At 35.8% G+C, this 329,928-nt stretch carries 289 protein-coding genes and 1 riboswitch; of the genes, 120 read left to right on the top strand and 169 right to left on the bottom strand.

The genetic code is table 11. The annotated features are described in order from the left end of the window. Nucleotides 1–193: 193 nt before the first annotated feature. Both VB248_RS02020 and VB248_RS02015 read right to left on the bottom strand, forming a co-directional pair. On the bottom strand, nucleotides 194–835 hold the full coding sequence (locus VB248_RS02020) for a VTT domain-containing protein (RefSeq protein WP_323295054.1): 642 nt from the start codon (nucleotides 833–835) through the stop codon (nucleotides 194–196). Nucleotides 836–958: 123 nt separating this feature from the next. Then, on the bottom strand, nucleotides 959–1,720 hold the full coding sequence (locus tag VB248_RS02015; protein WP_323295053.1) for a phosphosulfolactate synthase: 762 nt from the start codon (nucleotides 1,718–1,720) through the stop codon (nucleotides 959–961). A gap of 320 nt (nucleotides 1,721–2,040) precedes the next feature. Between VB248_RS02015 and VB248_RS02010 the strand changes: the two genes are divergently transcribed. The 8 genes from VB248_RS02010 (at nucleotide 2,041) to VB248_RS01975 (ending at nucleotide 10,321) form a co-directional block, all read left to right on the top strand. Beyond that, on the top strand, nucleotides 2,041–2,466 hold the full coding sequence (locus VB248_RS02010; RefSeq protein WP_323295052.1) for a DUF2147 domain-containing protein: 426 nt from the start codon (nucleotides 2,041–2,043) through the stop codon (nucleotides 2,464–2,466). Between the two features lie 53 nt (nucleotides 2,467–2,519). After that, on the top strand, nucleotides 2,520–3,128 hold the full coding sequence (locus tag VB248_RS02005; RefSeq protein ID WP_323295051.1) for a TetR/AcrR family transcriptional regulator: 609 nt from the start codon (nucleotides 2,520–2,522) through the stop codon (nucleotides 3,126–3,128). Beyond that, complete coding sequence (locus tag VB248_RS02000) at nucleotides 3,121–3,564, top strand: PaaI family thioesterase (protein ID WP_323295050.1); 444 nt, start codon at nucleotides 3,121–3,123, stop codon at nucleotides 3,562–3,564. The genes VB248_RS02005 and VB248_RS02000 overlap by 8 nt, the downstream gene beginning before the upstream one ends. A gap of 82 nt (nucleotides 3,565–3,646) precedes the next feature. Then, on the top strand, nucleotides 3,647–5,044 hold the full coding sequence (locus VB248_RS01995) for a TolC family protein (protein WP_323295049.1): 1,398 nt from the start codon (nucleotides 3,647–3,649) through the stop codon (nucleotides 5,042–5,044). A 19-nt stretch (nucleotides 5,045–5,063) separates the two neighbouring features. Next, nucleotides 5,064–5,627 (top strand): glutathione peroxidase, encoded by a 564-nt coding sequence (locus VB248_RS01990; RefSeq protein ID WP_323295048.1) that lies wholly within the window; start codon nucleotides 5,064–5,066, stop codon nucleotides 5,625–5,627. Between the two features lie 30 nt (nucleotides 5,628–5,657). Next, nucleotides 5,658–6,707: an efflux RND transporter periplasmic adaptor subunit gene (locus tag VB248_RS01985; protein WP_323295047.1), complete on the top strand. Its 1,050-nt coding sequence runs from the start codon at nucleotides 5,658–5,660 to the stop codon at nucleotides 6,705–6,707. 120 nt (nucleotides 6,708–6,827) lie between these two features. Then, nucleotides 6,828–9,890: an efflux RND transporter permease subunit gene (locus VB248_RS01980; protein WP_323295046.1), complete on the top strand. Its 3,063-nt coding sequence runs from the start codon at nucleotides 6,828–6,830 to the stop codon at nucleotides 9,888–9,890. Between the two features lie 182 nt (nucleotides 9,891–10,072). Next, entirely contained in the window at nucleotides 10,073–10,321 is a 249-nt protein-coding gene (locus tag VB248_RS01975) for an acyl carrier protein (RefSeq protein WP_323295045.1), read from the top strand. Between the two features lie 68 nt (nucleotides 10,322–10,389). On the opposite strand, the gene VB248_RS01970 is transcribed toward VB248_RS01975, so the two are convergent. Then, entirely contained in the window at nucleotides 10,390–11,646 is a 1,257-nt protein-coding gene (locus VB248_RS01970) for a T9SS type A sorting domain-containing protein (RefSeq protein WP_323295044.1), read from the bottom strand. Between the two features lie 414 nt (nucleotides 11,647–12,060). Here VB248_RS01970 and VB248_RS01965 point away from each other — a divergent pair, with 414 nt between their 5' ends. The 6 genes from VB248_RS01965 (at nucleotide 12,061) to VB248_RS01940 (ending at nucleotide 19,373) form a co-directional block, all read left to right on the top strand. Then, entirely contained in the window at nucleotides 12,061–13,017 is a 957-nt protein-coding gene (locus tag VB248_RS01965) for a N(4)-(beta-N-acetylglucosaminyl)-L-asparaginase (protein ID WP_323295043.1), read from the top strand. 314 nt (nucleotides 13,018–13,331) lie between these two features. Continuing rightward, nucleotides 13,332–13,877, top strand: a complete 546-nt coding sequence (locus tag VB248_RS01960) for a hypothetical protein (RefSeq protein ID WP_323295042.1) — start codon at nucleotides 13,332–13,334, stop codon at nucleotides 13,875–13,877. A gap of 293 nt (nucleotides 13,878–14,170) precedes the next feature. Beyond that, a complete protein-coding gene (gene fusA / locus VB248_RS01955; RefSeq protein ID WP_323295041.1) occupies nucleotides 14,171–16,264 on the top strand; it encodes an elongation factor G in 2,094 nt (697 codons plus the stop codon). A gap of 182 nt (nucleotides 16,265–16,446) precedes the next feature. Further along, entirely contained in the window at nucleotides 16,447–17,523 is a 1,077-nt protein-coding gene (locus VB248_RS01950) for a DNA cytosine methyltransferase (RefSeq protein ID WP_323295040.1), read from the top strand. Further along, nucleotides 17,520–18,635 carry a DUF262 domain-containing protein gene (locus VB248_RS01945; RefSeq protein WP_323295039.1) on the top strand — a complete coding sequence of 372 codons (1,116 nt, stop codon included), beginning with the start codon at nucleotides 17,520–17,522 and terminating at the stop codon, nucleotides 18,633–18,635. Before VB248_RS01950 ends, VB248_RS01945 begins: the two co-directional genes overlap by 4 nt. 3 nt (nucleotides 18,636–18,638) lie before the next feature. Further along, the gene (locus tag VB248_RS01940; protein WP_323295038.1) at nucleotides 18,639–19,373 is read left to right on the top strand and encodes an MAE_28990/MAE_18760 family HEPN-like nuclease; all 735 of its coding nucleotides are present in this window, start codon (nucleotides 18,639–18,641) and stop codon (nucleotides 19,371–19,373) included. 125 nt (nucleotides 19,374–19,498) lie between these two features. Here VB248_RS01940 and VB248_RS01935 read toward each other — a convergent pair whose 3' ends face one another. Both VB248_RS01935 and VB248_RS01930 read right to left on the bottom strand, forming a co-directional pair. Beyond that, nucleotides 19,499–19,891 carry a hypothetical protein gene (locus VB248_RS01935; RefSeq protein WP_323295037.1) on the bottom strand — a complete coding sequence of 131 codons (393 nt, stop codon included), beginning with the start codon at nucleotides 19,889–19,891 and terminating at the stop codon, nucleotides 19,499–19,501. 4 nt (nucleotides 19,892–19,895) lie between these two features. Next, complete coding sequence (locus VB248_RS01930) at nucleotides 19,896–22,328, bottom strand: alpha-L-rhamnosidase-related protein (RefSeq protein ID WP_323295036.1); 2,433 nt, start codon at nucleotides 22,326–22,328, stop codon at nucleotides 19,896–19,898. 214 nt (nucleotides 22,329–22,542) lie between these two features. Between VB248_RS01930 and VB248_RS01925 the strand changes: the two genes are divergently transcribed. Both VB248_RS01925 and VB248_RS01920 read left to right on the top strand, forming a co-directional pair. After that, nucleotides 22,543–24,432, top strand: a complete 1,890-nt coding sequence (locus VB248_RS01925) for a beta-N-acetylhexosaminidase (protein WP_323295035.1) — start codon at nucleotides 22,543–22,545, stop codon at nucleotides 24,430–24,432. 335 nt (nucleotides 24,433–24,767) lie between these two features. Then, on the top strand, nucleotides 24,768–28,937 hold the full coding sequence (locus tag VB248_RS01920) for a hybrid sensor histidine kinase/response regulator (protein WP_323295034.1): 4,170 nt from the start codon (nucleotides 24,768–24,770) through the stop codon (nucleotides 28,935–28,937). Nucleotides 28,938–29,022: 85 nt separating this feature from the next. Here VB248_RS01920 and VB248_RS01915 read toward each other — a convergent pair whose 3' ends face one another. The 3 genes from VB248_RS01915 to VB248_RS01905 all read right to left on the bottom strand — a co-directional run bounded on the left by VB248_RS01915 (nucleotide 29,023) and on the right by VB248_RS01905 (nucleotide 32,990). Further along, on the bottom strand, nucleotides 29,023–30,933 hold the full coding sequence (locus tag VB248_RS01915; protein ID WP_323295033.1) for a propionyl-CoA synthetase: 1,911 nt from the start codon (nucleotides 30,931–30,933) through the stop codon (nucleotides 29,023–29,025). A gap of 314 nt (nucleotides 30,934–31,247) precedes the next feature. Beyond that, a complete protein-coding gene (locus VB248_RS01910) occupies nucleotides 31,248–31,925 on the bottom strand; it encodes an NAD-dependent epimerase/dehydratase family protein (RefSeq protein ID WP_323295032.1) in 678 nt (225 codons plus the stop codon). A 12-nt stretch (nucleotides 31,926–31,937) separates the two neighbouring features. Continuing rightward, on the bottom strand, nucleotides 31,938–32,990 hold the full coding sequence (locus tag VB248_RS01905) for an arginyl-tRNA--protein arginylyltransferase (protein WP_323295031.1): 1,053 nt from the start codon (nucleotides 32,988–32,990) through the stop codon (nucleotides 31,938–31,940). A gap of 246 nt (nucleotides 32,991–33,236) precedes the next feature. On the opposite strand from VB248_RS01905, the gene VB248_RS01900 reads away from it, so the two are divergent. The 5 genes from VB248_RS01900 to VB248_RS01880 all read left to right on the top strand — a co-directional run bounded on the left by VB248_RS01900 (nucleotide 33,237) and on the right by VB248_RS01880 (nucleotide 37,759). Further along, complete coding sequence (locus VB248_RS01900; RefSeq protein ID WP_323295030.1) at nucleotides 33,237–34,316, top strand: efflux RND transporter periplasmic adaptor subunit; 1,080 nt, start codon at nucleotides 33,237–33,239, stop codon at nucleotides 34,314–34,316. Then, a complete protein-coding gene (locus VB248_RS01895) occupies nucleotides 34,313–35,572 on the top strand; it encodes an ABC transporter permease (RefSeq protein WP_323295029.1) in 1,260 nt (419 codons plus the stop codon). Before VB248_RS01900 ends, VB248_RS01895 begins: the two co-directional genes overlap by 4 nt. Nucleotide 35,573: 1 nt before the next feature. After that, nucleotides 35,574–36,257, top strand: a complete 684-nt coding sequence (locus VB248_RS01890; protein WP_323295028.1) for an ABC transporter ATP-binding protein — start codon at nucleotides 35,574–35,576, stop codon at nucleotides 36,255–36,257. Between the two features lie 65 nt (nucleotides 36,258–36,322). Further along, the gene (locus VB248_RS01885) at nucleotides 36,323–36,832 is read left to right on the top strand and encodes a hypothetical protein (protein WP_323295027.1); all 510 of its coding nucleotides are present in this window, start codon (nucleotides 36,323–36,325) and stop codon (nucleotides 36,830–36,832) included. 54 nt (nucleotides 36,833–36,886) lie between these two features. Beyond that, nucleotides 36,887–37,759, top strand: a complete 873-nt coding sequence (locus VB248_RS01880) for an Rpn family recombination-promoting nuclease/putative transposase (RefSeq protein WP_323295026.1) — start codon at nucleotides 36,887–36,889, stop codon at nucleotides 37,757–37,759. 44 nt (nucleotides 37,760–37,803) lie between these two features. On the opposite strand, the gene VB248_RS01875 is transcribed toward VB248_RS01880, so the two are convergent. The 3 genes from VB248_RS01875 to VB248_RS01865 all read right to left on the bottom strand — a co-directional run bounded on the left by VB248_RS01875 (nucleotide 37,804) and on the right by VB248_RS01865 (nucleotide 42,239). Beyond that, entirely contained in the window at nucleotides 37,804–38,961 is a 1,158-nt protein-coding gene (locus tag VB248_RS01875; protein WP_323295025.1) for an iron-containing alcohol dehydrogenase, read from the bottom strand. A gap of 119 nt (nucleotides 38,962–39,080) precedes the next feature. After that, the gene (locus tag VB248_RS01870) at nucleotides 39,081–41,183 is read right to left on the bottom strand and encodes an alpha-amylase family protein (protein ID WP_323295024.1); all 2,103 of its coding nucleotides are present in this window, start codon (nucleotides 41,181–41,183) and stop codon (nucleotides 39,081–39,083) included. 219 nt (nucleotides 41,184–41,402) lie between these two features. Continuing rightward, nucleotides 41,403–42,239 carry a universal stress protein gene (locus VB248_RS01865; protein WP_323295023.1) on the bottom strand — a complete coding sequence of 279 codons (837 nt, stop codon included), beginning with the start codon at nucleotides 42,237–42,239 and terminating at the stop codon, nucleotides 41,403–41,405. Nucleotides 42,240–42,477: 238 nt separating this feature from the next. Here VB248_RS01865 and VB248_RS01860 point away from each other — a divergent pair, with 238 nt between their 5' ends. Further along, complete coding sequence (locus VB248_RS01860) at nucleotides 42,478–42,981, top strand: DUF4442 domain-containing protein (protein ID WP_323295022.1); 504 nt, start codon at nucleotides 42,478–42,480, stop codon at nucleotides 42,979–42,981. A 98-nt stretch (nucleotides 42,982–43,079) separates the two neighbouring features. On the opposite strand, the gene hemN is transcribed toward VB248_RS01860, so the two are convergent. Beyond that, the gene (gene hemN, locus VB248_RS01855) at nucleotides 43,080–44,441 is read right to left on the bottom strand and encodes an oxygen-independent coproporphyrinogen III oxidase (protein WP_323295021.1); all 1,362 of its coding nucleotides are present in this window, start codon (nucleotides 44,439–44,441) and stop codon (nucleotides 43,080–43,082) included. Nucleotides 44,442–44,597: 156 nt separating this feature from the next. Between hemN and ccoS the strand changes: the two genes are divergently transcribed. The 4 genes from ccoS (at nucleotide 44,598) to ccoG (ending at nucleotide 49,886) form a co-directional block, all read left to right on the top strand. Continuing rightward, nucleotides 44,598–44,747, top strand: a complete 150-nt coding sequence (gene ccoS, locus VB248_RS01850; protein WP_323295020.1) for a cbb3-type cytochrome oxidase assembly protein CcoS — start codon at nucleotides 44,598–44,600, stop codon at nucleotides 44,745–44,747. A gap of 135 nt (nucleotides 44,748–44,882) precedes the next feature. After that, nucleotides 44,883–47,015, top strand: coding sequence for a cytochrome-c oxidase, cbb3-type subunit I (gene ccoN / locus VB248_RS01845; protein WP_323295019.1), 2,133 nt, complete (start codon nucleotides 44,883–44,885; stop codon nucleotides 47,013–47,015). Between the two features lie 449 nt (nucleotides 47,016–47,464). Further along, nucleotides 47,465–48,382 carry a cbb3-type cytochrome c oxidase N-terminal domain-containing protein gene (locus VB248_RS01840; protein ID WP_323295018.1) on the top strand — a complete coding sequence of 306 codons (918 nt, stop codon included), beginning with the start codon at nucleotides 47,465–47,467 and terminating at the stop codon, nucleotides 48,380–48,382. A 91-nt stretch (nucleotides 48,383–48,473) separates the two neighbouring features. After that, nucleotides 48,474–49,886, top strand: coding sequence for a cytochrome c oxidase accessory protein CcoG (ccoG, locus tag VB248_RS01835; RefSeq protein ID WP_323295017.1), 1,413 nt, complete (start codon nucleotides 48,474–48,476; stop codon nucleotides 49,884–49,886). Here the strand turns inward: ccoG and VB248_RS01830 are convergent, their stop codons facing one another. The 5 genes from VB248_RS01830 to VB248_RS01810 form a co-directional block, all read right to left on the bottom strand. Beyond that, complete coding sequence (locus VB248_RS01830; RefSeq protein WP_323295016.1) at nucleotides 49,887–50,447, bottom strand: hypothetical protein; 561 nt, start codon at nucleotides 50,445–50,447, stop codon at nucleotides 49,887–49,889. A 132-nt stretch (nucleotides 50,448–50,579) separates the two neighbouring features. Continuing rightward, nucleotides 50,580–52,403, bottom strand: coding sequence for a carboxypeptidase-like regulatory domain-containing protein (locus VB248_RS01825; protein ID WP_323295015.1), 1,824 nt, complete (start codon nucleotides 52,401–52,403; stop codon nucleotides 50,580–50,582). Nucleotides 52,404–52,600: 197 nt separating this feature from the next. Beyond that, nucleotides 52,601–53,176: an HD domain-containing protein gene (locus VB248_RS01820; protein ID WP_323295014.1), complete on the bottom strand. Its 576-nt coding sequence runs from the start codon at nucleotides 53,174–53,176 to the stop codon at nucleotides 52,601–52,603. Between the two features lie 14 nt (nucleotides 53,177–53,190). Then, nucleotides 53,191–54,660 (bottom strand): SusD/RagB family nutrient-binding outer membrane lipoprotein, encoded by a 1,470-nt coding sequence (locus VB248_RS01815; protein ID WP_323295013.1) that lies wholly within the window; start codon nucleotides 54,658–54,660, stop codon nucleotides 53,191–53,193. A gap of 61 nt (nucleotides 54,661–54,721) precedes the next feature. Beyond that, nucleotides 54,722–58,015, bottom strand: coding sequence for a SusC/RagA family TonB-linked outer membrane protein (locus tag VB248_RS01810; protein ID WP_323295012.1), 3,294 nt, complete (start codon nucleotides 58,013–58,015; stop codon nucleotides 54,722–54,724). Nucleotides 58,016–58,258: 243 nt separating this feature from the next. Here VB248_RS01810 and VB248_RS01805 point away from each other — a divergent pair, with 243 nt between their 5' ends. Together VB248_RS01805 and VB248_RS01800 are read left to right on the top strand one after the other, a co-directional pair. Continuing rightward, the gene (locus VB248_RS01805; protein WP_323295011.1) at nucleotides 58,259–59,521 is read left to right on the top strand and encodes an AAA family ATPase; all 1,263 of its coding nucleotides are present in this window, start codon (nucleotides 58,259–58,261) and stop codon (nucleotides 59,519–59,521) included. Further along, entirely contained in the window at nucleotides 59,514–60,386 is an 873-nt protein-coding gene (locus VB248_RS01800; protein WP_323295010.1) for an HNH endonuclease, read from the top strand. The genes VB248_RS01805 and VB248_RS01800 overlap by 8 nt, the downstream gene beginning before the upstream one ends. Before the next feature lie 58 nt (nucleotides 60,387–60,444). Here VB248_RS01800 and VB248_RS01795 read toward each other — a convergent pair whose 3' ends face one another. From VB248_RS01795 to VB248_RS01785, 3 genes are all read right to left on the bottom strand, one after another. Next, nucleotides 60,445–61,014: a carboxymuconolactone decarboxylase family protein gene (locus tag VB248_RS01795; protein WP_323295009.1), complete on the bottom strand. Its 570-nt coding sequence runs from the start codon at nucleotides 61,012–61,014 to the stop codon at nucleotides 60,445–60,447. A 104-nt stretch (nucleotides 61,015–61,118) separates the two neighbouring features. Then, nucleotides 61,119–61,616, bottom strand: a complete 498-nt coding sequence (locus VB248_RS01790) for a hypothetical protein (protein WP_323295008.1) — start codon at nucleotides 61,614–61,616, stop codon at nucleotides 61,119–61,121. Between the two features lie 139 nt (nucleotides 61,617–61,755). Next, nucleotides 61,756–63,066, bottom strand: coding sequence for a DUF5690 family protein (locus tag VB248_RS01785; protein WP_323295007.1), 1,311 nt, complete (start codon nucleotides 63,064–63,066; stop codon nucleotides 61,756–61,758). Nucleotides 63,067–63,255: 189 nt separating this feature from the next. Here VB248_RS01785 and VB248_RS01780 point away from each other — a divergent pair, with 189 nt between their 5' ends. The 5 genes from VB248_RS01780 to VB248_RS01760 all read left to right on the top strand — a co-directional run bounded on the left by VB248_RS01780 (nucleotide 63,256) and on the right by VB248_RS01760 (nucleotide 67,527). Next, nucleotides 63,256–64,038 carry an HAD hydrolase-like protein gene (locus tag VB248_RS01780; protein ID WP_323295006.1) on the top strand — a complete coding sequence of 261 codons (783 nt, stop codon included), beginning with the start codon at nucleotides 63,256–63,258 and terminating at the stop codon, nucleotides 64,036–64,038. A gap of 335 nt (nucleotides 64,039–64,373) precedes the next feature. Then, the gene (locus VB248_RS01775; protein ID WP_323295005.1) at nucleotides 64,374–65,522 is read left to right on the top strand and encodes a TIGR03364 family FAD-dependent oxidoreductase; all 1,149 of its coding nucleotides are present in this window, start codon (nucleotides 64,374–64,376) and stop codon (nucleotides 65,520–65,522) included. Nucleotides 65,523–65,719: 197 nt separating this feature from the next. Next, nucleotides 65,720–66,274, top strand: coding sequence for an NADH-quinone oxidoreductase subunit NuoB (gene nuoB, locus VB248_RS01770; protein WP_323295004.1), 555 nt, complete (start codon nucleotides 65,720–65,722; stop codon nucleotides 66,272–66,274). 5 nt (nucleotides 66,275–66,279) lie between these two features. Continuing rightward, nucleotides 66,280–66,768: an NADH-quinone oxidoreductase subunit C gene (locus VB248_RS01765; protein WP_323295003.1), complete on the top strand. Its 489-nt coding sequence runs from the start codon at nucleotides 66,280–66,282 to the stop codon at nucleotides 66,766–66,768. Nucleotides 66,769–66,783: 15 nt separating this feature from the next. Continuing rightward, on the top strand, nucleotides 66,784–67,527 hold the full coding sequence (locus VB248_RS01760; RefSeq protein WP_323295002.1) for a glycosyltransferase family 2 protein: 744 nt from the start codon (nucleotides 66,784–66,786) through the stop codon (nucleotides 67,525–67,527). Here the strand turns inward: VB248_RS01760 and VB248_RS01755 are convergent. From VB248_RS01755 to VB248_RS01745, 3 genes are read right to left on the bottom strand one after another with little or no spacing between them, the layout of a single operon-like run. Then, nucleotides 67,490–68,281: a polysaccharide deacetylase family protein gene (locus VB248_RS01755; protein ID WP_323295001.1), complete on the bottom strand. Its 792-nt coding sequence runs from the start codon at nucleotides 68,279–68,281 to the stop codon at nucleotides 67,490–67,492. The genes VB248_RS01760 and VB248_RS01755 overlap by 38 nt on opposite strands. Beyond that, entirely contained in the window at nucleotides 68,256–69,215 is a 960-nt protein-coding gene (locus tag VB248_RS01750; RefSeq protein WP_323295000.1) for a glycosyltransferase family 2 protein, read from the bottom strand. The genes VB248_RS01755 and VB248_RS01750 overlap by 26 nt, the downstream gene beginning before the upstream one ends. Beyond that, entirely contained in the window at nucleotides 69,197–70,381 is a 1,185-nt protein-coding gene (locus VB248_RS01745; RefSeq protein ID WP_323294999.1) for a glycosyltransferase family 87 protein, read from the bottom strand. The genes VB248_RS01750 and VB248_RS01745 overlap by 19 nt, the downstream gene beginning before the upstream one ends. 496 nt (nucleotides 70,382–70,877) lie before the next feature. Between VB248_RS01745 and VB248_RS01740 the strand changes: the two genes are divergently transcribed. The 3 genes from VB248_RS01740 to VB248_RS01730 all read left to right on the top strand — a co-directional run bounded on the left by VB248_RS01740 (nucleotide 70,878) and on the right by VB248_RS01730 (nucleotide 73,954). Then, complete coding sequence (locus tag VB248_RS01740) at nucleotides 70,878–72,713, top strand: ABC transporter ATP-binding protein (RefSeq protein WP_323294998.1); 1,836 nt, start codon at nucleotides 70,878–70,880, stop codon at nucleotides 72,711–72,713. A gap of 33 nt (nucleotides 72,714–72,746) precedes the next feature. After that, nucleotides 72,747–72,953, top strand: coding sequence for a cysteine-rich CWC family protein (locus VB248_RS01735; RefSeq protein ID WP_323294997.1), 207 nt, complete (start codon nucleotides 72,747–72,749; stop codon nucleotides 72,951–72,953). Between the two features lie 242 nt (nucleotides 72,954–73,195). Then, nucleotides 73,196–73,954: an endonuclease/exonuclease/phosphatase family protein gene (locus VB248_RS01730; RefSeq protein ID WP_323294996.1), complete on the top strand. Its 759-nt coding sequence runs from the start codon at nucleotides 73,196–73,198 to the stop codon at nucleotides 73,952–73,954. 130 nt (nucleotides 73,955–74,084) lie between these two features. On the opposite strand, the gene prmC is transcribed toward VB248_RS01730, so the two are convergent. Continuing rightward, nucleotides 74,085–74,945 (bottom strand): peptide chain release factor N(5)-glutamine methyltransferase, encoded by an 861-nt coding sequence (gene prmC / locus VB248_RS01725; RefSeq protein WP_323294995.1) that lies wholly within the window; start codon nucleotides 74,943–74,945, stop codon nucleotides 74,085–74,087. A gap of 198 nt (nucleotides 74,946–75,143) precedes the next feature. On the opposite strand from prmC, the gene ribD reads away from it, so the two are divergent. Both ribD and VB248_RS01715 read left to right on the top strand, forming a co-directional pair. Further along, nucleotides 75,144–76,190, top strand: coding sequence for a bifunctional diaminohydroxyphosphoribosylaminopyrimidine deaminase/5-amino-6-(5-phosphoribosylamino)uracil reductase RibD (ribD, locus tag VB248_RS01720; RefSeq protein WP_323294994.1), 1,047 nt, complete (start codon nucleotides 75,144–75,146; stop codon nucleotides 76,188–76,190). A gap of 255 nt (nucleotides 76,191–76,445) precedes the next feature. Beyond that, on the top strand, nucleotides 76,446–78,560 hold the full coding sequence (locus VB248_RS01715) for a prolyl oligopeptidase family serine peptidase (protein ID WP_407652835.1): 2,115 nt from the start codon (nucleotides 76,446–76,448) through the stop codon (nucleotides 78,558–78,560). 57 nt (nucleotides 78,561–78,617) lie between these two features. Here the strand turns inward: VB248_RS01715 and VB248_RS01710 are convergent, their stop codons facing one another. From VB248_RS01710 to VB248_RS01660, 11 genes are all read right to left on the bottom strand, one after another. Beyond that, nucleotides 78,618–78,986, bottom strand: coding sequence for a DMT family transporter (locus VB248_RS01710; RefSeq protein WP_323294993.1), 369 nt, complete (start codon nucleotides 78,984–78,986; stop codon nucleotides 78,618–78,620). Nucleotides 78,987–79,072: 86 nt separating this feature from the next. Further along, nucleotides 79,073–80,005: a sterol desaturase family protein gene (locus VB248_RS01705; protein WP_323294992.1), complete on the bottom strand. Its 933-nt coding sequence runs from the start codon at nucleotides 80,003–80,005 to the stop codon at nucleotides 79,073–79,075. Between the two features lie 159 nt (nucleotides 80,006–80,164). Further along, a complete protein-coding gene (locus VB248_RS01700; protein ID WP_323294991.1) occupies nucleotides 80,165–81,070 on the bottom strand; it encodes an N-acetylneuraminate synthase family protein in 906 nt (301 codons plus the stop codon). A 146-nt stretch (nucleotides 81,071–81,216) separates the two neighbouring features. Continuing rightward, nucleotides 81,217–81,708, bottom strand: a complete 492-nt coding sequence (locus tag VB248_RS01695; RefSeq protein WP_323294990.1) for a KdsC family phosphatase — start codon at nucleotides 81,706–81,708, stop codon at nucleotides 81,217–81,219. Nucleotides 81,709–81,895: 187 nt separating this feature from the next. Next, nucleotides 81,896–82,726 carry an SDR family oxidoreductase gene (locus VB248_RS01690; RefSeq protein ID WP_323294989.1) on the bottom strand — a complete coding sequence of 277 codons (831 nt, stop codon included), beginning with the start codon at nucleotides 82,724–82,726 and terminating at the stop codon, nucleotides 81,896–81,898. Between the two features lie 92 nt (nucleotides 82,727–82,818). Then, complete coding sequence (locus VB248_RS01685) at nucleotides 82,819–84,162, bottom strand: aminotransferase class III-fold pyridoxal phosphate-dependent enzyme (protein WP_323294988.1); 1,344 nt, start codon at nucleotides 84,160–84,162, stop codon at nucleotides 82,819–82,821. Nucleotides 84,163–84,289: 127 nt separating this feature from the next. Next, nucleotides 84,290–85,198 carry a transketolase family protein gene (locus tag VB248_RS01680; protein ID WP_323294987.1) on the bottom strand — a complete coding sequence of 303 codons (909 nt, stop codon included), beginning with the start codon at nucleotides 85,196–85,198 and terminating at the stop codon, nucleotides 84,290–84,292. Between the two features lie 137 nt (nucleotides 85,199–85,335). Next, nucleotides 85,336–86,193 carry a transketolase gene (locus tag VB248_RS01675; RefSeq protein WP_323294986.1) on the bottom strand — a complete coding sequence of 286 codons (858 nt, stop codon included), beginning with the start codon at nucleotides 86,191–86,193 and terminating at the stop codon, nucleotides 85,336–85,338. An 18-nt stretch (nucleotides 86,194–86,211) separates the two neighbouring features. Beyond that, nucleotides 86,212–87,015: a glycosyltransferase family protein gene (locus tag VB248_RS01670; RefSeq protein WP_323294985.1), complete on the bottom strand. Its 804-nt coding sequence runs from the start codon at nucleotides 87,013–87,015 to the stop codon at nucleotides 86,212–86,214. Between the two features lie 110 nt (nucleotides 87,016–87,125). Continuing rightward, on the bottom strand, nucleotides 87,126–88,160 hold the full coding sequence (locus VB248_RS01665; protein ID WP_323294984.1) for a hypothetical protein: 1,035 nt from the start codon (nucleotides 88,158–88,160) through the stop codon (nucleotides 87,126–87,128). Nucleotides 88,161–88,334: 174 nt separating this feature from the next. Continuing rightward, entirely contained in the window at nucleotides 88,335–90,899 is a 2,565-nt protein-coding gene (locus tag VB248_RS01660; protein WP_323294983.1) for a DUF5686 and carboxypeptidase-like regulatory domain-containing protein, read from the bottom strand. A gap of 655 nt (nucleotides 90,900–91,554) precedes the next feature. Between VB248_RS01660 and VB248_RS01655 the strand changes: the two genes are divergently transcribed. Together VB248_RS01655 and recG are read left to right on the top strand one after the other, a co-directional pair. Next, nucleotides 91,555–92,727 (top strand): alkaline phosphatase family protein, encoded by a 1,173-nt coding sequence (locus VB248_RS01655; protein ID WP_323294982.1) that lies wholly within the window; start codon nucleotides 91,555–91,557, stop codon nucleotides 92,725–92,727. Between the two features lie 199 nt (nucleotides 92,728–92,926). Continuing rightward, entirely contained in the window at nucleotides 92,927–95,023 is a 2,097-nt protein-coding gene (gene recG / locus VB248_RS01650; RefSeq protein WP_323294981.1) for an ATP-dependent DNA helicase RecG, read from the top strand. A 7-nt stretch (nucleotides 95,024–95,030) separates the two neighbouring features. On the opposite strand, the gene VB248_RS01645 is transcribed toward recG, so the two are convergent. The 4 genes from VB248_RS01645 to VB248_RS01630 all read right to left on the bottom strand — a co-directional run bounded on the left by VB248_RS01645 (nucleotide 95,031) and on the right by VB248_RS01630 (nucleotide 100,690). Further along, the gene (locus VB248_RS01645; protein ID WP_323294980.1) at nucleotides 95,031–95,168 is read right to left on the bottom strand and encodes a hypothetical protein; all 138 of its coding nucleotides are present in this window, start codon (nucleotides 95,166–95,168) and stop codon (nucleotides 95,031–95,033) included. A 402-nt stretch (nucleotides 95,169–95,570) separates the two neighbouring features. Continuing rightward, the gene (locus VB248_RS01640) at nucleotides 95,571–97,463 is read right to left on the bottom strand and encodes an amidophosphoribosyltransferase (protein ID WP_323294979.1); all 1,893 of its coding nucleotides are present in this window, start codon (nucleotides 97,461–97,463) and stop codon (nucleotides 95,571–95,573) included. 432 nt (nucleotides 97,464–97,895) lie between these two features. Further along, nucleotides 97,896–100,274 carry a S9 family peptidase gene (locus VB248_RS01635; RefSeq protein ID WP_323294978.1) on the bottom strand — a complete coding sequence of 793 codons (2,379 nt, stop codon included), beginning with the start codon at nucleotides 100,272–100,274 and terminating at the stop codon, nucleotides 97,896–97,898. A gap of 173 nt (nucleotides 100,275–100,447) precedes the next feature. Next, the gene (locus VB248_RS01630; RefSeq protein WP_323294977.1) at nucleotides 100,448–100,690 is read right to left on the bottom strand and encodes a MoaD/ThiS family protein; all 243 of its coding nucleotides are present in this window, start codon (nucleotides 100,688–100,690) and stop codon (nucleotides 100,448–100,450) included. A 140-nt stretch (nucleotides 100,691–100,830) separates the two neighbouring features. On the opposite strand from VB248_RS01630, the gene moaA reads away from it, so the two are divergent. From moaA to VB248_RS01615, 3 genes are all read left to right on the top strand, one after another. After that, the gene (gene moaA / locus VB248_RS01625) at nucleotides 100,831–101,814 is read left to right on the top strand and encodes a GTP 3',8-cyclase MoaA (RefSeq protein ID WP_323295059.1); all 984 of its coding nucleotides are present in this window, start codon (nucleotides 100,831–100,833) and stop codon (nucleotides 101,812–101,814) included. A 238-nt stretch (nucleotides 101,815–102,052) separates the two neighbouring features. Further along, the gene (locus VB248_RS01620; protein ID WP_323294976.1) at nucleotides 102,053–103,036 is read left to right on the top strand and encodes a bifunctional heptose 7-phosphate kinase/heptose 1-phosphate adenyltransferase; all 984 of its coding nucleotides are present in this window, start codon (nucleotides 102,053–102,055) and stop codon (nucleotides 103,034–103,036) included. A 95-nt stretch (nucleotides 103,037–103,131) separates the two neighbouring features. Beyond that, nucleotides 103,132–103,593, top strand: a complete 462-nt coding sequence (locus tag VB248_RS01615; RefSeq protein WP_323294975.1) for a GNAT family N-acetyltransferase — start codon at nucleotides 103,132–103,134, stop codon at nucleotides 103,591–103,593. 57 nt (nucleotides 103,594–103,650) lie between these two features. On the opposite strand, the gene VB248_RS01610 is transcribed toward VB248_RS01615, so the two are convergent. Both VB248_RS01610 and VB248_RS01605 read right to left on the bottom strand, forming a co-directional pair. Continuing rightward, a complete protein-coding gene (locus VB248_RS01610; protein ID WP_323294974.1) occupies nucleotides 103,651–103,962 on the bottom strand; it encodes a hypothetical protein in 312 nt (103 codons plus the stop codon). 143 nt (nucleotides 103,963–104,105) lie between these two features. Then, nucleotides 104,106–104,489, bottom strand: coding sequence for a RidA family protein (locus tag VB248_RS01605; RefSeq protein ID WP_184129744.1), 384 nt, complete (start codon nucleotides 104,487–104,489; stop codon nucleotides 104,106–104,108). Between the two features lie 275 nt (nucleotides 104,490–104,764). Here VB248_RS01605 and VB248_RS01600 point away from each other — a divergent pair, with 275 nt between their 5' ends. Then, nucleotides 104,765–105,409 (top strand): NAD(P)-dependent oxidoreductase, encoded by a 645-nt coding sequence (locus VB248_RS01600; RefSeq protein WP_323294973.1) that lies wholly within the window; start codon nucleotides 104,765–104,767, stop codon nucleotides 105,407–105,409. A gap of 66 nt (nucleotides 105,410–105,475) precedes the next feature. Then, complete coding sequence (locus tag VB248_RS01595) at nucleotides 105,476–106,111, top strand: LysE family translocator (RefSeq protein ID WP_323294972.1); 636 nt, start codon at nucleotides 105,476–105,478, stop codon at nucleotides 106,109–106,111. Between the two features lie 110 nt (nucleotides 106,112–106,221). On the opposite strand, the gene VB248_RS01590 is transcribed toward VB248_RS01595, so the two are convergent. The 3 genes from VB248_RS01590 to VB248_RS01580 are packed head-to-tail and all read right to left on the bottom strand — an operon-like array spanning nucleotide 106,222 to nucleotide 107,768. Next, a complete protein-coding gene (locus VB248_RS01590) occupies nucleotides 106,222–106,905 on the bottom strand; it encodes a Crp/Fnr family transcriptional regulator (protein WP_323294971.1) in 684 nt (227 codons plus the stop codon). Between the two features lie 7 nt (nucleotides 106,906–106,912). Then, nucleotides 106,913–107,308, bottom strand: a complete 396-nt coding sequence (locus tag VB248_RS01585; protein WP_323294970.1) for a DoxX family protein — start codon at nucleotides 107,306–107,308, stop codon at nucleotides 106,913–106,915. 4 nt (nucleotides 107,309–107,312) lie between these two features. After that, on the bottom strand, nucleotides 107,313–107,768 hold the full coding sequence (locus VB248_RS01580; RefSeq protein WP_323294969.1) for a YHS domain-containing (seleno)protein: 456 nt from the start codon (nucleotides 107,766–107,768) through the stop codon (nucleotides 107,313–107,315). A gap of 165 nt (nucleotides 107,769–107,933) precedes the next feature. Here VB248_RS01580 and VB248_RS01575 point away from each other — a divergent pair, with 165 nt between their 5' ends. Then, entirely contained in the window at nucleotides 107,934–108,380 is a 447-nt protein-coding gene (locus tag VB248_RS01575; RefSeq protein WP_184129730.1) for a DoxX family protein, read from the top strand. Nucleotides 108,381–108,621: 241 nt separating this feature from the next. Here VB248_RS01575 and VB248_RS01570 read toward each other — a convergent pair whose 3' ends face one another. Then, on the bottom strand, nucleotides 108,622–109,398 hold the full coding sequence (locus tag VB248_RS01570) for a Fic family protein (protein ID WP_323294968.1): 777 nt from the start codon (nucleotides 109,396–109,398) through the stop codon (nucleotides 108,622–108,624). Between the two features lie 253 nt (nucleotides 109,399–109,651). Then, nucleotides 109,652–110,437, bottom strand: a complete 786-nt coding sequence (locus tag VB248_RS01565) for a DUF3050 domain-containing protein (protein WP_323294967.1) — start codon at nucleotides 110,435–110,437, stop codon at nucleotides 109,652–109,654. A 239-nt stretch (nucleotides 110,438–110,676) separates the two neighbouring features. Here VB248_RS01565 and VB248_RS01560 point away from each other — a divergent pair, with 239 nt between their 5' ends. Continuing rightward, nucleotides 110,677–111,198 (top strand): hypothetical protein, encoded by a 522-nt coding sequence (locus tag VB248_RS01560; RefSeq protein WP_323294966.1) that lies wholly within the window; start codon nucleotides 110,677–110,679, stop codon nucleotides 111,196–111,198. Nucleotides 111,199–111,679: 481 nt separating this feature from the next. Here VB248_RS01560 and VB248_RS01555 read toward each other — a convergent pair whose 3' ends face one another. The 3 genes from VB248_RS01555 to VB248_RS01545 form a co-directional block, all read right to left on the bottom strand. After that, nucleotides 111,680–112,228: a hypothetical protein gene (locus VB248_RS01555; RefSeq protein ID WP_323294965.1), complete on the bottom strand. Its 549-nt coding sequence runs from the start codon at nucleotides 112,226–112,228 to the stop codon at nucleotides 111,680–111,682. A gap of 81 nt (nucleotides 112,229–112,309) precedes the next feature. After that, nucleotides 112,310–114,022, bottom strand: a complete 1,713-nt coding sequence (locus VB248_RS01550) for an Ig-like domain repeat protein (protein WP_323294964.1) — start codon at nucleotides 114,020–114,022, stop codon at nucleotides 112,310–112,312. A gap of 84 nt (nucleotides 114,023–114,106) precedes the next feature. Then, nucleotides 114,107–116,953, bottom strand: coding sequence for a TonB-dependent receptor (locus VB248_RS01545; protein WP_323294963.1), 2,847 nt, complete (start codon nucleotides 116,951–116,953; stop codon nucleotides 114,107–114,109). A 374-nt stretch (nucleotides 116,954–117,327) separates the two neighbouring features. Here VB248_RS01545 and VB248_RS01540 point away from each other — a divergent pair, with 374 nt between their 5' ends. From VB248_RS01540 to VB248_RS01510, 7 genes are all read left to right on the top strand, one after another. Continuing rightward, complete coding sequence (locus tag VB248_RS01540; protein WP_323294962.1) at nucleotides 117,328–120,330, top strand: PAS domain S-box protein; 3,003 nt, start codon at nucleotides 117,328–117,330, stop codon at nucleotides 120,328–120,330. Further along, nucleotides 120,317–120,706 (top strand): response regulator, encoded by a 390-nt coding sequence (locus VB248_RS01535; RefSeq protein ID WP_323294961.1) that lies wholly within the window; start codon nucleotides 120,317–120,319, stop codon nucleotides 120,704–120,706. Before VB248_RS01540 ends, VB248_RS01535 begins: the two co-directional genes overlap by 14 nt. A gap of 100 nt (nucleotides 120,707–120,806) precedes the next feature. Further along, nucleotides 120,807–121,118: riboswitch (cobalamin riboswitch) on the top strand. A 111-nt stretch (nucleotides 121,119–121,229) separates the two neighbouring features. Next, nucleotides 121,230–123,179, top strand: coding sequence for a TonB-dependent receptor plug domain-containing protein (locus tag VB248_RS01530; RefSeq protein ID WP_323294960.1), 1,950 nt, complete (start codon nucleotides 121,230–121,232; stop codon nucleotides 123,177–123,179). Nucleotides 123,180–123,374: 195 nt separating this feature from the next. Next, nucleotides 123,375–124,478, top strand: a complete 1,104-nt coding sequence (locus VB248_RS01525; RefSeq protein WP_323294959.1) for a YncE family protein — start codon at nucleotides 123,375–123,377, stop codon at nucleotides 124,476–124,478. Between the two features lie 59 nt (nucleotides 124,479–124,537). Next, a complete protein-coding gene (locus tag VB248_RS01520; RefSeq protein WP_323294958.1) occupies nucleotides 124,538–125,125 on the top strand; it encodes a DUF6580 family putative transport protein in 588 nt (195 codons plus the stop codon). 84 nt (nucleotides 125,126–125,209) lie between these two features. Continuing rightward, a complete protein-coding gene (locus VB248_RS01515) occupies nucleotides 125,210–126,145 on the top strand; it encodes an ABC transporter substrate-binding protein (RefSeq protein WP_323294957.1) in 936 nt (311 codons plus the stop codon). Between the two features lie 191 nt (nucleotides 126,146–126,336). Beyond that, complete coding sequence (locus tag VB248_RS01510) at nucleotides 126,337–127,239, top strand: hydroxypyruvate isomerase family protein (RefSeq protein ID WP_323294956.1); 903 nt, start codon at nucleotides 126,337–126,339, stop codon at nucleotides 127,237–127,239. A gap of 55 nt (nucleotides 127,240–127,294) precedes the next feature. On the opposite strand, the gene rny is transcribed toward VB248_RS01510, so the two are convergent. The 7 genes from rny to VB248_RS01475 form a co-directional block, all read right to left on the bottom strand. Then, on the bottom strand, nucleotides 127,295–128,872 hold the full coding sequence (rny, locus tag VB248_RS01505) for a ribonuclease Y (protein WP_323294955.1): 1,578 nt from the start codon (nucleotides 128,870–128,872) through the stop codon (nucleotides 127,295–127,297). Between the two features lie 221 nt (nucleotides 128,873–129,093). Further along, nucleotides 129,094–129,384, bottom strand: coding sequence for a cell division protein ZapA (locus VB248_RS01500; RefSeq protein ID WP_323294954.1), 291 nt, complete (start codon nucleotides 129,382–129,384; stop codon nucleotides 129,094–129,096). A gap of 76 nt (nucleotides 129,385–129,460) precedes the next feature. After that, nucleotides 129,461–129,781 carry a hypothetical protein gene (locus VB248_RS01495; protein WP_323294953.1) on the bottom strand — a complete coding sequence of 107 codons (321 nt, stop codon included), beginning with the start codon at nucleotides 129,779–129,781 and terminating at the stop codon, nucleotides 129,461–129,463. Between the two features lie 167 nt (nucleotides 129,782–129,948). Continuing rightward, complete coding sequence (locus VB248_RS01490) at nucleotides 129,949–131,466, bottom strand: lipopolysaccharide biosynthesis protein (protein WP_323294952.1); 1,518 nt, start codon at nucleotides 131,464–131,466, stop codon at nucleotides 129,949–129,951. 455 nt (nucleotides 131,467–131,921) lie between these two features. Continuing rightward, a complete protein-coding gene (locus VB248_RS01485; RefSeq protein WP_323294951.1) occupies nucleotides 131,922–133,304 on the bottom strand; it encodes an FGGY-family carbohydrate kinase in 1,383 nt (460 codons plus the stop codon). A 6-nt stretch (nucleotides 133,305–133,310) separates the two neighbouring features. Beyond that, nucleotides 133,311–134,585: a TIM barrel protein gene (locus VB248_RS01480; RefSeq protein ID WP_323294950.1), complete on the bottom strand. Its 1,275-nt coding sequence runs from the start codon at nucleotides 134,583–134,585 to the stop codon at nucleotides 133,311–133,313. 127 nt (nucleotides 134,586–134,712) lie between these two features. Next, entirely contained in the window at nucleotides 134,713–136,839 is a 2,127-nt protein-coding gene (locus VB248_RS01475) for a bifunctional aldolase/short-chain dehydrogenase (protein WP_323294949.1), read from the bottom strand. Nucleotides 136,840–137,337: 498 nt separating this feature from the next. On the opposite strand from VB248_RS01475, the gene VB248_RS01470 reads away from it, so the two are divergent. Further along, nucleotides 137,338–140,007 (top strand): MGH1-like glycoside hydrolase domain-containing protein, encoded by a 2,670-nt coding sequence (locus VB248_RS01470; RefSeq protein ID WP_323294948.1) that lies wholly within the window; start codon nucleotides 137,338–137,340, stop codon nucleotides 140,005–140,007. A gap of 54 nt (nucleotides 140,008–140,061) precedes the next feature. On the opposite strand, the gene VB248_RS01465 is transcribed toward VB248_RS01470, so the two are convergent. Next, nucleotides 140,062–140,976: an SDR family oxidoreductase gene (locus tag VB248_RS01465; protein WP_323294947.1), complete on the bottom strand. Its 915-nt coding sequence runs from the start codon at nucleotides 140,974–140,976 to the stop codon at nucleotides 140,062–140,064. A gap of 186 nt (nucleotides 140,977–141,162) precedes the next feature. On the opposite strand from VB248_RS01465, the gene purN reads away from it, so the two are divergent. Further along, entirely contained in the window at nucleotides 141,163–141,729 is a 567-nt protein-coding gene (gene purN, locus VB248_RS01460) for a phosphoribosylglycinamide formyltransferase (RefSeq protein WP_323294946.1), read from the top strand. A gap of 63 nt (nucleotides 141,730–141,792) precedes the next feature. Here the strand turns inward: purN and VB248_RS01455 are convergent, their stop codons facing one another. The 10 genes from VB248_RS01455 to VB248_RS01410 form a co-directional block, all read right to left on the bottom strand. Further along, nucleotides 141,793–143,388, bottom strand: a complete 1,596-nt coding sequence (locus tag VB248_RS01455; RefSeq protein ID WP_323294945.1) for a M28 family peptidase — start codon at nucleotides 143,386–143,388, stop codon at nucleotides 141,793–141,795. A 321-nt stretch (nucleotides 143,389–143,709) separates the two neighbouring features. After that, nucleotides 143,710–145,155: a TolC family protein gene (locus tag VB248_RS01450; RefSeq protein ID WP_323294944.1), complete on the bottom strand. Its 1,446-nt coding sequence runs from the start codon at nucleotides 145,153–145,155 to the stop codon at nucleotides 143,710–143,712. Nucleotides 145,156–145,200: 45 nt separating this feature from the next. Continuing rightward, complete coding sequence (locus tag VB248_RS01445; protein WP_323294943.1) at nucleotides 145,201–148,341, bottom strand: efflux RND transporter permease subunit; 3,141 nt, start codon at nucleotides 148,339–148,341, stop codon at nucleotides 145,201–145,203. 34 nt (nucleotides 148,342–148,375) lie between these two features. After that, nucleotides 148,376–149,497, bottom strand: a complete 1,122-nt coding sequence (locus VB248_RS01440; protein WP_323294942.1) for an efflux RND transporter periplasmic adaptor subunit — start codon at nucleotides 149,495–149,497, stop codon at nucleotides 148,376–148,378. A 274-nt stretch (nucleotides 149,498–149,771) separates the two neighbouring features. Then, entirely contained in the window at nucleotides 149,772–150,257 is a 486-nt protein-coding gene (locus tag VB248_RS01435; RefSeq protein ID WP_323294941.1) for a hypothetical protein, read from the bottom strand. A gap of 205 nt (nucleotides 150,258–150,462) precedes the next feature. Next, nucleotides 150,463–150,717, bottom strand: coding sequence for a DUF4834 family protein (locus VB248_RS01430; protein WP_323294940.1), 255 nt, complete (start codon nucleotides 150,715–150,717; stop codon nucleotides 150,463–150,465). 363 nt (nucleotides 150,718–151,080) lie between these two features. Further along, complete coding sequence (gene mraY / locus VB248_RS01425) at nucleotides 151,081–152,295, bottom strand: phospho-N-acetylmuramoyl-pentapeptide-transferase (protein WP_323294939.1); 1,215 nt, start codon at nucleotides 152,293–152,295, stop codon at nucleotides 151,081–151,083. A 146-nt stretch (nucleotides 152,296–152,441) separates the two neighbouring features. Next, nucleotides 152,442–153,905, bottom strand: a complete 1,464-nt coding sequence (locus tag VB248_RS01420) for a UDP-N-acetylmuramoyl-L-alanyl-D-glutamate--2,6-diaminopimelate ligase (RefSeq protein WP_323294938.1) — start codon at nucleotides 153,903–153,905, stop codon at nucleotides 152,442–152,444. A gap of 158 nt (nucleotides 153,906–154,063) precedes the next feature. After that, nucleotides 154,064–156,178 (bottom strand): penicillin-binding protein, encoded by a 2,115-nt coding sequence (locus VB248_RS01415; RefSeq protein WP_323294937.1) that lies wholly within the window; start codon nucleotides 156,176–156,178, stop codon nucleotides 154,064–154,066. A gap of 179 nt (nucleotides 156,179–156,357) precedes the next feature. After that, a complete protein-coding gene (locus VB248_RS01410; protein ID WP_323294936.1) occupies nucleotides 156,358–156,906 on the bottom strand; it encodes a DUF4269 domain-containing protein in 549 nt (182 codons plus the stop codon). Between the two features lie 272 nt (nucleotides 156,907–157,178). Between VB248_RS01410 and VB248_RS01405 the strand changes: the two genes are divergently transcribed. Beyond that, nucleotides 157,179–158,279 carry a hypothetical protein gene (locus tag VB248_RS01405; RefSeq protein ID WP_323294935.1) on the top strand — a complete coding sequence of 367 codons (1,101 nt, stop codon included), beginning with the start codon at nucleotides 157,179–157,181 and terminating at the stop codon, nucleotides 158,277–158,279. Between the two features lie 61 nt (nucleotides 158,280–158,340). Here the strand turns inward: VB248_RS01405 and VB248_RS01400 are convergent, their stop codons facing one another. Together VB248_RS01400 and VB248_RS01395 are read right to left on the bottom strand one after the other, a co-directional pair. After that, the gene (locus VB248_RS01400; protein WP_323294934.1) at nucleotides 158,341–159,315 is read right to left on the bottom strand and encodes a Kelch repeat-containing protein; all 975 of its coding nucleotides are present in this window, start codon (nucleotides 159,313–159,315) and stop codon (nucleotides 158,341–158,343) included. Between the two features lie 474 nt (nucleotides 159,316–159,789). Next, nucleotides 159,790–161,178 carry an alpha-L-fucosidase gene (locus VB248_RS01395; protein ID WP_323294933.1) on the bottom strand — a complete coding sequence of 463 codons (1,389 nt, stop codon included), beginning with the start codon at nucleotides 161,176–161,178 and terminating at the stop codon, nucleotides 159,790–159,792. Between the two features lie 239 nt (nucleotides 161,179–161,417). Between VB248_RS01395 and VB248_RS01390 the strand changes: the two genes are divergently transcribed. Continuing rightward, the gene (locus VB248_RS01390; protein WP_323294932.1) at nucleotides 161,418–162,059 is read left to right on the top strand and encodes a hypothetical protein; all 642 of its coding nucleotides are present in this window, start codon (nucleotides 161,418–161,420) and stop codon (nucleotides 162,057–162,059) included. A gap of 12 nt (nucleotides 162,060–162,071) precedes the next feature. Beyond that, entirely contained in the window at nucleotides 162,072–162,761 is a 690-nt protein-coding gene (locus VB248_RS01385; RefSeq protein ID WP_323294931.1) for a hypothetical protein, read from the top strand. A gap of 120 nt (nucleotides 162,762–162,881) precedes the next feature. On the opposite strand, the gene VB248_RS01380 is transcribed toward VB248_RS01385, so the two are convergent. From VB248_RS01380 to VB248_RS01365, 4 genes are all read right to left on the bottom strand, one after another. After that, nucleotides 162,882–163,082 (bottom strand): helix-turn-helix transcriptional regulator, encoded by a 201-nt coding sequence (locus tag VB248_RS01380; RefSeq protein WP_323294930.1) that lies wholly within the window; start codon nucleotides 163,080–163,082, stop codon nucleotides 162,882–162,884. Nucleotides 163,083–163,093: 11 nt separating this feature from the next. Further along, complete coding sequence (locus VB248_RS01375) at nucleotides 163,094–163,558, bottom strand: hypothetical protein (RefSeq protein ID WP_323294929.1); 465 nt, start codon at nucleotides 163,556–163,558, stop codon at nucleotides 163,094–163,096. Between the two features lie 127 nt (nucleotides 163,559–163,685). Then, the gene (locus tag VB248_RS01370; protein ID WP_323294928.1) at nucleotides 163,686–164,438 is read right to left on the bottom strand and encodes a hypothetical protein; all 753 of its coding nucleotides are present in this window, start codon (nucleotides 164,436–164,438) and stop codon (nucleotides 163,686–163,688) included. A 38-nt stretch (nucleotides 164,439–164,476) separates the two neighbouring features. Beyond that, nucleotides 164,477–165,247, bottom strand: a complete 771-nt coding sequence (locus tag VB248_RS01365) for a hypothetical protein (protein ID WP_323294927.1) — start codon at nucleotides 165,245–165,247, stop codon at nucleotides 164,477–164,479. A gap of 151 nt (nucleotides 165,248–165,398) precedes the next feature. Here VB248_RS01365 and VB248_RS01360 point away from each other — a divergent pair, with 151 nt between their 5' ends. Both VB248_RS01360 and VB248_RS01355 read left to right on the top strand, forming a co-directional pair. Then, nucleotides 165,399–165,983: a Crp/Fnr family transcriptional regulator gene (locus tag VB248_RS01360; RefSeq protein WP_323294926.1), complete on the top strand. Its 585-nt coding sequence runs from the start codon at nucleotides 165,399–165,401 to the stop codon at nucleotides 165,981–165,983. Between the two features lie 219 nt (nucleotides 165,984–166,202). Next, on the top strand, nucleotides 166,203–166,745 hold the full coding sequence (locus VB248_RS01355; RefSeq protein WP_323294925.1) for a C40 family peptidase: 543 nt from the start codon (nucleotides 166,203–166,205) through the stop codon (nucleotides 166,743–166,745). 109 nt (nucleotides 166,746–166,854) lie between these two features. Here the strand turns inward: VB248_RS01355 and VB248_RS01350 are convergent, their stop codons facing one another. From VB248_RS01350 to rplC, 33 genes are all read right to left on the bottom strand, one after another. Next, on the bottom strand, nucleotides 166,855–167,232 hold the full coding sequence (locus tag VB248_RS01350) for an FtsL-like putative cell division protein (protein ID WP_323294924.1): 378 nt from the start codon (nucleotides 167,230–167,232) through the stop codon (nucleotides 166,855–166,857). 12 nt (nucleotides 167,233–167,244) lie between these two features. Further along, a complete protein-coding gene (rsmH, locus tag VB248_RS01345) occupies nucleotides 167,245–168,177 on the bottom strand; it encodes a 16S rRNA (cytosine(1402)-N(4))-methyltransferase RsmH (RefSeq protein ID WP_323294923.1) in 933 nt (310 codons plus the stop codon). Nucleotides 168,178–168,233: 56 nt separating this feature from the next. Then, a complete protein-coding gene (locus tag VB248_RS01340) occupies nucleotides 168,234–169,199 on the bottom strand; it encodes a hypothetical protein (protein ID WP_323294922.1) in 966 nt (321 codons plus the stop codon). Beyond that, nucleotides 169,196–169,735, bottom strand: a complete 540-nt coding sequence (locus tag VB248_RS01335; RefSeq protein ID WP_323294921.1) for a hypothetical protein — start codon at nucleotides 169,733–169,735, stop codon at nucleotides 169,196–169,198. Before VB248_RS01335 ends, VB248_RS01340 begins: the two co-directional genes overlap by 4 nt. 113 nt (nucleotides 169,736–169,848) lie before the next feature. Beyond that, nucleotides 169,849–170,385: a 50S ribosomal protein L17 gene (gene rplQ / locus VB248_RS01330; RefSeq protein ID WP_323294920.1), complete on the bottom strand. Its 537-nt coding sequence runs from the start codon at nucleotides 170,383–170,385 to the stop codon at nucleotides 169,849–169,851. Nucleotides 170,386–170,553: 168 nt separating this feature from the next. Beyond that, nucleotides 170,554–171,543 carry a DNA-directed RNA polymerase subunit alpha gene (locus VB248_RS01325; protein WP_323294919.1) on the bottom strand — a complete coding sequence of 330 codons (990 nt, stop codon included), beginning with the start codon at nucleotides 171,541–171,543 and terminating at the stop codon, nucleotides 170,554–170,556. A 324-nt stretch (nucleotides 171,544–171,867) separates the two neighbouring features. Continuing rightward, nucleotides 171,868–172,473 carry a 30S ribosomal protein S4 gene (gene rpsD / locus VB248_RS01320; RefSeq protein ID WP_309914672.1) on the bottom strand — a complete coding sequence of 202 codons (606 nt, stop codon included), beginning with the start codon at nucleotides 172,471–172,473 and terminating at the stop codon, nucleotides 171,868–171,870. 111 nt (nucleotides 172,474–172,584) lie between these two features. Then, entirely contained in the window at nucleotides 172,585–172,980 is a 396-nt protein-coding gene (rpsK, locus tag VB248_RS01315) for a 30S ribosomal protein S11 (RefSeq protein WP_323294918.1), read from the bottom strand. 113 nt (nucleotides 172,981–173,093) lie between these two features. Continuing rightward, nucleotides 173,094–173,471 carry a 30S ribosomal protein S13 gene (rpsM, locus tag VB248_RS01310; protein ID WP_109741970.1) on the bottom strand — a complete coding sequence of 126 codons (378 nt, stop codon included), beginning with the start codon at nucleotides 173,469–173,471 and terminating at the stop codon, nucleotides 173,094–173,096. A 60-nt stretch (nucleotides 173,472–173,531) separates the two neighbouring features. Beyond that, complete coding sequence (gene rpmJ, locus VB248_RS01305; RefSeq protein ID WP_109324399.1) at nucleotides 173,532–173,648, bottom strand: 50S ribosomal protein L36; 117 nt, start codon at nucleotides 173,646–173,648, stop codon at nucleotides 173,532–173,534. 89 nt (nucleotides 173,649–173,737) lie between these two features. Further along, complete coding sequence (gene infA / locus VB248_RS01300; protein ID WP_095160735.1) at nucleotides 173,738–173,956, bottom strand: translation initiation factor IF-1; 219 nt, start codon at nucleotides 173,954–173,956, stop codon at nucleotides 173,738–173,740. A 19-nt stretch (nucleotides 173,957–173,975) separates the two neighbouring features. Next, the gene (gene map / locus VB248_RS01295; protein ID WP_323294917.1) at nucleotides 173,976–174,782 is read right to left on the bottom strand and encodes a type I methionyl aminopeptidase; all 807 of its coding nucleotides are present in this window, start codon (nucleotides 174,780–174,782) and stop codon (nucleotides 173,976–173,978) included. A gap of 36 nt (nucleotides 174,783–174,818) precedes the next feature. Continuing rightward, nucleotides 174,819–176,141 carry a preprotein translocase subunit SecY gene (gene secY / locus VB248_RS01290; protein ID WP_323294916.1) on the bottom strand — a complete coding sequence of 441 codons (1,323 nt, stop codon included), beginning with the start codon at nucleotides 176,139–176,141 and terminating at the stop codon, nucleotides 174,819–174,821. Between the two features lie 210 nt (nucleotides 176,142–176,351). Further along, nucleotides 176,352–176,798: a 50S ribosomal protein L15 gene (rplO, locus tag VB248_RS01285; protein WP_323294915.1), complete on the bottom strand. Its 447-nt coding sequence runs from the start codon at nucleotides 176,796–176,798 to the stop codon at nucleotides 176,352–176,354. 80 nt (nucleotides 176,799–176,878) lie between these two features. Continuing rightward, nucleotides 176,879–177,058 (bottom strand): 50S ribosomal protein L30, encoded by a 180-nt coding sequence (gene rpmD, locus VB248_RS01280; protein WP_323294914.1) that lies wholly within the window; start codon nucleotides 177,056–177,058, stop codon nucleotides 176,879–176,881. A 92-nt stretch (nucleotides 177,059–177,150) separates the two neighbouring features. Then, nucleotides 177,151–177,669: a 30S ribosomal protein S5 gene (gene rpsE, locus VB248_RS01275; RefSeq protein ID WP_309913337.1), complete on the bottom strand. Its 519-nt coding sequence runs from the start codon at nucleotides 177,667–177,669 to the stop codon at nucleotides 177,151–177,153. Between the two features lie 67 nt (nucleotides 177,670–177,736). Then, nucleotides 177,737–178,084 carry a 50S ribosomal protein L18 gene (rplR, locus tag VB248_RS01270; protein WP_323294913.1) on the bottom strand — a complete coding sequence of 116 codons (348 nt, stop codon included), beginning with the start codon at nucleotides 178,082–178,084 and terminating at the stop codon, nucleotides 177,737–177,739. 121 nt (nucleotides 178,085–178,205) lie between these two features. Continuing rightward, entirely contained in the window at nucleotides 178,206–178,760 is a 555-nt protein-coding gene (rplF, locus tag VB248_RS01265; protein WP_323294912.1) for a 50S ribosomal protein L6, read from the bottom strand. An 85-nt stretch (nucleotides 178,761–178,845) separates the two neighbouring features. Beyond that, complete coding sequence (rpsH, locus tag VB248_RS01260) at nucleotides 178,846–179,241, bottom strand: 30S ribosomal protein S8 (RefSeq protein ID WP_184128579.1); 396 nt, start codon at nucleotides 179,239–179,241, stop codon at nucleotides 178,846–178,848. 134 nt (nucleotides 179,242–179,375) lie between these two features. After that, nucleotides 179,376–179,645, bottom strand: coding sequence for a 30S ribosomal protein S14 (gene rpsN / locus VB248_RS01255; protein WP_109741979.1), 270 nt, complete (start codon nucleotides 179,643–179,645; stop codon nucleotides 179,376–179,378). 121 nt (nucleotides 179,646–179,766) lie between these two features. Next, nucleotides 179,767–180,321: a 50S ribosomal protein L5 gene (rplE, locus tag VB248_RS01250; RefSeq protein WP_323294911.1), complete on the bottom strand. Its 555-nt coding sequence runs from the start codon at nucleotides 180,319–180,321 to the stop codon at nucleotides 179,767–179,769. A gap of 83 nt (nucleotides 180,322–180,404) precedes the next feature. Beyond that, nucleotides 180,405–180,737 (bottom strand): 50S ribosomal protein L24, encoded by a 333-nt coding sequence (rplX, locus tag VB248_RS01245; protein ID WP_323294910.1) that lies wholly within the window; start codon nucleotides 180,735–180,737, stop codon nucleotides 180,405–180,407. A 14-nt stretch (nucleotides 180,738–180,751) separates the two neighbouring features. Next, a complete protein-coding gene (gene rplN, locus VB248_RS01240; RefSeq protein ID WP_309913324.1) occupies nucleotides 180,752–181,120 on the bottom strand; it encodes a 50S ribosomal protein L14 in 369 nt (122 codons plus the stop codon). 68 nt (nucleotides 181,121–181,188) lie between these two features. Continuing rightward, nucleotides 181,189–181,452 (bottom strand): 30S ribosomal protein S17, encoded by a 264-nt coding sequence (gene rpsQ, locus VB248_RS01235; protein WP_184128565.1) that lies wholly within the window; start codon nucleotides 181,450–181,452, stop codon nucleotides 181,189–181,191. 85 nt (nucleotides 181,453–181,537) lie between these two features. Continuing rightward, nucleotides 181,538–181,723, bottom strand: a complete 186-nt coding sequence (gene rpmC, locus VB248_RS01230) for a 50S ribosomal protein L29 (RefSeq protein WP_323294909.1) — start codon at nucleotides 181,721–181,723, stop codon at nucleotides 181,538–181,540. A 95-nt stretch (nucleotides 181,724–181,818) separates the two neighbouring features. Further along, the gene (gene rplP / locus VB248_RS01225) at nucleotides 181,819–182,244 is read right to left on the bottom strand and encodes a 50S ribosomal protein L16 (RefSeq protein ID WP_323294908.1); all 426 of its coding nucleotides are present in this window, start codon (nucleotides 182,242–182,244) and stop codon (nucleotides 181,819–181,821) included. Between the two features lie 94 nt (nucleotides 182,245–182,338). Continuing rightward, on the bottom strand, nucleotides 182,339–183,217 hold the full coding sequence (gene rpsC / locus VB248_RS01220; protein ID WP_323294907.1) for a 30S ribosomal protein S3: 879 nt from the start codon (nucleotides 183,215–183,217) through the stop codon (nucleotides 182,339–182,341). 27 nt (nucleotides 183,218–183,244) lie between these two features. Next, a complete protein-coding gene (rplV, locus tag VB248_RS01215) occupies nucleotides 183,245–183,610 on the bottom strand; it encodes a 50S ribosomal protein L22 (RefSeq protein WP_184128552.1) in 366 nt (121 codons plus the stop codon). A gap of 82 nt (nucleotides 183,611–183,692) precedes the next feature. After that, a complete protein-coding gene (rpsS, locus tag VB248_RS01210; protein WP_184128536.1) occupies nucleotides 183,693–183,971 on the bottom strand; it encodes a 30S ribosomal protein S19 in 279 nt (92 codons plus the stop codon). Between the two features lie 4 nt (nucleotides 183,972–183,975). Then, complete coding sequence (rplB, locus tag VB248_RS01205; RefSeq protein ID WP_323294906.1) at nucleotides 183,976–184,803, bottom strand: 50S ribosomal protein L2; 828 nt, start codon at nucleotides 184,801–184,803, stop codon at nucleotides 183,976–183,978. Nucleotides 184,804–184,921: 118 nt separating this feature from the next. Then, nucleotides 184,922–185,209, bottom strand: a complete 288-nt coding sequence (gene rplW, locus VB248_RS01200; protein WP_323294905.1) for a 50S ribosomal protein L23 — start codon at nucleotides 185,207–185,209, stop codon at nucleotides 184,922–184,924. A gap of 85 nt (nucleotides 185,210–185,294) precedes the next feature. Then, nucleotides 185,295–185,924 (bottom strand): 50S ribosomal protein L4, encoded by a 630-nt coding sequence (rplD, locus tag VB248_RS01195; protein WP_323294904.1) that lies wholly within the window; start codon nucleotides 185,922–185,924, stop codon nucleotides 185,295–185,297. 122 nt (nucleotides 185,925–186,046) lie between these two features. Beyond that, nucleotides 186,047–186,664 (bottom strand): 50S ribosomal protein L3, encoded by a 618-nt coding sequence (gene rplC / locus VB248_RS01190; protein WP_323294903.1) that lies wholly within the window; start codon nucleotides 186,662–186,664, stop codon nucleotides 186,047–186,049. A 682-nt stretch (nucleotides 186,665–187,346) separates the two neighbouring features. Between rplC and VB248_RS01185 the strand changes: the two genes are divergently transcribed. After that, complete coding sequence (locus VB248_RS01185; RefSeq protein WP_323294902.1) at nucleotides 187,347–188,099, top strand: glycosyltransferase family 2 protein; 753 nt, start codon at nucleotides 187,347–187,349, stop codon at nucleotides 188,097–188,099. A gap of 3 nt (nucleotides 188,100–188,102) precedes the next feature. On the opposite strand, the gene VB248_RS01180 is transcribed toward VB248_RS01185, so the two are convergent. Next, on the bottom strand, nucleotides 188,103–188,396 hold the full coding sequence (locus VB248_RS01180) for a YciI family protein (RefSeq protein ID WP_323294901.1): 294 nt from the start codon (nucleotides 188,394–188,396) through the stop codon (nucleotides 188,103–188,105). A 213-nt stretch (nucleotides 188,397–188,609) separates the two neighbouring features. Between VB248_RS01180 and VB248_RS01175 the strand changes: the two genes are divergently transcribed. Next, the gene (locus VB248_RS01175; protein ID WP_323294900.1) at nucleotides 188,610–189,179 is read left to right on the top strand and encodes a Crp/Fnr family transcriptional regulator; all 570 of its coding nucleotides are present in this window, start codon (nucleotides 188,610–188,612) and stop codon (nucleotides 189,177–189,179) included. 38 nt (nucleotides 189,180–189,217) lie between these two features. Here the strand turns inward: VB248_RS01175 and rocD are convergent, their stop codons facing one another. Continuing rightward, a complete protein-coding gene (gene rocD / locus VB248_RS01170) occupies nucleotides 189,218–190,465 on the bottom strand; it encodes an ornithine--oxo-acid transaminase (protein ID WP_323294899.1) in 1,248 nt (415 codons plus the stop codon). A gap of 85 nt (nucleotides 190,466–190,550) precedes the next feature. Then, nucleotides 190,551–190,721, bottom strand: a complete 171-nt coding sequence (locus VB248_RS01165) for a hypothetical protein (RefSeq protein WP_323294898.1) — start codon at nucleotides 190,719–190,721, stop codon at nucleotides 190,551–190,553. 87 nt (nucleotides 190,722–190,808) lie between these two features. Between VB248_RS01165 and VB248_RS01160 the strand changes: the two genes are divergently transcribed. The 3 genes from VB248_RS01160 to VB248_RS01150 all read left to right on the top strand — a co-directional run bounded on the left by VB248_RS01160 (nucleotide 190,809) and on the right by VB248_RS01150 (nucleotide 193,350). After that, a complete protein-coding gene (locus tag VB248_RS01160; RefSeq protein WP_323294897.1) occupies nucleotides 190,809–190,976 on the top strand; it encodes a DUF5522 domain-containing protein in 168 nt (55 codons plus the stop codon). Between the two features lie 320 nt (nucleotides 190,977–191,296). Then, entirely contained in the window at nucleotides 191,297–192,631 is a 1,335-nt protein-coding gene (locus VB248_RS01155) for a hypothetical protein (RefSeq protein ID WP_323294896.1), read from the top strand. Nucleotides 192,632–192,636: 5 nt separating this feature from the next. Continuing rightward, complete coding sequence (locus tag VB248_RS01150) at nucleotides 192,637–193,350, top strand: glycosyltransferase family 2 protein (RefSeq protein ID WP_323294895.1); 714 nt, start codon at nucleotides 192,637–192,639, stop codon at nucleotides 193,348–193,350. A 48-nt stretch (nucleotides 193,351–193,398) separates the two neighbouring features. On the opposite strand, the gene VB248_RS01145 is transcribed toward VB248_RS01150, so the two are convergent. Beyond that, complete coding sequence (locus VB248_RS01145; RefSeq protein ID WP_323294894.1) at nucleotides 193,399–194,634, bottom strand: 3-phosphoshikimate 1-carboxyvinyltransferase; 1,236 nt, start codon at nucleotides 194,632–194,634, stop codon at nucleotides 193,399–193,401. A gap of 270 nt (nucleotides 194,635–194,904) precedes the next feature. Between VB248_RS01145 and darT the strand changes: the two genes are divergently transcribed. Then, nucleotides 194,905–195,606 (top strand): type II toxin-antitoxin system toxin DNA ADP-ribosyl transferase DarT, encoded by a 702-nt coding sequence (gene darT, locus VB248_RS01140; RefSeq protein ID WP_323294893.1) that lies wholly within the window; start codon nucleotides 194,905–194,907, stop codon nucleotides 195,604–195,606. A gap of 9 nt (nucleotides 195,607–195,615) precedes the next feature. Continuing rightward, nucleotides 195,616–196,653, top strand: coding sequence for a type II toxin-antitoxin system antitoxin DNA ADP-ribosyl glycohydrolase DarG (darG, locus tag VB248_RS01135; RefSeq protein WP_323294892.1), 1,038 nt, complete (start codon nucleotides 195,616–195,618; stop codon nucleotides 196,651–196,653). Nucleotides 196,654–196,751: 98 nt separating this feature from the next. Here the strand turns inward: darG and VB248_RS01130 are convergent, their stop codons facing one another. Beyond that, complete coding sequence (locus tag VB248_RS01130) at nucleotides 196,752–197,681, bottom strand: sugar phosphate isomerase/epimerase family protein (protein ID WP_323294891.1); 930 nt, start codon at nucleotides 197,679–197,681, stop codon at nucleotides 196,752–196,754. A gap of 694 nt (nucleotides 197,682–198,375) precedes the next feature. Between VB248_RS01130 and VB248_RS01125 the strand changes: the two genes are divergently transcribed. Then, on the top strand, nucleotides 198,376–199,089 hold the full coding sequence (locus VB248_RS01125; protein ID WP_323294890.1) for an NUDIX hydrolase: 714 nt from the start codon (nucleotides 198,376–198,378) through the stop codon (nucleotides 199,087–199,089). A 53-nt stretch (nucleotides 199,090–199,142) separates the two neighbouring features. Here VB248_RS01125 and VB248_RS01120 read toward each other — a convergent pair whose 3' ends face one another. From VB248_RS01120 to VB248_RS01110, 3 genes are all read right to left on the bottom strand, one after another. Further along, nucleotides 199,143–199,961, bottom strand: a complete 819-nt coding sequence (locus VB248_RS01120) for a DUF4405 domain-containing protein (RefSeq protein ID WP_323294889.1) — start codon at nucleotides 199,959–199,961, stop codon at nucleotides 199,143–199,145. A 147-nt stretch (nucleotides 199,962–200,108) separates the two neighbouring features. Further along, a complete protein-coding gene (locus VB248_RS01115) occupies nucleotides 200,109–200,675 on the bottom strand; it encodes a YceI family protein (RefSeq protein ID WP_323294888.1) in 567 nt (188 codons plus the stop codon). A gap of 52 nt (nucleotides 200,676–200,727) precedes the next feature. Beyond that, nucleotides 200,728–203,256 carry an outer membrane beta-barrel family protein gene (locus VB248_RS01110; RefSeq protein ID WP_323294887.1) on the bottom strand — a complete coding sequence of 843 codons (2,529 nt, stop codon included), beginning with the start codon at nucleotides 203,254–203,256 and terminating at the stop codon, nucleotides 200,728–200,730. A gap of 310 nt (nucleotides 203,257–203,566) precedes the next feature. Between VB248_RS01110 and VB248_RS01105 the strand changes: the two genes are divergently transcribed. Together VB248_RS01105 and VB248_RS01100 are read left to right on the top strand one after the other, a co-directional pair. Beyond that, the gene (locus VB248_RS01105; RefSeq protein WP_323294886.1) at nucleotides 203,567–204,595 is read left to right on the top strand and encodes a sensor histidine kinase; all 1,029 of its coding nucleotides are present in this window, start codon (nucleotides 203,567–203,569) and stop codon (nucleotides 204,593–204,595) included. Between the two features lie 107 nt (nucleotides 204,596–204,702). Continuing rightward, nucleotides 204,703–205,455: a LytR/AlgR family response regulator transcription factor gene (locus tag VB248_RS01100; RefSeq protein WP_323294885.1), complete on the top strand. Its 753-nt coding sequence runs from the start codon at nucleotides 204,703–204,705 to the stop codon at nucleotides 205,453–205,455. Between the two features lie 63 nt (nucleotides 205,456–205,518). Here the strand turns inward: VB248_RS01100 and VB248_RS01095 are convergent, their stop codons facing one another. The 6 genes from VB248_RS01095 to VB248_RS01070 all read right to left on the bottom strand — a co-directional run bounded on the left by VB248_RS01095 (nucleotide 205,519) and on the right by VB248_RS01070 (nucleotide 211,397). Beyond that, nucleotides 205,519–206,907: a GH1 family beta-glucosidase gene (locus VB248_RS01095; RefSeq protein WP_323294884.1), complete on the bottom strand. Its 1,389-nt coding sequence runs from the start codon at nucleotides 206,905–206,907 to the stop codon at nucleotides 205,519–205,521. Between the two features lie 91 nt (nucleotides 206,908–206,998). Continuing rightward, entirely contained in the window at nucleotides 206,999–207,694 is a 696-nt protein-coding gene (locus tag VB248_RS01090) for an RloB family protein (protein WP_323294883.1), read from the bottom strand. Beyond that, a complete protein-coding gene (locus VB248_RS01085; protein WP_323294882.1) occupies nucleotides 207,669–209,045 on the bottom strand; it encodes an AAA family ATPase in 1,377 nt (458 codons plus the stop codon). Before VB248_RS01085 ends, VB248_RS01090 begins: the two co-directional genes overlap by 26 nt. 143 nt (nucleotides 209,046–209,188) lie before the next feature. Continuing rightward, on the bottom strand, nucleotides 209,189–209,713 hold the full coding sequence (locus tag VB248_RS01080; RefSeq protein WP_323294881.1) for a hypothetical protein: 525 nt from the start codon (nucleotides 209,711–209,713) through the stop codon (nucleotides 209,189–209,191). 376 nt (nucleotides 209,714–210,089) lie between these two features. Next, nucleotides 210,090–210,494 carry a Dabb family protein gene (locus VB248_RS01075; protein WP_323294880.1) on the bottom strand — a complete coding sequence of 135 codons (405 nt, stop codon included), beginning with the start codon at nucleotides 210,492–210,494 and terminating at the stop codon, nucleotides 210,090–210,092. 33 nt (nucleotides 210,495–210,527) lie between these two features. Beyond that, nucleotides 210,528–211,397, bottom strand: coding sequence for a 3-keto-disaccharide hydrolase (locus VB248_RS01070; protein WP_323294879.1), 870 nt, complete (start codon nucleotides 211,395–211,397; stop codon nucleotides 210,528–210,530). 118 nt (nucleotides 211,398–211,515) lie between these two features. Here VB248_RS01070 and VB248_RS01065 point away from each other — a divergent pair, with 118 nt between their 5' ends. The 4 genes from VB248_RS01065 to VB248_RS01050 all read left to right on the top strand — a co-directional run bounded on the left by VB248_RS01065 (nucleotide 211,516) and on the right by VB248_RS01050 (nucleotide 214,885). Next, nucleotides 211,516–212,358, top strand: a complete 843-nt coding sequence (locus VB248_RS01065; RefSeq protein WP_323294878.1) for an AraC family transcriptional regulator — start codon at nucleotides 211,516–211,518, stop codon at nucleotides 212,356–212,358. Between the two features lie 117 nt (nucleotides 212,359–212,475). Beyond that, nucleotides 212,476–213,315 carry a glycerophosphodiester phosphodiesterase family protein gene (locus tag VB248_RS01060; RefSeq protein ID WP_323294877.1) on the top strand — a complete coding sequence of 280 codons (840 nt, stop codon included), beginning with the start codon at nucleotides 212,476–212,478 and terminating at the stop codon, nucleotides 213,313–213,315. A 53-nt stretch (nucleotides 213,316–213,368) separates the two neighbouring features. Beyond that, nucleotides 213,369–214,175 (top strand): 4-(cytidine 5'-diphospho)-2-C-methyl-D-erythritol kinase, encoded by an 807-nt coding sequence (gene ispE / locus VB248_RS01055; protein ID WP_323294876.1) that lies wholly within the window; start codon nucleotides 213,369–213,371, stop codon nucleotides 214,173–214,175. A 137-nt stretch (nucleotides 214,176–214,312) separates the two neighbouring features. After that, a complete protein-coding gene (locus VB248_RS01050) occupies nucleotides 214,313–214,885 on the top strand; it encodes a cytochrome c oxidase subunit 3 (RefSeq protein ID WP_323294875.1) in 573 nt (190 codons plus the stop codon). Between the two features lie 247 nt (nucleotides 214,886–215,132). Here the strand turns inward: VB248_RS01050 and VB248_RS01045 are convergent, their stop codons facing one another. From VB248_RS01045 to VB248_RS01025, 5 genes are all read right to left on the bottom strand, one after another. Beyond that, nucleotides 215,133–217,685 (bottom strand): TonB-dependent receptor, encoded by a 2,553-nt coding sequence (locus VB248_RS01045; protein ID WP_323294874.1) that lies wholly within the window; start codon nucleotides 217,683–217,685, stop codon nucleotides 215,133–215,135. A 79-nt stretch (nucleotides 217,686–217,764) separates the two neighbouring features. Further along, entirely contained in the window at nucleotides 217,765–218,502 is a 738-nt protein-coding gene (locus VB248_RS01040; RefSeq protein ID WP_323294873.1) for a sulfite exporter TauE/SafE family protein, read from the bottom strand. 151 nt (nucleotides 218,503–218,653) lie between these two features. Next, nucleotides 218,654–219,007, bottom strand: coding sequence for a winged helix-turn-helix domain-containing protein (locus VB248_RS01035; RefSeq protein ID WP_323294872.1), 354 nt, complete (start codon nucleotides 219,005–219,007; stop codon nucleotides 218,654–218,656). Between the two features lie 225 nt (nucleotides 219,008–219,232). Continuing rightward, the gene (locus VB248_RS01030) at nucleotides 219,233–220,777 is read right to left on the bottom strand and encodes a GH3 auxin-responsive promoter family protein (protein WP_323294871.1); all 1,545 of its coding nucleotides are present in this window, start codon (nucleotides 220,775–220,777) and stop codon (nucleotides 219,233–219,235) included. A 151-nt stretch (nucleotides 220,778–220,928) separates the two neighbouring features. Next, nucleotides 220,929–222,752, bottom strand: coding sequence for a glycosyltransferase (locus VB248_RS01025; protein WP_323294870.1), 1,824 nt, complete (start codon nucleotides 222,750–222,752; stop codon nucleotides 220,929–220,931). A 595-nt stretch (nucleotides 222,753–223,347) separates the two neighbouring features. Between VB248_RS01025 and hemB the strand changes: the two genes are divergently transcribed. Continuing rightward, nucleotides 223,348–224,319, top strand: a complete 972-nt coding sequence (gene hemB, locus VB248_RS01020) for a porphobilinogen synthase (protein WP_323295058.1) — start codon at nucleotides 223,348–223,350, stop codon at nucleotides 224,317–224,319. Nucleotides 224,320–224,362: 43 nt separating this feature from the next. Beyond that, on the top strand, nucleotides 224,363–224,815 hold the full coding sequence (locus VB248_RS01015) for a DUF1569 domain-containing protein (protein WP_323294869.1): 453 nt from the start codon (nucleotides 224,363–224,365) through the stop codon (nucleotides 224,813–224,815). A gap of 69 nt (nucleotides 224,816–224,884) precedes the next feature. Here VB248_RS01015 and VB248_RS01010 read toward each other — a convergent pair whose 3' ends face one another. From VB248_RS01010 to rhaT, 3 genes are all read right to left on the bottom strand, one after another. Continuing rightward, nucleotides 224,885–226,414: a response regulator gene (locus tag VB248_RS01010; protein ID WP_323294868.1), complete on the bottom strand. Its 1,530-nt coding sequence runs from the start codon at nucleotides 226,412–226,414 to the stop codon at nucleotides 224,885–224,887. Between the two features lie 5 nt (nucleotides 226,415–226,419). Beyond that, a complete protein-coding gene (locus tag VB248_RS01005) occupies nucleotides 226,420–227,559 on the bottom strand; it encodes an FIST signal transduction protein (protein WP_323294867.1) in 1,140 nt (379 codons plus the stop codon). Nucleotides 227,560–228,014: 455 nt separating this feature from the next. Further along, nucleotides 228,015–229,091 carry an L-rhamnose/proton symporter RhaT gene (gene rhaT, locus VB248_RS01000; RefSeq protein WP_323294866.1) on the bottom strand — a complete coding sequence of 359 codons (1,077 nt, stop codon included), beginning with the start codon at nucleotides 229,089–229,091 and terminating at the stop codon, nucleotides 228,015–228,017. A gap of 353 nt (nucleotides 229,092–229,444) precedes the next feature. On the opposite strand from rhaT, the gene VB248_RS00995 reads away from it, so the two are divergent. Together VB248_RS00995 and VB248_RS00990 are read left to right on the top strand one after the other, a co-directional pair. After that, complete coding sequence (locus VB248_RS00995; protein WP_323294865.1) at nucleotides 229,445–230,455, top strand: GntR family transcriptional regulator; 1,011 nt, start codon at nucleotides 229,445–229,447, stop codon at nucleotides 230,453–230,455. A gap of 135 nt (nucleotides 230,456–230,590) precedes the next feature. Beyond that, a complete protein-coding gene (locus tag VB248_RS00990) occupies nucleotides 230,591–231,034 on the top strand; it encodes a transcription elongation factor (protein WP_323294864.1) in 444 nt (147 codons plus the stop codon). Here VB248_RS00990 and VB248_RS00985 read toward each other — a convergent pair. Next, complete coding sequence (locus VB248_RS00985; RefSeq protein ID WP_323294863.1) at nucleotides 231,012–231,905, bottom strand: AraC family transcriptional regulator; 894 nt, start codon at nucleotides 231,903–231,905, stop codon at nucleotides 231,012–231,014. The genes VB248_RS00990 and VB248_RS00985 overlap by 23 nt on opposite strands. A gap of 243 nt (nucleotides 231,906–232,148) precedes the next feature. On the opposite strand from VB248_RS00985, the gene VB248_RS00980 reads away from it, so the two are divergent. The 3 genes from VB248_RS00980 to VB248_RS00970 all read left to right on the top strand — a co-directional run bounded on the left by VB248_RS00980 (nucleotide 232,149) and on the right by VB248_RS00970 (nucleotide 238,237). Beyond that, nucleotides 232,149–232,985, top strand: coding sequence for a sugar phosphate isomerase/epimerase family protein (locus VB248_RS00980; RefSeq protein WP_323294862.1), 837 nt, complete (start codon nucleotides 232,149–232,151; stop codon nucleotides 232,983–232,985). 233 nt (nucleotides 232,986–233,218) lie between these two features. Beyond that, nucleotides 233,219–234,328: a Gfo/Idh/MocA family protein gene (locus VB248_RS00975; RefSeq protein WP_323294861.1), complete on the top strand. Its 1,110-nt coding sequence runs from the start codon at nucleotides 233,219–233,221 to the stop codon at nucleotides 234,326–234,328. 189 nt (nucleotides 234,329–234,517) lie between these two features. Further along, entirely contained in the window at nucleotides 234,518–238,237 is a 3,720-nt protein-coding gene (locus tag VB248_RS00970) for a PVC-type heme-binding CxxCH protein (RefSeq protein WP_323294860.1), read from the top strand. A 166-nt stretch (nucleotides 238,238–238,403) separates the two neighbouring features. On the opposite strand, the gene rpmB is transcribed toward VB248_RS00970, so the two are convergent. Then, on the bottom strand, nucleotides 238,404–238,643 hold the full coding sequence (gene rpmB, locus VB248_RS00965) for a 50S ribosomal protein L28 (RefSeq protein WP_323294859.1): 240 nt from the start codon (nucleotides 238,641–238,643) through the stop codon (nucleotides 238,404–238,406). A gap of 451 nt (nucleotides 238,644–239,094) precedes the next feature. Between rpmB and VB248_RS00960 the strand changes: the two genes are divergently transcribed. Beyond that, nucleotides 239,095–239,991, top strand: a complete 897-nt coding sequence (locus tag VB248_RS00960) for an endonuclease/exonuclease/phosphatase family protein (RefSeq protein ID WP_323294858.1) — start codon at nucleotides 239,095–239,097, stop codon at nucleotides 239,989–239,991. 6 nt (nucleotides 239,992–239,997) lie between these two features. Here the strand turns inward: VB248_RS00960 and VB248_RS00955 are convergent, their stop codons facing one another. Together VB248_RS00955 and tpiA are read right to left on the bottom strand one after the other, a co-directional pair. After that, the gene (locus VB248_RS00955) at nucleotides 239,998–240,867 is read right to left on the bottom strand and encodes a glycosyltransferase (RefSeq protein WP_323294857.1); all 870 of its coding nucleotides are present in this window, start codon (nucleotides 240,865–240,867) and stop codon (nucleotides 239,998–240,000) included. 66 nt (nucleotides 240,868–240,933) lie between these two features. Further along, the gene (gene tpiA / locus VB248_RS00950; RefSeq protein WP_323294856.1) at nucleotides 240,934–241,695 is read right to left on the bottom strand and encodes a triose-phosphate isomerase; all 762 of its coding nucleotides are present in this window, start codon (nucleotides 241,693–241,695) and stop codon (nucleotides 240,934–240,936) included. A gap of 221 nt (nucleotides 241,696–241,916) precedes the next feature. Here tpiA and VB248_RS00945 point away from each other — a divergent pair, with 221 nt between their 5' ends. Continuing rightward, nucleotides 241,917–243,257, top strand: coding sequence for an aspartyl protease family protein (locus VB248_RS00945; protein ID WP_323294855.1), 1,341 nt, complete (start codon nucleotides 241,917–241,919; stop codon nucleotides 243,255–243,257). A gap of 57 nt (nucleotides 243,258–243,314) precedes the next feature. Here the strand turns inward: VB248_RS00945 and VB248_RS00940 are convergent, their stop codons facing one another. Then, complete coding sequence (locus VB248_RS00940) at nucleotides 243,315–243,977, bottom strand: ABC transporter ATP-binding protein (protein ID WP_323294854.1); 663 nt, start codon at nucleotides 243,975–243,977, stop codon at nucleotides 243,315–243,317. Between the two features lie 536 nt (nucleotides 243,978–244,513). On the opposite strand from VB248_RS00940, the gene sucD reads away from it, so the two are divergent. The 8 genes from sucD to porN all read left to right on the top strand — a co-directional run bounded on the left by sucD (nucleotide 244,514) and on the right by porN (nucleotide 253,786). Continuing rightward, a complete protein-coding gene (sucD, locus tag VB248_RS00935; protein WP_323294853.1) occupies nucleotides 244,514–245,389 on the top strand; it encodes a succinate--CoA ligase subunit alpha in 876 nt (291 codons plus the stop codon). A gap of 59 nt (nucleotides 245,390–245,448) precedes the next feature. Then, entirely contained in the window at nucleotides 245,449–246,693 is a 1,245-nt protein-coding gene (locus VB248_RS00930) for a DUF4271 domain-containing protein (protein WP_323294852.1), read from the top strand. A gap of 97 nt (nucleotides 246,694–246,790) precedes the next feature. Further along, entirely contained in the window at nucleotides 246,791–247,576 is a 786-nt protein-coding gene (locus tag VB248_RS00925; RefSeq protein WP_323294851.1) for a uroporphyrinogen-III synthase, read from the top strand. 198 nt (nucleotides 247,577–247,774) lie between these two features. Next, entirely contained in the window at nucleotides 247,775–248,749 is a 975-nt protein-coding gene (locus VB248_RS00920; protein ID WP_323294850.1) for a PorP/SprF family type IX secretion system membrane protein, read from the top strand. Between the two features lie 295 nt (nucleotides 248,750–249,044). After that, nucleotides 249,045–250,187 (top strand): T9SS ring complex lipoprotein PorK/GldK, encoded by a 1,143-nt coding sequence (gene porK, locus VB248_RS00915; protein ID WP_323294849.1) that lies wholly within the window; start codon nucleotides 249,045–249,047, stop codon nucleotides 250,185–250,187. A gap of 140 nt (nucleotides 250,188–250,327) precedes the next feature. After that, entirely contained in the window at nucleotides 250,328–251,116 is a 789-nt protein-coding gene (porL, locus tag VB248_RS00910) for a type IX secretion system motor protein PorL/GldL (protein ID WP_323294848.1), read from the top strand. A gap of 77 nt (nucleotides 251,117–251,193) precedes the next feature. Then, a complete protein-coding gene (gene porM / locus VB248_RS00905; RefSeq protein ID WP_323294847.1) occupies nucleotides 251,194–252,771 on the top strand; it encodes a type IX secretion system motor protein PorM/GldM in 1,578 nt (525 codons plus the stop codon). Between the two features lie 121 nt (nucleotides 252,772–252,892). Next, entirely contained in the window at nucleotides 252,893–253,786 is an 894-nt protein-coding gene (gene porN / locus VB248_RS00900) for a type IX secretion system ring subunit PorN/GldN (protein ID WP_323294846.1), read from the top strand. A gap of 73 nt (nucleotides 253,787–253,859) precedes the next feature. Here porN and xylA read toward each other — a convergent pair whose 3' ends face one another. Continuing rightward, on the bottom strand, nucleotides 253,860–255,191 hold the full coding sequence (xylA, locus tag VB248_RS00895; RefSeq protein ID WP_323294845.1) for a xylose isomerase: 1,332 nt from the start codon (nucleotides 255,189–255,191) through the stop codon (nucleotides 253,860–253,862). A 556-nt stretch (nucleotides 255,192–255,747) separates the two neighbouring features. Between xylA and VB248_RS00890 the strand changes: the two genes are divergently transcribed. Both VB248_RS00890 and VB248_RS00885 read left to right on the top strand, forming a co-directional pair. Then, nucleotides 255,748–256,512: a polyprenol monophosphomannose synthase gene (locus tag VB248_RS00890; protein ID WP_323294844.1), complete on the top strand. Its 765-nt coding sequence runs from the start codon at nucleotides 255,748–255,750 to the stop codon at nucleotides 256,510–256,512. Between the two features lie 103 nt (nucleotides 256,513–256,615). Next, the gene (locus tag VB248_RS00885; RefSeq protein ID WP_323294843.1) at nucleotides 256,616–257,158 is read left to right on the top strand and encodes a CopD family protein; all 543 of its coding nucleotides are present in this window, start codon (nucleotides 256,616–256,618) and stop codon (nucleotides 257,156–257,158) included. Between the two features lie 18 nt (nucleotides 257,159–257,176). Here the strand turns inward: VB248_RS00885 and VB248_RS00880 are convergent, their stop codons facing one another. The 3 genes from VB248_RS00880 to VB248_RS00870 form a co-directional block, all read right to left on the bottom strand. Beyond that, nucleotides 257,177–258,517 (bottom strand): transposase, encoded by a 1,341-nt coding sequence (locus tag VB248_RS00880; protein ID WP_323294842.1) that lies wholly within the window; start codon nucleotides 258,515–258,517, stop codon nucleotides 257,177–257,179. A gap of 115 nt (nucleotides 258,518–258,632) precedes the next feature. Next, nucleotides 258,633–260,375 carry a RagB/SusD family nutrient uptake outer membrane protein gene (locus VB248_RS00875; protein ID WP_323294841.1) on the bottom strand — a complete coding sequence of 581 codons (1,743 nt, stop codon included), beginning with the start codon at nucleotides 260,373–260,375 and terminating at the stop codon, nucleotides 258,633–258,635. Between the two features lie 119 nt (nucleotides 260,376–260,494). Beyond that, nucleotides 260,495–263,686, bottom strand: coding sequence for a SusC/RagA family TonB-linked outer membrane protein (locus VB248_RS00870; RefSeq protein WP_323294840.1), 3,192 nt, complete (start codon nucleotides 263,684–263,686; stop codon nucleotides 260,495–260,497). Nucleotides 263,687–264,277: 591 nt separating this feature from the next. Between VB248_RS00870 and uvrC the strand changes: the two genes are divergently transcribed. Next, on the top strand, nucleotides 264,278–266,089 hold the full coding sequence (gene uvrC, locus VB248_RS00865; protein WP_323294839.1) for an excinuclease ABC subunit UvrC: 1,812 nt from the start codon (nucleotides 264,278–264,280) through the stop codon (nucleotides 266,087–266,089). Between the two features lie 39 nt (nucleotides 266,090–266,128). On the opposite strand, the gene VB248_RS00860 is transcribed toward uvrC, so the two are convergent. Together VB248_RS00860 and VB248_RS00855 are read right to left on the bottom strand one after the other, a co-directional pair. Further along, nucleotides 266,129–267,145: a GntR family transcriptional regulator gene (locus tag VB248_RS00860; protein ID WP_323294838.1), complete on the bottom strand. Its 1,017-nt coding sequence runs from the start codon at nucleotides 267,143–267,145 to the stop codon at nucleotides 266,129–266,131. Between the two features lie 63 nt (nucleotides 267,146–267,208). Beyond that, entirely contained in the window at nucleotides 267,209–269,536 is a 2,328-nt protein-coding gene (locus VB248_RS00855; protein ID WP_323294837.1) for a penicillin-binding protein 1A, read from the bottom strand. Nucleotides 269,537–269,873: 337 nt separating this feature from the next. On the opposite strand from VB248_RS00855, the gene VB248_RS00850 reads away from it, so the two are divergent. Then, complete coding sequence (locus tag VB248_RS00850) at nucleotides 269,874–270,788, top strand: PfkB family carbohydrate kinase (protein ID WP_323294836.1); 915 nt, start codon at nucleotides 269,874–269,876, stop codon at nucleotides 270,786–270,788. Between the two features lie 160 nt (nucleotides 270,789–270,948). On the opposite strand, the gene VB248_RS00845 is transcribed toward VB248_RS00850, so the two are convergent. The 12 genes from VB248_RS00845 to VB248_RS00790 form a co-directional block, all read right to left on the bottom strand. Further along, entirely contained in the window at nucleotides 270,949–271,386 is a 438-nt protein-coding gene (locus tag VB248_RS00845) for a CBS domain-containing protein (protein WP_323294835.1), read from the bottom strand. A gap of 72 nt (nucleotides 271,387–271,458) precedes the next feature. After that, a complete protein-coding gene (locus VB248_RS00840) occupies nucleotides 271,459–272,739 on the bottom strand; it encodes a M16 family metallopeptidase (protein ID WP_323294834.1) in 1,281 nt (426 codons plus the stop codon). A 94-nt stretch (nucleotides 272,740–272,833) separates the two neighbouring features. Continuing rightward, a complete protein-coding gene (gene porV, locus VB248_RS00835) occupies nucleotides 272,834–273,994 on the bottom strand; it encodes a type IX secretion system outer membrane channel protein PorV (protein WP_323294833.1) in 1,161 nt (386 codons plus the stop codon). Nucleotides 273,995–274,075: 81 nt separating this feature from the next. After that, nucleotides 274,076–277,513, bottom strand: coding sequence for a type IX secretion system sortase PorU (gene porU, locus VB248_RS00830; RefSeq protein WP_323294832.1), 3,438 nt, complete (start codon nucleotides 277,511–277,513; stop codon nucleotides 274,076–274,078). A gap of 28 nt (nucleotides 277,514–277,541) precedes the next feature. Continuing rightward, nucleotides 277,542–278,147: a SprT-like domain-containing protein gene (locus tag VB248_RS00825; protein WP_323294831.1), complete on the bottom strand. Its 606-nt coding sequence runs from the start codon at nucleotides 278,145–278,147 to the stop codon at nucleotides 277,542–277,544. 109 nt (nucleotides 278,148–278,256) lie between these two features. Next, the gene (locus VB248_RS00820; RefSeq protein WP_323294830.1) at nucleotides 278,257–278,430 is read right to left on the bottom strand and encodes a PG1828 family lipoprotein; all 174 of its coding nucleotides are present in this window, start codon (nucleotides 278,428–278,430) and stop codon (nucleotides 278,257–278,259) included. Nucleotides 278,431–278,671: 241 nt separating this feature from the next. After that, nucleotides 278,672–279,160 (bottom strand): GtrA family protein, encoded by a 489-nt coding sequence (locus tag VB248_RS00815; RefSeq protein ID WP_323294829.1) that lies wholly within the window; start codon nucleotides 279,158–279,160, stop codon nucleotides 278,672–278,674. A 2-nt stretch (nucleotides 279,161–279,162) separates the two neighbouring features. Further along, the gene (locus VB248_RS00810) at nucleotides 279,163–280,578 is read right to left on the bottom strand and encodes an NADH-quinone oxidoreductase subunit N (RefSeq protein WP_323294828.1); all 1,416 of its coding nucleotides are present in this window, start codon (nucleotides 280,576–280,578) and stop codon (nucleotides 279,163–279,165) included. Between the two features lie 95 nt (nucleotides 280,579–280,673). Further along, a complete protein-coding gene (locus VB248_RS00805; protein WP_323294827.1) occupies nucleotides 280,674–282,125 on the bottom strand; it encodes a complex I subunit 4 family protein in 1,452 nt (483 codons plus the stop codon). Between the two features lie 62 nt (nucleotides 282,126–282,187). Continuing rightward, on the bottom strand, nucleotides 282,188–284,089 hold the full coding sequence (gene nuoL, locus VB248_RS00800; protein WP_323294826.1) for an NADH-quinone oxidoreductase subunit L: 1,902 nt from the start codon (nucleotides 284,087–284,089) through the stop codon (nucleotides 282,188–282,190). A gap of 55 nt (nucleotides 284,090–284,144) precedes the next feature. Next, entirely contained in the window at nucleotides 284,145–284,474 is a 330-nt protein-coding gene (nuoK, locus tag VB248_RS00795; protein ID WP_323294825.1) for an NADH-quinone oxidoreductase subunit NuoK, read from the bottom strand. Nucleotides 284,475–284,659: 185 nt separating this feature from the next. Beyond that, nucleotides 284,660–285,475, bottom strand: a complete 816-nt coding sequence (locus VB248_RS00790; RefSeq protein ID WP_323294824.1) for an exonuclease domain-containing protein — start codon at nucleotides 285,473–285,475, stop codon at nucleotides 284,660–284,662. 154 nt (nucleotides 285,476–285,629) lie between these two features. Here VB248_RS00790 and VB248_RS00785 point away from each other — a divergent pair, with 154 nt between their 5' ends. The 5 genes from VB248_RS00785 (at nucleotide 285,630) to VB248_RS00765 (ending at nucleotide 290,799) form a co-directional block, all read left to right on the top strand. Beyond that, nucleotides 285,630–286,601 (top strand): polyprenyl synthetase family protein, encoded by a 972-nt coding sequence (locus VB248_RS00785; RefSeq protein ID WP_323294823.1) that lies wholly within the window; start codon nucleotides 285,630–285,632, stop codon nucleotides 286,599–286,601. Between the two features lie 205 nt (nucleotides 286,602–286,806). After that, entirely contained in the window at nucleotides 286,807–287,427 is a 621-nt protein-coding gene (locus VB248_RS00780) for a rhomboid family intramembrane serine protease (protein WP_323294822.1), read from the top strand. A 168-nt stretch (nucleotides 287,428–287,595) separates the two neighbouring features. Beyond that, nucleotides 287,596–288,747, top strand: a complete 1,152-nt coding sequence (locus VB248_RS00775; RefSeq protein WP_323294821.1) for a 1-deoxy-D-xylulose-5-phosphate reductoisomerase — start codon at nucleotides 287,596–287,598, stop codon at nucleotides 288,745–288,747. Between the two features lie 76 nt (nucleotides 288,748–288,823). After that, entirely contained in the window at nucleotides 288,824–290,245 is a 1,422-nt protein-coding gene (rseP, locus tag VB248_RS00770; RefSeq protein ID WP_323294820.1) for an RIP metalloprotease RseP, read from the top strand. Beyond that, nucleotides 290,245–290,799, top strand: a complete 555-nt coding sequence (locus VB248_RS00765) for a DUF6702 family protein (protein WP_323294819.1) — start codon at nucleotides 290,245–290,247, stop codon at nucleotides 290,797–290,799. The genes rseP and VB248_RS00765 overlap by 1 nt, the downstream gene beginning before the upstream one ends. A 56-nt stretch (nucleotides 290,800–290,855) precedes the next feature. Here VB248_RS00765 and VB248_RS00760 read toward each other — a convergent pair whose 3' ends face one another. The 5 genes from VB248_RS00760 to VB248_RS00740 all read right to left on the bottom strand — a co-directional run bounded on the left by VB248_RS00760 (nucleotide 290,856) and on the right by VB248_RS00740 (nucleotide 297,068). After that, a complete protein-coding gene (locus VB248_RS00760; RefSeq protein WP_323294818.1) occupies nucleotides 290,856–291,881 on the bottom strand; it encodes a 5-methylcytosine restriction system specificity protein McrC in 1,026 nt (341 codons plus the stop codon). A 172-nt stretch (nucleotides 291,882–292,053) separates the two neighbouring features. Next, nucleotides 292,054–293,382 (bottom strand): AAA family ATPase, encoded by a 1,329-nt coding sequence (locus VB248_RS00755; protein ID WP_323294817.1) that lies wholly within the window; start codon nucleotides 293,380–293,382, stop codon nucleotides 292,054–292,056. Between the two features lie 84 nt (nucleotides 293,383–293,466). Next, nucleotides 293,467–295,023 carry an Rne/Rng family ribonuclease gene (locus tag VB248_RS00750; protein ID WP_323294816.1) on the bottom strand — a complete coding sequence of 519 codons (1,557 nt, stop codon included), beginning with the start codon at nucleotides 295,021–295,023 and terminating at the stop codon, nucleotides 293,467–293,469. A gap of 817 nt (nucleotides 295,024–295,840) precedes the next feature. Beyond that, nucleotides 295,841–296,698: a tetratricopeptide repeat protein gene (locus VB248_RS00745; protein ID WP_323294815.1), complete on the bottom strand. Its 858-nt coding sequence runs from the start codon at nucleotides 296,696–296,698 to the stop codon at nucleotides 295,841–295,843. Between the two features lie 85 nt (nucleotides 296,699–296,783). Then, nucleotides 296,784–297,068 carry an HU family DNA-binding protein gene (locus VB248_RS00740; RefSeq protein ID WP_323294814.1) on the bottom strand — a complete coding sequence of 95 codons (285 nt, stop codon included), beginning with the start codon at nucleotides 297,066–297,068 and terminating at the stop codon, nucleotides 296,784–296,786. A 349-nt stretch (nucleotides 297,069–297,417) separates the two neighbouring features. On the opposite strand from VB248_RS00740, the gene mutY reads away from it, so the two are divergent. The 4 genes from mutY (at nucleotide 297,418) to VB248_RS00720 (ending at nucleotide 301,501) form a co-directional block, all read left to right on the top strand. Next, entirely contained in the window at nucleotides 297,418–298,485 is a 1,068-nt protein-coding gene (gene mutY / locus VB248_RS00735) for an A/G-specific adenine glycosylase (RefSeq protein WP_323294813.1), read from the top strand. A gap of 137 nt (nucleotides 298,486–298,622) precedes the next feature. Then, nucleotides 298,623–299,096: a single-stranded DNA-binding protein gene (locus VB248_RS00730; RefSeq protein ID WP_323294812.1), complete on the top strand. Its 474-nt coding sequence runs from the start codon at nucleotides 298,623–298,625 to the stop codon at nucleotides 299,094–299,096. A gap of 99 nt (nucleotides 299,097–299,195) precedes the next feature. Further along, entirely contained in the window at nucleotides 299,196–300,578 is a 1,383-nt protein-coding gene (gene gldE, locus VB248_RS00725) for a gliding motility-associated protein GldE (protein WP_323294811.1), read from the top strand. A gap of 23 nt (nucleotides 300,579–300,601) precedes the next feature. Next, nucleotides 300,602–301,501, top strand: a complete 900-nt coding sequence (locus VB248_RS00720) for a hypothetical protein (protein WP_323294810.1) — start codon at nucleotides 300,602–300,604, stop codon at nucleotides 301,499–301,501. A gap of 166 nt (nucleotides 301,502–301,667) precedes the next feature. Here VB248_RS00720 and VB248_RS00715 read toward each other — a convergent pair whose 3' ends face one another. From VB248_RS00715 to VB248_RS00705, 3 genes are all read right to left on the bottom strand, one after another. After that, entirely contained in the window at nucleotides 301,668–302,882 is a 1,215-nt protein-coding gene (locus VB248_RS00715) for an ATP-grasp domain-containing protein (protein WP_323294809.1), read from the bottom strand. Between the two features lie 72 nt (nucleotides 302,883–302,954). After that, a complete protein-coding gene (locus VB248_RS00710) occupies nucleotides 302,955–304,406 on the bottom strand; it encodes a leucyl aminopeptidase family protein (protein ID WP_323294808.1) in 1,452 nt (483 codons plus the stop codon). Between the two features lie 98 nt (nucleotides 304,407–304,504). Continuing rightward, on the bottom strand, nucleotides 304,505–304,726 hold the full coding sequence (locus VB248_RS00705; RefSeq protein ID WP_092018230.1) for a DUF2795 domain-containing protein: 222 nt from the start codon (nucleotides 304,724–304,726) through the stop codon (nucleotides 304,505–304,507). A 311-nt stretch (nucleotides 304,727–305,037) separates the two neighbouring features. On the opposite strand from VB248_RS00705, the gene VB248_RS00700 reads away from it, so the two are divergent. The 11 genes from VB248_RS00700 to serS all read left to right on the top strand — a co-directional run bounded on the left by VB248_RS00700 (nucleotide 305,038) and on the right by serS (nucleotide 315,352). Beyond that, the gene (locus VB248_RS00700) at nucleotides 305,038–305,811 is read left to right on the top strand and encodes a copper homeostasis protein CutC (protein ID WP_323294807.1); all 774 of its coding nucleotides are present in this window, start codon (nucleotides 305,038–305,040) and stop codon (nucleotides 305,809–305,811) included. 265 nt (nucleotides 305,812–306,076) lie between these two features. Next, complete coding sequence (locus VB248_RS00695) at nucleotides 306,077–307,816, top strand: tetratricopeptide repeat protein (protein ID WP_323294806.1); 1,740 nt, start codon at nucleotides 306,077–306,079, stop codon at nucleotides 307,814–307,816. A gap of 26 nt (nucleotides 307,817–307,842) precedes the next feature. Continuing rightward, on the top strand, nucleotides 307,843–308,694 hold the full coding sequence (locus VB248_RS00690) for a DUF4292 domain-containing protein (RefSeq protein WP_323294805.1): 852 nt from the start codon (nucleotides 307,843–307,845) through the stop codon (nucleotides 308,692–308,694). Between the two features lie 140 nt (nucleotides 308,695–308,834). Beyond that, the gene (locus VB248_RS00685; RefSeq protein ID WP_323294804.1) at nucleotides 308,835–309,995 is read left to right on the top strand and encodes a murein hydrolase activator EnvC family protein; all 1,161 of its coding nucleotides are present in this window, start codon (nucleotides 308,835–308,837) and stop codon (nucleotides 309,993–309,995) included. A gap of 307 nt (nucleotides 309,996–310,302) precedes the next feature. Then, the gene (locus VB248_RS00680) at nucleotides 310,303–310,992 is read left to right on the top strand and encodes a tetratricopeptide repeat protein (protein WP_323294803.1); all 690 of its coding nucleotides are present in this window, start codon (nucleotides 310,303–310,305) and stop codon (nucleotides 310,990–310,992) included. Nucleotides 310,993–311,130: 138 nt separating this feature from the next. Continuing rightward, nucleotides 311,131–311,607 (top strand): 6,7-dimethyl-8-ribityllumazine synthase, encoded by a 477-nt coding sequence (ribH, locus tag VB248_RS00675; protein WP_323294802.1) that lies wholly within the window; start codon nucleotides 311,131–311,133, stop codon nucleotides 311,605–311,607. Nucleotides 311,608–311,670: 63 nt separating this feature from the next. After that, complete coding sequence (locus tag VB248_RS00670; RefSeq protein WP_323294801.1) at nucleotides 311,671–311,919, top strand: DUF2281 domain-containing protein; 249 nt, start codon at nucleotides 311,671–311,673, stop codon at nucleotides 311,917–311,919. Between the two features lie 65 nt (nucleotides 311,920–311,984). Next, nucleotides 311,985–313,343, top strand: a complete 1,359-nt coding sequence (locus VB248_RS00665; RefSeq protein WP_323294800.1) for an aspartate kinase — start codon at nucleotides 311,985–311,987, stop codon at nucleotides 313,341–313,343. A 91-nt stretch (nucleotides 313,344–313,434) separates the two neighbouring features. Beyond that, nucleotides 313,435–313,662 (top strand): hypothetical protein, encoded by a 228-nt coding sequence (locus tag VB248_RS00660; protein WP_323294799.1) that lies wholly within the window; start codon nucleotides 313,435–313,437, stop codon nucleotides 313,660–313,662. Continuing rightward, a complete protein-coding gene (locus VB248_RS00655; RefSeq protein ID WP_323294798.1) occupies nucleotides 313,659–314,075 on the top strand; it encodes a putative toxin-antitoxin system toxin component, PIN family in 417 nt (138 codons plus the stop codon). The genes VB248_RS00660 and VB248_RS00655 overlap by 4 nt, the downstream gene beginning before the upstream one ends. Before the next feature lie 5 nt (nucleotides 314,076–314,080). Next, nucleotides 314,081–315,352, top strand: coding sequence for a serine--tRNA ligase (gene serS, locus VB248_RS00650; RefSeq protein ID WP_323294797.1), 1,272 nt, complete (start codon nucleotides 314,081–314,083; stop codon nucleotides 315,350–315,352). A 260-nt stretch (nucleotides 315,353–315,612) separates the two neighbouring features. Here serS and VB248_RS00645 read toward each other — a convergent pair whose 3' ends face one another. The 9 genes from VB248_RS00645 to VB248_RS00605 form a co-directional block, all read right to left on the bottom strand. After that, a complete protein-coding gene (locus tag VB248_RS00645; RefSeq protein WP_323294796.1) occupies nucleotides 315,613–315,783 on the bottom strand; it encodes a hypothetical protein in 171 nt (56 codons plus the stop codon). Between the two features lie 92 nt (nucleotides 315,784–315,875). Further along, nucleotides 315,876–316,139 (bottom strand): hypothetical protein, encoded by a 264-nt coding sequence (locus tag VB248_RS00640; protein WP_323294795.1) that lies wholly within the window; start codon nucleotides 316,137–316,139, stop codon nucleotides 315,876–315,878. A gap of 433 nt (nucleotides 316,140–316,572) precedes the next feature. Further along, nucleotides 316,573–317,394 carry an alpha/beta hydrolase gene (locus VB248_RS00635; RefSeq protein ID WP_323294794.1) on the bottom strand — a complete coding sequence of 274 codons (822 nt, stop codon included), beginning with the start codon at nucleotides 317,392–317,394 and terminating at the stop codon, nucleotides 316,573–316,575. 32 nt (nucleotides 317,395–317,426) lie between these two features. Next, entirely contained in the window at nucleotides 317,427–317,774 is a 348-nt protein-coding gene (locus tag VB248_RS00630) for an MmcQ/YjbR family DNA-binding protein (protein ID WP_323294793.1), read from the bottom strand. 15 nt (nucleotides 317,775–317,789) lie between these two features. After that, entirely contained in the window at nucleotides 317,790–318,659 is an 870-nt protein-coding gene (locus VB248_RS00625) for an ROK family protein (RefSeq protein ID WP_323294792.1), read from the bottom strand. A gap of 177 nt (nucleotides 318,660–318,836) precedes the next feature. Next, nucleotides 318,837–319,853, bottom strand: a complete 1,017-nt coding sequence (locus tag VB248_RS00620) for a LacI family DNA-binding transcriptional regulator (RefSeq protein WP_323294791.1) — start codon at nucleotides 319,851–319,853, stop codon at nucleotides 318,837–318,839. A 323-nt stretch (nucleotides 319,854–320,176) separates the two neighbouring features. Further along, on the bottom strand, nucleotides 320,177–320,623 hold the full coding sequence (locus VB248_RS00615) for a hypothetical protein (protein WP_323294790.1): 447 nt from the start codon (nucleotides 320,621–320,623) through the stop codon (nucleotides 320,177–320,179). A gap of 74 nt (nucleotides 320,624–320,697) precedes the next feature. Next, nucleotides 320,698–321,135: a hypothetical protein gene (locus VB248_RS00610; RefSeq protein ID WP_323294789.1), complete on the bottom strand. Its 438-nt coding sequence runs from the start codon at nucleotides 321,133–321,135 to the stop codon at nucleotides 320,698–320,700. A 24-nt stretch (nucleotides 321,136–321,159) separates the two neighbouring features. After that, complete coding sequence (locus tag VB248_RS00605; RefSeq protein WP_323294788.1) at nucleotides 321,160–321,594, bottom strand: hypothetical protein; 435 nt, start codon at nucleotides 321,592–321,594, stop codon at nucleotides 321,160–321,162. Between the two features lie 217 nt (nucleotides 321,595–321,811). Between VB248_RS00605 and ileS the strand changes: the two genes are divergently transcribed. Then, the gene (gene ileS, locus VB248_RS00600) at nucleotides 321,812–325,210 is read left to right on the top strand and encodes an isoleucine--tRNA ligase (RefSeq protein ID WP_323294787.1); all 3,399 of its coding nucleotides are present in this window, start codon (nucleotides 321,812–321,814) and stop codon (nucleotides 325,208–325,210) included. Nucleotides 325,211–325,519: 309 nt separating this feature from the next. On the opposite strand, the gene VB248_RS00595 is transcribed toward ileS, so the two are convergent. Then, nucleotides 325,520–326,713, bottom strand: a complete 1,194-nt coding sequence (locus tag VB248_RS00595) for a hypothetical protein (protein WP_323294786.1) — start codon at nucleotides 326,711–326,713, stop codon at nucleotides 325,520–325,522. 210 nt (nucleotides 326,714–326,923) lie between these two features. Between VB248_RS00595 and VB248_RS00590 the strand changes: the two genes are divergently transcribed. From VB248_RS00590 to VB248_RS00580, 3 genes are all read left to right on the top strand, one after another. Next, nucleotides 326,924–327,550 carry an ABC transporter ATP-binding protein gene (locus tag VB248_RS00590; RefSeq protein ID WP_323294785.1) on the top strand — a complete coding sequence of 209 codons (627 nt, stop codon included), beginning with the start codon at nucleotides 326,924–326,926 and terminating at the stop codon, nucleotides 327,548–327,550. A gap of 3 nt (nucleotides 327,551–327,553) precedes the next feature. Further along, nucleotides 327,554–328,807, top strand: coding sequence for an ABC transporter permease (locus tag VB248_RS00585; protein WP_323294784.1), 1,254 nt, complete (start codon nucleotides 327,554–327,556; stop codon nucleotides 328,805–328,807). Nucleotides 328,808–329,189: 382 nt separating this feature from the next. Next, the gene (locus VB248_RS00580; protein ID WP_407652825.1) at nucleotides 329,190–329,657 is read left to right on the top strand and encodes a DUF3299 domain-containing protein; all 468 of its coding nucleotides are present in this window, start codon (nucleotides 329,190–329,192) and stop codon (nucleotides 329,655–329,657) included. The last annotated feature ends 271 nt before the right edge of the window (nucleotides 329,658–329,928 follow it).

Below are 329,928 nucleotides of genomic sequence, written 5' to 3'. Positions count from 1 at the left end.
TTTTCTAGCAGAAACAAAATACAGAAAAACCCCGAAAATTGCCAGTATTGACACTTTTTCGGGGTTGTTTTATTTATAATATATTGATAATTAAATATTTACAACATTTAAGGGAAGCCCATATAAAAAGACAAAAAAAACGACGACCTATTTTACAAAGTCGTCGATTTTTTTATTTATCTAAAGTCCTTTATTACTTACTCAATTTAGATTTTACAAAAGCGATAATCATTGGCAACACAGATACACCTACGATTCCTAATACTACTTTTTCAAAATTATGCTTTACCCATTCGTTGTTTCCTAAGAAATAGCCCAATAAAGTAATCGCACTTACCCAAAGTACTGCTCCTAAAATACAAAAAGTGATATAAGTACTGTATTTCATACTTCCCGCACCGGCTACAAATGGAGCAACGGTACGAACAATCGGCACAAAACGAGCCATAATAACAGTTTGCCCGCCATGTTTTGCATAAAATTCTTCTGTTTGTGTGATGTGCTCTCTTTTCAAGAATAAGATTTTATCTTTCGATTTCACAAAATCACTGAAATACTTTCCGATAAAATAATTGACATTGTCTCCCAGAAGTGCTGCACCGATTAAAAGCGGAATAACAAAAGTGATTTCGATTTTTCCGGTTGCGGCAGCCAACACACCAACGGCAAAAAGTAATGAATCGCCCGGTAATAATGGCATTACGATTAATCCCGTTTCAACGAAGATAATCATAAAAAGTAATCCGTAAGTAACGGTACCGTGTTCGCTGATAAAATCAGAAAGTGCTGTTAATGGGTCTTTGAGGAGTTGTAAGAAAAAGTTGATAATTTCCATGCTTGTGTTCGTTGTAATTGTTTAAATAAGCTTATACATTAAAAATCAGTTATGAGAAAAGGTTTTCTGTGTTTACCCTTACTGATAACTGATTCTTCATGTTTGTTGATATTTTGTTGTCTATTACAAATTCAAGAAATGTGTAAAAGTATCTCCTCTTAGTCCCAAACGAATTGTTTCTAAAGAAATCACTTCATTTGGTGAAATATTTCCAACATTTACGTTTGCTCCTACCAATTTCACAAACCACACTTGCTGTGATTTTTGGGGTGCTTCCCAAATAATTTTTTCTTCTGGAATTTCAGTTAGAATTTCTTCTACCAAACCCTGACGAACTTCGCCCGAAGCACGGAACAAACCAACGTTTCCACCTTCACGAGCTTCACCGATTACTTTCCAAGCACCAGCTTCCAACTCAGCTTTCATCAATTTTATCCACTTGTATGGAGGAATGATTTTGGCTTCGTCTTTTGAACCTACTTCTGAAAGTACTGTTACTTGTTGAGCTAAAGTTCTGATGTACTCACACTTATCATCTTGTTCCATTTCCAAAGAACCATCCGATACTTCGGCGTACTCCATGCCAAATTGGTCTAAAATACGACGGTATTCATCAAATTGATTACGAATCACAAAAGCCTCAAACAAAGTGCCACCGAAATAAACAGGAATTCCAGCAGATTTATATACAGCTAATTTTTCTTTCAAATTTGGTGTTACGAACGAGGTTGCCCAACCCAACTTTACGATGTCGGTATAACTGGCACTCGTCTCCAAAAAATCCTCTATTTGTCTGATACTCAGACCTTTGTCCATCACCATTGTATATCCTTTTTGGCGTGGTTTTATAGTTCTTTCAGGAATTTGAGTAAGTGGATAATTCATATTTTTTATCGGTTATCTGTTGTCACTTATCATTGTGAGCTTAGTATTTTTTTGATGAATATAGCCTAAAATCTTTATTCAATTATTATCAACTAAAGACAGTGATTCGCAAAATTAATTATATCCTTTCTATCCAGCAAATTACTTAATTTGTATATTGTGTTAATTCAATACTTACTATCTTTAACTATCTGATTTACAACATTTTAATTTTTATCAAAAAATAATTTTTCATAGAATTTTAAAAATAAATAAAATAAATGTTTATTTACTAAACACTGTTCATTAAATTTGCTACGTAAATCTAAAACTTATTCATTATGAACAAATTATTTGTTGGTTTAATTATTGTTTTGGGCTTTATCAGCACAAATACTTTCGCTCAGTCTGTTAGTAAAGATGCTATTTTGGGCGAATGGCTTTCACAAGAAAAAGATGGAAAAATTCTTATCTTCAAGCAAGGTGAAAAGTATTTTGGAAAAATCTCTTGGGGAAAATCATCAGGCAGAAAAGACGACAAAAACCCCGACCCTGCTTTACAGAAACGTGACCTTATCGGTGCTATTATATTAAAGGATTTTGTTTTTACTGGAAAAAGCTGGGAAGAAGGCACTATCTACGACCCCAATAATGGTAAAACGTACTCTTGTACCTTAAAATTAAAAAATAACGATGCCTTAGAAATCAGGGGATTTATCGGAATTTCGCTGTTGGGAAGAACAACTTTGTGGAGTAGAGCAAAATGATTTTATAATAAAAGAGAAGCAGATTTTACAAAAAGTAAAATCTAAAGTGAAAAATGGGAATTACTGAGAGAAAAGAAAGAGAAAGACAAGAGATGCGGTCTTTGATTTTGGAAGCCGCACAGCAAGCATTTATTGAAGAAGGCTACGAAAAAGCTTCAATTCGTGCGATTGCCGACCGTGTAGAGTATAGCCCAGCCACTATTTATTTGTACTTCAAAGATAAAAGTGAGATTTTCTTTGAAGTACATGAATTGGGTTTTGAAAGATTGATTCAAGAAATGATGACCGCTGTGGAAGGAATCGAAAATCCGATTGAGATACTTCGCCAGCAAGGTTATGCTTATATGAAGTTTGCTCTCGAAAACCCCGAAATGTATGATTTGATGTTTATCCAGAATGCTCCGATGGAAGCTGAAAAAGGAGAATGGGCTTGCGGACACAGATGTTTTGATTTGCTATGTTCGAGTGTTCAGCATTGTATGGATAAACAATTGATTAAGATTAATACTTTAGAAGTAGCCACGATGTCTATCTGGTCGTTTATGCACGGTTTGGTTTCGCTAAAAATTAGAAATAGATTTAAAACTTTTCCACAAGAACATATTCAGAATTTGATGCTTGCTTCGGTGGAACAAATGATTGAACTTATCCAAAATGACTAATCCTACTTTAGAAATTTTTAAAAGTTATATCGGCAAACGTTTAGCCGAAAGAAGTCCCTCGCCTATTTCAAAATGGTTGGATGGCACTTTGGTTGCCGTAGAACATGGTTCGCTTACTGTCGAATTTGTTGTTCAAAAAGAAATGTGTAATCCTGCTCATATTCTTCACGGCGGAGTAGCCGCTACGATGCTGGATGATATTATCGGGATGACGATTTTTAGCATGGGACATACCGTTTTTTACAGTACGGTCAATCTTTCTGTTGATTACTTGTTTTCTGCTAAAATTGGTGAGAAACTAACGGTAAAATCTAAAATCATTAGAGTTGGTAAAAAAATTGCCCACGCTGAAGGTGAAATTCGCAACGAAGACGGACATTATATTGCAAAATGTAGTACCAATTTGGTAGCCACCAGCAATACGATTAAGTCTTAAAAACATAAAAAGCACAGATTTTGAAAAAGTGCTTTTTTATTTGACTTGTCACTAAACACTGTTTATAATTTAATTAACGTTTATGAAAACATTTTTTTTAAATATCGTACCCACGATACGAGCTAACAAAAAGCTTTTGGTACTCCTCCTGACTTTAGCGAAAGTATCAAGTACTTCGGCTCAATCAAACATACTGAACGAGTACGTTCAAGAAGGTTTAAGAAATAGCCAGACACTCAAACAACAGCAATTTTCTTTGCAAAAAGCTGTGTACGCACTCGAAGAAGCTAAAGCTTTGTTTAAGCCCAATGTTAGCTTTAATACAACTGTTTCGGCTGCTCAGGGCGGTAGAAAAATTGAAATTCCAGTCGGAGATTTGGTAAATCCCGTTTATACAACGCTAAACGCTTTGACGAACTCGACAAAATTTCCACAAATCTCCAATACTTCTGAACAGCTTGTTCCAAAAGATTTTTATGATTTACGCTTCAAAACTACAATGCCCATTTTGAATGCCGAAATCAAGTATAATCAAGCTATCAAAAAAGAGCAAATCAGCGTACAACAAACTGAAATTCAAGTTTATAAAAGAGAATTAGTGCGTGACATTAAGATTGCCTATTTCAATTATTTGAAAGCGACAGAAGCCGTAAAAGTATATGAAAATGCTTTGAAAATTCTGCAAGAAAGCGAAAGAGTGAATGAAAGTTTGATAAAAAATGGTTCAGCAAACCCAACGGTTTTGGTGCGTACTCGCAATGAAATTTCAAAAATTGATGCCGAAATCAGCAATGCAAAAGGCAATCAACAAAATGCGGCAGCTTACTTTAACTTCCTGCTGAACAGAGATTTCAATGCAAAAATTGAAATTGACAATTTGGATGCTTCGGTACTAAACCTCAATTTGGAAGAAGGACACCGAGAAGAATTAGACAAAATTCAGGCAGGAATTAATATCAACAAACAACTCGTTGGCTTGAGTCAGTCTTACAAAAAACTAAAAGTAGGAGCTTCTTTAGACCTCGGTTCGCAAGGACGATTTGCCCAAATTGCGAGCAGCGATAAAAATTTCTTTAACCCCAATGCCTTTGTGTTGGTCGGCGTATCTTTTGATTTACCCGTTTATTCTTTCGGTAGAAATCAATTAAAAGTAAAGCAAGCCGAAATGGATTTGGCAGCTTTAGACACGCAAGCACAACAAGTAAAAAATCAATTGGCACTACAAGCCGAAACGGCTCAGAACTCACTGAATTCAGCCAAAAAAGTGTATGAATCAAAAGCATCGCAGATTTCAACAGCCGACCGCTATTACCGTGATATGTTGCGTAGATACAAAGAAGGAAGCTTGAATTTTATCGAACTTTTGGATGCTCAAACTCAAGTTACTACCGCACAATTACAACAATCCATTTCATTATATGATGTCTGGCAGAAATGGGTAGAAGTAGAAAGAGCCAAAGCCAGTTACGAACTAAAATAACCCTAAAACACAAGAAATCATGTTTAAGACTATCAAAAGCCTTTATAGAAGTGTTACTGAAAAAGATAATATTGTTTCAAAACCAGCTTCGGCGAAAACTCCCAAAAAATCATTTTATGATTTGAAAATCAAAAACTTAACGGGTAAAAAAGAAATCAACTTTTCTGATTTTGCTGGTAAAAAAGTACTCTTAATCAACACGGCTTCAAAATGTGGATACACACCACAGTATGAAGATTGGCAACAATTCCACGAAAAATTTGGGGATAAAGTAGTGGTTATCGGCTTGCCTGCCAACAACTTTTTGGCACAGGAATCTGGAACGGCTTCACAAATTGAAGAATTTTGCCAAGTAAATTATGGCGTTTCGTTCACGATTACCGAAAAAGTAAGTGTTTTGGGGAGCGACAAACATCCTGTGTATAAATGGCTTTCAGAAGAACAAAAAAATGGCTGGAACAACCTTGAACCAAGCTGGAATTTCTGTAAATATTTAATCAACGAAAAAGGCGAATTGACACACTTTTTTGGCTCGAATATCAAGCCTGAAAACCCATCTTTCAAAAAAGCATTAGGCTTCTAAATCAATTTTTATTAAAAACACGCTAAAGAAATGAAAAAAATCATCTCGTATTCTATTGGCTTTTCGTTCATGCTTTCCCTGCTGGTGGCTTGTGGAAAAAAAGCGGAAGAAAAAAAATCGCTGGCAGATGAAGACGTAATAGCTGTAAAAATAGCCAACGTTGTACAAGCAAATGCTAATGAAGAAATCAAAGCTTCGGGCTTGGTGACTTCTTTGCAGGAAGCTCGTTTGTCATTCAAAACGGGTGGTATTATTGCCAAAATTTATGTAAAAGAAGGTCAAAATGTTACAAAAGGACAATTATTGGCTTCTTTGAACCTGACCGAAATCAACGCACAAGTACAGCAAGCTACCGAAGGCGTACAAAAAGCTGAACGTGATTTAAGACGTGTAACGAATCTCTACAAAGATTCTGTCGCTACTTTAGAACAAGTACAGAACCTCACGACGGCACTGAATGTGGCGAAACAAAACTTTGAAATTGCGAATTATAACCAAGGTTTTTCTAAAATTTACGCTACTTCAAATGGCGTAATCGTAAAAAAACTCATGAACGAAGGCGAATTGGCTGGGCCGGGAACTCCTGTGTTTTTTATGAATGCCACGGGTTCAAACGACTGGGTTTTGAAAGTAGGTGTTGCGGATAAAGACTGGACTCGCCTGCACTTGGGTGACAAAGCTACTGTACAATTAGATGCTTTTCCTGATACGCCTTTTACGGCTACGGTTTCTAATCTTTCACAAGGTGCTGACCAAAGTTCGGGTTTGTATCAAGCTGAATTAAAATTAAATACGCAAGGCAAAAAACTCGCCACTGGACTTTTCGGAAATGCTTTGATTAAGCTAAACATTAGCCAACAAAATACTTCTGTACCGATTGATGCCGTGATTGAAGGCAATGGAAACGATGCTTTTGTTTATGTAGTCGAAAATGGCAAAGCTCATAAAGTAGCCATCAAAGTCATTTCTATTGATAACGACAAAGTATTTATTCAAAACACTTCAAGCCTTATTACACAAGTAATTACAGACGGTTCGGCGTATTTGGTGGAAGGAAGCAAGGTAAAAATCACAAACTAAAATGTTTTGAATTATAAGATTTGAATTATGAAATATGAATTGTTATTACTTGAAACATTCGTATTCTCTCGGTAATGACATAGAAAAACTCATAGCTCAAGGCTCAAAGCTCAAAAAAATATGAAAATCTCTGAATTCTCAGTAAAAAATTACCAATTCACGCTGGTCGTGTTTTTAGGTATTCTTTCAATAGGGATTTATTCTTTATTGAATATGCCTCGTGGAGAAGACCCTGAGTTTTCTTCTCCTCAGTTTGGCGTTACGGTGATTTACCCCGGTGCATCGCCCAAAGATGTAGAACAATTAGTGGCGGATGTGGTAGAAAAACGCATCAACGAATTAGATAATATTGAACGTATCAGAACCAGTATTTTTGATGGTGCTGCCATTTTTCAGGTAGAGTACGCTTTTGAGTCTGACCCAGAAGAAAAGTACCAAGAAATTGTGCGTGAAATGAACGCCGTCAGAAAAGAATTACCTGCCGATGTTTTGGATGTGCGTATCGAAAGGTATCAGCCCGATGGCGTAAATATTTATCAATTTGCTTTAGTTTCTGAAAATCTCCCCTACGCTAAATTAGAAAAGTACGCCGATGATTTAGAGAAACTTTTAGAGAAAAATCGCTCGCTTAAAAACATTAAAAGTTGGGGTTTTCCTAAACGTAAAATTTCGGTAGAACTCAATCAAGCAAAATTGGCTCAGGATAAAATTCCTGTGAACAGAGTTTTGGGGGCAATTCAATCTGAAAATGTGAATATTCCGGGTGGTTCGTTGAATCTTTCAAACAAAAAATTCAATGTAAAAACCTCTGGAAACTTTAAAGACATTGAGGAAATCAAAAACGTAATCGTTTTTACTAACGGAACAAAAATCGTTTACTTAAAAGATGTTGCCGATGTAAAATATGCCTACGAAGACGAAACGCACAAAACTCGATTGAACGGACACCGAAGCGTTTTTGTAACGGCTTGTCAGAAAGTTGGGCAAAACATTATTAAAGTAAGAGCCCAAACCGACCCGAAAATTGAAGAATTCAAAAAGACTTTACCCAAATCGGTTGACTTAGTAAAAGTATTCGACCAAGCGGAATCGGTAGATAAACGTTTGATGCGTTTTGCCAAAGATTTCGGCATTGCCATTCTTTTGGTTTTGATTACACTTTTACCTTTGGGTTCAAGAGCGAGTTTGGTCGTAATGATTTCAATTCCACTTTCGTTGGCAATTGGCTTGGCATTACTTTACGCTTTGGGCTTTACGATTAACCAACTTTCTATCGTCGGGATGATTGTCGCTTTGGGGATTTTGGTGGACGACTCAATCGTTGTCGTAGAAAATATTGAACGCTTCATGCGGATGGGCATTCCGAAAAAACAAGCTGCCATTGATGCTACCAAACAAATTAGTTTGGCGGTTGTAGGTTGTACAGTTTTGTTGATTTTTGCCTTTTTGCCTGTTGCCAATTTGCCAGAAGCCGCTGGAAAATTCATCAGAAGTTTACCGATGGCGGTAAGTGTAACCGTATTAGCTTCAATGTTTGTGGCTTTGACGATTGTGCCGTTTTTATCAAGTGTTATCTTGAAAAATCACGAAAACGCTGACGGAAATTTTATTTTAAGAGGCATGAAACGTTTGATTTCGGCTACTTATGGAAAATTGATGGATTGGTGTTTACAACATCCCAAAACTACACTTGCTGGAGGAATGGGGATTTTTGTCGGAGTAATGTTGATTGCTAAATTCTTTTTGGGCTTCTCACTCTTCCCGACTTCTGAAAAACCAATGTTTTTAGTGAACGTTTCAACGCCCGTTGGAACAAACCTAAAAGCCACTGACGAAGTAGTACGTTTTGTAGAAAATGAACTCAAAAAAGAGCCAGAAATCAAAAATATTGCCGCCAATATTGGTAGAGGCAATCCAAGAATTTACTATAACGTAATCGGCGGAGCAGAATCTGAAAACTTTGGACAACTTTTCGTGCTTTTGCATGATGTTGAAACCAAAGAGAAAAAAGCCATTATCGACCGTCTCAGAGGAAAATTAGCCAATTATCCCAATGCCAAAATTGAAGTAAAAGACTTTGAACAAGGTCCACCGCTGGAAGCTCCAATCGCTTACAGAATTTTTGGGAATAATTTAGATAGTTTAAGAATCATCGCTGGACAAGTTGAAAAGATTTTGGCAGCTCAAGAAGGTTCAATTTATACCGAAAATCCGCTAAAAGTACAGCCAACAGATTTAAGAGTACACATCAACAAAGAAAAAGCAGGTTTGATGGGCGTAAATATTTCTGAAATCGACCGCACGGTTCGTTTGGGAATTGCGGGCTTGAATGTGGGTACTTATCGTGAAGAAGGACAAATTGATGATTATAATATCAATGTTTCGATTCCGAGAACAGGAGCAAAACAGAGTTTTGAAGTTTTTGATAATTTGTACGTAAACAATGCCGTAGGTACAGCCATTCCTTTAAAACAGTTGATAGAAGTACGCTTTGAAACTTCGCCCAACCAGATAAAGCACTATAACAAAGACCGTTACGTAACGATTTCTACTTTCTTGAAGTCTGGTTATAACACGGCGAAAGTAAACCAAGAGTTGATTCAGAAGTTGAATAAATTCAAATTCCCGAAAGGATTTTATTATACTGTATCGGGCGAAGCAGAAAATGCAGAAAAATCTTTTGGAGGCATAGGGGTAATTATCTTGATAACTGTCTTCGGAATGATAGCTATTCTTATTCTTGAATTTAGGAATTTTAAATCAACGCTTATCGTTCTATCTGTAATTCCTTTGGGAATCGTTGGAGCAATCGTAGGGCTATTAATTGCAGGTGAAAATTTATCATTTACAGCCGTGATTGGTTTTATCGCCTTAATTGGTATCGAAATCAAGAACTCGCTTTTACTCGTAGATTTTACTAATCAGTTGAGAGAAGACGGAATGGAATTAGACGAAGCCATTCACCAAGCAGGTGAAATTCGTTTTGTACCCATTTTATTAACGTCTTTCACAGCCATCGGAGGTTTAATTCCGCTAATTATCGAATACTCAGATTTGTATTCACCTTTAGCAATTGTACTCATTGGCGGTATTACAAGTTCTACTTTATTGGCTCGTTTGGTTACGCCAGTAATGTACAAATTATTACCACCAACAATTCATAGTAAAAGTAATCTTGCTTAGGCAAGTATTCATAAAAATTTAATATTCGTAGAATGAATGAGTGATTAACTAATTTTCAAAAAATAACCATAAAATCACTCATTCATTTTATTACTTGGGTAATTACACTACAATAAAAGTGATTTTAAACGTTCTATCAATATTAGTCTTTACTTTATTTATTCCATTAAATCTCAAAGTCCATGAAATTCAATTATAGTAAACTGATTCAATTTTTGACAAGGCATTTCTATATTAATCCAAGATTAATAGCTCCGCAAAAGCGTTTTTATGCAGATTTAGGGATGAACTCATTAGAGTTCCTTGAGTTGATAGTCTATTTAGAAAACACTTATGGAATAGTTTTGCCCGATAATGAAATTGAAAAAATTCAAACAATCAAGCAATTATCTGAACTGATGGAAGCCAACCTTATCAGTGTAGAAGCTTAATTAAGATATAAGTCAAGGATTCAAATTTGTTAATTTGAATCCTTGACATTACACTTCACAACAAATAATTATTTCATTATCAAAAATTTATGTTTCCTGAAACTGCCGAGTGTTTTTACTTCTAAAAAATAAACGCCGCTCGTGATAGTCTCAGGAGAAAATACTTTCAAAACGGTCTCTGTCTGTTTAACCTTATTAATAGGAATTTCTTTTCCTTCTAAACTCAACATTTTTACTTCTACTTCATCAACATTCTCAGTTTTCAGATTAAAATCATTCCCAAATACAGGATTTGGGAAAACCCCAAAAGGTATTTTTTCATCACTTATTACAATTGACTGTGGACGAAAAACCTGTACTTCTCCATCTTTATCAATTTGTTGCAAACGATAGTAAGTAGTTCCAAACCACGGATTTTCATCAACTATTTGATACGTTTTTTTACTAAACGATTTACCTGCTGCCGATACTTTTGTCAATGTTTGATAATGAACGGCATCTCTACTCTTCTCCACTAAAAAATAATCGCTGTTAATTTCAGAAGCTGTCTCCCAAGTCAAAGCAACATTTTGGCTTTCTGAAATTTGTGCCTTAAAATAAGTAAGTTCAACGGGCAAGGTAACAAAATCATTTTTGATAAGAATATTATCCAAATCAAGTGTAGGCGTACCCAAAGTATCTCGGGTCATAAACTTAAATTTGGTCAAGTTACCAGTAGTATTATTCAAGGTTTCGTCATTTTTCACCAAACTATTTCCCAAGTACAAATCATACTTTTTAGCAGGTACATCTCCGCTTCTTGTGCCATCATTGTAAGTCATCGAACGAACGTCATTATTAATAAAAATCGTAACAGTAGAAAACGCCGTTGCCGAAATACTTCCACCTTGTACCACCAGATTTGTTGGTAAACTTACCCCAAAACGTAAAGTCAAAGAGGGCGAAGTTGGAACAGCCGTTGAATTATTAAAATTGGGGCCATCACCAAAATAAAATTCAAAGGCATTACTGTTATTGGCTCCAATACTACTTGCCCGAACCGAAAACTGAACATACAAAGTAGTAGGTTTGGGCGAAAATTCAGTACTTCGCACAGCCCGACAAGTAGAACCATTACCGATAAATTTCAGGTATTTTTCACCCGTTGCGGTAATGAGTGCATTCGTGATGTCATTGAATTGTCCAATATTAGGAGCAGTAGCGTTCTCAAAAGGTACTTGCGAGCTACTGGTTGCGGTATTAAAATTTTGATTGAAGTAAATAGTCTGTGCTTTGAGTGCCAAAGAGCAAAAGAACATTAAGAGCGGAAGTAGGTACTTTTTCATAAGGCGTATTGGTTTATAAGTAGATTTCATCCATAGTACAATTAACAAAAACAGTATATTTCATACGTATTTTTCATATAAAAATATACGATAAACCTTTAATTAACAAGCAGATACAAACAAAAATAAAAGATTCACTTTCCAAGAAAAGAGTACTATTTCAAAGAGCTTTCCTTTAAAAAGAACAATTGAAAAGCATCGCCCTTGAGACACAAAAAGTGAAGGCTAAAAAAGCGAAGTATCAAAAAGCTTGTTTTACGCATATTTTGTATAAATTGGCTATGTTTTTTTTGAATAAACTGATGCAGAGAAGCCCGACGAAGCATCTCATCAGTACTTATTCTTCTAAAATAAATCTAAAATCTAATTTAATTTCACGGCATTTTGCCATTCAATCCCCCCTTTTACTTCATCATGAAACGTAGAAAGTTTATCCAGCAAACAACAGCGTTGTCTGCATTAGCAGCCGTAGGAACACAAACTCAGGCAAAAACTCAGCGTGTAGCCAAATTTCCAATTGTAATTTCAACTTGGAAAAATGAAAAAGCCAACTATGCTGCTTGGGATTCATTACAAAAAACAGGCAGAGCTTTGGATGCCGTAGAAGCTGGAGCAAGAGTGCCAGAAGCAGACCCAAATGATACTTCTGTTGGTTATGGTGGATTTCCAGATAGAGACGGAAACGTAACTTTAGATGCCTGTATCATGGACGAAAAAGGAAATGCGGGTTCGGTTACTTTCTTACAGCACATTATGCACCCGATTTCTGTTGCCAGAGCGGTGATGGAAAAAACACCACACGTAATGTTATCGGGCGAAGGAGCATTGCAATTTGCCCTTTCACAAGGCTTCAAAAAAGAAAATCTCTTGACAGAAACAGCCAGAAAAGCTTGGGAAGAATGGAAAAAGACCTCTAAGTACGAACCTAAAATTAATATCGAACGCCACGATACTATCGGACTTTTGGCTTTGGGAACAAAAGGGGAAATATCAGGAGCTTGCACAACCAGCGGATTAGCTTTTAAAATGCACGGAAGAGTTGGCGATTCGCCAGTAATTGGTGCGGCAGTATTCTGCGACGACGAAGTAGGCGGAGCTTGTGCAACAGGCTTAGGTGAATTTGTCCTAAAAACACTTGGCTCGTTTTTGATTGTAGAACTAATGAGAAACGGCAAAACGCCACAGCAAGCTTGCGAAGAAGCCATTATGCGAATCGTAAAAAGATACAATTATAAAGAATTTCAAATTGGCTACCTTGCACTGAATAAAAAAGGCGAGTATGGGGCATATTCTATACAATCTGGCTTTAATTATACCGTTACAATTGATGGCGTTACGAAAGTGATAGAGTCGAACTATTATATGAAATAGTATTTTTCAAAAAAAAACATGGAGCAATACAACCTTTTCTTATCATTTTCCGTCATTAGTAATAGTTGGCATCATAAATGTTGCTTAAAATCACGCATGACAAATAAGCAATAAACAATTTATTCCTGCATTAATCATATAATGTACCGTAAAATAAATTTCTTTATAAGTTAATAAGTTTGCTCTTGTATCTTTGCTCTATAATGTATTAATTTTGTGGAGCAAATATAAAAAAAGTACAAATTTTTTGATTTTACTTAGTACCTCTAAAACTAATATCAATTTCAATTAATTGAACTTTCCCAAAATTAGCCATGAAACAAAATTTCAAAAAAAATCCAATTGTTCTCCTATCTATTATATTACTGTCGGTTGCTACTATAATTACGTATAGCAACAACATAAGTGCTTTAGAAAAATCAGGCAAAGGCTTTTTCTCAGGAAAAATAAAATTTGAAGATAGTCTAATGCACAATATTTATGCAGACAAAATAGAAATAAAGCGAGGCTTTGAAAGAGGATTGAAAACTTTATCAATCGCAGTGATTGATGAACGAAGTTCGGAATCGGTTTTTATCAAGCTTTTTGGTGTAGAAGAAAAAGGAACATTTTTTATTCCGGGTGAAGGTAAAGTACAAAATATTGGTAATTTGATTAAAGATGTAAATCAATACACAGAGCTTACTAATTTCTACCAAACTACATTAACCAATATAGAAGGTTTAAAGAATGGAGTTGGTAGAGTAAATATTACAAAATTGACTGATACAGAGATTGAGGGAGAGCTAATTATCATCGGGAATAACTCGGCAGGTAAGCAAGCTCAGTTGGAATCAGCCAGATTTAGAGCAAATCTCTAATAGAGTGTATCGTAAAAGAACATTCTTAAAGATTATATTTAGTGGTTAGGTGATACAAAAACGTCCGTGGCAACTGCATCGGGCGTTTTTTTGCTTTATTAAGCCCTGAAACAGAAGTATTAACCAAAACAAAACCGACAAAGTTTTTGTATTTAACTAAGATTACGTAATTTTGCACCCTAATTTATTAGGCAAGGTGTATATATTATTCAAAAAGCAAATTAAAAAGCTTTTTTAGTATTTCAAAAATACCTAAGCAAAACGATAAAAAACAAATAATCAACATATTAACAATGGCACGTGATTTAAAGTACACAAGAAACATTGGTATTGCTGCTCACATTGATGCGGGTAAAACAACAACCACTGAACGTATTCTTTACTATGCTGGTGTAAGCCACAAAATTGGTGAAGTACATGATGGGGCGGCAACAATGGACTGGATGGAGCAGGAACAAGAAAGAGGTATTACCATTACTTCAGCTGCAACAACCGTAAACTGGAAATACAGAGAACAAAATTACCACATTAACATTATCGATACTCCTGGTCACGTGGACTTTACCGTTGAGGTAAACCGTTCTTTACGTGTATTAGATGGTCTTGTGTTTTTATTTAGTGCCGTTGATGGTGTTGAACCTCAATCTGAAACTAACTGGCGTTTAGCAAACAACTATAACGTAGCTCGTTTAGGTTTCGTAAATAAAATGGACCGTTCGGGTGCTGACTTCTTGAACGTTTGCCGTCAGGTAAAAGAAATGTTAGGTTCTTATGCAGTGCCTTTACAATTACCTATTGGTGCTGAAGATAAATTTGAAGGTGTAGTTGACTTAGTAAACTTCCGTGGTATCAAATGGAATGAGCATGATAAAGGAATGACTTTTGAAGTTGTACCTATTCCTGAAGATATGATTGACGAAGCTACTGAATACCGTGAGAAATTATTAGAAGCAGTAGCTGAATTTGATGAGTCTTTAATGGAAAAATACTTTGAAGATCCTGAATCAATTACTGAAGATGAAATTTTAGCGGCTCTTCGTGCAGCTACAATTGCGATGAAAATCGTTCCAATGCTTTGTGGTTCTTCATTCAAAAACAAAGGTGTTCAAACAATGCTTGACTATGTGATGGCATTATTACCTTCTCCTTTGGATAAAGACAATATCGTTGGTACTGACCCACGTACAGATGCTGAGGTGATTCGTAAACCTTCGACTCAAGAGCCATTCGCTGCTTTAGCATTTAAAATTGCAACTGACCCTTACGTAGGTCGTTTGTGTTTTGTTCGTGCTTATTCAGGTGTATTAGAGGCTGGTTCTTATATCTTGAACAACCGTTCTGGAAACAAAGAGCGTATCTCTCGTATTTTCCAAATGCACGCTAACAAGCAAAACTCTATCGAAAGATTAGAAGCTGGTGATATTGCTGCGGTTGTAGGATTTAAAGACATCAAAACTGGTGATACTTTATCTGACGAGAAAAACCCAATCATCCTTGAATCAATGGTATTCCCTGACCCAGTTATCGGTTATGCTATTGAGCCTAAGAAATCTGCTGACCAAGATAACTTCTCTAAAGCTATCGGTAAGTTAATCGAAGAAGACCCAACTTTACAAGTAGAGTCTAACGAAGAAACTGGACAAACGATTATCAAAGGTATGGGTGAGCTTCACCTTGAAATCATCATCGACCGTATGCGTCGTGAATTCAAAGTTGAAGTAAACCAAGGTGCTCCACAAGTAGCATATAAAGAAGCTTTAACGAAATCTTGCGAACACCGTGAAGTTTATAAAAAACAATCAGGTGGTAAAGGTAAATTTGCCGATATCGTATTTGAAATCGGACCAAGAGAAGATGGTAAAGAAGGTTTGGAATTTATCAACGCTATCGTTGGTGGTGTGATTCCCAAAGAATTTATCCCTTCAATCCAAAAAGGTTTTGATTCTGCAATGAAAAACGGTGCATTAGCTGGATACCCAATGGATTCAATGAAAGTTCGTTTATTCCACGGTTCTTTCCACGATGTCGATTCAGATGCTTTATCATTTGAAATGGCTGCTCGTTTAGGTTATAAAGAAGCTGCAAAACAAGCAGGTGCTAAATTGATGGAACCAATCATGGCAGTAGAAGTAGTTACTCCTGAGGAATACACTGGACCTATCACTGGTGACATGAACCGTCGTCGTGGTATGATGAAAGGTATGGATTCTAAACAAGGTGCAGTTGTATTGAAAGCGGATATTCCATTGTCTGAATTGTTCGGTTATGTAACTGACTTACGTACTATGTCTTCTGGACGTGCTACTGCAAACTTAACTTTCTCTCACTATGAATTCGTGCCACAAAACATGGCTGATGAAATCGTGAAAAAAGCTAAAGGTTTGTAAGAACGTAGTATCAATAGTTTTTATAAGAACTCCCTCAGAAGTCACTTCTAAGGGAGTTTTTTTTATAAGATATAAATTAAAAATGAAGGTAAATATATTGTTCTGGGGACTCAATAATTTTATTGAATCGCTATTGTAAATAATAGGATAAAACATTTACTTTACATAAATTGATTAGTTATATGAAAAAATCTAACATCAAAGTCATTGACCTATTTTGTGGTATAGGAGGACTTTCACATGGTTTTGTGAAAGAAGGATTTGATGTGATTGCAGGAATTGATTTTGAACCTTCGTGCCAATATCCTTACGAAGAAAATAACAATGCAAGATTTATCCCTAAAGATATTAGAGATGTAACAAGTGAAGAAATTAATCAACTTTTTGGAGATACCGACATTCGTATTTTAGTGGGTTGTGCCCCGTGCCAGCCGTTCTCAAGCTATGCCTTCAAGTCCCCAGACCATTTCGAAGAAGACTCAAAAAAAAGTAAATGGGGATTACTTTATGAATTTGCTCGGCTTATTGAAGAAACAAAACCTGAAATTATTTCAATGGAAAATGTTCCGGGCTTAGTGAAATTCGATAAAGCTGATGTGTTTTCGGGTTTTATAAAAATACTTAGCGACAATGGTTATTTTGTTGATTATAAAATTATTGATTGTCCTCAGTATGGTATTCCTCAAAAACGTAAGCGATTAGTGCTTTTAGCCTCTCGGTTAGGACAGATTAATATTATCCCAGAAACACATACTTCTCCTGAAAAATATGTAAAAGTACAGGATGTAATAGGACATTTAGAACCTCTACAAAGTGGTGAAATCTCTACAAAAGACCCTATTCATCGTGCAGCTAAACTTTCAGAAACGAATTTATTAAGAATCAAGCAATCTAAACAAGGAGGTACTTGGCGTGATTGGGATGAAAATCTTATTTTAGATTGCCACAAGAAAAAAACTGGCAAAAGTTATGGAAGTGTCTATGGACGTATGAAGTGGAACGAACCTGCCCCAACAATGACTACTTTTTGTACAGGTATCGGCAATGGACGCTTTGGGCATCCAGAACAAGATAGAGCAATAAGTCTAAGAGAAGCAGCATTGTTTCAAACTTTTCCAGAAACCTATAAGTTTGCACCTAATGAAAAAAATATTTCTATGACAAAACTATCAACTTTTATAGGGAATGCCGTGCCAGTGGATTTAGGAAGAGTTATTGCTAAAAGTATAAAATTTCATTTGAAAGGAACTGAGCAATGAAAGAAAAAAAAGAAGAATTAGTTTCACTTGAACAAGTTGAAAAACAAATTAGAGAGCTAGAAAAAGAGTATGATTATAATCTGAGAGAGCTCGAAATCTCGGATTTGTTAAAAAAATTTGTAAAAGATAGCCAGTATATTGATGCAGAGCAAAGTACCGCTTCTATCTATATCCCTGAATTTCAACGTAAGCACGTATGGGATAATAAAAGGAAGTGTGATTATATCGAATCATTATTTTTGGGTGTTCCAACCCCTCCATTATTTGTAGTCTTAAAAGATGAGTTTGCCAATATGGAATTGATAGATGGTGTGCAAAGATTATCAACTATTGATGAATTTGTAAATAAAGGTTTGGTATTAGAAAAGTTAGAACTTTTAGATACTCTTAATGGATATTCATTTAAAGAATTACACCCTCATAGGCAACGAAAATTTAATGCTTTAGGAATAAGGTATTATGTAATCAATGAAGGTGCAGATGAAGGCGTTTTTGCTGAAATATTTAAGAGAATTAACACAGGCAGTTTACCGTTAAAGGATTCTGAGATAAGAAAAGGAGCATTTGCCAAAAATGATTTTTATCAATTTATCTTAGAATGTACAACACTAAACGAATTTAAAGTATTATTCGGTTCCACTAAAGAGGACGATAAGCAAAGGGGAGAAAAGGAAGAACTGATTTCAAGATTCTTTGCATATTCTGATAATTATCAAAACTTTGAACATTCAGTAAAACATTTTATCAATACTTACATCTCTGAGAAAGGTAAAAAAGGCTTTGATAAAGATGTGAAAACTAAAGAGCTTAAAGAAACGCTGAATTTCATAAAAAAATATTTTCCAAGTGGCATTAAAAAATCAATCAACTCCAAATCAATACCAAGAGTTAGATTTGAAGCTTTAACGGTTGGTACTAATTTAGCTCTTAGAGAAAACCCTGATTTATCGCCTCATTACATCGAATGGATTGATTCAGACCAATTCAAAAAACATACTACTTCTGATGCTGCTAATAATAAAAATAAATTATTTGGTAGAATAGAATTTGTAAGAGATTGCTTATTAAACAAAATAACCATAAATGACCTAACTTTTAAGCAACCAAACTGAGCTATGCTAAGAGATGAGTTCGATACCAGAGTGAGTGAAATAGAAAAATATTTTTTGCTTTTACAAAAAATTGAAGGTGACTATAAAATCATCACTGATTTTAATAGAACTGAAGACTTTAGAATTGATGACGATTTATCTAAAATCTTAAAAGCAAACGGCTTTTTACTCTTATATAATCTTATAGAATCAACCCTTTTCAATAGTGTTGTTGAAATTTTTGATGAGCTAAAAACAAACGGTATAACTTATAATGCTATATCGTCCGAATTAAAAAAATTTTGGTTAAAAACTAAATATCGAAACCAAGAAGAAGAAACTCATCTCAATACTTCTCAAAAATTTTATGATTATGTAGAAGAAATTGTCAAAAATTTACCTATTGAATTAATTGTCAATAGAATAGATTATGGGGGTTCTATCGACGCTAAAAAAATAAAAGACTTTTCAAATGATTTAGGTCTTAGCTTTAATGACAATAACTACAAGTCATATCCCAATGGAAAAGCGTTTTCTATAATTAGAGATTATAGAAATAAATTAGCACATGGAAGTAACTCATTCGCTTCTATTGGTAAAGACCATACATTTAAAGGAAAGACTAAAAAAGGAGATAATAATGAAGATATTGTTACTGAATTTGGTCTTGAACATTTTAAAAAGTTTACAATTGAACATTTAACTGCATTTGTCTATTCGGTTGAGTCGTACATTAATAATGAGTTGTATAGAGCATGATAAAAGTATTTATTGCTTTCTACAACTCATTATTTCTGACCCAATACCAAACATTTATGACATCATAAAGAATATAATCAAGATAAGTTCACCTAATAGCTAAATGCTTAGACATAGTTCCCTTCTCAACAACCACAAAATCCTTTATACTGATAAAAGTAGCTTTTGCCTTGAAAAACTACTTTTATGTTGTAGCGATAATAGTCTAAACAAGTACCTCTCTCCTTTTTTAAGAAACGCTGATGAACATAAATCTGATACTTTTCATTTGAAAAAGCCATAGGATAATACTTCGTTCCTTTGATAACCTTGAAATACTCATCTTTTCCTGTAAGATTAAAAATGGCTACATCGTTGCCTTGTTCGTCGGTTTCGGATAAATTGGCAATTGTGCCATTATTGCCTTTTAGAACATAACAACCTGCATGATTTTTAGCGTCTTTTAATTCATTTAATTTTGGTTTTTGAGCTAAAACTCCAAAACTTATCAAACTCATCAGAAGTATTATCCTTTTCATTTTCTTATTCATTTAGCGTTAAAATCGTTTTCTCTTTAACGCTTTCGATGCTATCAAATTGCTTCATTGGCAAAGGCTTTACCTCGTTTCCATTTAATATAAATTGTTGATATTTCCCTTTTGGAAAAGCTAAAATGAGTTTCCAACCTGCTTTACTTTGTTCAACTGTTAGCGTCAGAGATTTCCCAATTTTTTGATAATAAATAGAAATTTCATTATCGCCAACACTTACGTTTTCTAAACTTGCTTTATCCCAAGTACTGGGCATTTGCGGTTGAATGATAATGGTTCTTTCTGCCGCATTGGGTTGAATTCCAAAGAATTGCTGTACAATGGGTACGCCATAACTGTATAAATTCCAAGCCTGAGCCACCATACCATAATCGGGCGATACTTCATAAATAGAACCGGGCAAAGCAAAACTGAAAGATTTCGTCATGCGGTTCAAATAGCCCAAAGCTGCATCTGGACGACCGTAATTATTTTCTGAAATTGCCAAGACTCCCGTCGGTAAGGTCATTACTGCACCTGTATAAGTAAATATTTTTCGATTGAGCGAAGTTGGCATTTCGTCTTTTCCAGCCGTTTCGTCACGGTCGATTCCTGTTACAAAAACGCCGAACGGACTTACGAATTTACTGGCTGTATTCAAGGCGGTAATGGCTTTGTCTGAATCGGCAATGCCCATTTCCATTGGCGTATTCACCACCCAATTGTGGTGCAAAACAAAGCCTTGTGAAGTTCCCGCTGGCAAAGCTGAGATTTTATTTTTGCTTGCCTTTAATTCTTCTACTGCCCAAGGTTTCTTTAAAGTATCGGCTCTGATGATGGCATCGTCCACCAAATGTAAGGCTTGTTCTCTTGTTCCGATAAAGTCGGCAAAGGAATTGGCATCTGCCACCCAAAAATCTTTATTAATTTTCTGACGAATCAACATGGCTTTTTCGGCGTACTCTTTTGCCAAAATATTTTCGCCCATTACTTTTGCCATTTCAGCGGCATCGGCAAAAGCTTTTTGAGTATAAACTGCCACGTCAATCATTTCAGAATTCATCCCGTGAATTTCCATCATACCAAAACCATCAGGGAATAAATTTCCGTTTGCATCATTTTTGGTCATTAACCAATTCAAACCTTTTTTTATCGTTGGAAAATACTTAGCTAAAAATTCTTTTTCGCCTGTCCATTGATATACTTTATAAATCAAGGAAGCAAATTGTGGTGTTTCATTGACGTTTCCATCATTAAAAACAGCTCCATTCGTAGAAACTTCATGCAGAATTTTGCCATTGTCGCTCGCTTTTGCAGACAGTTTATGAATCAAATCTATCGCACTATATACTTCACTTTTTCTACCTGTGGCAATTAAACCTTGCAAAGCGTACTCGCCATCTACCCCAAACCACCACGGATAATCGGGCAAACCTGCCGAAAGTCCACGACCAATTTCGGGTACATCACGAATCAACCAGTCGGTATCGTACTTCACCCAACGAAAAGCCTGTTCAAGTTTTTTATCGGGAATGGTCAAACGAGTTTTTTGTTCGATACTTTCATAACGTGCCTGTTTTTCTGCCAATAATTTATTCGCATTGGCTTGCACAAAACGATAAGTATCTTTCATTTTTTGGGATGACTGATACGAACCCGCAATGGTTATAGGCAAGGTTTTGGTACTATTGGCAGGAATCTTAACAATAAATTTCAAAGCTGACCGACAACCTTTGCCTTGTGGAGTATAATCGCAAAGGGCTTTTTCGGATAAATTTACTTTTTCAGCATTTGCCCCACCAAACATCACAAACCAGTCGTTGAGGGCATCTTTGGCAACCCAAGTTTTGGTAGTTTCGTCCCATGTGGCTTCGTCTTTTCCGTCAATCATATTGGTTCTTTCTCCTAACCAAGTCGGACGCAAATCTGTATAACCTTCAAAAGTAAACGTAAATGTTTTACTTATCGCTTCGGTATTATGAAAAGTATATTCAACGATGGCGGCTTCCTGTCCGTCTGGTACAAACTGAAAGCGTTCAACCGACAAGCCTTTCAGAGGCGATTGATAAGTAAGTTTATTCGCAAAAGGGAAATTCACAAATTCATCGGCCTGCGACAAACAAACAGTATTGCCATTTTCGGAAATCGTACCAGTAAAACCATCCATTAATTTTATTGGATGATTCCAAATACCTCCCATTTCGCCCGTAACGTGCCAGCCCAAATCTGGAAATTGTCCGTTTTGATGCCCAATTACGTAAAGTCTATCACCAGCCGTCACATAAGGAGAATTCAAATATTCTTTGCGTCCTTTGATACTTTCTACGCCAGCAAGCGAATTGGATAAGCTGAGATTCGAGGAAGTTTTTTGAGTACAATCCGTGAGAAAAATGCTTAATAAAGCAAATCCTGCGGGTACAAGTACTGTGTTCTTGAAAAGTTTCATGGATTATTTATTTATAAAAATGGAAGAGCAATGCTATTATTTATTGTTGAATTACAGACAATTCAGGGTATTTTTTAGCATAAATAATAGAAAATTTGTAAACAAAATAAGGGAAATTTCTCAAGTAAAATACCATACTCTGTAAGGAATCCGTCCTGAAAAATGGTATAATTGTATTTAGTAAAACTTTGTCACAACAAAAACTATATTCTCGATGAAAAAATCATTGTTGATTTTACTTTCTCTGGCGGTCGGTTTCACGGCTCAAGCTCAAAAAGTTCCTGTAAACATTATTCCCCAACCCGTTGAAATCACCGAACTTAGCGGCGTATTTACGCTCAATAAATCTTCAGTGATTACTTTCAATAAAGCAGAAGGGCGTGCTACGGCAGAAATGTTGGCACAAAAAATCAGTACGCCAACAGGTTTCTCTTTGAAAGTACAAGAAGGAAAAAATGGAGCGATTCAATTAAATATCAACGACGTACCAAACGAAAAAATCGGTAAAGAAGGCTATACTTTTGAATCGAATGCCAAAGGCGTAAACATCTCGGCAAATACTTCGGCTGGTTTATTTTATGGTATTCAAACTTTAGTGCAATTATTACCAAAAGAAATTGAAGGTAAAGAATTAGTTAAAACAGCTTGGACAGTTCCAGCCGTAAAAATTACCGATTATCCACGATTCGCTTGGCGTGGCGTAATGTTTGATGTGAGCCGTAATTTCTTCTCAAAAGAAGACGTAAAAAAATACATCGACCAATTGGCTCGCATGAAATACAATACTTTTCACTGGCATTTGACAGATGATGAAGGTTGGAGAATCGAAATCAAATCTTTACCGAAACTTACGCAAGTGGGTGCTTACAGAGTACCTCGCTCAGGGCATTTTGGCGACCGTGCCATTCCGAAAGAAGGCGAAGCAGCAACTGAAGGAGGTTTTTATACACAAGAAGACATCAAAGAAGTGGTACGTTATGCCCAAGAACGCAACGTAACGATTGTACCTGAAATCGACGTGCCAGGTCATAGCATGGCGGCAATTGCGGCATATCCAGAATTGAGTTGTAATAAAAATCCAAAAACGTTTGTCAATCCGGGAGCTTCCATTGCTGATTGGTACGGAAACGGTACTTTCAAAGTTTTGTATGAAAATACCTTGAATCCTTCAGACGAAAAAGTATATGAGTTTTTGGATAAAGTATTCACGGAAGTAGCCGCACTTTTCCCTAATCCATACATTCACGTAGGCGGTGACGAGTGCTACAAAGGTTTTTGGGCAGCAGACGAAGGTTGTCAAGAATTGATGAGAAAACTCAAAATTCATCACGTAGAAGACTTACAAGGCTATTTTATGAATCGTTTAGAGAAAATCTTGAAAGCGAAAGGTAAAAAGCTCATCGGTTGGGATGAAATCTTAGAAGGCGGTATTTCGCCAGAAGCAACCGTAATGAGCTGGAGAGGCATCAAAGGCGGAATTGAAGCGGCAAAATTAGGACACGACGTAGTAATGACGCCAACAACTTTTGTTTATATAGATTACAACCAAGGCGAAAATACAGTTGACCCGCCAATTTACGCAGGCTTGAGAGTAAGTAAAAGTTATAGTTTTGAACCCGTACCCGATGGTGTAGATGCCAAGTATATTTTAGGCGGACAAGCTAACCTTTGGACGGAACAAATTCCGAATTTACGTTATGCAGAGTACATGTCTTACCCAAGAGTTTGGGCTTTGGCAGACGTTTATTGGTCGCCGAAAGCTTCAAAAAATTGGGACAATTTCTCAAAACGTATGGAAGCACATTTTGAAAGAGCAAGTTTGGCACAAGTAAATTTCTCTCGTGCGGTGTATGACGCAATCGTGAAAACGAGCTTGAAAGACGGCAAACTAAGTATTGAATTAGGTACTGAAATAGCTGATTTAGACATTTATTACAGTATCGACGACACGATGCCTGATAACTTTTCAACAAAATATACTAAAACCATTGAAGCTCCAGAAGGGCCAATTACACTTAGAGTAATTACCTATCGCAAAGGTCAGCCAATTGGTCATTTAATTACTTTAAAAAGAGCAGAATTAGAGAAAAGAGCCAGTAAATAACTCGCTTTTTACTGTATTTTTTAACGTTTCGTTTTCAGATTTTTCTTTTTTACAAAAAGAAAGTTCTCGAAAAACGAAACGTTTTTTTTTCAATTAAATATTTTTTTAATCGCTCAAAATATTTGCATCTTTACGTCTCCCTGCAAAAACTTCCATGAAAGTTTTTTAATCCAGAAAAAAAACAGTAAATTTTATTGAGTAAATAATATTAGCCTGATTATTGTTAATACAAGTACAAGAAGTAGAAATGACTATAACAAACCTTTTTTTGATTCATCATCAAACTTGTATTAATCCTGAATCTGATAATAAAGCATAACCACGAACTATCAATTATGTTGAAACGACTTATATTCATATCGCTTATTTACTTTCATATTGCTGTACCTCCCATATTTGCCCAGTCGGATTACGTTAATTTCAAACGATTTTCTAATAATGAGGGACTTTCGCAAAGCCATGTAAGTGCTATCTTGAAAGATAGCAAGGGTTTTATGTGGTTTGCTACGGACGAAGGTCTTAATAAGTTTGATGCGTATAAATTTACGATTTACAAACACATCGTTACGAACAATGAAAGTATTGCCGACAACAGTGTTTACGATATTTTAGAAGACGAAGACAGTAATATTTGGGTAGCCACTGGTAGCGGACTTGATAAATTTGACAGAAAAAAAGAGACTTTTTCGCACGTTTTTACACAAAATGGCAAGCTAATTATCAGAGATATTTTTAGAGATAGTAAAAAAAGAATTTGGCTTGGAACAAACGCTGGCTTGTACTTATTCAATCCTAAAAATAGAAAAACGATTGCCTTCAAGCATGATGAGCAAAATAAAAACTCTATCAGCAATGATTACATTTTTAGAATTTGTGAAGACGACAAGCAAAATATTTGGATAGCTACGCAAAACGGACTCAATAAACTCAATCCAGAAACCCAAGTATTTACACAGTTTTTTCATAATGAAAAAGACCCGAAAAGTCTTAACTCCAATTTTATAAAAGCTGTTTTTAAAGACAGCAAGAACAATCTTTGGGTGGGTACTTTGGCTGGTGGTATCGCTAAGTACAATCCTGCTGACAATACATTTTTGTCATTTCGCCACAATCCTACCAACCCTCAAAGCCTTGGACACGACGACATACTTTCATTTGTTGAAGATGATTTTGGCAATCTTTGGATAGGAACTGAAAACGGTGGAATAAGTATTTATGATGTATCAAAAAATACATTTACAACACTTATCAACGACCCTTACGACAACAACAGTCTAAGTAACAATTCCATTTACTGTTTATACAAAGACAATATCGGTAATATTTGGGTGGGTACGTATTCGGGCGGCGTGAATTTCTTAGCAAAATCTACTAATAAATTTCCCCTTTTTAAACACCGCATTGGACAAAATAGCTTGAATAATGATATTGTTCTTGCACTTACAAACGATTCAAGAGGAAATATTTGGATAGGTACTGATGGCGGTGGCTTGAATAAATACGACCCTAAAACCAACCAATATACTTTTTACAAAAAACAGGCGAATAACCCTAATAGTCCAAATTCAGACTATGTAGTTTCGGTTATTGAGGTCGAAAAAGATATTTTAGCTCTGGGCTACCACAGAGGCGGATTTGATTTATTCAATACACAAACTGGAAAATTTACTCATCATGTTCAAGATGAAAACCTTTCGAATAGCCTTTCAGCGAAAAGTGTAAGTTGTCTTGCAAAAGACCAACAGGCTAATCTCTGGGTTGGTACTTGGAGAGGTGGGCTTAATTATTATGACCGTAAAACTAAAACTTTTACGCATTTTCTGAACGACCCCAACAATCCCAATACGATTGCAGACAATTTCGTAAGAGCTTTATATCTTGATAAAAATAATAATCTTTGGATTGGCACAGAAAATGGCTTAGATAAATACAATACACTGACCAAAACTTTTACGCATTATAAGCATGACCCTAAAAATGTAAACAGTTTAAGTAGCAATTTGATTAATACCATTTTCCAAAATGATAACGGAGATTTATGGATTGGTACTGGTGTAGGGCTAAGTATTTATCGAGCAAAAAAAGGAACATTTACCAGAATTACAGAAGATAACGGATTGCCTAATAATGTCATTCATGCTATCGTAAAAGACAATACTGGGAACTATTGGATTAGTACCAACAAAGGTATTGCCAGCTACAATCCAAACAGCAAAAAGTTTCGTAAGTATGATATTTCGGATGGTTTGCAAGGCAACGAATTCAAATCTAATTCATCACTCAAAACAAGTGATGGACGCATTTATTTTGGCGGGCCAAATGGTTATAATGCTTTTTATCCAGAACGTATTACCAACAACGACTACATTCCACCTGTTTATATTACTGATTTACTGATACTTAATAAATCTGTAAAACAAAACGAAAAAAACTCGCCACTTCAAGTAAGCATCACCGAAACGCCTAAAATTGTGCTATCGGTAGAGCAATCGGTTATTACGTTTGTATTTTCAGCATTGAACTATACACTTTCTGAAAAAAACCAGTATGCTTATAAGTTGGAAGGTTTTGATAAAATGTGGAACGAAATCGGTACGAAACGAGAAGCCACTTATACCAATTTAGACCCGGGAAATTATGTATTCAGAGTAAGAGCTTCTAACAACGACGGCGTTTGGAACAACGAAGGAACAGCCATTAACATTACGATACTTCCACCCTTTTGGCTGACTTGGTGGTTTAAGTTAATTATGTTTCTATCAATCATTGGCGGTACTTTTGGCTATTACAAATACCGCATTGGTAAGATGAACAAGCAAAAAATGCTTCTTGAAAAAGAAGTAAAATTGCGTACTGCTCAGTTGATGGAATCTACAATTCAGGAAAGAAAAGCCCGAAAAGAAGCCGAACAAGCCAACAAAGCTAAAAGTATTTTCTTGGCTACTATGAGCCACGAAATCAGAACGCCATTGAACGGTATTATCGGAGTAGCCTCGCTTTTGGAAGAAACAGAATTAAACGAAGAACAAAGAAATTATTCAAGAACGATTCACGCTTGTGGAGATGATTTATTGGCGGTAATTAATGACATTTTAGATTTTTCTAAAATTGAATCTGGTAAAATGGAATTAGAATCGAAGGATTTTAATATCAGAGTTTGTACAGAAGAAATCTTGGATGTATTTGCCGTAAAAGCAGCTACGCTCAAATTGGATTTACTTTATCAAATTGAACCAGATGTACCTACACAAATTATTGGTGATAGTTTGCGTTTGAGACAAGTATTAATGAATCTGATTGGTAATGCCATCAAATTCACTGAAAAAGGGGAAATTTTCACTCGAATCTTTATGGTGAGAAATGAACCAAATAAAGCCTTAGAAATTGGTTTCCAAGTAAAAGATACAGGCATTGGTATTCCAGCAGATAAATTAGACCGTCTGTTTAAAGCCTTTTCTCAAGTAGATTCTTCTACCACTCGCCGTTATGGCGGTACAGGTTTGGGCTTGGTGATTAGCGAAAAATTGGTACGACTCATGGGCGGAAAAATGGAAGTTGAAAGTACTTATGGCAAAGGCACAACTTTCACTTTCACCATTAAAGTAGAACCAAGCAATGCCCCTGAAATAGCTCCGCCAGCACCGATGCGAGCAGACTTTTTAGAAAACAAAAAAATATTGGTGATAGATGATAATTCAACCAATAGAAGTATTCTAAAATCTCAGCTTGAATTGTGGAAAATGATTCCGATAGTGGCATCATCTGGAAAAGAGGCTTTGGAGTACGTAGAAAAACATCCAGATTTAAGCCTTGTCATTACGGATATGCAAATGCCAGAAATGGATGGTATTGAGGTTTCTAAAGTTATTTATCATAAAAAACCCAACTTACCAATCATTCTTTTAAGTTCAATTGCTGATGAAAAGCACAAGGATTTCTCGCACTTGTTCTGTTCGGTCATGACAAAACCCGTAAAACAATACGTTTTATATAAAAATATCCTTACTAATTTAACACTTAAAGAAAATAGAGTTTTGACTGAAAAATCAAGTAATCAGCCCGTTGTCCAGAAATTAGCCAGCGATTTTGCAGAGCGTTTCCCGATTTCTATTTTAGTGGCGGAAGACAATCCAATGAATCAGAAATTCACGCTTAAAGTGTTGAGTAAATTAGGCTATGAGGCCGACTTAGCTGAAAATGGTCAATTGGCCGTTGAAGCTTTCAATAAGAAACATTATGATATTGTACTGATGGACTTACAAATGCCTGTAATGGATGGTTTGGAGGCTACCAGTCTTATTCGTAAAAAAGAAAATATCATTCAGCCAATTATTGTTGCAATGACTGCCAACATGATGAACGACTGTAAGTCTGAATGTGATGAAGTAGGTATGGACGATTATATTGGAAAACCGTTCCAGTTGGAGGCTTTTGTGAAACTGTTAGAAAAATGGGGTGGGAAAATTAATGCCAATTACCAAAAACTCAGCAAAGAAGTAGTGTAAAATACCTTATTTCAACAAAATAGCTTATACAAAAAATGCCTAACAATGATTAATATTGTTAGGCATTTTTTGTATGAACTAAACACTATTTTACTAATAATTCAAACGCACTTCCGATTTTTCTTTCTTCCAAACGTTCGGCTATTTCAGTCAAAATTGCAGGGTCATCAATCGTTGATGGCACATTGAAGGATTCACCATCAGCAATTTGTCGCATAATTTTTCTTAAAATTTTTCCTGAACGAGTTTTCGGTAAACGTTTTACTAAAATGGTATTTCTGTAAAAAGCTACCGCTCCGATTTGCTCACGGATTAATGAAACAGTATTTTGTTCTAAAGTACTTTCATCAATGGCTTGTCCATCTTTCAACACTGCAAAACCGACAGGTCTTTGTCCACGCAATTCATCTGCGATACCCACCACAGCACATTCTGCCACGGCTGGATGCGAAGCAATGATTTCTTCCATTGCTCCCGTTGAAAGTCTATGTCCTGCTACATTGATTACGTCGTCGATTCTACCCATGATAAACACATAGCCATCGTCGTCGATATAACCGCCGTCACCCGTGAGGTAATAGCCTTCAAAAGTATTCAAATAAGAAGTTTGGAAACGCTCGTCGTCATTCCAAAGTGTAGGTAAACAACCGGGAGGCAAAGGCAATTTAATACAAACATAACCATTCTGATTGGCTGGTAATTCGTCGCCTGCTTCATTCAAAATCTTGAGTTCAAAACCACAAATTGGCTTCGTAGCCGAGCCAGCTTTTACAGGAAAAGCTTCAATGCCAACCATATTTCCTACAATTCCCCAACCTGTTTCGGTTTGCCACCAGTGGTCTAAAATAGGCAATTGTGTAATTTCTTGTAACCATTCAAGGGTTGGCGGGTCGCAACGTTCGCCAGCTAAGTAAATGGCTTTTAATGAACTAAGGTCATATTTTTTCATCAATTCGGCATGCGGGTCTTCTTTTTTTATTGCCCTAAAAGCCGTTGGAGCAGTAAAGAAACATTTTACTTTATGCTCTTCTATCACTCGCCAAAAAGTACCTGCATCGGGAGTTCTGATGGGTTTTCCTTCAAACAAAATGGTAGTACAACCATAAATCAACGGTGCATAAATAATGTACGAATGCCCAACTACCCAACCTACATCCGAAGCCGCCCAATAAACATCGCCCGGCTCTACATTATAAATACTTTTCATCGAAAAGTGCATCGCCACAGCATGACCGCCGTTGTCTCTTACAATACCTTTAGGTTTGCCCGTTGTGCCAGAAGTATAAAGAATATAAAGTGGGTCGGTAGCATCTACGATTTCACAAGGTGCTTCTTCGGCATCTGCTACTAAAGTTTCGTAATCTACGTCACGGGGTTCGGTCATTGCTGCCTGAGCTTGTGGTCTTTGGAAAATCACACAATGGTCAGGTTTGTGTTCGGCTGCATGAACGGCATCATCCAACAAAGGCTTGTAAGGAATTACTTTTTCAAACTCGATACCGCATGAAGCTGAAATAATTACTTTAGGTTTTGCATCGTCGATTCTAACGGCTAATTCGTGCGGAGCAAAACCGCCAAACACCACTGAGTGAATAGCTCCAAGCCTTGCACAAGCCAACATTGCCATTGCCGCTTGTGGAATCATGGGCATATAAATCACTACGGTATCGCCTTTGGCAACGCCTAATTTTTTAAGTCCGCCCGCCAATTTGGCTACTTCGCTTGTTAATTCTGTATAGCTATACTTTTTTACTGATTTGGTAGCTGGGGAGTCGTAAATAAGGGCAGTTTGGTCGCCTCTACCATTCTCTACATGGTAGTCTAAGGCCAAATAGGCAGTATTCATCTTGCCTCCTTTGAACCATCTATAAAAACCCTTCTCGTCAACAGATAGCGTTTGTTCTGGAGTTTTGAACCACGAAATGTTAGTGGCTTGTTCAGCCCAAAAAGCCTCTCGACTATTGATGCTGAAAGAGTATCTTTCTACGTAATACATTGATTTATAAGTTTATACAATTGTTTTGTTATATCCCTGAAGTAATTTCGCTGAGTATTTTCACTAAAAATAAATACCTAAATGTTCAACGGAATCGTTGGTTTTTGAACATTTATTCCCTCGAAATTTTCCTTCAAAAAATTGATTTGTTTTCTAAGTACTAATTTAAGAATTAGTAAGAAATTCTCTTAAAAAACTTAGCTAATTAGCTATTTGTACTTTTGGCTATGAAACTACCCAAGATGAGCTATAAAAAGAAGAAGTATAGCCCTAAAATGCAGCAACATTTAGGGCTATTGATAAAATTATTTTACCTAAAAATCAAGGTTTCCTAATTGGTTAATGTCTTTCACTTCAATGATTTTTTGCTGATAACCATTCAACGTTACATTTATCATTGCCAAGCCTACTTGTTGCAAAGTACTGGCGGAATTGGGGAAAAATCTTTTTAAAATCGGATACATCCAACCAATATAAGTATAAAATGATAGGGTGTTTTTCAAGCCTTTTGTGGGATGAATATAGCCCGGACGAAAAGCAAATACTTGCTTAAATGGCAATTTCATCAAATCATTTTCTGTTTTTCCTTTTACTCTTGCCCACATACTTTTCCCTTTTTCTGTGCTATCGGTACTTGCACCAGAAACATAACAGAATGTCATATCTGTATTTTGTTGGCTCAGTATTGTTGCAAAACCCAAAGTCAGCGTATAAGTGAGTTTGGTGTACTCAGGCTCTTTTTTGCCAACAGAGGTAACTCCCAAGCAGAAAAAACAGGCATCGTAGCCTGTAAGTTGTGATTTTACGGCTGTAAAATCATAGAAATCTTGGTGAATGATTTCCTTTAATTTCGGGTGACTCACTCCGCAAGGTTTTCTATTGATTACTAAAACTTCCTCTACGGAATCGTGCAATAGACATTCGTGCAGAACGCCTTCGCCTACCATACCTGTTGCCCCTGTGACGATTACTTTAATTGTACGCTGTTTCATTGTGCGTTGTTGTTATTCTGATTCTAAAAGTAAATTCACCGCTGCCCGAGCCATGTGTGTTGGCGAAGCTGAAGCAAACAAAGGTTGCACTACTTTTAAAATATTGGTTGTATAGCGATTATCAACATTGATGCTATCTAAAGTACTAAACAAGCTATTGCAAAGTAAAAAATGATACTGTTGGTCTCTAAGGTCGAACACAATTATTGCCTTTGTAATTCCCCAATCTACATCCAAACAATACAAAAAAACAGGAAAATCTAATACATCTAAACCATTGAGTGATGCAAACAAGTCGGCATCAAAAAATTCGTATTCAAAGAAAGTATGAGTAATGTTTTTTTCCTTTAAGATTTTTGAAAGTTCATATAGCTTTTGCTTCATTATCACCAGTGGAATATCTTCGGGAGCGTATTTGCTAAAGGGTTGCCACGATAAAGAACTCAATTCATAGTATTCAAGCGAAGACTTTGCTAAGTCTAATTTATAGTCGAAAAGCGGATAACCCGGTGCAAAATAACCTGGATAAAAATACTTCAAACCTTGCTGCTTTGAATACTTCATTTTTAGCAACATCAAGTATTTTCCCAAACTGTATTTGCGATAGTCGGGGTCGTAAAAGCAACTAATGCCTGCGGAAGTGTTTTCGCCTAAATCGAAAAAACCTGTTGCAATCAGTTTTTGCTGGTCGTAGATATTTACTTGATAAGTATTATAAATATCATTTTTGCCATCATGATAAAGTAAGTATTCCAAAGATGGAGCGGCCTCGAAACTGATATGATTTTTATACTTCAAAAAAAGCTCTTCATGCGTAGCAGTTACCTTTACTGGTACAATTTCAACGCTAAAAGCGGCATTGAGTTTCTCTAATTTTAGCTGTGTTTTAGACGGCACAAAAGTATCTAAATCAATTCTTAGCCAAATAGCACTGTAAAATACACCTGAAAATCTCAGAAAATTAGTCGTAAAAATGGTTTGTCCCATTCTAAACCATCCGTGAGCAAGGTAATTGTCAAGTTCTTTAGGATGTAGGGCGGTTGGATAGTTTAATTTCGCAAGCATCTTTAATCAAAAACAAAAGGTAAATAGTGATAAAAGTAAGCAAAATGTTTGTCTATTGAAAGTATGGATTTTATTCAGAATACGAATACTTTTTTGGCTCGCTCTTAAAATTTCTCTATCGAATAGCAACCGCAAAGCTCAAAATAAAGACTGAGAAAAATCACCTTCCATTTATACAGCGAATTTGCTACTTTTGATAAATCACTTAAAAGCAATCTTTTAGTGTAATATCAAACCAAAAACCAGATGAAAATTGTCTATTTTCTATTCTTTTCCCTCCTATTCCTTTCTTGTAAAGAAAAGCAAGAGCAAACACAAGTAGAAATAATGAATATTTCGGAGTCGGTGTATGCTTCAGGAATTGTAAAAAGTAAAAATCAATATCAAGTTTTTTCTAAAGTAAGCGGTATCATCGACGAGCTGTATGTGAAAGAAGGAGATTTCGTACAGAAAGGTCAGCCTTTGATGAAAATCTTTAACCAAACCAGCCGACTAAATACCGAAAATGCGGCTTTGTTGGCTGAAAACTCTGCTCTTCAAGCCAATGCCGACAAACTGAAAGATTTGAGTATTGCGATAGAACTGGCTCATAAAAAACTTCAAAATGATTCTTTACTTTTTGTCCGTCAGAGTAATCTTTGGTCACAACAAGTAGGTACAAAAGTAGAATTCGAGCAAAGAGAATTGGCTTATAGCAATTCAAAAATTGCGTATCAATCTGCCATTTTGAAGTACAAAGAATTGAAGCGACAAGTAAATTTTTCGGCAGCACAATCCAAGAAAAATTTAGCCATTAGCCAAACGATGGAAGCCGATTATACTTTGAAAAGCGAGTACACAGGACGATTGTACAGTTTGCAAAAAGAAAAAGGCGAAATGGTAAATGCACAAACGGCTGTGGCTACGATTGGCGATGCCAATTTGTTCAGTTTAGAATTGCAAGTAGATGAAGACGATATTGTCAGCATAAAAAAAGGACAAGTAATAATGGTGACTTTAGACAGTTATCAAGGCGAAGCTTTTGAAGCTGTGGTTGAAGAGATTGACCCTTTGATGAATGAAAAAACAAGAGCCTTCACGGTAAAAGCCAACTTTACAAAACAACCTCAATTACTTTTCCCAAATCTGACGGTTGAAGCCAATATTATTCTACAAACCAAAGCAAAAGTGCTGACCATTCCACGAAATTATTTGATAGAAGACACTTATGTTTTGAACGAAAAGAATGAAAAAATAAAAGTAAAAACAGGTTTGAAAGATTATCAAAAAGTAGAAATCATTTCAGGTTTACAAGCCAAAGACATCATTCTAAAACCTACAAAATGAACACAAAACTGATTATTCGTATCGCTAAATCGCTTTTATTAGCTCGCTGGCGACAAACACTTGTGGCAGCCGTAGGGGTTACTTTCAGTATCACGATGTTCATTACTTTATTGGGTTTTATGAATGGGTTGAACGATTTATTGGATAGTTTAATTCTCAACCGCACGCCACACGTTAGACTTTTTAATGATATAAAAGCCAGTAAAAACCAACCTATCGACCTTTCTGGGCGGTTTAAGGCTTACCATAATTTTATCAAATCTATCAAACCAAGTGGCAACAGCACCGAAATCCGTAACAACGGATTAATCATGCAAGTGCTTCGCAAAGACGACCGAGTACTGGGCATTTCGCCAAAAATGACGGCACAAGTATTTTATAATATTGGCGAAATAGACATTACAGGCGTTGTAAATGGCATTGATGTAGAAGCAGAAAGTAAGTTATTTTTCTTTCAAGATTATGTTACCGAAGGCTCGTATCTTGATTTAAAAAATGTACCTAACAGTATTATTTTGGGCAAAGGTGCAGCCGACAAAATGCTGGCAAAAATTGGTGATGTCATTCAAATTACCACGCCCAAAGGCGAAAGATTTCCCTTGAAAGTAGTTGGTTATTTTCAGTCGGGCATTGTGGATATTGATAAAGTACAAAGTTATGCTTCCATCAAAACTGCACAAAAATTATTGGGAGTTACCAACAGTTATGTTACCGACATTCAGGTAAAACTTAAAGACATGACGCTCGCTCCTGTCCTTAGCAAAGAGTACGCCCATATTTTCAATACCGATGCCGAAGATATTCAAACCGCCAATTCGCAGTTTGAAACTGGGAGTTCAATTCGTACTTTGATTTCCTACGCCGTGGGAATTACTTTATTAATTGTGGCAGGTTTTGGGATTTATAATATTCTGAACATGATGATTTATGAAAAAATGGATACCATCGCCATTTTAAAAGCCACAGGTTTTTCGGGAAAAGATGTGAATAGAATCTTTATTACGATAGCCCTAAGTATTGGCTTTTTTGGTGGAATTACCGGTTTAGTTTGTGGGTTTTTACTCTCTTCGGTTATCGACCAAATTCCATTCAATACAGCAGCATTGCCAACCGTGAGTACCTATCCGATAAATTACGACCTTAAATTTTACTTTATCGGAATATCTTTCTCATTAATCACAACCTATTTCGCTGGACTTTTCCCTGCACGCAAAGCAAGTAAAATCGACCCTGTGGACATTATTAGAGGAAAATAATATGCAACATTCAACCATTATTGAGGCAAAAGCCATCAACAAAAGTTTCCACGACCCCGTAACGATTCCGATTTTGAAGGATATTAATTTTTCTGTAAACAAAGGAGAATTTACTTCAATCGTAGGAAAATCTGGTTGTGGAAAATCTACTTTGCTGTATATTCTTTCTACAATGGATACCGACTATGAAGGCGAATTATTGATTGATGGTATCAGTATGCAAGGCAAAAAAGAGCAAGATTTAGCAAGAGTAAGAAATGAAAAAATTGGTTTTGTTTTTCAATTTCACTATTTATTGAATGAGTTTACGGTTTTACAAAATGTCATGTTGCCAGGTTTGAAACTCAATAAATATTCAGAGCAAGAATTAGAACACCGAGCCATGGAACATCTCAGAAAGTTAGGCATCGAAAACCAAGCCTTGAAAAGTGCGACACAACTTTCGGGCGGAGAAAAACAAAGAGTAGCCATTGCCAGAGCCTTAATCAACGACCCACTGATAATTATGGGCGACGAACCTACGGGCAATTTAGACAAAAAGAATACAGAAGTAGTTTTTGAAATTTTTCAACAATTAGCCACCGAGTACCACCAAGCCCTATTAATCGTAACCCACGACCCAAGCTTTGCCAGTAGAACAAATCGAATTATTGAAATGGAGGATGGGAGGATTATTAAGAGTTAAAATAAATTTATTTTTGTTATTTTTATGATTAAAACTTTCAAATCTATTATGCGACTTATATCACTATGAATAAAACTCAAAGAGACAGCTTAAAAAGTAGATTAAAAGCACTATCGTATTACCAAATTGCTGGTGGTGTTTATGGTATTGGTAATATAATTTGGGTTATTTCTACCAGTATAATTACAATGGATAGACTCTTCTTTTTAGTACTCATTATCCCTCTTACAATTCTTAATTCCTACTCCATTTTTGTTGGAAAACAGTTATTGAAAGGTAAAATTGAAAACGGGTTAAAACATTCAATGATTAATCAGGCATTACAAGTATTTTATTTTGAATTGTTTGGATATGCTTACCAATTCATTGCTGGTATTGGAGTAGTTTTTACCATCGATTATACAGATGACCTACTTTTAAGAACCACATTTTCTCTGCCCACATCACAATTATCAATCAATTTTAATGGCGATTTAATAATAGCTGGATTAAACCTAATACCATTGTTTTTGATTAGATTTATTATTAAGGCTCAGGAAAAAATTGAAGATCTAAATTATGAATTCAGATTATGAAATATCAGATTCTTGAGTGTTATTCCGTAAATTTGATTATCAATTAGCTATATCATGAGAGCAAAATATATCAACCCATTTACAGATTTCGGATTCAAAAAAATCTTTGGCGAAGAAGCAAGTAAACCCCAATTACTTGACTTCCTGAATGCCCTATTGCCTCAAGCCAATAAAATTGTTGATTTATCATTCAAAAATGCCGAACAATTAGGCATAACAGATGCTGATAGAAAAGCGATTTATGATATTTACTGCGAAAATGAAAAGGGTGAGAAGTTCATTGTTGAACTTCAAAAAGCGAAGCAAAATTACTTCAGAGAAAGAACTATCTATTACTCAACTTTCCCTATCAGAGAGCAAGCAGAAAAGGGTAATTGGAATTATAATTTAAAAGCTGTTTACTGTATTGGTATCTTAGACTTTACTTTTGATGATTACGAAGCTGAAACAGAAAAACACGAGGTTGTTCATTTTATCAAACTAAAAGACCAAAAGGGGAAAGTATTTTACGATAAACTTACCTATATCTATCTTGAAATGCCCAATTTCAAGAAAAGCGAAGCAGAACTTGAAACTCGCTTAGATAAATGGCTGTATTTTATCCAAAATTTAGAAGATTTCCAATCGATACCTATCATCTTTAAAGAGGAAGTATTTACACAAGCTTTCGAGAAAGCTGAAATTGCCAAATACAACCAAGTAGAATTAGATAGCTATGAAAGTAGCCTGAAGGTTTTTAGAGACAACAAGGCAACATTCGACTATGCCAAAGAAACAGCCTATAACGAAGGCATTGCAGATGGTATTAAAGAAGGAGAACTGAAAGCTAAATTAGAAATAGCTAAAACGCTCAAAGCCAATGGTGTTCCTACTGAGCTTATTATTTTGACAACTAAGTTAAGTAAAGAAGAAATAGAAAAGCTCTGAGATTTTAATAAAAATCTCAGAGCTTCACACTTCATAGCTATTGATTAATAACTCAACTCTACAATTTCTTTTACTATCGCAGGCGTGATGTCTTTACGTTCGCCGAGAGCTTTCCAACCTCTTTCTGTGAAACGTTTTTCGATAAAATCTGCTGATTTCGCATAATCATCTGTGTATTCAGATAAGCGAGTTTTTACGCCTAATTCATGTAAAAACGCTACTGTGCGGTCGATGGCAGCATTGGCTCTTTCTTCCAAAGTTCCTTCGGTGATATTCCAAATTCTCTGCCCGTATTGTGCCAACTTTTCCTTTTTGTTCTCGAAACGTACTTTATAAAGATTAGGGAAAATTATCGCTAAGGTTCTTGCATGGTCGATATTGTACAAGGCTGTTAGTTCGTGACCAATGGCATGAGTTGCCCAGTCGGTCGGAACGCCTTTTTGTATCAAACCATTCAAAGCCATTGTACAACTCCACATAAAATTAGCCGCTGCCTGATAATCGCTTGGGTCTTCAATGATTTTTGGAGCTACTTCTACTAAAGTCTGTAAAATACTTTCTGCAAAACGGTCTTGTAGTAAAGCACCTGCTGGGTAGGTCAAATACTGTTCCAATACGTGCGTATAAGCATCTACAATACCATTGACCAATTGTGTTTTAGGAATACTTTTGATTACTTCTGGGTCGAGTACCGAGAACTTAGGGAATAATCCTGGGCCACCCATTCCTAATTTTTCATGCGTTGATTTACGGGTAATTACCGCTCCAGAATTCATTTCTGTACCTGTTGCTGGCAAAGTAAGTACTGTTCCGAAAGGCATTGCTTTGGTTGTACGCACAGGCTTGGTTAAAATCTCCCAAGGGTCGCCCTCATAATCTACGGCTGCCACTAAGAATTTTGTTCCATCTATGACCGAACCGCCGCCTACTGCTAATACAAAATCAACCTTTTCAGCACGCATGATTTCTACGGCTTTCATCAAAGTTTCATAACTTGGATTTGGTTCGATACCCGAAAATTCTATTACTTTTCTGCCTGCTAAAGCTTTGGTTACTTGTTCATAAACGCCGTTTGTCTTGATACTTCCTCCGCCATAAGTCATTAATATTGTTGCGTCCGTAGGAATTTCTTTGGCTATCGTAGCGATTTGTCCCTTACCAAAAATGATTTTTGTGGGGTTCTGAAAATCGAAATTTAACATGGTGAATTTTGTTTTGTTTATCATTTTAATGCAAAACTGCATAATTCCTCAACAAGCCTGTGGTTTGAAAAGTTTCTGTGATACGTTTTCTCTATACGGTCGTCTCAATCCTTTTTGCTTTATTTATCAATTACAATGCCTTCGTATTCGCCAATTTTAGCTACTTGGAAATGTATAAAACCATCTTTCCATGTATATTTTACAGGTGATTTTGTAGCTAAGTTATATACTTTTGAAGGCTTGAAGCTTGTCTTGATTGTAAAATTACGTCCATAAACAGGTAAGGCATCAAAGTAAGAATTCCCACTAAAGCCTGTAAGATTGATGAGATGTACTATCAAACCATTGTCTGTATTTCCGATATTTTTATTGGCTATATTTTTTCCGTAGGCTTGCAAAATCACTTCTATCCTTTCGGGTGCATCGGTTTGAACAAGTTCTTTTGCTTTCGGAAATATATAATCTATCGCATCTAAAAGTATATTTTTATGTTCTTCGTAGCCATGTAAATAGTATAGCTTCCCGATATTGATGGGCAATATTACATTTTTACTTTGTGGGAATTCTTTTATTCCCATCGCATAGTAATTAATTGGGTCGTGTCCTCCAATGATTTCTGGCGGCCCGGGTCTTCCTTTACTTAGGATTGGAAATAGCTTTTTGTCTGTTCCTGATAAATCATAAAGCCCTAAATTGAATTTCCAAAACAGCATTTTTTGCAGGGTAAAACGCTTGAGAATATTAGCATCATTTGGTTGTAAATAAAAGCCTGTTCCGTCGTGGTCTTTATTGATAATCTTTGCTCCGAATAGCTCTTTCAATGTTTCGGGACTATCAAATAAACTTCTGTTGGTGGCTATAATATTTGTCCCTGCTTTGCTTATTTCTTTCAGTAGTGCTATGGCTTCTGGTTTTAGGTAAGTAATTTCTGGCAGGATGATTAATTGATATTGTTTTACTTTATCCGCTACATTGGCAAGCTGTGCATCTTCAATAATATCAAAAGGCAAATGTGCTTCTTTTAACATTAACTGAATACCTCGGTACTCTTGCATGGGGTCGCCATTTGGCCATGAACCTGGAGCTATTAATGCTATTTTGGCAACAGATTTATAATTTCCGAAATAGGCTTCGTGCTTTTTGTGAAAAGCGTAAATCTTTTTAAACACTGGATAATTTCTTTCGTCTTCATAACCTCGCATATCGCCCATCATGCTCATATCTAAACCTGAACCATTGGCAATATTTTCGTACAACCTGATACTTACTTCTTCTGGTTCGGCGGCATTATAACGTGACTGAAATGAGATTTGCTGAATACTTGCATTACTGATAATATGGTTTGGAAACGAATTGCGTGCATTACTCACATTATCCGATGCCGAATATGGCCAATAAGGCAAATTACTGGTTTGGGATTCATGGCGAATAATGTCCACGTGTTTATCCAGATAAGTACAAATAGCAATTTGTTCGCTCTTGGACTTTACTAATTTATGCAATCGCTCCGACCAATCTTCAATGGTACTTTTTTTGAAAGCTAAGTATTCTTGAAAAACTGGGTCGGCTTTATCTTCTACTGTTGGTAAGGTTTTTCCATTACTGTATTCGGCAAAACGTTTTTTATCATACTCATTTTGGTCGATACCATGATATTTGCCTTCATAAGGGTTATTTACTTGATAACCCGGCATATTTAGGAAGATTCCGTCAACAGGAAAAAAATCTATGACTTCTTCAATAATCTTAAAAGCCTTTTCTTGCACATAAGGGGCGTTGATTGAAACAACATACATATCAGTATTGATAATACGCTCATTCTTGGCTGAGATATAACACCAATCTGGATGTGCCTTGAAGATACTTTCGTGAACTCTACTAAAGTCAAAACGAACGATGACCTTAATATTTTTTTGATGACATTTATCCACTACTTCTTTCAACATATTATTTTTCATCCAAGGATTCTTGTAATGAAAATCCAGCTTGGTATCATAAAAAGCCATGATTCCTCCTGCATTGATGATGAGCGTATTAGCAGAAAAATCCACTAAATCTTTTACTAAGGAATCGGGATTGAGCGTAGCGGCTTCGTAGGCAGGAAGATTGGTTTGTATTACTCTTAAATTATTTTGCTTCCACCAAAATTTGGGAGATGATTGTTGAGCAAAAATGCCTTCTGACAAACATGATAATAATAAAAACAGGGAAAGGATTCTCATAGATTAAATATTAAAGGTTCTTGTCATAAAAATAGAATAAATTACTTAAAACAAAAGTGTGGCTGTGTGCCTACGTTGGAAAGTAATCATAAATTGACAAGTATATCAAACAAGGTTACGCTGTAAAACGCTAAGAAATAAACAAACAAAACCCTTTGCAATCGACGATTTGACAAAATCGAAAGCAAAGGGTTTTCAACTAATGTGAAGAATATATTCTTATAAATCGCCTTTCAACTGGAAAGTAAGTACTGGTAATGGAGAACGAAGAATGACTTGTTTTGACTTACTTGGGTCGATAATTTGTGATAAGAAATTACGATGATGAGCTGCTAAAACAATCAAATCAGCTTCTTGAACTTTCGCCAAAGTCAAAATTCCATCGGTAACACTGCCAGCTTTTACCATAACAATTTCAAATTTTTCGCTGGCAAATTTGCTTTTAATTTCTGCTAAAAACTGCTGGTCGGGCTGAACGTCTGGTTCAAATGCTACTTCTACTTTTACTAAATTTACATTTGCCTCAAGTTTATTCGCCATCGCAAATACTTGTGTTAATACTTCTGTTTCGTCAAATTCAAGTTGAGTAGCGTATAAAATCTGCTTGATTTTTACCTCCTCAATTTGATTCGGAATTGCCAGTACTGGGATATTCGCCTTAGCTGTGATATGTGCGGCATTACTTCCGATTAATTTATCTAAAAATCCTCCAGAACCTGTTCTACCAATTACCAACAAATCAATCTGTTTCTCTTCGATAGCATCAAAAATACCTGATGTTACGTCATTCAATTCAAGAATCGTTTCGTATGCAATTCCAGCCTCTTCGAGTACTTCAATAGAAGGAGTAAACTTGGCACTCACACTTTTTTGCTGCTCGTCTAAGGCTTCTTGCATCATTACGGCATCCGCATACACGCCGGGTTCCATCCAATAGGGAAGGTAAGTATGAATCAAATAAATTTTTGACTGATACGCTTTTGCCAACAAAATGGCGTGCTGCAAAGCTTTATCTGCATTTTTAGAAAAATCGGTTGCTACAAGTATGTTTTTCATGGTTTGTAAATTGGTTTAATTTTAACTCAAAGTTCTATGTATTTCTGTACATATATCCTTGTAAATATCAGCCCTAAAACTGAATTTCATCATGCTATTTAAGTTAATTTTCCGATAAATTATCAGTTTATTTTCACACATACGTTTTTTTTAAATAAATGATTATAAGTATTTTAGTGTAAAATATCGTTTGCTTATTACGATTTACTAACATACCATTTTCATCAAGGCTATATTCATGAGTAAGACTATTTTTCAAACCGAAAAAAGGGAGGATTTTCAATCTAAAATCAAAAAAATTAGGTTCAATTTATTTCCTGCTTATAGGCGTTCTGGCGGAAGAGTGTGTTTTTTATCAAGCGACTGGAAGGAGATTCACATTAAAATTGGCTTAGACTGGACAACCCGCAATTATGTAGGTTCTGTTTTTGGAGGAAGTATTTATGCCGCTTTAGACCCTATTTATATGGTGCAACTCATCAATATTTTAGGTGAAAATTATGTCGTTTGGGATAAATCGGCACAGATTAGTTTTATAAAACCTGTTAAAAAAACGGTTTATGCCAGATTTTTGCTGAGTGATGACTTACTCGAAGAAATTAAAGACAAGATAGAAAAAGAACAAAAGTATATTTTTGATTTAAAGGTTTGTTTTGAAGACGAAAACCAAACCATTTATGCCGAAGCCATCAAAACCATTTATGTTGCTGATAGAAAGTATTATCAACAACGCAAAAAGTAAAAACAAAAAAGGCTTGAACTAACAATTTCTTGTTACTCAAGCCTTTCTATCACTCCAACTTACACCTTATCAACAATTGTTTACAACTCTCAACGAAATTAAACGGTTTGAGAGAATAATTTTCTCTCAGTTTTTTCTTGCAACATTCTTTTATCAAAAGCCATACAAATATTACGAATGAATGGTCTTCCTTCTGGTTTTACTTGTAATGAGTTTCGGTCGTAAGTCAGTAAGCCATCTTGTTTGAATCCTTCTAACTTACTGAATAATACTTGTTTTTCTTCAAAATTAAAATCATCGTCAGCCCAAGAAGTGGCAAACTGACACATGATGTCTAAAATTTGTTGGCGGATTGTTAAATCTTCTTCTGTTAGGATATGTCCTTTCAGCATTGGCAATTGGTTATTTTCAATCATGGTCTGGTACTCGTCGATGTCTTTAACATTTTGTGAAAAACCCGACCACGAGTCACTGATAGAAGACACGCCCAACCCTAATAATACTTTGGTTTGCGTGGTGGTATAACCCATAAAGTTTCGGTTTAAAGTACCATTTTGCATTGCTTTAAACATAGAATCATGTGGCAAGGCAAAATGATCCATTCCTATTTCGGCGTAGCCGTTTTCTTCAAAGAGGTTTCTTCCTGTTTCATAAAGCTGACGTTTTAATTCAGCCGAAGGTAAATCTTCATCCCTAAAACCACGCTGTCCGTTTCCTTTTATCCACGGAACGTGTGCATAGGAGTAAAAAGCCAATCTATCGGGCTGTAACTCCAAGGTTTTAGCGATGGTATCTTCAATAGATGAAATTTGCTGGAAAGGTAATCCAAAAACCAAATCATGGCTGATAGATTCGTATCCAATGGCTCTACTCCATTCTGTTACTTGTCTTACGTTTTCAAAAGGCTGGATTCTGTGAATCGCTTTTTGAACAACAGGGTCGTAGTCCTGAACGCCAAAGCTTACTCTTGTAAAACCTAAATCGTACAAAGTTTTTAGGTGCTGGAAAGACGTATTATTCGGATGTCCTTCAAAACTAAATTCATGTGCAGTACTTACGCTGGCATGTTTCAGAATACCACTAATCAACAAATCAAGCATTTCGGGAGCAAAAAAACTGGGCGTTCCTCCGCCTAAATGAATTTCTGTGATATTGGGTTTTTCAGAAAAATGGCTCAAATACATTTCCCACTCTTTCAAAACAGCCTGAATATAAGGCTTCTCTACTTGGTGATTTTTGGTGATGCGTTTATTACAACCACAAAAAGTACAAAGACTTTCGCAGTAAGGTAAATGTATATAAAGGCTAATACCAGTATCAGTATTGGTAGTTTCAAAAGTACTCGTTAGAGACGATAACCAAGCAGATTCGCCGAAGCCATCGTTCTGCCAAAAAGGGACAGTTGGATAGCTGGTATAGCGTGGGCCGGGTACATTGTATTTGTTTATCAGCGTATTCATAGCTCAAATTTACTCGCAAGTTTCTTCCTGTTCTTATGATTTTTATCAGTTTTAGTTCTGATATATCCTTGTTCACCCTCTGATTAATCTCATGGGTAAAGCAAGGCTTTTATCCGAATTTTGAGCCACAAATCAAACTGATAAACCCTTAAAAAAATGCAAATTATCTTCTTTATGATTGGCGTAAGTTTATTGATGGCTTTGGGTTTCCTTGGAGCTTTCTTCTGGTCGATGTCAAAGGGACAAAATGATGATTTGCATACGCCCGCCATGCGTATCTTATTTGAGGACAAAGAACCAAACTAATTCCCCCCATGAAAAATCACACACAGAATCACGACAGTCACGAACACAAAAAATGTAAATGTGACAAAGACTGCAAACGCTGCAAAGCCCTAAAAGAAATTGATTTTGAGCTAATTAACCAGAAATAAATAAATTATGTCAGCTATTAATACCAACGTAGAACATTTTGAGTACGACAATAAAATCGTCCGAAATTTTGCACTTGCCTCTATCATATTTGCCATAGTGGGCTTGCTTGTCGGAGTGGTAATTGCTACTCAATTATTCATGCCCTCGGCCAATGTAACCCAGTATTTCACTTTTGGGCGTATTCGTGCATTACATACTAATGCCGTAATTTTCGCTTTTGTAGGAAATGCTATTTTCGCTGGGGTGTATTATTCATTACAACGCCTTTGTAAGGCTCGTTTATTCAGCGATTTACTTTCGCAGATTCACTTTTGGGGTTGGCAATTAATCATTTTATCGGCAGCGATTACGCTTCCTTTAGGGATTACCACTTCTAAAGAGTATGCAGAGTTAGAATGGCCAATTGACATTGCAATTGCTCTGATTTGGGTAGTATTCGGCATTAATATGTTTGGTACTATTTTCAAACGTCGTGAGCGTCACTTGTATGTAGCCATTTGGTTTTATATCGCTACTTTCGTCACTGTGGCAATGTTGCACATCGTAAACTCTTTAGAATTACCTATTTCATTCTTGAAAAGTTATTCTATTTACGCTGGTGTTCAGGATGCTTTGGTACAATGGTGGTACGGACACAACGCTGTGGCATTCTTCCTTACTACTCCATTTTTAGGTTTGATGTACTATTACCTACCTAAAATGGCGAATCGCCCTGTATATTCTTATAAATTATCTATTCTTCACTTCTGGTCTTTAATTTTCTTGTATATCTGGGCGGGGCCTCACCACTTACTTTATACAAGTTTACCAGACTGGGCTCAGTCTTTAGGTACAGTATTCTCAATCATGTTGATTGCTCCATCTTGGGGAGGTATGATTAACGGTTTGCTTACCCTTCGTGGAGCTTGGGACGGCGTAAGAGAGGACCCAAGATTGAAAATGATGGTAGTAGGTATTACCGCTTATGGTATGGCTACTTTTGAAGGGCCAATGCTTTCTTTGAAAAACATCAACGCTATTGCTCACTATACCGACTGGATTCCTGCACACGTACACGTTGGTGCTTTGGGTTGGAATGGTTTCCTTTCATTTGCCATCATGTACTACATGATTCCAAAAATTTATGGCAACGAGATTTTCTCTAAAAAATTGATCAATTACCACTTCTGGTTAGGTACTTTGGGTATTTTGTTCTGGGCTGTTCCGATGTACATCTCAGGCTTTACACAAGGGATGATGTGGAAAGAATTCACAGCAGAAGGTAACTTGAAATACGGTAGCTTCTTGGAAACTACTCTTCAAATTATCCCAATGTACATGATGCGTGCTTTTGGTGGAGTACTATACTTGGTAGGTGCTTTGTTGGGTGCTTATAATATCTTCAAAACAATGTTGGTAGGTAAACTAATCGCCAACGAGGCTGCTCAAGCTCCTGCATTAGAAAAAGTATTTGTGGCTACTGGCTCTGATACTCACTGGCATAGATGGATTGAACGTAAACCTATCCAATTATTAGTAGGTGCGTTGATTATGGTGGCAATTGGTTCAATGATTGAATTGATTCCTACATTAACGATTAAATCTAATATTCCGACGATTGCTTCTGTTCAGCCTTATACTCCATTGGAATTACAAGGTAGAGATTTGTACATCCGTGAAGGTTGTGTTTCGTGCCATAGCCAAATGATTCGTCCTTTCCGTTCTGAAACTGAACGTTATGGCGAGTACTCTAAAGCTGGTGAATTTGTGTATGACCACCCATTCTTGTGGGGTTCAAAAAGAACTGGGCCAGATTTACATCGTGAAGGTGGCAAATATCCAGACTCTTGGCACTATCACCACATGAGAGAACCAAGTTCAATGTCGCCGGGTTCTATTATGCCTTCTTACGATTGGTTGCTATCACAATCTTTGAATAGCTCGAATACCAAAGATAAATTGAAAGCGATGAAAACTTTGGGTGTTCCTTACGATGAATATGCTATCGAACACGCAGAAGAAGACCTAAAAATTCAGGCAAAAGGTATTTCAGACAACTTGGCGAAAGAAGGTATCAAAGTAGCACCAGACAAAGAAATTATCGCTATGATTGCCTACTTACAAAGAATAGGTACTGATATTAAAAAAGGACAACAATAATAGTAACCTCCCCCCCCTGCCCCCTCTCCTTTTGAGAGGGGGAGAAGTTTAAGCGATTTTCGATTCAATATCAATTTCTTTCAGAACTGTATTTGAAACGAAATATTTTGAAAGGGTTTCTCCAAAGTTCCCCCTCTCAAAAGGAGAGGGGGGCAGGGGGTGAGGTTACCCATAAACACACAAAACGATGTTCAGACAATTATTAAATAATGTTCAAGGAGCGGATGTTCCTATGATTACTTCCCTACTCATATTTTTCGTGTTTTTCTTAATGGTTGGTGTTTATCTGTTCATCATTGATAAAAAACACGTTCAATACATGAGCCACTTACCTTTAGAGGAAAACAATTAAGATATAACGTTGAAACGCACATCTTAAAGATTCAATACTCAGCCAATTATTGAGTATTACATCTGATGCCGTTGAAATTTAAGAAATCTAAAATCAGATGAAAAAGATATTTATATTCTCATTTCTTTTAGGCTCGCATCAAATCTTTGCGGCCGATGCCCCACAAAAAGACTACTTTTTCGGAGGTATTAAAACTGCTGAGGACTTGCTCATGGTTTCGATTCTGGGCATTCTTATTATTACTTGTGTTGTCATTTGCTTTGTTGCTTACAACTTGATTCAGAAAGTAAATGCTATTCTGAAACCACAACAGCAAGTAGATGACGCCTATCTTCAAGCCATGGAAAATCGTACTTTCTGGCAGAAATTGGGTAGTTTGAAACCACTATCAATGGAAAAAGACTTGGAGATGGATCATAAATATGATGACATTGCTGAGTTGGACAACCCTACTCCGCCTTGGTTTATGTACCTTTTCTATGCTACGATTGTTTTTGGTGTATTTTATTTAATTGGTTTCCACATTATCGGTAATGGTAATGTTATGACTAATGAATACTCAGAAGAAGTATCTATCGCAGAGAAAGCTCGTGAAGAGTACATGAAAAAATTCGCTAATGCTGTCAACGAAGACAACGTAAAAGCCTTGACTGACGCTAAAGCTTTGGAAAGCGGAGCTAAAATTTATACACAAAACTGTGTGGCTTGTCATGGTGAAAAAGGCGAAGGAAAAGTTGGGCCAAACCTTACCGACGAATTCTGGCTTCATGGTGGTTCTGATAAAAATATTTTCCATACCATCACAGAAGGTGTACCTGAAAAAGGGATGATTTCTTGGAAAAAAACCTTGAATCCTATTCAAGTTCAACAAGTATTAAGCTATATCGTTTCTTTGAAAGGCACTAACCCACCAAATCCAAAAGAACCGCAAGGTGAAAAATATGAGGCCTCTGGCAGTAGTCCAGCGGCGGATTCTACCACAAACAAAACCACAAGTAGTATTTCAGCAAAGTAAAATAATAAATCCCCTAAGCCAAACTTAGGGGATTTGCTTTTAACCTTAACAAAGATACAGTCACTATGTGATTGCTATCTGAATCAAGAAAATGAAACAGGCAAAAATAGATACCAGTAATTACAGAGACCACCTCTCAAACGTAACAGAAACGGGTAAAAGAATTTGGATTTACCCACGTATCGTTATCGGGAATTTTTATAAACTCCGTACTTATTTTTCATGGTTATTATTGGGCTTACTTTTTGGTTTGCCTTTAATCGAAATCGACGGTCACCCGATTTTTCTTTTTAATGTTCTTGAAAGAAAATTTATCTTTTTTGGCGTAACTTTTTTCCCACAAGACTTCCATTTAGTAGCCATTGGTTTACTTACTTTCATCGTATTTGTTATTTTATTTACCGTGATTTTTGGTAGAATTTGGTGTGGCTGGGCTTGCCCACAAACTATTTTTATGGAAATGCTTTTTCGTAAAATAGAAGTACTGATTGAAGGCGACCACAACGCTCAAAGAAGATTGGATAACGAAGGTTGGACTACCGAAAAAATCTGGAAGAAAACGCTCAAACACAGTATTTTTGTCTTGCTTTCATTTCTGATTGCGAATACTTTCTTAGCTTATATTATTGGTAAAAGAGAGCTTTTTGGCATCATTCTCGATAACCCACTCGAACACCTCGGCGGACTTTTCGCCATCGTCATTTTTACTGGAGTTTTCTACTTTGTATTTGCTCGTTTCCGTGAATTAGTTTGTATCGTTGTTTGTCCTTACGGACGTTTACAAGGGGTAATGTTAGATAAAAAATCTATCGTTGTTGCTTATGATTTTTTACGTGGCGAACCTCGTGGCAAAAAACAAACTAATGAAGAAAAAGCCAAAGCTCCAGTAGCACATGGCTCGTGTATCGACTGTAAAATTTGTGTGCAAGTATGCCCAACTGGTATCGACATCCGAAACGGTACTCAGTTGGAATGTATTGGCTGTACAGCTTGTATTGATGCTTGCGATGAAGTAATGGACAAAATCAACGAACCTCGTGGATTGATTCGCTATGCTTCGCAAGAAGGTATTGAACAAAAGAAAAAACTGACCTTCAACCTCAGAATTGCCTCTTATACTTTTGTGCTTACCACTCTTTTGGGCATTTTAGGCTATATGCTTCTTACAAGAAATATCATTGAAACAACGATTTTAAGAGCTCCCGGACTTACGTATCAAGAAAACAAAAACGGTACAATTTCTAACCTTTATAATGTACAAATACTGAATAAGAGTTATCAAAAAATGCCAGTTAGTTTCCGTATCAACGAACAAGGAGTAAACATTAAAATGATTGGAAAAGCCCTAAACGTACAACCGGGCGAAGTAGCGGAATCTTCATTCTTTGTAGAGATTCCTGCAAAGAACTTGAAAGAAAATAGCGTAAAAATACAAATTGAGGTAGTCTCGGAAGGAAAAGTAATTGACCGCATCAAAACCAAGTTTCTGGGGCCAATTTTGTAATTACTCTTTTATATCAAATCTGCCTTCATTCAAAGTAATTTTTTCAGAAGGGTTTTCTTTATTTTGGAAAGTTACTTTGAATGTTCCAGCATAAATTTTTGAAATAGGGTCAAAACGAATAAGATTTACCTCATTTTCGCAAGTCTGACAAACCACATATTGCGTACAATTTCCATTCGGACATTTCTGATAAACACTGGCAAAAGGCGTAAATTCAACTGCATTCTTAGGGAAATATCGCATAAACTGATAAGTACCTGTTCCCTGAACGTTGTTAATCATAAAACTGATTGATTCAAAAGTATTCTGATTCGTCACAGACAGCCTTAACGTTGCGTTTTGATAACGCCCCCAAACTACTGGTGCAGGTTTGAAATTGGCATTCGTCTTAAATTTCTGAAAAGGAGTCCAGATTTCTCCATTAATTTTTGCTCCAAAAGTTTGTTTTCCCACCTGCGAAATTTCTGGCAAAACAGAAGGTTGTACATAATCATTTATCTCACAGCCCGAAAGTGTGAGAAAAGTAAATATGGAAATGATTAAGTACTTAGTTCTTTTCATCAATCAACGATTATTTTGCTTTCAATTTATAAATAATCTTTGATATTGATGAACTTTTTTAATATTAAATTTATTTTTCTCTCCAAAATACTTTTGAAAATTTTCACAAGTATTTTGGAGAGAAAAGCAAAATCACGGAATTTTCACAATTTCAACTGCTGTAGTTACCACATTTAGTCCTGTTCTACTCAATGATATAATGTTGTTTCCTTTCACAAATATTTTATAAGGAAATCCTTTACAAAGTATTTCGTTAGAACGAGTTAGTTCCGGATATTTTCCTATTTGTATAGATTGTCTATTGCTTGTTGCTCCATAAAACACACTCCCGTCAGCATTGAATGCAAAATCCGAATAATTAAGTACATCACTGCCTTTTACCGTTCCTAAGTACTTCATGCTTTCATTCGTTGAATAAGCAGCACCACTTCCAGCGGTTAATACATAATTCCCTTTGGGCGAAACACAAAAAATATTAGGGTCTAAAGAATAATCACCATGCTGGGAATCGTCTTTACAACTCAACAACTTCCCTTGGCTATCATAAAAAATCATATCCATATCAGTAGGTGAAATACCTGTACTAATAGTCATTAAAGTATTTTGATTCGGAATTTTTCTCAATCTTGCTCCGCCATAAAGACAGCCATAACTATTTGTTCCTCCATTTATCAAACCCGTCGCTTCTGTAAAAGAAACGATAGGATTCGTCCATTGGTCATTTTGTGTCACAAAAACATCTCCTGTTCCGCTTACCGCTACATCAGTAGCAGGGGCGGTTGTCAACAATGTCTTTTTAAGCTCAAAGGTTGTAGCATCAAAAATATTTACTGTATTATTAGCCGATGGAATGTAAAGGTTTAGTCCACTACCATTATTAGCAACTAACAAATATCCTGAGTGTTTCGGTGTAGCAATCTCAGTAAGCACCTGAGCTTTTTCGTAATCATAGACAACTACAATACCTCTGTCTTGTCTTGAAAGATACAACCACGGTTTTGTAGGATGAATCGCTACATCTTTGGGGCTATAATCAAAAAATAAACCTGCAGGATACTCTACTTGCTGTTGATTACTTCTCCTAACTCTTAAAGCATTCGTAACAATTTCAACAAAGTAACAAGACTTAGTACTGAAAGGAGGACGAGTATCAGTAAATGTGTTTTTTGATACGTCTTGAACTACTCCAATCAATGACTTTGTCATTTCCTCACAGTTTTCGTCTGCTCTATAAATTCTATATTCTTTAAAATCACTTTCAGTAGATTTTGACCAATTCAACACCACACTACCTTCTACCTTATTAGGAGTTTCTAACTTAATTTCTTTTGGAGAGAGTGTAGAAACAAGAATAGAATCTCGACCGACATTACCAGATTGATCTTTCACTATTAATCTAATAATGTGGCTATTAGCTGATAGTTTTATTGTTGAAAAAGTACTAACGCCATCCTTATCAGCATTACTTTCGTTGATAAGACCATCCACACTACTCTCCCACCGCACTGTCAACTTTTCAAGAGGAGTATCATTATCCGCCACATAAGCTTTAAATAAAATGCTTTCGCCAATTGAATAGTTTGCAGGCTGAACGGGAAATGCTATTTTAGCAGTTGGGGCAAAGGAGGCATAAACTCCATACTCTAAACCAATATTTACGGAAGTAACATCATTAGTTTTTACTATTGCTACTGCTTTACCACTTCCATATTGGGCTTTATTGGCTATAAGTTCATAAGTTCCCACATTTAGATTTTTCACTAAAACAGTACCGAAATTATCTGTACTGGATTCTGGTATGGCAGGATTTCCTGTGATGTTTGCTCCACTTATATTTCTTCCGAATTGATCTTTAACCGAAATATAAAGAGAACCTTGGTCGGGTAGAATTTCTTGAGTTTTACAACCGAGAGCAATAAAAATGATAGAGGTTACAATTAAAAGTATTTTTTTCATTTGGTATAATTTATTTAAGAGTTTAATTATTGTAGTATTCTCCAATCTATTAATAGATATTTCAAAAACATTAAAGTACAAATATAAAAATAAGTGCAGAATTTTTGTGAAGATTATATGTGTTCATTTTGCCATTTATCAAAAAAGCGTAGCAGAGAAACCTCCACTACGCTTTTGCATTGCACTATATTCAAGTATTAATTTAAACGATAACCGATGTGCTTCCAAGCCATTTGGCGGTATTTTTCAAGCGAAGGTCGCTCGAATTCTACTTCTTTGGCGAGGTCATCCCAAGTTCTCATTTTCAAGTACAAATCAAACATGGGCATTTGTTCAAAAGCTTCGGCTTCTTCTTTGGTCATTACGCCTCCCTGATACTCCAACGTTTTTTTACTTGCTTCCGAAAGTTGGTTGTAATACTCAGGATGTTTGAATGTCAAATATCGTTTTGCTTCTACGTGGTTGCGTACCAACAAAGCAATTCTGTTCGAGAAGCCATTTTTATACAAAAAATTCGCTCCAGCAATTTCGTGTCTGATATTTCCTAAACCATTCATTTCGTCACGGTTAGGCAAAAAATGCCCTATATCGTGAAAAAAAGCCGCTAAAATTACTTCTTCATCATAGCCTTCTTCTTCCGCCAGCATAGCAGATTGAAAACTATGTTCTAAAATTGTTAAAGGTTCGCCGATGTATTCATCTGCTCCATTAACTTCATATAGACCAAAGATGGAATCAAGTCTTTGGCGGAGAATAGATTCAGAAAGTGTCATTGTGTATTCAGTTTTTATTTAATAAGCCAAATTGCTGAGTTAATATCATCACTTCCACCAAACTGGCTGCTTATAGCGGCTTTTACGTTATCTGCATTGGTTGATAATTCAGAAAGTGGATATTGGAAACGTAAAGGAATTTTTGTTCCGTTACCTGTTCCCGGACCAACTAAGAATGTTGGAACACCCGTTCTTCTCCAGTTGAAGTATGCTTCATAACCTGAGTTTTGGAAGAAAGCAATGTATTTTTGATTCAAGATTTGTGTCAAACCTGTGGCGTTGTTTCCTGCGTATTTTACAGAAGTTTGTGCCAAGTATGCCGTAGCATCAGCAATTCCGTAGAACGACATCGAAGCTTTTACACCACGCTCGTACCAGTCTTGTGCGTTGCCCGAAACCCAACCTCTGTTGATTGCCTCCGCTACGTTGAAACATAATTCTGGATAACCTACCACAAAAGTATTTTCGCCAGTGTATGAGCTATAATAACGCTTACGGCTTTGGAATGAGTACTCTCCACGACCTGCTTTGGTTGACATATCTGCTAAATCTTCGCCAGAGCTTGCTCCTACGTAAGCATCAAAATCAGTAGCTTTCAAGCCTTTTGCTAACTGAGCTTCTGCTGGTTCAGCCACTACGAAAACACGTGGATCTTTGTAGCCTTTCAACAAGTCCATGTAAGTTTTCGACATGTTTTCACGAGTAGCGTTGTTTCCTAAGTTGTCTGGGTTACGTGGATATTTGTTATTTACACTCCAAACGTACTGTAAACTTTCCGACAAATCAGTCATCAATGGATACTTCGTTGGGTTCGACAATACATTAGCAAAATCTTGTTTTACTTTCAAATCAGCGTCATCAGCTTTTTTACTTAAATGAATTAATACTCTTAATCTGAAAGTATTAACTGCTTTTTGCCAAAGTTTAAGATTGTTTCCGTAATAAATATCGCCATCCAAAGTTCTGTCGCCAGTAGTAATCAAAGAAGCTAAATCGTTGTTAGCGTCATCCAACCATTTCAAAGCCTGAATAAACACTTCTTTTTGCGAATCGTACTTAGGTTTATCAACCGACAAGCCTTGTAAAGCATCTTTTACTGGTAAATCACCTACTCTCAAAGTCATGTTTACGTAAGAATAAGCACGTAAGAATTTACCTAAAGCTGAGTATGGATTCAATGCTTTTGCACCACTTTTTACGGCTTCTTCTTCCATTTTCACCACATTTTTCAAGGAAGTATATTGTAAAGAAGCACTTTGCCAGTTGTACTCGTTGGTATCGTAGTAGGCATAATTTGAACAATAAAACTGATTGAAACGCATATTATCGTCCCAAGCTCCTTCGTTTAAGCCACTCAAAACGTTTCTTAAAATAATTGAAGAAGGTACTGACGTTGGTAAGTTGGGGTTTTTTTCCAACAACTGGTAATCACTACAACTCGCTAAGAGTGTGATGATTAAGAATGAGAAAATATATTTTTTCATGATAAAGCTCTGTTAAATCAGTTCTTTCATTGAATAATGAAAGAACTGATTACTATTATTTTTAGAAAATGATATTGATATTAACACCGTAACGCTTCATTGTTGGCGTTTGTAAGCCTGTTGAAGCACTCAAACCTGTGTATTGGTCTAAGTCAACGCCACTGTGTTTGCTGTCGATGAAGTAAAATAAATTACGACCCACCAATGAAACCGAAGCATTTTTGATAAATGATTTTCCTAAAAGACTTTGTGGTAAATTATATCCGATAGTGATTTCACGAAGCTTAGAGAAAGTTTTGCTCATCATGTTTCCTTCGGCTGTTCCGTTGTAACGGCTGATATAATCTTGTGCGTAAGTTTTGATGGTATTCGTTGCGAATTTAAGCGACGAGTAATTGGTAATTAAACCTGTAACGGCATCGTAAGTTGGCGAACCTTCAGTAATCATTACGCCTTCACCTACATAAGATTTAATGCCTTGTGCATCAAAGTCACGAGCAGCACCAAAAGCACCTTGTACTGTTTCGATATGGCGACCACCACGGAATGTTTGTTTACGGATATAATCTTCGATTGTTCCGCCTACACGACCATCAAATTGGAAGCTCAACGACCAGTTTTTGTATCTTACTTTGTTGTTGATACCCCAAACGTAATCTGGATTTGCATAACCAACCATTGTACCTTTTGAGTTTACAATCGGACGACCACCCGCATCATTGATAATTTGTCCGTCTGGTGTTCTTTGGTAAGTATTGATAAACACTTGGTCGATACGCTGACCGATTTTGATAAACTGATTTCCATTGTTTCCACCTACAAAGTAGTTAGAAGGCAATTGGTCAATTTTCACGTTGTTTTCATTATAAACTTCTTGTAAAGTTTCTTTGAACGTTGACCAGTTCAACATTATGTCCCAAGTAAGATTGTTACGTTTTAAAGCTGTTCCTTTTAAAGATACTTCCCAACCAGTTTTCTGCGTTTTGATACCGTTTACGATAGCAGAAGTATAACCAGTAGTTTGTGATAAATCACGGCTAAAAATTCTTGGGCCATCGTTTGAAGTAAAGTAAGTAACATCTGCCGAGAAACGGTTTTTGAGTAAACTTAATTCAACCCCTGCTTCAATTTGTTCAGTTGAGTTCGGTTTCAAAGATGGGTTGTTAATGGTATTCGAGTAAGAAGCTCCCGGAAGGTTGTTGTACGAAGGAGCAATACCATAACCTACTGAGTTAGCATAGTTCGGGCCATCATAAGATGAAGAATAGTCTGAACCATAACCAATTGGATAACTTGCACCCGGTGTTGAACCAATAGTCGAGCGAGTCAAACCATCTTTTACGTTAGCATAAGATACACGTGCTTTCAATAATGAAACTGCTTCTGGTAATTTTACATAATCAGAAACTACTGTACTTAAACCTAATGATGGATAGAAGAAAGTATTGCTACCTTTTGGTAAAGTAGAGAGGTGGTCTAAACGACCAGTAGCTGATAAAGTAAGTAAGCCTTTGTATGAAAAGTCAGCAGAATAATAAGCACTTTGCACTTCCATATCAGACAAATAACTGAAAGCTTTGATTGGTCTCAATGAGTTAGCGAAAGTATAAACGCCCGGCGTATTCAAATAGTCGGTAGTTACATAACTTGAATTGTATTTGAAACTACGGATGTTACCACCAGCCCAAACTTTTACGTCGAAATCGTTCGCAAATTTTTGGTCATATTTAATCAAAATGTCTGTGTTGTTTTCAAACAAAGTACGTTTGTCTTCACGGTAATCACCTTTTGCTTCTTCACGACCGTAAACAGTAGCAGAATAAGGGAATTTTTCTGAACGGAAAATATCATACGTTGTAATAGAAGTACGACCCATTACGCTCAAATGGTCATTGATTTTATAATCTAATGAAGCATAACCATAAACGTCGTTTTTGTAGTGACTTCTCAACCATTCGTAAGCAACAAAGTATGGGTTGTTGTAACGTTGATATTCAGCATAAATCTGTTGAATACCTTCTTTACCTGCTTGCCAGTAATTACGCATATCATCTACGCTCCAGTCTGCACCACCCCAAATTACCATGTTATAAATCAAAGAGTTTGGTCCATAATTTACATCTGGAATGTTTGGTGTTGACTGACGGTTGTAGTTCAAGTTAGCGTCGAAAGTCAATTTATTAGTAAATCTGTACTTCGTAGAAATGTTGAAGTTAGCCGTATTCAATTGTGTATTTGGAACAATACCTTTTTGGTAATTGTGTGATAACGAGAAACGAATATCCATTTTCTCATTTGAACTTGCTACCGAAATGTTATTGTTTGTCAATACTCCAGCACGTAAAAAACGAGTAAGGTTGTTTGCACCACGGGCAGTCCAAGCAGTAGGAATACGCTCGCCAGTAACAGGGTCGATAGGAGAATCGTACTGAGCGATTTTTTTCTGACCAGTTGGGTCGAATTTTGGTCCCCAAATATCATAGTCACCATCGTTTGTTCCTCCCCCTCTACCATCTACGAACGAATATTGTCCGTGGTCACCAGGGCCATAAAGGTCTTGTACTTTTGGTATGGAGTTGAAGCCATTCTCAATCATAGTCGAAGAATTATACTCGACCGAGAAACCACGTTTATCTTTAGAGCCTTTTTTAGTTGTAATTAAAATTGCTCCGTTTTTACCTCTAAATCCATAAAGAGCAGCAGCGTTAGCACCTTTCAATACAGAATACGTTTCGATATCATCCGCCGAAATATTCCAAGTATCAGAGTTGATAGGTACACCATCTACTACATACAAAATATCTGAGTTACCTCTTAACACTACACTCGGGCGACCTAAGATTTCAGAAGAAGCACCCACCGTTAAGCCCGCAACTTTACCAGCCAAAGAGTTGATTGGGTTTGGCTCACGAGCTTTCAATAAATCTTCACCTTTTACAGTTTGAATAGCGTTTGTTAAAGTTCTTTTTTCTTTCGAGATACCAAGAGCCGTCACTACTACTTCTTCAATCTGTTTTGTATCAGCAGCCAAAACAACATTTACTACTGATTTTGCACCAACTGTTACTTCTTGATTAGCATAACCTACAAACGAAAATTGTAAAACAGCTTTTGCATCAGCTGCAATTTTATAAGTACCGTCTGAGTTTGTAGTAGTTCCTTTGGCTAATCCTTTAATTCTTACCGTTACACCCGCAATTGGGTTTTTGTCTTCGCTATCTGTTACTTTTCCCGTAACAGTGCGTTCTTGGGCATTCGCAACGAACGACAAGAAAAGAAACGTAACCGCAACGAACATCCTGTTCGTCAGAGAGTTAAGATTTCTTTTTAATTCAATTCGTAAAGAGTTTTTCATGTGATAAAGATTATGGTTTTTAATTCGCCACAAAAGTAGTTCTGTGCTTTAACCACAACTTTAGCATTAGATTATCTATACGTGAACAATATTTAGGTATAAGTACGCTTAATCGGGTTTAAGATTAAGGATAGATTAAGGGAAGGTAAAGAACAAGAATTGAAGAAATAAAGTGAATATTTTTTCGATGAAATTTTAGAATTACATTTGACATTTAATTGCTAAATTGTACAAAAAAGAATTATGTATATAAAAAAGGCAAGCCTACAAAATATTCGTTCAATTAGTCATTTTGAAATGACTTTTGAGCAACCTGCGGGTTGGCACGTACTTATTGGCGATAACGGTGCAGGAAAATCTTCTGTTGTTAGAGCTTTTGCATTGGCTTTAGTTGGTCCGAAAGAAGCTTTAGGCTTACGTTCTGCTTGGCAAGAATGGCTTAAAAACGATAAGAAAGAAGGGACTATTAAATTGGAAATAGAACCATCTAAAGAAGATAAGCTTACTGGGAGTGGAAGAAGAGGAGGATTAAAAATAATTTCAAATGAATTAGTATTTAAGCGAATCAATGATAACAATGTTGAGTTTTCAGAAAAAAACTCATCCAAACAGGATTCATCTAAGTATAATTGGGGAACTGGTTCTGGTTGGTTCTCGGTAGCTTACGGCCCTTTTAGACGTTTTGCAGGTGGAAATCCCGACTGGAATAAAGTATTTTATTCACAACCTAAACTTGGAGCACATTTATCTGTATTCGGTGAAGATGTGGCTTTAACAGAAGCTATTGACTGGTTGGTCAAGCTTAATTATTTAGTGCTTGAGCAAAAAGAAGAAGGTAAAATTTTAGAATATATCAAAAAACTGGTAAATACAGCTGATTTTTTACCGCATAAAGCCCAACTACTCAATATCAGTTCTGATGGTGTTGTATTCAAAGATGGAAATGGTTCTAAACTGCCAGTCAATCAATTAAGTGATGGGTTTCGTTCCATTTTAAGTTTAACATTTGAACTAATTAGACAATTAGTAAGAGTTTATGGAAATGAAGATGTATTTAAAGAAATTGCCAAAGACAATATGATTATTCCGCTTCCGGGTGTAGTAATCATAGATGAAATAGATGCTCATTTGCACCCTTCTTGGCAAACTCGGATTGGTTCTTGGTTTACAAAATACTTCCCTAATATACAGTTTATCGTTACTACACACAGTCCTTTGGTTTGTAGAGCCTGTAATAAAGGCAGTATCTGGCGTTTGACTGCCCCCGGTAGCGATGAAGAATCACGGGAAATAACAGGTATAGAAAAAGACAGATTGATTTATGGTAATATTTTAGATGCTTATGGCACAGAACTTTTTGGTCAATCGCCTATCATTTCAAAAGATTCAGATTCAAAACTCAAACGATTAGGACGTTTAGATATGCTCGCAGCCTTTGGAAATATTTCAAAAGAAGAAGAAAAGGAAAGAATACACCTTCAACATATTTTTCAAACAGATGTATAAACTCAATGAAAAAACTTTAGAAAATGCTCAGCAGTCCAAACTTGATAGCTTGCAGCAAAAAGTCAACCACGAAACTTCGTTTTCTGCCAAAGTAAGCAAAGCTCAGGCTCTTTGGGATAGTAAAAGTTCGTCTCAAGAGGGTAAAAAAGTATTTGAAAAAATTACTCAAACCCTCAGCGAAATGTGTTTATCAGTAAAAACTTGCAACTACTGCGAGCAAAATGAGGCTAATGACATAGAACACATCTTTCCTAAATCATTTTTCCCAGAAAAAACATTTATCTGGGAAAACTATCTATTGGCTTGCAAGCAGTGTAATTCTGGCTACAAATTAGATAAATGCTTTGTTATTGATGATAAAGACAACATCTTTTTTGTGAAACGAGGTACAGAACCAGCCTATAAAACAATGGCATTTATCGACCCTCGCACCGAAGACCCTAATGATTTCCTATTATTGAATACGCAAACTTGGACTTTTGAAATTAAGGATAACCTTAGCAAAACCAACCAACACAAAGCGGAGAAAACACGTGAAATATTGCAACTGAATGATAGAGATTATTTAAAAGAAGGACGAAAAAGTACAGCCAATCGTTTATACAATTTACTTGAAAGGCTTGCCCGAATTAATGAAGCCCAATCTATTCAAGAGATTGAAAATATCCTTGCTCCTGATGATGACATAATTGATACTTCATTGTCCATTCAAGAGATTAAAGAAAAGGCTCTAATACAAATGCAAAAAGTAGTGCAAAGTACGTCTCATCCTTCGGTTTGGTATGCCATCAAATCAGTTAGTAGTAAAGTAAACCCTAAATGGAAACGTATTTTTGATGTACTCCCAATGTTAAACAATTGGTAAGGTTTAGTTCTCATACTTATTTACAAAATATGTAGAACTAAACCCTTTAAATTCATCCCTAAAAACTACAAATCTGATTATTCAAAAGCGACTGGTTTTCGTAGCCGACTGTCGCCATTTCTTGTCCCATTTCAAGGTATTCTTCTTTCTGTTGTGGGGCCCAAGTACCGAGTCCGTCCACATAACGGTTGTACATACAAAATGCCGAAGCTATCAATACTGTATCGTGAATTTCACGGTCGGTGGCATCATGCTCACGAGCTTTGGTGATGTCTTCGGGCAGTACGTACTTCCCTCCTTTTTGTACTTTGGTGGCAATATCTAATAAGGCTCTGAGTTTGGGGGTAATAGGGGTTGAAGCAAAATTTTCCTTGATGTCATCAATCAAACTTGCATCACAACCCAAATGTGCTACCGCTGCGGCAGCATGTGAAGTATGACAAAAATGACAATCGTTTAAGTAAGAAACATGAGCGGCAATAAGCTCGCATTCGCCGCTGCTCAGACTCGAATCGCTACGAAGTAAGGCTTCGGCTAATTTTAATAAAGGTACTGCTGTTACTTTGCTGTAATCCAACAAGCCAGTAATGCCCGGTAAATTGGGGTTGGTAAGCGTTATATGTGCCATTGTATAAAATGCTTAGATAAATGGTTAAGTAAGAAAGGGTTACTATGAAAATAGCAACCAAGCCAAAGTATCAAAAAAGACACGATGGAACGAAACCGACAAAACTAAGACAATTCGGGTGGCGTAAAGAAGGATGTACTGTAATCGGTAGGAAACGATGACTGATAAATGAATTGCTGAAAAGTTTTAGCTAACACTACTAATGTTTGCTTTGTAGCATAAGCATCGTCGTTTTGTATATAACTCACCGACAGCGACTTGCATAATTCCAAAGCTTTTTTCAAAGGCGATTGTTTCTCGGAATGATTACGGGCAAGTATCGTATTGATTTCATCAGACAAAGAGGCAAAGCGTTCTCTGGCAGATTGGTTGGTTTTGATTTTGGTAATTAAGGTATCATTTTCATAACGTTGTTCTACTACGTTATAAAATTTCCCTTTGTACTGAATCAAGGCTTCGGCTGGAGAAGTATTATGAAAATCAGCCGTATAAGGTAATGAGATCGGAATTTTTACTTCTAAAAACTCATCGTTGGCTTCCAGTGGCGTCGCTTCTGCGTATTCTTTATCAAAACATAACAATACAATGCCTGTGCTGAACATATTGTACAACAAAAGACAAAAGAAAGATATGCTAATAAGTTTTTTCAAAACCTGACAAAAGAAGATTTGTCTTCAAATTTATATAAAAATTAGCATATATTGTAGCTTTACTTGTACATAAAAAAGTTGTTGATTTGTGTTAAACCTCATTCGGATTAGAAATCCGAACTACTTTACTGATGGAAGAGGAATTAGCATTGAGCTTTCGGTTGAAATAAAAGAAAGAAATTGTTACTAAAACCATGGCTATCAAAGGTAGAACTAATGATAAACTGGTAAGTAAATCGAGCCAAGAAGTATTTTTTGTGCCAAAATTCTGATAAATCAGTATAAAAACACTGCCTACATAACCGCTGAAATCTGCTAAATAAAACAAAAAACCTACATTGGCTTTTTCTTTCAACACTGCCAAAAGGCGTTCAAATAGCATTCCGTTGAATGGTACATAGGCCATGTATAACCCTATTCCTAAATAAACCGTCCACCAAAAAGGTGAAGTAGTATGATTCATAAACGAAGCTGTGGAAATCAGAATCAGTACTGCTCCTGCAAAAATCATCAAATGATTCAACCAAAATGCTTGTTTGTGGTCTTTTACAAAAAACATAAATGCCGTAAAAGTACAAATCACTAAACCAATCAAAGATTCTGTTTGTGTAAAAATCGACGCATTTGTTACGCCCATTTCTCGCCAAATTTCTACGCCAAAATTATCTCTAATATCTCTCAGAATCGTCATTAATACATAAATCGCAATCAGGGAAATCAAACCAAAACCGTACTTATTTACGAAAGTTTTTCTATCCATTCCATCCATTGGCACACGTTCCGAGCGTTCATTTTCATCCACTTTGCTGGGTTTCGGTGCGATTGACATGGCGTAAACCGAAAGTAACAATAAAGGAAAAAATACCAAACCCGTCAGGAAAGGCATCCAATATTCATTCACACCGATATTGACGAAGTACTTACCGATAGATTTCACCATGCCCGAAGCTATGATAAAACTTACGGCTAAACCTGCTCCTAAAATTTCTGTAATTTGACGACCTTCCAAAAAACTAAAAACTAAGCCATAGACCATTCCCAAACCTAAACCATTGAAATACATAAATACCCAATTGTAAGGCGAAGGCACTAATCCCAAAAGCAATAAATTGATTTCAGCAAAAAGTATCATCCCTACGATATACTTGGCTCTTTGATGTGCTTTTACTTCTGAAACTATCTTGATTCCCAATCCTTTGGCGGTGGCGTAGCCCAGTACTTGTGAAATTACTAAAACGATTTTATAGTCTATTCCCCAAAGTGTAACATCGTGAAAATCGCCAGCGGTGAAGGGTTTTCTGAAAGCGTACATACAGAAATAGGTACTAAAAGCAGCCAAACCTAAGTAAATGGCAAGAAATATTTGAGATTGACGATGAAGGAATTTTTCGAGTTTGTTCATGGACAAAACCTATACAGAGGCTCTTTTTCATGCAACATTACTAACAAAAAATCCTTAAAATCAGCAATTTACAAAGCCTTAATCAAGATTTAATCTATGCTTAAAACAAGAGTACTTATCTTTGATTCGCATTAAAAAGAATCATTTCTTACAGCTTGAAAGCTGAATTTCACTAAATCTTATATCAAAATGTCACTCATCGAATTAGTTGTTTTTGATATGGCTGGAACTACCGTTCAAGACCATCACGAAGTAGAAATGTGCTTTATTGAAGCCGCTTCAAAAACAGGATTGACGGTTTCTCCAGAGCGTGTTTTGGCTTTGCAAGGCTACTCTAAAAAATATGTTTTTGAATTGTTGTGGTCTGAAATGATTGGCGACACTCATCCAGATTTACCCGAATTTGTGAATCACTCTTATTTGGTTTTTTGCGAGATTTTAGAAAATCATTACCTCAACAACGATATTTTTCCGACCGAAGGCTGTTTAGAAATCTTTGATTATTTGAAGAGTAAAGAGATAAAAATCGCTCTTACCACTGGTTTTTACAGAAAAGTAACCAATATTATTTTACAAAAATTGGGTTGGTTAGAAGGACTCAACGCCAATTATGTTGGAAACCAAAACACATTAATTCAAGTATCTGTGGCATCCGACGAAGTACTAAAAGGTCGCCCAGAACCTTTGATGATTCAGAAAGCCATGCAAACGCTCAAAGTGACGGACGCTCAGAGAGTAATCAATATCGGCGATACGCCTTCTGACTTAAAATCTGGTGTTCGTGCTGGTTGTAGAATGTCTTTGGGTGTAACTAACGGCACGCATACTCGCCAACAATTGAGTATTCATAGAAATGATGGTTTATTAAACAAAGTTTCTGACATCAAAGACGTTATCGAAAATCTTCAAAGAGAAAATCAAGAAGATAAAATGGATTTTCCTTTCTTGAAAAAACTTAATTTTTTGCTTTAATAGCTGTGAGCTTTGAGCCATCAGCCTCGAGCTTTTGTCGGAGTATTTCATGTTTGCCTACTATTTTAGTAATGAATCCATTTTAAGCGACCTGACTACTGGACGATCTTATAAAAGACACTGAGAAATACAGAGTTTCACGGAGAAACATTGTAACAAAATCCTCTGCTAAACTCTCTAAAAGCTCTGCTAAACTCTGTGTATAAAAATTGTCCAGAAATCACCCAAGAAATACTTTTTTCAAATGATTGATAATTAAAAGTTTACAATTCTAATCACTCAATCACAAATCACTAACTCACAATTAAAACAATCTCATTTGCACAAACCACTTTATGAACAAATATGATTTAATCGTTATCGGAGCAGGAAATGTTGGTACTTTTCATGCTTTTCATGCCCTTTCGCAAGGTAAATCGGTCTTATTAATCGACAAAGATTCTGAGCCGATTGAAGCTACTGTTAGAAATTTCGGACAAGTTGTACCTTCTGGACAAGCTTTGGATACTTGGTTTGAGTACGGTCGAGAATCTTTGGGCATTTACAAGAAAATCCAAGCAAAATTTGATATTACGGCTCGCCAAAACGGTACTTATTACTTCGCTTCCGACGATGAGGAAATGGTACTTTTAGAAGAAGCTCGTGCTTTGTTTAAAATCAGAGAGTACTCTTCTACCCTACTTTCCAGAAAATCATGTTATGAACGCTTTCCCAACCTCAATTCTGAATACTACAAAGGTGGTTTGTTCTTTCCAGAAGAAGTATCGGTTGAACCCAGAACGATGGTACATCGTGTTCGCCAAATGTTGATACAAGATTTTGGTTTGGTATTTATGAACAATACGGCTGTAATTAATTGCGAAATCAAAAATGGTATTTGTGAAGTAAGTACAGCTACAAATCAAAAGTTATTTGCCGATAAAGTAGCTATTTGCAACGGACATGAATTTAAAATTTTGTTTCCAGAAATTTTCAACCAAAGCGGGATGAAAATCTGTAAACTAAATATGATGCAGACCTATCCGCTACCAGAAGTAAAACTAAATGGCAATATTTTATCAGGACTTTCGATTCGTCGCTACGATAGTTTCAAATCTTGTAATTCCTACCAACATTTACAAACGCCCGAATGGCAAAAGCCTTATAAAGAATGGGGCATTCATATTTTGTTTAAACAGGCTTTAAATGGCTCAATCATTATTGGCGATTCGCACGAGTACGCTGATGTGGACGAAAATGCCAAATTGCCTTTAGGAATTGATATGAATATCAACGATTTAATTCTGAAAGAAGCCAAAAGAATTATGGCTTTACCAAACTGGAAAATTCAAAATTATTGGGCTGGTTATTATTCGCAAACGGCTGATGGAGGTTCTTATGAGTACCAAATTGAAGATAAAATTTTTATTTCAACAGGCATCGGCGGAAAAGGCATGACAACGGCAGCAGGTTATAGCCGTAAACGTGTGAGCGAGATTTTTTAATTTCGGATTATAAAACATAAGTTCAGCACTTCTTCAAGAGGCTGATATGATTACAGTTTACAGCCAACAAAACTGCAATCATACCAGCCTCTTTATTTTTTCTATTGGATTATTTCCTTTAAAAATCGGTTTCAAAGCTGAAATACACTTAAATTTGTGATTCGAGAAAAGATTTTTACCCTAAAAACTAAATCAGTATGCAAGGATTACTCGACCAAAAATTCAATGAAGGTGGCGTCGTTATCACGAAAGTGGATGATTTCATCAACTGGGCTCGTCTAAGTTCGCTTTGGCCTATGGGCTTTGGCTTGGCTTGCTGTGCCATTGAAATGATGCAAACGATGGCTTCTGGCTATGATTTAGACCGTTTTGGGGTTTTTCCGAGACCTTCGCCACGCCAGTCGGACGTGATGATTGTAGCAGGAACAGTTACTTTCAAAATGGCGGATAGAATTCGTCGCCTTTACGAACAAATGCCCGAACCACGCTATGTGATTTCGATGGGAAGTTGCTCAAACTGTGGCGGGCCTTACTGGGAACACGGTTATCATGTGGTAAAAGGTGTTGACAGAATCATTCCCGTAGATGTTTACGTGCCGGGTTGTCCGCCCCGACCAGAGGCTTTGATTGGTGGATTTTTGAAATTACAAGAAAAGATTAGAAACGAAAGTTTGGTCGCTCCAAAAGCTCTTTTGGCTATGGAAGAGGAAGAAGCCAGAAATCAAAAACCAGCCTTTGCCTTAAATGCTTAATGAAGATGTCAACAGAAAAATTTAAAAATATTCTTGTAGAAAAATTCGGAGAAGGAATCATTCTTCAAGCCGACCAGCAAAGTATTACTGTGCCTACCCAAAAAATTGCGGAGGTTTGTCAATTGATGCTTGAACATGAAGAATGTTATTTTGATATGCTTTCGTGCTTGACGGGCTTGGACAATGGCGTTGAAAAGGCTACGATGGAAGTCATTTACAATTTATACTCCATTCCCTACGAACATAAATTGATGCTGAAAGTGGTTTTTCCAAGAAGTGAAAAAGGCGAAGCATTACCCGAAGTACCAACAGTAAGTAATGTTTGGAAAACGGCTGATTGGCACGAAAGAGAAGCTTTTGACTTGGTAGGAATCAACTTTGTGGGGCATCCAGATTTACGAAGAATCCTGTTGCCAGAAGACTGGGACGGGCATCCGCTCAGAAAAGATTATCAAGCACAAGAATATTACCACGGCATTCAAGTAAAGTACTGATTTCAAACCAAAACCATGAAAATTAGCGTTGTTCTGATTACTTTCAATTCTGAAAAAACATTAACAAAAGTACTTGAAGCCCTTACTTGGGCTGATGAAATTGTGATGGTAGATTCTGGAAGTACTGATAAAACGCTTGCGATTGCTGAACAATTTAAAGCAAAAGTAATTTATCGAAAGTTTGATAATTATGGTGTGCAGAAAAATTTTGCCACTTTACAAGCCTCAAATGATTGGATTCTTTCCTTGGATGATGATGAAATTTTGAGTGATGAATTGCAGAATGAAATTCAAAAATTATCGCTTGAAAATACTGAATTTCAAGCTTTTAAAATTCCCCGTTCTTTAATTTTTTTGGGTAAATTATTACGTTTTAGTGGCGAGTACAAAAGACTTACTCTACGGCTTTTCAACCGAAATTTTGGCAATTGGAATACCGAACACGTTCATGAAAGTGTAGAAATACAAGGTAAAATTGGCGTGTTAGCAAATCACATTTTACACGATAGCTACCGTGATTTGACAGATTACTTCAATAAATTCAATAAATATACTTCTCTCGGAGCAAAAACGTTGGCCGAACGTGGGAAGAGAGCTTCCGTTTCAACCATCGTTTTGCGTTTCCCGATTACTTTCTTAAAAATTTACTTCCTAAAAGCCGCCTGTTTAGATGGCTACGCTGGTTTTATGTGGGCATTGCTCTCGGCGATGAACCCCGTCATTAAATATGCGAAACTGAAGGAATCAGAAAATCTTTAGTCGTTTTAAATTCAAAACCTTCTTTTTGTAAAAAAGCCATTAGCTTATCAAATCGCTCCAACATTTTTTTGCCGTTATTTCTGTGCAAATAAAATGGATACTTCGCTCCGTTGGGTAAAGCTGTATAATCGGTAAATTCCCAAGGATGAAAGTATAAATGCAAGTAGCCGTCTGCCTCCACTACTTTTTTGCATAAATAAAAAAAGTACGACAAAGGAAAATTATGAAAAGCAATCCAAAATAAAGGCACACGCCAAGCAGGTGAAACCGAAGCTGGAAAGTGAATTAAATCATTCTGAGTAAAGTAAGTACGAGAAATATGTCGGTAATCGTATCGTCCTGGCAAATAAGTCGGATTGATAGACGCATTGTACAAATAACCCGCTTCCAGCAAATCGGCATCCGAAACAGGAGCCATTCTTGGCATTCTGAAACCTACTACTTCTTGTTGAGTAATGTTTTCTAAAATAGCTTTAGAAGTACTCAAATCCTCTTTTTTATGACTTGAATGATAATGATTGTGCGAAGCAATTTCATGCTTTTGGCTCAAATCTCTTATTTGTTCGGTTTTTGCCAAAGCATAAACGCCCGTGCAATAAAACGTTGCAGTGGCATTGTACTTTTCCAAAACAGAAGTAATAGATTGTAAACCTTGATACGAAGTAGCGATTTGCTCTTGCATTTCGGGCTTTCCTCCGTATTCAAAAGGCATATCAAATTCTTCTACATCAAAACTCAACAAGGCTGTTTTCATAAATATTTTGTTCTTGAATAATATACAAAGGACGCTCTTTATTTTGAATCAAAATCTTTCCGATATAAATGCCCAAAACGCCCATTACCATTAAATTTAGTCCGCCAAAGAAAGCAATCGTCATCAAGATGGATGCCCAACCGTCAACAGCCTTCCCAACAGCAAAACTATAAACCACATAAGGCAAGTATAAAAACGACAGCAAAGCAAAAAAGAATCCGATATAAATAGCTGTGTATAAAGGCTTTATACTAAAAGACGTAATGCCAGCCAAAGCCAAACGCATCATTTTTGAAAAAGTATATTTGCTTTCGCCTGCAATACGCTTATTGGCTTTGTACTTGATAGTAGCTTGGTCGAAACCAATCCATTGAATCATACCTCTTAGAAATACATCTTGTTCTTTAGAATTTCGAAGTGTTTGAGCCACTTGTCGGTCAATCAAACGGAAGTCTGCTTGTCCGGGTTCTAATTTCAAATCACTGATTTTATTCAATACTTGATAAAAACCTTTGCTTGATTTTCTTTTAAACCATGATAATTCTTGGTCTTCTTCACGCAAAGTATTTACCATGTTTACTTGTTTTCTAAGCCACAAATCTATCAAATCAGGAATCATTTCTGCTGGATGCTGTAAGTCGCTGTCCATCATAATAATGGCATCCGCATTGATAGAATCAATCCCAGCTTTTAAAGCTACTTGTTGCCCAAAATTTCTTGAGAAAGAAAGATACTTTACCGATTCATCTTTTTTTGCCAACGTTCTGATAACGGCAAGCGTATCATCTTTACTTCCGTCATTGACAAAGCAAAATTCAAAGTGGTAAGGTAATTTATCAATCACATTTTTTACGGCATGGTAAAAAACCAATAGGTTTTCGCCCTCATTGTATGCCGCCGTGAGGATACAAATGTTTAATCTTGATTGAGCCATAATGTTTTAAATTCTGAGATTTCATCTAATAAGAGTTGATATATACAAGCAAACCAAACCAAGCAACATGGAAAGGCTTTAATTGAGTAAAGAATAATTTTCATCCGTAGCCAATTGGGAAAAATATCGGTAGCCGTAAGTGAAGTAACAAGTACTACATTGAACAGTAAAACCCACACCCATTTTTGTATAGGATAGTCTTGGCTAACGAACCAAATAGCCACACCTGCCACTGCTATAATAAAAGTGGGAGATTCGGATGAAGAGGAAAAAATAACGACAAAAATCGCTAAAGAAGCCAGATATCTTAATTGAAAAATCAGGCTTGAGTATTGTTTGAATCTCAGTAAAGGAAGTACCTGTAAGATCAATCCTGGAATAAGAAAAAACAGATTTGAAAGATGTGGAAAACCGCCGATTCTTCTTACTAATCCCATCAACGAAACGTCCTGCATACTTGCACCCATTCCGTTGACAACTTCCTGATTTTGAAGGTTTTTTTCTACCAAACTATTATACCAATCCAAATAAGAATGTAATACAAACGAAGGAGAACTAATGAGCATCGGTAGCAACAAAAGTACAATTACCCAGAAAAAAGTATAAGCAATGTATTTCAGTTTACTTTCTGAAAATACCCAAAAAGCCAAGCCTACAATTCCGTAAAGTTTTACAAAAGCCCCAATCATCACAAACAAAGTTGCCCAAATCACTTGGTCTTTCTTGACGAAATACCAAGATAAAATGATAAAAGCTACAACTGTCGGATTTACCTGAGCACTGTGTGCAGAAGTATTCAAATCGACCAAACACAAGGCCAATACAATCCATTGATAAGTTGGTTTGATGGGTAAAAGTAACAAAGCTCTGTAAAGAGCATAAGCTTGTAAACAGTTCCAAAGAGGGATGCCAATTATATCTGGAAGAAAAGTAAATGGCATGATGATTAAACTAAAAACGGGGCCGTAGTGGTTACAATCAAAATACTCTTGAGGGTAAAGACTATACAAATTTTGTCCATCTACTAAATGATGAAACACTCCTTTAAAAATTTTATAATTATTTACTTCCCCTAATCTTCCTTTCAAAAATCCAGCAAGGGCAGGTGTAAAAAACCATAAAAAGGTAAAAACTTTTTGTTTGTCTTTTAATACAGAAAACGTCATTTCAAAAGCAATTTTTAATTGAGAGTTTATTTTTAAGCCATTTTTCTTTCGACCATCAACAAGTTTTAGGGTATAAAACTTGAAAAATGACCGCTAAGTGCTATAACAGACGTTTAATCGCTCTTGAAAGTTGGAATTGATACAATAGAAAGACAGGATGGAATTACGTGAAAAATTCCATTGAAAAATTGGGTTCTGGCGAACCTTCAGTTTTGTAAAATAGAAAATAAATTCTAAGCAATAAAGCCCTGACCTCATTAAAGGAAAAGGTAATCGTATCAAAGTTTTCATAAAAGCAATTAATATTCACAAAGAGGTTTCAAAGCCTTTAGGCTTCTTCACAAAATTAGTATTTAAGATTGACAATTTAGTGATTTTCACTTATTCCTTCAAGTAGTATATATACAGATATTTTCACACAAAGAAATAGTGAATACATTTTTACTAAATTTGTACTCTTGTATTTGCTTTTTTTTCAACGCTGAAACAATTTTCATTGAAAACTTATCTTCGTATTCTCCAATATGCCGAGTCTCTGAGAGCCTTCGCATTTCCATATTTTATTCTTTCGTTATTGGCAAGTTTGTTTGGTATTCTCAATTTTACATTGTTGATTCCGCTTTTAGATGTACTCTTCGACAAAGTACAAATTACTGATTTTCAAAAGTTTAGTCACAAGCCTGCTTTTTCTTTAGAATCGGATTACTTCAAAGAAATTTTTAATTATTACTTCTATCAAATCGTTTCTTTGTACGGACGAATGGGAGCTTTGCAGTTTGCCTGTATCGCCATTGTTATTTCGGTAGTCTGTTCAAATATTTTCAGATACTTTTCTCAGAGAATTTTAAAAACCGTAGAAGCACAAACGATTGCTTCGTTGCGACAAGCAATTTTTGAAAAAACCTTGAATCTTCACTTTGGTTTTTTCAATAACGAACGCAAAGGAAACTTGATGGCACACCTCACCACGGATGTACAAGAAGTAGAAAATTCGGTTGGACGAGCTTTCACGGCGAGCTTCAAAGAAGTATTTACTTTGGTGATGTACTTTGTGTTTTTGTTTAATATGTCGGTGAAACTAACGCTTTTTTCACTCTTGATTTTGCCCATTTCGGGCGGAGTAATTGCCACAATCAGCCGAAGATTACGCCGTGCAGCCAGAGATGTACAAGAAAAACAAGGAGCGATGATTAGCACTCTTGATGAAGTATTCGGAGGCATGAGAATCGTAAAAGGATTTAATGCCGAAAAGGTAGTTGCCGAGCGTTTCAAAACTGAAAATTATAGCTACAAAGCCGCAGTACTAAAAATGGTGTATCGCCAAGAAATGACTTCGCCAGTTTCCGAAGCCTTGGGCGTAACCGTGATTGCAGGTATTTTACTATATGGCGGTTCGTTGGTAATTAACAACGACGAAAGCCTAAGTGCCTCTACTTTTATTTCATTTATCATTCTGTTTTCGCAAGTGATGCGTCCAGCTAAAGTAATTGCGGATGCTTTCAGCGGTGTGCAAAGAGGTATTGCTTCGGCAGAAAGAATCTTGAAATTGATTGATACTGTTCCCGAAATTCAAGATGCTGAAAATGCAGTGGTTTTACCAGAATTTAAAGAGGAAATAGAATTTAAAAACGTAAGTTTTGAATACCAAGAAGGAAGAAAAGTATTGGATAATATTTCTTTTAAAATCCAAAAAGGCAAAACTATTGCTTTGGTGGGTACTTCGGGCGGAGGGAAATCAACGCTTGCAGACCTTGTTCCAAGATTTTACGACCCGACGGAAGGACAAATTTTGATGGACGGCATTGAATTAAAACAGATTCAATTGGCTTCTTTGAGTAAGCAAATTGGTATCGTTACACAGGAATCTATTTTGTTTAATGATACCGTTGCAAATAATATTACTTTCGGTTCAGAGGCGACGGATGCTCAAATTGAAGAAGCTGCTAAGATTGCGAATGCTCATCAATACATTTCACAATTGTCTGATGGCTATCAAACTTTTATTGGCGACCGTGGCGGACGTTTGTCGGGCGGACAACGCCAGCGTTTGAGTATCGCAAGAGCTGTTTTGAAAAACCCTCCGATTTTAATTTTGGACGAAGCCACTTCTGCCTTAGATACGGAATCAGAAAAATTGGTACAAGAAGCCTTGACGCACTTGATGAAAAACCGCACCACTTTGGTAATTGCTCACAGACTCAGTACGATTCAACACGCAGATGAAATTTTGGTCATCAATCAAGGTAAAATTGTGGAAAGAGGTACGCATAACGAGCTTTTGGCAAATGAAAATGGTTTTTACAAAAAACTAAACAGTATGCAAGAAGTATAGACAGTAAAACGAGTTTCCAAACGTAAAAAATTAATGGAAAAACACGCTCAAGAAAGTTGTCCCAGATGCCAAAAAGTGTTTATCTGCAAAGTAAACAACATTTTGGAATGCGATTGCATGATAGTAAACCTCACAAAAAAACAAATAGAATACATAGCCGACCTCAGTCAATGGGAATTTGACGGAGCTTGTTTGTGTAATACTTGTCTGGAAGAACTGAAAGCGATTTCGGATTTGTGATGTTGGAAATTAGATTTTTAAACGGACTCTCCAATCCTTAGTCTTGCATCTTTCGTCTAAACACTTCTTTTCTCCCTATATTTTTACATAAATTTTACTAACATCAGGGCAAGCCTATTATGATAAATCAGTAGTTTTAAAAAATAATCCCTTAACTAATGAAAGTTTTAATGTCTTCTTTTCTGCTAATGCTTGTTCTAGCAAGTGCATTTAGCAGTTTTTCGCAGCAAAAAATTAATGTAATGACCTTCAACATCCGTCTGGAAACAGTACAAGATGGTGAAAACCAATGGTCAAAACGCAAAGAAAATCTTAGCAGTATGCTTGAATTTTATGAAGCAGATATTTGTGGGATGCAGGAAGTGTTGGTCGGACAACTCAGAGATTTAACTACCTTACTTCCCGATTATGCTTACGTAGGCGTTGGACGTGACGACGGCAAAGAAGCGGGCGAGTTTTCTCCTATTTTTTACAGAAAAGATAAATTTACGGTATTAGAAAGCAATACTTTTTGGTTGAGTCAAACGCCAGAAACACCCAGTAAAAGTTGGGATGCTGCCTTAAATCGTGTGGTGACTTATGCCAAATTCAAAGACAATAAAACGAAAAAAGTATTTTATGTTTTCAATACGCATTTCGACCACATCGGGCAAGTAGCTCGCCGTGAAAGTGCAAAAATGATTGTGGAAAGAATTAAGGCAATCAATGCCAAAACGCCTGTGATTTTGACGGGAGATTTCAACAGTACGCCAGCCGAAGAGCCTATCGTGATTGTAAACGCCAGTTTGTTGGACACGCAAATCTTGAGCAATTTGCCACATTTTGGGCCGCAAAGTACTTTTAACGGCTTCCAATCTAAAGAAATTGACAACAAATTGATTGACTATATTTTTGTAAATTCTGATAAAGTAGAAGTATTAAAACACGGAACATTAAGCAATACTTGGGGTGGACGCTTCGCTTCTGACCACCACGCTGTGTTTACGCAATTGATGTTTTAGTTTTTGTTGGTTATCGGTCTTCGGATGTCGGCTTTCAGATTTTGAAATAATTACTTTTTAGATAAGAAAAAAATCTAAAATCCGACATCTGAAAGCTGATGACCGAAAGCCGACAGCCGGTATCCAATCGCTACAATATCGCTTTCACCATCCTATCTTTTCCAAAAAAATCTTTGATTACATCCACACTTTTAAAACCTTCTTTCCAGAACAAATCAGCCGTTTCTATGCCGAAAGCTTGGTTGATTTCTACGATACAAAAACCATTTTCAGTCAAGTGTTTTTTAGCGAATTTAGCAATGGCTTTATAAAAAATCAGCGGATTTTCGTCTTCTACAAAAAGAGCTAAATGCGGTTCAAAATCCAAAACGTGATGCTCCATTTCTTGTTTCTCAAGATTCATCACATAAGGCGGATTTGAAAGAATAATATCAAAAACAGGCAAAGAATCATGCACCGATTCATCCAAAAAATCTACTTTTTCAAAATTGATGGTTACTTCATTCAACGTAGCATTTTGTTTCGCCATTTTCAAAGCTTCTTCTGAAATATCAAAGGCCGTCACGACAGAATGTTGAATGTTAGCAGCCGTCGAAATAGCAATACAGCCCGTTCCTGTACCAATATCTAATATTTTGGGAGACGAAGGAATGAGTTGTTTTTTAGCTAAATCCTGAAAAGTATGTATCGTTAATTCAACCAATTCTTCCGTTTCTGGTCGTGGAATTAAGGTCGCAGGACTTACTTTAAAAATTCTACCATAAAATTCTGTTTCGCCAATAATGTACTGAACAGGTTCATGTTGTTTGATTCTATGAATAATTTCTTGATAATCGAAATCTTTTTTCAACGGATTGTCCAACAAAATATCTGTTTTAGAAATACCTTGAAAGTATTCTAAGAGTAAATAAACGATGCTTTTCGCTTCGTTTTCATCGTAAACAGCGTTAATTTCGGAGAAAAGTTCTTGGAATATTTTTTTTGCGGACATACAAATTAAGTATGAGTTATGAGTTATAAATTATGTTTTTTGGATTCAAACCATAGGTATTAATTATTCAATATACTCTCTATTTTCTTTAGGACAGTCTTGTAGAATACTCTGTGAAACTCAGTAAAAACTCTATTAAACTCTGTGTCTAAAATTGTCCTTAATCAGATTTTTCATGGAATAAAATCAATAAAACTTATGCAAAGTTACGAAGAATATCACGCCAAGCCTGCTGAAATGTGGATGGCTCGTGCATTACAATTGGCTCGTTTGGGAGCAGGAACGGTTTCGCCGAATCCGATGGTGGGCTGTGTGATTGTGCATGAAGGCAAAATTATTGGCGAAGGTTGGCATAAAAAATATGGTGAAGCTCATGCAGAAGTAAATGCTGTAAATTCGGTTGAAGACAAATCATTATTGCCCGAATCAGACGTTTACGTGACACTTGAGCCATGTTCGCACTTTGGCAAAACGCCACCTTGTGCAGATTTGCTGGTAAAACATCAGGTAAAAAAAGTAATTATTTGTAATGTAGATTCCAATCCATTGGTCGGTGGTAAAGGAATTGCTAAACTAAAAGCCGCTGGCATAGAAGTAGAAACGGGAATTTTGGAAGCAGAAGGGCGAGCTTTGAACAAGCGTTTTTTTTGTGCTGTCGAAAAAAATCGTCCTTACGTTATTTTAAAATGGGCTGAAACGGCTGATGGCTTTATCGCCAAAGAAAACTTTGAGGCTGTACAAATTTCTAATCCACTTTCCAGAAGACTTGTCCATAAAATGCGAAGCGAAGAAGATGCGATTATGGTTGGCACAAATACCGCTCGCTACGATAATCCAGCCTTGAATACTCGTTTCTGGACAGGCAAAAACCCTTTAAGAATTGTGTTAGACAAAAACCTTAGTTTACCTAATTCCTTAAAGATTTTCGATAAGTCTCAGCCAACGATTTGCTATAATTTACTTGAAAATAAAGTAATTGATAATACTTCTTTTGTAAAAATTGAAGCAGAAGATTTACTCAACAACATCATTCAAGATTTAGCAACAAGAAAAGTTCAATCGCTGATTGTGGAAGGCGGAAGTACTTTGCTTCAAGGTTTTATTGATGCCAAACTTTGGGACGAAGCCATCGTTTTGAAAAGTAAAAAAGTATTACAATCGGGTATTTTAGCACCGAAAATTGAAGGAAGTTTTACCGAAATTTCGGACTTGGACGACGATAAATTGATTAAGATTTACCGTTGAGGAATTATTCTGAATGTGACATGACAACTGTACGAAGGATTGCCAAATTGTTGATTTAGGATGTCGGATTTCAGCTTGATAAAAAACGCTTTTATTTCTACTTTATTCAATTTTCCGAAATCAGAAATCCCAAATCCGAATTCCCTTAAATCTTTGGTACAATACTAATGTGACATCAATAATGTATTTATCTTAAATTTTCATTTCGTAACTTGTGCTTTCATCAAAAATTACTCAACAATCTAATCAAAACGAATGAAAACACTTCACAAAAAACTTCTTCTCAGCACTTCTCTCATGTTGGGAATTCACCTTTCTAATGCACAAATGCAATATCCAAATACCAAAAAAATTGACCACGTTGATGATTATCACGGGGTGAAAGTTGCCGACCCTTATCGTTGGCTGGAAGACGACCGCTCTGCCGAGACAGGCGAATGGGTAAAGGCTGAAAATAAAGTAACTTTTGAATATTTAGAAAAAATACCCTATCGAAATATGCTGAAAGAGCGTATCGAAAAGGTGTTTAATTATCCAAAATATTCTGCTCCATCTCGCAAAAATGAATGGTTTTATTTTTCTAAAAATGATGGTTTACAGAATCAATCGGTATTATATCGCCAAAAAGGTTTAGACGGAACGCCAGAAGTAGTGCTTGACCCCAACAAACTTTCTCCTGATGGCACTACTCGCTTAGGAGCTTTTTCGGTTTCTAAAGATGGTAAGTATGCGGTTTATTATTTATCAAAAGGTGGTTCAGATTGGCAAGAAGCCTACATCATGGATTTGTCCACAAAACAAAACCTCCCCGACCATATCGAATGGATAAAAGTATCAGGGGCAGCTTGGCAAGGAAATGGTTTTTATTATAGCCGTTACCCAAAACCCGAAGGGAGTGCTTTAGCAGCGAAAAACGAAAATCATCAAGTGTTTTATCACAAAGTCGGAACGTCGCAAGAACAAGATGAATTGGTGTATGAAAACAAAGAAAATCCACAAAGGTTTAATACAATTTCAGTTTCTGACGATGAAAAATTTGCTTTCTTGAACATTAGCGACCGAGGTAAAGGCAAAGAAGGAAATGCCCTGTATTTTAGAAAATTAGGACAAAAGGAATTTACTCCTATTATCGCAGAAGTTGGCGATTTTCAATACAGTATTGTGGATAATATTGGCGAAAATTTCCTGATAGAAACGAATGAAAAAGCTCAGAATTCAAAAGTAGAATTGTACAATCCAGCTACAAAAACTTGGAAAAACATTATTCCTGAAAAACCTGAGCCTTTACAAGGCGTAGGCACGGCAGGGGGAAAAATGTTTGCTACTTATTTGAAAGACGTAACAACTCGTGTTTATGTCTATGACCTTTCTGGTAAATTAGAAAATGAAGTGAAACTGCCCGGATTAGGTACAGCAGGTGGTTTTGGTGGCGAAGCAGACGATAAATTTGTGTTTTATACATTTACTTCTTTCACTTTTCCACCAACGATTTATCGTTATGATATTGCCACAAAACAAACTTCTGTTTTCCGCAAACCAGAAGTACAGTTTAATCCAGATGCTTTTGAAACTAAACAGATTTTTTATACTTCAAAAGACGGCACGAAAGTACCCATGTTTATTACCTACAAAAAAGGTTTGGTATTGAATGGAAAAAATCCAACGCTTTTATATGCTTATGGTGGCTTTAATATCAGTTCTCAGCCAGCTTTTTCGGCTACTTTAATTCCATTTTTGGAACAAGGAGGCGTTTATGCTTTGGCAAATATTAGAGGTGGTGCAGAGTATGGTGAAAAATGGCATGAAGCAGGAATGAAATTGAAAAAGCAGAATGTCTATGACGATTTCATTGCCGCAGGAGAGTACTTGATTGCCCAGAAGTATTGTACAAAAGATTTCTTGGCACTGCGTGGCGGTTCAAATGGCGGACTTTTGGTGGGTGCAGTGATCAATCAGCGTCCTGATTTATGTAAAGTTGCCATTCCACAAGTAGGTGTGATGGATATGCTACGTTATCATAAATTTACCATCGGCTGGAATTGGTCGCCTGAGTACGGAAATTCGGATGATGCCACAGATTTTAAAAATCTTTATGGTTATTCGCCACTTCATAATATCAAAGAAGGTGTAGAATATCCTGCAACGTTAATCACAACCGCCGACCACGACGACCGTGTTGTACCTGCTCATTCATTCAAATATGCCGCTACTTTGCAAGAAAAAGCAGGTAAAAGTAAAAATCCATTATTGATAAGAATTGATGTAAATTCTGGTCACGGAGCAAGTAATACAAAGAAAAACATTGAATTAACAGCCGATATTTACGCCTTTATTTTCGAAAATATGGGCATAGAAGTAAAAGGATTTTAGCAATTTCTAAGGTCATTTAAAAAGGGTTTACTGGATAATATTTCAGTAAACCCTTTTTTATTTATTGCTAACGACTTTCAAACCTACAATGCCAACCGTAATCAACATCAGGAAAAAAGCTTCTGCCCAATTGAGCTTTTCGTGAAAGAAAAATATTTCAGCAATTTTGATGAAGATTAACGCCGAGGCAGTCCAAACAGCCATTGCCGTAGCGGTTGGAATGGTTTTTAAAGCCATCGAAAAGAAGTAAATATTGCCGATGCCAAAAACGATATAACCCAACAAAGGTATGATTTTCAAAATCCCTTCCAGCTCCAAATACTTCTGGAGTGGAAGGGATTTTATGTCTTTAAAACTGAGGAATTTCAGCGAAAATGTCCATGCTGATTCAAATAAAGCAGCAATAAAAATGTAAATCCAAGCCATTTATTAAGCGTTATGATGTATGGAATATGAATTATGAGATATTGATACACAGCATTCGCTTCGCATAACAACATCCTTTTTTTTGATTACTTAATATGCTCAGAATGATGATTATATGATTCGTTTTTTTCTTTATTTTCTTGCTGTTCTGTTCTACGGTAAGTCATAGAAGAATTTTCGACCATAAAGGAATGTTCAAGGTCTTCTATCCAATGTGTAATTTTCTTTAAAATATTCGGACGCAAATTATAATACCAGGCAAACCATTTATAGCGAAGTAGTTTTTTCTCATCAAAACGCTTTATAGAAAAGGCGTGTTGCAAGAAATAATCTTTCGGAAAATCATAATACAATCCCCAGTTTTCACGCTCATTGCCGGGCTTATGTCCCGGAAAATAGGCTGTCCCAAAAAGATAATCCCAGAAAGCAAATTTAGTTGAAAAGTTGGCATGAAATACTTCTTGATAATTGGCATGATGCCATAAATGTAATTCTGGCGAATTGAAAATATACTTCCATTTTCCCATTTTTACATCAATATTGGCATGAATAAACATCCCGAAAACGGCATCTAACAATGCTTTTATTGGTAAAACGGCAGGGTCGGCACCAAGTACGATAATCGGCAAAAACTCTATGGTTTGGTTGATGATAATTTCAACCGCATGCGAACGTGAACCTTCCAAAAAATCTACTTCTTTGCCCGAATGATGAGCCTCGTGTGTTCGCCACAAAAACTTATTGGCGTGCTGAAAACGATGAAACCAGTAAATATAAAAATCGTGGGTAATCAAAAAGAAAAGTACTTGTACAGGTACAGACCAATGTTTTACAAACTGATAAGCAGACCAATCGAAACTATGATTAATTGGCTGAATGATGTAATCGAAAATGAGAATTTTAAGAAAGTAACTTTGAATAATTGTGTACCAAACTAAATCTACCCAAAAACCTTCTCTAAAAAACTTGAGTCCTTTTCGGTAGGGAAAAAGTCGTTCCATTAAGATGATAAAAAACATCCAACAAAATAATATTGAAGTGGTTATTGTCAAGAGATTCATATTGGTTGATGACATTGAAGCGTAATTAAAGAACTTTTTTATTGAATTTTATAGAAATGAAGTAGTAGTGTTTACTACTACTTCATTTAAAAGAAGCTGAATGCTCAAAGCTATAAACTACACAACATACTCCGCTGAAATATGTTTTCTGAGTTTTTTCATTTGTGAAATTTCGGCTTCATATACTTTTTTGATGCCATCTCCCGCAGCGATTTCTACGTCACGAATGTCTTTTACCAAACGTGCCAAACCTTGTGGCTCAACAGAAGCAGCGTGGTCTGAACCCCACATCGCACGGTCTAAAGTAAAGTGACGCTCAACAAAGGTTGCTCCCATCGAAACCGCCGCTACCGTAGTTGCCAAACCTGTTTCGTGACCAGAGTAACCAATCGGTGTATCTGGGAACATTTCGCCCAAAGTTCTAATCATACTCAAATTCAATTCTTCTGGTTTACAAGGATAAGCCGAAGTAGAGTGAGCAATCATCAATGGATAATTTTCGTCGAAATTTTTAATGAAAGCTACTGTATCTGTAATTTCTTTCACGGTTGACATTCCCGTTGAAATCATCAATGGACGACCCGTGTGAAGTATTTTTTCAATTAATTCTAAATCCGTCAAAGAAGCCGAAGCCAATTTGTATAAAACTGGACTAAAATGTTCTAAGAAATCAACCGATTCTACATCCCAAGGCGAAGCGAACCAGTCGATACCTCTTTGTTTGGCGTGTTGGTCGATGGCAGAGTATTCTAAATTGCCAAATTCAGTTTTACGTTTGTAGTCAATGTACGACATTCTTCCCCAAGGAGTATCACGTTGGATTTCCCATTGGTCAAGCGGAACACATAATTCAGGTGTTCTTTTCTGGAATTTTACCGCATCTGCTTTCGCATTTGCACCTTCATCAATGAGCTGTTTTGCGATGTCTAAAGAACCATTGTGATTGATTCCGATTTCGGCAATAATGTAGCATGGCTGACCTTTACCGATAACTTTTCCTGATGATAATGTAACGTTTTTCATTTGTAATGGACGTAAAAACCCCCTGACCCCCAAAGGAGGGTTTGTTTAGAAAAGTATGGATGTCTTGGGGATAAGGATTGCTCAGATATGATAATTTGGACAATCCACAAAAGACATTATGGATAAAATATTTTTATGAAATTCGATTAAGATTGTGCGGCGATGATTAATTCTGCAAATTCTCTGAAACAGCCTTCGCCACCTTTGTTTTCACAGATATAATCGGCAACTTCTTTGGTAAAACTAATGGCATCGCTTGGGCAAGCGGTTAATCCAACGTTTTGCATAATTTCAATATCATTCACATCGTCGCCGATGTAGGCAATGTTATTTTTGGTCAGATTTCTGTTTACCATAATTTGAACTAACACTGCCAATTTATCTTTGATGCCCAAATGCAATTCAGTAATCTTGAGTTTTTCGGCTCTTTTGGCAACCGAAGGCGATACTTCTCCTGTGATGATTGCCGTTTCAACATTGACTAATTTGCGAAGTCTTTCAACACCCATTCCATCACGGATATTGAACTTTTTTAATACTTCACCATTTTCGCCATAATAAACGCCCGCATCCGTCAACACGCCATCACAGTCGGTAATGAGTAATTTGATATGCTTTGCTTTTTCGTGTACGCTCATATTTATATCAATTGTGATTGAGTGAATTGTGAATTAGTGATTGATTTTAAAATTTTGAGTTAGTGAGTTGTGAATTAATGAGTTATTTTTTTGCTTATGATTAAATTTCAATCTTTTACTTTTTTAATCACTCAATCACAATTCACTAACTCACTAATTAACAACTCACTCATTCACTCAATCATAATTAAACAGCTGTCCATCCGCCATCTACAACCAGATTTGCACCTGTCATGTATGCCGAAGCGTCGGATGCTAAGTAAATTAATGCTCCTTGATAATCGCTTGAAGTTGCCATTCTTCCCAAAAGAGTTTTAGCAGAATAGTTTTTTACGAAATACTCATCTTGCGAATTTTCTACACCGCCCGGCGAAAGTGTGTTTACTCTCACGCCTTTGTTGCCCCAATAAGCCGCCAAATAGCGAGTAAAATTGATGATTGCTCCTTTGGTAGTTGGGTACGATGGCGACTTGAAAAATAACTGTTCTCCTGCTTCGTTGCGGTAAATACTTTGGTCTGGGCCAACGATTCCGTAAGTCGAAGCAATGTTGATGATACTTCCGCTGCCTTGTTCAGCCATTACCGCACCGAATACTTGTGAGCATAAAAACACACCCAACACATTTACTTCTAAAGATTTTCGGAATGATTCTAACGGATATTTTTCAAATGCAGAAAGCGAAGCCGCCAATTCTGGATTTTCAAACATATCGTTGATAGCGGCATTGTTCACCAAAATATCAATCGAGCCAAAGCGAGCTAAGATTTCGTTTTTTGCGTTTATCAAAGAGGTTTCATTCGTAACATCAATGTTTACGCCCAAAGCATTTTCTCCCAATGTTTCAGCAAAAGCTTTTGGATTCGCTTGAGCGATGTCCGCCACTACAACGTTTGCTCCAACAGCCTTTAAGGCTTCACAATGCTTCTTTCCGATAAGTCCAGTTCCGCCTGTAACAATCGCCGTTTTTCCGACCAATGAAAACAGTTGAGGAATGGTACTTGTATTTATATTTTCCATAAAATGTTATCTCTAAAAACAAATTGCTAAAGAGGTTTAATCTAATTCAGCAATGACATTTCATAATTCATCACTCATAATTCATCACTCTATTAGGCTTTTGCCAAAGCAGGCTTAATATTATAATTGCTTGTTTTTCTGAAAACAGCTTCTAATACTTCACCTTTCAAGTACGACTTTACATCTTTACTTTCAATGGCTTCTTTCAAAATTGGCATTACTTCACGGTAAGCCGAAAGGGTGTATTGAATGTCTTCGTCTGAGTGACTAAAACACATATTATGAAAACCAGCCCACAATACGCCACGCTTAATCATTTCTTGTTGCATCAAAGCTTTTACTTCTAAACCATTGCCAGCTTCTGGAGCGAAAGTAACCATTGAACGGCAGTTATAACCGATACATTTAGTCAGGTTTTCTAAACCAAATTCTTTAGCAATTTCGTTGTAACCGTCTTTGATAATACCGCCTTTTTCGTCTAAATAAGCAGGTACGTTTTTATCTCTGATTTCTTTAATCGTAGCAATACTTGCCGCCAAAGAAAGTGCTTCGCCTCCGAAAGTTGTGTAGCTAAATACTTCGCTGTTGAACAATTCCATTACATCTGCACGACCAGTCAATAAAGCAATTGGCATTCCGTTGGCACAAGCTTTTGAGTAAACCGCTAAATCAGGAGTAACCTTGAAATACTCTTGAGCCCCACCCAAAGCGATGCGGAAACCTGTCCACATTTCATCAAAAATGAGCAAAGTGCCATTTTCACGACAAACCTCAGCTAATTCTTGCAAGAAGTTGTTTTGTGGTGCTTCAAAAATGAAAGGCTCAAGAATGATAGCAGCAACATCTTCGTCTAAAGCTTCTTTGATGGCTTCGATATTGTTGTATTCAAAAGTATAAGTCATGTTTTGAATGGCTTCTGGAATACCTGCATTACGGCTTGTAATACCGATATACCAGTCGTGCCAACCGTGATAACCACAACAGAAAATCTTCTCACGTCCTGTAAATGCACGAGCCACACGAATAGCCGCCGAACAAACGTCTGCACCTGTTTTCGAGATTTTTACGGCTTCTGCATTTGGAATTACTTCTTGAATTAATTCTGAAAGTTCTACTTCCAAAGGGTGCATCAAAGAGAAAGTGATGCCATCTTCTAATTGTTTTTTGATAGCTTCGTCCACTGCTGGATAAGTGTAACCCAAAGAAAGTGGACCAATGGCAGCGTTGAAATCTATATATTCGTTGCCATCTACGTCCCAAACGTGCGAGCCTTTTCCTTTTTTCAAATACTTCGGTGCTACACCTTTGGTGAATTGCCCCGGGCCTTTGGCAAGTGTTTGTGTGATGGGCTTTTGTACTTTTAAAGCTCTGTTATACCAACTATCCGACTCAGTGATATTTGGATAATTTTCGTTAGATTGTATTGTATTGGGCATTTTTTTTTAGACTTTAGGATTTTAAGACACAAGAGAAAAGACGAAAGACACAAGATGCAAGAAGCTTTGAGCTATGAGCAGTGAGCCTTGAGCTTATCTATTAGAGTAAAAGCTCAAAGCTCACGGCTCATAGCTGATAACTCACAGCTACTTCCAATATTTTCTCTGCCATTTGTTTTCCTGTGAAACCTTCGTATGCTAATACTTCATTCAAGCGTGCTGGTTTGAACCATTTTTCATTTAAAGCAATCGGTAAAACATCGGCTGTCATTCTGTTTTTCAACAAAGTTTCTGCTACGATACTGTACAAACCGCCTGTTAGGAAATGGTCTTCAATCGTTACAATAAGCTCTGATTGTTGAGCCGCTTTAATGATTGCTTTTTCGTCCACAGGTTTCAAACTTCTCATGTTGATTAAACCCACAGATTTACCTTGTTCACGCAAGATTTCAGCGGTAATCAAGGCTTGTTCAAACATAAAACCATAAACCAAAATCGTCACGTCTGTACCTTCTGAAATGATTTCAGCTTTACCAATTTCAAAATTTGTATCATGCTGATACTTGGCTGGTCTGTTACAAATACGGACATAAGCAGGATTTGGCGTATTCCAGATTTTAGGTAACATCGTCACTAAATCACTTTCGTCGGCAGGAGCAAAAACCTGCATATTCGGAATACCACGCATAATACTTACATCTTCAATGGCTTGGTGCGTTGGGCCATTTCCATCCGACAAAAAACCCGGAATAAAACTGCTCAACTTTACAGGAAGATTGGCAATACCTGCATCAGTACGGATAAATTCAAAAGCACGCATCGACAAAAATGCCGACAAAGCATGAACAACAGGAATGCGTCCACGTAAAGCCAAACCTGCGGCAGCACCAATCATCGTTTGTTCGGTGATACCTGTATCTATAAATCTTTTTCCCAAAACTGCTGGTAGATTTCTCACCAAAGCACGGTTTTCGGCAGTCATTACCACAAATCGCTCGTCAGCAAGGGCTGTATTTTTTAATAATTCTTCGTACATGATTTTTTAATTTTTAGCTTTTAGCTGTCAGCCTTGAGCTATGAGCTTTGAGCAGTGAGCTTTAGATATTTAATTTAGTTTTCATATATTTTAGCTCATAGCTCAAAGCTCACGGCTCATAGCTTACAGCTAAAAACCTATCTAACCATCAATACCTCTGATTCAATAGTTGCTGCGTGAACGCCGTGTAATTCTTCCATCAATTGTGAAACTTCATTTTCTGAAAAATTACAGAACCAACGGTCGGCACGGGCTTCGATACTTGGTAAACCTTTGCCTCGCACAGTATCCGCAATGACTACATGAAGTTTTCCTTTGCGTTCATCCAAACTTGTAAATGCTTCTTCTAAATCCAAGAAATTATGTCCATCAATTCTTACGACATCCGCCCCAAAAGCTTTGAATTTATCCGCCAAAGGTTCTAAAGGAATTAATTCCTCAGTGGCAACATTCGCTTGGAAATGATTGCGGTCAATCACAAAAACCAGATTGTCTAATTTGTAAGCATTCGCTACCAAAACAGCTTCCCAGCACGAACCTTCGTTCAATTCGCCATCGCCCAAAATACATACGATTCTGTTCTCTGTCCCTCTGATTTTACAATCTAAAGCCACGCCCAAGGAAACCGCAGGAAGGTGTCCCAACGAACCAGAGTGAAATTCAATTCCCGGAATTTTAGTGTTTGGATGCCAGTAAATATTATCGTTTGCTGAAAGGTGATTTTGTAAACGTTCGGCTTCTAAAATACCCATTTCAACCAAAGTACCGTACAAAGCAGGCACATCGTGTCCTTTTGAAAGAAAGAGGTAGTCACGATTAGGGTCGTCGAGATTTTCTTTGGAAATATTCAAAAAATCGTTGTAGAGATAAACCATCAAATCGGTAGCTGAAAGGGACGCACCTACAAAACAACCGCCATCCGTGGACATTCCGATGATGTGTTCACGTACTCGCAAAGCGATGCTTGTTAATTTTTCTAATTTTTCTTCGGTCATGGTAGCTATATATTTATGCTAAATGCTCAATTTTGTTTGTTCTGCTGTAATGGTTTTCAGTTCACCTAAATGATTTCTGTACCAGTTTACCCCTGCAAAATGTTGATTGATGGCGTAGATTTCAGGCTTTTCTTCTAATAACGACAGTATGTCTTCTAATGAAAAAGCTGGATTTTGTGGATATAATTCTTCAAAAACTCGTTTGATAAACAAGTAATCTTCGTAATAATCTATCGTAAAACGATGTGACATCGAGTAGTCTAAACCTGTTTCCCAAGTCACATTCGCCAAGCGAAATTTGTCTGGGTTTTCCCAGAAATAAGGTGTAGTATGTTCCAACTCCAAAGGACGAGTTGCTTCTTGCCAAGCTTTTTTCAAAGCCTCAAAAGTCATTATTTCTACATCGTTGCCATCTGGATAAGTAGCAGGATGAAGGTTACTTACAAAGTCGTATTTCCCTTCATTTTCAACATAGAAATCCAATACTTTATCCACAATGCGAGGGTCAATCAATGGACAATCCGAAGGAATTTTAATGACAATATCCGCATTCGTCAATACACCAACTTGATAATGTCTGTCCAATAAATTATTCAAACTTCCACGAAAACAAGTAATGTTTTTTGCTTGACAAAATTCTTCGATTACATCGTCTTCTGAGTTTTCAGAAGTAGCAATTACGATACTTGCTTTGTGTTTGATTTGCTGCAAACGCTCAACCATTCTATAAAGCAGGCTTTCGCCCAAAATGGGTAATAAAACCTTTTTGGGTAAGCGGCTTGAAGACATTCGAGCCTGAACAACAATGCTAATGGCTGTCATTGTGAAGTAATGAGTGATTGTAATGATAACTTAGTTTTTCAATCTTCTAATTATCATTATTTACGAAAAAATAAACTTCTCTTACATGGTATTCATCACATGATGAATACTTATTGATAAACCAATTCAGAAACGGCTCTGTACTGATACGATTTAGCGAAATCTTCTTTTTTGCCAGAAAAAGCTAAGAAATCACGGCAAACCTGAGCGATATTTTTTGCCGAAGTACCTTTGTTTTGTAAAGGCATTTGGCTTTTTAATTCTGCTTCATCAAAATATGAATGGACTTTCTTACCCAAAGCCATGCCCACATAAACGGCAGAAGAGTACTGGGTAATAAATTCATCACAATTAGCAATCATCGGGTTAAGATTTCCAGAAGTATAAATGATAGTGCCTTCTGGCGTATTTTCTTTGATTTCGGCTACGGCTCTTTCTACAATTTCGTTGGGATGTAGCTTAAAAATCATTTGTCTGCCCGCCGCTTTTGCCACACAATCTTTAATAAAACCGATTCTATCTTCATTTCTAAAGCACTCTCTGCTATCAGAAGTGGCTACCAAAACGTAATTGTGAAGGGGAAAATCGTTCTGAAAATATTGCTCACAATTATCAAAATTGGGCATTCCAGTTACGAAAATTTTATGTGCATCCGTTCCAATATTTGCAAAGCGATTTTTGTATCCTTCGGATGCCGCACAATACACATCACAAATATTTGAAGCACCGTTTAAGGAAGTACCAATTGCCAAATAAGGAGGTAATTTTAGCTTTTTAATAAGTTTACTCACCGTATTATGCTCATCAATCATGCCTTCTTGTACCCACAAAGTTTTGGTTTGAAGCATTCTGTCGGGGATAATCAAATCGGAGCAATAAACCACCAAATCGTAATGTTGTTTTCTGCCTTTGTAGTCCATTTTTAGCCCTTTTTCACGGCAATACTTCTCTGAATTTTCTTTGAATTGTCCAGAAACTACCGTTCTATCTAACAACTGAGTGTTATCAATAAGCCACTGATAAATAGGCGAATCCACAAAAATTTGACTAAACCAACAATCGAACTCTGGCAACTCTTTTGAAATTTGCTCCATTTGAGTTGTTTGATTGATTGAACCCGTGATGAATAAAATTTTCTTTTGCATAAACGGTGGATGATTTTATTGAAACAAAATTATAAAGCGAGTATTAATTCTCCGTTACCTCGAAATTAAGTGTTTATAAGCTTTACTGTTATCAATGTAAAGACAGCATTAAGCATATTCAACATCAATGTTATTGCTTTATTATCAGAGTATTAAGGGCAGAAAATTGTCAAGTTAAAAATCAAAACGCATTCTAAACCTTACCGTCGGATTTGAGCTTACATTGGGGTTTTCCAGATAACTCAATCTTTTAATAAAGTCTAATCTCAGTACTTTAAAGATGTTTTCAAGCCCCAAACTCATTTCCATATATGGTTTACTTTCTAATGAAAAAGTACTTGGGTTTCCGTTTTCGTCGGTAGGTAAAAGCATTAAACCATTTTCGGCTGTTGGTTTATTTTTATCGCTGAGTTTTCCCATTAAACCTTTAAAAGAAATTACTTCTCGTAGTTTCAACTTTTTAATGAGTGGTAATTTATTTAAAATGAATCCATTGAAATGATGGTCAACAAACAAAGCTGCGTACTCGTCGCTGACGAACTCCAAGAAATTCATTAAGTTATAAGCTTCTGGCTGATAAGCATAGGTTTGGTTGGCTCTATGAATGGTCAGCAAAGCAAAAGGCAAAGCATTGAACGTTTTTCCGCCTTCTAAGGTAAAATCTGTAAAGCCAATGGGCGGTAAATACACTCGCTTGTGCGTATAAGCGACCAATCGCTGAAAATTGTACTGACTACCCAACACGCCTTTGATACCAAGAGTATAACGCAACTGAAAAGACGGATACTTATTAATGATAGGAATTCGATAATTTTTGCCTTGATAAAATTGTTCATTGGGGGCGTATCGCAAGCCTAACATTATTTCACTTGTTATGATTTCGGGCGTACTGATTTGGTTACCTTCTTTACTTAAACTATTGAATTGCAATGCCCCAGTAGGCGTTTGTCGAATATTTTTAAAGTTTAGATTAAGCGTAAAACCACTTTTTGATTCATTCAGATAATCAATATTCAGTACTTTGTTGTAGGTCATTTTGTTGTTTTGTCCTCTTTTGAACGAAAGCAAAAAGTTATCTTCCTGTACAAATTGTAGCTCCTGTCCGGGAATTTTGATTTCGTTTTGATACGAAACCTGAATATGTTTTATCGGATAGGTATAAGTATTATGGTCTGTTAATGAGAACGTTGCAGAACCAAAGTACTTAAAACGCTCATCTCTAAAACCGTAAGCTCCATAGCTTTCGATGGCGATTCTATCACTAAAATTACTGGTCGTTCTTCCGCCCAAACGCAACCTAAAGCCTTCAATTGGATTGAAACTGTAAAAAGTATTTACTGGCCCAATTTCAAAACCACCAATGGGTTTATAACCTTCCAACAAAAAGGTGGCAGTATTCATAAATCGCTGAAAGGCTGGCACTTTTTTTACACTATCTACCATTGTATAAATACCTAATTCTTTCTTCGATAAGCCTTGATGGCGTGCAGCTTCCCAAAAAGCTTCATCTCGATTAGTAGCGTTTTTTTCGGTATCTACTTTTAGTCCTTCAAAATACTTTTCTGCAATGGCTTTATTAATAACGTAGTCTTTATACGACACACTCCTTTGCCCAAAAAGTCCCATGCCGTTTTCCTTTTTGAGTAAATTAAATTCGATGGCTAAATCATCTTTTGTCAACATCAAACCTTCGTTGGCTATAAAATCAAATTCTTGCGAGACTCGAAGGTCTGTAACGAAATTGACGTTGATGTCTTTTGAAAAGCCCATTTGTACTTTTCTAATAGCATAACTTGAATCTAAAGCCACATACATCGTGCCTTGAAACAATTGGTCATTTGAGTTTCTTGGCGAAAAACCTAAGTTTACACATTTTGTACCTTTAAATTCGGTGGTGTCGATAATTACATAACGGTAAAATTGTGGGGCAACTGGAGCAGTTGGTCCTAAAAACTGTGTTGCTAAAAGTAAAATATTGTTGTCATAAACATTTATATCTTGATAAAGTGCTTCTAAGTAAAGTTTTATCCCATTGTTATCAACATAATTTCCCAAGCCTGTCATTTTTTCGCCTTGAATTACTTCTTTTTTATTTTCGGGCGACTTTCTGTAATAGACATCAGAAATTGTTTCTTTTAAATACATAGGCAAATTGACTTTTCCCGTGATTTGCGAAGTATCTAAATGATTGAAAACAAAATCAAACTTTCGCAGGGAACGTTTATTTCTAAATTTTTCAGAAATATTACTAAGGTCAAATTCTAATTTTTCGTACTTATTGTACTGATAAAAATCCAGTGATTCTTTACGGTTTTCAGCTTTATGTTCAATTACTTTCCTGATTAAAGTAACGGCAGGATTATCTTTATTGCGGTAGCGGTCTTTTTTACCTTTTACTACTACTTCCTGCAAATCAGTATTTTGTACTTTTAATTTAAAGGTCAGCGTAATTATTTTTCCGCCTTCAATGGTTCTTACTTCGGGTGTGTAGCCTACAAAAGCTACTCTGAGTGTAGGCTTTGTGTCGGTAGTTTCTAAGTAAAAACTACCATTCATATCAGTCTGAGTTCCTTGTTTAGTTCCCATGATACTTATATTCACAAAGGGTAATACTTCTCCCGTTTTTGCATCAATTACTTTTCCTTTGATTCTTGTAGTTTGTTGTGCAAAAACATTAACATAAGTAACTACAAAGAAGAAGAGTAAAGAGGTTTTCAGTATTTTTTTTAATGCACGCATTACTATATGCTTAAATTGAACAAAGCAATCAAACGTTCGCTCTGCACGAACCAGTAAAATTTAACAAAAAGTAAGGTAATGAACCTCGAAGTCGATGCGAACAAATGAACACGTATTCACAAACGTATCACTAAAGGTTAGTGATAAATTGATAAAGTGGTTAATCTGTTTCTAAGTATTATAAGTAGCGTATGTGGGGCTTAATGTTTTGCAAACTGTGAAATTTTAGAATTAGTTCACAACTTGCGATAAAATGTGATAAAATTTCGTTTTGTACGAAGCTTTTATTTTCATTTTAAGTGCCTTAATTTACTGATGAACGACTATCAACGATTGAATAGTATTTTAGTAAACTATATTGACTTTATAAAAGTATAAACTAAAATTATAAAAGTCAAGTTTGTTTACTTTTTTTTATTCAAGAGTAGATTTTTCAAAAAATTATAATACTTTTTTAAGCGACTTGCCTGCAAAGTTGTTGGATAAAATCTAACTCAATATGGTTTTTTATATTTATTTAACATAGCACAAGAAATCATAATTTTTAGATAATCTCTGTGCTTCTCATTATATCATAGCATTGTCTAAATTTACTGCCGAATCCAGTAGAACTGATGAAGTTCTGCAAGTTTTCCTCATCACAAAACACAAAGCAATGAACTTTTTGCCCAACGCAACCACCATGATAAAATTAGTGATAGATGATTTTATTTATCAACTACGCAAGGCTTTACATTTCTTGCCAAAATCCAAAAAGTTGACAGCCGTTTTTTTCATCATTTTGATGAATGCAAATACTGCTTTTTCGCAACATAAAACTGAACATATTTTTTTAGTGACCACAGATGGTTTCAGATGGGAAGAAGTATTTGGCGGAGTGGATTCTGTGTTGTTGAACAGCAAAGAATTTACTAAAAATAAAGATAGAATAAAGCAGCATTTTTGGTCGGATACGGCTGAGGTGAGCCGCAAGAAAATTATGCCTTTTGTTTGGAACACGATGGCAAAACAAGGGCAACTTTACGGAAACCGCTGGGCAGGCAATAAAGTAAACGTAAAAAATCCCTACTGGTTTTCGTATCCCGGCTATAACGAAATCTTGACAGGTTATGCCGACGACAAAGTAAATTCAAATGATAAAATTTTGAATGAAAACATCACCGTTTTAGAGTTTTTGAATAATCAACCAAAGTACAAAGGAAAAGTAGCTGCTTACTCTACTTGGGATGTTTTCCCTTACATTATCAATGAAAAAAGAAGTGGAATTCCAGTAAATTCTGGGAAAGAATTAGTGGAAGGAAATCTGACAGAAAAAGAAAAAATGTTGAATGAAATCCAGAGTACTTACCCAAGTTTAGCCAGCGACCGCCACGATTTTATTACCTATTTTTTGGCGAAAGAATATATTAAGAAAAACCAACCAAGCGTTTTCTTTTTATCTTTTGACGAAACCGACGAATTTGCCCACGAAGCCAAATACGATGAGTACCTTTTTGCGGCAAATACTGTTGATAAATTTGTAGGCGACTTGTGGAATTATTGCCAAAGTAACCCAAAATACAAAGATAAAACGACCATCATCTTAACAACAGACCACGGAAGAGGCAACAAAATTAAAAATCAATGGACAAGCCACGGACAAAAAGTACCTGATTGTTATGAAATTTGGTTTGGCGTAATTGGCCCAGACACGCCAGCTTTGGGCGAAATCAAAACAGAAGGGCAGTACTTCCAAAACCAAATTGCGAAAACACTGGCGAAATTTTTAGGCTACGATTTTCAGAATGGAAAAGAAATTGGAGAAGCGGTGAAAGGAGTAATGAAGTAATTCAACAAATGATTATAGATTGCATAGCCTCGCTTGTCGAGGCTATTTTGCTTTTTAGCCCATTCTTTTCTTCATTTTTCAGATAGAATACATACATGAACCTTTGCAAATAATACTTTTACGGCAAAAATCAGTATTTTCACGTATTCTTTTATTTACATCAATATTTTATCAATAACGTTGCGTTTAGGGCAAAATCATGCAAAATAATTTTTTCGATACCCGCATAGAGTTTCTCAAAGGCGTTGGTGCTGCAAGGGCTTTGTTATTGAACACCGAACTCCAGATTTTTACTTACAGTGATTTAATTCAATATTATCCTTTTCGCTACGAAGACCGCACTAAGTTTTACCGTATTTTTGATTTGTACGAAGGAATGGATGCCGCACAAATTAAAGGAAGACTACATTTTTTTGAAAAAATTGGCGAAGGACATAAAGCCAGACTTACGGGGCAATTTTCAGACGGCACAGGAACAATGGAACTTACTTGGTTTCAAGGAGTAAGTTTTTTAGAGAAAAAACTGCGTGCTGGTGCTGAATATGTCATTTACGGTAAACCTGCATTTTTTCAAGGTCGTCCGCAAATGCAGCATCCTGAAATGGAATTGCTCAGTCCCGACAATGAAAAAGGTGGCTACTTTCAACCTGTTTATGGTTTAACCGAAAAGCTCAAAAAACGATATGTAGATTCAAAAGTAATTGCGACGATGCAACGCAATTTATTGGATTTGGCTTATGCCCAAATCCGAGAAACTTTGCCCGAAAATCTTCGTCAAAAATATCGTTTGGTTTCAAAAAGAGATGCCGTTTATAATATTCATTTGCCACAGTCGGAAGCATGGCTACACCAAGCCCGACGCAGATTGAAGTTTGAAGAACTTTTTTATAATCAACTCAGGCTGATTAAACAAAAACTCAGCAGACGAATTGATTATCAAGGGCAAGTATTTAAAAACACCAGTTTAGTAAGCGAATTTTATAAAAATCACTTGCCTTTTGATTTAACCAATGCCCAAAAAAGAGTAGTAAAAGAGATTTTTGAGGACATGAAATCGGGCAAACAAATGAATCGTTTGCTACAAGGAGATGTAGGTTCTGGCAAAACTATCGTGGCTTTTATTTGTATGCTTTTGGCAATCAGTAATGGCTGTCAGGCTTGTATCATTGCTCCTACCGAAATTTTAGCCGACCAGCATTATCAAGGTTTGAAAGAATTTGCCGAAAGTTTGGGCGTAAAAATCGACAAGCTCACAGGTTCTGTTCGGAAAAAAGCAAGAACAAGTATTCATGAAGGATTGCTGGATGGTTCGCTAAAAATACTGGTTGGCACACACGCCATTTTAGAAGATATTGTACAATTTCAGAATTTAGGTTTTGTCGTAATCGACGAACAGCACCGTTTTGGTGTAGCACAGCGAGCTAAACTTTGGGAGAAAAATTCAGAAATCCACCCGCATATTTTAGTAATGACGGCTACGCCAATTCCAAGAACTTTAGCCATGACACTCTATGGTGATTTGGATGTATCGGTCATTGACGAGCTACCCAAAGGACGAAAACCTATCAAAACCGTTCATCGCTACGACTCGCACCGTTTGAATGTTTTTGGTTTTATGCGTGATGAAATCAAAAAAGGACGACAAGTATATGTGGTATATCCTCTGATTGAAGAATCAGAAAAAATGGATTTTAAATTCTTGACAGATGGCTACGAAAGTATCGTTCGGGCATTTCCTGAGTATCATATCAGTATCGTTCACGGTAAAATGAAAGCCGCCGACAAGGATTTTGAAATGCAAAGATTCATCAAAAAAGAAACGCAAATTATGGTGGCTACTACCGTGATTGAGGTAGGCGTAAATGTTCCAAACGCTTCAATTATGGTGATAGAAAGTGCAGAGCGTTTTGGATTGGCACAATTACACCAATTGCGTGGACGAGTAGGACGTGGAGCAGAACAAAGTTATTGTATTTTGATGACAGACGTAAAACTTTCAAAAGATACTCGTACCAGAATTGACACGATGGTAAGAACCACTGATGGTTTTGAAATTGCCGACGTAGATTTACAATTACGTGGGCCGGGCGATTTGTCAGGTACACAGCAAAGTGGAGTCGTTGAACTACTGATAGCAGACTTGGCAAAAGATGGAGAGATTTTAAGAGTAGCCAGAGAATGTGCCATTGCCATTTTGGAAGAAGACCACGAATTGGAGCTTCCACAAAATGCGATGATAAAAGAACAAGTAGAAAACCAAAAAGCCAATACAAGCAACTGGGCGAGGATTAGTTGAAGAAGTACTAAGATGCAGCATTTAAGGACAAAACCATTGTCGCTAATTCAACATATCCCCAAAGTAGCAAAGAAATCGTTACCACAATTCCGACTAAACTGAAAAGTATAAAGCATAGAAGTAAGAAAAGTTTTCGCTTTGTCATAATATTAAATTTTGTAAAACTCAATTGTATTTATCTTAGATGTGAAATTTTAGAAATCACATTGTATAGAAATACACATTGATAATCAGTTGTTTATAACTTGATTGGTCTTTGAGGAATTAATAATTTATGTACAATTTACCCGTATGTACGTATATATACAAGTAATTTTTTGATTCTTACTTCAATGTTGAATTTCATTTTTTAAATGAAAATAAAAATGAAATATTTTCAAAAATTCAAAAAATATAGTCCGAAATGAAAGATACTTTTGGGTATAGCTATTTAAACAAAAACGACTTGCCGAATCAAATTCAGCAAGTCGTTTTTTATTTTATAAGAAGAGTATTTTGAATTCAAGTATTATTTTACTCCAAACTCTGAACTCCTAATTCAGCACTCTTAGTACGCTCTCATTTCAACACCTTTCATAAAGTTCACAAAAGCAGTGTTTACTACTTTGTTTCCACCCGGTGTTGGATAATTACCTGTAAAGTACCAGTCGCCAGTATCATTCGGGCAAGCTTTGTTCAAACTTTCTACGGTTTGATATACAATTGCTAAATCTGCTTTTAAATCTTTTGGTTTTACCAATTCAGCAATTTTATCCGAAATTTCTTGCGTAGTAAATGGCTTATAAATAGCTTTTACCAAGTTTTCTTTGTGAGCTGTTCCTAATTCAATGGCGGCAATACAACGACCCAAAGTTTCCTCTAAAATATCGTCCATATTACGCTCAAGTAATAATTCATAAGCGGCACGGAAAGCAATAAACTCTTTCATACGAGACATATCAATTCCGTAGCAGTCTGGATAACGAATTTGTGGAGCAGAAGAAACAATTACGATTTTCTTAGGGCCTAATTTATCCAACAACTTAATAATCGAACGCTCTAAAGTAGTACCACGAACAATTGAATCATCTATCAAAACAACATTATCAACGCCTTTTTTGATTACCTCAAAAGTAGTATCATATACATGGGCAACCATATCGTTACGGTCGGCATCGTTGGTAATGAATGTTCTTAACTTAACGTCTTTGGTAATCAATTTTTCTACTCTCGGACGGAAAGTCAATAAATCATCAAGGTCTTTTTCAAACAATACACCTTCCATGATTGCCTTCTTACGTTCCTTAGCAAGATAATCTTCCAAACCTTCAATCATACCCAAAAACGCTGTTTCAGCAGTATTAGGAATATAAGAGAATACCGTATTTTTAAGGTCGTAATTTACTTCTTGAAGTACTTGAGGAATGATTAAACGTCCTAATTGTTTACGTTCTGAGTAAATATCTGGATCTGAAGCTCTTGAAAAATAAATACGTTCAAAGCTACAAGATTTTCTTTCGATGGGCTGAATGAATTGCTTTTGCGAATAAGTTCCGTCTTTTTCGATGATTAAAGCGTGTCCTGGCTGTACTTCTTTAATATCTTCGTAGTTACAGTTGAAACTTGTTTTGATGGCTTGCTTTTCTGAGGCTACCACCACTACTTCGTCGTCTGCGTAGTAAAAAGCGGGTCTAATACCTGCTGGGTCACGAGCTACAAAAGCTGCACCGTATCCTGTCATTCCGCACATGGCATAACCACCATCAAAATCACGACAAGAACGTTGTAGAACTCTTTGTAAATCAATGTTTTCTTGAATAATATCCGATAATTCTGGATTATGATATTCTGTTTTGAAGTAATCAAATTGGCGTTGGTTTTCTTCATCTAAGAAATGCCCAATTTTCTCCATTACCGTTACAGTATCTACTTTTTCTTTAGGATGCTGTCCCAGTGAAACCAGTTTATTGAACAACTCTTCAACATTAGTCATATTGAAGTTTCCAGCCATTACTAAGTTTCTACTTCTCCAGTTGCTCTGTCTGAGCATCGGATGGCAGTTTTCTATTTCGTTTTGTCCGTGTGTTCCGTAACGAAGATGACCTAGAAAAACCTCTCCTGAAAATGCCACATTTTCCTGAATCCAATGTGCGTCTTTTGCTTTATCCTTATTGTCCTTTAAGGCTTTACGGAATTTCTTGTAAATCTTCCCAAAAATATCAGGTACAGCATTTTGCTCAACAGAACGATAGCGACTGATGTAACGATGACCCGGAGGAACATCAATCTTGATGTTAGCAACCCCTGCACCGTCTTGCCCTCGGTTCACTTGCTTTTCCATCATCAAATACAATTTGTTCAGACCGTACAATGGCGTGTTGTATTTGTTGATATAATACTGATAGTCTTTCCGGAGACGGATAAGTGCTATCCCGCACTCGTGTTTAATTGCGTCAGACATGACTTTAATTATATTTTTTTTGAATTATTAGAACCTAATTTTTAGAAAATAAAGTTCCCTAAACCAATGTATTAAATTTCAAATGGTTCGGTAAGAATTCGCAATAAATGTCAGATTAAATAAGAATTAAAGATGGGTTATTTTTCTGTTAGCAAAATTACAGATATAACTTTGAAAAAAACAAATTTTAAGAAGGGATTAACAGTATTTTTTACAATGATTTTTCAATGTGTAATTATTCCGAGAAATTCTTGAAGTATTAGTATTTTATACTCAGGTTATAGACAAAGCAGGAAATTCAGAATACAATTCAGTAGCAAAAACTCGCCTTGATTTCGAAACAAGGCGAGTTTTGAATTATCAAAAATAAATAAATTTATACTTTTTCTTCTAAGTAATATAATACCGAAAAAGAGTATAATCTTTGAAAAGTTATATTTCTTTTACATAAGTTTTCAGCCAAGTATCCATTTCCCAAAGCATGTGAAGGATAGATTCACGTGCTTGATAACCGTGACTTTCGTAAGGCAATTGTACGTATCGAACCACCGCCCCTAAGCCTTTTAATGCTGTATAATATCGCTCCGACTGCATCGGGAATGTACCTGTATTATTATCTGCTTCGCCGTGAATCAAGAGTAAAGGCGTTTTCATTTTATCAGCATAATTAAATGGCGACATCCTGTTGTAGGTTTCGGGCGTTTGCCAAAAAGTACGCTCTTCGCCTTGAAAACCAAAAGGCGTTAAAGTACGGTTATAAGCTCCGCTTCGGGCAATGCCTGCTTTGAACAAATTGCTATGCGATAATAAATTGGCTACCATGAAGCCTCCGTAAGAATGCCCCATTACTCCTACTCTTTCAGCATCTACAACGCCCAATTTTGCTCCTTCATCTATGGCGGCTTTTGCTCCTGCTACCAATTGTTCCAAATAAGTATCATTGGGTTCGGCTGTGCCTTCGCCTACGATTGGAATAGACGCTCCTTCTAAAATAGCAAAACCTTGCGTTACCCAAAAAATGGGCGAACCCCAGTAAATTGAAGTAAATTCAAAAGGCGAACCCGATATTTGTCCTGCGTTACTTTTATTTTTGAATTCTAAAGGATAAGCCTCTAATAAACAAGGCAATGGGCCTTGTTCTTTTTGGTAATCGGCTGGCAAATACAGATTGGCTGTTAGTTCTACTCCATCTTCACGTGCGTATTTTAATACTTGTTTTTCTACGCCTTTTAATGCTGGATACGGATGTGGAAAAAACGTAATTTGCTCAATACTTTGTTGTTTTAAATCTCTCAGAAAATAGTTTGGATTCTCTTGTTTAGACTCCCGAACCATCAAAACAATCTGATTTTCATTGTCTAATACTGCTACTGGGCGTTCGTAATAAGGTGCTTCCGAACGCCACAAACGACGTACTTCTTTACTTTTTATATTTAAAATATCAATAAAAGGTCTGTCGCCTTCGGCAGAAGCTCCGTCGCCAGTCATAAAAACAGAATGGTCTTTTTGAATATCAATGACCAATTTCCCAAACTGATTTTTTTTCATAGACGGACTTCCCGGGTCGTTGTACTTATCTTCAGAAGAACGGTCGAATAGAATTGTTGCTTCCGCTTCGCCACTTGGGTCGATAATTCGGGTAATAATTCTGCGGGTTTTATGCCAATACTCGTCTATCAAAGCTAAATTTTCGTTTGCCCAAGTAATCCCTGCAAAGCGATACGCCGTTTCTGCAATCGGCTTCACTGGCTCTAAAAATGGAGCTGACCAAGTAAATACTTTGTCACGAACTGGCACTTCATTTTTAGGGTCGCCTTCGTCTTGTGCTTCTATCCAATACAACGTCGCAGCAGCATCGTGTCGCCAATTATGTCCACGAGGTTCTTTCTGTGTAGCATCAAAAGAAATCGGAATATTTTCAAGCAAAGGGTTATCCACAATGGTTTTTATCCAATTTCCATCAATCGTACAAACATCAACTTTGTGTGGGAAACGTCCAAAAGGCACAAGGTATGAATATGGACGATGAATGGTTTTTATCAGCACATACTTCCCGTCGGGCGAAGCCGTAGCAGTTTGAATAATCGCTGGTTCGCTAATTTTTTCTACTATTCCTGTTAATGAAATTTTTACTAATTCAGAAGTACCATAATAATCAAATAGTTTTTCATCATAAGTATTTTTCAGTAAATCTTGATAAGTTCTATTGGGCGTACTTTTGCCTAAATTTTCTTGAATCGTCGGGCCGGTTGGTACTCTATTGGCTTGTGGAACGTTTCCACGTTCGGCAACAATTACTTTTGCCAACAAAAATTTCCCATCTGAAAGCCAAGAGTACGGATGCCCAAACATGGCATTCATGGCTAAATCAGAAACTTTCTGAGCCTCTGCCGTGGCAATATCCAATACCCAAAGTTCAATTTTATCGGGTTTTGAATGACAAAAAGCAATTTTGGTTTCATCGGGCGACCAACTGGCAAAATTCAACAATGGCTTTTCGGGCAAACCTTTTATCTGAATTTCTTCCGAACCTTTTACTTTTCTTATTCGTATGTCCACGAAATAAGTAGTACGGCTAAGTCCATTATTGGCTGGATTGATTCTTAATCCTGCTAATCGCAACTCAGGTTCGGCTAACTGGGCAATTGAAGGCTGGGCGGCACGTTGGAGTAAAATCATCCATTCGCCTTTTGAGTCCACACTCACACTTGGGGTCGGGCTTGCCGTCACTAAATCAGCAATAACTTTGGGTGGTATTTGATAACCATCATGTGCGTTTGTTTCCGCACTTTCGAGCAAGTTTGAGTGCATAAGTTTATTTGATTTGTGGTTTTGTGGAAAATGAAAGGGAAAGAGATATTAATTATGAGTTTTGAATTATGAAATAATACGATTTTGGATTTTGGATTTGGGATTTCTGATTTACTTTAAAGCCGAAATCCGACATCTGAAATCCGACATCGCATTAATTCATAATTCAAAAACTATCCTCCGCTTACAGGTGGAATCAGAGCGATTTCGTCGGATTCTCTTAATAGTAAATCTGCCTCTGCATATTCGCTATTTACGGCCACTAACAAGGATTTGATACTTGTCAATCGGGGATAGTCTAATTTAAGTTTTTGTAAAATTGTCTGAACGTCCAAAATAGCATCGCTCTCAATTTCTGTGATACTTTTCCCGATGATGTCTCGGGTTATACCAAAAAGATGAATTGTATATTTCATTTTTATTTGCCCGTGATTGATAGTTATTGGATATGATTTTGAATGTTTTTACATTCCGATAGGTTATTTAATTAAATTTGTTTGACAATGTAACGAATTTAGACGTGATAAAGCAAAACTCAAAGCAGAATACCCAAAACTTGATTTACGACAATCATGGTCGACCAATTACTTATTTGCGTTTGGCAGTAACTGACCGCTGTAATCTTCGTTGTTTTTATTGTATGCCCGAAGTGGGTGTGAAGTACTTACATAAATCAAAATTATTGACTTATGAAGAAATGCTTCGTACTGTTTCTGTGTTGTCTGAACTGGGCGTTTCTAAAGTAAGAATTACGGGCGGAGAACCTTTTGTTCGCCATAATATGATTGATTTCATGTATCAACTTTCTGAAATTGAAGGCATTACAGAACTAAACATTACTACAAATGGTATTCTGACGGGGCAGTACATTCGTCAAATGAAAGAAATGGGCATCCGTTCTGTTAATCTGAGTTTGGATACTTTAGATAAAAAACGCTTTTTTGAAATCGCCAGAAGAGACGAATTCGACAAAGTTTATGAAACACTTTTTCAGTTATTAGACGCAGGTTTTGAAGTAAAAGTAAATGCTGTGGTAATGGACGGACAAAATACCCAAGACATCATTCCATTAACAGAACTTACGAAAGACCATAAAGTTTCAATTCGTTTTATTGAAGAAATGCCTTTCAATGGCGAAGGCTCGCATTATCCGAAATTAAACTGGAATTCTACCAGAATTTTAGCCGAAATAAGAAGTAAATACCCTGATTTACAGAAATTAGTCGATGCTCCGAATTCTACTTCTTACAATTATCAAATTCCCAATTATCAAGGAAATATCGGCATTATTGCTGCCTTTTCACGTACTTTTTGTGGTACTTGCAATCGTATTCGTCTGACCGCAACGGGCGATTTAAAAACTTGTCTTTATGACGACGGCGTACTGAATATCAGAGATTTACTTAGAAATGGTATTTCAGATGAAGAATTGAAAAATACTTTTATCAATGTTTTCAAGCAACGCCCCAAAGACGGTTTTGAAGCCGAACGCAACCGCAAAAGTATTATAACAGAATCTATGACTACGATTGGAGGATAATTACAAGTTATGAGTTTTGAATTATAAATTATGAGTCAGTAGTTATTTCGGATTTGTGATTTCTGATTTCGGAGATTTTAGCAAATACTTTATAGATTACTCTTTATGGGTTTTAAATAAACTCGTCTATTTCGTGCAAGTCACTTCCTTGAAAGAAGGTTTTTAGACTAATACTTCTAAAAATGCGTTAATTTTGTTTTCTGAAACAGGTGTTAGCCCATTTTTGAATTTATCTTTTATGACAATCTCTGAAATTTTCAATCAATTCAATCAATTAAAAGTTCTCATCGTTGGCGACGTGATGCTCGACTCTTATACTTGGGGAAAGGTAGAACGTATTTCGCCTGAAGCTCCTGTTCCAGTGGTCAATGTACTCAAGCGTGAAGTACGTTTGGGCGGTGCAGGAAATGTGGTAATGAATGTACAAAGTTTGGGAGCAGAAGCCATCATTTGTTCTGTCGTTGGGAACGATACTTACGGAAATGATTTAATCAAACTTTTGCAAGAACAAGGTTTATCTACCGAAGGCATCATTCAGTCTGAAACCAGAATTACCACTGTTAAAGAGCGAATTATTGCTGGTTCTCAGCAAATTGTACGCATTGATACCGAAACCGATGCTTTGATTAATGAATCTGAAAATCAATTACTTAGTCAAAAAATAAAAGAACTTGCTAAAGAAGCGAATGTGATTATTTTTGAAGATTACGACAAAGGTGTTCTTTCAAAATCGCTTATTGCCGACATCATTGATTTTGCTAATACAAACAATATTCCAACCGTAGTTGACCCCAAAAAACGTAATTTCCTGCATTATCAGCAAGCCACGCTTTTCAAACCCAATTTGAAAGAATTACGTGAAGGCTTGGACATCAGTTTTGACTTAAAGAAAAGCGAAGAATTAGAAAATGCGGTGAGTCAGTTGAAAAATGTACTTCAATTGAAAGGTGCTTTTATCACACTTTCCGAGCGTGGAGTTTATATTGATTTCAACAACGAAAAGAAACATTTCCCTGCCCATGTTCGTAAAATTGCAGACGTTTCAGGGGCTGGCGATACTGTCATTTCGATTGCGGCTTGTTGTGTAGCATTGGGTTTATCGCCAGAATTAGTGGCTGGTTTGTCCAATTTGGGTGGCGGTTTGGTTTGTGAATCTTTGGGCGTTGTACCAATCGACAAGGCTTTATTGGAAAAAGAAGCCATTTTGCATTTAGAAAAATAAGGCTAAAATCTTCATAAATAAGTTGAAATTTACGTCAACTTATTTTAGGCAAGCACAACTAATCACCAATCACTTTTTACTAATCACTGCTTACAATGTTTGAAGTACAAAAAGATGATTTTTTGATTTCGACAGATAAATCAAAATTAAAAATTGACGTGATTCATGATTACCTCGCTAATCGCTCTTATTGGGCGAAAGGCATTCCTGTGGAAATCGTTCAGCGTTCTATTGCTCATTCGATTGCTTTTGGTATTTATCATCAACAAGAAAATACATTAACGCAAATTGGTTTTTGTAGAGTCACCAGCGATTTAGCTACTTTTGCTTACTTGGCCGACGTTTTTGTATTGGAAGAATACCGAGGAAATGGACTTTCTAAATTTTTAGTAGAAAGCGTACTGAAACATCCCGACTTACAAGGCTTACGCAGATGGGTACTCGCCACTTGGGATGCCCACGGTTTATACGCTCAATTCGGCTTTGAACCATTAGATAAACCCGAACATTTTATGCAGATAAAAGCAGGAAATCCGTATGGAAGCTTTGAGCAGTGAGCTTTGAGCCTTGAGTTCTTTCTTAACCTGACCAATAAAAATACTCAAAGCTCAAAGCTATATCGGCTTTTCCTCAATTCCCAACATCGTCAAAGACGGATTGATGGTTCTGGGGGTGATGACGATTCTGAAAATTTTATTATTCGCAATTTTAAATTCGGCTACGTACTTTCCTTTCTCTTTCAAACTTCTATACACTGCTGTATAATTAATTTTACTTTCCCAACCATTAATTACCAAAGACGCAATTACTTGGTCTAAACACTTACTGAGGTTAGAAAAATAGCTTAAAACCGTTTCTTTTTCACGAATTGTATTCAGCGAACCAATCGGAATTACGGCTACTTCATAAATAGTTTGTTGTTTCATAAATATTAATGAAAAATAATTCAACTATTTTTCAAACGTAAAACTTTTCATAAACGTTCGGCGTTTTAATATCATACGCTTCCAAAAAGCAAAAAGCCCCAATTTTCATTGAGGCTTTTTTTATGTCTTCATTTCAAGAAAAATTACTGAGCAATCGCTGTAAATTCAATTTCTACTAAGTAATCTGGAGAAACCAATTTACTGATTTCGTAAATACCTGTGGTAGGTTTAATCGCTCCAAAAAATGCTCCGTGAGCTTTCGCAATATTATCAAACTGTGTAATATCTGTCGTAAAAATTCTTGTTCTTACTACATCGTTCAAGCTTGAACCCGCTTCTTCTAATACTTTCGCAATTCTTTCAATGATATTATTGGTTTGTGCAAAAGCGTCGTCGGCCTTTACTTTTTCACCATCAACAATGGCAACCGTTCCAGATACTTCAATAATATTTCCGATTCTTACGGCACGGCAATAGCCCATTTTGTCTTCCCAAGGTGAGCCTGTAAGGATATTTTGTCTTGACATTTTGTGATTATTTTTTGGTTAAGGCACAAAGATAATTTTAGCAAGTTGAAATACTAAAGGTTTTGTATTCAATTTTTAGCATAAAAGATTTCCGTCGTCTGTACTTTATTTATAATGGTTTGTAGTACGCCACTTTTTACGTAAGTTTACAATATTAAACTCTCTTTGTAAAATATTGAAATCAATTTCATAAAGTCCCAAAAGGCTTTTATTACTGTTCTTCAAAAAGACGAGCAGTAGGTAAACTTGTATTATCAAATTTTATAAAGAACATCATGAATACTTCATATAAAATCGCCGTTATTGGCGGTACTGGCAAATCTGGCAAATACCTTGTCAAACAATTATTAGCTAAAGGTTTTCAAATTAAGTTACTTCTTAGAAATCCTGAAAAATCACCTGCTAAAAATCCTCTGATTGAAACTATTGAAGGAAATATCAATCATTACACAACTGTCTATAACCTTCTTGAAGGCTGCCAAGCAGTGATAAGTACCTTGGGATTAGGTATTCCTGCCAGCGAGCCAACTATCTTTAGTCAATCCTCCACAAACATTATAAAAGCCATGAATGAACATAAAATAAAAAGATATATTGTTACGACTGGCTTGAATGTGGATACTCCTTCTGATAAAAAAAGCCCAAAAACGGCTTTTGGAACAGAATGGATGAAGAAGAATTTTCCAATTTCAACGACAGATAAGCAATTGGAATTTGAAATCTTAACAAAAAGTAATATTGACTGGACACTGGTGCGACTTCCTTTGATAGAACAAACAGACGAAACAGGAGAAGTAAATATTAGTGTAGAGGACTGTCTCGGAGATAAAATAAGTGCTACTGATTTAGCTAATTTCTTGATTCAGCAATTATCCGACGAAAACTATATTAAAAAAGCTCCTTTTATTGCGAATATTTAAAATAAAAACAGTGAGTCGAATAGGCTCACTGTTTTATTTTTGTGAATATATAAACCCAAATTTTAATTGAAAACCTTTATTATCTATTTCATTACTGCTTCAATCAGCTATGTTGCTACCATTCCGCCCGGGCCACTGAGTGTTTATGTGGTGCATAGTACGCTACAAAAAAACATTAAAATTGCCCTCTGGGTAGCTTTCGGAGGAGTACTTTGCGAAAGTACTTACGCTTATTTAGCGATTGAAGGTTTAATGATTTTTGAGAAATATCCCCAAGTTGAATATTGGATGCAAAGGGCAATTATTGTCTTGCTTTTCGGAGTAGGCATTTTTACTTTTTTCCAAAAACAGGCAAAAATTGAATATGAAAAAGTATCGCTAAATAATCCATTTTTTTCTTTTGTCAAAGGCATTTCTCTATCGCTCTTCAATCCTGCTCTTTTGCCATTTTGGGTAGTGATTTTACTTTCTTATGGCAAATACGATTGGTTAAAAATTACTTCTTCTGTTGAAAAAATCAGCTTTGTATTGGGTGCTGGCACTGGTACGTTTTTGTTAGTTTATACTTATGCTTTTCTGGCAAATTGGAAACGAAATCTTATTTTTAAATACCTCAACGACGAACGACTCAATAAACTAATTGCCTGTATTTTCATCGGATTGGCTTTATTGCAATTGGTGAATTTGTTTGTAAGTGATTAGTAATTAGTGATTGGTTATTGGTGATTAGATTTTTAGCATACAAATAACTGATAATCAGAATATTAAAACTCTAATCACTAATCACCATTTACTAATCACTCAATAAAACTTCAAGCTAATTGATGTACATCTTTCACAATAATTTCGCTACGAGTGTAATCTATCAAGCCTGCATTTTTTAGTTCATTAAAAAGTAAAGTAACGGTTTGACGAGTACTACAAATCAATCCTGCGATGTCGTTATGGGTAAGATAATTTTTCACCACGATATTTTTTGTTTGTCCGTTTCCTTCTTTCATTGCCCAATCTTTCAAGAACAAAGCAAACCTTGTTCTTACATCTTTGAACATCAGATTTGTGTAATTATTTGAAATTCTCTTGAGTTTAAAACCCACCAATTTGGTATAACGAATGGCTAATTGTGGATTTCTTTTTACGATATTTTCAAAATCATTTTGCTTGAAACTACAAATCACTACTTTGTCGGAAACAGCAACGGCGTACTCGTCTTCGTTTTCATTCATTTCATCGAAAGTATATTGTCCGAACAAATCTCCCGAACGCAAAATCTCTTTTACCGTTTCATTGCCTTCTGCATCAACAGAAATAATTTTCAGCGTTCCACTTTTAATGGTATAAAGTCTTTGCTCGTCATCGTGCGAAAAGTAAAGAATTTCATTTTTTTTAACCGTCTTAAAATTCGGAATCAAACACAAGGCACGGTTTTCTTCACGGCTCAAAACCGAGAACAGTTGGTGATCGTGTAAGTACCAATATTTTGCTTCTTCTTGCATTGAAATCTTAGGTTAAAGTATAAAAAAAGGCAAAAATATCTCCTTTGCGAATGTATGCCACTACCGAACAGCAAAAGAAAGTAATCAGTGCTAAGATAAACAAATATCCTCCATCTCCTTCGCTTTCAATTCCCAAAACAGTGAGATGTGCCAAAATCGCTCCCAACATTACTCCCATTCCTAAAAATGCTCCCAGCCAAGCTTTGCGTGGGCTTAGTAACAGTATCACTACTAAAAGCTCGGTTACACCTGCCCCGTAGCGACCGAATGGCTCAACGCCCAATTTGCTAAACAAGGCTACGCTTTCGGCTGCACCCGAAAATTTGAAGAAAAGTGTTTGGGCTAAAATCACCGCTGCGATGATTTGGGCAGTCCAAGTAATATAGATTTTTTGAGTAGTCATGGCTTTATTTTTTGATTATTTTTTCCCAATTAATGTCTGCTTTTGCTTTTAGATTGGCTTCGTCTTTGTTCCAATCGGTGAGCGTATTGCTAAAAAAAGTATGATAAAACAAGTACAATTTTCCGTTGACGATTTTGTAGGTTTCGGGGTCAACTTCTACTTTTTCGCCTTTACTTCCCATCGCATAAGCACACCAACCGCCGTACTGAGCTTCGTATTTTGAAGGATTTTTTTTGAAGATTTCAAGATTATTGGCTGATGCAAATTGATAAGTAATGCCTTCTTGTGTGTAAGTGTACTCTTTTTTGCCTTTTTGTGGTTTTCCTTGAAAATATGCTACTGCATCATAGCCACTGAGTGCTACTCCTTTTTCTGTCAGAAAGTGTTTTTTTCGTGTGTTTATGTCTTGTGAAAAAACATTTAAACTAATGATACTGAATAAAATAATGAGAATTTTCATTTGTGTTACGGTTTGATTACGATACAAATTTTGACATTTCTTCGTCCACAAATTGTCGTCTAAATTACCATTTCACAACTTTTACGATTTACACAAAATAATTCAACAAAATATTGACAATATTATATTTTTATTATAAATTCAATAAACTAAACAATTATCAAAATGACTACTATTGAAAGCATAGAAAATTGGGGTGATAGACATCATCCAGCGTGGCTTGACATTGTTCGGATTGGCTTGGGGTTGTTGCTATTTTTCAAGGGGATGAGCTTTATCGGCGATACTTCCTATCTCTCGACGCTCGTAGAAGGACTGCATTTTAATGCTTGGACTTTCGTGGCGGTGCATTATGTGGCCTTTGCCCATTTGGTCGGAGGATTGTTGATTACTTTGGGTTGCCTTACCCGACTGGCGGCGGCTTCGCAAGTACCGATTTTGTTTGTAGCAGTATTTTTTGCTAACATCAGAAATGGCTTTACGTTTGTCAATTCTGAGCTTTGGTTGTCGATTGTAGTATTGTTGTTATTAGGACTTTTCTGGCTGATTGGCTCTGGCAAATTTTCATTTGATGAGTACGTAAAAAATCATCCAGCTTATAAAATGAAGTGATTTTTGGGGGATTTGATAATTTGATGATGTGATAATTTGAAAATTTAAAAATGAAAAATCTGCTTTAAAATGATAAAATGAAGGGATTTTTCTCGGAATTTGAAGATTTGAAAATAAAAAACTGCTTTACAGCTATTTATTACTGTAAAGCAGTTTTTTTATTTTAGGAATTTATGTTTGCAATTAAAATTCATTTTTCGCTACTTCTTCCGTGCTGTGTTCGTCTAAACCAACGGTAAAATCATGCTTTAAGACAATTAGGAAGCATAAGCAAAAAAGGAAGTGCTTTAGAATAGTCGAGTTCAGCATATTCTAAGCCCAACACTCTAATGTTTTTGTAATAGGTTTGATGCTGCTCGTAATAGTTTCTTTCACTGGGCACAAACCAAGCTTTTTCGCCTAATTTTTGTCCTAAAAACCATTTCTCTAATAAACGTCCACATCTACCATTACCATCGTTCCACGGATGAATTTTCACAAATACCAAATGAATCATGGAAGCAAAAAAGAAAACTTCTTGTATGCTTAGTTCTTGCTTCAAAAGCAAAGCAATATCACTATAAAATTTTTCCATTTCAGAGGCTACTTCATAAGGTGAAGCAGCCACATATTCAATCTTTCCATCAGGAGTACTTACGTACATATTGTGTATTCGTAACTTACCTTGCTGGTGCTTCGCAACAATGTGTTTACTCAATAATTTATGGACTTCACTGATATTATCTTTATTCAGTACATTGGTTTTGGCGAAAGTATAGGCAGAGTACAAGTCATCAATTTTTTTGGTATAGTCTGGTAAAAACTCAATACCAAATTTTTTATGCTTGATATAACTATCCAACTCAATGTCTTCTCCTTCAATTTTGCTTGAATACACCGAGGCTACCGAAGTATAAAAACTAAAAGTATCAGTAGAAATTTCTGCATCTTCCAAAGCTTCAAAAACTTTTGGCAAATCTTCTGGAATAGTATTTAAGTATTCTCCTAATATTTCGGTTCGTATAACTTGAAGGTTCATCGTTTTCAGTTAATAGTTTATCAATTTTACTAAATTGAGTATTTTGAGATGCATTCAGAATTAATATTATCAGAAAGTTTAAACGCTCTTACGAATTTGATATTTCGGATAAAATAGTTATATCTTTAATGACAACACGTCTAATAAACGTATAATTTATCCTTTGTCCTACATCGAAAAGGCAAAATCTGAAATTTCAATAATACATTCTAAAAACTGTCATTCCTCACTCCGCACTCAAAACTCATCACTCCTAAATGCTCTCTGCCAATTCTTTGATTTTTACTTCTACGCCATTCCAAAGTTGGTTTCTTACTTTTAAAGAACGAAGTGAATAAGCTTCTGCTTCTGCCCATTTTTCAGCATCGTCGCCACAAAGTTCTTCTACCATTTGTAAAGCTAAATGACTGTGGTGGTCGCCATCTACTTCAATATGTCTTTCTAAGTAATAATTGAAAATTGAAATGCTTTCTGGCATACTTTGGTTTAAATCTTTCACCATCGAAAGGAACATATCAGGGATTAAATCTTCACGTCCGAAAGTAAATACAGCCGCCATAATGTGCGGTTTCTGTGTGTTGATTACTTCAAAAGTAAAATCTACAAACTGACGAACACTTTCTGAAACTTCTACTTTTGCCAAAGCTTCCTGCACGCTTACTCTTTGCGAAAGTAAAGTAATGAAGTTTTCGATTTGCTCGGTAGCTGCACCAGATTGTTGCATGGCTTTCAAGTATAATTCAAAGTGACTCATTACGTTTCCTTCTTCGTCTTTATCGCTTTCTTCGCCAATCACGATTTCGTTGATTAAAAAACGAGTGGTAGCATTACCCACCGGAATCCACGGAATATCCACACAAGTAAGATTTCGCTGTAATCCTTTTAACAAAGACATAAAATCCCAAACGGCAAAAACGTGGTCTTGCATGAAAAGCTGTAAATCTTCTAATTCATGGATGTACTTATAAACCGAGTGCGAAGTAATTTCTTGACGAATCGGCTCAATTGCCGACTGAATTTTGAGAATATTCTGATTCATTGTATGTTATTTATGACTATTACTATTTACGGTTTTTGTAAGCAAATTGTTTGCTTCAACCTTCAAATTTATCTAAAATGCCTTTTAAAAACGATTTCTTCGGCTTTAATCCTCACTTTTTACTCCAATAAAAAAATCAATACTCACAAACTTAACAAACATAACTTTGATTTAACATTCCGATAATTCACAAGTAATATTTAAAAGTGATTTTTGTATTAGACAAAAACAGTTTGAACATGAAAAAAATTTACAGCATTTTGATATGCCTTTGTTATTTGGAAAGTAAAGCACAAGATGGTGTTTATTTAACAGCACAAGATTTTGAAAACCATAAACTTAGCGAAACAAATGCCACAGTTTTCAAGGAAAGATATAGCAGTGTGAAAGTGAAAAAAGATGTTTCAAAAGTTTATAATCATCAGAATGCTTTTGGATATAGAAAGGGAGAAAAAGATTGGCGTTTTGTGGGAAATCAGTCTTATGAAATTTTGAATAAAAATGGTATTTACATTTATCGCTTAAATATCAGTAACGAAATCTCTACACAGTTGTATTATTTCAGCAAAGAAGCCAATAGCGAATTGATTAGCCTCACTAAAAGAAATTTAAAAAGAGTATATGCCGATAATCCAGCGTTTGTAGAATTACTGAATGGACTTCATTGGAGAATCAATTTAGAAGAAGAAATTCCTCCTTTTAATGTTGTAAGAATAGCAGAGTTATTTTTGTACTGCAAAGCAAACAAAGGGGAAAACTAATTATCAAGCTCCCCTTGTTTAATCCAATTTTGAATCAATTTCACATCACAATCTGAGCGTTTCCCTCCTTTGGGCATTGGTGGTATCGAACCATTTACTGAGATAATTTGGTCGAGAAGTATTCCGCTGGATGCCCAAAATTTCACATCTTCAAAATCTTCTAATTTTACTCTCCTGAATGATTGGCATTGCTATGGCAAGCATTACAATTATCAATCAGTATTTTCTGAATATCCTTTTTGTAGCTCACGACACAGAGTATATCAGCCTGACAGTTGGCTACTGGAGTAATATTTTTCTCATATTTACACGAAAATATTACGAAAAATAAAAAGTATTTTACAATTTTATAGTTTATACGTTTGGGCTTTATTTGCTGAAAAAATAGAAAAGCCGAAACGAGGCGTTTCGGCTTTTACATAATTACACCAATATGAAAATCCATTTCGGACTTTCTCCCCGCCTGAGCGAGGAGAAAACCTTAGTAAGGTTTGACTGTTACCCACTCATGAGTATTTTTGTTGTATTGCAGATGCTCGTCAGGCCACTCAATATATTGCTTCATGGAAAGGTATTCATCTACATTTCCTTTTTTTACTAATTCTCTAAATAAAAAACCTCCACGCTCTACTACTATTTCTTCTCTTAAATGAGGTGTGTTAATGATTTCCTCGAAAGATTCTGGTTTTAACGAACCTTCTTTTAATTTAAACTTTGCCAATACTCCTCTTCTGAAAATTGGGCTTGCTGAAACCGGACGAATAATGAAAGCGTAGTTCCAACCGTCTTCGGCTTGATAATATTCTTGGATTTTAAAAAATGGTAAGGCTTTTTGGTAGAATTTTCTGTACTGAGCTTGAAACTTTGTATTATTATTGGCACCGGGTGCTGGTGAATAAATATAAGTAATGATGTTGGTTAAGAGAGTGTCTTGTTCTTGGGCAGAAAAATAATTACTTGCTTGATACTTTTTTGTATTACATGAAAAAAGAAAAGCAAAAAGAAAAAGAATGACTAAAATATTTTTCATATTGGTAATTGAAAGACTTTAGAAACTTCAGTCTGCAATGATGAAATAATATGCAGACTGAAGTTTGAATATTAAGAGCAATTATTTTACATAAGTAACTCCTTGTGGGTTAAATTCAGCCCAACCAGTTGTCCAATCTACATCGTTGAATGCACCTACATAAGTAGTTTTTGTAAAGAATGCAGGTAGAGTAGTTGGTAAATTAACACCTACTAAACTTGAACCAGAAGCTAAAGTAAATGTAGGGCGACCAGTCAACCATAAAGAAGAACTTAATCCGATTGTTGAAGAGTTCGCTAAAATTTTGTTACCAGTTTGAGCAGCAAACCAAGCAGAAGGCTTCTGAGTACCAATCAAGATAGCAGGAGCAGCAGTGCTTTGTTCGTTATCTGATACTGCACTCGTTCCGAAACCTGTACTTCCCCATCCGTCAACACCTGCTAAAACAATGTTATTTAAAACTAACTCACCGTTCAAAGCATTGTCTTTAGCGTTACCTCTTTGGCTATCAATATAAACTCCGTAAGGATAACCTGTAACAACTGCATTGTAGATTTTCAATTTGTTGTTACGACGTAACTGCATACCATTTTGGAATAATGAACTAATCGTTGTTGAAGAACTTCCTTTTGGTCCGATGATAGTCATGTTAGCAAAAGTACCAGAAGTAAATGGAGTGTTGCTTGAACCAGCAGCATCGTTGTCAACTTCAAAGCCATTTGAACCAGAAATATCTGCTTGAGTAGCACCACGAATACCGATACCGAATTGTACATTTCCAGTGAAACCGTTATCAACGTCGAAGTCATCGTCCAAACCTTTGTAAGCAATTAAATATTTTGCATTTACACTTCCACCAAACCATTCGAATGAATCATCCAAACCGAAAGAAGCTTGTAAGTACTCTAAAGTTGTACCCGAACCTACCGAACCAAAAGTATAAGAGTTAACCTCAGCATTTGGCTGTACTGGAATACCTGCATATTCAACACGTACATATTTCAAAACTCCTGAGTTATCAGCATTATCAGTACCACCGTGGAAACCACCATAGTTACCTTCTAATACTCTACTTGCTTCTGGCAAGTTGTTTACTGCACGACCACAGATTACGATACCACCCCAGTCACCAGCTTCACGCTCGCCTACTGCTCTTTCAGAAGTAAATACGATAGGTTTAGCAGCTGTACCTTGTGCAATAAGCTTGCTACCTCTTTGCACTACCAAAGTTCCTTTAGAAGCACGGTCTCCGATGATGATAGTACCTGGTTCAATTGTCAAAGTACCTGTTTTTGTAACAGTTCCAGCAACAGCTTCTTCACCTACACGTACAAAACCTACTAATTTATAGATTTTATCAGCTGTCCAAGTGATATTTCCTTCAAGATTTCCTTGAACTGTTACCACAGTTGGAGCAGGTATTGCTGTTACAGTAACAGGAATTGTTGTTAAAGTAGAAACTTGGCTTAGTTGGTCAGTTACTTGAACAGTAAAGTTTACGATTGAACCTGCTGCTAAATTTTCAATTACATAGTCTTTAGTATATTCAAGTGTTTTTTCACCTGTTCCTGTTTTTGTGTCATAAGCTGCACCATTTTTCAACACTGTTACAGTTTTTACACCACCCGGAGCATTGATAGAGGCTTTAATTTGAACAGTTGCTCCTGGAATACCAGACAAAGTTCCTGACACTGAAATAGTTGGTAAAGGAACTACTTCTGCAGTATCGTCTTTACAAGCTTGAAATACAGTTGCTAACGAGAGCAACAATGCAATCACTCTAATAGCTTTCATGTTTAAAAATTTCATTGATTTGATTATTAGATTAAGAAATAATGTTTTAAAAATTCAACTGCAAATTGTATGTATGATTTATTACTATTTTTTTCTTAATGTGTACACCAATCCTAAAGAGTATGTTCTACCCGGTGAGTACGATTGAATCACTTGATCGGCATTACTATCAAATGTGTTATCCTTGTTTCCATCTTGAATAATTAAGTTTTTTTGGTTCAAGATGTCTGTAATACCACCCTTCAACAAGAGGTTTCTTGCAATTTCTTTTGAGAAAGTAAAGTCAATTACGTTACGTGGCATTTCGTACCAGTCTGGATAACCTGCTGCGAAAGTGTTACCTACTGCATAAATTCTTTTACCGATTACGTTGAACAATAAACTGATTTGTGTATTCTTTTTAGCGTCGTTGTAATTGATACCAGCATTTACGATATATGGCGACTGCCCTTGTAAAGGACGATTATCAGATTGGTTCTGTGCAGTTGAACCAATTTTCACACGGCTGTAAATAAATGCTCCGTTGAATACAAGGTTAATTTTGCTTAATAAAGCTGATGAAGTAAGCTTATCTAAAGATTTTTTAATTTCTACCTCAAAACCAGCACTGTATGCACTTTCTGCGTTTCCGAAATTAAGGTTGGCATTTGTTACTCCATCAAAAATAACCTCGATTGGGTTTTTAAATTTCTTATAAAACGCTGCTACTGAAATTACTTCTGCTGGTGTTGGATAATACTCATAACGGAAATCATAATTATCAATATCAGCATTATTCAAATCAGGATTACCTGCAATAACACGGTTGTTTACAAAGTCGTAGAAGGTAAACGGTGCTACTTCACGGAATTCTGGGCGATTCACTGTTTTTCCGTAAGCTAAACGTAAAAGGGCTTTTTCAGAGAAATTATACGTTAGGTTTGCAGATGGTAAAACCGTGGTTATATCACGATTGTAATTCACTGGTAGATTTTTACTTACATCAAAACTATTCAATTTCTGAACGTTTTTCTCTACACGCACACCAGCAATTAAATTCAATTTCTTTGTGAAAGAATAGTTTCCAGAAACATAACCTGCGATTTGATTATTGCTTGCTGTGTATGAATCCGATGCGTTTGTTTGCTCGTCAATTTTTACGCCGTTAGTTGTATTAATATTTTGTAGTGCAAAAATTTCTTCAATCGGCAAGCTACCAATATCAAATAATGAACTGTTGGCACGCACATAACCAATGTTACGAGCAGTGAATGTACGTTTTTTGTTTTCGTAAAAAGCACCTGCTTTCAATTCAATTTCTTTACTTTCTTCGGCATTTTTACCTTTCGAGATTGTTAGTTTTTGTACCAAATTGATACCCCCTAACACAGCATCTTCATCCAATAAGATATTAGTTCTACCTAAGTTGATGGTCTGAGCCGCTCCAAATGGAACTAATAAAGATGGAGTTGCACCTTCGGTTGAATATCTATATCGCTTATAATCAGGACGGTCACTGTTTGATTTATTATAACCAACTACCCAATCTAATTTTGTTTTATTTTCATTGAAACTATGACGACCCAATAGCTGACCTGTGTAAATACCACGATATACTTGGTCTAAAGAACGAATATTCCAAGTTCCACCATTTTCCAAACCGTTTCTGTTCACGTATTGGAAGTTACTCATTTGGTTGTAGAGATTTTTGAACTCAAAAGTGTGGTTTTCGTTCAATCTCAAAGCCCAGTTATGAAGGATACCTGTACGAACTGAATTGGTGTATTGTAAATCTCTAAACTTAGTGTCTTCGTTGATAGTCTCTATATTGTTTTGGTCGATAGAGTAACCAAAATCGCTTCTTGACATTTCAAAAATTGTACGAGTATTACTGTAATTAACAGCAGTAATATTTGCCAATTTTACATTTTCTCTGTCGATTAGTTTGTAAGCCCCAGTAATTGAAAAACGTAAATCTGGAATAGCTGTTGAAGAAACTGGCGTCCAAGTATTTCTCAACATTTGCCCAGCTTGTGTCAACGCTGCCTGATTAGACACAGCGATTTGCTTCAACTCTGCTGTTGATGGGAAATATTTTGGAAGGTCTGAAAAACCATTATTAAAACCTGTGTAAGAATATTTTCCTGTTTGAGGGCTAAGGAATTCTTTACCAGTAGTTCCATCTCTGTATGCACTACTTACATCTACTGTTAGGTAGTTTTCGTCAGGAATACTTTTCGTGAAAATTTTCACTACCCCCCCTGCAAATTCGCCCGGCAACTCAGCCGCTGGCGATTTGAATACCAAAATACGGTCAATTTGGCCTGAAGGAATTACATCAAATGAAAACGAACGAACATCTGATTCCATACTTGGTGTGAACACATTATTTAACATTACTGTATTATAACGTTCGTTCAAACCACGAATATTAATAAAACGGTCTCCGAAAATTGTTACACCTGGTACACGTTTTACTACTTCGGCAGCGGTACGGTCTAAAGTTTTACCAATTTGTGCGGCAGAAATACCACTTACGATTTGTTGTGCTGCTTTGATTTCTGAAATTACTGAAACCTCTGTGTTAGTTAATTTTTTTGCTACTACTCTTACTTCACTTAAAGTAGTTGCTTGGTCTTCTTCGATGAAAGTATTAATTTCTGTGATACTTCCTGAAACTACTTTTACGTTTTCGATAAATTTAGTTTTGTAGCCTACGAAGGTGATTTTTAATTTGTATGTTCCAACTGGAACTTTGCTGATTGAAAAGAATCCGTTTATATCTGCTGCTGCTCCTTTGTTTAATCCATCAATAAAAACTGCCGCTCCTACTAAGTCTTCTTTAGTTACTGCATCTTTGATTGTACCACGAATAGTCCCCTCTTGTGCGAATGTAAATGCGAATGAAGATAAGAGAATAATTAATGTGGAAAGTAATTTGTGCTTCATCATACTGGTTTTATTTTTTGATGCCACAAATTTAGACCCGCTATTTAACCACAGTATTACGAGTGTATTATGCTTGGGTTATGTTTATGTTACCGCAATGTTAAGAGAATTTCGCACAACGGACTTCAAGTAAGTAGAATCCTAAAACGATATAAAAAAAATCATAGTTTATCTTCTTGTTCGTATAAAAGTTTTTAGCTAACTTTCTTTCAAGAGATTTCCTCATTAATTTTCAACGCCAAAACTAAGGTTTCCTCCCTTGTTTCACCTAATAACACATCATAGTTTCAAAGCAAGCTCTGTGAATATTTGTAAAATGTTTTAGCCTCTTTTACAAAAAACTTTGCATACACACACATCGCCAAAATATATTACAAATGAATACGGCAGCAAAAGAAGAACTTTACAGCCTAATTAAAGCTGATTTTTCAATTTTTGATTTCATCCAAGAGTCTGCATTAGACGGATTTGGCTTTTTCGATACCCGCAACTCATCTGATGGCTGGATGAATCCAAAATTTTGGGCAACTTTAGGCTACAACTCTGATGAAATTCCTCAAATTCAACCTCAATGGCAACATCTTATTCATCCCGAAGATGTTGATACTTTTTCCGAACATTATAGAAACCCAAGCAAGTCCCACGAAATCACCATTCGCTACAAACATAAAAACGATTCAACAATTTGGCTAAAATGTAGAACGCTTGCCATCAACAATCCTAAAGAGGAACTCAGCAAAGTAATTATTTCTTTTACGGATGTAACGGAATTAATGCGAAAAGAAGACTTCTTGGAAAGATGTAATGCCGCTGCTATGGTTGGCTACTGGGAATTAGAAATAGAAAAACAAAAATTATACTGGAGTAATTTTACCAAAAAGATTCATGAGGTTGACGATGACTTTGAGCCAGATGTAAATGCCGCTATCAATTTTTATGAAGAAGGGGAAAACAGAGATAAAATCAGGGAATTGGTAACACTTGCCATTAGCGAGGGACAAAACTACGACCTTGACTTTAAAATTATCACTGCCAAAGGAAATCCAAAATGGGTAAGGGTAATTATACAGTCAGAATTTTATGCTGGACATTGTATCAGAATTTATGGTACTTTTCAAGACATTCATGCTCAGAAAATCGCCCAAGAAGAATTACTTAAAGAAAAACAAAAATTACAAAGTGTTGTAGAAGGTACAAATGCTGGTATATGGGAATGGAATGTACAAACGGGTGAAACGTTTTTTAATGAGCGTTGGGCAGCCATTGTGGGCTATACACTTGAAGAATTAGCTCCGATAAATATTGATACTTGGATAAAATTGGCACATCCCGACGATTTGTTAGTTTCAGAACAAAAAATTCAGGATTGTTTCGATAAAAAAACAGAACTCTACCAATGCGAGTGCAGAATGAAACATAAAAATGGGCATTGGGTTTGGGTACTTGATAGAGGTAAAATTGTAAGCTGGACAAAAGAAGGACTCCCGTTGATGATGTACGGTACTCATTCTGACATTAGCGAACAAAAAAAGAAAATTGAACGAGATACTACATTCATTGAACATACTCCTACGGCTATTGCCATGTTCGATAATGATTTACGCTACTTGGCTGTTTCGGAAAAATGGCGAATAGATTACCATTTAGAAGGAATAGATTTAATTGGTAAATCTCACTACGAAGTTTTTCCAGAAATCAGCGACGAATGGAAAGCAGTTCATCGGGAATGTTTAAAAGGAAAAAGTATCCGAAAAGATGAAGACCCATTTGTTAGACTTAATGGCACAATACAATGGATAAAATGGGAAGTAAAACCGTGGTTTACGGATGATGGCTCTACGGGTGGACTCATTATGTTTACCGAAGACATTACTGAAAAAAAGGTGATTGCTCAAGTACTTTCAGAGAAAAATACTTTGTTGGAAACCATTCTTGATAGTATCGACGTGGGAATTGTGGCTTGCGATAAAGATGCCAAACTTACTTTGTTCAATAATACTACTACCAGATGGCATGGTTTGTCTCTTTCTGATATGGAGCCGTCTAATCTTGCTGAGTACTATGACCTTTGCGATATGGAAGGAAAAATCTTGAGTTTTGAAGAAGTGCCTTTAATCAGAACGCTAAAAGAAGGACATATCAAAAATTTAGAAATTCAGATTGCTCCTAAAAATGGAAAAAAGCGAATTGTTTCAACCTCTGGCTCACAACTTCGTGGCCCAAACAACGAACTCTTTGGAGCGGTTGTTGCCATGCACGACATTACTCAAACCAAGCAAGCCTTAGAAGATTTAAAAATCAGCGAAGAAGCATTCCGTGGAAACTTCGAGAACGCAGCCATTGGCATGGCACTTTTGGACATCGACGGAAAATGGCTGAAAATCAACCAAACGCTTTGCCAAATTATGGGCTATTCTGTTGAAGAGTTTGAGCATCTTACTTTTCAAGAAATTACTTTTCCAGATGATTTAAAAGCCGACCTCGAATTAGTGCAAGAACTTATTGAAGGGAAAAGAACGCACTATCAAATGGAGAAAAGGTATATTCACAAAAAAGGAAATATCATTAATGCTATTCTGGCGGTTTCTATGGTTAGAAATCAGGCAAACCAGCCCTTGTACTTTGTGTCGCAAATCATTGATATTACTTTAGTTAAGAATGTTGAAAAAGAAATAAAATCACTTTTAGATGTTACCAAAGACCAAAATGAACGTTTGAAAAACTTCGCTCATATTGTATCACATAACTTGAGGTCACATTCTGGCAATATTTCAATGATGATGGATATACTTTTTGAAGAAAGTCCAGAGTTATTAGAAAACGAAAACTTGAGTTTACTAAAATCGGCAGCCTCAAACCTTAGTGAAACCATTGCCCACTTAAACGAAGTGGTTTTGATGAATTCTGCCGTAATAGACAACCTCAAAAGTGTAAATCTGTATCAAGCCATTGAAAATGGCATTAAAAACGTATCAGGTTTTGCCAAAGAATCACAAGTAATTATTAGAAATATTACCGATACCGACAATCAAGTACTGGCTGTGCCTGCCTATTTGGATAGCATTGTTCTCAATTTTCTAACAAATGCTATCAAGTATAGCTCACCAGAAAGAGAAAGTTATGTTCAATTGTCAACAAGTATAAAAAATGATTTTGTGGTTTTACAAATCGAAGACAACGGATTAGGTATTGATTTAAAAAGACATGGTGCAAAGCTTTTTGGTTTGTATAAAACCTTTCATTCTCATGAAGATGCCAGAGGCGTAGGACTATTTATTACCAAAAATCAGGTTGAAGCCATGGGAGGAAAAATAGAAGTAACAAGTGAAGTAAATAAAGGAACAACTTTCAGTATATATTTAAAACATGAAAAAAATTGATATTGCTTGTATCATCGACGATGATCCAATCTTTGTTTTTGGCACGAAAAGAATTATGCAAATTGCTAATTTTTGTAATGGATTTTTGGTTTTCCATAATGGAAAAGAAGCCTACGATAGCCTCCGTGCTATAATTTTAGCAGGCGAAAAACTTCCTGATTTAATTCTACTTGATTTGAATATGCCTATCTGGGATGGCTGGCATTTTTTAGATGAATTTACCCAAATTCCAATCGAAAAACCTGTTACGCTTTATATCGTAACAAGTTCTATCGACCCCGAAGATACCGAGCGAGCGAAGTCCTACGAGATAGTAAGTAACTACTTGGTGAAGCCCATTAAAATGGATGACTTAAAAAAAATAATGGCTGACTAATTCACTTAATTACTTGATTTATAAGCCATTTACTTTCAAGAAATAATTTATAAATCAAGTAATTCAAAATGTTTCTTCTTTATAAGATAATTTTTCTACTACCTTTGCAACAGTTTATGGTGCAATAAACTTGTATCGTTACAAGTTTAAAGCTTAATAGGGAATCAGGTGAAATACCCGAACTGTCCCCGCAACTGTAAGTTTCAATAACATCATTACCGCTCTTCAATAGCCACTGGTTTAAGTGGTGAGTGATTGAATGATTGAGTGAATGAAGAAATTCAAAAACAATCCAACACAAACATTGGCTTGTGAATCACTAAATCAAAATTCACTAATTCACTAAATATTCTGGGAAGGTTTAGGTACATGAGAAACAAGTCAGGAGACCTGCCATTAAATCATTCTTGATTGCTTGCTTACGGAGGATGAGCATCATTGAGCGTTCGATTATCTCTTTCATTTTTCTTGGTCAATATTTTCGGTTTCGTTCCGTGTAGGTCAAGGCTTAACTTTTTCAGTTATGTCTGCTGTTTTTACGTATTGCTTACGTTTTCAGCCCATACTTATCTGCTTGGTTATGTTGATAACCACAGAAAACTATGCCCAAGAAATCGCCAATAAACAAATCGACGAAGTACAAGTAACAGGCTTCAGCCCCGAACGCTTTATGGCTGGTTTGAAAGTACAAAAGATTGATTCTGCTACTTTATCCCGTTTTCAATTCCAAACTTTAGCCGATTTTTTGCAGTACCAATCGCCCATTACTTTTAAAAGTTATGGAACGGGACAGCTCACCAGTATTGCATTCAGAGGTACTTCTGCCATGCACACTGCCGTACTTTGGAATGGATTGAATATCAATAATCCAATGGCTGGACAAACAGATTTTTCAACCGTTCCGCTACTCGGTTTCGACCAAATGTCGATTCAATATGGTTCTTCGGCTTCCTGCGTAGGTTCGGATGCCGTTGGCGGAAGCATTTTATTAGGTTCTGTGCCACAATGGAAAAAACAAGGCACAAATTTCACACTTGGCGGACAGTACGGAAGTTTTGATAATTATAATTTACAAACGGGTTTACGTTTTGTAAAGACCTTGAAAAACGGATTACAATTTTCGGGCAAAACTTTACTTTACGGAAGTCAATACAATAATCATTTTTCAGCAACGGAAAGAACCGACAGTAAAGGCAGAACTTACCCGATTGAACCTTCTGAAACATCTCAAAAAGGTTTTATTCAAGATTTGTACTTGAAACAAAAAAACAACAATTTACTTTCGCTGAACATTTGGCTGACCGATAATAAACTCAGTATTCAACCTGATGTAATTGCTTTCCGAGAAATTACACAAACCAAAGCCTATCGCTTTCTTACTTCTTATCAGTTCGGAAATACCAATCTAAAAGCGGCTTTTGTCAGAGACATTATTGATTATGGCACGGGCGATTTTGCTAATCCAAGTCATTCAGAAACCGACCGCTACATTACTCGTGCTGAACATGAGTTTTCATTTAAAAAAGCGGATTCTTTCAGTCATACTTCTATCAGAATCGGTGGAGAATTTGTGCATTATGTAGCCAAAGTTGACGGGTATAATGGCGAAGCCATCACGGAAAATCGTCAAGATATTTTTGCTTTGATTCGACAACAAATTGCGGAAAAACTAACGGCTTCCCTAAATCTTCGTCAGGCTTTTTCTACAAAATACAAAGCTCCCTTTACGCCTTCTTTGGGAATAGAGTACGCAATACTTTCAACCAAAAAACATGAACTAAAAGCAACCGCCAATATTGCCCGCAGTTACCGTTTGCCTACTTTGAACGAACGTTACTGGAAAGTTTTGGGCAATCCAGATATTCGCCCTGAAAATGGTGTCAACAAAGAAATTGGTGTCAATTGGAAGCAAGTACTTTCTGAAAAAGTGAATACTTCTTTGGGAATAAATGTCTATCATAATTTGATTAACGATTGGACCTACTGGAATCCAGACAAAGCGTATCGAGTAGAAAATCTCCAACAAGTATTGGCAAAAGGAATAGAAGTTTCGGGAAATGTAAAATACGCCAATGCTGATAAAATAGCTGGTTTGACTGTGAATTATGCTCTGACGAATACTTCTCAACAAAAAGTGTATGCCGCTTACACAGAAGATTTTATCGGTAAACAAATGATTTATGTGCCACGCCATTCAGTTTCGGGGACGGCGTTTGTAGGCAAAGGAAATTGGACTTTCAATATTCAAGGATTGTATAATTCTGAACGCTTTATCACTTTCGACCATTCTGGGCGACCTTTTCCAGCTTACTTTATATTGAATTCGACTATTTCGGGAAAAATCTTGTTAGGAAAAATTCAATCAAACCTAATTTTTCAGACTAATAATTTAACGGATACGGTGTATCCAAGTGTAAAAAAGAATGCCATGCCGGGAAGAAGTTTTTCCTTGGGATGGATTGTTAGTATTTAGGATTTGAGATTTCGGATTTGAGTTTTCGGTCATCGGTCTTCGGATTTCAGCTTTTGAAGTCTGAATTTAAGGTTCATCTTTTACTATTTTAAATTAAAAAAAGCTGAAATCCGAAAGCTGATGACCGAAATCTATAAGTCGAAATCCGAAATCTCAAATCCGAAGTCGTTTTAATTTTTTAATCAATAAAAAACAATGCAATTAAATTCTATTATCGTTCGCTCATTGGGAGCAGTTACTTTGTTCTTGTCGCTCAATGCTTGTAATTCAACTTCTGAACCAGTACCTGCTCAACCTTATGATGCAGGAGTATTTGTAATGAACAGAGGTAATTTTTTTGATAATAATGGCTCGATAACCTTAATTAATCCCAATACAAAAGCGACCAGTTTTGATATTTTTCAATTAGAAAACACTAACTCTGTATCAGGTGGAGTGGCAGATTATACAGAAGTAGATGGCAAAGGTTTAATCTTGGTAGATAATTCAACAACAGGAAAAGATTATATCCAAATCGTAAATTCTGGTACTTTTAAATCAGTAGCTACAATTCCTTCAACCGAACTCGAAAACCCACGCTATGCCGTAAAAGCAGGTACAAACAAAGCTTATATTACTTGTTGGGATGCTTTCAATGAAGACTATTCTTATAAACCAGGCTACGTGTTAGTTGTTGATTTAGCAACTAACAAGGCTACTAAGAAAATTAAAGTACAAGAAGGGGCTGAAAAAATTATCGTTGTCGGCAACGAAGCCATTGTAGCTACAACAACCTACACAGGCGTAAAGACGATTTCTATCATCAATACACAAACTGACGCTGTTACGCAAACCGTAGAAATTGGAAATGAACCACGTTTAATTGGTGCTGATGCTAATGGCAAAATTTGGTTTTATGCTGATGGTAAATTTGTAAAGTTCAACCTAAGTACCAAAAGTGTAGAAAATCGCATTGCTTTTGCCACTTCAAATTCGACAAAATCGGCTGGGAACTTCGCTTTTAATAAAGAGAAAAATACCATCTTTTTTGTCTATTCTTATTCAGATGCGAACGATGACTATAAGCAAAAAGGTGAAACTTATAGCTTTAATATCAACGATGCGAGTATCGCTACAACAACTCCATTTATCAATAAAGTATTTACAGGACTAAGTACCGACCCTTCAACAGGTAATATTTATGCAGGCTTTACACCTTCACTCAAGCAAGCAGGTTATGTTTTCAGATACCAGTCGAACGGTACTTTAATCGACTCAGTAAAAGTAGGTATTGGCCCAGAAGGATTTTTATTTAAGTAATTTATCAGATTAAGGTTTTACAAGTTTTGAATTTGTAAAACCTAATAAAAGAACAATCAATGAAACAAACTATCAACCCTCGTTTTCTGACTTTGCTTTGCTTCATTTTAGCGATTGCTTTGTTAAGAATTGCCAATGCCGCACAACTTACGCCTGTGGCAAATTATACGCCACTTGGTGCGATGGCACTTTTTGGTGCTGCGTATTTTAGTAACCGTTGGAAGGCTTTTGCTTTTCCTTTACTTACAATTTTGGTCAGCGATGTCATTATCAACAAAGTGATTTTTCAAGGAAAGTACGGAATGATGTACGAAGGTTGGTATTGGATTTATGGCATTTTCGCCATCATCGTTTTGTTTGGCAAGTTAATTCTTCAAAAAATTAATGTTCAAAATATCGTTTTAGCGGCGGTAATTGCTTCCGTTTCACATTGGCTTTTGGCAGACTTAACCGTTTGGATTGGCGGCGGAACGGATTTAAGAACGAATTTACCCTTGAGTCGTGATTGGGCTGGTTTACAACAATGTTTTGTACAAGGTTTTCCATATATGAAAAACTTCTTGGTAGGTACTTTGGCATACTCTGCCCTAATGTTCGGCAGTTTTGAACTATTACAAGTACGTTTTCCAAGCTTGGCAAAAGCATGAACGATTTAGGAGGTGGGATTTTGGATTTCGGTTTAAAATTGTTCCAAATCTAATCACTAATCACTCAATCACAAATCACTCATTATGAAAGCTGTCTCTTTTCTTCCTGCCGCAACGCAAATGATTTACGACATGGGTTTGCAAGACTTACTCTATGGCGTAACTTTTGAATGTCCGCCAACATCAAGAACTGAAAATGAAATTTTAGTTCGTTGCGTGCTGGAAGGGAAAGAGTATTCAAGTGAAGAAATCGACAAGATTTTCTCGGCTTCTAAAGCTCAAGGAAAAAGTTTGTATTATGTAGAAGAGGACAAATTACAAGCTATCGCACCTGATATTGTTATTACGCAAGACGTTTGTGAAGTATGTCAAATTGATACAAAATGTACGCAAGCGGTCATTGATAATTTAGAAAAAACGCCTCAGATTCTAACGATTACGCCACAAAGTCTGGAGGATGTTTTTGATTCTGCGATTACGATTGCGAAGGCTTTGGGCAGAGAAGAAGCGGCTTATCAACATTTAGCCAAACTTCAACAAAGAATTGACAGCGTTATCGACAAACTCCGTGAACACAGAGCTTTGCCTAAAAGAGTGATGTTGTTAGAATGGATTGAACCCATTTATAATTGCGGACACTGGATTCCTCATCAAATTGCTTATGCTGGAGGTATTGATATGCTCAGTAATCCTTCGGGCGACAGTATCGTGACGCCATGGGAAAAAATAGTAAAGTACGACCCCGAAGTACTCGTGATAGCTCCTTGTGGTTTTGAAACCCAAAGAAGTATAGAAGAATTGCACTTATTAACAAACAAAAAAGGTTGGGAAAATCTACGAGCAGTTCAGAACAAAGCTGTTTTTGTGCTTGATTATGATTTGTTCACCCAGCCAAGTGCCTCGACTTTAGTAAATGGTATCGAAATCTTGGCAGCATTATTTCATCCTACACTTTTCAACATTCCTCAATCTCTAAACCATAAAGTTCTCCCTATTTTTAAAAATTATCCAGTGAAGTAGCTGTCTGTTTTAGATGGCTACTTTTTTCTCTTTCGTAAAAATCAAGCAGTTTTAGGCTTGCTCTCAATCTTGACAGTAAATCTCATAAAAGCAGGATTGTTTTTTCAAGAAAATCTTCTAAATTCAAGCGAATTTGAGTATATATCTATGGAATCATACTCTTTTAATTCAAATCTGGAATTTTAGAAACTATGGAAAAAACTTTTTCACGCCGAGCGGCTCTACAAGGAGTCGGTGCGGTAACTGCAACCATGCTAACTTCTTCGCTCAGTAATCGCATTGAAGCGGCAGACACTCAGATGGGTGCTGCCTTAAAAGGTAGAGTAAATCACTCTGCTTGTCGTTGGTGTTACGACTCTATCCCTTTTGAAGATTTGTGTAAATCTGCCAAAGAGATAGGTATGCAAAGTCTTGAATTGACTGGCCCTTCTGAATGGGAAATCCTAAAAAAATATGGTTTAACAGCCGCTATCGGTTGGCCAGAAGCAAACAACTGGGGAAATGGCATGGGTCTTACAAGTTGTTTCAACAATGTAAAAAACCACGATGCTTTAGTGACTTTGTATGAAGATTTGATTCCTAAAGCTGCCAAAGCTGGTATCAAAAACTTGATTACTTTCTCTGGAAACAGAAATGGTTTGAGCGATGAGGACGGATTAATTAACTGTAAAAAAGGTTTACAGAGAATTATGAAAACCGCTGAAAAATACGACGTAACCATCACGATGGAATTGTTGAATTCAAAAGTAAACCACAGAGATTATCAGTGCGACCATACCGATTGGGGTGCTGCTTTGTGCGAAATGGTGGGTTCTGATAAATTCAAATTACTTTATGATATTTATCACATGCAAATCATGGAAGGCGACGTAATTGCTACGATTAAAAAGTACAGTCAATACATTTCACATTACCACACAGGAGGCGTTCCGGGCAGACATGAAATTGACGATACACAGGAGTTAAATTACCCTGCCATTATGAAAGCTATCGTTGATACAGGTTATAAAGGCTTTATCGGACAAGAATTTATTCCTGCAAAAACCGACAAAATTGCTTCATTAAAACAAGGTGTTTTAATTTGCGATGTATAAAAAAGAAAGGGCTGTCTTAAAAACTAAGACAGCCCTTTTTATTATTACATTAAGACTATTTGGCATAATTCACGGCTCTCATTTCACGAATTACCGTTACTTTAATTTGCCCCGGATACTGCATTTCTTTCTCAATTTTCTGCGAAATATCATAAGAAAGCATACTTGCTTTTTCATCAGAAACATTTTCTGAATCTACCAAAACTCTTAATTCACGACCAGCTTGAATAGCGTAACATTTCTGAACACCGCTAAAGCTTACAGCCAATTCTTCTAATTCTTTCAAACGACGCATATAAGATTCCATCATCTCACGTCTTGCTCCCGGACGAGAACCAGAGATAGCATCACAAACTTGGATGATTGGTGAAATCATTGAAGTCATCTCAATTTCATCGTGGTGAGCTCCAATGGCATTACATACTTCTGCATTTTCTTTGTACTTCTCCGCCAATTGCATACCCAAAATTGCGTGTGGTAATTCGGCTTCTTCGTGCCATACTTTACCAATATCGTGTAATAAACCTGCACGTTTTGCCAACTTCGCATTTAAGCCCAATTCAGCCGCCATCGTAGCACAAAGTTTCGATACTTCTCTTGAGTGCTGTAAAAGGTTCTGTCCATAAGATGAACGGAAACGCATTCTACCAACCATTTTGATAAGCTCAGGGTGTAAACCATGAATTCCTAAATCAATCACAGTACGCTCGCCAATTTCGATGATTTCTTCATCAATATTTTTCTTCGTTTTGGCTACTACTTCTTCGATACGTGCTGGGTGAATACGACCATCTTGTACTAAACGGTGTAATGACAAACGAGCAATTTCACGACGAACAGGATCGAAACCAGAAATAATAATCGCTTCTGGCGTATCATCAACGATAAATTCAACACCCGTAGCTGCTTCTAAAGCACGAATGTTACGTCCTTCACGACCAATGATTTTACCTTTTACATCATCCGATTCTATGTTGAAAACCGACACACAGTTTTCAATTGCATTTTCAGCGGCAGTTCTTTGAATGGTTTCAATTACTACTTTCTTCGCTTCTTTGGTAGCTGTTAATTTTGCTTCTTCAATTGTATTTTTAATGATAGAAGAAGCTTTTGTTTCAGCTTCGGCACGAAGGGCATCAATCAATTGCTGGCGAGCTTCGTCGGCAGTAAGGCTTGCGATTTTTTCTAATTGCGAAACTTGCGAAGCCAACATTTCTTCTGCTTGGATACGCTTTTTCTCAACGTCTTCGCTTTTCTTTCTTAGATTTTCTTCTTTTGAAGTAATTGATTGTCTTTGTGAATTCAACTCAGCTTCCAATTTCTTGTTTTGCTCCATCGAAATCTGAATAATACGCTCACGTTCTTTCAATTTTTGTTCGTTTTGAACCAAAATTTGTTTTTTCTTATTTGAATCCTCTTCGAATTCAGAACGTAATTTCAAAAACTTTTCTTTAGCTTCTAAGATTCTATCTTTTTTGATATTCTCTGCTTGAATTTCAGCATTTTTTACAATATCGGCAGCTTTGGAATTAGCTTCATCTTCTATTCTCTGCGTATTTTTTGCAAAGGCAATTTTACCGACAAATATTCCCGCTATCAGCGAAGCAACTGCGGCAATGATGGGAGTTAGCATTTATTTATATCGTTTTAGTTAATGGTTTCCGTAGCTCAAGAAATATCCTACGAATAACTATTATGTGGAAAAAAAGAACTAAAACAGACAAATGCCTATTGAATATGAAAAGAAAAATAAACGTCTGGTGTAAGTCTCAAAAACAAAAGGCTATATGTTCCTTTGGCTTCTGTGGCAAATAACGTTTAAAACAAATTTAATGAAGAAATAAATATATCAACTCATTCAATCACAGAACTCAGTAATTTGTCCAACTCAGCAATTTTCCCCGTCACCGACATCTGAAGATCATTATGTTTGGCATCAAATTTTAAGTTACTCATCACAAAATCCAAAGCCACTAAAGCTAAGAGGCGTTGGTGAGAGTGAACCTTTTTGGTTTCTCGATATGAATCCATTTTCTCATTAATCAACTTAGCAGCCTTGCGAACGAATTCTTCTTCTTCCTTTCCAACAGTTAAGCTGAAGGGTTCGTGTGCAACGACTATATTACAAGGGACTTTTTCGGCCATTATATAAGTTTTGGAATTAAAAGTTTTTAGTTAAAATAGACTATTAAACCGAGAAACTATTGATTTTTAAACTTTATTATTTACTAAGTTGGCTAATACACTTTTCTATTTCTAAGATATATTCGTCAAGTTTTTCTTTCAATTCGGCAGGATTGCCTGTATTATTTAGATTGTTTACTGCAATCTTAGTGATTTTATCTGATTTTTTAAAGTTTTTTAATCTTTGGTTTAATTTTTTCTGTAATTCTTGATTTTCTCTTTGCGAATCCGCAAGGTTTTTCTTCAACAATTCATTCTCTTTTTGGCTTTGTTCCAACTTCAGCTTCAATTCTTTGTAACCCAACACAACGTTCCTTAGTTTAATTTCTAAGGCCTCGAATTGGGTTCGAATTTGCACATCAGTCATCATTTAAACGTTTAATTATTAATTGCCTATGAAAAGAGTATATACCTTGAAAAATCTAATTACTAAAATCAATTTTGGCTTTATGCCTCCAAAAAACAAAAACACTCTAATTCTACTTAATACAAAGTTCTATAATTTCATCGAAAAATTTATATTATTTATTTTAAAAAAGCATATTTATCTCTGACTTTCAAGGGGATAATCGTTTTACGCTCAACCAAAACAACACCTGCGGTGTATAATATTAATAAGAGTAAGTGATAAGGCACTGATACCCACAGATTATCAATATTTATTTTTAAGGTACAGAAAATCAATACGCCTGCTGATACAATATAGCCAAACGCAGAAAGTATTTTATAAGGCACAGGATAATACTTCTGACCGTAGTAATAACAGATGGCTGTCATTGAAAAACAAGAAATTAAAAAGGCTACTGCACAACCCATATAACCCATTCTGGGAATGAGGATGATATTGAACAATATTGTTATTGCAAGTCCAATCAGTGTAATTCTTGTACCGAAGTAGGTCTTTTTATTTAGTTTGAACCAAACTGAAATATTATAATAAACTCCTAAGAACAGATTCGCCAAAAGTAGAATCGGCACTACACTCATGCCTTCCCAATAGATTTGCTTACGCAAGAAGAGTACTTTCAGTAAATCGAGGTTTAGACAAACGCCAAGCCAGATAAAAATACAAGTAATTAAAAACCATTTCGTAACATCAGCTAAAGTTTCTGGAGAGTTTTTATCATCTACTTTCGACAAGAAAAAAGGCTCTGCTGCATAGCGAAATGCCTGTGTTGCCAATGACATAAATATAGACAACTTATACACATTACCGTAAATTCCGAGTGCTTCTTGTGAAGTAAGATTGGGATAGAAACCTTCGGGCAAAAGTTTTTCTAAAAGGATTCTATCAAACATCAAATTGAAAGTACTTGCCAAAGTCATAATCATTACGGGATAAGCGTAAATCCATAGATTACGAAAAGCGTCTTTGTCGAACTGGAATTTAAAGTCTTTAAACTCTGCTTTTAGGAAATAGAAAAGTGAAAAGTTTGCCAAAAGATTTGCCAAAAAGATATAACCTGCCCCGATACTTGGTACGTACAATTTTTGAGCTAAAGGTTGTAAAAAAAGAAAATAGTCGCCCTCTGCAATTTTTTTGAAACCCAACAAGAAAATCACGTTCAAAGCTACATTCACAAGAATATTAAAGATTTTAGCTTTGACAAACTGCTTGGTTTTTTTCTCTAATCTCAACCGAGCGAAGGGAATAGCCGTAATGGCGTCTGTTGCTACGATGAGTGCAATCCAAATCAAGAACATTTCTTTTCCGGGATAGCCCAATGCCGAAATAATCGGTGAAGAAAAGAGAGTCAGTATTCCTGAAAATACACAACTACTGACGGTAATGGCAGTTTGGATGATGTTATAATACTTGGCTTTGTCTTCGGCGGCAAATCTGAAAAATGCCGTTTCCATGCCATAAGTATATATAATATTGGCAATGGCAATGTAGGCATAGAGCTTTACGTTGACGTTCAGTTCTTTCGGCAAAAAAGCAGCCGTATGTACGATTACCAAAAGAAAGTTTAGCGACCTTCCTAAAATTGTACTTACTCCATACGAAGCAGTTTCACTGGCTAATTTTTTTAAGATACTCATATTCAATAGATTAGAGCAGTAGATAATCGTTCGGCTATTATCTTGGCTCAATGGCTTTGCAATTTACAAGTACTTATGAGTTTATACAATCTACCCGAAAAATCAATCTTAAAAAGTTTTCAACAAAATAAGTATATATACTTATTAATATATTGAGTATTTATACTAATTTTGTCGCATAGAAATCAATTCAGTGATTGAATTGGAGTTTAGCAGAGCAAAGTGATTAAACGCCCCCTCATTTCGTTTAATCACTTTTTTTATTTTTATGCTCCTAAGAAATAAAAACGGACACTGAAAAACAATGTCCGTTTAGGAAATAAATAAATCCAAAAAATTATTAATATTATGATTGCGTATTATTGGTAATGCTATTGAGTAATCAATAAAATTCAAGCAATGTTTTTCTTATTGTAAATATTTGATAAGTAACAATTTAAAATACTAATCACTGCTTAAAAAGATCTTAATTCTATTAAGTTTTCTACTAAAGGCTGGCTGTTCCAATGTTTATGAATTGCCAAGGCTGCACCCAAAGAAGTAGCCTGAGCCACAGAAGCAGCATATACTTCTAAAGTCGGGAAAGCGGCGGCTAATAACTTCATAAAAATTTCATTCTTCCCGAAACCTCCGTCCACAAATAGTTTTTTAACGGGCGAATTATTCAAAACCAATTCAGTAGCAATTAATTGTTGCGAAACGATGTCGATAATTAATTGATGATAGGCTTCTTCGTAATTACTAAAAACCGTTAAATCTCTACTTCCAAAAAGTGATTCTTGCAAAGGCGGACGTTTGGCTTCTCGCAGATGGTCGTCTTCGCCATGCAATTGGCTTTCTCTTAATCTGTGCAAAAGTTCGTCATCGCATTTTACTGTTTTGAAATAATCGTTTGCTACCTTGAAATGCGAAGCCAAACGTTTGGTTTGTTGTTCGTGTTCGTAGCCAGCAAACAATCTTGACGCTTTTACGGGCTTACCTTCGTAGTGCATGTACGATAAACAATCGTACTGCAATTCTTCGGCACTGAGTGGAATGTGATTGAAAGGATTCAAGCTTATACACCAAGTACCCGTTGAAAGTAAAATAAAAGGTTCTGAAAAACTCGCCAAGTAAGGAATCAAAGCTGCTGAACTATCATGCAAGCCCACTCCTACTTGTAAAGAACGCTCGTCAATGTTTTTAGTTTGTACTTGATTAGATGGAAAAATCGGAGCTAATTTTTCGTCCACTCCTTCTTCTTTCACCCATCGGTGGTAAGTATTTTTGGTAAAATCCCAAAGATTTGTGTGACAACCAATACTTGTAATATCTGAATAAAAATTTCCTGTAAACAAGAAATTCAAATACTGTGGCAAGTGAAGCGAATACTTGATTTTAGCATACAATTCAGGTTTTTCGTATTTCAAACGATACAAAACCATTCCTGAATTTAAACTTCCTAATACGGGAGAAGCCGAAATTTGAGAGAATTTCTGTTCGCCATCATAAGTATCATAAAAGCGTTTTTTCAAATCTTCGGGATACGCTTTCAGGTAATTATAAAGCGGAGCAATGGCTTTTCCAGATGAATCAAGATGAACGAAACTTGCTCCGTAAGTAGAAAAGTTTAATGCTTTAATCGCAAATTCAGGAAGGTTTAGCACCTCCTCAAAAGTCTTGGTTACCCAAGCGTTAAGGAGGTCTAAATCTTCACAGTTATCACCGTCTTCGTCTTGGGTTTCGTCGAATTGGGTCGATTTTTCTAAAACAATTTTATACCGTTCGTCAAAGAGAAACAGTTTTTTATTGGTTTTGCCAATATCAAAAATAGCAATAACAGAAGTTTGGTTTGCCATACAATATTAAAGCCCAGTAGAAACGGCTTTTAAGCCTCTTTCTTGAATCAAATTTTCTCTAACTTTCAAGTTGCGGTACAAGGCAATCGGATTCAATGCACCACCTGCACGAAGGCGAGCTTCGGCTACCAAAGCACGAACATCAGTACGGAAAGCATTTTGCAAAATTTCCTGACAACGTACTACGTCGTTTTCTTCTTGAGCAATTTCTAAAGCTTTTTTATCCACAGACAATGCCTGAGCGTAAGCCGTCATAATGGCTTCAACCGATTGTAACAAATCTTCTAATGGGTCTTTTACGTTGTGCGAAGCATCAATCATCCAACCTAAATCTGTGGCGTGATTCATTCCTCTGGCATCCATACCTTCTACCAATTCGTTGAAGATTAAGAATAATTGGTAAGGTTTTAATGCACCAGCCGTTAAATCGTCATCGCCATATTTAGAATCATTGAAGTGGAAACCACCCAATTTACCTTCCATTAATAACAATGAAACGATTTGCTCGATATTGGCATTTGGTAAATGGTGACCTAAATCAACCAAAGTAAAGGCTTTGTCACCTAATTTTTTTACGTAAGAATACGACTGTCCCCAATCTCCCACCGTAGTTGAATAGAAATTAGGTTCAGCACATTTATATTCTAAGAACAATTTCCAGTTATCAGGTAAAGCTGCGTAGATTTCCTCCAAACTTTCCAAGGTATTTTGGTAAGCTTTACGGAAATTTAATTGACCCGGAAAACAAGAACCATCCGATAACCAAACTGTTAGCGATTCAGAACCTAATTCAATTCCTTGTTTGATTACTTCAATGTTATGCTCAATCGCTTGTTTACGAATGGCTTTATTTACATTTTGAAGTGAACCAAATTTATACGAATGGGCTTGGTTGGGTTGGTCTTGGAAAGTATTCGAGTTTACGGCATCGAATTTCAAACCGTGCTGTGCCGCTAATACTTTAATGGCTTGTGGATTCTGAGGAATATCCCAAGGAATATGTAATGAAATAGCACCACTTGCTTGGTTTAATGAATGAAGTAAACCTACATCTTCAATTTTTTCTTCCAAACTTCTTGGCTCTCCGCCGCCAGAAAAACGACCGAAACGAGTTCCGCCTGTACCTAAAGCCCAAGAAGGAATTGCGATTTGGAAATCAACTAATTTTTGAATGATACTTTCAGCATTTTCTACTTCGGAAAGAGTAAATGCTAATTTACGCTGATGCCCCGCAAGTACATCTTCGTTATGTGATTGGATTTTATATTTTTCGAGTTGCATTGGAGAGGAAAAAGTATTAAAAAGATTTTATTGATGTACGATAGTTTATGAATGAATATATGATGTCTGATATATGAAGTATGATATTTTTGTACTAAATCATACTTCATACATCAAACATCATAAATTATCTATAAAAGCCCATTGCTACACCGCCATCTACGTTCAAGGCATTTCCAGTTGATTTATTTAATAAACCACCTACAAAAGCAAAACAAGCATTAGCAATATCGTCTGGAAGAATGATTTCGTTCAATAAAGTACGTTTTGCGTAATAAGCTGGTAATTCTTCGACCGTGATTCCGTAAGCTTTCGCACGACCTTCAGCCCATCCGCCTGCCCAGATATTTGAATCTGAAATTACTGCATCTGGATTTACGGTGTTTACTCTGATTTTGTCGCCGCCTAATTCTGCCGCCATCAAACGAGTTAAATGTGCTTGGGCCGCTTTCGCAGAACCATATCCCGGATTGTTCGGGCCGGCTACTACGGCATTTTTAGAAACAATATTCACGATGTCGCCACCTAAATTTTGTTTACGCATCATTGCCACTCCTACTTGTGAAACCAAGAATTGACCTTTTACTAAAATATCATATAATCTATCCCACTCTTCGATAGAATGTTCGGCAATAGATTTTGAAATACTGATACCCGCATTGTTTACTACGATGTCAACACCACCGAAAGCCAAGGCTGCTTCGTCAAAAGCTAAAGCGATTGAAGTAGCGTCTGTCACATTCAATAAAGTAGAAGAAACAGCGTCTTTTCCGAATTTTCCGATAAATTCAGCTTTTGCACCGTCTAAACGTTCTTGGTTGATGTCGTTGATTACTACGCAAGCACCTTCTTCTGCAAATTTCTTAGCAATTGCCTTACCAATACCACCAGCCGAACCAGTGATTAAGGTGATTCTACCAGAAAGTGCTTTTGGCTTTGGCATACGTTGTAATTTTGCTTCTTCCAACAACCAATATTCAATATCAAATGCTTCCTGACGTGGCAATGAAGTATATTCTGAAACTGCTTCAGCACCTTTCATTACGTTTACGGCGTTGATATAATATTCAGATGCCAAACGTGCTGTTGTTTTATCTTTTGAGAAAGTAAACATTCCTACGCCCGGATAAAGAATTACCACAGGGTTAGGGTCACGCATGGCTGGCGAATTGTCTCTTTTGCAAGTATTGTAGTACTCGGTGTACATCGCACGGTAAGCTTCAAAAGCAGGTTCTAATTTTGCTTTGATAGCCGAAACGTCTGTTAAATCTTCGTTGGGTTCTAATTCAAGTACCAAAGGAGAGATTTTTGTACGCAAGAAATGGTCTGGACAAGAAGTACCAAGTGGAGCTAATTTTGCTAAGTCGTTTGAATTAGTAAATTCCAATACACGAGCATCATCGGTAAAATGTCCAATCATATTACGATATGAAGAGCAGAAACCACGTAAGATTGGAGCGATTGAAGCCGCTTGTTTTTTACGGTCAGCTTCTGGAAGACTTTCAATTTTTTGTCCACCGAAAACTGGTGCTTTTTTACCATAATTTGCTTCTAAGTATTCAGCACATTTTTCGATTACCTCTAAAGTATTAATATAAGAATCGAAAGAAGTATCGCCCCAAGTAAACAAACCATGAGAACCCAACATGATACCTTTTAATTTGATACCACGAGAAGCTGCTTCTTCTAAACATTCACGCAATTGAAGACCCAAGTCGAAGCCCGGACGTTGCCAGCCTACCCAACCGATTTCTCCGTTGAATAATTCTTCTGTAATTTGCTTGCCGTCTTTTGCTGCTGCGATGGCAATCGCTGCGTCGGGGTGCAAGTGGTCGATATGAGCGAAAGGTAAAAATCCATGAAGAGGAGTATCAATAGAAGGAGCTTTAGAAGCCAAATCGAAGATACAGTGGTTGAATAATTCTACCATTTCGTCTTCAAATTCAATGCCACGATACACATTTTCTAAAGCACGAAGTCTGTCAACATATAATGCTGCACAACCAGATTTTTTCAAAGTACCGATGTCACCTCCCGAACCTTTAATCCACATTACATCAGTTTGTTTTCCTGTTAATGGGTCTTTGTCCTGAATTTTCACAGAAGTGTTTCCACCACCATAGTTGGTTAAACGGAGGTCTGCTCCTAAAAGGTTTGAGCGATAAATAAATAAAGCTACTTCGTCGCCTGCTAATTCGGCAGCTTTGGCTTCGTCCCAAAGATAGCTGACGTGTTTGAATGTCTTGGTTGCCATTTTTTTATAAAAAATATAATAATTAATGTTTAGCAAAACTAAAATGTGCGATAGCCTAAACCGTCCTGTACTATCATGCGGAATAAAAAAGGAAGAATAATCATTTTTTTATTCTAAAATAAGAGGGCATTCACAAGCCCAAAAGCTTATGAATGAAGTAGTTTTGGCTCAAAAATTTAGACTTCTTTTTCTTTGTTAATCTCTGAGAGACAATCAATTGTGAATATTTTAAGAAAATTTCAAAAAAATAAATGAAAAAAGTATCATGATTTAAGTATAATTACTCTAATCAATGGATTTGAAAGTATTTAGCAAGAGCTTTATAAGGTTGGTTTGGTGCTTTTTTTTAATTTTGGAGAATCTATTGCAAAGTAGCATTGTTATGAGAAATTTGTTTGCAAATTGTTGCAAACTTTTGTATTTTTTAGTGAAAAACCATAAATTTATCGCTAAAAACAAGTTCTTATAAATCATAAATAACCATTTATATAAAAAATTATGAGTAAAAGTATAAGTGCGGAGAAACTTCGATTGAACACCCGCAAAGACAACAAAGGTTGGAAAAAGTGGGGACCTTATCTTTCTGAACGTCAATGGGGAACTGTTCGTGAAGATTATTCGGCAAATCAAGATGCTTGGAATTCTGTGACACATGATATGGCTCGTTCTGTTGCATATCGCTGGGGAGAAGAAGGTATTGGGGGAATTTCAGATAATAAATCACATATTTGTTTTGCTTTAGCTTTTTGGAATCATAACGACCATATATTAAAAGAAAGACTTTTTGGATTAACGGGGAGTGAATCAAATCACGGAGAAGACGTAAAAGAATTATATTATTACCTCGACTCCACTCCTACGCATTCTTACATGAAGATGCTCTATAAGTATCCGATAAATTCTTTCCCTTATGAGCAAATCGTTTCCGAAAGTAGAAAAAGAAGTCGTTTAGAACCAGAATATGAAATCCTCGATACGGGTATTTTTGATAATAATGAGTACTTCGATATTTTCATCGAATATGCCAAAGGTGACGAGCAGGATATTTTGATTAAAATCACGGCTCATAACAGAAGTAAAAAGGCAGCACCAATTACCATTTTACCAACTATTTGGTTTAGAAATACTTGGAGTTGGGGTTATGAAAAATACAATTATAAACCCATTATGACGGGCGTTGCTAAAAAAGCAATCGACATCGACAACAAAAATATTGGTCATTATAAATTGTATTGTGAAAATGCCCAAGAATTACTTTTCTGTGAAAACGAAACCAATTTTGAAAGACTTTATCGTGTAGGCAACGCTTCTCCGTACTGCAAAGACGGTATCAACGACTATATCGTTAGTGGCAAAAGCAATGCTGTAAATCCCAATAATATTGGTACAAAAGCTTCGGCTCGTTATACAAAAACAGTTAAGGCTGGCGATAGCGTAACGGTTCGTCTTCGTTTGGTTGACCATTCGATTCTTGAACCTTTCGGTGGTTTTGAAGATACTTTGGATAAACGTATCCGTGAAGGAAATCAGTTTTATGAAGAAGTTCAGCAAGATGTTTCTGACCCAGAATTATTGAAAATTCAGCGTCAGGCCTATGCCGGAATGTTGTGGACAAAACAATGGTATTACTACAACATTAACGAATGGATTAAAGGCGACCCAGCCATGCCTAAGCCTTCTGATTATAGAAAGTATGGACGAAATTCGGGTTGGCGACACATGTACGCTGCCAACATTTTATCGATGCCTGATAAATGGGAGTATCCTTGGTTTGCCGCTTGGGACTTAGCTTTCCATACTTTGCCACTTGCCAGAGTGGACCCGGATTTTGCGAAACGTCAATTAGCCGTTGTACTTCGTGAGTATTATATGCACCCGAATGGGCAAATTCCTGCTTACGAATGGTCGTTCTCGGATGTGAATCCACCCGTACACGCTTGGGCAACTTGGAAAGTGTATGAGATTGACAAAGAAATGAATGGTAAAGGCGACATCGCCTTTTTGGAGAGAATTTTCCATAAATTATTACTCAACTTTACTTGGTGGGTAAACCTAAAAGATGAAGGAGGTAACAATATCTTTGGTGGTGGATTCTTAGGAATGGATAACATCGGGGTATTCGACCGCTCGGCTACTTTACCTACGGGTGGTCGTTTGGAACAAGCCGATGGTACTGGCTGGATGGCAATGTATAGCTTGAATATGCTTAGAATTGCCGTTGAAATTGCCATTGAGCGTCCTGTTTATCAAGATATGGCTTCAAAATTCTTTGAACACTTCTTGCATATTGCAGGAGCGATGCAATCGTTGGGTGGTGACGAAATCAGCCTTTGGGATGAAGAAGACCAATTCTATTACGATATGCTTCACTTGCCAAATAACAATAGTATGTTATTGAAAATCAGGTCGATGGTTGGTTTAATTCCGCTTTTTGCAGTGGAAGTACTTACCCCAGAAATGCTTGAAAAGCTTCCTGATTTCAGACGTAGAGTAGAATGGGTTTTGGCAAACCGCCCCGACTTGGCAAGCTTAATTTCACGTTGGTACGAATCTGGAAAAGGTGAAAACAGATTATTAGCCATCTTGAGAGGACACCGTATGAAAATGATTATGAAACGAATGTTTGATGAAACTGAATTCCTTTCTGATTTTGGTATTCGTTCGCTTTCAAAATATCATTTAGAGCATCCGTATCAGTTTAGAGTAAACAACGATGTACTTCGTGTTGATTATACCCCAGCAGAATCTACGGGAAGTATGTTTGGTGGTAACTCTAACTGGCGTGGGCCAATTTGGTTTCCGATGAACTTCTTGTTGATTGACTCTTTGTTGAAATTCCAGTCATATTACGGCAACGACTATGAAGTGGAATACCCAACTAATTCAGGCAACATGGTAAGTATCAAAGATGCCGCTTTGAGTATTTCTCAACGTTTGATAAACTTGTTTACAGAAGACAAAGATGGCAGACGACCTATGTATGAGAATTACGAAAAAATGCAAAGCGACCCTTACTTTAAAGATTTAATTCTTTTCAACGAGTATTTCCACGGTGATACTGGTAAAGGTCTTGGAGCTGCCCACCAAACAGGCTGGACGGGCTTGGTAGCTGAGCTAATCTTAACAGTTTCTCGTGCTCAGAAAGGTGTTTTGAAAGATAATTTTTAGAATAAATGTAAATTAAAAACCACCCCAAAATCAGGTTTTGGGGTGGTTTTTAATTTACAAAATCCCCTTAGTCTGTTCAGCTACAACAGCGATACCTTCTTCAAAACTTACTGGATTGTAACCTAAAACCGAAATGGCTTTATCTAAAATAAAACCTGTTCTTGGCGGACGTTTGGCGGGCTGGGTGAAATTACTTGAATTGGCTTCGCTGATTAATGATTTATCTAAATGGAAAAAATCGGCTGTTTTTATTGCCATTTCATAAGGCGTTAAAAAGTCTTTTCCCGAAATATGAAAAATACCTTCGGCTTCTTTTTCGGTCATTAGCCAACAACCTTTGGCTAAATCTTCTGCCAAAGTTGGTGTGCGAAATTGGTCGGTTACTACTTTGATATTTTTGCCTTCTTCCAATGATTTTTTTACCCACAAAATAATATTACTTCGGCTCATGTCTGAAACGATGCCATAAACCAACACGGTTCTGGCAATACTCCAACGGCATTTTGAACGCTTCACTACTTCTTCGGCTGCGTACTTTGTCCAACCATAATAACTTACTGGACTCGGTTGTGCTTCTTCTGAATATGGCCCAGCCGCACCGTCGAAAACAAAGTCTGTTGAAAGATGACAAAAGTAAATATCCTGTTTTTCGCAGGCTTCTGTCAAATACTCTACTGCTTTTACGTTCATTGCCCAGCATAAATCTTTTTCAAATTCACATTGGTCAACGTTGGTCATGGCGGCGGTGTGAATGATAGCGTTTGGTTTTACTTTTTCGATTACTTCTGATACTTGTTCAGGATTGGTAATGTCCATTTCTTGATATTCGTAGCCTTCAGTAAAAGGCAAACGGTTTTTGCCACGAGCCGTCGCTATCAATGTTATATCGCTGTGATTTGCCAATAAATAAACTAATTTTTGACCTAACAATCCATTTGAGCCAGTGATAAGTATTTTCTTTTTCGACATATTTTTCTAAGTAAATTTGTTCCAATACAGAAGTATTTGTTCTGCTTGCAATTTAAGCTTTCTTTGCATACAATCGAAGAAAATAGCAGGCTGTCATAAATCTTCGATGATTCCAGTCGCCGAAAACAAGAAAGTTTTAAATCTATCCTTAAATTTGTTGGTCAATTTTATAAATTAAGAAGAGCTTTGTCTAAAAATATTGCCATTTTCGCTTCTGGTTCTGGTTCAAATGCCGAACGCATCGTTGAATACTTTTCTGGTTCAGAAGAGATTAACGTAAAATTATTTCTTTGTAATAACCCCGAAGCAGGTGTTATCCAAAGAGCCGAACGCCTCAATATTCCTTTGGTGATGTTCAATCGCCAAGCTTTTAAGTCGGGCGAAGTAGTAAAAATTCTCCAAGAAAATCAGATTGATTGGGTGATTTTAGCAGGTTTTTTATGGCTTGTACCACAAAATATGGTTGAGGCTTTTCCGAATAAAATTATCAATATTCACCCTGCTCTTTTGCCAAAATTTGGCGGAAAAGGAATGTACGGGCATTTTGTACACGAAACCGTGGTTGCCAATAAGGAAACTGAATCGGGTATCACGATTCATTATGTGAACGAAAATTATGACGAAGGTGCTATCATTTTTCAAGCTTCGTACCCAGTTTTACCAAGCGATACGCCCGAAGATGTCGCTAAAAAAGGACAAGTATTAGAACATAAACATTTCCCAGAAGTAATTGAAAAAGTGATTTTGGGATAAAATAAAAAGGCATCTGATTTGAGAATACTCAAACCAGATGCCTTTTTTAACAATAACAGTTGATTACTTTTTATTAGAATCTACCACCAATCTTTTATCACGATTAGCAATATCCCAAGCTAAATAGAAAACCAATCTTGCTCTTTTTTCCATTTTTTCAAATTCAATTTTTTCAATATCATCTGTCGGCTGATGATAGTCGTCGTGAACGCCATTGAAGAAAAATGCTACTGGAATATTGTTTTTGGCAAAATTGTAATGGTCTGAACGATAATAAAAACGGTTAGGGTCGTTGGGGTCATTGTATTTAAAATCCAAATCCATTGCCGTATGTTTTTCGTTTTGGTCTAACAAAGCTGCGTGCAATTCAGACGATAATTTATCCGAACCGATTACATAAATATAATCGCCTTTGCCTTCGTGGTCTTTGTCAGTTCTTCCCACCATGTCGATATTCAAATCGCAAACCGTATTCGCCAGTGGGAAAACTGGGTGTTTTGAATAATATTCAGAACCCAAAAGTCCTTTTTCTTCGCCAGTTACGGTCATGAATAAAATACTTCTACGAGGTTTATTGCCCGATTTAGCGGCTTCGCCAAAGGCTTGAGCAACTTCTAATACCGAAACTGTTCCCGAACCGTCGTCGTCTGCACCATTATAAATTTTACCGTCATTTACGCCAACGTGGTCGTAATGCGAAGTAATAATTACCAATTCGTCTTTTTTGTCTGTTCCTTCCAAATAGCCCAACACGTTATAAGTATCAATTTTATCAACCGTTCTTTCGATTTTCAAAGCAATACTTTGTTTGGGTAATTGTCCAGCAACGCTCTTGCTAATGGCTTCACGCTTCAAAGCATCCAAACTTTCAAGGTTAGTATCTAAAAGTTCAGCCGCCATTTGTGGGCCAACCGTCAACACAGCAAAATCAGAACCTTGTGGGTCGCTTTGGTCGCCAAAACCGATACGAGCGTTACCAAAACGCTTAATCATTGTTTGGCGTTGCTTGATGATTTTGCTAAACTCATCAACGCTTTGCTTTGAAATTAAAATCAAAGCTTTTGCTCCTTTTGCTTTTGCTAAAGCCATTTTTTCTTTCCAAGCTTCGCCTTTACTCCATTTTGTCATTTCAGAAGAACCCGAAATCACATAATTTCCATCGGCTGAACGAGGTTCGCCTTCAAAAGCAATTACTACTTTACCCGTTGCGTCGATATTGGCATAGTCATTCAAGCTATTTTCTTCGATGCCGTAGCCTGCAAATACTGTTTCAAATTTCTCTTCTTTCAGCATTGGAGCAATCGCATTCGAGATAAAATCTGTCAAATACTTATACTCTTTGCCTCTGTTTTTCAGATAAAAATCGCCCCAACCACGTTTTACTAAATCTACTGGTTGAAGATGTGATTTTTCAGTACCTACTGGGCCTTTTAAACCGTATTTATCAAATTGTTTTGAAATATAAAGAGCCGCCACTTTTTGCTCGGGCGAACCAGTGTCTCTTCCTTTCAAGCTATCAGAAGCTATAAATGTTAGGTGTTTTTTTAGGTCTTCGGCAGTGATACTTTTGGCAAATTTGTCAGGATTTTTCTGAGCATTTACTTGCAAAGCTGTACTTCCCAAAAGCAACATACTGAGGGCAATGGTTTGTTTTTTCATAAAGGTTGATTTAATTTATTGATGTCACGAATTTAAGTAAATTATTTGGAAACTTACGTATGAATGCTGAATTGTGAATTGTGAGTTACGAATTTAAAACACTGATTTTCAAATAATTAAAACATTTTCAACGCTATGACAATTCTGCTCGACTACCTATTATAAGGTAAAATCTCAGAAAAAAATCAGTCTTTTATTAATACTTATCAAATATTGAAAAGTGAAAAAGTCTTTTTTGAAAACATGAATTAAAGTATTTCTTTAATTTCAATATTCTCAAAAAAGACTTTTCTGGTTTTTACTCTTCAAAATACTTTGTACTTATCGCCAACCTCCGCCTAATGCTTTATAGATATTCACAACGGCATTGTACTGGCGTTTTTTTACATTTATCAATTCAATACGAGCCTGCAATGCGTTGGCTTGCGTCAGTAATACTTCTAAATAAGTAGCACGACCTGTTTTGAACAAATCAACCGAAGTACTAATAGATTCCGTTAAAACCACCACCTCTTTGCTTTTCAAATCCTGAATTTGTTCAAGGTTTTTGATATTTGCCATTTGGTTATATACTTCGGAGTAGGCATTCATTATCGTTTTTTGATAATTATACAAAGCCTCAATTTGTATAGCATTTGCCGTAGCAAACTCTGTTTTCAATGCCGTTCTGTTGATAACTGGAGCGGTAAGTCCGCCCAAAACATTGTAGGCAATCGACTGTGGCGAGAAAACAAAAGCAGGATTGAACGTTTGAAAACCAACACCAGCACCAATATTTAAAGAAGGATTAAAAGCCATTTTTGCCGAATACACGTCTGCTCTGGCTGCTCTTAATTCATACTCTGCTTGTTTCACATCAGGGCGATTTCTCAGTAATTGAGCAGGAATCCCTACATGAATTTGGGCTGGCAAAGCTTTGGTAAACTGTAATTTATTTCGCTGGATGGGCTGTGGATACCTTCCCAACAAGAAATTCAATCGGTTTTCGCCTTCGATGATGTTTTGCAAAATCTCTACTTCTAAACTTCTTGTATTCAAAATACGAGATTCAAATTGCTTCACAGCCAGTTCGTTGGCATAACCTGCTTCTTTTTGGGCTTGAATGATTTGTAATTCATTCAATTGTAGATTTCTGGTTTCTTTGATAATGTCCAATTCGTTATCCATTGCCAAAAGGCTGTAATAATTAGCCGAAATTTCTGAAATCAAATTCGTAATCAACCAATTTTTACCTTCCACACTTGCCAAGTAACGAGCCAACGCCGCTTCTTTTTTACTTCTTAATTTTCCCCAAATATCTACTTCCCAAGAACTTTGAAGCCCTAAATAAATATCAGGAAGATTCTCAGGCATTTTTTGGTCTGAATTAATATTATTTGAAAAATTGGTGTCGTAGTTACCAACGCCATCCATTGTATATTTTCCAAATTTTTGTACTCCTAACGAAGTACCAGCCGTTACCATAGGTTTGCCTAATATTTTGGCATAATTGAGTTGGTTCTGAGCCATCTCAATTCTCTGTAAAGTCATCAACAAATCTATATTGTTGGTCAGTGCCGTATCAATCAGTCCGATTAATGTTTCATCTGTAAAATAGCTCTTCCAATTCACGACGGCATCGTTGGTGGAATCTTTTTTACTCTGAAAACTCTCTGGCAAAGCTTTCAAGGAAGGTTGCTGAAAATTTTGTAGCGGTTTACAGTGAGTAAACAGTCCAAAAATCAACATTCCTAAAGCAAGTATTTGATGTTTTGTTTTAAGCATCATATTATTTTAAATATTTTTTAAGAAAAACACTTCGACGAAAGTCTATCAATGTACAGGCGACACCGAAGCCTTTTTCTCTTTTTTCTGTGCTAAAGAAGCAAAAACAAAGTATAAGCCGGGAATCAATACAACGCCAAAGACCGTCCCGAAGAGCATTCCTCCTGCGGCGGCTGTACCGATGGTTCTGTTTCCGATTGCTCCTGCTCCAGTGGCAATCATCAAAGGAATAAGTCCTGCAATAAAGGCAAAGGAAGTCATCAAAATCGGACGAAGTCTGGAAACTGCACCTTCAATGGCGGCTTCAAATGGCGTAATACCTTCTTTTTGTTTCATAATGGCAAACTCTACAATCAAAATCGCATTTTTCCCTAAAAGCCCAATCAACATGACTAAGGCAACTTGTGCATAAATGTTGTTTTGTAAACCTAATGTCCAGAGTAAGAAGAATGCTCCGAAAATACCTGTTGGTAAAGACAAGATTACAGGAATTGGCAAAATGAAGCTTTCGTATTGTGCTGATAATAAAAGATAAACGAATGTAAGACAGATGATAAAAATATAAATCGCTTGATTTCCCGATAAAATTTCATCTCTTGTCATCCCCGACCAGTCGTAAGTATAGCCTTTAGGTAATTTGGTAGCCGCTACTTCTTTGATGGCTTCAATGGCTTTTCCACTACTATAACCTTCGGCTGGCTCGCCATTCACCATTGCCGAAGTGTACATATTGTAGCGTGTGAGTTGTTCAGGGCCATAAACACGTTCTACTTTGATAAATGCCGAGTAAGGTACCATTTCACCTTGGTCATTTTTTACGTACATTCTTAGAATATCATCAGGCTGGGCTCTGTACTTAGGTAAAGCCTGCACCATTACTTTATACATTTGTCCAAAACGAATAAAGTTAGTGGCGTAATAACTACCGATTAATGACTGGAGGTTATCCATCGCATTGTCAATCGTAACGCCTTTTTGAGCAGCCTTGTCGTTATCCACATTGATTAAATACTGTGGAAAGTTGGCATCAAAACTGGTGAAGGCATTGGCAATTTCAGGACGTTTATTGAGTTCATTCACAAAATCCTTGGTTACTTTTTGGAGTTTCTGTAAATCTCCGCTTCCTGATTTGTCTTGTACTCTTAGTTCAAAACCACTGGCATTTCCATAACCGGGAACTGCTGGCGGTGGGAAAAACTGAATACTGGCATCTTTGATTTTCTTGGTTTTTTCTGTCAGAATATCCACTACTTCATCAACCGATTCTTTACGGTGTTCCCATGGTTTTAGGTTAATCATACCCATACCGAAAGAAGCACCCGAACCGTCTGTAAGAAGACTAAAACCTGCCAAAGTAGAAATAGACTCTACGGCATCTGTTGCATTGGCAGCTTTCTGGATTTCGTCCATTACGGCTTCGGTTCTTTCAATAGTAGAACCCGTTGGCGTAGTTACGTTGGCATACACTGTTCCTTGGTCTTCCGTCGGAATAAAACCCGATGGCAAGAAAATATTCACACCATAAGTAGCCACAATAAAGAAAATCAACATCGAAAAGGTTACTACTTTTCTATTCACAATTACCCGAAGTACTTTTCTATATCTTTCAGAAACAGCATCATACTTTTGGTTAAATTGGTCGAAAAAGCGGTCTAATAAATTCTTATTTTTTGCTTTCCCATGATTATCTTTTAGAATAATTGCACATAAAGCAGGCGTAAGTGTAAGGGCATTGACGGCGGAAATGACAATGGCGATTGCCATCGTAATTGAAAACTGCCGATAAAAAACCCCAACTGGCCCCGACAAAAAGGCTACTGGAATAAATACGGAAGTCATTACCAAAGTAATTGCCAAAATAGCACCGCTGATTTCATTGATTGAGGCAATAGTCGCCTCTTTGGGTCCTAAATGTTCGGCTTCCATTTTGGCGTGTACGGCTTCCACTACTACGATGGCATCATCTACCACAATACCAATCGCCAATACCAAGGCAAAAAGTGTAAGGATATTGATGGAGAAACCAAAAACCTGCATAAAAAAGAAAGTACCTACCAAAGAAACTGGTACGGCAATGGCAGGAATAAGCGTAGAGCGGAAATCTTGCAAGAAAAGAAACACTACTAAAGCCACCAAAATAAAGGCTTCAATCAAGGTTTTGATTACTTCGTGAATTGAAGCATCCAAGAATCTTGATACGTCGTAACTAATGGTATAATCCATGCCGGGCGGGAACGAAGTAGCTTTTAGTTCAGCCATTCTTTTTTTCACATTGCTGATAACCGTACTTGCGTTTGAACCCGGTCTTTGTTTCATAATAATTGCCGCCGAAGGTCGTCCGTTTTCTTTAGAAAGTACGTCGTAATCTAAAGACCCAAATTCAATGTCAGCAATCTCTTTCAAACGAAGTATTTCACCCGTAGCATTTGCCTTAATGATGATATTTTCATACTGAGAAATCTGTGTAAATTTCCCTGTATATCTGAGTACGTACTGCAAAGACTGAGCTTTTCTACCCGAACTTTCACCAATTTTTCCGGGAGCGGCTTCTACGTTTTGGCTTTTTAAGGCTTTTACTACATCATCTGCCGAAACATTATAGGCAATCATTCTATCGGGTTTCAACCACACACGCATAGAGTACTCTCGTTGCCCCATAATATCCGCAAAACCTACCCCATCAATCCTTTTTAATTCTGCTAAAATGTTGATGTCGGTAAAGTTGTAAAGGAATTTTTCATCCGCAGTGGTATCGTTCGTCATGATGTTTAAGTACATCAACATACTGTTTACCTCTTTTTCGGTTGAAACCCCTGCTTTGATTACCTCTTCGGGTAATTCATCTAATACAGTCGAAACCCTGTTTTGCACGTTTACTGCCGCAATGTCGGGGTCTGTGCCTACTTGAAAATAGATTTGGATGATACTCGTTCCGTCATTTCCCGAAACCGAGGTCATATAAGTCATGCCTGATACTCCGTTGATGGCACGTTCTAAGGGTGTTACTACGGCTTTGGCACATACTTCGGCGTTTGCACCTGTATATTTTGTAGTTACGGTAACGGCTGGAGGAACAATATCAGGGAATTGTGTCACGGGTAATTGTGTTACCGCCAATACGCCTAAAAAGACGATAATCAACGAAATCACAATCGACAACACGGGTCTATTGATGAATTTTGAAAACATATTGCTTATTTTTTTAAAATCTTTAAAAGACAAATTACTTACTTCTCAACTCTGTGATGATTTTATCCATCGCTACCATCTCTGGGATGATTGTCATGCCGTCTTTTAGATTTTGAATACCTTCATAAATAATTTTATCGCTCGTCGATACACCTGATTCTATAATAAACAAGTGTGGGATTCGTAGTTTGGGAACGACATTTCTGGTTTGAATTTTATTGTTTTTGTCCACTACAAAAACATATACTTTATCTTGAATTTCAAAAGTTGATTTTTGTGGAATCACCAAAGCATTTTTTACATGATTATTGATTCTCACTTTACCGCTTGAGCCATGTTTTAAGATTCTCTCTGGATTGGCAAATCTTGCTCTGAAAGCGATACTTCCTGTATTTTTATCAAATTCTCCTTCGATTGTTTCGATATTTCCTTTGTAATCGTGCGTTTCGTTATTAGCCAAAATCAAAGACACTTCACTTTTAGCTGATTCACGAATGGTTTTTGCAAAATCTAAATACTCTTTTTCTGATACGTTGAAGTACGCAAACACTTCTTTGGTATCTGAGATGGTTGTTAATAAAGTGCCTTCATCAATTAAACTCCCGATTTTATTCGGAATTCTGTCAACGATACCGTCAAATGGAGCTTTGATTTCGGTAAAAGATAATTTCAATTTGGCACTGGTTTCGTGCGATTGAGCTTCTTCGATTTTAGCATTCAAAGCATCTAATTTTGCTTTTGCCATTTCAAACTCAGTTTTCGACACTACATTTTTTTCTACCAATAATTTTACGTTTTGTAAATTCAGCTCGGCAGCTTTTGCTTCGGCAATAGCACTTTTCAGCATCGCCTTCGCTTTTAGGATTTCTTCTTTATATTCTTGATTGCTGATACAAAATAGTATTTGTCCCTTTTGTACAAATTTTCCTTCATCAACAAGGATTTTGTCGATATACCCTTTTACTCTTGCTCTGATTTCTACGTTTTTTATCGCATGAATATCCGAGACATAGTCATTATTATAGTCTGTATCAATTACGATAGGGTTTGTTGTCGGAAAGCTCTCTTTTTTGTCTTCGCTTTCTTTATTCGATGAACAAGCCGCTAATTGTAAACAAGTGATAATTGTGCTGAGAAATACAAATACTTTTTTCATTATATGAATGATTAAGTGAAATTGATTGGTTAGGCTTCAACTTTGGGACAAACAAGCAAAGTAGAAGCAATAGATAGATTTAGGTTTTCAACATATCGAATGGAAAAGCCAACACAATATAGGGAAACCCATTTTTGATGAGATTCATTACAACAAACAGTCCGACTGAACAATACTCAATACTATTTTTACTCTATCGAAATGACAGAATAGCAATATCGGCGTCGTTTCTTGAATTAAAGAAGTGCCTGATTGAGAATGTTTTTGGATTGTATTAAGCCGATAAATAAGAAAAATCGGGAGGAGGTGAATGTAATTGAATAATTACATCAAGATAAAACGGATTGAGGAAATGATTAAAAGTGGTTTTTTGTTGCATTATTTCTTCATCAAATTGAGAAGATTCAGGCGTATTCAAAAAACCAACTAAGTATGCTGAACGGTTACGTTTTGCCGTTTTACTTTTTTTCTGAACAATTTCATCTTCTTCCTCTTCATCTAATTCAGAGTCGTCAAAACCAAGAAATAAATTTCCTAATGGAAAAAAGCGAGTGTGTTTTTGAAAGTCTTTTAGCGTTTTGTAGCGTCTGGAAACATTATCTGCATTTTGGCATGACAGACCGATTACCTTGCTTACTTTTCGGGTAGAAAGTACCGAAACAACAGGTTTATGAACGCTACCTTCAACAATAAAAAAACTTGGATTAGTACAATTTTTGTTTGCAGATGTCGGATTTGTTTTGATAAGTAGAAAAATCAAAAATGTGCATTTAATGCAAAAAAGGATATGTTTTAAAGCTATTTCCACAAAAAGTACAAATTCCTATTTAACAAAAATACAATTTTTATCGTAAACACAAAATTTATTTGCTGTTTTTTAGATAAACGAATAAAATTCAGATATGTTTAAGAATTCTTGATAGATAAAGTAACTATTAAATAAGTACAAAATAAAAAGAGGTCTTTTACTTGACCTCCTCGTAATCTATATATTCACCTCCATCAAAATTTTCGGTACTTTTACCTTTTTTAGGAGGAATAAAATCTACATCTATTTGCCCTTCTCTTTTGCGTGTAGATTGATAATTGGCTTGCTGTTGTTGCTGAAAATCTTGTTGTGCTTTATTGAACTGCGAAACAACAAAACCTCTTAATGCCCATTTCAACAAGCGTGGAAAAATAAATAAGATAAGAAAAATGATAAGCAGTATTTTTAACATTTTATTCGATGATTTAATTATCAACTAAAACAAAGCTTTCAAAATTAGAAAAACAGATACTCGATTGTATAAGTAATGATTATAACTTAATTAACGTTTTTATTTTCATAAATAGCTAATAATTAAAAATTTGAAAAGCTAATCACCAATCACCATTTACTAATCACCACTTAAAACCAAGTTTTTGTTTGTTGCCCTATTTTATCAAGCAAATATATTTCATAGATTTTATGAATTGATAACGCCAAATTTACAAATTAGTTTTTGGTAGCTAAGTAATTTTTGTGAAGTTTTTATAAGTGGTGACTTTCGAGGATAAAAAAACTCCTTTGGTTTTCAAAGGAGTTTTTAGGTATTTTAAATCTATCTTAGTTTCAAGGTTACTACCGACACTACTACTAACAAAATGCAGATAATCCAGAAACGAGTAACCAGTTTGGCTTCGTGATATCCTTTTTTCTGAAAGTGATGGTGCAATGGCGACATCAGGAAGATTCTTCGCCCTTCGCCAAACTTTTTCTTTGTGTATTTGAAGTAACTCACTTGCATAATTACTGATACCAATTCTATCAAGAAAATACCACACAAAACAGGAATCAGCAATTCTTTACGAATTACAATTGCCAAAGTAGCAATTACTCCGCCCAACATCAAACTGCCTGTATCGCCCATAAATACTTGTGCTGGGAATGAATTGTACCACAAAAACCCAATACAAGCACCCACAAAGGCGGCACAAAAGACGGCCAATTCCCCAGAATTAGGAATAAACATTACATTTAAGTACTGCGAGAATACTTTGTTACCAGAAACATAAGCCAAAATAGCTAAACCGATACCGATAATCATCGAAGTTCCTGCTGCCAAGCCGTCGATACCGTCTGTGATATTTGCTCCATTTGAAACGGCTGTAATGATAAAAATCACAGCAATTACATATACCACCCAAGTATATTGGTCTAAACCTAAGAAATCAGGAATTAGATAGCTATAATCAAATTGGTTATTTTTTAAAAAAGGTACAGTTGAAATCAGTGCTTTTGAATCTGTAAATTGCTGAACAGCTCCAATATTTGAGGCAATTTTAGCTTTTTCATAAAAGCGTACTTTGATGTCGTCGTTGAACCACATCGTAAGCCCAACGATTAATCCCAAACCGATTTGCCCAACAATCTTGAATTTTCCTGAAAGTCCTTCTTTGTTTTTCTTGAATACTTTGATATAATCGTCTAAAAAACCTACACCACCCAACCAAACGGCCGTTACTAATAATAAAATGATGTAAATATTATGCAGCTTGGCAAAAAGCAAAGTTGGTACAATCAGCGACAAAAGAATGATAAAACCACCCATTGTAGGTGTTCCTTTCTTTTGCATTTGTCCTTCCAAGCCTAAATCTCTGATGTCTTCGCCAATTTGTAGCTTTCGGAGTTGGTTGATAACAGCTTTACCCCAAATAGCAGCGATTCCCAAAGAAGTAATTACCGCCGCAAAAGCACGAAAGGTAATATATTGAAACAAACCTGCACCCGGGAAGTTGAAGTGTTTATCCAAATAATCAAATAAGTAATAAAGCATGACAAGTTGGTTAGAATGATGATTGGAAATTTATTTTCTATTTTAGATAAAAAATCCTTTTCTCGAAAAACGAAACGCAAATTTAGTAATGTTAATTTAGTTTTCAAGAAATATCCTTTTTCCTATTTTAAAAGCTTCTTGAGTGACTATGCCTGTCCAAATGCTTCTTTCAGCACTAATCTATCGTCAAAATCATACTTTATTCCTTGTATTTCTTGGTAGGTTTCGTGTCCTTTGCCTGCTACCAAGATAATATCTCCAGCATTTGCCAAAGTATTTACGGCATACAAAATGGCTTCTTTGCGGTCTTCGATGGTCTTTGTTTTCTTGAAATCTATCGGAGGAACGCCCTTTTGCATTTGTGCCAAAATATCCATTGGGTCTTCTTTTCTTGGGTTATCGGAAGTAAGAATTACTTTATTCGATAAAGTACAGGCAATCTTCGCCATGATAGGGCGTTTGGTGGCATCTCTGTTTCCTCCACAACCTACTACGGTAATCACTTGCTGGTTGTCGCCTTTGATTTGATTGATGGTTTTCAATACATTTTCTAAAGCGTCTGGCGTATGGGCATAATCGACGATACCTACTTTTTGGTCTTTTACAGAAACAATTTGTTCAAATCGTCCGGGTGCGGTAAGAAGTCCAGACATTTGTACCAATACTTCGTCACGGTCTTCGCCCAAAAGAATGGCTGCTCCATAAATCGCCATTAAATTATAGGCATTGAAAGTACCAATAAGCTGAAAATGGATTTCTTTTCCATCTATTTCCATTTGCAAGCCATAAATACTATCTGAAACGATTCTGCCTTTTACGGTTGCTAAAGTTTCTAAAGAGTAGGTTTTGATACTTGCTTTAGTATTTTGAACCATTACTGCTCCACGGCGGTCGTCGATATTGACTAATGCGAAAGCTGTTTTGGGCAAAGCATCAAAAAAGCCTTTTTTGGCTTTGATATAATTATCGAATGTTCCGTGAAAATCGAGATGGTCGTGTGTAATATTCGAGAAAATACCTCCTGCAAAAGTCAATCCTGTAATTCTGTGCTGTACTACCGAATGTGAACTTACTTCCATAAAAGCATTGGTACAGCCTGCTTCAACCATTTCGGCTAAAAGTTTATTCAAGTTTACGGCATCTGGCGTAGTATGAGTTGAAGGAATTACTTCTTCGTCAATCTGATTTTGAACCGTTGAAATCAAACCACAACGATAACCTAATTGACGAAACAAACGAAATAGCAAAGTAACCGTTGTCGTTTTTCCGTTTGTACCCGTAATACCTACTAATTTTAATTTTTGCGATGGATGGTCATAAAAAGCAGATGCCAAATAGCCCAATGTTTCGGCTGCATTTTTTACTTGTAGATAGGTAACACTTTCAACAATATTTTCGGGAAGGTCTTCGCAAAGAATAGACTTTGCTCCCATTGCAATGGCTTTTTCGATAAAGGTATGTCCATCTACTTGTGTTCCTTTCAATGCCACAAACATAGAACCTTCTGTAACTGCACGAGAATCAATGATAATGGATGAAACCTCTACCTCGGCATTCCCAAGTAATGTATTTATTGTAATGTTTTTTAAAAGATTGGAGAGGACTTTCATGCTCAGTTGTTTATTAGGATTAATTTTATCGGCTTTAGGCTATTAAGCAGTAAGCTTGTAAAATAATGGAAATTTTAGAAAACTCAATAGCAAAGTATGAGTGCTGAATTTCAAATTCAAAACTTAACGCTCACAATTCTGCACTCATATTTAGCTCCTTAGTTCAATACTAAATCTATGGTTCTATTTTTTGAAGCAACTACACCCGGCGGAATAGACTGACTCTTTACCCTGCCTAAACCTCGATATTTTACTTTGAACCCTTTGTTTTCTAATACATACAAGGCATCTCTTAAAGACATTCCTCTAATATCAGGTACTTTATTTTTAGGATTTTTGTGTTCATCAAATTCTATCGCTCCATTATTTTCTTCGATACTTGTCCAACCTTCGTTGGCTGGCACTTTTTCGATTCCAAACTCGCTACAAATAGCTTTGATGTCTGAAGAATGAGCGACTTGCTTATGAGAGGTAAACTTCACCGCTGGGTTACTATTTTTTGCCAATAATTTGTGCATTTGAATATCACAAGCATAAATTTTATCGGCAATTTCTTTAAATACAGGTGCTGAAGCGTCGCTGGCAAAAAGAGCTTCTTGTTTTACGCCATGAGGCTCATCTATCATTACTACACAGCTATACTTGGGTGCTTCGGCCGGGAAATAACCAATAAACGAAGTATAATACTTGCCTACTCGGTATTGACCATCAATCAATTTCTGAGAAGTACCCGTTTTCCCTGCAATTTTGTATAAATCATTTCTGATGTTAGATGCCGTTCCTCTTTCTACTACGCCTTCGAGCATTTTTCTTACTTTTGCTAACGTTTCTGGACTACAAAGTGGCGTGTCATAAACTACTTGCGACACTCTGTAATCGTCTTCAATTTTATCGGCAATTTTAGTGTGCTTTACAATAATTGGCTGAATCCACTTTCCGTCATTAGCGATAGCATTGTAGAAAGCAAGCATTTGCAGAGGTGTCAATAAAGTACCATAACCGATAGAATTCCAAGGAAGAGCAATAACGTCCCCTCGTTTAGGACGATTGATGACAGGTCTGGCATCTGGACGTAACTGAAAATGCAAAGGTTCGTCTAAATGAAATTCATGTAATTTATCGTAATATTTTCTATACTTCCCTTTTCCGAAATATTTCAACATCAAAAGTGCCGTTCCGACGTTGGACGAGTGTTCAAAAACTGATTGAGCCGAGATTGTTCCGTAGCCACCGACTTTAGAATCTTTCAAGATTTTATCTCCAATTCTCATCGTGCCATTGCCCGTTTTCACCATTTCTTCATTCGTCAATTCGCCTTCTTCCATCATCGCTACCATTGATGGTAATTTAAAAACCGAACCGGGGTCGCTCAGACCAAGTACAGCATGGTTGTAAGTTTCGGCATACGAATCGCCACCTTTCATTTTTGTAAGGTTGGTCATTGCCTTTATTTCGCCTGTGGCTACTTCCATTACTACTACGCAACCTTTATCTGCTCCGTATTTTTGAAGTGCTTTTAACAAAGAACTCTCTGCCACATCTTGAATGTTTACGTTGATAGTAGTATAAACATCTAAGCCTGGAATCGGTATAGATTCTTCGCCGCCATCAATAGGTCGCCAACTTCCGCCTGCTATTTTCTCGAAAACGCCTTTGCCGGGCGTTCCTGCCAATTGTGCATTAAAACTATTCTCGATACCTACTTTACTTTTATCTTTTTGATAGCCAATGGTTCTAAAACCCATTTTTCCAAATGGATTATAACGAACATTTACTTTGTCAAAAACAACGCCTCCTTTGTATTTACCGTGTTCAAAAATGGGCCATGTTTTCATTTGCTCCATTTCCTGATAATCAATCAGTTTATCATTCAACATGATATAACTGATTTTATCATGACGAGCTAAAGTAATCATGGCATAGTAGTCTTTCCAGTCTTTATCTTTATAAAAATCAGCTAATTTGTGGCAAAGCGGAATAATCCCATCATCAAAAATCTGTTTGTTTTTATCACTTAAAGTAACGAGTGGGTCGAATCCTAAACGATATTTTGGCAAAGACGTAGCCAAAAGGCTACCATCATCGGCATAAATATTACCACGAACGGCTTCAATCGTTCTTTTTCTAACATACCTTTTACTGGCTTCTTTACGCCACTTATCGCCTTCTATGGTTTGCAATTGTACAATTCGCCAAACAATTCCGACTGCAAAAAAGATAATCAACAAAAAAACAAGTCGTAACCTTAAAACAATGTCTTTTTTTATATTCATTGGAGTAAATAATCTATATAAAAATACGCTTTGCGTCGCTTTTGTGTGCAACTATGTCCACAAATATACTAAAATTTGAAGACAAGGATTGAAGAATAACGATAGCTAAATTATGAAGATGTTTTTTGTGGAGTATTCAATCTATGATGAGTAATTGAGCTACAAGTATTTGTAAAATATTAGACTTCTCTGTCGTTTTTCTTTCGCAATGAATCTATCCTAAACGTTAAGAGTGCCTCATAAGGATTCCCTTCGAGCTTTAACAAATGGGCAAAAGCTGGTTCTGTTTTAAAACCCTGTTTTTTGAGTGTAATGATATTTTGCCTAAAGTCTTCACCTAATGCTTGAAGTATTTCGTTTCCAATCACTAAATGTTTATAGGCAAATTGTTCTTTGGTAGGCGTATTTTGTCCGAAAATTTCAATTTCAAAATCTTCAATCATAAAATTAGCGACCACAGCATTTAGCTCGTAATTTTCCCAAGTCTTGAAGCCTAAACAAGTACCAAAATGTGTTATGACAAAAGCCTTGAATTCTTCTTTATTTTGCCAATAACAGATAATATCAAGGTCGCTGGTTTGGATGTCGATATTTATAGGAATTGTACCTACTAATAAAGGTTCGTACTTGGCTAAGGTTGCCATCAACTGATACTTTGCTAAAAGTTCATAAGCCTTCACTTGTTTGGGAGTACCAATTTTTAAATATTCAATCGTTTCAAAATTCATGTTTTTTGTAATAATCTGTAAAAAGTGATTTCCCTTCCGTTTTTATCTTCAATGATTTTCGACTATTCTTCAACGAATTTTTTCCTTAAATCGGGTAAAGGATAAATTATTTTCTCTTCGTTACAACCATTTCAAAAGATTTTCCATCTCTTAAAAATAGCTTGACATTCCTTTTCAAAATAGCTATTGTAAAGGTTTTATTGCTTGTTTATTAATGGATTACGTTTTTAATGTTTATCCTCTTTATCTAATCTTATCAATATTAAATACTTATGAAAAAGTACTCTTTTTTCTGCTTGGTATTGCTTGGCTTTACCTTAATTTTTAGTGCCTGTCAACAAAATGAACTTGCCAAACTTCCAGACAGTAATACTTCTACTGATAGTCTTTTTGCTGTAAATGTTTATGCTAAAATGGAAATAGGAACAATTGTTTACGACAGCATCGGCACAAATCTTTCTATTACTTCTTGGGACAAAAACAATATTTCCCATACAAAAGAAGTAACACTTGGCTATGGAAAAAGTAAAATTTACTTGCCAAAAGCACACATAAAATTTCAGTTTAAATTTCAAAAATGGGGAACGAATAACATCCAGTCGTTCACCAGAGAACAACTTAAAGAAGGAGATGTAATTAGTTTTACTGGCAAAAAAGCCTTGAAACGCTTGAGTGCCGAGGAAAGTACGATGTATGCAGGAGGCGTTGAAAGATCATACTCCAAAACGCTTTACGTCTATAACGAAACGGGACAAGTAAAACAAATTGATTATTACACGGCAGACGATTCAACGAAAGTCTTAAAGTTTAATGCTAAAACCGTTTACCTTTATGAAGCAGGACGTTTGTCGAAAGTACAGTACTTTGATGCCGACAATAAAGCTATTGGAAATACGGCTTTGACTTATAATACGCTTGGCAAAATTGCGACTATTACTGAAAAGAAGTACGACCAAACGGTATCAGTTACTTTTAAATACAATACTTTGAACGGAATCGAAACCATTACGGGCTTATATACTTTTGATAATGGCAATCAGATGAATTATCTTATCAAGTACAAAAATGGCAATATTGTAGAAGATGTAGCTTCTGGTAGTACAAGTGGTATGGAAAGTGGTACTTATCAATACGACGATAATATCAATCCATATACACTTATGAATTTATATAGTTTGTTTCAAACCCATATTTCAAGAAACAATAATATCAAGCAAGACAAAACTTTTGTGGGAAGTTTTCCTAACACTTTACCTTATAAATTCGATTATGAATACGACGCTGATGGCTATCCGACGGCTTTAGTAAAAAGTTATAAAAGCTATTCTACCAACACGGATATATTCAAGATTAATACCGTTTATAAGTATTAACATTTATAAAAAAGGCTTTCAGAAATTTGTTTCCGAAAGCCTTTTTCTATTCAATCAAAAGCTATTTATATACTTCTATCGAATTAATTTCTGGCCCTCCGCCACGATTCGCCGAACCAGCAACGGTGTAAATCTTTCCATTGACAACGACCGCTCCTGTTCCATGACGACCTTGATTGAGGTTGGCTAATTTTACCCAAACTTTTTTCTTAGTATCGAATGCTTCTACATCACTATGTGCAGGTACTTGTGCAGCACTTTCACCGCCCAAAATCACCAGATTATTGCCAAGTGTCACGGCTGAATTTCCTGCTCTTTGCGTTGGCAAATTCATGGTTTCTGGCAAAGTTTCCCAAGTATTTTTCTTAAAATCGTACACATCCACCGCCGCTTCTGTAAGGTTCAATACTTGATTGATTTTAGCTGTCGAGCGTCTGCCGCCTGCTACATACAATTTTCCGTTTACGATGGCTACGCTTACGTGGTCACGAGTATGCGGAGCATCAGCAAGTTTACGCCAAGTGTTGGTACTTGGGTCATATTCATCAAGCCACGCTACGTGTCCGTCCCAGTGTCCATCCAAAATGCCACAAACAACATAAATTTTGTTTTTATACACCACACAACCAGCAGAGCCTCTTAATCTTTCTTTAGGAATTTCTGGGCCTTTTCTCCATTCTCCCTTTTCAAGATTGAAAATATAAATGTTAGGAATTGGCGTTTCGTGTGGATAACCGCCCGTCATTGCCCCAATTACATAGACTTCATTTTGATAAGTAACCGCCTGTAGATGATGAATTTCAATAGGCGTGTCGGCGTACTTTGTCCATTTTTGAGTTTTGGTATTGAATACATCCGTAGATTTTATACCACGCCCCCCGAAAACAACCAGTTTATCGCCAATGGCTGTTAAGGTATTTTCATGACGATTAGTACAAGTATTTTCGGGTTGAAGTGTCTCCCAAGTTTGTGCTTGTGTCTTGAGATTGAACAACACCATTAAGAGTAACAGATTTCGGATAATACTTAGGTTCATTTTTTATGAAGATTAAATTGTGTTTGATTTTAGGCAAACAATTTAATGACATATTCTTAAAATCTAAACCTTTATTATCGCTTAGAGAAAAACTCAATAGACAAGCAAGAAGACAAACCTACTTTAAGGCTTTTTGAAAATGGTGTTTTTTATTTCTAAAGAGGAATCAACAGGTATTTTTCAAGAGAGAAAAATGTTTTTTCTCTCTTGAAAAACTTTTTCGCAAACAAGAAAAATACTTTTTCTCTCTTGAAAAACTTTTTCGTAAACAAGAAAAATACTTTTTCTCTCTTGAAAAACTTTTTCGCAAACAGGAAAAATATATTTTCTCTCTTGAAAAACTTTTCCGTAAACAGGAAAAATATATTTTCTCTCTTGAAAAACTTTTCCGTAAACAGAAAAAATACTTTTTCTTTCTTGAAAAACATTGATATAAACTGTATTTATACTTTTCAAGAAAGACAAAACCTTCAATTAAAGGGCATTTGGAATTTTGTAAACCCAAGCATAATTACAAGGATTTGTGGCAGGAGAAAGTGCTGGTGGCGTAATGATTAATTTACCCGATTTTACGGTACTCTTCACCGTTCCTTTAAAGCCTAAAAGTTGAATATTATTAGCTTTGATACCATCAACTATAATTGGAGTATCTTCCCATTTGGTTGTTATCAAGTATAAATCTTTGCCTTTTGTGGTAAAGTAAATTTTAGTGTCTTTATCAACTTTGGGTGCATTTGCCAACTTTCTTGAACTATAAATAGCTTCGCCGTTTACTTTCAACCATTTGCCAATATCACGCAAGCGTTGTTGCATAATTACGGGAATTGTGCCGTCGGCTGCTGGGCCAATATTTAATAATAAATTACCTCCACGAGCTACTTTATCCACTAAAATATGGACTAATTGTTCAGAAGTAGAATAATCATCCAACATTTCATTTCTACTAAAACCAAACGATGAACCAATACCACGACATTCCTCCCAAGGATGATTTATCTCCATGCCTGTTGAATTTTGGTCGTGAATTAAATCATATTCTGTGGTAAAAATACCTCCGTGTTTTCCTCTGGTTTCTTTTCCCCAGCGGTCGTTTATCACAATCTCATTTTTAGCAGGCGATTCATTGTAAAGCCAAGAAAGAAATTCAGTACTCTTCCAAGTGTCAGAAGGATAATCCCACTCACCATCCGTCCAAAGCACATCAGGTTTGTAACGATTCACCAAATCTTTCATTTGTGGAATCATGTGGTCGTCCACATATTGATGAACGTTTTGTTTATAAGTCGGATTAAACCATTCGTAAAGCGAATAATAATAACCCATTCTTAGTCCTTTTCCACGCACAGCCGTCATTAAGTCGCCAGCCAAATCTCTATGTGGATTCAAATCTACGGCATTCCAATTCCAAGCTTCTTTACTTGGCCAAAGCGTATAACCTTCGTGATGTTTTGAAGTAAGTACTACATACTTTGCCCCTGCATCTTCAAATACTTTTGCCCAATCGTTCGGGTCGAAAAGTTCGCATTTAAAATCCTTAGCAAAATCTTGATACTTAAAATCTTTGCCAAAAGTGTTATTATGAAATTTGGTAAAAGCCGCATAACTTTTTCTGTTTGGGTCAGAAATTCCCTTCCAGTACCATTCAGAATAGCGGTCATAAATACCAACGCCATCTTTTTCAGTTGGCCCCCAAGCAGGAACAGAGAAAAGCCCCCAGTGAATGAAAATACCAAATTTAGCATCTTCAAACCAAGTTGGAACGGGTCTTGAATCAATAGATTCCCAAGTAGCTTCATACTTTTTTTGAGCCTGTAAACCGCTGATTGTAAACAAAAAGCAAAAGGCAAACAATAATTTTTTCATAGTTTTTTGAGTGTTTTGATTGATAAGTATTAAAGATAGGAGTTTTTGGAAAATACTCTTTCAATGAATTAAAGCTTAAAGTTTTCATTAAAAGATTTTGGAGTTAAATCAACTAAGAGGTTTTAGTTTAAAAATTACAATCAGAGTAACTTTTAGGTAGTTAGTGGTGATTTCATTTAAATTATTAATGTATATGTGTTCTAATTTTACCCAACATTAAACCCAAAAACACTAACACAATGAAAAAAACAAAAACACTACTGCTAATCGCAACTTTCTTCACGATTAGTCATCTCTCCAAAGCACAGTACAACAAAGGTTCAAAATTTTGGCTTGCTGAAGGGACATTCATAGGCTCTTTTTATTCCAGTAGTCTGACATCAGATGTATATGATGTTCAAAAGAATAATCACAACATTACCTTGGCCTTTAAGAAAGCTTATTTTACAGAAAAAAACATAGCAAAAGGCTGGCTTTTATCTTATAATGTTATATATACTTCACAATCAAGTACTACCTCCACAACAAAAAACACCTATATTGATAATTATAATCATACGTTAAATGGAGCATATTTTATAGATAAGTTTATTCCTTTAAGTAAATCCTTAGCTGTTTATGGAGAAGTTTTAGGAAAAATAGGTTTTGGTTTTAATTCTGGAAAAGGAGTAACATCTACTCATGAAATTCATATTGGAGCAAATGCCAATGTGGGTATTCGTTATTTTATCAATAAGCAATTATTTATCAATGGGCAGACCTCATTAGCTGATATTAGTCTAAAAAGCTTAACAGCCGATAGTAAGACATCCACAAATATAAATATTAACAGTTTAATGACTGTAAGTACTGTTTCAATCGGTATTGGGAAATCATTTTAAACCTTCACATTTATGAAAAAATCATTTATTACTTCATTATTATTTCTTGGTATAATGTTTATTACAAACATTACTTCAAAAGCTCAGTTTAAAGCTGATGGACAGTTTGTACAGGGTTCAGCTATTATTAACCAATCTTTAGGGAATAATGCAGACAGAGCCAAACAGTTTTCAACAAGTGTAGATTGGGGAAAGTATAAAGCAAAAAACAGTGCCAATATTTATTCTTTCTCATTAGCTTTTCAACAAATTGCACCGAGTACAACCAACAGTAATTCTGATACAAAATCATTTACTATCGGATTAGGTAAAGGACAAGAGTTTTATAAAACATTGATAGATAAGTTTACAATGTATGGAAGAGTAATGGGAAGCATCAATTATTATAAGAATGAATCAAGTTCAGGAGATGCCAAAGGAGTAAATCTAAACTTATTCGGTAGTGGTGGTATTATGTATCCTATCAATCAGCAATGGTTAATTACAGCACAATTATTACAAGTAAATGTCGCTACTGTTAATTATGAATGGGGAAAATTTAAAACTAATGTGGTAATACCTCCTAATGCTCCTCGTTCTGGTAATCGACTTGAGCAGAATAGTGCTTCTGATAATTCAACTACATTCAATGAATTGAAATATAACTTCAATCCATATATTTCATTTTCTTATGGTTTAGGAGTTCGCTATATTATTAAATAGTTGATTTACAGAGTATCAAATAATAGGTGTCAACATTTGTTTACTAAATGTTGACACCTATTATTTGATACAAAATCATTTACTTTAAAACATTATTAGTACGCTTTTCATCTTCTCCTTTTAGTCACTCTCATCAAGTTCAAAAATATCTTCCACACTTTTGTTAAACTCTCGGGCAATTTTCAGGGCTAATACTGTTGACGGAATATATTTGTTACTTTCAATGGCATTGATGGTTTGGCGAGATACTTTAATTCTTTCAGCCAAATCGGCTTGGGTAATATTGAGTATCGCCCTTTCTATTCTGATGGTATTTTTCATAATTGGAATACTCAATTTTCTACTTTCGATTTGAAATATAAAACATAATAAAATCTGGCAATAAAAAACAATAATGGCGTAAACATATTATAAATCATCACATTGAAATAATAAGTACCATAAACCAATAAAGTAGCTACAATCAGAAGCCCAAAATTGATATAAATTGCCCATTGAAGTGTTTCGAGCCTTACTTGAGCTACATATTCATCTTCAACTTTTTCCTGAGAAAAGGCTATCATAATCATTCCTATAATCAAGCCTACAACCATAAACTCATCTCCTAAACTAAGTGTTGTTTCATTCGTTTTCGCATTGAAACTATCTTGCAAAGCATATTTAAAAGGTAAAGTGATGGTAAAGAAGTCATACTGGCTTCCTGAAATAACACCAAACAACCAAATGATTAAGATAAAGATTGTAATCATCCAACCTATCAACTTATACTGATAGGGAAATAAGAATTTTGCTTTCATTGTAATATATTTTAGAAGTTATTTTTGACAATTTTAACGTACTAAAAGTAAAGTTTATTTTACATTTTGACAAATAAAATTATCTTTTAATTAATAAAGTTTAAAACAATATCACAATTCGATAAGATTATAGACGATAAGCCAAAGTAGCATTCAAAGAATGATAAGCCCCTGAATAGTTTGGAATGATAGAATGTTTGGTATAACGATATTCTGTACCAATTTTGAATGGACGAAAATCATAGCTAATGCCCAAACCGACAATCAAAGGATTTCCTGCTTGGTCGTGTATTAATGCTTGTTCTGTGTAGCTTTTTAGAGGTTCATAGTCCAGAACAAAGTTATTAGGAGTTCTTACTCTCGAAGTCGTTGCGTTGCCATTTTGATACAAAATCGCTGAATTAGTACCCTTATAATCATAAGCTAATAATACTCCAGCCGAAATACTTAGATTGAGATGAGGTTTTACTTCAAACTCCTTTTTTAACATTATAGGAAATTGATTGGCAGTATATTTTACTTTATAAAAAACATCTTCATAAACGTCAAAGATGTTAATTGTTACCATCCCGTTGTTATCCATAGAAAAACTTCTATCGTAGGTAACATATTGTTTTTGAAAGGCTCTTTGTTGGATTTCGATTTCTGCTTGTAGTGATAATTTCCATTTCTTAACTAATCCTATTTGTACACCAAAAGCAAAGTCATTTTCATCCGTAGCTTTGTCTTTGAACGAGGATAATGGAATATATACTTCTTTATTCACTAAGCTTTTTCCGTATCTCAAAGAAATGCTTACTTGGGCAAGGCTTTTATTTTGAAATAATAACAAAATACCGAAAACGCAAATACTTGAAAGTACGCTCAAATTTGATTTCATAAGGCTTACAATGGCTTTTTTAAGTTAAAGGTTGAAAATTACTTTGCCTCTTTTTTGATTTTGGATAGATGATAAGCCAAAGTAGCATTTACAGAAGAATAAGCTTGAGAATCTTCTGGTAAAATAAAATGTGAAGTATAACGATATTCAGCACCAATCTTGAATTTGTAGAAATTGTAAGCCACACCAATTGAAGCAATTTTTGGAGTACCACCCTTTTGTAAATTTAACAATGCCTGGGCATCTTTTACATAATATGGACTAACCACAAGTCTGTCTTTTGTTAGTCCAAATGAATAATCAGAAATTTCTTGTCCATACAGTGTCAAAACATCTGAATCTATTTTCACAAAAGTATATTTCAATAAAAAGCCTGCGGCTACACTTACGCTTAAATTCGGAAGGACTTGAAACTCTTTTCTGATTAAAACAGGAAATTGATGAGCAGTATATTTTACATGATAAAAAGCATTGTCATAAAATTCCACACGACTTGGATTGCCGGGTTTTAAGAAAAGATTTTTGTAATTCACCAATTGTGTTTGATACTCCTTCTTTTGTATTTCCATTTCAGCCTGCACAAATAGCCTTAGTTTATTCACAACAGGCACTTGTATCCCAAAAGCATAATCATTTTCAGCGATGGCATATTGTACTCTGAAAGTTCCTATTCTATGCACTAAATCATTATTTACAAAGCCTTTTCCGTAGCGAGCCGTCACACTTATTTGTGCAAAAATTGGATTCTGAATAGATATGAGTAATAGAGCTGAAATAAGGTGTACAAAAACTTTTTGAGATACTTTCATAGTATTTAGATTGTTGGAAATATGAGCTTGCAAAATAACTCATTTGGATTTGAAGTACAGCAATTAATTTCATGCGAATAAGAAATTACCCTTCAAAACCCTACAAAACATAAATAGGTTTATCTTTGAATTTGCTGATAATTTTTCATTCATGAATACTTCAAAAATACTTTTTCAAAATACTGTCAATCATATTCATCCACTTTCTGAGGAAGCTTTTGAGGCTTTTTATGATTTATTTAAACCTTTTTCTGCCAAAAGAAAAGAAGTACTTAGCACTCCGGGAACGGTTGAAAAGTATTTATACTTTGTGGTAGAAGGCTTACAAAGGTTGTATTATTTAGACGAACAACAGCGAGAAGCCACACTGGTGTTTTCATATTCGGGAAATTTCGGCGGTGTATTAGATTCAATGATGAACCAAAAACCTTCTCGGTATTATTACGAAACACTCAGTCCTTCGCAATTGCTAAGGGCTTCATTTTCACAAGTCGAAGCATTGATGCTAACACATCCAGAAATTGAAATTTTATTAAGAAAAGGACTGGTAGGAGTTTTGTCTGGGGTATTAGAAAGATTAGTGGAAATTCAGTGTTTTTCTTCAGAAGAAAAGTTTCAACAATTACTTCGTAGAAGTCCGCACATTCTTCAAATTGTTCCGCATAAATACTTGGCAAATTACATCGGAGTAGATGCCAGTAATTTCAGCAAAATGATGAATAGTATCAAAATCTAAAAAACCTCTTTTAGCGAAAAAAATAGTACTTTTCCTTAAAATCGACAAAAATTGCACTAAAATCATAAAAAAACAGCTAAAAAGGACAATGTTTTGCACTTTTTTCAGTAATTTAGAAACGTTTCCTAATTACTAATAGTATTCTTAAAAGAATCGACATTTATTTTAGTATAAACCCAGCCCATTTTATTTGTAGATTGGCTACTTATATCGAAAATTATGCTGAAGAAAATCTTACTTACATTACTTTGTGCAGGACTAAGCTTTCCGTTTTTGGGGCAATCAACACAAGCACAAACAGATTCCACAGTAAAAAAATCGAAGCATTTAGCGTCTTTAGCTTCTGTAAATAATCTCCTTGATTTTGCCAGTAATCACTTACATTTTAGGTATCGTTCGGGTGGTACAACCAAAAAAGGATTTGATTGTTCGGGTTTTGTTCGATACTGTTTTAATAATTTCGGTCTTACTCTTCCTCATGGAAGTTCAGCCCAAAGCCTTTTAGGCGACCCTGTTTCAAGATTAGAAGCTCTTCCTTGCGACCTGATTTTCTTCAAAGGTCATAATTCAAAAAGTAAACGTGTTGGTCATGTAGGCATCGTTACAGAAGTAACTGATAAATACATCAAATTTATTCACTCTGCATGGAACGGCGGTGTGAGATACGATTATTTAGACGCTGATTATTATCGTAAAAGATTTGTAACGATTAAAAGAATTGTGGCAAATCCAAACGAAAAGCAAAAAGCCCACGCCGAATAATTGTATTAGCAATTACCACCTGTTTCCGACTAATTAAAACGAAATTAATTACATTGTATAAACTATATAAAAAAAGCATTTCTCAAGAGAAATGCTTTTTTTGTGCGTTTTAATCTTCCACAACAATTTTAGTAGGCGGCACTTTGTTTTCTTCAAGTCCCATTGGTTCTACTCTTTTGATAATTTCCGATTGTTTTCCTGCCTTCATAAACTCAGCTTTTTGTGTCGTGTAATCGGCTCTTCTTTCTTCTAAATCCGATTTGGCAACATCTATTTTGTGAATCAGGCTTTCGGCATTCAAGGACGAAACAATGTATAAAACAATCAATCCTGATACCCACAATACATAGCGTAGCTGACTGGCAGGAAACTGACCACCCAGAATGATGTCCATATCAAATATTCTATCAAAAAAAGCAAAAATCCCTCTTGAAGGTTTATTTACCGAAGCGTGATTTTTGGGTTGTCTGGAAACATTTTTAGCCATAATACAGATTTTCTAATTGTTATCAGATAAAGCGGCAATTCTCAATTTCGCACTCCTACTTCTTCCATTAATGGAAAGTTCTTCTGGCGATGCTTCGATAGGCTTTTTATTAATTGCCATCAAAGGTTTTGTTACCGTTCCATAAATTATATCTTTATCAAGCTCTCCTTTGAAATTCCCTGCTTTGATATAATTTTTCACTAATCTATCTTCCAAAGAATGGAAAGTCATCACACACAAACGACTTTCTTCGTCTCTTAAAAGTTCTGGAACTTGCTCTAAAAACTCTTCAATTACTTCTAATTCCTGATTTACTTCTATTCGAATAGCTTGAAAAACCTGAGCAAAGTATTTGAATTCTTTAAATTTAGGAGCAAATTTCTCTAAAATAGCTTTTAGTTCGGCTGTCGTTTTGATTGGGGTGTTCAGCCTTGCACTATAAATAGCACTGGCTAAAGTACGTGCATTTTTAATTTCGCCATACATTCCCAAAATCTTATGCAACTGAGCTTCTGAATACTCATTAATAACCGTATAGGCAGAAATTTCTGCTTTTTGGTTCATTCGCATATCCAAATCGCCATCAAAACGGGTAGAAAAACCACGAGTAGGTTCGTCAATTTGATGCGAAGAAATACCAAAATCGGCCAAAATACCATCTACTTTTTTAGCTCCGTACAAACGAAGGTATTTTTTGATATTTCTAAAATTGGTTTCGATAAAAGTAAAGCGTGCATCCTTGATAGTATCAGCATTTTTTTTTGCGTCGGGGTCTTGGTCAAAAGCATAAAGTTTTCCTTTATCATTTAGTCTTTCTAAAATTGCTTTTGAATGACCACCGCCACCAAAAGTTACATCAACATAAACGCCATCTGGACGAATATTAAGTCCTTCAAGGCATTCTTGAAGCATAATTGGGCGATGATACTCGGTTGAAATAGTCATTATATTATTGATACCGTATAATTCAAATTTTAGTAAAGTGGTCGAAACACGACCAATCATTTATTCATTTTCAACAGGGATTTTACATCCACTGCCAGTTTTTTAGAGAAAATCTCTGCTCCATTTTTATTCAAATGTTGCGAATTATAGAAGTACTTTTTCTGATAGCACAGCGTATCTTTTGAATAATCTAAGAAATAACAATGAAAACGTTTCGCTGCATTTTCGCATATTTCCATCATTTGGTTTTTATTCTTGTAAAGAGGCTGTACTTCATAATATTCGGGTGCATACAAAAGTATTACTTTAATATTTTGTTGCTCACAAAAGGCCAAGTATTCATCAAATTGTTTTAGTATTTCCTTATTGAAAGAATACTTCGCTCCTTTCGGATAACGTTTTTTGAAAAGTTCAAAATCTTTATTCCAAGTATATTCGTTTCCTCGATAGCCTTTATACTTTGTGGTTGAATCGTACAAAGCTGTTAGGTTTACAAAATTACAAATTCCTTCCCAAGCCAAAGCTTGCTGATTTTTGTATTTATACAGAGGAATATACTGCTGATAAATATCAAATTCGCCTTTATGTCCACGAGTAGTTGCTTGTAAAATTGGTTCGTGGATATAGGGCAAAAACTGTTCTCGATTCACCACATCATTTCGCTTTGAAAATCCATAAACATCAACATTATGAATAATGTATTTTGGTTTAGGATTATGAGCCAAAAACAATTTGAAGCGAGCATACTGCATATCAAAATGCCAAGCCGAGAGTCCTAAATTGTACGAATTCAAATGTAAAGTTGAATCTAAAATTTTAGGAGAAATATGGAATTCAGCCCTTGAAGAACCTAAAATCAGTAGCTCTGCATTGATTTTTGAATTAAATAAATCGTTCCAAGTAGCATAATGCTCATTTCTGGATTTTCGTAAGCCTGAGTCAACTACAAAAGCCAAAAAATACATACTCAACCCAACCAACAACAACAGAAAAGTCAGTTTCTTAACAAAGCTTAGTATCATTTTTTTACTTTTGCTTCCACCTTAAATACCTTTTTATCACCAAACACTAATTGTTGCGTTCCACTGATAAAGTAATTATCTATTTCGCCCTCAGTTAAATGTAAGCGAATTTGCTTATTAGATTCGTAGAGGTAATTTTTATTTTGAACAGTCGCTTCTATACTTTCTGGTTTACCTTCTACTTTATGAATCATTAATAATTTTACAGGTAAACTCTCTGTATTTTTTAATTGATATTTAGAAAGAGTTTCCGTTTCTGTTACTTCATAACTGTTCAAATAAGCAGGTTTATTCAAATCTGCTTGAAGGAATAATTCCAATTCTTTTCCCCAATCTTGAATCACTACAGTTTTTGTTTCGGGTGTATTTTCATTCCAAACAGTTTTTTCAAACGCTGGTTTTTTCTTATTTAAAACCTCAATTTTAGCCTGAATAAAAGCGTTTAAATCAAAGTATTTTTTTGTTTCATTTGTTGATTCTTGAGTACACCCAGTGACCAATACAACAAAAGCAGTAAGTATGATTAATGATTTCATAATACAAATTTAAGGATGTCTCTTTGATTTTACAGACTATTTCATGCGGTATAAATAACAAAAGGACTTTAACCAAAGTCAAAGTCCTTTTGTACATCGAAAAATCGTTAAGATTATTCTTCAGTTTTTTCTTCCGAAGTCTCAGCAGCAGGAGTTTCATCTTCTACTACTTCAGCCGAAGGAGTTTCAGCAACTGGTGCAGCTTCAACAGCAGCTTCAGTTTTCTTAGCACCCGAACGACGACCACGACGAGTTTTAGCAGCTTTCTCAGTTGCAGCAGCCAATAGAGTTTCGTTGAAGTCAACTAATTCCATTAAACACATTTCTGCATTATCACCAAGACGATTCGCTAATTTAATAATTCTTGTATAACCACCCGGACGGTTAGCTACTTTCTCAGATACAATACCAAAAAGCTCTTTAACAGCATCTTTGCTTTGTAAATAAGAGAATACAACACGACGGCTGTTTGTGCTATCGTCCTTAGATTTAGTAATCAAAGGCTCTACATATTTTCTTAATTCTTTAGCTTTCGCTACAGTTGTTTCGATTCTTTTGTGAAGAATCAAAGAAGAAGCCATGTTTGATAACATAGCGGCTCTGTGAGGAGCAGTTCTACCTAAATGGTTGAATTTTTTACCGTGTCTCATTTGTTTTTCGTAAGTTTAAAATGATTTACTTAGTTCTCATCAGAAAAAAGCCAATCATTGCGGTTAAGTTAATTCTCATCAACTCACCTATTACTACTGTTAAAAATTAAAAATATTAGTACCTACAATGCTTAATGATAGATACTAATATTTTGTATTGATATGAGATTAGTCTTCGTCTAAACGATAACGACTAACATCCATACCGAAGTGAAGTCCTTTTTCTTCGATTAATTGCTCCAACTCTGTTAATGACTTCTTACCGAAGTTACGGAATTTCATCATATCAGAGATTTCTAATCTTGCTAAGTCACCTAAAGTTCTAACATCAGCAGATTTCAAACAATTGTAAGCACGAACAGACAGATCTAAATCTGCTAAAGCCGTCTTCAATAGTTTTCTCATGTGAAGCATTTCTTCATCTACCACGTTATCTTCTTCTGCCTTCATCGACTCAAAAGTCATTGTTTGGTCAGAGAACAACATAAAGTGTTGAATCAAGATGTAAGCTGCACCTTTTAAAGCATCTTCAGGATGAATTGATCCATCAGTTTCAATATCCAAAACCAATTTCTCATAATCCGTTTTTTGTTCAACACGAGTATTCTCAATGCTATACTTTACATTCTTGATAGGAGTAAAGATAGCATCAATCGTAATGTGACCAAAAGGTGGTTCTGTGTTTCTGGTTTCGTCTGAAGGAACATATCCACGACCTTTCTCAACGATAATTTCCATTTCAAATTCTTTTGATTCATCTAAATGGCAGATTACTAAATCTGGATTTAGAATATCAAAATAATTTGTAAACTTGGCAATATCACCTGCTTTTAGAGTACTTTGACCTTTAACTCTAACATTGATTTTGTTTTCAAGGATTTCTTGATTTTTCTTAAATCTAACTTTCTTAAGATTTAAGATAATTTCGGTCATATCCTCAATTACTCCTTCAATGGCTGAAAATTCGTGCAAAACTCCGCCAACCTTAACGCTTGTAATAGCGTAGCCTTCCAAAGAAGACAACAAGATTCTACGAAGTGCATTACCGATTGTAACGCCATAGCCTTTTTCGAGTGGCTTAAACTCAAATAACCCGTGAAAGTCGTCAGCTTTTTCCATGACAACTTTATCGGGCATTTGGAATGCTAATATTGACATATTTCGTAGCGTAATTTACCTTGGAATGTGTAAGAATAGAGTAATCAATTCGCAATTTACGAATTAACTCTGTAATTTTAGCATTTAGGGTTACTATTTTTTCGATAAAATCTTGACATTTCAGAAGAAATCATCTATATTACAAGTTTACGGAAAATTAAGTCCCTTAGATTAAACAATATTAACTATTGCATATCTAATATTGAATAAACACAAAATCAAACAAACTGAGATTTTACTCTCTTAAAAAGCAAAATCTCAGTCACAAAGTTATCAATCAAATTGCCAGAATATTATTGACCACTACCCTGTCAAATTATATGATTACTTAGAGTAAAGTTCAACGATTGCTTGCTCATTGAAGTTCTCTGGAATGTCAGAACGTTCTGGATAAGAAACGAATTTACCAGTCATTGTAGGTGTATCCCATTCTAACCAGTTGAAACGTTTTCCAGCTTTTCCAGCAAGTGAGTTAGAAACTACTTCTAATGACTTAGATTTCTCACGTACACTTACTAATTGTCCTGGCTTAAGAGAATATGATGGAATGTTTACAATTTCACCATCAATCAAAATATGTTTATGAATAACCAACTGACGAGCTGCACGACGAGTAGGAGCAATTCCTAAACGATAAACAGTGTTGTCTAAGCGAGCTTCACAAAGTTTCAAAAGGTTTTCACCTTTGATACCTTCTCTTACTGCTGCTTTGTGGTATAGATTTTCAAATTGCTTTTCAAGGATACCATAAGTATATTTCACTTTTTGCTTTTCTTTCAATTGTAAAGCATATTCTGAAACTTTACCACGTTTACCTTTACCGTGCTGACCTGGGCCATAGTTTTTGCGAGCTAACGCTTTGCTTGGACCTAAGATTGGCTCACCAAAACGACGAGCAATTTTTGATTTTGGACCTGTATATCTTGCCATTTCTAATGTTAATAAGTCATCAAACCTCTTTTGTTCGATGAAGTAATTATTGTAAATAAAAGGAAACGTTAATAATTACTAATTAACGTTTCCAGTAAATTTTTAAGAAGATTAAACTCTACGACGTTTTGGAGGACGACATCCGTTGTGAGGTAGTGGAGTAATATCTTTGATAGATAATACTTCGATACCAGCATTAGAGATAGTTCTGATAGCAGATTCACGACCTGAACCTGGTCCTTTTACAAATACATCAGCTTTTTTCATTCCAGCTTCAACAGCAACTGCAGCACAGTTGGTTGCAGCAGTCTGAGCAGCATAAGGAGTATTTTTCTTAGACCCTTTGAAGCCCATTTTACCAGCAGAAGCCCAAGAGATTACTTGTCCTTGACTGTTAGTAATAGAAATAATGATGTTATTAAAAGAAGCTTTGATGTGTACTTGACCATGCTGCTCAACTACAACAACTCTCTTCTTTGCTTTGTCTTTTCTTTTAGCCTGTGCCATTGTTAGATTTGTTTTTCAATTCCAGTTTTGAGTTCGTACATTCCCTTTGGGCAACCTTCTCATCTTAGAACTCGACGAATTAAGAAATTAAATTCTTAAACTCAGTCTAATTTTTACTTAGTAGCTTTTTTCTTGTTCGCAATAGTCTTACGCTTACCTTTACGAGTACGAGAGTTGTTCTTAGTTCTCTGTCCACGTAATGGAAGACCTTTACGGTGACGAAGACCACGGTAACAACCGATGTCCATCAAACGCTTGATGTTCAACTGGATTTCAGAACGAAGTTGACCTTCAGTTTTGAATTCTCCAGCGATAATCGCACGAATTGCACTTGCCTCTTCATCGTTCCATTCGCCAGCTTTTTTGTCGAAAGAAATATTAGCCTGTGTTAAAATTTTCTGAGCAGTGCTACGACCTATTCCGAAGATATAAGTCAAAGCAATTTCGCCTCTTTTTTTGTCGGGAATATCAACCCCTGCAATACGAGCCATACTTTTTTAGCTTTTTAGATTTTAAATGAAGGAAGTTTCTCAACTACCCCATGTTAATAATCATCCTTGTCTTTGTTTGAACTTTGGATTTTTCTTGTTAATAACATAAAGTTTTCCGTGACGACGAATTACTTTACATTCAGCACTACGCTTCTTGATAGACGCTTTAACTTTCATTCTAGTATTTATTAATGTTTCTATTAATTACAGTTTTACAAAAAGCATCCGTAAAATTTACTGAGACTATCAATTGCCAACTGCCTATTTTACTTGTAACGGTACACAATTCTTGCTTTACTTAAGTCATAAGGTGACATTTCTAATTTCACCTTATCACCAGGTAAGATTTTGATGTAATTCATTCGCATCTTACCAGAAATATGGGCAATCACTTGATGGGTATTTTCTAACTCTACTCTAAACATAGCATTTGAAAGAGCCTCAATGATAATTCCATCTACTTCTATTGATGATTGTTTTGCCATAAATTCAATTTGAAAATTTTCAAATATTAACGATGTACTCTGATTTAGCTATTACTTCTTCTATAAACTTAAACGTTGTAAGAATGTCTGCCTTATCTTTTTTAATTGCTACTGTATGTTCAAAATGGGCAGATGGCTTACGGTCTTGAGTTCTGATTGTCCAACCGTCGTTCTCTTGATGGATGGCTTTCTTTCCTTGGTTTACCATTGGTTCAATGGCAATTACCATGTTTTCTTTCAACTTTGCTCCATCTCCTCTTCTACCATAGTTTGCTACTTCTGGCTTTTCGTGAAGAGATTTCCCAACACCATGCCCTACTAATTCTCTAACAATGGTAAAACCTACTTTCTCATTATAAGATTGAATGGCAAAGCCAATATCTCCAATTCTTTTACCAAGTACTGCTTGTTCAATTCCTTGGTATAATGACTCTTTAGTAGTTTTCAACAAACGAAGGGTTTCTTCATTTACGTTTCCAATTGCATAAGTATAGGCACTGTCTGCATGAAAACCATTTTTAAATACACCGCAATCAATTGAAACAATATCTCCGTCTTTAAGCTGATAATTATTTGGAATCCCATGAACAACAACATCATTTACCGAAATACATAATGAAGCTGGGAACTTGTTTCCACTTACATTATAATTTAAAAAAGAAGGAATACTATTATTGTCTTTAATAAATTCGTAAGCAACTTTATCTAACTCTTTCGTTGTAATGCCTGGTTTCAATAATTTGGCAACTTCAGCATGAGTCTGACCAAGTATAACTCCATTAGCTCTTATTATTTCTAAGTCGCTATTTGTTTTTAGATAAATCATTATTTATTGTGTCAAGGATACGTTTATCCTTAAAATTTACTGAGCAATCGCCTCTGTTCTACCTTTTACTCTACCTGATTGCATCAAGCCTTCATATTTACGCATCAACAAGTAACTTTCAATCTGTTGTAAAGTATCTAATACTACACCTACTAAGATAAGTAAAGATGTACCTCCGAAGAAAGAAGCAAAACCACGAGTGATACCAAATAAACTTGCAAGTGCAGGAAGAATAGCGATAACAGCTAACATGATTGCACCCGGCAAAGTAATTCTATCTAAAATATCTGCAATGAAACTTGATGTAGCTTCACCAGGTTTAACACCCGGAACAAAACCACCACCTCTTTTCATATCATCAGAAATTTGCGTTGGGTTAATTGAAATAGCCGTGTAGAAAAATGTAAACACGATAATCAAGAACGCAAATAACAAATTATATTCTATTGAAGTAAAGTCACTAAATTTCTGAGCAATTGATTGTGCGAACTCGCTTTTTTCAGCAAAAGAACCTGCTACTAAACCCGGTACAAACATTAATGCTTGAGCAAAAATGATTGGCATTACACCAGCCGAATTTAATTTTAATGGAATGTACTGACGTTCTCCACTTGCAGCTACTGCTCTATTACCTACTACTTGTTTAGCATATTGTACAGGTATTCTTCTTACCGCCTGAGTAACCATTACAGCTCCCATTACAACAAAGAATAAAACTACAACTTCAATCACAAACAATAAAGCACCAGACATACCACGAGATTGAGCTTCACCGATAATTGAACCAGGGAAACGAGATACAATACCAATCATAATTAGCATTGAAATACCATTACCTACTCCTTTATCTGTGATTTTTTCACCTAACCACATACAAAACATTGTACCAGCAATTAGAATAATTACCGAAAACAAACGGAAAGACCATGCACTAACAATAATGGCGTCGGCAGGAATAGTAGTTTGTAAATACGCAGTTGCTTGTGCAGCAGTGACAAAAATTGTCAAAACACGTGTAATTTGATTTAATTTCTTTCTTCCAGATTCCCCATCTTTCTGCATCTTTTGGAAATACGGCAAAGCAATTGTTAATAATTGAATTGCAATAGAAGCAGAAATATAAGGCATAATACCTAAAGCAAATATTGAAGCATTGTTAAATGCTCCACCCGAAAACATATTCAACAAACCTAATAAACCGCCATCTCCTTTTTGTTCTAACTTATTAGCATCAATGCCTGGCAAAACAATATATGAACCTAAACGGAAAAAGGTGATAAACAACAGGGTGTTAAGAATTCTACCTCTTAGCTCCTCTATTGAGAAAATGTTTTTGATAGTGTTAATAAACTTGTTCATGCTATCTGTTTAAATAATCGTCAAATAATGAATGAAAACTGAAATTGTTCAACTTTTTCTTTAATCACAAATCTGTTGCCAGCTTTTTACACGATTACTCAAATATTTCTGTTGTTTATCTAATTAATTTGAAAATCGGGAATTTAGAAACTCGATAACTAACAAAAACTTTGAAGTTGATTTGAAGTTTCAAATTTACATAATTTCAAACTACCCCACAATTGCTTTTCCGCCTGCTGCTTCGATAGCAGCTTTAGCTGATTCAGAAAAACCTTTAACTGTTACTTCTAAAGCTGAAGTTACTGTACCACGAGATAAGATTTTAACTAAATCGTTTTTAGAAACCAATCCATTGTTGTAAAGTACATCATGGTTGATTACTGTTACTCCAATTGAATCAGCTAATGCCTGAAGAGTATCAAGGTTGATAGCTTTATACTCTACACGGTTAATATTTTTAAATCCGAATTTCGGAACACGTCTTTGAAGAGGCATTTGACCACCTTCAAAACCAGCTTTACGAGAATAACCTGAACGTGATTTTGCACCTTTATGTCCACGAGCTGAAGTACCACCTAAACCAGAACCAGCACCACGACCAACTCTTTTTCTAACTTTTGTTGAGCCTGAAGCAGGCTGTAATGAAGAAAGATTCATTGTATTAATTTTTAAAAGTTTGCTAAACGCTACTCCCCTGTGGAGTAACTCGCTTGATTTTGAGTATAACCTCTAAAATCTTAGATATTTTCAACTACAATCATGTGTTGAACCGCACGAATCATACCTGCGATAGCTGGGTTCAATTCTTTTTCAACGCTTTTGTTCAATTTACCCAAACCTAAAGCTTGCATAGTACGTTTTTGAACTTCTGGACGTTTGATTGTACTTTTTACTTGTGTAATTTTTACCTTTGACATGGCTTATTTTGAATTATGAATTCAAAAATATGAATTGTGAATTACCAAGGCTATTAGCCATTTCATAATTCATAATTCATAATTTCGTAACTCTATCCGTTGAACACTTTTGCTAAAGAAACACTTCTTTGGAAGGCAACTGTATGCGGGTTTCTCATTTTCACAAGAGCATCAACTGTTGCTTTAACCACGTTATGTGGGTTTGAAGAACCTTTTGATTTTGCTAATACGTCATGTACACCAGCAGATTCTAATACAGCACGCATCGCACCACCAGCGATTACTCCAGTACCAGGAGCAGCAGGCTTTAACAATACGAAACCACCTGAGAATTTACCAATTTGTTCGTGAGGTACTGAGTTTTTCAATAAAGCTACTTGGAATACATTTTTCTTTGCATCTTCGATACCTTTAGCGATAGCATCTGTTACTTCGTTAGCTTTACCTAAACCGAATCCAACGATACCTTTTCCATCCCCTACTACAACAATTGCAGAAAAGCTGAAACGACGTCCACCTTTTACTACTTTTGCTACACGGTTGATAGCAACCACTTTTTCTTTCAATTCGCCTTCGTTAACCTTTATTGGCTTTGATATTAATTGCGACATTTTTTCTGAATTTGAAAATTTGTGAATTTGAACATTATTATGGTAATAATATGGTCAAATTAACTAATTAGAATTTAAGACCCCCTTCTCTTGCACCGTCGGCAATTGCTTTTACACGACCGTGATACAAGTATCCGTTACGGTCAAAAACAACCGCTAAAATACCAGCCGCTAATGCCTTTTCTGCGATTTTTACTCCTACTTGTTTAGCATTTTCGATATTACCGTTTGCTAATCCCAATTCTTTTGTTGAAACTGCTGCTAAGGTATGTCCTTGAACGTCGTCAATCAACTGAGCATAAACGCCCGTATTTGAACGGAACACCGACAATCTTGGTTTGCTGGCAGTACCAGAAACTTTAGCTCTGATTGACCGTTTAATGCGTAATCTTCTTGAATCTTTTTGCGTAGCCATTGTAATGTTTATAAGTTTTGTGGATTACCGACCCACGATTTCAATTTGAAACATAAAGAGTTTGAAAATTTGAAAACAATACATTTTCAAATTTTCAAATCTCAATAATTGCAAATTATAATTATTTTTTACCGCCAGTTTTACCAGCTTTTCTACGAATTTGCTCACCCACAAAACGAATACCTTTACCTTTGTAAGGTTCAATTTTACGTAATGAACGAATTTTTGCTGAAACTTGACCAATCAATTCTTTATCAATTCCTTCTAAAGTTACTTTAGGGTTTTGACCTTTCTCCATAGCAGTAGTTACTTTCAATTCGTTTGGAATCTGAATAAATACTGAGTGAGAATAACCTAAACTTAACTCAAGAATATTGCCTTGATTTGAAGCTTTGTAACCAACCCCAACAATTTCCATCTGTGCTTTATAACCTTCGCTTACACCAATAACCATGTTATTGATTAATGAACGGTACAAACCATGAAGAGCTTTGTGACGTTTTTGTTCAGTAGGACGTTTAACTGCTAATTCAGTACCTTCTACTTCAACAATAATATCTGGATCAATTGTACGCTCTAAAGTACCTTTAGGGCCTTTTACCGACACATGATTTTTATCAATTGTTACACCAACACCAGCTGGTAACGTGATAACTTTATTGCCAATTCTTGACATTTTTGTAAATAGTTTTGCTTAGATGGAAGCCATCACGTCTCTAAAAGATAACATTGATGGAAACTTCTTTCAGCGTTAAGAAATATTAATACACGTGGCAAAGCACTTCACCACCAACGTTTAACACACGAGCTTCTTTATCGGTGATAACCCCTTTTGATGTCGAAAGAATTGCAATACCTAAGCCGTTCAATACACGTGGCAACTCCGTTGCACCTTTGTACTTACGTAAACCTGGCTTAGAAATTCTTTCTAATTTAACGATTGCCGACTGCTTAGTAACGGGGTTATACTTCAAAGCAACTTTGATGGTACCCTGAACAGTTGTATCGTCAAATTTATAGTTTTGAATATATCCTTTATCAAAAAGCACTTTAGTGATTTCCTTTTTGATGTTAGAAGCAGGAATTTCAACGATTCTATGGCGTGCCTTGATGGCATTTCTCAATCGTGTTAAGTAATCTGCTATTGGATCTGTCATTGTTTTCGATATTTGAAACGAACCTTTCCTGAAAAGGCTCGCAAAATTACGGAATTAAAATTAAGAAGGCAAGATAATTTAATATTAAAATAAATCTAATTACTTAACTATCAATTATCTTATGCCGAAGGATACTACCAGCTTGATTTTGTTACACCTGGAATCAAACCATCTGATGCCATTTGGCGGAACGTAACACGGTTAATTCCGAATTTACGCATATAACCTCTTGGACGACCAGTTAGTTTACAACGGTTGTGCAAACGTACAGGCGAAGCATTTTTAGGTAACTTATCAAGCCCTAAATAATCACCAGCAGCTTTTAATGCAGCACGTTTAGCAGCATATTTAGCAACGGTTGCTTCTTTTTTTCTTTCTCTTGCTTTTACTGATTCTTTTGCCATTGTGTTGAGAATCTTTATGTGTTATCGGTTATCTGTTTCCGTTATCAGTTAATTGCTATTGAAGAATTGATTCAAAACGAACAATATCATTAATAACAGTTCAACAGATAACTTAAATCAATTACTTCTTCTGATTTGAGAAAGGCATTCCTAATGCTTTCAACAATGCGTTTGCCTCTTCGTCAGTGTTTGCGGTAGTTACGAATGTAATATCCATACCTGAGATTTTATTAACTTTGTCAATAGAGATTTCAGGGAAGATGATTTGTTCTTTAACACCTAATGTATAGTTACCACGGCCATCAAAACCTTTGTCTGACACCCCTTTGAAGTCACGTACACGTGGAAGTGATACAGTCATCAAACGGTCAAGGAATTCGTACATTTTGTTACCTCTCAACGTTACTTTCACACCGATAGGCATATTTTCACGTAATTTGAAGTTAGAAATTGCTTTCTTAGAAATTGTAGCAACGGCTTTTTGTCCGGCGATAAGGGTGATTTCTTCAATACCCGTATCAATCAATTTCTTGTCAGCCACGGCAGCTCCGATACCTTTGTTGATTACAACTTTAGTAATTTTAGGAACTTGCATTACTGATTTGTATTGAAATTTTTCCTTTAAAGCAGGAACGATTTCATTTACATACTTATCTTTCAGTCTTGTAGTTGTCATTTTATGAAAATTTATGTGGATTTCCGACCCACTTTTTCAATTGAATAGCTCTACCAAAGCAAAGCTATTTACTTGAGATTTAATTAAATGAACTTTCCTGTTGCTTTAGAAAATCTTTGCAACTTTCCTTCTTCGTTCAATTTACGACCTGTACGTACTGGCTTGCCATTTTCAGCAACTGCCAAGTTTGAGATGTGAATAGAACCTTCACGTTTCTCAATACCACCTTGTGGAGTATTAGCGTTTGGCTTTACGTGTTTAGTTTGAAGATTTACGCCTTCAACGATAGCACGTTGCTTATCAACTAATACTTTTTTGATTACGCCTGTCTGACCTTTTGAGTTTCCAGCGATAACGATAACTGTATCACCAGATTTGATGTGCAGTTTTGGCTGCTTATTAAACTTTCTTTCCATGATACGAATTATGATTAAAGCACCTCTGGGGCTAATGAAACGATTTTCATGAAACCTGCATCACGCAATTCACGTGCAACTGGTCCGAAAATACGAGTACCACGTGGCTCGTCGTTGGCATTCAACAATACGGCTGCGTTATCCTCGAAACGAATATATGAACCGTCTTTACGACGAATCTCTTTTTTAGTTCTTACTACTACGGCTTTAGAAACCGTACCTTTCTTCATATTTGATGATGAAAGTGCTGATTTAACAGTCACTACAATTTTATCACCAATTGAAGCGTATCTTTTTCCTGTACCGCCCAACACACGGATAACCAGAACTTCTTTAGCTCCTGAGTTATCTGCTACGCCGAGTCTTGATTCTTGCTGTACCATTTTATGATTGGAATACTGATTTTAACGAAAAATTTAACTTCTTTTAATGTGGATTGTTGGGAAGGAAATTATTTCGCTTTCTCGATAACTTCAACTAATCTCCAACGCTTATTTTTTGAAAGTGGACGAGTTTCCATCACTTTCACTGTATCACCAATACCACACTCATTGTTCTCATCGTGAGCCATCAACTTTGAAGTTTTTTTCATAAACTTACCATAAAGTGGATGTTTTACTTTTCTTTCTACGGCTACAGTGATTGATTTATCCATCTTGTCGCTCACTACACGCCCTACTCTGATTTTTCTCAGATTTCTTTTTAATTCTTCCATCGTTGGATTTTTTAATTGTTGTTACACGATTGACCTCAAGCGTTATTTTGATGAGGTCTGTTAAAATTACTTTTCAGTAATTGATTTATTTCGCTGCTGAGATAGCAGTTTCCAATCGAGCGATAACTTTACGAGCCTCACGGATACGTAACGGATTTTCAATTGGAGAAATAGCGTGAGCAAACTTTAGGCGAGCTAAAGCCTCTTTTTCAGAGGCTAAAGTACTTACTAATTCTTCTACGCTTAATTTTTTGATTTCTGCGTTTTTCATGACTTTGATTATGAAATATGATAATCTGAATTATTAATTAACCGATTTGATAAACTTTGGAAAGCCATCAAATCATAACTAACCAAATTTTCAAATTATTGTGCTTCTTGATAATCTCTACGCACTACGAATGAAGTACGAAGTGGCAATTTTTGAGCAGCTAAACGAAGTGCTTCTTGTGCCAATTCTAAAGGTACACCAGCCGATTCGAACAAGATTGTTCCTGGCTTGATACTTGCTACCCAATACTCAGGAGCACCTTTACCTTTACCCATACGTACCTCGGCAGGCTTCTTAGTGATAGGTTTGTCAGGGAAAATACGAATCCAAACTTGACCTTCACGTTTCATGGCACGAGTTACTGAAATACGAGCCGCTTCAATCTGACGAGCAGTGATGCGTCCTGGTTCCAAAGCTTTGATAGCGAACGTACCGAAATCAAGTTCATGACCACGAGTAGCGTTTCCTTTAATCCTACCTTTCTGTTGCTTACGGAACTTGGTTCTTTTTGGTTGTAACATTGTCTTATTAAGTCTATGGGTCGGTGGCTTCAAGAATTAAGAAAATAAACACTTTCTTACATTTCACTACTGACCACTGACAAGAATTTACGAATTATCTCTTACCACCCGCTGGTTTGTTGCCACCGCCCGCACGATTTCCGCCAGGTTTGTTAGCTCCGCCACCACGGTTGTTATTGTTATTATTACGACGTTGTGCATCGTCACGGCCACCACGGTTGTCACGACCACCACGACCTTTACGATCGCCTTCTTCGCCACGTCCACCACGGTTGTTACCACCACGAGCATCAGCTCCGCCAGCAGCTTGTTGAGCAGCCATTCCAGCATTTGGAGAAAGGTCACGTTTTCCGTAAACTTCACCACGGAAAATCCATACTTTAATACCGATTTTTCCGTAAACTGTTAATGCTTCTGAAATAGCGTAATCAATATCAGCACGAAGTGTGTGCAAAGGAATACGTCCTTCTTTGTATCCTTCAGAACGTGCCATTTCAGCACCTCCTAAACGACCTGAAAGTTTCAATTTGATACCTTGAGCACCTACACGCATAGCTGATGCGATAGCTTGCTTCATAGCACGACGGAAAGAAATACGAGCCTCTAATTGTTGAGCGATAGCCTCACCAATTAATTTAGCATCAATCTCAGGGCGTTTAATTTCAAAGATGTTAATTTGAACATCTTTCCCTGTGATTTTCTTTAATTCTTCCTTGATTTTATCAACTTCTTGACCACCTTTACCAATTACAACGCCCGGACGAGCAGTATTGATAGTCAAAGTTATCCGCTTTAAAGTACGCTCAATAATTACCTTAGAGATTGCACCCTTTGGAATACGTGCGGCAACATATTTACGAATTTTATCGTCTTCAACTAATTTATCGGCAAAACTCTTACCACCATACCAGTTAGAATCCCAACCTCTGACGATACCAAGTCTAAAACCAACGGGGTTTATTTTCTGTCCCATTTTTTGATATTTAGATTATTTCTCTAATTATTCTGTGATTATTGTTGGTGCGGTTGCTGAGGCAACTACAAGAGTGATGTGGTTAGAACGTTTCAAGATTCTATGACCACGACCTTGTGGAGCCGGACGCAAACGCTTTAATGAGCTACCGCCATCTACTGTAACGGTTTTAACATATAAGTCAGCATCTTCTAACTTTACATCCTCATTTTTATTTTGCCAGTTAGCAATGGCTGAGAGTAACAATTTCTCAACGTGTCTTGCACCAACCTTAGGCTCGTATTTCAAAATACCGAGAGCCTTATTTACTTTCTGACCTCTAATCATGTCAACCACGATTCTCATTTTCTGAGGTGAAGTCGGAACATTATTTAACTTAGCTACTGCTTCCATTTTTTTGAATTATGAATTTTGAATTTTGAATTATGAATTGATTCGTTAAGTAAATAATTCATAACTCATAACTCATAATTTTTTAACGTTTGCCTTTATCTTTTTTTGCCGTGTGACCTCGGAAGTTGCGTGTTGGAGCAAATTCACCCAATTTATGACCTACCATGTTCTCTGTCACAAATACTGGAATAAATTTGTTTCCATTATGCACTGCGAAAGTGTGCCCAACGAAATCAGGTGAAATCATCGAACGACGTGACCAAGTCTTAATAACTGACTTTTTTCCTGATTCGGTCATGACTTGCACCTTGTTGTCAAGGCGGTAGTCAATATAAGGTCCTTTTTTTAATGAACGTGCCATCTACCTATTTTTTCTTTCTACTGATGATTAGACGATTTGATTGTTTCTTCGGCGTACGAGTTTTCTTACCTTTCGCTAATAAACCTTTACGTGAACGAGGGTGACCTCCTGATGAGCGACCCTCACCACCACCCATTGGGTGATCGACTGGGTTCATAACTACACCACGAACTCTTGGACGGCGACCTAACCAACGATGACGACCTGCTTTACCCATTACGGTATTCATGTGGTCACTGTTAGATACCGAACCTACTGTAGCTAAACATCTTGACAATACCATACGCATCTCGCCTGAAGGCAATTTCAACGTAGCATATTTGCTATCACGAGCTAACAACTGTGCATAAGTACCCGCAGAACGAGCCATCTCTGCACCACCACCTGGGCGAAGTTCAATTGCGTGAACAATTGTACCTGTTGGGATATTCGCTAATGGAATAGTGTTACCTACTTCTGGTGCTGCTGTAGCACTTGAGATTACTTTTTGCCCAACTGTAATTCCTGCTGGAGCAATGATGTACGCTTTTTCGCCGTCTGTATATTCAATAAGAGCGATACGAGCTGTACGGTTTGGATCGTATTCTACTGTTAAAACTGTTGCTTCAACATCGAATTTATTACGGAAGAAATCAACTAAACGATAACGACGTTTGTGACCTCCACCGATATAACGCATGGCACGGTGTCCATCTGCATTACGACCACCTGTTCTTTTTACTGGGGCTAACAAAGGCTTGTACGGTCTTGAAGCGGTTATGTCTTCAAAAGTCGCAGCAATCCTGTGGCGTGAACCCGGACTTGTTGGTTTTAATTTTCTAGTAGCTGCCATTTCTGTGCTTTGTTCAATTTATCGGGATGAACTCCCATAGTTAAGTAATTTGAAATTGGATAACTTGAAAATGAAATCGAGTTCCAGATATTCAAATTAGCTTAATTCAAATTATAATTTAAATTCCATCATAGAAATCGATAACTTCACCTTTAGCGATAGTTACGATTGCCTTTTTGAATGTTGAAGTAACTCCAGAAGTAACTTTAGTTCTTGTACTTCTTGATTTCTTCTTACCAAATTGGCGAAGTGTGTTTACAGCCGTAACTTCAACACCGTACATTTTCTTGATTTCTTTCGCAATCTCGATTTTGTTTGTCTTGTTTGCTACTTCGAAAACGTACTGACCGCCTTTCTGTAAGTCCTGAGATTTCTCAGTAAGAATTGGTCTTTTGATAATGCTCATTTTCTTATTTTCGTTATTTATTACTCGCTATTTGTTATCTGCTAAACGTTTTTCATACGGATAACGAATAACAATTAACTAATAACTAATTACTAAAAGATGATTCGATTTTTGAAATTGCTCCTTCTACAATAAGCAATTTTGATGCGTTTACTAAATCATAAGTATTGATTTGTCCTGTTGTAGCAATTTTCGTTTTTGGAAGATTACGACCTGACAAATAAACATTTTGATTTTCTTCTGGCAAGATTAACAATGTCTTAGTATCATTTAAAGACAATGCGTTTAATAATGCTAAGTAAGATTTAGTTTTTGGTGCTTCAAAAGAGAATCCTTCTAACACTGTTACTGAACCTGACTGTACTTTAGCAGCATAAGCTGATTGACGAGCTAAAGATTTCACTTTCTTGTTTACTTTGAAAGAGTAATCTCTTGGAACTGGACCGAAAATACGACCACCACCTTTCATCAATGGAGATTTAGCTGAACCTGCACGAGCACCACCTGTACCTTTTTGCTTTTTAAGCTTGCGAGTTGAACGAGCTACTTCTGCTCTTGGTTTTGATTTGTGAGTTCCCTGACGCTGATTTGCCAAGAACTGCTTCACGTCTAACCAAACTACGTGTTCGTTTGGCTCGATGCCAAAGATTTCGTCAGAAAGAATTACCTTTTTGCCTGTATCTTCGCCTTTTATGTTTAAAACTGATAATTCCATTATTTCTTCTTAATTTGAAAATTTGATTATTTGAAAATTTGAAATAAAACTTATCTTAATTTCCTAACTTGTCATGAAATGTCATTTTCAAATTAGCACATTTTCAAATCTTCAAATTGACACTATTTTTCAAGGATTACGTAAGAGTTTTTCGCTCCTGGGATTGAACCAGACACTACGATTAGGTTTTTCTCTGCATAAACTTTCAATACTTGTAAGTTTTGAACTTTTACACGATTACCACCTGTACGGCCTGCCATGCGAATACCTTTAAATACACGAGATGGGAATGAACAAGCACCAATTGAACCTGGGTGACGACCTCTGTTGTGCTGACCGTGAGTTTGACCTCCTACACCACCAAAACCATGACGCTTAACAACCCCTTGGAAACCTTTACCTTTAGAAGTTCCGATTGCATCGACGAAATCGCCTTCTACGAATAATTCTGCGGTAATTACTTCACCAAGTGAAAGTTCATTTTCAAAAGACTTAAACTCTACGAGTTTTTTCTTTGGAGTAGTTCCTGCTTTTTTGAAGTGACCTAAGAGCGGCTGAGTTGTATGCTTCTCTTTTTTCTCGCCATAACCCAATTGAATGGCGTTATAACCTTCTTTTTCTACTGTTTTTACTTGCGTTACTACACAAGGACCGGCTTCAATCAGCGTACAAGCGACAGCAGAACCGTCGGCGTTGTAGAGGCTGGTCATACCGATTTTCTTTCCGATAATTCCAGACATTTTATTAGAATAAAACGTTAATAATTGATTGTGAATGAACGACTTACGCTTAGACCCCAAACGGGAACGTAAAACGGACTGCAAAGGTCGGAATTTTATTTGGTATAAACAAAATCTATACAAATTAATTCACGAAATAAAATTTGTGAAAGAAACTAAAGGATAAGCTACAAGAGATGTGCGTATGCAGACGAAGAAACGGTTAAAACGATAACCGTAAACGTTGAAAAACGAAACGTTTCTTGTGTAGCTTAATATTCTAATTACAGACTGGGCATTCAGTGTTGTAATACAATATCAGTTCTGACACGGTTGCAAGTAAACTTGCGGCAATAGCGAGAAAGAGTAATTCGTTTTGCCTATTTTCGTATTTTTTTATTGAGTTCTGCCAACCCATATAAAAACAAAGAAAACGTTGTCTCTTAATCGGACTGCAAAATTAGAGGATTCTTTTTGAATTACAATGAGTTATAAAAAAAATATTTACTTTTTTTTAGCGTAAATAAATATTTTAAAAATTTCTTTCAACTTAGCATCTTAAAGCTTCGATTTTACGTAATTCCTTCAAGTATTCAATGATATACGTACTACGCTCTTTGATTTTTCTGAAAAGGCAATAAATACACTAAAGGAACAAAGAAATACTTTTCTATCTTTGTAGCCCGACAAAAATGTATTTTCAATGAAAGTTTCTATCATTACCGTTTCTTTTAATAGTGCAAAAACGATTCGTCAGACGATTGAGAGTGTTTTAGCCCAAGATTACTCCGATATTGAATATATCGTAATAGACGGTAACTCGAAAGACGAGACTGTTGAAATATTAAAAACATTTCAAAATAAAATCAAGTTTATCTCAGAACCTGATAAAGGAATTTATGACGCCATGAACAAAGGCGTTAAGATAGCAACAGGTGAAATAATTGGTACAATAGGAAGTGATGATTTTTACCCCAACAGTCAAGTTATCAGTAATGTGGTAAAAACTTTTTTACAATTCAATACTGAGGCGGTTTATGGAGATATACAATTTATTAATCCAGAAGATATTCATACAATCGTGCGTTTTTGGAAAGCTGGAGAATATCAATACGCCAACTGGCTAAAAGGATGGATGCCCCCACACCCATGCTTTTATGTAAAAAAGGAAGCTTTTGAAAAGTATGGTTACTTCAAAACTGATTTTACTTGTTCGGGCGACTATGAGTTGATGCTCCGAATGCTCTACAAAAATCATTTGTCGGTACAATACTTACCCATTACTCTAATGACGATGCGAAACGGAGGAACAAGTACTGCCTCGCTCAAACATCGTTATCGTGCTAATATGGAAGATAGAAAAGCGTGGAAAATCAACGGGTTACGCCCAAGATGGTACACTTTGTGGATGAAACCACTTTCTAAGATTGTCCAATTATTTAAAAAGGCTGATTAAACATCATTCTATTGTTGCTACTCTGAATGGATTAATTTCTACTTTTTCCCAAACACCCATAGTATTGTATGGGTCGTTGCTAAACCAGTCTTGAAAAGAAGCCTCATCTTCAAATTGTACAATCATTGTTGAACCTATCATCTGCTCGGATGAATTTAAGATTGCACCGCCAATTAAGAAATTACCATTTTGTTTAAGCTGTTTTACTGTTTCTAAATGCAATGGACGAGCCGCCATTCGGCGATTAAGTGCATTTTCGTCTGTTGCATCAAAAGCATAAATTACATATTGTTTCATTTTTTAGATTAGCTTTTTGTGACTTTATGGGAAATTAATAGTCAAAGTTAGCAGTTTCGGCGAAAGCCAAAGAAATAATTTCTGAAGATTGCCTAACAAACAGTTAATTTGAAATAAGCTTTAGGATTCGTTTTCCAACTTCATCAATAATACACAGAGAAACCTCTTTATTGTTTGTTAAAAAAATCAAATAACACTTAATTCATTTTTAGAATGAAACAACATTTAATAGACTTTATAAAAAAACACGTTGACTTCACTGAAGAAGATATTGATTTAGCTCAACCTCTTTTTAAGGAAATTACTTTGAAAAAGGGAGATTTCTGGGTTAAAAAAGGAGAGTTTAATGCCGATGTCATGTTTGTTAATAAAGGAATGTTACGTTCTTATTTTGTTAAGAAGAACACTGAAATAACCTTTGGTTTGACTTTCGAGAATCAGATACTTACCAGTACGGCCTGTTATTCTATGGGTTTGCCAAGTTTAGATTACATTCAGGCTATCGAAGATTGTGACATCTGTATGATTTCGAAAGTAGATTTAGATTATTTGTTTCAACATTCTAAAAAGTGGGAGCGTTTGGGAAGAGTTTTCTTTGAAGCTTATACTGTTCAACAAGAGTTACGTGTTCGTTCTTTTATTTCTGAAACTGCCCGTGAGCGTTATGAAAGTTTGGTGAAATCAAAACCTGAACTTATCAGAAGAACGCCACAGATTTATTTGGCGAATTATTTGGGTATTACTCCTCAGTCGCTGAGTCGTTTAAGAAGAGAAATAAAATAAGTCTCACCAATTGCTTAGTGAGACTTCAATAAAAGTTTTTACCAATTCAATACTACGTTTTCGATAATATCGCAGGCTTCGTTCATTTGCTCTGCTGTAATCACTAAAGGCGGAGCAAATCTAATTTTATTGCCATGTGTTGGCTTGGCTAATAAACCATTTTCTTTGAAAGCAACACAAAGATTCCAAGCGATTTCACTTTCTTCATCGGTGTTTATCTCAATAGCATTCAACAAACCTTTTCCTCTTACCAATCTAATCAAATCTGGTCGTTTTTCGATTAATTGATTCATTCTTTCACGGAAAATCACACCGATTGTATCTGCATTTTCTGCTAATTTTTCGTCCTTGATTACCGACAAAGCTGCCACAGTAACGGCACAAGCCAAAGGATTGCCCCCATAAGTAGAACCATGTTCGCCGGGCTTGATGGTTAGCATAATTTCGTCTCTACACAAAACGGCTGAAACAGGATAAGTACCTCCCGAAAGTGCTTTTCCAAGAATAAGAATATCTGGTAAAAACCCTTCATGGTCGCAAGCCAAACGCTTACCTGTACGCCCGATGCCTGTTTGTACTTCGTCGGCGATGAAGAGTACATTTTTTTCACGACACATTTCGTAGGCTTTTTTCAAGTATCCTTCGTCAGGTACAACTACTCCTGCTTCTCCTTGAATAGGCTCTACCATAAACCCAGCTACGTTAGGGTCTTTCAAAACCTCCGCCAGTGCATCTAAATCGTTATAAGGTATAATTTCATAACCTTGTAAAAGCGGGCCATAATCTGAATAACTCGATGGGTCAGTCGATGAAGAAATCGCCGCAATGGTACGTCCCCAGAAATTCCCTGCGGCATAAACCGTTTTTGCTTGGTTTTGCGGAATACCTTTTACTTTATAAGCCCATTTACGAGTAAGTTTTAGAGCGGTCTCCCCTCCTTCTGCTCCTGAGTTCATCATCAGTACTTTGTCGTAGCCAAAGTACTCGCAAAGAAACTTCTCACAGATTCCTAATTGGTCGCTATAAAAAGCACGAGAAGTAAGCGTTAGATTTTGTGCTTGAGCTACCAGTGCATTGATAATTTTAGGATGACAATGTCCTTGATTGACGGCACTGTAAGCCGAAAGAAAATCAAAGTACTTTTTATTTTCTACATCCCATACAAAAACGCCTTCTCCTTTTTGGAGTACCACAGGCATTGGATGATAATTATGAGCTCCGAAACGGTCTTCAAGCTGCATGGCTTTTTCAGATGCCGATGCAGTGGCAAAATTTAATTCTGTCATTGGAAATTGAATATAATAAAATGATGACAAAGGCTGTCAAGAATTATAGTTGATGATGTTGTAATGTCAAAAAAGCAGCGACTACTTAATATAGACCATACAGACCAATCACGTACAAGATTTGTACAAAGACAGAAAGGATTCGGTGAATTTTACAGAAATGCCCGTAGAGCGAAGCCGTTGTAAACACACGACTACTGATACTTTTTTCTAAAAGTATTGTATTGCGTTGATGTTTAAAAAATAGTTCGTTCATGGATAATCGAAGGATTGATTATGAGCGTGATAATTAACCAAAATTATACAAAAATGAACATTTTTCAAAATTGGAGGTTAAATAGCTATGGGCAAGAAACAAGAGAAAGATAACAACAAACATGGGCTTTTGCCCGAAGATTATTATATTGATGATAAAGGGTTTATGGTCTTTACAAGTACTTATCATCTAAAAAGAGGTTATTGTTGTAAAAATGGCTGCAAACACTGTCCTTATGGATTCAAAATTCAGTAGTGTAAAATGCGTTAGCACTTTGGCTACTGAATTTCAATGATATTCAAACTCTTCATTTTCAATATAAGTTTTTCCTGTAAACCAGCTCTTGTTTTACAGAGGCTTCTCGGCTGATTCCTAAAAAATAACTTCGCTTTAAAAGTATTTAGGGTACTATCAACTATCTTTACGACACAATTCGAATTTCAAATCGCTTTTTTACAGCTTCTATCATTAATTAAAGTCTTTCTAAGACTTTTCGGATAAATTCAAATCATGACCTCGGTAGATTGTTTTCAGAAAGAATTTTCTATAAACAAGACAAAACAAATTATACATTGATGAAAGCAATATTTTCTTCTAAGTCATTCCCTCTTTTTTTTGTTATTACTTCTTTTTTTGTTTTGTCGTTTGTTGCTACGTTTTATCATTCAAAGCTAAATTTTTACGATTCGAGGTCGGTACTTTGTAGCGACCAAGGGGGGCATGCCATTTATCTTTCAGGCTTTTTCTTGTATGATTTTTCTGCAAAAAAAATGCCTCAAAAATTTAAAGATAAATTGGACATTATGGGAGGTTTTTCGATAAAAAATGAAAAAATCTTTACCAAGTATCAGTATGGAACGGCTTTATTGATGTCGCCATTTTGGTTGATTGCCCATGCTTTAGCTAATGAAAAAGACGGATTATCGCTTCCGTATAGGTATGCCAGCAATATCGCAGCTGTTTTTTACTTGCTCCTAAGTTTATCTTTATTAAACAACATACTTTCAAAGCATTTTTCTTTTAAAATGCGTTTAGCTTGGTTTGTTATCTGTTGTGTAGGTACTAATATATTTTATTATACCATCATCGCTTCGGGGATGTATCATATTTTTGCTTTTTTTGCCAATAGTTTGTTTATGTATAGTTTGTATCATTATGAATCTACGGCAAAAACGAGAAAATACTTTTTATTGATTTCACTCAGTATCGCCCTAATGTTTATTATTAGGATGAACAATTTGGTTATTTTTCCTTTTTTGGTACTTTTTACTTTCAAAAAATACGATACTCTTGCCGAATACGTTTCTGAGAAGGTAGCCTTGATTAAGCAAATTATTATTCCAACAATTCTTTTTTGCATCATTGCTTATATTCCTCAAGCCTTGTACAATCGTTTTATATTTGGTTCTTTCATTGCTGAATCTTATCCAAACGAATCTTTTCTGTATCTAAAAAACCCATTTATTGCTGAGGTATTTTTATCACCAAGTTGTGGTTTATTACTTTACAGTCCTTTGTTATTTATTCCGCTTTGTTATTTTTTGAAAATTAAAACATTAACCGATAAAATCAACAATGTACTTATTTTGCTGATTTTAATGGTGTTTTCGTATATGTACGGTTCGTGGTGGTGCTATACTTTGGGCTGTTCGTTTGGTTATAGAACTTTTACCGAACATTTACCTCTGTTTATCATTACGGGTTTATTTATGATTTCGTACTTGTCTGGATTTATTAATAGAAATATTATCTTTGCCTTTTCTATTCTATCAGTATTTTACACGCTCAAGTTGATGCTTGGCTTTAATAATTGCTGGTGTAATATTACCGACGACGTATGGAACTGGTCATTATTTATTAAAAAATTAACTGAAATACCTCCAATCGTTACTAATCTTTTAAGCAGATAACCTAAATGAAATTAAGCATTATTATACCAGCCTATAATGAAGAGAAAACTATTTTTCAAATTTTGAAAGTAATAGAAAGTGTAGTCTTGATTGATAATGTTGGTAAAGAAATTATTATTATTGATGACTGTTCGGTAGATAAAACAGCCGCAGTTATCGAAGATTTTAGAAAAGATTACCCACATCTTGAAATCCAATATTTCAAACAAGAAGTAAATCAAGGCAAAGGGGCGGCGATTCATAAAGGTATTAGCAAAGCTACGGGCGATTTCCTAATCATTCAAGATGCTGATTTGGAGTACAATCCTCACGAATACAATTTATTACTTAAATTGGTTGTTGACGGACACGCTGATGTGGTTTATGGTTCGAGATTTATGGGCGGAAAACCGCATCGTATGTTGTTCTTCTTCCACTCTATCGGCAATAAATTACTCACTTTTATTTCAAATGCTTTTACCAATCTGAACCTTTCGGATATGGAAACTTGCTATAAACTTTTTAGAACAAGTATTATTCAAGGAATTGAGCTAAAAGAGAAAAGATTTGGTTTTGAACCAGAAATTACTGCCAAAATTGCCAGAATTCCTAAAATAAGAATTTATGAAGTGGGGATTTCGTACTACGGAAGGACTTATGAAGAAGGGAAAAAAATCAACTGGAAAGATGGCTTTAGAGCTATCTTTTGTATGATTAAGTACGGCTTACTTGGGCTTTAATCATTGAAATAAAAAGGCTGTCCTTAAAGTTTAAGGACAGCCTTTTTATTATGCCTCAATCGTAACGATTTTAGCTAAGTGTTTCCAGAAAGAAGGATATGATTTTACAACAACATCGGGTTCTTCGATGGTAATGTCTGAAACCAATGCCAGCGGAGCAAATGCCATAGCCATACGGTGGTCGTCGTAGGTATGAATTGCAGTATCTGCTTTGATTGCCTCGCCATTGGCTGTTAATAAGTACTTATGATTTTTCTCAACTTCTACCAAACTTCCACCGATTTTTGCTAACTCCGTTTGCAAAGCATATACTCTGTCGGTTTCTTTTACTTTTAATGATTCTATGCCCGTTAAAGTAAGAGGAATATTTTTAGCCGCCGCTACTACACAAACTGTTTGAGCTAAATCTGGACAATTGGTAAAGTCCCAAGCCAAAGCAGTATCAGCAGGAATTTTGGTTAATTTAAAACCTCTACCTGTATATTCAGACTTTACGCCTAAGTGACTCATGATGTCGGTAATCACAGAATCGCCTTGAAGCGAATTTTCTTTCAAGCCCAACAATTCCAACTCAACATCTGCAAACTCAGAAAGAGCTACAATGGCAAACCAATAACTTGCCCCCGACCAATCAGATTCGATAGCGTAAGGAATTACTTCATATTGTTGTGCTGGTACAGTGATAGTCATATTGTCCCAATCGGGCGTTACAGTAATACCGAAACTTTTCATTTGCTGAATCGTCATTTCGATATATGGTTTTGAACCCAACTCACCTGTAATGGTAAGTACCAAGCCTTCGGGCAACAAAGGAGCAATCATCAAAATAGCAGAAATGTACTGAGAAGAAACGTCACCTCTGATAGACAAGTTTTTATTTCCCGCAAATTGAAAACCATTCAGTTGTAAAGGTGGATAACCTTCTTTGTTCAGATAGTCAATATCCGCACCTAAAGAGCGAAGAGCATCAACCAAAATACCAATCGGGCGTTCGCACATTCTTGGCGTACCTGTCATTGTTTTTTTCTGTCCAGTTACGGCAAAGTAAGCTGTTAAAAAACGCATGGTAGTACCAGCGTCAATCACATCCGCTACGGCATCATCAGAAGCCAATAGACGCATCATAGTTTGGGTATCACGAGCTTCTGCAAGATTCGACAAATTATCTTTCCCTTTTGCTAAAGCATTGATAATCAAAGCACGGTTTGATTCAGACTTAGAAGAAGGCAAAGGTATTTCCGTTTGGAAAGATTTCTGTACTTTGGGAAGGAATAGCTTTTTCAATGTATGATTTCGATTTTGAATTCGGATGATAAATTCACCGACAAATTACTCACTGATTCTTTTTTGAGATTTTGGACTACAAAGATAAGTGAAAAAGCTCGAAATTGGTTTTGAAAGCTTTGGTTTCAACTGATGTATCTATAAATTAGGGTCAACAAAATCAAGCAAAAGTTCTTTTTACAATTAAGTCCTTCGTGAAATTATACAGTCAAAACATACTGGTTTAGTAAAACATTTATATTTTTTGCTAAAAACAAGGATATTTGTAAATTGATAGTTGAAGTAGTTTCTCTCTATGAACTTAGCAGATTGAAAGCGTTAATGGAACTTGAGCAGATTAAAATATATAGAATTACCCATATCGAGAATGTCCCTCATATTCTACAATATGGAATTACGCACAAAAACTCACCAAATGCCAATCCTAACTTTATTTCCATTGGCGATAAAAGCTTGATTGATACAAGAAGTAGAAAAAATATCAATGTTAATAATGGCAACGAATACAACAGTCAAACAATTACTTTAGGCGATTTTATTCCTTTTTACTTTGGAATAAAAATGCCAATGCTTTACGTAATTCAAAACGGTGGCAACTTTGTTGACAAAGCAACATCACCTGAAAATATCGTTTATTTAGTAAGTTCAGTAAAAAGTATTATTGATGCTAATTATGAATACTATTTTTCAGATGGACACGCAACTGATAATTTTACAACGTTTTATGACAAAAGTAAAATTAGGGATTTATCAAATTTGATAGACTGGCAAGCAATAAAAGCTTCTTATTGGGGAGGACATGATAATTTGAATATCAAAAGAAAAAAACAAGCTGAATTTCTGTTGGCAGAAGATTTAGCCCCCAATCTTTTAGTAGGTTTTGGATGCTACAACGAAGTAGCGAAACAAAAGTTAATCGCTTTTGGAATTGAAGAAACAAAGATTAAAATAATTCCCAATGCTTATTTTTAAAAGAAAAACATGACAAAGTATATCATTGGCAATATATTGGAAAGCGATGCAGCCGCTTTAGTTAATACCGTAAACACACAGGGGGTTATGGGAAAGGGGATTGCATTGCAGTTTAAAAAGGCATTCCCAAACAATTTTAAGCAATATGTTGATGCTTGCAAAAACGATAAAATTGCTATCGGAAAATTGTTTGTTACTCAAGATAATAGTTTAAGTACTGGTGAAAAAATAATCATTAATTTTCCTACTAAAGACGACTGGAGAAAACCTTCTGAATATAGTTTTGTAGAAGAGGGCTTAGACGACCTGATTAGTGTCATCAAAAATTATCAAATCAAGAGTATTGCTATACCTCCGCTCGGAGCAGGAAATGGTGGTCTTAAATGGGAAAAAGTCAAGAGAATTATTGAACAAAAATTAAATCATCTTGATACAGACATTTTTGTATATGAACCCACCAGTGAAATTAAAGAACAATTAGCCAAAGAAAGAGCAAAACTTACCGATGCAAGGGCTTTACTACTGTATGTATTATTTGATTTGGTAAAAAATGGTGAGTACGTATCTGAATTTTCAAGTGAGAAAATATGCTATTTTCTACAAAGATTTGGAGCAAAAAAATACTTTAAACTTGATTTTGAACCTAAATTTTACGGCCCTTATTCTGGAAAAGTAAGATTCGTACTCAATGCCCTAAATGGTAGTTATTTAATGGGATATAGTGATATGAGTAAAAAACCTTTTGAACCCATCACTTTGGTTGGAGACGGATATGATGCCATTCGGAAATACGTAGAGAGTAATCAAGAGCTTCTGACAATTGCTCTAAAAACTACTGAGTTTTTAGAAGGCTTTTATTCTGACTTTGCTCTTGAGCAACTCTCATCAATAGATTTCATTATTACTAAACAAAATACTTTTGATGAAACTACCATCATTCAAAAGTTAGAAGAGTGGAGTGATAGAAAACGAAGTTTATTTTCAAATCCCAAGTATATCAGTATTTCTATCAAACATCTTCAACAATTATATCAAAGTAATTGTTGATTATATTTTACCAATACTCAAGGATAGCTATAAAACACAAAAACTCCCCATCAGTAAATGTACTTTACTTCATGGGGAGTTTTGTATTGTCATGGCTATTAAGCCGTAATTTTCTTCAAATTTCCAAAACTTGTTGTCAGGTTATTGATTGGCGAAGGAGCTCCATCTTGTTCTACAAAAAGGTGTTTTACGCCTGCTGTTTTTGCCGATGCAAAAATTGCCTTAAAATCTACAATGCCCGTGCCTACTTCTACTGGCAATAGCGTTTCTTTATTTAAGTCCTTCACATGGAATAATGGGAAACGACCGGGGTGCTTGGCAAATAATTCTGGGATATTTACTCCTGCTTTGGTTGCCCAAGCTAAATCCAATTCAAATTTCAACAAGTCTGCACTAATTTGTGAAGTGAAAATATCAAATGGCAATTGTCCATCTACTTTTTCAAATTCTGCGGTGTGGTTGTGAAAAACAAAAGTAAGTCCTGCTTTTTTACAAGCCTCTCCAGCTTTTTGGAGAATTTCTAAAGAAGATTTGATGTCTTCAGAGGTTTTTACAGGGATACTTGCACACACTAAATATTTTGCTCCGCCTTCCGCTACTTCATCTACTACTTGTTGCGTATCGTTCATCAATGATTTCATTGGAGGCATCTTTTTCAACATCTCAGCATTCGGATTAGCTGGTGCTCCCGGTTTTGGAGCTGGCATTCTGAATGGCGCACCCATTACGTGATGTGCTTGCCAAGACATTCCTAAATCACTTACTACTTTGGCAAATTCTTTGGGCTTCATCCCGTAATAACCACCTTGTAAACTAAAAGCTGACTCTATTTCTTTATAACCAATATCAGCAATTTGTTTCAGCGTACCTGTTACGTCTTTGTCGATAATCGACATTGTTGTAAATAGCTGTACTCCAAAATTCTTGGGGCTTAGTTTTGTTCCGAATGCCTCTGATAAATTAGGTAAAAGCATCCCACCCATTGCCAAAGCTCCTGTGTTTTTAAGAAAATCTCTTCTGTTTTGCATAGTTATTTTAGGTTATTCCCTGTTTGAATCATTAGAAGATTAGTGATTAGGTAAATGTAAATCGTTTCTAACTATTCACTTCTATTTATCAATCACTAACGACTAACTGAGATTTACCTCTGCCAAAGCCAAGTTTTGGGATATATCTTTTTCATTAAGTTCTATTCTTGATGATTCTTTGAATTTATTCAAACATTGAATCTGAATATTTTTAATGTTTTATCAAAAGGTATATCTCATAAATACTTTGGCATTTGGCAGAGGTTTTCGCATAAAATTTAAGAAAAATTATATTGAAAGAGTTGAAAAAATACTTTGTTAAGCCGATTAGACTCAACTTGTCGGCGGCCAAGTTTGCGTCTGTATTTATTTATAGTTGTACTTCAATTTTTTAAAGTCTTAAAAGCCCAAAAATCAGGTTTTCAAAACAAAATATCTTCAGAAAACACCACAGCAAATCTTATAATAAGTGGTTGAACTTCATGCCTTTTATTCTTACAAATTGTAGGTTAAAAAATCATTTTGAAATGATAATGAAAGGATTTACATCTTTCTATATTTATATTTTTAGATAAAATAGAAAAAAAACTATTGTATCAATTCGATACAATAATAATTAATCCTTTTTATGTTACCAAATTTTTGTTTACATTTAAGCAAAAATTTACTTAAACATCTTCCTTAAACATATCATATGAGTAACATCGACCGTTCGTATGACTATCTCCCCGGAATTTCGATTGACTGCGTCATATTTGGGTTCCACGATAGTCAATTAAAAATATTATTGCTCAATTTTAAGAATACAGATTGGTTTGCAGTACCGGGTGGGTTCATTAAAGAAAATGAAAATTTAGATGAAGCGGCTCAAAGAATCTTAGAAGAAAGAACAGGATTAACCAATATTTATTTAGAACAGTTTTATGTTTTTGGCGATAAAAATAGAAGAAGTAACGAAGTACTAAAGGCATTGATGCTTGCTGTTGACGGAAAAGAGTTGAGTCCAGACCATTATTTGATGAAGCGTTTTTTATCAATTGGCTATTATGCTTTGATTGACTTCACCAAAGCCACGCCAAGCCCTGACGCACTTTCAAATACTTGTGAGTGGTACGATATTGACACAATTCCGACTTTAATCTACGACCACTCTGAAATGGTAAAAAAAGCGTTATCAACTCTTCGTTTTTTTCTGGATGAAAAATTGATTGGCTTTAATTTACTCCCAGAGGTTTTTACGATGAATGATTTACAAAATCTTTACGAAACCGTTTTGGATACAAAATTACTGAGAACGAACTTCCAGCGGAAAATGCTAAGTTTGGGAATTTTGGAAAGATTAGATAAAAAAATGACGGGGGCTGCCAACAAAGCTCCGTACTTATATCGTTTTACGGGAAATTCTTAGAAAAGGTTTTCACCGTTATAAGTATTTCTTATAACGGTGAAAAATACCATCATTTATAACTCTACCAACACACTACTCAATAAAGTATTCTCTTTTGATTTCAGTTTAAATACTTCTCCTTTTGAAGGATTGATTGCTGCTTCGTAAAGTTCAGTTTTGTCTTTACTCTTCACAGCCAATACTATAAAATAAGTACCTTTGGCATTGGTATTGGTTTTCAGAACAAAGTTTTCGTGGGGTGTTTCTTTTTCAAAGTTGGCCGTTTTTACCTTAGCCTTACTTTGCCAAGCTTCAATTGTAGAAGGATTAAAATCGGCAATATCAAAATGCCCTTCACGAGCTTCTTCTTCGTTTTCGGGCATATTGGCAATTTTAGCAGGAACAAAAATGTTATCTACAAAATTTCTTGCTGAATCTTCAACCCAAGCAGTTATAACTGGCAATTCTGTTTCTTTGCTTTTTTCCACTAAGATTTTCAAAGCACTTCCTTTCGTTTCTTGATTTGTTTTTACTTCTTCAAACGAAAGTGCTTCTGGTCTTTTGGGTCTTGGTTTAGCAAATACTCGTCCAGCTTCGGCAACTGGTTCTAACACTTCCGTTACACCACCAATCAAAATCACTACAAAAATAGAAGCCGCTACAATCAGTTCTTTCTGAATTTTTCCTGATTTACGTTCCTTACTGTAACCAGTAATCGACGACCAGTTATTCATAATATGGAAAATAGCAAAACCTATAAAAATCAACCCAAAAACGGTATGAGTAATTTCGGCAGCATGAGATTTTTGCTTGATGTACAATAAAATACCCGTAACGGCAATACTTAAAAAAGCGAAACCAATAGTTAAGCTAATAATATTCTTATTTTTCATGTTGGGTAACAGCTATAAATGGAAGGAAATAATGGTCAGTTTTTCAATATGAAGCCTTATTTATAGAACAGGCTTGCCGTAAAACAGCAAGCCTTTCTTTTTTCAATCAAAAACACAATTTTACGTGTGTTTTTGTTTGTGTATATCTTATTCTTTTCCGAATTCACCTACGGCTCTTACTTCAACCTCTTCGCTTACTACTGCGTCTGGCATTCCACCTACACCGAAGTCTGTACGTTTGATAGTTCCTGATAATTTGAATCCAGCGATTGGTTTCTGAGTTCTCATGTTTTTACCAACACCGTTCAATGTCAAGTCAAAAGTTACTGGCTTAGTTACACCTTTTAACGTAAGGTTGCCTGCTAACTTATATTTTTTGCCATCTAATTTTGTAATTGACGTACTCTTGAAAGTGAACTTTGGAAACTTTTCAGCATCAAACATATCTGCTTTTTTCAAGTGTCCGTCTCTCATTTCGTTGTCTGTACTAACGCTACTTATATCTGCCGAAATTTCAAAGACAGCATCAGTGAAATCATCTTTAGAAGAAGTAATAGTAGCATCAAAATTTTTGAAGTTACCATCTACTTCAGACAACATTAAGTGCGTTACTGTAAATCCAACTTTTGAGTGAGCTTTGTCAACTTTCCATTGTTGAGCATAAGAGGCAACTGAAACTACCAAACACGAAAGCAAAATTACGATTTTTTTCATTTGATTTGAGTGATTTTATTGTGAGAAATTTGATTGAAAATACGCTTTTTTTTTAGTTATTCGATTCACCTGCCTTCACATCATCATTTTTTACAGACTTAGATTTCTTCTGCTCAACGAATTTCATGTTACCAATCTTGTAACTGAACGTTAATTTGATGTTTTGGTTGTAAATATTGTTCACACTTTTCTGGCTAAACTGTGCAGAATTAAGTGTTGAAGTCATTGTCATACCTCCGAAAAAGTTTTCTGCGGCTAAACCAATACTTCCTTTTTTGTTGTTGATGTCTTTCTTTACACCCAAAGAATACATCCCTGTACCGATTTGTGAACCTTGTAATTGTACTTGATTTCCTCTGTATCCCCCGAAAGCTTGGAGTCCCCAGCCATTTGGCAATTGTAATTGTGACGATAAACGACCGCTGAAGGTTACTCCCGAATTACTGGTCATTACATAAGCTCCGTTGGCGTCTAAAGTTTGTCCATTTAAGTAACTGTAATACAAATCTACGCCTCCGTTGATTGTCCATTTAGGTGTGATAGAAGTACTTCCGAATAAGTTACCACCAAAGGTTTGTTGCTTTCCGATGTTTTGATAAGTAGTGATAATCGCACCAGGTAAAGTATCAGAAGGCGTACTCAAACGAACGATTGAATTATTCGTTTGGCGACCGAAAAGTGATAAATTCAAGTAAGAACGATTGATATTTTTACTCAAACTCAACTCTACATTGTTGGTAACTTCTGGCTTCAAACTTGGGTTACCAATTGAAATATTCTGAGAGTTTGAAGCATTATAATTAGGGTTCAATTGTTGTAAACCTGGACGCTGAATTCTGTTATTATAAGCCAATTTCAAGGTAGCATTTCCTAAGCTTTTTGAGATATTTATGCTTGGCACTAAATTACCGTAAGATGGTATCGCTATCGAACTTTTATTTGTTGTGGCATCAATCGTTGTGTATTCATAACGAGTACCCACTTTGAAAGTATATTTGTTTGCCGTTGAATAAGTATAAGAGACATAACCCGATGAAATATACTGTTTGTAATTCAAGTATCCCGATGGGTTTGTAGCATCTGTGCTATATCCGCCTGTACTTCCTGCGAATAAATATTGATAGTCGCTATCTACTTGGCGAGTGATGCTTTTCACCCCTACTTCAAAAATTTGGTTTTGTTTAATAGGCGTTGTATAATCGGTTTGTACGGTTATTTCTCGGTTGGTATTACCATTCAAGTTTTTCTGGCGACTCAATAATTCGCTTGCACCGTTCAAGATATTCGCATCAAAATTATTGGTTAAATTGTTTTGGCTATACTGTGTAGAAATCGACCACTCTTGTTGAGGCTTGAAAGTATGAATATAATCAACGTTGATGTCTATTGAATTGGATAAATCTTTGCTATCTACATTTCTATAACCTGTTGAAGAAAGTACAGAATTTGTAAATGATTTTGTGATGTAGTCTTGGTTACGTTCTAAATTACGAGTACCAAAAGCAATTGAAGCATTCAAAGACTGTTTCTTAGAAATTTCATAATCGAAGCCCAAGTTGTATCTTCCGAATAAACCATTGTCTTTGGCATCAGAAGTTTGGTTCGTCAATTGTGAAATACCATTTTTTATAGTCGTTTGGTCTAAAATTGTACTTGCTTTATTATAAAATACTCTTCCGAATCCACCCAAAGTAACGCCCAATTTTCCGCTACGGTAGCTACCGTTCAAGCCCAAGTTTGATGCACGTAAACCAACGCCCGAATCAATACTCAATGTCAAGCCTTCGATGGTAGATTTCTTGGTAATAATATTGATAATCCCAGCCGAACCTTCAGCATCGTATTTGGCTGAGGGCGAAGTAATTACTTCTACTGTTTTAATCAAATCCGCAGGAATCATCTTCAAGGCATCTGCAATACTGCTTGCTACAATGGTTGAAGGTTTGTTGTTAATCAATACTTTAATATTAGTAGTTCCTCTCAACGAAACGTTTCCATCTAAATCTACCGAAAGCATTGGTACTTTTTTCAAAACATCTGCGGCATCACCACCTTTGGCAAGCATATCTTTTTCGGCATTATAAACCAAACGATCCACTTTTTCTTCAATTAAAGCTTTTTCGGCAGTTACAGTTACGCCGTCAAGCATTGTTGAAATGGTAGCTAATTTTATCACGCCCAAATCAATGTCTTTCCCTTTTTCTACTTTGATATTATCAATTGTTTTTGTTTCAAAACCGATGAACGAAATCACCAATTTATAATCGCCAACTGCCACTTTTGTCATTGAGAACTTACCTTTATCGTCGGCAATTGTTCCATCAACTGGCTTTTTGGTAGTTTTATTAATTAAAGAAATATTGGCATATTCAACAGCAAGTGTAGCACTTGAGTCAATAACGTATCCTGAAATTTTAGAATTTCCTTTTGGCGTATTGATTTCAAAACTTGGAGCTTGTTGTGCGTTTGAACGGCTTCTTCCATTGCCATCTCCGCCCTGTGGTGGTCCTCCGGGGAATTGTGCAAATGCCATTTTCCCCGTGAGGAGAATTAAAGCGATAAGGTTGAGGATATTTTTCATAATTCTAAATATTTTGACTGTTAATAATAATCTTATTGGTTGCTTTGCTAAAAACTTGTACAAATCAAAAGCAATAATTTGAGATTAATATTTAGAATAGATAATCAAGGAAAGCTATTCGACCATTCGGCAATCTCCACGATATTACCGAACAGTCGTTTTTTTTCACCCAAATAACGGCCCAACAAGAGCATTTATCTAATACAGAAATGATTTAGAGCTATTTAGAAAGTAAGGCAGAGTATTTATTAGATTTTTTGCTGAAATTTGATTTAACCAAATACCAAATTATTTATTATCTCTTTAAAATATGCAAACTTTCATTCAACGGAACAGAGTCCTTCTGATACACCTTTCCTTTTGGTGTGTTTACTTCTCGTTCTTCTACTACCAAGTAAGTTTTGCTCGCCCAGGCGAAGAAGCTGACTTAATGGAAGCATTAATTACTTCTATTCTTCATGTCGGTTGCGTAGCGATGGCGGCTTATATCAATTATTTTATTTTTCTTCCTCGTTTTCTTAAAAACAAAAATGTCATCGCTTACTTATTTGGCTATCTTCCAATTTTCGCTGTATTAATCACTATTTATGTGTTTGTAAAAAGACACCAAATGTCTGAAAGTGAACATATTGGCTATTTTTATAGCAGTAAATTTGTTGTTCAACATTCCGTTAGTACAATTTTCATTGTCATTTTTGTAGGAATGTTGAAGTTTGCCGAAGACTGGTTGGAGCTTGAAGCCAAGCGAAAAGAAGTAGAAAATGAAAAACTAACGGCTGAACTTACTTTCTTGAAAGCACAAATCAACCCACATTTTTTGTTTAATACTTTAAATAATTTGTATTACTTGGCTTTTACCAATTCGCCCAATACGACGGAAGTAATTGCCAAATTATCGCAAATGATGCGTTATATGATTTATGACTCCAATCATGCGAAGGTGTTGCTAAGTAAAGAAATCGAGTACATCGAAAACTATATTAGTCTTGAAAAACTACGTTTGAATAATCAAATTCCCATTAGTTTTGAAATCGAAGGCAACATTACACAGGCTCAAATTGTACCTTTGATTCTGATTACTTTTCTTGAAAATGCTTTCAAACATGGCGTAAGTAACAATTCTACCAACGCTTATATTTCTGTAAAATTAGCTGTGAGTAACCAGTCGTTGATTTATACCGTAGAAAACAGTAAATTGAAGTCCTCAATCCATGAAAAGTCTGGCATTGGTTTAAGAAATGTTAGCCGAAGATTAGATTTAAGCTACGCCAACAAGTACCAATTGGACGTAGAAGACGGAGAAACGGATTATAAAGTAAAACTAACGCTTGTAATTTAATTGTGAATTGTGATTGAGTGAATTAGTGATTTCTATAAAACATTACTCATTAATTCGCAATTCGCTCAATCACAATTAAAATAATCACTCACTCACAATTAATAAATATGTCTCATACTTGTATCATTGTTGAAGATGAACCTTTGGCTCGTAGTTTAATGGAAACTTATGTGCAGAAAGTACCGTACTTGCAATTAGTACAGTCCTTTTCTGACCCATTAAAAGCCTTGGATTTTCTCAGAGAAAATACTGTTGATATACTTTTTTCGGATATTCAAATGCCCGAAATTACAGGTATTACTTTGCTAAAAATTTTACAGAAAAAGCCTTTAATTATTCTTACAACGGCATATTCAGAGTATGCTATTGAGGGTTATGAATTAGATGTATTGGATTATTTATTAAAACCCATCACTTTTGAAAGATTCTTGAAGTCAGTTGAAAAAGCTTCCTTGCGGTTGAATACTTCTAATCCTGAGCCACAGCCACAAGCTCCAGTGATTCAAGAAAAAATTATAAAAGAAGTAATCGTTAATCAGCCCGACGCTACGCAGGCATTTATTTTTGTAAAAGATGGGACAAAATTGGTAAAAATCCGTCTTTCAGAAATTATGTATATTGAAGGTTTGAAAGATTACGTAACCATTTATACTACGCAACAAAAAGTAGTGGCTTTACAAACCTTGAAAGCGTTGGAAGCACAATTGCCCGAAACACAATTCATCAGAATTCATAATTCCTATATCGTAGCCTTGGAATGGATAGAATCTGTTCACCGAGAAAAAGTACAAATCGGCAAAGTATTTCTACCGATTTCGGATACTTATAGAAAGGCATTTAAGGAGTTTATTGAAAGATAAAATAGCTTTCAGCTATGAGCCATGAGCTTAGTTTATCAAAAACTCATAGCTCATAGCTGAAAGCTACTTCAGAAACTCCTCAAACCATCTCCCCGACTCTTTTACTGTTCTTTTCAGTGTTTTGAAATCTATGTGAACCAGCCCAAATCTGGGTTTGTAACCTTCTGTCCACTCGAAATTATCGGTGAGTGTCCAAGCCAAGTATCCATTTATATTTACTCCTTCCTGTTTGGCTTTCAAGATATGCTGTAAATAACATTGATAAAAGGCTATTCTTTGGCTATCATTTATCTTTCCGTCAATTAATTCATCTTTAAAAGCCGCACCATTTTCTGTAACAATGATTTGTTTGATGCCTTTGTATGCACCAAATTGTTTCAAGATATTGTACATGCCATCGGGAGATACTTCCCAGCCTAATTCCGTCACAGCATCAATTTTTCTGGTTTTCGGTTTTACTTCAAGGGCTTTCAAATAAGGAATCCAGAAGGCACTTTTCACCACTAACTTAAAATAATTCTGAATGCCAATAAAGTCGAAATCAAAAGCCAGTTTCTCAATGTCACCAGCATGAACGTACTTTTTCATCATATTTTGAAGAAAAGGCAACTCATGCACTGGATAACCCAAACCCAAAGTAGGTTCAAGAAACAAACGATTCAATAAAGCATCAATGCGTTTAGCGGCACGTTTGTCATTGTCGCTATCGGTAAAAGGCTCTATAAATGAGCAAGAGAAAGTAGTGCCAACCACAGCTTCGGGGACATTTTTGCGGATAATTCTTCCACCTTCGGCTTGGCACATGGCTACATGATGCACGGCTGGCAAGAAATTCCTCATTCCCAAGCGACCGGGTGCATGATAGCCCGTCATGTAGCCCAAACCTGTAAAACCTGCGGGTTCATTCAAAACCATCCAGTATTTTACTTTAGAAGCAAATTCACGAGTAACGACTTCGCAATAAGCCGAAAACCATTCGATAATATCACGGTTTGTCCAACCGCCTTTGTCTTCTAAAGTTTGGGGTAAGTCCCAGTGATACAGCGTAACGTAGGGTTCTAATCCGTTCTCTAAGCAACAATCTATTACTCGGTGATAAAACTCCAATCCTGCATGATTTACTTTGCCCGTACCGTGGGGCAAAATACGAGTCCAAGCAATAGAAAAACGAAAAGTATTAAAATTGAGCGACTTCGCCAGTAAAATATCCTCCTCGAAACGATGATAGAAATCGCAAGCTACCTTAGCGTTTTGTTTATCTTTGATTTTATTTTTATGAGAAAACTTATCCCAAATAGATTCACCCTTACCATCTTTATCCCAAGCACCTTCATTTTGGAAAGCCGCCATAGCCACTCCCCAAGCAAAATCTTTCCCGAAAGCCTCTTTTGAAAATACCTTTTCCTGCATAATAGAAGTGGGCGAAAAACTAATATATTGATTATCTTGCATTTACACCTAAAATTTTGGGTTGCAAAAGTAAGTATAAAAATCGTTAAAGTTATGTTAAATTTTTTGGAGGGGAGATTGGGGGCCGTAAGTACTACGGCTTTAAGTTATCATCGTGATTTTCGGATAACTCATGGTAAATCTTGTCGCTAATTTTACCTATTGATAAAATATCTTTAGCAAGTTTGAATACTTCTGTAGTTGCAACGACTGGAAAACCATTATCATTGACTTGAAAATGTGGCTCAGAATTAGTAATAGCGTTTTGAATGAGAATAGGATGCTTCCGTGGATTAAAGCCTCCTTTAATTGTGTTACCTACAAAAGGCTTCCATTCATTGCATACATCTATGCCTTTAAAATCTGGTTTATTTTTTTCTTGGTGATAATATAGCCAAACCTCAAAACATGGATTACTTTGAGCAACATTCCAATTTATTCTGTTATCACAGTAGGCTCTTAAATCTATTAATTGAGGTTTTCGACTATTCGTTATATCTTTATCTGTATCTAAAACAATCCATACTTTATCGTCCTCTCTATAATCGTATTTAGGTTCTAAATTCTTTTCACTTTTTATCAGAGAATTTTGTGCTAATAGCAATAAACCTTTAGGTGAATTATCATCACTTGAAGCTAACTCGTGTACAATAAGGTTCAATCTTGAATCGATACCTTCGAAGTACTGAAAATACTTGAATTCTCTATCTTTACCTTCACAAAATATGTAGATTTTTGTGGCACTTCTTTCAGGCTCTTCTCGGTTAAATGGTCTGTTCTTCAGTAACATTATGATGCCAATTTAAGTCGTGTAAATTTCCTAAAAAAGGGATAGAACCGTATCTGCCATTTAAATATCCTTTTTGAATATCAATGGTTTTATGTTCTTTAAAAGAACTTAACGAATATAAATCTGTACTTCCAGAATCATCTTTTTCTGCAAACCAAATTTCATCCTGTCTAAAAATCTCTTGGTCTAACAAATTCGACTCATGAGTTGTAAATATAAGTTGTCCTTTTGTTTCCGTATCTAAGGAGTATTTTTTAACCAGTTCTTTAATCAACAAAGGATGAATACTTCTTTCAATTTCATCAATAACATATACTTTATTGCCACTTATTAGCCCTTCAAAAGCAGGTGTAAAGTCTAATAGTCTGGCAGTTCCATCAGATTCTTCATTCATATCAAAAGTAGCAATCATGGATGATTCACCTTTATGACTAAACTGTATTCTCTTTACAAAAATCTGATTGTTTTCTTTGACAAAATTTAATTCATCGCCATTATTTAGGCGGGCAGAAACTACTTTATTTTCCGATTCATCTATTTTCTCTCTAATTCGCTCAAGCTCTTCTTGGTCATTTTTGCCAAAGTAATCTTCTATGGCTATCTTCTGAACTGACAAACCTGTAATACCAATATTGAAAGAACTCATAATTACATCGACAAAGTTTTTAAATTTATTATCTAAATCTATTCGCTGAGGTAAGGCAGTTGCTTTGGAGTCAGGCATAATAATCGTTAAAGAGTTTTCAAACCAATCAAATGCTTTTTTTATAACTTTCAAATGCTCATTATCTCTGTTGGCAAGTAATTTCAAAATAGGCTTGTTGGGTCTAACAAACTCTTGAAGTAAAACCTCTTTTATGATTTGACTTCTTTCGTCTTTCTCAAACTTTTCTGAAAACTGGATAGTTGTTTTTTCAAAAGAATCTGTTTTTCGTTCATAAATTAAAATATCTTTTTTAACTCCTAATCCAGATTCGTATAATTCCTCAGTTAAAACAATCCCATTTTTTATCTCTATTCCATAATAAAATGTTGTATCAGCCTGCATAAACTCAATGGCAATCAATTGAGAAGTAACTGATTTTTCATTTTGAAATTTGAATTGCCCATTTTTTAATTTTGAAGGAATATGCTCTTCCAAAAGCAAGAATTTCAGCATAGCCAATCCATGTATAAGATTAGATTTCCCTGCTCCATTAGCTCCATAGATGGCTGATAGCTTCAATACCTCAAAGTCTTGAAATTTATAGATATGTTCTTTCAGAGTCCCTAATCGTTTGTTAGGGAATAGATTAAACTCTTTTTGTTTACCGAAAGACAGTACATTATTTAATACAAATCTGATTAGCATATTCGTGAAAATTTCACGCAAATTATATTATTTTGTTTTCTTATCCTACATTTAATAAAGATTAGCCATTTCCTAAACCCAAAAAAACCACGAGTAAAAACCCGTGGTATAGTTTAAGTATAAATAGAGAGTTCAAGTAAATATTAATAGTACATTTGGCTGTCTTCTTCTTCAAGTAAAATTTCTTGCTCTTCTATTTCATTGTAAACTTTGTTGATTAAACAAACCAAAATTAAAGCAATGATATTTACTGAAATTACCACAGAATTATCATTGGGATTGAAATTAAGCGAGTTCTCTTCCAAAGAAAAATCTGAAATCAGTTTGAATACATCTGTAAAACTAAATCCTATCGACAGCATTACACCTGAAACAAACTTTAAAGTAACTCCCGAAAGCGTAAAATTTAATAATTGAAGTACTTGCGTAACTAATGAAAACGGCAATCCCTTTTTATGATTACCTTCTAAAAGTAACAGCCCTGCATAGATAGAGAAGATACTCACTCCAAAACAGTACAAATAAAGTATTGCAATACTAAGATTATTAATCTCAGCTTGTAACAATTGATACGCAGCCAAACCGCATCCTGTAAATCCACCGACCGCCTGATAAAACCCAATACCCCTAATGACGGTCTGTTGGTCTTTGTGAAGTTCAATTTCCATAAGTGAGTTTTGTTTTAATAATTGTTGCTAACTATTTACTGTACGTAATTTTTTGATAAAAGGATTGACGCACATAATAATAAGTTAATATCCTATCCAGACAGCGATATGTAACTAAACTCAAATCTTTTTTGGGGAATCTTACCTGACGGCAGATTTTACCATTTAAACACAGAAAAATCCTGTTTTTAATTAGGTTTCTAATCAACTATTTCAAAATATTTATTTTTATCCTTTTAAAAAAAATCCCCAATTTATTAATTCAATTAAAAAAATGTAAGATTTTTAGTCTTCCTTTAAAACATAAATGTCGTATTAAGGCTGTTGTCAATCACCTAATACGACATTAATTTGATTCTAAAAAATCACTTTCTACCTATACTTGCTCTGAGTCATATACAATTACTTTCTCCCAAAGATGTGAGTAATCTTCAACGAACTTCAAATGTATCGGATGTTTCTGATATACTTCTTCTTCTTCCAAATTATCAAAAAACAACATCCACGAAACTGAATAACTACGTTCTATCACACTACGATTGGTACTGGCAGGCAAACCAATGTGATGAAAACGAATAGTTGGTACTTTCGATAAAGCTGTTAGTCCTTCGATTAACTTATTTCTATCGGCTTCGCTTGATGGATTTTTCAACCAAAAATATACGTGATGTATAAAAGTTTTTTTCTTTGTGTTTGCTTCTGTTGGCAAAGTCGCTGCTACTCCTAAAGCCGAAGTAATGGCTACATTGGTCAAGAATGAACGTCGCTTTATGGTTTTCATTGATTTTTCAATTTGTTATAGTTAATAAAATACTTAAAATAATTTCTCATAAGCTTTTGGCATCGCTGTTATTGGTTTTATACGAATGTCTCTATAAAATACTTCGGCGGCTTCGCTTTGTAATTGAATTTTTCCGCTGGTCATGGGTACTTCTTTGCCTTCGGGAGTGATATAGCGTGAGTTTTTCAAAACCATTACTACGTGTCCGTTTACAATGTGCAGGCTTTTGCCTTGAAAGCATATAAGTTCTACGGTTGTCCATTCGCCAGCAGGACTTTCATAATTTCCTGAACGCATACAGTAAAAATCACTTCCTTTTTTGAAAGTAATAAAGGGCTGTTTTTCATCAGCAATGTTATTCATCATTCCTTCAGACGGGAACGCTCGAATATCAATGGCAGAAGTAGCTTGACACCAAAAGTCGCCAGTATGTCCTTCCATAATTTGAAATTCTTGAGAAAGCATCCACGAACGAAAGTATTCTGCCCCTGCTTCGCCGTTTGAATGATAGAGAATCCCGCTGTCTCTGCCTTTGTTGATGCGTGGTTCATACTTTTTTTCGCCCCACTTTACTTGAAGTTTCAGATGATAATTTTCATACGATTTCTTTGTGAACAAACAACCGTATATTTCTCCACTTACTTTTAAGACTGGGCCGCTGGCTTCATTCAGTACCGAAAAAACATGCGTCACATCTTTATTATAACCGATTGGCTGAATAGCAACGCCTAAAGAGTCTTTCGGTATTTTTCCATTATAATCACTTTTATGACGATAACTCAGATAGTTTTCCCATTTTGTGAGATTATTGTCTAAAAGTAGCTCCCATTCGTCTGATTGATTCATGGAAGGCAGTAAAATAACAGATGCTAAAAGGGTAATTAACAATAATATGCGTTTCATAGTTGTATGAGTTATTGGATAATTGGTTATACTCTACAAAACTACGTCAAAGCAAATCTGTATAAATTGTAAAAATCCAATATATGTCGGTAAATTTATAACTATATTGAATACGAAAATGAAAAGATATATCCTCCATACTCCTTTTAATATTTATCATTTCGAGGCTAAAAAATGGATGCACTCGGTTCATAAACATACTTACTTCGAGATTATTTTTATCTTGAAAGGAAACGGTATTCATAACATCAATGGCAATACTTTTCAATACGCCGAAGGCGATGTTTTTCTGTTAGGGCCAGAAGATTATCACGATTTTGAAATCCAAGATTTAACAGAATTTTGCTTTATTCGTTTCAATGAATCTTTTCATCAACAGATTGGCGAAAAAGACAGCACTTGGCAACAAATCATGAAAACGCTGTTATATACTTCTTCGCAAAGTCGTGGCTCTATCGTGAAAGATAAACAAGAAAAACAGAAACTTCATCATTTGCTAACCGTACTGGAAAGTGAGTATGAAAATCATCAATCTCAATATTTTGAAATCATTCGTGATAGTTTAATGAGAAGTATGATGATGATTCTGGCTCGTAATTTATTTGGACAAACACCCGTAAAACCCAATTTACAAGATTCCGTAGAGGCGATTTTAATGTATATCAAGCAAAATATTTACAAACCTTCGGAACTAAGCATAGAACATTTAGCCGAAGTATTTAATTATGCTCCTGCTTATATCAGTATTTTTTTCAAAAGACATACTGGCGAATCGCTGAAACAGTACATTACCAAACATAAAATCAAGCTTATTGAAGCCCGTTTGTTGTACAGCCAACTAACGCTAACAGAAATTGCAGACGAATTTGGCTATACCGACGAAAGCCATTTTTGTAAACAGTTCAGAAAATATACAGGAAATACGCCGACGGCTTTTAGAAAAAATACTATTGTTGTGTAGTAGGCTTCAGGCAGTAGGCAAAATTGCTATTGATTTTTTTTCAACCTATTTTAGTCAAGCACAACATTTTACTTTTAGCCTAAAGCTTACAGCATTTTGCTTTTTCAATCACTTCTTATGCAACAAAATACATTTGAAATAGAAGGTCACAGAGGTTGCCGTGGACTGATGCCCGAAAATACCATTCCAGCTTTTCAAAAAGCGTTGGATTTGGGTGTTGATACTTTAGAATTGGATGTTTGTATCAGCCAAGACCACCAAGTACTTGTTTCGCACGAGCCTTATATGAATGCACTTTTTACTTCGCATCCAAACGGTTCGCCTGTACTGAAAAAAGAAGAAAAAACGCTGAATTTATATCAAATGAATTATCAGGAAATTCAGCAATTTGATACAGGTTTGCGTGGAAATAAACTTTTTCCAACACAACAAAAACTGGCAACTCATAAACCTTTGTTGAGCGAAATGTTGGCTTTTTGTGAAAATTATATTCAACAAAGAGGACTCAAAGCGGTTCATTATAACATAGAAATCAAGTCGGAAGAAAAAGAGTATGGAATTTCCCAACCTGAAAGTATTGAAGTATTTTCTGATTTGGTTTATCAGGTTTTGAAACAATTAATTCCTTCCGAAAGAGTAATTATCCAAAGTTTTGATTTTAACATCCTTCGGTTTTGGCATCAGCAAATTCAAAATAATGAGTATCCAAAATTCACTTTGTCGGCATTGGTCGAACGTGAAGGTGTTGAACCTTCTTTGCAGAAATTAGGCTTTTTGCCCGACGTTTTTAGTCCGTACTTCAAGCAATTAACAAAAGGGAAAGTGGCGATGTGCCACCAAAAAGGCATCAAAGTAATTCCGTGGACAGTCAATGAAATCGACGATATGTTAGCCATGAAAGCATTAGGCACAGACGGGCTCATCACTGATTATCCAGACAGGGCTTTAAAATTATGAAAATAGCTTTTTTGTAAAGTATTTTTGTTTTTCAATTCCAATAAACAAACCCAATGGTTACTTTTCCAAACGCAAAAATCAATATTGGTTTATACATCACCGAAAAACGTGCAGACGGCTTTCATAATCTTGAATCTTGTTTTTATCCCGTTGGGTGGTGCGATATTTTAGAAATTTTACCCGCCGAAACGTTAAGTTTCAGAAGTACAGGCTTGGATATTCCAGGAAATCCCGAAAGTAATCTTTGCTTAAAGGCTTATCATCTTTTAAAGCAAGATTTTGACATTCTTCCCGTAAGTATTCACCTCCACAAAGTTGTGCCAATTGGAGCAGGTATGGGCGGTGGTTCAGCAGATTGTGCTTTTACAATCAAAACTTTGAATGAGCTTTTTGCGTTACACTTATCAGTGGAACAAATGGAAAACTACGCTCGTAAATTGGGAAGCGACTGTGCATTTTTCATTCAAAATCGCCCGCAATATTGTTTTGGCAAAGGCGATGAATTTGCCAACATTGCTGTCGATTTAGCAGGAAGGTACATCGTATTGGTGAATCCGAATATTCATATTTCAACCGCTGAGGCTTATTCGGGCGTGAAACCGTTGAAAAATGAAATTGATTTACAAGAAGTATTACAGAAACCCGTAAACGAATGGAAAGATTTGGTAAAAAATGATTTTGAAAAACATCTTTTGCCCAAATATCCCATTATCGAAAATATCAAAAATCAATTGTATGAACTCGGTGCAGCTTACGCAAGTATGACAGGCTCAGGCTCTACGGTTTTTGGGATTTTTGACGAAGAAATAGATACAAAAACGCAGTTTGAAAAATATAGCATTTGGCAAGGGAAACTATAATCGGTTATCGGTTATCGGTTATCGGTTATCGGTTATCGGTTATCGAAGAGTACATTTTGGATGAAATAGTTCCCTAAATTTATTCCTTTTACTAAACCATTAACGGATAACAATTAACAGATAACTGTTAAAAAGATATGCAACGCAGAGAACCTTTTAAATTTATGCTTCAAATGTCAATCTTCGGAAGTGGATTGATGTTTTTAGGCTTATTAACAACCTATTTGGGCTTGCAAAGACCTGATGCGGGCTTTGGAAAAATACAATTACCTGCTGTTTTTTGGGTAAGTACTTTACTGATTTTGATCAGTAGCCTAACGCTTCATTTGGCAAATTTAAACTTTAAGGAAGATAAATTCTTGAGTTATAGAATTTACATGGGCATTACGCTTTTGCTCGGATTTTTGTTTGTAGGAATGCAATTATGGGGCTGGCAACAACTTTTCGCATTAAACGCCGACGCTTCCATCCGTACTTCACGAGGTTTTATTTATATACTTTCGGGCTTGCATATTTTACACATTGTAATTGGCTTGTTTTTTTTAATAAAAATTTTTCTGGAAGCCATCAAAAGAGCCTCATATATCGAATCATTCGTTTATTCAGTAAATCCACCCAACCAATTAAAAATCAATTTAATAGTCTTTTACTGGCACTTTGTAGATTTACTTTGGGTAGTGTTGTTTTTGTTTTTACTTTGGCAGAATTGAGAATTTGGGATTTACTCTTTCTTCCAACCCCCTTTTTAATGGAAAAAAGTAAAATAAGGAAGTTTATATTTTACTTTCAGGCTTAAAAGTAAAATATAAATTTCCTTATTTTACTTTCGGAACATAAAAAGAAGGCTTAATAAAAGATATAGAGTTTTACAATTATGCGATGATGCTTTTGATAATGTAGAAAAATTAGAATAATGAATTTGTTCCTATCTATCTTAAATCTCTTCTTTTGAATCATCTAAAGATTCAAAGTTGCACTCAAATAATAAAAACCGCCCACGCTTGGTCCTGCTAAAAAGTTATAATAATACTTATTCAGAAGGTTTGTTCCTCCTAATTTCAACGTCAAATTTTGTGCTGGTAAAGTGTAGGTAATTTGTCCGTCAAATGTAGAGTATGCAGGTACATTTCCCGTTGCTAATGACGATTGCCACAGAAAACTTTCTTGCCATTTCCAATTTACATTAAAGCCCAAATGTTCAGTAATTTTTCGATTACTGAGTGAAAAATTCAAAATCCAACGAGGTGTATTGAAGGCTTCTTCCAAACCGTCGTCTGTGATTTTGCGGTCTAATTGTGCATAAGAAGCATTTGTTGAAAGCATAAAATCTTTATAAACCCTGTAACGCAAACCAATACTTCCACCATAATTAAAAACTGTAGTTTTTGAGTTTGTCCACAAACGATAACGCTGATTTTTAGTGCGGTCATTTAACGCAAAAGCGATAGAATCGGCATTGGCACTTTGGGTTAAAGGTAAATTTGTTTCTACCTGTGCCATGAAATTTTGGTATTGATTATAATAAAAATCAACATCCACATACAAGCGTTTATCAAACCAAAGTCCTTTATAACCGATTTCAAAACTATTTACCGACTCTGGCTGAATATAGCCATAATCATTCTTTTTCAACAAACCTTTGTTTTTCACTACGGCTTGTGCTGTGCTGAGTCCATTTTTATTCACATCATTGGTAATGGCAGCTTGAAAAGCATCAATGGAAGTTTTGAAGTATGAATTTTCAAAAATTCCTTGCGACATAATTGGCAAACCGCCTACTCTTTTCACGCCTCCACTATTTACGTTAGAAAATGCTTCAAAAAGACTTGGAAAACGATAGGCATTTTGGTAGGAAATTCTAATATTTTGGTCATCGGTTGGAGAATAAACAATCGCCAATCTTGGATTCCAACGTAAATCAAAATATTGATTTTTGTCGGCACGCATCGAAGCATTGAGTTTTAGTTTATCATTCAACAACAATTTCGTCAATTGTACAAAACCGCCTACTTTGTTATAAGTCAAATTTTTGCCTGCTTCTACTGGATTGATAAAATAGTTTCCATCGGGCAGTACTTCAAACATTCTATAATCAAAACCCGTCAGAATACTCAATCCATATTTTTCACGTAAAGTTCTGAATAATTGTTGCGTCAAATCCGCCTGAGCTTCTACGTGATACAACCATGATTGTACTCTCAAAGCCGCTCCAATATCCCAGTTATTAATGTCGCCCAGTTTTTTAATCAAAGCATCAAATTCAGCCGTGTGAGGTTGTGGTCTGCCTTTATCAGCCAGATTTCTTGCTGATTGCAAAGCATCTGTGACACTCATTCCAGCTTTTGTATTGGCATTAAATTGATTAGTAAAATCTGTAAACCAAGCATCATCTGTTTTAAAAGTACGCTCGATATTCTCCGCCATCGAACGAATATTATAAGATTGCCCCGTATTTTCATGGGTCAAATAGGCTTTTGCTTGAATCGAAGGCGATTTAAAACTAATACTGTGCTGGTCGATGCGATAATCGCTCAATCTAAAACGGTTGGTTCGCTGATAAAGATTATCTAAAATGCCGAAACGATACGTATAAGAAACTTCCCAATCTTTTTTCGGACGAAGGAATAAACCAACATCGCCTTTGATATTTCTGAGTGAAAAATCTGCAATTTCTTTTTCTAAATAACCTGTTCGGGCAACGGAGTAACGTTTTCCGCCCAAAGTCAAATTTCTTCGATTCGACGACTCATTTCCGTAAGCATTGATGCCATCATAAGCAGGATTATCTGTTCCAAAAAGATTCAATGACGCATTTCCATTCGGGTTCAAATCAGTATTATTATCCGAAATCCAATCGTAGCCTGTCAAGTATTCAAAATTAATTTTGGTCGCAAAAGTACTGTTAAAAGCCTTTGCCCAGCGAATCGAACTTTCACTAAACAGATGAACCGAAGTATTATTATCGTTGAAATGGTTCGCCCCCGTTTTTTGTTGAAAACTCAATCCTTGATGTTCAAAAGGGTTTTTAGAGAAAATATTGACCAAACCATTCAGGGCATTCATGCCATAAAGTGCCGAGGCTGCTCCGTGTAAAATTTCTACTTGATTCACGTCCAAATCTGTGGGAGCTAAAGCACTGGCAATGGGCGAACCAATATGTGGTGCTTGGTTATCCACGCCATCCACCAATTGCACAAAACGCACATTGGTCGGATTGGCAAAACCACGAGTATTATACACTTTGAAACCCAAACTTGGGGTAAGTAATTGAACGCCTTTGATATTTTCGAGGGCATCATAAAAAGAAGGCGTTGCCGAATTTTGAATGGCACGATTATCCAACAAAGCAATGCTAATCGGCGATTTCAACACATTTTCGGGTGTTCTTGAAGCCGTTACCACTACTTCTGATAACTGTCGAACGCTGTCTTTATACACAATTTGCTGTACTTTATTTTGTGCTTTTAGATTGAATGATAAAATGCCAATCAGTAAAAGTGTATTCGTCATTTTCAAAACGCTATATTTATTAAAATATAACGATAGATAAATGTGTATCGGTTTTCTCATACGTTTAAAAAATAAGTTTCTAAGTAAAAATCAACTTGGCACAAGCAATTACTAAGCCCAGTGCCAATAAGTAGCGAAGTGTGGGTAAATTGAATTTTTGGCTACCAAAGTACGAGCCAAACAAACCGCCAATAATGGTTACGGCTATTGCCCATTGTAGGTTGGCAGGCAATTGAATACTTCCTTTCATCAATTGACCATACAAGCCCGAAAGAGAGTTTACAAAAATAAAAAGTGCCGAAACGGCAGCGGTTTCTTTGAGCTTTGCCCATTTCATCAACAGCATCAAAGGACTGAGTACGATGCCTCCGCCAATGCCAATCATGCCCGAAAGTAAACCAATTACACCGCCTGAAGTAAGTCCAGCCCAAAGCGGCACTTCACGGTTTTCGCCTTCTTCTTGTTTGAACTGATACAATAAACGAGCGATAGAAATCAAGATACAAAGGGCTAATATTTTCTTATAAATGGAATCTGAAAGCGTCATCGTTCCGCCTAAATACGCCAAGGGAATACTGGCTACGGCAAATGGCCAAAAAAGTTTGAGCTTGAAAAAACCTGCTCGATAAAAACCCAAAAAAGAAAAAAGCGAAACGGCAAGATTCATCATCAAAGCGGAAGATTTCATCAAAATAGGCGAAACACCCACAATCGCCATTACTGCCAAATAGCCACTCGCTCCGCCATGACCAACAGAGGAATATAAAAATGCGACAATGCTTAAAAGCAAAAGCATCAAAAGAAAATTTGAATCCATATCAAACGCTATATTTCAACAAATATAACGAAGTAACACAAAAATCCGAAATCTGATTTCGGAAAAGAAAAAATAGAACTTTAATTAAAGAAAGTACATAAAAAAGCGTTTGCAAAAACCGAAAGCTGACCGCCGAAATCCGACCACTAATTCAACTATTTTCTTGTGCAAGAAAAGCTTGGAAGCGTGCTTGAAGAGATTTGTAGGCTTCAATGGCTTGAAGTCCTTCAGGAGTGACGATTGCACCACCGCCACTTTTTCCACCTACTTGAGTCACTACAAAAGGTTTTGTGGCTTGTGAATTCATAGAAGTAATTAAATCCCAAGCTCTTTTGTAAGACATTTCCATTGCTTTGGCGGCTTTGGAAATTGAGCCGTGTTCGATGATGAGTTCTAATAATTGGATACGACCTTTTCCTAAAAATCGCTCTGAGCCATCTTGATTTTCAATCCAAATTGCTCCAGTGATTTTTATTTCGTTTGTGGTCGGAATAAGTTTTTTCATTTTTACAATGGACTTTAAGACTTTAAGATTTTAGGACTTTAGGAAGCAAGATTAAAGACACAAGATACAAGACTTTAGATACAAGAAGTAAGATTTAAGACTTGAAGATTTTGGACTTTAGGACTTAAAGACACAAGAAGCAAGACTCAAGACAAAAGACTTTAGACTTTTTTCACCGAAAGCTGATATCCGACAGCCGATAGCTCAAGGCTCAAAGCTGACAACTCATAGCTGACAGCTCGTAGCTCGTAGCTCTAAGCTCACAGCCAAAATCTGCTCTACAAATTCACGTGAATTACTTAGTCTCGGTACTTTGTGTTGTCCGCCCAATTTACCTCTATTCCGCATCCACGCATAAAAAGTATCTTTGGGTACTACATTAATTTTGGGCGGAGCTAAAACCATATCTTTATAGCGTTTGGCATCGTAATCAGAATTAATTTCTCTGAGGGTTTCATCCAAAATTCTATTAAAAAGAGCTTGGTCGTTGGGAGCTTGTGAAAATTCTATAATCCATTCATGGCATCCTTGCTGGCGGTTATTCATATAAACGGGGCCGGCGGTATAATCACTCAAAATCGCATTGGTAGCCTCACAAGCACGAGTAATGGCTCTTTCGGCATTTTCGATGATGAGTTCTTCACCAAAAGCATTGATAAAGTGCTTGGTTCTACCCGAAATTTTAATTCTGAAAGGATAACGAGAAGTAAACCTAACGGTATCGCCGATTTTATATCGCCACAAACCCGCATTGGTAGAAATCAAGATAGCATAATTTTTATGCAACTCTACTTCTTGCAAAGTAAGTACTTTGGGATTGTCAGACTCAATTTCTTCCATCGGTATAAATTCATAAAAAATACCATAATCGAGCATGAGTAACATTTCATCTTTTCGATTGAAATCGTCCTGAATACCAAAAAACCCTTCGGAAGCATTATAAATTTCAAGATAATTTACGGTACTCGATGGAAAAATTTGATGACTAAACATTTCACGATAAGGCTGAAAAGCCACTGCACCGTGAATGAAAAACTCAAAATTTGGCCATACTTCCAGAATATTATCTTTACCCGTTATCTCCAATACTTTCTCAATCAAAACCAAAGTCCAAGTAGGAACGCCCAAAATACTCGTCACATTTTCTTGAGAAGTAACCTCCGCCATTTTCTGGATTTTAGCTTCCCAAACATCCATCAAAGCCACTTCCAGCGAAGGCGTGCGAATCAGTTGAGCCCAAATAGGCAAATTTTTCATCACAACTGCCGAAACGTCTCCCAGATAAGTACGAGAATTTAATTGATTCGACTGCAAGCTACCGCCAATAGAAAGCCCTTTCCCAGAAAAAACTTCGGTATCGGGTTTATTTTCTACCAAAAGCGTCATCATATCTTTACCGCCCATAAAATGGCAGTCGTCCAATGATTCTTTTGAAACAGGAATAAACTTACTGCGTGCGTTGGTAGTACCAGAAGATTTCGAGAAATACTGAATTTCAGAATGCCAGAGAACATTTTGTTCGCCACGCATCATACGTTCAATGTAGGGGAAAAGATTTTCGTAGTTTGAAATAGGAACTCTCTCTTGAAAAGTTTGGATAGAAGTAATTGATTGATAATCGTACTTCTTCCCCCACTCTGTTTGCTTCGCTAATTGAATAAGATTAAGAAACATTTGCTCCTGAGTATCCATCGGATTATCCATAAACGATTGGATTCGAGGCAACCGTCTTTTCATTAGCCAAGCGATTGTTTCATTGAGAATATCCATAAGTTAAAATTAGCGGCTTAAAATTCGACTGTGTAATTACAAACTTAATTGAATTTATTGAATGAATCAAGGAAAGAATAGGAAGGAAGACACACAATAAAAACGAGAAATCAGGAATGTTTACTGATTTCTCGTTCAAAAATTCAAAAAGCTATTTTCTTCTTTTCAGAGCCAAGTCCTGAGCGGTATCGTAATAGGCTCTCAAGTTACTCCAATCAAAAGTATCTGAAATACTTTCTACTCTGTTTCTTTGCGTAATACGTTCACGAAGTGATTGTTTTACAAATTTCAACATCATTTCTGAAAGTTGCTCGGCTGCTTTGTGGAAATCTTGTGTTTTACGATTCACCACCATCACGCCCCATTGTTCATAATCACGCATGATTTGCATCATATAATCGCCAAAACCCGAAAGGTCAGAAGTAATCGTAGGAACACCACGAGCGATACATTCCAGCGGAGTATATCCCCACGGTTCGTAATAACTTGGGAAAACGCCCAAATTACAACCACGCACAAACTGCCCATAATCAAGTCCAAAAAGTGGATTGGTAGAAACAATAAAGTCGGGGTGATACACAATTTTTACTTTATCGTCTGGATTGTTCAACAAATTTGCCTTGCGAGTATAATCCGTAATACCGTCTTCATTTTTCAATAAATGCGTTACTACTTTCGGACGCTTATTGGTTTTCCAAGTCTGAATCGTTCTACGTAAACGCAAACGCCAATACTCATCAATAAAACCATTCAAATCTGGCATTTGCAAATCAGTTGCCGAAGCCGAAGCATTGAAGAGTTTTTCACCAATTTGTTTTTCGATGGCATTACAAGTTTCATGGATTTCGTCCATTACCGCTCTCGATTGCAATACTTCTGGGTCAATTGAATGATAAGGCTGTTTTGTAATAAAAAACATTACTACCGTTTTATCAATCTTAGCTTGTTTCATTTTCCAATTCAAACGAGCCAAAGCTTCAAGCGTAATATCGTAGCCTTTGTTTGAAAACTCATAACGACCAGAAGTAAAGAAATAAAGGGTTTTTCCTAAATCAAAAGGCTGACTTTGAAAGAAATGCCCCATCACGAACTCGTTAATACGGTCTTTGAAAAGCGTATGCAAATTTTGATGTTCGTGCATGGCCGAAAATCTGGTGATGTTCAAACCATTCGGCAAAATCAAATCTGGTACTTTACCTAATAAAAATTCACATTCACGGGCCGTAACGTCACTCACAGTGGTCATTACATGACACATATTGGCTGCCAAACGCTCGATGGTAGCCTGAGCCTCAATCCCGTAATGACGAGCTTCGTCAAGCCAATTGAAAGTATGTAATTTATCGTAAAAATCAGGTACATTTCCTGCTAAATAACGCCCCAACATCGTAGCGTGTGTAGTAAACACAGTAGCTACTTTTACACCATCTTTTTTCAAGTCAGGCACACAAGTAGCCGACATCCATTCGTGGATATGTGCTACAAGGTCAGTTTTCTTTTCTTGGTCTTGGCTTAATTCAGTTAAAAAGATTCTAATCATCTCGCCATACAAAATGGTTTGATTTACAATCTCTTCCACATTCAAAGTAGAAATTTGGTGTCTTTCCCAAAGCCCAGCTTTAATTGCATTGAGTTTAGGAGTAATAGTAGCCAAATCAAATAAAACGATGCGAGGTTTTCCAGTAATCAGCCAATAACCATAATGTACGCCCAAACCCATTGAACGCATCTTTTGGATGGTTTTACCTAAAATTGAATCATCTAAATCATGAATAGGTTCAAACTCAGCAGATGCCGTTTGCGGAAAGTAAGGGCCTAAAAGGAAATAATTATTACCCCATTTTTCAACCATCGACGGTACTTTCGTTCGGATTACAGTATAAATTCCACCCACCTGATTACAGGTTTCCCAAGCAATTTCAATGAGAACTTTTTGCTTCTGTGCGGATGATGCGAGAGGGTTTTGAATTTCCATTCGTCGGTATTAAGTTTTAGGATATGTTCTGAAATATAAATATCAAATTAAAAAATATTTATATTCCAAGAAAGATTGAAATAGAATTAATTGTACTTTTCAATAAAATGCTTTAAGCTTACAAGGACAAATTTCTGCATAAAATGCACTTATCAACTGCAAATATTCAATTTCCTTTGATGAGTGTCGGATTTTATCCTTGTCGGTTTTCATATATTAAAAGAATAATCGAATACAAATCTAAAAGAATGAAGGTAAAATCATGCTTAATTTTACTTTAATATTTGGTGCTTTAAACAATATCTTAATTTTTTTTACCATTTGCTCTTTTTATAGAATCTGTAAGCATGGTTTTTCTTTTTTTTAAGGAAAAAAAGAATCAAAATTGCGTAAATACGGTTGTTTAAGAAGTAGTTTTGCATTCTGTATTTTCAGGGTTTGAGGCTCAAAGAAACTCCTAAAAAAGGCTGTTTTTCTTCTGAAAAACCTAAAAACATCTCAACAAAACAGACAAGAATCATCAAAAAAACTTTTTTGCATTTTGCGTACTTTACAAAGAAATGGTACGCCACAGGCAAAGAACAATTATATAATTATGCTAAGAAGACCAAGAAGAAATCGACAATCATCAGCTATTAGAGCGATGGTTGAGGAAACAAGCCTTTCGGTAAACGACTTTATTTATCCAATGTTTGTAATGGATGGTAAAAACCTGACAAGTGAAGTAAGTTCTATGCCGGGAATTTATAGGTATTCTATCGACAAACTTTTGGAGGAAATTGCGGTCATTCAAGATTTAGGCATTCGTTCAATAGATTTGTTCCCTCTGTTATCCGAAGATAAAAAAGACAAAATTGCCTCTGAAAGCTACCGTAAAGGCAACTTTTACTTAGAAGCTATTCATCAGATTAAAAGTAAATTTCCTGAAATTGCTATCATGACCGACGTTGCTTTAGACCCTTACTCTTCCGACGGACACGATGGCTATGTAGATGAAAATGGAAATATTTTAAACGACGAAACGCTACATATTTTAGCAAAAATGGCAGTAGCTCAGGCTGAGGCTGGTGCGGATATTGTAGGGCCTTCGGATATGATGGACGGACGAGTAGGTTTTATTCGCCAAGCACTTGATGCCAAAGGTTTCACCAATGTTTCTATCATGTCGTACTCTGCTAAGTATGCTTCTGCTTTTTATGGGCCGTTCCGTGATGCGTTGGATTCTGCTCCTAAATTTGGTGATAAAAAAACCTATCAAATGAACCCAGCCAATAGTCGTGAAGCCTTGATTGAAGCCGAACTTGATTTCAGCGAAGGGGCAGACTTTTTGATGGTAAAACCTGCTTTGGCGTACTTGGATATCATCAAATTATTGAATGATAATTTCGATATTCCTATTGCTGCTTATAACGTTTCGGGTGAGTACGCCATGATAAAAGCGGCAGCTCAAAATGGCTGGTTGGATGGCACAAGAACGATGGTCGAAAGCTTGACTTCTATCAAAAGAGCAGGGGCGAAAATTATTTTAACTTATTTTGCTAAAGAATATGCAAGTCTTGTAAAATAATTTAACATCTTTACATTCAATCAGTTAATCAAAAACTCAACGAATGAAAAGTGTATTCAATCCAAACGATAAAGCCGAGTTGCTAAGTCGTATTGAAAAATTAAGCCCTTCCTCACAAAGGCTTTGGGGAAAAATGGATGTAGCTCAAATGCTGGCTCATTGCAATGTTAGTTATGAGCTTGTTTATGAAAACACCCACCCTGTTCCGAATGCCTTAGTGAAGTTTATGCTCAAGGTTTTTGTCAAAAACAAAGTTGTAAACGGCGAACCTTACAAGAAAAATACCCAGACTGCTCCCAATTTTATTATTAAAAGCAGTAGAGATTTTGAGAAAGAAAAAGCTCGTTTGATACACTATATTGAAAAAACTTTTGAATTGGGAGAAGCTTATTTTGACGGAAAAGAATCGCATTCTTTCGGCGTTTTGAACAAATCAGAATGGAATAATATGTTTTATAAACACTTAGACCACCACTTGAAACAATTTGGTGTTTGAGTAGCCAAACAAAAAAGCCTTTATCGACAAAATCGGTAAAGGCTTTTTTGATATAAAAATAAAAACCACTTACAAGCGATAGCTATATTTTGCAATTTTCTGGAATAACTCGTTCGGGTTGAAAGGTTTCGTTACGTAGTCGTTCATTCCTACTAAAAATGCTCTGTCTTGGTTATTCAAGGTTGCCGAAGCTGTAAGAGCAATAATTGGAATATCCGTATCAAATTCTCTGATTTGAGCCGTTGCAGAGTAACCATCTAAAACTGGCATTTGAATATCCATCAAAATCAAATCGTACTTGCCCGTTTCGTATTTTTCTAATGCTAATTGTCCGTTTTCTGCCACCTCCACATTTACTTGCCAACGCTCTAAAAACTTCGTAGCTACTTTGATATTCATTGGATAATCTTCTACCAATAATACTTTTACGCCTTTTAAAGTATTTTCGTTCAATAGCTCATTTCCACCGTTGTCGATAGTTTTGCTCTTCAACTCTGTACCGATTTCGAGGTCTAAAGTAAAATAAAACTTAGAGCCTCTTCCTTCTTCACTTTCTAAACAAATATCGCTATTGTGTAATTGGAGTAATCTTCTGGTAATTACTAAGCCTAAACCTGTTCCGCCAAACTGACGAGTAGTTTCTGAGTTAGCTTGAGTAAATTTCTCGAAAATCATCGACTGTTTTTCCAAAGGAATACCAATACCTGTATCAGAAATTGACACGTCTAAAGTAACGTAATTGTCGTAACGTCTTTGTTGAGCCAATTCAACTGTGATACTTCCATTTTTGGTAAATTTCACCGCATTAGAAACCAAATTTGTGATGATTTGTCCCAAACGTAAGGCATCACCCATTACGATATTCGGTACGTCGTCATCAATCATTAATTTGATTTTATTTCCTTTCTCTTCAGCCTTGATTTGGTTGGCTTTTTTGATATTAGAAATTAGTTGCTTGAAATCAAAAGGTATTTTTTCTAACTCTACTTTACCTGCTTCGATTTTACTAAAATCTAAAATATCATTAATCAACACATGCAAATTGTTGGTTGAAAACTGTAAAATTTTCAAGTTTTCTGCCAAAGATTCAGACACTTCTTCTTGTTGCATCAAGTAGGTAAGTCCCACAATAGCATTTAGTGGCGTTCTGATTTCGTGACTCATCATCGAAAGGAACTCAGATTTTGCCTGCGTTGCAGCTTCTGCCAATTCCTTAGATTTTCTAAGTTCAGCTTCAAGTACTTTACGGTTATCAATTTGCACTTGAAGAAAATCCATCAAAGCCAGCATATTGTCTGGGTCTAATGACTTCACTTCAGCACTTTCGTTTACTTCAAGCGAATAAATAGCTTCTATCAGCTTTTGAACAGAAAGTCTTCTTTGCTTAATTTCATCTTTAAGCTTATTATTAATTTCAGCATAATCACGCTCATTCAGTAATGAGGAATGCTCAAATAATTCTTTATCTCTGTCAAAGCTAAAATATGAGTCGTTGACTGCCTTAATGAAATTCTGAAGATTTTCATTTTTCAAACAGTCTTCTGTTAAATTTTTATTTATTTGCTTCTTGAGTAAGCGATGAAGGTTTGTATTATCCATTCTAATCAATTTTCTGAAAAAGTAGTTATCGTCATTGTTTGATTGTGCAATCCACAACGAGCATTCGGGTTAAGTGGTGAAATCTCACCATACGAGTAAAATCCAGTAATGACAGTATCAGAGCCTAATACTTCTCTGGCAGCTTCCACTTCTTCGTCTGATCTTTGTCCAAGTACTAATTTTCTACCCACACAACTGACTAATATAGCTAAATCTGGTGAATTTCCAAAAGGTACTATTGAATCTTGAGCAGCCTTAGCAGAAGCGTCGATGAGTCTATCAAAGTTGGCTTTCATAAAACGCACCAAAGAACCTTTAGGTAATTCTCCTGCAAAAGTCATACTTTTATTTTCTTCGTCGATAGATAAAATAGTTCTTACTACGGGTTCAGCGTCTTCTGTTTCTCTCATGGCTAATGGGAAAAGCAATGCCGCTCCGGGAAGTTGTTCTACATATTTACCTAAGTATTCTTTGTACAGGTCGAGTGCCGCCTTGTCACCGATTTTATATAAAATATTATATTCTGATTCTGTTACTTCTCTTTCTGGGCCAAATCCGTCCCAACCTCCCATCGTTCCGTGTCCTACTTGAAGGTCGTTACCGTACAAACCTATACCGATAATTTTTCCTTCTTCGGGTTCGCTATTCAAACCCACAAGGGTTTTTTCAAAACGAGCCGCATCACCTGCCAAACCTCCTGATATCAATACGGATTCGTCAACTTTTTGGTTTAAACTGGCAATTAAAGCACTTCCATTTACTTTTGAGCCATCCGAGATAATAAAAATTGCTTTTAGGGAATCTCCTAATAAATCTTCGGCTATTTTTTCGCCCACCGAAGCACTTTCGTGGTGATTGGCAATATTTATTTCAGTCGTTTTTACAAGTGTTTTTTCAAACTCAATAGCTGTGGCTACAATTGAATTATCGTGTGCCGCATCTTCATAAATTTCACCAGAAGTCGAATTTATCACAATATTCGCCGCAGGATATAATTCTTTTAAGTATTGATAAGGTTGTATGCTTTCCAAGCAAGTGCGTTCGCCAAACACCAGTACTAATTGAGCATTCGATGCTGAGAAACCAGAAGTTTCACTGACGGTTTTCCACTGTTTTGCTTTGAATATACATTGTTGAGTTTTCATGAGTTATTTAGCTTTAGGACATTATGGTTGCTATCTCTAATTTATTTGGCAAATATTTCATTTTACGATTCCTCATTCTTCCTTATCAACAGATACGTTAAATTGCATTCAAACGAATACCTGACGAATGAAATATTTTCAATATTCCCGTTAAGTAATTTAAGAAGATTTCTTTAAAAATGCTTTTTTGAGTGCGAATTAGTGGTGCAAATTACAAATATTTTGTAGAGAAAGAGTGAATTAAGTAAATTCTCAAATAAAGATATTATACCTTACTCATATAATTATCTATTCTTGTATAAAATTTCCTACATTTATCAAATATTTACGACCAAATAATGTACCAAAAATTTACCGAATACTTGAAATCTTCAATTTGTTATGATATTTAATACAATAAAAGCTCCAAGAGTATTACTCTTGGAGCTTTTATTGTTCTACTAATCTTTTGAATACTAACCTTTTAGTGAATTTCCATAACCTACTATCAATACCGAGGCGACAATCGTTAAAATTCCAATCACAATAGTAGTGAGTGTTTTCTTTGATACACCTTTCCATTCTTTCAGAATCAATCCCCACGAATTGGCTACTAAAATAATAAATGCCATGTGAAGAATCCACGAGCTTGGCCCATTGCCTAATCTACTCTCGCCCATGCCATAGAAGAAGAATTGTAAAAACCATGTTGTTCCGGCTACTGCACAAAAAACATAGTTTTTCAATAATGGCGTTTGTGGGTTGGTATAATCTCCAAAAGTTTTATTCTTGAAATTCAAGTACATACACCAAAGTAAATTAGTAGTCAGCCCGCCCCAAAGTATAACTACATATACTACATTATTACGATACAAAAATTCGCCTTGTCCGGGATTATTCGCTACCCAAATTTCATTGGCAATATTCGACATCGCCGAACCTGCTTCAATTCCAAAGCTAAAACAAGCACTTAGCAAACCTGAAATAATCGAAAACGTAAGTCCTTTTACAATATCAAATTCCTGATTTTCAGTATTTACTTTTCCTGCTAAATCTTTGTCTTTACTGTCACCAGCTTTTCCACAAATCACAATACCTAATACACAAACTGCCAAACCCAACAAAACCATTTGTCCCCAATTAGTTGAAATCAAATCGTAAATAGTATCTTTTCCAGCCGTTTTATTGAAGTAATAATACACCGACGGAATCAGTGAACCAAAAACCGAACAAAGTCCTAAAATGATTGAACTTCCTAAAGAAATTCCTAAATATCTTACTCCTAAACCATAAGTAAGTCCGCCGATTCCCCACAAAACACCCATAAAATAAGTCCAAAATAAAACGCTACTGGCACTTTCGGCAATGATAGAAGTGAAATCTGGAATGGTAAGAAAAGCAGCTAAAGGCGGAACAATAAGCCATGAAAAAACACCGCCTGTAATCCAATAACTTTCCCAAGACCACCCTCTAACTTTTTTGTAAGGAATATAAAAACTACCTGATGCAAAGCCACCAATAAAGTGAAAAATAACGCCAAAAATTGCTCCCATGATTAATTGTTAAATTTGTTTGTGTGGTTAAATACCTCCCAAAAACTTGTTAAAATGTGTCTATTTTCTCTCTAAAATGTATGCTTTACCCACAGTGATTTCAGCAACATTTTTGATGTTGTCGGAATCAGAAAAAAGCTATTTTTTTGCTTCATTTCACCGAGTAAAAGCTGATATTTCTCTATATTTGACCGAATAGTTTGTAATTTTACATCTTGGAATCGTATAAAATTTTACAAGGATAAATCAAAAAGCACAAGTAACTATCATGCACTTGCCTGCTCATATTGAAGTAAAAGTATATTTTTTAGGAATTAATAAACATTCCTTTTTACAAGCAAGATTTCACTAAAATGTATCAGCCCAAACTCAATCCAAGCGATAAAACTCCCAAGTACAAGCAAATCATCCAGTCGGTGATTGCGGATATAGAAAGAAATGTTTTGAAAAAAAATGAACAGCTTCCTTCTATCAGCGAACTTAGCGAAGAGTATTACTTAGCCCGTGATACCGTAGAAAAAGCCTATCGTGAACTAAAAGAGAAAGGCTATATCACTTCTGTTCAAGGAAAAGGCTATTATGTCAATAGCGGAGAAAGTAGAAAAATGAGGATTTTATTAATCTTCAATAAACTCAGTTCTTATAAAAAATTGATTTACTATGCTTTCTTGAAAGTATTAGGCGATAAAGCTTCGGTTGATTTACAAATTCATCATTATAATGCTCGCCTTTTCGATGAAATCATTGATAAAAACATGGGCAAGTACAATTATTATGTGGTGATGCCTCATTTTTTTCCTGAATCAGAAAAAGGCATTGCCATGAAAGCTTTGGAGAAAATCCCGGCTGATGAATTGGTTTTGTTGGATAAAGATTTGCCTGATTATAAAAACGAATGCCTAACGGTTTATCAAGATTTTGAGCGAGATGTGTCCGAAGCCTTAGAAAGTGCCAATGATTTACTCGTTAAGTATCAACGAATTGTCTTGGTTTTCCCGAGCGATGGCAATTATCCAGCCGAAATTGTGCGTGGAGTTCGTTACTTTTGTATCAATTTTAAAAAGGAATTTATCATCCGTGAGAATGTTGACGATGAAGTTTTACAAACCGAAACGGCTTATTTGGTAGTAGAAGAGCATGATTTGGCTGAATTGGTGAAGAAAGTCCGTCAATCAAGCTATACTTTAGGCAAGGAAATCGGCATTGTATCTTTTAATGAAACTACTTTGAAAGAACTCTTGGGCATTACCGTTATCACCACCGACTTTGAAACAATGGGCAGAACCGCTGCGGCATTGCTGTTGGATAAAAAGAAAATTAAAGTAAAAAATCCTTTTTATATGATTCGGAGGGAAACGCTTTGATAGCTTATAGCTTTGAGCTGTGAGCCTTGAGCTATGAGCTTTTTGAAATTAAGCCAATAGCTAACGACTCAAAGCTAAAAAAGCTGATAACACAAATCTGAAAGCTCATTGCTCACGGCTCAAAGCTGAAAAAACATGAAACAAAAGATTGTCGATTATATAAAAGATTTTTTAGACCAAAGAATACAAACCTCTTTCGATGCCATGCAGGCGGCTCAGGCTTCTGCTAATGAAGAATCAAAATCTTCGGCGGGCGATAAGTACGAAACGTCCAGAGCAATGGGGCAACTCGACCGAGATATGCACGGTTTGATGCACGAACAAGCCAAAAGAGAAAAAGCCATCGTCGAACGAATTGATATGAATTTGGTCTTTAAAAAAGGAGCAGTGGGTGCTTTCTTGAAAACCTCCACAGGCAATTACTTTTTGGCTGTAAGTGTGGGTATTTGTAAAATCGACGGAGAAAATATCATGATTATTTCGCCACAGTCGCCCATCGGAGCATTACTGATGGGCAAAGGCAAAGGCGATACTTTTAATTTCAGAGGAAAAGAAGCTAAGATTGAGGAGATTTTTTAAAAGAAGTATCGCCAAAAGCTACTCTAAATTGCGAAGGCGTTTGTCCTTTTAAATCTTTAAATTGTTTATTGAAATTCGACAAAGTATTGAAACCACTTTCATAACAAACTTGCGTGACGCTCAATTTATCTTCCATCAATAATTTACAAGCATAGCCAACCCGCAATTCGCTGACAAAATCCGAAAAAGTTTTATTTGTTCTTGCCTTAAAGTACCTACAAAATGCAGCCGTAGCCATGCCAGCCAACGAAGCCACTTCTGTAAGATTGATTGAAGTACGATAATTGTTCAAAACGTACTCGTGTACTTTGTGCATTCTTTCGGTTTCAGAAGTTTTGAAAGGATTGGTGTAGCCAAGACTACTGATAAAATCATACTCGTTGGAATTGGCTAATAAATTCAACATTTCTAATAATTTCAAGATTGCCTCAAAACCTTGTAGCAGCAACAATTCTTTCATGTAGATAAGAATCTTATCGTGTAACACTCCGCTGATTTCTAAGCCACGACTGGCATTTAGAAACAAGTGCTTGAGTTTGGTCATTTCATATTTTTCAAAGAAATCCTTTCCAAGAAAATCTTCGGTAAAATATACGACAATGCCATGAGTTGTAAAAGCAGGATTTCCTTGAAAATACACTTCATCACTCCGCCAAAGATGCGGTAAATCTGGCCCTACAAAAACCATATCTCCAGCTTCAAAATGTTTGATATTATCGCCAATAAAGCGTGTTCCTGTGCCTTCCAACACCACAAATAATTGATAATGCGGATGAAAATGCCAGTTTGGATCGAAGTAAGGTTCTTTCAATTCTTTTATCGTAAAAGAATGATTTGGCGATTCGATGCTTTTATTTAATGGATTTCTCAAAACCTATTTTTTTACTTTAATTATTTATATGAATCATAAAAATATCAAAATACAGTCAAAACTCATCAATAGAGCGGAGTTTTTTATCATTTTTTTAAGATTATTTTGTATCAGTAAAATTCTTATCTGTTTAAGAAACTAAGCCCTAAACTTTGAAAGTCTTGCCTCTAAATTCATAAAAATCAAATACAAGGAGTAAACCACAACAAACAATTCTAAAAACATAATTACACGAAAGATAAAATGAAAAAATTCGGAATGAATTTGCTCTTGTGGGGAACAGACATCAACGAAAGTCTTTTCCCTGTGTTAGAGCAAATCAAAGCAATTGGTTTCACGGGCGTAGAAGTACCCATTTTTGATGTAGAACCAGAGCATTGGCAAACATGGCGTACCAAATTAGATGAATTAGGTTTAGATAGAATTGCCGTAACGATTTGTGGACCGGATTTCAACCAAATCAGTCCAGACCCAGCAATGAGAGCCGCCACTCTCGAAAGAAATAAAAAAGCGATTGACTGTGCTGTGGTTTTGGGAGCAGATTTATTGACAGGCCCCTATCATTCTGCACTAAGTCATTTTACAGGAAAGCCCGCTACACCAGAAGAATGGAATTGGGCAGTAGAAAACTTGAGAGAATTGGCAGATTATGCCCAAGAAAAAGGAATTGTTTTGGGATTAGAGTACCTCAATCGTTTTGAAAGCTACTTGGTTTCTTGTGCTGATGAATTATTACAATTGGTTGAAGACATCAATCATCCGCATTGTAAAATCATGTTTGATACTTTTCATGCCAATATCGAAGAGAAAAGTTTGGGCGATGCCATCAGAAAACTGAGCAAGCATTTAGTTCATGTACAAGTATCTGAAAATGATAGAAGTACCGTTGGCAAAGGAAATGTGAATTGGGATGATGTTTTTAAGGCTTTGAAAGACATCAATTATGATGCTTACTTGTCGGTTGAGGCTTTTAGTTCAAAATTGGCGGTAGCCAATATTTGGCGAAAAATGTTTGAAAATGAAGAAACATTGATGAAAGAAAGCTTGGAGTTTATTCAAGCTCGTAGCTTTGAGCTATGAGCCTTGAGCTGTGAGCTGTGAGCCTTGAGCTAATCGCTAACATACTAATTTATAGCAAATTATCTCTTTTTAACAAACAAAGAAAGTCCAAAACTCAAGGCTCATAGCTAAAGGCTTTTATATAAACAATTATCTCTTTTTAACAAACAAAGAAAGTCCAAAACTCAAAGCTCATAGCTCAAGGCTCAAGGCTCACAGCTAATAACTAAAACCTTCTTAATAAATTAAATAAAATGAAACTAAACATTGCCATTGTAGGCTTAGGATTTGGGGCAGAATTTATTCCCATTTATCAGCGTCATCCACAGACAAATATGTACGCTATTTGTCAGCGTACCGAAGAGAAACTCAATGCTATTGGCGATGCTTTCGGAATCGAAAAGCGTTATACCAGCTTTGATGATTTATTAGCTGACCCAGCAGTAGATGTTGTACACATCAATTCTCCGATTCATAACCATGCAGAACAAAGTTTAAAAGCCCTAAACGCAGGCAAACACGTAGCTTGTACTGTTCCGATGGCTACTTCGGTAGAAGAATGTAAGGCAATTGTTGAAGCGACAAGAAGAACAGGCAAAAAATACATGATGATGGAAACGGTAGTTTACAGTCGTGAATTTTTGTATGTAAAAGAATTATACGAAAAAGGAGAATTGGGCAAAGTACAATTCTTAAAAGCATCTCACCAACAAGACATGGACGGATGGCCGGGTTATTGGCCAGGTTTACCTCCCATGCACTACGCTACGCACTGCGTTGGACCTGTGGCTGGTTTGTTGAAATTACAAGCAGAGTACGTTTCATGTTTTGGTTCGGGTACAATTCGTGAGGAATTACATCAGTATTACAACTCTCCATTTGCGATTGAATCTGCTCATATCAAATTCAAAGATTCAGATTTAAGTGCTTTGGTATATCGTTCTTTGTTCGATGTGGCTCGTCAGTACCGTGAGAGTTTTGAAGTATATGGTTCAAAAAAATCTTTTGAATGGTCGTTGATTGAACACGAAGAGCATGTTGTTCATACCGCTAAAAAGCCAGAACCAGAAATTCCAGAAAAAGTAACTGTACCAGATTATGCTCATTACTTGCCTGAAGAAATTCAAGCATTTACAACGGGTGGTGTATATGATACCGACGAAAACCAACACCTTTCTTTCTTACAAGGTTCTGGTCATGGAGGTTCACATCCGCATCTTGTTCATGAATTTGTTTCAGCCATTGTAGAAGACCGTGATCCATTCCCAAATGCTGAACAATCTGCTAACTGGACATCAGTAGGTATTTTATCGCATGAATCAGCTTTAAAAGGAGGAGAAATTATTTATATCCCTGATTTTTGAGGTTTATTAAATTATTAAACAAATCTTGGTATTCCCCGTGGTCTGTGGCACGCAGAACACAATTGCCCAAAAGCATTCTGCTGTATGCCACAGACCACGGTAAGAAAAGCAACAGTAACAAACATTAAAAATGAGAGTATCTCAAAAATCCAATTTTAAATTATTTCATGAATTTATACTATCAATAAAATGAAAAAATCATTGCTTAGTCTTTGCTTATTGCTGACTTGCCTCGTAGGTTTTTCTCAGAAAAAAGCGAAAAAAAACAATTCATCAACGCCTCAAACGATTGTGAAAGCTCGTCGTTTGGAAGTATTGTTTCTTGGTGATAACGGTCATCATAAACCCATCGACCGTGTTCCAACTTTGATGGAAGCACTTGGAAATAAAGGCATCAACATTACTTATACAGATAAATTAGAAGACATCAATACTGCTAATTTGAATAAGTATGATGCACTAATGATTTATGCCAATTGGGACGAAATCACTCCAGATGCTGAAAAAGCCATCTTGGCTTATGTGGCTTCTGGCAAAGGTATTTTACCTATCCACTGTGCTTCTTATTGCTTTAGAAATTCTGCCGAATATGTTAAAATGGTAGGTGGACAGTTCTGGAGACACACAATGGATACGATTCAAGCGAACATTGTTCAGGCACAACACCCTATTTTAAAAAGTATTACAGGTATCAAAGCCTTCGATGAAACGTATTTACACAGTCAGTTACAAGCAGATAACAATGTTTTGATGACTCGTGATATTAAAGCTGACCAAACTAAAGACCGACCAGACTCTAAAACCGAACCTTATACTTGGACTCGTCAGTACGGAAAAGGAAAAGTATTTTATACTGCCTACGGACACGACGAACATACTTGGACGAATCCAGATTTCTTAAAAATGCTTGAAAATGCCATCGTATGGTCGGTAGATGAACAAGCACAGGCTGCTCATGCAGCACTTCATCCAGAAGCATTTTCTTATAGTCCAGCAAAATTACCCAATTACGAAAAACGCCCAGACCCACAATTATTACAAGCGGCACTTTCGCCCGAAGAATCGCTCAAACATATACAAGTACCTGTTGATTTTAATTTAGAAGTATTCGCTCACGAACCAAACGTGATGCACCCGATTGCCATGTCTTGGGACGAGCGTGGTCGTTTGTACGTTTTGATTACAAAAGATTATCCAAACGAACGCAAAGAAACAGGCGGAAGCGATTATATTTTGATTTGTGAAGATACCGACAAAGACGGTAAAGCAGATAAATTCACTCGTTTTGCTGAAGGCTTGAGTATTCCTACAGGTTTGGTTTTTGCCAATGGCGGCGTAATTGTAGCACAAGCACCGCACATGTTGTTTTTGAAAGATACCGACGGCGACGATAAAGCCGACGAAAAGAAAATCTTATTCTCGGGCTTTGGTACTTTTGATACACACGCTGGGCCATCCAACTTACATTATGGTTTTGATAACTGGATTTGGGGTTCTTTGGGTTATGCAGGTTTTCAAGGAAAATTTGCCGAAAAAGATTCAGTAAAATTCGGTCAAGGCTTTTTTAGATTCAAACCTGATGGCTCAGATTTTGAACATATCACTACTACTTCAAACAATACTTGGGGTTTTGCATTCAACGAAACTGGCGATGTTTTTGGCTCAACCGCTAATAATTCACATGGCTGGTACATGGCTATTCCGCACAGAAATATCCTTTCGCCAACTGCTACAAACGGTAGCCGAAGTACAGATACGCACAAAGACATGAAAACTATTACACCAAGAATCCGTCAAGTTGACGTTTTTGGTGGATACACGGCGGCAGCAGGACATAATTTCTATACTGCAAGAGCTTTTCCTAAAAAATATTGGAATCAAATCGCTTTTGTTTGTGAACCAACAGGACACGTAGTTCATCAAAACGTAATGACCAAAAACGGAACAGATTACAGTGACGTTGAAGGCTTCAACCTTTTGGCAGGAGCTGACGAATGGGTTTCTCCAGTTTTTGCAGAAGTAGGCCCAGACGGTGCTGTATGGATTGCCGATTGGTACTCATTCATCATTCAGCACAATCCAAAACCAGATGGCTTTGAAATGGGCGAAGGTAATGCTTATGAAACCGATTTAAGAAATTTTACGCATGGTAGAATTTATAGAGTAAGTGCGAAAGATGCACCAAACTACACGCCTTTGAGTTTATCAAAAGACCGTCCACAAGAATTGGTAGCTGCTCTTAAAAACTCGAATATGTTCTGGAGAATGAACGCACAACGTTTGTTAGTAGAACGTGGACAAAAAGACGTAGTGCCAGCATTGATTGAACTGACCAAAGACCAATCTTTAGACGAAGCAGGGATTAATCCAAGTGTCATTCATGCACTTCGTACCTTAGAAGGTTTGGGCGTATTGAACGATGCAGAAGTACAAAAAGCTTTAATCGCTTCTTTGTCGCATCCATGTGCGGGCGTTCGTAAAACGGCAGTTCAATTATTGCCACGCAATGAAGCTTCTATCAAAGTATTGTTAGAAAAAAATGTATTGAATGATAAAGAACCTCTGGTGGTTTTGAATACGCTTTTAGCTTTCTCTGAAATGCCTTTAACGGCTGAATCCGAAAAAGCACTGTTGGCACGTATGGAACAATCAACAGAAATCAACGACCGTTGGTTGCCTGATGCTTTCGCTTCGGTATTGACAAGTCACAAACAAGTTTTGTTGAAAAAGTATTTACAGATTCTTACTAAAAATACTTCGCCAGTAAAAGCTAAAACCGAAGAAATGCCTGCTCATCACGACCACGCTGCCATGATGAAAGAAGAAAAAGCTACGGCTGTTTCGGCAAGTAATAAGCCTGATTTAGTGATTAGCAAAATCAACTTCACACCTGCAAATCCAGCAGTACTTGAGCCTGTGAGTTTCAATATTGAAGTGAAAAATCAAGGCGGAGTAGCCATTCCAAAAGGAGAAGTAATCAACCTAAATGTTAGAATTGAAGGCGTAGGTAGAAAATTTGATTTAGTAAGTCATACTTTCAACGGCGGTATTCCTGCTAACGAAAGCGTAAAAATTACTAATTACAACAATGGTGCTTGGACAAATAATTTCGGTTTGAGCTCAGACATGGCTGGGACTTATACCATTTCTGTTGAAGTAGATAAAGCTAATTCAATCGCAGAAGAGAACGAAAGAAACAATGCTTACAGCCAAAAAATAACGTTCAATGTTCCGAAAAGTATGTCAACTTTTGCGATGGAAAAAGCCATAAAAGGTTATACCAATGTTAGTAGTCCTGATTCAGTTATTGCTTTATTGAAATTAAGTCAGCAATTGGATGAAACAAATGCTTCGGCGGTCATCAAAGGCATTGCCGACGGTTGGAATTATAGAAAGAAAGTACAAATTAAAGAGAGCGATAAAGTATTCTTGGCGAGTTTAAACCAAAAACTAACGCCCGACAACAAAGCCAAATTAGCACGCTTATTCCAATTATGGGAGGTGAAATCAGAGGAAGTTGCCGACCCAAATAAAGTGGTAATTGTGATAAAATCTGTAAAAGAAGCCATGAAGTACGACAAAAAGGAATTCACGGTAAAAGCGGGAACGAAAGTAGAATTAGTCTTTGAAAACCCAGATGCGATGCAACATAATTTGGTGATTGGCAAACCGAAATCTTTAGAAATCATCGGGAAAGCCGCCAACAAAATGATTACGCAAAAGGATGCTTTAGAGAAAAACTATGTACCAAACATTCCTCAAATCATCGCTTCAACGCCTTTGGTGAACCCTGAGGAATCGTACAAATTAAACTTCACTGTACCCGAACAAATAGGCGACTATCCATTTGTTTGTACTTTCCCAGGTCACTGGAGTATTATGAACGGAATAATGAAAGTAATAAAATAGACAGTTTTTGATTGTAAAGAAAGCCAAACCTCCGCAAAATTTTGCGGAGGTTTTTTGTTGGTACAATACTTAAAATCTTAGGTTTGGCATCTATACCAAACCACAAACAACAAGAAAAGCCTCTTTGTAACGAGTACAAAGAGGCTTTTCAAAATATCTTAAAGTATTATAAACTTAAAGTACCTTTACGAGCAGCGTCAACTAAAGAAGCTTCTAATCCTTTTTTGTTGATTGTACGGATAGCTTTCGCTGAAACTTTCAACTGAACCCATACACCTTCTGATTCTAAGAAAAATTTCTTAGTGTGTAAGTTTGGGAAAAATTTACGCTTAGTTTTATTGTTAGCGTGAGAAACGTTATTTCCTACTTGTGTTTTTCTTCCTGTTAATTGACAAACCTTCGCCATGATAAAATTCTTTTATTTGTTATGTAAAATCGCAAAAATTGCGATGTAATAGACTTGATTTCCAGTGTTTTCCGAAACGGAATGCAAAATTATGAAATTTTTATTAATCTTACAATTAATTACAGAAATAATATTTAATGTTTTAACACAAAAAAAGCTGAACAATAATTATTTAAAATAATTCATTCAATTTATTCGTCCTTAGACAAGTAAAGTTTGTATTTTTGTTCAATCCTAACCGCCATGTTTTATCATGTTCAAAAAGTTTGCAATTTCTCTCTTATGGCTCATTAGTCCTCCTTTGTGTATCTACACACTTTTCACTTATTTACTTGCTTATACGCTTTTTTTTGAACATTGGTTAGCCGGATTCATCATGATGAGCTTGCCTATGGCCATGCTTGGCTGTGTTTTACTGGCTATTTCGTGGCTCTTTGTCCGTCCTTCAAAAATGATTCTTCCTATTATTGTACTTTTAATTGGTTATCCTTTTATCCGCAGAACAGTTGGCTTTCATTTCAAAAGCGAAGAAAAAGAAAATACTTTCAGAATACTTTCATATAATGTTTATGGCTTTCATCATAGTGATTTTTGGACTGACAAAAGCCCAAAAATGAAAGCTACAATCAAACAATCCATAGATTACTCCGTAAATACAAAAGCTGAAATTAAGTGCCTTCAAGAGTATTATAATATGAAATCTACGCCTCGATTCAGTACTTTAGATTCATTAAGAAAAGACAATCCATACTATGCTCTAATCAGTCCTTGGGGGCCAGAAAGAGTTTTTTCTTTGGGTATTTTTTCTAAGTATCCCATCATTCAAACAAAAAAAAGCACTTTCGGGAGTTTGAATGGTAATGGCTACATTATGGCTGATATTGCTCGGAAAAATGATACAATTCGAGTTATTAACATCCAATTACAGTCGATGGGTATAAGAGTAGGAAGAGTAGTAACAGACATTAAGGAAAATGCCTTTAACAAAGCCGAAAATCAAGCTAAAGACATTTACTATCAACTAAAAAATGGTTTTATCAGTCATTCTAAAGAAATAAAAATGGTTGAAAAGCTCATTGATAATAGTCCATACCCTGTATTTGTTTGCGGCGACTTCAACGAAACGCCTTATGGAAATGCTTATGGAAATATCAGAGATAGGCTAAATAATGCTTTTGAAGAAGCTGGTAATGGTTTTGGGTTTACGCTTAATCGTAGCCCAAAATTTGTAAGAATAGACAATCAATTTTGTAGTGAATCTATTGAGGTATTAAATTTTGAAACTCACAGACATATTCCTTATTCAGACCATTTCCCAACGCTGGGTACTTATCGAATAAAAAAATAGGCTTACTCAGAATTTATCTTGAAACTTACCCATTCGATTTTGCTTAAAATCTCGACGAGCTTTTATCAAATATTTAATAAGTTCTTTGGTATTTCTCCCATAAAAAACTCCTTTTTCAAGATGCGACATTGCACAGCCGTCAATGTCTTTCATTACCTTTCTATCAAAATCTTTATACTTTTCTTGTAAATAAAGATTATTACGATAGATGTAATAACACCTTAAAGCAGAGTGTAATTCCTTGTATTTCTTTACTAAAAACATAGTCTTGATTGAGGCTCGATGCACCATTTTTCCTAATTCATGTTGCAAAAAAATATTCATCAACTGAATCACAGAAAAGCCTTTTGTTTTTGCCCTTAAACAATACTCTACATCTACGGCATCAATAAATAAAGCTTCATCAAACTGTCCAATCACGGGGTATAATTTCAAATTCAACATAGTGCCAGAAGTAATCATCGAATTCACTTCTTTTTCTATAACTGTACTACTCGATACTTGCTTGTTTCTACCATAATTTGTTCCGAAAAGAGCCACATTAGTACAATCTGGATATTTTTTGATACAATCAATATAGAGTTGTAAGGCATTTTCGTCAAAAGAAGAATCTTGGTCCATCATCAATAGCCAATCAAAACCATCTTCAACAGCTTTTTGTGCTGCCTGATTTAGCCTTTCAGCAATACCTCTGTTTTGAGTATCGTGATAATATTGAATTTTTGAATCTTTCAAGAGAGCCTCCTCAATTGTACTTTGCTCACCTTCTGTATTATCAAAAACAAATACTTTTTCTACTGCCGAAGAATAGCTCTGAATATTTTGAAGCGTATTATTTGCTGGATGATACAAGATAACCGTAGCTGCAATTTTCATAAGTCTGAGGTATAAAAAAGGCTTGGAGACCTTCGTTTCCAAGCCTTTATATTTTTAAAATTGCAATTAAAACGATTTTGCAATATTTGTGAATTCACGTGATTTTAAAGAAGCACCACCAATCAAACCGCCATCAACATCTGGACAAGCGAATAATTCAGGAGCATTTTTTTCATTACAACTTCCACCGTAAAGAATAGAAATGCTATCTGCTACTTCTTGACCGTATTTTGAAGCCAAATGAGCTCTCAAATAAGCGTGCATTTCTTGTGCTTGTTCAGAAGAAGCTGTTAAACCTGTTCCGATAGCCCAAATTGGTTCATAAGCAATTACTACTTTCAATAATTCTTCTGCTGAAAGATGGAAAAGGCTGTCTGTCAACTGAGAAGCTACGAATGCAAGGAATTCGCCACCCTGACGTAGTTCTAAAGGCTCACCACAGCAGAAAATTGGCGTTAGACCATTTTCAAGAACAATATTTACTTTCTCAGCCAATTGCTCATTCGTTTCTTTGAAATACTCACGGCGTTCAGAGTGACCAAGAATTACGTGTGTAACACCGATTGACTTCAACATTGATGCAGAAATTTCACCTGTATAAGCACCCGAAGCTTTGTTTGAACAGTTTTGAGCAGCAATACCAATATTAGCAACTGGCTCGGTATATTTTTGTAAAGTAGATAAATAAATCGCTGGCGGAGCAATAATTACTTGCACATCAGTATTTACTTCGTCTTTTACCATGTTTACAACTTCTGAAGCCAAAATCAAGGCTTCTTCTGCCGTTTTATTCATTTTCCAGTTACCTGCTACAATTTGCTTTCTCATTGATTTTTTGATTAATTATTATTGATATTTTTAGATAATTTGCTAAAAAAACTTCCCTCCTACTTTCCACTACTTATTCTAAAGCGATTAATGCTTTCGAGAACTTTAACATTTGCTAAAATCTGTACTTTTTCACGAACAAACATTAACATTTTAATAGTATTTCTTTGGAAAATGATAATTTTTACACTACATTAGAGTAAGAAATCTCTTATCATACCATGAAACTCTTTTGGCCTAAAATATTATTGTTCAGCACTTTACCACTGACAGGGTATTGCCAAGAATCTTTGAGTGCATCTGAACAAGCTATCGTTAGTATTTCTCCAGAAAATACTTTGAAATATTCTTCTTCTAAAAAGATAAAAGTAAAACCCATAGAAGAAGAAAAATTTGGATTTCAGCTAATAAAAAAGCGGAAACTCACTCGCATTCCTTTTGAACTTCATGCGAATTTAGTGATTATACCCCTCAAAATCAATAATTCTGATACTTTACGTTTCATTTTGGATACTGGTGTTAGTAGCGTTTTACTTACCGACCCCAAGATTGCCAAAGCCCTCAATATGAAATTTAGCAGAAATGTAAAAATTGCAGGTGCAGGCATTGGCGAAGATATTGAGGCCGGAATCGTATTAGATAATACCATAAGAATGGAGGCGATGATTGGTTATCGACAAAACATTGTGGTTTTGAAAAATGATTTTCTAAAACTAAGCGAGTTTGTCGGCAAGCCCATTCATGGAATTATTGGGTATGATTTATTCAATCGTTTTGTGGTAACTATTGATTTTCTGATGAATGAATTAATTCTCGAAAATCCTGAACACTATAAGTACAAGCCTTCAAAAGGTGAACGTTTTCCGATTTCGATAGAAGAAAATAAACCCTACTTATCGGCTGTTGAATTAGTGAATGGCGAAAAAAGTGTTCCGATGAAAGTACTTTTAGATACTGGTGCTGGACACGCAATTTCTATCGAAGCCAACAAAAAATATAACATTCAATTGCCAAGTAAACTAATTAAAGCTCAACTTGGAAGAGGCTTGAGTGGCATTATCAATGGCAATCTTGGGCGAATACCCAAATTAAGATTTGGCAAATTTGAATTAAATAACGTCGTAGCATCATTTCCCGATAGTTCGTCTTATCGTTTAAGACCTACTATTTATGCTGAACGACAAGGAAATATTGGTTGCGAATTTCTGAGGAGATTCAAGGTTACTTTCAATTACCACGATAATTATGTGGTTTTGAAACCTATCAACAAAAAGATGAAAGAGCCGTTTGAACACAATATGAGTGGTATGGAATTGATGGCAGGCGGAGCAGATTACCACGATTTTCTGATTGAAAGAATCATTGAAAATTCACCTGCTCAGGATGCTGGGCTTCAACAAGGCGACAAAGTAATATTCATCAATAATCGTTCTTCAAAAGAAATTTCTATCAGTGAAATCTATAAACTCTTTCAAAAAGGCGAAGGAAAACCGATTAATTTGGTAGTAAAAAGAGGAAAAGAGGTAATTATTACGACGGTTAATTTAAAAAGATTAATATAAAAAAGTCGCTCATCGAAATTCGATGAGCGACTAAAACTTAAACCAAAACTATATTTATTATTTTTCGATACGCCCATCCAACAACTCAATGATTCTGCTTCCATAAGTAGCATTTTTTTCAGAGTGAGTTACTTGTATAATGGTTACGCCTTCTTCGTTCAATGTCTTAAACAATTCCATAATTTCCTGTCCTTGTTTTGAATTCAAATTACCCGTTGGTTCATCTGCCAAAATCAAATTAGGTTTTGTGATAATGGCACGAGCAATACCTACTAACTGTTGTTGTCCGCCAGAAAGTTGGTTGGGAAACAAATCCTTCTTCCCTACAATATTGAATCTATCCAAAATATCAGCCACCATAGATTTCCGTTCGGACGAACTAAAACCGTGATAAAGTAGAGGCGTTTCGATATTTTCATAGACCGTCAGTTCATCAATTAAATGATAAGCCTGAAACACAAAACCGATATGTTTCTTATATAATTCTGCCCTTTGCTTCTCTTTAATTTTCAATACATTTTCACCCATAAATGTATAAGTACCTTCATTAGGCTCATCCATCATGCCCAAAATATGCAAAAGCGTAGATTTACCCGAACCCGACGGCCCCATAATAGAGACAAATTCACCTTGCTGAATCGAAAGACTGATGTCTCTTAACACAAAAGCACGATTTGCTCCTGAATTATACCAACGAAAAATATTATTGAGTTCTAACATATCAATAGATTGAGGGAAAGTTTTTTGAATAATAGAAATGACAAAAACAAAACCAAAAAAATCAAACACTTAGTTATGAGACACTTAGGCAATCTGTCCAGAAAGGCAATTGTCCGAAAACGAACACTTTTTGTACGATTACGAACAAATGAGTACTTAAATGATTTAATTTTTGAGACACAGATTCAGTAAAAATTCAAATGGATTGAAACTGAATAAACAGATTTTATCTTGATAGCTCTGAATAGCCATACGAGCTTATCGAATTAATTTGCTAAATAAAAATACGTAAAACAATCCATCTATACTATATTTCCACAAATAGAAATACATTTAAACAATTGATTATCAAATATTTAAAACTAAAACCAAATAAGTAAAGTACTCAATCTCTAAATTCCTTTTTGTCCTTTGCCTTGCAAACTATACCTTTACGATAAATTTAAGGAAGTACTGTATTTTTATAACTTTGATTACTATTAAATATAGTAATTTCACAAAAAAACTGATTTTTACAAACCAAATATTTATCTGAAATGAGTGTACTTGTTAACAAAAACTCAAAAATAATCGTACAAGGCTTTACTGGGTCTGAAGGTTCATTCCACGCTCAGCAAATGATCGAATATGGTACTAATGTAGTTGGTGGTGTAACACCAGGAAAAGGTGGTTCAACCCATCTCGACCGTCCAGTTTTTAATACTGTTGCAGAAGCAGTAGAAAAAGCAGGAGCTGATACTTCAATCATTTTTGTACCACCTGCTTTTGCTGCTGATGCAATTATGGAAGCTGCTGATGCAGGTATCAAAGTGATTATTTGTATCACAGAAGGTATTCCAACCAAAGACATGATTTATGCTAAGGAATACATTCAGAATAAAGATTGTCGTTTAATTGGGCCAAACTGCCCAGGTGTAATGACTGCTGGCGAATGTAAAGTAGGTATCATGCCAGGATTTATTTTCACACAAGGTAAAATTGGTATCGTATCAAAATCAGGTACTTTAACCTACGAAGCCGTTGACCAATTAACAAAAGCTGGTTTAGGACAAACTACTGCGATTGGTATCGGTGGAGACCCTATCATCGGAACAACTACTAAAGAAGCAGTTGAATTGTTGATGAACGACCCAGAAACTGAAGGTATTGTAATGATTGGTGAAATCGGTGGCGGTATGGAAGCTGAGGCTGCTCAGTGGATTAAAGCTGACGGTAACAGAAAACCAGTAGTTGGTTTCATCGCTGGTCAAACTGCACCAAAAGGTCGTAGAATGGGTCATGCTGGTGCTATCATCGGTGGTGCAGACGATACTGCTGCTGCTAAAATGGCTATTATGGAATCTTGCGGAATCCATGTAGTACACTCTCCGGCTGACATTGGTGCTACGATGTTAAAAGCATTAGGATTGTAGTATGAGTTTCAATAGATTATTGGTGGTTTTTTTCTAATTTTGCACAAAACTATCAAGAATTGAAATTTCTCATCCAAAATATTGTTAAGCAAAATCCAGCACGGTTCTTGAAATCATGCTGGATTTTGTGTTTAGAAAAACACTTGTTTACGCTACTTGTTACAAGTGTTTTGTATTGCTTTCCACAAAGTACTCAAGCCAAAGATACTGTTGGTCCAAACAATGCCTTTTATTTAGTGCATGATTATAAAGATGACTGGCAAGTATTTGATGAACGCTACAAAGCCTATGTTCCTTATGTACGTGAACAGCACAAAAATTATAATTCATTCAGTTTATTTTTTGATACTGAAAACTACAAAACCTACAAGCTCCTTTATTATTCTTCCAAAGAGAATTACTTATTTATTGACGCTTCTCTTCAGAAAAAACTTCCTGTCAATCAATGGGTAGTCTTGGATGTTGACAGCCTTCAAAGTGTCTATAAAAAAACAAAACTGTTTTTAACCATTTATGGCACAAATACCAACCTTGAGGAAATCTTAGTTTATACAGGTAATAAAATCTCGAAAAGTCAAAAAGTAATTGAACTTTCAGAATCACTCCTTACAATTATTCCACGTGATGCTTCGCCTTTTCAAAATTTCTTTGTGATAGGTTTGCTACTCTTAGCTTGTGTTTATGCGTTTTTATATAATTATCAACCTAAATCTTTTGAGCGATTTTTCAGTGTTAAAGATTTATTAACAATAAGTATTCGGGACGATTCTTTTGTCGTAAACAAACCTTTCGACTTTGGGAATTTGCTTTTTGTTATCAACCTAAGTATCACTTTGGGTTTTATTTTTATGTTGATTCGCCATACCGACACAGATTTATTTTCGGCAAGTAACATTCTTCAAGACGGCGATACTTTTGGTACGCTATTAACCAACTTTTTAGAAATTACCGCCATAATTTTTACAGCATTCATTTTCAAGTATGTTTCATTAGCAGTACTTTCAAATCTTTACAGGCTTGATAAAATCATTAATGTCCATTTTTTTAAAATAATTCAGTCGTCGAGTATCTTTTTTTTATTAGTACTTATATTACTGACAATCAGCACAATTTCAATTCCAGAGATAACTCAAAATGCAGATAAATACTTGTTCTTACCAATTTCATTATTTTTTGTGAGTCGTTTAGCCCTCCTGTACTTTACGATAAATAAGATGACCTCATTAAAAAATCTGTATTTATTTTCGTACCTTTGCATCGTTGAATTAATACCTCTGATAATTGGCATTCGTTTTGCCATTTAAAGAAGCATAATTAATCCATTTTAAATGTATAAATGACCCTCATTGGTTCATTTCAATAGCCCAAAAATTAATCCAATCAAGTTTAACTGCATTGAGCATGAGCGAAATAACTTTAACCGCACATCCAGACAGATTAACCAAAGTAACCAGCATTTTAGTTACGCAAGCACGCCCAACAGACGAGAAATCGCCATATTTTGAGTTGGAAAGAAGATACGACATTAAAGTAGATTTTCGTCCATTTATTGATATTCAAGGCGTTGCTTTTAAGGACTTTCGGAAGCAAAAAATTAATATTCTTGATCATACTGCCATTATTTTTACAAGCCGTAATGCCGTAGATCATTTTTTCCGTATTTGTAAAGAAGCACGTATTGAAGTACCTGTTGATATGAAGTACTTCTGTATTACTGAACAAACGGCTAATTATTTACAGAAATACATTACCATTCGTAAGCGTAAAATATTTACTGGAACAAAGACTGCTGCTGACTTACTGGAGTTAATCAAAAAGCACAAAACTGAAAAGTTTTTATTCCCTTGTTCGGACAAACGCCGTAATGACATCCCTGAATTTATGGGTACAAACGATTTGCACCTAACAGAGGCAGTAATGTATGAAACGGTTTCTTCTGATTTATCAGATTTAGAAAGTGTTTTCTACGATGTTATTGCATTCTTTAGTCCGTCTGGTATTAAATCATTGTTTCAGAATTTTCCAGAATTCAAACAAAACAAAACTCGTATTGCCGCTTTCGGACCAACTACCGCTAAGGCAGTTATTGACGCAGGTTTAATTTTGGATATTCAAGCTCCGCTACCAAATGCTCCATCTATGACGGGTGCATTGGAACTTTATATCAAAAAGGCAAATAGTTTATAGACATAATTTCAAGAAGTTTATATACCCATGAGTTCAAAAAGCTCATGGGTATCTTTTTTTTAGCCAATCTTTACAACAATTAGTAATAAATTATCGTTAGAAATGTCTGAGATGTATATTTTTGGCGAATATTAAATAAATGTTGCTTAGATTTGAAATTCCAGTACCATTTATACATATCTGTACTAACAAACGACTATGCGAAAGAATTTACAATTTTTTATCATAATTCTACTGCTAACAGCAAATTGGTCTGTTTTTGGGCAACAAGACGCACAATTGAGCCAATATATGTTTAATCCATTATACATCAACCCTGCCGCCGCAGGTACTGATGGAGTAATGCGTTTCCAGTTACATTACCGTAATCAATGGTCGGGCTATCAAACTACTTATGATGGTTCTGGTTCATTAGGCACACAAATTTTTACGGCTTCCTTGCCACTCAATGGACTTCACAGTGGTTTAGGTATTCAGTTTTTGAATGATAAGACTCCTTCTGGAAGCGGTTACCAAAATATGTTACTATCCTATTCCTATCAAATTGGTTTATCAAATGGTTCAGTTATTTCATTAGGGGTTAAAGGTGGATTTCATACCAAAACATTTGATTCTCGTTTCAGAGCAGGCGAAAGTGGTGACCCCATTGTAGATGCTGTTTCAAAAACAATCAATGAAACCAAGCCAGATTTATCTTTTGGGCTTCTCTACAAAGCAGAAAACTATCAGATTGGTGTTAGCTTGAATCATGCCAATACACCCAAATATGGTTTTGGCGTAAGCAGAACAAATGAATATGCCTTGAAACAAATATTAAACATTACCGCAAGTTATGACTATTACTTGTCTGATGAAGTAAAGGTAAGCCCAACAGCATTATGGAGAAGTGATTTCACTTCAAGTAGCTTAGAAGGTGGGGCAATCGTTACTTATTCAGAGAAATATTGGTTGGGTGGTACTTATCGCTTAAATGATGCGGGTATTGTTATTGCAGGAATTTCAATGTTGAGGGGCAATGCACTTCGTTTGGGATATTCGTTAGATTTAACAACAGTTGGCAATATCGCAAAAGCTCCAACTTCACACGAGATTTTATTGAGTTATGCACTTCCTGCTCCTAAATTATTCGGAGGTAAAAAGACGCCAGTACGTACACCAAGATTTAGACACTAAAATAAAACAAAGAAAAATACGAAGCTTTCAAAACACAATTTGACAATAGCTTTACTTAGAAAAAAAATATTAACTTTGTTTTTGTTTTACTATACTATTGGTACAATTGATGTCGTTTTTAAAAAGATTTAACAATTATTATCGTATATTTTCGATAAAAACCACAATAATTGATTTTCTTTAGCAATTAATCATCACATTTTATCATAGCAAGTATTCTTAGAAGCCAATTTATATTTCAAGAAATAATTACCTTATTTTATTTACAGGTATCAATAAAACAAGTTAGGACACTATGAACCACAGTGGAATTTACAGGAAAATATTTTTACTACTTTTAGTGGCTTCTTCTACGCTATTACTTGATAGTTGTAGTACTGGTGGCAGTAAAGGCAAAACCAGTAGTACGAAATCGAGAAGTAGTAGAGGTCGTGCTGAACAAGCTTCAAAGGGTAAAAACAGTAAACGTAGAAGCAACAAAAAAGAAGACGTAGGGATTGTTAATGGCGAAATTGCCGCTACAAGCCGTAAAGGATGGAAACAGACTACTCCACTGGGAATGGTTTTAATCCCTGCTGGCTCATATATGATGGGGCAAGCTGATGAGGATATTGCTTCAACGGCTGTTGGATTCAACAAAAGAGTAACTGTTGTTCAATTTTATATGGACGATACAGAGATTACCAATCATGAGTATCGCCAATTTACTAATGTATTGCTTACAGACTCTATTTCTGTCTTGGGCGAAGAAAAAGTACTTTCTGAATATTATCCTGACACTACTGTATGGAGTAAAGACTTTACCTATCACAACGGAGATCCTATGACTGAATACTACTTCTCAAGCCCTGCTTTTGATATGTATCCAGTAGTTGGCGTAAGTTGGATTGCTGCAAGATATTTCTGTGATTGGAGAACAAAGGCTTATAACGATTACAGAATTTCTGAAGGAATGTATCTTTCTCCACGTTTCCGTTTGCCATCAGAGGCTGAATGGGAATGGGCTGCTCGTGGTGGCAAAGCTTCTGCTAAATATCCTTGGGGTAACCCTTACATAGCTAATGGCAAAGGTTGCTTATTAGCGAACTTCAAACCTCACAGAGGAAATTACGATGCAGATGGTTATGCTTACACTGCTCCTGCTAACCAGTTTAACCCAAATGATTACGGTCTTTACAACATGGCTGGTAACGTAGCTGAATGGTGTCTGGATGCTTATGCAGATAATGCTGTGGCTATCACTTGGGACTTAAATACCATGAATGATGACAAAGACGAGCCTCGTAAAGTAATTCGTGGTGGTTCATGGAAAGACGTTGCCTATTTTTTAGAAACAGGTACACGTTCGTATGAATATGAAACAAAAAAACGCTCTTATATCGGATTTAGATGCGCAATGAACCATTTGGGTCGCTCATCAGGTAAAGAATTTAGATAAAATATCGCTTTTAAAAAATCGTAGGCGAGGGAATCCAGTCTTAACACGACAAAGTTCTCTCGCTTCATTTTAATAATAATTATTCCAAAACATAAAATCATTCTCCTTTAACATTACACTCAAAATCATTACAAAAACAAATGGAAAGAATTATTAACATTATCGCCAGCTTTGGAGCAGCAGTAGTTATCGTTGGAGCTTTATTTAAAATTTTACACTGGAACTTCGCCAATGAAATGTTAATGGTGGGGATGTTTACAGAAGCTGGTATCTTTATTTTATTCGGCTTTTTGTATATTACAATAAAACCAGAAAAGCATTATGAGTGGGAAAAAGTATATCCTGAATTAGCAAATGACTATAAAGGTGAATTACCTAAAAGAAGTGTATCAACACCAAGTGCTGGCGTTGGTCTTACAGCTAAGATGGATGAGATGTTGGCTAATGCAAAAATTACTCCTGATGTTTTTGAAAACTTAGGAAAAGGCATGAAATCATTAACAGATACTGTTTCTAAAATAGGTACAATTACCGATGCTACAATCGCTACAAGTGAATATGCTAAAAATGTAAAAGTTGCCGCTGGAACATTAACAGAAATCAACAAAGCTTACGGTGTAACATTAAATGCTGTGGCTGAAATGGCAAATGTTACTCAAGATTCAAAAGAATATCGTGTACAATTCCAAAAAGTAACTCAAAATTTAGGTGCATTAAACGCTGTATATGAATTAGAATTACAAGATACCAATAAACACCTTAAAGTAATGAACGCATTCTACGGTAACTTAACCGTTGCTATGGAAAACATGGCAGATGCAAGTAAGGATACACAACAGTTTAAGCAAGAATTAGCGAAATTGACGACTAATTTAACTTCATTAAACAATGTTTATGGAAGTATGTTATCGGCAATGAAAGGAAACTAATTTAAGTTAAATAGCATCATTATTTTACTTAAAAACTTAAACTAAAAATCCTATAAGTACATAAGAAAATGGCTGGAATGAAAGAAACGCCCCGTCAGAAGATGATTGGGATGATGTATTTAGTGCTTACAGCCTTACTTGCATTACAAGTAAGCGATGCACTTTTACAAAAATTTGTATTACTCAATAATAGCTTAGAAGCGGCAAACAGTTCAGCCGTGCAAAAAAATAACCAAACTGTTGAAGGGATTAAAGCAAAAGTAAACGACTCGCCAAATCCTGCTCAATACGCTGATATTATTAGACAAGCTTCAGAAGTACGTAAATTATCAGACGCAATGGTTAGCGAACTTGATAATTTAAAGAGTGTCATTATTGAAAAATCAGGCGGTGTTGACCCTGAAACTGGTACTTTAGTAGGAATGAAAGAAACCGAAAAAGTATATGAGGTAATGATTGGTGGCAAAAAAGATGGTTTGGCTTATGACTTAAAAACTAAGCTTGACAATTTTGTAATTAAAATATCATCATACAGTGATAAAAGTACAAAATTTACGCCACTTGCTCTTTCTGGAAGCGAAGACCCTGCCGTTGCTAAAGACGCAAATAACAAAAACAAAGATTTCGCTGAGTTAAACTTTGCCGAAACACCAGTACCAGCTGCTTTGGCAACACTAAGCCAAAAACAATCAGAGGTTCGTCGTTATGAAAGTACTGTTTTAGGTCAGTTAGCTGAAAAAGTAGGTATTAAAGACATCAAGTTTGATAAAATCTTAGCAATGGTTTCAGCTAAATCAAACACTGTTGTTGCTGGTATGGATTATGAAGCTGAAATGTTTATTGCAGCTTATTCAAGTGGAATTACGCCAAGAATGAGCTTTAATGGTACTGGAGTTCCTGTAAGAGATGGTAAAGGTCAAATTAAGTTCAAAGCTCAAGGTGGACAGTACGATAGCCGTGGACTTTCAAGAAAAACTTATACCGCAAGTATCTCTTTCAATGGTCCAAACGGTCCTGAAACAAGAACTTTAGACCAAGAATACTTTGTATTGAAACCAACCTATAATATCGAAGCAGGAAGTTTACCTCCTTTATATTTAGGTTGTGCTAATAAATTAAGTATTGTTAGCCCAGGCTTAGGAGCTTTATGGCAACCAAGCTTTAGTGCCAACGGTGCAGAAGTAATCTCAGCAGGTGGCGGAAAAGTAACCGTAGTACCAAGTTCTGCTTCGGTGGAATTGAATGTAACTAACGGTGGAATACTTTTAGGGACTGAGAAATTTAGAGTAAGAAAAGTACCAAGACCAGATGTGAAAATCTTTGGCGGTGGTGGTGAATTAGATGAAAAACGTGGAGCAAGTGCTTCTGGTTTAAGGAGTGTTGAAGCTCGTGCTATTGCTGACGAATCATTCAAAGCAACCAATCCTGAAGATGCTCAATATCGTGTTTCTGAAATTTATGTAGCCTTAGCAAGAGGTTCTAAAAAAATATCTGATATTACTTTACCTGGAGGTGGAAGTATTAGTTCTTTAGCACAAAATGCACAAGCTGGAGACCGTTATTATATTGAAATTAGAGGTGTTCAAAGAAAGAACTTTAAAGGCGTTGTGGAAAATATTCCTTTCCAAATGATTAAAAATATTCCTTTGAATTAAACTATATTTTGAATCACGGAAAATAGAAATACCTACTTTTCGTTATTCAAAGCATGAAACTATAAGTTTACAAGCATTTGATAATCAGTTTAGTGCAATACTTATATTGACAAATAATGTTATGAAAAATTTCATCAAAATTACTGGAGTTCTTCTTTTTTCAGTTGTGTCTTCAACGATGGTTTCGGCACAAGAAAGAGATACTAAAGGCAAAAATCCAGATTCAGTTCGTCCAATAGATGAATCCAATATTATGTGGAAAATGCGTCTTTGGAGAAGAATGGATTTGAATGAAAAACAAAATCAGCCTTTTTTCTCAAAAGGAAATGAAATTACCAAATATTTAATGGAGTGGGTACAAAGTGGGGTATTAACTCCATACAGAAATGACTCATTGAAAACTAAAATTTCTAAAGAAGAATTCTTAAGAAATTTAGTAGTAGAAAATGCTGGTAGTAACGAAGAACTATCTGATGCTGAAAAGGCTGCTGGTTTTGGGGCTGAAACTTCTGCTGCAAGTGGTGCTGATGATGGATGGGGAGATACTAAACCTGCCGCTGGTGGTGCTAAAACCCCTGCAAAAACAAGTACTGTAACAGGAGATTTGTATTATCCTAAAGAGCTTTCTATCTTAGAAATCAAAGAAGATGCTATTTTTGATAAGCAACGCTCAAGATTGTATTATGATATTCAGGCAATCACAATTATCATTCCAGCCAACAAAACTGCTGCTGGATTTGATAAAACCGTTGCTTCATTCAAATATAAAGATTTAGATAAGCTTTTCCGTAGCAATCCGAACTGTATTTGGTATAATACACAGAACGAAGCACAACACAAAAACATGGCAGATGCCTTCGATTTACGTTTACAGCATGCTCGTTTAATCAAAAAAGGAAACCCAGAAGATAAAAGTTTAGATGAAATTTATGGTAGCGAAAAGCAGGGGCTTATTCAATCTCAGCAATTAGAGTATCGTATTATGGAAATGGAACATAACCTTTGGGAATACTAATCCAATAAGGCTTTTATAAAAAAAGGAGAAAATCATTAAGATTTTCTCCTTTTTTTATAAGTATCAATGAATTCTAAATGAATTGATTGATAATATTTTCAAATAACTCTTGCTTACCGCTCGTTACTTTAGGCTCTCCTACTTCAAAAGCATAGTTTCTTAAATCTTCTAAAGTTAATTTTCCAGCCTCGTATTCAGCACCTTTTCCAGCATCAAAAGAAGCGTAACGGTCTTTACGTAATTTCTTATAAGAAGATTTTTGTAAGATATTATCAGCAATCACCAATGCACGAGCAAAAGCGTCCATACCTCCAATATGAGCTAAGAAAATATCATCTAAATCAGTTGAATTACGACGAGTTTTAGCATCAAAGTTGATACCTCCTTGAGTAATTCCTCCAGCTTCCAATATAATAAGCATAGACTCAGCCAATTCATTCAAATTAGTTGGGAATTGGTCTGTATCCCATCCGTTTTGATAGTCACCACGGTTGGCATCCATACTTCCTAACATATTGTTATCAGCAGCTACTTGCAATTCGTGTTGGAAAGTATGACCCGCCAAAGTAGCGTGGTTTACTTCTAAATTCAACATGAAATCATTTTCTAAACCGTATTCTTTCAAGAAACCGATTACTGTCGCTGAGTCAAAATCGTATTGGTGTTTAGTAGGCTCACAAGGTTTTGGTTCGATAAAGAATTTACCAGTAAAGCCATTTTTACGTGCATAGTCACGAGCAATTGTAAGGAACTGACCCAAATGAGCTAACTCACGTTTCATATCAGTATTCAACAAAGTCATATATCCTTCACGACCACCCCAGAATACGTAGTTTTCACCGCCTAAAGCAATGGTAGCATCAATCGCATTTTTTACTTGAGTTCCTGCATGAGCTAACACTGAAAAATCAGGGTTAGTAGATGCACCATTCATGTAACGAGGATTTGAGAAAACATTGGCAGTTCCCCATAATAATTTCACACCACTTGCAGCTTGTTTTTGCTTTGCATAGTCAACAATCGCTTGCATATTGCTTTCATATTCAGCTAATGAACTTCCTTCATCTACTAAATCAATATCATGAAAACAGTAATATGGAGCACCGATTTTTGTGATAAATTCAAAAGCGGCATCCATTTTATCTTTTGCTCTACCTACAATTTCGTTTTTAGCATCCCATGGAAAAACCTTTGTACCCGGACCAAAAGGGTCAGCACCAGTTCCACAGAATGTGTGCCAATAAGCAATGGCAAAACGCATTTGCTCTTTCATTGTTTTACCAGCCACAATACGGTTTTCATCATACCATTTGAAAGCTAATGGGTTATCTGATTCTCTTCCTTCAAATTGAATTTTACCTATTCCTGCAAAATACTCTTTGTCGCCTAATGTGATATTTGCCATTGTTTGTAATATTGATTGTTTAATTAATTCTTACAATTGTGTTCTATACTGTTCTATAAATTTAATGCAAAAATACCATTCCATCTATGAAAGACAAAAAAAATATCCATTTTATTTAGATTATTTTTATGAGTTTTTCTAAAAGGTTCTTTTTTACAATTTAAAATATCAAAACTACGTTAGTAAACAACGACTAAAGTCTTTAGAATATAAGCGTAAGTACTGATTACCAGCAAATTACTTCTCGGATACTTATTACTATCAAATAGTTGTTCTTCAATCAATATGTATTTAATAAAGGCAAAGAGGAAAGACAATGTTCGGAATTCTCAAAGTCGGACTTGTTAATTAATCATCTCTATTTAATCATTTATCGTATAAGGAATTATGTAAAAAGAGATAAAGTACAACTTTTAAGAATTTGCTCAAATATCAAAGAAGTATTCAGATAAACACGCTTGATTTAAACTATGTTTGCTTTTAGCAAGGCTAATAAATGATATAGTTTTTCGTAACTTTGTTAAATTTTAAAAACAATTTTCCCAAAAATTCAAAAATGATCTCTCGTCTTGTAATAATACCGACATACAACGAAATAGAAAACATTGAATCCATTGTACGTAAAGTAATGAGTCTTGAACCAAGTTTTGATTTACTTATCGTTGATGATGGCTCCCCAGACGGTACAGGACAAAAAGTAAAAGAACTGCAAGCTGAGTTTGGGAAAAGTCGTTTGCATTTACAAGAACGTAAAGGAAAATTAGGATTAGGTACAGCTTATATTCATGGGTTTAAGTATGCTCTTGCACATGGCTATGAGTATATTTTTGAGATGGATGCCGATTTTTCTCATAATCCAGAAGACTTAGTAAAGCTCTATAATACGTGTGTTTTAGACGGTTCTGATGTCGCAATAGGTTCACGGTATATTAGCGGTGTAAACGTCGTAAATTGGCCAATGGGAAGAGTTTTAATGTCATATTTCGCAGGCTATTATGTTCGCTTCATTACAGGAATGCCCATCATGGACGTAACGGCGGGCTTCAAATGCTACAACGCCAAAGTACTTGAAACAATCAAATTAGATAGTATCAAATTTGTAGGCTACGCTTTTCAAGTAGAAATGAAATTTACAGCTTGGAAATATGGTTTTAAAATTACCGAAGTACCTATCATTTTTACTGATAGAACTAAAGGCGTTTCAAAAATGTCAGCACATATTTTTAAAGAGGCTATTTTAGGAGTAATTCAAATGAAAGTATATAGTTTTTTCAAAAAGTATCATCGTGTTTACGAGCCAGAACTTTTAGAAATCACATAAGTAAGAGTTGTGAATTTTGAGTGATGAGTGTTGAGTTTAAAATGCTGACATTTAAACTTTAATTAACACTCATAGTTTATTTTACATCAACTAACTAACATTTATGGAATACAATCATATCAAAGCCATACATATCATCTTTGTAACAAGCTGGTTTGCTGGTTTATTCTATTTACCACGACTTTTTGTATATCATACCGAAGCCAACAATAAACCAGAAGCCGAAAGAATTATCCTCCAGAACGAGTACAAACGAATGCAAAAGGTATTATTCAATGCCATTATGATTCCAGCCATGTGGCTTACTGTACTCTCAGGTATTACAATGATTTACTGGACTTGGTGGGATAGTTTCGCTTCGCACAGTTGGCTACATTTAAAATTAGCCTTTATTGTAGGATTAATTATTTATCACTTCTATTGTAGGAAATTAATCCTTGAACTTAGAAAAGACCACTTTAGATTTACAGGATTTCAGTTAAGGTTATACAATGAAATTGCTACTATTTTCTTATTTGCAATTGTTTTTTTAGTAGTACTTAAAAATGCCATAGATTGGATTTGGGGAATCGTTGGATTGGTATTATTTGCAGTAATCATTATGACAGCAGTGAGAATCGTAAAATCTACCAGAGAAAAGAAGTAAAATATCAATAAACATGAGTCATCCCGAATTTTGGGCAAAGCTTATCCATAGGATATTGTAAATGGCTATTCTTAATCTGTAAATCGGTATCGAAGTACTTCGGTACCGATTTCCTGTTCTATGACACCATTGTTTTAATACTAATTGAATCCAATTTCCCCAATTGTTAATCAGATTCATCATGAAGTCGTAAATAAGTGCTACGATTCCAAGCAGCTTACATGTATTCTCAAAAAACCATAGTCTTGGAGACTCAATGGCTAATTCTGTTTTACAAAATCTAAAGGTCTGTTCTATAGACCATCTGTGCATATAGGAATGACACATTTCCCATGCTTTTTCGATATTCTCAATTTGAATTGAAGTAAGTAGATACAAAGGAGATTGATGATTTTTCCTATCTCTAACAATCACTAAAGACAAAGGAAGTTCTTCAAAATCAGGATGTTGTACCTCTGCCCATGCGATAGAAATACTCTTGGCTATTTTACGTTGGTTATCAAATACAATCTTACGATGTTTAGCTTTGAAGGAACGAGCGAGTAAATGTGTCTTCTTTTTACCTTTATCAGCATGAATAAGTAGATGATTTTTCTTCCAACGAACTAAAAAATCTTGTTTAAAGTGCGTAAACCACTCGATAGTCCAAGCATTTGCATAACCTCTATCAAGTACATGTAAAACACCATTACCAATAGATTTATGCAATTTTTCCAGCATCCTAAAAATAATATTACTACCGTGTTCTTTGTACTTTCCTCTGGTAGTCCACCATGACATTTGACAAACACTTGGAGCTTCACCCAAAGCTGAAAGTAAGGTAGCAGTCCAGCGATAACCTGGCACACAGATACGACTTACGGGTGGACGATAAAATCCTTTCTTGACTTTTGTCAGACGTTTTGCTTTACTACTTTCTACACTGCATAGTCCCTCAGTAAACCAGCTCTCATGTTTCTCAATTTTACTATCGTCCCATATTAACAAGGGACGTTTTCCTATTTGGATTAGTTGTTCAATGCGTTTTTTACTGCGAGCAAATAGAAAATCATCAATCACAGTAGCTGTCCATTTCTTTGAACGTAGAAGGTTACTGATACGTTTTGTTCCAGCTGGAGCATGATTGAATCCACAAATAAAGCCTCCTAACTCACTCAGAAGCAACCCAATAGAGCGATTCCTGTTCAGAAGAATAGCAACAAATAGATTATAGAAAGTCTCAACAAGACGTTTGTCAAGAAGATTGTCTAAAGTAAGCTGTAAATCAGAAAGGTAAACAGCTATTTTTTTAAGAAGAAAAGAAGAAGCATTTGCTTTTTTTGTAAAACTATCGTTTTTTTGTAGATGTGCCTTGGGCATAATAAAACCTCCTGTTTTTTGTGTTTGTCGTAATTCACAAAATAAACAAGGAGGTTTTTATTTGTCAAGTCATACCCAAAATTCGGGATGACTCATGTTACTTACAAAACGAATATTAATATCCAGGATTTTGTGTTAAAATATCTTTTCCTTGAATATCAATTTGGTTTTGTGGAATTGGTAAATATTCGCTCTTTCCAGCTGTAAATTTAGCACCACCAAACATTGTACTTAATAACTTACTTTCGTTAGCTAAATAAGCATTAAGTGTTGGTTCAGCAATACCCCAACGAACTAAGTCGAAGAAACGATGACCTTCACCTGAAAGCTCTAATCTACGTTCAAAACGAACAGCAGCACGAGCAACAGCTTTATCAGTCCATGGAGTATTATATGTACTAATTACATAATTTGCAGCAGGATTTCCATTCTTAGTAACCCAAGAAGCTTTATTAGCAGCTCTTGCACGTACCATATTTACATACTCTTGAGCTTTAGCTAAAGAACCAACTTCAACTTCTGCCTCAGCAGCTAATAACAATACATCAGCAAAACGGATAATTGTATAGTTCATTACTGAATAACCTCTTGTCCAACCACTACCATCTGTTAATGTATTTTCTTGAGACTTGTAATAAACATATTTCTTAGTTGAATATGGACCAGAGTAAGGTTGTGAACGAATCCAATCTTTACCTGGGTGATCTCTCCAGTCTAAATAAGGAATACCACGACGACCTACTGAGTGGTCTAAGCGAGGGTCAAGGTTTCCAGCATCAGGAGTGAAAGCATCTTTAGATTCAACACCGTAATCATGCTTAACTGCATTTGTAGCACTGTTGTATGAATTATCTAATAATGGTAATCCATTAGCATCTGTACGGAACGAGTTTACTAAGTCAAAGCTTGGAGCAAAGAAACCACAACAGTTACCAGGACCATCAGCACCAGTGTTGTAAGGGTAGTTCAATACGTCATAAGCGTTTGAGTTTTGAACATCACCAGTATTCATTGATGACTGAGTTGCAAAAATAGACTCTTCGTTGTTGTCATTAGCAGCATTGAAAATCTGAGCATACTGAGCTACTAAGCCATATTTTTTACCGTTAGTAGTTTTACCATTAGCAATTACTAAATCAAAAATTCCTTTTGCTTCAGTATATTTCTTTTGGAACAAATATGATTTACCTAACATAGAAGCAGCAGCCCATTTGTTAGCTCTACCAGCAGCTCCTTGAGTTTCAGGAAGGTTATCGTAAGCAAATTTGAAATCTGCTTCAATTTTTGGCCATAAATCTGCTTTGTTAGTAACTTTTTCAACACCTGAGCCATAATCAGTCGTTTCGTCGATATATGGGGTATTGTTGAATAATTTTTTCAATTCGAAATAGAAATAACCTCTAATGAAACGAGCTTCACCAATGATTCTTTTCTTATCAGCATCAGATAAAGCAGTAGATTTAGTTGCTAATCTAATTGTAGCATTACATCTACTGATACCTTCATACTTAGCATTCCAAGTACCGTTGATATCACCGATTGTCGAGTTACTCTCATAACGCTGAATTGGGTTGATGGTAGAGAAGTCACCTGGGTCAGTTCCTTTGTTTGCATCACCACCTAAGATACTTCCGAATACCCAGTTGTTAGGTCCTGCAACCTGTGTGTATCCTTTAGCAAGCATCATTGAATACGCACCAAGAAGTGTACCTTCAACACCCGCAGCACTTGTTAATTGAGCTTCTCCAAGTGAACCTGTTGGTAATACTTCGAGAAAGCTATCTTTACATGAGAAGGTAATTGACGCTACTGCCATAGTAGCTATCAACGTTTTTCTTATATTAATACCTGTTTTCATTGAAAATATTTTTTAATAGTTTCCTTTTATTGAAATGTTCAAATCATAGTACATGACATCAAATCCATGTTCAGTTTAAAACTCCATTAAATGAAGACCATTCTATTTAACTTATTTGATTAAAATGAAAGGTTCAAGCCCAAGTTGAAACCTCTTGTTACTGGATAGTTACCAACATCAATACCGAAGTTAGTATCAACTGCACCACCAACACCTGGGTCAATACCAGAATAACTTGTCATAGTGAATAAGTTTGTACCTGTTGCACTTACACGAGCTTTAGCGATACCTAATTTGTTCAACACAGACTTTGGTAAAGTATAACCAATTGTAAGGTTTGTCATTCTCAAGTATGAACCATCTTCAACGTACCATGAGTTTTCAGCACCACTTGTAGAGATGTTTGAAGCACTTTCCCAGATTGGAGCTTTAGCATTGTTACCCAAGGCAGAAGTCCATGAATCTTTAGCAAGTACACCTTTTCCTGAACCTTCAAATGTACCATAGAAACCTGTGAACCATTTAGACATGTTAAAGATTTTGTTACCCAATGAAGTATATAAGTAAGTTGAGAAATCCCAGTCACCATACTTCAATTCGATTGTTAAACCTCCTGTATAAACTGGAACTGGACTACCGATGAAAGTTCTATCATCTGGAGTAATTTTTCCATCACCATTTAAGTCAGCATATTTAAAACGACCTACACCTGCACCATCTTGAGTTGGAGAGTTTTTCACTTCTTCAGCACTGTTGAAGTATCCAATCATTTGGTATCCGAAGAAAGAAGAAATAGGTTGACCTACTGCGTTTCTGATTGGGTTGATACCACGATAAGCGTTTCCTGAGAAGTAAGTAATGTTTGGAGCTAAGTAAGTAATCTCGTTTTTCAAGAATGAACTGTTCCAAGTAATGTCATACTTCACTTTTTTCGATAAATAACCGTGGTTGATTAATTGAATATCAATACCTTGGTTACGCATACTTGCAATGTTTACAGATGGAGCAGAAGCACCTACACCTACAACACCTGGAAGTGGTACTGTATATAATAAGTCTTTAGTATCTTTTCTCCAAATATCAAATACTGCTTCTAATTTACCATTCAAGAATGTTGCATCAAAACCAATGTTTGTAGTTGTACTTGTTTCCCATTTAGCATCTGCGTTACCGATACGAGTTCTGTAATATCCTTCGTCAGCACCGTTGTTTGTACCTGAAATTGGATAGTATGAACTTCCTTTGCTTGAACCGAACAATGAATATTGGTTACTTGGGTCAACGTTGTTTGAGTTACCCATTTGTCCCCAACCACCACGGATTTTCAAATCTGAGATAAATGGAAGTTCTTTCATGAAGCTTTCGTTGCTTACACGCCAAGCTGCAGAGAACGCAGGGAATGTACCGAAACGGTTGTTAGCACCGAAACGAGAAGAACCATCACGACGAATCAACCCTGTAACGTAATATTTATCTTTGAAGCTATAATCAACTTTACTGAACAATGAGTAGAAGTTTACACCGCTAAATAAGTTTGAGTTTACTTGTGGGTTGTTTACTTTAGTCAAGTTCACATAGTCTAAGTCCATTGAGAATGGGTTGATACCAGAACCTGAAATGTTTCTACCTTTACCAGTATTCAAAGATTCGATACCAGCGAATGCAGTTACATTGTGGCTACCAACTTTCAATTTATATGACGCTGTATTTGAGAATACCCATGCAAATGAATAACCGCTACCTTCGTTGAAAGTGTTACTTGCTTCTGGCTCAGAGTCACCTAAATACTTGTAGTTGTAATCTTTATAAGCATAACCGTTATACTGTCCACCAATGCTTGAACGTAAAGTTAAATTAGCGATTGGATCAACTTCGATGTAAATGTTACCGAATCCGTTAGCGTTGAAGTTACCATCATTACTATTGTTCAATGTTAATCTTCTTACTGGGTTTCTTGGGTTGTTAAAACCACCCGCTTTAGTACTTGCATAGTTTCCTAATTCATCGAAAACAGGAATGATTGTTGGCATACGATAAGCACCTAAGATTTCAGATTCTGCATCAGCAATACCTAAACCGTTGTTACCACCTGCTTGACCTAATACCGAACGATAAGTAAACTGTAAGTTTTCACCAATTCTTACGTGTTTGCTCAAATCAAATTCTGAGTTTGCTCTGAAACTGTAACGTTTGAAACTGTTCGCAATCAAGATACCATCTTGTTGTTGAGCAGATAAACCAATGTAATAACGGCTCTCGTCTGTTCCACCGCTAATACCAAGGCTATGACGCATAATTGGAGCACTTCTGGTAATTTCTTTGTACCAGTTTGTTCCAGCCATGTTTGGCTTAATCAAGAATGTATTGTATGGGTCAGCAGCATAAGCAGCTCTGATAGCAGCCTCATCAACTGTTCCATAAACACCACTTTGACCATTTGCATACAAATAAGTAGGAATTGTAGCAGTTTCGCCATTACCATATTGTGGGTGTTTCAAACCGTTTGCCCATTGTACTGGGTTAGCAGTACGAGTGTAACCGTTAGCAATGTTGTTGTTGATTTGAGCAATTTTAGTATAATCTGCTTGCTCTTGAGGAGTCAACATTTTTGGAGCACCTGCTACGTTTGGATCAGTAACACCGTACAATCCGTCGTAAGTAACTTCCATCTTTCTTGCTTTCTTAGTGCCTTTTTTAGTAGTGTAAACGATTACACCGTTAGCAGCACGAGCACCATAGATTGAAGCTGCAGCAGCATCTTTCAATACTGTTGTTGACTCAATGTCATTTGGAGAAAGGAAATCAGTAGAACCTACAGGAACTCCATCAACTACATAAAGAGGTTCGTTACCACCTAAAGCTCCAAATCCACGAACACGGATAATTGAACTTGTACCTGGCTGACCGTTTGTAATTAATGTAACCCCAGAAACACGACCTTGAAGTTGTTGTTCTACGTTACCAGAAGGAGTAACTAATAAATCTTTTGCTTTAACTGTAGAAATCGCAGCAGTTGATTCTTTTTTGTTACTTGTTGCATAACCTGTTACTACAACCTCGTCAAGTGCAGAAACATCTTCTGCCAATTTAACTTCTACACTACTTTGTGAACCTACTTTAACTTCTGTGCTTTTGTAGCCAATTGCAGAAATTAATAACACGTCTTTACCTGATTTTAGATTGATAGCAAAACCACCATTCGCATCAGTCGATACACCTGTTTGGGTGCCCTTTAGAAGAACTGAGACTCCCGGAATTCCCTGACCATCCATGCCAGTAACTTTCCCAGTTACTCGTCTGTCTTGTGCCATTGTTAAGAACGTACTTAATAAAAATACGCACGACAAAAGCATACCCCTCCATGTAGAGTAAAATTTTGTGTTCATAATAAAATTGGGTTTTTGATTGAAAAAATTAGATTTTTGGTTGAAAATCCTCGTAAATATATGCTTAATTTAATTCACACACAAAGGCAATATTTATATTCTACGATTTTATATAATTTTTATAAACTGAGTTTTTTTTTCTATTGTATCATTTTGATACCGTTTATTGTATCATTTTGATACTTTATTGTTTTTTTTCAATATTTAGTGATATTATTCTACACAAAGCTAAACGACTGATAATCAGATATTTAATTTTTCATTTGTCAAAATAGTATTATTGTATTTATCATTAAAATAATATAATTTTTCCTACTCAAGTTAATATAGTAGCATTTTCAACCAATAGAAAAAAACGATAATACGGCAAAAAATATAGTAAAATTTTATATAAGTAAAATCTTACTGATAGAGAAGGATAATATTTTTCTACATTATTATTATGATTTTTCTAATAGCGATTTTGAATACCAAAACCCTCATTATTTAGTATTTTTGTTCTCTTAATAGAAAAATATGGACGTGTTTGATTATAAAGCTGCTTTAGCAAAAGTACCTGAAGAACCAGGTGTATATAGATACTTCGACGAGGAAGGGAACGTGATTTATGTGGGTAAAGCTAAAAATCTAAAAAATAGGGTTAGTAGTTATTTTGCAAAATCAAACCAGCATGATAGAAAAACAAAAAGGTTGGTAAGCCAGATAAGAAACTTGGAATTCACCATTGTTCATACCGAATTTGATGCTTTGCTTTTGGAGAACACGCTTATTAAAAAGTATCAACCTAAATTCAATATTCTTCTTCGTGATGACAAAATGTATCCGTTTATCTGCATCACGAATGAGCCATTTCCCAAAATCATTACTATTCGTAGAGTTGATAAAAAATTAGGTACTTTCTTTGGGCCTTTTGCCAACCAGAAAGCTATGTATGCAATTTTGGATATGTTCAATCAATTGTACAGTTTTAGAACTTGCAATTTGAATTTGACTGAAAAAAATATCCAAGAAAGGAAATTTAAAGTTTGCTTAGAGTATCACATCGGCAATTGTAAAGGCCCTTGTGAAGGACTGCAAACGGAGGCAAACTATTTAAAAGAAATAGACCAAGCTAAAAATATTTTGAAAGGAAACATGAGCCTTCCGAAGCAATATTTTGAAGAGAAAATGTTGGAGGCTGCCAGTAAATTGGCTTTTGAGGAAGCTCAGGAGTTCAAGGAAAAATTGGCGTACTTGGTCAACTTTCAAAGTAAATCTACGGTTGTAAATCCTAATATCAAAGACGTTGATGTGTTCTCAATCGTGTCGGATGAAGATTCGTTTTACTTCAATTTTATGAAAGTACAAAATGGGTTCATTACGCAGTCTCAATCGTTGGAAGTAAAGAAAAAACTGGATGAAACCGACGAAGATGTATTAACCATGATGGTTTGGGAAATGCGTGAACAGTACGAAAGTGAAGCCAAAGAAGTAATCAGTAATATTCCTCTTTCGATAGATTTGAAGGGTGTTGAAAATACCATTCCACAAATTGGCGATAAGAAGAAACTTCTTGAAATGTCGTTGAAAAATGTACTGTATTTCAAAAAAGAAAAAGCTGATAGAAAAGCGTCTGAAGAAAGTGCTGGTGATGCTAAAATGAGAATTTTACTAACACTCAAAAATGACCTTCAACTAAAAACCATTCCTCGACATATTGAATGTTTTGATAACTCAAATATACAAGGGACAAATCCAGTATCGGCAATGGTTTGTTTCAAAAATGGATTACCTTCTAAAAAAGATTATCGCCACTTTACCCCTAAAACAGTTGAAGGGCCTAACGACTTTGCTACGATGAAAGAAGTAGTAACTCGTAGGTATTCAAGGCTTTTGGAAGAAGAAGCTGATTTACCAGATTTGATTATTATTGACGGTGGTAAAGGACAACTAAGTGCCTCAACGGACGCACTCAAGAGCTTAGGACTGTACGGAAAAATACCAATTGTTGGTATCGCTAAACGTTTAGAAGAAATTTACTTTCCCGAAGATAGCATTCCTTTGTACATTGATAAAAAATCGGAATCGTTGAAGCTGATACAAAGACTAAGAGATGAAGCTCACCGATTTGGCATAACCAAACATAGAGACAAACGCTCTAAAAATTTCATTATCAGTCAGTTAGAAAGTATTGATGGCATCGGAAAACATACTGCCGAAAAGCTACTCAAGCATTTTGGCACAGTAAGTAATATCTATAAAGCTACTTTGTCTGACTTAGAAGCAATTTTAGGCAAAGCAAAAGCCTTAAAACTAAAAGAGCAATTAGATATTATAAGTGACCAATAAACAAAGTCATTATAAGCATAGTACTATTTTGAACTATGCTTATAATGACCCTCTGATAATTAAAGAACAGTTGCTGGCTACTTTTCCTTTTTGGCGATTATGCACCATTCTTCCTGCCAATTTTCCCATTTGAACGAAGTCGTTAGAGATAGTAGTAATGCCATCTTCGGCTAAAATTTCTTTGATGGGCGTATCATCATAAGACATAAGCCCTATGTCTTGCCCCAATTTAAACTGCTTTTTATTGGCAAAATTCACAAATCTGACAAGGTCGTTTTCTAAGAAAAGTATATAAGCATGACCTTGCTGAAGGTTATTCACATCTAAATCATCTACTATTTCTCGTTGAATATTGTACTCATCACAAAACCTATTGAAGCCTTTGATGATACCTTTGGGAGTGTACTGAAATTGATTCTTACTTAGAAAAAGGGTTAGACTTTCGTACTTCTGAATCAAATGGCTTGCTTCTGAAAGTCCTTGATAGAAATTTTGTTCAAAATCTTGGTAGAGTACGGCATATCCTGCATCTAATTGCTCTACATCAATATCTAATATTAATAATTTATCTTTAGGAATTTGTTTGAGAATATCCGAGACGTCGTCGTTGAAGTGTGGCATTATAATGTAGAAATTATAATTACCGATGTTGTTGACGATGATATTTTCAAATACTTTTAAATCGTGATAATGAAAGAATAAGTCAATTGACACATTTTCACCCAAAGCTTCTTTTAAAGAATGAAACAACACTTCTTTGTAAGCGTTCATGGCATCAAAAAGCACGAAAACGTGCATCAACGACCTCACATTGGTAGAAGCAATATAATAACCTTTTCCATGTTGAGCAGCCACAATACCTCTTTCACGAAGTTCTTCATAAGCCCTAATTACCGTCATGCGGGCAACACCCAATGAAGCCGTAATTTCATTAATCGTTGGTAGTTGGTCGCCACGTTTCAAAATACCTTGCTGAATTCTATCGATAATTTCATCGACAATTTGTTGGTACTTGGGTTTCTGTGCATTGGGTTCAATCTGCAAATTATTCTTCATGTCAAATTTCTTCGTGTTCAGGAATCAAAATGATGGACAAACATTCCTGAAATACATTTCTGTTTATTTCAAAAACCCTTCCTCCTCTTTAGGGCGAGCTGTTGGTAATTGTACTTGTGTGGAATCAACGGTATAAGTATTACAGCCTAAATCTGCTCCATCTGGTTTTTTAAAAGGTTCTTTTTTGAAACCAGCCATTGCCAGCGACTTATCTTGATATACTTTATCCATGAAATTTGCGTAAGCCGGCATTGCCATTTTCGCTCCCTGACCTAAAGCTAAACTTCGGAAGTGAATACTTCTGTCGTCGCCACCAACCCATACGCCAGCAACTAAATTTTGTGTTACGCCCATAAACCAACCATCAGAGTAATTTGAAGTAGTACCTGTTTTTGCACCGATGTCATTTCCTTTAGCACAATTGTAACGATTCAAACCCTGTGCCGTTCCTCCTGATTCTTGCACTGCACCTTTCAACATATAAGTCATTTTATAAGCAAGGTCTGCACTGATTACTTGTTTAGTAGTAGTTTCAAAACGTCTTAACTCATTTCCATTTTTGTCTTCAATGCTCAGAATCATTATTGGTTCAATTCTATATCCTTGATTCATAAAAGTACAATACGCTGCCACTTGCTCATATACAGATACTTCGCTTGCTCCCAAGCAAAGGGCTGGTGTTTCCATTAAAGTACTTTGGATTCCGACTCTATTGGCAAACTCTGCTACTTTGCGTGGGCCTAACATTTTCATTAGTTTAGCAGAAATGGAGTTGATGGATAAACCCATAGCGTGGCGTAAAGTCATGCTTGCATAAGAGTAACTACCTGTTGAGTTTTGGGGAGTCCATGGGCTATCTAAATTATCTTCACGCCCAAAAGTTACTGGTTCATCTACTACGCTTTCACATAAATTTACAGCATCATTTTCAAGTGCCGTAGCATAAACAAATGGCTTGAATGTTGAACCGGGCTGACGCTTACTTTGTCGAACGTGGTCGAATTTGAAGTATTTAAAATTGATACCTCCTACCCAGGCTTTTACATGACCATCGTTGGGATTCATTGCCATAAAACCGCAATTCAATATTCTTTTATAATAATTTAAAGAATCTAAAGGCGACAGTGTGGTGTCTTTCTCGCCTTCCCATGAAAAAACAGTCATTTTCACTGGTGTCTTCAATACTTTCCATACTTCTTCTTCATCTCCGTCAAATTCTTCCATCAAAGATTTATATCGTTGAGTACGCTTCATGGCATTTTTCAAAAATCCTTTGATTTCGTGCATTTTTTCATCAACCCACGGATTTCTTCCTTTCCAATGTCCATAAAACAATTTTTGTTCGGCTCTCATGTGTTCATCCAAAGACGATTGTGCATAAGCCTGTATTCTTGAGTCGATGGTTGTATGGATTTTCAGACCACTGGTGTATAAATTCAGTTTGTCTTCATCGTCACGTGTTGAATTTATATCTGCAATAATTTCCTGTAATTGCTTTTTTAAGGCTTCTCTGAAATAGGGAGCGTCTCCAGTATTTTGGTTTTCTACTTTAAAGCTCAAACCTAATGGTCTTTCTTTTAAAAAATTAAAATCCTCTTCGGTCAAATGTCCGTACTTGTACATTTGACTAAAAACGACATTTCTACGCATTATACATTTTTCAGGATGACGACGAGGGTCGTACATCGAAGGATTCTGAAGCATTCCAACCAAAGTTGCCGCTTCTTTCACCGTAACATTATTTACGTCCTTGCCAAAATAGGTTTTACAGGCTACTCTTATACCATAAGCATTGTTCCCAAACTCTACTTCGTTGAGGTACATTTTCAAGATTTCTTGCTTGGTATATCTACTTTCTAAACGAATAGCCAAAATCCATTCTTTTGTTTTAGCAATTACTGTTCTTACGATAGGAATCTTCGCTAACAAGCCTTTGTAGCTTGGGCCTTCTTCGGTAGGGTCTAATCTACGAGTATCAAAAAGGTTTTTAGCCAACTGTTGTGAAAGCGTACTTCCTCCACCTGCTCTTCCTAAATGTGTGATTACACGAAAAGTACTTCTAAGGTCGATACCCGAATGCTGTGTAAAACGAGCATCTTCGGTTGAAATCAAAGCGTTGATAATATTGGGTGAAAGTTCTTCGTACTCAACAGGCGAACGGTTTTCACGAAAGTATTTCCCTAACTCTACACCATCTTCTGAAATCAGTACCGAAGCTACTTGGCTTTTAGGATTTTCCAATTCTTGAAGGCTGGGCATTCCACCAAAAAGCCACAAGAAATTGTACTGAACAGCCACTATGTAGATGATAAAAGTAATAAAGCCTGTAATTGCAAGTTTCCAAAGGCGAGTAATCGCTTGTTTATATTTACCAGTTTGAAGTTGAATCATGAGTAAAATTTCAATAAGAATTTATCAGAGGTTTTTATTTAAGTAACGGGTACTCAAATTCAGAAGCTCTTTGGCTATTTAATAATGAATAATTGTTTGTTAAGAATCTTACAAATTTAAAAATTTAATGTTGATTTTTTACTAATACTTTTTCCTGCATTGGTAGATTCAACGTAGAAATAGATGCTTTAAGATACAAGATAGTTTACAATTTCTTTCATCTTTTACAAAAAGCTTTTTAGCAAGCATTTTTCAATTTTATAAATTCCACTTACACTAAACGCTTTAAAATTTGTAAATTGCACGATTATTATCAATAATATCTAAAATATTCTAAATGAGTTTATTAGCAATTGGTTCGGTAGCTTTTGATGCACTCGAAACGCCCTACGGCAAAACAGACAAAATTATCGGTGGTGCAGGAACATACATTTCTTTATCTGCCTCTTACTTCAAAACACCTGTGAACCTCGTAGCGGTTGTTGGCGAAGATTTCCCTCAAGAATATATCCAACTTCTTGAAAACAAAGGTGTTGATACAACTGGACTTCAAATTAAAAAAGGTGAAAAATCATTCTTTTGGTCGGGTCGTTATCACAACAACATGAATTCTCGTGATACTTTAGTGACAGAATTGAACGTATTGGCAAACTTCGACCCTATCATTCCAAGCGAATATCAAGACTGTGAATACTTAATGTTGGGGAATTTAACACCTTCTGTTCAGATTTCTGTCATTGAACGTTTGGCAAAACGCCCTAAGTTGATAGCCATGGATACCATGAATTTCTGGATGGATATTGCTTTGGACGATTTGAAAAAAGTACTTACCATGGTAGATGTACTTTGTGTAAATGACGAAGAGGCTCGCCAGCTTTCAGGCGATTATTCACTCAGAACAGCTGCAAAAACCATTATGGCAATGGGGCCAAAAACCTTAATTATTAAAAAAGGTGAACATGGTGCATTGTTGTTCCAAGGCGACAAGCTTTTCTTCTGTCCAGCTTTGGTATTAGAAGAAGTATTCGACCCAACGGGTGCGGGTGATACTTTTGTGGGTGGCTTTATTGGTTATTTAGCAAAAACTGACGACATCAGTTTCGAGAACATGAAAAGAGCAATTGTTCATGGTTCAGCGATGGCTTCTTTCTGTGTTGAAAAATTCGGAACTGAACGCTTGATTGGCTTGAGCGATGAAGAACTTTCAGCTCGTATCAACGAATTTAAAGATTTAGCAGGATTCGATATATAAGCAATTCTTCAGATTGATAAAATACAAAAGCTTAGTGAAACCAAAGTTTCACTAAGCTTTTGTATTTTCAGCTTTTAAGTAAAAACAACTCTGGAACTTGAGTTAAGACATTGAATATCAAATTTTACATTCAAAACGCCTCACTCATAATTCATCATTCTTACATTACTCCTCCTGATATAAAATTTTGCAAGTGACTAATCGTTGCTTTTTGGTCTTCAATAATGTATCGAACTACGTCACCCATCGACACAATACCAACAACATGGTTATCGGCAATGACGGGCAAGTAGCGAATATGGCGTTCGGACATAATTTCCATACAGCGTTCAATCGAATCATCGAATTTCACTGAGGCGTATTCCGATTCCATAATGTCAGAAACTAAAGTATCGTTAGAGTGCTTACCCTTTACGATTACCTTCTGAGCATAGTCTCTTTCGGTCAGAATTCCAACGAATTGGTCGTGGTCGTAAACTACCAATGCTCCGATGTTTTTCTCAGACATAATCATCAGTGCTTCAAAAACAGTTTTTGACGCATCAATCACCGTTACGGTATTTCCTTTGTGGTAGATAAGATTGGAAACTTTTTTCATAGTATTAAGCTTTAGTTATTTAATGCTATAATTTAATAAAAAAATCCAACTCTACAAAGCGAGTTTCCCAAATTATTTTCCTCCAACCACTACTTCAACCAATGTGTCTATGGCTAAATACTTATTGGCTGTTTCTAAAACCATTTCACTCGTTACTGCCTGTAAATTAGCAATATAATTATCATAAAAACTTTCGGGAAGGTTTTCAGAGAAGATAACTTTATAGCGGTCTGCAATATCAAATGGCGTATTCAACGAACCAGCAAAAGACCCAATCATGTAATTTTTCACTACTTCCAACTCATCGGGCTGAATAAGCTCATTTTGAAGCCTTTGTATTTCCTTGTGGATTTCGTCAATGGTTTGCTGAGTAAATTCACGCTTCACATCTGTTCCAATCACAAAATATCCTGAGCGACTGAAAGGAGAAACATTAGAGGAAATGCCATAAGTAAGTCCTTTTTCTTCTCTGATATTTTTCATCAGCCTCGACCCAAAGTAACCGCCTAAGGTTTCATTTAAGACCAACATATTGAAATAATCAGGATGCTTACGAGTCATCAATTGTTTTCCCATTCTAATTGAAGACTGCATTGCCGAAGTTTTTTCAATCAATATCGGCTCTTGACGCTCTGATTGCTTTACAATACTTACTTCATGTTCTTGGGCTTCAGTAATAACATTTTTACCAAAATACTCTTCTACCAAGCGTACTTCATGCTCAGTAATTTTTCCTGACAAAAATATTTTTGCTTTTTTATTGTACCAAAAAGATTGATAAAAGGCTTGTAAATGTTCACGTTCAATTTGCTGGATAGATGCCTCATCTAATGAATTTCCGTAAGGATGAGTATCTCCAAAAGCTTTTTTTCTAAAAACTTTATTGGCAACAAACGACGACTTCTCTGTATTTACTTGTAAAGTTTGAAGCTGAATATTTTTAAAAACCGCTAATTCTTTTTCTGGAAAAATGGCATCGTGTAAAATCTCATAAACCATTGGTAAAAGATTTCCCAAGTACTTTGTCAGTCCATAAACCGTCATGTTGGCTCTATCAAGTCCGTGACCAAACTCAATAAAAGCTCCGTATTGGTCAAAAAAAGCATTAATTTCTGCGGCAGAGTGTTTGCTTGTTCCTTCTCCAAGCATTTTAGCGACAAAAAGCGAAACACCATTTTGTGTTTCAAACCAATTTCCTGCCTCAAAACTGATTTCTAATTTCATTACAGGCTGTTCGCCTACGCTGATGTAGTGAATGGGAGTACCATTTGCGAAAGTAAGGCTTTCAATTCTTGGAATATTGACAGATTTAATCGTTTGGAAATCGGGGCTTTTGACTCTATCTAAAATCATCTTTTCTTGAATTCTTTTCAGTATTGGCTAAAAAAAATGACATCTCCTGAGAGATGCCACTTTGCAAATATATCCTACAAAACGTTAATTTCAATTAATTATCTGAAGTCTCTTTACGACCTGTATTGAAATTAGCGTGTAACGAAAGTCTAATTGTTTGTGCTAAGGCACTTCCACCAGAAACTGGAACTAAGTAAGCAAAATCTAAACCGTATTTTTTCTCAATTTTTACGCCAAAACCTGCTGTAAAATATTTACGGTCGCCTTTGAAGCCATTTTCATAAAAGTAACCGCCACGAAGAGCAAACAAATCATTGTATAAATACTCAGCTCCCAATGATACATTTACTTCTTTTAATTCTTCGCTAAAACCATCTGGAGCATCAGAGAATGAACCTAAAATACCGCTAATAGCACTGGTTGGCTCATATAAAACACCATTTACTAATTTTGGCGTTGGAGTCATCAATTTATTTAAATCAGCTGTAAGTGTTAATTTATTATGCTCGTCGATTGTATTGATAGCTGCAAAACCAACTTTTAGATTTGTTGGAATAAAGTTAGAAGCACCGCCGCCATAAGAAACACGTCCAGAAATATTCTGAATCATTACACCCCAGTTATAATTCCAAGGTTTGTCTCTTTTTGAAGTATGGAATAAACCTATATCGGCTGCAACGGTTGATTCTTCTTGAGCTTGGAAGCTACTAATATTACTTGGTAACAAAGAAGAATTAATGTATTTCAAGTTCACCCCAAGTCCTAATTTTTCTGATAATTTACGAGAATATGAAAGTGATACTGCGTATTCTTTAGAATTAAAATTACCGAGGGTATTACCTTTTTCGTCAGTAGCTTGGAAAATCCCTTGGTCGAAGTAGTGAATGGAAGCACCAATTGCTTGAGTTGCATTGATTTTTTTGTAGAAACTTCCGTTCAACAAGGCCATATCACTCACTAATTGACGCAACCACGGTGTATAAGAAACAGCAACGGCTACATCTTTTCCTGAGAAAGGAATTTTACCTGGGTTCCAAAAAATACTATTCGCATCTCCATCCAGTGGTGAAAGGGCTACTCCTGCATCTCCCATGGCAGCAGAACGAGCATCAGGTGTTACAATCAAAGATTTCATTGCAGGCGATGGCGTTCTGGCACTTTGGCTTAATTGTACTTGTGCTGATGCACCAATTGCTGATAAGGTAAATCCCAACAACAAGCACGTTCGGAGAGCATTGATATTTTCTTTAATCATTGTTTTTAAAGTTAATTTTTTTGGAATGAGGCATATTGAAAATAGCGAATAAACCTTTTTACAAAATTTATCTGGTTACGACTATTTAACGTAGATAAGTTTGCCGCTACCACTCGCTTGATAAGTTGTTTTGAGTGACTTTACAAAAATACGATAAAAGTAATTACCAGTTGTTACTTTAGAAATAGAATCTTCTTCAAGATTCCATGATATTTTATTAAATGGTGAATTTACTTGGTAAAAATTCTCTTCAATTTGTTTTACTAAACGACCAAAGCTATCAAAAACCTCAATGTTTACCACAAAATCATCGCCAACTTGACTGTGTTCAAAACTAAATGTTGTTTTGCTACTAAATGGATTTGGGTAACAAACTACATTTTCAAGTTTTTGTTCATTCTCTGAATTTACATTAAAGCCTAACGAAACCTCAGTTGCATTATTGTTTGTGTCCCAAACTTTTAGCTTGACTCTGTGTGGTCCTTCGGATAAATTCTGAAATGAGTACTTGATTTGTCCTTTTTGATAACTGTCTTTTTGATAGATAAAATATTGATTCATATTTACTTTCAGTGTATCGTCGAGGGTCAGCATTAATTCATGTCCTAAACCGTCCGTTGCTAAATTGATACCATTTTCGTCTGAAACATTGGCTATAAACAAAGGATTACTATTGGTACTCCCCCCCCCTACAAAGTTTTCATTATCCATAAAAACTTGTACGGCAGGCGGCGTATTATCTACTTGTACCACATTTGCTGCTCCGCCCACCACTGGCATCAACACTCCAAGTGCATCACTTGTAGCATCAGTACTTTGGGCATAAATCATGATTTTACCTTTACCAAACTGATAATTTATATCTTTCGGAACAACTAATGTACAAGTAAAACTGCCATTTTGCACACTTACTTCTCCTTTAAAAAGCAGATTTTCGTAGGCTTCATAGGTAAACTTTGCTCCTTTGTTTCCTTTCGTAGAGAGTAACTTTTCTTTATCATACACCTTTATTAAAGCTTTTCCATTGAAAGTACTCATTTTATTATTGGTCTGAAAATACCGAATTTCGCCTTCCAATTTTACTGTACTTTGTGCTTTCAGAGTATCGAATGGCTCTTTCCCATTCATTTTTACCACAACTGCTTCATAATTTGGATAAGCGAGTGTCATTGAAGGGTCGCCCAACAAGGAAAAATTCCGATTTAAAACTCCTTGTAAACTGTTGTTTTTGGTCTGAATCATTACTTCTCCCAAACGTGGCATTTTTCCATTAATAGGTTTAAAAACGGCTTCATAAAAAGCTTGATTGATGAAATAATTGGTATTCTGATACACTGGTCGAGCGGTGGTTAATAAAGCGATTGCTCCTCCGTTCGGATTCAAAATTGATAATTCTGCACCAGATACTTGGTTGGGGTCATCGAATCGCCCAAACTGACAAGTAGCCGTAAGCATTAAAGGAAGATTATTAAAGTTTGTCCAATTTTCAATGTCTTGCAAGGTCAAGATTTGTTCATCTGTCCAACCACTTTCTGCACCGTGACCATTATAATTCACAATCAATGAACCTTGCTGAAATGCTTGATTTAAAGCCGAATTTGCCAAAGGTGAACGTTGCCCTTCTGGCAAGGAAATTAATGGATAAGCATCCAAATAAACCTTATCTGTTTGATAAGCAGGAAAACTTGCATTAACCATCGTTGCAAAAGCATCTGCATCTTGCTGATGAATATTTGCATCGCCATCGTCGGCTACAAAAGTGACTTTATTTCTCCACTGCCCCAAAGTATTTTGATTTGTCCCATAATTCAACAACTTATCCACAACGACTTGGGCTTCATCAAGCGTTTTTACTGGCAAACGTCCAACGCCAATATCTAAAGTATGATTTCCAGCTTGATTTTCTATCCATTCGCCTTCGTTTTCTTCTAAAAAGCCAAAGTAATCGTCAGAAGAAAAACTAAAAATTGGATGAAGCGACTCACGACTTTCATAAGTTGGAATATAAATTGACTTTATCTCATCTCCTATTACGGTAATTCTTTTTTTATAATCAAAAGATGCGTCTCCGAACAAAAGTAAGTACTTAATTTTTTGTGGATTTTTCTGATACAAGTATTTCATAAAATCTCTAATCGCCGACACATCTTGTCTTCCAGAAGCAAATTCATTATAAATTTCTTCTGGCGAAACTACTAAAACCGACAGTTGGTCATTAATCTTTCTAAAATTTGCCAAACGCTCCGCTTCACTTTTTAGCTTTGAAGCACTCACTATCACCAAATCAGGTACTTCTACATTATGAAGATTTTGATTATTGACTTTATGAGTCGAAACAGGGACTAAAAAATCTTGATTTGAAAAAATAATAAACTCTTTGAGTGTTTTTGAAGCGACGCCAAAAACAACTTGCTGATTTTGAGTCGAATAAGTTTGATTCAAAGGCTCTTGTGGATTTGAAATATCCCAAATACGAAAATCAACGTTTGGTTTTTCAAGTACAAAATTGACTGAAGGAAAATTTAAGCTTTCGATTGAGCGAAAAGAACTTTGCTGATTGTATAATTTCAGTGTTCTTTTGGCCTGAATACTTAAAAAATTCAAATAGGAACTTCCATAAGTAAGTGATTTCAAATCGTAAGTTAATGATACTTTTACGGATGAAGTATTGACAAAATTGTTGGAACTGATGTCAAAACTTTGGCTTGCCAAAGTTCCTTTATAATCGTAGCGGTCGGTACTGATAGCCGTAAGCGGAATACTTCCCAAACTTTGTTCATTGGCTTTCAAAAGCATTGCCGTCTGTCCATACGCTGCTGCTGCCAGCGAACACCTAAATTTTATGGAAGTATTAGCTACAATACCAGGCAAATCAAAAGTAAAATCTTGTGTTTTGCTACTGGCAAACTCTTCGCCAAACCATTCTCTTCCAGAGCCTGCAAAGGGAGCTTGAGCTAAAATATTTTTTTGGTCAACTTCATGAAAAACATAATCGTCATAAACTGAAATATTTTGTGTAGCATTCAAGGAGGCTTGGTTTTGTACTCGTAAACCTTTAGTATCAGCAAGCGTCAAAAAGTAAAAAGTAGTATCTGAATATAAGTTTACTTGATGCTTAAAAGTACGATTGGTTGAATCCAAATTAATAGCGTGAGAGCTTTGTCCATAAAACAAAATATAGTCTTGACTATCAAATTTCCCATCATTTTCACCTTCAATAAAAATACGATTTTCGATTAAATCATTCGGGCGACTCGTCCGATTACTCTGTGGCAACATTGTCCCACCGTTTCCGTAAAGTTTGATATTTTGTGGATTGATAGTAGATAAATCAAAGCCATTTTTTTGAAGAAAAGCTGCATCCAAGCGATAAACACCTGTATTGAGAAGTCCAATTTTAATCCAGTTTCCTTTCGCTAAAACTGAATTCTGTGCATACCCATTTTGAAGATTGAGTATTAAGAGTAAAAGAATGAAACTATTTTGTACTATTTTTTTCAAAGCGATACTTATTTTCAATGTTTTAAACGAGTACTACCTCAAAAAATTATACTTTTTTCACCATTGCAATCGCTGAAACTACGTATCGTTTTCCATTGGTTTTATCAGTACATAAATATCGAGTACGCCGTAATTCTCCTTTTTCAAAATGTCTGCCATTTAATTCAAAAATTGCTCCAGCTTCGAGATGTGCCAGTACAATTTTTTCATCTTCATTTTGCTCATCAAAATTTCTTAATGCTTTTACCAAAGCTGAATTGCTTTGAGTGGTTGCAGATGGGTTTTGCAAATAAGTCGCCAAAGGTTTTATAATATCAAGTGGTAAAACTTCTTCTGTCAGCAGAGGGAGAAACAACTCACGAAAATACTTTTTCCATTCTTTTCCATGTGGTTGAGGCTTATTTCCAAACTGTTTGAAAGTGGCTAAATGAGCCACTTCATGAATATAAGTCACCAAAAAAGCATAGGGATTCAAGTCACCATTAACGGTTATTTTATGCCCTCTGTCTTTTCTATAAGAATAATCGCCCAATTTAGACTGTCTGGAACGAGTAATCTTAAAATTGAAGCGGTACTTATCCCACAATTCCCAACAATAATCAACAGTGGAAGCAGGAAAGTATTGTTGAAAAATTTCTACGTCTTTTTTCATTTCATTAATATACAAAAAAACCTCGTTGACTTCTATATTGAAATTAACGAGGCAATAAAAAAGCCTTAACTAAGTTAAGGCTTTTTCTTTTCCAGAAGGAAACTGATAATTACTTAGCAGCTGAAGTATCAGCAGCAGCAGTATCAACAGCAGCAGCAGTATCAACAGCAGCAGTAGTATCAACAGCTACAGTGTCAGTTGTAGTAGTTTCAGCTTTCTTTTCTGAACAAGCAGCTAATGAAATCATACCAGCTACTAAAGCGAATGCAAAAAATTTCTTCATTTCGTTGTGATTGGGGTTTGTTTGATACAAATTTATGTACAACTTTTATTTCATGCAAGTATTTGCAAATAAATTTTAAGTATTTCTTAATAATTGGCTGAAATTCTTTGTTTTTGTGCATTATTTAGCGAAATAATACAATTCAAAACCTAAATTTCTTTAATTTTTAATAAGATTTTATAAATTCAAGCAATTTAAAATCAACTAAAAATAAAATTATTTATTAAAATAATACAATTATTCACTTCATCAACTTTTTCAATCGCACATAAAAACCTGTATTCTTAAAAGTAAAAGTTTTATGCAATGTGTAATTGGAGATAAAACTAAAAGCGTTACCAATCAAATGACAAGTTAATTGATTGACATTGATTACTTTAGTTGAGAAAGGAATGAGAAAATGAAATACTTTGAAATAATGGTTGGAGATTTTGTAAGAATAGGTAGCAAAAAACCAAGTGACTCCTCCGGAGAAAGTTGCTACCATGAGAAATTTTACCATTTCTCGGCGGGTTTGACTTGATTGTCGGGCATTGAAAGCAAAAAGCTTTGTGAGGATAAACCCGACAATCAAGGAGATGAAGTACGAAGGAGTAATACTTGCTTCGTAAGTCATCAAAAACCAAGCTTGTAATAGACTACTGCATAGTAATTGAACGATAACACCCGTTCCTGCTACTAAAAAGTAAACGATTAAATCTTTTTTATTAAGTAATTTAGAATGCGACAAGATTAAAAGATATTTTTAATTAAATCTGGTGCAACGCCTAAAAGAATGGTTAAAGCCGTTGTAACAATTAATGTGAACTTGTATAGAGGAGAAATTTCAATTTTTTCGGTATTGCCTGATTTCATATAAGCCGCAATAATCGGTTTAAAGTAATAGTAAATACCTACTGACGACATTAACACGGCTATCACTAAAAGTCCTTTGAAAAGTACTGAAGGATTTGAGAAGGCATCGCTGAATATAAAAAACTTACCAAAGAAACCTGCTGTTAATGGAATTCCTGCTAAAGACAACATTGATACTGTCAGAACGAAAGCTAAGAGTGGATTATTTTTGGCAAGTCCATTAATTGCATCAAAACTTTCGTCAGGCTTACCATCTTTTGATTTAGATTCCGCTACTACAATCAACACTGCAAAGGCAGTAATCGTAGCAATTGAATAAGCTAAAGAGTAAAATAAGATTGAAGAATTAGTTTCTGGTCTTTTAGCTAAAACTGTAATTAATAAATAACCTGCATGAGAAATACTTGAGTATGCCAACATTCTTTTAAAGCTTTGTTGATAAACTGCGGTAATATTTCCAATCAATAAAGTTGCTCCGACAATGTACACTAATGGATTTCCCCATAAGCCATAAGTAGCAGGGAAAGAAATAGATAATAAGCGATAAGTAGCCGCTACACCAGCCGTTTTTACAACTGTTGACATAAATGCGGTAAAAATACTTGGAGCTCCGTCATAAACATCTGGTGTCCAGAAATGAAATGGTGCAGCAGAGATTTTGAAAAGTAAGCCCACCATCATTAAAATAATACCAGCATAAAGTAAAGGCCCATAAGCACCACCCATCTGAGCTTTGGCTAAACTAACTCCTGCACCAATGCCATGAATGCTAAATGAACCCGTTGAACCATATACCAATGCTACACCAAACAACAAAATACCCGTAGCAAAAGAACCCATCAAAAAGTATTTTAATGCTGCTTCGTTTGAACGCAAGTTACGCTTATCAGAACCTGTAAGTACATACATTGAAACAGAAAGGATTTCTAATCCTACAAAAAGCATAATCAGGTTTTCAAAAGTAACCATCATAATTGCACCCACAGCCGAAAATAGCATGATTGCATAATACTCTGCTGGATGTGAATGTTCATCATCATCTCCAAAGCTTCGAGAAATTGCAACAACCAAAAGTGTGGACAATAGAATAATAGAAACAAAATTGACTGAAATATTATCGGTTTTCAACATATTGTTGAACCAATAGTACTCGTGATTCCAGTCAGCAAAGTTTAATCCAAGGGAAATAAGGATAAAAATCAGCGTTGCTGGTAACAAGATTTTACGGTTATTTAAAAACCCTAAAAACAGATTTGTAATCCCGAAGAGTGATAATGCTATAATTGCGTTCATATTTCAAATTTGAAGATTTGATGCTTGGAAGTATTCGATACGCTTTATTGAAAAGACTTTTCTCTTTTCAATATTTCAAATTGTCCAAAATCAAATTATTTGATGATTGATAATAATTGGCTAACGGCTGGTTCAGTTACTTTTAAAAATATATTCGGCGCTACTCCCAAAGCAATCACTAAGAATGATAATGGGAATAATACGATTTTTTCATTGAATGTTAAATCTGCAAAACCTTCAGTAATACCTGAAGTAACACCAAACATAGATTTTTGTACCATTCTAAGCATATAAACAGCTCCTAAAATAATGGTTAAACCTGCTACTGCACCTATCCAAACATTATATTCATAAACTCCTTTTAATAAAAGAAATTCGCCTACAAAACCATTTGTCAGAGGTAAAGCCACAGAGCCTAACATAAGAATTATAAAGTAAACCGTTAGGTTTGGCGTAGATTGAGTAATACCGCCTAAACGAGACAATTCTCTCGACTGTGTGCGTTGTTGAATAATTTCAACAATAAAAAATAAACCTACTACATTGATACCGTGTGCTAACATCTGAATTAATGCACCTTGGATACCATCAATATTTCTTGAGAAAATCCCTGCTGACATTAAGCCTACGTGTGCAAAAGAAGAATAAGCAATTAAACGCTTCATGTCTTTTTGCTGAATGGCGATAATTGAACCATACACGATACCAGTTACAGAAAGAATAATGGCTACAAATCCCCACTTATCTACTCCTAAAGGAACAATTGGTAAAACAAAGCGAATTAAGCCATAAACCCCCATTTTCAACATAATACCTGATAATAACATTGTACCCGCTGTCGGAGCTTCCTCATAAGTATCTGGTTGCCAAGTATGAAAAGGGAAAAGTGGCATTTTGATAGCAAAAGCAATAAAGAACGCTCCAAACAAATAGCTTTGTGTTTCTACATCCAATACTCTTGCTGCTTGATACAAAGCACTAATATCAGCAGTATGTGTGCCTGGTGTTAATAAGTACAAGTACACCAATGCTAAAAGCATGAACAAAGAACCAAAAATAGTATAAACGAAAAATTTGAAGGTTACTTTAATTCTGTTTTCTCCTCCCCAAATGGCTGCAATGAAATATACTGGAATCAATGCGGCTTCAAAGAAGAAATAGAAAAGGAAAGCATCTTTGGCAGTAAATACGCCTACTAAAGCTGCTTGCATAAATAAAATCAATGCAAATAAAGTAGAGGCATTTTTATAATTATTCCCAAAAGTTGAGAGAATAATAAAAGGAACCATCAAAGTAGTAAGAAATACCAATATCAAACTGATACCATCTACGCCAACAGAGAACTTAATTCCTGCTGAATGAATCCAGTCATAGCTTACACTAAATTGTGAAGTAGCATCAGGGACAAATGAACTATATAAGTACGCTCCTAAAGCCAACTCAGCAAAAGCTGATACAACGGCAACGGTCTTAGCGGTTTCTCCCTTTACAGCTAATGTAATTAGCCCTGCAATAATGGGAAGAAGAATGAGAGAAAGTGTTAGCATATTTTATGTTTCAATCGGATTTGTAATGAGCAAATCTTTCAATGTAATTAATCGTCTTTAATCTATCCCAATAAAAAACTTTTCAAACTCCAAACTAAAATAACGGCAATTGATAAAACCATGGCAAAAATGTAATAGCCTGTTGTACCGTTTTGTAGTAAGCGAGCTTCTGATGACAGGTTTTTCACAGTTTTTCCAACGCCTTCAACAATTAAATCTATTACTAAAAATTCAATTACTCCACTAAAGAAGTTTGAAAGTGCTGAGATTGGTTTTACAAAAAGAGTATTATACAATTCGTCGATATAATATTTATTGTAAATAACTTTTTGCAAGCCTGATTCCTGACCGTCTGCTAATGGTACATTTTTCTTCACAACATAAACAAAGTATGCTACGCCTGCTGAAAGAAGTGCTGCCACTACCGACACAATCATTAAAGTAATTTCAAGAGATTCATCAACCGCTACATGTTCAATATTTGACTGAGCGAATAATGGAGCCATAAATTCTGCTAAACTTGCGTGACCTCCAAAAATATGTGGCAAATTAAAGAATCCACCTATCGCTGAAAGTACTGCTAAAATCATCAAAGGGGCTGTCATCGCAATTGGTGACTCGTGCAAATGATGTTCTTGCTCTTCTGTTCCTCTAAATTCACCAAAGAAAGTAAGGAATAACAAACGGAACATATAGAAAGATGTCATTATCGAACCAAATACACCAAAAGCCCACATTAATTTATTGTGTTCGAAAACGTGTGCTAAAATTTCATCTTTTGAGAAGAAACCTGCAAAAGGAGGAATACCAGAAATAGCAATCGTTGCAATCAAGAAAGTAATAAAAGTGATTGGCAATTTCTTGCGAAGACCACCCATTGAACGAATATCTTGTTCATCAGACATCGCATGAATTACAGAACCTGCTCCTAAGAATAAAAGTGCTTTGAAGAAAGCGTGTGTCATTACATGGAAAAATGATGAAGAGTAAGCCATTACACCAAGTCCCATAAACATATAGCCTAACTGCGAAACCGTTGAGTAAGCCAATACTTTCTTAATATCATTTTGGAAAAGACCAATCGAAGCAGCCAATAAAGCTGTTGCTAAACCTACCCAAGCTACAATATCAAGTGTTTCTGGTGCTAATGAATACATGATATTCGAGCGAATAATCATATAAATACCTGCTGTAACCATTGTTGCTGCGTGAATCAAAGCAGACACAGGTGTTGGCCCAGCCATCGCATCTGGCAACCAAGTATATAATGGAATTTGAGCCGATTTACCCATTGCTCCTACAAATAAAAGCAAGGTAATATAAAACAAAGTTTTATCTCCAGAAGAATATCCTCCATCTACCACTTTGCTAAATACTTCTGCATATTCAACAGAACCAAAATTGCTGATAATTAAGAAAATACCCAACAAGAAGCCCAAGTCACCGATACGGTTCATGATAAAGGCTTTACGAGCGGCATCTCCGTAATTGCTATTTTTGTTCCAGAAGCCAATAAGTAGATAAGAACAAAGTCCTACTCCTTCCCAACCAATGAACATTACGACATAGTTAGAACCCAAAACTAACAAAAGCATGAAAAACAAGAAAAGGTTGAGGAAAGCGAAAAACTTACCAAAACCTTCATCGTGGCTCATGTAGCCAATTGAGTAAATATGGATTAATGTTCCAACGCCAGTAATAATCAAAAGCATCAACAATGAAAGTTGATCTAATTGAAATGACATTGAAATATTCAACGTTCCAACGGTAATCCAGTCGAAAAGATGAACGATTTGCGGCTGACCGTCAAAACCTAAGTAGAGTGTCAAGGCACAAGCAAAAGAAGCAAATGCAGCTCCTGAACTAATTAGTCCAGCCAAAGATTTTGGAACATGACGAAATCCGATTCCATTAATAAGGAAACCGATTAAAGGAAAAAGAGGAATGAGTGTAATTAGAGACATAATTCTAATTTGAAAGTTTTCTAATTTGAAAATGATAACGTTTTAAATTGGAAGATTACCATTTCAATTTATTCAACAAACCAACATCAATTGTCTGGATGTTTCGATAAATCATCACGATAATAGCCAAGCCCACGGCTACTTCTGCCGCAGCTACTGCCATGATAAAAAATACAAAAATTTGCCCAGTAGGGTCAGCTTTGTAAGACGAAAATGCTACCAACAATAAATTAACAGCATTTAGCATCAATTCAACCGACATGAAGATAATGATAGCGTTGCGGCGAGTTAAAACGCCAATAATTCCGATGCAAAATAATGCTGTACTGAACCAAACATAATAGTTCAAAGGTATTTCTCGGATAACATCAGGTATTTGTTGCATGAGTATTGCGTTTCTGCTTGAGAACTTATATTAAACGAAACTTGTTTTCTAATTCAAAAACTCTAATTCTGATTCTTAAAAGGTATTTTGCAAAACTTATCAGCAAAATTAAGGAAAAACTGATAAAAGCATAAAATCTAAAGACAAAAGATAGCTTTATTCTAAGATTGATTTTCGGAATTGGATTACCTACTGTTAAAAGCCCTTAGTTTTATTTCTGTTAGCTTTCTTTTGGTATCCATCGGAAAATCACCCTTCATCATCCAATCATAATAAGAAGGTTCTTCTTTTAATACTTGTATAACTGGCTTTCCTGCGTGTTTTCCGAAATTAATAATTTCTATTCCATCTTTATTGAAAGCCATTCTTTGAGCAAAATCAACCAATTTAGACGAAGTGATTTCATGCAAAGCATCCATATCGTTTTTCACAGGTTCTATTTCTACACCATTGCTGTCTTTAATTTTTACGCCTTCGTAATACTTTACTTGGGCATTTAGTACTTCTAAAGTAGCAATAGTATCTGCTTCTGCCGAATGGGCATCTATTAATTCTTTTTTACAGTAAAATTTGTATGCAGCCGATAAAGTACGAGGCTCCATCAAATGAAATATGCGTTGTGCATCAATCAATCGGCGATTTTTTACATCAAAATCAATTTCATTTCTCAAAAATTCTTCGACTAAAATCGGGACATCGAAACGGTTTGAATTAAATCCTGCTAAATCACAACCTTCTAAAAACTGAGCCATCGACTTGGCTATTTGCCTAAAAGTAGGTTCGTTCTTTACATCTTCGTCATAGATACCATGTACTAAAGATGATTCTAAGGGAATGGGTATTTCGGGGTTGACACGGCGAGTCTTCACCGTTACTGTACCATCAATATTTGCTTTGGCAATACTGATTTCAACAATACGGTCTTTTACGACATTGACTCCTGTCGTTTCCAAATCGAAAACGGCAAGTGGTTTACGGAGTTTGAGCTGATGGTTGAGCATATAGTTTAAAACCTCGGATAGAGGTTTTGCAAAGTTAGCCAAAATTAAATCTGAAACGAGTGAGAGTTTAAATTCTTCTTCCTATTTTTGAGAATTGATAACATTTCCAACTTGAAGTGCGTTACTCATCACAGGAGAAACAACCAATTATTAAATGAAACTTACACAATTCGTACAAGCCCTCAACGAAGAATTTTCACAGCAAACTTACGGCGAACGTCCCGAAGAATTATATGAACCTATTCGCTATTTAATGTCTTTAGGTGGAAAAAGACTGAGACCTTTAATGACACTAATGGCAACCGCCTTATTTACAGACGATTGGCAAAAAGCCATTAAACCTGCTTCTGCCGTTGAAGTTTTTCATAATTTTACTTTGATGCACGATGACATCATGGACAAAGCTCCTTTGAGAAGAGGAAAAGTAACTGTACATGAAAAATGGAATGAAAATATCGCTATTCTTTCTGGCGATGTGATGTTGGTGCAGGCTTATGAATTATTGATGTTTGTTGAAGATGATAAATTCAAAAAAGCTTTAAAAAGATTTAATCGTACTGCAGCAGAAGTTTGTGAAGGACAACAATTAGATATGAATTTCGAAAATCGTGAAAACGTTAGCGAAGAGGAGTATCTGGAAATGATTAAACTAAAAACTTCTGTTTTACTTGGTTTTGCTTTAGAATTAGGAGGAATTATTGGTGGAGCAAGTGATAAATCTTGTCATTTACTTTATGAAATCGGTTTAAATGTGGGGCTGGGTTTTCAATTGAAAGATGATTTATTGGATGTTTATGGCGACCCAGAAAAATTCGGAAAACAAGTAGGTGGCGATATTATCTCCAACAAAAAAACGTTCATGCTGATTGAAGCATTGGAAAAAGCCGAGGGCGAAACGGCTGTTGAACTCAACAAATGGCTTTCGTTGAAAGAGTTTGATAGTGCAGAAAAAGTAAAAGCAGTAACTGCCATTTATGATACTTTAGGAATCAGACAAGTAGCTGAAAACAAAATAAATGCTTATTTCGACAAAGCTTTTGAGGCTCTTAATATCTTGAAAGTTGATGAAGAGCGTAAAGCTGTTTTACGAAGCTTTGCAGAAACTTTGATTGATAGAGAGGTTTAATGTATTTTTGTATGAAATTAATCGGCAGTCGAACCAAACGTTTCGACTGCCTTTGTTTTTCACGAAAAATAATACCACTGAGTCGTTTTATTTAAAAAAATAAATGAAACGTTCTCCTTAAAACCAAAGATGTTTCCCTTTGAATGAACCTTTTGACTTTCAAAAAAATTAACCTCAAAACTCATCTTTAATAACTCATAATATTATGTCATTAACACTCATTTTTATTGTCTTAACTGTGGCTCTTAGCTTTTATGCTTGGAACAATTCGCATATTATGAATAAATGGATTATGAATCCATATTCAGTTTATCGTCATAAAGAGTACTATCGTTTTTTAACTGCGGGTTTTATTCATGCAGATTATGGACATTTACTTTTTAATATGCTGAGTTTGTATTTCTTCGGAGACGTAGTTGAGTTTTATTTCACTCGGGTTTTTGGCGAAAGTACAGGCATTATTTATTATGCAGTTTTGTACTTGGGGGGAATTCTTGCAGGAGGTATTCCGGGATTTATGGATAATAAAAACAATTCATATTATAATGCTTTAGGGGCATCAGGAGGTGTTTCGGCGGTAGTGTTTTCAGCTATTTTATTCGACCCACTTTCTAAAATTTATATTTATTTTGCTATTGGTCTTCCGGGCTTTATTTATGCTATTTTGTACTCGGCTTATTCATATTATATGTCGAAGAGAAATTTGGATAATATCGGTCACTCGGCTCACCTTTGGGGTGCAGGTTTTGGAGTAGTGTTTACATTGCTTTTAAAACCCTCTTTGTTTATGCACTTTATTAACCAAATTCTAAGTTGGAGTCTGTAATTTTATCATTTCATTCAAGACAATTACTCCAACTTAAAACTTCTCGTTGATAATTTAAAGAGTAAGTATTAAGAAATAAAATTAGATTGTATCAATAATTGAATTTACGAATCGTCTGATAATAAGACTCATAGCTTACAGCTAATTGCTCATAGCTACTTATCATTTATGCAAAAAAGAAAAATTGCCATTTTAGGCTCAACGGGTTCTATCGGAACGCAAGCCTTAGAAGTAATAAAAGCCAACGAAGACATCTTCGAGGTTGAAGTATTAACCGCACAGAATAATGCCGATTTACTGATTGAACAAAGTTTAGCATTCAAGCCCAATTGCGTTGTGATTGGCAACGACAATTTGTATGACAAAGTACATTCAGCTTTAGACGCCGCAGGAATTAAAGTCTATGCTGGAGCAAAAGCCTTGGAGTCGGTAGTACAAATGGAAAGTATTGATATTGTACTTACTTCAATGGTAGGCTATGCGGGTTTGTTGCCAACTATTAAAGCCATTGAAGCTGGCAAACATATCGCACTTGCTAATAAAGAAACTTTGGTTGTAGCTGGCGAATTAATTACAAAATTAGCTCAAGAAAAAGGCGTAAATATTTATCCTGTCGATTCAGAACATTCTGCTATTTTTCAGTGTTTGGTCGGTGAGTTTCATAACCCTATCGAAAAAATCATTCTTACGGCTTCTGGTGGCCCATTCAGAGGAAAAAAACGAGAAGATTTATTAAACGTTACCAAAGCTCAGGCTCTGAAACACCCCAACTGGGTAATGGGTGCAAAAATCACGATTGATTCAGCCAGTTTGATGAACAAAGGTTTGGAAGTGATTGAAGCCAAATGGTTGTTTGGTTTGAAAGCCTCACAAATAGAAGTAATTGTACATCCGCAGTCTATTATTCACTCTTTGGTGCAGTTTGAAGATGGGTCTATCAAAGCACAAATGGGTTTGCCAGACATGAAATTGCCTATTCAGTTTGCTTTAGGTTTTCCGAATAGACTAAAATCAGATTTTCCTCGTTTCGAGTTTCTAAAGTATCCATCTCTCACATTTGAGCAACCCGATACAAAAACATTTCGTAACTTGCACTTAGCTTTTATAGCTATGGACAAAGGCGGAAATATTCCTTGTATCATGAATGCCGCCAATGAAATTGCTGTTGAAGCATTTTTACAAGACAAAATTGGTTTCTTACAGATGTCAGACCTTATCGAAACTTGCATGGATAAAGTAACATTTATACAAAATCCGAGTATTGATGATTATATTCAAACAGACCAAGAAACTCGAAAATTAGCACAAACGCTAATTTAATTACTTATCATTTAAAACTTAAAACAACAATCGTAAACAATTCATTTTGAATACTTTACGAAACAACACTTAACAAATGGATGGTTTAATAAAGCTTGCACAGTTGATTTTAGGACTGTCAATTTTAGTAAGTTTACACGAATTCGGGCATTATATTACAGCAAAATGGTTCAAAATGCGTGTAGATAAATTCTACCTATTTTTTGATTTTCTTTTTCCAGTACCTACTGTTTGGAATTTTGCTCTATTCAAAAAGAAAATTGGTGATACTGAATACGGTTTAGGTTGGTTTCCGCTTGGAGGTTATGTTTCTATTGCCGGAATGATTGATGAAACACAAGATGCGTCAAAACTTTCTGCCGTTCCTGAACCTTGGGAATTCCGTGGAAAACCAGCTTGGCAACGCTTAATTGTAATGCTTGGGGGTATTATCGTGAATGTACTTTTGGGTATCGCTATTTTTTGGGGTATCAATTACAAATTAGGAAATAACTACATTTCTAAAGATGAATTAAATAAAAATGGTATTTATGCTGGTACGCTTGCACAAGAAGTTGGTTTCAGAACTGGCGATAAAGTACTGAAAGTAAATGGCAAAGACCTTAAAGAATTCAAGGATATTCCTGATGCCATTCTTGATAACGACCTTTATTACACTGTAGAACGTAACGGAAAACAAATTGACGTCTTTATTCCTGCAAAGTTTTTAAATAAGCTTTCTGATGAAAAAGACCAGTTTGTTCAGCCATTACAGCGTTTTTCAATAGCCCAAATTCAAAAACCAACAAAGCCTTCAATCATTGCTCAATTCTTCACTAAAATTAAAAGCTTTTTTGGAATCAAAACACCAGAACCAGAATTTCCAGCCTATAAAGCAGGTTTGAAAGAAGGTGACAAAATTGTGAGTTTGAACGGAAAACCTGTCGTATTTTTCCAATTATTTAAAGATAATTTAGAAAAATATTCTGGAAAGGAAGCTACTTTAGAGATTGAAAGAAATGGAAAAGTTTTCACGAAAGTAATTAAATTGACAAAAGATGGTAAATTAGGCTTCATTCCTAATCTTATCATAAAAATATCTCACGAAGAATATACCATTGGCGAAGCCTTCTTTGTTGGTGTTGAAGAAGCTTTTGATGTTATTGTAAAAAATGTAAAAGGCTTCAAAAAGATTTTCTCGGGCGATGTTCGTGCAGATAAAGCTTTGAGTGGACCATTTGAAATTGCAGATTTGTATGGATCACAATGGAATTGGTTAAATTTCTGGTCATTAACAGGTTTACTTTCAATGGCTTTGGCATTTATGAATTTCTTGCCAATTCCTGCACTTGATGGCGGACACGCTTTGTTCTTACTATATGAAATCATTACGGGTCGTCCACCGTCAGAAAAAGTATTAGAAAGAGCCCAACAAGTAGGTACTGTCATCTTGTTAGCTTTAATGGTCTTTGTTTTAGGAAACGGTGCATTTAAAACATTTTTCCCTATCGCTAAATAATGAAAAACAACCATAAAAATATCTTAAAACCTGCTCAGACGCTTCGTCTTGGCAGGTTTTTACTTTTAGGTATCATCTTACTTTCAAGTGCTTTCAGAAGTAATGATACCGCTTTACACGCATTTCATACCAGCCTCACAGAAATGCGTTATAATACTAAAAGCAAAGGTTTTGAAGTAAGCCTAAGAGTATTTACTGATGATTTAGAAAAAGTACTGTCGCACGATAATCAGAACAAGAAAATCGTAATTGAAAACAACGACAACAACGATGCTTTGGTAGAACAATACCTGAAAAAGCATTTCATGCTCGTAAATGCTAAAAATCAGCTAAAGGCGTTGCAGTACGTTGGAAAAGAAAAAGAAGGAGACGCTACTTGGATTTATCTGGAAATCCCTTTGAATGAAGCGGTTGCTGGTTTAAAACTGAAAAATGATGTATTTATTGATATGTACGACGACCAAACAAACATTGTAAACGTGTTTGTTCAAGAGGATAAAAAGTCATTTATTTTTAATGCTAAAACGAAAATATTCACAATTGATTTTCAGTAGCACGAGTTTCCAATTTCTGTAACACGAGTTTTCAACTCGTAATAAAGCCAAACAATTTACAACTCGTCACTTTTTTGGTTTAATATCAAGAGTAAATCACGTTTAATCCCCATCCACGGCTGATTGAGATTTAAGGTTTCAACCCTAATTTGATGTTGCTCAAAAGTATAAACAAGGCTTATACTTTTCTGAACAGTAGGGTACAACAAAATTCCTTCGGCTTGTGGGTATTGCTGGTTTTTCAAGTACGCAAACAATTGATAAAGATGCTGAGAATGTATTTTTTCTGAATCGTAAAAATGCTGAAGTGTTTCGGTATAATACTTGGCATCAATAATAATCTTTCTGTTTTCGGGCAATAGAATCGAAATATCTGTTTGCATTTTGGGTAAAAACTGCATCGAATCTCCCACAAATTGCCAATGTACATCTTCCCGAAAAACCTTTGCTTCGGGTACTTCTATTTTATAAAAATTACGGACAAATTCTTCAAAAAGTCTTGCCATTTGGCGTTCATCTCTCAGAAAATCTTTGAATTTTACTTCACCCGTTTTTTCATGAATCATCAAATTTTGATGCAACAATTCACAAACATTCAACAAAAAAAGATAATACTGATTGTTTCTATGAATGCGTACTTGCGTAAAAGTATCATTTCGAATAAAGATTGAATCTATTTCCGTAAAACGAAACAAGACTGATTGTACTTCCTTTTTGAGCTTTTTATCAAGTGTCGGTAATTTTATGAGGTGCTGTAAAGAAGTTTTCAGGATTTGATTTGGTAAAATATTCGCCGAAAGTTCATCAAATTCACACATAGCTAAACCTTGCTGAAAGAGATTTTTCCGATAAGAATCATTAAAATTTACTCTTCCTTTAATGCCTTGATAGAGATTTTGCTCAGTAATATATTGTTTTTCTAAACCTCTATTGAGCAACAATTTTGTTCCTTTCAATAAAACCTTTGCCAATAAATTGGGCAAATCGGGTACTTCGATAGCCGAAATATTTACCAAATCTCTTTCCTCCAGCCGATTCCAAGCGTAGCAAAGTAAATAGTAAATGTTTTCAATAGGAATCATTGGAGTGATGAGTTTTGAATGCGGAATGTGGAGTAAATGCTATTGTGGATTTGGGATTTTGGATTTCGGATAAAAACAGTTTTATTCTCGATTAATCTTAACTCCAACATCTGAAATAAGTAAAATGATAAAAAAAGCAAAAAGCTCATAGCTCATTACTCAAAGCTGAAAGCTAAAAATCAATTAACTTCTTAATCTCATTTCTCACTTTATCTTCATTATCAAACCAATACTCTTCTAAAAGTGGAGCAATTTCGAGGTTTATAATTCTTCGATACCACTTCCGAACATCGTCGCCTTCGGTGAAAGTCGAAAAATAACTATGTCCAATCTGAAAGCCTTTTTGCAGGTTTTTATCGTTGGCAATTACTTGATTCAATTGTGAAATCACTTTACAGATTTTCTCAGCAAACAATTTGTCAATACCTTTCTGCGACAAGTAATGAATAAACTTTTGGTTGAAAAGTGGCTCTAAAGTAACAAAAGCAAAACGGCGGCGTAAAGCATAATCTATCATCGCCAAAGAGCGGTCTGCGGTGTTCATCGTACCAATAATGTACAAATTATCAGGTACATAAAACGGTTCTGAGTCTTTATCGCCATAAGTTAAAGGCATTTCGTTGGCTCTTCCACGTTTGTCGGCTTCAATCAAAAGTAAAAGTTCACCAAAAATTTTACTCAAATTGCCACGATTGATTTCATCAATAATAAAAAAATGGTCGATACCTGCATTGCGTTGAGCTTGTCGGCAAAACTCATAAAATACGCCATTTTTCAACTTAAAACCTCCGTCGCCGTCTGGTCTTAAACCTTGAATAAAGTCTTCATAAGTATATGATTGGTGAAACTGAACCATTTTGATTCGGGAATCATCTTGCGTTCCGACCAAAGTGTAAGCCAAACGCTTGGCAACAAAGGTTTTTCCTACACCCGGAGGGCCTTGTAGAATGATATTTTTTTTGTATTTCAGCGTTTCAAGTATTTCTTCAAACTGCTCTTCGTCCATAAATAAATCGACTAAAGCATCTTTTCTTTCATAAGGAATCAGCACATCTTCACTAATCATCGCTTCTTTTTGGGCATCAATCATGGCTTGAATTGCCTCAAATTCCTCTTCCGTAATTTTGAATAAACTTCCTTGATTGTTTTTTAATACTTCTGAATCTTTAAAAAATTGCAGTGATTTAAGCTCAACCCAATCAATTGGCTCAGGAACACGCTCTTTCATTTTGAAAGTAATGATTTCTCCTTGTCGAGGGTCAAAATGAAGAGTTTCGGTAATTTCAAAAATAGCCTTTATCTGCTTGACTGGAGTAGATTCATATCCAATGACTAAATCCCCTTTTCTAACAGCTTCGAAATACTTATAAATACGTCTTTTATGGTCAAATTCATTATGAGAAGTATATGACTGTACTTGTTCAAGCTTGAACGAGTCAATTGACCAAATACGAGGATTGGCATTAAGCCACCAGTAATTTCTAACGTTTTGTTTAGGCATTTTTAAAAAATATTTATACAAATATAGGCAAAAAAAACAGCCTGAAATCGAGAAGAAATCAGGCTGTTTTTTCAAGAATTATTTTTATCCATTTAATTCGATTGGCTCGCTGTGGTCATTCAGAAATTTAAAATCTGTAATTCCAAAAGAAGTATCCTGAATCAAATTTACCCATGTTTTATATTTAAAGAACCACTTCATACGAATAGAAGGGAAACCTTTAGTAAAATAAGCGTGTAAAAATGGATGTAATAAAATCGTTGGTTTTTTCTCGTTTTGCTTTTCAAGGATATGCTCAAGATGATGCTCGATAATATCTGAAATCGCAATACTCGCTGTAATTTTTCCTGTTCCACCACAAGTAGGACAATTTTCCGCCGTGACAACGTTCATTTCTGGACGAACACGCTGACGAGTAATTTGCATCAAGCCAAACTTCGTCAAAGGTAAAATTGTGTATTTCGAGCGGTCGGTTTTCATTTCCTCCTTCATGATGTCTTGAATAAGCTTTTTATTTTCAGCTTTCTTCATATCAATGAAGTCGATAACGATAATTCCGCCCATATCTCGTAGCCTCAACTGACGAGCAATCTCTTTTGCGGCTTCACGGTTTACGCTCAGAGCGGTTGCTTCCTGACCATCCTCATTGTTTGATTTATTACCAGAGTTCACATCTATTACGTGCAAAGCTTCAGTATGTTCAATGATAAGATAGCCACCCTGCGGCAAACTTACTGAGCGACCAAACAACATTTTCAGTTGCTTTTCGATACCCAATTGTTCAAAAACTTTGTTTTTGCCTTGATGTAGTTTCACAATTTTTTCCTTTTCAGGAGCAATATTTGAAACATAATTGCGGGCTTCTTGAAACAATTCGGGCGTATCAACTACAACGCTATCAAAATTTTCGTTTAATAAATCACGCAACATCGAAGTTGCACGGCTCATTTCACCAATTATTTTGTCACGAGGTTTTGCACTTTTCAGTGCTTTCATACCAGCATCCCATTTAGCGATAGATTCACGGAGGTCTTTGTCCAATTCTTCTACCTCTTTTCCTTCGGCTACTGTTCTTACGATTACGCCAAAATTGGCAGGTTTAATCGAAGACATCAACCGCTGTAAACGCTGACGTTCTGCTTTTGCAGTGATTTTTTTTGAGATGTTTACGCCATTTGAAAAAGGCACTAAAACCGTATAACGACCTGCAATAGAAATATCACAAGACAAACGAGGGCCTTTTGTGGAAATGGGTTCTTTCACGACCTGCACTAAAATTGGCGTATTTTTGCTTAATACTTTATCAATTTTATCGTGTTTGTCAATCTCAGGTTCTAACTTAAAGTTATCTAATCGTCCAGACTGTAATCTTTCAGCGATAACCTCTTTCGTAAATTTGTTTAGGGAATTGACATTGGGGCCTAAATCGTGGTAATGAAGGAAAGCATCTTTCTCATAACCAATATCAATAAAAGCGGCGTTCAATCCCGTAACCATCTTCTTGACTGTTCCGAGATAAATATCTCCGACAGAAAAGTGTGGTTCGGACTCCTCTAAGTGGTATTCCACAATACGCTTGTCTTGCAACAAAGCAATGCGGTCACCTTTGGGAGTCGAATTGATAATTAATTCATTACTCACAGGTGATTAAAGCATTTAGAAATGAAAGAGATATGAAGGACGTGTTGTGTGAGTATGCTTTTGAACTAAGTCTTTAAAGAGATAATAAATTACAGAAATGTGCGAGCCTATTAAAAAAAGAATATTTCGATTTATAGATAGGAGAATTAAAACCACTTTTGGCAATAATTATTAAGGTTGGGTCTGTAATTTACACTTTTTAAATTGACTTTAATGTGGGTGACGTGATTTGGTTGAGCAAGTTATTTTACGTTTTATTTGATTGAAATTTTTCAATACAAACATGACAAAATCAATGATGTTTTGTCTTTCAGTAATACAAAATAATACAGTACGAAGATTAAAGTTTGATACTTACCAAGTATTATTCCCTTTTTTGATTCCCCTTTCTTACTTAATACTTTATGTATCAAAAACGACTGCATATCCCCAAAATGTCATGACCAATAATTACATAAAATATTGATTATAAACGGTTTATGTAATTAAGTTATTCTTTTAAGCAAACAATCTCACAAAAACAACAAAAACAGGCAAAGTCTCCTGATGGAATTTGCCTGTTTTTTGGGTACTAAGGCGAAAGGAAAAAGACTCGTAATAAAGATTTTACTTTACCTATTCCCTTATGCCTTAACTACTTCTTCTTATGTCTACTTTTTCTAAGACGCTTCTTTCTTTTGTGCGTTGAGATCTTATGTCTCTTTCTTTTTTTTCCGCAAGGCATGATTCTAAAAGGTTTTAATTGTTAAAAATATGTTTAATTTCTTTGTATTTCTGATGCTATGAAACTCAAAAAATAATATTTAATACTGCAATATTACTTTAATTTTGATAATATTTCATTCGCCGCTGATTTTTCTTGAGGGTCAGTACTATTGGCAAGTACTTTTTCAAGAATCGCCTGAGCCTCATCTTTTCTATCTAATTCAGCCAAACAGTACCCCAAATTAAGAGCCGCCTTTGAATTAGACGGGTTGTTCTTTAAAATTTGCTTGAAACGTTCAACTGCTTTTCCAAACTGATTTGAACGAATAGAAAGTACTCCTAAACTGAACAATGCTGGTTCGTAATCTGGTTCCTTTGCAATTACCTCTCTCAACATCAAAATCCCTTGCATTGGCGTTTGAGTCGATACATAAGTCATTGCCATGTTGGTTTTTGCCAACAAATTTTCAGGATTTTTCGCCAGAACTTTTGTAAAAATTTCTCTGGCCTTCTCCCCTAACACAGTCGTTTTCTCTGCTTGAAGCGAGTAGGTAAATGCTTCATAATACAAATTACCTGCTTTCATCAAGTTTTTTTCCGAGGGTTCGATTTTGGCTACTTCCTCAGCATAATAAGCAGCACTATCATAACGAGTGTAAGCTACAAACTTAGCGATGAGTTCATCGGCGGCTTTGAATTTTACCTTCGTATCACTGCTTTTCAAATAATTACTTCTCAACTTCTCAATCACCCCTTGTTGTTCTGGGCTCAAGGCTACTCCATGTGTTTCTGGGTTCTCCTGAGTTTCCGAACTTGTCTTTTTATCTCGATTAGCCATTGGTGCAGGGCTTTCTTGCGAAGATTGCTCCAACTTCTTTTTTTCATTACTTACTACTACTTTAGGCAAACTGTACAAGCCACCTACTAATCCGAAAGCAACGACAATAATGATGATAAAAGACTTTTGCATGATTTTTAACGGTTTGTTGACTTTACTGAAAATACTGATTGAATATCAACGATAATACCTCAGAAAAAGGCACACAAACGCTTAATTATTTTGCGTTAGATTTAACCTGTTCAACAAAAGTTTTTGCAGGCTTAAAACTTGGAATGTAATGTTCTGGAATCTCGATAGAAGTATTTTTTGAAATATTACGAGCAATTTTATGAGCTCTTTTCTTATTCACAAAACTTCCGAATCCCCTTACATAAATTGGCTCCCCATTTGAAAGGTTGTCTTTAACTACTGAAAAGAAAGACTCAATGGCACTTGATACATCTGCTTTGTCGATACCAGTTTTGTCTGAAATTTCTGCGATTACGTCTGCTTTAGTCACTTTTTGAAAATTTTAGGATTAATAAAAAATACGTTAAACAAATAATGAATGATTGCTTTTGGTACTGAAAATAACGGTAGAGTTCTCCTTGAATTTAGGAATGAAATCATTACTTTCGTAACCCCTTGATTATTAAGGGTCACAAAGGTACGGCTTTGGTTTGAATTATGAAAGAAACAAAAAATAAATATCCTAACTTTTTTTTTATAATTGCTTAATTGTTAGCTAATTGACAAAACACAAGTATATCAACAAGTACTAAAATTTTGGATATTTTCACGAAAAAATCCCTAATTCACCACCTTTTTGCCCAAAAAGCCGATTTACTCTTACACAAATTCACGAACCTTTGGAAAACAATTTCATCTCAAAAAAAATTAGTAGCTGGTATCTTCAACACAAAAGAGACCTTCCGTGGAGAAATACACAGAACCCTTATTACATCTGGTTGTCGGAAATTATTCTCCAACAAACAAGAGTTGTACAAGGTATGCCTTACTATTATAAGTTTATTGAAGCCTTTCCGACTGTCCAAGATTTAGCCAATGCCGACGAAAACGAAGTACTAAGACTATGGCAAGGATTGGGCTATTATTCACGAGCGAGAAATCTGCACAAAACCGCTAAAATGGTTTTAGAAAACTACGCTGGCGAATTTCCGAATACGTATCAGGAACTTCTAAAATTAAAAGGTGTAGGTACTTATACTGCGGCGGCAATTGCTTCTTTTGCTTTTGGTGAAAAAGTAGCCGTGTTGGATGGCAATGTTTACAGAGTACTCTCAAGAATATTTGGTGAAAGTACTGATATTTCAAGCAACGAAGCCAAAAAAGTATTTATGCAATTGGCTGAAAGTATTTTGCCAGACCAAGATGCCGCCACCCACAATCAAGCAATAATGGAATTTGGAGCTTTGCAGTGTACGCCTTCGTCGCCAAACTGTATGTTTTGTCCTTTAGCTATGGACTGTGTGGCAAATGCCAAAGGGCAAGTGGCAGCACTTCCTGTAAAATCTAAAAAAGTTAAAGTAAAAGAACGCTTCTTTCATTACTTTATCATTGAACAAAATGGTAATTTTGCCATGCGAAAAAGAGTTGGGAAAGATGTATGGGAAGGAATGTATGATTTTTACTTAAATGAATCTGACGAGAATATTCAAGAATTATCGTATCTTGCTTTGGAGGACAAATTCTTGGAAAAAATCTTAGAAAATTCACTAATCAAAAGAGAATCAAGTATATACACCCATATTCTTACACATCAAAAAATCCAAACCAAATTTTGGCATTTAGTTATTAATAACAACTTTCCATTACATTTGCCCACAGAATTGGATTGGTATTCGCTCAATGAAGTTGATGATTTACCAAAATCAACTTTAGTAAATAATTACTTGAGTTCGTTTGTGTTTGAATAAAAATATTTGAATAAATGCTATTGAAAAATACTTAGTCAGAACGAAATCATCTGATTTTATGGCTTTTACAAATTTGCAACTTATTCTATTTTTCAGTAAATTCACATAGGTTCTAAAACTAAAAAATAACTATTAACATGGCTGGCGTAAATAAAGTAATTCTTTTAGGACGTTTGGGGGCTGACCCCGAAGTGAGATCCTTACCAAGTGGCTCGAAAGTGACCACTTTCAACATTGCTACTTCTGAAGTCTATAATAATAAAGACGGACAAAGAGTAGAACAAACAGAATGGCACAGAATTGAACTTTGGGATAATTTAGCCAACATTGCCGAACAGTATTTACACAAAGGAGATTCGGTATATGTAGAAGGTAAAATTCGTACTGAAGAATATACAGATAAAGACAATATTAGCAGAAGAACCACCAAAATCAGAGGTACTTCTATGACTTTGGTAAGTACTAAGGGTGGCGGAACTGATAACGATGGAGGAGCGGCGAGCAGCCCAGCACCGCAGGCACAACGCCCTGCTCCGGCAAGAACTCCTGCTCCAACGCCTGATTTTACCAACAATGCAGGTAGCGACGACAGTGACGATTTACCTTTTTAAATTATAAGTATTCAGTGATTAGAGATTGGTAATGAATCGCATTGAACAACATTACCAATCACTCCATTTAATCACTTATAACGAAAAACCCATTATATTTTGGAAACTCGATTATCCGACGAACCTAACCCGATTTTGGTGCTTTTAGCACAAGTTGAAAGCACCTCTTCATACAGTGTCTATGGAATCAATTTTTTGATTCTACTGGGCTTACTTATTTTATCAGCTATGTTGGCTGGCTCGGAAGTTGCCTTTTTCTCACTTTCTGCCGACGAACGTGCCGCTTGCCGTGATAGCGATAGCGGAACTGAAAGAAAAATCTCAAAACTTCTTGATAAACCTCAGCTACTTTTAGCAACATTATTAATATTCATCAATTTAGTAAACATCACCTTCATTACTATTGCTACTTATGTAACAGAACAAATAGTAGGCGAAGAAGAAAAAGAAGGTTTGATTGCTACTTTGGTACTTTTGGTAGGTGTAACGTTTATCATTACTTTTTTCGGTGAACTCATCCCGAAAGTATGGGCTCAACAAAACAATCTGCGTTTTGCCAAAATCACAGCTCCTTTGCTCGAAATCGCTACGATTATTTTCCAACCTCTTTCTTCTGTTTTACTTGGCATAAGTAATATTATCGAAAAAAGAGTTGAACGAAAGGGCTATACCATTACCGCCGACGAACTGAACCACGCTTTGGAAATCACCACAGGAAAAGATACTTCTGAACAAGAAAAAGATATTTTGAAAGGTATCGTCAATTTTGGAAGTATTTCAGCCAAAAGTGTGATGCGTTCTCGAAGAGATATTACGGCTTTTGATATTACTTTCAATTTTCATGAATTGATGGATAAAATCAATAAATCGGGCTATTCTCGTGTGCCAGTTTTCAGAGAAACCATTGATAAAATTGAAGGTATTCTGTACATCAAAGATTTGCTTTCACATATTGATAAAGACGAACACTTTAAATGGCAAGAATTAATTCACCAACCTTTCTTTATTCCTGAAAGTAAAAAAATTGATGATTTACTTTACGACTTTCAAGAAAAGAGAGTTCACATGGCTGTGGTGGTGAACGAGTACGGCGAAACCGAGGGTATCGTTACGATGGAAGATATTATTGAAGAAATTGTAGGCGACATTCATGACGAATCAGACGTTGAAGATTTAGGATATGTAAAACTCAATGATGGTTCTTATGAATTTGAAGGTAAAGTTGCGTTAAATGATGTTTGTCGTGCGTTGAGTCTTGATAATGACTATTTTGATAAAGTTCGTGGCGATAGCGAGTCATTAGGTGGGCTTTTGATAGAATTATTTGCTCGTTTGCCTCATGCTGGCGAAGAAGTAGAATATGAAAAATATAAATTCAGAGTATCGTCGGTTGATACTCGCAGAATTAAAAAAGTAAAGGTAAGTCCGAAAGTAGAAAGAGTAGTAGAAGACACAAAAGAAGGGAAAAAAGACATTGAGTGATGGTTCAACAATAAAACCTTTAGATGAAAAAGTTCGCTTTTTTTATATACTTTCTCACTTTACTGGCTTGTAAAGAAAAAGTATCTCCTTCTGAATCAGACGTTTTTGATTCGCCAACAGACCTTGGTTTACTTGAAAACAAGAGTATCAACGAAGCTTCTGGCTTGATAGCGAGTGTTAAAAACAGTGGCTATTTATGGACACACAATGATAGCGGTGATACTAACCGTATCTTTTTGATTGACCAAAATGGAAAAGGTACTCGTGAATTTTATTTAGAAGGAGCTACAAATAGAGACTGGGAGGCAATTTCGATGGCATCTTTCACCGAAGGCTCATTTCTTTACATCGCCGATATTGGCGATAATGATGCTAAATATGAAAACTGTTTTATTTACAAAGTAGCCGAACCACTTGTCGGCTCATCTACACCACAGACAAATGTGTTATCAAACGTTCAAAAAATTACCTTCAAATATCCCGACGGAGCAAGAGATGCAGAATCTTTGATGATTGACCAAGCTACAAAAGATATTTATATTCTGAGTAAAAGAGAATCTAACCAACGTTTGTACCGCCTTCCCTACCCCCAGTCTTTCAGCGAAATTATTACTGCCGAGTTTGTGGAAACAGTAGATTTTTCAAACGCCACCAACGCAAGCCTTTATCTTACAGACGGAAGTATTTCGGGGGATAATCAAGAAATTCTTATTAGAAACTACTTTCAGGTATTTCACTGGCGACGGGGAAGCAACGAAAGTGTGGCTGAAACTTTGAAGCGTAGTCCAAACACTTATTCGTATTCAGTAGAACCTCAGGGCGAAGGCATTTGCTTTAGCAGTAATCAAAAAAGTTTTTTTACCATTAGCGAAGAAGGTTCTCTGAAAGCACCTGTTCGTTTGTATCAAAGTACTAAAAAATGAATGATAGGAATTTCAGCTTTCTGATATTTTGCTCTTAGCAGACGAAGATTCACCTACTAAGAACAAAATATTTCAATGTGAAAATTAGGTACGAAAATCATTACCATGGAAGTCTTGACTTAGCAATCTGACTTAAAAGTATTTTTAGTATTTCTCAAAACCCTACTCAATGCGACGGTCTATCACGTATGGGAGCTGAGGCATGAAAGTTTTTAAAAATCTTATCCGCATAATCATCCAGCAATTCAAGTACTCGCTCTCTACTTTCCGACTTCACGACCAAACCAATATGATACTCTTCGTTCATTCGCCAGTAAACTTCTGGTGCATCAAAAGAAGATAAATCTGGATATTGTTGACGAACCAACGAGATAATGATACCCGCATAATTATTTTCAACCTCTGGTAAAATATACTCTTCGCATTTGGCAACAGCTGTTTCGATATTCGCCCATTCTCGCCATAAATTAATACCCGAAGACGCTTCTACCATTTCAGCCAGATTTGCCCCTCCTACTCTTGAAGCCGTTTCCAAGAAAATCATTTCACCCGTTTCATAATCCTTGATAAATTCTGAATGACTTGCCGAATAATTCATGCCGAAAGCTCGCATTACTTCTGCATTGATTTTGCGTAAGGCAAAATCATCTGCCGAACCAAATGGCACAATTACTGAACGGAAAATACCTCCACCGTGTGCTACTTCCATGGGTGTTGACAAATACTGACTGGCACGAGTAAACACAAAATCGCCTTGTACCGAAAGAGAATCCACATGAAAAACATCGCCCGGACGAAACTGTTCTACCAAGTAATCGTGACGACGGTCGCCTAAGTAATGGACTACTTCCCACAATTGTTCTGAATTATATACTTTTCTGATTCCCGTAGCAGAAGCCTCAGAACGAGGCTTCACGACACAGGGATATTGTACTTTTTGTGTAAATTCAAAAATTTCGTTGTCATTAAACAAACTCGAAAACAAAGGCACTCTGATACCTGCTTCCTGAGCTTTCATTCGCATCGCCAATTTATCTCGAAAATGCCTTCCAGTAGTTTGCCCCATGCCTGGAATTCTGAAATGTTCACGCAAGTGAGCGGCTTTCTCTACATCAAAATCATCCAAAGCCACTATTCTATCAATTTTTCTCGAACGCATCATATAGGCAAGCCCAAGTATGATTTCGTTCATATCGAAAGAGCCATCGGCTTTTTCTTCTACATAAAATACTTCGTCGATGTATTCACGCACCCATGGCTTAAACTCCAACTTTTTGTTGGTAAGTAAATACACTTTATTTCCTGCTTGCTTACAAGCACGTAGGAATTCATTACCTTTGAAATAGGTAGATATACAAAGAAAAGAGAGCGTTGATGACATAAACTTTAGGATTATAGAGATACCAATGACTATTTTAAAATTAATCAAATCCGAGGGTTTTGCCAAAGAGTATTAATGATATTTACCGAAAAATTCCACTAACAATCTTATACCAAAAGCTGTTCCTGCTCTTTGTGGAGCAAATTCGGCATCACCAAAAGCCGTTCCTGCAATATCCAAATGAGCCCACTGCGGGTGATTCTCGATAAATACTTCTAAAAACTTCGCTGCCGTGATAGCCCCAGCCATTGGTTTTCCTGAGTAATTTCTTACATCAGCAATATCCGAACTTAGGTCTTCTTTATAAACATCCCAAAGTGGTAAACGCCACAGACGCTCGCCCGTTTGGTCGGCAACTTCGCTGAGTACTTGTGCCAAAGTATCATTATTACTAAACAAACCTGCTGCATGGTAGCCCAAAGTGCTGATGCAACTTCCTGTGAGCGTTGCTAAATCTACAATGGCATCTACTTTGAAATTTTTCACTAAATAGCTTAAACCATCTGCTAATATTAATCTGCCTTCGGCATCAGTGTCAATAACTTCAATGGTTTTTCCAGAATACGAGCCAATTACATCACTGGGTTTAAAGGATTTTCCATCTACCGAGTTTTCGCAGGCTGGCACAATTCCGACTAAATGTACTGGCAATTCCAGTTTTGCCGCTAACTCAATAGCTCCAAAAACTGCCGCTGCTCCGCCCATATCCGATTTCATCAAGTGCATATTACTTGACGATTTGATAGAAATTCCGCCCGTATCAAAAGTAACTCCTTTGCCTACCAAGCCAATCGTTTTAGTAGCTTGGGGCGAACGATACTCCATCACAATCAACATGGGGGCGTGTTCACTTCCTTGTCCGACTGCCAACAAAGCCTCTAATTTCTGACTTTTCAGTTGTTGTTTTTCCAAAACGTTTACCGAATACTTGTACTTTTCTCCAGAAGCCAAAGCCCATTTTACCAAAGTCAAAGGCGATTTTTTGTTGGCTGGGGCATTCATTAAATCAAAGATTTGCATTTGCGTTTCGGCTGTGGCTTTGCCTTTTTCCAGCAATTTTTCGATTGAATCCGAATCGCTAATAATATTCAAAACTCCTTCCTCCGACAGCAAAGGAGCTTTTGCTTTAGTCTCGGTTTTATACAATTTTATATTGTAAGTTCCTAAAAGACAGCCATTGCTCGCCCACTCAATCCACGACTCTGGCAACTGCGTCAAATCAATGCTTAATTCATTGGGTAGCTTGGTTTGATACTGATGAATGAGTGTTCTGAAAATACGAATTACTTCAGAAGAGTCGGGCTTTTTTCCAAAACCCAAGAGTATAATTTTTTGATTTTTACTTGTGTAAAAAGTCTGTACTTCTTTAGGGTCGGCCTTGAAATCTTGTTGTAAAAAGGCAAAATTTATCTCATATTTTTCAGCAATCTGACGTAAATCTTCTGAAAGATTTTCAGTTTGAAGTATCGGCAAAACGATAGCTTTTGCCTCTGGATTAAGTGTGCGGAAGTGATAAATTTTCATGTTGATTCTTTGAGTTAATAATATCCGATACGAATTAAACAAAAAATGCCACCTTTTGCAGGCGGCATTTTCTTGATAGCATAAAATTTTATGGTATTTTAATACTCATCTTCATTAAAGAAGAAATCATCTTTTGTTGGATAATCTGGCCAGATTTCTTCAATGCTTTCATAAGGTTGACCATCGTCTTCCAATTCTTGTAGGTTTTCAACTACTTCAAGTGGCGACCCAGTACGAATCGCAAAATCGATTAGTTCATCTTTTGTGGCAGGCCATGGTGCATCTTCGAGGTACGATGCTAATTCAAGTGTCCAGTACATATTAATATGAATTTGGTTACAATTATTTACTTTATTATTTAAACTAAAAACCTGAAAATTAGAGATTTACAACATCATTTTTCGTCAATCTAAACCTTCATTTTATTAGGATTGCAAAAGTATGTGTTTTTTATTTACGAAAAACTTTTTTATGTAAAATCTTGTGTTGAAGTAACTAAATTTATTTGAAAAAAGTACATTTAGTCCTATAAATATTTACAATTTTGCTAATAAAAATCTTTATTTCACTGAAAATCAACAAAATAATTTTCAATATTTTCAAAAATTTATCTTAAAAATTACTCTTTTTTATGCTTTTAAAATCTATTTTATCTCAAAAACCGCTTCTTGAAGTATGTGCTTATTCGTTTGAATCGTGTATTGCCGCCCAAAAAGGTGGGGCAAATCGGATTGAACTTTGCAGTTCGATGTACGAAGGTGGCACTACTCCTTCGGCTGGCTTAGTAAAAATGGTTATGGCGAATATCTCTATTGAAGTTCATGCCATGATTCGTCCGAGAGGTGGCGATTTCTGTTATTCAGCAGACGAACTTGCCATTATGAAAGAAGATATTCTTGTAATGAAAAACTTGGGCTGTGCCGGAATTGTTTTGGGTATTTTAAAAGCAGATGGAAAAGTAAACCTCGAACAAACGGCTGAATTGGTAAAATTGGCAGCTCCGATGGCGGTTACTTTTCATAGAGCTATCGACATGACTCCCGATTTTTCGGAAGCTTTGGAAAGCGTAATCGAAGCAGGTTGTACTCGTATTCTTACTTCTGGACAAAGCAATATTGCCATTGATGGCATCGAACAAATTCGTAAAATAGTGGCACAAGCTAAAGGACGAATTCAAATTATGGCAGGGAGTGGCGTTAATAGCAACAATGCCATTACACTGGCAGAAACAGGCATTGACGCACTTCATCTTACTGGTAAAACTACACGAGATTCAGTAATGACTTACCGCCGAGAAGGCATTGCTATGGGCGGATTATCAGAAGTACCCGAATACGCAATTGCTTTTACAGATTCAAATAAAATTAAGCAAATCGTAACACTTTTAGAAGAACATTACCGCTAATACTTCTAAAAAAAATACAATATTTTATCAGATTTGAGTAAAGTTTACCAACAAAACCAAGTAATAGTATTATTTTTGATATACTTGATTTTTAAACATTTTCGTTATGATACGCATGAAATAAAAATTGTAAGCGAGAATCCTTACGAGAAGCATTTCATAAGAACGACTTAAACAGATTTTCCTTAACTTTGAAGAAATAACACAAGTAGCACAAAAATTGATGATGTTTCTTTGGTTTTAATCTTCAACTGCTACTCAATCAATGATGATTTTAAATGTTCGATATATCTTCTCGGTTTTGATTATTCTTTCAATAATCGGCGGAAGTTCTTATGCTCAAAAAAAAGAAAGTACTTCTAAGAAAAAAGAAGAAGTTTCGCCAGCACAAATGCTCGAAGCGGAATCTTTTTTTACAGAAGGGATGAAATTCTACATGATGGAAGATTTTGAAAAAGCTATTCCAATTTTTCAAAAAGCACTTGACATTGTTCCGAACAACAGCGGTATTCTTTATGCTGTATCGAATACTTATTTAAAACTGGGCGACATCAACAAAGCGATTTCGCAATTGGAAAAAGCCTTCGAGCAAAGTCCTGACAATGAAACTTATGGCGAACAACTGGCAAATTTGTATGTCAAACGTGAAAATTTTCATGCAGCCGCAAAAGTATATCAAAGCCTAATTTTATTGAATCCCTCAAAATCAGATTATTATATCGAACAAGCCACGGTATATGTTTTTGATAATCAATTAGACGATGCCTTAAAAGCCTATAATAGAGCTGAAAAAATTGTTGGTATCAATGAAGAAATCATTCGCCAAAAACAAATGGTTTTGGTGAAAATGGGTAAAATTGACGAAGCGATTAAAGAAGGCGAAAAATTGATACAATCGGACCCAGACGAAATTGATTATAGTATCGACCAAGCTGAGTTTTTGATTTCAAATAAAAGAAACGACCAAGCGATTCCTTACCTTGAAAAAATTATCAAAGTAAATCCAGAAAATGCCCAAGCACACATCATGCTTGCACAACTTTTTCAGGAAAAAGGCGAAATCGAAAAGTGTAACCGTGAATTAGAGTTTGCTTTTGCTGATACTAATTTGGATGCCACTACCAAAGCTCGCATTCTGTTGAACTATATTGGAATGGCAAAAGATGAAAGAGCCAAAGAAACAGCTTTTAATCTGGCAAAGATACTTATCAAAACTAATCCAAGAGACCCAAAATCGCATGCCATTTATGGAGATTTACTTTTTCAAAAAGGAGATGAAAAAGCGGCAAGAGATGAGTATGTAAAAGCGGCACGTTTGGATAAATCTATCCATGAAATTTGGGGAAATATTATCAATATAGACTTCAAACTTCGTCAAATTGATAGTGCCATCGTCCATAGCGAAGAAGCCATCGAAGTATTTCCAAATCAAGCTGCATTTTGGTACTTAAACGGTTCGGCTTATTACCAAAAAAGAAGCCACAGCAAAGCGGCAGAAGCCTTGGAAGAAGCATTGAAATTGAGTCCAGAAGAATCTGAATTAAACCAGCACATCAATGCCTTGTTAGGTGATACTTATAATAGTTTAAAAAAATACGACGAGTCGGACCAAGCTTACGAAGCGGCACTCAAAGCCGACCCCAACAACGATTACGTATTGAACAATTATAGTTATTTCTTATCATTGCGTAAAGCAAAATTAGAGCGTGCAGCAGAATTAGCATCTAAATTAGTAGAAAAAAATCCTGAAAATGGTACTTATTTAGATACTTACGCTTGGGTACTTTATGTGATGAAAGATTATGAAAAAGCCAGAATTTACTTAGAAAAAGCCGTTCTTTACAACAAAAATAAAAGCGGTACTATTGTCGAACATTATGGAGACGTTCTGTATCAATTAGGCGACACACAAAAAGCCGTAGAACAATGGAAAAATGCCAAAGCTATCGGCTCAACCAGTAATTTAATTGATAAAAAAATTGCTCAAATGAAATTAATAGAGTAATTCTATTAATGCACTAATCACAAAATATGAAGCATTATTCAATTTTCCTTTTCACGTTAAGTTTTCTAATTGCATCCTGTAAAAGGCAACAAGTCAGTCAAACTCCGATTATTTCATCGGTCGATACCCTCAAGGTTGCTACAATTCCTACTCAAAAAGATTCAGTAGTAGCCGCACCAGTAGCTCCAACTGTTACGCCAAATACTCCTGCGGAAGAAGAAAAAGTAAGCATAGATGAAATTGACTTCAAATATTTGAAAGCAAAAGCAAAAGTATCATACAAAAGCCCCAACGATAGCCAAAGCTTTGTTGTAGATATTAGAATGCGAAAAGATAGCTTAATTTGGTTGAATATTTCAGCTTTTGGTATCACAGGTGCAACGGCTCTTTTCGATAAAGACGTTGTGAAATTTTACGATAAACTTCACGGAGAATACAATGAATATACTTATGCAAACTTTGCAGAAAAATTCAATTTCAACCTCAGTTATGATATTCTTCAAGCGTTGGTAGTGGGTAATCGTCCTTTCAAAAAAAATAAATCAAGAGTAACCAGAAGCAATGAGTACTTTTTATTAAAACAAACTGATAATAAAGTATTAATTGATAATTATATTGGCGAAAATAAAAAGTTAAAGAAAATATTACTTACTCAAGAAGACACAAGTAATAAATTAACTTTAGATTTCGACGATTTTACAACCTTGAATCAATTTTTGTTTCCGCAATCGAGCCTAATTACTTTAGACTATGTATCAAAAGTTGACCAAAAAATGTATCAAACGGTGGTAAATATCAAGCATACCAAAGTTGAACTGCTGGATACTCCTTTAGAGTTTCCGTTTAGAATTCCTGAAAAACTGTTAAATAAAAACTAAATTTTATCAAAAAATTAGCCCAACATATCAGTAACCAACAAGCAGCCCTGAATGTATTTTCGGGACTGCTTCTTGTTTTGTTATCTTTTTGCTCAACTGCCACTTTTGGACAAAGTGATACACGTCAGCGACGTTCAAAGTTGGAAGCAGCCAAAAAAGAAAACCTTAAAAAAATTCAGGAAATCAATAAAATCATTGAAACCACTGAACAAAAAAAGGAAGCAAGCGTAGGTAAACTTAATGCCATCGGTGAAAGAATTAACAAACAAACCAAGCAGATTGACATACTTGCTGAAAAACAACAATTGTTAGACAACGAAGCTCAAGAATTACAAAAAGCAACAGGAGAACTATCGGGAAATTTAGAGAAACTCAAAGAAGAGTATGCTAAGATGGTTTTTACGGCAGCTAAAACCAGTAATAAAGTAAATAAGCTGAGTTTCTTGTTTTCTTCGTCCAATTTCAATCAACTGATTCGTCGTTATAAATACCTTCAACAATACTCCGAAGCCAGAGAAAACCAAGCGGTATTGATACAAAAGGTACGTTCAGAGCTTTTGGCTGAACAGGTAAAAATCTTACAAAAAAAGCAAGAGCAAGATGCACTTTTAAGAGAAAAAATCACAGAAACCCAAAATCTGCAAGTATTAAAAGGCAAGCAAACCGAAGTAGTTTCACAACTTAGTCAAAAGGAACGCAAGCTCAGAGAACAATTAGAAGCCAATAAAAAAGTAGTAGAACGCTTAGAGAATATGATTGCCAATATTGTAGAAAGAGAAATCAAGCGTTCGCAAGAAAGAGAAATCAGAATTAATAAGCGAAACAATACGGCAAGTAGTCCTTCAAAAAGAAATTCAATTAGATTAAGTGCCGAAGAAACAAAACTGGCAAGTTCGTTTTCAGCCTTACAAGGACGAATGCCTTGGCCTGTAAATTCTGGGTTTATTTCAAGTCGTTTTGGCGTACACAACCATCCAGTATTGAGAGGCGTAAGAACCAATAACAATGGAATTGACATTCAAACAAGTGCGGGCAACGATGTAAAAGTAGTGTATGAAGGTATTGTACAATCGGTTGTTTCTATTCCGGGAACATACATGGTAGTAGCAGTTCAACATGGCGACTACTTTACGATTTATAGTAAAATTAGTAATGTAACAGTATCAAATGGGCAACATTTAAAAGCAGGACAAAAGGTAGGAGAAGTAGCTTCGGACACGGATGGAACATCAGAATTGAATTTTCAGGTATGGAAAAACTTTGATAAGCAAAATCCAGAAAATTGGTTACGTCAGCAGTAAGCTTTACTATCAATTCGTCGGTAATCTTCATAAAAAATGATACGTATTTACAAAGTAAGTATTAATTTTAAATCGTACTTGATGAGTATTCTGAGTAAATAATTACCAATTTTGATACTTTATATCCATTCTTTTGAAATTCTGCTTGAAAAGTTTACATAAAAACCTTTAAAGTTCCAAGAGATTTCCTAATTTTGCAATCCGATTTTGGAGATAGTGGAATCAGATTTGTTATTTGGCTTTTAAACTCATTTTCAATCCCTTATAAAGACAAATAACCAACAACAAATAAAGATACAAACCAACAATGGCAAAGAAAGACGAAAAAACACCCCTTGAGTTTTTGGAAACGGCAGAAGGCTTAAAAACAGAATTAGAAACAGATTTGAATAAAGTACAACACGTTGTAGAAAGTAATAAAAATGTTTTCGCAGGTGTTGGCGGTATATTGCTTGCAATCGTATTGGGTTATTTTGGCTATAAATATTATGTCACAACGCAAGATGCAGAAGGACAAGCAAAATTATCTGCTCCAGTTTACTTATTTGAAGCAGACTCAAATAAAGTTGCGGCAAAAGAATTAGGTAAAATAGCAGAAGATTTTGGTGGAAATACTGGAAACTTGGCTAATTTTTATGCTGGTGTTGCCAACTTGAAAGAAGGTAAATTTGACCTTGCTATCGAACAGTTGAAATCATTCAGTAGCTCAGATTTATTGGTGCAGGCTCGTGCTTATGCTTTAATCGGTGACGCTTATGCTGAGAAAAAAGCATATAGCGATGCTATCGACTATTACAAAAAAGCGGCTGAGTATAAAGCTAACAAATTCTTTACTCCAACTTATTTAATGAAGTTGGCAGCGGCTTATGAAGCAAACAACGAGCCTAAAGAAGCTTTGGCTATTTATAGTCAAATTGTAGAGAAATATGCAGAGTCGTCAGAATCCATCAACGCTAAGAAATATAAAGCGGTGTTAGAAGGCTCTGTCTCTGAATAAAAGAATCAATCAACATATTGATACAAAAGGGATAAGAGCAGTAGTTCTTATCCCTTTTTTTTATACCATTCATCCATTAGTTTTAGCCTTTGGGTAGATCACATACCTAAAGCTTAAAGCCTAAAGCTTGTATAAACTATGTCTTCAGCACATAAAAATCTTAGTATTTTTTCTACCGAAAATTTACCAGATATTTCTAATAAAAAATTTGCTATTGTGGTAGCAGAATGGAACGAAGAAATTACAAATGCCTTAGCGGACGGGGCTTATAAAACCCTGATTACTTACGGAGCTAAAACAGAAAACATCGTTCGGGTAAGTGTTCCGGGCAGTTATGAGCTTAGTTTTGGGGCTCAGAAAATGGCTCAAAAACCAGAAATTGATGCTGTTATTTGCATTGGTTGTGTGATTCAAGGCGAAACCAAACACAACGATTATATCAACAATGCGGTGGCTCAAGGACTTACAGCCGTAAGCTTGAAATACGACAAACCTGTTATCTTTGGGGTATTAACGCCTAATACCGAACAGCAAGCCCTCGACCGTGCAGGAGGTATCCATGGCAATAAAGGCGACGAAGCGGCCATTACTGCGGTGAAAATGTTGGCGTTTTAAATTGAAATTATGCAATAAAAGGTAGATTTTCAGAGAAGTTTAGCACATTTTAACAACAAAATTATGCTGCAAGCCATCGAATTTCCGACAATTCTTAGGGATAATCAACACATTGATATTCCGAGTGATTTACAATCTCAACTCAAAGCAAATCAGTCTGTTAGAGTGATTGTTTTAGTAAATGACAAGGTTGAAGAGAAACTTGTGTCCCCTCCCAAAAAGGAGAGAAAACTTGGTGTTTTGAAAGGGAAACTTTCAATTCCAGATGATTTTGATGAGCCTTTAGATGATTTAAAAGAATATATGTGCTGATATGAAAAGTTTAAGAAGTATCAATCTCAAATACAAATTATAGATAATCATTAATTAACAATACAATGCAAGTTTGGAAATTTGGGGGAACTTCCGTTGGGAAGCCCGAGCGAATGCACTCAATTAAAAATTTGATTACCGAAGATGGTAATCGCAAAATCGTCGTTTTGTCGGCTCTTTCGGGTACAACAAACGCTTTGATTGCTATTGGAGAGTCATTGAAATCGCATAATGATGCTGAGGCAACTCAGAAAATCAATGAGTTGTACGCTCATTATGAGTCTTTTATAAAAGAACTTTATAGTACCGAAGCTGGCTACGCAGAAGGTAAAGCCATCATCGAAAAGGAATTTTCGTTCATTCGTTCTTTAGTAAATATCAAACCTTTCTCGGTAAAACAAGAAAAAGAAATCGTAGCAGAAGGCGAATTGCTTTCTACCCAAATGTTTGAGGCGTACTTGCGTGAAGAAGGCGTAAATGCCGCTTTATTACCTGCTTTAGACTTTATGTTGATTGATGCCGACAATGAGCCAGTGTTGAAATTTACCGAAGAAAAATTAGGGGCAATTCTCGGGCAACTCACCAACAAGCAAATCTTTATTACCCAAGGTTTTATTTGTAGAAACCCTCGTGGCGAAGTCGATAACTTGAAACGTGGCGGTTCTGATTATACCGCTTCATTAATCGGTGGAGCGATTGTAGCAGAAGAAGTGCAAATCTGGACAGACATCGACGGAATGCACAACAACGACCCACGCATTGTAAAGAAAACCTTCCCTATCCGTGAGTTGACTTTTGAAGAAGCAGCCGAATTGGCATATTTCGGGGCAAAAATTTTGCATCCAAGTACCATCACGCCTGCAAAAATGAAAGGTGTACCTGTACGTTTGAAAAACACGATGGAACCAGCCGCTTATGGTACGTTGATTGCCGATAAAACAACCGACCGTGAAATCAAGGCGATTGCTGCCAAAGACAACCTTACAGCCATTTATATTCATTCAACTCGTATGTTGAATGCCTACGGCTTCTTGCGTAAAGTATTTGAAGTATTTGAAAAATACAAAACGCCAGTGGATATGATTACGACTTCGGAAGTTTCGGTTTCGGTGACAATCGACAATGACGAGCATTTAGATAAAATCATGGCAGAATTGAAACAATTCGCCGATTTAGAAGAATGTGACAAAGACCAAACGATTGTATGTATTGTAGGAAATTTCTCGGCCGACAAAGAAGGAATTGCTTTGAAAGTATTAGATGCCATGAAAAGTATTCCAATTCGTATGATTTCTTATGGAGCTTCAGAGCATAATATTTCGCTGTTGATTCATGGTAAACACAAAGCAGCCGCTTTGAACGCACTTAACGAGCGTTGCTTTTTGTATGAAGATACAATGAAAGAAATTTTCTCCGCTCCTTGATTATAACAACATCGCTGTATAGCCGTGTTGTGAAACCTGTTTCCAGCACGGCTATTTTTTTTATCTTTGTGGAAATGTAAAACATAAGAATATGCAAACAGCAAAACAACCATTGACTAATTTGCAGTTAGAGCTACTTAAATTGTATTCTCGGAAAGTCTCTGAGCAAGATTTACAGTCTATCAAAAATATACTGGCTCAATATTTTGCTAATAAAGCTATGTATTTGGCAGACCAGACTTGGGAAAACAACAATTGGACTGAAGAAGATGCAGAACGATTATCCAATGAACATTTACGAAAATCCTCCCAAAAATGAAATTAGTCATAGACACTAATATTTTATGGGTCTCTATTTCACGTAAATCTAAAACGCATTGGATTTTTGAAAGTTTATTGAACGGCGATTATGTATTATGTGTGACAACCGATATTATGGAAGAATATGAGGAAATCATAGGGTTGAAATTAGGAGAAGAAGTAGCTGATTCATTTATGCAAATTCTCACATATCTGCCTAATATTGAGTTTATAACAAGATACTATGAATGGAATTTGCTATTAGACATAGACCCTGACGATAATAAATTTATAGACTGTGCTGTTGCGTCTAATGCTAATTACTTAGTAACCAATGATAGACATTTCAACAGATTACATGAAATAGATTTCCCCAAAATTAATCTCGTTAATTTAGAAGAATTTAAAAAGATACTGAAAGTACTTGATTAAAACTTATGCTACAAATACAACAAATTAAAGAAAACAAAGCCACTACCATTGAGGGCTTGAAACGAAAATACTTCAAAGAGGCGGAAGAAATCGTTGAGAAAGTATTAGGATTAGACGACAAACGTCGTGAAACGCAGGTGGAATTAGACGGTACTTTAGCCAAATCGAATGCGCTTGCCAAAGAAATTGGAGGCTTGATGAAAGCCGGCAAAAAAGAAGAAGCCGAAGCCGCTAAAGCCGAAACAAGTGCCTTGAAAGCTCGTTCTAAAGAATTGGAAGAGGTCTTGAGAAGCACCGAAACGGACTTGTACGAGGTGTTGGTAACATTGCCCAACTTGCCTCATAGCAGTGTTCCAGCAGGAAAAACGCCCGAAGAAAATGAGGTGGTTTTAGAAAATGGAACAATCCCAACTTTACCAGATGACGCTCAACCGCATTGGGATTTAATTAAAAAGTACGACATCATCGACTTTGAATTGGGCAACAAAATCACGGGAGCTGGTTTTCCTGTGTATAAAGGAAAAGGGGCTAGAATCCAACGGGCTTTGATTAATTTCTTCTTAGACGAAGCGATTAATGCTGGTTATACCGAAATTCAGCCGCCTATTTTAATCAATAAAGAATCAGGTTTTGGAACAGGTCAATTGCCCGACAAAGACGGACAAATGTACCATGCTACCGAAGACGATTTATTTTTGATTCCGACGGCAGAAGTACCGATTACGAATATGTACCGTGATGTGATTTTACAAGAAAGCGATTTACCTATCAAAAATGCGGGTTATACGCCATGTTTCCGTCGTGAAGCAGGTTCTTGGGGTGCTCACGTGCGTGGTTTGAATCGCCTGCACCAGTTTGATAAAATTGAAATTGTACGCATCGAAAAGCCAGAAAACTCTTATGCAGCTTTAGAAGAAATGTCATTGCACGTACAAGGCATTCTTCAAAAATTAGAATTACCTTACCGTGTATTACGTTTGTGCGGTGGCGATATGAGCTTCACCTCTGCTCTTACTTATGATATGGAAGTGTTCTCGGCAGCACAAAAACGTTGGTTAGAGGTAAGTTCTGTTTCAAATTTTGAAACTTATCAAGCCAATCGTTTAAAATTACGTATGAAAACCGAAGGAAAATCACAGTTATTACATACGCTCAACGGTTCGGCATTGGCATTGCCACGTATTTTGGCAGCCATTCTCGAAAACAATCAAACGCCCGAAGGTATTCGTATTCCGAAAGTACTTGTGCCTTATTGTGGATTTGAGGTGATAAGCTAATTGACATTTTATAAAAAGAGGCAAGATAAATTTGAAAATTTTGTCTTGCCTCTTCTCTTTACCTTCCTATATCACTCCTAATTGTACTTCATCTCATCCGAGAATTTCTCCAAGTAAAACTTCACCGAATAATTTAAGCACTTTGAGTTATTACTTATCAATAATCATTAAGTATTTCTATTTCAACAGATTGACAAAACACAACTATACATTTTAAAATGTTATTTATCAATTTACTTTCTTTGAAAATGTATTTTTTATTACTCTGCTTTGTCATTATCAGATAAACTGGCAGAAATAAAAGTGCCAACAATTATGCCCAAAGAAGCAAAAAGCTCACTACCTATACGGTCTTGCATCGTAATAGCCACTATTAGCAAACCAAGCATTAGTGCCAAAAAAAAGTAAGTCTTTATTTCCGTAATATCCATTGGTTTCATTTTTAATTATTACTTCGATTTTACTTTCTGTATTGATTTTTCCTTCTTTAAAACAATTTTATCGAAGAAATTGATACTTCTTTTTAGCCTTTGCTTTGTGAAAAACACTGAACTTTATCTATCAATTTGGAGACAAAGCCTATCGGAATTACCAAAAAATAAATGAGTAGCTTGTCGCCAAAAGCAAGCAAAGTAATAACTACCAATGGTGCTAAGATTAAATCAAAGCCCAAATGAAGGATGTTGAAATGCTTTAAAAGATATAATCCCGATGTAATCAGGAAGCCCAACAGTAATACAAATATCCCAGATACAGTATTAGTATTTTTTTGTGTTTGATTTTTCATGCCACAAAATTGTGGACACAAATTCATAATTTTTCATTTATTCTTTTAATAAAATACATAAACAAAATTTATGTATTTATCATAAGTCAATGCTGCATTTACTAAAAATATGTTTTGGAAGAAAAGTATTTTAATGGCATCTAAGGAAGTGACCTAACTTAATGAAAATTTTATCTTTCATTCAAAAGGTTAGAGACATTAGTTTATACAAACCCCTGTAATAAAGGTATTTACACATTTTTTTACAAAAAATATTTGAAGCAGGAAAATACCGAAGTGATAACAAAAAACAATCTAAGAGTATAGTAGAATTTCTGTCTTGAGTCGTTATTGTTTTGGATGGGTATAAATTGTGATAAATACCAATTATCATTTTCATTTCTAAAGAGCTATTGTAGAAATGCTCTTTAGAAATGAAATATTTTTGAAGAAATTATCTAGCATTTTTAAAGAAATTACTCATAAATACAGCTTGATATTGAACAGCGTTTGTCCAATATGGCCAATTATGACCGCCCGGACGGGTTAAATAATCGTGTGGGATATTTCTGTATAAGAGTTGCTCATGAAGTTTTTCATTTACTTTATAGAAAAAATCTTCTGTGCCACAGTCGATAATTAAAGTCAAAGAATTGGGTGTAAGTAAGTGTAATAAATTAATTACTGTATTTTTCTCCCAACGTTCGGGCTGTTCAGCATATTTTCCTAAACGCTTTGCCATATCCCAGTTGTTTGGAAAAGGACGAATATCAACGCCTCCGCTCATACTTCCAGCCGCTCCGAAAATATCCTGATGCTTCAAGGCAAGATACAAAGCTCCATGTCCGCCCATACTCAATCCTGTAATTCCTCTACCTTTTCGGTCTTTGATGGTTTTATAGTTTCCATCTACCCATTTCACCAATTCGTCAGAAACATAAGTTTCATATTTAAAATCAGGAGCAATAGGGCTGTCCCAGTACCAACTTCCAAAACCACCGTCAGGACAAACGATAATCATATTATACTGGTCTGCGAGTTTTTCTACCCCTTTAGCTTTCGTTACCCAGTCGGCATAATTTCCGCTATAACCGTGCAACAAATACAGTACGGGCAATTCTTTCGCTGTTTTGTAATTATCTGGAAGAATTACCACTGCTTTGATGTTTTTCTGCATCGCTGCACTGTGGGTAAGTACTGTGTCTATCAGAGCTGCCTTGCCTTCAAAGCTAAAAATAAGTAAGAGTGCAATGAATGTGTTTTTTAAGGTTTTCATACAATTAAATAGTCGATTAAAATGATTTTGTTTTACATATCAAGTTTTGAAAGAGTACTTTTGGGTAATTTGGCTTTGATTAAATCATAAGATTTTTTCAAGAAAAAAAGCCATTCGGTTTCGGATAAAGATTGAAAATCCTTTACTTGAACCCACTTAAATTTAGCTCCGCCATAAGGTGCTGGGCAGATGCCCTCGTGTTCATAGAGTACTTCAAATTGCTCGTCTTCTACTTTAAAATTTACTGTATTCAAGTGTTTTAGATTCGATGAACAAAATACTTTTCCAGCTACCATAAAACACAACTGGTCGCCGTATTTAATACCTTCTGAAGTATGTTGAAAAGAAAGACAAATTTCTCTTATTCTTTCAATGTCCATGTTGTAACAAAAGTATTACTGTTCCGTTCCTAAACTTTCTTTCCACAAGCCAACCGCCCCCATCAAGGCAGCTTCTTCGTTCAGACAAGATTTTACTAAAGTAATTTTTGCTTCATGTTTCGCTAAACTTTTTTCAATTGCTGGAAAGAAAAAGTCGGAAGCATTGGCAATATTTCCACCAATGATAATGATTTCTGGCAAAAACTTCTCGGTAAATTCTCCAATAAACAAACTTATATTTTCTGAAAACTCAGCAAATACTTGTCTTGAAAAGGTATCTTTTTCAAAATTTTCTACCAAAAACTTTGCTCCTTCGATGGTCTCGCCAGTAAGTTCTTTGTACTTTTTTACAAACCATCTTGTAGAAATATAGTCTTCGGCAACGCCAGCCAACATTGGATAATTGATACCCATTGCCATATCTTTTGCGGCATTGTTTTCATAAATCGACGTACCCAAACCTGTTCCGATAGTAATACCAATGGCTTTTTTATAATTTTCCCCTGCTCCAAAAAGCATCTCTCCTTCTAAAAAAGCCTCCGAATCGTTTCTGAAACAGATATTTTCGGTAGGAATCCCCAGACGTTCAGCAAATATTTGTTTGATATTTAATCCATAAAGATTTTCATACTTATTCACATTTTGCATCAGACAAATTCCATTTTCGTAGTCGAAAGGGCCGGGCATGGCTATTCCTACAAAAAAGGTTTGTACTCCTTCACTTGCCTTTTTGATGGCATTTGTCCAAATATCCAAAATATTTTCTGCTGAGTCGTGTGGATTTAATTTACTTCTTGTCACAGAAGAGCCAATAATTTCGCCTTTCTGTAAATCTACTTGGGCCGCAGTGATATGCGAACCTCCAATATCAACACCAATGTACATAAATTTCTATTTCTTTCGGGGACAAAAATATTCTAAGCTTAAATGATTAAGCGAAAATAAATCAAAAAAAAGATACCACAAAAAACATTTACTTTGAGGTACTTAAATAAAGCGTATTTTTTAAATTAAAATATTGAATTTCAAATTAATAACTGTATTCAAATCATCATTAAACACCTATATTTTTGTAGTAGAATCTCGGACTACAATTGAAGCTGGTAAAATGTATTCTTTTGCCAAATATTTGTCGGCATTTTCCATGTGTTCGAGCAAAGTATTAATCAATTGCTTTGACATTTCTTCGATAGGTTGGGCAATAGCCGAAATAGATGGCTGATGAATTCTGAACAAATCGTTATCATCAAAAACCATTACTCCCATTCCTTTCCCGATTTTAATGCCTGCTCTGTTCATCATTTCTATACCTCTGATAGCCAAATAGTTAGTAGCAAAGAAAATAGCATCTATCGCAGGATTTTCTTCAAGAAACTGTCCAATATCATTTGTAATATTATTTACTTTGGCAGAATTGTACTCAAACTTTTTAACAATAGAAGGTATTCGCTTTTCATAAACAGCTTTTTCGTAACCCAGCAGGCGGTCTATCATTTGTGCTTGAGGGGAATCTAAAGTAACAAAAGCAATATTTTTATACCCATGATTTACCAAGTACTTGGCTGCTTTATAAGAACTTTCAAAATTGTCCATTCCTACATAACTCACTTCGATGTCGGTGCAATTTCTATCGAAAAGCACAACAGGTAAACCGCTCTTTATCAATTGACTAATTTCACTTTCAAGGTTTTCGGTTGGCGTAATAATGTAGCCGTCCACATTTCTTTCTCTGAAAGTATTAATTAATTCTTTCGCTTTTACTGTATCATTTTTGGTGCTACTGTAAATGATTTTGTAACCATTTTCATAAGCAATCGTTTCGATATTTCCAGCAACACTGGCAAAAAATGGGTCGGCAATGTCTTCAACGATTAAGCCAATTACATTGGTTTTACCCGTTCTTAGGCTTTTTGCTAAGTGATTTGGCTTAAAATTATTTTCCTCAACATAAGCTAATACTCTTTTCGTAAGCTCATCGCTTATTCTTTTTTCTTTCGCTTTTCCATTAAGGATATAAGAAACAGTTGCGGTTGAGATTTTAAGCGTTTCAGCAACAGCCTTAATAGACATCTTTTTCATTTGAATATGTTTGTATAAATGCTTAAAAACTTCAAAAAAGGTTTCTAAAAAGACTATTTTTTCTCTTGAAACCAAAAATATTTAACAAGTTAGTTAATATTTTGAATTATTGATAAGCAAATTTATAATCTCTGAAAAGCTTTATTATACGTTATCTGCCCATTTTTCAGGATATAAAAAAACCCTTCTTGTTAAATCTGCTGTTTACAGAAAACAAGAAGGGATTGAGCAAAGGTGAAACCCGAGAGAGATTAAACAGACGTAAGTTGAACATAAGTATTAATTTCAGTTTTCATAAAATTATTACTTATGCTTATGTTTTTTTACTTGGTTCTAACAAACTTGCTATAACTTAGGCAATCTTCAATGACTAAAGTATCGCTTTGAAGCTGATGTACTTTCCAACCATCACAAGCAAGTGCGATGCACATTACATCAGGGCATGGCTTAAAGTCTGAAAAAGTAATTTTATTATCTTGATAACTATACTTGTTTCCGACCCAGCCGCAGCAGTCTGCTCCCGGTTTTCCATCACTTAAAAAATTGCCATCGGCTGTAAACTCAATAACAGGTAAGGCTACTAAAGTATTTATGGTTGTCCAAGTAGCTCCTTCTGCTTTACTTTTTTGAATATAAGTAGGCGACCATTTTCCGACTAATTCACTGGCTGATACTTTACTTGAATTTTCTTTGTTGGGTGTTACTTCGTCAACTGATTTGCAAGAACTTATCAACATAAGTATTGCTACGCTTAAAGATAGGATTTTCATGATTTTAAAGGTTAATTTTAATTTTCAGACTAAAGACGCAAAAGCATTTCAAAAGGTTGGAAAAACTTTTGAAATTATTTTACTCTTTTAAACTCATATTTTGATGTGCACTGTCTCAGTACCAAAGTATCATTATCGGTAAACGAAAAGTCCCAATCGTTACAAGGCACACATCTTAGGTTAGCACAATTGTTCTCAAATTCTGAAAAAATAAGTTCATTGCCCTTCGTTTTATATCTATCTCCTGCAAAACAGCAACTCGCTCCAGGATTTCCATCTCTTAAAAACCTTCCATCGCTCGTAAATTCCCAAATAGAAACGGGTACTGCCGCAAAAGTTTGGAGTACATACCAATTTCCCCAAGTATTATCTTCATTCTGTGATTGCATTCTTCCAGTAGCAGTCCATTTGCCAACCAAAGTAGTTTGTGTTGTTGGTTCTATATCTTCTTTTATATTACAAGATGCTAATATTAAAAGAAGAAAAATACAACGATAGAGACTTTTCATCATGTTCATATTTAATTAATTTGTCACTTATTTCATTCTGTAAAATTCTTTTCTGTTAGAACATTCTTCCAACACCAAAGTATCTTTATCACTGAGATTGAAAGTCCAATCAACACAGCTCTTACATAGTACATTGGCACAGGGTGGTGCAAATGTCCCAAAAGTAATATGCTGACCAGCCACCAAATACTTATTACCAGCAGAGCAACACGTTCCTCCATCCTTTCCATCTTTTAAAAATTTGCCATCGCTTGTAAACTCCCAAATAGAAACAGGTACAGCCGCAAAGGTTTCGAGTACGTACCAGTAACTCCAAGTACCATCAGCATTCTGCGATTGCATTCTTCCACTATCAACCCATTTTCCAACCAAACCTGTTGGATTTAGCTCTATATCTTCTTTTGTTTTACAAGAAAATATCCATAAAAAGAAGAAAGCTAAGATGACAAAAGGCTTTTTCATTCAAAAGATTGATTAAGGATAAACGCATTGAGAACAAACTCTTTGCAAAGACAATATTACCTTGAAATAGGTTGGAATCTTCTATTTTGTTTTCTTATAAATGTTTCCTTCCAAAAGCCAGTCATTTATTGTACTTTTGCAGGAATTTTCGCCACCTATCCATAAAACATCTCAACAGATAATTTTTAACAAGGAAATAAACGAATTGTAGTCCATAATGAATTTTAAAGAATATAAAAACCTCGACTACGGTCAGGTTGCAGACGAAATCCTTAAATTTTGGCAAGACGAAAAGATTTTTGAAAAATCTATCGAAACCCGTGAGGGCAATCCAACTTTTACTTTTTATGAAGGCCCACCTTCTGCCAATGGTACTCCTGGTATTCACCACGTGATGGCTCGTGCGATTAAGGATATTTTCTGTCGTTATCAAACTTTAAAAGGCAAGCAGGTAAAACGTAAAGGTGGTTGGGACACTCACGGCTTGCCCGTAGAATTACAAGTAGAAAAAGAATTAGGCATTACCAAAGACGATATTGGTAATCTGAAATCTCCAAAATATGTTTCGGTAGAAGAGTACAACAAGAAGTGTCGTGAAACTGTCATGAAATTCACTGACCAATGGAATGACTTGACCGAAAAAATGGGTTATTGGGTCGATTTGGATAATCCATACATTACTTATGAAAACGATTATATTGAATCGGTTTGGCATTTGTTGAAAACCCTTTACGAAAAAGGTTTACTTTATAAAGGCTACACCATTCAACCTTATTCGCCAGCGGCAGGAACTGGACTTTCTTCGCACGAATTGAATCAACCAGGTTGTTATCGTGAAGTAAAAGATACTTCGCTGACGGCTCAGTTTAAAGTAAAACTCACAGGTAAATCTGGATTTTTATTTGATGCTGCCAACAGCGATAATGTTTATATTTTAGCTTGGACGACTACTCCTTGGACTTTGCCAGCCAACTCAGCTTTGACCGTTGGAAAAAACATTGAGTACTCTTTGATTAAATCGTTCAATCCATATACTTATGAGCCTGTAAATGTAGTTTTGGCGAAAGATTTAGTTGGAAAATATTTCAACGAAAAAGGAAAAGATGGCGACTTCTCGAAGTACAACGACGGAGATAAAATCATTCCTTGGAAAGAAATATTCAGTTTCAAAGGCAATTTCTTGGAAGGCATCGAGTACGAACAATTAATGCCTTACGTTCAGCCAGAAAGCCCTGCTTTCCGTGTGATTATCGGTGATTTTGTTACGACCGAAGACGGTACTGGCGTAGTTCATACTTCACCAACTTTTGGTGCGGACGACTTTAGAGTAGCACAGCAAAATGGTATTCCTTCGATTTTTGTGAAAGATGAAAACGGAAAAGATGTACCAATCGTAAATCGTCAAGGTCGTTTTGTGGCTGAAATTACTGATTATGCAAACGAACCTGTAAAAGAAGCGTATTTATCAGAAGCAGAAAAAGAAGAACAACGCATCAAACAAGGAAGAGACAAGTATTTATCGGTTGACGAACGCATTGCGATTCAGTTAAAAACTGAAAACAAAGCCTTCAATGTGCAGAAGTTTGATCACCCTTATCCACACTGTTGGAGAACCGATAAACCAGTTTTGTATTATCCATTAGATTCTTGGTTTATCCGTACTACGGCAGTAAAAGATAAAATGATTGCCTTGAACAATACGATTAACTGGAAACCTGAATCAACAGGTACTGGTCGTTTTGGAAACTGGTTGGAAAACTTGGTTGACTGGAACTTGTCACGTTCAAGATATTGGGGAACTCCGTTACCAATTTGGCGTTCGGAAGATGGCGAAGAAGTATGCGTTGGTTCTTTGAAAGAATTAGAAAACGGTATCGCTCACGCTCTGAAAGACGATGTATTATCAGCAGAGCAACGTGCAGCCAACGAGAAATTCTTGGCTTTGTTGAAAGAAGGAAAAGAAGATTTACACCGTCCGTTTGTGGATGAAGTATATTTAATTTCAGCTTCGGGCAAAGTGATGACTCGTGAAACTGACTTAATCGACGTTTGGTTTGATTCTGGAGCAATGCCTTATGCACAATGGCACTATCCATTCGAGAACAAAGACATTTACGACAAAGCTTATCCAGCCGATTTTATCTCGGAAGGTGTTGACCAAACTCGTGGTTGGTTCTTTACTTTGCACGCTATTTCGGCAATGGTTTCTGATTCGGTTGCTTTCAAAAATGTAGTTTCAACAGGTTTGGTTTTAGACAAAAACGGAAACAAAATGTCTAAACGCTTAGGCAATGCCGTTGACCCATTTGAAACTTTGAAAAAATACGGAGCAGACCCAACTCGCTGGTACATGATTACCAACGCACAGCCTTGGGATAACCTTAAATTTGATTTAGCAGGTATTACCGAAGTACGTAACAAATTCTTTGGAACGCTTACGAATACGTATAATTTCTTTGCTTTATATGCCAATTTAGATGGCTACACGCCAACGGGCAAGCTCGACAAAACAATTGCGACAGAATTAGACCAATGGATTTTATCAAAATTACAAACCTTGATAAAAGAAGTGGACGAGTCATACAATACTTATGAGCCAACCAAAGCAGGACGTGCCATCCAAGAATTTGTGGGCGACCATCTTTCAAACTGGTATGTGCGTTTGGGCAGAAGACGTTTCTGGAAAGGCGAAGTAACAGCAGACAAACAATCGGCTTATGAAACTTTGGCTTACTGTTTGAAAACGATTGCTCAGTTGATGTCGCCAATTGCTCCTTTTTATGGCGATTGGTTGTACAAAAATCTAACAGATACAAGTACAGAAGGCGTTCAATCTGTTCACTTAACCAACTTCCCTAAAGCAGACGAAGCATGGATTAATACAGATTTAGAAACTTCAATGGATTTGGCACAAAGAATTTGTTCTTTGATTCACTCATTGAGAAAAACCAATCGTATTAAAGTACGTCAGCCATTATCGAAAATCTTGATTCCGATTTTGAGCGAACAAACTCGTGAACAAATTCGCCATGTGGACGAATTGATCAAGACAGAGGTAAACATCAAAGCCGTAGAATATTTAAACGATGCTTCTGGCGTATTGTCGAAAAAAGTAAAACCAAACTTTAAGGCATTAGGGCCAAAATTCGGAAAAGAAATGAAAGCTGTTGCCGCAGTAATTACTGCCATGACAGCCGACGATTTGAAAGCTTTGGAAGAAAATAAAACGATTGCTCTTGAGAATTTCACGATTGCTTTAGAAGACGTTGAAATCTTAACAGAAGATTTACCGGGCTACTTAACGGCATCGGATGCGGGTATTACGGTTGCTTTAGACATCAATATTACGCCAGAGTTGAAACAAGAAGGTATTGCTCGTGATTTCATCAACCGTATCCAGAACTTACGTAAAGATTCAGGTTTTGAAGTAACCGATAAAATCAGTATTCAATTATTAGATTCAGATGCAGAAGTAACCGCAGGCGTTGTAGCTTTCAAAGACTTTATCAGTCAAGAAGTACAAGCACTTTCATTGGAAGTAGTCAGCGAATTAGCCGACGGACAAGCAATAGAATTTGAAGAATTGACTTTAACCGTTAAAGTCTCTGTACTGTAACTCGGGTTTCCAACCCGAATCTAAAAAACCAAGGGAAGCTTTCAGATTTGAAGGCTTCCCTTGGTTTTTTAGATATAATTTCCTTCTAAAAGCCAGTACATCCCCTCTTTTAGCCTACCGATTGATTCTATTTTGCGGGAAATTGCGGTAATTAGCTCCGTCATCTTATCTTTTTTGCGGGAAACTGCGGTAAAAATAGAGCTTTGATAGGCTCAGAGCCTATCAAAGCTCTATTTTAGAAGCGTTTACCCTTCTAAAAACCGAACAAAACCGCAAAAAAGAACTAACAGTTTTACTAAATCAAAATAGTTATTTTTTAATCAGTGCGTACCCGAATGTCAATGAGACTTTTTGAATAGTTCCAGAAATAAAAGGATAAGGTTTAAGTCCTGCATCTGTGTTATTATAAGTGAGTTCAAGGTTCATTTTATTGAATATTGTACCTATCCCAACTTTAAAACCCATTGTATTACCCAAACCTTGATAGTATACATGTTGACTCTTTTCTGCTAATCTCATTTCTAATGATACTGCTGCGTTGAGATATACATCAACTTTTTTAGGTACATTTTTATATATCGAATATTGTGGGCCAATATAAGCTCCCAAATATGAAGTATTTGTTGGGATAACGTAACTACTAAATAACCTTACATCTTCTTCATAAAAATTATACAGTAAATCAGCTTTTATTCCAAACCTTCTTCTTTTTGAAGGTATTTCAAATAAACCTCCCAGACCAAAAGAACCAGACATTAAACCTGCCTTTTTGAATTCATCTGGAGAATTACCAATTGTATAACCAAAAGTACCAACTGCTGCTTGTATAAATAAAGTAGATTTAAACTTTTCTTTTTTTGAAACTTCAACAGGCTTGTTATCTCCAAAATAAATATTGTATTTTATTACCAAAGGAACTAAATCTGAATCTCGATACAAATATTTGAATACTTTCCCTGAGTAATTTGAGCAATCTTCGCACAAATCATATAATTGCTTGTTGTAAATATCAAGATGGACATTGTATGTTTTATAATCTATTGTCCTCAGAAAGCGATGGTCGATAAGTTCTTTTATTGGCTCATTTAATTTCTCAATAAAAAAGTGTTTTTTGTTATTTATATCTTGTAAAAAAAATAAACTCAACCTTCCTTTTACTAATTGTTTCAAAAATAAAGTAGTATCTACCACTACTCTATCATAACTTTCAATTAAACTCCCCAATTGATGCGGAGTAATATCTAAAGCAATTGCTTTTCGTACATAAGTCACTTCATTATTAATCACAAAACTCTGAATGTCCTTTAGTTCATACTTTACTTCTTGATTGTCTTTTTTAAATGTGATTTTCAAAGGAGAAGTAGCCCATTTTTGGTTGTCGATTTGCCCTCTGACAGTATCGCCAGTATTATTGACAACATAACCTGACATAAATTCTTTTTGTGCCTTGATGGAGAAATACGATAGAACTGTAATCAGTACAGTAAATAAAAGTTTTTTCATGGAAAGATTATAAGAAAAGATTGACAAATAGTGCAATTATTAAATTGTGTAATTTATTCACCAAAGCTATATGGCAAACCTTACAAAAACAATTCTTCCAAGATACTTCGACAGTTTTTCCATTAAATTCCCATAGCCTAAATATTAAACTATTCTTCAAACTTCCCTCAGTATCATCGTATTGGTTATCTTTGTAAAAACATCAACAGCATGATAGCCACCCAAAACTTAACTTTCTCTTATTCGTCTGAAAAGAACTTTTCTTTTCCAGATTTTTCCTGTGCCGACCGTGAAACAATGCTTATTTTGGGTAAATCAGGAAGAGGTAAAACTACTTTTTTACATTTAATGGCTCTTTTATTGAAACCTACGGGCGGTAAAATCCAGATTAATAACCAAGAAATTAGCGATTTTTCGGTAAGTACTGCTGCTGATTTCAGAGCAAAAAATGTAGGAATTATCTATCAGAAACCTCATTTTGTTCATTCCTTGTCGGTCATGGAGAATTTACTCTTGGCAAATTATTTAGCTGGAAAATCTCAAGCAAAAGACCTTGCTAAACATTTGGCAGAAAGCTTGGGCTTTGCCGAACATTTGCATAAAAAAACCACGCAATTATCACAAGGCGAACAGCAAAGAGTAAGTATCGCCAGAGCCTTGATGAACAAACCTTCTGTGATTTTGGCAGACGAACCTACTTCAAGTTTGGACGATGACAATTGCTTGAAAGTAGTGGATTTATTGAAAAAACAAATTGAAGAAATTGGAGCAAGCTTGGTAGTAGTTACACACGACCAACGCCTAAAAGATGTGGTGGAAAAACGTATAAATTTATAGCAAATGAACTTACTAAAAATATCTTGGAGTAACCTTAAAGACAAGCCACTTACCAGTTTTTTAAGTATTTTATTGATGGCTTTGGGTATCGCCATTATTTCGTTGTTACTCTTGGCTGGTAAACAGTTAGAAGAAAAATTCACCAGAAATGTAGCAGGCATCGACATGGTTGTTGGGGCAAAAGGCAGTCCGCTACAATTGATTTTAGCCAGTATTTACCAAATTGACGCTCCAACGGGAAATATTTCTTTGGAAGAAGCCAGCCGTCTTACTCGTAATCCTTTAGTAAAATCCGCCATTCCATTATCTATGGGCGACAGCTACCAAGGTTATAGAATTGTGGGAACAAACGAAAAGTACCTACAACATTTTGAAGCTGAATATGAAGCAGGAAAAGTATTTTCTGGAGCGATGGAAATGGTTGTAGGCTCAAAAGTTGCCAAAAATTTGGAATTAAAAGTTGGTGATACTTTTGCTTCGCAACATGGCTACGATAAAGAAGGGGACGTTCACGAAGAAAAGAAATTTAAAGTAGTTGGTATCTTAAAAAATACCAATTCGGTACTTGACCAGTTGATGGTGACACCACTCGAAAGCGTTTGGGCAGTACACGATTCCCACCACGAAGAAGAAGCTGGCAAAGGAGCAAATGCTTTGAAACTTTTAGAAGAAGATACAAGCACAGACGAAGAGCATCATCACGAAGAAGAAGCCAAAGAAATTACTTCCATGTTGATAAAATTCAGAAATCCAGCGATGGGAATGATGATGGCAAGAAGTATCAATCAAAATACTACTTTACAAACGGCTTCGCCTGCTATCGAAATTAATCGTTTGTTTGCTTTAATGGGTTTTGGTATTGATACTTTAAAAATTATTGCTTTGGTCATCATCATCGTTTCGGGTTTGAGTGTCTTTGTTTCACTGTACAATTCACTCAAAGAGCGAAAATATGAGATGGCTCTGATGCTTTCGATGGGGGCAAGTAGAACCAAATTATTCTTTCTTTTACTCTTAGAAGGCTTGATAATCAGCACGATTGGTTATGTTTTTGGCGTGGCATTAAGTAGGCTTGGACTTTGGCTGATGTCGAAAAATGTAGAACAAAATTTTCATTACGACTTCAACGTTTTATCTTTGTTGACAGAAGAATTTTGGTTATTCCTCGGAGCATTATTCATTGGTTTATTGGCAGCAGCCATTCCATCTTTGGGTATTTATAAAATTGATATTTCAAGAACTTTAGCGGATGAGTAGCTTTTTAGCTATGAGCTTTGAGCTATCAGCTGTGAGCTTTGAGCTTCAGTTTTTTAGCTCAAAGCTCACAATAAAATCAGTAAAAAACTAAATAAACCCTAAGCTCTAAGTAATCAAAATTTTAACTCAAAGCTCATAACTCATAGCTTATGGCTTATGGCTCATTGCTCAAGGCTAACAACAAATCAGTAAAAAACTAAATAAACCCTAAGCTTTAAGTAATCAAAATTTTAACTCAAAGCTCAAGGCTAACAAAAAATCAACAAAAAACCAAATAAACCCTAAGCTTTAAGTAATCAAAATTTTAACTCAAAGCTCAAGGCTCATAACTTATGGCTCATTGCTCACAGCTCATTGCTCACAGCTAACAAATCAACTAAAAATGAAAATAAAATCATTACTCGTATTCGGTGTTTTATTCTTGGCTTTATCGGCTGCAACACCCATGAAAAAGCCAGTGGCTTTACCTGCGGAAAAACTTACTTGGGATATTCTGAAAGATGTAGTTTTCAAGAAAAAATGGTATCCGCAAGAATCTATTTTTATGCTTTATCCTACTTTTGGCCCTGCCGTAAAGAAATTAGAGAATAAAGAAGTAATCATCAAAGGCTATGTAATTCCTGTGGATGCCGCTACGAATATGTATGTACTTTCGGCATTTCCATACAGCCAATGCTTTTTCTGTGGCGGTGCTGGGCCCGAGTCTGTGATGTCTTTAAAGCCTAAAAAAGGAGCGTCGCACAAGTACAAAACAGATGAAATGCACACTTTTAAAGGTAAGTTAAAATTAAATGCTGACGACATTTATGAGATGAATTACATTTTAGAAGAAGCAGATTTAGAAGAGTAATTCTCCAATAACTTCATTTTATTCATTTGAAAACAAGTATTACAAAGGCTAAAATGAGTTTGAGACATTAGATAATATTTACATTTTATTGAAAAAAACGGCTTATAAATGCCTTATTTTGAATAATTTCAATAATAATGAAAGATTTCTAAAAAACTTTTGAAAACATATTTGTCTAAAACTCAAACATTTACTACCTTTGCAGTCCTGTTTCAAAGACACATCTTCGTTTTTCAGTTTGATTGGGTTGTAATTTACTGATAATCAATAG

It is taken from the genome of Arcicella rigui (assembly GCF_034929435.1).
GTDB lineage: Bacteria > Bacteroidota > Bacteroidia > Cytophagales > Spirosomataceae > Arcicella > Arcicella rigui.
Note: the sequence above shows the minus strand (reverse complement) of the source record. Positions and strands in the feature narration are given on the sequence as shown.

What these genes read in the sequence shown, in the direction of transcription:
- VB248_RS01785 (WP_323295007.1), bottom strand. Translation starts at nt 63,066, where the DNA reads ATGAACAAACTCGAAAAATTCCTTCATCGTCAATCTCAAATATTTCTT.
- VB248_RS01920 (WP_323295034.1), top strand. Translation starts at nt 24,768, where the DNA reads ATGTTGAAACGACTTATATTCATATCGCTTATTTACTTTCATATTGCT.
- VB248_RS01830 (WP_323295016.1), bottom strand. Translation starts at nt 50,447, where the DNA reads ATGAAAAGAACTAAGTACTTAATCATTTCCATATTTACTTTTCTCACA.
- VB248_RS01075 (WP_323294880.1), bottom strand. Translation starts at nt 210,494, where the DNA reads ATGAAAACCATAAAGCGACGTTCATTCTTGACCAATGTAGCCATTACT.
- rplN (WP_309913324.1), bottom strand. Translation starts at nt 181,120, where the DNA reads ATGGTACAGCAAGAATCAAGACTCGGCGTAGCAGATAACTCAGGAGCT.
- rpsE (WP_309913337.1), bottom strand. Translation starts at nt 177,669, where the DNA reads ATGTCGCAATTAATATCAAAGCCAATAAAGGTTAACGAAGGCGAATTG.
- VB248_RS01105 (WP_323294886.1), top strand. Translation starts at nt 203,567, where the DNA reads ATGCAAACTTTCATTCAACGGAACAGAGTCCTTCTGATACACCTTTCC.
- VB248_RS00920 (WP_323294850.1), top strand. Translation starts at nt 247,775, where the DNA reads ATGCGAAAGAATTTACAATTTTTTATCATAATTCTACTGCTAACAGCA.
- fusA (WP_323295041.1), top strand. Translation starts at nt 14,171, where the DNA reads ATGGCACGTGATTTAAAGTACACAAGAAACATTGGTATTGCTGCTCAC.
- VB248_RS00870 (WP_323294840.1), bottom strand. Translation starts at nt 263,686, where the DNA reads ATGGCACAAGACAGACGAGTAACTGGGAAAGTTACTGGCATGGATGGT.
- VB248_RS01355 (WP_323294925.1), top strand. Translation starts at nt 166,203, where the DNA reads ATGCTGAAGAAAATCTTACTTACATTACTTTGTGCAGGACTAAGCTTT.
- VB248_RS01115 (WP_323294888.1), bottom strand. Translation starts at nt 200,675, where the DNA reads ATGAAAAAAATCGTAATTTTGCTTTCGTGTTTGGTAGTTTCAGTTGCC.
- VB248_RS01700 (WP_323294991.1), bottom strand. Translation starts at nt 81,070, where the DNA reads ATGAAAAACGTTACATTATCATCAGGAAAAGTTATCGGTAAAGGTCAG.
- VB248_RS01030 (WP_323294871.1), bottom strand. Translation starts at nt 220,777, where the DNA reads ATGGATATTCTCAATGAAACAATCGCTTGGCTAATGAAAAGACGGTTG.
- VB248_RS00695 (WP_323294806.1), top strand. Translation starts at nt 306,077, where the DNA reads ATGATGATTTTAAATGTTCGATATATCTTCTCGGTTTTGATTATTCTT.
- VB248_RS01630 (WP_323294977.1), bottom strand. Translation starts at nt 100,690, where the DNA reads ATGAAATATACAATTCATCTTTTTGGTATAACCCGAGACATCATCGGG.
- VB248_RS01110 (WP_323294887.1), bottom strand. Translation starts at nt 203,256, where the DNA reads ATGAAAAATATCCTCAACCTTATCGCTTTAATTCTCCTCACGGGGAAA.
- VB248_RS01655 (WP_323294982.1), top strand. Translation starts at nt 91,555, where the DNA reads ATGAACTTTTTGCCCAACGCAACCACCATGATAAAATTAGTGATAGAT.
- ribH (WP_323294802.1), top strand. Translation starts at nt 311,131, where the DNA reads ATGTCTTCAGCACATAAAAATCTTAGTATTTTTTCTACCGAAAATTTA.
- VB248_RS01610 (WP_323294974.1), bottom strand. Translation starts at nt 103,962, where the DNA reads ATGAAACAACAAACTATTTATGAAGTAGCCGTAATTCCGATTGGTTCG.
- VB248_RS01620 (WP_323294976.1), top strand. Translation starts at nt 102,053, where the DNA reads ATGACAATCTCTGAAATTTTCAATCAATTCAATCAATTAAAAGTTCTC.
- VB248_RS00960 (WP_323294858.1), top strand. Translation starts at nt 239,095, where the DNA reads ATGATTCTTCCTATTATTGTACTTTTAATTGGTTATCCTTTTATCCGC.
- rpsD (WP_309914672.1), bottom strand. Translation starts at nt 172,473, where the DNA reads ATGGCAAGATATACAGGTCCAAAATCAAAAATTGCTCGTCGTTTTGGT.
- VB248_RS01085 (WP_323294882.1), bottom strand. Translation starts at nt 209,045, where the DNA reads ATGCTAATCAGATTTGTATTAAATAATGTACTGTCTTTCGGTAAACAA.
- VB248_RS01385 (WP_323294931.1), top strand. Translation starts at nt 162,072, where the DNA reads ATGAAAAAATCATTTATTACTTCATTATTATTTCTTGGTATAATGTTT.
- VB248_RS01175 (WP_323294900.1), top strand. Translation starts at nt 188,610, where the DNA reads ATGAAACAACATTTAATAGACTTTATAAAAAAACACGTTGACTTCACT.
- VB248_RS01810 (WP_323295012.1), bottom strand. Translation starts at nt 58,015, where the DNA reads ATGAAAAACTCTTTACGAATTGAATTAAAAAGAAATCTTAACTCTCTG.
- VB248_RS01160 (WP_323294897.1), top strand. Translation starts at nt 190,809, where the DNA reads ATGGGCAAGAAACAAGAGAAAGATAACAACAAACATGGGCTTTTGCCC.
- VB248_RS00755 (WP_323294817.1), bottom strand. Translation starts at nt 293,382, where the DNA reads ATGCCTAAACAAAACGTTAGAAATTACTGGTGGCTTAATGCCAATCCT.
- VB248_RS01510 (WP_323294956.1), top strand. Translation starts at nt 126,337, where the DNA reads ATGGAAAAAACTTTTTCACGCCGAGCGGCTCTACAAGGAGTCGGTGCG.
- rplB (WP_323294906.1), bottom strand. Translation starts at nt 184,803, where the DNA reads ATGGCAGCTACTAGAAAATTAAAACCAACAAGTCCGGGTTCACGCCAC.
- VB248_RS00975 (WP_323294861.1), top strand. Translation starts at nt 233,219, where the DNA reads ATGAAACTAAACATTGCCATTGTAGGCTTAGGATTTGGGGCAGAATTT.
- VB248_RS01895 (WP_323295029.1), top strand. Translation starts at nt 34,313, where the DNA reads ATGAACACAAAACTGATTATTCGTATCGCTAAATCGCTTTTATTAGCT.
- ispE (WP_323294876.1), top strand. Translation starts at nt 213,369, where the DNA reads ATGGTTACTTTTCCAAACGCAAAAATCAATATTGGTTTATACATCACC.
- VB248_RS00780 (WP_323294822.1), top strand. Translation starts at nt 286,807, where the DNA reads ATGTCATTAACACTCATTTTTATTGTCTTAACTGTGGCTCTTAGCTTT.
- recG (WP_323294981.1), top strand. Translation starts at nt 92,927, where the DNA reads ATGCAAAATAATTTTTTCGATACCCGCATAGAGTTTCTCAAAGGCGTT.
- ccoN (WP_323295019.1), top strand. Translation starts at nt 44,883, where the DNA reads ATGTCAGCTATTAATACCAACGTAGAACATTTTGAGTACGACAATAAA.
- VB248_RS01680 (WP_323294987.1), bottom strand. Translation starts at nt 85,198, where the DNA reads ATGTACGAAGAATTATTAAAAAATACAGCCCTTGCTGACGAGCGATTT.
- VB248_RS01660 (WP_323294983.1), bottom strand. Translation starts at nt 90,899, where the DNA reads ATGCGTGCATTAAAAAAAATACTGAAAACCTCTTTACTCTTCTTCTTT.
- VB248_RS01180 (WP_323294901.1), bottom strand. Translation starts at nt 188,396, where the DNA reads ATGAAACAATATGTAATTTATGCTTTTGATGCAACAGACGAAAATGCA.
- VB248_RS00635 (WP_323294794.1), bottom strand. Translation starts at nt 317,394, where the DNA reads ATGAAAACCTTAAAAAACACATTCATTGCACTCTTACTTATTTTTAGC.
- VB248_RS01875 (WP_323295025.1), bottom strand. Translation starts at nt 38,961, where the DNA reads ATGTTAAATTTCGATTTTCAGAACCCCACAAAAATCATTTTTGGTAAG.
- VB248_RS01870 (WP_323295024.1), bottom strand. Translation starts at nt 41,183, where the DNA reads ATGAGAATCCTTTCCCTGTTTTTATTATTATCATGTTTGTCAGAAGGC.
- VB248_RS01570 (WP_323294968.1), bottom strand. Translation starts at nt 109,398, where the DNA reads ATGAACCTTCAAGTTATACGAACCGAAATATTAGGAGAATACTTAAAT.
- VB248_RS01380 (WP_323294930.1), bottom strand. Translation starts at nt 163,082, where the DNA reads ATGAAAAATACCATCAGAATAGAAAGGGCGATACTCAATATTACCCAA.
- VB248_RS01735 (WP_323294997.1), top strand. Translation starts at nt 72,747, where the DNA reads ATGGAAAAACACGCTCAAGAAAGTTGTCCCAGATGCCAAAAAGTGTTT.
- VB248_RS02000 (WP_323295050.1), top strand. Translation starts at nt 3,121, where the DNA reads ATGACTAATCCTACTTTAGAAATTTTTAAAAGTTATATCGGCAAACGT.
- VB248_RS01560 (WP_323294966.1), top strand. Translation starts at nt 110,677, where the DNA reads ATGAAAAAAATTTACAGCATTTTGATATGCCTTTGTTATTTGGAAAGT.
- rsmH (WP_323294923.1), bottom strand. Translation starts at nt 168,177, where the DNA reads ATGACTATTTCAACCGAGTATCATCGCCCAATTATGCTTCAAGAATGC.
- VB248_RS01360 (WP_323294926.1), top strand. Translation starts at nt 165,399, where the DNA reads ATGAATACTTCAAAAATACTTTTTCAAAATACTGTCAATCATATTCAT.
- VB248_RS00630 (WP_323294793.1), bottom strand. Translation starts at nt 317,774, where the DNA reads ATGGACATTGAAAGAATAAGAGAAATTTGTCTTTCTTTTCAACATACT.
- rplV (WP_184128552.1), bottom strand. Translation starts at nt 183,610, where the DNA reads ATGGAAGCAGTAGCTAAGTTAAATAATGTTCCGACTTCACCTCAGAAA.
- VB248_RS01440 (WP_323294942.1), bottom strand. Translation starts at nt 149,497, where the DNA reads ATGAAAAAAGTATTTGTATTTCTCAGCACAATTATCACTTGTTTACAA.
- VB248_RS01645 (WP_323294980.1), bottom strand. Translation starts at nt 95,168, where the DNA reads ATGACAAAGCGAAAACTTTTCTTACTTCTATGCTTTATACTTTTCAGT.
- VB248_RS01670 (WP_323294985.1), bottom strand. Translation starts at nt 87,015, where the DNA reads ATGACAGCCATTAGCATTGTTGTTCAGGCTCGAATGTCTTCAAGCCGC.
- VB248_RS01530 (WP_323294960.1), top strand. Translation starts at nt 121,230, where the DNA reads ATGTCTGCTGTTTTTACGTATTGCTTACGTTTTCAGCCCATACTTATC.
- VB248_RS00845 (WP_323294835.1), bottom strand. Translation starts at nt 271,386, where the DNA reads ATGAAAAAAGTTTCCAATCTTATCTACCACAAAGGAAATACCGTAACG.
- VB248_RS01485 (WP_323294951.1), bottom strand. Translation starts at nt 133,304, where the DNA reads ATGGCAAACCAAACTTCTGTTATTGCTATTTTTGATATTGGCAAAACC.
- VB248_RS01400 (WP_323294934.1), bottom strand. Translation starts at nt 159,315, where the DNA reads ATGAACCTAAGTATTATCCGAAATCTGTTACTCTTAATGGTGTTGTTC.
- VB248_RS00970 (WP_323294860.1), top strand. Translation starts at nt 234,518, where the DNA reads ATGAAAAAATCATTGCTTAGTCTTTGCTTATTGCTGACTTGCCTCGTA.
- VB248_RS01860 (WP_323295022.1), top strand. Translation starts at nt 42,478, where the DNA reads ATGAGTAAGACTATTTTTCAAACCGAAAAAAGGGAGGATTTTCAATCT.
- VB248_RS01410 (WP_323294936.1), bottom strand. Translation starts at nt 156,906, where the DNA reads ATGAATTTTGAAACGATTGAATATTTAAAAATTGGTACTCCCAAACAA.
- VB248_RS02020 (WP_323295054.1), bottom strand. Translation starts at nt 835, where the DNA reads ATGGAAATTATCAACTTTTTCTTACAACTCCTCAAAGACCCATTAACA.
- VB248_RS01805 (WP_323295011.1), top strand. Translation starts at nt 58,259, where the DNA reads ATGTATATAAAAAAGGCAAGCCTACAAAATATTCGTTCAATTAGTCAT.
- rplO (WP_323294915.1), bottom strand. Translation starts at nt 176,798, where the DNA reads ATGAATCTTTCTTCATTACAGCCTGCTTCAGGCTCAACAAAAGTTAGA.
- VB248_RS01990 (WP_323295048.1), top strand. Translation starts at nt 5,064, where the DNA reads ATGTTTAAGACTATCAAAAGCCTTTATAGAAGTGTTACTGAAAAAGAT.
- ccoG (WP_323295017.1), top strand. Translation starts at nt 48,474, where the DNA reads ATGAAACAGGCAAAAATAGATACCAGTAATTACAGAGACCACCTCTCA.
- VB248_RS01945 (WP_323295039.1), top strand. Translation starts at nt 17,520, where the DNA reads ATGAAAGAAAAAAAAGAAGAATTAGTTTCACTTGAACAAGTTGAAAAA.
- VB248_RS01600 (WP_323294973.1), top strand. Translation starts at nt 104,765, where the DNA reads ATGAATACTTCATATAAAATCGCCGTTATTGGCGGTACTGGCAAATCT.
- rpsC (WP_323294907.1), bottom strand. Translation starts at nt 183,217, where the DNA reads ATGGGACAGAAAATAAACCCCGTTGGTTTTAGACTTGGTATCGTCAGA.
- VB248_RS01695 (WP_323294990.1), bottom strand. Translation starts at nt 81,708, where the DNA reads ATGAGCGTACACGAAAAAGCAAAGCATATCAAATTACTCATTACCGAC.
- VB248_RS01535 (WP_323294961.1), top strand. Translation starts at nt 120,317, where the DNA reads ATGAAAAAAATTGATATTGCTTGTATCATCGACGATGATCCAATCTTT.
- VB248_RS02015 (WP_323295053.1), bottom strand. Translation starts at nt 1,720, where the DNA reads ATGAATTATCCACTTACTCAAATTCCTGAAAGAACTATAAAACCACGC.
- serS (WP_323294797.1), top strand. Translation starts at nt 314,081, where the DNA reads ATGCTACAAATACAACAAATTAAAGAAAACAAAGCCACTACCATTGAG.
- VB248_RS00760 (WP_323294818.1), bottom strand. Translation starts at nt 291,881, where the DNA reads ATGATTCCTATTGAAAACATTTACTATTTACTTTGCTACGCTTGGAAT.
- VB248_RS01165 (WP_323294898.1), bottom strand. Translation starts at nt 190,721, where the DNA reads ATGAACGAACTATTTTTTAAACATCAACGCAATACAATACTTTTAGAA.
- VB248_RS00860 (WP_323294838.1), bottom strand. Translation starts at nt 267,145, where the DNA reads ATGAAGAATAATTTGCAGATTGAACCCAATGCACAGAAACCCAAGTAC.
- VB248_RS01040 (WP_323294873.1), bottom strand. Translation starts at nt 218,502, where the DNA reads ATGGATTCAAATTTTCTTTTGATGCTTTTGCTTTTAAGCATTGTCGCA.
- xylA (WP_323294845.1), bottom strand. Translation starts at nt 255,191, where the DNA reads ATGGCAAATATCACATTAGGCGACAAAGAGTATTTTGCAGGAATAGGT.
- VB248_RS00670 (WP_323294801.1), top strand. Translation starts at nt 311,671, where the DNA reads ATGCTGCAAGCCATCGAATTTCCGACAATTCTTAGGGATAATCAACAC.
- VB248_RS01940 (WP_323295038.1), top strand. Translation starts at nt 18,639, where the DNA reads ATGCTAAGAGATGAGTTCGATACCAGAGTGAGTGAAATAGAAAAATAT.
- VB248_RS00925 (WP_323294851.1), top strand. Translation starts at nt 246,791, where the DNA reads ATGAGCGAAATAACTTTAACCGCACATCCAGACAGATTAACCAAAGTA.
- VB248_RS01070 (WP_323294879.1), bottom strand. Translation starts at nt 211,397, where the DNA reads ATGAAACGCATATTATTGTTAATTACCCTTTTAGCATCTGTTATTTTA.
- VB248_RS01025 (WP_323294870.1), bottom strand. Translation starts at nt 222,752, where the DNA reads ATGGAAATTCAAAACCCTCTCGCATCATCCGCACAGAAGCAAAAAGTT.
- rpmJ (WP_109324399.1), bottom strand. Translation starts at nt 173,648, where the DNA reads ATGAAAGTTAAAGCGTCTATCAAGAAGCGTAGTGCTGAATGTAAAGTA.
- secY (WP_323294916.1), bottom strand. Translation starts at nt 176,141, where the DNA reads ATGAACAAGTTTATTAACACTATCAAAAACATTTTCTCAATAGAGGAG.
- VB248_RS01675 (WP_323294986.1), bottom strand. Translation starts at nt 86,193, where the DNA reads ATGACCGAAGAAAAATTAGAAAAATTAACAAGCATCGCTTTGCGAGTA.
- VB248_RS00640 (WP_323294795.1), bottom strand. Translation starts at nt 316,139, where the DNA reads ATGAAAAATCAAACACAAAAAAATACTAATACTGTATCTGGGATATTT.
- rplP (WP_323294908.1), bottom strand. Translation starts at nt 182,244, where the DNA reads ATGTTACAACCAAAAAGAACCAAGTTCCGTAAGCAACAGAAAGGTAGG.
- rpsQ (WP_184128565.1), bottom strand. Translation starts at nt 181,452, where the DNA reads ATGGAAGAATTAAAAAGAAATCTGAGAAAAATCAGAGTAGGGCGTGTA.
- VB248_RS01335 (WP_323294921.1), bottom strand. Translation starts at nt 169,735, where the DNA reads ATGAAATCATTAATCATACTTACTGCTTTTGTTGTATTGGTCACTGGG.
- ccoS (WP_323295020.1), top strand. Translation starts at nt 44,598, where the DNA reads ATGCAAATTATCTTCTTTATGATTGGCGTAAGTTTATTGATGGCTTTG.
- VB248_RS00810 (WP_323294828.1), bottom strand. Translation starts at nt 280,578, where the DNA reads ATGAACGCAATTATAGCATTATCACTCTTCGGGATTACAAATCTGTTT.
- VB248_RS01925 (WP_323295035.1), top strand. Translation starts at nt 22,543, where the DNA reads ATGAAAAAATCATTGTTGATTTTACTTTCTCTGGCGGTCGGTTTCACG.
- VB248_RS01550 (WP_323294964.1), bottom strand. Translation starts at nt 114,022, where the DNA reads ATGAAAGCTATTAGAGTGATTGCATTGTTGCTCTCGTTAGCAACTGTA.
- VB248_RS01450 (WP_323294944.1), bottom strand. Translation starts at nt 145,155, where the DNA reads ATGATGCTTAAAACAAAACATCAAATACTTGCTTTAGGAATGTTGATT.
- hemN (WP_323295021.1), bottom strand. Translation starts at nt 44,441, where the DNA reads ATGAATACGCTGATAAACAAATACAATGTACCCGGCCCACGCTATACC.
- VB248_RS01390 (WP_323294932.1), top strand. Translation starts at nt 161,418, where the DNA reads ATGAAAAAAACAAAAACACTACTGCTAATCGCAACTTTCTTCACGATT.
- VB248_RS01545 (WP_323294963.1), bottom strand. Translation starts at nt 116,953, where the DNA reads ATGATGAAGCACAAATTACTTTCCACATTAATTATTCTCTTATCTTCA.
- ribD (WP_323294994.1), top strand. Translation starts at nt 75,144, where the DNA reads ATGCAAAGTTACGAAGAATATCACGCCAAGCCTGCTGAAATGTGGATG.
- VB248_RS01665 (WP_323294984.1), bottom strand. Translation starts at nt 88,160, where the DNA reads ATGCAAAAGAAAATTTTATTCATCACGGGTTCAATCAATCAAACAACT.
- VB248_RS01155 (WP_323294896.1), top strand. Translation starts at nt 191,297, where the DNA reads ATGAAAGCAATATTTTCTTCTAAGTCATTCCCTCTTTTTTTTGTTATT.
- VB248_RS01885 (WP_323295027.1), top strand. Translation starts at nt 36,323, where the DNA reads ATGAATAAAACTCAAAGAGACAGCTTAAAAAGTAGATTAAAAGCACTA.
- VB248_RS01465 (WP_323294947.1), bottom strand. Translation starts at nt 140,976, where the DNA reads ATGTCGAAAAAGAAAATACTTATCACTGGCTCAAATGGATTGTTAGGT.
- rpsS (WP_184128536.1), bottom strand. Translation starts at nt 183,971, where the DNA reads ATGGCACGTTCATTAAAAAAAGGACCTTATATTGACTACCGCCTTGAC.
- VB248_RS00765 (WP_323294819.1), top strand. Translation starts at nt 290,245, where the DNA reads ATGAAAAACAACCATAAAAATATCTTAAAACCTGCTCAGACGCTTCGT.
- VB248_RS02005 (WP_323295051.1), top strand. Translation starts at nt 2,520, where the DNA reads ATGGGAATTACTGAGAGAAAAGAAAGAGAAAGACAAGAGATGCGGTCT.
- VB248_RS00745 (WP_323294815.1), bottom strand. Translation starts at nt 296,698, where the DNA reads ATGCAAAAGTCTTTTATCATCATTATTGTCGTTGCTTTCGGATTAGTA.
- VB248_RS01100 (WP_323294885.1), top strand. Translation starts at nt 204,703, where the DNA reads ATGTCTCATACTTGTATCATTGTTGAAGATGAACCTTTGGCTCGTAGT.
- VB248_RS00680 (WP_323294803.1), top strand. Translation starts at nt 310,303, where the DNA reads ATGGCAAAGAAAGACGAAAAAACACCCCTTGAGTTTTTGGAAACGGCA.
- VB248_RS01640 (WP_323294979.1), bottom strand. Translation starts at nt 97,463, where the DNA reads ATGTCTGACGCAATTAAACACGAGTGCGGGATAGCACTTATCCGTCTC.
- VB248_RS01950 (WP_323295040.1), top strand. Translation starts at nt 16,447, where the DNA reads ATGAAAAAATCTAACATCAAAGTCATTGACCTATTTTGTGGTATAGGA.
- VB248_RS01930 (WP_323295036.1), bottom strand. Translation starts at nt 22,328, where the DNA reads ATGAAACTTTTCAAGAACACAGTACTTGTACCCGCAGGATTTGCTTTA.
- VB248_RS01900 (WP_323295030.1), top strand. Translation starts at nt 33,237, where the DNA reads ATGAAAATTGTCTATTTTCTATTCTTTTCCCTCCTATTCCTTTCTTGT.
- VB248_RS01690 (WP_323294989.1), bottom strand. Translation starts at nt 82,726, where the DNA reads ATGGAAAATATAAATACAAGTACCATTCCTCAACTGTTTTCATTGGTC.
- VB248_RS01065 (WP_323294878.1), top strand. Translation starts at nt 211,516, where the DNA reads ATGAAAAGATATATCCTCCATACTCCTTTTAATATTTATCATTTCGAG.
- VB248_RS01585 (WP_323294970.1), bottom strand. Translation starts at nt 107,308, where the DNA reads ATGACTACTCAAAAAATCTATATTACTTGGACTGCCCAAATCATCGCA.
- porM (WP_323294847.1), top strand. Translation starts at nt 251,194, where the DNA reads ATGAAAGAAACGCCCCGTCAGAAGATGATTGGGATGATGTATTTAGTG.
- porN (WP_323294846.1), top strand. Translation starts at nt 252,893, where the DNA reads ATGAAAAATTTCATCAAAATTACTGGAGTTCTTCTTTTTTCAGTTGTG.
- rpmC (WP_323294909.1), bottom strand. Translation starts at nt 181,723, where the DNA reads ATGAAAAACGCAGAAATCAAAAAATTAAGCGTAGAAGAATTAGTAAGT.
- VB248_RS01880 (WP_323295026.1), top strand. Translation starts at nt 36,887, where the DNA reads ATGAGAGCAAAATATATCAACCCATTTACAGATTTCGGATTCAAAAAA.
- VB248_RS00690 (WP_323294805.1), top strand. Translation starts at nt 307,843, where the DNA reads ATGAAGCATTATTCAATTTTCCTTTTCACGTTAAGTTTTCTAATTGCA.
- VB248_RS00585 (WP_323294784.1), top strand. Translation starts at nt 327,554, where the DNA reads ATGAACTTACTAAAAATATCTTGGAGTAACCTTAAAGACAAGCCACTT.
- VB248_RS00820 (WP_323294830.1), bottom strand. Translation starts at nt 278,430, where the DNA reads ATGAAGAAATTTTTTGCATTCGCTTTAGTAGCTGGTATGATTTCATTA.
- VB248_RS01790 (WP_323295008.1), bottom strand. Translation starts at nt 61,616, where the DNA reads ATGTTCAGCACAGGCATTGTATTGTTATGTTTTGATAAAGAATACGCA.
- VB248_RS00580 (WP_407652825.1), top strand. Translation starts at nt 329,190, where the DNA reads ATGAAAATAAAATCATTACTCGTATTCGGTGTTTTATTCTTGGCTTTA.
- VB248_RS01710 (WP_323294993.1), bottom strand. Translation starts at nt 78,986, where the DNA reads ATGGCTTGGATTTACATTTTTATTGCTGCTTTATTTGAATCAGCATGG.
- VB248_RS01185 (WP_323294902.1), top strand. Translation starts at nt 187,347, where the DNA reads ATGAAAGTTTCTATCATTACCGTTTCTTTTAATAGTGCAAAAACGATT.
- nuoK (WP_323294825.1), bottom strand. Translation starts at nt 284,474, where the DNA reads ATGCAACAAATACCTGATGTTATCCGAGAAATACCTTTGAACTATTAT.
- VB248_RS01540 (WP_323294962.1), top strand. Translation starts at nt 117,328, where the DNA reads ATGAATACGGCAGCAAAAGAAGAACTTTACAGCCTAATTAAAGCTGAT.
- VB248_RS01420 (WP_323294938.1), bottom strand. Translation starts at nt 153,905, where the DNA reads ATGAAAGTCCTCTCCAATCTTTTAAAAAACATTACAATAAATACATTA.
- VB248_RS01605 (WP_184129744.1), bottom strand. Translation starts at nt 104,489, where the DNA reads ATGTCAAGACAAAATATCCTTACAGGCTCACCTTGGGAAGACAAAATG.
- porL (WP_323294848.1), top strand. Translation starts at nt 250,328, where the DNA reads ATGGAAAGAATTATTAACATTATCGCCAGCTTTGGAGCAGCAGTAGTT.
- VB248_RS01325 (WP_323294919.1), bottom strand. Translation starts at nt 171,543, where the DNA reads ATGTCAATATTAGCATTCCAAATGCCCGATAAAGTTGTCATGGAAAAA.
- rny (WP_323294955.1), bottom strand. Translation starts at nt 128,872, where the DNA reads ATGCTAACTCCCATCATTGCCGCAGTTGCTTCGCTGATAGCGGGAATA.
- VB248_RS00655 (WP_323294798.1), top strand. Translation starts at nt 313,659, where the DNA reads ATGAAATTAGTCATAGACACTAATATTTTATGGGTCTCTATTTCACGT.
- VB248_RS00700 (WP_323294807.1), top strand. Translation starts at nt 305,038, where the DNA reads ATGCTTTTAAAATCTATTTTATCTCAAAAACCGCTTCTTGAAGTATGT.
- rplE (WP_323294911.1), bottom strand. Translation starts at nt 180,321, where the DNA reads ATGACAACTACAAGACTGAAAGATAAGTATGTAAATGAAATCGTTCCT.
- VB248_RS00805 (WP_323294827.1), bottom strand. Translation starts at nt 282,125, where the DNA reads ATGCTAACACTTTCTCTCATTCTTCTTCCCATTATTGCAGGGCTAATT.
- VB248_RS01975 (WP_323295045.1), top strand. Translation starts at nt 10,073, where the DNA reads ATGAAATTCAATTATAGTAAACTGATTCAATTTTTGACAAGGCATTTC.
- sucD (WP_323294853.1), top strand. Translation starts at nt 244,514, where the DNA reads ATGAGTGTACTTGTTAACAAAAACTCAAAAATAATCGTACAAGGCTTT.
- rpmD (WP_323294914.1), bottom strand. Translation starts at nt 177,058, where the DNA reads ATGTCAAAGGTAAAAATTACACAAGTAAAAAGTACAATCAAACGTCCA.
- rpmB (WP_323294859.1), bottom strand. Translation starts at nt 238,643, where the DNA reads ATGGCGAAGGTTTGTCAATTAACAGGAAGAAAAACACAAGTAGGAAAT.
- VB248_RS00885 (WP_323294843.1), top strand. Translation starts at nt 256,616, where the DNA reads ATGGAATACAATCATATCAAAGCCATACATATCATCTTTGTAACAAGC.
- VB248_RS01470 (WP_323294948.1), top strand. Translation starts at nt 137,338, where the DNA reads ATGAGTAAAAGTATAAGTGCGGAGAAACTTCGATTGAACACCCGCAAA.
- VB248_RS00990 (WP_323294864.1), top strand. Translation starts at nt 230,591, where the DNA reads ATGAAACAAAAGATTGTCGATTATATAAAAGATTTTTTAGACCAAAGA.
- VB248_RS01910 (WP_323295032.1), bottom strand. Translation starts at nt 31,925, where the DNA reads ATGAAACAGCGTACAATTAAAGTAATCGTCACAGGGGCAACAGGTATG.
- VB248_RS01555 (WP_323294965.1), bottom strand. Translation starts at nt 112,228, where the DNA reads ATGAAAAATATTTTAGTCATTCTTTTTCTTTTTGCTTTTCTTTTTTCA.
- VB248_RS01515 (WP_323294957.1), top strand. Translation starts at nt 125,210, where the DNA reads ATGAAAGCTGTCTCTTTTCTTCCTGCCGCAACGCAAATGATTTACGAC.
- VB248_RS01780 (WP_323295006.1), top strand. Translation starts at nt 63,256, where the DNA reads ATGTCACTCATCGAATTAGTTGTTTTTGATATGGCTGGAACTACCGTT.
- VB248_RS00710 (WP_323294808.1), bottom strand. Translation starts at nt 304,406, where the DNA reads ATGAAAATTTATCACTTCCGCACACTTAATCCAGAGGCAAAAGCTATC.
- rhaT (WP_323294866.1), bottom strand. Translation starts at nt 229,091, where the DNA reads ATGGGAGCAATTTTTGGCGTTATTTTTCACTTTATTGGTGGCTTTGCA.
- rplQ (WP_323294920.1), bottom strand. Translation starts at nt 170,385, where the DNA reads ATGAGACACGGTAAAAAATTCAACCATTTAGGTAGAACTGCTCCTCAC.
- VB248_RS00940 (WP_323294854.1), bottom strand. Translation starts at nt 243,977, where the DNA reads ATGTTAGAACTCAATAATATTTTTCGTTGGTATAATTCAGGAGCAAAT.
- VB248_RS00855 (WP_323294837.1), bottom strand. Translation starts at nt 269,536, where the DNA reads ATGATTCAACTTCAAACTGGTAAATATAAACAAGCGATTACTCGCCTT.
- darG (WP_323294892.1), top strand. Translation starts at nt 195,616, where the DNA reads ATGACAAAGTATATCATTGGCAATATATTGGAAAGCGATGCAGCCGCT.
- VB248_RS01750 (WP_323295000.1), bottom strand. Translation starts at nt 69,215, where the DNA reads ATGGCTCAATCAAGATTAAACATTTGTATCCTCACGGCGGCATACAAT.
- VB248_RS00775 (WP_323294821.1), top strand. Translation starts at nt 287,596, where the DNA reads ATGCAAAAAAGAAAAATTGCCATTTTAGGCTCAACGGGTTCTATCGGA.
- VB248_RS01130 (WP_323294891.1), bottom strand. Translation starts at nt 197,681, where the DNA reads ATGCAAAACAGAAGAGATTTTCTTAAAAACACAGGAGCTTTGGCAATG.
- VB248_RS01015 (WP_323294869.1), top strand. Translation starts at nt 224,363, where the DNA reads ATGAAAAGTGTATTCAATCCAAACGATAAAGCCGAGTTGCTAAGTCGT.
- VB248_RS00730 (WP_323294812.1), top strand. Translation starts at nt 298,623, where the DNA reads ATGGCTGGCGTAAATAAAGTAATTCTTTTAGGACGTTTGGGGGCTGAC.
- uvrC (WP_323294839.1), top strand. Translation starts at nt 264,278, where the DNA reads ATGGACGTGTTTGATTATAAAGCTGCTTTAGCAAAAGTACCTGAAGAA.
- rpsN (WP_109741979.1), bottom strand. Translation starts at nt 179,645, where the DNA reads ATGGCAAAAGAATCAGTAAAAGCAAGAGAAAGAAAAAAAGAAGCAACC.
- prmC (WP_323294995.1), bottom strand. Translation starts at nt 74,945, where the DNA reads ATGTCCGCAAAAAAAATATTCCAAGAACTTTTCTCCGAAATTAACGCT.
- VB248_RS00610 (WP_323294789.1), bottom strand. Translation starts at nt 321,135, where the DNA reads ATGATGAAAAGTCTCTATCGTTGTATTTTTCTTCTTTTAATATTAGCA.
- VB248_RS01095 (WP_323294884.1), bottom strand. Translation starts at nt 206,907, where the DNA reads ATGCAAGATAATCAATATATTAGTTTTTCGCCCACTTCTATTATGCAG.
- tpiA (WP_323294856.1), bottom strand. Translation starts at nt 241,695, where the DNA reads ATGAGAAAGCAAATTGTAGCAGGTAACTGGAAAATGAATAAAACGGCA.
- VB248_RS02010 (WP_323295052.1), top strand. Translation starts at nt 2,041, where the DNA reads ATGAACAAATTATTTGTTGGTTTAATTATTGTTTTGGGCTTTATCAGC.
- VB248_RS01045 (WP_323294874.1), bottom strand. Translation starts at nt 217,685, where the DNA reads ATGACGAATACACTTTTACTGATTGGCATTTTATCATTCAATCTAAAA.
- rplX (WP_323294910.1), bottom strand. Translation starts at nt 180,737, where the DNA reads ATGGAAAGAAAGTTTAATAAGCAGCCAAAACTGCACATCAAATCTGGT.
- VB248_RS01765 (WP_323295003.1), top strand. Translation starts at nt 66,280, where the DNA reads ATGTCAACAGAAAAATTTAAAAATATTCTTGTAGAAAAATTCGGAGAA.
- rpsK (WP_323294918.1), bottom strand. Translation starts at nt 172,980, where the DNA reads ATGGCACAGGCTAAAAGAAAAGACAAAGCAAAGAAGAGAGTTGTTGTA.
- VB248_RS01760 (WP_323295002.1), top strand. Translation starts at nt 66,784, where the DNA reads ATGAAAATTAGCGTTGTTCTGATTACTTTCAATTCTGAAAAAACATTA.
- VB248_RS01590 (WP_323294971.1), bottom strand. Translation starts at nt 106,905, where the DNA reads ATGCAAGAAGAAGCAAAATATTGGTACTTACACGATCACCAACTGTTC.
- VB248_RS01090 (WP_323294883.1), bottom strand. Translation starts at nt 207,694, where the DNA reads ATGTTACTGAAGAACAGACCATTTAACCGAGAAGAGCCTGAAAGAAGT.
- VB248_RS01480 (WP_323294950.1), bottom strand. Translation starts at nt 134,585, where the DNA reads ATGCAACTCGAAAAATATAAAATCCAATCACATAACGAAGATGTACTT.
- VB248_RS01125 (WP_323294890.1), top strand. Translation starts at nt 198,376, where the DNA reads ATGAGTAACATCGACCGTTCGTATGACTATCTCCCCGGAATTTCGATT.
- VB248_RS00840 (WP_323294834.1), bottom strand. Translation starts at nt 272,739, where the DNA reads ATGATTTTAGATAGAGTCAAAAGCCCCGATTTCCAAACGATTAAATCT.
- VB248_RS01430 (WP_323294940.1), bottom strand. Translation starts at nt 150,717, where the DNA reads ATGTTAAAAATACTGCTTATCATTTTTCTTATCTTATTTATTTTTCCA.
- VB248_RS00850 (WP_323294836.1), top strand. Translation starts at nt 269,874, where the DNA reads ATGAGTTTATTAGCAATTGGTTCGGTAGCTTTTGATGCACTCGAAACG.
- VB248_RS01825 (WP_323295015.1), bottom strand. Translation starts at nt 52,403, where the DNA reads ATGAAAAAAATACTTTTAATTGTAACCTCTATCATTTTTATTGCTCTC.
- VB248_RS01525 (WP_323294959.1), top strand. Translation starts at nt 123,375, where the DNA reads ATGCAATTAAATTCTATTATCGTTCGCTCATTGGGAGCAGTTACTTTG.
- VB248_RS00660 (WP_323294799.1), top strand. Translation starts at nt 313,435, where the DNA reads ATGCAAACAGCAAAACAACCATTGACTAATTTGCAGTTAGAGCTACTT.
- rplD (WP_323294904.1), bottom strand. Translation starts at nt 185,924, where the DNA reads ATGGAATTATCAGTTTTAAACATAAAAGGCGAAGATACAGGCAAAAAG.
- VB248_RS01980 (WP_323295046.1), top strand. Translation starts at nt 6,828, where the DNA reads ATGAAAATCTCTGAATTCTCAGTAAAAAATTACCAATTCACGCTGGTC.
- VB248_RS01120 (WP_323294889.1), bottom strand. Translation starts at nt 199,961, where the DNA reads ATGAAAAATAAGAATATTATTAGCTTAACTATTGGTTTCGCTTTTTTA.
- rplC (WP_323294903.1), bottom strand. Translation starts at nt 186,664, where the DNA reads ATGTCTGGAATTATCGGAAAGAAAATCGGTATGACCAGCCTCTACAAC.
- VB248_RS01730 (WP_323294996.1), top strand. Translation starts at nt 73,196, where the DNA reads ATGACCTTCAACATCCGTCTGGAAACAGTACAAGATGGTGAAAACCAA.
- VB248_RS00955 (WP_323294857.1), bottom strand. Translation starts at nt 240,867, where the DNA reads ATGAAAATTGCAGCTACGGTTATCTTGTATCATCCAGCAAATAATACG.
- rocD (WP_323294899.1), bottom strand. Translation starts at nt 190,465, where the DNA reads ATGACAGAATTAAATTTTGCCACTGCATCGGCATCTGAAAAAGCCATG.
- VB248_RS00980 (WP_323294862.1), top strand. Translation starts at nt 232,149, where the DNA reads ATGAAAAAATTCGGAATGAATTTGCTCTTGTGGGGAACAGACATCAAC.
- rplF (WP_323294912.1), bottom strand. Translation starts at nt 178,760, where the DNA reads ATGTCAAGAATTGGCAATAAAGTTATCACGTTACCAGCTGGTGTTGGT.
- VB248_RS01970 (WP_323295044.1), bottom strand. Translation starts at nt 11,646, where the DNA reads ATGAAAAAGTACCTACTTCCGCTCTTAATGTTCTTTTGCTCTTTGGCA.
- VB248_RS00875 (WP_323294841.1), bottom strand. Translation starts at nt 260,375, where the DNA reads ATGAAAACAGGTATTAATATAAGAAAAACGTTGATAGCTACTATGGCA.
- VB248_RS01615 (WP_323294975.1), top strand. Translation starts at nt 103,132, where the DNA reads ATGTTTGAAGTACAAAAAGATGATTTTTTGATTTCGACAGATAAATCA.
- VB248_RS00665 (WP_323294800.1), top strand. Translation starts at nt 311,985, where the DNA reads ATGCAAGTTTGGAAATTTGGGGGAACTTCCGTTGGGAAGCCCGAGCGA.
- VB248_RS01080 (WP_323294881.1), bottom strand. Translation starts at nt 209,713, where the DNA reads ATGGAAATTGAACTTCACAAAGACCAACAGACCGTCATTAGGGGTATT.
- VB248_RS01415 (WP_323294937.1), bottom strand. Translation starts at nt 156,178, where the DNA reads ATGAATATAAAAAAAGACATTGTTTTAAGGTTACGACTTGTTTTTTTG.
- VB248_RS01775 (WP_323295005.1), top strand. Translation starts at nt 64,374, where the DNA reads ATGAACAAATATGATTTAATCGTTATCGGAGCAGGAAATGTTGGTACT.
- VB248_RS01405 (WP_323294935.1), top strand. Translation starts at nt 157,179, where the DNA reads ATGAAAAAGTACTCTTTTTTCTGCTTGGTATTGCTTGGCTTTACCTTA.
- VB248_RS00880 (WP_323294842.1), bottom strand. Translation starts at nt 258,517, where the DNA reads ATGCCCAAGGCACATCTACAAAAAAACGATAGTTTTACAAAAAAAGCA.
- VB248_RS01565 (WP_323294967.1), bottom strand. Translation starts at nt 110,437, where the DNA reads ATGAATCAGAATATTCTCAAAATTCAGTCGGCAATTGAGCCGATTCGT.
- VB248_RS00620 (WP_323294791.1), bottom strand. Translation starts at nt 319,853, where the DNA reads ATGAAAAAGATGTCTATTAAGGCTGTTGCTGAAACGCTTAAAATCTCA.
- VB248_RS01060 (WP_323294877.1), top strand. Translation starts at nt 212,476, where the DNA reads ATGCAACAAAATACATTTGAAATAGAAGGTCACAGAGGTTGCCGTGGA.
- VB248_RS01475 (WP_323294949.1), bottom strand. Translation starts at nt 136,839, where the DNA reads ATGGCAACCAAGACATTCAAACACGTCAGCTATCTTTGGGACGAAGCC.
- VB248_RS00995 (WP_323294865.1), top strand. Translation starts at nt 229,445, where the DNA reads ATGTATCAGCCCAAACTCAATCCAAGCGATAAAACTCCCAAGTACAAG.
- VB248_RS01935 (WP_323295037.1), bottom strand. Translation starts at nt 19,891, where the DNA reads ATGAAAAGGATAATACTTCTGATGAGTTTGATAAGTTTTGGAGTTTTA.
- VB248_RS00645 (WP_323294796.1), bottom strand. Translation starts at nt 315,783, where the DNA reads ATGGATATTACGGAAATAAAGACTTACTTTTTTTTGGCACTAATGCTT.
- VB248_RS01365 (WP_323294927.1), bottom strand. Translation starts at nt 165,247, where the DNA reads ATGAAAGTATCTCAAAAAGTTTTTGTACACCTTATTTCAGCTCTATTA.
- VB248_RS01500 (WP_323294954.1), bottom strand. Translation starts at nt 129,384, where the DNA reads ATGGCCGAAAAAGTCCCTTGTAATATAGTCGTTGCACACGAACCCTTC.
- rplR (WP_323294913.1), bottom strand. Translation starts at nt 178,084, where the DNA reads ATGGCTACGCAAAAAGATTCAAGAAGATTACGCATTAAACGGTCAATC.
- VB248_RS01035 (WP_323294872.1), bottom strand. Translation starts at nt 219,007, where the DNA reads ATGAAAAAACTTATTCCGACCACAAACGAAATAAAAATCACTGGAGCA.
- VB248_RS00590 (WP_323294785.1), top strand. Translation starts at nt 326,924, where the DNA reads ATGATAGCCACCCAAAACTTAACTTTCTCTTATTCGTCTGAAAAGAAC.
- VB248_RS01815 (WP_323295013.1), bottom strand. Translation starts at nt 54,660, where the DNA reads ATGAAAAAATATATTTTCTCATTCTTAATCATCACACTCTTAGCGAGT.
- VB248_RS01995 (WP_323295049.1), top strand. Translation starts at nt 3,647, where the DNA reads ATGAAAACATTTTTTTTAAATATCGTACCCACGATACGAGCTAACAAA.
- VB248_RS01150 (WP_323294895.1), top strand. Translation starts at nt 192,637, where the DNA reads ATGAAATTAAGCATTATTATACCAGCCTATAATGAAGAGAAAACTATT.
- nuoL (WP_323294826.1), bottom strand. Translation starts at nt 284,089, where the DNA reads ATGTCTCTAATTACACTCATTCCTCTTTTTCCTTTAATCGGTTTCCTT.
- VB248_RS01455 (WP_323294945.1), bottom strand. Translation starts at nt 143,388, where the DNA reads ATGAAAAAACAAACCATTGCCCTCAGTATGTTGCTTTTGGGAAGTACA.
- VB248_RS01715 (WP_407652835.1), top strand. Translation starts at nt 76,446, where the DNA reads ATGAAAACACTTCACAAAAAACTTCTTCTCAGCACTTCTCTCATGTTG.
- VB248_RS00605 (WP_323294788.1), bottom strand. Translation starts at nt 321,594, where the DNA reads ATGAAAAAGCCTTTTGTCATCTTAGCTTTCTTCTTTTTATGGATATTT.
- infA (WP_095160735.1), bottom strand. Translation starts at nt 173,956, where the DNA reads ATGGCAAAACAATCATCAATAGAAGTAGATGGAATTATCATTGAGGCT.
- VB248_RS01865 (WP_323295023.1), bottom strand. Translation starts at nt 42,239, where the DNA reads ATGAAAAACATACTTGTAGCAACCGATTTTTCTAAAAATGCAGATAAA.
- VB248_RS01905 (WP_323295031.1), bottom strand. Translation starts at nt 32,990, where the DNA reads ATGCTTGCGAAATTAAACTATCCAACCGCCCTACATCCTAAAGAACTT.
- nuoB (WP_323295004.1), top strand. Translation starts at nt 65,720, where the DNA reads ATGCAAGGATTACTCGACCAAAAATTCAATGAAGGTGGCGTCGTTATC.
- VB248_RS01050 (WP_323294875.1), top strand. Translation starts at nt 214,313, where the DNA reads ATGCAACGCAGAGAACCTTTTAAATTTATGCTTCAAATGTCAATCTTC.
- VB248_RS01580 (WP_323294969.1), bottom strand. Translation starts at nt 107,768, where the DNA reads ATGAAAATTCTCATTATTTTATTCAGTATCATTAGTTTAAATGTTTTT.
- VB248_RS01375 (WP_323294929.1), bottom strand. Translation starts at nt 163,558, where the DNA reads ATGAAAGCAAAATTCTTATTTCCCTATCAGTATAAGTTGATAGGTTGG.
- map (WP_323294917.1), bottom strand. Translation starts at nt 174,782, where the DNA reads ATGATTTATCTAAAAACAAATAGCGACTTAGAAATAATAAGAGCTAAT.
- ileS (WP_323294787.1), top strand. Translation starts at nt 321,812, where the DNA reads ATGAATTTTAAAGAATATAAAAACCTCGACTACGGTCAGGTTGCAGAC.
- porV (WP_323294833.1), bottom strand. Translation starts at nt 273,994, where the DNA reads ATGATTAAAGAAAATATCAATGCTCTCCGAACGTGCTTGTTGTTGGGA.
- mraY (WP_323294939.1), bottom strand. Translation starts at nt 152,295, where the DNA reads ATGCTTTATTACTTATTTGATTATTTGGATAAACACTTCAACTTCCCG.
- porK (WP_323294849.1), top strand. Translation starts at nt 249,045, where the DNA reads ATGAACCACAGTGGAATTTACAGGAAAATATTTTTACTACTTTTAGTG.
- VB248_RS01445 (WP_323294943.1), bottom strand. Translation starts at nt 148,341, where the DNA reads ATGTTTTCAAAATTCATCAATAGACCCGTGTTGTCGATTGTGATTTCG.
- VB248_RS01685 (WP_323294988.1), bottom strand. Translation starts at nt 84,162, where the DNA reads ATGCCCAATACAATACAATCTAACGAAAATTATCCAAATATCACTGAG.
- VB248_RS00615 (WP_323294790.1), bottom strand. Translation starts at nt 320,623, where the DNA reads ATGAAAATCCTATCTTTAAGCGTAGCAATACTTATGTTGATAAGTTCT.
- VB248_RS01370 (WP_323294928.1), bottom strand. Translation starts at nt 164,438, where the DNA reads ATGAAATCAAATTTGAGCGTACTTTCAAGTATTTGCGTTTTCGGTATT.
- VB248_RS01965 (WP_323295043.1), top strand. Translation starts at nt 12,061, where the DNA reads ATGAAACGTAGAAAGTTTATCCAGCAAACAACAGCGTTGTCTGCATTA.
- VB248_RS01755 (WP_323295001.1), bottom strand. Translation starts at nt 68,281, where the DNA reads ATGAAAACAGCCTTGTTGAGTTTTGATGTAGAAGAATTTGATATGCCT.
- VB248_RS00595 (WP_323294786.1), bottom strand. Translation starts at nt 326,713, where the DNA reads ATGAAAAAACTTTTATTTACTGTACTGATTACAGTTCTATCGTATTTC.
- VB248_RS01820 (WP_323295014.1), bottom strand. Translation starts at nt 53,176, where the DNA reads ATGACACTTTCTGAATCTATTCTCCGCCAAAGACTTGATTCCATCTTT.
- VB248_RS01890 (WP_323295028.1), top strand. Translation starts at nt 35,574, where the DNA reads ATGCAACATTCAACCATTATTGAGGCAAAAGCCATCAACAAAAGTTTC.
- VB248_RS01490 (WP_323294952.1), bottom strand. Translation starts at nt 131,466, where the DNA reads ATGAGTATCTTAAAAAAATTAGCCAGTGAAACTGCTTCGTATGGAGTA.
- VB248_RS01915 (WP_323295033.1), bottom strand. Translation starts at nt 30,933, where the DNA reads ATGTATTACGTAGAAAGATACTCTTTCAGCATCAATAGTCGAGAGGCT.
- VB248_RS01840 (WP_323295018.1), top strand. Translation starts at nt 47,465, where the DNA reads ATGAAAAAGATATTTATATTCTCATTTCTTTTAGGCTCGCATCAAATC.
- VB248_RS01960 (WP_323295042.1), top strand. Translation starts at nt 13,332, where the DNA reads ATGAAACAAAATTTCAAAAAAAATCCAATTGTTCTCCTATCTATTATA.
- VB248_RS00945 (WP_323294855.1), top strand. Translation starts at nt 241,917, where the DNA reads ATGAAACTCTTTTGGCCTAAAATATTATTGTTCAGCACTTTACCACTG.
- VB248_RS00705 (WP_092018230.1), bottom strand. Translation starts at nt 304,726, where the DNA reads ATGTACTGGACACTTGAATTAGCATCGTACCTCGAAGATGCACCATGG.
- rpsH (WP_184128579.1), bottom strand. Translation starts at nt 179,241, where the DNA reads ATGACAGATCCAATAGCAGATTACTTAACACGATTGAGAAATGCCATC.
- rseP (WP_323294820.1), top strand. Translation starts at nt 288,824, where the DNA reads ATGGATGGTTTAATAAAGCTTGCACAGTTGATTTTAGGACTGTCAATT.
- VB248_RS01010 (WP_323294868.1), bottom strand. Translation starts at nt 226,414, where the DNA reads ATGGATAATACAAACCTTCATCGCTTACTCAAGAAGCAAATAAATAAA.
- VB248_RS00825 (WP_323294831.1), bottom strand. Translation starts at nt 278,147, where the DNA reads ATGAAAAAAGACGTAGAAATTTTTCAACAATACTTTCCTGCTTCCACT.
- VB248_RS01745 (WP_323294999.1), bottom strand. Translation starts at nt 70,381, where the DNA reads ATGACGTTTTCTGTATTAAAAGACAAACAAAAAGTTTTTACCTTTTTA.
- VB248_RS00790 (WP_323294824.1), bottom strand. Translation starts at nt 285,475, where the DNA reads ATGCTCAACCATCAGCTCAAACTCCGTAAACCACTTGCCGTTTTCGAT.
- VB248_RS01340 (WP_323294922.1), bottom strand. Translation starts at nt 169,199, where the DNA reads ATGATACTAAGCTTTGTTAAGAAACTGACTTTTCTGTTGTTGTTGGTT.
- VB248_RS01795 (WP_323295009.1), bottom strand. Translation starts at nt 61,014, where the DNA reads ATGGCACATATAACGCTTACCAACCCCAATTTACCGGGCATTACTGGC.
- VB248_RS00625 (WP_323294792.1), bottom strand. Translation starts at nt 318,659, where the DNA reads ATGTACATTGGTGTTGATATTGGAGGTTCGCATATCACTGCGGCCCAA.
- VB248_RS00715 (WP_323294809.1), bottom strand. Translation starts at nt 302,882, where the DNA reads ATGTCATCAACGCTCTCTTTTCTTTGTATATCTACCTATTTCAAAGGT.
- VB248_RS00720 (WP_323294810.1), top strand. Translation starts at nt 300,602, where the DNA reads ATGAAAAAGTTCGCTTTTTTTATATACTTTCTCACTTTACTGGCTTGT.
- VB248_RS01395 (WP_323294933.1), bottom strand. Translation starts at nt 161,178, where the DNA reads ATGAAAAAATTATTGTTTGCCTTTTGCTTTTTGTTTACAATCAGCGGT.
- VB248_RS01005 (WP_323294867.1), bottom strand. Translation starts at nt 227,559, where the DNA reads ATGAAAACTCAACAATGTATATTCAAAGCAAAACAGTGGAAAACCGTC.
- VB248_RS01520 (WP_323294958.1), top strand. Translation starts at nt 124,538, where the DNA reads ATGAAACAAACTATCAACCCTCGTTTTCTGACTTTGCTTTGCTTCATT.
- VB248_RS01350 (WP_323294924.1), bottom strand. Translation starts at nt 167,232, where the DNA reads ATGGCTAAAAATGTTTCCAGACAACCCAAAAATCACGCTTCGGTAAAT.
- VB248_RS00785 (WP_323294823.1), top strand. Translation starts at nt 285,630, where the DNA reads ATGAAACTTACACAATTCGTACAAGCCCTCAACGAAGAATTTTCACAG.
- VB248_RS01800 (WP_323295010.1), top strand. Translation starts at nt 59,514, where the DNA reads ATGTATAAACTCAATGAAAAAACTTTAGAAAATGCTCAGCAGTCCAAA.
- VB248_RS01635 (WP_323294978.1), bottom strand. Translation starts at nt 100,274, where the DNA reads ATGCACTCAAACTTGCTCGAAAGTGCGGAAACAAACGCACATGATGGT.
- rplW (WP_323294905.1), bottom strand. Translation starts at nt 185,209, where the DNA reads ATGAGCATTATCAAAAGACCAATTCTTACTGAGAAATCTCAGGACTTA.
- hemB (WP_323295058.1), top strand. Translation starts at nt 223,348, where the DNA reads ATGCTAAGAAGACCAAGAAGAAATCGACAATCATCAGCTATTAGAGCG.
- rpsM (WP_109741970.1), bottom strand. Translation starts at nt 173,471, where the DNA reads ATGGCTCGTATTGCAGGGGTTGATATTCCCGACAAAAAAAGAGGCGAA.
- VB248_RS00890 (WP_323294844.1), top strand. Translation starts at nt 255,748, where the DNA reads ATGATCTCTCGTCTTGTAATAATACCGACATACAACGAAATAGAAAAC.
- VB248_RS01705 (WP_323294992.1), bottom strand. Translation starts at nt 80,005, where the DNA reads ATGTTTTTTATCATCTTAATGGAACGACTTTTTCCCTACCGAAAAGGA.
- VB248_RS01985 (WP_323295047.1), top strand. Translation starts at nt 5,658, where the DNA reads ATGAAAAAAATCATCTCGTATTCTATTGGCTTTTCGTTCATGCTTTCC.
- VB248_RS01575 (WP_184129730.1), top strand. Translation starts at nt 107,934, where the DNA reads ATGACTACTATTGAAAGCATAGAAAATTGGGGTGATAGACATCATCCA.